Raw genomic sequence first — 461373 nt, 5'->3', positions numbered from 1 at the left:
TTTCACTAATATAAAAATCAATGCTAGATAATGATATTAATATATATTTTACCATTTATACTTAATAATTTCAATTCTTTAGCTACCTATCTTCATACTGATAAATTATAGTTCTCTTAATTGAAATCTATATGTTGAAATCGAATTTCTATATTTTGTCTTAACTAAGTGAATATGATTTTTTTTTATTCTTTTTAAAATGCCAAAACTATCCAATCAACCTTTTTTAAGTTATACCCTCAAGGAGTGCCTCGTCCACTGATTTTACTGGAAATAAATTTCTAAAGAATAAAAAGGCTGCAGACCAAATCTATGCCTACAGCTTTTGAATAAATTTATTTAACATCTTTTATGCAGAAATTTCACTTAAACTGCTCTTAACTTCTTTATTTCAATATTAATTATATTATTTTAAGTCTTGGATTCTTATGTTATCCATATCATCGAATGTTATATTCTCGCCACACATTCCCCATATAAATGAATAATTCTGAGTTCCAATGCCCGAATGAATTGACCAGCTTGGTGAAATTACTGCCTGCTCATTCTTCATTACTATATGCCTTGTTTCTTGTCCTTCACCCATAAAATGAATTACTGCTTGATCTTCAGGTACATCAAGATATAAATATACTTCCATACGTCTTTCATGAGTATGACATGGCATTGTATTCCATCCACTTCCTGGCTCAAGTATTGTTAATCCCATTACTAATTGACAGCTTTCACATACTGCAGGATGAATATATTGGTTTATTGTTCTTTTATTCATGTTTATTTCATCGCCACATTTTATCTTATTAGCTTTTTCTAAATCTATTTTTACTGTTGGATATGATTTAAGCGCTGGTGCAGAATTTATATAAAACTTAGCTGGATTTTTTCCATCAGATGATTTAAATTCTATATTTTTAGTGCCTTGTCCAACATATAATCCATCTCTATAATTTAGATTATATTCTACTCCATCTGCTATAACTGTTCCTTCTCCACCTACATTAATAACTCCAAGTTCTCTTCTTTCTAAAAAGTAATCTGTTCCTAATTCTTTAGATGCTCCAAGCTTTAATGTTTCTTTTATAGGTGTAACTCCACCAAATATGATTCTATCATTATGGCTATAAACTAAATTTACTTCTCCATCTACAAATACTTTTTCAACTAAATAATGTCTTCTTAAAGTTTCTGTATCATAGTGCTTAGAGTCTTCTGGATGATTTGAGTATCTAATTTCCATTTGCATAATAATCTCTCCTTACAATTTCTAGGCACACGTGTTCCCAATTGAGTAAAAAAATATTCAAAGTTTATATATACATTTTATCAAGAAGGTTTTACTAAAATTCCTAACCTTAATATTATGTAATTCCCTTTGCACACGTGTTCCCTTTTTCTTAATACAAGTATATACGCTTATGTAAATATTTGCAATAGTTTTTTGTTCTCATTTTGAATTAAATTTTAAAGCTATAGTGAGGAAAACTTTTGCTTCACTATAGCTTTATATAATTTATTCTAATTTAAATCTTTAATTGAATTACCTAGTTCCAATTCTGATTCTATATATATTTTCTTAGTTGTTATATCTTGTTCATTATTTAGCAATCTTAAAAGCAAGTCAGTGGCAATTCTTGCTATTTCTCCTATAGGCCTTTTAATTGTTGTAATACTTGGAGTAATAAATCTGCCAATTTCATTCCCATCAAATCCTAGTATTGAAATATCTTCTGGAACCCTTAATCCATGCTCTGTAATAGCTTTTATTGCCCCAGTTGCCATTTCATCATTAAAAGCAAATATGGCTGAAAACTTTTCATTCATTTCTATTAATTCATTAGCTTTTTCATATCCACTTTTGACAGTAAAGTTCCCATTTAGCACCAGATTTTTGTCCAATTTAATATTATAGTTATTGAAAGCTTTTAAGTATCCCTCTCGCCTCATTTTAGTTGAATCGAAATTGATTGCTCCTTCTATTATTGCAATATCCTTATGACCATTTTTTATTAATTCCTCTACTCCCTTATACACCCCAACACTCTCATCTGTATATACATTTATAACATCATGATTTACCTTTCTATTTATGACTACAATAGGTATCTCTTTCTCTAATATTTCTCTAATAAAATCATCATCATCTATTTTTTGACTTACTACTAGTATTCCATCATAATTTTTAGGATTTATAGTATTTTTTTCATACATATCTATTCCTTTAACAATGACATTATACTTTTTGTCTATATTCTTGTACACATTATTTATAACAGTTTGAAATACAAATGGTGAGGTTCCATTACTTATAGTTGAAAAAAATACACCAATATTATAAGCTTTATCTATCTTTAAACTCCTCGCATTCATATTAGGAATATAGTTTAGCTCTTTAACTGCATTAAGTACCGCCTCTTTGGTCTTTTCATTTACAGATTTAGATCCAGTCAGTACCCTTGAAACAGTTGAATGTGATATTCCTAGTGCTTTCGCTATATCTTTAATCGTAGTAGCCATATTAATCCTCCAAATTTTTAATAAATAAAGCGCTTTTATCTCTAGCAAAGAATTAATTTTTAGTACGCAAATATAGCCAGAGGTTATAAATAATTTCTTTTACGCTCAATAATTACACACGTGTTCACAATCTTGTTTATTATTTTATAGCAGTAATTAGTAAATTACAAGCTTTGTGAGTATTTCTAATACTAGGATACGTTATATTGTTTAAAACTTATATAATTAATTTCTTGATTTAAAAATTAACTTAATATACAATATTAACCATAATATATTTTAAAATTTTTGTCAAAAATGTATAATAAATTTATAGATTAAAGAAGGAAATAATATGTTTAAAAAATGGGATATAATTATAATAGTTATTCTACTATGTATATCACTTATTCCTGAACTTGTTTTTGGGGTAATAATGGGCAAACATTACAATGGAACATATGCTGAGATAACTATAGACGGTAAATTTTATAAGAAAATCAACCTATCTGAGCATAGAGGTGAGGACCAAATAGATATTAAAACTTCATATGGTGATAATATAATAGACGTCAAAGATAAATCTATTAAAGTAATAGATGCCGATTGCAAGGATAAAATATGCGTTAGATCTGGATTTATATCAGAACCAGGCCAAATTATAGTTTGTCTTCCACATAAACTTATGATTGAAATAAAAAGCAGTGATATAATGGCAAACAGTTTGAGGTGTTTAAATGAATAAAACTTTTCGTATAGTATTTATAGGTATTCTAGTATCACAAGCTTTGGCTTTGTATACAATTGAAAGTATGATTCCCGTTCCATTTATTGCACCTGGTGCAAAACTTGGGTTAACTAATTTAATTACTGTCATAGCATTATACATATTGAATAATAAAAAAGATGTTTTTTTAATTATAATATTAAGGCTTCTTCTTTCAACTATGTTTGGTGGAAATCTCTCTACACTTATGTATGGTGCTGTTGGAGCGTTGCTTAGTTTTTATATAATGCTTTTCGTAAAAAATATTGGGAAAGATAAAGTTAGTATAATAGGTGTAAGTGCTGCTGGAGCATTTTTCCACAACGTAGGACAATTAATTGTAGCCGCAATTATAGTTCAAAATATTGCAGTTACACTTTATTTACCAATCTTATCCATAGCTGGAATTGGTACAGGTATTTTTATTGGTATAACTTCCAATTTTATAGTCAAACATATGTCCAAGCTTCCTTTCTTTAATGATTTAAATATTAGTCAATGAGTTTTATCACTATTAATAATAAAAATTCTCTCATACGTTTACTACAATGCCCCACTAATTACAAAATGTATAGCCAGTAGAAATGCACATTTTTTCATCTCTACTGGCTATACATTTAATAAATATTTTATATTAAACCATAATTTAATATAAAATACTGTAAATTTTAAATTGTAACTTTTACTGTGTCTGAATTTTTATTAGCAATTAATTCATTCGCAACTTTTATTGCTCCTGTTGGACATTTTGCCAAACATGTTGCTTCACTGCATTTTTCAGCACATATTTTCTGATCCACCACTGCGAGATTATTTTGAACTTGAATAGCTCCATAGCTGCAATTCTTTGCACAAAGTCCACAGCCTATACAAGCAGCACTACATAACTTTCTAGCAATAGCTCCCTTATCTTTTGAATTACAATCAACTTTTACTCTAGCATTTATTGAGATCATTTGAATCACATTTTTAGGACATGATTCTTCACACTTACCACAACCAGTACATTTTTTTCTATTAACAACTGGAAGTCCATTTTCTCCCATTGTCATAGCTCCAAAAGGACAACTGCTTACGCAAGTCCCAAATCCAATACATCCATGCTTACATCCTTTTGGTCCTCCTTGTATTAGGCTTGCTGCCTTACAATCATGAACTCCTTTGTATTTATAACTTAATGCTGCTTTTTCACTTGTTCCTTTGCATCTAACATGAGCTATTCTTGGTTCCACTTCTTCTGCTTTTTTACCTGTAATTTCTGCTACAAGTTTTGCTACAGCATCCTTTCCTGGAACGCATAAATTAGGAGGAACATCATCTTTCATAACTACTGCTTCTGCATATGCTGCACATCCCGCATAGCCGCATGCACCACATTGTCCTTTAGGAAGAATATCTTCTACTTCATGAATTAGTGGATTCACCTCCATAGCAAATTTTCTATTTGCAAATGCTAAGATAAAACCAAAAACCGCACCTATTCCTCCAAGAACCACTAAAACCATTATAACAGTAAACATAATCTTTACTCATCTCCTTTATATCATTCCTGAAAATCCCAAGAATGCCAATGCCAACATACCTGCTAATATAAAAGCAACTCCTGTTCCTTCTAGTGGTTTTGGCACATCTGCATAAACCAGCTTTTCTCTTAAACTTGCCATAAGTACTAAGGCCAGTGCAAATCCCATTCCTGATCCAATTGAGAACACTACACTTTTTACAAACGAGTAGTTTGACTCAACACTTAATAATGGAACTGATAATACAATACAGTTTGTTGCTATTAAAAGAAGATATATCCCCCACATGCTGTATAATGTAGGTGCTTGTTTCTTTATAATTAATTCTAATAATTGCACAAAACTTGCTATAAGTATTACGAAAACAATAGTTGTTAAGAATGTCAAATGATATGGCAAAAGTACAAAATTATATACAACCCATGCTAACATTGAACTTAGAGTTATAACAGAGGTAACTGCCATTCCCATGCCTATTGATGCATCTAAACTTTTAGAAACTCCAAAAAATATACAAAGTCCAACAAATTTTGTTAAAACAAAATTATTTACAAGTAACGCACCTATAAACAATGTAAAATACTCTCTCATTATGCTTCACTTCCTTCTATTTTTTTAGCTTCTTTATGTGCATTGTGGAGCTTTATTGCTCCTATCATGTAACCTATTAGTATAAATGCACCAGCTGGTAGTATCATAATTAAAGGCGCGTTGTACCATGAGCCTAGTATTTTAACCCCAAGAATTGATCCACTTCCTAAAAGCTCTCTTATTACAGATATTGAAAGCATAGCTAATGTAAAACCACATCCCATTCCAAATCCATCTAAGAATGATGGAAACACTTTATTTTTTGATGCGAATACCTCTGCTCTTGCAAGTATTATAGCAAAAACAACTACTAAGTCTAAATAAATACCAAGAGCACTATATAATTCAGGTGATATTGCCTGCAATGCAAGTTCTACAACGGTAACTATAGTAGCTATAAATGTAATATAAACTGGTACTCTAACCTTTGGGTTTACAAATTTTCTTGTAAGCGATACAACTACGTTATTGCTTGTAATAACGAAAGTTACACATAAGCCCATAGTAAAACCATTTATCACTGATGATGTAACAGCTAATGCAGGACAAAGACTTAAGCATAACATAAATATTGGATTTTCATCGTACAAACCCTTGCTAAAAATTTTCCACTTTTCCTTCATATTATTTACCTCCTGCAAACTCTGTTACTTCATGCACAGCATTTTTGACAGCTAATGTTACAGCTCTAGATGAAATAGTTGCGCCTGTCATAGCTTGAATATCATCTTTATCAGAAGCATCTTTTGTAACTGTTAAATTTGCTTCTTTTTTTCCTTTAAATTGACTTCTAAAAGGTTCTTTTGAAGCATTATCTCCTAGACCTGGAGTTTCATTATGTGCTAGTATCTTATAATCTATTACTTCTCCTGCTGGTGTAATAGCTACAAGCATTTTAATTTCTCCACCATATCCTCTGCTTTCTCCTGGAACTACATATGCAATTACTTTACCGCCTTTTTCGGCTGTAAACCAATCGGCCTTATCTGGAACAGCCTTGAAATTATCGGCATCACTAACTAATGCTCTCATAGATTCTTGTTTTGATATTTCTCTCTTTTCAGATGCAATTGGTGCCGTAACATAATATACTAGTCCTATTATTAAACCAGATACCAAGCAAGTTATTATTAAATTTATCGCTATCTGAAAAATAGAATACTCCTTATTAATAGCATGTTCATTGGACATTTTACTACCCCCTTGCTCCAAATTGTTTTGGCTTTACAAAACGATCTATTAGTGGTGTTACAGCATTCATAAGTAAAAGCGAATAGCAAACGCCTTCTGGATAACCACCTATTAATCTAATTAATGATGTTATTAGTCCAGCTCCCACTGCAAAAATTATTTGCCCTTTTAAAGTTATAGGTGCTGTAACCATATCTGTTGCCATAAAAAATGCACCTATAATTAATCCTCCAGCCATCATATGGAAAATAGGATCACCACTAAATAAACCTGAAGGTCCGAAAATCCAGGTTATTATTCCTACTGTTCCTATCATGCATACAGGAACTTGCCATTTTATATATCCCTTATATATAAGATACGCGCCTCCAATTATAAGAAGTATTGTTGAAGTTTCTCCTGCGCTTCCATTTCTTGTGCCAATAAACATAGCTTTATACAATTCTGTATTGCCACCAAAAGTTTCAATCAATTTAGAATATCCTTGTTGTTTTAATATGTTCAATGGTGTAGCAGAGCTAACAACATCTACTGAAGTTGTCATCTTTGTCCATGTTGTCATTGCAACTGGCCAAGATACCATTAATGCTGCTCTTCCGATATGAGCTGGATTAAAAATATTATATCCAAGCCCACCCATAGAATGCTTAGCTATTACTATGGCTACAAACGAACCCGCTATTATCATATAAACAGGTAACGTTGGGGACACACACATAGCTAGCAATAAGCCAGTTAAAAATGCACTTCCGTCAAATGCTGTGATCTTCTTTTTACGGAATTTTTGAACCAAATATTCAAAAGCAACTGCTGAAGCTGCACCAACAACTAAGTTAATTAATGCAGGGATACCAAAATAATATATAGAAAAAATAGCAGCTGGTGCTAATGCTATGTTTACATTCCACATTATCTTTGAGATTGATTCATCACAACGAATATGTGGAGATGCTGATACAGTAAAACTATTTTCCTGTGTATCAGCTTCTTTTGCTTTAATTCCTTGCACTTTACTTTCTTGTACTCCAATTTCGGAACTCATTTTACCCCTTCTTCCTTTACTTTTTTTGTGCCATTGCTAAATTTTGTGATTTTGAATATTTTATATACTGAACTATGTTACGTTTTGCAGGACATGTATAAACACAACTTCCACATTCAATACAATTTAGCAAATTATATTCCTCTTTGGCCTCTTTAAATTTATGACGTTCACCTAATATGCTTAGCATACTTGGGATTAGACCCATAGGACACGCCTCAACACATCTTCCACATCTTATACAAGGGGACTCCTCACCAGAATTTATGGCATCTTTACTTAATGCTAGAATTCCAGATACACCTTTAATTACAGGAACATCTAATGAAAATTGAGCCATTCCCATCATAGGCCCTCCCATAATTAGCTTCTCTGGTGTTTTGCTAAATCCACCACAATAACTTATGGCTTCTTTAAAACTTGTTCCTATTCTTAGTAATAAATTTTTAGGTTCCTTAATTGCATCTCCTGAAACAGTAGTAACTCTTTGAATTATTGGAATGCCATTTACTACTGCATCATAAATAGCTATAACTGTACCAACATTTTGTACAACAACTCCAACATCCATAGGCAATCCACCAGATGGAACTTCTCGACTTGTAAGCACTTTTATAAGCATCTTTTCTGCACCTTGGGGATACTTTGTAGGTAGAGCTACAATGTCAACTGATGTACCCTTAAATGCTTCTTTCATAACTTTTACTGCTTCTGGTTTATTATCTTCTATTCCTATAATTCCTTTGCTAACTCCTAGTGTTTTCATAACTATCTTGACTCCAGTTACTATACGGTCAGCATATTCAATCATCATTCTATAGTCTGCTGTCAAGTATGGCTCACATTCAGCAGCATTTACGATAAATGTATCAACTTCCTTGTTTGGAGAAAGTTTAACGTGTGTAGGAAATGTAGCACCACCCATTCCAACTATTCCAGCATTTTTTATGATATCAAGAACTTCTTTCTTCTCAAGATTTTCCCAATCTCGTTCTAATGGTATTCCATCGACCCATTCGTCTAACCCATCACTTTTAATAACAACTGATAAGCATTTTACTAACGATGTATGTGGCATTTCTGCAATACTTGTAACTTTTCCTGATATTGATGAATGTATTGGACTATGCATAAATGCTTCACTAGTTGCTATGACCTGTCCTTTTTTTACTATATCCCCAACTTTAACTATAGGTGTACATGGTGCTCCAATATGTTGGCTCATAGGAATAGTTAATGTTTCAGGTAATGGTGGTAACTCAATGGCTTTATCAGAAGTATACTTTTTACTGTCTTTCGGATGAATTCCTCCGAGAAAACTTTTTAACATTAATAATCGCCTCACAAACCTCTTAAGAATAAATTATTTACAATTAAATTTACATAACTACAATAATTCGTAAGATAATATTTATAATACAAGTAAATAATATTTACAATATGAGTAATATATACTTGAATAAATAATAGTTCATCAATTTTTTATTTAAATATCGAGAAATAAATCTATCATAAAATGCGAATAATTACTGGCTTGGACTTTTCATTTGCAGCACTTGCCTTATCGAAATGTTTTACAATAACAATAGATAAAGCAAATATAACTACCCCACCAATCACTTGGAACATAAATTTATTAACTCCTATATATTGACCTATAAACCCTCCTAACATCACACCAATAAATAAAGCAATCAACGGCAGAATAAATACAATAAAAGCTGCTCTCAGAACATTGGTTTCTTTTATTTCAAGAATTACTCTTTGCCCTGGCTTTGCTCCTATTTTATTATTCGCTTCTAAGATTAGGCTTTCGCTTCCCGGGCAAGCACCACAGTTTTTGCAATCACTATGTCTGCCAACTTTAATTCTCGCCGAATTTCCAACCACCTCAATTACTAGGCCTTGTTCTGTTTTCATCGTTATCAAACTCCTTAAAATTGCTTATAACTTATTACACGAATACGTTTCTATTAACTTTCATCCAGTTAAAAAATATATCATAAATAGATCACCTCACAAATATACGTTTTCATAACATTCAATATAATACATAAAATGTAATACCTTATTAATTAATGAATTATCTGGTATTTGTTTTATTATAAACCTTTATATTTTTAATTTAAAGAATAGTTTTTAAATTAACATTTTTAAGACGTTAATTCTTTAACATTCAAATTGCTAATTAATGTTTAAATAAGTTACTATTTAAACATTAATTAGCAATTGACTATCTTTACTGTGTAAAAAATACACATTTAACTTTAATCTCTTTATTGAATTTTGGTTATATAATTGATATTTTTTTAACATAGTTTTACATTTAATAAATTTTTTACTAAATAATAAAACTCATTATTTAATTTAAAATATATATTATGAGTTTCTCCATTAATTAATTGAGTCGGCATATAGATTCCTTGATGAAATCTTTAATATTTTAAATTTTGTGGATTATTTTTATCTTTTGGATAAACTATTAAAGTATAATAGTTTTAATAAATAAATTTGAACTTTACTTGGAAATAGAAAGGAGAATCATTTTGGTTGAGATTAAGGAAGGTAATCATAAATTTTATATTGGAGATGACGAAGATAATATAAAAGCTGTAGTAACATATATGGATAGTGGAGAAAATAACATTATACTTGATCATACTTTTGTATCACCAGAACTTAGAGGAAAAAATATCGGTCAGCAACTGGTTAAAAGGGTCGTGGATTTTGCTAGACAACATAACAAAAAGATAATACCACAATGTTGGTTTGCAGAAGAGGAATTTGTTTCACATAAAGAATATGAAGATGTTTGGTTCAAATAAAATTTTACCATTTCATGAGTATATTTGCTTATTTAAAAATAGATTAAAATTAATTAGAGAGAGTTACTATAGAAAACTCTCTCTAATTTAGTGAATAATTTTTGTATAATTAAGATTAATTCTGGATAATTTATGCACCAATTGTTGCTAACATTATCGCTTTTATAGAATGCATTCTATTTTCTGCTTCGTCAAATACTACAGATTGTTTTCCTTCGAATACTTCATCCGTAACTTCCAATGCAGTCATTCCAAATTTTTCTCCTACATCTTTTCCCACTTTAGTTTTTAAATCATGGTAAGCCGGTAAACAATGCATAAATATTGCGTTTTCATTTGCATTATTCATAACATCCTTGTTTACTTGATATGGGCTCAACAATTTTAGTCGACTTTCCCAAACTTCATCTGGTTCACCCATTGATACCCATACATCAGTATAGATCACATCTGCATTTTTAGTTCCTTTATTAACATCTTCTGTTAAAGTTATCGTACCTCCAGCTTCCTGAGCTATCTCCTTACATTTTTCCACTAACTCTTCTGATGGAAATAATTCTTTAGGTGCACAAGCAGTAAAATTTAAGCCCATCTTTGCACAAGCTACCATGAGAGAGTTTCCCATATTATTTCTTGCATCGCCCATATATACAAAATTAACACCTTTTAGTCTCCCAAGCTTCTCTTCTATTGTTAGAAGGTCTGCAATCATTTGAGTTGGATGAAATTCATCAGTTAATCCATTCCATACTGGAACTCCTGCATACTTAGCCAATTCTTCAACTATTTCCTGACTAAAACCTCTATACTCTATTCCGTCATACATTCTCCCAAGAACTCTTGCTGTATCTGCTATACTTTCTTTTTTTCCCATTTGAGATCCTGCTGAATCTAGGTATGTAACCCCCATCCCTAAATCTCTTCCAGCCACTTCAAATGAACATCTTGTTCTTGTAGATGTCTTTTCAAATAATAACACTATGTTCTTACCTTTCAGCTTATCATGTAAAATCCCAGTTCTTTTTAATGTTTTTAATTCCTTAGACAAATCTAACAGATATCTAATCTCTTCTGGTTTAAAATCTAATAACTTTAAAAAACTTCTTCCCCTTAAATTTACTGCCATGCTCATTCTCCTTCTATTTATAATATTTTTATAAATAAAAAATCTATTTTATTTAGTATATATACTGTAAATAAGTTTATACATAATATAGATGTCCAACTTTAAAACTAGACTTGTGTGATAACTTACCGAAATCATAAATATTTTGATTCCGAAAAGCTAAGAACCTTTAACAGCTCATTTTCAAATGTTTTCTCCACAAATATATTTATGATTTCTAGTGAAGATATGAGCTTAAAGTTTTAGCAACTTTGTAAATATGTTCATCTAATAAGTCTAATTCTTAAATTGTTTATCTACGTATAAACAATATATAACTTAGATTTACGTAATAATTTTTTATTTAATCCATATATTATTTATTATATGAATAATTATACAATAAATAGCATTATTATTCAATGTTTTAATACTATTTATTTATATTCAATATTTAAATAATACTTTTTCATTTAGAATTCCAACAAGCCAAGTCATTAATAAAAAGGAGCATCGTTTATGATCAAAATATAACCATTTTGCGATACTCCCTTCTTTAATTATTATCTTTTATAACCGTATACGATATCTGTTAAATATTATAACATATTAATATTAATTCAACTTTATTTAGAAGGTGTAAGAGCTTCTATTATAGTTGTTTCTTGATCAGTTGTTATTGTTCCTGCTGTTACTAATCCATCTAATTTGGTCTTTATCATCTCTTTATATTTTTCAATTCCTTTAGATCTATCTTTTTCTCCTAATTGCTTTTCTTGTGGTTTTAACGCATTCTCTATTGCTGTTTCTTTATCTGAGGTCAATGTTCCAGCTGTTACCAAATTATCTAAAACTGTTCTAAAATTCCCTTTTGTATCTTTAAATGCTGTTTCTATTGCTGTCTGCTCATCTGCTGTTATTATTCCAGATGTTATTAAATCTGATAATCTAGTCTTAAAGAAATCTTTATGTCCTCCATTTTTATCTTCTGACTTTAATGAATTTTCTATTGCTGTCTCTTTGTCTGAAGTTAATGTTCCGTTTGTTACTAGATTATCTAAAACTGTTTTAAAGTTTCCTTTAGTATTTTCAAGTGCTGTTTCTATTGCTGTCTGTTCATCTGCTGTTATTGTTCCAGCTGTCACTAAATCTGATAGTTTAATCTTAAAGAAATCTTTATGTCCTCCATTTTTAGCTTCTGGCTTTAATGCATTTTCTATTGCTGTTTCTTTGTCTGAAGTTAATGTCCCATTTGTTACTAGATTATCTAAAACTGTTTTAAAGTTTCCTTTAGTATTTTCAAGTGCTGTTTCTATTGCTGTCTGTTCATCTGCTGTTATTGTTCCGGCTGTCACTAAATCTGATAATTTAGTTTTAAAGAAATCCTTATGTTCTCCATTTTTAAATCCGCCTTGTGGCATTAATGCTTCTTTTATAGCAGTTTCTTGATCTGAAGTTATCGATCCTGCTGCTACTAAAGAATCTAATTTTGTTTGGAAACCATTCTCTCTACCTTGATGTTGAACTGCTGACTTATTGTTTGAAACATTTAATGAATCTGCCGCAAATACTCCTGTACTTGCAGATATCACCATACTCGCTAAAATAACTCCTGTCATAACTTTACTCTTAATACTTTTATTTTTCATTTAAATTACATCCTTTCAAATATGTTATTCTATAGTCCAATTATTTTTGTATTAACTTATGTTTTCTTAAATTATATAAGATAATTTTTACAGTTTTGTCACAGAATTTAGTCAAAAATGTTACAAGAATAAAAAAATTCCATAATTACTTATCTTATTATGTAAAATCAAATAATTAGTAACTTTATATTTTTTGATCATAATATGATTGATTACACAACTTTATAAGAGTATAATTTTTTAGAATGTAAATTTACAATTTGTTATAATTATGTATTTTAAGGGAGCTACAGGTGTATGACTAAGAATTTATTAAATAAGTACTTATTTAAATTAGATGCAAATATAGGTAAACAACCTAATAAAAAGACTGTTTTAATTATATTAATTTTAATTGTTGTATCTTTAGCTAGTTTGTTTTTTATTTCTACTAATGAAAATTTATATGGAAATCCAATAGCTAAAATAACATCAATAACCGAAAATGAATCCAAAGAAGAAAATTCTACTGGAAAAATAGAACCTATGAAAAATCAAAAAATTGAAGCTATTATTATGAATGGTACGTTTAAAGGAAATTCCATTGAACTTAATAATACAACATCATTTTCTCAAGTTAACGACTTAGATTTAAAAGTAAATGATGAAATTTTTATATCTCTGCAAAGTAACGATAATAATGAAATAACTTCTGCAAAAATTCTAGATCTAAAGAGGGACAAATATGTTATTTATATGATAAACATTTTTATAGCTCTGATATTGCTCGTTGGAGGAATAAAAGGTTTTAAATCCTTAGTAAGTGTTGTTGTTAATATTTTAATTGTATTTTCAATAATTGGTCTATTTTCCAAAGGTTATGACTTAGCTATACTTTCTATAATAGGAAGTATACTTTTTATAATTGCTTCTTTATTTATAGTATCAGGAAAAAATAAAAAAACAGCTTCAGCCATAATTGGAACTTTAGTAGGTACTTTAACCTCCATGCTAATAGCTGGTATTGTGATTAAGTTAAATAATTGGAGTGGAATTCACTTTGAAGAAATGGAGTTTCTAACTCATCCTCCAGAAAAGATATTTTTCATTGAACTTATTATAGGTACACTAGGTGGAATAATGGATATTGCAATTTCTATATCTTCTGCCATAGATGAGCTTTATGATAAAAATCCTAATATTGATAGTAAGTCCATAATTAAATCTGCTCGAGAAATTGGACAAGATATTATGGGAACAATGTCAAATACATTAGTTTTTGCTTATCTAAGTGGTAGTATGCCAATAATATTACTTCTGCTTAGAAACGGGTTACCTATAACTTATATTATAAATATAAATCTTTCTCTAGAATTTATGAGAGCGCTTATTGGAAGCATCGGAATAGTTTTAAGTATTCCAATAACAATTTTTACATCTATTGCTATTCTAAAAAAACATAAGATTGGAGAAGCTTAAGATCATGAATATAATACTAATATTATTAATTATTTTATTTATTCTTATGACAATTGTTGGAGGCACAAGAGGAATTAAATCATTTTTTACTTTAATCTTAAATTTCTTTACTTTTTTCTTTATGCTTATTCTAATTGGTGCAAAAATTGATCCTATTAAAGTTACTTTTATTTGTGCAATTTTCATTAGTTTTTTTAGTTTATTTTTTATTAATGGATTTAATAAAAAAACATTTTCTTCTTTATTATCTGTTATAATAGTTATTTTCTTAGTTATGTTTATAACATATAATATGAGTATGAATGCTCAAATACAAGGTTTTAGCAATGAGCAGGCAGAAACTGTTGCATTCCTATCTCTATATGTTCAATTGAACTTTTCAAAAATTGTAATATGTGAAATTCTAATTGGATTATTGGGTGCAATTATAGATGTATCTATATCAATATCATCATCAATGAATGAAATTTATAAGAATGATCCTATGTCAAGTAAGTATAGCTTATTTAAATCTGGAATGAATATTGGTAAAGATATCTTAGGAACCATGACTAATACTCTTCTCTTTGCATACATAAGCGGATTTATGACATTAATAATATATTTTAATGAACTCAATTACCCTATCTCTACTATTATAAACGAAAAAGTTTTTTGTTCTGAAGTATTTCAAGTTTTAAGCTGTGGCATAGGTATTATTCTTATCATTCCTATTACTGCATTAATATCTTCAAGACTTTTAGTTTTAAACATGCGCTCAAAGAAAAATATGACCGTATAAATATTGTTTTAAAAAATAAAAAACTATTTTGTTGTCTATCTATCCTTTTAAATATTTAAACAACAAAATAGTTTTTTATTTCTATATCCCTCAATTTAGGTTAAATTAACTTAATCTAAATTCCTTATATAATTTCCAAGTTCCTTCTTCCCATTTATAAATAGTTATATTATCGAAGCTACACTTAAACTCACAATTATATCCATGAATGTAATCCCAAACTTTATCATAAATAGATTTTAAATTCTTTGATGCCAAGGTCACATGAAAAGTTTTATTTTTTCCATCTTTTCTATCAAATGTAACATAAGGTATCTCACTCATTTTATCTATTAGTCTATCATGAACTTCTTTTGCCTCCTTAGACATATTTACCTTCATAAAAATTACCCTATCATCAAAATGATCATATCTATCAATTGTAAATGGCTCTGCTTTTTCCACTTTGATAAATTCATCGAGAACATTATTTAAATCTGTAATTACATCATCATATTCAAAAGGTGCCTTAATTGTAAAATGTGCAGGAAGTTTAGATGATTTTGCTTTAAATTTTCTAAAAAGCTCTTTTCTTAAATTATTATTAAAATCTCCTGCTTCACCGTGTACTACAGAAACTATTACATATCTCATATCTATTTCTCCTTACATAATCAAACTTACTGTAATTAAGTTTATAGTTTATAATCAGATTCCCATTCATAATTCTATTTTTTCATTACAATAAAATATTATGTAAATATCTATCGGTATTATATCTTATCAATTTTATGCGCTGAGGGCATTTCCATCCATATCTCAATAACTATAAATTCTTTATCTTAGAAACTATTTTATCATATACTTTCTTCATGTGTAGTTCATTAGAAAATATATTTATTTCATCAATAGGTATCCATTTAACAGCACTGTTTTCATCTGGCTTAACAATAAGTTCCTCAGTTTCATCAGCTTCAATAATATATGCTAGAGAAGCATGTAAATGTGGAGAAACAAATTTTCCTTTTTTTATATGCCCAAAAACAGGTAAAATGTCTATTGAAGCTATTTCATTATTAACGGGTATTAGTTTTTTTACCCCAGTCTCCTCTCCTGCTTCTTTAATTGCAACAAACAACAAATCTTTTTCTCCATCAGCGTGGCCACCAGTCCATGCCCATGAATTATATATATTGTGATAAACCATTAAAACCTTGCTTCTAGATTTATTAATCACAAATGCCGAACTTGTCATATGTATAATTTCATTATCTCTAGTTAAAATATCATCAAATATTCTAGAATACTTTAATATAATTTCCCTATCCTTCATTTCCTGCTCGTTACAAGGATTGTATTCCTTTACTGCATCAATCCACTCCATAATTTATCTCACTCTCACTAATTTTATATATTCTATAAACTACTATACCATATATTTAAAGTCTTTCAAGTTAATGCTTAGCAGGCCTCTAAATTGGACATTATTTCATATTTGACATACTATTGACACAATAATGATATATATTATATTTGAGATAGTAATTTAATTATTATTATTTCTCCCCATAATTAATAATTATATAAATGCTAACAAAGGTGTAAATAATGACTTATTCCCCTAAATAGGTCATTATTTATATTTTGCGCTCTAATGAATAAAATTTTTTTAAATATTAATAATATTATTAACATCAATAATCTATATTAATATAAATTCAAGAGGTGAAAAAAATGCTTAAAGCTTTGAGTTATATAGGAAATAAGTTTAATGATTTAAATATCGTTTGGGGCGCTGGGGGATCAGTCTTACTAAGTCACTTTGGTCTTTTAAATAACCTAAATGATATATCTATTTTCGTTAATGTAAACGATATTAGAAAAATTGATGAAATGTTTAAAGATATGAGCAATGAAATAGCAAACAAAGAAAGTAAATTATATTCACCAAAATATTTTCATAAATCTATTATAGAAGGCTCTGAGGTTAATATTATAGCTGGATTAAAGATTAATCACAGCAATGGTACATTCAAATATATTTTTCATTCTGATTCAATCTCAGAATTAACGGACATTAATAAAATTGATATCCCATTAATGTCCTTAGAAGATTGGTATGTACTTTATCAATTAAATCCTAACACAAAAGAAAAAGCAGCGCTAATAGAAAAATATCTATTAACAAATGACATAAAAAATCCTAATTTACTAGAAAGATCTTTAAGAGGTGATTTACCTTTAGAATTAATAAACAAAATCGAAAGAATGTTAGTATGATTCAGACCTCTAATTTTAACATTCCGTGTATATTAGTATGATAACTTCTATTTCTAATCTTTCATAATTTAGAACATTATCATAAGTTAAACATATTCCTATTTTATATCTTAATGTAATGTAACTTAATTCCAAACTATTAATATTTAATCAATGCTTCTTTTCATTTTGTATTTAATAAATAATCTTATTGATAAGTAAAATCTATATTGTAAATTAATATATTAGGCAAACTTATCTTTCTGCTCAAAAAGGATATGAATAATATCACATCCTTTATGCTTTTAATATCTAATCTAATCAAAAAAAAGTCTATTTCTTACTATTGATTCGTCTCTAGTGGTGCCTCCGGTTCCCATGCCACCACCTGTTGTTCCTCCAGCGCCCATGCCGCCGCTTGTTGTTCCTCCGGTTCCCATGCCACCACTTGTTGTTCCTCCAGTTCCCATGCCACCGCCTGTTGTTCCTCCAGTTCCTGTGCCACCGCCTGTTGTTCCTCCGGTTCCCATGCCACCGCCTGTTGTTCCTCCGGTTCCCATGCCACCGCCTGTTGTTCCTCCGGTTCCCATGCCACCGCCTGTTGTTCCTCCGGTTCCCATGCCACCACTTGTTGTTCCTCCGGTACTTGGTCCTCCTAATAAAGTGGTTGCTCCTGTATTCTGCCACTGTTGAACTTGTGTAATTGCTTCCTGAGGAGTTTTACCTAAGCCAACAAGCACTCCTAGTAAAATAGCTTTTTGATATGAGCGTCGTGCACCAACACCTTGTAATCCAGCTCCCTGACTAGTATCATTCAAAGAATAACTCACTATTGGCTCAATATATCTAATCCAATCATCTGGTCTAAAATTCGATGTATTTTGCTTAACTTGCCTCTTCATATTTTCATTGATATCAAAATTCATGTCACGCATGTTATTATCATCTACTAATATACCAACTTTAGGTGCATTATTAAGAATTTGCATCATTCCATGACAAGAATTAAATTGGTCTGTTAAATCCTGACCTGCATTAAGACCATGGTGTGTCCCTCCGCTCCAATTTGATTCATTGCTTACATCATAAACGACACCTTCTATAGCTACATACGCAGGTTTTCCTCCTCTTCCATCATATTGTGATAAATCATCTAATGTAAGTTCTTTAGGTTGCCTAAAAGAATTGCTTCCTGTAAGTTCATTAATAGTTTTTAAATCAAAATAAATAGACATAAATACCTCTCAAATATTTTTACCTATAAAATATATGCAGTTTCCTTGAAATAAATTCCTAAAAAGCACTTAAATTGTAAATAATAAAAATGTTCCATTTATCTTTTCTGTCTCTGTTCGTAAATCGAACAAAGACAGAATCTACTTTGATTACTATTTTGTAAATTTTCTTAACATATTTATAAAAAACTTAAAATATTTTTGATAAATTCTAAACGTTACTAGATTTTTCAGCAATTATATAGTAATATAGATATACTAAATTTGAATTTTTTTCAAATGATGTATACTTCTTTTAAAATAATATAACGTTATATCATTTATAGTATACAACATATTTCTTTCATTCATTTTTAGATATATATAATTTTATACAAGGGGGCTTTACAATGAGTTTTGTAAATGTAAGAAAAATACCATCTCCAGAGGAAATAAAAGAAATTACTCCTCTAGCTGACAATCTAAAAAGGATTAAAGCAGAAAGAGATGAAGAAATCAAGAAAATATTTTCAGGCAATAGTGATAAGTTTGTAGTTATAATAGGACCTTGCTCGGCAGATGATGAAAATTCTGTTTGCGATTATGTTAACAGACTTGCAAAAGTAAATGAAAAAGTTAAAGATAAGCTTTTTATTGTTCCTAGAATTTATACAAATAAGCCTAGAACTACTGGTGAAGGATATAAAGGAATGTTTCATCAACCAGATCCTGAAAAATCACCTAATATTCTTGAAGGATTGATTTCAATCAGAAAGATGTTTATTCGTGCTATAGAAGAATCTGGGTTAACTCCAGCAGATGAAATGCTTTATCCTTCGAATTATATGTACTGCGATGATTTACTTACTTACGTGGCTATTGGAGCAAGAAGTGTTGAAAATCAACAGCATAGACTTACAGCCAGTGGAATTGATGTCCCTGTTGGTATGAAAAATCCAACAAGCGGAGACTTATCAGTAATGTTTAACTCAATTCAAGCAGCTCATGCAAAACATAACTTTTTATATAGGCATAATGAAGTAAATACTACTGGTAATCCTTATGCTCATGCAATTATGCGTGGTTCAGTTAATAAGCATGGTAATAATATTCCTAATTATCACTACGAAGATTTAATGAGAGTTTCTGAATTATATGGAGAATGCAACTTTCCATATCCATCAGTAATTGTCGATGCAAATCATGCTAACTCTATGAAGAAATTTGCTGAACAACCCCGCATAGTTAAAGAAATACTCTACAGCAGAGGATATAACAATGATTTAAAAAAATTAGTTAAAGGTGTTATGATTGAAAGTTACATAGAAGAAGGATCTCAAAAAATTGATGAACACATTTATGGCAAATCAATTACTGATCCTTGCTTAGGTTGGGCTGCTACTGAGCAATTGCTTTACTATATTGCAGAACAAGTTTAATAAAATATATTAATTAAATAATCAAGTCAGTATGAAAATTTTATCATACTGACTTGGTATTTTTTGGAACTAATTACACGATTTATTAAAAAGTATCGGATTTAAATTTGTATTTTTATATATAGAATTTAAAATTATTGCTCTATGACACATCCCTCAAACACTTATATTTATGTATCTCTATCTTTACACTCTAATATCTTCTCTTTGTATATCTATTATTTCTGCATCTGTATTATTTTCTATAAAGGTTATAAGGTTCTCCATAGTAGAATCAGATTGAGCTGAATTAGAACATATTCCTGCAATACCTATAACTATTGTTTTATGAACATCTTGTTCATAAGCCTCAGATACAGATATGTTAAACTTATTTTTTAATTTTTGTGTTACGCTTTTTACAATCATTCTTTTCTCTTTTAATGAGTGAACCCACGATGCTCTTAATGTGACTTTCATAAATAAAATATTCATATAATAATCGCGTCCCTTTTCTTAAACTATAAATATAATTTAGTTTCAATTCTTCTGTCATATTCTGACCAGTTTCCTGGCTCTATTCTATCTTTTATTTGAGAAATTTTATTCATTGTTGCATCTATTGAATCTGCATAATTTATTATAAAAGATTCTTCCATTCTCATTTCTCTAGGTGAACCATATTCAAGTTTTCCATGATGTTGAACTACACAGCCTTTTATTCTCATGATAAAATCTTCACTATAATATGAAGAATTTTTCATGATTGCCTTATCTATCATTTCAACACCAATAACGATATGCCCTTCCATTTCACCTCTAAGAGTATATTTAAACGGTCCATCATAAGATAACTCATAAATCTTCCCTATGTCATGCAGTTTTGCAGCAAGTATGGCAATTTCTGTTCTTCTGCAACCATATCTTTCGCAAAGCATTAAAGTTAAATGCATAACATTTAATGTATGTTCTGCAAGTCCTCCTATGTAATTATGATGCATCGATACTCCGCCTATACCTCTTTTAAATTTGTCTAGAAACTCTTCGTCTTTAAAGAAATAATCGTTCAAGGCTTTAGCCTCTTTTGAAACAATATACTTACTTGTATAAAGCTCTATTTCCTGCATAATATCATCAACAGGCCTATTTACTGTTGGAAGATAATCTGAAATGCTATAGCTTGTAATAATTTCATATTTTTTCGCATCTAGAATTCCATCTTTAATTCCCTCAACTTCTAAAACTATTCCATCTGTAATATCATCTTTCTTGTTGGGTAAATTTGCCTTCGTTTCTCCACTTTTATCAGCCAATATGCAGACTATTTTTGCAGGATCTCTAAATAATATTTTCATGACCATTAGTGATATTTTTACGCTTTCACCGCTTTTCACATTGCTTAAAAAATTCTCTTTTGTATTCATTGTTTCCTCCAATTTTATCAGCTTATTTTATATATTGCTTCTAAGTTAAACATAGTATATGCAAAACAGTAACTTTATAATATTAAAAATTATATTTGTATCATCTTTCATTGTTTTATCTCTTCATTTTAAATTCACCTTGCTCTTAATACAAGATACTATCTACATTTTATAATATCAAATAAACTGTAAAAATGGGTAATTTTATAGAATTTTAGAAAAAAAAGGGGTATAATATTAATGCATTTGTTTAATCAACTTTTTATGTTAAAACAAATTTCTGATAAATTATAAATTTATATATACTTAGCCAAGCCTATATACATAGCTAATTATTTAAACATATGGAATAGTCACTTTTACTTACAAAATCGCTATTGAATAATATATGATCTATTAGTAAAAATCAGCTATGAGGTAAATTAATCTCTTAGCTAAAATGGGAGGATAACATGAAAACTAATTTGGGTATAGTAATTTGTGAAAATTTTATTGAAGAGATTGAATTTGCAGTAAAGACTTATAATATAAAAAATGTTATGATTATACCATTTACATCCACATGTTCAAAAGCAACAAACACAAAAAATCACTGTTTAATAGAGGCTATTAATTTATGTGAAAAAATGTGTAATAAAATTTTTGTTATTATTGAAAATAATTGTTGCAGCTCTAACTTAGAAGATTTTATTAATAACAAAGAAAAATGCACACTATATAAAATGGAACACTGTCTTAACTTATTTATTAATAAAGATGTAGTTAATAATCTTTTAGATACAAATTCATATGTTATAACATCAGGCTGGCTTAAAAACATGGATAAAGATAATACCTCATTTATTTTAGATAAAAAACCCAATAAGCTTCTCCTATTAGATACAGGAATTTATGAGGACAGCACAAAAGAAATTCAAATACTAGCTAACAACTTAAATTTACCTTACGATTCTTTTTTTGTCGGTTTAGATTTTTTTCATATGTTTATTGAAAAGATTATGCTTGATTGGAAGCTCGAATTAAAAAATAAGAAAAAAATTAGTAATATAAAAATTCTCAGAGAAGAGAAATATAAAAAACTAAAAGACACTTATAAGTTAATTGAAAAGAAAAAGGGGCAACTCTTATACATATTAGACAGTATTTATGAGGGAGTTTTTATTTTAGACACAAATTATAAAATACTTTTTGTGAATAAAGGCGTGGAAAAACTACTAAACATTAACAATTTTAAAAGTATTCTAGGTAGAGACTTATTTGAAATTGGCATTGTTCATAAGGATTATCGCGATATTATACTTAATAGATTTGAAAAAGTGCTTAAGCATAATATATCAGTACCTATAATCGAAGAAAAAATGATTCAATTCGATGGAAATATTATTCCAGTAAATATATACTCTGGAGCTATTGAATATGAAGGTAACCCATGTATATTAAGTGTTATCCGAGATATTTCGGAACATAAAAAATCTGAAAATCTTAGATTAAAAATACAAGAGCAAAGTCGGTTATTAGATAAAGCTGCAGAATATGATAAACTTAAAACAGAATTTTTTGCAAATTTATCTCATGAATTTAGAACCCCACTAAACGTAATGCTTAGCACACTGCAACTTCTAAATTTAATTGGAGCAAACAAAACTAATACAGATAGTAAAGACAAAATAAGCAAATACTATAATATTATGAAACAAAACTGCTATAGGTTATTAAGGCTAGTAAATAATTTAATAGATATTACTAAAATTGATGCTGAATACTTTAAACTCAGCTTAAAAAATGAAAATATCATATCCACTATAGAAGATATAACTTTATCTGTAACTGATTATGCTAAAAACAAAGGTTTAGACATTATTTTTGATACAAACGTTGAAGAAAAGCTAATGGCTTGCGATGCGGATAAAATCGAAAGAATAATGCTTAATCTTCTTTCAAATGCCATAAAATTTACTTCTTCTGGAGGAAGCATATTTGTAAATATACTAGATAAAGATTCAAGCATTATAGTCTCTGTAAGAGATACTGGTGTTGGAATCCCTAAAGATAAACAATTATCCATTTTCAAGAGATTTGTTCAAGTAGATAAATCACTTTCGCGAAAAAGAGAAGGAAGTGGCATAGGACTTTCTCTCGTAAAATCCCTTGTTGAACTTCACAATGGTACAATTAAAATCAATAGTGAATATGGCAAAGGCAGTGAGTTTATAATAGAGCTTCCCGTTAAAGTTTTGCCAGAAAGCGAAAATGTTACTTCAGATGAGGATTTAGCAAAAGAAAGTAATATTCAAAGAATAAAAATAGAGTTTTCTGATATATATGATTAAATATTTTTAATATCAGTACATAAGGCCGCTATTAATATTTTAAGTACCTTATGTGCTGTAATTTTTAATATGACTCTAATCTAATACTCTTCCAACATATTTCATATTGGACCTACTTAATCTGCTTATTTTAACAACATCTCCAGTTCGAGGCGCTTGAATATACATATCATCCCCTATATACATCCCTACGTGTGTAGATTCTGATGGTTTATTAAATACCAAATCTCCTGGTTTAATTTCAGATATGCTAATTGTTTTCGCAAAACGCTGCTGGTCCTGTGATATTCTAGGTATATATATCCCTTGCGACTTAAATACATATTGAATCAAACCCGAGCAATCAAAGCCTGATGGTGACTCTCCTCCCCATAAATAAGGAACTTTCAAATATTTTTCAGCTTCTTCTATTAGAGACCTTTTCTGACCAGTAATATCAGATGATAATGTAACCGGAACAGTTATGCCTGTATTCCTGCTCAATAATATATTATTATCTTTAATATATTTTAATAGTTTATCTTTTTGATCCTCTAATTCTACAACTTGATTTCTAATATCGTTTTCATTTTTTTGCAAATCAGCTTTTCCTTTTTCTATCTCTTCATTTACTTCTATTATCCTTTTTTCGGACTCTTTTGCTTGTAAAATCATATTTTTATCATTTTCACATATTTTATATATTAATGATGCCTTATTCATTGCTTCTAAAACATTTCCCGAAGAAATTAAAGCATCTAAGTATTGAAGCGTTGTTGATTGAACACCTCCATTTAACTGTATACCTTTTAATCTATCGGCTAATTTCTTATCTTTCTCTTCTACATCTTCCTTAGCTATCTTTAATTGTTCTTCATTATCCTTTATTTGCTTTTCCTTTTGAGAAACTTCTTCTTTAATCTTATTTAGCTTGTCTATATTATTATCAATTTTGCTATCACATTCTTGAATGTTTTGTATAGCTTGTTCGAGTGATAGTTCAGGTTCTGCAAAAGCTGGCAATTCATTACTCATCATTGTCATAAAAAATAGTAAAGCTACTATTAACGCAAATTTACACCTAATTTTCATCTTATCCTCCCCTGGCATCTACTAAATATGAATCTCGACATTCTAAAAACAAAATCTTAATATATGAATATTCTTAACTAACAATAACAACATAATTTATCTGATGTCTAGTCACATTTGTCACTCACTTTTTAAGCGGGTGGAAACTGTGGGTAGACCCAGATAAGTTAAACTACGATTTAGCCGGGTATTCCCCACCTGAATCAAGTTTCACTTGATATTATATAGTTTTATAAAAAGTTATTTTACTTAATTCTCTTTCACATTATATATATTAACTAATCATAACTTTTATTACTGTATTGTTACTAAAATATATTAAATTTTCAATCCATTTCAGAAGAAATTTGTATTAAATTTATTAATTATTAACATTTACCAAACCTTTATTACTATAAAGATAATATTAAATTTATTTTCATAAATATCTTCAGAAAATTGCCTACAATTTTACCAAATGGGAATTTATATGAGGATGCAGTTTTTATATAAATGATTTATATTATTAGTATAGAAGTAATAAAAAATTAAATATCATTAAAAAATACAAATTATTTTTTAAACTGGAGGGATTATTATGAACGGTAAAGCTATTAATAAATCTAATTTTAAATTGGTAACCTATACAACTAACAAAAATATTTCCCTTAATAAAGTTTCAAAAGGTATATCTAAAATTCTAAATTATGCATTTAAACTATGTAAGTCTGTTTTAAATTCACTTTTCAGTAATTCAGAATATATTTACAATAAAAATTCAGCACATTCTAAAGGTAGTGAATATAATTATGATATAACAGATGCTACTGAGCTTAGATTAATAGCATCAAGAAGAACATTTTTATAATTAACATTATTGTAGTATGTACACTGCTTTATTATATAAATTTACTTTCACTACTATAACTATTAAAAAGAGCTACTTAAGTACTTAAATGAAATTGTTATTTCATTTAAAAACCTAAGTAGCTCTTTTCTTATAAATATAGATATAAAGTAATTACTTATTTAATAAGCTATGTATTATTCTTGTCGCATCCATGTATTTAGCAATTGATCTTCCATAATTTAATCTATTGATAATTCTAGCACAAAGCTCTGACATATCAACGCTCTTAAACCAAGCTGAGTCTTTTAACTCTTCTGGTATATATGTTAAATTAGTAGAATATATTCTTGCTAATAAACCTTCCTCATGAGCCTTATTAAACTTTTCAACGCCTTCTGTAAAGAAAGCAAAAGTTGCTGCAACATATATATTCTTAACATTTCTTTTCTTTAATTCCTTAGCTATATCAAGAACAGACTCTCCTGATGCTATCATATCATCAACTATTAATACATCTTTGTCTTCAACAGCTCTTCCCATATATTCATGTTGAACAATAGGATTTTTTCCATTAACAATTGTAGAATGATCTCTTCTCTTGTAGAATAAGCCAACATCTACTCCTAAAGCACTTGAGTAATATATAGCCCTATCCATCGCTCCGGTATCAGGACTTATTACAAGTAGCTTTTCTTTATCTAATTCTAATGATTTCTCATTTGATAAGATTCCCTTTACAATATCATATGTTGGATATACATTTTCAAAAGATAGTAAAGGAATAGCATTTTGAATATTAGGGTCATGTACATCAAAAGTGATAATTTCATCAACACCTAATCTTTCAAGTTCTTGAAGTGCTAAAGCACAATCCAAAGATTCTCTACCTTTACGTCTATGTTGTCTTGATTCGTATAAAAGAGGCATAATTACAGTTATTCTTGCTGCCTTACCTCTAATTGCTGCAACAGTTCTCTTTATATCTTGAAAATGTTCATCAGGACCCTTGTGATTTTCAATCCCAAACATCTTATATGTACAGCTATAGTTTCCAACATCACATAAAATATAAATATCCTTTCCTCTGATAGATTCAGAAATTTTTACTTTTCCTTCTCCATTAGAAAATCGTATTTCATCAAGTGGCACTAAGAATGACTCAGTACAATTTCTGTTTTTTTGGATATACTTGTCTATAGCATTTCCTAATTCTGAACAACTTTCTAATGCTATAATTCCAAGTTCATGATTTAATTCACTCATTTGCGTTCCCCTTTTTAAATTATTTTGTAAATCGGCTTATTATTATAAAAAAACTCAAACAATTAAAGTATACCTCAAAATTGGATATATATAAATATATTATTACAATTTTCAAGAAAATTTTATGATAATTTTAAAGTTAACCTTTTCAATTCCTTATAAAATTCCATTTTAATATAATCATTGAGATAAATTTTCAAATTCGTATATTACTTTAGCGATGTTATTGGTATTTGTAAACAACATTTCATAAATGTGCTATACTATTACAATAATACGGAATTATTTAATATGAAATATCAATAAATAATTTGAGTTTATATTTTTTAACAAAGATGCTTTTCCCCAATAATTTTTCCATCTTTTATAGTTAATATCCTTTGGGTTTCACTTGCTAAATTATTATCATGCGTAATTAGCACTATAGTCTTTCCTTGCTTTTCATGTATTTTATGAAATAAATTCATGACTATTCTTCCTGTTTCTGAATCAAGCGCTCCTGTTGGTTCATCAGCAAGTATAATATCTGGATCATTTGCTAATGCACGAGCAATAGCAACTCTTTGCTTCTGCCCTCCTGACAGCTCACTAGGCAGGTGAGTTAACCTATCTCCCATTCCAACTAACTCCAATAGTTCTTTTGCTCTATTAATTCTTGTTCTTCTATCCATTCCATAGTATAGCATTGGCAGCTCTACATTTTGGATAGAATTTGTTCTAGCTATTAAATTAGAAGTCTGAAATACAAATCCAATTTTCTTATTCCTGATCTCTGCTAATTTATTATCGCTTACTTTACTAACATCTATTTCATCAAGAACATACTGACCTGATGTTTGTCTATCAAGTACTCCTATAATATTCATTAATGTACTCTTTCCAGATCCAGATGAGCCAACAATGGCTATAAATTCACCTTTTTGTACATTAATATCAATATCCTTAAGTATATCTAATTGATTTTCTTTCCCTATAAAAAAACTTTTAGTAATTTTATTCATTTCGATAATATTATTACTCAATCAGCTACCTCCAATATTTCATGAAAAATTGAAATAGGACAAATTTATCTATTAACATTATTACTCTATGTTTTCAATCTCATATTATTGTCCCTTATCATATTTTGTTACTAATTTTAAATCTTTCTTAGGTTGCTAATTTTATAATGTTTATTTTGAAATGTGTTTTTACGAAATAATAGGTAATAACAAATTTAAGTAAGCTTAATACTCAATTTATTATTACCTATTACATCATTAATTATTGATATTATTAAAGTCTTAATAATATATCATTTATTTCTTCACTTACTTTTAATCTCTCATCATAAACCCATTGAACGTCTAGTTTTAAATTAAATATTTTAGAAAATGAGTAATACATGTTTATCTTCTGATAATAAATCTCTAAATCATCCAAACCACCATTAAAGTTTTGGGGTTTAAATAATTCTTTCTGTTTATTCACAAATAGTTCATCTACATAATTTAAAAATGCATTCATAAGTTCATCTCTAGACACATCAAATGGAACTTTCAGTAAATCCCATTGAATTTCTTCATTAAGCTTGTATTTCCTTAGCCTATCCAAGATCAAAATATATTCACTTACATCCATCTTAGTATAATAATCTAATTTTTCTGTTCTTGTACTCCAAAGGGCTAATTTTTCATTTAAAGGCAGACTTCTAATCTTAAGTATTGCTTCTGATGGCCCTATAACAGCTTGTTTTATAACCTCGTCTTCTGTTTCTAATTTAGATTTAATTATATCTGCATTGCCGCCAACACTGGCAATATACCCAACGTCATAAATACCAATCCTACCAGCACGCCCTCCTACTTGCTTTATTTCCTGCGAAGTTAACTCTCTTACTTCTTCTCCATCAAATTTCCTTATACTCATAAATATAATTCTTCGAATAGGAAGATTGACTCCCATTCCTATTGCGTCAGTAGTCACAAGAATCTTTGTTTCTTTATTAATGAACTGTTCGTATTGCATTTTCCTAACTTCAGGTGGTAAATCACCATAAATTATACTTGCCTTGATGTTTCTACTTGAATATTCCTCTGCTATTTCTAATACTCTTTTTTTAGAAAAGACTACAACAGCATCACCTTCCTGAACATCATTATAACTAAAATTCTTATATTCAACTTCTAATGGTATAGCTCTTATATATTCTCTTATTTCATATTCATCTTTACAATCACTTATAATTGTTTCTAATATATATTTAGCATTAGCAGCTCCACATATATGTATTTCATCACATTGAAGCCCTAGTAGAGCTTTACTCCATGCCATTCCACGAAAAGGATCACTTATCATCTGAATCTCATCAATTACAGCTATATCATAATGTTCTTTTAAATTAACTTTCTCTATTGTACATGATGTGTGAGTAGATCCTACATTTATTATTTCCTCTTCACCAGTTAAAAGATCACAAATTACTCCTTCTCTATTTAACTTTTCAAAATTTTCTAAAGCTAGAATTCTAAGTGGTGATAAATAAACACCTTTTTTTGCACTTTTAAGACGTTCTAAAGAATTATAAGTTTTACCTGTATTTGTATCGCCTAAATGTATGTAGAACTTTCTTTTCATGCTTCTTGCTTGACGATACTCATCTTTAGGATTACTTGGGAAATTTTCTTCAAATTCTTTTGCAACTAATTTGGGAATATGTTGTTTAGTTAATATTGTCATTAGTCCTTGATTTAAAAAACTATTATAATTTCCACGCACTACTTCATAAAAATCAAAACTTGTATTATTATTTTTATTATAGTAATCAAGCATTTTCTTTGAAACAGTTTCTAATAGCTCTTCATATCTCTCATAAACCTCATTAAAATCTCTTAAACTCTGATTTTCTAATTCCTTAAGATGTCTAAGTTTCTTTCTTATTGAACTCTCATGCTCTAATAATGCTCCTGGCTTTGAATGCTCAACTATTTCTTCTATTTGATTTATCTGACCCTTATACTTTTTAAATTCTCTTTGTGCTGCATTATTTTTCATTTATCCCACTCCATATACTAATATAATATTTAACTGCAAAAATATTTCTTATTAATAATATAACTATGATTAAATATATTTATTCCTTTATAAGATTACATGAAAATTATACCATAACTCATATCGGTGATAAAAATCACTTTAATATTATTATGTAATATTTCATAAGCTAGACTCATATACTTAGTTATCAGTAAATTTATTTAATACTTTTATTTTAATTAATAAGTATAAGGCGGTGCGTTCATGGAATTAATGTATGTAAAATATATAAATGGCGAAAGACATTCTATAATAAAAAACGGAGATGATATTATAATGAGCAATTCAAAAATAATAAAATTCGATTCAGCTAAAAAGCAAAAATCTAATGAACATACTCCTTGTTTAAAAAAGAAAAATAATCAAGTCCATAATAATTCTAATGATAAAATTAATGAAGAAATTACCGACTTTTTCTTTAATGCTATTCACAAGAACTACCTATCTAATAGAAATAAATAGAATAGCTCGAACAAGCTATATTAGTAATTTTTATACTATTCTAAGCATAATAACTTAAATCTATTATTTATGGTGATTTCTATATACTCTACAAACCCTTATGTTCCCTATAAATTATTAACTTTCTAAGTTTTTTTATTGTTAAAAATTTAAATTCTTATATTCCTTTATTCTTAAATTCTTAAGTTCTTAAATTCTCGACTTTTTAAAAAGTTTCATTTAAATACATCTTCCATTAAAAAAGTATTCATTAGTAAGAACTTATATATTTTCTGCATTTTATAAAATAATATAATAATACCTCAGGCTCTTAATGTAATTAAAAACCTGAGGTATAATATTTAATTTAATAATTCATTTTTTATAATCTCATATTTTCACTTGTAATTTAATCCAAAAAATTTATTTCAGATTAAATATTCTCATTTATTGATTTGCATATCTCTTTAGAATTTCTATTATAATTTCAGTGCAAATGTCCATACTCTCAACTGCAATATGTTCAAATTCACCGTGGAAAGCATGGCCTCCTGTTCCAAGGTTAGGACATGGAAGTCCCATATAACTTAAAGTAGCACCATCAGTACCTCCTCTAATAGGTTCTATTATTGGAGCAACACCTAAATCTTTCATAGCATCTGTAGCGTTATCTATTAAATGCATACAAGGTTTTATAAGTTCAACCATATTTTTATATTGATCTTTTAATGTAACCCTAACTGTTCCTTCACCATATTTTTCATTCAATAATTTTTCTATTAATTGCATTGTTGATTTTCTATTTTCAAACTTTTCCTTATTATGATCTCTCAAAATATACTTTAGTGATGCATGTTCAGTATTTCCATTAAAACTATCTAAATAATAAAAACCTTCATATCCTTCTGTATGCTCAGGTCTTTCGCATGATGGCAGCATAGAATTAAATTCAATAGCTACATTTGTTGCATTAATCATTGTATTCTTTGCAGACCCTGGATGAACTGATACCCCATGAATATTCACTTCTGCTGCTGCAGCATTGAAATTCTCATATGAAATTTCACCTTCCTCGCCTCCATCAATTGTATATGCAAAATCTGCCCCGAAATTTTTTACATCAAATAAATGCGCTCCAAGTCCAACTTCTTCATCTGGAGTAAATCCGACACATATTTTCCCATGAGGAATATTTTCATTTATTATAGTTTCACATGCAGTAAGTATTTCTGCAATACCTGCTTTATCATCAGCTCCAAGCAATGATGTTCCATCTGTAGTAATTATAGTCTTACCTTTTAAGTTTTTTAAATGTGGAAACTTTTTAGGTGACAAAATGCTATTATTTCCTTTTAAAATAATATCGCCGCCATCATAATTTTCTATGATTTGTGGTTTTACATTTTTTCCATTAGCCGCTGGTGCTGTATCCATATGAGCTATAAGCCCTATACTTGCTTTATTTTCATATCCTTTTGTTGCAGGAATAACTCCATATACATAACAATGTTCATCAACTTTACAATCTTGAAGTCCAATTTCCTTCATTTCTTCAACTAATATATTAGCTAAATCAAATTGTCTTTTAGTTGTTGGATGTGTTTCTGAAGATTCATCTGAGGTAGTATATACCTTAACGTATTTTAATAAACGTTCATAAGCTTTCATATCTTTGTCTCCTTTTTATTTTATATAGCTTTCCAATAAAGAATTTCATATATTGGGAATTAATTATATATCTATTTTACTTTTTAGAATGACATAAATCAATAATTGATTTAAGAAAGTACTATACTCCCTTTATCCCGATAAAGTATTTTATTTTATATCTTGTGTATATTAAACACAAAAAAATGAATTCCATTGAAAAAAAGTTATATAAAAAATAATTTTTATATAACTTTTTAATGACTATTAGATAATTTAAATGCTCTGTAAAATATTAAAAGTTGTTCAACTTTGCTTGTATTATGCAAAATTGAACAACTCTAATTTATAAGATCTTTATTAGACACTCTTTAAAATGCTATAGATAAACAATTTAAAAATTCGACTTATTGATTAACATATTTACAAAATTGCTAAAACTTTAAGTTTATATCTTCACTAGAAATTATAAATATATTTGCGGAGAAAACATTTGAAAATGAGCTGTTAAAGGTTCTTAGCTGTAGGTTGTTCCATTTTAGCTTGTCAAACTGAAAGTTGGAGCATGCTAAAGTGGATACACCTGCTGCTTAGAATCTTCAGCGATATTTTCATAGCTTTTCGGAATCAAAATATTTATGATTTCGGTAAGTTATCACATAAATCTAGTTTTAAAGTTGGGTATCTATAATAAATATAATTTAATTTTTACTTTGTAATAAAAATACTTTATTTAGCAAATTCTATTATACCTTTTGATAGTTTCGCTATTCTTGCCAAAGAGTATACATCATATCCTTTGTCCTTAAGCATTTGAGCTCCTTTTTGGAATGACTTTTCTATTACTATTCCTATTCCTGCAACTTTTGCTCCAGCTTCTTCTATCAAACGTGCAGCCCCAAGTGCCGCTTCGCCATTTGCTAAAAAATCATCTATAACTAATATATTATCTTCATCATTTATATATTTTTTAGATAATGTCAACTCATAATCTAAACTTTTAGTAAATGAATGTACAGTTGTTTGATAAACATCACCATTTAGTATTTTTGAGTTTTGCTTTTTTAGAGTAACCATAGGCAAATTCATTTGCATTGCAGTCATCACAGCAGGTGCTATACCAGAACTTTCAATTGTAAACACCTTTGTTATTTTATGATTCTCAAAGTAATTTTTAAAGTATGTACCCATTTCGTACATTAATTCCGGATCCACTTGATGATTTAAAAATGAATCAACTTTCAGTACATTTTCTGACAATGCTTGTCCTTCTTCTAAAATTCTTTTATGTAAGCTTTCCATTCTATTCTACTCCACTCTTTTCTTGTTTTAATAATAAATTTAATATTAGCGCTGCAATAGTTCCAGTCGAAATACCTGATGAGAAAATCATTTTAAGACCTTCTGGTAATTGACTTATAAAATCAGGACGGAATGTAATTCCAACACCAAGTCCAATTGCTGTTGCTATTATTAATAAATTACGGTTATTTAATTCTACTCTGCTTAAAGTCTTAATACCCGATGCCGCAACTGTACCAAACATTACAATACCTACTCCACCCAAAACTGGTTGAGGCATTATATTTATTAGTGCTGCAAATTTTGGTAAAAACCCTAGTATTACGAGTATTATCCCAGCCATCATAGCCACATATTTACTTGCTACTTTTGTTAACGGAATTAAACCTACATTTTGACTGAAACATGTATTAGGGAAAGTTCCAAGAATACCTGCAAGCATGCTTCCAAGTCCATCAGATAATACTCCTGCTCCAATTCTCTTATCGTCCATTTCAACCTTTGAAACTTCTCCGATAGCTTTTAAACATCCTACTGTTCCAATTGTTGTAACAAAATAAGCAGGAATAAATGGAAGTACTAATTTAGGATCAAAATTAACTCCATGCTCAAATATCTTTGGAAATGATATAAAACTTGCTGAACTTACTGATGAAAAATCAACCATTCCAAGAGGAATACAAACAATGTATCCAATTGCCATTCCAATTAATATTGAGGCACTGCTTACTAATCCCTTTCCATATCTGTTTAACAATAAAGTTATAATCATTACAATCATAGCAATTGAAATATTAGTTAAGTTTCCATAATTAGGCGAACCACTACCACCAGCAGCCCAATCCATCGATACAGGTAATAGAGTTAGTCCTATCAATGTTATCACTGTTCCTGTAACAAGTGGTGGAAATAATTTCATCATAGGTCGTATTACAAAGCTTAAACCTATTCCGACTAATGACCCAAGTATTGTCCCACCTAATATTCCTGGAAGTCCGTAAATACTCCCAATTGCAATTGATGGTGCTACAAATGTAAAATCTGTTCCCATTATACATGCAACTCTTGCACCAACAGGACCAATACCTTTCGATTGAATAAAAGTTGCTATCCCAGCTGACAATATAGTTGCACTCATAAGTGCTGTTGATGTAACTATATCAAAACCTAATGCACTAGAAATAACTAATGGAACTACTATAATTCCTCCAAACGCAGCAAATATGTGCTGAAATCCTAGCAAAATTTGTGTAGATAAATTAGGCTTGTCTTCAACTCCATAAAGAAGCTCGCTAATTTCTTCATTTTTACAGTCCAAATCTTCGATTAAAATCTCTTTGTTACTTAATTCCATTTTCTTTCAATCTCCCTATGTAAAATTTAATCATACATAGACACGCAAATTCTTTATACATATATTCAGAAAAGTTTTCAAAAAAATACAACACCCCATCTTAAAGCTGAGGTGTTGTATTTATATGCGAATATAATAATACTTAGCACTAAAACACTACCTCGTAGTCTGCTAATTTACGGATAGCAGGTAGAGACTTTCCAACCATAATATCGGAAATATACGAGTCTTTTGTATGAACTGTTGACTTATTATATCACATATATATTTTTTAGACAAATACTTACTTATTATTTTTATAATTCTTTAATTTTCTCCAAAAATTCTTTTAAAACAAACATATTCTTTCGAACCATCATACCCTATATTTTTTATATTTTTAGAGTAGGTAGTTTTACAGTGCCGTTTTACCAAATTCAATTGCCCTTTTCTCACTATTAAAATATACATTAATATTTTTCAGATCTTCATCCAATGTAACCTTTGTCCTACCAAAGCAAAATACTGTGTTTGTATATGCTTTAGCAGCAGTTATTCTCCCATACTGTGGTACCATTAACGTTGTAGGTATATATGCTCTGCTCCCTACTACTCCTAAACTTATATTTTGACCGGCAGATAAGACTCCCCCTCTGGCCACCGAATCAGATCTTGTAAAAATTATATCCTTCATTGCAGTTAACTTTGAAGTATATTCACCTTTACCACCTATGATAATATTTCCTGTAGATTTTATCTCGCATTCTTGACAATAACCAATCCGAATATCTAGGGGGACTATTATATTCTTATCATAATAATCTATTTCATTATCCAATATGTTAAGTAAAGTTTTTAGATCATAAATTGACTTTATTTCCAAGATATTAAGTCCTAATATCTTTCCTTTTATAAAATCTACAAGTTTGCTGCGTTTTGTTTTATTTTTTATATTTAAAGAAATTATATTTAATGCTACTTTTTGAAAATTCCCAAAATTCTTCTCAGTCAGTGTCTTTACAAAATCTTTTCTTTCAAAATTTTGTAGATTCAATCCGTTAATATACTCTATCATACTAACTAAAATATTTTTAAATTCAGTAAGTACATCTGAATATTCTTTTTTTCTTATATCTACTTGTCCTGATAATATCTTTGAATTAATTGTGTTTCCTAAGATTGTTATTTCTCCACCTGTAACAACATTAGCCATATTAACATTTTGACTTACATCTAATGAACCTCCAGCGCTAACAAACATATTATCCTGTACGCTATCATAAACTTCTACATCTCCATAAAATTTAATGTTGCAAGTTTCCATATTTACTGATTCTACGGTGTAAATAGGATTTACGCTTACACTTCTATTAGCAATATGTGCTTTTCCATCAATAAGAGATATAATATGATTATTTTCAATCTTACATCCTTTTGATGCATCAATTGGTAAGCTTCGAATATATTCACGCTCTATAACTTTACCCAAAATATTCATTCCATTCTTTCCCGGAATCTCAGGGATTATTTCTGCGATTTTATCTCCAGCATTAACATTGGAAATTCTAAATAAATTTTTAAAGTCTACTTTCTCATTAGAATCTGGTTCTGGAAAAACCATTTGAGTTGGTGTAAAAAACAACTTTACCTCACTCGGTGTATCCTTAACTGGCTCCAATCCTTCTGCGACCAAAACTTCACTCGAGCACCCTTTTAAGATCAATTCTAAAGATTCTTCCTTTATTCCAAAAACTATTCCTTTTTCTTTTAGTTTTTTATATAACTCTTGAACAGTAAAGTATTCAGGTTCTTCTTTCAACAGAACTTCAGTAGATACAGCTAAATTTATGTAAAATTCCCTGTCCTTTATTTTGTATTCAGTCTTAGGTATATACTCCACTGTCATATAAGCTTTCATTTTATCTTCAGATATAGTTATATTTACTTCTCTCTTTGCAGGAGTTGTCTCGCAATTATAAGTAATCTTATCTTTTGAACTTACTTCATATGGTTTAAACTTTTCACATTCTACATCATTAATAAATAGATTTACATTTTCTTTAGCTTTTATAGTTATAATTTCCCCATTTATCCCATCAGCTATTATTATTTTCCCATTAACAACTTTAGCGCCTACTTCTTTTTCCATTCGTATCTATCCCCCAAAATATGACTTGGTTTTATTTTGTGTTAAATTCTTTATTGATTTCCAGAATATCCATAACTAAGTCTTTACTTATCTCAGGTGGAGTAAATTCTGGTTTGCTAAAATAATATCCTTGGAGATAGTCAACTCCAAATTCTATAAGTTTCGTTAATTCTTCTCTTGTTTCAACCCCTTCAGCTACAACTTTAATTTTTCTTTGTTTAGCATAAGATATGAGGTTTTTTGAAATCTGCTGCCTATTTAAATCTTTATCAATTCCTCTTACAATTTCCATATCTATTTTAACATAATCTGGTGTAATTGCTAACAATACTGCTTCATTATTATATCCTGAGCCAAAATCATCAATAGCAAGTTTGGCATTCCACTTTTCAATTACTTTTCTTTTTATAGAAATGTTATCTCCATTAGAGCGTTCATTTTCAAGTAGTTCTATTACTAATCTATCAAGATGTTCTCCATACAATTCTTCAAACCTCTTCCTATCCTCATATGATAAGACATAGTTTGGCAAAGAATTTATAAAAAGTTTAGCATCCTTGAATTCCTCTTTATTCCTTACAAAGCTCTCAAGAGCTTTAAAAAATGTAATTTTCTCTATTTCATATAATCGTGAATCAGCAGTTGCAAGCTTTATTATATGAAGCGGATTTTTAAGGGACTCTAACTGTGAACGCATAAGAGCTTCATACGCAAATATTTTTCCTGTTCTTGCATCTATTATTGGCTGAAATGCATACTTAATAAGTTTTTCATCAAGTAATTTATTTAAATCTTCTTGACTGCTGAACAAGAAAGAATCCTCAGTATATTCTTCTTTGTTAAACTCACTTATATTTCCTTTTACTGTTTTCTTAATTTTATACATTGCGAAATCTGAATATTTAGCTAAATCCTTAAAAGTTATAGCATCATGTGGATACCATGCTATCCCTGTTGATATTCTAACTTTCAATTCTCTATTATTAGGTAACTTAAGTACTGAATTCTCGATACCAGAATGAATACTTTTTACAATTTTTCTAATTTCGTACTTATCTTCATATCCGTATAAAAATGTATAGAACTCATCCCCTGATCTTCTTCCAACAACTCCTCCATATTTCTCAAATTCCTTTAATATTTCGGATGCTTTTCTTATGTATTCATCGCCATAATCATGTCCATAAGTATCATTTACATATTTCAAGTTATCTAAATCCCACATTATAAATGCTCCTACTTTAAGATCCTCGCTTTCTAATATTTCTTTTACTGTATTATGAAATGCTCTTCTATTTAACATATTAGTAAGTATATCATAATCTCTTTCATACTCTATTTTTTGCTTTTCTAAAATTTCTTGTGTAATATCACTTACTACTCCTAGAGTTCTAGACTCTTCCTCTAAAATTTTTAACTTAATCCACTTAGTTTCTTTATTCGCTCCTTTAATCCTATAAGTTTCTTCTTGAAAACTTTCTTTCTCCTCTGTTATCTTCTTTATAATTTTACTAAAATATCTTTTATCTACGTATGAATCAAATCGCTTTGATTTTTCAATTCCTATTACATCAAAAAATGTGTCTGTACATAGCACTACTTCATGTCCTATTTTATATTCAAAAGCGCCTATGGGCATATTGAATAATTTTATAATTTGAGACATTTTCGAAGCAGAGTCTGCCACGTTAGAACTTAACGTCATTATTGCTGATGACAACTCATCGATTTCTGAGATACTTATTTTCCCAAGTTCTATTGGTTTACTAGGATTACTTTCTCTAACATCCTGAGCTAAATTTCTTATTGGCTTCGTAACCCTTTCACCTACAATAACAATTACTATTATTCCCCCCAGAGTCGAAATAATTAATGATACCGATAGAAGCCTTTCAAATCTCTCTGAATAATATAGAAGATTATCCTTTTCTATTATTCCAATAATTGCCCAAGTATCTTTTTCAAATGGTGTATTTGTATTATATAAATTAATATATTTTGTTGATGCATAAGCTATATTTTTTGAATCTGGTTCTTTTATCTCATATATTGAATCATATATTTCTTTTTTATTAAACTGAATATTTTTTTCTTCTCCAAGTATTTTTCCTGCTAATGGTCCTGTTGTTGTAATCTTTTCAAAGTTCATATTCTTGTTATCGTCAACGCCTACTAGATAAACACCTCTCCCATTAGAGTCTATTTCATCATATGAAAGTAATGAATTTAAATAATTTAATGAAATAGCAATTCCAAGAACTCCGTATGGTTTGCCATTTTCATCTAACAACGGAACTGAATAAGTAACAATTTGTATATCTTTATCACTTAATGAAAATGGTTTACTCCAATATCCTAAATCCTTATAAGATAATCCTTTATTATCTACAGCTGCGTTGATAGGCTTTGAAAAAAATTCTTCTGGAGATGAATTCTTATTCTGATTAAATATAAACCTGTTATTCCACCATGTATCTAAAGGAATCCCCAAATTTTGTGCAATGGAAGCAGGACCTCTTTCCATCAATAAATCTGATTTATCACTTGGATTTGAATTAGGATCTAAATCTCTAAAATATAATCCTACTTTTTCTTCAGAATTATTATCAAGTATTAAAAATGCTCCAGTTACATAATTCTTTCTGAGCATAAATATCAAATCACTCGAAACATCTTCCAATAACTCTTTAGTGAATTGTGTGTTGCTGTCCAAATCCTTTACCGTAATCCCATTACTATGAAGCTTGTGCAAAATATTAGCATTAATCAAGCTTTCAGATTCACTAACATTACTCCAATGTTGAATCATCTCATTTTGAATGTAACTACCTCTTGATTGAATTTTCTGGTTTAACAAATTAAATGAATTATTTTTAAGAATCCCAACAATTCCACTCAATAGAACCACACTTACAAAAAGCACTACTTGTGCTAATACAACAATTACCATTGGAATAAGTAACTTTCTAATTATAGAGTTCTTATTTTTTATTAAGAACATTATTTCACCCCGCTCGCAGTGACTTTGAACCTTTGTAATTTTATGAATTACAAATCAAATTAAGTAACTGCATTAATGCTTTTTCTTAAATCTTCAAGCCAATTATTAAAATTATCATCTGTGTTAAAACTCTTTATAGCTTCTTCTCTAGAAATTCCTTTTTTCAACAAAGATTTAACTTTTTCTCTATCTATTTTTGCTTTTTCCAGCATAGATTTTTCTAAAATATCTCTTGCTTCATCTGCGCCATTAAAAGCTTTACTTGCATAAAACTTGTATGTTCTTTCCTGATCTATAGCTTCTAAAACAGCTTCTTGTGACTTTTTGGGGACATCCAAAACATCGTTATTATTAATTTTCCCCTCAATAAATTCACTATGATTTGCTTCTTTCTTAACAGGTAAATATCCAGCTGCTATTGAAAACTTAGCATTTCTATCAGACTCTGTAAACCACTTCAAAAATTCTGTAACTGCATATTCATGTCTAGAGTCAGATTTAATCATGACCATACCTGCACCTTGCTGTGGCATATACGCAACTTTTGAATCTTTAAACTTAGGAAGCGGTAAAATCATCGATTCAATTTTATAGTTTTGATCATCATTTGTTATAACTGAATCTGGAAAATACCCTGCTCCAGACGTAGATCCTACTAATGCGATTATATTTCCTACCTTTGCATCATCAGAACGAAATCTGCCATATGCTCCGTAATATCCATTTATATATGGCACATAAAAATTATCCCATAGCTTTCTCATAACCTTTTCATTAATATTAACCTCTAGCTTGCCATTAGTAACCTTGAATATCTCCTCACCCAATTCTTGACTTCCAATTATCATGTAATTTGCCATAGCATCTCTTCCGAAAAAAGTTTTCCCGTCATCTTTAGCTTCTGTTTTTCTATCAGTCCAATCATAGTATTTTTTAGCTAAATTTGCGATCCCTTCCCAAGTATTAAACTCACTTATATCTGCATTTGTTTCTTCGGAAAACGTTTCCCAATCTGTTTTGTTTACTATTAAAATTTCTGTAGATTTAGCTAATGGAAATATAGTTAGCTTATCTTCAGTATCCAATTTTCCTTCATTTATGTAACTGTCTATATATTTATTTATTTCATTCTCTGACATATATTTGCCAAAGTCTGATAAAAGTCCTAACTTCTCTATCTCATAAGCTGTATCTGGATATGCCATAAAAGCATCTGGCATTTTTTCTGCTCCAACTTTTTTCTTTGTGATATCAATGACCTTATCCGTAAGTTCACTTACGCTTCCTTGATTAAATGCCTCAACAATTATTCCTTTGTCTTTACCTACGCTTTTATTAAATTCCTCTACCATTTTATCAAACTGTATTTTTTGTATTCCATTATAATAATGCCATACTTCCACTGCAACAGGATTGTCCTTATCCAGACCATAATTATCTCTTGTATCAATTTTACATCCTGTAAAAGCAATAGAATTTATTAATAACATAACTATTGTTATAGATAATGTCCTAAAGTTTTTTAACATTTTCCCCTCCCATTATAATATTTTCATTATGTACTATATAATTATAGGTTAAAATTCATATAAATTCCATAAAATAATGTAAAAACCATGTATATAAAAGAATCACTTCTACTCGCACATGGTTTTTCATATAAACTATAGTTTTATTTTTCCTCCAATTATTATGCATTTTGAACTTTTGCTATGACCAATTTCACTAGTTTTTATAATTGGAATATTAGAATTTTCTACTATCTCTTTAGTAATTTCCAAAATGTTTGGAACGTGTTTTTCTCTTTCCATTTCACTGAATTCACCAAGAATTATTCCTTTAACTTGTTCAAATACTCCCAGTTGTTTATATTGTGTCAAATACGTGAACATCTTTGGAACGTCACCACCTAAACTTTCTAAGAAAATAATTTTATCTTTAAAATCTGGCATATATTTTGTACCTGCCAGTTTTAATAAACATCGAAGATTTCCTCCTACCACAATTCCTTCCATAGCACATCCTTGCACCCATTCATAATTAAATGTTAAAAGTTTACTTCCATTATCCATAAATGTATTTTTAAATTCTTCCACTTGAACTTCTCTTCTATCACCAATTAAATTCCTTATTTGATATAAATAAGTCTTCATATTTGTTTGAGAATATATAGCATTAATAACTACAGACAAATCACTATACCCAAAAAATGGTTTCATATTATTTCTTATCGTTTCAAAATTCAAATGATCCAATATGCCATTAGCTAAGTCTCCACCGGATACATCAAAAATCCCCTTAATATCATTATCTATAAAAAAATTCATTAATATTTCAGCTTTTTCTTTATTACTCCCATTAAATACAGAATAATTTTTATATAAATTATCACTAAATACAGGTATAAGTCCTAATTCTTTCAATGCTTGTCCTAGCTCGTTCATCTTTAATATATTACTTTTATCTAAGCCATTTGAACAAGCAACAATTCCTACTTTATCACCTTTACTAAATAATTCCATAAACATTATCTCCCTCTAAATTTATATAGTATTAACGGCAGTAAGTATACTGCCGTTAATATTTTAGTATATAATTTTCATAAAATTTGTACGCTATTAATCTAATATATTTAGACTTTTCTTACACAAGCGTACACTGTGGTATTTGCTAAAGTGCTGCTTTAAAAATCTTTAATATATCATTTTCATCTAATGGCTTAAAAGCATACTTAAAATATGGATTCATAGCCTTTTTTGCCATTAATTCTAACTTATCTTCTTTAATGCCAACTTCCCTTAAAGTACTTGGTATACCCAATTCCTTAAAGAATTCAGATGTCTTTTCTATTGCTTTATTTGCTATTTCAAACTTATCTAAGTTTTTATCTATTCCCCAAACATTTATTCCATATTGAGCAAACTTAAAAACAGTAGTATCGTCTAAAGAATATTTCATCCAATGAGGTGTTAATATAGCCAATCCAACCCCATGTGTTATATCATAAAAAGCACTCAATTCATGCTCCATTGGATGTACCACCCAAGGTGAATTTGTTCCATATGAAATCAAGCCATTAATAGCCCAGCTTGAAGCCCACATTAAATTTGCTCTTGCATCGTAATCCTTTGGATTCTCTATTGCAATCTTACCATATTTTATGCAAGCTCTAAGTAATCCTTCGGCTGTACTATCTTGGATATCCACACCCTTTGTATGATTAAAATAAGTTTCAAATATATGACTCATAATATCAGCAGTTCCAGCTGCAGTTTGATTTTTAGGAACTGAATAAGTATACTCAGGATCTAAAATTGAAGCTTTTGGTTTCATATTTTCATGACCTGTACCCAATTTTTGATTAGTTGTCATATCAGAAATCACAGCATGTGGATCCATCTCAGAACCAGTCGCTGATAGTGTTAATATTGTTACTATAGGCAATACTTCATTAATTTTTTGTGGACTAGTTACTAAATCCCATGGATCTCCTTCGTATTTTACTCCTGCCGCAATAACTTTCGCACAATCTATTGTACTTCCGCCTCCTACAGCAAGAACTACTTCAACATTATTTTCCTTACAAATTTTAATTCCTTTTCTTACTGTTTCAATTCTTGGATTTGGCTCTATTCCTGACAATTCAACATATGATATTGAATTATCATTTAATATTTTAATCATTTCATCGTATAACCCAATTTTCTTAATACTTCCTCCGCCATATGCTATAAGTATTTTATTACCATATTCTTTAATTATGGCAGCAAGATTTTTGATTTGCCCTTTTCCAAAATAAACTTTAGTAGGTATTGAATAATTAAAATTTTCCATAAACGCTCTCTCCTTATAATATATAATTTAAGTTATAATTATTAAAAATAGTAATCCATGAATTTTGTTTCTCATACCTCAATCTATATTATTTTTTCATATCATAATATAAGAATATCAGGTAATAAATCCATGAATATGAACCTTTCCTATAAATTTTACACCTTAGAGTTAACTTTATGTCAAGTATATATATTTATTATTTTGGTAAAATGAAAAACTAACTTCTTGATTGCAAGAGTAAATTCGTTATTAACGACTTTACTCTTGCACTTAACTATATTTATTATTTATAAAATTTTAAATGTCATTATCTTTTATCATTTTATAAATAATAATTTTATCATCTTTCATTTTTCCATTTAAGATAAATTATTATACCTTGCTTGTTAAATATTAAGATTCAACTCTTTTCTATTCAAAATAAAAAAGACAAAACTCACAGCTTGATTGATTAAACCAAACATAAGTTTTGCCTAGAAATTACTTATAACAATTTATTTTTTAATAGATTATTGCATAACACCGTTCCAATCAAGATAATAACCGCCTACATACGTATTATATGCCATAGATCCATCTGAATTTAAATAATACCAGTTGTTTCCATCGTTTATCCATCCAGTCTGCATTACTCCATTAGAATCCATGTAATACCATTGTCCTCTTACCATTTTCCAACCACTTACTGGAACACCTTGTTCAATCAATATCCATTTTCCATCTGAAGTCTTTCCCCAAAAATCTCCTCTGTTTCCTGTGCTCGGTGAACTGCTTACGATAGCATTTCCTACACTTGTGTCTACAGCAGTTGTTGCACTTGAAGTATTGTCTTTACTTGTTGTATCACTAGTATCCTTATCCTTTGCATCCGGGGTCTGCGTACTTGAAAATGAGTTTTTATAGGAATCAACTTTATAGTTACTTTTGTCTATGTCTTTTGCATCCCATCCTGGAGTTAAATTGTTTAATTCATCTTTAGTATAATCGCTCTTATCCGAACTTGCTGCATAAGTACAAGATCCTTGAGCTAGGAATGCTAATAAGGCTAAAGATAAAATTCTTAATTTGTTATTCTTCATTTTGCTCATCTCCTAGAATATTTAATGTAATTTAATATTTATGTCTCAATTATATTCTTATAATTAATTATCGATTATAGCTATTAACACTTTAGCCTTTTTTATCTCTATTTAACACTACTTAAGCTAATTTCCATTTTCAAGAATCCTAATTATTAAATTCTATCGAATTTTATTTGCTTATATCACTTCTGCTCAACATATAACATATTTATTTAAATCATATATTCATCTAACTTTTCTGATTAAACTTTTTACAAATCTCTATCATATCCTTCTGTGCATTAACAATTTTACCTTCACTTTTAATTTTTGTATAAGAACCATCTTCTAGCAATATCCTACTTTTAACATTATCTTTTATATATAATTCAAGCATTTCTTTAAGTTCCTTTTTTATAAGATTATCTTCTATTACTGTCATAGTTTCAACTCTTTTGTCTAAATTCCTATACATCCAGTCAGCACTTGATATATATGTGTCTTCTTTTCCATTATTATAAAAATAATATATTCTGCTGTGTTCCAAATATCTTCCTACAATGCTTCTCACTGTTATATTATCACTTAAGCCTTTAACTCCAGGTCTTAATGAGCAAATTCCTCTAACTATAAGTTCTACTTTAACTCCAGCTTGTGATGCCTTATATAAAGCTATCATAAGTTTTCTATCAACTAACGAATTCATTTTTGCAATTATTTTTGCTTTCTTTCCATTTTTAGCATGCTCAGTTTCTCTTTCAACTAGATGCTCCAACTTTTTTCGTAATCCGTACGGTGCAATAGTTATTTTACTCATATTTTCAGGTTTAAAATATCCTGAAAGCATATTAAATATAACTGATGCATCTTCTCCATATTCAGGCTTTGATGTTATTATCCCAATGTCTGTATAGAATTTAGCTGTTACATCATTATAATTTCCAGTTCCTAAATGAACATATCTTTTAATACCTTTTTTTTCTTTTCTAACAATCAATAATATTTTACTATGAGTTTTTAATCCAATCACACCATATATAACATGACATCCCGCTTTTTCAAGCTGCCTTGCCCAATGAATGTTATTTTCTTCGTCAAACCTAGCTTTAAGTTCAACTAATACTGTTACCTGCTTTCCGTTTTCTGCTGCTTTTGAAAGAGCAGCTATTATAGGTGAATTCCCACTTACTCTGTATAGGGTTTGCTTTATAGCTAGTACTTTTTCGTCCTGAGCAGCAGTTTCTACTAATTTTACTACTAATGAAAAACTTTCATATGGGTGGTGTAGAAAAATATCCTTCTTGCTTATTTCTTGAAATATATCCTCTTCTTGTAATTCCTTAACTTGCAGACTCTTTATTTGCTCAAACTTAAGTTCACTATATCCCTTAATACTATATAATTTATTTATAAATGTTAAATCAATTGGCCCTTTTATACAAAATATTTGATCCTCCGAAATTTCAAATTCTTGTTCTAATTTATTTATGATCCTGGTATCATTTGTTTCTTCAATTTCTAATCTTACGGCAAGCCCCCACCTTCTCTGCTTAAGAGATTCTTCTATTGTTTCAAGCAAATCTTCTGCTCCTTCTTCATTTAAACTTAAATCTGCATTTTTAGTTATTCTATAGCACGCTGTTGTTAATACTTTAAATCCAAACAATTCCTTTAAGTGGTTTTTTATGACATCTTCCAATAATACAAAGTTTTCACCTATCCCTCCTGGTATAGGAACTAATCTCCCTAAAACTGATGGTACTTGAATTGTAGCAAACAATTCTTGTTCACTCTTACTTTCTTTTAATATAACACCTATATTTAATGTTTTATTTAACAACAAAGGAAATGGTCTACCTGAATCAATTACCATAGGTGTTAAAACTGGATATAATATATTTTTATAATAGTCATTTATAAATTCTAATTGTTCTTCATTTAACATATCATACGTGAAAATTCTTATATTTCTGGAACCTAAGTGGTCATATAAATGCTCATATGTATGATATTGGTCCTTAACCATCTCCCTAACTCTATAAAGTATTTTACTAATCTGTTCACTTGGTGTTAAGCCAGAAACTTCTCTTTCATCAAATCCTGCTTGAATTTGACTATATAATGATCCAATTCTCACCATAAAAAATTCATCGAGATTGGAACTTGATATGGATAAAAATTTTAATCGTTCCAATAAGGGGTTCGTATTATCCTTAGCTTCATCTAAAACTCGTTGATTAAATTCCAACCAACTAAGTTCACGATTAAAAAAATTTTCGTAATTATCATATGTATAATTTTCATCCATAATTATTCTCCTCATCCTATAAGCTAATCATTTTCAACTTAATTTAATTATTTGTAAATATAGTATTTTAAATACACATTGAATAATGTAATATATTTAAATGTATACTAATATAATCTAATATTTTTGTTAACTTTAAGTTAAAATGTTATTATATACAAGTTAACTTTTTATCATATTTTTATATAGAGGAGGAGTGAACAATGAAAAATATCGCAGTTATTGATATAGGTTCCAATTCAATGAGGGTTCTAGTATATGAAATATATAAGAATAATTCATTTAAAATAATTGATGAAGAAAAAAGAATGACAAGACTTGGTCAGTTTATTGATGAAAATGACAATTTATCAAATGAAGGAATAGGTAAGTTGTTAATTACTTTAGAATTCTTCAAGATTTTATGCGAGAAAAATGATGTAGTCGAAATAATTGTAGTTGCTACTGAGGCAATCAGACGTGCAAAAAATAGAGATCATATTTTATCTTTGGTAAAAGAGAAGACTAAATTAGATATTAGAATTCTTAGTGGAATTGAAGAATCAGCTTATGGATATATAACAATCAAAGCTACCATGGATATAAAGGATGCTTTACTTATTGATATTGGCGGTTCAAGCATGGAAATCACTTTAATGAAAGATAAAAAAATACTTAATGGAGTAAGTTTACCTCTCGGCTCCATACCACTAACTAAGCTATTTCCTTTTGATGTGTCAGCAGACAAAAATACTATTTCAGCATTTAAGAAATTTATATTTAATGAATTTGATAAGTTACCTTGGCTAAAGCTTGCTCAAAATTTGCCTTTAATAGGAATTGGCGGAACAGCTCGTTCGATTGGTAAAATTCACAAGAAATTTATTAAATATCCACTTGATCTGCTCCATAATTATACTATGCTTTTTGATGAAGTTAAAATAATTCATGAATATGTTCTCAATCTTAATACGAACCAAAAGGCAAAATTAAAGGGATTACCTAGAGAAAGATCTGACATATTTACCGCACCTTTCTCGGCACTTGTAATGCTTATGAACTATTGCAATTGTCCTGCTTTTAGAATTAGTCAATATGGAATCCGTGAAGGTGTTTTATACGAAAAACTCTTGAATAAAGATCTTGATAATCTTGATATTTTAGATTATTCATTGAACAATATTTTAACAAATAATGACTTAAATATTTCACATGCTGAAAAAATACGTGATTTATCTCTTGTATTTTTTAAATACCTTGAAAAACCAAATTATGAATTTTTAGAATTAGAATATAAACTTCTTGGTGCAGCAGCTAAATTGCATGATTTGGGGATAAGTATTTCCATAAAACATGCTTATAAACACAGCTTATATATAATAATTAACTCCTTAATTTCAGGACTTACACATAAACAAATATTAATGCTTGGTTACGCCATAGCACTAAGCGGTAAATTTGATTACAAATTATCAGATGAATATAAAAATATCCTTAGAAAAGAGGAGATTCTAATATGCAAAAAAATTTCAATAATATTATGTCTTGCTCATAAAATTGATAAGTATTTTTATAATAGCTTATCCGAAGTCACAATTATAAACCAGAAAGATACTTTTAAGTTAACACTTCCAAAGAGTAGTGTTAAATACATGCAAGATAGTTTACCTGTGGAAATGGATGAAAACTTTAAGAAATGTTTCAACAAAAAGTTATCTATTATCCCATTATAGGTTTTACTTAAATATTTATATGATATATTTGCTTTAAAATATGATATAATTCATATAATAGTAAATTAAGTTAAAGTAAAATAAGGAGATAGTACCGTTATATGAAAATTGAATTTGATAAAAAATTATTCAAGTATTCCATATATATAGTTATTACAGCAGTTATACTATATATAGCATTTTTAATTATTTTAAATATGGGATTATTATTTAGATCTGCATTTGACTTTCTAGGGTATTTAACTAATTTAATTAAGCCGCTGATTTTCGGTATCATAATAGCATATCTTTTATATCCTATAACTAGAGGCATTGAAACTTTTCTAAAGCAGAACAGACTATATAAATTAGAGAAGGCATCTACTCGAAGAATTATAGCAATTATGATTACATATGTCTTAATTATTGGTATATTTTCAGGCTTAATCTTAGGAATCTATTTTATGATAGGCGGTCAGATATCAAATAATACTACTATTATAAATATGACTCAACACATTTCCCTATACTTAAAGAGTAATTCCTTTTCAACTGAATCCATAAAAGGGACTTTAGATAGGCTGGATAATTCTTTTATAGATAATATAAAACCTTATATTATTAGCGGAATTATATATTTACAAAGATATGTTGAAAGCAACTTAGGAAATATGACATCATATATAATGTCAATTGGAAGTGGTGTTGCAACATTTTTTATTGCACTTGTAATTAGTATATATCTTCTAAAGGATTCTGAATATTTTATAGCACTATGGAATAAGCTTTATTATTTAGTATTTGGTAAAAGTATTTTAGGCAATAAAATTATTTACGTTTTTAGAGTTGTTCATGAAGTCTTTGCTAAGTACCTGCGCGGTCAATTGCTAGAAGCTTTTTTCGTTGGAGTTTTATCAGCGATAGCACTTTCAATTGTTGGAATAGATTACGCTTTTGTAATTGGTATAATTGCAGGAATAAGCAATATGATTCCATATGTAGGCCCAATTATTGGCACTATTCTTGCTGCTATTATGGGACTTTTAAGTGGTACACCTATAAGAATAGTTTACGCCATAGTTGCTATGCTAGTTGTACAACAAATTGATAATAATCTTCTAGCCCCTAAAATTGTTGGAAATAGTGTAGGTTTACATGCGGTATTTACAATGATGGCTATACTAATTGGTGGCAATGTAGGCGGGTTATTAGGAATGCTCCTTGCTGTACCAGTTGCTGCTTCATGTAAAGTTCTATTTAATAATTGGTACGAAAATTACATAGAAAAGCAAAAGCAGTCATAATTCTTTATGAATTAATTTATTAAAAGAGGCAGTTCAATTGAGTGCCTCTTTTAATATAGTATATATTCTTTCATTTAATTCTTTTAATACACTTTTAGCTACTTTACTATTTTAACAAACTTCTTCTTGCCTAACTTTATTATATCTCCATTTTTAATTGTTATATTGTTAAAATCAGATACTTTTTGCATATTTACATATACTCCACCTTGACTTAAAAGCCTTTTAAATTCATTATAGGATTTTATTAAGTTACTTTTAGCAAGAACTTTTCCAACATCTTCTAACAAGCTACATTCAGAAGATATATTTATTTCAGGCACCTCATCAGGTATATTTTTATTTTTAAATACATTTTCAAAATATTTAAGTGCGAATTTACTTTCTTCTTCTGTGTGATATAATCTTGTTATAATTTTTGCAAGCTCAAATTTGACATCTCTTGGATTTTTGCCATTATCCAACTCTTCTTTAATTCCTCTAATTTTATCTGGATGCTCATCGGTAGCAAGTTCGTAATATTTTATAATTAAATCATCAGGAATTTCCATTACTTTCTTAAACATTATTTCTGCTGATTCTTGTATTCCTATATAATTTCCTAAACTCTTACTCATTTTTTCCTTTCCATCCAGTCCTTCTAATATAGGCATAAATATTGCTGTTTGTTGCTCCATTCCAGCATTTTTTTGTAATGTTCTCCCCATAAGAATATTAAATGTCTGATCAGTTCCTCCTAATTCTATATCCGCCTTTAATGCAATAGAATCGTAACCTTGCATTAGAGGATAAAAAAATTCATGAATTCCAATAGGAGTATTAGAATTATATCTCTTTTTAAAATCTTCTCTTTCTAGCATTCTTGCAACTGTTGTAGTCGCAGCCAGTTTTAAAACTTCTTCAAATGACAGTTCAGATAACCATTCACTATTAAACTTAATTTCTGTTTTATCTCTATCTAAAATTTTGAAAATTTGCTTTTGATACGTTAATGCATTTTCTACTACTTCTTCTTTGGTCAGAGGCTTCCTAGTTTTAGATTTTCCGGTTGGATCCCCTATTTTACCCGTAAAATCCCCAATTATTATAACTGCTCGATGCCCTAAATCTTGCATTTGCTTAATCTTTCTTAATACAACCGCATGACCTAAATGGATGTCTGGCGCAGTTGGATCTAAACCTAACTTAATTATTAAAGGTTTATCTTCTTTTACCGACTTAATAATCTTTTTCTCCAAATCATCAATGCTAATTATGTCTGCAACTCCTTTCCTTATAATTTTAATTTGTTCTTCAGTATTCTTTTTCATCTTCTTAACTCCTAAATATTTCTTATTTTTAATATAAGTAAGCGTTACAAGATTCAATATTTGCAACAAAAAAACTCTTGTCCTTTAAAATATAAAGGACAAGAGTATAACTCCCGTGTTACCACCTTAATTCATTAATCGCTCACACGATTAACCTCTTCAAGTACGCCAAAATTTTGGTTATACTTTAGCACTATAACGGGTGCAGGGTTCCGTCATCACCTACTCAAAAGAAACTTTTTTCAGCTTGAAGCTCTAAGATGTATTCAAAACCAGCTTCCATGCACCTCTCATCAACCGGTAACTTTCTGTATGGCATCACTAATTTCTACTTATTCTTTTCATTGCTTTTATTGAAAATCTAGAATAAAGAAATATAATAAATTACTTTCCTTATTATGCGATATATTAAATTGTTTAAATTGTACAAAAAACTTAAGCTTTTGTCAATATAAACTTTATTGTTTAATTGCTACAGCTATGATATCCATGCTCCATTTGAATCAACTCTATATTTTCCATCAATAACGGAATTAAGAGCCATAGCCCCGCTTCCAGGATAGCAATAATACCATTTTCCATTAGAGTATATCCATCCGGTTTTCATTATGCCATCATTGCCTAAGTAATACCAATTATTATCTATTACATTCCATCCAGTTGCATAACGTCCTGTATTTTCCATAAAATACCACGCAGAATTAACTAAATTCCACCTACCATCTTTATTTGACTTAAGCTCAGATAATAATCCTGCATAACTGCTTGCCTTATTATTCTCATAATTATAATCCTCAGAGCATTCTGGATAATCACTTTCTTTCCATGTAAATCCATCATTTTTTAGAACCTTATCTTGTCTTAGAAAATATTTATTATTTCCTAATGCATCATTATTTGTGACATCTAAATGGTACCACTTATTATTTAATTTAACTAAGTTCCATCCATGAGGAACGCCATCTAAATTTCCAATAATAATTTTATTCTCTACACCTGCTAATTTAAGCATTTTATAAGCAGTCATGGCATAACCTTGACATGTAGTTTTTCCAGTTGTCAATGCAGAATAGGCATTATTAGATACAAGACTATCATCATATTCAAATCTATTTATTAAATATTCATTTATTGCCTTAACCTTATCAAAATCGCTCATTCCATTGGTAGTTATAGAATTAACTATTTTAGTTAGCTCTTGATTAATATATAACTCTTGATCTTTAGTTGTTCTATAAGTAACCTTTAATGTTGCTTTATCTCCAACTCTTTCATAGACCATTTTCTCTAGTGATCTCATTAAGTAATCATCATCTTTTGCAATATTTTGTACCACTTCTAATACATCAGATTTATAATAATCAATTTGAAACTCTGTGTCCCAATTTTCTAAATGGTTATATACATATGAGTTTAAATCATTATCTGCTGCAAAAACAGGTTGTCCCATTATTGCTGATATTATTATTAATCCAAGTAATAGATTTCTAATAACGTTTCTCATCAATAAATCCCTTCTTTCTTCATATGAATCCCATTGGAATAATTTTTGTTAATATTATGTTATAAAGCAGCACAATTCAATACTTTCCTCCTTCCCAGATTATTATTTACCTCCCAAAACATATATATCTATTATATCAGAATATTATCAATGATGCTAAATTCAAATATATATTCATAAAAATAACTACCTAAAATATTAAATTTTCTAGGTAGTTGCTAAAACTATTTTATAATTCAAAAGTGCTGTTATCGATCCATTTATACTGTGGTCTTATGACTTTTATATCTTTTACTAATTTATACAGTGCCTCATCTTTCTGCTTGCATTCTAGCATTATATCAAAATCCCTATCTAGAACCTTGGCTTTTTCTAAGAATTCAACAAGATCCTCTGCATTTATATAATCAGCATGTTTTCTATCTTTATCGTGGTCTTTTGGTGTTGAAAAATGTATTTTAGGTGGGAAAAATTCATTATCCCATGTATTAAAAATCTCCTCAAGTAAGTCCTCTATATTTTCACCATTATTATTGCAATTGTGATGGTGAACATCTAAGACCATTGGAAGATTTAAAGTCCTGCATATATCTAGAACTTCCCTTGCCGTATATATTTTATCATCATTTTCAAGAATTAATTTAGATCCTATTTCTTCTGGAATTAGAGAAAAATTATCAATGAATCTGCTTATTCCTGACTCTTTTCCACCAGTTGCTCCTCCAACATGCAAAACCATTTTTCCATGTAAATACCCAAGATCCTCAAACCATTCTACTTGACGCATTAAATTGCTGATAGAATTTTTAACGATCTCATTACTTGCACTATTTAAAACATTAAACTGATCTGGATGTGTATCCACTCTCATGTTATTTTGCCTAATTATTCTTCCAATAAATTCAAAATCCTTTTTAAAAATCTCTCTATGTCCCCAATAACCAACATCAGGATGAGTAACTAGAGGAATTAACGCAGATGTTATTCTATAAAAGTGTATTTGATTATCCACATTATAATTAAGTATTTTCTCTAGATCATTTAAGTTAGATAGTGTTATACTCTTTAGTTTATCTAATTTGTTCTTTTCAGAAATAATTTTATTATAATTTGTAAACGTAACTGTGCTAGAACTAGAAATCTTTTTACCCAACCTCATTGAAATTGCTACATAGCCAAACCTTATTCTCATAATTCTTCTCCTATGTACTTAATATTTCTTGAACATAATAAAAGAACTCCAAAGTGGAGTCCAATTATATGTAAAGAGATTAATGAGTATTAGAGGTTGTATTAAAAGTTAGATTAATATTTAATAATTTAAACTTTTAAACACTCTATTACTTATTATAATCTCATCAGTTATTATTGTAAACATTTTCTTTTAAATTATAACTATTTTTTTAATATCTTTGCAAATTTCTTATAACTATACAAAAAGAAGTTATCTAAAAATAATAAAAATTAATGTTAATCATCCATTATTATTTTCCTATTCTTAGATAACTTCTTTTAACTATTTTAGTCAGAAATTCTATGCTTAAGCCAGTTATTTCCTCTAAGCCTAAAGCAGTACATAAGTCCACGTACAATCCAATCAATATACATAGCAATCCAAATTCCTAAAACACCAATTCCTAGAACAATACCTAAAATATAACCTGCAAATATTCTAAATATCCACATACCTATAAATGCAGTTAGCATAGTATATCTGGTATCACCAGCTCCTTTAAGGCCTGATGAAAGTATGAAAGATATCCCCCAAGCAATTAATGCTATACTGTTGCTTCTAGTTAATGTTGCTGATATATTTATTACCTCTGGAACATTTGTATAAAGAGATGCTAACCATTTTGATATAGGTATAAAAATCAATCCCAAAGATACTAAGCAAATAGTACCAAACTTAGTCAAGTATATTAATGTACTCTTTGCACCTTTAATATCATTTCTCCCTACATACTGTCCCACAAAAGTTGTTGCTGCTAAACAAAGTGAATTTCCCGGAACATTTATCATTATAGCAATTGATGATGAAATTGCATTGGCAGCAATAGATGCTGTTCCCATTGTAACTATAAACATCTGAACTATTAATTTTCCTGCATTAAATATCACTTGTTCCATGCCCGCTGGAATTCCTATATTAAATATATTTTTCTGTATTTCCATATCAAATTTAAATGGAAATATCTTTTTTAATTTTATAATTTTACTTCCTCTAAATAAAACTAACATTATAATTAAAGTACCAATAAGTCTAGCAATTGCAATTGCTACTGCCGCACCAGCTATCCCAAATGATGGTATGTTCAATGCATTAATTCCAAATATCAATGTATATCCTAAAGCAATATTTATAAGATTCATAAATATTGTTATTTGCATAGGAGTTTTTGTATCTCCACATCCTCTGAGTATACCATTAGCAATTTGTTCTATTGCTATAAATGGATACGTAAGCAAAGTAAACTCCAAATATAGTTTTGCATCGATTTTAACTAATTCTTCTGCTGAACCATAAAGTACATTAATTAATTTAATCCTGAAAATCCACAAAAGCAATGTTATAATTAATGATACTAAAATACCTGATACAATAGCTTGTTTAGCTGTTTCATTTGCTTTCTTAGGTTTATTTCTTCCTATCTGCTGCGCAACCACTACCGTTGCACCAACTGATAAAGCTGCAAAAAATGATATGAACATATTGTTTATAGAATCAACCATTCCTATTGCTGATACAGCTTGTTCACCAATATGTCCTGCCATCATTGTATTACATGTACCTAATAACATAACAAATGTTTGCTCTATCATTATAGGTATTGCTAACTTTAAAACATCTTTTCTTATTAACACACAATATCCTTCTTCCTTCTAGTAAAACACCCAAGTTACTAGTTTTTTCTGTTAACGTTAAACAAAAATTAAAGCTATATATTTATAGCTATTACCCTTGTCCATTTTCAATTCACATTATATATCTTCATATTCGTCTTTATATCACTCCTCGCTGCTCCAACAATTTAATGCTCATATATTCAATAATAAATTCCATCTTCCATAATGTATTCTAATACACGCTATCCCAAAATCAATAATTTATAATACATTTTTTATAAAAACACGCAAATAGAATGACATATCGTTAATATTTCATAAACATATATCATTCTTTCTTTGATATAAAATTTTTATAACTATTTATAATCTTATCACTTATTACTAAAAATCACCACCTTACTCTACATACTTTATCACTAAAATAAGGTATTTAGATTATTCTTCTTTTGACTAACACTTGTTTTTATTAATATTCTGTGCAATATGAATTAATTCATAAAATTTCTTACATTTCTTTCAAGGCTTTTTAATATATATTCTTTAACTAAATTTCTACATTTAAATTGCGTATGAGTATTTCACTTACTAAAACTTTAAATATAAATTTATTACATCAATATATACGTATTAATTATTATGTTATTTTATTAAATCTATTTATATAATCTCTTATCACTTTTAGCACATAAGTTTCTCTAAAAATCCAGTTTGGAATTGGTTCTACTCCTGATGATATTATTTTTTCATTATTATTAATAGCATCTTCTATTTGTATCCACTCTGGCCTAAATTTTAATTTAGCCTCATATGGATCCAATTTTTGAGCTTTCCTTACATTTGATACTTCTGCTAAGTAATAGTAAGAGATCATCTTAAAAACTCTATTATTAACATATTTATCTTTGCTTCTTTCTGTTATAATTCCAAGTTGATCACCAATTTTACTGCAAACATATCCAGTTTCTTCTTCCACTTCTCTTTTCAGAGCATCTATATGCCCCTCATCCTTTTTCATTCCTCCTCCTGGAAACTTATAATCCTTATTCTTGGAATGTACCATTAGAATCTTTTTATCCTTTATTATTATTCCTCTTACTGCTTCCCTAAAATTGATTTTTTCGATTGAATCACTTACTTTGTCTATTTCAAAAAGTTTGTTGAACATAATATTCATTTTCTCACATCCTTATTCTTCAAAATTCCCTATACCATAAATAATTTATCTACTAAATCTTTGATTTCGCCCAGATATTGTTAAAATAATAATTAATTTAGTTAGCCATTAATGATGTTTTTTATATTTTTTACTATTTTACAGAAAAATATCCTTAAATAAATTATACTTTAATTATCTATTATTGTAAAAATTTATTAAAATTTTAAACCCACAAAGTTTTTGCAAACCTTGTGGGCCATATTTGAATTTTATGAAATGTATCTACTTTTTTATATTAAATAGAAATTGTTCGTTTGTACTATTTATGAAGATATTTATAATGGTGTGTGGACATTAACAAATATCTTTTAATCATAATACTTAGTGGTGTGTGGTCACTAAATATTAAACTTTTGGTGGTTAATTACTCACATTCATGGTAGTGTGCGTTACCAAGAATATTTTATTTTGTATTCAAAATTTTGATAAAACTTTTTTAATTATATTAATCAATTCTAATAATCTAAATTATCTATTTGCTAAATACAATTTTTATAATCAAATGTATAAAGCATTTTTATAAAAGGAGTTTTTTATGCTTAAAGCGAGGTCACGCGATAAACTTCCCTCAAGCATATTATTTATTGTATATTCTTTAACTGTGTCATATGCGTTAAAAATCATCTTTGCTTTCTTACTATCGTTATATACCTTCCAGTATCCACATAGTAAACATTTTTTAGTAGTACATTCCATAAAATCTTTAACATCTTCAAATGGTATTCCTAGGAATAATCCAAGCTCATGAGGGCAGTGATATTTATTATATCTAAATTTTAATGTATCAATATATCTATCTATTTTTATTTGGGAAGGATACCCTATGTTTGCTAAAAAATCTATATGTGATTTTTTATTTAACTCTTTTTCTAATATATTTTCATCATAAATCATTATTATCATACAATCATTATTTTCTCTTAACTCTATGAATTTTAGATTTATATTCTTTATAAATTTTTTTCCGAAGTCATTCCAGCCAATATACATCTTTTCATTACTTTTTTTCAAATTTATAGTTACAGCCGGTTTAACTCCTGCGATAACTAATGATGAATTATATACCAAGAAATTTTCTATATATTCCTTCTCATCCATCAAATCTAATCTTTTGTAAAAATCTAGATATTTCATATCATATCACCACCAAATTTAATTATATATTAGCAATCTTCTTACCAAAGTCTATGCAATCTTGTTCAGCTTCATCTGGCTCATTTTGAACTATTAATGGTGTTTCTACTACAACACAACCATATCCATTCATTCTTTCTTCAAAATCTCTCATCCATTTTCCATCGCCCCAACCATAAGAACCGAAAAGCGCAACTTTCTTACCTGATACCTTAGTTGAAATTTCCTCTATAAATGGCTCAAACTCTGACTCTTCTAATACTTCATCTCCCATTGCTGAACAACCTAGAATAAGTATATCCTCATTTAGTAATTCGTCTATATTTACATCTGAGACATTTATAGTATTAACATCTTTCCCACTTTCTATGATTCCTTTTGCAATTAATTCTGCCATTTTTTCTGTGTTTCCTGTTCCTGACCAATATACTATTTTCATTACTTATACCACTCCCTATTTATTTAAATAATCTTGAAAATCATTCTCAATTAGATAATATTATATATAACCACTTTTGTCAAGTTTTATTAATAAATTTTATATTTTTTTCCTTAACTAATATTTTTTATATTATTTATAATCAATCTTTATTGTATACAAACATATATAAGGATGCACTGAAGATTATAATATATCCCACAAGACTTAAGTAATCAGGAAGTATTCCAAATAAACATAAACTTATTATTGCCGAAAAAATTATATTTGTATAATCGAATATTGATATTTCTTTTGCTGGTGCATACTTATACGCTAAAGTTATTCCAAATTGTCCAAGACTTGCAAAAATACCAGCTAAAAGCAAATAGATAAGTTGCATTATATTCATATTTTCATAGTATATTATCATTAATGGAAAAGTAATTACACTAGAAATAAAAGAAAAATAGAATACAATAGTTTCTGGATGTTCTTTTCCACTTAAAGCTCTAACACATGTATAAGCTGCTGCTGCAGTGACACCACCTAAAATTCCAGCTATTGCAGGCATTATTTCTAAGTTTAAAGAAGGCTTTATTATGAACAAAGTTCCTACAAAGGCTATAATTATTGCTATAATTTGTTTTATATTCACTTTCTCTTTTAAAAATATTCCCGAAAAAATAATTACGAAGAAAGGGCTTAATTTATTTAGCATATTAGCATCTGATAGAACTAATTTATCTATAGAGTAAAAATTAAATAAAATTCCTAAGGTTCCAAATATCGACCTGAGCAATAATGTCTTTTGATTATTTTTTTGTCCAAAAAAGTTTCCTCTATGTTTTGATATTAGTGCAAATGCCACCATGAGTGATACTATATTTCTAAAAAAAGTTTTTTGAAATGATGGCAAATCACCAGAAATCTTAATAAATGCTGACATCATTGCAAACCCAAATGCAGATGCAGTTATAAATATTATTCCTTTCTTTCTGTTACTTAAATTTGTTAATTTCATTTGTCCTCCTATTAGTATATATTTATTAGTATAAAAGCGCATAAGCTACTATTAATAAGTGCTCACACGCTTATATTTTATTCAATCAATTCTAAAACTGGTCTATACCCTACAGTTTCATATTTTAAGTCCTTAACTGACTGTTTAGAATATGTTGTTGAATAATATCCTCTTATTATACAGAATTTTTCACTTCTTAAGCCTTCGCTTTGAGTGAAAGATGAGAAATTATACCAATGCCATAAAGCATTATTATTTCCATTAATCTTCTCATCATCAAATTTCTTTATATTATTATCTACATCATAATCTTCACTTGGTGGAAGTCCATCAATTTTATTAGGATTTACTATATACTTATCCCATTCATTATTCTTATAATTTTTCTTTTCACTATATCCAGTTAAGAGCCTTAAGATGTATTTTTCTCCTTCTACTATCACTACTTTACCAAAAACTAAATTTTGATCATTTAGTTCATTCCATGAAATATTTTTCAAAATATTTCTATCACAAATCAATAATTTCTTTCCAGCATCATTTATCTCTATCCAAGACAATTTATAATCATCATCTTTATCAGTATCTTTAATTTCTATTTTTTGGCCTGCAAATGAAGTAATATCTTTGAACTGCAAGAAATCTCCTGGCACCTTTTGCTTTTCATCATTTAAATATAAAGTACCAAAGCTCCTTATTATACCTGTTGAATATGTCTTAATATCAATGATTTTTTTTATCTTTTTATTTCTAAATCTCTTACCCATTGCTATAGCACCACTTAATGCTGCCATAGATCCAACAATAACTCCTGTTCCAATTAACTTATTTTTTTTACTTTTATCCATAAGTTCCACCCCTTTTACCATTGATTTTATATTTACATAAATTTAATTATATGACTTTTTTTATATTTTATTCTTTTAAAACTTATATGAATTATTATATCTTATTATGATAGATCCTTAAATACAAAAATTTCTTATATTTTTGTATTATCAAAATCATGATTATTTAGCAAAGTAATTTTTATTAAGCATATTATTGCTTAATCGAAATTCTGTTTTCTCCAATCTCGTACTTTGTTAACTTATTTCCACTTATAGAAATAATCCCTTTAGAATAAGATTGCAAAAGATCTCCTTCATACTTAATTGTCTTCTTACTAATCAGCTCTAAAACACTTTCAGCAGATTTATCATTAATATAAACCTTTCCTGAATAATCTACAATTATATCTTCCTTACTTACTGGCTTCGATAAAATCAGCATATTCCATTTTATTTTTCCTTCGTTTAATGCTGAATAATATATTTTAGTAATATTGCCGCTAACTTCTTCACCAAAATATACATTGTCATTAATATCACTGCCTAGTATTTTTATAACTTTTGCATTTGGTATTTCTATGTTATTGGGACTATTTAATATGGTTGCTCCATTCCCCATTTCCATTACCGCATTTGTACTTGTAGTAGGAACCACTATATTTCCAATTTCTTTATTTGATCTGACTTTCTCTAATTGATTCATTACATTAGCATAATATAGATCACTTTTTCCATTCGCTTTATCAATTTTTATGTAAAGACTATGTGTTGCAGTAGAAAATACTACATTACCTACTTTATCGCTTGTATTCCTTGTATCTATTTTCAACTCATTTAAATTAAAATCTGCAAGTTGTCGTGTTTCTCCTTTCTTTGCATCAAAAGAGACTGGCTCAAAATAAGCTCCTCCTTTTTTTTGCACTTTTTGTATAACTATTATATTGTTTTCATTTGTTAACCATTTATAGAACACTACATCTCCGCCATTATCACATTGGAATTCTTTTTCACTATTATCATTGCTATCTAATACCTTAAGTTTACTATTTTCTATATAAGCAACAAATCTGCCATCTGAGGATACTGATGCTTTAGACACCCCATCTTTAATATTAATTTCATTTTGCTTATTATCTTTTGGAGTTTCCTTTTCTTCAACTTTTTCAGCTTGAATTTTTACATCTGAAGATAAATATATATTTTCTACATATAAAAATATACCTTGTTGAATTACTATCGCTATAAGTGTCCACACTACTATTCTTATCAGGTTTTTCATTAACTACCCTCTCCTACAAAGATACTTCAAAATCACTTCTACTTTTGTGTTATATGTAATATTTATTATGATAATTTTTCATAAAATTTATTTTACTCAACGTAAAAAGCTGTGGCAACAGATCTTTCACCATCCCAAGCATTTGGCGAATTTATCACTTCTCCCTTATAGTACATTGTAGAAGAATAACCACCATCAAGAGCACCCGCATTAATAGCACCTCTATCTAACATTATTTCTTGAACATCATACAAACTTGCTCCAGGCGCTGTAATTTTTCGCCCATCAATAACTAAAAATATAACTGTACCATCTTCTTTTTGTCCCACTGCGGTTCTAGGATTAAGCCCATCAGAGGTCTTATCTTTAACTTGAGGCTTACCATTTATAATAATATTAGGCCTTCTAAAACACATTGCTTCTTGTACTCCTAGCTTTTGAATCTCATCAAGAGTATGATCTCCCACAATAAGCTGACCACCTTTAGTAAAGGCTATAACATTTTCAACATTAGTCCTATTGACATTGCTCTTAGGATATACAACTTTTCCACCTGATATAACAAATCCTCCTGGCTCTGCCCCAGTTCCCGCATAAAGCGTTCCATCAGAAGATTTATCTACAAAAGATCCACCATTAATAGCTGCAATAGCATTATTCTCTTCTGCCATTTCGCTGGTTTTCTGTCCCATTTTTCCTAAATATTTTGTCATTGCAACTTTAACTCCTAATGGATTTTTTATTTCAAGTATATATCCATTATATCTGTCCGTATGTATATCATATCTAGTTATTTCATTTCCACTAGTATATTTAACTTTTACTTTATTTAAGTCTGTTTCTGTATTTTGGGTACTATCATCTTTCGATTCTTCTGTATTTTTGTTAACTCCTAAGATTTTATTTATTTCTTCCTGAGACATGAAATCAGTTAATAGATACGCATGTCTTGTTCCAAGTAATGTTGAAACAAATACTTTTCTTGTATTTTCATACGGTCCAAAAAATAATACTAGAGGCGTACTTATACATAGAAAAATAATTATGTATACTATTCCCAAAAAGAATACCAGCGGTTTAAATTTTTTATTTTTAATTTCCTCTTTTTCTTGATGATTACTTTGCGTATCCATCGATTACCTCCTAATAAATTGCACATTATTTTAATAGCCTATAAAACTGTACAATCACCATTGTATAAACTAAAACTAACATAAAACAATAATTGTAATAAAAACAATTACATGTAAATTCCTTCAAAAACTTTAATGCACAATGTACGTTAATTATAAATTATGTACATTATGCATTATAAATACATGATTATGCTAACTAAAACATTAAATTTAACACAATTTAATTAAATATTGTCTTCAAGTGTTAAACCTGCCTCATTATGAAATTGCTGCTCCACAATACTTTCATTTTGTTTTTTATGATATTTAAGTTCATCACCTAAATTTTTAAAGGCAACTGACAACATTAGCTTAATTCTATTTAACTGGTTTACATTTGAGGCACCAGGATCATAATCTATTGCCACTATATTTGATTTTGGATATCTTTCTTTTAGTGCTTTTATCATACCTTTTCCAGTAACATGATTAGGCAAACATGCAAAAGGTTGAAGACACACTATATTACTTGTACCAGACTCAATAAGTTCTATCATTTCTGCTGTTAAAAACCAACCTTCTCCAGTTTGGTTTCCAAGAGAAAGTATAGGTGATGCCATACCTGCTAATTCTTTTATGTGCTTTGGCTTAGAAAATCTAACGCTTTTTTCTAGTTGTTTTTTCATAGTTTTTCTGTATGTTTCAATATACGAAATAGCCATATTACATAAATTTTTTGAAAGCTTACTTCCTGCCAAATATTTTGCTTTAAAGTCTGCGTCAAATGCTGAGTAGAAAAAGAAATCTAAAAGATCTGGCACAACTGCTTCTGCTCCTTCATTTTCTAAAATCCCTACAATATCATTGTTTGCTGTTGGATGGAACTTAACCAATATTTCTCCAACAACACCAACCTTAGGTTTTTTAACATTTAGTAGTGGTAATTCATCAAACTCTTGAATGATTTCTTTTATGTTGTTATTAAACTCTCTCTTGCTTCCATTGACTAAATTCAATTTTACCTTTTCATTCCACTTCTTATAAATATCATTAGCAGATCCTTTAACTTTTTCATAAGGCCTTGTCCTATACAATACTCTCATGAATAAGTCTCCATATACTAATGCCATAATAGCTTTATGAAGTAATTTTGGAGTAATCTTAAAACCTGGTTGTTTTTCAAGTCCTACTGCATTTAACGATATAACAGGTACTTGTTCAAATCCAGCATGCTTTAAAGCCATCTTTAAAAATCCAATATAATTTGTTGCTCTACAACCACCGCCAGTTTGAGATATTATAACTGAAGTATTATTCAAATCATATTTTCCAGATTTTAAAGCTTCAATTATTTGACCGATTACTATAATTGATGGATAACAAGCATCATTATTAACATATTTTAATCCTTCATCAACAGCTTTCATGTCCATTGATGGTAAAACTTCTAAATTATAGCCTGATGCATTCACTGCTGTCTCAATCAAATCAAAATGAATAGGAGACATTTGAGGGCATAAAATCGTATGTTTTTTTCTCATCTCTGGTGTAAATACTGGATTTTTGTATACTACTTGTTCTTCAACTGGTTTATAATTTTTTCGTTCTCTTTCGCCCATTGCAGCTTTTAATGATCTAATTCTAATTTTAGCAGCCCCTAAATTATTTCCTTCATCTATTTTTAATACTGTATATATCTTTCCTTTTGAGGATATAATTTCAGAAACTTGATCTGTAGTAACTGCATCTAATCCACAACCAAAAGAATTTAACTGAATCATATCTACACAAGGCTCATCAGCAACAAAAGCAGCGGCTCTGTATAATCTTGAGTGATACATCCACTGATCTACAACTCTAAGCTTATCTTTTAATACTCCTAAATGAGATACGCTATCTTCTGTTAATACAGCCATATCAAAAGAATTTATCATATCAGGAATTCCATGATTTATTTCAGGATCTACATGGTAAGGTCTTCCACTTAATACTATTCCTTTTTTATTATTCTGTCTTAGATATGAAATAACTTCCTCACCTTTTTTTTGAATATCCTTTTTGAAATTCTCTCTTTCTTTAATTGCTTCTTCCACTGCTGTTTTAGCCTCTTGTATACTTACATTAAATGCCTTGAATTCACCCACTATTCTTTTTATAAGTTCCTTTTCATTGTCCAAAGATAAAAATGGCTCCATGAAATTAATGTTATTTTCCTTTAATTCATCCATATTATTTTTTATTGCTTCTGGATAAGAAGTTACCATAGGACAATTGTAATGATTTTGAGCATCCATAAACTCTTTTTTCTCATATGATATACAAGGATAAAATATATTTTTAATTCCTCTATTTATTAAATTCATTATATGACCATGCGCCAATTTTGCTGGATAACAAGCTGACTCTGATGGAATTGTTTCAATTCCAAGTTCATATATCTTCTTGCTTGAAGGTGCTGATAATTTAACGCTAAATCCTAAATTAGTTAAAAGTGTAAACCAAAATGGATAATTTTCATACATGTTAAGAACTCTTGGAATTCCTATAACTCCACGTTTAGCTTCTTCTTCTTTTAAAGGCTTATAGGCAAATGTTCTCTTATATTTATAATCGAATAAATTTGGTAGTTTGTTTTCCTTAGACTTTTCTATTCCAAGCCCTCTTTCACACCTATTTCCTGAAATGAACTCCTCATCTGTAGAGAATTTATTTACAGTAAGCAAACAATTATTTCCACACTTTCCGCATCTTCTAAATGATGCTGTCATTTCAAATTGATCTATTCCATCTCTAGGTAATAAAGTTGACTTTTCTCCTTCAATATATCTTTCCTTTGCAATAAGAGCACAACCAAATGCTCCCATTAGTCCTGAGATATCTGGTCTTACTGCTTCTCGGCCTGATATAAGTTCAAAACTCCTAAGTACAGCTTCATTATAAAATGTTCCACCTTGCACTATAACTTTTTCACCTATGTCTTTTTCATCTCTTAACTTTATTACTTTAAACAAAGCATTCTTTATAACCGAGTATGACAGACCAGCTGATATATCTGAAATCTCAGCTCCTTCTTTTTGAGACTGTTTAACTCTAGAGTTCATAAATACTGTGCACCTAGAACCTAAATCCACTGGAGCTTTAGATTTTAAGGCTTCTTTTGCGAAATCCTCTACCTTCATATCAAGAGACTTAGCAAAACTCTCAATAAAAGATCCGCATCCTGATGAACAAGCTTCATTTAAAAGTATTCCATCAATTGCATCATTTTTTATCTTTATGCACTTCATATCCTGTCCACCTATGTCCAAGATAAAATCTACACCTGGCAAGAAATGGTCTGCAGCCTTATAATGTGCAATTGTTTCAATTTCTCCTATATCTATATGAAGAGCTGCTTTAATAAGCGCTTCTCCATAGCCTGTAACAGAAGAGTTTGCAATCTCTATTGTTTCTGGAAGCTTTTCATATAAATCTTTCATGATTTCTACAACTTTATTTAACGGATTCCCTTCATTGCTTCCATAGTAAGAATATAGAAGCTCAGAATTTTCACCTATAAGTGCTACTTTAGTAGTTGTGGAACCAGCATCTATTCCTAAAAATGCTTGTCCTTTATATTCCCTTAACTCTCCCCTTTTTACAACATTTTTATCATGTCTCTCTTTAAACTTGTTGTAATCTTCTTTATCTTTAAATAACGGTTCAAGTCTTGGTTCAGTATCATCCTTTATATTAGAAATATCAGAAATTTTATCTACTATATTTTTTAAAGATGTTGATTTTTCCTTTGTTGACAATAGAGCCGCTCCCATCGCAACAAAAAGTTGAGAATTTTCTGGTGCAATAATTTGGTCATCCTTTAAATTCAATGTTTCAATAAATCTTTCCCTTAATTCTGAAAGGAAAAATAAAGGACCTCCTAAAAATGCAACATTGCCTCTTATAGGCTTACCACATGCAAGTCCTCCTATAGTTTGGTTAACTACAGCTTGAAATATCGATGCGGCTATATCGCTTTTTTTAGCGCCTTCATTTATCAATGGCTGAACATCTGTTTTCGCAAAGACACCACATCTTGATGCTATAGGATATATTACTTTATATTCTTTAGCATACTCGTTTAACCCCATTGCATCAGTATTCAATAATATGGCCATTTGATCAATGAAAGCTCCAGTACCGCCGGCACAACTTCCATTCATTCGTTGCTCTATTCCACCTCTAAAATATGTAATTTTTGCATCTTCCCCGCCTAATTCTATTACAACGTCAGTCTCAGGAATAATTGTTTCAACTGTTTTTGAACATGCAATTACTTCCTGTACAAAACCAAGATTAAGCCATTTTGATACTGACAATCCTCCTGATCCTGTTATATTAATTTTGCAATTAACATTCCCTAATTCATCATAGCATTCCTTTATTAAGTCAATTATTGTACTTCTTATATCTGAAAAATGTCTTTTATATTTACTATATATTAAAATGTTCTCATTATTAAGAACCACTAATTTTACTGTTGTTGATCCTATATCTAAACCAATTTTATAATTTATCATATTTATTTCACCTACTCTGTTTTTTCAATGTACATATTGGTTATATAATTTTAAAGCTTAAGCACATGAAAGAAAATAATCCCTCATGCATACTGGTCTGTTATTTTTTTGATTATGCCTTAATAAATACTTCCATATGTATACTAATATAAAGTATTGTCTATAATTATAAAGAATTTAAGTTAATATTTACAATTTTGCTATTGGAGGTCACAAATGAATTATTTTACTGAAGGAAACAAATTTTACAATATGAAGGATTACGAAAAAGCCATGGATTTTTATAAAAAGTCCGCATCAGAAAATTTAAACACGGCTTGTTCATACTATAATTGTGGAGTTTGTTTAATTAAACTCAAAAAATTTGATGATGCAATAATTATGCTTAACAAAGCAATTTCTCTTAAGCATGAAAGTAAATACTTTTTTAATCTTGGATATTGCTATGTCATGAAAGAAAGCTTTAATACAGCTTTACGTTTCTTTAATTTAGCATGGTCAATAGATCCTAATGACAAAGATTGTGAAAAGGCCATAGATCTTATTATTTCAAAATTTAAAAAAGCAAACTAATTTACCATTCACCAGCAATTTCTTCTACATCATGCTTATTAAATAAATTGGAATCAAAATAATTTCCTCCATCATAGAAGGTTGTATCTACATTGATCCATTTATTTTCATCCGCTAAATAAACTTGGTTCCATGCATGGCCAACATATTGTTCTCCATCATAGGCTTGGCCTCCTAAAAGCCTAACTTTAAGATTAGCAGCTCTAGACATCGCTACATAAAGACATGCCTTATCAAAACAAATACCCGTTCTACTACTGAACGCTGGAATTGCACCGCTTTCTGGCATTTTTTCAGTGTCGCCTCCACTTAAAACTTCTTGAGCCTTTTCATTATCGTACTTTATATTACTTCCAATCCAACTATATAATATTTTTGCTCGTTCCCTATCAGTTTTAGCGCCCTGAGTTAATTTTAGCGCTTTATTATCAATTTCTTCATTTGATTTAATACCGTCTTCTATAGTAACTCCATTATAAATAATAATTTCTTTTGATGATGCATTTTTAATTGACTGTATGTTCTTAAATAATTTACTATTTACAATCTTGCTATTTTCACTTGGTGAATATTCTTGTTTAAGAACATTTTCTGTAAATGATTGAACTGACGTGGAATTAAATATTATACTAGGAAAGACTAATAGTGCAATTATGATACTTACTTGGATACATCCTGAGATGATTCCATTAACTACTAACATAGTTTTATTTTCATTCATAATTTTTCCTCCACAAATAATATTTTCACCCTATTATAATGTATATTCTAATTATATCAAAAATGAGAACATAAGCATATTAAAAATACATCTAAAATATGTGCTTTGAATTTCAACGAGCGAAATATAAAAACACTATTAAAAATCATTCACGTCTACAGCCATAACTTTTTTGATTACCTGACTAGTAACCTCTGTATTATATCCCTTTGAAATTAAATACCTATATAATTTTCCTGAAATTTTATAAGTATCGGTCTCTTTATTCTTTATTAAATTATATTTTTTTTGTGCTATATCAAATGCAACATCTTTTTCATTTTCTTTATCTAGATTTAATAATTCCTCATCAATGATTTCTTTGCAAATTCCTTTGCGAAGCAATGTATATTTTATTTTCTGACTTCCCATTGATCGTAATTTATCTTTTATAAAAATTTTTGTATAATTGCCATCATTTATAAAATTATATTCTTTAAGAAATTCAATAGCTTTGTCAATAGATGATTCGTCATACTCTTTAAGCTTTAGCTTATCTCTAACCTCTTTTTCGGTTTTATATGTTTTTTCTATTATTCTCAAAGCAGATTCCTTACACCTCATAAAGTTTTCACTTTCTGCTAGTGTCCTCAATTTCTCAGGATTTATTTCACTATTTACTTTAAGACTTTCTTTATAAACCAATTCTGCTGAAATAGAAAATGCATACTCACCATCTAAGAATAAATTAACTCTTTCTTTGTTTCTCTTTTGAATTTCTATTTTCGTTATTTTCGCCATAGTTAAAACTTTCACCTTTTTTATTATTTAATTTACTAGTTAGACTTTAGTATGTGTATCGTTGGGCTTTTTAAAACTTTTTTCCCAACTTCATTAATCTTTAATATATCCACCATATTTAATCTATCCATATCTTTAACAAATTCAAATATGTCCTCGCCCTCTAATGCCTGATGAAGCATGTAATTGCATAACTCAGATGAATCCTCTAATGTTGATATTACAGCTGTCTTATGGACTTTCTTCATTATATTTAAATCTCTATCTCCTATTTGAATCTTTCCATCAACTACGCTTTTTATTGTTTCCTCAATGGCCGCTTTAGCTTCATCAACGTTTTCCTCACTAACTGCTGTGTATATATAGAGAGTTTTTATATTATTGGTTATTTCTAAATGAGTATAAATATCGTAAGCTAATCCCCTATTCTCTCTAATTTCTCTAAAAAGAAGTGAATTCGAACTTTCCCCAAGTCTATGATTCAAAATTCTTAGTGGAAGTTCATTTGATTTTTCTAAATCATTGAAGGTATATAAATAGACTATAGTGCTTTGCTCTATATCCTTCTTATAACTTATTCCTGTTATTTCTTTATTTTTTTCTATTATGATATTTATAGGTTCCGGCTTTTGCCCTTCCCATTGACTGAAATAGTTTTTCACTAAGTTTATAGCTTCATCATGCTCTAAAGGCGATACCATAGTTATGAGAGAATTTTTTGGTGTATAGTACCTTTTATAAAAAGACATCAATTTCTTTCTGGTGAATCCAGAAACATTCTCTTCAAGTCCAGTAACTTCATATTTCAAAGCACTTTTATTAAATGCAAGTTTATTTACATTTTTAAAACTAAAATCCTCTATATCATCTTTGCTCATCCTTATTTCTGATAAAATTACACCTCGTTCTTTTTCTATTTCATTTTTATCAAATGTTGGATTTACAATCATATCGGCCAAAAGCTCTGTTGCTTTTCTAAATTCTTCAATCAAGCAGCTAATCGTATAAACCGTAACATCATAATCTGTATAAGCATTATATTCTCCACCTAAAGCCTCTAATTCATCATTTAAGTCTTCACCAGTTCTATTGATGGTTCCTTTAAACAAAGTATGTTCAATAAAATGACTTATACCTTTTTCTTTCATATTCTCATATAGAGCACCGACCTTAACTCCTATATTAATAGATGCAATTTGAGTGTCCTTCTTAATAGTTATTACTTCCAAGCCATTTTCAAGTGTATGTCTCTTCACATCAAAATTTAATTTTATCATTCACTATTCTCCTAATTACATATCAAATATCCTGATACTTTGCGATCTTTTCATTTAAAATAACACTAGTAATGCTAATCACGTTTTAAAGTATAAATATGCCATTTATAATCATATCACAAAACAAAAGTAAATTTCTATAATCAAAAATAATCTATACACCTATATAATAACACAAATATATGTTCCAATTCAAAATTAGTATTATTATCCACGCAAGATGTCTGACGTATATTCTTAAAAATCTTTTTTATTTCTTCCAAATTCATGATAATCATTATAAATTTATTATTTATAGATAATTATTATCCAATATAATATATGAGCGTATTTACATTATTATACTATAACGAATTTAATATATACCTTATAATTGAGCTTGCAGATTTTAGTCCTGCTTAGATCTTGTTTTATTGCAATCTTAAATGTAGATTTACTATTATAACATACATATTGATCTTTATATGCTAAACTTAATATAATATGTATATTGCAATTCACAATTACAACCAAAATTCTTGTAATATTTTTAGAATTTTGATAAAGGATTATTTTTGCAATATTATATTGCGCTTAGGACACAAAAAATTGTACAATGTGATATATAATTGTAATAGAATTGCCTTATTTGTAAGGTATTATGTTATTATAAGCATTGTATGAATTTACACGTTCACATATAAGGAGATGAAATGTTATGAGAAAGTCTATTTTAATTGTTGAAGATGAACTAAGAATTAGATTTTTACTTAGAGATTATTTAATAAAAGAAGATTTTAATGTTTTTGAAGCCTCAAATGGCGAAGAAGGATTATTTGTATTTAGTACACAAAAAATTGATTTGGTACTTTTAGATATTATGATGCCTGTTATGGATGGATTAACTATGTTGGAAAAATTGAGAGAAGTCTCTACCGTTCCTGTAGTTTTACTCACTGCAAAAGGTGAAGAAGAGGATAAACTTCAAGGTTATGATTACGGAGCTGATGATTATATAACAAAACCCTTTAGCCCTAAAGTTTTAATTGCTAAAGTTAAGGCTCTTCTAAAAAGAACAAGAGAAGACTTAGATTCGAGCTTTCAAGATTTTAACGGTTTGACTATAAACAAACTTTCGCATGAAGTAAAAATTGATGGTAAAGAAATAATATTATCTCCAAAAGAATACGAACTTTTAATGTACTTAGTTACTAATGAAGGAATTGCTTTAAGTAGAGATAATATATTGGATAATGTTTGGGGGATTGACTACTACGGAGATATACGTACAGTTGACACTAACGTTAAAAGACTTCGTGAAAAGCTGTTAGATAAATCTAATTATATAATTACAGTTCGTGGCAGTGGCTATAAATTTGAGGTTAAATAAATGAGGCGTAGTTTATCTAAAAGGCTATTTAGCATAACATTAGGCCTTGTTCTTGCATTAATGTTCATAACTTATTTTGCACAAGCTTTTTTCTTTGAAAGTTTTTATTCTTACAAAAAAACAATTTCATTAGTTAAAGAAGTTAATAAGTTTCATGATTTATATTCACTTCATATTGACAATGATGCTGACTTATATAAGGCCTTGCAAAAATTTGAGAATGATAATAATGCTAAAATCATCATTACATCAACAAATGGAGATATAAAATATTTTTCTAACAACATTTATAGTGATAAGGAGAGTTTTGATACCTTAACTTCTTTTGGTAAAGAATTAATAAATAATAGCGATTTGATTAATGATGTTATTACTCATTCTCAAACCAAGTACACAACTTTTACCAATGAGAGCAGCGGCTTAAGTAAAATTGGTGTAATTAGTCCTATGTCCATAACCACAAAAAATGATAGTCTTATTTTTTGCGTTGCTTCAATTCAGCCAATAAAGGAAGCCTCTGAAGTTATGAGTGAATTTTTTGTATATTTGTTTTTTGGATTGATTGTTATATCAGTAATACTTTCTTCAATTTACTCTAACCTTATATCTAAGCCTCTTGTAAACTTAACCAATACAGCAAACAAAATATCTCATATGGATTTCTCAGCAAAAGTTTGTGAAGCTGATAGAGATGATGAAATAGGAAGCCTTGCCAAATCGCTAAATTTTTTATCTAAAAATCTACAAGCTGCTTTAGTAGATTTACAGCAAAAAAACAAGAAATTAAAAGATGATATTGAAAAAGAAAGACAATTAGAAGATATGAGAAAAGATTTCATATCTAACGTTAGTCATGAACTAAAAACCCCAATAGGAATTATAGAAGGATATGCAGAAGGCATTAAAGATGGCATTGTATCTGGCGAAGACGCTAATTTATATTTAGAAACTATAATTGATGAATCAAAAAAGATGACTGTATTAGTCACTAATATGCTAGAACTTTCGAAACTTGAATCCGGGATTATAAAACCAAATTTTGAATCTTTTAATATTAATAGATTAATTAATAAAATATTAAAGAAGCATAAGCTAGACTTTGAAGAAAATAAGTTCAATGTAAACTTTAATTCATCAATACCTTATAGCTATGTTTATGCAGATCCATTTCAAATGGAGCAGGTTTTAACTAATCTTATAACAAATGCAATTAAATATACTCCTCCTGGCAATGACATAAACGTAAATATTGAAGAAGGTCTAGACAAGTTTAAAATATCTGTTCAAAATATTGGCGTAGTTATTCCTGAAGCTGAAATAAGCAAACTTTTTGATAAATTCTATAGAATAGATAAATCTAGAGAAAGAACTCAAAAGAACAGTACTGGCATTGGCTTATCAATAGTTAAAAATATACTACGTCTTCATAACAGTGAGTTTAATTTACAAAATATCAATAATGGTGTAGAATTTTATTTTTACTTGGAGAAAATAGTATCACCTGAAGGTGAAGAAGAGTAAGCGGATATACATTAAATATATCCACCATCTGCTCTTATTATTTGCCCTGTTATATACGATGAGTCTTCACTAGATAAAAATACAGCAATTTTACCAATCTCACTTGGAAGTCCAAATCTTCCTAGAGGAATCTCTTCCTCTAGGGATTTTTTTTCATCTCCTTCTAAAAATGAGTTCATTTTTGTATCTATTACTCCTGGAGCTATACAATTTACTCTTACATTAGAAGGCGCTACTTCTTTTGCAAGTGCTTTTGTAAATGAATTCAATCCGCCTTTGGTAGCTGAATACAACACTTCACAAGAGGCTCCAACTTCTCCCCACATAGAAGAAATATTTATGACAGTTCCACTTTTTCTGGAAATCATATTATTTAGGACATGCTTTGTTAAATAAATTGCTCCTAAAAGATTTGTATTCAATATCCTGCTTATTTCTTCTTCTGTTGAATCCATAAATAAACCTATATGACTTATGCCTGCATTGTTTACTAGAATATCAATCTTCCCCATTACTTTTAAAACTTCTTCAACTATCATTTGGCAATTATCAAAAGCTGATATATCTCCTTTTACTATGACTCCGTAGCCGTTTATACTCTTTATCTCTTCCAAAGTTTCCTTTGCACCTTCGTCATCAGTAGAGTAATTTATTATAACGCTTGCCCCTTCCTTTGCGAGCTCTACTGCTATAGCTCTTCCTATGCCTCTTGATGCACCTGTAATTAATGCAACTTTACCCCTTAATTTATTCATAACAAACCTTAGCCAGATATTATATAACTGAATATCTGACAAATTCACCACCTTTTAAATTTTCATTGTATTCTACTATATAACTTCTAAATAACATATTCACTCTTCATAAAATTATTTAGTTTGTATTGACTGATAATTTAAGATAATATTTTATAAATTAAAATTTTTTATAACACATGCATTTCAAGAATTTGGTCGTAATTTTCAATTGAGCATATATATGAATTTTTATTATTTAAAGTTTTCTTCAAAAACCCTTAGGACGTTTTTATAAAATATTTTTTCTATCTCTGATTCCTTAAAATGATTTTGTTTAAGTGCCAAATATAATTTATTAAATTCTGAAGCGTTTTCTATTTCCACCTCATTGTGTATTCCATCAAAATCGCTTCCAAGGGCAAGTACATCAATTCCTCCAATGTTCCTAATATGTTTTATATGACAAATCATTTCTTCTATTGAAGATACACTTTCATTTCCTAAAAAATCAGAACAAAAGTTTATCCCCATTACTCCACCCTTTTCAGCTAATAATTTTATCATATTATCATCTAAATTTCTAGGATGCTCTGTGATTGCACGTGCATTAGAATGTGAAGCTATAAATGGTTTTTTGCAAATTCTAATCAAATCATAAAATCCAGCATCTGATAAATGAGACACATCAGGAATCATGCCTAAGGCTTCACATTCTTCAATAACTTCGACTCCTTTTCTAGTTAATCCTTTATTTCTATAAGTATAACCTGCGTTAGGATACCCTAATGAGTTTTGGTAATTCCAAGTAATTGTTATGATTCTAATTCCCATATCATATACAGTTCTTAGCTTTTGTATATCTCCTTTAATGACTTCTCCTTCTTCTATAGATAAAAAAGCCCCAATCTTACCTGATTTTTCAGCATTTTTTAGCTCAGTTGTATTTCTTACAATCTCTATCTCTCCTGTATTTTTACTTATTTCTTGAGTAAAGCTATTATATAATTTTATAAATTCATCATATGGATCTTCAATTGATTCTTTCTCTATGAAAAATGCAAAAACCTGACCTAAATTTTCGCCTCTTTTTAAATTTTCAATATTAACTTTACACTTCTTATGATTAAGATTTAACTTTTCATAAAAAATTCTACTTGCAGTATCACAATGTAAATCAATAAACTTCATATATAATCTCCTTTTTAAACGTTCTTCTACTCTAAAACTGTTTTGCATAATAAAAGTACTTTTCTAAATTTTCAGGACCTCCAATTATAGTTTTATTAATGTATAAAACATCTTTACTATCAACTTCTATAGCCCACTTAATTAATGATATTTTACCACCTGTTAATTCAATACAAGTTACTGCTGATGGAAACACGCAGCAGCCATCATTGAAATAAATCCCCTCATCTGCTTCAGGAAATATATCGTTGTGAGTATGCCCGCAGATTATAACTTTTTTCTCCTTACGAGCTAAATGTCCAAGTATATGATCTATTTTTGTTCCTTTATCATAATTACTTGCCGGACTAGTTGGCGGTTTAAACCCTGCAACTCCCTCCATAAATCTCCATACATGTCTTACTAGAAACCTACTAGTTTTCCACATCTCACAATTAATAAAATCTACTTGATGCCCATGAAATGCAATTATATCCTCTTTTGATGGCATATATCTAAGTATAACTCCTTCATAAAAAGTTATATTAGAATATAAGTTTATCATCTCACGTCCAAAGCCATTTCCGGCATTTGCAAAAAGTCTTTCTTGCCGTTTTATGAATTCTGGGTTAGCTTTTACTATATCATGATTTCCGTATACCAAGCACAACCTATTATCATCATAAAAGTTATTAAGCATTGAAAAAACATCTTTATAATTATAGGCGATATCTAAACAATCTTTATTTTTCCATAATTCATCACCATCACCTAATTCTATTAAAGTATATCCATTTTCATAATAAAATCCAAGAGCAGCTTTATAAATATTTCTGTTTTGTCTTAAAGAATCAGCATACCCACCGTCGCCCCTATGAACATCACTTATAAATACTATTTTAGATTTTTCATCAAATTCAATTAATTTACCATTTTTATATAACCTCTTAAAAAAGTCATTGCTTTCTGTGCATTGTTCTTTCATATAAAAAGCCCTATAACATTATATTGATTTCATTTATTATATGAATACGAACTTTTATTTGATGACTAAAATATTTATTAATATCCAAATTAAATACTTAATTAAAGTCCTTATTATAGATAAACAATATATAACCTGGACTTATGCAATAATCCACCGAAAGTAAAAACATTGTTATTTCACAGGACTATGAAAATTTCGCTGAAAGTGCTAAATTGCAGGTTGCACCACTAATGCTTGCTCCCAATTTCATTGTGACAAGCATTAGTTGAACAACCTGCAATTAAGAGCTTTTAACAGCTCATTTTCAATGCCTGCTGCATAAAAATGTTTCTACTTTCTAGTATGGTATTCATTGCAAAGTATAAGCCTAATTCTTAAGTTGTTCATCTATATAGATAACACAATCATAAACTATAACCTAGACTATGCAATCTATTCCAACTAGAAATGGGTGATATACTTTTGTGGAATGTTTCATTGGTAATTATGATGGATGTAATTCTTAATTGAAATTCCAAATCTATGATTTGGTCAATTGAAATTACTCAGTGAACGAAGTGAGTCGAGTTTCCTTTGAACTATTCATAATGTGATAGTTCAAAGCTTGTTCTTTGAGGCTAGCACTTTGGGTGCAACTTTATAGTCTTAGAATTACCCATCAAAATAACCTAGAAACTGGAACAAAAGTATATTATTCATTTCGGCGAGTTATACGCATAAGCATAGATTATAGTTGGCTTATCTATAAATAAAAGGTAAAGATAGTATTTTTATAAACTATCTTTACCTTAAATATAACATTTTCAATTAGTATGAGATCTATGAAACATTTTATACCAAACTACATTTAGTTGAAATTTTTATAATATTTGAATTAATACTCTGCAAATATTCTTTTTATTTCAGAGTAGTCTTTAGTCTTAGTAAGTGCCAGTGTAAGTAATATCCTAGATTTTGGAGGTGATAATGTATAACTTGGAATGCAATTTGAGTATTTATCTATAGTTGAATCTGTTAATATTATACCGTTTCCTATTCTTGAAGATCTCACAACTGGAATCCCCTTTGTTTCAAGATTCCTGATTTCTTCCAACCAATTTGAGCTGAAAGTACCACTTCCCGCACCCGCTATTACAATTCCTTCCGAGTTTTGAGCAAAGTAGTCAATAATCGAAGGATCAGCGTCAATATGGAAATATGCGATAGAAACCTTAGGCAGCTCAGTTAATCCTGTAACATCAAATTGTGAATAAATTGTATGTGGTTTTATTGACTTATTAAAAAAGAATGGTATATTGTCTCTCATGTAACCAAGGCATCCAAATTCAATTGAGTTAAAGGCATTTGTTTTAAAGGTGTTGATTTTTTGGACATTTCTTCCACTATAAATTCCATCTGAAAAAACAACCATTGCTCCATGCCCTCTTGATAAATCGCTAGCAGCTAATGCTACTGACTGATATAAATTTAAAGGTCCATCTGCACTTGTTGCAGTTGAAGGTCTCATTGCTCCTGTTAGTACGACTGGTTTATCTGTTTTAACTGTTAAATCTAAAAAGTATGCTGTCTCTTCTAATGTATCAGTACCATGGGTTATTACAAAGCCATCGACATCGTCTTGCTTTGAAAGTTCATTTATTCTATTGGCAAGAGTTAACCAATGATTCATAGTTATATCATTACTATCAACATTAGCAATCTGCTCACCATATATATTAGCTATTTTATCAAGGTTTCTGACACTACTAACCAGCACTTCTATATCTATGTTACCTGCTGTATAATTAGTAGTCTTCCCCTCTTCTCCTGTACCAGCTATAGTTCCTCCAGTAGCTAGAATTATTATATTTTTTAATTCAGAATTTTTCGGATTAATTTGTATCATTTTTATCCTCCCCAATTTCTATGTGCCATATTTTCTAAAACAATAAGTCGAAAATATATGCATTTCTTTATATATTTTAACGAGTTAGTGTATAGATTTATTATTCTACTTATAATACCTAATAAATATAAATTATAGCATATTAATAAATAAATCAAGTGAAAAACCATGAAAAATATATAAAAAGAACATTGTTTCTCACTATCATTAAATATTGAAATTGAAACAATGCTCTTTATTTCTCATATAATAAATTTTAATTGTTAATTACTTTATCTAAGAACTCTTTACATCTATCGCTAGTAGGTGCAGTGAATATTTCTTCTGGAGGACCTTCTTCAACTATATATCCTTGATCCATAAATATAACTCTATCAGATACATCTCTAGCAAAATTCATTTCATGAGTTACTACAACCATTGTCATTCCTTCTTGAGCTAGATCTTTCATAACCTTAAGAACTTCACCAACCATTTCAGGATCTAGTGCAGAAGTTGGTTCATCAAATAACATTATCTTAGGATTCATTTCAAGAGCTCTTGCAATTGCAACCCTTTGTTTTTGTCCACCAGATAAAGTATCAGGATAAACATCTTTTTTATCTTTTAATCCAACTTTGTCCAATAATGAAAGAGCTTTTTCAGTTGCTTCAGCTTTGTTCATCTTCTTTAATTCTAAAGGTGCTAATAACATATTTTGAAGAACTGTTAGGTGTGGAAATAAATTAAAAGATTGAAACACCATTCCGATTTCTTCTCTTAATTTATTTATGTCCTTATTATTTACAAGCTCTTGCCCTAGTATTGTAATACTACCAGCTTGAATTTCTTCTAAACCATTAAGACATCTTAAGAAAGTACTCTTTCCTGATCCTGAAGGGCCTATAATGCAAAGAACTTCACCTTCTGTAACATTTACTGATATATCTTTAAGAACTTCTAATTGTCCATAACGTTTTTTAAGATTCTTAGCGCTTATTACCATAGCTGATTTTCCTTTCTATATAACTTGATATTAAAGTCAATATTGTTATTACTATAAAATACATACAAGCTACAATTGCATACATCTGAAGTGCCTTAAAGTTTCTTGCAATAATAATTTGACCTGATGATGTAAGTTCTCTTATACTAATAACTGTCAATATTGATGTATCCTTCAATGTAACAATAAATTGATTTAATATAGATGGAATCATAATCTTAACAGCCTGAGGTAAAATAACCTTTCTCATAGCCTTTGAGTAATTAAGTCCCAAACTTCTTGCAGCTTCCATTTGACCATTATCTACAGCTTGTATTCCGCCTCTAAATATTTCAGCCATATAAGCTGATGCATTTACAGTAAGAGTTATTACACCTGCAACTATAGGGTCAAATCTTATACCAAATGCCTGTCCAACACCAAAATATAAGAATAAAGCTTGAACCATAAGTGGTGTTCCACGGACAATGTAGATATATATTGTAGATATACCTTTTAAAATTTTTGAAGTACTTATGCTAAATATTCCTAAAATTATCCCGAATATAACTGCTAATATTAATGATATTACTGCAACTTCTATTGTTACTGAAAGCCCGCTTAATAAACTAGGTAGACTATCTTTTAGTAGTTGAAAAATCTCCATTTTTAATTCTCCTTACTATTTTCCTATATATTGACCAACAATTTGGTCATACTTTCCATCATCTTTTAATTTCTTTAATCCTTCATTAAATTTCTTTAATAGATCTTGATTTTCACCTTTTTTAACTGCAAATCCATAATTTACAGCATCTAATTTATCTCCAACAATTTTTAATTTTGCTCCACTATCAACTTTAATCTTGTACGCAATAACTGGGTAATCTTCCATTAGGAAATCAGTATTTCCATTTTCAACAGCTTGGAACATTGATGGAGAATCTTCAAAATAATTCAACTTTAATCCATATTTAGATTCATTATCTTCAGCAAATTTTGCTCCTGCTGTTCCCTTTTTTATTGAAACACTTTTTCCATTTAAATCATTGACTCCATTAATTGAAGTGTTATCCTTATTTGTAACTATTGATAACCCTGATACAAAATATCCATCTGAAAAATCTAATGTTTGTTTTCTTTCATCAGTTATAGTAATAGCTGCTATAGCTCCATCCAATTGATTAGCTGTAAGCCCTGGAATTATTCCGTTAAAATCCATTGGTTTTAATTCATATTCAAAATTTTCTTCTTTTGAGATTGCATCTAAAAGTTCTACATCTATTCCTTTATATTTCCCATTATCTTCGAAAGAGAATGGTGCAAATTTTGAATCGCATGCAATAACATACTTTTTATTTCCTTCACCTGATCCTGTATCACTCTTTGATGCACCACATCCAGTCATTAGCCCTATAGACATTACTGATGCTAATAAAATACTTAATAATGATCTTTTGTTCATTTTTCCTTGCCCCTTTGCAATATTTATTTAATTTTAATTAAAAAATCTAATTTATTGCACTCTGAAAAAACAATTCCACGCAATAAATTTCAAATGATTTTTTACTTCATTATGAAACTTATTATATAGTTTAATTCAAAAACTGTCAATGCATTAAGTATATGTATAAATATAACAAGCCATATAATAAAATAATTATATCTAATATATATGCGCGTTTATAGGCAATATTTACTGTTTCAAAACAAAGATTTTATAAAAGCTATGTATTCATAATTATGAATCAAGTGATGCATTCTCCTTCATTTTTGATATTTAATACTTATTTTATGAATTAAGTTTTTATTTCAATTTCAAATTCAATTTTAATAGGAAAAAGCTATAAATTAGAAACATCGTCTCCTAAGTTCATAGCTTTTTAATTTAAAATAAACTCATAGCTTATTTTAATCATTAGTAGTTCATATTTTATCTACTATTTATTTAGCAATATATTGATCAACGATCTTATCATATTGCCCATTTTCTTTCAATTTTTTCAAACCTTCATTGAATTTCTTTAATAAATCTGCATTCTCACCTTTTTTAACTGCAAATCCATAATCAACATTTGTTAGCTTATCTCCTGCAATTTTTAATTTTGAATCAGGATCAACCTTAATTTTATATGCAATAACAGGATAATCTTCTAATAAGAAATCGCAATTCTTATTTTCAACAGCTTGGAACATTGATGGAGAATCATCAAAATAGTTTAGCTTTAATCCATATTTTGATTCATTGTCTTCAGCAAATTTTGCTCCTGCTGTGCCTTTTTTAAGTGATGCATTTTTACCTTTTATATCGTCTACACCTTTTATATCAGCGTTATCTTTATTAACGACTAATGATAGCCCTGAAACAAAATATCCATCTGAGAAATCTAAAGATTGTTTTCTTTCATCTGTAATACTCATTCCTGCAATAGCACCATCTAATTGATTAGATGTAAGTCCAGGAATAATTCCATTAAAGTCCATTGGCTTTAAATCATATTCAAATTTCTCTTCCTTTGCAATTGCATCTAAAAGTTCTACATCTATACCTTTATATTTTCCATCTTCCTCAAAAGAGAATGGTGCATATTTAGCATCACATGCAATTACATATTTCTTGTTTCCATCACCACTTTTTGCCGAATCATTTTTTGATGACCCACAACCTGCCATTATACCTACTGTCATAACTGATGCTAGTACAATTCCTACTAACGATTTTTTGTTCATTTTTTTTCCCCCTTAATTAATTAAAAAAGTATTTTATTAATAATTCTTATTTTATAATAAGTTAAAATTTTTATACATTCTTTGTAAATATAGAAGTTCTTATCATACTTTTACATTCAAAAAGCAAAACTCTCCTTCTAAATAAAAGCTTACCCTAAACTTTACTTCTTATACTATAATGCTTTCATTAGTATTTACTCTTGATTCTAAATGTAGAAGATGCTCCGTTATAAGCTTTTCTGCATTTTTACTATCTCTATTAATCAGTGCTCTTGCTATATTTATATGTTCTTCTTTTTCATTCACAAACTCTAAATGTTTGCTATCTGTCATTAGTATCCGTGATAAATTTTCCATAACTCCTTCACACATTTCAATTAAAAGAGAATTGTGAGTTGCCTTTATGATCGACATATGAAACATATCATTTAACTCATTAAACCGTGCAATCTCATTTTCCTGCGAGACTTCTGGAAATTTCGCAGCTAATTGCATTATATTTTGCAATTCCGAATCACTAGCCAGCTTAACTGCTAAACTTACAGCTACTTTTTCAAAAATAAATCTCATTTGAAAAGATTCTCTTATATTTTTCTGTGTTATAGGTTTTACTAAATAACCTTTTCTAGGTAAAGATTTAAGATATCCTTGAATCTCTAACGCTCCTAGCGCATCTCTTACAGGTGTTTTACTCACATTGTACTTATCTGCCAATTCTGATAATGTAAGAAAATCGCCATCCTTTATTCTTTGGTTCAAAATATCTAACTTAATTTGCTTATATATTTCTTTAGCATACGATTTTTCAGCTTGACACAGATTTATCTCTCCTTTCACTGAAATTCATTGAAATCCCACTGATATATCAGCAATAATAAATAAAAAAAAGCAATAAAACACCTATATAAAATAAATGCTCCATTGCTTTATCTATGTCTTATTATATTTTATAGCACTACCATTTGTCAATATTTTATTGATATTTTTTTATATTTATCACAAAACTTATTAATATATTGAGAATTTAACAATTAATAACAAACAAATCTAGATTCTCCCCCTTATGCACTTTCTAAAAAACACATAAAATAAAGACTGAAAGCCATAAATATTATGCTTTCAGCCTATATCTTTATATAAACAGAATTAATTACATGCTAAGAACTTATCTCTATAGATAAACCTACTAAGACCTTAACTTATGCATATAACTCACCGAAATGAATAACATACTTTTATTCCAGTTTCTAGGTAATTCTGATGGGTGATTCTAAGGCTATAAAGTTGCACCCAAAGTGCTAGCCTCAAAGAACAAGCTTTGAACTAGCACATTTGGAACAACTTATAGCCAAAGAATCACATCCATCAAAATTACCAATGAAACATTCCACAAAAGTATATTACTCATTTCTGGTCAGAAAATATTTCATAGTCTAAGTATAGTTTATGATTCTGTTATCTACACAGGATTCCACAATGATATTCAAACTTGTGAAATTTCAATATCGCTGTTATTTAGGAAATTGAAACAGTAGATATGTAGTGTTATGAATATGGAACCCTATAAACAGATCAATTATAAGTTAGATCTACACTATGAAATATATCCTAACTAGAAAGCAGAAACATTTTTATGCAGCAGGCATTGAAAATTAGCTGTTAAAAGTTCTTAATTGTAGGTTGTTCCATTAACGCTTGTCACAATGAAATTGGGAGCAAGCATTAGTGGTGCAACCTGCAATTTAGCACTTTCAGCGAAATTTTCATAGTCCTGTGAAATAACAACGTTTCTTGTTTCGGTGGATTATTGCATAAAGTTTAAACTATGCAAATGGATTTTCAGTTTTGTAAAGCATACCTTTTGGTTGATTGAATCCAACTTCTTTAACACCTAGATATCTAAATAAGTTGTAAACTGCTTTTCCAAAGTGTCCAAATGCAACTGCTCCATGATGAGGATATCTTCCTTCTACTAATACGTGACGATAGAATCTTCCCATTTCAGGAATTGCAAATACTCCTATAGCTCCAAATGAACGAGTTGCAACTGGTAATACTTCACCTTCTGCTACATAAGCTGTAAGTTCTGCATCTGCATTACTTTGTAATCTGAAGAATGTAATATCTCCTGGTACTATGTCTCCTTCAAGTGTTCCTCTAGTTATATTTGGTTCTTGATTTGGTTCAAGAGCTCTTGCCATAATCATTTGGTTTTTCATTGTTCCACATGTTAATTTACAAGCTGCTGTATTACCACAGTGGAATGCCATGAATGTATCATTTAATGAATAATTAAATTTCCCTTTAACTTCTGATTCATACATATCAGCTGGAACTGTATTGTTTATATCAAGTAATGTTACAACATCTTGGCTTATGCAAGTTCCAATGTATTCACTTAATGCACCATAAATATCAACTTCACATGATACTGGGATTCCCATAGCTGTTAAACGGCTGTTTACATAACATGGTACAAATCCAAATTGTGTTTGGAATGAAGGCCAGCATTTATTTGCAAATACAATGTATTCTCTTGAACCTTTATGTTCTTCCATCCAGTCTAATAATGTAATTTCATATTGAGCAAGCTTTGGTAAGATACCAGGCATTTTATTTCCTTCACCTAATTCTTTTTCCATGCTAGCTATAACGTCTGCAATTCTTGGATCATCTTTATGATCATTAAATGCAGCAAATAAATCTAGTTCTGAGTTTTCTTCTATTTCAACACCTAAATTGTATAATTGTTTAATTGGTGCATTACAAGCTAAGAAATCTTGAGGTCTTGGACCAAAAGAAATTATTTTTAAGTTCTTTAATCCTAATAATGCAGTAGCAACTGGCACAAATTCAGAAATCATTCCTGCAACTTCTGGAGCTGTTCCTACTGGATATTCTGGAATGTATGCTTTAATGTTTCTTAAAGCTAAATTGTAGCTTGCATTTAACATTCCGCAATATGCATCTCCACGTCCACCTATTAAATTATCACCGCTTTCTTCTGATGCAGCTGCAAACATAACTGGTCCATCAAATTCTTTAGCAAGTAAAGTTTCTGAAGTTTCAGGACCAAAGTTTCCTAAATATACAACTAATGCGTTTACTCCAGCTTCTTTAACTTCAGCTAAAGCTTTTCTCATATCCTTTTCATTTTCAACAGCTGTTTGACATTCAAAAATTTCTCCATTAAAAGCTTCTACTACTGCTTTTCTTCTATTTGCTGATAATTCCATTGGAAAACAATCTCTGCTTACTGCAACAATTCCTAATTTTACTTGTGGTATATTATTCATTGTCTAATTCCTCCATTTTACTATGATCTTTTCATTTCATTTAATTTATAATGTCTTTCTTATTTCTTATAGTTTATTCTTATAGTTTATTTAATAATTTTTATGCTTATTTAAGTCTTCTTATAGTTTATTTAAATTTATTATTATCAAGTAAATATCAGCTATATTTCTTTGCTGATTTATATATAATAAGCAAACATATTTAAATCATAGAGTCCATATGTCTGCTTAGATTCAAAATAAATTAATGGATTTTAATTTCTATTTATAATCTATTTTATTGAGATATTTTCTCCAACTAACCCTATAAATGCTCCTTGTTCACCTAAATCTGTATCCTTGTGACCAATTAGCCATTTATTTCTAGCAAATAATAATGCATCTTCTCCACTTTTTTCAGCCTTGTTTTCTAAAGGTAAATTTGTGTCCCTTGGTAGAACTACAACGCATCTAAAACCTTCTTCATTTACATTACAAGGTGCATAATGAAGAGTAGTTGCATATACTTCAATTGCAGTTCCAGCTGGAACTTTGAAAGCTTCAATTTTAGATGTATCATATGAGTAATCGTCTTCAATATCTTGTTGACTTCCTATAAGTAATATAAGATCAGTTGCTGCTATATTAATCTCAGATGAGCGATGATATTCTACTGCATTTAACATATAGTTGTTACCATTACAGTATCCTATTTGTATTGGTAATTCTCCATATTCTCTATCTTGTAACTCTTTAGCTATAGCTAATTCTTCAAGTTCCTTAATTGATGGTTCATATATTACATCTTCTGGTAGTGGTGTACTTTTCATCTTTTCAATTATTTCTGTGCAATCATAGTTTTTTAGTACTTGTCCATACTTTTTAAACTCTTTATCATTAACATTTCTAATAATCATATTAATCTCCCTTTCTTAAATATACATTTATTAAAAATCTATAAATATATTTCTAACCAATAATTTATTATTGTAATTACATAATTTCACACTAATCTTTTCACACATCTTCATACATATCTTTTAATAATTTTAACTTTTATAATAATGAATAGATTGGTTTTAATATATTTATAGATTAATTAATTTACACACTTTTAATCCAAATCTTTTTATATATGTTTAGCTATATTTATTAATATTTTAAGGTTAAATCTATTTTTCTAAAGTTTTACCATAATCACTAAATTTCCTCTACTATATCGTAGATTTGATTACTTTAATATCTATTTCTTTGCTACATTAATAGCCTTTTCAACAACATTTTCTACAGTGAATCCAAATTTCTCGAATAGGATTTCTGCTTTACCTGATGCTCCAAAAGTATCTAAAGATATAACATCTCCATCAAGACCTACATATTTATGCCATCCAAAGCTTGTTAATGCTTCTACTGCAACTCTTGCACGAACTTTATTTGGCATAACTGATTCTTTATAGCTTTCGTCTTGAGCATCAAATAATTCAAATGATGGCATACTGATAACTCTTGCATCTATACCCTTAGCTTCTAATTCAGCTGCTGCTTTGTAGATTAATTCTACTTCTGACCCTGATGCCATTAAAAGTACATCTGGAGTTTCTTTCTTAGAATCTTTTAAGATATATCCACCCTTTAATGCTCTCTTAGGACATCCATCATATAGTGGTAACTTTTGTCTTGTTAATACTAATGATGTTGGAGTAGTTCCATTAGTTACAGCATAGTACCAAGCTGCTGCAGTTTCTTTTGAATCTGCTGGTCTAAATACTGTCATGTTTGGCATACTTCTAAGAGCTGCTAATTGTTCTATTGGTTCATGAGTTGGCCCATCTTCCCCTACTCCAATACTATCATGTGTTAATACATAAGCTACTGGAAGATTCATAAGAGCTGATAATCTCATAGCACCCTTCATGTAATCGCTGAATACAAAGAATGTTGCACAGAATACTTTAAGTCCTCCATGAGCATACATTCCGTTAGCGATAGCTGCCATAGCATGTTCTCTAACCCCAAAGTGAAGGTTTGATCCGCTTCTATCTTCTGCTGAGAAATCTCCTCTATCGTTCATATGAGTTTTGTTAGATGGAGCTAAATCTGCTGATCCTCCAATGAAGTTTGGAATTAGTTTAGCTAATCTATTTATCATTATTCCTGAAGATTCTCTTGTAGCCATTTCTTTATCAAATCTCCAAAGTTCTTCATTGTTTAATAAAGCTTCTTTATCAAGTTCCCCACTCATCCATTTAGTATATTCTGCTGCAAGTTCTGGATAAGCTTTTGCATATGATTTAAACAACTCATTCCAAGCTTCTTCAGTCTTTTCGCCTTTTGCTATGTGTTCATTCATATTTGTATACACTTCGTCTGGCACGTAGAATGCAGGCTCAGTCTTCCATCCTAAGTTTTCCTTCATAGCAATTACATTGTCTGCTCCTAAAGGTTCACCATGTGCTGAAGCTTTTCCTTGTTTTGCTGGGCATCCAAAACCAATTTGATTTTTAACTATTATAATAGAAGGTTTTGTTGTTTCTGCTTTAGCTGCTTCTATTGCTTTTTCTATTGTATCTATATCATTTCCATCTGCTACATTTAGTACTTGCCATCCATAAGCTTCGTATCTCTTAGCTACATCCTCTCTAAATGCTATGTCTGTATTTCCTTCAATTGAAATATTATTTGAATCATATAATACGACTAATTTTCCAAGACCTAAAGTTCCAGCAAGAGATGACGCTTCTCCTGAGATACCTTCCATAAGGCATCCGTCTCCAACTATAGCATATGTATAGTGATCAACTACGCTATAATCTGGTTTATTGAATTTTTCTGCAAGATGTGCTTCTGCTATAGCAAAACCTACTGCATTACAAATACCTTGTCCAAGTGGTCCTGTTGTTATTTCAACACCTTTTGTATGACCAAACTCTGGATGTCCTGGTGTTAAACTTCCGAATTGTCTAAAGTTTTTAATATCTTCAACTGTAAGTCCATATCCAAATAAATGTAGCAATGAATATTCAAGCATTGAACCATGTCCTGCTGATAATACAAATCTATCTCTGTTATCCCATTCAGGGTTCTTTCCATTATGATTCATCTTTGTCCATAATGTATAAGCCATTGTAGCTGATCCAAGTGGTAAACCTGGATGTCCTGATTTTGATTTTTCAATAGCATCTGCTGATAATACTCTTATTGCGTTAATAGATAATTTATCTAATTCTCTACTCATCTTTATCCTCATTTCATAGACATATTTTTTTATAAGTTCTTAGTTGTGCTAATTAAGTCCCATGCTGCGCTTCGAATTCATTTCAAACCTGAAATAATCTTAGCTATCCTTCATTATCTTTTCAAAAGGTTCCTATTTTACCACACCTTTTGAAGTTGTTTTATGTTTTCATTTATAAATTCTTAAATTCTTATATTCTTATATTCTTAAGAATATATATTTTTATCTCTGTCATTTGGAACATGAATAAATCATAAATGATAGTCATACTTTTGCGAAAGCATTATATCAAAATATTTATCCATATACATTTATGCTTTCCTAATTTCAGAATCTAGCCATTATATCTCTAAATTACTCTTGTAATTTTAAAATGTATCCCATAGATATTAATCTTTATATTATTACTATACTTTGAAAAATATCTAAATCAGAAATGATGGCCATGCTTTTGTGGAAGCGTTACATCAGAATATTTACCATAAACATTTACACTTTCCTAATTCTCAGAATCTAGCTATTATATTTTAAAATTACTATTGTAATTTTAAAATATACCCAATAGATATTAATCTTTATATTATTACTATACTTTGAAAAATATCTAAATCAGAAATGATGGTCATGCTTTTGTGGAAGCGTTATATCAGATGATTTAGCTGTAGACATTTCTTCAGTAGAAGTTGTTCTATTTATGCTTGTCCTTAGCTTGTCTTAGGAACATGCATAAATAGTGCAACTTCTGCTGCTAGAAATTCACGGCTAAATCATCAATAACCTGAACAAATGCATGATCTTCATTTTGACGAACTATTTTCCAAATGCTGCTGCCCAGTCTGCTTTGAATCTTTCTAATCCTTGATCTGTTAATGGGTGTTTTAGCATTTGCATTACTAAACTATAAGGCACTGTTGATATATCTGCTCCTGCTTTTGCTGCTTCTATTACATGAATTGGATTTCTTACGCTTGCTGCTATTATTTCTGTTTCTATTCCGTGAACTGCAAATATTTCCGCTATATCTCTAACTAAATCCATACCTATCATTGAGATGTCATCTACTCTTCCAAGGAATGGGCTTACATATGTTGCTCCTGCATTTGCTGCAAGTAAAGCTTGTGTTGCTGAGAATATTAATGTTACATTTGTTTTAATTCCTTCACTAGCTAATACTTTAGTTGCCTTTAATCCTTCAGCTGTCATTGGAATCTTTACTATCATATTCTTATGAATTGCTGCAATTTCTCTTCCTTCTTTTATCATTCCTTCAGCATCTTCACTTACAACTTCTCCACTTATTGGTCCATCAACTATTTCTGTAATTTCTTTTATTACTTCATTGAAGTCTCTTCCTTCTTTTGCTATTAATGATGGATTTGTTGTTACACCACATATTACTCCCATTTCATTTGCTTCTTTAATGTGTTCCACATTTGCTGTGTCTAAGAAAAATCTCATTTTATTAACATCTCCTCTTTGTTTAATTAAAAATCATTTAATATATAAGGTTATCTCAAATAAGAAATTTTAATTTCTTACTTAAGACTCACCTTTATGTAAATATTTATTTAATAACACATAAGAAATTTGCTCTTAATTCGGAGTTCCAATCAAAAATCAAGAACATAAATCTAATATGAAATAAATAGATATTTAGTTTTATATAAAAGGCTTGTCTTAATCTGGAGTTCCAATCAAAGATTAAGACTCCCCTTAATATAGCTATGCTTACATAACTTTAAAAATATATTTTAAAAATTTATTTAATAAGTTTTTAAATTAATAGAGCAGCTTTCACCACTCCATTATTTAATTTCTAAGAATTCTTCTATAGGCATCATAGCAGCTCCTAGTAGATAAGATTCTTTAAAACTTGCAATACTTATACTGCAATTATTTTCATTTGTAAATAAGTTATCTTTATAAACCTCTTTTTTTAGCATATCTATCTTATCATTAAGTAAATTATTTATATCTCCACCTATTACTATGCTGCTAGGATCAAATATCATAACCAAATTCGATAGACCTAAAGACAATGTTTTTAAATAATCATTTAATACATCATGAGCATCTTTGTCATTTTGATTATATCTTTCTTCAAATTCATCAATATCACTAATATTTGAACTATTAGCTTCATTATAACTATCAATCAGAGAATTCATAGATGTGTATGCTTCTAAACAGCCTCTAGCTCCACACTTACATTTTTTTCCATCAATTGCTATCTTAGTATGACCTAATTCTCCTGATGAGTTATTGTCACCTCTGTAAATTTTTCCATTTATTATTATACCGAGGCCTAAACCTTCTGTTATTGATACATATAATAGATTTCTTAGTATATCTCTTTTATTTAAAAACTCGTAGTAAGCAGATAAATTTGCTTCATTATCTACATATACTGGAATGTCTAAGTATTCGAACTTTTCCTTTAAATTAAAATCTTTGGCGCCTAACAAATATGAATACTTTATTATGCCTTCTTTAAAATCTACGGTTCCAGGTAATGAAATCCCTATTCCTAATAAATTTGCAGAGCATAAATTATATTTCTTCATTAACAAATCTATATTTTCATTAAGTAAATTTATTATGTTCTCTATTCCATCACTATTATGTCTAACTCGCATACTTTCAATAACTTTTTTCTTTATATTTACTAATGATATCTTTATATGATTCGGTGTTAGTGCTACTCCAATTGAATATCTACAGTTTTCATTCAATTTAATAGCAATTGCTTTTCTTCCTCCTGTAGATTCCAACGATCTTACATCTTCTACAATACCTTCGCTTTTCAATTCTGTAATATTTGTAGAAACTGTTGTTATACTTATATCTAATATTCTAGATATATCTAATTTGGTGATCTCATTTTTCTTTAATAATAATGCTATTATCTTTTTTCTGTTAGTTTCTTTTATTTTACTGTGATTTACTTCTATCAAACTTTAAAATACTCCTCTCGACTATTATCAGTAATAGTAGCTTTTTCTTAAATAATATCACTATTATTATTTTTGTTAAAGTATTTAAAAAACTATATGATTTTTTTGCTAAAATTCGATACTACTACACACCCTTAATTAATTATACAATTACTTAACTAAGATGATTGATTTATATCTTTAATATATTTAAATATCTTTTATTCTTGGATAAGCTGAATTATATGTTTCATATACTTTTGAGTATACTTCTTTTAATTCTTCATTTGGAGAAACTTTCTTGTTTCCTTTTACGATTCTATCACAAGCATCTTCTACAGAATCATAGATTCCTGCTCCAACCCCTGCTAGTATTGCAACTCCAAGCGCACCACCTTCAGATGCTTTAACTGTAGTTAATGAATATTGGAAAATATCAGCTAATATTTGTCTCCATACAGCACTTTCTGCTCCACCGCCACTTACTCTTATTTCATCAATGTTTACATTCATGTCTTCGATTAAATCAAGGCAGTTTTTCAAACTAAAGCTAACACCTTCTAATATACTACGTACAAAATCATCATGGTTATTTATTAGTGATACTCCTAAAAATGCACCTTTTACATTAGGGTCTATATGAGGTGTTCTTTCTCCCATAAGATATGGTAAGTAAACAATTCCATTAGAACCAGGTTTTGATTTTGCTGCTTTTTCAGTTAATAAATCATAGATATCTCTTCCTAATTTCTCGCTTTCTTCAACTTCTTTAGCGCAGAATGTTCTTTTAAACCAGTTCAATGATAGACCAGCTCCTTGAGTAACACCCATTATATGCCACTTACCTGGTACTGCATGACACAAAGTATGAACTCTTCCTTCTTTATCAAATCTAGGTGTATCAGTTGCCGCAAATACTACTCCTGAAGTACCTATTGTTGTTGATATTATTCCTTCTCTTACTATTCCATTTCCTATTGCTCCTGCTGCTTGGTCTCCAGCACCGCCAACAACTGGTGTATCTACTGCTAAGTTTGTTAATTTTGCAACTTCCTCTGTAACTTTTCCACTAACAACTACTGATTCATAAACATCTGCTAATATGTTTTTATCTATATTTAACTCATTAAGTAATTCTTCGCTCCAGTTTCTAGTATTTATATCTAACATTTGCATACCACTAGCATCTGAAACTTCTGTTGCAAAAACATTAGTCAATTTAAGTCTAATATAATCTTTTGGAAGAAGTATTTTGTAAATTTTATTATAGTTTTCTGGTTCATTATTTCTAACCCACAATAATTTTGAAAGAGTAAATCCAGTTAATGCAGGATTACCAGTGATCTTAATTAGTCTTTCTTTTCCGATTACTTCTGTCATGTAATCACATTCTTTTTCTGTTCTTTGATCACACCAGATTATAGAATTTCTAATTACATTAAGATCTTTATCTACCATAACAAGCCCATGCATTTGGCCACTTAATCCAATACCTTTAATATCAGAAGCTTGTACACCACTTTTTTCAATAACATCTTTTATTCCCTTTACACATGCCTGCCACCAATCTTCTGGATCTTGTTCTGCCCATCCTACCTGTGGTTGGAATAAATCATATCCATAAGTTGCAGTTTTTATTGTAGTTCCATTTTCATCAAAAAGAGCTGTCTTTGTTCCTGATGTTCCAATATCCAATCCTAATAAATATCTCATTAATAAACCTCCTAAGTTATATATCTTTTCTAAATTAACATAATTACAAACTTTTTACTCATTTTTTTAAATAACTTTTTAAATGTATTTTAATAAGTTTATTATACTTCCCTTTTTCATCGCGGTCAATAGTTTTTTGAATACATTTTCATTTTTTATTTTACTAGTTATTTTTGTATTTAGAAAGTTACACTTATTATAAAATATCTAGTCAAATAGAGTCTCAAATAAAAAGGAACTTCTTGCAATAATAATACTAAAAAATATTACAAGAAGTTCTTTTAACTATAAATTTACAAGTTAGAAGTTTTTTCAAATGTATTTACATAGAGCTTACCTTTAAGGCTAGCCTTTGGATACAACTTCTAATCTTAGAATCATCCATAAAATCCCGTACAAGTCGGAATAAAAGCATGCTTCTTATTTTGGTGAGATGAATAAATCTATATGATATATTATTTATTTATGATCCTCAAATATATATTGATTAACTATAGATTCTAACAACTCTTGTCTTCCAGATTTATTTATTATAGGGTTATTGTTTAACGCATATGCTTCTAATTCTTTAAAGCCAACTTTTCCTTCAACAATTTCTTTACCTATTCCTTGTGTAAAGCTTGAATATTTTTCTTTTATAAAGTCTTCCAAATCACCATTTTCTAAAAGTTTATAAGCAACTCTCAATCCTTTAGCAAATGTATCCATTCCTGCTATATAAGCTAAGAATAAATCTTCTTTTTCAAATGATGCCCTTCTAACTTTAGAATCAAAGTTAACACCACCTGGTGCAATCCCTCCATTTTTAAGGATTTCATACATAGCTAATGTAGCATCATATATATTTGTTGGGAACTGATCTGTATCCCATCCAAGTAACGGATCTCCTTGATTAGCATCTATGCTGCCTAAGAAATTATTGATTCTTGCAAAATGAAGTTCATGTTGGAATGTGTGTTGTGCCAAAGTAGCATGATTTGCTTCAATGTTAACTTTAAAATACTTATCAAGGTTATAATTTTTAAGGAATCCTAAAACTGTTGCTGTATCAAAATCATATTGGTGCTTTGTTGGTTCCTTTGGCTTTGGCTCTATTAAAAATTGTCCTGTAAATCCTATTTCTTTAGCATAATCAACAGCCATTTGAAGTAATCTAGCAAAGTTATCTAATTCTAAGCCCATATCTGTATTTAATAGAGTTTCATATCCTTCACGTCCACCCCAAAAAACATAGTTTTCTCCATCTAGCTCCTTTGTTATTTCAATTGCTTTTTTAATTTGTGCTGCTGCATAAGCAAATACATCCGCATTACAGCTAGTACCTGCACCATGAACATACCTTGGATTAGTAAAACAGTTAGCTGTTCCCCATAAAAGTTTTTTATTATACTTTTTCATTAAACTTTTACACAACGCAACTATTTCATCTAAATTTTTATTAGTTTCTTGTAATGTTTTTCCTTCTGGTGCTATATCTCTATCATGGAAGCAGAAATATTCTATGTTTAGCTTATCCATTAATTCAAATGCTGCTTCCATTCTTGCTTTAGCTAAATCCATTTCATTAGTTTCGCTGTCCCATGGACGAATCATAGTCCCAACACCAAATGGATCTGCTCCTGTAGCTGTTAATGTGTGCCAATAAGATAAGGCAAATCTTAAATGTTCTTTCATTGCTTTATCCCCAATAATTTCGTCTGGATTATAATATTTAAATGAATATGGATTTTTAGAATTTGCCCCCTCGTAATTTATTTTCGAAACATTTTCAAAGTATTCTCTCATATGATACCCTCCTCATTTTTACTATATTAAATATAAATTTTTTCTAGTAAATAGCGTAATAACTTATTAAGCCATTTATCTATCTATTTATAAAAGCCAACGTTAGTAATAACTAGCCCTTATATATAAATCAAATTTGTTTGATTTTAATGAATATTCTGAATTTTATTTTGTATAACAAGCTTTAATCAAAATAATTATTAAAGTAAGTCAAAGTACTTATTCTTTTGATATTCACTACTTAAAATATATTTTGAAATAACTTTTTAAATGTTGTTTTATAAGCTTATAATACTTTCTTTTTTTTATATAGTCAATAGTTTTCTGAGTACATTTTTATGTTATTTTTTAATAAAATAATTCATTATAATTATGTCCGTTTCATACCTTTTTATGTTAAACAAAATATAGAATTAATATACCGTATATACAGATAACAGCAGACAATATTAATTATAGCCTGCTGTTATTCAAATGATTTTTCGTCACTAATTTATATAAAGTTTTAATTAAGATTATATAATCATTTTCAAAGAATTATTTCTTGTTTTTAGATGATATATCCATCCATACTGCTATTAGTAATATTAAACCTTTAACGATGTATTGCCAGAATGTTGGAGTATTCATCATACTCATACCGTTATCTATACTAGCCATTACAAGTGCACCAACTAATGCTCCAGCAACTGTACCACTACCACCTGCTAAACTTGCTCCTCCGATAACACATGATGCAATTGCATCCATTTCTGCATTTTGACCAGCTGAAACTGATCCTGCATTTAATCTTGATGTAAGTAATATTCCAGCAACTGCGCAAAGTAATCCAAGTACTGAATATATAACAATAATATGTTTTTTTACGTTTATACCAGATAATCTTGCTGCATCTCTATTTCCACCAATTCCATATATTCTTCTACCAAATATAGTCTTTGTTCCTACAAATGCTAATATTAAAGCTAAAAGTAACATAATGAAAACTGGTATAGGAAATCCTTGATAGTCATTAAGAATTAACACTAGAACTAATGATATAACTCCAATTCCTACTATTGTAAGTACATCTAAAGCCATTGGTCTAACTTCAATATTATATTTAATCTTATTCTTTCTATTTCCTAATATTAAATATGCTGAACCTACAATTGCTAGCACTACTAATATATAACCTACAACTGTTGGTAAATACGCTTGTCCTATAGCTTTGAAATCTGCTGTTAATGGTGCAACAGTATTACCACCTGTAATTCCTATTAATACACCTCTAAAAACAAGCATACTTGCTAAAGTAACTATAAATGATGGCACATTTCTAAATGCTATCCAATATCCATTCCAAGCTCCCATAATAACTCCAAGTATTAATGTTATTACCACTGTTGGGATAGCTGAAAAACCAAACCAAACATTTAATATTGCTGCAATTCCTCCAAGTAAACCTAAAGTTGATCCTGCTGAAAGATCTATTTCACCTAAAATGATTACAAAAACCATGCCTATTGCAAGTACACCAGTAATTGACATTTGTCTAAATAAATTTGATAAATTTCTTGTTGTCAAAAAATTTCCATCTGTTAAAAACGTGAACAAAACCCATATTGCTGCTGTTGCTATTAATATTGCTGCCATCTTAGATTTAAATATAACCCCTAAACCTAATTTCTTTTCTTTTTCTGAACTTGTACTTTTACTTAATTGCATCTTATATTCCTCCTACAGAAGTTTTAGTTTCTTCGCTATAACTCTCACTAACTTCTTCATTTTTCTTTCCTACAGAATAATTCATGATCATCTCCTGAGTTAACCCATTATTCTCAAGACTTGCCTTTATTTCCCCTTCATTCATTACTAGAACCCTATCACTAATTCCAAGTACTTCTGGAAGTTCTGATGAAACCATTATTATAGATATTCCTTGTTTAGCTAGCTTAAATATTAACTTATAAATTTCATACTTAGCTCCAACATCAATTCCTCTAGTAGGTTCATCTAATATTAATATTTTAGGTTCAGCAAGAAGATTTTTTGCTAGTATTACTTTTTGTTGATTTCCACCACTTAGATTTTTTATTGCTAATTCAGTTGATGCAGTCTTTATTTTTATTTCATCAATAAATTTTAAAACATCCATCATTTCCTTATCTTTATCTATTACGTTTAATGGCCTTTTATATTTCACTAAATTACTCATTGTCATATTTTTAGCTACACTCATACCCGCAATTATTCCATCTTTTTTTCTATCTTCTGGAACCATAGCTATTCCTTTGCTTAAAGCATCATTTGGATTTTTTATGTCAATTTTTTTACCCTCAAAATATACTTCACCGCTCTTTTGACCTTGGAAACTTCCATATATGCTTGCCACCATTTCTGTTCTACCTGAACCTACTAAGCCTGAAATTCCAAGTATCTCCCCACGTCTTAAGGTAAAACTCGCATTTTTTACTCTTTTTATGTTCTTATTAAATGGATCTAAAACGTTAAAATTCTTTATCTCAAAAAATTCTTCACCTATTTTATGTTCTTCTCTAGGGAATAGATTTTTCATTTCTCTTCCAACCATCATTTGTACTAGCTTATCTTGATCTATCTCACTAATAGGAACTTGTCCTATTGTTGAGCCATCTCTAATTACAGTAACATTGTCACATATTCTTGTAACCTCATTAAGTTTGTGAGAAATATAAATACATGTTACTCCATCTCTTCTTAAATCATCTAATATTCCCATTAACACTTCTACTTCACCTTCGCTTAAAGAGGCAGAAGGTTCGTCAAGAATCAATAGTTTTGCATTTTTAGATAGAGCTTTTGCAATTTCAACTAATTGCTGATGTCCAATTCCAAGATCCCCCGCTCTAGTAAGCGGATTAACATTCAGCTTAACCCTATTTAATAATTCATTTGTCTTATTTAACTGTTCACTAAAATTTACTAGTCCACGTGCGCCAATTTCATTTCCTAAAAAAATATTTTCTGCTATAGATAATTGTTTTATAAGTGCTAATTCCTGATGAATAATTGCAATACCAACACTTTCAGAATCTTTTATACTTGTTTGGCTTAATTCTTTTCCTTCAAAAATTATTTTTCCAGAGTAAGACCCAGCAGGATGCTCTCCGCTCAAAACTTTCATCAGTGTGGATTTTCCAGCTCCATTTTCACCACAAAGAGCATGGATTTCTCCTTTTTTAACTTTTAAAGTTACTCCATCTAATGCCTTTACTCCAAAGAATTCTTTGACTATATCTCTCATTTCTAAAATATACTCACTCATGAAATGCTTATCTCCTTTCTATATTGGAGTCTGACACAATATCTTCAGACTCCAATATTCTTATTTATTTGCTTGGTCTTTTGTCTTCTGGTACATTTTTATATACATCATCAAACTTTTGGAAACCATCTTTAATTACAGTATCTTTCATGTTATCTGCTGTAACTGCTATTGGAGTAAGTAATACTGAAGGTACATCTTTTTTACCATTGTTAGTTACAGTACCGCCTGTTTCAACATCTTCACCCTTAGCCATCTTTACAGCCATTTCAGCTGCTTTTGCAGCAATATCTTTTATAGGTTTGTATATTGTCATTGTTTGAGTTCCTTCAACAACTCTTTGGCAACCAGCTAAATCTGCATCTTGTCCAGAGATTGTAATTTTTCCTGCTAAGCTTTGTGCTTGTAATGCTTGAATAGCACCACCTGCTGTACTATCATTTGATGCAACTACAGCATCAAGTTTATTATTATTTGCTGTCAAAGCATTTTCCATTATCTTTAATGCTTCCTCTGCTGACCAATCTTTTACCCATTGATCCCCTACTAGTTTTATATCGCCCTTATCTACATAAGGTTTTATTATGTTCATTTGTCCTTGTCTAAATAATTTTGCATTATTGTCTGTTGGAGATCCTCCCATCATGAAATAATTTCCTTTTGGAGTTTTATCCACGATAGCTTTAGCTTGTAATTCTCCAACCTTTACATTATCAAAAGATACATAGTAATCTAAGTCACTATTTGTAATCAATCTATCATAAGCCAATACTTTTATTTTATTTTGGTGAGCTTCTTCTACAATTGGTGCTATTGATTCACCGTTATGTGGTATTACAACTAAGACATCTACCCCTTGAGATATAAGATTCTCAGCTTGTGACATTTGTGTTGGATCATCCCCATTTGCAGATTGGAAAACAACATCTGCTCCAAGTTTCTTAGCTTCTTCTTCAAAGATTTCCTTATCATGCTGCCATCTTTCAAGTCTTAGGTCGTCCATACTTACACCAATTTTTATTTTCTTATTTCCATTGCTAGATGTTTGTGCATCTTTTTTAGCTCCACATCCTGTCAATGCTGAAAATATTAGTACCCCACTTAGTGCCAAACCTAATAATTTAATCATTTTTTTAGATTTCATCTTTTTCTCCCCTTTTTTTTAATTATAGATCTCTTTTACAGTTTTAATTATATCCGTTATAGTAAACGTTTCAAATAGACTGGTTTGCTAATTTATAATCTTATATTGCTATCTTTTTACAGCAAATTTTTACTAGTAAATAATTCAAAACATAAAGAAAATCCAGACTAATATCTAAATATAAGAAATAGTCTGGACTTTTTTATTGTTGTGATATGTTGTTAGTAATATATTGCTTTTTATAAATTAAAAAATTCCTGAATAATAAGTAACATATCTTTCGCTAATTGATTTTAAAAAATCTTTTCTTCCATATTTCCTTTAAAATTTGCAGGACTGACACCTTCATATTTCTTAAATACTTTGCTGAAATAATTAGGATCATTGTATCCTACTTTGTAGCAAACCTCTTTCACATTCATTTCTCCAGTTGAAAGTAATTCCTTTGCAACATCTATTCTGCATTTATTCACATATTCCGAAAAATTAATGCCGGTTACTTCTTTAAATGTCCTACTAAAATAATAGACACTTAATCCAAAATTGCTTGCTACCTTCTCTAGTTCTAATTCTGTTTCAATATTTTCTCTAATAAATTGTTTTACACTTTCAAATAGTTTCATCTTTATTTTATTTGAATTTTTATTTTTACCTAACTTTGTATCCCCTGATATCCCGACTGAAAAACTATCATTCATCAATTTTCCTTCTATATCATCAATATAAATAATATTTACATTGTCTGAGTTGTATACTAAACACTTCATAGCTTGTCTATAAGATTCCACAATTTGCTCTACTGAATCAAATATTTCTCCAAGACCTGCTCTTATTGAAATATTAAATCTCTTTTTTATTTCTCTTCTCAAATTAAATGCAAGGTCAATTTCTAAACTTTTAAAATCTTCAGTTTCCTCATTATCTATTTGTATAAAATACGTTAATTCTTCATAAAATACATAATTTCCTATGCATTTATATCTTCTGTTTATATATTCTTTAACATATTCTCCTATCTTAATCCTAATTTGATCTCTTTCAACCCTACTAATATCTTTATAAGCATATTTGTCTTTTATTGAAATAACCATTGCATAGCTATTCATAAAACTCATATCTAAACATTGCAGATACATTCCATAATCAACGCCTTTAAGTTTATCATTAATTATTAGATCACTTAATTGATTTTCAAGCACAGGCAATAAAGTATATATTTTCTCTTTATCTTTAATTTCACTTTTTCTTTTCTCCTGTTCTTTTTTCACCCATTTAATTCCCACAGCAATTTTTTCTATAATCTCTTCCTTAGTAAACGGTTTTAGAAGATATTCTTTCACATTTATTTTTACAGCTTCTAATGCAAAATCAAAATAATCGTATGCTGTCAAAATTATGCTATATAAATTTGGTAAAGTTGCTGTCATTTCTTTCAATGCCTGTATTCCATCAATTCCTGGCATTTTTATATCAATAATAACTATATCTGGTCTGATACTTTCAGATAGTTCAATTGCTTCTCTCCCATTTTTAGCTTCGTATATTTCTAACTCTCCTAAAAAATTCTCTTTTATTATATGTTTAACGGTCTCCCTATCATACTTTTCATCATCAGCAATTAATATTTTCATCATTATTCTCATCCCCCATTATAGGTATTTTCAAATAAACTTTAGTCCCTTTGCCTTCTTCACTTTCTACTTTAAACATATTTTTCTTGTTATATAAATATCTAAGCCTCTTTTCTACTATATTTATTCCAAGGCCTGTTGTATGCCCTGTATGTTTTGCATCATAATTATAATTATTAATCTTATCCAAAACTTCTTTAGAAATGCCAACACCATTATCTTCAATTAAAACATTACACTCACCATTTTCCTCATCAATATATATATTTATATATCCACCATCTTCTTTCCCTTCAATCCCATGTATAAATGCATTTTCTACTAATGGTTGTATTGTCATTCCAGGAACTTTAACTTTTTTCATATCCATATTTGTACTTAGATTAAATTTTACCCTATCATCAAACCTGCACTCCTGAATATAAATATAATCCTTTACAATCTTTATTTCATCTTCTAATAGTGCATTTGTACTCATACTTCTTAAAGAATATCTTAAAATATTAGATACTGATTTAATTAATTTACTTGTAGTTATCGCATTTTCCATTATTGCTGTCGCGTTTATACAATTTAGAGTATTAAATAAGAAATGTGGGTTTATTTGAGACTGTAATACCTTTAAATCAAATTCTTTTAAAGCATTCTCATATTTTAGATTTTTCATCTCCTCCTCTTTTAATTTTTTTTCTAATACGATCTTCCCATTAAGGGAGCTAATAAGATTTTTTATATCTGTAATCATGGTATTAAATGTTTTTGTTAAAATATCTAACTCATAAATGTCGGTTTTGTTACCTTCATAATATTCAAATTGACCTTTTGATACTTTGTTTGATATTTCAACCATACCCTTTAAGCCCTTAGATATATGTCTTATAAATGTTAATGCATAAACTACACATAAAGCTAAAATTAATATAAGATATGTAGCTAGTCCTATATATATTACGCTGCTATTTCTATTTAGTTCTTTATATGCTATACTATTAGCCTCTAGAAAATTTTGCATTAAAGTAGATGCATATGCATCACAATATGATGCAATATTCTTGGCTGCTACAAAATCATCATAGTAAAAAATGTATCCCTCCTTATTTTCATACGCAGATATTGTATTTTTAGAACTTTCTATATAAGAATCTACAGTATTATCTAAATCTCTCAAAATATATTGATTTACATCATCAGAATTTTTCTTAAGCTTACCAATTTTTTGTTTTGCAAGAATCACCTCATTATTATAACTTTCTTTTTTACTCGGGGTTCCATTCAATATATATTGATTAAAATTATCTAAAGAGCTATCAACATGCTGCTTAATTTCATTAGTAATGAGCATATTGTTAAGCATATTAACATACCCATCCTCGATTTTTTTGCTCATCGCTAGGGATATTATATTGCATATACATATAGGAATAATTAAGCATATAACAAACATTATAAATTTACTATTTAAACTCTTAGTTTTCAATTTTATCATCTCCTCGCTTATAGCTCCATATATTACTATTATTAATTACATTCACATCGATTAGTGATTTTGAAAACTTATTTGATTTTCCTTCAATTTTGTCCATAATAATATTAACTGCCCTATAACCCATTTCATTACTTTTCTGCACTATTGTTGCTGAAACTAGTCCATTTCTAATATTGCTTAAAGTATCATCCAAATCATCAAAACATATAATTTTTACCCTATCCTTATAATTTAAATCTTTTACTGCTCTTGCAGCGCCTATTCCGTCAAGAGCTGAGGTACAAAATAAAGCATTTATGTTATCATTTCTATTTAATATTTTTCTTGTTATGATTTCTGCCTCAAGAAGCATCGCATCCGATGAATCTGTATCTACAATTTTCAAGTTAGAATTCGATTTTATATATTCTGTAAAGCCTTCTACCCTTTCTTTCTGATTCTTTACGTTTTTTCCTCCCATTACTATTGCTACATTTCCAGACGTTCCTATTTGCTTGACCATTTCCTTTCCGGCAACTTGTCCAGCTAAAACATTATCTGTACCAACATAGGCTATTCTATTGCTATCTTCTTCATCTGAATCTATTGTAACTACTGGAATACCTTTCTCCATTGCGCTATTAATTTTCTTTTTATATTGTCCTTCTTCTTGTACATATGTTATTATACCACTCACCTTTGCTGATGTAGCCATATCAAAAAGTTTTAGCCCATCTTCAGTACTTGCAGTTGTAGGTCCTAAAAATTCAACCACTGCACCTCTTTCTTTAGCAGCTCTTTCTGCGCCAGCTTTTATATCAAGCCAATATGGATTAGTCTTTATATGAGAAATCAGCACTATCTTAGGTTTTATCGGTTCCTTTTCTACTTTCTTGTCCCTTAATAAGTTAATAAAATATAAATTACTCCCTAAAAAAAGAGCAATAAGTATAATGACCAAAACGCTCTTTAAGAATTTCATTACTAAGATCTCCTTTTTAATAAAATTAATGAAATAAATAATATTATAAAACCACTTTTAAAATGTCCTTTAATAATGTTATTCTATATTTGTTCTTTTTCTAAGTCAATATATTTTTGTATAGCTTTTCATAAGAGATAAAATAACAATATCATAAATAAACATTTATTAAAATTATAAAATAGTTTCTTTAGTAAATTTTCGAATCTTTTATTACTCACTTTTCATATTTGTAATCTTGTGTAGACAATTTAATCTCCTTTAACTAAAGAGATTAAAATAGCTACGAATATCTAATTTGCTGCACTTTGACCCTTCTATAATTCTCAAATATATAGGAATTTTTCAAAACTAAACTTCTTTATTTTTCTAGTTATAAAAATAATAGGATTAAAAGTAACAAAGAAAGCTACTTTTAACCCTAGCATCATTTATAGATATAATTCATATTCTATTTATAATATAAGTACTATGCAAAATTAAATGTTAGATAATTTAATCCATTCCATAGTACTTATTACATTACTAAATTTTAAACTTTGAGCAATTAAAGTAGCTTTATGAAGATCTTTACTACTTATAGAACCCACTTCATTATTTACATCTATAGTTCCTGTAGCATCTGACAAGAAATCAACGTGGTAACCTCTATGGAAAGCTTCCCTTGCTGTCGTGTCACAGCACATTTGAGTCATATATCCTGAAATAACTATCTCAGTTATATTTTCTTTTTTTAATATTTCTTCTAAATTTGTTTCATAAAAACTGCTTGGCTTAGTTTTCTCGATAATATAGTCGTACGATTTCTCAAGAATCATTGGTTGTAATTCCCATCCATTTGAATTCTTAATAAATGTGTCTCCAAAAAGTGCTGTATGCTGCACAATTATAACAATCATATTATTCTCTTTTGCATAATCCATTACCTTCAATATATTATCAAAGCTATTATTAGGATAAGTTACTTTTAGTTTACCTGTAAAATATTCATTTTGCACATCAATTACTAGCAATGCTTTTTTCATTTTCATTCCACCTTTACATTTGCTGATCTACTTATATTTGTTATACTAATAGTATCTTAAATTAAGGTTGAAATGTGAAAGAGATTCGTTAGTTTCTCTTTAAAAATGAAAGGATTTTAGGCTCTATGTTTGATGAAATAGATTTGAAGATTTTAGACATACTATTGATTAATTCAAAAATACCACTTAAGGAAATTGGCGAGCATGTACACCTAACCCCTCAGAATTATACGACTTCAGGATTTAGGTATAATAACACAGTATACTGTATGCATTAATAATTCTATGCTGGGCAAAAACATTACTGCATTTATTACTATTTTCATGAAAACCACACAACATGATAAATTAACAAAATTTATTAAAGAAAATACAATTATAACTGAGGCACATAGGATTAGTGGAGATGGCTGCTATTTGCTTAAAGTCATATGCTCTAATATGGATGAAATTAATTTATTACTTGATAAAATCATGGAATATGGTACCTACAGATTAAGTTTATCTACCTCAACAATAAAGTAATAACTATTATATATGTTGTAATAGTTAATTTAAATTTCTAATACCTAAATAACTGTTTGGAAAATAAGTCCATACATTTGTGAGCAATATATAAATTCACTAACATAATTATGAATCCCAAAACAGAATATGAAATAATAATATTTGATGTATACACTTTGGCTATACTTTTAATAATATTAATACAAATTGGCAAAAATATAATGCTTGTAACAATTGCTGGAACATATTTTCTTATTATTAATGCTTGAAAACAATGTATTATTAAATGTGTAGTAAAAGCAATAAATAGACCAATCCATAAATTAAACCAATTTGTTTTGCACGAAATAATAGTAATTATGATAATTAAAATAAATTCTTCAGCTACCCCAAAAGCAAAAGATGCTGTTGTAATATTATCGAAATGAGGAAATAACTTTTTTGATAACTTCGGAAACTTTTCAGATAAATAATACCTATTTTTATTTATCCATGATTGTATAAAAATTATTTCTTCAAAATCATGGATAATAAATACTATAGGAAAAAACCATATAATTGCTTGCATATTGCTCATTTCAATCCTCCCATATATTATATTTTATAAAAATTAAATTAACAGACATTAGTTATTTTTTACCTATCATTTCCTTATATATACTAATCTTTTTATCCAAGTGTATTATATTTTCTTCAATTTTTCTTTTTTCAATATTTAACCTGTCCATTTGTTCTTCAAGTAATTCTAATCTTTCCTTAATTGTATCATCGCCATCATATCTCAATTTAGAATAGTATTGTATCTGCTTAATTGGCATATTTATTTCCTTTAATCGGATTATAAATTTTAGCCACTCAATATCTTTTTCAGAATATACTCTTTTGTTAGCTTCATCTCTTTCAGGATAAATCAGACCAAGCTTTTCATAATATCTTAGTGTATCAATGCTCAAACCAATTTTTTCAGAAAACTCTCCTATATAATAATTCAAAATAATCACCTACCTCTTGACATGGAGTTAACTCCAGCATATATGATAATATTATCAAAAAGTAGGAGGTATTACAATTATGGAAAATAGATATGAAAAAGGGCTAAATAAACTTAACGAGGTTGATGGAAACGCTGGAACAGCTGTAATAGAATCACTTAAGGATATAGCTCCAGACCTTGGAAAATACATTATTGAATTTGCTTTTGGAGATATTTATACAAGGCCAACATTTGATTTAAAACAAAGGGAACTTGTTACTTTATCTGCTCTTACTACACTAGGAGGGTGCGAAAACCAATTAAAAGTTCATATTAATGGAGCATTAAACGTTGGGATCTCTAAAGAAGAAATAGTAGAAGTATTCTTACAATGCATTCCATATGTCGGCTTTCCAAAGGTATTAAATGCTGTAGCGGTTGCAAAGGAGATTTTCAATAATTAATTTTATAATTAATTAAGAGCTCAGAATTTTTATAATTTTAAGGCATATTAAAGAAAATAGCAAGTCCAAAATGTTATGATTATTTCTCATCAGGCGAGGAAGCAAATTAGTCTCATAGCAGGTCTCTATTAGGGTAATTTACTGACGCAGGATGGTAAAAAATAGGCTTGGCAGATGGACTTCTTATTTTTTGATTATGCCTAAATTCTAAAAAAATAAGTTTTATATTATTCTTTATATTGTTTTTAATATTAAATTTATCTACAGTAATAATCATCATATATAATGAATTTTTTGTTAATTGGCTTATAGCCCATCTCCATTAATGAATTTATACGTTCAGTTGCCATTGGAACTGCTTTCGTTAAGATATGCTTAACATCAAAAGATACGGGCTTCAAAAATAATCTTTCAGATTCTAAAAATTCTTTATTCACTCTAACACTCCCATCTTTTATTATTTAAACTCTTTTTCATGCATTTTGAAAAAGTCATAATATGTACGTACATTTTCCAATTCTGTCCACCGTTTTACATCAACAGGATTTTCATCGAGATCATATATTTTCGCGCCTTTCATAGCAAGTATAAATGGTGAGTGCGTTGATATAATAAACTGACATCTTAAAAACCGTGCGGAGTCCTCAATAAAATTCATTAATTCCATTTGACGTTTTGGCGAAAGACTATTTTCAGGTTCATCCAATATATATAGTCCATTCTCATCAATTTTTTCAGTAAAATATATAAATGCGCTTTCTCCATTTGAATATTCTCTGAAATTATCCATTAATCTATTTCTCACAAATTTTGATTGTGTTTTACTCCTAGCAGTATTTACTTTTTTTAATTGTTCATAATCTGCCATCGACTTCATTTGGAATCGAGAATATTTGGACTCCAAATATTCTTCAAAAAGCTTTTCTCTCTTTATGTCAATTCCTTCATTTATACTACGAATATTTAGGATATAATCAAATACATCATCACTAGTAATAATCTTACTATTTTTAGGAATATCTGTTTCAACATATATATCACACATATTGACATAATCAGGAAAAAAATTAGATTTATTATAGATAGAATCACGGCTTACTCCTATTTTTTCTGCTATAACATTTAACGCTGTTGATTTTCCAGAACCATTTCCTCCATACAGAATAGTAATTGGTTCAAAATCAATCCTTCTAAGACCATGTTGTGACAATACCTTAAATGGATAAAACGAGTCATAACAGGTTCTTTTTACCCCCATGAAAAAGTTAAATTCCATATCCTCATTAGGGAATGTAAAATAATTCAAATAAACCATCTTTTTTCTCCTTCTCAGATAAATTGCAATTTATATTATATCCATTGTATAAAAGCAGTTTTATCATTTTGATTATATCCTGCTTGTTCATAGAAATTTAGCGTACTTTCTTTCTTGGAGCCAGTTAATAACATTAATTTATAACACTTCTCTTTAAGCGCTATTTCTTTCGCGTAGTTCAAGCAAGCTGTTGCTAATCCTTTCTTTCTATAATGTTTATCAGTCACTACATTTTCAATAAATGCATATGGTCGTTGATTGTGTGTCAAATTTGGTATTATGACACAAACACATGAAGACACTATCTTTCCTTCTTCCTCTGCAATAATAATATGATGTTCTTTATCTTCCAAAATTCTATTCCATATTTCCATTATTTCAGGTGTTTTTCCTGGCATAGATTCACCATGAAGTTGCATATATAATTGCATTAATCCATTAAAATCTTCATTTATTATTTCCCTTATCATGTGTTCATCCCCCCTGCATACATTCTAAGATGAGATAATATCTATCTAAATTGCTCCATCTTCACATTTTTACTGTTGCTATTATTAATAATCTTGGTGCCACTACTTGTTCCAATGATAATACGATTACACATATTAATAAATAATCCTGTTTCTATCACTCCAGTTATTCTATTAACTTTATTATAAACGTCATTAATGTTCATTGGCGTTCCTATATGCAAATCAACTATATAGTTACCATTATCAGTTACAAAAATCTCTTCTTCCTTCATTCTTATTTTGGGATTTAATGAATAATCCTGTAATTCTTTAATTACATGTTTGTATCCATAAGGTAATATTTCAACTGGTAAAGGAAATTTCCCAATACCATCAACTAATTTACTTTCATCCATAATCCATATAACTTCATTAGCTAAACTAGCCACAATTTTTTCTCTAAATAAGGCTCCTCCTCCACCTTTAATAGCATTAAATTCATTATCTATTTCGTCTACACCATCAATTGCTAAATCGATCCTATCAACTTCATCAATTGATAATAAAGGGATCTTAAGTTCTCTTGCTAAACTCTCAGTACTTTTTGATGTTGCTACAGCTTTTATCTCCATTCCATTTTTAATCAATTCTCCAACTTTTTTAATCATGTAATAAGCAGTAGAACCTGTTCCCAATCCTAATATCATCCCATTTTTTATATATTCTGTTGATTTTTCTCCTGCAACTCTTTTTTGATCCATACTTACCTCCAAAGATTTTATAATTCTATTCCTACTTTAAATTCTCTATCTGTATAAATTTGTTTTTTCTTGAATATCATTTATATAATATTTTTTCCAATACACATTTTTCAATATTCACGACTCGCAAATATTGCCGTAAAATAGCTTTGATTCTTTTGACTTAAATATTACACATATATTCTTATCGTTTAAATCATGGTATCAGAGAATTTCATTTACCAACAAATTGTTAATCCAACCTATCATACAAATTATAATTTCGTTTCGCTTTATGTAAATTATATCATTTCCTTACAATTATTTTCATTAAATATAAATAAATTTATCACTATCTAATAATACTCGCGACTTTCATTCCACTTATATTTAATTTTTCTCCTTACTAAACCTCCCCCATATTAATGCTGTACAATAATATAATTTTTAATTATCATCTTAAACCCCTATAATTCTCTATAATCCATTAATGTATTTGTCTGTAGCTTACTACTTAATCCAATCTTATTTCCCCCCTAATTCTATTTCTAGGTATGAAAAAAGAGCCAAGATTTTACTCTCAGCTCTAGACTTCTTTTGTTAATTCCTTTTTATACATATTTCCAAGCAATATAGCTATTCCTGCAATGTTTAGATTAAAAAAACTAATTTTTATGGGAATTGTTATGATATTGATAGAAATGATTCATTTTTTATGGTTAGTTACAAATTCTCCAAAAAATCTTGTAGCATCTCAGCTGTGATTCCCCATATATTATAAGTTTCATATTTATAAAATAAAGATCTATAATTAGCTTCTCTAAATTTATAGTTTTCCCTATTAACAATTAAATCATATGGAAATTCTTTATCTCTCTCAATATTTATTTTATTATTATATACACGAGGCTTATTATCTAAAAGATAGGATAACGGTACATAAAACACATGATCAACCTCATCTTCACTTATCTTTATTTCATCAAGATCTTTAATAATTCCTACATACGGATGAATTATTATACCATCATACCTTACTATAGTATCTAATTCATTTACTATATTAATGCTTTTTACGCCAAGTTCTTCGGATATTTCTCTAAGTGCAGCTTCCTTAGGAGATTCATTTCCATCTATCTTCCCACCCGGAAAACATATATCTCCTGGCTGACTCCTTAATTTTTTAGACCTAACTTCAAATAATACATGTACTTCATTATCAATCTCAACTAGTGGAATAATTATAGCTGACCTTCTCATTCTTTTCCAGCCATTAATATATGGTTTCTCATCTTTTAACTTATTCATAATATATTCTAAATTCATATCCTATAATCTCCTCCTATCTAGTTATGTTATAAAAATATTATATCAAAATCATTATCTTAGCGATATGAAAATTATATTCTTCTAAACATTATAAAAAAGCTGCTAAAAACAAAGTTTGAATTTCATTCTTAACAGCTTGTAATCCTTGCCTTACTAAAAGTATATTAAAAAGCTAACTTTTCATATAACTCTTTGATTGTACTAAAGCTATATGTTGGTCTAAATTCTGTATCTTTCAAATCTTCCTTTGTTGCTTCTCCAGTGAACACTACAGCTGTATCAACACCACCATTAATACCGCAGGCAATGTCTGTATATAATCTATCCCCTATAACTAAAGTTTGCTCCTTTGTAAATCCAGTTTGTTCTAGACACATTTCCACTATCGTTTTATTAGGCTTTCCAATGTATAAAGGTTGTCTTTTTACTGCATTTTCAATCATTTCACATATTGATCCACAGTCTGGTACAAAACCAAAGCTAGTCGGACAAACAAGATCTGGATTAGTAGCTATATAATCAATATCTCTTGTTGATAGTAATTCACATATATCCTCTATCTTTTTATAATTTAATTCATTATCAAAGCCTACTACTGCACAAACAATATCTTCATCTTTATCTTCTGTAATATTAAGCTCAAATCTTTTTAGTTCTTTAATAAATGATTTTGTTCCAAGAACAAATATTTTTTTATCTTTATATACTTCTTTTAGATATATTGCGGTTGCATAAGATGATGTTACAAAACTTGTTTTATCAACTTTAATTCCAAAGTCATCAAACTTCATAATATAATCTTCTATACTTTTTGTTGAATTATTTGTTATAAATATATATTTACCACCTATACTTAAAACATAATCCATAAATTCTAATGTACCATCGATTAATGTTGTATCTAAAGCTATTGTACCATCAATATCTAATAAAAATAATTTTTTATCTTTTAGCATATTATCATTCTCCGTAAAATAAATTCGTTAATTCATTTGCATATTCTTCTAACATATTTTCAGTTTTTGCATATTGCAAAATCGTATATCTAGGTCTGATTTCAAGGGCATGAATTACACTCCTATGAAATAATTCTTTTTCAATTCCTAACGCCTTTGGATTAGACTTAGCTCCAATAGAATTTAATAAATTTATTATTATTTCTGGCACAGGAGTCTCTATCCCAAACCTTTCTTCAATATTAAGTTTTTTATATAACCATGCTGATATTACTGTGCCAACTCCAACTGAATTGCCATGTAAAGGATGCTCTAGTTTTCTTGAAAGCTTATCAATTTCCCAATAATGAGAAAGATGGTGTTCTGCTCCTGATGCCGGTCTTGAATTTCCAGAAAGAGTCATTGCTATTCCTGATAGTATAAGTGCTTCTGATATATATTCTATTGCTTTAACATCTCTCTTAACAGCTCCTTCTATATTTTCAAAACATTTATACATAGCATTCCTTACTAGCTTTTCTGTTGTATCACAAAAATATTCGTTATAAATCGTATTAGATAGTCTCCAATCAGAAAGTGCTGTATATTTTCCTAGTATATCACCAAATCCAGCGCATATCATCTCAAATGGAGCATCTTTCATAATATTTGAATCAGCTATAATAGCATATGGATTAGTCCCTGGATATGTTACCTTTGCTCCATCAATAATTAGAGGTGATACTGTTGATGCATATCCATCCATTGATGGAGCTGTTCCCATTATAACATAAGGAATATGAATTTTTGCACTTATTATTCTACATATATCATTAATACTTCCAGATCCCACAGCAACTATAAGCTCTGTTTCATTATTTACTTCAACCAATACTCGTCCAATTGCTTTTTCATCTGGAATTAAATCTCCATCACTAACTAATATAATATTATTTACCTTATAACCTGATTCAGTAAGTTCATTTTCTACACACTTGCCAAGTGCTTTATAAGTATTATTATCACTGACCAATAAGATTTCTTTTGGTAAAATTTCTTTTGCGACATCTAGAATTCTATTATATACATTTTCTCCAACATAGATATGTTTTATGTCTATTCTATGTTTTTTGCCGCAGCCACAGTCAAATTCCATATCCGCCATTTCTTCTATTGTTTTAGTCAAAATTTCATTCAAAATTAAGTACCTCCTACGTTTATGCTTTTTGCTTTAGGTTCATTTAAAATTATATACTATATTCATCTGCATAAACAGCGTACAAGTTACTTAATTTTAAGCTTTATTGAATTAAATACATTTTCTTACCCACACTATCATTTCTCCTGGTGTTCTGTTCGCCCATAAATAATATGGAATCCATTTCAACTTCTTTTCATTAAATTCAATTTTAGAGTCATATACATATAACTTATCTTTATCACAATCTTGCTCTTTAACTACTAGTCCATCACTTTCAAGTACTATTGCGCCACCTAAGAAATCTTTGTCATATTCATAAGTAAATTTAGGATTACTCTTTAAATAAACTCTGTGCAGATCAGGTCCATTGTCTTCTTCCTCTAAGCAATAAACAACTGGTCCCCTCATTACAGCAACTTTTCCCATGTCTTCCCTTACATTTATATTTGCTCTAACTATTTCTACAGGCATCTTAAATAAAATGTTAATTTTATCAGCATCTTTCCATTTTCTATTTATATACGCATACCCATCGATTATACTGAAATTTATCTTTTCTTCATTAACCTTTATTTCATAATTTCTACACCATTCAGGAATTCTTAATGCAAATTCAAAGCCAGCTTCTTCCTTCATGTTTAAATTAATGTCTATACTCTCCTCCCATGGATAGTTTGTTTTAATATCAAATGATACACTCTTTCCAGAGAAATTAGCTGATATTTCTCCTCCCATGTATAAATGCATAAATATTGTATTATCTCTTAATGTATATGCATAACTTCCTATAGATGTCAAAAGTCTTGCTAGATTAGGAGGACAGCATGCACACCCAAACCATTTTTGACGCTCAACTTTTACATGTTCTCTCAAATGATCTTTTTCAGAAGCCTCTGGAACTACCTCTAATGGATTTACATAGAAAAACTTAGTTCCATCAATTGACATTCCGCTTATAATTCCGTTGTATAAGGCTTTCTCCATTATATCTGCATATTGTGATTTAGATTCAATTTCAAGCATTCTTCTTGCAAAAAAAACTAATCCAATAGATGCACAAGTTTCAGCATAAATAGTATCATTAGGCAAATCATAATCATAAGTAAATGCTTCTCCATATTGTGACGATCCGATTCCACCTGTTATATACATTTGCTTTTTAGTCATATTACTCCATAAGCACTTGCAAGCTTCTAGCAGCTCATCGTCATTTGTTTCTCTTGCTACATCAGCCATTCCTGAATATAAATATACAGCTCTTACAGCATGCCCTTCTGCAACTTCCTGCTCTTTTACTGGTTTACCTGCTTGATAATATTGATATTTAAAGTAACTATCTTCCCACCAGAACTTATTATTATACTTTTTCCCTTCTTCTTCAAAATATAATGGTGATTTGCCTCTTTCATCTATAAAGTATTTTACTAAATTTAGATATTTTTTATCTTTTTTTATTTTGTAGAGTTTAATTAAAGCCAATTCAATTACTTCATGACCTGGATATCCATGCAATTTGCTATCTTCTGGCCCAAATATAGTATCCACATAGTCTACATATTTTACGATTGCATTTAATAACTTATCTTTTCCCGTTGCCTCATAATAAGCTACTGCCCCTTCAATCAAATGACCTAAACAATACAATTCATGATTATCACGTAAGTTTGTCCATCTTTTATCTAATCCGTTTATAATGTAATAAGTATCTAGGTATCCATCTGGCTGCTGTGCCGCACAAACAATATCAATTGCTCCATCTGCAATTTTTTCAAGTCCTTCATCCTTATTCCACATAAGAGAATATCCAACAGCTTCTATCCATTTTGCAAAATCACTATCTTGAAATACAAAACCTTTAAATTCACCTTCCATCATCCCAGCTGCAATCTTAAAATTTTGCATACAATAACTTGGCTCCGCACCTTCTATTCTATCATTCAATGCTTCCCATTGATAAGGAATCACATGAGTTCTTGCTAGCTCCATCATTTTCTTCCAAAAATTATCTTTTACATTTATACGATTTATTTGCAAATGTTTACTAAAGGTATTTGAGTTCATTATTAATTCCTCCTAAATTTATTTTTATGGTGGTTAATTTATTATAATTATCAAAAACTATTTTATTCATTCCTCTAAAATACAAATGCCCTTATTTAAGCATATGACTAGCTTTTATACATATAACTATAGTATATTTATTATATAGAAACAACTTTCATTTTAGTATAATAGGTGGTGAAATCCTATATGTTTTATTTTATCTCTGATAATAAATATCCCCTCACTCATTGTTCTAGTGGAAAATTGATAAATAATGAAAATTTTATACATTCTAAAAGAAACCTCGATACTTTTGTTATTCTAATTTGTTGTGAGGGAACTCTGTACATTGCACAAGATGATAAAAGATATGAACTTACTCCAAATAAGTTTATTATATTATTTCCATTCCATACCCACTACGGTTATAAAAAATCTGAAGGTAATCTTTCTTACTATTGGTGTCATTTTAGAATTACTTCTGCTGAATATAAGCTTTTAAACGCTGAACAAATTAATGATTATATATTCAATCTTGATAATGAATTAAAAAAAGCCTCTTCAGATGTTTATATTTTACCTGAATATGGTTCAATTTCTTCTGCTGCAAGAACAAGCCTTATTTTTCGTCAACTACTTGATCTATCAAACAAAAAGAGTTATTCAGAATATTTAACAAATTATGCATTAAGCCTGTTGGCAATGGAAATTTCTCAAGATTTCATGGATAATATAATTCATCAAAATGAAAAACTATCTAATACCAATTGCAAAATAAATGAAATTGCAAACTGGATAAATATAAATTATAATTCAAATTTAACTGCACATAAAATCGCCGAAACATTTAACTACAATCAGGATTATCTTTCTTCGGCATTTAAAAAATATACTGGTATATCCCTTTTGAAATACATCAACAAAACAAGAATTTCCGCTTCTAAACAACTTCTATTAAATTCATCTTTCTCAATAAAAGAAATTGCTCTTCAGGTTGGATTTAATGATGATAAGCATTTTATGAAACTTTTTAAAAAATTTGAAGATGTCACACCAACTGAATATAAAAACGCATATTTTAGAAAAAACTTGAACAAAAAGTAATTGTTTATATTATGACTTTATTTTAAAAATATTTAAAATGATTATTCACATCTAATTCATTAAAGGGTATAATAATCTTAACATAGTATATTATTATTTGATAATTTTATAACGAATTATAACTTAAGTACAATTTTTCTGAAATTAATATTTCAGCATTAATTTCAATTCAACGAATATTAACAACACAGAGGAGATTATTATGATTCACATTACAAATCTAAAGGAAAGTTTGCCACTTTTCAAAGCTTTAAGTTCGGATGTAAGAATGAATATATTAGAGATTTTATCACAGTATAAGCAATTAAATATGAATGAGTTATCAGAGAAACTTGATTTAACTAATGGTGCAGTTACTATGCATATAAAAAAATTAGAAGAGTGTGGATTAATAAAAACGACTAATTTAACTGGAAAGCATGGATTGCAAAAGATATGTTCTCTTCACGAGGATAAATTTGTAATTGATATTGGCAAACAAGATGTAGAAAATTCATATCATATAGATTTAAATATAGGTCACTATTCAAATTATGATATTACCCCTACATGCGGCATCGCAACTAAGGATAGTATTATAGGAGAAGTAGACAATCCAAATTACTTTGCTGATCCTGAAAGAATTAATGCAGATATTCTTTGGTTCACTAAAGGAAGTATAGAATATAGAATTCCTAACTATTTAAAACCAAGTGAAGTATTTTCTGAATTGCAAATATCTATGGAAATAAGTTCAGAAGCCCCTGGAGTATGCAGCATATGGCCATCTGATATACATTTCTATTTAAATAATGTCAATGTTGGTAGATGGACCAGTCCTGGAGATTTTGGTGATAGTAAAGGTATTTTGACTCCATCTTGGTGGAATCCTCATTGGAATCAATACGGATTATTAAAACTTTTAACCATAAATTCTTTCGGAACTTTTATTGATGGAATAAAGATTTCAGATGTCACTCTAGAAGATTTAGAATTAAATTATAAAAGTGATATCCTTCTAAAGTTAGCTGTTCCAGAAGAAACAAAACATGTTGGTGGATTAACTATTTTCGGAAAAAACTTTGGCAATTACAATCAAGGCATAAGCGTAAGACTTGTTTATAATACATTAACTCAAGAATCTTGATGTTGATCATTGTATCTAATTATATATATGTTGCAATTCACAATGCACAATTCACAATTGCAACTAAAATTATTGCAATATTTTTAGAATTATAATGAAGAATCATTTTTGCAATATATATTAAAGTATATTGAATTATATCTGTTTTTATAATAAATAAGAAGTGATATTTATAAGGCATAAATATCACTTCTTATTTTATTTATTCTTTCCTAAACGAATTACATTCCAAGACACTTTTCGTAAAGATGAAGTTATAATTCCATCAACCAGATTGCTTCTATCTACAGATTTTGGAGTAACAGCTTCACCTGTTGGAGAATTCACTATTTTCATATTATCATGCTCTAACACAATATGTTCAATGATTTTAAATCCTTCAAAACTTCTTACATCACAAGTTAATTCAATATCTTCCTCTAAATTACGATTAACTGCAAATATTGTAACTTCTTCCTTTTCTTCATTATATACAGCTATCGATTCAACATCTTTTACGTCAGTAAAATCTATAGTATCATGTTTTGGCGAAGAAACTACTGGTTGAAGTGCAATTCCTCTACCGTATTTAGATGCATGCAAATATGGATAGTATATAGTCTGCTTCCAAGCTGGTCCATTTTCTTCTGTCATAATTGGTGCGATAACATTAACCAATTGCGCTAAGCATGCCATTTTAACTCTATCAGAATGTTTCATTAAAACAATTAACATTAATCCAACTAAAAGTGCATCTTCAAAATTATACATATCTTCTAAAAGTGCAGGTGCCTTTTGCCATGGATGATTCTTCATTATATCATCATCTTCATTATTAGAATGGAACCATACATTCCACTCATCGAAGCTTAAGTGCATAGTCTTTTTACTACGTTTTTTTGCTTTTATATAATCACAAGTTGAAGTAACTGTTTTAATAAAGTGCTCCATATCATCACTTTGTGCTAAGAAGTTTGCAGTATCATTTAATCTATTACCATAATATTGATGGAGAGATACAAAATCTACAACATCGTAAGTATGATCAAGAGTTGATGCTTCCCATTCAGGGAAAGTAGGCATTGCTGTATTTGAACTTCCGCATGAAACTAATTCAATATCTGGATCTATTAATTTCATAGCTTTACCTGTTTCTAGAGCTAATCTTCCATACTCTTTAGAAGTTTTATGTCCTATCTGCCATGGTCCATCCATTTCATTTCCTAAACACCATGTTTTTATTTTATGTGGTTCTTTAACACCATGTTTTATTCTTAAATCACTATATTTCGTACCACCTTTATGATTACAATATTCTAAAAGATTGCAGGCATCTGCAATTCCTCTTGTTCCAAGATTTATTGCCATCATTATTTCAGATCCTACAGCATTAGTCCACTTTGAGAATTCGTTTAATCCAATTTCATTAGTTTCTAAGCTTCTCCAAGCTAATTCTAGTCTCTTTGGCCTTTCTGCTACTTCTCCAACACTATCTTCCCAAAAGAAATTTGATACAAAATTACCACCTGGGTATCTTATAATTGGAACATCTAATTCTTTTACTAATTCCATTACATCGGTGCGAAAGCCATTTTCATCAGCTGACATATGGCCTGGCTGATAAATTCCTCCATATACTGCCCTTCCTAAATGTTCAATGAAAGAACCATAAATTCTTTTATCTATTTCGGATATTTTAAAGTCTTTGTCTACCACCATTTTTGCTTTTTTTGCCATTATAATTCATCTCCTTAAGTATTTAGTTTGGACTTTCTAGTCCTTAGTGAAAATCAAATCATATTAACCCTTTACAGCTCCAGCTGTCATACCTTCTACAAAATATTTTTGGAAGCATGCAAATAAAATAAATACTGGTATTACTGAAATGAACGAACCTACAAATAATAAATTATAGTTATTTCCATAAGGCGTTAATAATGTATTTAATCCTATTGGTAAAGTAAATTTTGCACCATCTTTCAACACTAACATTGGCCATAATAAGTTATTCCAACTAAACATTGCATTTAATATAGCCATTGCCGCAAAAGATGGCTTCATAATCGGTAAAATTAATCTGAAGAAAATACCATATTCAGATGCTCCATCTATCCTACCTGCCTCAACAAGGTCTCTTGGTATTCCGGAGAGGTATTGCCTAAAGAAAAATATAGTTGATGCACTTGCTATAGTCGGCAAAATTATTCCAATATAGGTATTTGTTAAATGCATATCACTTATTTGGTTATATAAAGGTAACATTAAAATCTCAAAAGGTACCATCATAACGAATAAAACACATATAAATAGAAAATTCTTTCCTTTAAAATCATACATTGCGAAACCATATGCAACAAATGCGCTGATAAATAATTGGCAAACTACTTGTACAATAGTCAAGAATAAACTATTAAAAAACCATGTAAATAAGCTATTTTTTTCTGTGAATAGAATTATATAATTTTTAAACGACATTTTATCAGTATCTATTGATACATCCATACCATTTGCTATTACTAATGCACCATCCTTGAACGTAGAAACAAATAATGTATAAAAGGGAATTAGTAGTATTACAGCTATGACTGCAAAAAGCATAAAAATTAATATTCTTTTTGGCAAACTTTTTACATGACTTACTGTATTTTTTTGTGTATTTTTTTTATTATTCAAACTAATATTGCTTTGCATACTAATCTCCTTTCTTAAATGTTCCATTTAGTTTTAATTGCACTAAATTAATAGCCATTCCTATAATAAACAATACTAATCCTACCGCAGATGCATAACCCATGGCATTTTTTTCAATACCTTGTCTATATAAATATCCTACAATTGTAAGACCTATATTATTAGGCGAGTTATTACCATTAAATACCATATAACTTTCTATGAACATTGCAAGACCTGCGTAAATAGATATAGTAAGCACATAAATTGTTGTCGGTTTAAGTTGAGGTATTGTTATATATCTAAACTTTTGCAATGTATTTGCTCCATCTATATCAGCTGATTCATATAATTCCGTAGGAATGTTTTTAAGTCCTGATAAGAAATATAACATATTAACACCAGTCCATCTCCAACATGCCAATACTAGCAATACTATAAATCCTGTAGTTCCATTTTTTAGCCATTTAAATGGATCCATTCCAAATAGTGCAACAACCTGATTCATTAATGAAGTAGATTGTTCTCCAAAGGCAAATCTAAATATTATACCTGCCACAGCAACAGATGTTAAAGCCGGTAAATATAATGCAGATTTAAAGAATTCTTTTCCAACCATTAGTTTGCTGTCTATTATACATGCAAGTATCATTGGAATTGGAATAAGCAATATCAATGTCCATATCATATATTTAAAGCTGTTCCATAACGCAACTAAGAAAACCTTATCCCCTAATAGTTTTGTATAATTTTCAAACCCAACAAATTTTCTCGATCCTGGTAATACATTCTCAAAGCTCATTATTACCGTATTTACCATTGGAGATATGAAAAAAAGTAAAAATACAAGAATAAATGGTAATATAAATACATATGGTGCTGCTTTTTTATTATATATAAATCTCTTTACCATTTCTTAACTTCCTCCTCCCACGCTTAAATAATACAGAGAAGCCATCTTTGTAACTCAATATGCTTGTAAAAAGCTTCTCTGTGTGGATGTTTTTAATTATTTCAATTCATTTTCTACTTGTTGCTGTGCTTCATCTAATGCTTGTTTTATATCTTTTTTATCTTCAAATATGCTATTTAATGTAACTGTATTTAAAACGTTGTTTATACTTGGAATAGCATCATTTGATTTAATTAATTGTATTTCATTTTTGATTTCGTTTAATGTATCAAAAGGATTAGTCTTAAAGTATTTTACAAACTTATTTTCTGGATTATGAGTAATATCATTTTTAGTCCATAAATCAGTATTGCATGGATCGAAGCCTAAATCTTCCCATATTGCCTGTTCACCTTCATCTGAAAGTTTTGCATATGCTAAGAATTCTTTAAGATTTTCTTTATTCTTAGCTGTTTTAGTTACAGCTGTACCTGTACCACCTAAACCTACAGAACGTGGTTGACCTTTTTCAAATACTGGAGCCGGAGCAATTGCCCATTTACCTGCTTGATCAGGCATGTATTGTAAAAATCTTGACATATACCAAAGAGGCATAATTGCAACTGCATAGTCCCCATTATTTATCGCACCTTCAGCATCTGTTTGGTCAGGTTGTCCACCTGGAATAGTAGCTATTGCATGGGCATCTTGTAAATCTCTTAACGTAGTAAGTGCTTTAACCATTTGCGGACTATTTAATTGTGGCTTACCATCCGCATCAGTAAAATCTGATTTTTGTTCTGCTAGCATAAGACTTTCTTGCCATTGAGCACTTGTATCAGCAGTACCAAAGTTTTTACCAGTTGCAGCATAATATTTAGCACCTGCTGCTTTAAAATCATCCCAGGTAGCTATAGATTTATAATCAATCCCCGCCTTTTCTAAGATTTCAGTATTGTAGTATGCTACACATGCACCAACGTGTGTTGGTAGTCCATAATTATGTCCATCTTTACTGTAAAGATCTATACGAGATTTAACCAACTTATCTTTATAAGGTGAAATAACATCATCAAGATTCTCTAATTGTGGGTCTCCTTTAAGAAAATTAGGGAATTTGCCAACTTCTATATCACATGCATCAGGGGCTCCTTGTCCGGACAAGAGTGCAGATTGCAATTTATTATGCATATCATCATAAGGAAGAACTGTAAAATTAATATTTAACTTCTTATCAGGGTTTTTCTGATTCCATTTTTCTAACATCTTTTCATAAAACGTTTTATGCATCTCAATAAATGTCCACATTTCTAACTGATCTCCTGAAGAAGATGATGCTGAATCCTTTCCTCCACTCGAGCTAGTACTCGAACTACTTCCACCACATCCGATTAACATTGTTGCAGCAATGGATGTTACAGCAGCAATAGCAGCAAGTTTTTTTAATATTTTTACACTTTTCATATTTTTACCTCCCATTATTTATTTGAAGTTAATATATTTAGTGAACACCATTTCATTTTTATTAATTAAATATATGCCTTTAAAAACAGTGATCAAAATAACTCTTATAAACAAAGCTTGTACAAATACGCGCTTTATTTTAATTAATTTTAAAGTATATCAATAAACTTGTATTCCTTTTAAATTATTTTATGTATATATTTTTTTAGTTTATTTAATTCTTTTGTTAATTTATCGATATTTTGCCACCAGTAATCCTTTTCATATGCATTATTTTTAAGTTGCAACTTATTATCATAAATTTATTATATACTTATATCTATTAAAGTCAATACTTTCAAGTTATATTTATTTAAATTATTTTAGATTTATTTAAATCATATTTTGACCTTTTTATACAAAACTTAAGATGTTTTATATTATAACGAACTTCTTAATGGCATGTAAATGTTTTTATAATCTTGAACTTTAAATTCTCAAATGATATACTATCTTTAAACTTATCTAAAATAAATATATCAATAATATTAGGTAAATTTTATTTGAGGAGATTGATTAATATGAAACTATTAACCCCAAATTTCGAACGCGAAGGTCCTGGTATAGAAAAGGACGAGCCTCCAAAGGAAGGTATACATTTATTTTTTGAATTATTTACTATGAGATTTTGGGATATAATTAAATTGAATTTTGTCTTTGTTTTATATTCCCTCCCTATTATTACAATCGGTCCAGCTTTCGGTGCTATGACTTCAATTTTAATGTCTATGATCCAAAGAAAGCATACTTATATTTTTTCAGATTTCCATGAAGCCTTTAAAAACAACTGGAAACAATCATTATTTAGTGGATTAATAATATTAATTGCATTTTCATTTTTAGGTGTTTCACTATACTTTTATTTAAAATTAGCTCAAGAGAAATCTATTTTCTATTTTGTTTTCTATTTATGTCTTTTTATCACAGTTTTACTTGCACTTGCATCCATGTATATTTATCCGTTGCTTACTACTGTTTCTCTTCCTCTAAAAGATGTTTTTAAAAATTCTATATTACTTTGTATTGTGTGTATAAGAAATACATTATTAGGCGAATTAGCCTGTGCACTAATATTAGGAATTCATATTTTCTTTTTTCCTATATCACTTCCACTTTTCTTGATACTAACATTTGGTATACTATCTTTCATTTCCAGCTTTACCGCTTGGATAGGCATAAAAAGATTTATTGTACAATGAATAATAAAAAAAACAAAGCATAACCAACTACTCAAATATAGCTGTTATGCTTTGTTTTTTATCTATTATAGATTAATTGTCAACTCAACTGGACAATGATCTGATCCTGTTACTTCCATATGAATTTTTGCATCTTCTAATTTATCCTTAAGACTTTCTGAAACCAAGAAATAATCTATTCTCCATCCAGCATTATTAGCTCTGGCATTAAATCTATATGACCACCATGAGTACATGCCTTCTTTATCAGGATGGAAATATCTATATGTATCTATAAATCCTGCTTCTAATAGTTCAGTTATCTTAGATCTTTCCTCATCTGTAAATCCTGCATTCTTTCTATTAGATGTAGGATTTTTTAAATCTATTTCTTTATGTGCAACATTTAAATCCCCACAAATTATTACAGGTTTGTTTTTCTCAAGTTCTTTTAAATATTTTCTAAACACATCTTCCCATACCATTCTATAATCAAGTCTTTCTAATCCTTGCTTAGAATTAGGAGTATAAACATTTACTAAGTAAAAATTACCATACTCTAAAGTAAGTACCCTTCCTTCGTTATCATGTTCTTCTATCCCAATACCTCTTTTTACAGTTAAAGGCTCCTCTTTTGTAAATACAGCAGTGCCTGAATAACCTTTCTTTTCAGCATAATTCCAGTAACTTGTATATCCATCTAGTTCCAAATCTATTTGACCTTCTTGAAGCTTACTTTCCTGTATGCAAAATATATCAGCATCTATTTCCTTAAAATATTCTAAAAAGCCTTTTTTTACGCAGGCTCTTAACCCATTTACATTCCATGAGATTAATTTTTTCAATTTCATCTCCTCCTTAAAATCTTAAATAATAATAATTATTATATAATATTTTAGAAATATTATCTATATATATCACAATTATCTTTCTACTTTCTATTAGATTTAATTGGACACTTTGACCTCTAGAGTTTTAAATATAAATTTATTATTAGAACGCACGTATTATTTATTAAATAATTTATTAATACAACAAAAAAACCACACGCTTTTTATGCCTAGTGGTTTAATTTATTTATCAAAATACTACTTTTTCGATTATACTAATTAATAATAAACAACAATAAAGTTATTATAACTATGCTTATAGGTATACATAAAGAATTTACTACCCCCGCTAAGCCTTCATCACATTTACATCTAGCCGTAAAGACTGGTGCAAGAACAGGAACCGGGCCAAATACCAAAATAACTAGTACATGCTTAATTTCCATTGAGAACGGTACACAAAAATAAATAATAACTGCAAATATTGCTGCAAACAAGTAACGTATACTTATAATAGAAGCAACTTTAACTAGCTGTTCTTTTCGGAATTTGCATTCAAAAACCATGCCAATCATAAGCATGGACAAAAACGCATTTCCTGCACTTAGATTTGAAGTTACTGTATATATCACCTGTGGCAACTTAATACCTGTAATTGTCACTATAAACATAAGCATATAAGTATCAAAAGGTACAGATGAGAACATTTTTCTAAGAAATGCTCTAATGCTTTGATCATTTCCTTCACCAACAACACCTGATGCAAGTGCATATGTACCTCCTGTACACATAATCGAATTACCTATATCAAAGAGACTTGTTATCCCAACAGCATATGCACCCATAAAACTCTGCACATATGGTAGGGTAAAACATCCTATATTATATCCAGCTAAATTTAGCATATTAAAGGCTTTTTCTTTATTATCCTTATTCCTAGCTAAAACAAAACCAACGAAAGACATTATAATGTTTCCCAAAAATCCAAGCAAAATAATAAAAAGCATTGATGTATCCATTTTAAAATTTGCAAATCCAGTAATAAGTGCACACGGTAAAGTAATATTCATTATAATTTTAGTTATAATTTTATAGTCTTTAGGCCCAAAAACCCCTATCCTTTTAAAACTATATCCTATCGCAATAATCAATATAAAGCTAAACGCTTTTATTAAAATATCCCCCATTTTTACCCCTTTCTCTTAATTATACCGAAATAATAAAAATCCACATCTAGCACTCTAATACTTAACTACCAAATTAGGATCAAAACATAGAAATTTAACTTCAGCATGTATGCAAATACATGCTGAAAAATCAATAACTTATTCTTAATTTCAATATATACTATCGATTAAATTAGTAAATTGCTACAACTCATGAACTAAATATAAGATCTAACAAAAACACTTTATTCTTTCATTGCAGCAATTTTACAACGCTATTTACTATTTTATCTTTTCTTAATAGTCTTCTTTTTGCCATTTGGCGAGTTTTTTTCTTTTGCTTTCTTACCTTTTTCTCTTCTATCAGAAATTCTATCAGCCTTTAATCTGTCTGAAGGCTTTTTCCTATTAGTTCCTTGGCTTTCATTACCTCTGGAAACGCTAGAATTATAACCTTTGACACTTTTATTTTTGTCTTTTATAAGACATTTTGGACCATTTCCTATCAAATCAGTTCTACCAGCTTGTGTTAATGCCTCATAGACCAGTGTATAGTACTTTGGATTCTTATATTGAAGCAGAGCTCTTTGCATAGCTTTTTCATGCTTAGTCTTTGGTACATAAACTTCTTTCATTGTCATTGGGTCTAATCCGGTATAATACATTGTTGTAGCCAATGTACCTGGTGTTGGATAAAAATCTTGTACCTGCTCTGGTTGATAGTTAATATCTCTTAGATACTCAGCAAGCTCAATTGCACATTCTAAAGTACTTCCCGGATGAGATGACATTAAATATGGAATTATATATTGTTTTTTTCCAAGTTTCTTTGTTATTTTTTCAAACTTATTTACAAATTTATCATAAGTTTCACCAGCCGGTTTACCCATATATTTTAGTACATCTTTTGAAATATGTTCAGGTGCAACTTTTAATTTTCCACTTACATGATGTTCTACCAATTCTTTAAAAAACGTATCATCTTTATCAGCCATAATATAATCATATCTAAGACCTGAGCGCACAAATGCCTTTTTAACTTTTGGTACATTCCTTATAGATCTTAACAAATCAAGGTATTCAGTATGATCTACATCCATATTTCTACAAACATCTGGAGATAAACACTCTTTATTTTTACATGCTCCAAAAGCTAACTGCTTAGAACAAGCTGGTTTTCTAAAGTTTGCAGTCGGCCCTCCTACATCATGAATATATCCCTTAAAATCTGGAAGTTTTGTAATGTCTTCTACTTCTTGTAATATTGATTCTTTACTTCTACTTTGAACAACTCTTCCCTGATGGAAAGTTATAGCACAAAATTTACAATCTCCAAAACAGCCTCTTGAACTTACTGTACTAAATTTAACTTCTTCAATTGCAGCTATTCCGCCTTTCCCTTCATAAACAGGATGGTAATCTCTCATATATGGAAGTCCATATACTTCATCTAATTCCTCTCTATTTAAAGGGGCTTCTGGAATATTTTGTACCACATATTTACTTCCATGCTTTTGTACGATAATATTACCACGAACAGAATCCTGTTCTTCATATTCTACTTTGCTTGCTTCCGCATATTTATATCTATTTGTAGATACTTCCTTATACGAAGGAATTTCAATATAATCCTGCACATCTTCTAAACTTTCTGTAGCATAGCAAGTGCCTCTAATATAAGTTATATCCTTTGCTCGAACTTTATTCTTTAAACTTTCTGCAACGGCCACTATTTGTTTTTCACCCATACCATAAATTAACAAGTCAGCTGTACTATCAATTAATATTGATTTCCTTACTTTATCACTCCAATAATCGTAATGAGCAAATCTTCTAAGACTTGCTTCTATTCCTCCTATTACAATATCTATATCTTTATAAGCTTCTCTTATCTTATTGCAATAAACAATTGTCGCTCTATCAGGCCTAAGTCCCATTTGTCCACCTGGAGAATAGAAATCTTTTTCTCTTAATCTTTTACTTACAGTATAATGATTGACCATAGGATCCATGTTTCCACCATTAACTAGGAAAGCATATTTAGGCTTCCCAAATCTCTGAAAATCATAAATATTATCCCAATCTGGTTGTGGTATTATCCCAACTTTATATCCATTTGCTTCAAGTACTCTCGAAATAATTGCAGTACCAAAACTATGATGATCAATGTATGCATCAGCTGTAACAATTATGAAATCTAATTGCTCCCAACCTCTTTCTCTCATATCTTTTTTGCTTATGGGCAAAAACTTTCTTTCAGTTGTCATATCTTCACCTACTTATTCTTCTTATGGTTTAATTTTCAAAAATAATAAACACCTTATTTTCTCTTTGCCTATTATAACATAAAGACACCAAATTCTAAATCCGTATTATGTTATTTATTAATTTCATGTCTTTTTAAACATTATTTTCAATTATTCTAGTATTAAAATGCTTTATTTAAACTATTCTACCCCAGTATGTACACCTATAAGATCTTATTTACATAAATTTGTATAATAAAAATATGGCGGGTTATATCCTTATAGATAATTTTATTTTTAAGTTTAATATGTAACAATTTTTAATTATGTTTAATATATTATTAATATAACAAATGATATAGATTAACAAAGGAGAAATGAACTATGAGCAGATGCTGTTATAACAGATGTTGCAATAATTGCTGTGGATACAATTACGGAAACTTTTGTGGATACGGTGGTTATGGCGGATATGGTGGTGGATATGGTTTTAATAATGCTTGGGCATTATGGCCACTATTATTCTTATTATAAAACAACTAACTAATTTTATCCTGTAAGGCCATTTTTACACCTCGATATTACAAAAGAAAAGATTTCTATAATTGCTTATTTTAGAAATAATATGGAATATGAAATAAGACCTAAAGATAATTAATATCTTGTAGGTCTTATTTTTATGTTTATTAATTTTTGAATGAATGTATAGGTGCAGGAATTCTTCCACCTCTTTGAGCAAATAATTCTGATGATTTACCATTTACCTTCATTACAGGTGCTCTACCCAATAATCCACCGAACTCTACCATATCACCAATTTCGCAACCTGGTGCTGGTATAATTCTAACCGCTGTAGTCTTATTATTTATTACTCCAATCGCAGCTTCATCGGCTATCATTCCTGCAATCGTAGATGCTGGAGTATCTCCAGGAATTGCAATCATATCAAGGCCAACTGAGCATACACATGTCATTCCTTCTAATTTCTCTAAATTTAATGATCCACTTATAACAGCATCAATCATACCTGCATCTTCAGATACTGGAATGAAAGCTCCACTTAAGCCTCCAACATGGCTACATGCCATAACTCCACCTTTTTTAACTGCATCGTTAAGCATAGCAAGTGCTGCAATTGTACCATGAGTTCCAACTTGTTCTAATCCTATTTCTTCTAGAATTTCTGCAACCGAGTCACCAACGGCTGGTGTTGGAGCTAAAGATAAGTCAACTATGCCAAAAGGTACATCTAATCTTCTAGAAGCCTCATTAGCAACTAATTCTCCCATCCTTGTAACTTTAAATGCAGTTTGCTTAATTGTTTCAGCAACAACATCAAAAGATGCTCCTCTTACTTTCTCAAGTGCTCTCTTAACAACTCCAGGTCCGCTTACACCAACATTTATAATTCTCTCGGCTTCTCCAACTCCGTGGAAAGCTCCTGCCATAAACGGATTATCTTCTACCGCATTTGCAAATACAACTAACTTAGCGCAGCCAAACCCTTTTTGATCTTTTGTAAGTTCTGCAGTTCTCTTTATAACATCTGCCATATCTCTTACAGCGTTCATGTTTATTCCTGATTTTGTACACCCTACATTAACTGACGCACAAACTTTTTTTGTTACTGCTAAAGCTTCTGGAATTGAACTTATTAAAATCTTATCACCTTTTGTACAGCCTTTTTGAACCAATGCTGAAAATCCACCTAAGAAATCTATTCCAAGAGTCTCTGCTGCTCTATCTAAAGTTCTTGCAAATTCAACATAGCTAGTTTCATTAGTAGCTCCAGCAATTATTGACATAGGAGTTATTGAAACTCTTTTATTTACTATTGGAATACCAAATTCTGTTTCTATTTGCCTTCCAACCTCTACTAAATGCTCTGCAGATTTTGTAATTTTATCATATATCTTAATTCTAGCTTTATCTCCATCTGGATCTATACAATCAAGCAAGGATATTCCCATTGTTATAGTTCTAACATCAAGTTTTTCTTCCTCAATCATTTTTATCGTTTCAAGTATATTATTAGTATTCATAAGCCCCTCCTATTATAGTGAATGCATTGACTTAAATATTTCTTCTCTTTGAATCTTTACTTCTACCCCAAGTCTTTCACCCTCTGCTGTAAGTCCTGCACGAACTTCCTCAAAAGTCGCATTCATATCTTTGCAGTCTAATACCATTATCATGGTAAAAAAACCTTGCATTATAGTTTGATTAACATCTAATATATTGATACTATATTCTAACATTTTCTGACTAACCCCTGCTATAATACCAACTTTGTCCTGCCCAATTACTGTTAATATTGCTTTCATGCTTATCTACTCCATTCATAAGTTATTTTTAAGATCCTTATTAAAAATATTATCCAATTCTAATTGAATTGGATAATATACAATAAGCATCTTTATTGCTCTCTTTATTCTATAATTTATATTATATTTTGTCAATTTTAAGAGAACGTTTTGTAAATATTTTTTCTTTTCGTTCGGATTTTTCTAAATATCACTTAAAATGAAAATTTCACATTACTTCTTTAAGTTCTTTAATACCTTTAGAATGTCTTTAGGCTTATATGTATAATCTACACATATTCTATTTAGCTCTGCAGAATTATCATCTCTGTCAGCGTATCCTCTTTCAGTAGTAAATCCCATTGAATAACCAACTTCACTAAAAGCTTTCTTAGTATCATCATTATATTTTCCTTCTGGATAAGCAATCGAAATTATAGGCTTATTAATTAAACTTTCTAACTTTTCCTTAGAATTTTTTAGTTCTTTTAATTGTTCTTCATATGACATAGTCGGAAGATCAATATGAGAAACTGTGTGAGACTCTATATCAATTATTCCACTACTACTCAACTCTTTAACTTGGTCAGTAGTTAGATATCCATCTCTATCTAAATAACTTTGTATAACAAAAATCGTTGCATTCATATTAAACTCTTTTAATATTGGAAATACATTAGTGTAATTATCTCTATATCCATCATCAAAGGTTAGAACAACACTTTTTTCTGGAATAGCCTTGCCCTTAGAAAGGTAATCATTAAGTTGAGCCATTGTTAATGTCGTATATCCATTATCTTTAATAGCTTGAAGCTGTGTTCTAAATTTATCCTTTGAAATAATAATAGGGCTTTTTACTGAAGGATCATCATTTATAGAATGAAAACAAATTACCGGCACGCCTCTATTATCATTTATTAACGGTACTTCCCCAAACTCTTTTTTCTCATCCTCTGATGGGTTTTCGATAACATCTTTTTTATCACTATTTTGACTAGTAGCCATATTAGCAAAAGAATTTATTCCTTTATTAATCCCAATAAAAGCAATTATTCCAATCACAACTAAAAGTGATACTATTTTAACTAATTTTATAGAATTACTTCTCCTGCTATTATTAAATCTTTTTCTATTCTTTTTTTCTTTCATAATATATCTCCTTATAATATAAAGCATAAATGTATCTTAAACTTTATTTTTTATAGTTACAAATTTAATTTTATTCATATATAATTTCTTTCATATTTAGCCTATATGTATCACAAAGTTCACCCGCTTTTACTTGTAACCTTCACTATTTTCAATATACTTCACAAAAATTACAATTTATAAATAAAAATTCATATAAATTATAGCACACAAGGCAACATTTATAAAATATGTATATATTAAATCCTAAAATATATTATTTACAAATAACTTAAACCTATAAATAATGGCTATTTCAATTATATTGCAATAATAAATTTATGCTTAATACTCTAGCATCCAGATCACTTCAATTGAGAGCTCAACACAAAACTCCAATTGTTGCATATATATTTAATTACTTTTTTATAATACAACAAAAAAATTAAGGTGAGATAGTAAATACAATTAGAAAATTTACTATCTCACCTTAATTTTTATTTAGGCATATGAATGAAAATAACAAGTATAAAATACCAGTCCTATTCTTCTTTTACAGGTAGGTATATTAATCTAATAGCAAAATTACTATGACAATCTGCTGACGCAGAATAATAGGAAATGGTCTTAGCAGATGGACTTATTATTTTTTCGATTATGCCTTATCATTATTTTTAGCACTTAATTTCGTAGTACTTAAATGTTCAGCTGATATTCTCTCTGTGTTCTTAGATTTTTTATAATCATTTGAAAAATATATTATTAGACTCTCATCATTACTTTCTGCATTAACTTGATATGCTACATTTTGTACGTACCCATGGATGAAATCATCTTTGCTAAAAAACAAATTGATCTCTGTACCTACTTTGGTAATGACATTTATTATATCCTTCAAATCTTTAGATTCTTTTGTAAAAACAATATCATCACTTTCTACAAGACAAAACTCAACCTTCATAGCTTCCACCCCTTTCTGTTACTAAAATTATATAAATTAAGAATTATTATTTCAATATCTAAAATCTAGGGATTATACTTATGAATAGCAATTAGCTTATGAAAGTAATATTATACTTACTTATCCGTTCTATAATTTAATATTTACGTATGTATATGTTGCAATTAAATTTCTACATTCTAGTTTTTAATTTAACACGTAACTTACCAGGGTTTTAAATATAAATTTATTATTGCATCATATACATATCTCAAAATTTTTCTTACTAAAAATATCTTAATTTTAAGTATCAGTTAATTATACATACCCAAAATGATTTTAAACTAATGCTCTAGACATGCTAACTAATGCTTTAGTTGAATATTTTCTATTAAATTCACTTACTCTAATATTAAATCCACTATATGGCATACTTTTCTGTTCTAAGACATCATCTCTTAACATTTTAGATAATCTAAGATCAAGTTCAACTTGTCTAGTATCTTCTAAAACCCCTGTTCCCGAATTAATAATATATATATTAAGAGAGAAGCCCTCAGTTTCTGTAACTTCTTCTAATTCAACGGAATTTTTACACATATGTATAGAGTACGGAACTTCTATCCATTGGTGATTACCAAACCTGAATAACATGATAATAACATTATCTTCTTTGAAATATCCGTATTTCAGATCACCTTTTATAATAGCTTGTCTAGATTTTTCTGTAAATTTCGTAGTATAAATTAATAAATTGCACCCATTTTTATTTATATCGAAACTTATTCCTTCTGGATACCTTGCAATACCATCCTTAAATGGTTTCCCTACCTCAAACAATTCCACAAATTTCGCCCTCCTTTTTAATATACATTTAATTATACTTTATTTTATCTAAAAAATCAAAAATAAGTTAACTTAATTATGCAGTTCAGAAAACTATGTTGCTTTTCATATATTAGTAGGAAAGCTAAATTCTGTTACCTTAACATATAATCTAACAAGAAGGTGAACTAATGAAAAAATTATTGTTTATAACTTGGAATATAAAAGGAAGCATTTGAAACTGTTGCAACTCTTTGCTTTGATGATGATAAACCTTTTCTAAAATACAAAGATCAATTTAACGTAGTAGATGCTTTTGAAAAGAACAATTATGTGCCTAAGTTATATACACATGCCAATTTATGCTCTCACAAAGACAGTTCACCCCAGATAGTACCATTATTGAAACGCATGAATAATATTGATAACTTTAATAATATTGAAATAATCTTACGCTATGAGCCAGAAAAAGGACATGATGGATTAAATATTCTAGATATACAAAATTCTAGGAGAAGCTTGATATTCAAAGATAGCCTTAAATAAGCAAAGAAAATTGTGTATAGTGGCATTTTCTTCGCTTATTCTTCATTAGAAAATTAACCTATATCGTTTTCTTTTAAGTAATACTTTCCTTGTCTCCAAACAAGTATGTCACTATTCACCATTTGATTTAAGGCTCCAACTAAGAAAATATTTATTTTAGTTAGGGTTCCATTTTTAAAATATACCTCTGGCTGAAATTTTTCATTGGTGTGTATTTCTTCAAATGTCAACCCATCATTTTTATTTTTAAACATTGTTAATATCTCTTTTTTACCGTCTAACATAAGTCTCCCTCCTTTATATATAATTAATTATATATAATCAAAAGAAATATATAACCAATTATATAAAAAAGAGGAAATTATTTTTAGATTTCATACGTAACATATAATAAAATTATGTATATATTAATATATGTAAATTTAAATATTAAATTAAATCACCTTTAAATTCGTCACTCTTGCTAAAGTTGGAACATCATCTTCTTCTCCATCTATTACAACAACAGCGCTATGTTCTCCCATCAATTTAATTACAGTCCCTGTCTTACCTTTATTATCATTTTCTAAAAATTCAACTCTATCATTTATTTTCATTATAGTCCCTCCATATTTTTTATAATATTTTTTTCTAATATTAATTATATCATATTTCATGGTTCATATTGTTTAATTTATAAAGAATGTGATATACCCTAATTTAGTTTATACATTTTCCCTTAATTAATCCTAGTTTATTAGAATATTAGACATATGTTCATTGTAGCAATATATGTTATTAACTGTTTTTAACATATAAACTAATATACATTCTTATATTAAAAAGCACTCATAATTCTATGAGTGCTCTTTTGTATAATTATTTTTTATAACCCTTGTTCGTAGCTTTCTATCATTCTTTTTACCATTTCTCCACCAACGCTACCATTTTGCCTTGAAGATAGGTTCCCTTTATCGATGTTTTCATAGTTTTGTAATCCAATTTCTGATGCAACCTCAGTTTTTAATCTGTTTAAACCTTGCTTTGCTTCAGGTACTAATGTTCTATTGCTTCCACTATTATTTGATGCCATTTGAATCTACCTCCTTTTATTTTAATTTTGTTTGGCAGTAATATATTAACCAATCACACAAAATATAATCTATAAAAATATTAACAAAAATAGTATTGATAGCTTGTATTAGTTAATATTACTGTATGTCCCTAAGTACTAAGTAAATTTACTTACATGTTATTCATTGATATATTCGCCTAAAGCAGAAATATTCTTGTATTAACGCTTTATTTACTATTATTTAATGTTTTTATTATAAACTCATTCAATATCTCATCAAATTTCTGTTCAATTTTTTTATTCCTGTCTACATGTGCCTTATAACCTCTAACTACATTAAATATTACACCTATAACTATGAATAACAAAAAGAAATTAATCAGCAGTAAAATTAATAAATTATAGTCGAATTTCATATTGCCCTCCATAACGCATCCATATATTAGTCCTATAATATTACCAGACAATATAGATGTATATGAGCAATATTTAATTATATTCGTATCTAGCATATATTTTTGCTAATTTATTTAGCAAAAGCATTTATATTCTTTCTAGTACTCTTATAGATAACCCGACTAAGACCTGAACTTATGCATATAACTCGCCGAAATAAGGATTATGCTGTTGCTCCAGTTTCTAAGGAATTATGATGGATGATCCCAAGATTACAAGCTGCACTCAAGATGCTAGCATCAAAGGCAAGATTTGAACTAGCATACTTGAAACAACTTATAATCTAGGAATCAGAGCCATCAAATTCCTAATGAAACATTTCACAAAAGCATAATTCTTATTTCTAGTTGGGATATATTTCATAGACAATAAAAAAGGCACCACAATAAAAAGTAGCACCTTTCATAAAATTATCAATTATTCCTAAGCTTCTTTAACATTATAAAGATTGTATTTCTCGCTGTCCCTTCTATAATAATCGCAAGAAACCTTTGCAGTGCAATAAGCTGATGTACAGATGATAATTTCTTTTATAGCTTCTCTAGTAGCCTCCATTGCCTTTCTTTTATAAAAGCAGTTCGATTCGCTTTTGCACCATGAGCAACTTTCATCATTATACTCTTTTACTAAACCTTTAAATTCATCTTTAACCATTTAAAACCTCTCCCTTATTTAGATTATTAATTTTATAAAGGCTATATTAAATTTCCTTGTTCTAGCTCTTTAAATTATCTTTTCATTTTACTTAAACACAACTTGTAGTGTTTAAATTTAAGCATATTATTCATTTCGGCGATACACACGCATAAGTCTAGATTATAGCTGATTTATCTATATATGTATCCACATTAATATATTTATGAAAATTTCTTATACTTATGTCTATATATTTTGTTTTCCACCATGCCAACCAAATATAATAAACAAACTAATACTATAAACTCTAAAGGATAGTAAGTAATATTAATATGACTTACTATCCCCCGTCAATATTACTGAACCCGTAAAAATTCCTCATAAGTTTCTATATTATCTTTTCTATTCGTATCCTTTAACCATTTATCATACCTCAAAATGGATTTTTCTACTGTTTCCAATCTTAATTTGCCTTTATTTTTTCTTGTAAATTCTGCATAATATATGTTTATTTTAATTATATTCCCCATCCATTCTCATCCCCTCTAATATTCTATAGAATACAATTAATTTGGTAAAATTTGTATAGCAAATTCTGAAGAAAAAATTTAAATTAAGTGTTAATTTTATAAGTATTTCACTTCTTATACTGTAAATGTTATCACAACATTCAAACTTTAAAAATGCTTTTTACTCTAAACGCACAAATCTGACTATAAAACAACAATATTTTTGCTTTAATTCTTTTTGTTGTGAAAAAATAGCATTATTTATTCACATAACAAAAAGCACCTATAAATTTAGATGCTTAAGACTTTGATATTTATGTTAGTATGTTTATATAGTATGCTTTCTATATAGCATATATGTAAACCCTCTTATTTTGAGGGTTTGTACAAATTTCTGTTTTATTCCCATTCAATAGTTAATATCTCGAGTTCTCCTTCTTTAAGAGAAACTTTATATCCATCAGTAATTAACCATGTAGCCAAATCTGTAACCATGTTTTTTCGGAGCTCATCTCTTTTACTTATGGCAAAAACGGCTGAAACTTTATTGACCCCCGATTTTTTACCTTGCTCAATGTTTCTCAATATTATGTTCTTATTTTCGTTTAATTTTTCTTCATATTCACTCACAATATTTCCTCCCTCCAACTCGACATATATATAATTCCCAAATTATTTTCTTATAGAAACTTTCCTTGACATATATTTATACTATTACAATTCTATGATATAGACCTCCAGATTATTCTATATTTTATGTTGTAATAATAAAAACTGTTCTAAATATAAACCATGTTTATATCTAGAACAGTTTTCTTTCTTAAATCTATTTATCACCAATTTCTGATGTCACATCTATTCCTCTATGTTCAACTGCTGTAGAGAACACTATTTGAGTTTCCGTATTTCCAAACTTTTGTAATTCTCCAATAAAGGCATCTAATTCTAAAGTTGTGTGATAAGCAACCTTTATCAACATGGAATACTTGCCTGTTACGCAATTGCACTCAAGCACATTTGGGCAATTTGATATGAAAGGATAAAACTCAGGTTTCTGCTTAGGCGTCATTTCCAAATTAATAAACGCCTTAATATTATATCCTAACTTTAGTGGATCAACGTGCGCAGAATATCCTGTAATAACACCTGCTTGTTCCAATTTTTCAATTCGTGCTGACACTGCGGGAGTTGATAAAAACACTTCCTCTGCTAAATGCTTTAGTGGATAACGAGCATTTTCTTGTAGAAGTTCAATAATCTTAAAATCAATCTTGTCCATATACTATACCTCTGTCTCCTTATGAATTAATTATAATAGCAAAATTAAAGAATAAAAAAACATATCAAATAATCCTAATAGTTTCTGATTATTGATACGCCCCTTTGCGCTTTATTATTAAATTTCCAGCAATCTATTCTTCCTTTATACTTATTCAAATTGCCTATCTGTTATATTTATATTTTAAGGTGATTATTAGAAATTTACAAGTACTTTTTGAGGTTTTGATTTAAAAAATTAACTTTATATTTTAGTATAAACTATTATACTGCTCATATATTCCAAACTTTTCCTTATTTATTCTCAATTTTTATACTATTTTATTGTCTTTATGAATTTTTTCTTATTATTAAACAAAACATTATCTATAATTTTAGCAATATCACGAATTTATAAATATAATTCAATACTTATGTTCGCATTTTATTTAAAATTTAAGACTTAATAAAATTAAGCATTTTTATATCTACTATAATTTTATTTAAGTGTATTATGCTAATTTTTAGCTTTTATTCACAATTTTGTTTCTAATATTTACATTGATTTTAAAGCGTGATAATCTTCAGTCATAGAGATTAACAAAAAAATAACGGTAGATATATCTTGATTATAAATTTATCTTTTGTTGTTAGAAATTATTTTGAGTAATCTATTATTTTAAATTTTTGAAATGATTTAAGTTATGAAAGCGAGGAATTTTTAAATGAAAACACGTATGGAATCAGACTCAATAGGGACTATGGAGGTACCAGCCAGTGCATATTACGGCATTCAATCATTAAGAGCAAAAAGCAATTTTCCTATTACTGAAAGAAAATTAAATAAGGAATTTATAATTAGTCTTGCTGAAATAAAAAAAGCTGCTGCTATTACAAATAGAGATGCAAATTTCTTAACTTCAACGATTGCCAATGCTATAATAAATGCTTGCGATGAGATTATTTGCGGAAAATTACATGAAGAATTTATAGTAGATTCAATTCAAGGAGGCGCAGGAACTTCTGCTAACATGAATGCTAATGAAGTTATAGCTAATCGTGCAATTGAACTCCTTGGAGAAATTAAAGGCAGTTATAATGTTGTACACCCAAACGATCACGTAAATATGGCCCAATCTACTAATGATGTATTCCCTACAGCCGGAAAACTTACAGTTCTAAAAATGCTTCCAAAAACTATTGCAGAGCTTCAACGTTTATATAACACTCTTAAATTAAAATCGCTAGAATTTAATAATATAATTAAAATGGGACGTACTCAACTTCAAGATGCGGTTCCAATTAGACTTGGACAATCATTCAATGCTTTTGCATCGATGATAAAACGTGATATAGAACGCTTAAAAAAGGCTGAAAAAGATATGCTTGTTCTAAATATAGGGGGCACAGCTATTGGTACAGCAATAAATGTAAGCCCTGAATATTTTCATAATATAACTCCTAATTTAAGAAAAATTTGCGGTCTTAATTTAACTCAATCAAATGATTTAATTGATGCGACTCAAAATCTTGACTGTTTTGTAAGTGTATCAGGACTTCTAAAAACATGTGCAGTTAATCTATCTAAAATGGCAAATGATTTAAGACTTCTATCTAGCGGACCCAAAACAGGTTTTGCTGAAATCAACCTGCCTTCAATGCAAAATGGTTCTTCTATTATGCCTGGCAAAGTTAATCCTGTTATTTTAGAAGTAGTCTCACAAGTCGCATTTAACATTATAGGTAATGATTTAACAATAACTATGGCAGCAGAAGCAGGTCAATTAGAGCTTAATGCTTTTGAACCTGTTCTATTCTATAAATTGTTTGAGTCAATAGAAACGCTTCAAAATGCCACTACAACTTTAGTTGATAATTGTATTATAGGTATTACTGCTAATGAAGTAAGATGTAAAGAACTCTTAGACAATAGTGTTGGTATTGTAACAGCACTTTGCCCATACATTGGATACCAAAATTCCGCTGACATTGCAAAAGAATCATTAAAATCAGGAATTTCTGTAAAAGAACTTGTTCTAGCTAAAGGTATATTAACTTCTGAGGAATTAGAACAAATTCTAGATCCAAATTTAATGACACAATTGAATTCTTCACTAACAATAGAATCAAAGGAAAAAATAAATCAAGCAATATAATTTTTAACTCTTGGTATAATTTTTAAAAATTTGGATTATACTATTATATGAACATGATTTTATGAATCGTGGTATTAACCAAAAAGAGATAGCACATCTTATATGCGCCATCTCTTTTTTATATTATTATACATAAATATGACTGATTAAATCTTACTTAAACAATATTCATTGAATATATAAGTAATTGGATACTTTTTAAGTCCATTAAAAGCATCTCTACTTCTAAAATCAGAGGATTCCAAACAAAAAGATTCGCTAGAAACACTTTCATCATCTTCTTCTTCGAAATTTCTAAAACAATAAAAATCATTTTCTTTATTTGCTTCAATAGAATATACACCCAGCATACATGAAAAATCAGATTCCATAGTATATTCTTTAGGCAGTTTTTTCTTCATTTTATATAATAATTCTTGCAAATTATATCCTTCAACAGTATAAGATTTTCCATCTAGATCAAGTGAAAGCATATTATTATAAGAATTTCTCTGTCTCTTAATGAATAATATAGATTCTCTCACACATTCCTCATCATCATATGTCATTATTAATGGAATTCTCACATCCATAGCATATTCTATTAATTCATCATCCTTTAAATAGAAAAGTTGTTTATGCTCATAAGGTCTCTTAGTATAAAAATCAAAATCAAAATGATCATCATAAAAGACGCAATCTCTTATATTAAATTGAAGTCCCCCTTTTAGAAAGTATAGTTCTGCCTGCTCACAGCCAAAATTATCAGTATATATAGCAGAATATTTTACCTTGACCATATAATATTTAATATCCCTCCCCAATTTATTTTTCTCATATCCCATTATAATTTAAAGTAAAGAATTTAAATTATAATAAAAAACCACCTTTCTATATTACCACATTTAACCACAAACAGCAAAGATTATTATCTATGTACTTTTAATTATAAATAAAATTTTTATTTTGAGGTTCATAGAAAGATAGTTCATATTTTTGAGCTAATTCCTTTATCAAATCGCTTACATGATCAGCCTTGCTAAATACACAAGACATAATAATGTGTCCTTCTGATTTATCAAAAGTTACACTCCATGGGCATAAATCTAAATCCCCAATTTCCTCTTCACTTATATCATCAATTTCAGGATGCTTAGATGTTAATTCTTCATAAAAATCTTGTATTTTTTGTGTAGGACCAATTAACGAAGTATCTCCTTCGCATAGTCGTTTATATAGAATTTCTGCATCCTCTTTATTTTTTACAATATTGCAGTGCCATACCGCACAATCCCAACTCACATTCTTCCCCCTTTGTAATAAGCTCCAATATCATTTTCAATAATTTGCTTTTATAATAATCTTCCTCATAATTATTATAATGTATATCTTTAATTTTCAAAATAATAATTTACTAATAATAAGAAATTATTTTCAAAGTCATTAAATATGGGTTTCGGAATCAATAGTAACTTGGTTTAACTCAAAATAGAACTTAATGCTCTTTTATTAAATGCTGCAATAACTAAATTACCTATTAAAAGCCCAATAACCATCGCTGCAAAAACATCTGATGGATAATGTACATATAAGTATAACCTTGAAAAGCCTATTAATGTGCTTAGAGTTAATGCAAGTATCCCAGCTCTTTTATTCATATAATTAATTATAGTTGCTGGTGCAAATGAACACATAGTATGGCCTGACGGAAAAGAAAAATCTGTTGGCAGCTTCATATGAATCATATTTAATATTGGTTCAGCATTAAAAGGACGAGTTCTGGCTACTAAAGGTTTTAAGCCTAAATTTCCTACAATAAAACATAATATCAAAGAACATATTATCATAATACCATACTTCCTATATTCTTTTCCTATTATAAGTATTAAAGCAATAAACGTCCATATAGTAATTTTACTTCCAAGAATAGTTATTAGTGGCATGATCTTATCTAAAGCGGGAGTCCTCATATGGATTTGTATAAATTCTAAAATATTATTATCTATGTTCTGAATCACTTCCATAAATTCCAATTCCTTTTCTCATTTATTTTTTCATAGTTTTTGTATTGCAATATAGATAAACCAACTATAATCTATACTTATGCATACATCTCACCGAAATGAATAATATACTTTTGTTCCAGTTTCTAGGTAATTATGATGGGTGATTCTAAGGCTATAAAGTTGCATCCAAAGTGCTAGCCTCAAAGAGCAAGCTTTGAACTAGCACATTTGGAACAACTTATAGCCAAGAATCACATCCATCAAAATTACCAATGAAACATTCCACAAAAGTATATCACTCATTTCTGTTTGGAAAATATTTCATAGTCTGAGCATAGCTTATAATTGTGGTATCTCTAGCAAGTTTACGTTTAAGATATTAATAAAAAAGAGCTCAATTAATCTTAAAATGTAAAAACTTAAGTGCAATATATAGTTTATATTGATAATTGCTGTAAATTTTTCTAATACTACTGTATCATTAATTTAGCAGGATTTATATAGTTTCTTATTATATACAAATACTATTTACTCTTATTGATAGGAATTATCTTTATCCCTAATATAGAAAATTTTACAAAAGTAATATATAATTGTTTTATATGTAATTATACAATTATAAGAAAGAAGGTAACATTTAATGTATGAATTTAAAGAAGAATTTAAGACTGGAATTGATTTTATTGACGAACAGCACAAAGTTCTCTTCGAAATAGCAGACAAAGCTTACAATCTACTAAAAAATGATTTTACAACTGATAAATATGATAACATATTAGAGTTAGTAGATGAGCTACGCGACTATACATCATTCCATTTTAAAGCAGAAGAAGAATATATGAAGAAAATTAACTATAAAAGAATGTTCACTCAAAAGATAGAACATGACGCTTTTATAAAAAGAATTAATGAAGTAGATTTTAGGAGTATTGATGAAAATCAGAATGAATCGATTTCTACTCTATTACAGCTTTTAAATGATTGGTTAATTGAACATATCTTTGAAAACGATAAGTTGATAGGTCAATAAAGCTCCAATTTAGCATTTTCTAGGACAAGCTTTTTCTTTTTAGATATAAAATTATTATAAAAAAAAATACTATCTCTCAATGTTTTTTACTAATACATTTTGAAATAGTATTTTTTATTTTTCCAAGTTTTCACAGATTGGTAATTTCACTTTATATCTATAGGATAATTTATTTCAACTATCTATCCTTCTTCCCATGCCCCATCTGGTCCTAAATAATAAGTTCCAATATATATGTCCTTAACCATTACTCCAGAGGAATTTAAATAATATAAATTTCCATTATATCTAAGCCACCCTGTCACCATTTCTCCAGAACTATTTAAATAATACCAATTCCCTCTATTTTGAATCCATCCACTCAGCATTTTTCCTGTAACTGTGTCCAGATAATACCACTTGCCTTCACTTTTAAGCCATCCGGTTTTTGCCATACCGTTTTCATCTAAATAATACCAATTATCTTTGTATTTATACCAACCAGTATTCTGTTCGGGACCACTATAATATCGCCAGCTATTGTTTACATACACCCATTCCCCATTTGCCTTCACATCATAAATTAATTGAAATGCAAATACAATACTTAATAAAGTGCCTAACATTAATATATATTTAAAACTAATAGTTTTTATCATTCTCTTATCCTCTCCAAATCAAAAATCTATATTTACTATTATTTTTATTAACATAATTTATAAAATAGACTTAAAATTCTGAAATAAAAAAAACGTAGGCGACTGTGGAGCCGTAGATTTTTTTACGCATCTGCCTTTTCGAACGTATGTGAGAAAAATTTGGCAGGCGAATATATTTTCTTTTTTATTCTCTTTACAAACCGTAACCTTCTGAATTGGTCTTTTCTATAACTTATACACAGATTTAACTTGAATATAAATTCCTAGAGAATAAAAAAATTCAATTACACTGCTGTATATATGATGAAATTAAGTTTCTACACTCTACTCCTAATTAATTATCTGGTTCATTAGAATCTAAAATCTAAGTCTATTATTGCAATATAGATTTATAAAATTGTTTATATATTTACATAACTGGTATATTATAATATTATGTAAAAACAATGTTAAGGAGGCTTTATTATGTCAAATTTATTTAAACACTCCCTCGAAATTAAACCTAGACAATCTATGGTTGATATAACTTCTTATATAAGAGAAGATATTAAAAACAGTAATATTAGAAATGGAATCATAGTAGTTTATTGCCCTCATACTACAGCTGGAATAACTATAAATGAAAATGCAGATCCAGATGTAGTTAGCGATTTAATATATGGTTTTGAAAAAATTTACCCAACCACAGATTCGAATTATAAGCATTTTGAAGGGAATTCACATTCTCACCTAAAATCTTCAACAGTAGGTGCTTCACAAACTCTTATTTTAAATAATGGCAATCTAATTTTAGGACGATGGCAAAACGTATATTTCTGCGAGTTTGATGGTCCTAGGGATAGAATGTTTTATGTAAAAATAATAGAAGGCTAATCCTGGTTAAATTTTATATTTACATAAAAACTAAAGAGGAATGTAAACCTAAATACATTCCTCTTTAGCAACAAATCTAAAAAGATATTTTCTTTTATCTAGCATCATGTCCTGTATTCTCTATACAGCTTTTAATTTCTTCTACTGTTGCAGGAGCATTATATACTACTTCAACACTTCCACGTGCAAGATCTACACAAACCTTATCTACACCTTGGATTTTTTCCAGTGCATTTTTAACTTGTGTTTTCATATTTTCATTTGCTAATCCATCAACATTATAATGTATTCTTTCCATATATACTATTCTCCTTTTTCTACAAAGTAACAAGTATAGTATGTTCAAAATCACACTATTATATCAATATTTTTTAAAGAAAATCCACTCATATTTGTTCGCTGGATACTCAAAGAGTAAGTAACCATAATCAAATCATAGATGCTTACAGAGAAAGTTCTGCACCTATAAATTAAACAGCTATTCTGCAATTAAGAACCCTTCACTTATAGCCAAATACAAGATTTTGATCATCACTTTTGAAATGTCTGCTTAACTGATTCACATCAAATAACAGATTCGAGTTCACTACTTATAAAATCAAATCATCCAATGTTCTTTTTGGAACATGATGTACTTGTTTGTCATCTCTCCAATACTTTACATCTCCAGATTCATTTATATTTTCTATAACTACTTCTTCTTTAGGATAACCAAGAGCTACTACCAAGGAAATTTCAAATTTTTCATCTAAATTTAGTTCTTCTCTTAGATTCTTTCTATCTATATTTCCTATAATGCATCCGCCCAAATTATTTTCAACAGCTCCAAGTAACATACTTTGTACTGCTATGCCATCATCTTGCGGCGCACCTTGGCCAAGACTTGTATCCTTTAGTACTACTATATAAGCACTTGGTTTTTCGCCTTCTTTAGGACCATCCCAATCCTTATAGTAACCTGCCCAAAATATGCATTTACTTATTTTTTCATTTTGTTCTTTTTCATTTGATAAAATATACCTTAATACTTGTTTATTAGCTCCTGATGCTGATAGCCTCGCTAAATCCACCAAGTCTCTTAAAGTATTCATATCAATGCTTTTATCCTGATAAAACCTCCTATATGACCTATTTTTCAATACAAGCTCTTTTATCATTTTAACAAACCACCTATCTTAGTTTTTCTACCTTTCTTTGTATATCCTGCATCCTCATATCTGTAGATGCTATAAGCTCCGCACATTCCTTTAAGTCTTGCGTAATATGCAGCGGTCCATCTCCAGATGTCTTATAATATAATTTATGCTCAAGACTAGCCCAAAAGTCCATAGCTATCGTTCTAATTTGAACTTCAACTCTGACTGGCTCCACATGATCCGAAAAAAATATTGGAACCTCTATAACTAAATGAAGACTTCTATAGCCATTTGGCTTAGGACTGTTTATATAATCTTTTTCTTCAATTAGTGTTATATCATCCTGTCTTATTAGCATATTGGCGATATCATATATATCACCTACAAAAGAACAGATAACTCTAATTCCCGCAATATCATTTAAATTCTTTTTAGCAGATTCAATGCTCATTTCGAACCCTTTACGTTTAAGTTTATCCATAATACTGCTTGGAGTCTTCACTCTAGATTTCATGTATTCAATCGGATTCCTCTTCCTCTTTATCTTAAGTTCATCATCTAAAATATCTAATTTAGTCTTAACTTCCTTTATTGCTGATCTATAAACAAGTAACGTTTCATTCATCTCTTCTATTCTTTCTTCAACTAATTCTGGTGATATAATGTTTTCTCTACTGTCCCAAAATATTTGATCATTTTCTTTTGATTGACCCATAAGCCTATTGTCCCCCTTAGTCTAAAAAAAGACTCTTCTTAACAAAATATATGTAATATATATTGCAATGCACATTTCACAATTCACAATTACAACTAAAATTCTTGTAATATTTTTTAGAATTATGATAAAGGACTATTTTTGCAATATATATTCTATTTTTTTCTTGCTTTATTTCCTCATACTAACATAATTTTAATTGAATATTAGAAAAACTTCAAGCTACTATTATTTTATTAGATAAACTGTAGTCTTTTTTCTTCCAAATTCCTTGACTTGCTCATGGGTTGGAAGCCACACATCTATTATATAGGTACCATCGCTTTTAACTTTAACTGCGCCACCTCTATCTTCTGCATCAAAAATACCGTCATCTTTATAATCTTTTAAATCCGGAATATATATTTTACTTCCTAACGGAATATTTTTAGGTACAGCTATAGTTCCAACTCTAGTATGGGTCTGCATTGCGGTTTCTGAGCCCCAAGCTTCTGAGCATATAGCGCAATTACAGTAGGCTGTTAATTCTGCTTTTATCGGCACTTTAGGTGCGGCAGTTAATACTTTTTCTATGCTCTCATTGTTATTAGTAGTATTCACATTTACATCAGAGGGCTTCTTATCTTTTCTAGCTATTAAGCCGCTGTAATTTATTTCACCAAATGTTACTTTACAATAAGCTGCAAGCCCACCTAAGACAATTGCTAAACATATGTATGTTACGCATACACATTTCTCTAATTTCGACAATAAATTTATTCTCCTTTATATTAATAATATATTTTTTTATTTTATTTTTAATTTATTTACAATATATACTATTATATAATATTTTTTCTTCATTTTAAAGTTAATTGGTTCATTATGTATTTATATCCAGTATAATCAACAAAATATAATTTCAACTTGTTAATTTACTAAAAATCCCATAACAACAAAATCTCCGCCGGCTGTGTAGCTTGAGATTCCACTATAATATAAAATTCTAGAGAAGTAAAAAAATCGCAGGCGACTGTTGTTAAGTTCCGTATTGTCCATATAAGAACATTTTATGTAGGCGAATATGATTTATTTTCTTAATCATATTTTTACAAGCCAACATCCTCTTAACCATTCATATAACTAGCTTTCAAAATCCAATTTTTTTATACTTTCCTAGACAATAAAAAAAACTTGGATTCATAATCTTAGAATTCCAAGTTTTTTTACTAATGCTTTATTTAAATTTTTATATATTCAATTTATCACCACATCTGCCATTAAAGGGTAATGATCAGAGGGATACTTCCCGTTATCATTATATTTAATTATTTCAGCATTAACCACATCTATTTCCTCCGATACAAATATATAATCTATATGAAGCCCTTTTCCTGACCTTTTGAAATTTCCTATTGTAGATTCATTATATAAACCCATATTTACGTCTTGTACTGGTAATAATTTTTTACTTGATATTTTCCCCTCTTTAAGACTTTTAATCAACTTACTATTAGGTCTATCATTAAAATCCCCCATTAATATAACTGGAAGTTTTTCATCTTCTATAAATTCTAAAATCTTTTTTAAACCATACATTCTTGCCTTTGGAAGCAGATTATCTAAATGAGTATTGCAAACCCTAACTCTTCTTCCATTATCCATTTGTAAAATGGCTGTTGTGCAAATTCTTGGAAGATATGAGTACCATACGCGGCTTCCTATCTTATCTGGAGTTTCAGATAGCCAGAAAGTTTTATAATCTTCAATTAAATAATTTCTAGAGATTAATAAACTGTTCCTTTCGGAAGAAACTTTTTTCCCTCTTGGGGCTCCAATAATATTATATACTTCAATATTTTCTTTAATATCATTAAGCATATTATCTTTAATTTCCTGAACCCCTATTATATCGCATTTATACTCATTTATTACGTTATAAATCAAGCTCCTTCTAGCATTCCATCTATCATTAAAATCTATAGGAACATCACGTCTTAAATTAAAGGTCATTACTCTCATTTGAATCCTCCTTCTAATTTGCTTTTTATCTTTCAAATTAGCCTATGAATATAATTATATTATACTCACTTAAGGAAGAAATCATATATTTTTATTTCCAAATTTCTTCTGAAAGTTCTCTTACTAACTTTATCTTATTCCACTGTTCTTCTTCTGTTAGAACATTTCCCTCCTCAGTAGAGGCAAAACCACATTGTGGACTTAAGCAAACTTGGTTAATATCTACGTATTTTGTTGCTTCTCTAATTCTTTCTCTAACTTCTTCTTTATTTTCTAATATTCCTGTCTTAGAACTTATTAACCCTAAAACTACTTGTTGATTTTTGATAAACCTTAATGGTGCAAAATCTCCTGCACGATCTGTATCATACTCTAGATAAAATCCATCTACATTTACAGTTCCAAAAAGAATTTCTGCTACTGGTTCATATCCACCAGATCCTGCCCATGTTGAATTATAATTTCCACGGCAAACATGCATTGTAATAACCAAATCTTCAGGATGCTCTTCAATTGCTAAGTTGTTTACCTTTGCGTATAGTTTAGCAATATCATTTGTATCTACGCCTTCTTGTTGTCTAGCTTCCCAATATTTTTTATCACAAAGCATACCCCAAGTACAATCGTCAAGTTGAAGATTTCTGCAACCTTCATTATAGAATGCTTTAATAGCTTTTTTATAAGCATTTGCAATATCTAAAATTAACTCATCTATGTTTTTATAAATAGATTCTGTAATCTCCTTATTTTCACCACGTTGAAGTTCTGCAAGAAATTGTGCCGGTGCTGGAATAGTCTGTCTAGCGACTACATCATCTCCCGAGATACTCTTTAAAAATTTATAATGTTCAACCATCGGATGATTACTAAAATCTATTTTTCCTGTTAATGCGGCTGTTTCTGCTCTAGTTTCTAGTCCGTTAAATTTATAGCCTGTTTCTAGTACACGTTTTTCTACCCCATCTAATCCCCACATAAAATCAAGATGCCACCATGAGCGCCTAAATTCTCCATCTGTTACTGCTTTAAGCCCAAGTTCCTTTTGTTTTTTCACTAATTTTATTATTTCTTCATCTTCTATTCTTTTTAATTCATTACTTGAAATCTCTTGATTTTGAAATTTAGCACGCGCCTCTTTAATAACCTCTGGTCGTAAAAAACTTCCTACAATATCAGCCCTAAATGGTGCAACACTTCTTTGTTTTGCATTTTTAAATTCTATACTCATTTTTTTAATCCCCCTTAATTGCCTTGCTTTATTCTTGAAATCAGTATAGCATGTTTAACCCCAAGTAAGGTAACTTCAAAAAACTATTACTGGCTATAATATTTTCCTATAACAAACAAATTCACTTTTAAAAGGCAAACTTATAAACTAGCCCTTATGACAATCTATAACTTCCAAATTTCATTAGCTGTTTCAATAACGAGTTTAATTTTCTCCCATTGTTCTTCTTCGGTAATTATATTTCCTTCTTCTGTTGATGCAAAACCACACTGTGGACTTAAGCAAAGTTTATTAATATCTACATATTGAGAAGCTTCTGCAATACGATTTTTTAATTGCTCTTTACTTTCAAGGCCTCCATGCTTTGTTGTCACAAGTCCCAATACAACAAACTGATCATTTATAAATCTTAGCGGCTTAAAATCTCCGCATCTTTCACTATCATATTCAAGAAAGAATCCATCCACCTTAGCATTAGAAAATAATTCTTCTGCAATAGGTTCATATCCACCTGATGCAAATCCTATTGAATGTAGATTTCCACGGCAAACATGCAAAGTTATAATCATATCTTCTGGTTTTTCTTTGACACTCTCATTTATCAATCTTACATAATTCTTTGAAAGAGCTTCTGGGTTAATTCCCTGACTCCTAAAATAACTTCTGTGTCTTTCACTACATAGGGTTCCCCATGCAGTATCATCAAACTGCAAATAACGACAGCCTGCATCGTAAAACTCCTTTATTGCATATTTGTAAACACTAATGATATCTTCCATAAGCTCTTCATCACTACTATATACATTATTTTTATTGTGACTTTGAACAAAATGAAAGAGAGATGGTGATGGAATAGTAAATTTAGCAATATTTTGATCTTTAACAATGCTATTTAAATACTTAAAATGCTCTAACATTGGATGCTTATTAAATCTTATCTTATCGACAATTTGAAAGCTTTCAGCCTTTGTTCTAGATCCCTGAACACTACCTCCTTGATTTAATGTTATTTTCTTTGTACCTTCTATTCCAACAAAAAAATCAAGATGCCACCAAGATCTCCTAAACTCTCCATCAGTAACAGCTATTAATCCTATTTCTTTTTCCTTTTCTATAAGCTTCCTTATTTCTATATCTTCAATACTTCTCAGCTCTTCAGCATTTATCTCCCCACTATTATATTGTTTCCGTGCAATCTTAATTTCATCAGTTCTAAGAAAACTTCCAACTATATCATATCGAAAAGGTGGACTATTTCTCTTTGTACCTATAATCTCATTACTCATATTTTCCTCCATTTAAACTGCTATAACAGATAATAATTTAAGTCTAAATAATTTGTTGAAATAATTTCGTTTAGAATCTCAATGTAGCGCATTGTTATTTTATTAAGCTTAATATCCTTATGGGCTATCCATCCAACTGTGAAAATTTCATCACATTCTATTGGTATTGCTTTAAGTTTGCTTTCATCAAAATCAGAGTCTATAAATCCTGTTCCAATTGTATAACTATCTGTACTGGTTAATAAAGTTGAAAGTGTTGCTCTATCAATAACTTTAATACTTTTAGGCACATTAGCCATATTCATCATTTCTTCTGAAAAATTAAATGAATTGTTAATTCCCTGTTCAAATGTTATATAAGTAAATTCTAACATCTCATTAGTAGTAACACTTTCTTTGGTAGAAAGAGGATGATTATTACTTATGATTATATGTGGGTTTGCATTAAAAAGTGGAGTGAATTTCAAATTACTATCACTAAAAATTCTATTCATGACCTTAGAGTTTACTTCGTTAATATATAAAATCCCAACATCACTACGAAGAGTTTTTACATCTTCTATTATTTCATATGTCTTTGTTTCTCTTAAATTAAACTCATACTGATTTGTTTCAATTTCTTTTAAGAGTTTTGTAAATGCATTTACAACAAAAGCATAATGCTGAGTTGACACAGAGAAATGCATAATCTTTTCTCTTCTTCCATGATAGCGGTCCTCAATAAATTCAGCTTGTTCACTTATTTGGCGAGCATACCCTAAGAATTCAATTCCATCTGAAGAAATGCTAATTCCTCTATTTGTCCTCTCAAATATTACAATTCCTAGTTCACTCTCAAGTTCTCTTATTGAATTAGATAGACTTGGCTGGGATATAAATAATTTTTTAGCTGCCTCGTTTATTGACCCGTACCTTGCAATTTCAAGAGCATATTTTAATTGTTGCAAAGTCAATGTTTTTCCCCCTTTCAGCTAAAATCCTTTATTTGATATTATAATCTAGATTTTATCATTTATAAATATCTATGATTTTCTTTACACAAAAAAAGACCGCTTAGTTTTAAGCAGCCTTTCTATTAAGTATATTATTTATTTAATTGTTCTAATAATTCTTCTAAATTTATTCCATGAACTTTAACTGCATCTTCAATTGTTTCAGCTTGTGCAGATGGGCATCCAACACATCCCATTCCGAAGCTCATTAAAATTTGTGGTGCATTTTCCTTTATACGAATTATTTCTCCTATTGTTAAATCCTTAGTTATCATGTTGACATTCTCCTCTCATATATCTTAATAAATTATCTTTTAAGTTTTTATTGTTTATCTTTAATCTTATTATAATGTTTATTCCATATTACTTCCGTAACTGATGTTACAAATTAATTTTTATATTTCTTTACTGAGTATTGAAGATATCAACATAATTATCCTTATATAACTGATTTATAATTTTTTAAAGAAGAATATTCAATAGTTCTTCTGTATCCTTAACTATATATTCTGCTCTGGCTTGGGTTAGTTCAATAACATCTCCAAAACCATAAAGAACTCCCACTGATTTTATATTATTTTCTTTTGCGCCGATAATATCATGTTCTCTGTCTCCTACCATGATAACCTTTGATAAGTCTGTAATATTAGCCTCTTGTAAAGCATATTTTATTACATCCCCTTTATTTACTCTTGTTTCTTCAAAATCTGCTCCAGCTGCAAAATCAAAATATTTATCGATTTTAAAGTATTGTAAAATTTGCCTTGCATACACTTCTGGTTTTGATGTAGCAAGTACAATTTTTTTATTATTTTTCTTAAGCACCTCTAGAAGTTCTGGTATTCCATCATACAACTTATTTTCATAGATACCTTTTTCAGCAAAATATTCTCTGTATTTTACCAATCCAAGCTGTGCTTTTTCCTCATCGAAGTTATAATATTCTTTAAACGAATCCTTTAAAGGTGGTCCAATAAATTTGTTTAATTCTTTAAGGTCATCAACTAAAATTCCAAAAGACTTTAAAGCATATTGAACTGATTTAGTTATTCCTTCGCCAGAATCAGTAAGTGTTCCATCTAAATCAAATAATATATATTCAAAATTGTTATTCAAGTAAAAATTCCTCCTTGTTTATCACTCTTAAATCACTTCAATAAATTATAACATATTTAGAAAATTATACGACACCTGAATAATTTAATTAATAAAAATTATATATTAATATTTTTGTTTTAATTGGTAATACTATTTTTAAGGTTGTTTAATACCTAAAAAATACAATAATAGTTTATGGAGGAATTTTAAATGAAAAGATTTGTTTGTACTATTTGTGGTTATATCCATGAAGGTGACACCCCACCAGACGTTTGTCCTATCTGTAAAGCAGGTGCTGACAAATTCAAAGAAATGACTGACTCATTAAATTTTGCTGATGAACATAGAATCGGTGTTGCTGGCGGTCTTAATGATGAATTATTAGAAGGTTTAAGAGCTAATTTCATAGGTGAATGTACTGAAGTCGGAATGTACTTAGCAATGTCCCGTCAAGCTGACCGTGAAGGTTATCCTGAAGTAGGTGAAGCATATAAAAGAATTGCTTATGAAGAAGCGGAACATGCTGCTAAATTCGCAGAACTTTTAGGGGAAGTTGTTGTTCCTGATACTAAATCTAATTTAAGTGCTAGAGTTGAAGCTGAATATGGTGCTTGCGAAGGTAAAAAGAAACTTGCAACCTTAGCTAAGGAGCATAATTTAGATGCTATACATGATACTGTTCATGAAATGTGTAAAGATGAAGCAAGACATGGTAAAGCATTTAAAGGCTTACTTGATAGATACTTTAGCAAATAATATTATAACTAGATTAAGATTTAACTTAAAGGAGTGTGTTTTTTATGGAAAAAATTAATTGTGAAGTAAATAATTGTTCACACAACCATAGTGGAGTTTGCTATTCAAATAGAGTTGATATTGGTGGAATGTCTGCAAGTAGTGAAAGAGGAACTTGCTGTGGTTCATTTTTACAAGAATCTCATTATAGTGACTTAACTAATAATACTAATTCTCAAGGAAAATGCGATGCTCTAACTTGCAACGTTGAAACATGTAATCATAACACTAACAAACTTTGTAGCCTAGATTCTATACAAGTAGCAGGTAATGGAGCCCAATTATATACTGAAACTAAATGTGCTAGTTACGATTCTAGAGAATAATTAGAATATATGATTAAGTGTTCTATATTCTAATATTCCTAACAATAGGTATTCTGAAGAATATTTAAATATCTATTCTTCAGAATACCCATATATAATTTTAGACAGTTTATTTACATATAAAAACCAGTTCGATGATATTATATATTTTTTAGATTTCCTTTCCCATCATTATCATATTCTCAAAAGTTTTGAATCCATGCTTCTTATAAAAACCTTCTGTTTCATTAGTTTTAAGTGTCAGCAAAATCACTCTATCTATCCCCTTAGCTTTTAATCTTGTTATAAATTCACTCAGCAACTTTGAACCTATACCTGCACCTTTAATTTTAGGTTCTACACAAAGTTCTTTAATTTGAAAAAGTACTGCATCATAATAATATTCAATGCTTCCAAGTATCATTCCCACTAATTTTTCCCCATCAAATGCAACCAGTCCATTAACCCCTTCGCAATTTATCATCTGAGATATGCGTTTAGATGCACTTTCAATAGTCCATTTGTCATTCCACGGTTCACAATTAAAAGCATTTACATAAACTTCTGAAATTTCTCTAATAATTTCTCTATCTAAATTTTTATATTCTATCATTTTATTACCCCTTATTTTGTATTACAGGTATAAGCTATTTAAAAATTCTGTTCCTGATTTTGTTTTAAAGTATTTATTTTTTATACTTTCAATTTGAGGAGTTTTTATTTCATCTTCATAAATATTAACTAAAAAATCAGCTTCTATTAATATTTGATAGTCAATGCCATCAATTTTGCTATATGTATGATGATGCCCAATCAAATAGCATACTCTTTCAATAAATTCTTCACTAAAATTAAATTTTGAAAGCATTTCCTTTGCAACAGGAGGCCCTTCAAGTTCTTGATAATTTCCAGCAGAAGAATTATATTTTTCTTCACTAACTTTTATTCCTATATCATGCATTACTGCAGCTACTTCTAAAATTTCCTGAGTCTTCTTATCTATATTTTCGAGTTCCCCTATAGATTTAGCAAAAGAAAATACCTTTAAAAAGTGATTAACCCTTCTCGGATCTTTTGCATAGTATTGTATCATTTCATTTATTATAGTACTAATTTTTTCATTCATAATTACATTTTAGTCTGCAGCATACTTTAATAGTATACCCAGAGCTAATCCACCTTCCTTCTTAATAATATATCTTATTTAATTATTATACTAATTCATGAGATATATTAATATAGCTTTTATATTAATTCTTATACTTATAAGACTTATCTTTTGAAACCACCAGCCTCTTCGTTAAATATTATTATAACTAGCTTTAACTTCATATTTTCTCTACCTATATATAAACTGCGCACATAAAAGATTATAAACTCACGTATTAACACTGGAAGCCTTTATAATTTTTTTGTACAAAAAAGTAACAACCACCCATTTGCTGAACAGTTGCTACTGTAATTTCCATATATTATATAATTTTAAAGTTCCTGATTTCCTATTGATAACCCGACTAAGACCTGAACTTATGCATATAACTCGCCGAAATGAATAACATACTTTTGTTCCAGTTTCTAGCTGGGATATATTTCATAGTATAAATCCAACTTATAATTGACTTATTTATATAGTTAAACAATTTAAGAATTTCATTTATACTTTGCATTAAATGCCATACTAGAAAGCAGAAACATTTTTATGAAACAGGCATTGAAAATGAGCTGTTAAAAGCCCTTATTTGTAGGTTGTTCCATTAATGCTTGTCACAATGAAATTGGGAGCAAGCATTAGTGGTGAAACCTGCAATTTAGTGCTTTCAGTGAAATTTTCATAGTCCTGTGAAATAACAATGTTTCTACTTTCGGTGGATAATTTCATAAAGTCTAAGTTATATATTGTTTATCTATATATGATATACAATTGATTCAAATGGTCTTAAATTTAACTCTTTATTTAATACACTACTATCTTTATAATTTGATATTAATATTTTACTCTTAGCACTTTTATTTGCATATTCATCAGGAACCTCTACTTTTGTACTTTCTCCATAAAAATTATTTATGACAAGTACTGTAGCGTCGCCTAAATTTCTTACATATGAAAGTACTTTATTATTTTCTTCAAGAATAAACTTTATACTTCCATTTGAAATCACTTCATAATCTTTTCTCAACCTTATTAGCTTTTGATAATGATAGAAAATCGAATCTTCATCCTTTAATGCTTGTTCAACATTTATTCTTTTATATTCACTGCTAACAGGTATCCATGGTTCACCTTTAGTAAATCCAGCATTTTCACTATCATCCCATTGTACTGGGGTTCTAGAATTATCACGAGATTTTGCTTTTAAAATCTGTAATATCTCTTCTTCAGATTTTCCTTGCTCTTTTAAAATATTATAATAATTTATAGATTCTACATCTCTATACTTCTCTATGCTATCGAAATAAGGGTTTGTCATTCCAATCTCTTCACCTTGATACACATATGGAGTCCCCCTCATCATGTGTATTGTAGTTGCCAGCATTTTAGCACTTTCTTTTAAATATTCTTTATCATTTCCAAACCGAGAAACTATTCTAGGCTGATCATGATTACACCAAAACAGAGCATTCCACCCATTTTGAATTTCTTCTTGCCAAGTTTTAAATAACGCCTTCAACTTCATAAAGTCAAAATCCATAACAGTCCATTTATCGCCTTTATAGTAATCAACCTTTAAATGATGGAAATTAAATACCATTGATAATTCTTTTTCTTCTGGATTAGAATATCTTATACAATTCTCAAGAGAAGTTGATGACATTTCTCCTACAGTTACAATATCTTCATATTCTCCATAGGTATTTTCATTAAGTTCGTGGAGATAGTCATGAATTTTAGGACCATCTGTATAGAATCTTCTTCCATCACCTTCTGTATCACTTTCAAACTTTTCTGGTTTTGAAATTAAATTTATAACATCAAATCTTAGCCCTTTGACACCCTTTTTAAGCCAAAAGTTAACAACACCATAAATCTCATTTCTAACTTCTTCATTATCCCAATTCAAATCTGCCTGAGTTCTATCAAAAAGATGTAGGTAATATTCATCAAACTTTTCTACATATTCCCATGCATTTCCACCAAATTTAGATTCCCAATTTGTAGGTGGTGTATCTTTTTCTGATTCCTTAAATATATAGAAATCTTTATATTTTCTATCTCCGCTTATAGCTTTTTTGAACCATTCATGTTCTGTTGATGTATGATTAAGTACCATATCAAGCATTACATATATATCTCTTTTTTCTGCTTCTTGTACTAATTTTTCAAAATCTTCTAATGTACCAAAGCTTGGGTCAATATTATAATAATCAGAGATATCATATCCGTTATCTACTTGAGGAGAAGGATAAAAAGGAGTAAGCCATATATAATCTATACCTAAATTTTTTAAATAATCTAATTTTTCTATTACTCCGTTTAAATCTCCAATTCCATCACCGTTTGTATCATAAAATGATTTAGGATATATTTGATAAATAGTACTTTTCTTAAAATCCTTCATAATTTCTTCCTTCCTATCCTAGCTTATTGCTTTCTTTTTCCCTACAATTACTGTAAGAACAAATGGTACTACTACTGCTACAAGCATTGCTAATGCAAATATCATCATGAACGCTGGTTTTATTGATAATATACCTGGAAGTCCTCCAACACCGATTGAGTTTGCCATTACGCCACTTCCAACTGAAATTATAGCTGCTATTGCTGATCCTGCCATTCCACAGAAGAATGGGAATCCATGTTTTAAGTTAACACCAAACATTGCTGGTTCAGTTACACCAAGATAAGCTGAAATGCAAGCTGGTACATTAACTTCTTGAGCTTCTTGATTCTTTCTTTGTAAATATATCATAGCTAAAACTGCTGAACCTTGTGCAATATTAGATAATGCTATCATTGGCCAAAGTGATGTTCCTCCAAATTGTGCCATTAATTGAAGATCTATTGCATTTGTCATGTGGTGAAGTCCTGTAATAACAAGTGGTGCATAAAGGAATCCAAAGATTGCTGCAAAAATCATTCCAAATGAAGATGTTAATCCACCATATACTACTTTTGAAATCGCTGCACCAATTGCCCAACCTATAGGTCCTATAACAATATGAGCTATCAAAACAGCTGGTACTAAAGCAAAGAATGGTACAACTATCATTGATATTGATGCTGGACTTATCTTTCTTGCGCCTCTTTCAAGAAATACTAATGCAAAACCTGCAAGTATAGCTGGTATAACTTGTGCTTGATATCCAATCATGTTTACATGTGCAAATCCAAAATCCCAGAAAGGTATTTTATCAGCTGGTGTACTTGCCACTGCATATGCATTTAAAAGTTGTGGTGAAACTAATGTAATACCTAAAACTATACCAAGAATTTGGGTTGTCCCCATTTTCTTTGTAATTGACCATGTAATACCTACTGGTAGGAAGTGGAATATAGCTTCTCCAATTAACCATAAGAAACTGTTTGTCCCAGCCCAGAACTGAGATACTTCAACTAAAGATTTTGTTCCGCCTTCTAATAATTTCATATCTCCAATAACATTTCTAAATCCTAAAATCAAACCTCCAACGATGATTGCTGGAATAAGTGGTGAAAATATTTCTGCTATATTTGCCATAAGCTTTTGTATAAAAGTCATATTGTTTTTAGCAACATCTTTTACTGCATCTTTGCTTACTCCATCTATTCCTGAAACTGCTATAAAGTCATTATAAAATGTTGATACTTCATTCCCAATTATAACTTGGAACTGTCCTGCTTGTGTAAATGTCCCTTTAACGCTTTTTAATTTTTCAATTTCACTTACGCCAGCTTTACTTGGATCGTTTAATACAAATCTCATTCTAGTAACACAATGTGTAACTGCTGAGATGTTTTCTTTTCCACCAACTAGCTTTAATAGTTCTTTTGCATCATTTTGAAATTTCCCCATCATTAAAACCTCCAATTTGATTTTTATTACTTTAAAGAATAAGTTCATGAATATTAATACAATTTTGTTTTGTATTAGTCCAATTGAACAATTACTTAATAAATTTTATATTAAACCTAACATTTAAATGTTTACAATATCATAATAATCTATTTTAAACATATAGTCAATAATATTTTTAATATTTGTTTAAACAAATTTCTTGAAAATGTTTAATATTCAGTATCCAAGCCATCTTATGGCATAAAACAAATTTAAAATATGTTTAAACATATTTTAAATTTGTTCAAATAACTTATTCAAATTTTAGATTTTCCACCCTTTTACTGACTCATCAAATCAAATTTAAATTTACAAATCTACTAAAGGTTCAAATTCATATCTTTACTAGAAATCATAAATATTTTGATTACGAAAAGCTATGAAAATATCGCTGGAGGTTCTAAGCAGCAGGTTGTATCCACCTTAGCATGCTCCAACTTTCAGTTTGACAAGCTAAAATGGAACAACCTACAGCTAAGAACCTTTAACAGCTCATTTTCAAGTTGTTTGTCTATATAGTGCAAATTTTTTAGGTGTTGGAGTAACTTACATTATCATACATTAATAAATTGCACCAAGTAATTTATCACCTTATTATTTTAATTATTTAGTTAACTTATTAAAAAAAATAAAGTATAATATATTCATTAAAACCTATAGATAACACAATCATAAATTATAATTAGACTATGGAATACCTCACAACCAGAAATGAGTAATAAACTTTTGTAACCACAAGGGTCATAATATGGAATGTTTCATTTCGGCGAGGTATACGCATAAGTATAGATTATGGTTGAGTTACCTATGGTATAAATATTTTATATGTGCTCCAATGATAAATCTGCATTTAAAATTCTAGTTTGATAAACGCTCAATTAAGTATAAGATGTAGAAATCCAATTGCAGCATATATACCCCAAGATAACTTAAGGGAGTGTTAACTTTGCCTAATGTAAAATTCAAAGATATATATCACATATTAAAAAGCAATATAGATAGTGGTAAGTACGATAATTCTATGATGCTTCCCACCGAAATGGAGCTAGTTGATAAATTTGAATGTAGTAGAAATACTGTTAGAAGAGCAATTAGTGAATTGAGTAAAGATGGATATGTTAAAAGCGTTAAAGGTAAGGGCGTAATCATACTAGAAAGCAGAGAATCAATAGAACTTCCTATTGGAAATCTACTCGGCTTGCAAGAATTACATACAAAAAAGAAATTCACTACTAGTGTTGTTCATTTCTCAAAAATAACTATAGATGAATCCTTATCAAGAATAACTGCTTTAAAATTAGATACTGAAGTATATCACCTTCATAGAATAAGATTCTATGATAATGAACCAATTATCCTTGATGTAAATTATTTTAGTGCTGATGTAGCAAAAGATTTGACTATAGAAATTGCTCAAAATTCCGTGTATGAATATATTGAAAAAGATTTAAATACAAAAATTCTTGCTTCAAAAAAGATTATTGTTGTTGAACATGCAACAGAATTAGATAAAAGATTTTTAGATTTAGGTACATATGATTGTGTTGCTGTCGTAAAAACATATGCTTATACTGATTCAGGTAAACTTTTTGAGTATACAGAATCTCGTCATAGACCAGATAAATTTGTATTTGTTGAATCATCATCTTTAAGAAAAAATATTTAATCATAGTAAATGACATTTTTTATTCTTTTATAGTATTTAACTCTAGTAAAATACTATAAAAGTTATCCGCTGATTTAATTACATTATATTTTCCTAAATACAAAAAAACTTACTAAATAAATTTTTAGTAAGTTTTTTTAGTATAGAATATTTAGTTAATGAAAATGAATTTATATTATTCTATAAAATTGCAAAGGTATGTATATTGCTTATTTAATTCTTTTTGATACCATTCTGTTTTTATTAAGCTTATATATGCATCAACTATCTTTTTTACTTGGCTTTCTTTTGTAATCTGCATGAATAATGCAAGAATAAAAAAAACTATAATTCCTATTGTAATGGCATTTTTTACATTATTAGTAAAATTGAATATAATTAATAATACTGCACCAATAGCTCCTGTAGCTATTGAATAATATGTTACGTAATCTATTCTATCTTTAGTTTTTACTATTTTCGCTTTTAATGTATCAACGATATGTACATCCTTAAATAACAAATCCAACTTATCTCTATATAAATCCATGAATTTAGACAACATATAGTTATATCTTTCAACATTACTACTTTCTAAGATTCTCATGCACATAATTAATGGATAAGGGTACTCAGCCACACTTTTATATACATATTCATTTCTTCTTTCAAGACTAGGAATCTTTACGCTTAATTCTCTATTTTCATCAAGAGTCAATTCATAATTGTCATTTACTAAACTTGTATAATTGTCTTTAATAATTTCTAATGACTTAGCCATTAATGTATTATTCCCATTCATTTTATTTAGCATGTCCAAAATCGTCATATTCTCTTCTCCCCTACTTTTTAAAATAAATGCTTCATCAGCTATATTATAGCATACTTTCCCAACGCATGAACATCAAGGATTTATTTTAGAACTTATTCCAATGTGTTTTTAAGTACCCCTATAGCTAATGTCATACCTTCATGCTTTATTTTGCTTATAATAACCTCTGCGCCTGCAAGATCAACAGAAGGCTCACAGACCCCAGTTATTCCAAGTGTTTTAAATACAAATTCACTTTTATCATATTTATCTTGAACGGTTTTTATTTCATCTTTGCTAAAAGTTTTGAATGGACAATTAATTCTTTCCGCTAATTTTATAATACCTTCTTCATTAGCTTTAATATCTACAGAAACAATTCTTGACACTGCTCTTATATCCAAATTATATTTTATTAAATTCGCATTTACAAAGTCATATAATTTTTCATAAGTTGTGCCTTTCCTACAACCAATACCTAAAACTATATCTTTTTTTATAAGTCTAAGTATCCTAGAATAATCAGTTTTTTCAACATCTTCATTGTTACTACTTTTTAAACAATGAGTTATCCAAATACAATCCTTTCTTAAGTTCTGTATCTTTTCGTATCCATTACTGATTTTAATTATATTATAGTCATCTTTAATTCCAATTATTTTTTCATCAATTAGAAGAGACGCCATATATTTAGCCTTTTTTAAATCTTCAATAATCAAATTGTTTTCTTTGGCTAGAATATCTGGGGCAATCAAGCCTAAATTATCGCTTGCAGTGGTTATAATAGGCATAGAATTTAATATTTCTGATACCTTATAAGTAAGCTCATTGCCTCCACCTAAATGTCCACTTAAAATATTTATTGCATATTTACATGATAGATCAACCACTACAATTCCTGGATCCTTATCCTTGCCTTCAAGAAATGGAGCTATTGCTCTTACTGCAATTCCTGTTGAAGATATAAATATGATACCTTCTGAATTATTCATAGCTTCTTTCGTAATAGTCTTTAAACTGAAATCTTCACCATATGCAAAAGTGTTTATTTCTAACTTCCAATTATTAATCTGATCTTGTGATGGATTATTTTCTTTTATATATAATCTTCCATTAAAGCTTTCTTTAAGCTTCAATGCTATCTCTTTTCCCTTAGGCGATGGACAAATTATACTTATATTTTTACTAAGTGAATTTATTGCCTCACTTTGGGACTTTTTAGATAGTTCTTCATTATTTAGATTCATTACTTGTATCCTCAGCGTCTCTGAACATATGCGAAAAGCTCTTATCATATAACAAGCTTTTTTCAAAATCGCTATCAATAAAATCTCCAACTAATATTTGTGCACATTTAGTAATGTTATTTTCCTTAACTTTTTCTGCTATATCATCAAGCGTTCCCATAATTACTCTTTGATCAGGCCATGTAGCTCTTTCAACTACAGCTATTGCAACATTCTTTTTATACCCTTTTCTAAGTTTCTCAACAACTTTGTCTATCATTGAAATAGATAAAAATATAGCCATTGATGCTCCAATAGATGCCAATGTTTCAAGATCCTCATTTGCTGGAACAGGAGTTCTTCCCTCAATCCTAGTTAAAATGACAGTTTGTGATACTCCTGGTAAAGTAAATTCTCTATTTATAGCTGCAGCCGCACCTGTAAATGAACTTACACCTGGAACGACTTCATAAGGTATACTAACCCTGTCAAGTTCAACCATTTGCTCTCTTATAGCTCCATAAATCGATGGATCACCTGTATGTAACCTTACAACTAATTTTCCCATTTGTTCTTCCATTGTCATTATTTCCATTACATCTTCTAACGTCATATTAGCAGAATTATAGATTTGAACGTCTGGTCTGCAATATTCTAAATGTTCTTTCGAAACTAAAGAACCAGCATATATTACTACATCTGCTCTTTCTAATAAATCACGACCTCTAACTGTTATTAAATCAGCTGCTCCAGGACCTGCCCCTATAAAATAAATCATGCTTAAAACACTCCTTTTTTAATATTAAATTAACTAATATTTTATTATATTTATTCCCTGTTTGCTATTATTAAAGACATATAATCTCTAAGTTTTAGTATTTCTTCTCTTTCAGTTAAAACAGTCTCGCCCTCTCTACCAACTCGACTTGCATAAACATAATCAAAGCCTTTTTCTTCTAATGTATTTATAACTTCTTCTTCATGCTTGTATACTTTCATTATTACAACAAACTTTTCATCTGCTATTTCTTTCACTTTAGTAGCTGGCATAACCACTAGCTTCTCATCACCTACAACTAAAGTCCTATTAACTAAGCTCCCAGCCGCGCAAAAAGATGTTATTCCAGGAATTGTTTGAACATCAAATCCACAATCTCTAACATGCTTTAACATATGACTATATGTACTGTAAATATACGGATCTCCAATAGTTAAAAATGCAACATCCTTTCCTTCTTTAAGCCTTGCTTCTATAAATTCATAAGCCTCCAATGCTTTTATTACTCTATCTTTCTTCCCCATTGGAAAATGCTTTACAATAACTTCGGTACCTGGTTTTATATATTCTCTAGCTGTTTCAAGCGCAATGCTTTCCCCACCTTCAGTAGCAGATGGTGCGACTACAACTTGACACCTTTCTATTGTTCTTACTGCCTTTACAGTTAAAAGTTCAGTATCTCCAGGTCCTACACCTATTCCGTATAATGTTGCCATTTTATAATTCCTCTCTTCCTAAGTAACTACATATGTATATATTATTATTTTAATTCTAGTTACCGATATCATATTATCTTTATTTATACACTTTTATTTATAACAACTATGTATTATTTTATCTTAAAAATCTTTATTAAATTATACTTAATTCCTTATACATTGAATTATATATATTGGATTATTAGCTATCATCATTAAAGTATCTTCACGGTTTTTACTTATATTAACTAATGAAATTTCAATTTTATAATCTAGTTTCTTCATTACCTCAATTGCTCTGTATGCATTGTCTAAGGTTATAAAATTCATAACTATCGTGCCTTTTTTTACTACGATTGCATTTACCTTAAGTAATATTTCCTCTAAATGCCCGCTGCTTCCTCCAATGAATATGGAATCAAATTTTAAACCTTGAAAAATCAAAGTATCCAGTACTCTACTTGCTTCTTTATTTAAAATCTTTACATTATCACATTCAAACTTTTCCACATTAGTTTCTGTAATTTCATATGCTTCATAATTTTTTTCTATTGCAAGCACCTTACCGTTTTTTGCAATTTTAGCAGCCTGAACTGTAATACTCCCTGTACCACTGCCAACATCTAGTACTAAAGAATTATCTGTTAAGTTCATTTTCGCAATTGAAAGTATTCTTATATCTTCCTTTGTCATTGGGCAGTTTCCTCTAATAAACTCTTCATCTTTTATAAAAACCATGAAAATTTCCTCCTCTATTTCAGGTATTAATCAAACGTCAACGTCACACAAAAATCATTATAAGTTCTATCGACTTGTTCTATCTACTATAAACACACTCAGTGAATCATATTTTTTATTCATAAATTCCTCTGGAGCCCCATTAGTTATAATCTCATCTTCATAGGATAGATTTTCTCCTATTGCAACTTTACATCTAACTTTTTCTTTATGCAAAATTTCACATAACATAGCAGGATTATTCTCTTTATCTGTAAGCCAAATGCTTAAGTCGTGATTATTAATCACAGTCAAAAAGTCTTCTTTCCTTCCATGTAAACTTCCTAGGTACGCATTATTCCATGACATATTTAATTTACATGTCAGATATTGAAAAGAACTTATGCCTGGTATCACTTGAAATTCTAATGTTGCTTTACTTTTTATATAATTTGTTATCCCATAAAAAGTTGGATCACCAGATGCAACAATCGAAATAATCATACTTATATTTTTCTCATCACATATATATTCGTTAATATCAATTAGCTTATTTATATATATTTTTTTATTATCTATAAACTCTAAGGAATCCAATGCTCTTTTAAAGCCTATTATTATATTAGATTTTTTTAATATTTCCAAGGCCTTAGGCATAATATAATCCCTGTGTCCAGGACCAAGCCCTACAATATAAATCATTTTTGTGTCCCCCTATGAAAGCTTAATTAACTTTTTAATATTAATCCCTAAAATATTTTACACAATCCATAATCTAATGAATTATCATAAAATTTATATTGAACTTTATTATTAATTATCCTTAATGGACTTCCATAATAAAATCGGATTTGATGCGCCATAATACATTACAGCGTCAACTTCTAGCTCTCCATAAACATGCTCTTTGATTTTTTGAACTATTTTATTTCCAATGTTCTCATAGAGTTTGTCATATCCATCTCCAAGCATTTTAACTGCACCTTCACATGTCTTTTCCTCAAGCACTCTTTTTACAAGTGACATATCATATCCAAGAAGTGCAAGTTCTAATGCAATAACTTCAAGCCTCACTCCATTGACCTTACTATGGGTATTAAAGCATCCATAAGCTATTTTACTCATCTTTCCTATATGTCCAACTATTATAATAGACTTAACTTTACATGAAACACAAGTCTCTAATGCAAATCCTATAAAGTTTGAACATGTTACCACTTCTTCCTCTTTAAACCCAAGTTCCTTACAATAATTATCGCCTAAATTTCCGAAAGTTAAAACTAATCTTTCATTATTTATTGCTTTTTGGGTAATTTCTATCTTTATGGAAGCTTTAAGTGCATCTTCTGACATAGGATATACAATTCCTGTTGTCCCAAGAATAGAAATCCCGCCTACAATCCCAAGTCTAGGATTAAAAGTCTTTTTTGCTACTTTTTCTCCTTGAGGCACTGAAATTATAACTTCAACTCTTTCTCCAGGCGGTAACACTTTTAATACTTCTTCTTTTATCATCTTTCTAGGAACAGGGTTAATAGCCGCTTGTCCTTTAGGAATAAAAAGCCCTTCCCTAGTGACAATTCCAACTCCTGTTCCGCCTTTAAGCACTACTCTTTCTAACTCATCTTCTTTTTCTGCTCTGCTATCTTCAACTAAAACACTATCAAACTTTTGCAAGTCTTCATCTTGAAATATTTTATTATCTATTGGTTTGATCTTTTTAACCATGGCCTTTATTTCTATTCCATGAGTGTTATCAGGATCATCTCCACCATCTTTTAAAATAGTACACTCAACATAATCATCAAATTTTTCTATTAATTCTATAGGCATTGTTACATCAATTCCTTTAGGAGTTGCAATCTCTATTTCATTAAGATTTTTCTCTTTATTAAATAAGATAATTGTTGCTGCTTTTGCTGCTCCAGCACTACAAGAACCTGTCGTATATCCACATCTTAACCTTTTTCCATCTACATCAACGTACATTTCAAACATAAAAATCACCTCCTGACATCATTAACTTTTTAACTATCTTTAATCTAATAAACTTAATTATCTTGAAACCACCATGTACATAAGGGCATTAACTATTGCTGCTGCAACAGTGCTTCCACCTTTTCTTCCTTTAATTCTTATGTAAGGTATATTAAGCTCATCCATATTTTCCTTACTTTCTGCAGCTCCAACAAACCCTACTGGCGCAGCTATTATAAGCTTTGGTTTTGCCTTTCCTTCTTTTATTAACTCTTTAAGCCTAAAAAGTGCTGTTGGTGCATTACCAAAAACGAATATATCTACATTATCCATACAAGCTTTTTCCACTGCAGCCATGCTTCTAGTAATATTTTTTTCCTTTGCTTCTTTATGAACTATTTCTTCATTCACATAGCAGATAACTTCACTATTAGTTTTAGCTAAGGCCATTTTATTAATTCCGTTTAAGGCCATATTAGTATCCGTATAGATCTTTGCACCTTGTTTAAAAATACCTTTTGCAGTTTCAATTGCTGTTTCACTTATTTCTACCAAATCTTTATATTCAAAGTCTGCAGTAGTGTGAATAGTTCTTTTAACTATAAGCAGTTCTTCTTCACTAAATGAGTGCGCGCCCATTTCGTTACCAATAATCTCAAAACTTTTTTCTTCAATTCCCATAGGATTTTTTAAATATTCCATATATTTTTAGCGAGGGATTTAACAAACACCTCACCAAGCTCACCTCTTTCCAAGTTTAATAAATTGATTAATAATTTACTTTTCCATTTCATAAGCTATTTTATCGTCTATAATCTGATCCTTTGTAAAATTATAGTTGCCTTCTTTTTTCCCATTCACTTCTCTTCCTGATAAATCAATACCATAGTTATTTGTATCATCAATAACATCAAGGCCGCATACTTCTATATCTCTATTTTTTAAACTTTCTCTAATTCTCAACACTTTATCTACAAAAGCTTCTAAAGAAACTTCATCACTTTCCCATCTTATATCTATTTTTAGAGGATATGAATCTCCTGGTATAAAACTTGTGTACTTATCATAACTCTTACTATTTGCATTGGCTCCAGCATCTTCTAATACTGAAATTTGTTTTATCTTTATGCTAGGTTCATTTTCTTCAATTAAGCTTGTAACCATATTTTCAGCCTCAAGATTAACCTTGCTTTCAAGATAATTATCTTCACCACTGTCTTTATTAAGCATTGTCACTCGAAATGTTACTGGGGTATCTTCTTCAGTACTAACATTACATAAATACTTCCCAGATTTTGAATTATAGTAAGCTTTATTAATTTTACATTTTAAATCTGGGTACTTTTTGCTTAAATACGTCTGTGTAAACACTTCTGTTTCCTTGATCTTCCAAGGCAGGCCATTTATATTCATATAAATACAACCGCCAAAAGCTAAAACAATAATAATTATAATGCTTATACTGAGAAGTATACTACGTTTTCTCATTACGCTCCCCCCAACAAATCTACCATATTTTCTTATTTATATTACATCTTCTATAGAAAGTTAACCAACGCTTTTAACAATTCTTCATTTCCAAGAAAGTTTATATGGGCATATCCTCCTAATGTATTATTTTTAAAGTATCCACATTTCCACTTTAATGCTTCCCCATTATATAAAGTTTTTTCTACTTCATATACATTGTCCTCATCTAAATCTACCTTTGACTTATGAAACTCATGGGCATTAATTTCAAATTCATTATCTTTTATGCTCCTATTATTAAAACACTTGTTATCTATCTTAACATTACAGTAACCAAAATTCTGAAGCTTATTAGTCATTGTGCTATCTCCATTAAAAAAACCAACCATTTCTGATCCATCTATTGATTCTGTAAGATACATAAGTCCACCGCATTCTGCATAACACCTCAAGCCGCCATCTAAGGCTTCTTTAATGCTTTTTCGCATAGAATAATTGTTTTCCAATTCCTTTTTAAATACTTCTGGATATCCTCCACCTATATATAAAAAATCTAAGTTTTGTGGTAATTCTTTATCATTGATTGGACTAAAATAAACTATCTCACCCAAATTTTCTAAAGCTTCCAAATTATCTTTATAATAGAAACTGAACGCCTTATCTAAAGCCACTCCTATTTTTAAATTTCTATTTTTAGCTTCTTCTTTTAAACTTTCAAAACTTTTTTGTTTATCATCTTCTTTAAATGAATCATTAAGATCACCATCTGTACTTATTTTATACTCTTGAGTTGCATTTATAATTCCATCTATATCAACATATTTTTCTATTAACTTTGCACATGTATCTAATTTTTCTTCAAGATTAAGAATTTCCATACTCTGAACAAGTCCTAAATGCCTGCTGCTTAATGCTATTTCTGGTGTTTTAGGAATATATCCAAAAACTTTTATATTACAATTCTTTTCTATTGCATACTTTAATAAATTATAATATTTTTCACTTACAGAATTTAATACGACACCAACAATATTAGCATCCTTATAATTTTTAAAGCCGCTAATTTCAGCGCATATACTTGCACTTTGCCCCTTAGGAGACAACACTAGAACTATCGGCATATTTCCTAAAAGTTTTGAGACATGATAAGTGGAACCTTTTTCACTTGCTCCAATTCCGTCATATAATCCCATAACACCTTCTATTATACCAATATTTCCAGAACCTTTTTGAAAACTTTTTTTCACACCTTCTTCACCCATTAAGAAAGTATCAAGATTTCTTGAAGCTATCCCTGTCACTGTTTTATGAAATGCTGTATCTATATAATCCGGTCCTACCTTATAACCTTGTACATGAAAATTTCTACTTTTAAGTACTTTCATAAGCCCAAGAGTAAAAGTAGTTTTTCCTCCTCCGCTGCAATTGGAAGATATAATTATAGACCTCATATTATTTTCCTTTCTGTACTAACAAGACTTTTTAACTCTGCCTAAATACCTGCAAATAATTTTGCAACTGTAAAAATTAGATTATCTAAGTTTTTTAGTCCTTCCAGCGTTTATATATTTATTCTCAATTGAGTCATAAATTCTATTTATATAAAGTCCATCAAATTTATCAAACTCCCCAAGTCCATGCATATGTAGCTTCACTTCAATTCCTTCTTTTTGAAGCCTAGTCTTTAAAGAATGATCTTCATCTGATGCCATATCATTCTTTACGTGATCACCTGCCACAAGTAATAAAGGAACAAGTTTTGTCTTATTTATTCCTTTTTTCTTTAACTTCTTTACTACATTTTCAACTGTTGGGTACCCTTCTACAGTTGCCACAAAAACATTCTCATAATCTTCATCTACCAAAACAGTTTGCAGCATTCCATAGACTGCATTAGATGGATGTTCTGTACCGTGGCCAAATAATATTACACTTTCTTCACCTTCGAAAACATCTTTAATACTTTCAATAAATAAAGAATAATCTTCTGGTAATCCATTCATTCCTTGATAAAAAAATATCGGTCTTCCAAGCTTAAGATCTTTAAAATCATTTTTCCTTTGCTCCACAACGCCTTTGATGTAATCAAATTCTTCTCCTGGAATTATATGAAGCGGCTGCACTATAACTTCTTCAAATCCTCTAGATTTTAAATCTTCTAGTGCTTCTTCTGGTGTTAATATATCCAAATTATCCTTTGCCTTTAATTTCTTTATTATAAAATGAGCTGTAAAAGCTCTAAAAACTTCATAATCTTTAAATTCCTCTTTGATTTTATTTTCAATTTTTTCAATTGAACTCTTAAGCGCCTCTAAATGGCTTGTTCCGAAACTAACTACTAAAATAGCTTTTCTCATGTATTTTCCTCCTAAAATTGTCTTAAAAAAGACCTTAATTTAATAAATTTATAAATATTTCATAAGATTTATAATTTGGAATATATAAAAATCCCCTTTATCGTTAGATAAGGAGGAAATACATAACAAATTAAGAATGTACAATATACTCTACTACATCCCGCTATTTGCAAGTTTTCTTCCCTCCGAAGAATAGCATTTTTATAAACTCCTAGGCAGGTCTCCTGACTTTGGCCTCATCCTAATTCTCTTCCTTCCCAAGAAAATTTCTCAGTGGATTTTTTAGTATACTATTTAAAAGCAGCTAATTTTTAATTAATTAGCACTTTATATATACTTTAGAGATTAGTCTTCCATCACAGTAGCGGGGGCTGTAGTGGATTTTAACCACTTTCCCTTTTAATCATATACACTTAACCTTATATGAACCTAAAAATCATTTCTTATTGTATTTTAAATTATATAGGACTATTGTATTTTATTCAACTAAAAATGAGGTTTATTGTTGACAGTATCTGCTTGTCAGCAATAAGCCTCAAAATAATTTTAATATAATAAGGTAACCATAAAATTGTAGTCATTAAATCTTTACTGGGAAATTAAAATCCTCATTCTTTCTTACAGCTTTGTTTTATTAGTTGATTAGTATAGACTGTAGCTCCCGTTACCAGTATGCCTTGAATTACTGATTCTACGCTAGGGCCCATGATTCCAACAGCCCCTAATATTCCTAGAAATAATAATATCATCGGAATATATTTATCGTTAATTTTTTCTGTATTTTTTATTACCATACCAACAATATATAGAGCAGGAATCAAAATCAGAGCATTTTGTGTTATATACTGTGCAAAATCCATATACTTGTCCCTCCTTTAACTAAAAAATTTCTCTAACTTAAAATAATTTTAAATATGATATAATATTCTGCTTTATTATGTTATATGCGTTATGTCAAGTTTTGTTTCTACATTAATAAAATTCTCATCAAATTTTCACTTCTCTAATTGCCATAAAAATAGAATTAATATCTATTTTTTGCAAGTACCCCACTAATAATTATATTTAAATAAAAGTCAACTATTCCACTTACTGAAATACTCACCACATTTAACATTTTCAAAGAAATAATTTACAACCATCAATATTACTGTATAATTTAAATATAACTTGTTAACCTAATATAAATAAAAAAAGCTAGAAGGGATTGATATAATAATGTCAGCATATATGATTACATATTTTTTAAGCGATACTCATGGCCATCATCACGAACACGGTGATGATTGTGGATGTGGAGAAGATCATTCTCATGAACATGGTGATGGCTGTGGATGCGGAGAAGATCATTCTCATGAACATGTACACAGTGGTACTAATATACCAGGAAAAATTAAATCTTTAGGTTCATGGGCTCAATTTATGCCTGAAGGATTCTTTGTAAAAACAGATACATTATCTGCAAAAGAAATATTTGATGAAGTAAGCTCTGTTGCTAATGGAGGAGATATTATTTTTGTAACAAAGATTGATGCTGAAACTTCAGCATGCGCAAATCCTGCTGTATTAGAGTGGATTTCAAAATAATAGTTTCAAGTAATATACCTTAAACAGGTAATATAAATTAAAAAAGAGGATTATCAAATTTTATTTTGACAATCCTCTTTTTGCTTTTAAACTTATTAGTTAACATAAATTTCAATTGCTCTTCTACATTCTAGTATTATTTGAACATTTGGTTTACTTAAGCTTTAAATGTAAATTTATTATAAAGTATAGTAATTTATCATAAAAAATAATACCCATCAAAATTAAACTGTTCATAAACAATAAAATCTCAATGGATATCCCACAAAATATTAAAAAGGAGTCGTAATTCCGTATGATCAAAAAATCATACAAGAGGAGCGATGAGTATATTTTACAATATACACCTCTATTTAAATTACTAACTATATAATAGTTTAACAGATTTTCAGCGAAAAACAAGTATGTTTTTTAAATATTTAGAAAATTATGATTTGTATAAAATGTAACAAATCATTTTTACATTTTAAGCACTCTTCTCTAACTCTTTCCTTTTTTACGGATATATTCAAAAAAGTTGTTGACATAATAGATAAATGAGTGTAAAATAATATTTGTTGTGAGGCCCATTGGTCAAGCGGTTAAGACGCCACCCTCTCACGGTGAAATCAGGAGTTCGATTCTCCTATGGGTCACCAAGTTAGAAAACATCAGCATTTAGGCAACTAAATTGTTGGTGTTTTTTCTATTTTTCCGACTTTTTCCCGACCTAGTTTTTAATATGTTTTATTTAATATATTCTGTATTTATTGAGTATACATAACTAATTCATCCAAATCTAAAATTATTTTTGCTTCCCTTAAGAAATCTAAACCTAATAATCCATTAACTCTTTCATTTGGATCAATTTCACCAAAATCTATTTTAAAATCTTTCAGCGAAGAGGAATTACAACTAATTGAATCAATTCTTTTCCTCACAGCATAACTAGATGCTCCACCATATCCTGATGCCTCAATAAGTTTATCATCATTTGAGAACTTTGCTCCAAGTTCATCTAGAAAATCTGTTGTTATTATAGTATGAAATGCTCCTGTATCAATAATAACATCATCTATATTCACACATTTTCCTTCATGAATCATCTTTATAGAAGTATATAGTAATCCATTTTTATATATTAGTTTGTGTTTCATCATATACTCCTTCTAACACCAATATGTTTAACTTTTTCTATCTCTATACTTTCATTTTCTGTACTATATACTAATTGACCATTTTTACATTTAGTAAATTCTTTCATAGCTTCTCTTCCATCTTTTATGGCTTTTATTACTGCAACCTCATCAACATATTTTATTTTTTCATCTTCATGAGATTCTACAATTTCAAATTTTACAAATTGATTTGGATATAATTCTCTAACTTCCTTCCATTTCATTAAAATCAGCTCCCTTAATTTCAATCGGCTCTTTTACTTAATTTAGACTTTTAACTTTAATTGCAAAACCATAATATTGTCTTATATCTTAATTATAACTAAAATCAACTTGCATTGAAATCATAATTCTAGATAAATATTTATGTCATATACTGCATAATTAAAAAATTGTTTCAAGAGTTTATTTAAGTTTTCAATAAGATTTCTACTTTTTCCAAGGTCTTATAAACCGTTATAATATCTTTGAACTTGGAGTGCTTTTAATTCTGATAATTTAATTGAATACAAAGAGCTGTCTTTTACATAATTTCTGTATAATCCCTCATACTTTTCAAACGTAGTAGGCTTTATTCTATCAGAAACCCTAATAGTCTCAAATAGCCAAGTGTGTATTAACTCTCCTAGAAGAACTCGCTCGCTATCTGTTCCTAAAACAGCACTTACTCCAAAATAATTAGTACCATTTTTATTATAGTTAGTTTTTACTGCATTAACACACCAACTTTACTGCATTTCTTAAAAATTAGTTATTTCATATTAATTCTATGAATTTATTTGCTAACACAAAAAAGCTGATAATAATATTAAATTCATTAATATCTTTATCAGCATAGTTGTTGAATTTTACTGCTTGTGATAGCCGAGTTCTATATTCCAATTTTATTATAATACATCCTTCGGAAGATAATATATCCTTCCTTCTTTTGCAATAATTCTCACATCTTCTTGAAATAAATCTATTGGATCAATGTTTTGGCGTGTTGTATAACCATTTGTCTGAGCAATAATTTTTTTTACTGTGTTGTTAGGAATGGAACAAAACTTATTCTCTTCATTTATCAAGCCAGGAATAAAATAGATAACGCCATCTAATCCCATTCTTTTTCTACTCTTTTCATCAACATTTATTTCAAACTTTTCAGTCTGAGTTTTATGCCATGTGCTTAACTGGTTTAAGGAATCTTGTACTTGTTTTGAATATGTAGGCAGCAATGCACCACACTGTTCTCTAGAAGCTGAGCCAAGATGTAATGTATGCTTTAATTCAGCAATTTTAATCATTACTTCCATCAGCGTTTTCTGATAAACAAACCAGTTCTGAGCCTCTGCAAGTTGCTTTTCGTATTCCTCGTAATCAAGGTTTTCTTTATTTCCAAATCCTGCAATGGTAAGATTGGCTTGACCCAAGAGCTGAATACATTCTTGTTCCCATCTATTGAGATTATAAATTTCACTAAGTCTTAATTCATCATTATCAAGAATGTCTACTTGGAATATTGCCACCTTTTGAATTTGTGCTACAAGTGCAAATACCTTACTTTTGTATTCATTATCTTGAAACTCTGAAATTTTAGTAATTCCTGCACTAATCTCGCCAAGCTCTTCATTGATTTCATTCATATAATATTGCCCGACAACCATTGATGCTAAATTCATTGCCGATGCTGCTACATTCCTAGAGACATTGGAATTTTTCTTCACTGCAAGAAGATTAGCGTGACCTTTCACCCCCTCAGCACCATGGTAGATACCGCGGACAGCACCATCCATTTCTCTTGAATTAGCAAGTTTAGCCCCAGCGGGGATGATTGCTCTATATAACACTTCAGCATTTGCTTTGGCACCTTGTACTGCATTACCTGCTGCATTTCCTGCTTTAAACAACTCTGGTATCAGATTAGTAACTTGTGCTAAAACCTTGCTATCTGTTATCTCCATTAGCTTAGTTTCATCTGGTATTGAATCTAAAGACAGCTGTTCTAATTGAATCATAAGATGGTTCATTTCTTCATTAACTTGTTCTGAATTTATAAGATTTATATTCTGTTTTGTAACTATGGCATTTTCAATTTTTTTAGTCTGTTGGCTTCTCTTCCAATACACAAAGGCACCTGCAACAACTACAAGAACGATAATACCTATTATGAAACCTTCCATACTGGCTTCCTCCTATCTCTTGATATATATAAGCATACTTTTCAACGTCTTTACATTCCTTATATGTCTTTATTATTTTATCAATATCTTCATCTCTTAAATTATTTTGATTTTTATTCTTTTCAAGATCATTAATTGCATCAATAAATAATATATCTTTATTTTCACGATTCTTCTTTAACACTAAAATTACTGTTGGAATTTTAGTTTCATCATTATCCCATTTTGCAGAATATGGTGGATTAGTCCTTATATATAGTTGCGCATTATTTATCATAAATAACAACTCCTTTACCTTAACTTAATCTATAAATACATTATCTTTAAGTCTTTCTAGAACCTTATAAAAAGAATAATGTATGCAAAGGTAATAATCAAGAGGTTAACACTAAGATCTTGACTATTACCTTTACATACATTGAATAGTCGATAGGCTTCTATATCTAATACTATGAATACAGTATTCCAATAAACTAAATATAATAGCAACTACTGCATCAAAGCTACGTGGATTATCAATACCTTTTGCATCTGACCAATCACTCTCTAATGTATCAGCATTATTTAATACCATATTATTATAAGATACACTATGCATCATTAAATTCATACGTGCCAAGTTATATGTCGTTATATTCAATTCTTGACCAAAGTACTTCATTGGAGTGCCTTTTGGTAATTCTTGACCTACAGTAAGCAATAAAAAACCTGATCCCATTGTCGGGTCATATACGCTAAATAATTCATCACATTTTCAACTAAGTTAGCTATTGACTTTAATCAAATTATACTTCTTAGCTATTTCTTCATTGACTACAATAACATCACTTTTCCAAATTGTATTGTGATATGCTAAGTTTCTTTTTAATGCATTTAAAATAGGTACCAACCATTCTTCCTTGTGATTTTTAATAACTAGAATGAATTTAAAATTTAAAATACTATTATCTAAATCTAAAAACTTACTACTTATTTCATTGTAATGATTATTTTTTCCTAAAATAGCTGAATAATATAAATTAAAAGAATGTATAAATTTATCAGTAATTTCTTCTATATATTTGTTGAACTTTTCCACTTTCTCTTCACTATCTTGTATTGGCTTCGGCGAACTAGATTTTGCTTCTATAAAATCTAGCTCATTTTGCTTTCTCATAAGAATAAACTCTACAACTTTAATTCTATTACCTATTTTGTCATGTAACTTAGAGATTTCAATTCTAAAGACCCTATCATCCTCATATGCCCCAAAAATCATACCAGATTCACTTATTTCAATCATTACTCCATCGCCCTTTCTATTTCGTCTTCATATAATTGAATAAAAGTATCTCTGATTTGATTATGCTTTAAATTATCTAGCTTAGTACTACATTCATATTCAACACCATTATCAGTCCGATATAATGAAAAATACATAATTTCATCATTATCTGAACGTTTAACATCAAAATATTTTGATAAAATATAATCATGAGTTGTAACAAAAATCTGAACTCCTATTGTTTGTAATTTAATTAATATTTCAACTAAATCAGGTATAAATTTAGGATTAATATTAGCTTCCGGTTCATCCCAAAATAAGATGCTTTTATTATTAATTAATCCATTCCGTATCAACTGCCATAATATCCCTATTTTTCTAATCCCTTCTGCTTCCATTGAAAATTCAATTTTTAGTCCATTGTTCTTTAAAATATAAAATGTATCATTTTCATATATCACTTCTCCTTCTATGATATTTGATATATGATTTAAAATTTTCATATTTAGATCATCTAATCTCTTACTTTTGCCAAGTTCTGACTTTGAAATAATATCAATTAAAGTTCTATCAAACGGAATATGTCTTTCACGTTCTAATGCTAAAAAACCTTTAGAATGTGATAGCATTTCTTTTGCTGGTATAAATACTGAATCGATATCATAATAAGCACTACTAAAATTTCCATCATTATTGCAATAAGATTGTGCGTTGTCAAAATCAATATTAATTATAAATTCTTTATTTTTATTTCTTCTAAAATAATGTGGTACTGTTTCAACATCTGTATTATGTGTAAATATATCTTCCCAAAATCGCATCATAGATTTATCATATTTTACCGAAAGAGGAGCATACATCATTTTCATCAAATGAGTTTTGCCAGTACCATTTTCCCCAATAAAAACATTTATTCCTTTACAAAACTTCATATTTAAATTTTCAAATACAGTAAAATTCTTAACATCAATATTTTTTATATACAAACTACCATCTCCTTAATAACTTACTTTTTTCTTTATTATAACCTTTTATTTTTATTTAAGAATATATAATATTTATATATTTATTATAATTATTCTATTAATCAAAATAAACCCACAAAAATCTAAATTTTAGATTTTCGTGGATTTCATGTCTAATAACTATAATTTTGATACAATTTAGCGGCTTATTAATTAAAATTAATATTATTAATATCGCTAAATGATATGTATTTCTGCTAAAAGGTGCATACCTTACAGTGATATATTTACACCTGCTAGCTGCACCGACTGGATAGGCTGAATGTCTTTGCGGTTTTTACGAGCAAGGAAACATATCTATAGCCTTTTTCTTGTTTGAGCCTTTTGTGGAAATATGTCCGTATATAAACACTCAGAAAATTTTATTATACTCTATTAAATATTCAGACAAAAAGACAGTAAATTGTGATCCGATGCATAAGTTTCAACAACTCCGTTAAACACAATTTTATTATCAAACTCTGTTCTGTTCCTTACAAAAATACGATCAATTGTCGTTTGTGCTGGTTTGAATGTAATCATATCATCCGTCACTAAATCTCTGAATGATTTGTTATCCTTCAGTTCGGCAATCCATATGGAATTATTAAAATCACCTATAATAATATCGATGTCGTCACCCATACAACACTCTTTGATACTATTTTCGATATCCTTATCGGTGTTTTGAAAACTAGTAATTTGAAGATTTTTATTACAAAGTTTTATATTCTTATTTTCCATTGATATAATCTTATTTGTATTTGGGAAATTTTTATCGTTACCTTGATCAAAAACCGAAACTTCCCAATTACTATTTTTTAAAGTAATTGCTACAACATTACTTCTAACTTTTTTAAAGTCGTCATTTCCATGTATCATATATTCTCCATTAGGAAACAATTCCTGCACATTAACATATATATTATCAACAAATTCCTGCAGAAAAAATATATCATCTTTATTTTTCAATTTAGTCTGAACAATTTCTTTTATTGGCGTTTTAAAATCTATATTTCTCGGATTATAGTATACCAAGCCTTATCACTTTCATCAAAATACCAGACATCTTGCAATGCATACCCATTATCATCAAATATATACCATTCTCCATCAATCTCTTTCCAATCATTTTTGAAAGTGTAATAATATTTATTTATAGGATCTGGGGAATACCACCATCCCACATCATTTTTGTTCCATCCTGCCTTCCACTCACCATCACTAGAATTATCAGCGCTAACTAATCCATTAACAATAGCTCTTGCAATAACTTCTGGATCATATTTATCTGCATCATCACTATCAGCAAATAAACACTCAACTAGAATAGCGGGCATAACAGTTTTATTAAGAACAATAAGATTTCTTGTTTTTACTCCTCTATTAGGTAAATTCAGAGTGCTTGATAATTCATTGCTTACTTTAGAAGCATATTGATTAGCTACTTCTGACTTCCCAAATACTAATACTTCAGGCCCACTGCCTCCTCCTGCATTAATATGAATTTCAACATAAAGTTTTATATCTTGTGTCTTTGCTATTTCATTAGCTTGAATATGCAAAATGATTACTTTAATTCATAACTCTTATATTGAAGTTGGAGGTTTATATGGATTTTGATTATGTTGAAACTTTAGTTACCAGATGCAAGGGTAATGATGAAGAGGCAAAAGAAAAATTAGTTTATGATGAAATGTGTGACTATGATGATTTAAAATTAGCCCTTAAGAATTTAAATGAAGAGGAACTTGAACTTATAGATTTTGTATTCTATAAAAATTACACTGTAAAGGAATATGCTTATTTTAAAAATATGTGTTACTCTACTGCTATTCAAAGAAATAAAAACATATTAATGAAAATCCTTAATAATATTTCATTGTATTAAGGGTAAAAGAGTAACAGCTCTAAGGTTAATCCTTGGAGCTGTTATCTTTATATAATACAAATATTTCATTTACCTATTCAAAACTAAAATTGTTAACAAGCTCTGTAGTTTTCTCTACATAACTATCAGCAACTTGATCTATTCCATTATAAATATATTTTAATTGTCCAAGTCCTTTAAGGCTTCAGACTGCTGATAAAGTGTTAGCAGTCTTTAGTTTTCTATATTTATGCAATATAATATAGTATTTTACTCAATGGAAAAAGGACTTATGAGTGGAAAAAATCTGTATTTTGATTCAACGCTTTATATTTCAGTAATTACCGGCAAGACCATAGGTTTTCTTTTCATTTTTGTATATACATAAGTATTTACTTCTCTTCTTATGGCACTCTTAATTTCTGACCACCCAGTTACATCATTATCCAGGCATCTTTCTACACTCTTAGAAACTATTCTCCTAATCTCTCTCATTAGCTCTTCTGAATCTCTAACATATACAAAGCCTCTTGTAATTATATCTGGACCAGATATTACGGTTTTACTTTCTTTATTTATAACAATAACTACTGTTATAATACCATCCTTTGCTAAATTCTTTCTATCTCGAAGTACAATATTTCCTATATCACCTACACCTAAGCCATCTATAAGAACTCTACCTGCTGGTACCTTGTTAGTTATTTCAGCTTTATTTCTAGCTAATTCTAATACATCCCCTATTTCTAATATAAAAATATTCGATTTATCCATACCCATATTTTCTGCAATCTTAGAATGACTTAATAAATGCCTATATTCACCATGTACAGGTACAAAAAATTTAGGTTTTAATAGTGCCTGAATTAATCTAAGCTCTTGCTCACAAGCATGGCCTGAAACATGTATATCCTCTATTGCTTCGTATATTACCTTAGCACCTTTTTCTGTTAAATCATCCACAACACTCGATACAGCCTTTTTATTACCTGGTATCGGTGTTGATGATATGATAACTGTATCTCCCTTTTCTAGTTGAATACTCCTATGATTGCCTGCTGCTATTCTTGTAAGTGCTGCCATTGGCTCACCTTGGCTTCCAGTCGTGATTATTGTAACTTTATTATCTGGATATTTTTTAACGTCATTTAAATCTATTATCATTTCTTCTGGTATAAATAAATATCCTAGTGACATAGCAACTTCAGATATTCTTTCCATGCTTCTTCCACTAAATGCAATCTTCCTACCATTTTTTATAGAAGCATTAGCAATCTGCTGCACTCTATGAATACTTGATGCGAAAGTAGCTACTATTACTCTTCCATCTGCCTTAATAAATAGATTATTTAAAGTTTCACCTACAGTCTTTTCCGACATTGTATAACCTGAACGAGTAGCATTAGTACTATCAGCCATTAAAAGCAGTACTCCTTTTTTTCCGAGCTGTGCATATCTTTGCAAATCTATAATTTCTCCATCAATTGGAGTAAAGTCAATTTTAAAATCACCAGTATGAACAATTATTCCTATAGGTGTATGCAAAGCAATTGACACACTATCTGCTATACTATGATTTGTTCTAATAAATTCAATATTGAAATTGCCTGTTTCTATTATATCACCTGGTTTAACCATATTTAATGTACAATCACTAAGAATATTATGCTCTTCTAATTTACTTTCAATTAATCCTAAAGTTAACTTTGTAGCATAAATAGGAACATTAATTTGTTTCAAAACATAAGGTAATCCACCTATATGATCTTCATGTCCATGAGTTATAAAAAATCCCTTTATCTTATCCTTATTTCTTTGTAAATACGTTATATCAGGAAGTACAAGGTCGATTCCAAGAAGTTCTTCATCCGGAAACGACATTCCACAATCTATAATTACTATCTCATCTTCATATTCAAAGACAGTTAAATTTTTTCCTATTTCCCATAGCCCTCCTAGAGGTATAATCTTTACTTTGCTTTTTATTTTGCTTTTATTTATCATTTTATCTCCTAACTTGTAACTAAGTGCATAAATATATTCTAAGATTCAATTGAAGTTCTTCTAATAGAAATACAACTCCACTTACTTGTATCTTAGAAGAATCTGTCCACTTAAGTGGCACAATATTCCTTCAAGATGAAGCTTGTATATGCAAAGATACAATGAACTTTTGAGTACAAAAATAGAACTTAATTATCATTAAATTTTTTGTGCTATAAATTTTTCATAATTCCGAAGAGCAATACATACTGTTAAAAGCTTTCACTTTTATAAAAGTTATTTTGTCTAAGCATTTAATTAATAATAATTAATTTTGCAAAGATTAAAAATATCTTACAGTATCTGCGCCTTAATATTTTTATGTAATATTTTGATTATCATAAAAAAACTTGAATAAATACAAATTTAATCACTTATATTTATTCATCTTTTTTTATTATTAAATTATGACTAACTTTACACTTCTTACTAAATATTATCATTAATATTCCTATATAGTCAATTTATATTTATGCTATCATTCAATTCTAATCTGAATCTAAGATGAATAAGGTTTACTTATTCATCTTTAATATTAAAGATTTTATCTCTATTTCAAAATGATTTATACACTTTTTCTATATATTTCACCACATTTTCTAATCCTTTTTCAGACTCAATAATATTTTTGATTTCTTTAGCATTTCTTATATATTCTTTATTTTCCATGTCCTTAAATGCCTTTATTAAATCAACTGATTCTAGATTTTTTTCTTTTAAAGTACCTACTGAATACCCTTTTGAAAACAATCTATGTGCCCAGAATGCCTGATCCACTGTAAATGGAATTATTAACTGAGGTACCCCGCTTAAAACTCTATCCTTCCAACTCTTAACTTCTTTAAATAGAAGCGGACTAATTGGATATACTACTGGAATATCTTTTCTGTTTACTTGAAATGAAAGCTCTCCAGCCTTTCTCTTTTTTAAATGAAGTGATTCACTTCTAAAATCTTTAATTTCTTTTATTTCTTATTCAAAACTAAAATTGTTAACAACCTCTGTAGTTTTCTCTACATAACTATCAGCAACTTTATCTATTCCATTACAAATATATTTCAAGCTACATCCTTGGCATTTATCTAATATCCCATCCTCTAACAAAGAACATTGAAGTTCATCATTAAAAGTAGAATTTCTAATTGCTAAAGCAATCTGCTTTTTATCAAAAACTTCTCCTTCTTCTGGATTAAGTTTAATTTCATCTCGAATCATTTTTACAACACACTCCAATAATTTATTTACAGCTTTAAAATTTAGCCGCTACTATTATGGATATATGTTTTATACTGTAACATAACATTAAAATCATGATTAAATTTGTATTTTTACTCTCCTAGCCCGCATTTTACAAGCAAATTCTTAAATTCTTAAATTCTAAAGAATATATATTCTTAAAATCTTACATTCTAAAATTCCTTAATTCTTAAATTCTTTAATTCTAAAAAATTTATATTCTCAAATTCTTTAGAACTTTAGAATCTCCAATAAACAGCCATATATCCTTTAAGAGAATACATAAAAATACTGATTAAAAAACACCAAGGGAGGTTATATAATTTATGGCTAGAAGAAAAACATCAAACGTTCCTAAAAATGATTTTGAATATGATGAAGGTGAAGTATATGGATTTACAAGTGAAACTCCTATAGCTGGTGACTGCATATCTTCCTTCTCTTTTGATGATTCTGATAATAATATTATTCAAACTAGCTCTGATAGTAAATCTAATAATAATTCTATTCAAGAAGGTCCTAAAAACAATACTCAAGCTAATACTGCTTCAACTATTAACAGCAATTTTGAAAATAATATAACTAACTCCATAGAAATAAAAAATACTTTAAGTTCTACAGAAAATATATTTGACAATAGAAGAACTCCTCTTCCTAATGGTGCTGCTCCTGCCATTGATGGTGAAACTCCAACTATTAAGAGAAGCTACACCCTTAGAAGTTCTACCATAAGAAAAATAAATGAATTAAAAAGCATCCATCCAGATATCAATATATGTGTCAGCACCATAGTTGATATTGCCATAGACCATTATCATAACTACATTGTAAATGAAGGTGGCACTCAATAATCTAATTTATTTTATCTATTTTAATTTCAGATAATTATTTATTTCCTAAATATGAACTAATATATTTTATTTCATATATCCATTATAGGAGGTGATGGATTTATGGAAGTAAATGAATTAATTAACCTTATTGTTAATAATGGTTTTCCTGTGGCGGTATCTGCATATTTGCTAATACGATTAGAGAAGCAAATTGTTAGCTTAGTAAGTTCAATTAATAAGTTAAGCACCCTAATATCAGCTAAACTTGGTGTTGCTATTGATACAGAGAGTTCTACTGATGATTCTCATAAAGTAGCATGAGTAAAAAGGCGATAAGCATTTTCTTAAGTACTTATCGCCTTTAAATTTGTTTGTATTCGAACACCGAAACTTAAGTAGTTTAATTTGAATTTAAATTATAAAATGATGCGCAAATTAAGAAAGATGCGTATTAATTTAGAAAAAGTAATGTTTATACTCTATAGAATAAACATTAAAAATATTAGTGGATATGCTTTTAAACTATCGTCAATTTAATTAACGCCTTTACATTATTCCAAATGTTATAATCAACCCTTTTAGCCAATTTCCAAAATTTCAAAACAGCCCTTTTATTATTCATATACTTTATTAATGCCACTAGATTGAAGGCTCAGCCTTTAATCTTTCAGCAGACTAAGAATAATCTCTGAAGAAAGTGTCAATGTAATATCAAGAAGCAGAGCTGATTGATATTACATTGACTCTTTTTGAATTAAAATTTAAGCCTAAAGTTAATGAATCCTCCTTAATAAAGGAAACATTAACTTTCATTATCTTATTATCTATTTCCATCCCAAATTTATATCTGCGTGTGCAGCATTATCTATACCACCAGAATACATCCTCAATCTATAGCAACCACTTCTCTAACATTTACTGCATTAACTCTCGTATTACCTTCTTGCGCTCCATCGGATACCCAAATAAAGGACTAGTCTAATGCTTAGAAATTATTGACTCATATGAGGTTGGAGCTTGCCGTAAAACTCATATAAGTCTAGAATTTCTTGCTGATGACCTGTCCTTTTTTGGGTGATGGCTAAAGCGCCCAAATAAAGTATATAAATAGTAAATTATATACTAGTAATAACGTATATACCTATAACATCATATATAACAATACATAATTAAAACTATAAAAACTTATATAAAATACACTCCTATAAATTGGCGTAGCTAAAAAGAGCACCAATTGCTCTTTTTAAATTCATTCCTTGCTGCCGCAGGCTACAACAAGACATTGAGAAGTGCAAGCCATATAGATAAAATATATAATTTCTAAATGCGCCATTAAACATTTATAATATATTTTATTCTAATATACGCATCAGCTTGTACTTCTCTTCCTTTGTATGAGCATTGGCGAGTTAAAATAAAAAGATATTAATTACTTTAAGCTGAGTATAATATATGCGAACCCAAAAACCTTAGTTAAGAGGTTCCTTATCTCGTACATTGTCTATTGCTTAAAGTATATTAATATCTTCCTTTTTATAATAGTGAAAATGTTGAAATCAATTAAATTATGAATTTTATTAATTAGAACTTATATATTCGTTAAAATATATTTATTTAAATTTAAATAGAATCTTATTTCTCCTCTGTAGCCAAGTATCTTTTAGAAACTTTCATATGATTAATATTTAAAAAATTTTAAATATACCATTAGCTTTCTTTATATTCCTGAATATAGACAGAATCACCATAACCGATGCACTAATACATAAATTAATACCTTTTATAGCTTAAAAATATATTAACAGATTAGTCTACAATTTCGAGCCACATGTTATTTACAATTATATAATTTTTACTTGCATAATATTTGAAATTATACTTCCTTACTTTTAACAAGTATATCTCCAGTTTTTAATTCGTTATTACATTTTACTGTAAAAATCATTTGTGGACGATTCGCACTTTCTATGATTTCCCCATTTTCTTTTCTCATATCTTCGAGCTTTATAAGTTTATTCTCTCCTAATATAGCTAACACTTCCACAAAATCTCCATTATAAACTTTATTTCTTTGCTGAATGGTTGCAATATGCATCTCTCTATTATAGTCCTTAACTATCCCTACCATATCATAATTATGTATATATGCTGAGGTTTCATAATTTTGTCTTACTTCTTCATCAAAATAAAAACCAGTTGTATATGGCCTGTGACTAGGCTTTTCCAGTTCTTTCATCCATCTTGGATCATATTTATAATTCTTAGGATCTTCAATATATTTATCAATAGCCTGCCTATACGCCTTTACTACAGATGCTACATAATATGCGCTCTTCATTCTACCTTCGATTTTAAGAGAATTTATACCAGCTTCAATAAGTTCTGGGACATGCTCTATCATGCATAAGTCCTTTGAATTCATAAAGTACATTCCATTATCACTTTCATTAACTTTGTCATAATTCCCTTGTTCTTTTTCTTCATAAAGATGATATTTAAATCTACAAGGCTGTGTACATGTTCCTCTGTTAGAATCTCTGCCTGTTATGTAATTTGATAATAAACATTTACCTGAAATCCCCATACACATTGCTCCATGAACAAAAGCTTCTATATCACAGGTTTCTGGTAGTTCTTTTCTCATTGTCTTTAACTCTTCAAGGCTCATCTCTCTTGCTGCTACAATTCTTTTAACTCCAGCCTTATGCCAAAATAAAGCTGATTTATAATTTAAATTGCTAGCCTGAGTACTTAAATGTATTTCAAGATCTGGTGCAACAGCCCTAGCTATGCTAAAAATACCCGGATCAGCAATAAGTACTGCATCCACACCTATTTCATATAGTTCAGCTATATATTCTTCAATGCCAACTAAATCATCATTATGTGGAATTATGTTTAATGTAACATGAACCTTTCTTCCTCTTGAATGTGCATATTCAAGTCCTTCTTTTAATTCTTCTATTGTAAAATTATCTGCTGATGCTCTTAAGTTTAATTTACTTCCACCAAGATATACTGCATCAGCTCCAAAATTTATAGCTGTCTTAAGCTTCTCCAAATTTCCTGCTGGTGCTAAAAGTTCTGGCTTATTCATATTTGTTTTCTCCTTATCTCTTATGAAACTACTATCTGTACTAGTACATTTCCATTCTTCTATTTTAAGTATTATTAGAGCTAAAACTAACACAATTGCTGCATACAATATAGCATTTTCACCAAATTTTAGTGTTAATATCCCTCCACCAAAAGCTCCAAATATAAATGAAAAAATTATTATGAAGTAGCGTATTGCTTTAATAGCTTCGTTTATATCTTTTTGTGTAACAGCAATATAGGCTGCTTGAGAAGCTGACGCAAATTGCCTGTTGACATAGTCGTAGCATATGGAGAATCAACAAGCTTACGGAATGAAGATACTTGTATAGATGCAACAAAGGAAATTATAACTGTCACAACAATATTAGAAATATTATTTGGTATAAACCCAACAATAATAATAGTTAAAATTTCAATAATCAAAACTATTTGTGTCTAGTCTGTTAAAAATAACTTTGCCGAATATTTTTTTATTGATTCAACTGTAATTACTCCAGTTATACAAGCCAATATAGGTGGAATATGTAATATTGCCTCTTTAAATTGACCATTAGCAGCACATGTTCCAAGTAGTACAATATTTCCCGTTTGTGCATTAGCAAAAACTCCATCTCGCCCAACAAATGTATAGGCGTCTAAAAAACCACCAACGATTGCAAGAAGTATACCTAATCTAACAGATTCATGAATTTTATGGTTAGAATGTAGACTTCCTTTTTACTTATTGTGTTACTAATTTTGCTTTCCAACCATTGCAACCTCCTATGAATTACAAATTTCCGAGTAAACTTCTGGTCTTCTTAAACTCATATATGGTTTCTCATTTCTAGATTTAGCTGATTCATTTATATCAATGTCAGCATAAATTAACTGTTCCCTATCATCTGCCTTGATTACTATATCCCCATTTGGGTCTACTACTATGGATTGTCCTGCAAAATCCATATCATCCTCTTTACCAGCTCTATTGCACATAGCTGTAAAAACGCTATTTTGCATTGAAGGAATTCTCACTTCCCATTCAAACATTTCTAAAGGCTCACTTTTTACATTAGCAGTAGGTATTATTATAATATCAGCTCCTTCTAAAGCACATACTCTAAAACTCTCTGGTAAATGCCTGTCAAAGCAGACTATAATTCCAATTTTCCCCATTGGCGTATCATAAACTTTAAATCCAGTATCAGATGGATGATAATAATCCTGTTCATAAAATTGATGACATTGAGCTATATGAACCATTTTTGAAGTACCTAATATTGTTCCATCACTATTAATAACTAATGATGCATCAAAACACTTTCCATTTTCTTTTAAGTATACATTAGGAATTGAGATTATTTTAAATTCTCTAGATTTTTCTTGGATTTTCTTAATTTTCTCATCTGTAATAGAAATAGCATAATTAGAAGCATCTAGCCCCTCGTACTGTGGAAAGAATGGGTTTAGCTGTAATTCTGGAAAACATATAAGTTGTGCTCCATTTTGTGCCGCAATCTCAATTAAGTTTAATGTTTTCTCTAAGTTTTTATCCGGATTTTCACTAATCTCCATTTGTGCTAAAGCAATCTTCATAAATATCACCTCCATTTTAGCTTAAATGCTAATAAATATTATCTTATTATTTTTTTAGAATGAGAATCTATTTATTATCTTCGAGAATACTAACACTTGCACTTGCACCAATTCTATTAGCACCTGCATTTATCATATCCATAGCAGATTTTAAATCCTTTACTCCACCAGAAGCCTTAACTCCCATATCTGGTCCTACAACCTTTCTCATAAGTGCAACATCTTCCTTAACTGCTCCTCCAGTAGAGAATCCTGTTGAGGTTTTAACAAAATCAGCTCCTGCTTCTTTAGATATTTCACATATTTTAATTTTTTCTTCATCTGTTAAAAGACATGCTTCTATAATTACTTTAACTACTGCTTTTTTATTAGCTGCATCTACAACAGCTTTTATGTCTTCTTTAACTAACTCATAATTCTTTTCTTTCAAAGCGCCTACATTTATAACTGTATCTACTTCATTTGCACCATTTTCTATTGCCTGCTTTGTTTCAAAAGCTTTAACTTCTTTAGTGGTAGTTCCAAGTGGGAATCCAATAACTACACATGTGCTGACACCTGATCCTTTAAGTTCTTTACTTACAATTGCAACATTGCACGCATTTACACAAACTGAATCAAAACCAAATTCCTTAGCTTCTCTACAGAATTTTTTAACTTCCTCAGTTGTTGCCTCTGGTTTTAATATTGTATGGTCTATGTATTTAGCTAAATTCATAATCTACTTCTCCTTGTTTTTTATTTTGTTCTAAACTAGTTATTCAAAATCAGCATATAAGTCTGGTCTTTCACTAATACTTTCTAGTGCAGAATATTTATCTACTAATTTTCTTATCTCAACCTCTTTATTTTCAATGAATTGCTCAAACTCTTCATAACCTGAATGAACTTTTAGAAAAGCTAAATCACCAAATAAATCAGGTATTTTCTTAGCAGCTATTTCTCCATATACTTCTCCAAACTTTGCTACACCAGGTCCGACTTTCCCATTAAATAATATAGCATATACTGGTATTAAGCCATCCTCAGTTCGTTTCTTCTTTCCAATAAGGCCAATAATACCTTTCTGAGGTTGTGCACATGAATTTTGACATCCTGAAATAAGTAATTGTGGAAGTGCATTTTTTATTTCAAAAGACTCATGTTTGAAGGTTTCAATTATCGCCTTAAGCAATCCTTGAGAATTATTTATTCCAAACTTACAAATTTTAGGCCCGGCGCAAACCACTGAGTTATCTATATTAAATTTAGAAGAAAAATCTGATGTAAAATCAATTAATCTTTCTGCATCAGCTTCTTTTAAATCTCTAACAAAAAATCCTTGTGTCATTGTTAATCTTATAGATACTTTGTAATCTAAGGTTTCTAATAAATCTAATATACTATCTAAATTTTTAGTAGCCATATTTCCACTTTGCTCATGAATATATACTGAATAATATCCACATTGTTTTTGGACTATCATTCTATTTTTATACTCTTTACCCAATTGTTTTTTGTTATATGTATTTGTAACCTCTAAGTTTTCTACATTATTTTCTATATTAAGAGTTAAATCTTTTTCCGCTCTAACTTTTTCAAGCTCAATCTTAAACATTTCTCTAAAAGCTTCTTCACCTAATCTTTGTAGAACAAATCTTAATCTAGCTTTGTGTCTATTTGCCCTATCTCCTTCTCTTTCAAAGATTTGCTTCATAGCTTGTACATAATACAATGCATCATTATGATCAATAAAATCTTCAATCTTTATACCTACTCTTGGTCCGCCACCAAGTCCTCCAGCGCCGTATACCTCAAAGCCTCTTTTTCCATCAACTATTTTTGCTATAAATCCTATGTCTGTAATAGTCGCATTAACAGTATCTTTTACACTATTTGAAAAGGCTATCTTATATTTTCTAGGTAATTTAAGATTTTTAGGATCTTCCATCATATAATTTGCAACTGCCTTCATATATGGCGTAACATCAAAGACTTCGTCTACTGCTACACCTGAAAGTGGAGAACATGCAACATTTCTTATACCATCTCCTCCAGCAGCTTTTGTAGTTAAGTCGGCTTTTATTAACTCTTCTAAAACATTATTTAAATCATCTATTTTTACAGAATGAAACTGCACATCCTGTCTTGTTGTAAAACGAATTTGATTTTCTCCATATTTCTTTGCAATTTTGCTTATTGCCCTTAATTGCTCTATTGTTATACATCCACCTGGAATTCTTGGTCTAATCATATACGTCTCTGTCAGCCTTTCTTTATATATTCCCATAATAGAGCTAAATGATTTAAGATTTTCTATTTTACCTTCATTGTATAATCGTAAATTCTCTTTAAATTCATCTATACTTTTTAAAATTTCTTCAGTGATTGTTAGCACTGGTGCTGCTTTAACTGTAGCTTCACTTACAGTTTTATTTGTATTAGACATGTAAATCACTCCCCAATTTTTTAGATATTGCTTTTACTACAAGTTATTATCCTTGTATTCATATTAGTATAGTGTGAATTATATATCAACAAATAAAATATCTATCTGTGCTAGTACAGATTTTAAAACCAAAATCTATTCACTACATTTTACAGCCAATTTTTTCTCCCATAAAAACTTGAGTTTCAAATCCTCTCTGGGTTTGATCTACTATTTCTTTATCAATTTTCACTTTATCTTTTTGGAACATTATCACTATCGTAGATCCTCCAAATTTGAAATATCCTTTTTCATCACCTTTATTTACAAACACATTAGGTTTATAAGTTTGTATTATAGCACCTACACAGGTTGCACCGATTTCAATATATAATACACGTCCAAAATTTTCAGTATCGAAAACACTCCACTGTCTCTCATTTCTGCAATAAATTTCAGACACTTTACTTAATGCTATTGGATTTACAGAATAATAATTTCCTCTTATTCTAAAACTTTCTCTACACATTCCATTATCTATAAAATGATATCTATGATAATCTGTAGGACAAAGTCTTAAAATCAAACAACTTCCTTCTGAAAATTCTTTAGAAATAACTTCATTATCAATGAGTTCATTAAGTTTATATACACCACCTTTAATGTGAACGATTTTATCTAAGTTAATATTCTCATAAGCTGTTATCTTCCCATCTCCTGGTGATATTAGTGACTCACAAGCCGAATCTATTAGCCTAGCTTCTTTCTTTAACTTCCTTGAAAAAAAATCATTAAAAGATTTAAACTCATTTATTTTCTTTTCAAATATTGAAGTGTCTATATTAAAATCATTAATAAAAGAATTGATTTTCTTTCTGCTTACTTTACTATCACAAAAATATCCATAAGCTTTTGAAAAAAACCTCTTTTTAATTATTATTTGTAGCAGGCTCATTCCAACAGGTGAAGAATAAATCCAATTAATATACTTATCTCCTGCAATTTTTTCAATTTCATATTTCTTGTCTTTTCTATTATAGTACTCAATCATATCCAATCACTCCCAAACTTTCTTAAGTCACATGAACGAAAATACCATGTCAAAATGCATAATCAAATCATTTTTAATCTGGAACCAAGTTCTTTTGAAACAGTTCTTCCTATAGAACTTATTTTCCCAGTAATACAGTTCCAACATTGATTTGGCGTTTCATTTATACATATCTTTCCAGGATAAATTGCATATAATTTTCTATATTCTCCTTCTGTAATATTCGGCATAACAACATTGGCTCCACTTGAAAGTGCAATTATTCTGCCATTTCCATTTAAACTTTCCATTGCAGTTGTAGCAGGTATATTTACATTTGGTAGCAAAAGCCTAACTAAAGCCATTACCTTTATACTCAATGTAAAATTATCTGCTTTAAAATTACTTAAAGGTGTATTTTCATTTGGAATAAATGGACCTAAACCAATCATGTCTGCATCTATTTCTTTAAAGAATAGTATATCATCAGCTATAGATTCTATAGTTTGATTAGGCAGGCCATTCAAATTACCAGTACCAACTTCATATCCTAATTCTTTTAAATCTCTAAGGCATCTTTTCCTTTCATCATGACTCATTCCTGGGTCTAAATATTCATACAACTCCTTATCAGTAGTTTCTATTCTAATTAAATATCTATCTGCTCCTGCTTCCTTGTAAGCTTTATATTCTTCCAATGTTTTCTCGCCCAAACTTAAAGTAACTGCTACTCCCATTCTCTTTATATTTGATATTATATTTGTAAGGATATCTACTGTATAATACAAATCTTCTCCTGACTGCAAAACAATGCTCTTATATCCGTATCCAACAGCCTTCTTAGCTAAGTCAATTATTTCATCAGGCATTAATCTGTATCTTTTAATATTTCCATTAGACTTTCTTAATCCGCAATATAAGCAATCACATCTGCATATATTTGAAAATTCAATAATACCTCTTAAATGAACTTCATCCCCTACATATTTTTTTCTTACCCTATTGGCAGCTTCAAAAAGTGCTTCATCAATACTACTATCCTTAAGTATATTTACTAATTCTTTCTTACTTAAATTATGACTTTTCTCAGCTTTTTCAATCAGCTTTATATTCATAGATATCACTCCTAAAACAATAAACTATACTCCATTTTATAATTAACACTTTATAATAGGACTATTTAAATATCAAGAAATAAAATCATCATCTGTACTAGTATAAAATTTAATTCTAATCTATAAAAGACGCAGGATATCTGCGTCTTTTGACTATCAATAAATTAATTATTTATTGGTTTTCACTTAAATTTCAACTGCTATATTAAATGCTGAGAATGTTGCATTCATTATATTCTTTGGAGTATCGCAGTCACCAGCAATAAATGTGTCTAATGGCATTTCAGCTGCAATTTCTTTATATAATGAATTATCTGCCTTAAGTCCAAGAGCAATAACTGAAGTATCAGCTTCAAGAGTGCTTATATTTCCTTCCTTATCTTCTATAACAACACCTTTATCATTAAATTCCTTAATTTTGCTGTTTCCAACAAACTTGACACCAGCTTTTTTCACTTCATCAAGTAAAGAATAACGAATAATATAGAACATACTACTACAGAAATCTCCATCTGGAATCATATCAACTACAGTAACATCTTTTCCTTGTTTAGCTAAAGCTAATGCTGATTCAACACCAGTTAGACCACCACCGCAGACAGCAACCTTTTGTCCAACTTCAACAGTACCATTATCAACATCACAAACATCTTTAACATTGTCATTATTTATACCCTGAATATTAGGTTTAAAGAATGTAGCTCCTGTTGCTACTATAACAGCATCTGGTTTTTCTTTAAGAATCATTTCTTTAGTTGCTTCTGTATTTAATCTAATATTTGCACCGCATTCTTCTGTTTGACGAACAATCCAGTTTTTATAATTACGTAATTCTTGTTTGAATGGTAGAACACTAGCATCATGAAGTAATCCTCCAAGTTTGTTCCCTTTTTCAATTATTGTTACATTATGTCCACGCTCAATTAATGTTAGAGCTGCTTGCATACCAGCAGGACCACTGCCTATAACATATACGTTCTTTTTGACCTCTGCCTTAGGAATATTTCTATAACGATGCTCACGTCCAATCTTTGGATTAACTGAACATCTTAATGGCATACCATGGTATATAGCCCCACATCCATCCATACATCTTATACATGGACGAGTCTTATATTCTTGACCTCTTACTGCATTTTCAATCATATTAGGACCAGCCATAAAAGAACGACACATACCAACAATATCAGCTTTACCTTCTGCTAAAATTTGTTCAGCTTCTTCAATAGTATATATATTACCTACAACTGATACAGGTATATTAACTACTTCTTTTATTTTCTTAGAGAATTCTACATTAATCATATGTGGTTGTAAATATGAAGGACATAGCCACATAACACCAGTTTCATTAAATACGTTTCCTCTTGAAACATCAATACAGTTTACATATTTTTGAACTTCTTGTGCATAGATTAAAGTTTCTTCAAATTCAAGACCACCAGGAGTCATTTCATTTGCACTCATACGAATTTCAAGAGGATAATCTGGCCCTACAGCATCACGAATTGCCTTTATTACTTCTAATGGGTATTTCATACGGTTTTCAAAGGATCCTCCATATTCATCAGTACGAACATTGCTTACTGGTGATAAGAATTGTCCGAGCAAGTTATTATGAGCACTATGGATCATAACCATATCAAAACCAGCTTTTTTACAACGTACTGCACATTCTACCCATCGATTTCTAACCCAATCCATATCTTTTCTATCCATAACTTTAATATCAGGCTGGCAATTTTTTTCTGGCAAATATGAAGGTGCAAAAGCTGGTTTAGTATTCATGCTAGCAACAGCACCACGGCCAGCATGTGATAATTCTATAGAAAGTTTACATCCATAGCGATGAGCTTCTTCAGTAAGTAATGAAAGACCTGTCATATATTTGTCATGTGTAACGTTTAACTCACCATAAAAGCAACGTGCACGTTCTAAATCGATTTGAGTATCACCAATTGTAATATAACCTACACCAGTACGAGCTTGATATCCTATCCAATCAATCATTTCTTGATTAACTTCACCATCTGCAGTAGATACACATGCAACTAATGGCGTATATTGCATACGATTTTTAATTGTCATTTTCCCAATGTTTAATGGTTGAAATACGTGCTTATAATTTTCCATAAATAAACTCTCCTTCTGTAAATGTATTCATACTTGATAATTATTTATCAATCATGTTCTGATATAATTGTATAATTAAAAAAATTATTTTTAAAACAGCTCTATTTTGTACATCTACAACTTAAAGTTGAAGCAGAATAAATATGTAAAAAATTATCAAAACATGTTATAATAATAAATATATTTGTTTCCTTTTTGAATGGAGTGTGACTAGTTTGGATATAAAGCAATTAAAGTATTTTTTACAAATATGCGAAGATGAAAGCTTTTCAAAAGCTGCCAAAAATCTCTATATCACTCAGCAAGGATTAAGTAAAGCGATAAAAAGTCTAGAAGAGTGTATAAATGCTCCTTTATTCTATCGTACAGTTAGTGGGCTTAAACTCACAGAATACGGAAAATATCTAAAAGAACACTCTATCCATCTTATAAACGAATTTGACCTAATTCTAAATGACATAAATAAAATGACTAGTCTTAATCGCCAAAAATTATCTGTAGGTTTTTCCTTTGGAGTTCTCAATGCACTTTCTACTGATCTTATTGATAATTTTAAACAAAACAATCCAAATATTCAGTTAACTACAGCAGAATATCGTGACTTTGATTGTGAAAAAGCTATCTTAACTGGAGAATTAGATGTTGCCCTTACAGTTGGCCCTGTTGACGAATCAAAGTTCAATTTCAAAATTGTTCAAACGCATAATCTTTGTGCACTTATAAATGACAAACACTATCTTTCCCAAAAGAGTGAAATAAGTTTCAAAGATTTGAAAAATGAAAAAATTATTATTGTAGATAAAAACTTTAAGTTATATCATAACTTTATTGAAAAATGCAGACAAGCTGCCTTTGAGCCAGATATTGCTTTTACTACCGCTGAAATTTTAATTACACATAAGCTCAGTCGTCTTAATAAGGGTATTGGTATTAGTGTTGATTTTGTTGTAAGCGATATAAATTATCCAAATGTTTATTCAATACCTTTTATAGATAAATCCTTTGTGTGGAATGTAACATTAATATATAAAAAAGACTCTATCCTCTCATATGCAGGGAAAATTTTCACTGATTACATAATTCAATTTAATGAAAAATAAAACAAAATCCTTAGCAACATTCAAATTAATGTATCTAAGGATTTTTATAAAAATTATTTTAATTTTTTATTATATATATCATTTTACTTGTAAGTATTCATCTATAGCTTTAGCTGCTTTTTTCCCAGCACCCATAGCTAAAATTACTGTTGCCGCTCCTGTAACTGCATCTCCACCAGCATAAACTGCTTCTTTAAGAATATCTGATCCAGTTCCCTTAAATTCATATGAGCCATCATCAGTTGTTACATAAAGATTTCCAGCAGCATTCTTTAATTTATCTTCATATATTAATAAATCTTTGTTTCTGCTTCCTAAATTTATCACTTTCTGTAGTCATAATTTTTTTCTTATTAGCTAAGTAACCAACAATCATTAATATAAATAAATTTCCAAATCAAAAAAGGAGTTAATCCATTAAAATTAGCTCCTTTGCTGCATAGTTTAATTTACTATAACATAAACACTAAATATTGTGGTATCAATTTTTTGGTGTTAAATCATAAACAATAAATTGATACAAAATATAAAGTTTTTGTGATATTAATATAGAATTAAATAATATAATAACTTTTCAAAATCCATCATATGAAATTTATTGAAATTAAAATAATAAAACTATTATTTATTTCATTATAAGATTGCAATCTATTTATATGAACAGCTAAATAGGTTAATTCATCTTTAGGAATAACTCCATCATAAACCTTTTTTATATAATCCTTTATTTTAAAAGCAATCTCCATTGCTTTTGGATATAATGTAGCTATCTGTTCAAACATTACATCATTCTCGTCCTTCAACATTTCATTATTAAAAAACCTTTCTGTAAAAAATTTAACATGTGTAATAAAACGCTGATAGTGAATTCCTTCCATTTTCAGGCTGCTGCCAATTGAATATCTTACCAAATTAACGATTCCATCAATCATTTTAGCATATTTCATACTATCTCTTAAGTCATTACTTTGTGATTGAGCATTTATTATGTGAAATGCAATATTTGCAGCTTCTTCTTCTGGAAGCTTAATAATAGTATATCTAACATATTTCTAGAATCTTTTATAATATCTAATAGATAACAAAATTAAACATTAATTTTTTACCATGCACTCTTCATAGTAAGTGCTTCTTGAATTACATTAATTTCTTCACAAATTTGATGTATTTCCTCTATAATAGAAACTCTTTTAGGTTTTATTGCTTTTTTCTGCTCAATAGATGTTGCCATTGTTTCTAATACAAGCAGCAGTTGTGCTAAATCTTCATCAGCCAAACTTAAATATCCCTTCGTCATGCAGCATTGATTAAGCAAGTAGCTAATATGTTCTAAGGAGAAAAATGCTGGCCACATCATTTCAAGTATTTCCTCATTATGAGGAATCTCACCTAATGCTGTATTATATGCAGTTTTAAAATTCATAAGGTTTATTCCCATTTTTTCTTTTATCCATTTTGTACTGTCACTATTATTTTCTTTATTGTTAGTTGCCAATCGAACTAATACTCTAGCCTGACTACGTATTAATTTCACTATTAAATCTGGTAATCGGCTAGATGCTGAACGACGTCCAATAATGTATGTCCCAATTAATCCAATTGCAGATCCAATCAATATATCAGTAATACGTGCTGTCGCAAAATAAGTAACATTATGTATTTGAGTTGATGCTTCTGCTATAAGTAATGCATTTGGCGTTATAAACACTGCTGCTACAGCATAATTTTTCACAATAAAAAGTTCTGTTATCGCTGTTAAAAGCATATTAATTATAACTATCATGAAACCTTCTGGGTGGAATTTTAAAATAATAATAGCTATCATTAATCCAATAATTGTACCGCAAGAACGCTGAATTGCCCTATGAAATGTTGCCATGACAGTTGAGCCTGACATGACAGCAGCACATGACAGGGGAATCCAGTATGGTCTGCTAAATGGAAAACTAAAAGCTATTATAGCTGATATTGAAAGAACAATTCCATATCTAACTGCATTAATAAATACTATTGAATCTTTATTGCAGGCTCTAGTAAATTTCATCATAAGAGAAGGTTTTGAAATTTTGACCCCTTTTCCAATATATGTTAACGGAACATTTATAATGGCCTCAGCATCATAAATTATTTCTAAAAAATTATTATAGCCATCATCCAGTTTTTGAGATGGTGGATCTATTTTAATTGTTTCTCCATCTTTTAATTCAATTGCCATGGATAATTTTCTTATCATGTCACTAAGTTCTTTTGGCACTTTAGTGTTTTTATTAGTATGCAGCTCAAGCATTTCTAAAAACAATTTATTAGCTTCTTCATTTAAAAGCGATAAACGATTAAATAAGAATGAATTTTTCCACGGAATATAACCTGTCAAAAGAATTTCCTCAGCTTCTCTTAAAGAATTAACAGTACGATTTCTTATATCATTAATCTTTTCATCACCAATAGCTTCACTAAATTCTGCTAAAGCTAAATAAAGTTTCTTAAGAGTTTTTATTTCAGGACCATGTGGATTAGAAAAATATCCTGCCATACTAACTATCCATGAAAAGATCCCCCCCATAAGCACTACAGAAGTCCGTATAAAAACTTCTGATGGATTAACAGGCATTCCTGTTACCATTATAAAACTTAATACAAAAAAAATTGCAGATGGACCTTGTATTTTAAGTATGCCAAATATAAAAGTTACAATTGCTCCAATCAAACCCACTATTGAAATAATGAGTACTGGATATGGCGCGGATAACGTACCAAGTGCAACTGAAAGGCTGATACCAATAGCAGTAAAAAATATTTTTTTTGCACGCTGAGCATATGGTTGATGTGAAACATATAGATAAGAAAAACTCCCTATCCCTGCTAATAATCCTAAATGCAGTTGATTTACTAAGATGCCGATAATTACTGGAAATCCTGCACAGATTGCAGCATTTATTGCTTTTTGCCAAGGAAATGGGGTTTTATTAATTTTAAATGCTTGTTTTATTATAGTCGTATCCATGTGTTCTCCTTTTTTATTGATCTGTATTTCTTTGCAAAACTCGTATTCCTACTATTGTTCTAAGTTCTTCATCATTTTTTCTAAAATACTATTAAAAATTTCTAGTTCATCTTTATCAATATTATTTATAGCCTCTATTTCTAAATCTTGAGCAGCTTCACGCCATTTAGGAAACATCTCATAAGCTTTTTCTGTTAGTTTTATAACTCTTTCACGCTTATCCTTTCCATCATTTCTGATTACCAGTCCCATTTCTTCCATCCTAGTTAATGTCCTAGTAATTGTAGGAGCTTCTACATCAAGATATTTACATAATTCTATTTGTGTACATTGCTTTTTTTCATATAAGTATAAAGTAATCGCCCACTGTGAAGAATATAAACCAAGAGGAGAAATTCTCTCATTTAATTTCTTTGTGAAATTCCGAGCCAGCTGATTTACTTTATGTCCGTATAAATTCAATTTTATTTCACCTCACATATACTTACCTAAGTAATAATTACTTAGGTAATTATATCATCAAAATAGATAATAATCAAATTTTGGACATATCCATTCCTTCTAAAACATCTAATTCAATATTTGGGCTGAAGAAATGCGTGATATTTTATGAGAAACAGAATATCAAAAGAGTTTCATGCAGCTTAGATATGGATTTGCAAAAATACTAGGTCCAAATGGTGCAGTTATAAGTAATACACTACCTCATGATGTCGGAGGTAGTGCATATGTTGATTTAGAACAAATTATACCTGGAAAATTCCTAATTGATACTGCTGGCCACTATTCTACACCTGGATTCTTAAGTTTGTCCTTTGATAGAATATTCCACGCTCCAGTGAAGAAAATTGGTGATACTAAACCTCAGGCTTTAACTTATTCAGAAATTGAATATAATATTAAAGTAATACTGCAATAATAGGTATTGTGACAACAGAAAATAATGTTGAAATAAATACGCCCTTTGTAATAAATTCTTGATTGCCTCCATATTCACTGCACATCATCACTATATTAGATGCAACTGGCATTCCAGAAATAATTACTAAAACTCCTAATAGAAGCTTGTCATTAATAAAGATATGACCTATGCACCATACAATTATTGCTAATACAAAAAGTCTTATAATTGCAAATATACTAATCCATTTTTCTTTTATAATTTCTTTAAAAGAAAATTTCACAAGTGTTGAGCCAATCACAAGCATGGCTAAAGGCGTTGTTATATCACCTGCCAATTTAAGAGGTTCTAATATAATTTCAGGTAAAGAAATATTCATTATATATAGTCCAATTGCTATAATCGCTGAAATAGTTCCTGCATTAAAGAATTTTTTAATATCAGTAGTTTGCTTACCTGCATTTCCATTATCCTTAGTTAATAAAAATATACCATAAGTAAAAAGCGAGATGTTACATACAGACATAATTATTGATATATACAATATAGCACGATTTCCAAATATAGAACTTACAACTGGTATACCCATAAATCCTAAATTAGAATATACAAGCATGCTTTCATATAATCCCTGCACACTTTTTTTTATTTTTAATATCTTAATTAAAATTTTAGATATAATTGGTATAGACACATAATATATTATTGCTATTACAAAAATATATATAAGCATACTCTTATCTTCTAATCTTTCTCCAGATGCAACTGAATAAATAATCAAAGCTGGACAAGTAATATTTACAATTAATTTTGAAAATAATTTGTCACTTTCTTCATTCATAATATTTCTCTTATTAGCTATATAGCCAACAATCATCAATATAGATAAAATTATCATTTGTTTAAATACAAGTATAATATCCATTTAGCTTCTCCTAAGTTATTATATTTTTAATGTTTATATTTTTTCAAACCATAACTATTCACCTTTTTAATTTTTTTGATGCAATAGAGTTTTTTCAGACCACTTCCACAAATAAATTTTCCCGAAATAAAAAGGAGTTAATCCATTAAAATTAGCTCCTTTGCTATATACTATTATTTTAGTATAACATAAACACTAACTATTGTAGTATCAACTTTTAGTTTTAAATACTAAACCAAAAGCTGATACTAAAAGTACATTTATATTTACGGATGCGGTTAAATATGAATTTTATTTTTTTAAACTAGCCCCATTTGTCGCTATAACTTCTTTATACCAATTAAAGCTCTTTTTCTTATATCTTTCCAATGTTCCATTCCCTTCATTATCCTTATCAACATAGATAAATCCGTAACGTTTCTTCATTTCACCTGTAGATGCTGACACTAAATCTATGCAGCCCCATGGAGTATATCCAATTAAGTCAACACCATCTTTAATGGCTTCTCCAATTTCTTTAATATGTTCACTTAAATATTCAATTCTATAATCATCATTTATAGAACCGTCTTCTTCAATTTTATCAACAGCACCTAACCCATTTTCAACAATGAATAATGGTTTCTGGTATCTATCATATAGACTATTGCATGTAATCCTTAATCCTTTAGGATCAATCTGCCATCCCCACTCAGAAGATTTTAAATACGGATTTTTTACTGACTTAAATGCATTTCCTGCCGTCTCACCTTTTAAGACTTCTGGATCAGTAGAAACACACCTGCTTGCATAATAGCTGAATCCAATAAAATCAACTGTATGTTTTTCTAAAATTTCTTCGTCTTCTTGTTCCATCTCAATTTCTATATTATTTTCTTTAAAAAATCTTTTAGCATAACCTGGGTATTTTCCTCTTGATTGAACATCAATAAATAAAAGATTTTCTCTTTCCTTTTCTTTTGCTTTTTGCACATCATCAGGATTACATGAATACGGATAAAAATCTCCCGCTGCTATCATACATCCGATCATACAATTTGGAATTATTTCATGAGCAAGCTTTGTTGCGAGTGAACTTGCAATTAATTCATGATGAGCTGATTGATACTTAATTTGAAGTTCATTTTCTCCTTCTTTAAATCGTACTCCAGCTCCCATAAACGGTAAATGCAGTATCATATTAATTTCATTAAACGTCATCCAATACCTAACTTTTTCTTTATATCTTTCGAAAATTACTTTACAGTAATTTAAATAGAAATCTACAAACTTACGATTTTTCCATCCACCAAACTTTTGAATAATTCCAATTGGTGTATCAAAGTGGCAAATCGTAACCACTGGCTCAATTCCATGACTTAGCATTTCATCAAATAAAGAATCATAAAATTTCAACCCTTCTTCATTTGGTATTTCTTCATCACCACTCGGAAATATTCTTGACCATGCTATTGATACTCTTAAACATTTAAATCCCATTTCTGAAAATAATGCTATATCTTCCTTATACCTATGATAAAAATCTATAGCTTCATGGGAAGGATAGAACTCTCCTTCCAATTCTCTTAGTTCATCGATTTTTCCACGTATAATTTCAGTTCTTTTTTTGCCAATTGGACAAAGATCCACTGTAGTTAATCCTTTTCCACCCTCTTTATATGCTCCTTCACACTGATTAGCAGCTAAAGCACCACCCCATAAAAATCCTTCCGGAAAATTTCTATCCATATTTTTCGTCTCCTCTATCTAAAACTATACTTCATATATTCTTATGAATTCTATCTTTTAATTTACTTAATCAAATTTATTAACTTATCCTTTTCTCTTATATCTTCGCCTTCATTGACATCAAAGGTAATTTCTCTATATTTTGATGTATTAGTTATTATTATAGGAGTAATAACATCATATCCTGCTTTTTTAATCTCCTCTAAATTAAATTTAACTAACAAATCACCTATATTTATTGAATCTCCTTCTTTTACCTTAGCCTCAAAGAATTTTCCGTTTAACTTTACTGTATCTAGTCCAATATGAATTAATATTTCTGCACCTTCATTTGAAATAATTCCAATAGCATGTTTTGTCTCAAAAACTGCACTAACTTTACCATTCACAGGAGAAACCACTCTGCCTTCCTTTGGAATAATCGCTATCCCATCTCCCATCATTTTTTCTGAAAACATTGGATCATTCACTTTACTTAATGAAACTGCTTTTCCTTCAATTGGTGAATAAGCAATACTGTCTTGAACATCGTCGTTTTCATCTACAGCAACCTCTGTTTTAGAATCATTCTCTTTAACTTCAGCAATATCTTCAAAACCTATAATAAGAGTAGCAACAAAGGAAACAACAAATGCTATAGCTGCACCAATACATGCAAGCGTAATATTTCTAAAGCCTTCTGTTCCAATATACCCTGGCAATGCTAAAAGTCCTGGTGAACCTGCTGTATATCTTCCAACTCCAGTAATACCTAAAAATAGTCCTGATGCGCCTCCACCAATCATAACTGCAATTAAAGGACGTTTCAATTTTAACGTTACACCATACATTGCTGGTTCAGTAATACCACAAACTGCTGTAATACCTGCTGATGAAGCTAATTGCTTTAATTCACTGCTTTTTGTTTTAAGTGCTACAGCAAGTGCTGCTCCACCTTGTGCAATATTAGAGCCAAGCATACCTGGTCCTACTACTATATCAAAACCTGCAGTTGCTAAATTATTAATACCAATAGGAATTAATCCATAATGCATACCTGTCATTACTAGTAGTGGTGAGAATGTACCAACAATAAGAGGAACTAGCCATCTAGCATATGTATTTATAAATGCAATAGCTCCCGAAATTCCATTACCGCAAATTATTCCGATAGGTCCAAGCACTATTAAAGTAACTAGTCCAGTAATTAATAATGTTAATAGTGGCTTTGTAAAAAATTTAATTGCATTTGGTGAAACCTTATCTGCTATAGGTTCAACAAATGACATAAACCAAACACCTAAAATAATTGGAATAACAGAAGATGAATAACTTGCCAAAGTTACTGGCAACCCTAAAAAGTAAATTCCTGTTCCGCCTTTTTTAGCTGCGTCAACCATGCCAATAAAATTTGGATGTAAAATAATCGCTGCTATAGACATTGCCATATAAGGATTACATTTAAATTTCTTTGCTGCTGAATTAGCAATTAAAAATGGTAAAAAGTAAAATGCTGCATCTGCCATAAAATTAAGTATCGAATATACCTGAGTCTGATTTCCAATTACTTTAAATGCAACTAATAGTGCCATAACTGCCTTTAACATACCAGCACCAGTAATAGCTGGAATGATTGGTGTAAAAATACCTGCAATTGTATCAAGTACTTTTACTACTGGACCTTTATCATTCTTTATTTCACTTGAAGAATCATTATCAAAGCTAGCAATTTTATTTATCTCTGCATATACGTTTGCAACATCACTGCCAATAATCACTTGATATTGTCCTCCTTTATTTACAACTCCCATAATACCTTTTGTATTTTTTAATATATCAGTGGCAGCTTTGTTATCATCTTTTAGATTAAATCTTAATCTTGTAGCACAATGTGTTAATGCAGAAACGTTTTCTACACCACCAACATTTTTTATAATATCTTTGGATAACTGCTTATAATCCATAATATTTTCCCCCTGTTAGTTTATTTTTCTTTTTGATATCATTTACAAATTAATTATATTGGTTTATCATTTATCTATCAATACTATATTTAATATGATGACCATAGTTCACATCTATGAATAGGAGGCAACATAATATTATGTTAGAAATAAGATTATTAAACTATTTTTTAGTCCTTGCTGAAGAGCTTCATTATACAAAGGCGGCAGAGCGTCTCAATATTTCACAGCCTACCTTAAGCAATCAAATAAAAATATTAGAAAGCATGTTGAATGTAAAACTTTTTGATTATGTTCAAAAAAGGACAGTGCTAACAGAGCCTGGCAAAATTTTAAAACAACATGTATATAAGATTTTCTTTGATCTTGAACAGGCAGAAGCAGACATTAGAAATTATGCAGGGAAATCGAGAGAGCAAATCAAAATTGGAGCTTCCGGTTCTCACTTGCTACTAATTCCTTGTTCAATATTTAATAATACGCATAATAATATTTTAATTACAATGGAAGAGCATAATACCAGGACAATCATTGACAACATAAAAAATGGCAAACTGGATTTAGGATTAATTTATGAACCAACAGAAGATTCTGCCATTCATTGTGAACTCCTAAATATCGAATCTTATCTTGCTGCTGTACCATTAAACTCAAGGCTCGCAAAATATTCATCTGTATCATTAAAAGATTTAGTACAAGAAAATATCATATTATTACCTCACTTTTCCAATTCACGAAAGAATATTGATAAAGCCTTTAGCCTTATAAATCATATTTGTAAACCTAGGATTCAAGCAACTAATTTAGATTCTTGCGTAAGGTTAATGGAACATTCAGATAACATTACTATTTTGCCAAATTCTTATATAAAATCTATAAATAAAGTTGATTTTAAAGCAGTTCCTATTTCTGATTATCCACCTAAGCAGACAATTAATTTAATATATAGGAAAGATTTGTTCTTAGATGATATTTTGAAATCCTTCTTAGGTATTATTAGAGATTTTCATCAAAATAATTAGCTTCTAACTTAGGGTATAAATCATTTTAAGCACATGAAAATAAAAAACGTCCGAAAAAATCTAAATTGAAGATTTAGCAAGTATGATTGTGATCCACCACTTAACAATAAAAAAACACGACCACCTGTAGAAAGCTATTCAAGCCACATACAAATGGTCGTGAATTTATGGTGAAAGCGAAGCATGACCTTTAAAATCCACTATTGTAAATATAATGATGCACTTCAATTTTTAAAAGAAATATATCCATATCTAATTATAAATTCAAAAAAGAAAAGAACCGAATTGATTATTTTGCTCAATATTCATCATAACGTATATTCTCTTATTTATTTTTACTTTATAGTAATAATTTCAATGTTAAATATATCAACAGATGTATGTTACGAGTATTACAAAAGTTAAACTTTAATTATACAAGACTAACATATACACTTGAAAAGTAGCCATAAAAAACAAGCGACTTTTAAGTAAGATTTTAAGATTTAAAAAAATCTTATTGATAATAATAATTTCAACCTATTGAAAACATGAAGACATAAAGCTTTTAGGATTTATCTAAAGTATATTTAAACAATATGGTGAAGGTAAAATAGTTATGATTCTTGATAATTATAACATATAGTTCTAAACTGAATGCCGTAGAAGGCTTATGAGACTGAATGAAAGATGAGGTTATTAATAATTCTTTCTTTTTAAATGTAAAAGAAATTAGAGCTGCTGTTCTTGCGCTATTAATTTATTGATATTACCTTGTCAAACTACTTTCTCCATTATTTTCTTTACTTTAAAAGCATATTGAAATTTCAACCTTTATTTGAAGCAACTTCAGAAAATTCTATGCCTAGGAATATAAATAATCAGTTATTTATCCTTAAGGTATTCAATCACATAATTAATAAATGTTTGACCTGCCTCACTAATCGGTCTATCTTTTTTAGTTATCATATAAATATCCCAAGTATTATTTTCATCCTCAAAAGGAATTACAACTGTATTTTCATAGTGATTTTCTTTAGCAGCAAAATCTACTGTAATTGCAATACCTTTATTCATACTCGCTAATTTATGTGCAAAATCTATTTCAGATGTTTCAAATACTATATTAATATTAACACCATGTTTTAAAAATTTATTTATATTATTAGTGTAAGCTTTAAATTCACGTGATTCTAAAATAATAGGCTCGTCTTTTAAATCTATATAGGATAACTTTTCTTTTTTAGCTAGTTGATTATTTTTTTCAACTACGAGGCAGTGTTTAAAGCTTTTTAAAAATATAGCATTAAATTTAATGGCGTCAACAGGTCCAGCAATAAATCCTATATCTTGTATTTCATTCCAAACCGCATTCTCTACAGGACTATCAGGAAATTCCGCTGTGGTTACTATAATATCAGGATATATTTTATTAAATTCACGTATAAAATCAATAGATAAATAGCTTAAAACCCCATATGTGGATGCAAGTTTTATAGTTTCTTTTTGATTATTTGCCTCATCATTTATATCAAAAATACTTTCCATTTCCTTAATAATATTACTTGCCTTTTTTTCAAGAAGTTTACCATATTCATTAAGAACTATTCCCTGAGGTGTTCTAGAAAATAATTCAACTCCTAATTCATTTTCAATATTTTTTATACTTTTACTGAGTCCTTGAGGTGTTACATATAAAAATTGTGCCGCTTTACTTATACTCTTATACTCACATACCTTTAAGAATGATTTTAAATCCTTTGTATTCATAGTTCATTCCCCCTTTCTAAATTTTTAACATCAATATTGTACAAATAATATTATTATTTGTAATAGATGTCAATAGAAAGCCTTCAACTAAAATTTGATGTCTTGAAACTATAATTTGATTTATATTATTTTCTTATATGTTAGAATTAATTCAATAATTAAATAAAGTTATTTTAGCAAAGGCGCTAACTCTGTGAGTTAGTGCCTTGTTTTATTTTAAGGAGGAATTATTATGTCAAAGATCTATCCAAAATTTAAAGCAGCTGCTGTACAAGCTGCGCCAGTATATCTAGATTTAGAAAGGACTGTAGAAAAAACTTGTTCATTAATTGATGAAGCTGCAAGCAATGGTGCTAAATTAGTAGCTTTTCCCGAAGCCTTCATTCCTGGCTATCCATGGTGGATATGGTTTAGTACTCCAGGATATGGAATTCAATTTTATGAAGAATTATATAAAAATGCAGTTGAAATACCAAGTATGGCTGTTAGAAAAATAAGTGAATGTTCTAAGAAAAATAGAGTTTATGTATGTGTTTCTGTAAGTGAATTAGATGGTGGTTCTTTATATTTAACTCAACTTTGGTTTAATCCTAATGGTGATTTAATTGGAAAACATAGAAAACTTAAACCAACTAATGCAGAACGATACATCTGGGGGGATGGAGATGGAAGTATGATGCCTTGCTTTAAGACAGAGCTTGGAAACTTAGGAGGGTTAGAATGTGCTGAGCATTTAATGCCTTTAAATATTGCAGCTATGAATTCTTTAAATGAACAAGTACATGTATCTGCTTGGCCTGCATTTTTCCCAGGAGATGAGAATTTATTTTCAATACCACCTTGTGAGGTTTCAAGTAAATTTTACGCAGTATCAAATCAGACTTTTGTATTAATGAGTTCTCAGATTTATACCAAAGAAATGCTTGAAAAATTCTGTATTACTGATAGTCAAAAAGAAGAATTTCAACCTTTAGTAGATTTCGGTGGCGGAAGAACCTGTATTTTCGGGCCAAATGGGAAAATTATAAGCAACGAAATTGCACCAAATGAAGAAGGTATAGCTTATGCTGATATCGATTTAGGACAAATCCCTTCTTGTAAGTATTTTTATGACTTTAGTGGCCATTATTCAAATCAAAGCTTGAGTTTAAACTTCAATCAAAAGCCACAACCAACAGTAAGAAAAAATGGAAATGAAAAAATTAATACAATTCTATCATACGATGATCTTCAAAACATTGAATAATTAAAGGAGGACTATAATATGACAAATAACAAAAATTCTAAAGCTTATGAATGGAAATTAGTAATACTATTAACAATTCTTTGGGGTACAGTTGGGCTAGATCGTCTTGCAATTGTATATCTTTTCCCAATGATTATGCCAGAATTTAATTTAAATAATGCTCAAGCAGGAGCATTAACTTCGGTATTAGCTATGACTTGGGCTGTATCCACCTGGGGACTTGGAAATATATCTGATAGAGTTGGAAGAAAAAAAATACTTATACCTGCAACAATATTCTTTTCTTTAATGTCTTGGGTTTCAGGTATAGCAAAAAGCTATAGTGGTCTAATGATCGTAAGGGGATTGCTTGGCATTGGTGAAGGTGGAGTTTTCTCTACAAGTGTGGCTGCCATATCTGAAGTATCTACCCCTAGTAAAAGAGGCCTTAATCTTGGAATTCATCAAAGTTCTTTTCCATTAGTTGGTATTGGATTAGGAGCTATTATTGCCACTCAATTAACAGCAGTTTTTGGCTGGAGATTGGTATTCTTTATTGTTGGACTTCCAAGTTTAATTATTGCTATTATACTAGGCATTAAAATGAAGGAATCAAAATTATCTCCTAAAAATTCTGTTCAAAACAATTCAATTATTAATACACAAGAACAAACTGAAGCTAAATCTGGAATTTTTGAAGCTTTAAAATATAGAAATGTTAAGCTATCCTCATTGGTTGGATGTTTCTATATGACTTGGTTATTTGTATTTACAACCTTCGCTATGATGTTTTTAACTCAAGTTAGAGGAATGTCACTTGCAACTGCTGGTTTTGTTATGTCTGGTTTTGGTTTTGGCGGATGCGTTGGTATGATATTAATTTCTGGTTTATCTGATTATTTTGGAAGAAGAACTATGTTGATTATTTCTTTCTTTATAAATGGTATTTCCGTATTGTTGTTTACTTACAGTGGAACAAATGCGGTAGTTTTATTTGGTATCTTATTTGTAGGAGCAATCTTTGCCTTTGGATGTGCTCCAATATATATGTCTCTCTGCACAACAGAATCTGTACCCAAACATTTAGCCGGTTCATCAGTAGGTATTCCAGGTGCTGTTGGTGAAGTTTTTGGAGCTATGGTCATGCCAATTGTAGCTGGTATTGTTGCAGATAATTTAGGACTAACTTCTACAATGATGTTAGCAACAATATCGCCTTTCATTGCAGCTGCAGTTTGTTTCCTATATATAGAAACATCTCCAAGAGTACTAGCTAAAAGAAATAAAGCTGAAAATCTCTCTAGTTTAGATTTTACTAATTAGAAATTAGCATATGTGTTCTAAGTAAAAAAATGCTTATCAAAGTTAATTTCCGAACCTAACTTTGATAAGCCTTATAACAAGATAAATTTTATGAAACATATACAAAAATATCTTATATATTGAATAATATTACTTTTGGTAATATTATTCAATTATTTATTTTAATAAGTATATTAATTCTATTTAACTCAATAATCTAGAATAAACTATCTCCATTAGTTTCGATGACTTTTTTGTACCAGTAAAAACTATCTTTTTTAGAACGTTTCAAAGTTCCATTCCCTTCATTATCTTTATCAACGTATATAAATCCATAACGTTTCTTCATTTCCCCAGTTCCAGCACTAACGATATCAATTGGTCCCCAATATGTGTAACCTATAATAAGTATTCCATCTTTCAATGCTTCAGATACTTCAACTAAATGTCTACGTAAATAGTCAATTCTATAATCATCATGAATTTTACCATCTTCGGAAATCACATCTATATTTCCCATACCATTTTCAACAATAAATAAAGGTTTTTGATATCTGTCATATAATTCGTTACATACAAAACGAAGTCCCTTTGGATCAATCTGCCATCCCCATGGAGTTGTATCTAGATATGGATTACTTGCACCTGTTACCCCTCCTGTATTCCCCATAAATGGACTTCCTGCAACATGAGTAGTACTACGGTAATAACTAAAAGCAAGGTAATCACTTGGATAACTAGCAATTATTTCATCATCACCAGTTTCCTTTTTCAAAGTTACATGAAACTCTTCAAAAATACGATTAATATAACCTGGATAATATCCTCTAAGCATAACATCACTATAAAATAAAGAGCGTCTTCTTAACTCCATTGCCTCAAACACATCATCTGGATTACAAGTATTGGGATAAACTGCGCTTAATGATAACATACAGCCTATCTTAGAATCTGGAATTATTTCATGGCATAATTTATTAGCTAAAGCACTTGCTACAAACATATGATGAGAAGCCTGATAAGTGATTTGCATTTTTTCTTTTAAAGAATACGAATCTATTTTAATAGCTCCAGCTGCATATGGAATAATATGAATATTGTTTATTTCATTGAAAGTCATCCAATACTTAACCTTATCTTTATAACGATCAAATATTACTTTGCAATATTTAAGGAAAATATCTATTAGACATCTATCTTCCCACCCATTATATTTCTCTACAAGAGCATAAGGTGTTTCATAATGAGAAATAGTAACTACAGGTTCCATTCCTCTTTTTATTATCTCGTCAAATAAATTATCATAAAATTCTAATCCTTTTTCATTAGGTTTTTCTTCTTCCCCTGTTGGAAATATTCTTGCCCAAGAAATTGAAAGACGAAAGGCTTTGAACCCCATTTCCTCCATAAGCATTAAGTCCTCTTTGTAGCGATGATAAAAGTCAATAGCTTCATGACTTGGATAAAATTCGTCTGGATTTATATTATCATCCGCTATATTCTGAAAACCATGTCTAGCTAAATCAGTAATATTGATTCCTTTACCATCTTCAAGATATGCTCCTTCTGCTTGATTAGCCGCAATTGCTCCACCCCATAAAAAATCTTTCGGAAAATGTTTCATCTATTTGCCCTCCTAAATATTATCTTTACATTAAAAACTCCGCTTTATCTAAGTGATAACCTCATTAATCTTAATATTATCTATTAAGATCAATGAAATTCCACATCACTTTTAAATTCTAAAGTATCGTTATAATCTTGTCTCCTTTGACTACTTTTTTTCCTTCTTCTCCAATTATATCTAGGAATTCACTATAATTAGTAATCAATATTGGAGTAATCACATCATACCCTGCTTCTTTAATTTCTTTTAGATCAAAATTTATTAATGGATCTCCTATTTTTACGACATCATCTTGTTTTACTAATGATTCAAAATGTTTACCATCTAATTTAACTGTATCTAATCCAATATGAATTAATATTTCTGCACCTTCATCAGACTTTAATCCAATGGCATGCTTTGATGGAAATAATGCAGTTACAGTTCCATTTACTGGTGACATAACTTTGCCTTCATCTGGAATAATTGCAATCCCCTTTCCTATAGTTTCTTGAGCAAAAGTATCGTCTTTTACTGTTTTTATAGAAACAACTTCGCCATTCATTGGACTTGCTATGGTTTGGCTCTTTTCTGATTTTAATATTGGTTTTTCTGTTACTAATTCTTCTGTTGTTTCATCTTCTGTTTCTTCTTTAAATCCAAGTATCCATGTTGCCACAAATGCTGTTACAAATGATATAACGACTGTAATTATTGCATGGAGAAATGTTTCACTCAAGAAAATAGGCAATGCTAACAGACCGGCTGTTGCTAATGCAATTGCTTTTACCCCCATTATTCCAGCGTATAAACCTGCAGTTCCACCACCAATCATTACTCCGATCATAGGTCTCTTCAATTTTAAATTGACACCATACATAGCTGGCTCCGTAATTCCTAGTAATGCTGTAGAACCTGTTGTTCTTGCTAATTTTTTCATTTCTTTATTTTTTGATTTAAAAGATACTGCCATTGCTGCACCAGCTTGAGCAATATTTGCTGATAACATAGCTGGAAGAATTAATACATCATATCCTGGATTCACCATCATTTGAAGGTTAATTGGACGCAAACTTTGGTGCATACCGGTCATAATTATCCAAGGCATAAGCGCACCAAGTATTCCTACTGCTAGCCAACCAAAATTACTACTAATTAATTGTAATATTATTACTAAATAATCACCAAGAAATGAGCCAATTGGTCCTAATACTATAAGAGCTACAGGCGCTGTTATAATTACTGTAACTACTGGTTTCATAAAATATTTCAAGAATTCTGGTGATACTTTTTCTGCAAATTTCTCTATATAGCTTAAAAACCATACAGATAATAAAATTGGAATTACAGAAGAAGAATAAGTCACTAATCTACCTGAAATATGAAAAAATGTAAATGTAGTGTTTCCTGCTGCTTTTAAACTAGCAAAGTTAGGATGTAATAATACTCCCGCAATTGCCATTGCATAGAATGGATTTGTTTTAAATTTTGTTGCAGCTGTATATGCTAACATAATTGGTAAGAAATAATATGTTGCATCTGCAATTGTGTTAATTACCATATAAGTACTAGTTGCTTTTAGCCATGGCATAAACGTAATTATCAATGCTAGTAATGCCTTGATCATACCTGCCATTGTTATTACAGGGATAATTGGACCAAAAGATCCAGAAATAATATCTAGAATTCTCGCCCCTATTTTTTGTTTCTCTTCTGATGGTTCATTAGAGCTATCTTTTACATTAACGTGTTTAACTAACTCTACATAAACATTGTTTACATCAGGTCCAATAATTACTTGGTACTGTCCACTTTGTCTGCGAACGCCCATAACTCCTTGGATTTTTTTAACTTTAGTGTCATCCACAAATGATTCATTTTTTAAGGTAAATCTTAATCTAGTTGCACAATGTGTAACATGGGTGATATTTTTTTCTCCACCTAATTGTTCAATAATTTTCTTTGCCAATTCTTGATAATTCATAATTTTCTCCTCCATTTTTGATTATTTATTTTTTTCTTAATAACCTTTAAAATGAAGGTATAGCCTGCATTACCAGTCACCATCCTAAATTTTATTCGATAGCTAGCATCCGTAACACTCCTACTTCTTCAAGTGTGAGCTAACGGCTGCACGCTCCTGAATAAGTTCAACCAAGACTCAGATGGGAATCCCCCCACCAGAATCAAGTTTCACTTAATCTATTCAGTTTAGGAGACAGATCCCAAACTGTTTCTTAATCAAAGTTCTGTCCCTTTGATTTAAAACTAATGAATTTATAATAATTTATTAATAAACTTAACTATTTTTTATTACCTTTGTAATATGTATTGTTAAGTAAAGTAATTCTTCATCTGCTAATTTGTAATTGTACTTTTCTAAAATGAACTTATCAATTTTTTTAGTACATTCATATGCATCTTTATATTTTTTCTTTACTGTCTCAAATAATTCTGAATCATTATCATCCCTATAATCATTTTCTTTTAGAAGCCTTTGAGCAAAAAACTTCAAATGAGTAATAAACCTATAATATGCTAATGATTCTTCATTAAAAATAATATTAAAGTGATACTTTACAATATTAGTTATCTCTTGCATTATCTTAGTAATATCATAAAGAATAGTCATATCTTCATTCATTTGTGCATTAACTATATGAAGAGCAATAGAAGCCGCCTCATCTTCCTGCATATCTACATTAAACTTATCTTTAATAATTTGTAAACATTCCATTCCAATTGTGAATTCTTCTTTATAAAAGCGTTTAGTATCCCATAATAATGCATTTTTTAGAGGTAACCCTTCATTATACCTTTCTACAGAGCTATAAATATGATCTGTTAATGTGATATACAATGTATCATTTAGCTTTTTACCCAGCTTTTCTTTAGCATTATTAATAATTTTTTCTGTTACTTCTACATATTCTAGAGGGATTTCTGATAAAATAAGTTGTAATTTTTGTTTTGCCTCATTATCTGATAATGTAAATATTTTATCAATTTTTTCTTCGGGAATAATATCACCCTTTTTGCTTTTAAAGGCTAACCCGGCACCCATTACAATAATTTCTTTACCACTATCATTTTCTGTTATAACTACATTATTATTCAATATTTTCTTTATAACCATAATCTCCTCCTAAAAATAAAAAACCCATCTATAAACAATATCCCTGTTTTAGGGACAATAATTGTTCATAAATAGGTTTTGCATGCATTTTTTACGCAATCGCAATCCATGTTTATGTTTACATTATATTATTATTAATTAAATTTGTCAATGTAAAATATATCGAATTTGCGTCAAGGGTTATTTTTTATATAAGACTTTCCCCTTTTCAAACTTGCCCCATTTGTAGCAATAACTTCTTTATACCAATAAAAACTCTTTTTCTTATATCTTTCTAAAGTTCCACTTCCATCATCATTTCTATCTACATATATAAAACCATATCTCTTTTTAAGTTCAGCAGTTGATGCACTAACTAAATCTATACATCCCCATGTAGTATATCCCATAAGTTCAACACCATCTTCAATAGCTTCTGCTACTTGAACTAAAAATATTTCTGTTGGATTAGTTAACACATCAAAGATTACACCTTCTTCCTTAGCGTGGTGTACTTCTTCAGCTCTTGCTGGAAGTTCAGATTCTCCTCTTCTATATACAATATGACTTTCTGATCCAAGTCTTAAGGCAGTTCTTGCTGCATCCATAGCAACATTTCCTCCACCAACTACAGCAACTTTATTTCCTGCTCTTACTGGAGTTTCATAACCTTCTACAGCAGCTTTCATTAAGTTTACTCTTGTTAAGAATTCATTAGCAGAACATACTCCATTTGCATTTTCTCCTGGAATTCCCATAAACTTAGGAAGACCTGCTCCTGAACCAATAAATACAGCTTTAAAGCCTTCTTCTTCAAATAATTCATCTATTGTTATAGTTCTACCAATTATAACGTTAGTTTCAATTTTAACACCAAGCTTTTTAATATTTTCAACTTCATTTTTAACTACTTTTTCTTTTGGAAGTCTGAATTCAGGAATACCATATTCTAATACTCCTCCTGCTTTATGAAGTGCTTCAAATATAGTTACATCATAACCTTTTTTTGCCAAATCTCCAGCACAAGTTAACCCTGCTGGACCACTTCCTATAACTGCAACTTTAATACCATTTTTAGGTTCTGTTGCACTTAAATCAACATTATGTGATGCTGCCCAGTCTGCTGTTAATCTTTCAAGCTTACCAATCGAAACAGAATCACCTTTAATTCCTAATACACATTTTCCTTCACATTGCTTTTCTTGTGGACAAACTCTTCCACAAACTGCTGGAAGTGCACTGTATTTAGCAATTTCTTTTGCTGCTTCTTCAAATTTTTCATCTTTAACATGTGCTATAAAGCCTGGAATGTTGATTGATACAGGACATCCATCAACACATTTAGGATTTTTACAATTTAGGCATCTTGAAGCTTCTTTTACAGCTTCTTCTTCATTATATCCTAAACAAACTTCTTCAAAATTTGTAGCTCTTACCTTTGGTTCTTGTTCTCTTACTGATATTCTTATTAATCTTTCATTCATATCCATGCTATTTATCTCCTCCGCAACCGCAGCCACCATGGCTATGAGTCTTTCCTTCTTCAACTTTCAATTGCGCTTTTCCTTCTTCTGACTTGTACATAGCTTGTCTTCTCATTGATTCATCATAATTTACTAAATGACCATCAAATTCAGGTCCATCAACGCAGGCAAATTTAACTTCTCCTCCAACGGTTACTCTACAAGCTCCACACATTCCTGTACCATCTACCATTATTGGATTTAAACTTACTACAGTTGGAATTTCTAATTCTTTAGTTAACATTGAAGTAAATTTCATCATTATCATTGGCCCTATAATAACTGCATGATCATATTTCTTTCCTTGATTGTTAACTAAGTCTTTTAACATATCTGAACCAGTTCCTTTAAATCCATGGCTTCCATCATCAGTCGTAACATAAAGATTTGCTGAAACAACTTTAAGTTCTTCTTCATATATTAATAAATCCTTATTTCTACTTCCTAGTATAACATCTACAACTATTCCATGTTCATGCATCCATTTTACTTGTGGGTAAACTGGCGCTGCACCAACTCCACCTGCAATAAATATAAGTTTCTTTTTCTTTAACTCTTCTAATTCTTCATGAATAAATTCACTAGGAACTCCCAATGGCCCAACAAAGTCAGAAACTGAATCTCCTTCATTAAAAGCAGCTAATTGCTTAGTTCCTTTTCCTATAGCTGCGAAAACTATAGTAACTGTTCCTTTTTCCGCATCATAATCTGCTATTGTTAAAGGTATTCTTTCACCTTTCTCATCATTTTTAATAATGAGAAATTGACCTGGTTTTGCAGATTTTGCTACTTTTGGAGCTTCTATATCCATTAAAAATATATTATTTGTAAGCTCCTTTTGTTAACTATTTTATACATATTTTTGCTACCTCTTCTCATATGTTTATTAGCACATCATATATTATTATTCTTTGCATATTTATTAATCATTCATAACTAAAATTGGCTTAATTACTGAACCTTTCTTAGAATCTTCAAAAGCCTTGTTAATTTCTTCAAATTTATAAAACTTAATTAACTTATCAAATGGGAATTTTCCTTCTTTATAATATTCAATAATTTTAGGAATGAATACTTGTGGTATTGAATCCCCTTCTATTACTCCAATCATAGATTTTCCTTCACCCATTAATGCATTTTGTACATTTATAGTAACATCTCCTGTTGCTCCAACTATAGCACTTGTACCTAATGTTCTTAATGCATAAAGTGCTTGATTAACAATCTCAGGAACTGCAGTTGTCTCAACAGTATAATTAGCTCCACCATTTGTTATTTTCTTTATTTCAGCTACAACATCAGTAATTTCTTTGCTATTCACCACATCTGTTGCACCTAATTCCTTGGCTAATTCTAATTTTTCTGCACTTCTACCTACAGCTATAATTTTGCTGCAACCAGTCAATTTTGCTGCCATAATAGCACTAAATCCAACAGCTCCACATCCAAATACTACAATTGATGAACCAAATTCTGGCTTTAATCTATTAAGAACTGTTCCAGCTCCTGTTTGTATTCCACAGCCTAAAGGTCCTATTAATCTTAAGTCTACATCTTTATCTACTTTTGTTATATTTCTAGTATTTACAACAGAATGAGTTGCAAATGTTGATTGTCCAAAAAGCATAGCGATTTCTTTTCCATCTTTTGACAGACGTGTAGTTCCATCATTCATTATTCCACCAAAATTTAACTTGTTAAAATCTTCACACATATATGCATGACCTTCTAAACAATTACTGCAACACCCACATGAGCTAAATGATATCCCTACATGGTCACCAACTTCAAAATTACTTACTCCTGGTCCTACTTTTTCTACAATTCCTGCACCTTCATGGCCTAATACTATTGGAAGTGGTGTTGGAATTAATTGATCTCTTACTACTGAATCTGTATGACATACTCCTGTAGCAACAATTTTTACAAGCACTTCATTATATTTAGGTTCTGCTAATTCTACATCTTCTATTATGAACTCGTTTCCTTTTTCATTTATAACTGCCGCTTTAATTAACATAATTATCTCCCCTTTTCATATATAGATTTATTCACTTAAATTTTATCATTTCTTCAATTTTCAACACAATCAACAAAATGTTTATGCTATTAAGCTTTTTGTTTTTACTGACTAATTTATATAATTACTACTTAATATTTTAGCAACTTCTAATAATATTCCTTGCGATATTTATAGAAGTTCCAACTTTTTGTTTATACCAATACACTTTATATTGTTTTACTTTATGAAGAATTCTTATATATAATACAATCATCACCATCGTTAACCTTATGAAAATCTCCTTGTTCTTTTTCTTCATATAAATGATATTTATATCTACAAGGCTGCGTACATGTTCCTCTATTAGAATCCCTGCCAGTCATATAATTTGATAATAAACACTTGCCTGAAATCCCCATGCACATTGCCCCATGAACAAAAGCTTCTATATCACAAGTCTCTGGTAGTTCTTTTCTCATTGTCTTCAACTCTTCAAGGCTCATTTCTCTAGCTGCTACTACTCTTTTAATTCCAGCTTTATGCCAAAACGATGCAGTTTTGTAGTTTAAATTACTAGCTTGAGTACTTAAATGTATTTCAAGGTCTGGTGCCACTTGATGCGCTATGCTAAAAATTCCAGGATCAGCAATCAGTACAGCATCGACACCTATTTCATATAATTCAGTAATATATTCTTTAAAGATACTATTTTTAACACCATATAACATACAAGCAACTATTTGTTCATCAGAATACTTATATTCCTTATGAAAAAGTTTCATATATAAACAACATCTTAACTTATTACATTTAGTTTCTTCTTTCAACTGCACCAAATTGACACACTTCTATACAATTTCCACAGTGTAAGCAATTTTCTTGCTTAATCACAACTAGCTTTATAGATATATCTATACATTTTTGTGGACATTTTGAATAGCATATTCTACAGAATCTACTGTCACAAACACTGTTGAGTAAATGTAATTGATCATTTTTCTCTAGTAAAGTAAATAGTTTCTAAAAGCATACTAATGCTCATTTAATGATTCACTTATTTTATCTTCAAAACTCTTTATGATTTTTTTAATATTTCTACCTAGTACTTCAATATCTTTCTTTTTCGCATCATCAATATGAACTCCAGCAGAAACTGTAATATTACACATAAATTTAGAACTAAATTTCAATGCAATATTTCTAGCCATTTCATCCTCTTTATGACCTGTTATGCAAATTACACTCGCACTTGCTGAATTGCTACCGTCTCCTGTTAGACTTTTTCTTGGAACTGCAACTGCAACTGCACCAATATGAGGCACATCACCTCCAAAAATACATATGGAAACATCTTTACCACAAAATAATGCATGAAGAAAAACTTGATACTTTCCTTCTCCTACATTCAAAGAAATTTCTTTCACTTGAATATTCTCCCTTCTAATTTATGTTAAAACTCATCGCTTTTTCAGTTTTATTAATCAATAAAATACACAAAAGTATATTTTTCACTTTATTGAAATCCAATGAGTATAATTAATAGATATAATGTTATACATGGTTATTGAAAAAAAGTCGCTATAGAATTTTAACCAAATAGAAGTTATATGAGAAATATTTATTAAAAATAACTATCATATAACTTAATAGTGCTGAATTTATAATTCATTCTTTATTTTTTTAATAGTTTTGGAACAGGTGGAATCTGATCTAATTCATCAAATTCTTCAGGCTTTAATTTGAACCTTTTATCATACTGTTCTGGGTTAGTTATATTTTCACCTTCTGTGCTTCTCCATGAAAATTTACATGTATCACATAGATATACTTTCCATGCATCACCAACTGGTGATTTTACCATTACGTTTACTAATTCCGAATCACATCTAGGACATTTCATTATTTATTACCTCCTTGTATAATCTAGTTGTAACATTTGATAGAAAACTATTTATCTTTCTAACGAACATTACACCTCTTATTATTTTTAATATTCTAATTTATTACTTTGCCTACGCCCCGATAGGGAATATGCATTTCATATCTTAAATAGTTTTTTATTTAAATTCCTTAAAGGAATCTAACCAAGTTTTATATAGTCTAGTATAATACTCCTGAATAGAAGATAGATGTAAACCTCCTGGGAGGTCTTTTAGAACCTATACCCGTAAAAAAGCGTATCATTTCATCAGGTAGAATTCTATGTTTAGCTGGTTGGGTTTCCCTTCGGGAATTACCCGTGTCACAAACAAGGTTATAAGCTATCTGACAGAGTGGAAGTTCTATTCTATATCTAAAATTTAATTTAAGGAGATATATACAATGTCTAATTTTTTTTATAGTCCTGTAATAGGAATTGATGTTTCAGCTGATTTTTCATATACTGCAATACTCGCACCGAATGGTGATATTTATAAGAAGTCATTTAAAATAAAGCATGATCTCAATGGCTTCAACCACTTAGTTAATGAAATAAAAAAAGTGGAAGAAGAGTTTAACATGAAAACTGCAATTTTCATGGAGTCCACTGGCGTGTACCATTTATCTCTTTTCCACTATCTTAATAAATATTTCGATAACACATTTGTTATCAATCCACTCGTTACTAAGTCTAACAAAAATGGCGACATAAGAAAAGTGAAAAATGATAAAAAAGACGCTTTATCTATTGCAACAATAGGAAAATTTCAAAACATTAAGTTATCACAACAACTTAGCCTTGATATTTTTCTTCTGAAAAATCTTGTAAGAGAGTATTACAAACTTACAGATACTAGCTCTACTTTTAAGAAAAAATTATCCGCTGATTTAAGAGTTATTTTTCCTGGCTATAATACTATATTTTCAGATTCAACATCTAAAAGTTCAATTGAGCTTTTAAGTCAATATCCAACGCCACAATCAATTTTAGAGGCACCTAAGGAAAATATAATTAAGATTTTCCTTGATAGCTCTAAAAAGGGCATTATCTGGTCGGAAAATACATATTCCAAATTATTTAAGGTTGCTAATGAAGCTAAAATAATTGGCTTACCGTTAGACGGTTTAGCCGTCAAAATAGCCAGCTCTATAACATTAATAAAAACTATTCAATCAGAGATTGATACATTGTTACAGAAAATTAACAATTTTATACAGTCTGAAACTTTTCCTGAATCTATTAGAGCTAATATTGAACTAATTGATTCAATTCCTGGCATAGGGCAATTAACTGCTATTACTATAATAGCTGAAATAGGTGATATTGATGGTTTTCTTAAGCCCAAACATCTTGTAGCTTTCTTTGGTATTGATAGCTCAGTTAATCAATCAGGTAATTTTAAAGGCGATGATAATAAAATTTCAAAAAGAGGAACTCGAATCGGTCGAAGAGCATTATATTCTGTTGCACTAGCTTCAATCCGTAACAATCGTAATGGAGTTCCTATAAATAAAGTCCTATTAGATTATTATCAAATAAACCTTAAAGGCAAAAAGCCTAAAATCGCCTTAGTCGCTATAATGCATAAAATTATAAACTACATTTTTGCTGTTCTCCGAAATCAAACTCCGTTTGAGCAAAGAGATCCCAAAATACATAAGCAAATGTTCCTAGAAAATAACTCTTTAAACAAAGTCGCTTAATTTTATTCCAATTTCTGTAACCGTTCGTGTTTTGAAACGGTTTGTTTGCCATACTCTTTTTCCAAAAACTATTTTTTTGAAAATTAACTTGACTATTATTAGCTGGTCTTCTTTAACTAAATCTCTAAGAATTTCTGACCATTTTTCTACACCAATTGGAGTTCCTAAAAGTTCTGTATCTCTTCCAAAATCAGGTGCTACTGGTGTTGTTGCATCAATAACTAATTTAGTATGCATTCCTACAGGTTCTGAAGATGGATCTAACGGCATACCTGGAGCATATGGAATTTTAAATACATCTTTATCTGGACGTACTCTAGTTGTAAGAGCCCACATAACTTGTTCAAGATTGAATGGATCTACAAATTCATCTACAATAATAACAATCTTTGTATATGACATTCCATGAGGTGTTGAAAGAAGTCTCATTGCAACAGCCTTTCCATAACCTCCAAAACGAGATTTTGTAGATACAATTGCAGCCATTCCATGTGTATACATAGCATTTACCGCTTCTACTTCTGGGAAATCTCTCTTAATTTGATCATAAAGAGGAATGCTTGTATTAAGTGCCATTAAGTAGTCAATTTCTGTCCAAGGCATTCCAAGATATAAGTTTTCGAATATAGGATTTTTTCTATGAGTTATCTTTGTTATTTTAACAATTGGTTGAAGACGTGAACCCGAATAACTTCCTGGAAATTCTCCAAATGGTCCTTCAATTTCTCTAACTCTTGGTTCTATATATCCTTCCAATATAATTTCCGAACGAGCTGGAATATCAAGATTACTTTCTTCTGCTTTTGTAAGTTCTATAGGTTCTCCTTTAAGTGCTCCTGCAAAATCATATTCTGATTGTACATATGCTATTGGTGTACTTGCCATGAAGCTTAAAACTGGATCATTACCAAGACAAATTGCTATTGGAAGTCTTTCATTTTTTTCTTCTGCATTTTTTAAGTGAACTGCTATATCATGGAATGGTAATGGCTGAATAGCCACTTTATCTTTACCTTTTATTTGGATACGGTATGTTCCACAATTTTGCTCTTCATAACTTTCTGGTTTGTTAGGATCTCTACTAACTATTAATGCTTTTGAAAGATAAAATCCTGCATCAAATTCATTTATTCTGAATAATGGAAGTACATCAAAAAGGTTAATATCTTCTTCTATCACTACTTCCTTTACTGGAGCATCCTTTTTATCAACCCAAACTGGTTTAATTGGATACTTGTCCCAAAGTTCTTTTAATCTAAAGAATTGATCTTTAACTGGAGTAGCTTTAGGCATATTAAGCATTAATGCATGATTTTGCCATGATCCATGTACATTAAGTACAACTGGATTTTTGTATCCTTTAATGTTTTCTACAAGAACTGCAGGTGCACTTTCCATATTTGGTGCACAGCGACCAATTGCACTAAGGTCTGGTTCAGGCATAACCTCATCTTTTATTCTTACTAATTGCTTTTCTTTTTCTAATAATTCTAGAAATCCTCTTAAATCTTTATAAGCCATTTTTAAACCTCCTGATTTTCCATAAAATTATATGTATTTATTTAAAACAGAACGATATCTGTTTTACTACTTTTTATATCTTCAATTCACATTTAAATCTATTTTTCCTTTAGTCCATCCCAACGTTTTAAATTAGGTAAGATAATTCCAAGCTGATCTACTGTTCTATATGCTATGTGATCTACTATGTCATATATTGTCTTGGGATGATTATAAAATGCTGGCATTGGTGGCAAAATAACTGTTCCCATCCGAGATAATGCAAGCATATTTTCTAAATGAATACTACTCAAAGGTGTTTCTCTTGTTAAAAGAATTAATTTTCGACCTTCCTTTAGAATAACATCCGCTGCCCGGGATATGAGATTATCTGCAAGTCCCATGCGAATAGATGCAAGGGTTTTCATACTGCATGGTGAAATAATCATAGCATCTACCTGAAACGATCCACTTGAAATTCTTACCCCTAGATCTATTGTTTCATATGTAAAATCGGCAAGCGCTTCTACTTCTTCTACTGTATAATTTGTTTCTGATTCCAAAGTTTTTCTTCCCCAACTTGATAATATAAGATGCGTTTCTACTTCCTTAATATCTTTTAATATTTCTAGAATTCGAATTCCAAAAATCGCTCCAGTTGCTCCTGTAATTGCTACTATAACTTTCAATAGTATCACCCTCTTTTTCTTATTTTCATATACTTAATTATATGCTATTAAAAAAACTATTGAAAATATCTATAAAGTATGTTTCAATACCTTTAAGGTATAATAGAAAGGAGTTAACTAACTATGGATATTCGTCAATTAAAATATTTTGTTGTAATTGCAGAAGAAGGTAGTATTACAAAAGCTGCAGAGCGCTTATTTATGGCTCAACCACCACTATCTAGACAGCTGCAAGCAATGGAAAATGAACTTGGAGTTACTCTTTTTAATCGTACAAACAAAAAAAATATGTCACTTACTCCACAAGGCAGGATTTTTTTAAAGAATGCTAAGAGAATACTTTACACTATGGATGAAGCTATTACGGAAGTACAAGAATACAACTTACAAATGTCAAAAAAATTATCAATTGGTACAACCATTTATTGTTCAGAAATTATGCTTCCTGTTTTAAAGAAGTTCCGAGAAAAATATCCTTTTATTATTCCAGAAATTCATGAAGGAAATATATCTCATTTAATGGACTTATTAAAAAATCATACGATTGACATAGTAGTTTCTGCACTCCCTATTCATACAGAGGGGTACATAACCAAAGAACTGCAACCTGATAAGTGTGTCTTTGTTGCTTCTAAAGCTTTCGAATGGATAAAAGAATGTATTTCTCTTGAAGAAATTTCTAGAGTTCCTCTACTTCTTCTCAATGCACCAGATTCAAACAGTTTATATAAAAAAATCACAAGCGAATTCGAGAGAAAAGAACTAAAATTAAATGTTTCATGCGTATGTCATGACTCTGGTTTACTGTTAAAGATGATCTTAAACAATTTTGGTGCAACAATTTTACCAAAATCAATGGTTGATAATATGTTAGGTAAATTTATGCGTATCATTACCATTGAGGATGATCCTTGGACTACAACTCCAAATTTAATTTGGAGAAGAGAAGGATATATTTCCTCAACATTAAGAGAATTTATTAAAACTTTTGAATCACAATCTTCTAAATAAATTATACTTATCTGATTTCTCTTGAAAGTTATATTACATCTAGCACTCTTCTTTCGATATCTTGACTAAAATATTTTCTTTCCTCCTTATTGGGGACACAATTGGATATTCTATCTATAATAATAAATATGATTTATTAACTCCACAAGTAAGCACTTTTAAGTGGTATAGTTTCTTAAATGAAACTATTAACATATATCCATTAATTAACAGATTACTTTTTATTCAATAAAAATAATAATGGAATTAACATTTATCTATCTGTTAATTTTTTACCTTTACAAATCTTTATTTACCTAATTATCTGTAAAATATATTATTTGTCACACTGTATTTTCTCAAAAAATACAGCTAGCATAAAAGTCAACTGTTAATCTTTTCAACATAAAAATACCCACGAAAAATCCCAATTTTCGTGGGTTTTATAGTGGATGCGAATCGTAACCAGCTTCAATACTATTATTTAACTACTCTATTTTATAATTGGCAGAAAAAACTGGATATCTTCAAAGACTATAAAAGGTATAAGCTCAAGCACAGTAATTTACAATATTGTTGAAACGGCTAAGGCCAATGGCTTATCAGTAGAAAAGTATTTAGTATATTTGGTTTGAAATGCTTACCTTTCCTTCATTTCGTGCGCCCTTTTTTTAAATCCAACTATTATATTTGTATAACATCAAACCATAAGCCAATTAATAATGTTCTTGCAACTTTAAATCAATTTTTATTCAGTTTTATCAATGAGTTTCGAATTTATCTATTGTAATTATATATTAATTTTAAAATCAGACTCATTTATTTCACTTACTTCTTTTACACCCGCAGCTAATTTATCCATAGCGCATCTATTTATAATTATTATTGAATCACTCTCTTTTTGTATATATTTCTTTTGAATTAAACAATTTACTACATTGTATAAATTTTTTCTACTTACTGATAAAATTTCACAAAGATTATACATACTTTTAAATTTAAATACATCGTTCTCAGAGTTTTTGAGAATATGATATGCAAAGATTTCTTCAAATTTAAATAAATCTTTAATCATTAATTTCTTATACATATAATATATCCTTTTACTTGTTTTAAATAAAAATATTTTTAAGAAATCTGGATTATTTTCTAATTTTTTGAATGTTCCCTTTGCTATTTTTAACAATGTCACATTTGTTCTTGCAGTTATATCACAAAACAAGTTTTCCTCATACATATAACTGATTTTTCCGACAAAATCATTTTTGGATACTTCATCTACCAAAATGCTTCTTCCAGACCTCGTTATACATTCTACTTTAACCCTTCCATCTAAAATAAAAAAAATCTCTTCAATGTTTGCACTAGAATGAGTTATGTATTCTCCTTTTTTAACTTTGATAATTGATATTTCGCTTAAATATTCTTTTATATAATCATATATATAAATTTTTTCAATATTATTTAACTCCATATATACAACATCCCTTTTAACATATAAATATTTTTCTTTAATTAAAATGCAATCAATAATTCATATAAATTATACCAATGGCTTTACATTGGATAAAGAGCATATCAACTTTATATTATAATAAATTTCAATATTAATTTAATCATCAATCATCAATTTTTAATAACTCTTCTTATTATAATTATAAAGGCATAGCAATTCCATATAAATAATTGCCAGCCTTTCTTTCAGTTCTCCACTATTTTTCTACAGAAATGAAGTCATAATCCTCTTATATTTTAAAAAGGTGTATTATCTCCTACATAACAGGCTATGTTGTTATTTAAGTATATTTGTTGCAAATACTCTAGTTTTTCCTGTGTTACATCTCCATTTTCATGATATTCATATTCTTTTCCTAATTGATTCCACTTAGTTTCACCTAATCTATGAAATTTTAAAAGATTAATTTCATATAGTGAATTTTTATTCATGAACTCAATTAATTCATATGCATTTTCATCACTGTCGTTATACCCTGCTATAGTCGGTTGCCTTAATACCACCCTTCCACCCCATTTATATTTCTTAAGTGTTGCAATGTTTGATAGAATTAAATCGTTATAAACTCCTGTTCCTTCTTTATGTTTTTCTCTATTCATATTTTTTACATCAATAAATGCAAATTCAATATATTCAAATACTTTCAAAAAAACTTCCTCTTTTGCATATGCACTAGTTTCAATTGCTGTATGAATCTGCAACTCTCTGCATTTTTTTAAAACTTCTATTAGAAATTCATCATGCAAAAGTGGCTCTCCACCAGTAAATGTCACACCACCATCAGGTCCCCAGTTATTAAAATCACGTCTTAAAATTTTAACAATATCATCCACTGTATAGTCTTTAACACATTGCTTAAAAACATTATTAGGACATATATTTACGCAATCAAAACTTTCACATTCCTTACATACATTTAGTTCAATACTTGGCTTTTCATGTTCCTTAAACATAATAACTTCCTTAGAGCATACATGTTCACATGCTCTGCATCCTTTATCCCATTTGCACATATTTCCAGCAAACATAATATGTTTTCCTTTAATCCAGCTTTCTGGATTAGCACACCATCTACATTTTAGTGGACATCCAGTAAAAAATACATTTGTTCTACATCCTGGTCCATCATGAACTGAAAAACTTTGTATATCAAATATTAAACCTTTTTTATCCATAACCTCATCCTATCTTGCTTCATAGCCTGAACATGTACAGGCATTCATTGATGAATATGTCCAGTTTTCTTTTTCTAGACCAGTACATATTCCGATTCCATACTTATCAGGTTTTGAAAAGTTTTTGCAATTACTGCATTTATCAGCTGGTTTAAACTTAGGACATGCATTGCTGTTTTCTCCATCTATAGGGACAATTGCTTTACACAATGCACACATTCCTTTTTCACAATCTAGATTTATATAATTTTTACAATCGTAATGTCGCATAAAATATTTCCTCCATGTCTATATATTGATTTTATTAAATTCATCTATGTTGTACTATATAAGCATACCATTTACTAAATACTACACTTAAATATTAGTTTATATACTAAGTGCTTTGTTTTTAGCCTATACTACACTTCGTATTCAGTTCTATATATAACTTCATCTTGAATTGGCTTACCAATCTCACACCAATATTGTGTAAATCCAGCTACACGAACCATTAAATCTCTATAATTATCAGGTTTTGCCTGTGCGTTCCTTAAAGTTTTAGAATCAACTACATTAAATTGAACGTGGAAACCACCTTTTCTCATGTATGCTCGTACAATTTCAAGTAACTTTCTTGTTCCATTTAGACCTTTAACTGCTGTTGGATGAAGTTTTAAATTCATTTGTGAATTTTGCTGCATTGAATGATCATAAACTGTTGCTGATTCAAATATAGCATAAATACCATTTTTATCTGTTCCTGATGCTGCTGATAAAGATCCATCTGAATATGTAGTACCCGCAAGTCTTCCATCTGCAGTAGCTAATGTTATAAAACCTTGAGGACCATGTGTAGATACTGAAATTTGACATAAATATTCAGGTTTTCCATAGTATGATTTAAATTTTCTTGTCATATCATACATATAATACTCATAATCTCTTAAAATACTATCTACATACATATCTGCATTTCCATATTTAGGTGCATTTAAACATGCTGCAAAAATCTTATCATACTTGGTGCTATTTTCTGTACTTATTCTTGTATCTGGTGAAAATACACCTGTTTCATATGCAGTCTCAAATCCAAAGTTATTCACCATTGCATCAGTCATTTCTTCAATTGTAAACTTTTTGCCATCAAAAATATTCTTTTTAATTGATGCTAATGAATTAATTAAAGTTATTGTTCCGCAAGATTCAAAGTTTATACTAGCATTATATCTTGAGCCCATCATACCAATATCAATTCCTTTTGTGAAGCAATCTGGTTTAAGAAGTGAATTTACTACTGGCATATTTTTTGTTCTCCAAATATCCATTTGAATATTATTAACTCTATTAAGAACATCTGTAGAAAGTTCTACATACTTTTGCCATTGGTCCATCATTGTTTCATATGAATCTATTTTTCTATTATGAGCTGGGTACACTTGTTTATCTGTTCTATTATCTAATCCATTAGTTAATACAAGTTCTAAAATCTTTGGTAAAGCTACAAAGTGAATACCTGTAGCACATGAAGGTGATGCTCCTCCTGGAATCATTGTTACTTTTCCATTATAATGAAGCGGCATAAAACATCCAGGTGCAGATTCAAGACATCCTCCAAGGCACCATGCTCTTGCATCAACAATGTCCATACCTTCTGATCCATAATTTCTTAACATGAAATTCATACCTGCTTGATTATTCATCCATGCGGGGTATCCAAGTCCAAGTTTTGTACATGAGGCTGCTTTCATAAGAAAATCTTCTGGTGTTTTTTCGTCATATAATATGCTTAAAGTTGGTTGTGGAGTTTGATTTCTCATACCAGCTTCAATTATTAAATATTCTAGTTTAGTAACTGCAGAAAGCCCATTATAATTTTGTCCACCTAAAGAAAGATTGTTAAAGGTATTTCCAGAAAGAACTCCTCCTGACACTCCTGCAGATGCAAAACATTCAATACATGTAATCTTGATTCTATATAATTCTAAAAGCTCAATTACATCTTCGTCTGTCATACTTCCATCTTCAATATCTTTTTCATAATATGGTTGTAATATTTGTCCTAATCTCCCCATTGAAGTACCTGATTGTGGATCTTCATTAACTACACCATAATGACAACAAAGTGTCATTTGAATTGCTTCCCAGAAATTTGCGGGCTTTTTATGAGCAATGTTACTCATAACTTCTGCAATTTTATCATAATTAGCTTTTAAATCTGAATCTGTTTCAATTGATGAGAGATATTCAGCCTGCTTTGAGTAATTTTCACACCATGCGCTTAATCCTTTAGTGATTTCCTTCATAGCTATATAGTAATAGCCTCTACTCATTCCAAGTATTCCGTCATCACCTGCTTCACCCATAAGTTCTTCTATCTTTTCATCACACAATTCTATGATTTTATCAAAACCATATTCTAAAGGCATATAATAATTCATTACCTCACGGCCTTGTGGAATCGCCCATGAATCAAACATACAGATTACAGAATCCATAATAAGTTGTTCTTGATCATAACCTGGAGTATATTTTGCATATTTTGCACTTAAGTCTTCTATTGATTTTCCATCCCAAGGCTTAGATGTCTTAACTAAAACAGGAATTTCTTCTTTTCTCATCCCAAATTTTTTAGCAAGACTTATGACTTCTCCATAGCTTTCTGTAACATTTCCACCTCCTGAACCAACTACACTTACTGAGTCAGCTTCGCTTTCTGAGGGTGCATCAACCTCATTCATTAAAGCTTCTGCCTGAGCATTAAAAAAACTAGCGCAAACCCATGGAAATGGAAAAGCACCTCTAACATTTTTTGTCTTATTCATTACGAGTTTTTCATATGGCAAAATTGTTGGGGTTATATGAGAAAGACATGCTGCCATAGCTTTAGCTCTTCTTACTATAGTTACATCCCCTTCATTTTCAGACCACGCTCTGTTATACCAGTATGGTGCCTCCATATCAGCTGTAACTTTCAAATTATAATAAATCTCCATAAGTCTTTTGGTACTATCTTTTGCTTCTGGAATTTTATATTCCTTGGTATCAACAACATCATTCATATTAATACCACGCATTTTTAATACTTCTTCAAGTTTGGTTTCATTTGAATTCATTTAAATCTCCGCTTCCTTCCATAATATGTTGTTTGTTAAACATTGTATTTATCATCTATCAAATATCAGATTCAGAATGCTTATCTATCTATTATTTCCTATTTAGTCTTAATTTGCATTCAAATCTACATATATTATATTCTTTGTTGCTATCAATCAAATAGTGTAAATTACACTATCTAAAACTGATTATATAAAATAATACATATAACATTACGTAAACATAAAAAATTAGCGTATAGATAAACGCTTCTTCATATTGTTAAAATCATCATAGTAATTTTATCAATTGAGATTTACATTTATTTATCCGTTAATTTCTTTTACGTTTATGTTATCCACAGATTAATAGAAAGTCCTTCCATTAACCATTTATATTGCTGAAATGAAATGGCTTTAACGTCATCTTCATCACGCGGCCATTGAAATTTTCCAGTTTCAAGGCACTTATATAAAAGACCTTTAATACAATCTGTTTTCTGCCGCAAAATAAAAATAGAATTCCACTATTGAAGGGATCGAGTTTAAATTCTTACTGCAATATACTGGCAAATCCGTCGATGCCTCTTCTCAAATCGCTGTAGCCGCAGGCAATGTAGATTTTTTCAAAGCCAGATGCATTATTTAGCATTCGATATCACCTTCAACAATAAAAATATAGATAATTTTATGACTAAAAAAATTTATCTGATTTTATTAAAAAAGAAGATTTGTGGTCTGTATGGATTAGATTACAAATAACTATTATAATTTTTAATATAAAAGGCGCTAATCTGCGCCTTTTGTTTTTCATATATAAGTGTTTTTTATTCTTAACTGCCTACTGACAAATTAGTTGCTGATTCACCTGTAGTTCCAACAATTACAATTGCATCTGTACCATTATCTATGTTGAAATCTATAAGTCTTTCTAATTCTTCAAAATTAATTCCATTCTCATTAAACGGTGTGACTATTGCAACTGCTGCACCAGTAAATATTATTTCCTTCATAAAAACATACCTCCAAATTGTTAATACTTATATAACTCTAAATTATCCTTTAATAAAGCGACACTTCTATTACATTTATAAATTCACATATTAAGTCAGCCACATAAAATATTTAATGCAGCTTATATAATTATTTTTGTTTATTGTATCTTATATGTAATAATTTGTGTGCCCATCCTTCTCCTGGAGCTTCCTCATAATTTTCATACATCTTTAATAATGCTGTATTTTCATGAGATTTTCTTTTTTTCAAATTTTTGTCCTGATTATACAAAACAGAAGCCCTTAATGCTTTAATATCTACTTTTTCTCTTTCCTTTGCACTTATATATGGTTGTCCTCCTCCATTTATACATCCGCCAGGACAAGCCATAACTTCTATAAAGTGATATTGTTTTTCATTTATTTTTCCGCTTTCCATAAATTTAAATAAATTTGATGATCCATTAATTACAGCAATATTATATTGCCCTTTATCAATTTCTACGGTGGCTTCTTTTATTCCAGCAAATCCTCTAACTTGGGCATAATCTATATCATTCAAATCTTTATTCTCCAAAAAATCCTTAGCACTTCTAAGTGCTGCTTCCATAACACCACCTGTAGTACCAAATATAACTCCTGCTCCAGTATACTCTCCCATTGCTGGATCTGCTTTGCTATCCTCTAAATCAATAAAATTAATCTTTGCCTCTTTAATCATTTTAGCTAATTCTCGTGTAGTAATTACAGCATCTATATTTTTAATCCCATTAATAATCATCTCGCTTCTATCTGCCTCATATTTTTTTGAGGTACATGGCATTACTGTTACTGTAAATACATCTTTTGGATCTAATCCTTCTATTTGTGGATAATAAGTTTTGCTTGCAGTTCCAAAAATTTGCTGAGGAGATTTTGCAGTAGATAGATTATCCAAGAATTCAGGATAATAGTTTTCAACTAATCTAACCCAAGATGGACAGCATGATGTAAACATCGGAAATGGTCCATTGCTTTTGACTCTCTGAACAAATTCAGTTGCTTCCTCCATTATTGTCATATCAGCTCCAAAATTAATATCAAATATTTTTTTAAAGCCAAGCATTCTTAATACTGTATATAACTTTCCTGTTACATCTACACCATAGACTAATTTAAACATTTCTCCAATTGAGGCTCTAATTGATGGTGCTATTGCAACTATTACATGTTTATTAGGATCTCCTAATGCATCTTTAACTCTATCCATATGTGTTTTTTCAGATAAAACTGCTACTGGACATGCCGCTACACATTGTCCACATAATAAGCAATTAGTATCATCAAAACATTTACCATCTAATGAAGAAACTTTCCTATCTGAGCCTTTACCTATAATTTGAATCATTCCAGTACCTGTTTTTTTCTTACAGGCGGACACACATCTTCCACATAATACACATTTACTTCTATCAATAACTATTGATTTGCTCCTATCATCAATATATTCTCTTTTATCTTTAATTACAAAAGGTCTATTAGCTTTTGCCTTAGTTTTTATAACTAATTTTAAGAATTCACAATTTTCTCTTCTATTACATGGTCCACATTTGAATTCATGTTTATCAAGTAGCGTTGCTACTCTTGTCTTAACTCTTTCTTGTACCTTTTCTGAATCTGTTCTTATTACCATTCCATCAGAAACTTTTGTAATGCACGCAAGTGACAAAGCTTTTTTCCCTTCAATTTCTACTGCACATACACCACATTTTCCTACATTTCCACAATCATTTAAATAGCAGAGAGTGGTGATATCTATATCATTATCTAATGCTGCTTTTAATACAGTTGTATTTTCATCCTTTACATCAATGCTTTTCCCATTAATTGTTACGTTTATCATTATAATAAGCCCTCCATATGTTCTATCTTCCAATTTATCAATAAAACTACAAATATAATTTGTAAATTGAAAGTTCCTCATTTCAAGCGTTCTTAGTAAAGTTTTTAAAATATTTTGCGCTATTTCATACTATTTAGGCACAATTAAATAAACAACAAATCCAAAATTGCATAGATATTTTTCGTAATACAAGGAGAGAGAATCTTATCATAGCTAGGCTATTATAGTAATTTATGACATAGCATGCTAGAAAACAACCTAGCAAATTGACTTGTTATTCATTTAATTGCGCTTTATTTATAATCTTCTACGAATTTAATTATTCTTCTAATACCTTCTTCAACATTATTCATAGATGTAGCATAAGAAATTCTTACATAATTACTTACACCAAATCCATCTCCTGGAATAACTGCTACCTTTTCTCTATTTAAAAGTGCATTAGAAAAATCTATAGAATTATTAATTTTATTACCATCTATTACCTTTCCAAGCATTTTTGATATGTTAATCATAATGTAAAATGCTCCATCTGGTTTTTTGCAGGAAAGCATCTCAGTATTATTTATCTTTTCAACTATGTAATCTCTTCTTTTCTTAAATTCATTAACCATTTCCTTTACAGAAGCTTGATCACCATTTAATGCTTCAACTGCTGCATACTGCGCTATTGAATTAGGATTAGATGTAGTATGACTTTGTATACTTGACATTATTTTAATTAATTTTTCATTTCCAAGAACATAGCCGATTCTCCATCCAGTCATAGCATACGTCTTTGAAATGCCATGTATTATTATAGTTCTATCATATGAATCATTGCTTAAGCTTGCTATGCTTGTATAATTATCACTTTCATAATTAAATTTTTCATATATCTCATCAGATATTATTAATAAATTATGTTTATTTGCAAAATCAGCTATCATAGTCAGTTCATCTTTTGTATAAACTGCCCCTGTTGGATTATTAGGATTATTTATAAGAATTGCTTTTGTATTTGAAGTTACTACGCTTTCTAATACAGATTTAGTATATTTGAAATTGTTATCCTCATCTCCAAATGCAAATACAGGTACCCCATCTGCAAGTTTAATTAATTCAGGATAACTAACCCAATACGGCTTAGGTACAATGACCTCATCCCCTGAATTTAAAATAGTTGCAAAAACATTCCATATGCATTGCTTCGCCCCAGTTGATATCATAATTTGAGAGTTAGAGTACTTTAAATTGTTATCTCTTTTGAATTTATTAGCTATTGCACTTTTCAATTCATTTATACCAGAAGCTGATGTATATTTTGTAAATCCTTCATTTATTGCTTCTATTGCTGCATTTCTAATATTTTCAGGTGTATTAAAATCTGGTTCCCCTGCACCTAAAATTATAATATCTTCACCATCTTTTTTCATTTGTTTTGCCTTTGATGTAATAGCTAAGGTAATCGATGGCTCAATTTGTTCTGCTTTTTTTGAGAATATCATTTTGTAAGCGCCCCCTTAATCAGTTTACAGTTACATTAATAAAGAAAGAATAATCAAAATTACCAACTTTTATATCTATAAACTTTTTCTATCTGTTTTCTTTTGCTTTTTTATATGCTTCAACAAATCTTCTAGCTTCATTTTCAACTGCTGCATAATCCCCAGTTGCTGCACCCTTTGTTAAATTACTTCCAGTTCCAACTGCAACTGCTCCAGCATTTACCCATTCATGTATATTTTCAACAGCAACTCCACCTGTTGGCATAAATTCTCCTTGTGGAAGTGGTCCTCTAAATGATTTGATTACTGATGGTCCATATAAATTAGCTGGAAATATTTTGATTATATCAACGCCATATTCTAAAGCAGTGATTGCGTCTCTAACAGTCATTACTCCTGGAGTAACTAAAACTTTATATTTATTACATATCTTTAATGTATCAACGTCAAGGCTTGGACTAACAATAAATTGAGCTCCAGCAAGTATGCAGATTCTGGCTGTTTCAGTATCTAAAACTGTTCCACAACCAACAACTACATCAGTACCTTTATATTTTTCTACTGCCTCTTTAAGCATTTCCATTGGATTTGGAACTGTCATTGTAAGTTCCATTATTTTTATTCCACCTTTTGCTGCAGCATCTATGCATTTAATTGCCTGCTCTTTTGAATCTCCTCTAATTACAGCAATAACTCCAGCCTCTTTTATTCTATTTAATACTTCTTCTCTTTTCATTTTCTACACCTCTTGTTTTATTTCTTATTATAAATTTTTATAGTTCAATCTTTTTAGTGAGTTCTTTATGGTTTGTTTAATTAAAACCTTAACTTAATCTAATAACTTCACATACTTTATTAATAATTTCTTTCTCATATCCAAGCTTTTTTAGAAATAGTCGTACTAAAATTTCATTTACCTTTAAATTGTTATTATTTCTTTCCATAACTACTCCCTCCTTCATAGCATCTAAAAAAAATAATAAGTCAATGCTACATGTTTATTTAAACCAAAAAGCTTGTTTATTACCTAAAATAATCTGAGTGAACATTTGGGTATAATACGACACTGATTAAGACTATGCATTTGAGCTTAATTATTTCAACTGATTTTTAGCTAAGATTCTCTCTTAATAAAATATATACTGACTTGCTATTTTTTTAATACGCTGAATTAAGATTTACTATACAATTATGGTATTATAGTGTAATCTATATATCAACAAATAAAATCCAAATCTGTGCTAGTACAGTTCTTAAGGAGTGGTTCATTTTGCTTAAATATGAAGAGATTATAGAATATATTAAAAACAGTATAAAAACTGAGAAATTAGATCATCCTAAGAAATTGCCTTCTATAAGATTTATTCAAAATCTGTTTCATTGTAGTGCAGGTACAGTTTTGAAAGCTTATACGAAACTTGAACAAGATCATATAATTTATTCTGTTCCTAAAAGTGGGTACTATATAATTAATGATTTTCATGATAAAAGTTCATCCAAACATCCTATTATTGATTTTTCAGCTGTAAATTTAAACGTGGAATCTTTTCCTTATAAAAATTTTCAGCATTGTCTAAATAAATCGATCGACTTATATAAAGAAAAACTTTTTACCTATTCTGATCCTAGAGGATTGAAATCTTTAATAACAGTATTATCAAAACATATTCAAAGCTATCAAATATTCACAAAGTCAGATAACATAATTATTACTTCTAGCTCTCAACAGGTATTGAACATATTATCAACTATGCCATTTCCAAATGGTAAATCTAATATTCTTGTTGAACAGCCTACATATTATGGAATGATAAAATATCTAGAGCTTAATAACATACCTGTTCTCGGTATTAATAGAGATTTTAACGGAATAGACTTAGATGAATTAGAGAAATTATTTAAATACGGTAATATAAAATTCTTTTATACTATACCAAGATTCCATAACCCAACTGGAACTTCATATAGCAAACAGGAAAAGCAGGAAATTATTAAATTAGCAGCTAAATATGATGTATATATAGTTGAAGATGATATTGCTGCAGATTTAGATATGAATAAAAAAAATGACCCTATGTTTTCATATGACACTTCTTCAAAAGTTATATATCTGAAAAGTTATTCAAAAGTACTTATGCCAGGCTTAAGAGTTGCAGCCCTTATTTTGCCAGAATTATTGATTAATAAATTTTTAGAATATAAAAGGTGGACTGATATAAGCAGTCCAATACTCTCTCAAGGGGCACTGGAAATATACATAAAGAATGGTATGTTTGATGCCCATATGAAACACTTAGTCAGTTTATATGCTAATCGTGTACATTCATTAAAAAGCACTTTATTAGAAAATAAACATCCAAGAATAAACTACAATATTCCAGATTCCGGGTATTTCGGATGCCTTTACATAAATGGTTCATTAAAATATGATAAAGTGATAACAGAACTACAACATAAAAATATAAAAATATTTGATACGAGTGAATGTTTCCTTAAAGAATATAAGTGTAATAATTATTTTAGACTTACCATTAGTGAAGTAAACGAAAAGCAAATAGTAAAAAATATTCCTATACTTCTTGAAGTTCTAAATAAATATATTGACTAAACTTACTGAAATAATAATAATAATAAAAGTTTGTGTAAAAAACCATTAATTATAAATACTATTTGTTAAATTCTTGTTATTACATAAATAATTTTCACCTATTTATGCAATGACTAAAATTTATACATATATCCTTTATGAAAACAAAATAAAGGAGGTAAATTAAATGGAATATTCTTTATCTATGACTTTTTTAACTGTCGCTGGTGAAAAAAGTACTTTAAGTGTTTCTGGGGTTAAACCTACTCTTACCAAAGATGAGGTTAACGCACTTATGGACACTGTAATTGCTAAAAATGTTTTCAAAACTAATTCTGGTGATTTAGTTAAGAAATCTGGTGCTCAAGTTACTCAACGACAAGTTACTAAATTTGATGTAGCTTAATTTTGAATAACATTATAGAAGCTTGTCTTTAAGTGAGAGTCCAAATTTTATATTTGGGTTCTCGAACTTACTCAGCAAACGAATGTGAGTTGAGTTTCCTTAATAGACAAGCTTCTATTTTTTGTACTTTCTTCATTAAGTAATTTGATTCATAGCTCATTGATCTTTTTCATTATAAAATCTATCCATTTTTGAAATACCATTGTTTTGATATTTATATTTGTCTCTCCATTTGGTACTGTATATTTTTGAACTGCTCCCTGTCAAGTATACAAGGGATATAATAAAAATTATGCTACTAAGGTATGATTCGATATTCTAGTAGAAGCCATACCTTTTAGCTTATTTTGTAGTCTTCTTGTCTTATAAAATTCTATATATTCATCAATAGCTTTTTTAAGATCATCAAATGTATTAAATTTTTTAGATAGTACATTTCAGATTTTAGAATGCCCCAAAAGCCTTCCATCGGACGATTAGCTATATCTTATCCGAATGTTGCTCTGACAATTTTTTACCCAGCTCATTTAAAACTTCATAAGCAGGCTCTAAATATTTACAAATATCCGTCAAAGAATATTCCACATGAGGAGGAATTTTATTAAATTCCTTTCTTTTCACAAGACCATGTTCTTCCAAAGACTGCAAGGAACGGGTTAGCATAATATTAGTTATTCCAGGTATATTTCGCTTAAGCTCATTATATCTAATGCTTTTTGTACGGTATATAACGAACAAGATAGGCAGTCTCCACTTTCCACCAATGATTTCAAGAGCGTCAATAATGTGACATTCGTCTTTGTAATAAATTATCTTGTTTCCTTGTTGATCTGTCATCAGTAATACCTCCGATTTTAAGGCACAAAATTGTGCGTACTTGTTATTTTCTTACCTATAAAACTATAATAACACTATACATCAAAAGCAAACAATATGTAAGTGATACAGTGCTCAAAAATTAAGAAAATAGGAGGAAATTTTATGATTACAACAATTCAAAATGAGAAAGATATTTCACCAAACACTATGAAGGCAATTCGATTCCATGAGTTCGGCGGTCCTGATGTACTACGTTACGAGGAGGTAACTCGTCCTGAACTGAAACCAGGCGAGGTACTAGTTCGTGTTCACGCAATCGGTATCAATCCCCCCGACTGGTACGTGCGTGAAGGGATGAAGATTCTTCCTCCCGAAATGAGGCCCAACATCCCATTACCTTACATTCCTGGGACAGATATATCTGGAGTTGTCGAGGCTGTAGCTGCGGATGTGAAGGACTTTTCCATAGGCGACGACATTTTCGGCATGGTTCGTTTTCCTAAACATGGGAGTAATGCTTATGCAGAGTATGTTGCTGCTCCTGCATCGGACCTAGCATTAAAGCCTGCCGGCATCGATCACGTGCATGCAGCAGCGGCGCCGATGTCAGGTCTCACTGCGTGGCAGTACCTGATTGACCTTGGGCATAATGAACTAAACCCGCTTCAACCGGCGCCGCATCGCCCAGTGCCGCTTAGCGGCAAGACAGTGCTTATAAATGGTGCTGGAGGCGGAGTGGGACATTTCGCTGTACAGCTTGCCAAATGGAAGGGTGCTCATGTCATAGCGGTGGCATCAGGTGCACATGAGACGTTCCTTCGCGAACTTGGTGCAGACGAATTCATCGACTACACCAAGAACCTTCCTGAGGATGTCGTACATGACGCTGATCTCGTTATCGACACCATTGGTGGTCCCACAACCGGTCGTTTCTTGCACACACTCAAGCATGGCGGCGCTTTGTTTCCGATTTTCTTTGGCTCCGCTGATGCTGATGAAGTTGCAAAGCTAGATGTAACAGTCTCCATGCTCCAAGTTCGCTCGAACGGTTCGCAACTCTCGGAATTGGGCCGCTTGCTTGATTCAGGCACAGTACGTGTTGCCATTGACAGTACGTTCCCGCTTGCTGATGCTCGCAAGGCGCACGAGCGAGCTGCCCGCGGGCACATCCAAGGCAAGATCGTGCTTACAGTTGTGTAATGTCGTCGAAAGCACAATGTAACTTTCGTTAACAGATTGAAGTTTAGCGGGCACATTCAAGGAAAGCAACTGCTATGCAGCCCAAACAACCTAAATAAATAAGTCACAGGACGAGTCATCATTTTAATAAGTGGTGGCTCTTCTTCTGGTCACTTTGTTACATGTTTATAAGTGGTTCTATTTTTAAAAATTAGGTTTATGTTACAACATAATAAACTTAAAGATAAAACGAAGATATGTCAAAAGACAAAGTACTAATTAACAACTCTTTCATTTTAATTATAGCTATATTATAAATATTATTAAATTTCCAAAGAGCGTTGCTATATAATAAATTCAATAGTATACTATTATAATTAAGTACTCCAAAGTACTCTAACACTTAAAAAGTAACTAATAGTTTTTTAATATTTTAATACATAGATGCTAAAGTGCAAATCACCAAATATTTACTCTTTATCTTAAAATATAAAAAAGAAAGTATGTGCAATTTATGAAAAAAGAATTACCCTCTTGTTCCGTTGAAACAACATTATTACTTATAGGTGGGAAGTGGAAAGTGTTAATATTAAGAGACCTTATTAATGGAACTAAAAGATTTGGAGAGTTGAAGAAATCAATAAATTCTATAAGTCAAAAGATGCTTACACAGCAGCTAAGAGAAATGGAAGAAGATGGCCTTGTAGAAAGGACTGTATATGCTGAAGTACCGCCGAGAGTCGAATATTCACTTACCGAAGATGGCATGAGCCTAAAGCCTGTACTAAATTCTATGCTTACATGGGGAAAGCAATATAAAGAAAAGATAAATGCTAATCTATAATTCAATATACAATAAAAATAGTACCATAGCTTTCAAAAGCTTAGTACTATTTTAGCTAGTAATCCTATTTTTCCATGTTAAATGTCCCTTGTATATGACTTCCAAAAACCATTACTTGGTTACTATCTGGTAAGCTAACAACTTCAGGTACGTTGTGTGTGTCAAAATCAACATAAACAAGATTTTCAGTATCGGAAGCATTACTAATTACATGTGCACCTTCTTTACCTGCTGGGAAAGTTATAATATCGCCCGCCTTAACTGATTTTATCCCGTCAGGTGTTCTAACTGAGCCAACCCCACTAATTATATAGAATACCTCTTCATTTTTTTCATGATAATGGTAACCGAATGCTTGGTTTCCAGGTGGTACTTCAATAAATGATACTGTACATTGGTTAGCATCAGAACCAGTGACTACTGGTTTAATGTAGAATTCATTATCATTTTGTTTCCTTTGAATTGCTTCAATTGCATTTAAATTTTTAATAGTAAGTTCTTTCATAGAGAAAGCCTCCTCGATGTAATTAATTGGATATTATCTATCTATGTTTTTATAATACGGTTATATAAACAATCTGTAAAGTAAGCACTTCAAAGTGGTATAGGCACCTAAAGGTAACTATTATATCTATAATCTGAAAAATACTTCCATACAAAATAAATGATTGTACCTGAAGTTTGTTCTGAATTTTTATATAGCAGGCTAGTCTATTAGCCTTTATTTTTATACAGGGTTCCATATTGATAACATAACTGCGACTTTGACTTAATATATATAACTCACCTAAATAAGTAATATAATCGTGTTCTATATAATTTTAACTATTTTCAGGATGATGCTCATCTCCCCAAAATGCCATTAATTCTAGGATAGGTATTAATGTTTTACCTTTTTCAGTTAACGAATATTCTACTTTTGGTGGAATTTGATTATATTCTTTACGGTTTATTAATAGACTACTTTCTAATTCTTTTAACTGCTGACTTAACATTTTATGTGTAATATCATCTAAATCCTTCTTAATCTCACCATATCTTTTCACATTATCTCTATGTAATAACCAAAGTATTATCCATTTCCACTTACCACTCATCACTGATAGTGTATATTTAATTGAACAATCATGCGGCTTAGCCATTCATATTTCACTCTCCTTTTATATAGTATCTACCTAAAAAGTGCGTACTATCTTTTTATTCTACATAATATATAATTTAGAACATGAAGTCAAACGATATATTAAAAATGGAGGTTATTTTATGAATATATTAGCGTTTAATGGAAGTCCAAGAAAAAATAATAATACAGGTATATTGTTAATTAAGGCTCTTGAAGGTGCTGCCTCACAAGGTGCAAGTACCGAACTTATAAATCTTTATGATCTGAACTACAAAGGTTGTATGAGCTGTTTTGCTTGTAAAACAAAAAATGGTAAAAGTTATGGTAAATGTCCTATAAACGATGATTTAAAACCAATATTTAAAAAAATTGAAGAGGCTGATGCTATCATTTTAGGATCTCCTTTATATGCTGGAACTGTAACCGGTGAAATACATTCGTTTATGGAGCGTTTGTTCTTTCAATATTCTGTATATAGTGCCAAGCCTCAATCTCTTTTTCCTAAAAAGATTCATACAGGTTTTATTTATACCATGAATGCAACAGAGGAAATCTTGAAAGCACAAGGCTGGGATCATCATATTAATTTTAACCAAATGATGTTAACTAAAATATTTGGTTCTTCAGAAACTCTTTTCAGTTTTGATACTTATCAATTCGAAGATTATTCAAAAGTAGTTACAAGCGTTGATCCTGAAAAGAAAGCAAAAATACGCAAAGAAGTGTTCCCAAAGGATTGTGAAGAAGCTTTTAAAATGGGAGCCAAATTTGCAACATCTAGAATCTAATTTGTTTTATCAGTTTCAATAACTATTCTTATTATCTTAATTTCTCTTATAGATAGCCCAACCAATTCACTAATCAATTCGTCACTCATACCTTGATTTATGCCTATCTTAGCAACCTCTATTGATTTTTTTAAATAAAAATATTAACTTTTTTACTATTATCTTAATTTAACTAGCTAAATCCATATATCTGCATATGCAACATTATCTCAACTTGCACACTACACCAAAAACTATAGTAGCATCTTTTCTATCAACTGCAGCCTAAAACCTTATTACCACAAAGAAGGCATGTACATTTAGCTAAATAACGTTTCCCGAAGTGTTCCAGTTGAAATTAAGGAATAAACATATATAGTATCCTAATTGATACTTACTCGCTATAAAAATCGTACTTGTTATTTATACTATACATGTTATCATTATTGCATAATCAATTTTAACATACAGATATAGGAGGAGTAATCATTATGAAAAAAGCATTGGAATTTTTAAAAGAGAGTGGTACTTTTTACTTAGCTACTACTGAGGGTGATCAACCAAGAGTAAGACCATTTGGCGCTGTTTTTGAATATGAAGAAAAATTATATATTGTTACTAACAACAAAAAAGATTGTTTTAAGCAAATGTTACAAAACCCAAAGGTTGAAATCTCTACTATGAACAAAAAAGGTCAATGGATTCGTGTTGCTGGAGAAGTTGCAAATGATGACAGACGTGAAGTAAAGGAATTTGCACTAGAAGCATATCCATCTTTAAAACGCATGTACAGTCTTGATGACGGGATTTTTGCTGTTTTATACTTCACTAAAGGAACAGCTTCTATTTATTCTATCAACGGTGAAACTGAAACATTTTCACTATAATGTATAATTAGAAAATTCAATTATCAGATACATAAAAAGGAGTGTCGCAAAATGATTAAATTTTAATCATTTTGCGACACTCCCTTAATACTAATTGTATTAATAATGAGAAACTGTGTTTTTTTATGATATAGTTCTCCGTGTCAATAGCAAGTGACAATACATTTTAACTCATATATCGCTTTCTTTCATCTAAGTGACTTAAATGACATACTATAACCATATATTTGATTCCTTACAGACTATATGCACGGATAAACAACTATTATATTACAGTATCGATGTAGTATTAAACCGGCTAGCGGCTTTTTTTGACTTATCTCGTTGTGCATCTTACTTGTTCTTTATCTTTTGCTTGTGATATATTTCTCCCAAAGAAAAAAGATAAAATTAATCCCATAAATGCAAATCCACAAACTATCAATGTTGCAGTTGAAAATCCTGTTGCTATTGCAACTTCATTAGTTGCATGGTGCACTTCTAATGCATTAATTTGAGCTGCTGACATTATTCCAATAAAAAGTGATGACCCTATAGCAGCAGAAACTTGTTGAAGCGTATTTACTATTGCTACTCCATGAGGATAATATTCTTTTGGCAATTGATTCAAGCCATGAGTTTGAGAAGGAGACATAAATAATCCAATTCCCACGCTCATGCATATATATATTATTACTAAGTGCACTAAAGATGTATCACTTTTAGATAAAGATATTAAAAATACAAATACAGTTACTATTCCTGTTCCTAATGGTATTAACAACTTTACACCAAATTTATCGTAAATTTTCCCTCCTACAGGTGCTGCTAGTCCAGCGCAAATTACAGCTGGTAATAATGCTAACCCTGCTACAGAACTTGTTTTTCCAAGAGCTCCTTCCATATACATTGGTAACATTATACTCATAGTAAAAGTAACCATCATTGCTATCATTACTAAAATTGTTCCTATTACAAATTTGGGATATTTAAACGGAGATAAATTTAGCATTGGTTCTTTTAAAGTATTTTGTCGTTTTATAAATAATATCAAACAAATAATACCTATTATAAAGCCTATTAAAGTCGTCCTAATATTCCCTTCACTTATACTGCTTATAGCATATATTATTGTTCCGACTCCAATTGTCGATAAAATAATGGATAGGTAATCCATCTTAGGCTTAGTTAATTCTCCTACATTAACTAAGAATAGTGTTCCTATAATCATAAGTATGGCTACAATTGGTATTAACATTATAAATAACGCATTCCAGCTAAAATATTGTAATATAATTCCTGATACTGTTGGACCAAATGCAGGGCCTAATAAAATTGCTGGCACACATATTGCCATTGATATTCCTAGTTTTTCTTTTGGTGCTACTAATAATATGGTATTCATCATAATTGGTATTATCATTCCCGTACCTGATGATTGTATCATTCTTGAAATCAATAACATAGCAAAAGAATTTGAAAATGCCGCACATATTGTTCCTATAAGCAATAATCCCATTGCACTTAAAAATAAATTTCTTGTTTTAAATGACTGAATAAGAAAAGCTGTAACAGGTACCATTACCGCTGCTACTGTCATATAAGCTGTAACAAGCCATTGAACAGTTCCAGCAGATACATTCATGTCTTTCATAATTGCAGATAATGCAACATTAAGTATAGTTTCATTAAAAGTTGCCACAAAGGCACTTGCTACTAATATAGCAATAATACTTATAAAATTTATTCCTTGATTACTTTCTAACTTATATTTTTTATTCATAGTTCCCTCCATAAATTAGACCGAATAAATAATGGATTACATAAAAATGTAACACTAATAATTATGTTAAAATTTAACTCAGTCTTATTGATTCATTATTAGCTTAATTTGTTCTCCGATTTTCCTTAGGTATTCCCCATTCTTCTCACTCAAACTAATCAAAATAGCGCATTCTGCCATAGATTAAATAGTCATAGCCGTTGATTTTGATTTATTTATCTCAATTTTCGAATCCATTGTAATCACTCCTTTTACATTACTTATTTTTTCAAATGCAATACTTGCTTCGTAATTGTAGCAATGTTTCATTAGCTTTCGTAAGCAAAATTTGTTCTAAATATTAAAAAACTTTTTTTATTAATATATGTTCTCGATTACATTAAAGTTTTGGCTCCATTACACTTAATGAATTATTGGTGATACAGCGATTTGTTTAAAAACTGTATTTAAATGAAACCATTATATATTCGTTTCAGCTTCCCATTATAGGCATAATTGAAGTTTCACTTATCTTTCAAATTGCTATCAATACTTAAACCATTTAGATTTAAGTTTGCCTTAGCTTCTTTTCAATGGTTATAGATATATTCAATGATACCGTTTAGTAATAAAACTAGCTTAACCTATTTTAAATTCTTAGCATCTATACAATTTGTTCAATTAAATTAATTATGATAACATTACTAATATATTTTTAGGTGATGGAGTTCGCCTTTAACTGCGTAATGCTAATGACTCCTACAAAATAGCGGTAATCCGCTTTTTTGTAGGAGTCATTTTTAGTTTTCCAAGTAAGGCAACTTTGGACTTGTTATTTATTTTCACGTACCTAAATGCAGTAATATTTACAATTATAACTATAATAAGAAAAGGAGAAATATAATGCAGAAAAGTAATTCAAAAACTTTAAAAACTATTTTATTTATTAGAAACTTAAACATGAGTACTATCCTTGGCCTCTCATTTTTAAAATGGATTGTAATTAGCACAATTGTAGGATCCCTGATAGGATCTGCTGCTGCTTTCTTTTTAAAAAGTTTGGATATTGCTACTACTTTGAGAAATGATAATCCTTGGTTATTATTCCTTTTACCAATCGGTGGTGCCTTTGTGAGTTTCTTATACTCTAAATATGGAAAAAACTCATCCAAAGGTAATAATTTGATTATAGATAAAATTAACACAAGTGAAGATCATATTCCTTTGCGTATGGCACCTTTAGTCTTTCTTGGAACTTTTATAACTCACTTGTTTGGTGGCTCTGCAGGAAGAGAAGGTACTGGTGTACAAATTGGTTCAAGCATAGCAGAAGCCATTGGAAATCTATTAAAATTAGATAAAGTAGATACTAAAATTATTTTAATGTGTGGTATAAGCAGCGGGTTTGGTTCTGTGTTTGGTACCCCCCTTGCTGGTACTATATTTGGACTTGAAGTAGCTGCTCTTGGAACCATGAATTATGCTGGACTAATCCCTTGTTTTATTTCAGCTTTTGTAGGAAATCTTATGACAGAAATATGGGGAATTCACCATACTCATTACAGCATTTTAGATGTTCCTGATATTACATATGGAGTGATATTAAAAGTTGTAATTGCTGCAATTTTATTTGGATTAATTAGTAAACTATTTAGTGAACTAACTCATAAATTAAAAGAAGTTTTTACTTCTGGTTTTGAAAATACATCTATTAAAAGCTTTATTGGTGGATTTATAATAATTGCATTTACTTATATAATAGGAACACGCGATTATCTTGGTCTAAGTATTCCATTAATTGGTGATTCATTCACTGGTCATGTTAACCCTTTTGCATTTATACTTAAAATTATATTTACTTCTTTTACTTTAGGTACCGGCTTTCAAGGTGGTGAAGTTACTCCCCTTTTTGTAATAGGTTCAACTTTCGGTAATACTTTATCAAGTATACTTAATATTTCACCATCCTTTTTAGCAGCCTTAGGTCTTATTGGAGTATTTGCAGGAGCTACAAATGCACCTATAACATCTTTTGTTTTAGGTCTTGAAATGTTTGGCTCAGCAGGTATTGAATTTATGTTTATGACTTGCGCTATAAGTTATTTATTCTCTGGGCATTCAGGTATTTATACCTCTCAAAAGATTGGTATAAGTAAAAGTAGATTAATTAAAGTCCCTCAAGAATCCACTCTTGCTTACTACAGAAAAAAGAAAAGTGGAGAGAAAAAACCTAAAGATAATCAAGTTCTTGCGGGTCAATTTAAATTTGGAATTTCAAGTATAGAATTGCCTAGTATAGAAGGACTAAATATTTATAAGATTAAATGCAGCAGAAAAGGTATTAGACTAGTGCATCGCTCATTTAATCCCGATGGTGGTACATGGTCAGCAAATCCAATTAAAGGTCAGCTAAAATATGTTCAATTAAAAAATGATACCGAAGAAATTCATGCTATTAATATAACTGAATCTTATGGACAAAAAGATAAACTATTTTTAGTAAACACTAATCTATTTGGGAGTATTGAGGTCTCATATACAGTTCAAAAACATCATGATAAACATAGTTATGAGTATAATAATATAGGAAAAGATGAATTTGATGATTATGATAATGAAGCTAAACAAGTTACATTACAAAATCAATTTAAACTCATGAAATCTAGTGTTGAACTTCCAAACCCTAAGGGAGAAAATATTTATAAAATTTCTGTTAAAGGTGGTAAGGTAAGACTAAACCACAATTCATTTAATCCGGATGGATGTACATGGTCAGCTCCTCCAAGCGGCGATCAAGAACAACATATAGATTTATATGAAGGTGAGCATACAATAAAATTATCCATTAAAGAACATTTCGGACGAAAAGATAAACTCACTTTGGTTAATACTAATTTTAAAAATAACGTTGATATAAACTATAGTGTTAATAAAATATCTGATGATTACAGTTTAGAAAATCTCAGCTAATTAAATAGTATTATTTATAAAATAAATAGAAATATAAAAACTCAAGTATTTATGAAAATAAATTGCTTGAGTTTTTAATATAATCTATATTCTACAATAACCTTACATAATGATGTAGCTAAAATAACTCCTCCTAAGTTCAAGAAAATATTTAGATTAATGGTTTTATTATTTATTCATAATTAAATCTATTGGAGTTGCAAATACAGCACCATCCTCAACTAAATTTTTGAGTTCATTTAACAAATCATTTAAATTTTCACATGGAACAATACATTCTATTACAATAGGCATTTTTTCACTAAATGAAAATATTTTTTGTTTATGAATAACTCTATCTTTACCATATCCAACAAGTCCTTTAGTTACAGTAGCCCAAATAACTTTCTTTTTTTGAAAAAACCTCAAAACCTTTTCATATTCTTCTTTTTTAAACCACGAATTATCTTCCTTTGTGTAAATTTTAACTACACAATATTTGTTTGATCCCATATTTTTTTCCTCCACTCCTCTAACGACGCTAACTTGTCCATGTGGAATATTGTTAATAAGATCCTGCCTAGCTCTTTCTATTTTATTATTATCAGCAACTGTTTCTATAATGATCGCTAAATCATTAAATTGTATATCTTCGATTGCTACAGAATGCATTATACTTTTATGATCAAGACTTAATTCACCGCGCCTAATTGTAACTCCTGGGAAACCTTTTTTCCATAAAAATTCTTTTATCCAGTTATAAGTTTTTCCTGTCTTAGGATTAAATTCACATTCCCCTACTACTATCCTTAGTAAGCTTTTCATTTTATCACTTCCCCCTTAACACTTAATTTTTAAAACTTTTCAACTAGTATCAAAACTTAATACCTCCTTACTATATTAAGTTATGTTTTAAAAATCTATTTTCTATTGGAATAATAAAATAATTGTCTATTGCTTTACATGATATATATTTATTGTGAAAATCCATCAAGAACAAAAAGACCACCACTATAACTTTATTATAGTAGAAGTCATCAGTCCCAAAAGAGATGTTTAAAGAAAAATTTTTTCTCAATATTACTTTTCTATATAAGTTATATGTAACTTAACCATATATACTATATGTAGAGGTAATTTTAACACAGAACACAATATATGTAAAATAATTACTTTTATTCATAACTCTTATATTGAAGATGGAGGTTTATATGGATTTTGATTATGTTGAAACTTTAGTTACCAGATGTAAGAATAATGATGAAGATGCAAAAGAAAAATTAGCTTATGAATTTAGGCCTTTGATTTATAGCATTTCTAAAAGGACTTTCATTGATAGGTATAATTTTCACGATATTATACAGGAATGTTACCATTCACTTTTTAAATCTGTTTCCAAGTACAATTTAGAAAAGCATAGATTCGTTGCCTATGCTACTAATGCCATTAAAAATAATATGAATGATCTAATAAAAAGAACTAGAACCAGAAGATCTACTGAAGGTAGTGATGCATTAAGCTTACATGATGATGTAGAAAATAATTTTCCAGAACTTGAGATCTCAACTGAAACTTCATTATGTGAGATGTGCGACTATGAGGATTTAAAATTAGCCCTTGAGAATTTAAATAAAGAGGAAGTTGAACTTATAGATTTTGTATTCTACAAAAATTACACTGTAAAGGAATATGCCTATTTTAAAAATATGTGCTACTCTACTGCTATTCAAAAAAAGAAAAACATTTTAATGAAAATCCTTAATAATATTTCATTGTATTATTAAGCATAAAAGTCTAACAGCTCTAAGGTTAATCCTTAGAGCTGTTATCTTTATTATAATACCAATATTTCATTTACCTATTCAAAACTAAAATCATTTACGATCTCTGTAGTTTTCTCCACATAATCTTCAATAACTTGATCTATTCTATCGCAAATGCATTTTAGGCTGCATCCCTGGCATTTATCTAATATCTCATCCTCAAGCAAAGAACATTTTAAATCATCATTAAAAGTAGAATCTCTAATTGCTAAAGCCATTTGCTTTTTATCAAAGCACTCTCCTTCTTCCGAATTAAGTTTAATTTCATCTCTAATCATTTTTACAACATGCCCCAATAATTTATTTACAGCCTAATAAAATTTATCCGATAGCTAACTTTTATTTCTTATAATGAGAACTAAAAACTACACTCTCTTGGATGATGAAACCTAATCAGCTGCTATTATTGATATATGTCTTATGCTGTAACATAACATTAAAATAATGATTGAATTTGTACGTCTAATCTCCTAACCCGCATTTTACGAGCAAATTCTTAAGTATAGAACTTTCGCTATGAGCATTTTATATTTGGCTATAAGTGAAAAGTTTTTAATTACAGCATAGCTGCTTAATTTATATGTGCAGAACTTTCTCTATGAGCATCTATGATTTGGTGTGAATTAGTTAAGCAGACATCCAAATCTGTAATTTGATAATAATCGCTTACTCTGTGAGTATCCAGAGAACACATGTGAGTCGTATTTCCTTTTATATTCTTAAGTTATAAAGAATAAATATTCTTATATTGTAAAATTCTTAAATTCCTAATAAATAACCATATATCTTTTACGAAGATACATAAAAATACTGCTAAGGAGGGTATATAATTTATGGCTAGAAGAAAAACATCAAAGGTTCATAAAAAGGATTTTGAATATGATGAAGGTGAAGTATATGGATTTACTAGCGAAACTCCTATAGCTGGTGACCGCATATCCTCCTTCTCTTTTGATGATTATTAATACAGTTGTCTTTTATAGTACATTATTAATTATTTAATTTATCCTACGAATATGTTTTCTCATATCTTTAGATAATCTTCACCTTTTAAGTTATTTCTATAATTCGATGGATTCTCTCCATAATATTTTTTAAATAATTTGGAGAAATAATTAATATCATGATAACCAAGCTGATATCCAACCTCATAATTCTTTAACTGGGTATTAATTAACAAATATCTGGCTCTTGCCATCTTGACCATAGTCACATAATCATTAAATCGTGTACCTGTTTTTGTAGCGAAATTATTACTTAAATAAGTATTGTTTATATAGAATTTTTCAGCTATAACTTTTAGCTTTAAATCTGAGTTATGATTTTTTAATATATATTCACAAATATTTTTTATTAATTCATCAGACGCTTCAATATAAAATTTTTTTAAAAAATCTAAAAGATATGTTATCTTGGTGCAATAAAATTCTATAAAATTACTTGAATCTTCTTCATTTATATAATCTATCGTTTCAAAATATTCAATGCATATATAATCATTCAACCAACTAAAATTTTCATATACTCCAGCAATAATATTGTGATACATTTTTTTTATAACAATATCAGCTTTAATGATATCATTAAACAAAGCCTTATAAATATTTTCTGTGGTTATACTAAATAATTTTAGAGCATAATCTTCTTTATTAATTAATTTCTTAATAATTTGTTTCTCGTCAGCTGCTAAATACACCCATTCGGAATTATCTTTTATTAAATCAGACATATCTCTTATATTGCTTAATGGTTTATGTGCCTCATTTCTAATATCATCTAAAAATTTTTTTGTTCTTTCAAGCAATTTAGTCATACTTTCTTCATTTACGGGCTTTACAAGGTAATCAAATGCACCCAATACAATACCCTGTCTAGCATAATTAAATTCACTATATTCACTTAAAATCACTACACATGGGCATAACTTATCTTTCTGAATTTCCCTAAGTAACTGCAATCCATCAATTACTGGCATTCTGATATCAGTAAGCACTAGGTCATATGAATTCCTGCATAATAACTCAAGAGCTTCTTTACCATTTGAAGCCGTATCTACAATTTTAAATTCAGATTTTTTATCCCATAGTTTAAGTCTTTTCAATTCTGTCAAAAATATTTCTCTATCATCAACTGCAAGAATTTTATACAACTTATATTTACCTCCTAACTTAGACACAATCAAATAAATAACAAGTCTATCTGCTAGCCTATTTTCCATCGTAGGAAGCTCGATTCGCATACGCTCACTGAGTAAGCGAATTCACACCCAATCATAGATTTGGGTTCACTGCTCACGTCAGCAAAATGTCATAATAAATCTGCTATGATGTCACTTTGCTTCCTTGCCTGATGAAAAATATGCATAGTAGCTTTGGACTTGTTGTTTATTTTCATGTGCCTTAATAATTTTATTTTAAAATGCTTTCTTCACCGATGGTAAAGTATGTGCATGCACCTTTCCCAACTTCTCCTGTAATCCAAACTCTCCCGCCAAATTTTTGAATTATTTTCTTCACAATAGCAAGTCCAACTCCACTGCCTTCAAACTCGCTTTCAGAATGCATCCTTTTAAACATTCCAAAAATATTTTCTGAAAACTTCATATCAAACCCAACGCCATTATCACTAATATAAAATACATTCTCGTTATTTTCTAAATCATACCCCACCGTAATAATTGCAGAATCCTTGTTACTAGTAAACTTTAGTGAGTTTGAAATTAAATTAATTATTACCTGCTTCATTAATATGCTATCACCTAATATAATTGGCAGCTTGCTCTCAAATTTTAATTGAATATCCGCCTTATCCATATATCCAACAACCAATTCATTGAATGTAGATTGTATCAACTGTTCTAAATCTATTGTTTCTTTAGTAGGTTCCATATCTGCAAACTTTATATATTCTAAGAGCTTGTTAATGAGCAGTAATGTATCACCACAAATATGTCTGATGCTTTTTATTAATTCAATTCCATCTTTATCAACTTCCTTTCCATAATCCTCAATGAAAATTCTTGCATAACCATCTATAGCACGCACAGGAGCCTTTATCTCATGTGAAATTGTATAATTAAAAGCTATCAATTCATTGTTTGCATTTTGAAGTTGTTTTGTTTTTTCCTTAATCTCATCTATATTATTTGATTTGCTTGATGTATTAATAGCTATCCCCCCATTACTATTAACTTCTCATTTGAGACTATATTATCTTTTATAATAAAACTGTTAAAAATAATCTCTTCTTTATCCGCAAAGGATAATATTGCATAACTTAAATTGGGATCAAACGCCAACCTAATATCCTCTTCTGATGGCCTTGAAGGTGTTTCAGGATGGCTGTGAAAATTTCCAATTAAACTCCATTCGTTTTTTCTAATATCTGCTATTACTTTAAACTGTTCTTTAATATCCATTGAAAAATGTTCTGGACTCTCATCAATATTTCTTAATAAATATACTTTTTGAATAATTTTATTATTACTATTATCTATAGTTCCAGCTAAAAGCCCACACGCTTCATTTGGCAAACCTTTAATGCAATGCTCTCTAATCTCATTAAACTGTTCCTTTGAAAATATAATCATAACTACGTCCTCCTATTATTTGATTTGAATCTATTCATATTAATCTAATAGGATTACTATGAATTTAGTATATACCAATTTATTCTATTAGTCAAAAACTCTTTGCTAAAACTTACATTTTTTTGTGCAAAGTCCATTAGTAAGTGGTTTTCTATAATATTTGATTAGATTTTACCATAGGACTATTTAAAGTCAATTGAGAAAAATTCATTTCCAAACAAATTCCAATATAATACTAAACTTAGTCTTATTGTAATTAAAAGTTATTACATTCTATAATTAGTAGTATACTAGGCACATTAAAAAAATAATAAGTTAGCATAACATCATAAACTTATTATTTTCATTCATAAGCCTAAGATAATATTTCAGGAGGAGTAAAATGGACGAATTGATATATAAGGAACTAAAAAAAGGCGGCTTTATGAGACAAGTGCAAAATGAAAAGTTTTCCTTGAGACTTAGAAGCGTAGGAGGACAAATTAATGCAAACCAACTTCAAAAAGTTGGTGAAATTGCTAATAAATATGGTCAAGGTTACATTCATCTTACATCAAGGCAGGGTATTGAAATCCCATTCATAGATTTTAATGATATTAATTCTGTGAAAGCAGAACTTGCTACTGTTGGTTTAGAGCCAGGGGCTTGTGGCCCTCGAGTGAGAACAGTTACAGCATGCCAAGGTAATGCAATTTGTGGAAGCGGATTAATTGAAACAAGTAATTTAGCTAAGGAACTTGATTCAAAATATTTTGCTAAAGATTTACCACATAAATTTAAAATCGGAATTACAGGTTGCAGGAATAACTGCTTAAAAGCTGAAGAAAATGATCTAGGTATAAAAGGTGGATTGAAGCCTAAATGGGATACAAATTCCTGTACATACTGTGGGGTTTGTAAAGTCGTATGTCCTACAAAAGCTATAGAAATTAATAAGGGAACTAACGAACTTAAATTTGATGAAAGTAAATGCATATATTGTGGGAAGTGCGCTAAATCCTGTCCTACAGATGCTTGGAATGGAGAAAGTGGATATATTACTTCATTTGGTGGATTGTACGGAAATAGTATAGCTTTTGGAAAAAACCTGCTTCCTTTAATTACAGATAAGGAAACTTTATTCAAAGTTGTGGATACAACAGTGGAATTTTTCAAAGAAAATGCAAATGCAGGTGAAAGATTTAAATTTACTTTAGACCGAGTTGGTATAGACAAACTTAAAGCAAAATTAGAGGAGATTATAAAATGAGTGAAATAAAAGCTGATTCCTTTGTTGATATTACTGATGTAGTCTGTCCTGTAACTTTTGTAAAAGCAAAAGTTGCACTTGAAGAACTTAATAATGGTCAAGTCCTTGAAATAAAATTAAACGATGGAGAGCCAATTCAAAATGTCCCTCGAAGCTTAAAAAATGAAAAACATAAAATTTTGAGTGTAGATAAAAATGAAGATGGAACATATACCATTGCAGTTGTAAAGGGTGGTTTACTTGAAGTTTAACACTGCTCTTTTACATGGTAATTTCAATTATGATAATAAAACCGGAGCAACACTTGTACCAATTTATCAATCTAGTGCATTTGTACATGAAACAGCTAAAAAACTTGAAAATTCAATCAGTAAAATTTAGTTAAGGCATATTGAAGAATAGTAAGTCAGTGATAGTACATTTGACTAGTTATTTTCTTTTAGGCATATGAAATAATTGAATATGCCTGACATGCCAAAAGGAGATTTCAATGAAAAATATACGTGTTCTAATTATTGAAGAATTTAAATATATTGCTGACTTAAATGTCCTTGAACTAAAGCGAGGTGGATTTGAGGTTGACAGCCAGCATATATACAGTGAAGATGCTATGAGAAATGCATTAAATGAAAATGAATTTGATATTATTCTTTCTGATAATTCAACACCTCATTTTAATGCTATTCAAGCTCTTTTTATAAGAAATGAACTTTCTCCTAAAACTCCTTTTATCATTGTATCTGAGGATGTTTCACCAGAAAGGATTAAATTTGCAATGAAAAATAGATGTTGTGCTTATCTTTTAAAGGAAAACTTACATCAACTTGCTATTTTAGTTAGAAATATTATAGCAAGATAAGTCACAATCAAAAAATAATAGACCAGTATGAGTTCCTGTTATTCTATATGCCTAATATAAAAAAAGGAGTGATAAAATATGAATTTTACCAATGAACAGCTTGAAAGATATTCAAGACAAATCATTTTAGATGATGTCAGTGTTAAAGGTCAGGAAAAAATATTAAATAGTAAAGTTCTAATAATAGGAACAGGAGGACTTGGAGCACCTGCTGCAATGTATCTTGGAGCTGCTGGAGTTGGAACTATTGGACTTGTTGATGCTGATACTGTTGATTTATCTAATCTTCAAAGACAAATTATTCATTCAACGCAAGATGTTGGAAAACCAAAAGTTATTTCTGGAAAGGAAACCATTAATGCAATAAATCCAGATGTTAATGTGGTTACATATCAAGAACGCGCTACAGCTTCAAATATTTTAGATATTATAAAAGATAAAGATTATGATTTTATTATTGACGGAACAGATAACTTTCCCGTTAAATTTTTAATTAATGATGCTTGCGTTATGCTTCAAAAACCATTTTCACATGCTGGAATCATTAGATTTCAAGGACAAACCATGACCTACGTTCCAGGACAAGGTCCTTGCTACCGTTGTGTTTTCCAAACCCCACCCCCACCAGATGTAGTACCAACTTGCCAGCAAGCAGGAGTTCTTGGAGTTATGGGCGGTATAATTGGTTCTATCCAAGCAAGTGAAACTTTGAAATATATTACGGGTGTTGGGGATTTATTAGCTGGAAAACTGCTAACATTTGATGCAAAAAAAATGAATTTTAGAACAATTGATATTCATCATGATAAAAATTGTGCAATTTGCGGTAAAACACCAACTATTGATAAATTAATTGATTATGATTTAAATGTTTGTGGCTAAATTTAAATACATGTTAGTCGCAATAAAAAAATAATAGGCCAGTATGCTTGTCTATTATTTCTTTCATGTGCATTAAGGCACAATCAAAGAAATAATTCTAGGAGGAAATATTTATTATGAAAATAATTATTAATGGAAAAGAAACTGTTTTAGAAAATGAGGTGTCAATAAGCGAACTTTTACAAAAAGAATATGTTGAAATGCAAGAATATGTGACAGTTCAAGTCAACGAAGATATTATCCCTAGAGCTGATTATGAAACACAAATTATAAAAGATGGTGATACTATTGAATTTCTTTACTATATGGGTGGAGGAAACAATTAAAAGTTCATAATTCACAATTACGATTGAAATCATTACAGGATTTCTTAAAATTTAATTATTATCAATGTAGAATTGTAATCAGAACTTAAATAAATTAATTTATTTATTGTTCTTATTTTTAAGTGGATGTCCTAAATTGATTTAATAATCATATTAAAGGACATCTCTATTTTCATCAATGAGAGGTTTTAACACATTTATTTTTATAATGCTGGCTAGGAGGATTTAGTATGTCTAATCAATATATAACAAAAGATGTTTGTCCTAAAATAATATCTTTTGATTTAGAAAATAATGTTGTTCACAATGTTGCTTTTATTGGCGGAGGCTGTAATGGTAATCTTAAAGCTATCTGCAAAATTGTTGAAGGAATGACAGTCGAAGAAATTGAGGAAAATTTTAAAGGAATCAATTGTAATAGTAAGGGTACATCTTGTACTGATCAGCTTGCTACTGCTGTTAGCGAAGTATATAATAATGTTAAATAATTACGGTTTATAAAGATATTTTGCGATTGTTTATATTTAATCTAAATTAGTCATTAAAAGTACTTGATTTAATGCATGTCAATTAATACCGCAAAGTTCACAGATGAACCATAATTATCAATATCTAATCACATTGAATATTACTAATAAACTTAAATATTTATTCTAAATATCAGGAGGTATTATTATGCTACTTCAAGAAAAGTACAAGTTATTGAAAGATATAATAAGAAAAAAAGGAAGTGCTGCCATAGCCTTTTCTGGTGGTGTTGACAGTACTTTTCTTTTAAAAGTTACTAAAGAAGTATTAGGTGATAACCTACTTGCAATTACTGCAACCTCATCAACTTACCCTAAAAGAGAATTAAATGAGGCAATCAAATATGCTGAGGATATTCAGGTGAAACATGTAATCATCTCTTCAGAAGAACTAGAAATTGAAGGTTTTGCTTCAAATCCTAAAAACAGATGTTATTATTGCAAGAAAGAACTTTATACAAAAATTAACAATATCGCCTTAAATAATGGAATAAGTTATGTATTTGATGGTTCAAATCTAGATGATACTGGCGATTATAGGCCAGGAATGCAGGCAGCTAAAGAACTTGATGTAATAAGTCCATTAAAAGAAGCAGGACTGACTAAAAATGATATAAGAGAGTTATCAAAATCACTTGGTCTTCCCACTTGGAATAAACCTTCGTTTGCTTGTCTATCTTCGAGATTTCCTTATGGAAATAAAATAACCTTATCAAAACTAAATATGGTTGATAAAGCTGAACAGCTCTTATTAGACATTGGTATAACTCAAGTGAGAGTAAGACATCATGGTGAAATTGCAAGGATAGAAGTAGATCCCTCTGAAAGAGAAAAATTCTTCAATATAGATATAATGAATCATATTGGTAATGAATTGAGGAAAATTGGATTTACTTATGTCACTTTAGACTTGCTTGGTTATAGGACTGGAAGCATGAATGAGACTTTATCTACTGAAGACAAAGCCTCGCTTTTGTAATGGATATTTAAAAATAATTACTTGTCATTTAAAAGATGATTTTTGCATTAAACAAAAGTCATCTTTTTAAATTTGAATAATAGTGTTTTAAAATAATTATTATATTTTTTACTTAATACCATTACTTTCATATTTTTATTGCATCTATATTAATGAAAAAAATAACTATATAGGAGTGATTTGTTATGAATAATTATGATAATTTTTTTATAGGAGTAAGAAATTTATCTGAAGCAAGAAAGTATTATGAAGATATTTTAGGATTAAAACTCAAATTTGATTTTTCCTCAAAAGGGATGATTGCTTTTAACGTTGGCAATGAAGAACCTGCAATTATTTTAAAAGATAAAAATGTATTTAAAAACATAAAGCCAACAATATGGTTTGAAGTTGAAAATGTTAAAATTGAATATAACAAGTTGAAAAAAGAGGTGTTCAGTTTTTATCTGAACCTTATGAAATTATAACAGGTTTAGCAGTAGAATTTGAAGATCCTTTTGGAAATAGGTTAGGTATTACAACATATCCATATTCTAAATGTTTTTATATAATGAACAGTTAGCCCCATAAACTAACTTTTTCAAGGGCCTGTCTAATATCTTCAATGATGTCTTCACTATCTTCAATACCAACACTTAAACGGAAAAAGCCTCCGTGAAATTCCTCTGGATAAAGATACTGACGTTCATCATCCTCTCCTAAAAATACAATTAGGCTTTCATCATGTCCTAATGATACAGCAGATGTTATGACTTTAAGATGGCTAACAAAGCGGTTATTAGTATCGTGATCCGCCTTAAGGCCAAAAGCCATTACTCCTGAATATCCATTTTTCATCTGCTTTTTAGCAATCTCGTGTCCTGGGTGACTTTCCAGTCCCGGATAAGAAACAAATCTTACAGCATCAAGATTTTCTAAAAATCTAGCTACCTTAAGCGCACTATCATTATGCTGCTTCATGCGAAGAGGAAGCGTTACGCAACCTCGCATAATCATCCAAGCATTAAATGGGCTGAGTACACCTCCATTATTTATCATCGCTTCTGACTTTATCTTATCGATAAGTGCCTTTGATCCAATAACAGCACCCCCCATGGCATCTCCATGTCCATTAATATATTTAGTTAAACTTTCTACACAAAGATCAGCTCCAAGTTCAAGTGGCCGCTGATTGTATGGTGAAGAAAAAGTGTTATCAACTGAAAGCAGTGCTCCAACATTATGGGCTATTTTTGCAATTTCTTCAATATCACTAATTTTCAATGTGGGATTGGCTGGTGTTTCAATATGAATTAGTTTTGTATTTGGTCGGACTACAGCTTTTACTGCTTCCAAGTCTGATGTATCTACAATGGTTGTCTCAATACCATATTTACTAGGTAGTAATTCATTGAGCAAACGATAAACTGCTATATACGTTACATTTGAAAAGACAACATGATCACCACTTTTTAATAAAGAAAAAAATACTCCAGACAACGCCGAAACTCCTGAGGCTAGTGCCACACAATCCTCCCCGCTCTCAAGGATACAAAGTTTTTCCTGTAAGTATTGCTGATTAGAACCTCCGTTACGAGTGTAAAGGGCTTTTCCCGCACTGCTCCAGTTAAGTTCCGCTGGATCATAAGGCAATTCATAGCTATTTGCCATAGTAATCGGTCGTTTTATAGCCCCCGTATCTTTGTCCACATCATTTCCAGCATGCACTGCCCGTGTTAAAAAACCATATTCATTTCCATATTTTCTTTCGCTCATTTTTTATACCTCCTTGCTTTTAGCAGAATCTCTATTATTCATATTTTTTAGTATAATATTATGATAAATCAAGTTTATCTGATGGATTATCTCCATAATATCTTTTAAAGGTTTTAAGAAACAGAACTTTTTATTTCTTAAAACCTCTAGTTATCTAGCTAGTCTTTAATTATAAATATTTTTTTATATCATCAACCTTATTCAGCTTTTCCCAAGGTAATTCAAGATCATTTCTTCCAAAATGCCCATAGGCAGCCGTTTGTCTATATATTGGTCTCTTTAAATCTAAAGTCTTAATTATTGCAGCTGGTCTTAAGTCAAATTCTTCATTTATGATATCTGCTATTTTATCTTCTGCAATCTTACCTGTTCTAAATGTATCCACTGTTATAGACACTGGCTTTGCTACACCAATTGCATAAGATATTTGTATTTCTAACTTATCTGCAACACCTGCTGCTACTAAGTTTTTAGCAATCCATCTTGACACATATGCTCCTGATCTATCTACCTTTGTTGGATCTTTTCCTGAGAAAGCTCCACCACCATGCCTTGCATATCCACCGTAGGTATCAACAATTATCTTTCTTCCTGTTAAACCTGCATCACCTTGTGGTCCACCTATAACAAATCTTCCTGTTGGATTAATAAAATACTTTGTATTTTCATCTAATAATTCTGCTGGAACAACTACTTTAACTACTTTTTCTATAAGATCATCATGTATTTGCTGATTGGTGGCTTCTGGAGAGTGTTGTGTTGAAATAACAATGGTATCAACCCTAACAGGCTTGTCATCCTCATATTCTATAGTTACTTGTGTTTTTCCATCTGGTCTTAAATATTCTAATTCACCATTTTTTCTAACTTCTGAAAGCCTTCTTGCAAGTTTTTGAGCTAAGGTTATTGGAAGTGGTAAATATTCTTCTGTTTCATTAGTTGCAAAGCCGAACATCATACCTTGATCTCCTGCCCCTGTTGATGAAAGATTGTCATCTTCACCATCTCTTACTTCCTTTGCTGTATCAACTCCAACTGCTATATCACTTGATTGTTCATCTATTGATGTTTGAACTGCACAAGTTTTATAATCAAATCCGTATTCTCCATTTGTATAACCTATTTCTTTGACTGTATCTCTTACTATCTTTGGAATATCAACATAACTCTTAGTTGAAATTTCTCCAAATACATGAATAAAGCCTGTACCAGTTGATGTTTCACATGCAACTCTTCCTTCTGGATCTTGTCTTAATATTTCATCTAAAATAGCATCTGATACTTGATCGCATATTTTATCTGGATGTCCTTCTGTTACTGATTCTGATGTAAATAATTTTTTCATTTTTAATCTTCCTTTCAAATTAAGATAAAAAGACTAATTACAAAGCATCATTGCTATGCAGCTTATCAGCCGCATTTATTTTTGATGCCTATAATTAGTCTCCAGTCTCTCTAGTCAACTTATTAGTATTCCTAAATTTTATTTTTAATTTTCAATAAATTACTTATATACTGCAATTAGCAATTGTAATTAAAATTTAATTATTATCAATATAAAATTAAATGCAGCATATGTAATAATTTATTATATAATTCCCATCTGCTTTCTGTGATATAATTTTATTCTGAGTACCATACAATGTCAATTGCTACAAAACAACACCTATATTTTCACATAGCTAAATATAAATAATTTCATGTGAAAATAAAAATATAATTTATAATACTGTATCAGTAACAGCTTGCACTAAATCATATCTTAAAATATAAGAATCATTTACACCATTTCCTAAATGTGCTACTACAAATATCAATATCTCATTTTTATTAAATAAATTTAATGCTTTTCCAAAATTTCTGCTGTAATTATAGTGAAATATATAAGTTATCTACAAAATAATCATACTTATTACAAATGACTATCCGTAGGTCAGGATATAAAGCGGTTCTTGAACAGCCAGATATATCAAAGAAAACTGGAATGATAGATAAATTTTTCATTGCTCTTCTGTATGATAGTGGATGCAGGGATCAATAGATTCTTAATTTAAAGAATAATTGATAGTTTTACTTAGGCTTTGCCTTGCTATATCAAGGAAAAGCTCTCTCTTTTGTCCTACGAACGTTGAGACCATGATTTTTATACAGTTACCTATTAACAAATTATGTCTTATTAATATGTTTTTATCCATATATAAAAGTTTATCTTCTATAATTCATCGTAAAAGATCACTTCAAAAAATTTAGAGTGATTCTCTTATTTCAAAATTCTTATCCCCCTATTAATCCAAAGAAATATTCAATAACTTTATTTAAATTATTCCTTTTACACCACACCATTATATTACTTATTTAATAAATATAAACTTTAATTAAATTTGTTGAACACCAACAAAAACAGTTAGCTGAAAATATCAGATAACTGTTTTTTATAATACGATATTTATTTAAATCTGGAATACATAGAAGTAGCTGTGTATAATGCTGCTACCGGATTATGTCCAAGCACTCTGTCTTTAACAATCATAACTGTCACAGGTGCTTTTGAATGTTTTATAAATAATGTATCATGTCCAACACAAAGTCCTATAACTATATTAAGATCTGTTTTCTCTACTTCTAGTATTTTAGCTTGCATAATTGGATTACACATAGATTCATGTCCACAACCTTTATTAAGTTTGTTTTCATTTTTGATTCCAATTTCAGTTTTATCTACTGCTCCAACCTTACAACCAACTACATAGTATTCTATATTTTCATTTTTTAATATCTTAGCGAATAATTTAGTTTCATTTAATAAACCTACACATGTAGCTATTCCAACTTTTTTATACTTCATTCTTTTAATAAATTCTATTGTTTCTTCAACTCGGCAAAGTTTTCCATAAAACTCACTTTCAATAGAAGCTGAAACTCTAGCTATATTTCCTAATTCATGATTTTCTTTATAAATAGTAACTGTATCCTCTAATAAATTTTTATCTACATTAGAAGTTAAACAAAACTTTGGATATTTTTCTATATCATTATTTCTACAACTTATTACGCCACAATCTGAGCATGAATTCTTTGAATTATTAGTCATTAGCTATCTCCCCCATTTGTTTACTTGCATTTATAACATTATTAGTTAAATCAAGTGTAATTTTTATTTAATAATTAGCTTTCAAGTTTATATATTATAGGAATCATATGGTAATATACGTTTTAGAAACTGTTTAGTCCTATCTTCCTTTGGAGAAATAAATATTTCTTTTGGAGTTCCTTCTTCCACTATAACACCACCATCAATAAATATAATTCTCGATGCTACATCCTGTGCAAAGGATAATTCATGAGTTACAATAACCATTGTAACTCCTTCATCTGCAAGTTTTTTTATTACAGAAAGAACTTCTCCAACTCTTTCTGGGTCTAAAGCAGAGGTTGGTTCATCAAATAAAATTATCTCTGGATTAAGTACAATAGCACGTGCTATTCCTACACGTTGTTGTTGTCCTCCTGATAATGTATTTGGATAAACATTATATTTATCAGATAGTCCAACTTTATCTAAAGCACTTTTGGCTAATTCTTCAGCTTCCTTTTTAGGTACTTTACGGCCTACAGTTAGACCTAACATAACATTTTCTATTACAGTTTTATTATTAAAAAGATTATAGTTTTGAAATACAAAGGCTGTTTTCTTTCTAACTTCCAATACTTCTTTTTTAGTTGCCTTTTTTAGATTGATACTTTTATTATCAATTACTATTGTTCCTTCATCAGCTCTTTCAAGAAAATTAAGACATCTTAAAAAAGTCGTTTTTCCTGAACCACTAGGACCTATAATAACAATTACTTCACCAGCTTTAATATTTAAATCTATACCCTTTAATATATTGTTATGTTTAAATGTTTTGTGTACATCTTTTACTTCTATCATGCTGTAAGCCCCTTCCCTAATAATTTATTTTTCTTTTTTTCATCTATTAATTTATGGGCTGATAATTTTTTCTCTAAAACATTAAATATTCCTTGCAAGATTATACAAACAATTAAATATACTATAAAAATATCAAGATATCCTTCTATATATTTATACTGCAAACCTGCTGCAATCTTAGCCTTAGCCGTTATATCTTGAACTGACATAATAAATACTAAAGAAGTATTTTTTAACATAGTCAATGTTGATGAACAAAGGCTTGGAAAGGCTACTGACAATGATTGAGGTATAATTATATGAATATATGCTTGAAATGTTGTTAATCCACTGCTGTGTGCAGCTTCTAATTGACCTTTTCCAACAGAACTTAACGATGATTTCCACATTTCTGAATATGTAGCTGAGCAATTAACTGCAAATACAAAAAATGCTGCATATAATGGATTAAAGTGATAAGCTAAAGCAATATTATATACTAGAAAAATTTGTACAACTACTGGAGTTCCTCTTACAAATGAAATATATATCCCTGCAATTTGGCTTAATACTGGCAAATTTTTAATTCTTACTTGTGCTATAAAAAATGCAATTGGAAACCCTATCATAAATGCAACAAAGGTAACTAATAATGTATTAGGAATTCCTGCTACTGCTTGCCAAAAGTTTTCCAAAGCAAAGTTAACATCAAAATTCACTATAACTCACTCCATTTCTATAATTTAAGATATTTACCCATTTTAAAGGTTACTCCATCTACTGTCTTTCCAACAATTATTGAAAGAATCCAATAAAGAATGGATACTGCCAAATATATTTTTATAATATTAGCTCCATAACTCATAGAATTAATTACTTTTGCTTGTCCCATAATATCTATAACTCCAATAAGGTATGCTAGTGCTGATTCATGTATAATAGCAATCATCATATTTCCTAGATTAGGCAGAGCAATATATGCTGCTTGAGGAAATACCACATGTATGAATGTTTGAGTGTAAGTTAGTCCTACACTCAAAGCTGCCTCTTGCTGACCTTTATTAACTGAAGCATAAGCTGGTCTTAATATTTCTGATATAATTGCAGAACAGTACATTGTAAGAGCAATAATTGCAAATATTTTTTTATCAATACTCTTTGTGTCTACACCAATAGGTTCTAACAGAAATGGCAGCCCATAATATGATAAAAATAATAAAATTATAGTTGGAGTACTTCTCATTACATTTATATAAACATTAGCTATTTTACCTAGAATTCCATTACGAAATTTCATTATTGCAAGAATAAAACCAAAGAATAATCCAAGTAACATAGATATTACTGATAAAAATAATGTTACCCATAAGAACGGTGCCAATTTTCCAACAATTTGCAAAACATATTGCATTTATATCACCCCAATCTAGTAATCAGTATTATTTTTGAATGTATGGAAGTACATCTTCACCAAAGTACTTAACTGACAAATCTGAAACAGTTCCATTATCCTTCAATTCTTTCAAAGCTTTATCATATGCTGCTGCGAGTTCTATTTGATCTTTATTAAATAAACTCCATGTTTTAATTGCTGTAAATGAATTAAATACTAATTTATCATTTAACCCTAACTTAGGTGCTGTATCATCAAATACATTCTTTGATGTAACGGCTGCATCATATGTTCCATCTGCAATCCATTTATAAAGATCTGCTGCATCTGTCCATTCGCTTGTTGGAATTTCAAAGGCTTTTGATGGATTTTGTTTATTATAGTCTGTCACAATTCCGTACATTCCTGATGTTGGTGCTATTGGTTCTAATTTCTTTCCTGAATTATGCAAATCATCAAGATTTTTTATTGATGAATCCTCACTTCTAACTGCTAAACCTATAATATTTCCTCCAATAGGTTCTTTAGGGAATAAATATTTAGCTTCTCTATCTGGATTTGAGTAAAATCCAGCAATCGCTGCTACATATTTACCAGTATCAAGACCTGTAAGAAGTGCTTCTTGTGAAACTGCTTCATATTCAAATTCATAGTCTGGTAAAAGTTCATCAATCTTCTTTGCAATTTCTATGTCATACCCTGATGGCTTACCATTTTCATCTATATATGATGTTGGATATAAATCTTGTCTAATTCCTATTACAACTTTTTTAACCCCTGAATCTGTAGCTTCTTTTTTTGTTGATGAACATCCTACTGTTCCTGCAACTAAGGCTGATAGTAACACTATTGCTGATGCTTTTTTAATAATTGAATTTATTTTCATTATAATATCCCCTTTTCTTTATCTTCCGAATACTTTTTTTAGTCTATTCATTGCTTCTTCTACAATTTTTCTTGGACATGCTATATTTAGTCTAATAAACCCCTTACCTTCTATTCCAAACCAATCTCCTAAATCCCCTGCTACTTTTGCTTCTTCTACAACAACTCTGTTAATTTCATCTAATTCTAGTCCTGTATCTCTAAAATCAATCCATATAAGATAGGTTCCTTCAGGTTCAATCAGCTTTACTCCTTTTAGATTTTTATTAATATACTCTCTGACATAATCAACATTTCCAGTTATGTATTCAAGTAATTCTTCTAAATATACTTCCCCGTAGTTATATGCAGCAACAAATCCAGTTTCAGCAAAAATATTAAGCCCACCTGCCTCATTTTTAGCAATGATATTCTTGAATAATTTTCTTAATTTTTCATTTGGTACTACTATAGCTGAAGCTTTTAATCCTGCTAAATTAAAAGTTTTACTTGCTGAATATCCTGCTACAAGATAATCTAAAACTTCATCTGAAACTTTTCCTGCTGGTATATGCTTATTTCCTTTAAGTATTAAATCAGAATGTATTTCATCTGAAAAAATAATGACATTGTGTTTTATACATATATCAATCAACCTTTTAAGTTCGTCTTCACTCCAAACTCTACCCACTGGATTGTGTGGATTACTAAGTATTAATAGTTTATTTTTATGGTCTGAGGCTTTTTCTTCCAAATCATCAAAATCTATGTTATAACTTGCTCCATTAAATATCAAAGGATTTTCTATAACCTTTCTGTTATTATAATTAATACATCTATTCTTAAATGGGTAATATACAGGCGTCTGTATAATAACACCTTCCCCTTCATTTGTAAAAGCTTGCACTGCATATGTAACTGCTGAAACAATTCCTGGAGTCGATACAATCCAATTATTATCAATTTTCCAATTATGTCTTCTTTCTATCCATTTTGATACAGCATTACAAAAATCAATTCCTTGACTTTTAGGATATCCATATATACCAAATTCAGCTTTTTTAACTATTGCTTCAACCACTTCTTCAGGAGCCTTAAAGTCCATATCAGCAACCCACATTGGTAGTGCACCATTTGTATTTAGTCCTGGAAATCTTTCTTCAAATCCATCCCACTTACTTGAATTAGTGTTAGTCCTGTCAATTATAGTATCAAAATTATATTTACTCATTTTTTCTCCTTATAAATACAAGCTAGGACTTGCTTTTGTAAACAATTCAATTCCTGTTTCTGTTACTAAAAATGTATCTTCAATATTATATGTTTGATTCTTTGAACTGTAATATGGAACTTCTACATTGAATACCATACCTGGTTCAAAAACTCTATGTTCATCTGGTCCAATAAAAGGATATTCTTCTGAAAATAAAGAGCATCCAATTGAATGACCTTGATGACCTCTTATATAATTATTGAAACCTCTTTCTTTTAATAATGAATGAATACCATTAAAGATATCACTTAATTTAACTCCTGGCCCAATGTTATTAATTGCATATTCATACCCACTCCAAAGGTGTGCGTATAATTCTTCTCTTTCTTTATATGTAGAATTACCTACAACAAAAGTTCTAGCTAAGTCTGAATTATATCCACCTATATTTACTCCACCATCTAATCTAATAATATCTCCTCTGTTAATTCTTGTTTTAGGTGGTATATATGAAGGTGTAAAGTTTGCTGCTATTGTATGAGCATTACTTACATTTACAACATCACTTGATTGTGAATACCCTGTTAGATTAAATAAATTTATTACATCTGCTTCTGTCATTCCAGCTACAACTTGTCTTGATACAGTATTCATAACAATTTCTGTATAATGTGCAGCTCTTCTAAGAAGATCTATTTCCCAAGGTGTTTTAATAGTTCTTGCTTCGGCTAATAAAGGCTTTATATCTACAAGATTCTTTTCTCCAAAAGTTTCTGAAAAATACTTCCAAGCTGTATGAGGAAGTGAAGCTGATTGTACACCTATTTTCAATTCTTTAGTACTTCTTTTAATAAATTGAGAAGCTATTTTATAAGTTTTATTTAAATCTGGTTGTACATCCTTTTCCATTCCCTCTATTGCATAATCTTCTATGTATATCCAGGTAGGATAAGATACAAGCTCAACATCCTCAATAACAAGTTCTGCACTATGTCTTTCAAATTCACTTACTACTAATCCAGTTTTACCTTCTTTAGTTACAACTGCAACTGTTGCTCCAACTTGTCCAGAACGATATAAGTTTGAACTTGCATAGCCTGTAGTATAAAATATTGCATCACCTGTTGTTAATATAATTGCATCTAACTTTTCCTTTTCAATTTGTATTAATAGTCTGTTAATAATATCATTTTGATTTCTCTTTATACTCATATTATAATCCCCCAGTTTCTACTATTCCTATAGAAATAGTAGGTTTTATTTATTGAATAGTATATAATATAAAATCCAATCCGAATACATGAATATTTTTAGTATTTACTATGATAAAATTTTTAATATGCTATATAAGTTTCGAAAATGAAACTAAAATCCAACAATTTCTATAAATATAAATTATCAAAAAGTTAAAAATTATATTTTATATCTAACTCTATTAATGAAGCCATGTACTCTGCAATTTCTTTAGGAGTAAAAATTTGAACAATCATCTTTAAGCGAACGTTATGAGCCTAAGTTTTCCTATAAAAATTTTATTCCCGATATTACTTTTCTATATAAGTTATATGTAATCTAGCCATATATAGAGGTGAATTTAATATAAGAAACAATATGTGCAAAATAATCACTTTAATTCATAACTCTTATATTGAAGATGGAGGTTTATATGGATTTTGATTATGTTGAAACTTTAGTTACCAGATGTAAGAATAATGATGAAGACGCAAAAGAAAAATTAGCTTATGAATTTAGGCCTTTGATTTATAGTATTTCTAAAAGGACTTTCATTGATAGGTATAATTTCCATGATATTATACAGGAATGTTACCATTCACTTTTCAAGTCTGTTTCCAAGTATAATTTAGAAAAGCATAGATTCGTTGCCTATGCTACTAATGCCATAAAAAATAATATGAATGATCTAATAAAAAGAACTAGAACCAGAAGATCTACTGAAGGTAGTGATGCATTAAGCTTACATGATGATGTAGAAAATAATTTTCCAGAACTTGAGATTTCAACTGAAACTTCATTATGTGAGATGTGCGACTATGAGGATTTAAAATTAGCCCTTGAGAATTTAAATAAAGAGGAAGTTGAACTTATAGATTTTGTATTCTACAAAAATTACACTGTAAAGGAATATGCCTATTTTAAAAATATGTGCTACTCTACTGCTATTCAAAAAAAGAAAAACATTTTAATGAAAATCCTTAATAATATTTCATTGTATTATTAAAGAGAAACGTCTAACAGCTCTAAGGTTAATCCTTAGAGCTGTTATCTTTATGATAATACCAATATTTCATTTACCTATTCAAAACTAAAATTATTTACAACCTCTGTAGTTTTCTCTATATAATCTTCAATAACTTGATCTATTCTATCGCAAATGCATTTTAGGCTGCATCCCTGGCATTTAGCTAAAATTCTTGCAATATTTTTAGAATTATCATGAAGAATTATTTATGCAATGTATATATTTTAGTTTTATGCACTATTTGTTTTCTAACGTGAAATAATACGTTTTATATCATATATCCCTTATAGGAGGTGATGGATTTATAGAAGTAAATGAGTTAATTAACCTTATTGTTAATAATGGCTTTCCAGTAGCGGTATCTGCCTATTTGCTAATTCGTTTAGAGAAACAAATTGTTAGCTTATCAAGCTCAATCAATAAATTAAATACCATAATATCCGCTAAGCTTGGAGTAGCTATTGATACAGAGATTTCTGTTAAAAATTAATTACCATTCCAATGATAGATTAATTGTACAACGCCAGAAGAGAACGTTCTGGTGTTGACCATTTTTAAATTCAATCTCTGTTTTATATCACTAAACAACGGTTTTCCTTCTCCCAAAATAACAGGGTGAATAGATAATCTAAATTCATCAACAAGCCCTAAATTTATAAAGGTTGTAATGAGACTTGCTCCTCCATATAGCCAAATGTCTTTACCTGGCTTATTCTTCAATTTATTTACTTCTTCAAGAATATTTTCATTTATAAATATTGCTTGATTATTAGTAGCTATTTGTGTTCTGGAAAACACGTATTTCTCTTTACTATGAATTAATTTCCAAACTTCTTTTTCATCATCTGAATCTTCATCTTGTGGAATATATTGTCCCCATAAATCGTAACTCTTTCTACCATATAAAATAGTGTCAATTTCATTTAAGAAATTAGTGAATCCCATATCAGCGTCCATAATGCACCAATCAACTTCTCCGTTTTTCCCTTCAATAAAGCCATCTAAAGTAGTTGCTAAATCTAAAATTATTCTTCTCTGTTTTACGTTATTTGACATAACTCTTCCTCCTTCTTATATTCATCCTTGAAAACTTTAATTATGACACAACAATTTACTATCAAGAAATATTTTTAAAAACCGCCTAAATTCATTTGTTTTTTCTTTATGCACTTATTTCTTTTTAATAATCATAGCTATACCTTAAAATTATTAACCATATTAACTAGCTTATTAGTGCTTACATTAACTTCATTAATTAATTCAACGACATTTCCTGAACTTTCAGATATAGTATTCATATTTTCTGCAATATTATTAGTTCCATCAGCTAATTCAGTATTTGAATCATTTATTTGTTTTACTGCATCCGCAACTCTAAGCATAGAATCCATAATACTGTTAGATTTATTGCTAAATTCTGTTGTCATATCATAAACCATAGCTGCATCCTTACTATACTGCTCTCCTGTTTTAACAATCATCTCATAATCATTTATCACATCAACATTAATAAATTTTATCATATCTTGAGAAGTAGAAACTAAGTTGTCTACTATTCCCATAACGATATTACTAATATTACTTATTTCTGATACAGTTTTTTTAGAATCTTCTGCAAGATTTCTAATTTCTTCTGCTACTACTGAAAAACCTTTTCCTGCTTCACCTGCTCTTTGAGCCTCTATTGATGCATTTAATGCTAATAAATTTGTTTGAGAGGCAATTTCTAAAATAGCTTCTGATAAGGCCTTTATCTTTTCTACTTCTTTAGCTTTTTCAATGGCTTCTAATAATTTACTTTGAGTTTGTAGATTAATCTTTTGAGCATTCTCCATAGAATTAACAGCTTTATTTTTAAGTTCATTAGCTCTCTCATTTATAAGCTTCGAATTCTCAGCTTCACTTTTTGCCTTTTGTGCAATTCCCATCATATCTGAGTTAATTAAATATGTAGTATTACCCATTTCTTCTGTTGACGCTGCTGTCTCCTCCATACCACTTGATAATTCTTCTGTTGTAGTATAAACATTTTCGATTAATCCAGATAACTTACCTATATTTTCATTAGTTTTTTCAACTTTATTTTCAACATTTCTTGATTCATTAATAACGACATTGATAATCTGCCTAAAAGACTCCTGCATTAAATTAAAACTTTTTGCCATTTCACCAATCTCATCATTGCTATGAAAATCAATCCTTTGAGTTAAATCTCCGCCATTATTAGACATTTCATTAAGTTTTGAAAGCATAGTAGTTATTGGTGTAACAATATTTTTAGATATATATCTCCAAGTTATAACAAATATTATTACCAAGGCTAGAACAGATATTCCCATTAAAATTATTGTATTTCTTATATCATTTTCTATACTACTTATAGATATTTCAATGTTTTTTGCTGCTGCTTCGTTAAATTTATCAACTTCCTCATTAATCTTTTCTGAAGTAGAATCAAATTCTTCCATAGATAAATTTCCTTTTTCAGGCCCACCGTCTATGTAAGCTTGCGCCATTTTCTTTCCTGTTTCATAATAAGGTTCAAAACTTTTTTGTATATTATCTAATTCACTTGCACTTTCTGGATTTTTTTCTTTAAGATCACTCAAAACACTTTCTAAATCCTTAGCAAATTTTTCTGCATCATCAAAACCATCATCAAAGCCTTTTGCGCCTCTTGTCGCGCTAATATCTGTAAGGAATTGCTGGACTTGTACAACATCTAATTTTAGTTCATCAGCTTTAGTGCTTGTATAAAAATATTTATTATTCATTTCCCGTACCTTTTTTAAATTATTACTTGTAGAGTTAAATTGTATTGCCATAAACACAATAAAAAACAAACTTATTGATATTAATGGCAACAATACTTTTAGCTTTATCCCTTTTATCATTAAAATCATTCCCCTTATAACTTATTTAAACAAAAAATTATACGCTTATTTATATTTTATAACTTTCGCCAAAATATTTCATCTATTATCTTAATTTTTTATAAATTTACCTAATTATATCATAAACTTATTTTTACTAATCCAAACTTTTTCCATTAATATCATTAATTTTTACAAAATACCAAGATAGTCAAAAAAAAGAATGATCTACTAGGGTGTAATAGACCATTCTGAATACTTGTTAATATTTATTTAATAAGTAGGGGTAAATAATGTTTAACTACTTTATATTTATATAATACTTAAGATTTGTGACAGCAATTTAGCATATATTCTAAGGAAGAATACCAGTAAAGGAGGACGCTTATGTCTGAGTTTAGCTGTCTATTTTGTAGAGTTTGGCGAGCCCACCATCTGCTGTTTCACGGTAATCGCTGCTCATATCCAGCCCAGTTTCATACATGGTCTGTACAACCAGATCAAAAGATATCTTACGAGTGTTTGACAAGAAATTTGCTAGGTTCATCGCATTTATCGCCCTCATCGCAGCCACGGCGTTCCGCTCGATGCAAGGGATCTGAACAAGTCCGCAAATCGGATCACAGGTCAACCCCAAATGGTGCTCCAACGCGACCTCCGCTGCATACTCAATCTGGTCGATATCCATTCCAAACAGCTCTGAAAGAGCTGCCGATGCCATGGAGCAAGCACTACCAACTTCCCCTTGACAGCCACATTTAGCACCGCTGATGGATGCATTCTGCTTGATTAAGTTGCCAATTAGACCTCCAACTGCCAGAGCCCTGATGATCTGTTCGTCCGTGACATGTTTCTTCTCTTGCATATAACGAAGAACTGCCGGCACAACACCGCTGGCGCCGCAGGTTGGGGCCGTTACAATTGTACCACCGGCGGCATTCTGCTCGCTGACGGCGAAAGCATAAGCACAGACAATCCTGTTTTCCCGCGTCTCTGGGCTCTCATCAATATGCCTCTGGTTATAAAGAAATTGCGCCTTTCGTTCTACGTTGAGACCGCCTTCTAGAACACCTGTGGATGTAAGCCCTTCGTTAATCGAACGCTTCATCGCATCCCAGATTTCATAGAGAAAATCCCAAATCTTTTTGCCTTCGCACTGCTCTATGTACTCGCTTAGGCTGATGTTGTTTGCTTTACAGAGACTGCTGATTTCCTCAAAGGTATTTTCCTTATATATATCCGGTGCCAACATCTCCTCACGCCCATCGATAACTATATCCCCACCACCGACACTTACAACACGCATGGATGTTGTTTGCCGCCCATCTTTGTAAGCTAAAAAATCAATGGTATTTGGATGAGGCAGAATAAAATCTACGTGGGTAATAAATTCAATCTCAGTTGGAACTGGTGACAGTGCCTTAATAATGGCCTTGTCAGTCATATGACCCTTGCCCGTTTTTGCAAGGGAACCATAAATCAACACCTTGAAGCGTTCTGCGCCCTCATTTTCTGCTTTAAAGATTCTAGTGGCTTTTTCTGGCCCCATTGTATGGGAACTGGACGGCCCACTGCCAATCTTATATAATTCTATCAATGATTTCATATCACCCTTATCTCCTTCCTCTGTGCTGTTTGAAGATCAGAAGACCTTCCTTCGGCTTGACCAATATATTCTTCTAACTTATAGAATAGTTGTCGAATCGGACAAAATGAGTAATTACCAAATCCTTTTAATGAAATAGACTATCTTTCATTCCCCTGAAAACGTCCCTTGATTTTTATCAATCTCTCAAGCACACCCTCTTCATCAATGGACATGTCGTACAATTGGCGGGTAAGTTGGAAACCTTGATCACTGACTAAGGCTTTTTTCCAAGGACGTGATAAAATTGAATGAGTAAGATGTCTCGCAGAGCGAGGTGCCTGCATTATCATCTCTGCGAGTTCCCATGCACGTGAAAGAAGCTTTTCACGTGGCAGTACTTCACTAACCATACCGAGGTTCAATGCCTCTTGAGCATTAATGTCCATACCTGTGTATGCGTAAAATGCCGCCCTCTTAATCCCTAGTAAATTTTGAAATGTTAAAACTATTCCATCTCCAGGAGGTATACCACCAATATAATGTGCATCGAAAAATTCTGTGCCTTCAGCACAAATTGTAATATCACAAAACGTTCCCAGTTGCCAGTGTGATCCTGTACCATTAATCGCCCCAATTGTTGGGATATCGATGCAATAGATCATATTTTCAATCATTCTCAAGGATTCATGATACATTTCCAACTTACGGTTCCTTGGCCAATCCATAAATTTTGTTTTCCAGACTTCTGGATTTCCTATTTGCCACAAATCCCCTGTCCCTGTAAGAATCATCACCTCGTTTTCAGGGTCACGGCCAATATCTGACCATACATTACCATATGCGGTTTGGCCCGGCCAGTCAAATTGAAACGGTCCCCCATTAGTATGAAAACGTACTTCGATTATGCCGTTACGGCGGGTCATTATGAAAAAGTCTTTGTACTTCTCTGAGTATTCTTCGAACCTTGTAGGCCCCACCATACATCTATCAGACATTTCGATTCCTCCTTAGCAAAAATGCCAGTATTTCTTAAAAAACTTAACAAAGGGGCCGTTTGCCTTTAGTTTTGTACTTAAAGGCATATAGCCCCTCTATCACTATTTCTTTACTTCCAATATCAATTTAATGCTATTATCCTTATTTGCCCATTAATCGCCCTTTCATTTTTGTCAATCTTTCAAAAACACCTTCTTCATCAATTGCCATGTCGTACATTTGATGAGTAAGTTGGAAACCTTGATCACTGACTAAGGCTTTTTTCCAAGGACGTGATAAAATTGAATGAGTAAGATGTCTCGCTGAACGAGGTGCCTGCATTATCATCTCTGCAAGTTCCCAAGCACGTGGAAGAAGCTTTTCGCGTGGCAACACTTCACTGACTATGCCAAGCTCTAATGCAGTTTGACCATTAATATTCTTACCAGTGTATGCGTAGTATGCTGCTTTCTTAAAACCTATCATATTTTGCAACGTAAGAATCATTCCATCGCCAGGAGGTGTTCCGCCAATAAAATGTGGATCAAAAAAGTCTGCATCTTCTGTACAAATCGTAATATCGCAAAGAGATGCAATTTCACAGTGAGTTCCAGGACCATTTATCGCCCCGATTGTAGGGATGTCAATACAGAATATCATATTTTCAAGTAGTCTTAGTGATTCATGATATTGTTCAAGTTTCTTTTGTTTAGGCCAATCCATAAATTTTGTGTTCCAGACATCTGGGTTTCCTACTACCCATTTATCCCCTGTTCCAGAAATAATCATTACCTCGTTTTCAGGGTCACGGCCAATATCTGACCATGCATGAGACCATGCAGTATGGGCTTCCCAATTATGTTCATATGGTCCTCCGTTAGTGTGCAATCTTACTTCAATTATTCCATCACGACGGGTCATTAATAAAAACTCTTTGTACTTCTCTGAGTACTCTTCAAATTTTGTTGGTCCAATCATACGGTTTTCTGACATTTTAATTCCTCCTAATTTTGTTTTAATATTATTAATTATTTTCAAGCCAATCTCTGGCAAAAGCCGCATAAACAGCAGCACCTTTTTTAAGCACATCATCCGAGAATATCGCCTTTGGATGGTGCATAGGGTAACTATAGCCTTCTTTAGCATTGCCTGCATTAATAAACACCGAGATACTTGGCACCTCTTGCGTTACAAATGAGAAGTCTTCAGATCCCATTAATTTACCACCGGGTGTTAGTTGTGATAGATAAATATAGGAATCTGCACCAAAAGCGTTTGCTATAGTGGTTCTCATTTGACGGCTAAGCTCGCTGTCATTTTTTATTTCAGGACAGCCCCTGGTATAAATCACCTCTGCCTTTGCATTAAATGTTTCCGCAATACCTGTGGAAATTTCCCGGATACGGGTTTCGATTTTTTCTCTCAATACAGAATCAAAAGTACGTACGCTGCCTTTAATCCTGGCAGTATTGGGAATCACGTTGTTTGTAGTTCCGCCTTCCATGACTCCAACCGTAAGAACTGCACTATCAGTTGGCGAAATTTCATGGCTTATGATACCCTGTAGCGCCAGATGAAGATGCGCAATTACATTTAATGGATCTACTGCGGCATTAGGCATTGCTCCATGTGCACCCTTTCCTCTGATGATGACTTCGAACCAGTCTGAAGAAGCTGAACTCGCTCCTCCAGTCTCAGGCGTAATAAATAACCCAATGGGAAACGGAATTCCTGTCATTACATGTAGCATCATTGCCGCATCCACTTTAGGATTTTCGAGGATTCCATTTTCAATCATCATCTTGGCACCATGCAAGGTTTCTTCGCCCGGCTGAAACATAAGTTTGACCGTTCCTAAAAGCTGCCCTTCATTTGCCTTTAGTATCTCTGCAGCTCCTAGCAGCATTGAAGTATGCATGTCGTGACCGCATGCATGCATGTTTCCGTTGGATGATGCAAAAGGAAGGTCCGTTTCTTCTTTAATTGGCAGCGCATCCATATCTGCACGAATAAGAATCACCTTCCCAGGGCGTTGTCCGCCGATGGTTACCATTAAGCCTGATTCTCCCACGGGAGTTGGCTTAAGGCCAATCGACTCCAACGCCTCTTTTACATAAGCAGTTGTCCTAGGTAAACTTAAATCAAGTTCCGGAATCGAATGAAGATGATGTCTGTACATGACCAATTTTTCTTGTAACTGATTGGCCATATTCAAAAATTCTTCAGTTTTTTCAGCCAAAATTAACACCTCCTTAAAAATAGATTTTATTAGTGAACAACAAATCAAAAAATCAAAATTTGCTCACTTTTTATTTTAAGACATTTTAAGAACACTTTTATTGTACTTTAAGAACAAAAAGTTGTCAATAATAAAATAAGACATTTTAAGAACATATTTTTTTCCAACTACTGGTATCGTTGAAATATCATGTTTTTTATGTTATAATTCATGTCATTAATTGTTTATGAAAGGAATTTGCCATGAAAATCATACTTGGTATAATCACGACGGAATCTTATATAGACTATTTCCGTGACATTGAAGAAGAATTGCAGTCGGTATGTAAGTTTCGGATTCTTACAATCAGTAATTTTAGGGAAACAAAAGACGTATATCTAAAAAACTTAGATTCGGTGGACGGATTTGTTATCAGCGGCAGGCTTCTTTACGAGTCAATAGATAAGGAATGTTTAGATACGAAAGTACCTACGCACATTTTGCAGGATAATGAAACCCTTCTATACAGAGAGTTATTTAGGCTGCTGCTTACTGAACCGGGGCTTGACATATCAAGAATTTATGTGGATTTTGCATATATTATCGATTCTTTCAGTGAATTCCAAAAGTACCTTACTCATCAGGGAAAGCCTATTGACAGCGACAATCTGTTCGAAAGAGTGGAAACAATGCTTGAAAACCATATAACACTGTGGGAAGAAAATAAAATAGACTTGTCCATTACGGCATTCAGCCATTTTGTTCCAGAACTTAAAAAACACGGGGTAAGGTATATCTTAATACGCCCCACTTTGGAAAACGTTAAAGAGACCATAAAAGGAATCATCAACGAAATTATTATCCTCAAGCTAAAGAGCAGGAGTGCCGTTGTGGCATGCTTATCGATTGAAACGGTGCACCCACAGTCCGAAGAGCAACTTCATGAGCTGAAAGTGCTAGCCGGCAGATTTCTGCGTAGCATGAATCTTCCAGACACGGCCCAAGTTTCGGAAGGCTTTGTTAAATTGTACACTACCTACGGAAATTTTACGAAAATCACCTCTAACGCGCAGAACTGTGCACTGTTGAAATATTTGGAGGAGCATGCAAGCGACAAAGTAATAATCGGATGGGGCTCGGGGCATGAATATTATCAGGCTAACGAAAACGCCATCAGAGCTCACCGACAGGCCAATGCATTTACAGGCAGCTGCAGCTTTTTTATAAATGAGGATCAGAAGGTCATCGGACCAATGCAGAACATGAATGTTATACAGTTTTGTGAAAAGGCCGATCCAGCAATCATGGCATTGGCCAAAAGCATCGGAATAAATAACATTAATCTGCAGAAAATCATGTATTATGCAGAAATTATGAGAACAAACAAACTATCCTCTGAGGATGTCGCCCAATGCCTATCCATCACCGTCAGAGGAGCAAACCGTATTCTTAACAAAATCGAAGAAAAGGAATATGCGAGAACTGTATTTGAAAAAAGAGACAGCGGCAAAGGAAGGCCCCAAAAGTACTATGAGCTACTGTTTCTCGACAGCGAGGGAAACCTCTTAGAAGGATAACCACGTTCTTTGTGGTTATCCTTTTTATAAATAAACTATTATGATTTCATAGATTAATTATACATAATGTTTTTTTAAATCCTGGTATATAGAAAATTTCTTACGAAGTTCAATAAGATTTTTGCCAAAACTTTCTTCTAATAATTCTCTATGCTTCTCCATGATTTCCATAATATACAGATCATGAACCATTACTTCTGTTATAGGCATAACCAATCCTTGATGCATCGTCCATGCTGCCCTGCTATCTTTACCTAGTGATACAATACCAGCTACAACTTCTGAATTATCAGCACTAGCTACAAGCCAGCGTCCTCCGTATTCATCGGTAATTTCTGTACTCATATCATGTGGGTAAACATTTGCAAAATCAGCTATTATTTCTCCATAAGCAATGATTGTTACTACTACTCCTTTATCAGCTGCCTTTTTTAATTCAGCTTTCAATTCTTTGAATTCCTCTTTCCAAAGTTCAATCAGAATTCTATGTTTTGCTGAGAGGATGCATTCTTTTACTTTATCAAGTATTTCGTCATGACCAGTTATATTCCAGATATTCTCACGATTCTTTGCAGATTGATTATATTGTTCTAAAGATTTTTCTGCAAGTTTAAAACTCTCTTCAGCTTTTACCCTGCGATTTTTAATAAGTTCTTTTGCTGGAATTGGAACGTACTGTTGTGTATTTCCATGGCTAATTAAAATATCTCCACGCATAGCAAGACTATCTAAAACCTCATATATTTTTGAACGTGGCACACCTGAATTTTTGGCTACTGCATAGCCTGTTAATGGTGATTCTTCTAATAATGTAAGGTATGCTTTTGCTTCATATTCTGTAAAATTTAAATTTTTTAATACCTCTAAAATGTTATCTTCCATAAATCCTCCAATAATATTAGTCGCTACTTTAGTAACTAATATTATAACCAAATCTATTGACACAATCAACTAAAACTGATATTGTAATCACAAGTAGTTACAATAGTAGTCACTAAATTAAAAAAGGGGGATATATATTTCTATGTTAAAGGCTAAATCATTACTAGATAATCAAAAAATAAATATACAAAATGGAACTTTATCTTACTATTACTTGGCTAGTACTGGGGCTGTTGTATTATGGAGTGCATCTTTTATCGCAACAAAATTAGCTTATGAAACTTTTGCTCCTATTCAACTCGCTGCAGTTAGAACTCTTTTTGCTGTGATTCTCTTTGGGTTCATGCGGAAAATCACATCAAATAATGAACAAATACAAAAGGAAGATCGTATCCGTATCGCATTAAGTGGATTTTTGGGGATTACACTTTATTTTGCAATAGAAAACATTGGAGTTAGTATGACATCTTCTTCAAATTCTGCTTTGATAGTAGCTTCTTTTCCTGCTGTTACAACATTACTAGAATTTTTTATTTATCATTCAAAACCAAATATAAAAAAGGTACTTGGAATTATACTCGCTATCATTGGTGTTGCAGTTTTAACTCAAATTAATGTAGATGGAAATTCTAAATCTATGTTAGGAAATATAATTCTAATAGGAGCCGGAGTTGTATGGGCATTCTACAACTTTATTACAAGAGATTTGACAAATAAATATTCTGCAATGACGTTAACATATTATCAAATGCTAGCAGGCTTCATCTTCTTTTTGCCATTTGTCATCATCGAGGGTAAAACATGGAGAATGCCTACCATGACTTCAGCAAGCGCATTGATCTATCTAAGTGTAGGTTGCTCTATTGTTGCATTTCTATTATATAATTTAGGACTCAGAAAACTCTCTGCTAGTATTTCAGTGTCTCTTATGAATCTAGTTCCTGTTTTAGGTTTGATATTTTCAATATTAATCTTACATGAAAGTGTATCTACCGTACAAATATTAGGAGGAATTATTGTCATCATAGGTGTTATATTAAGTTCTATTCAGAAAGGATAAAATTAAAATGTATAATGAAGTTAATATTTATTTAGTAAATCTATTTAAATTCTTTAACAAATACCTATATCTACCCATAGGCTATAAATGCACCAAAAACAGATTTGGTGCATTCACTATTATTTAAAGTTCTTGTTCGTAGCTTTCTATCATTCTTTTCACCATTTCTCCACCAATTCTACCATTGTCTCTTGAAGAAAGATTCCCTTTATCAATGTTTTCATAATCACTTAATCCAATTTCTGAAGCCGCTTCAGTTTTTAATCTTTGTAATCCTGGTTTTGCTTCTGGTATTAACGTTGTATTTCTTCCACTGCTACTTGATGCCATATTATTATTCCTCCTTTTGACTATATTTCTTTACAGAAATATATTAACCATAATTTCAAGCTATAGCCTTCAAAAATAATAACAAAAATAGAATTTATTTATTACTCTACCTATGCAAGGTTGATTTTTCTTGAAAAATTATAAACAAGACTATAAATTTGAATTTTGAAGTCTACGTACTCTATCTTCTATAGTTGGATGAGTGCTAAATAGGTTCATTAATCTTTTCGCACTTAGAGGATTGACTATAAACATATGACTTGCTGCGGGATTTACGTCCATAGGAACCACTCTTGAAGCCTGATCTAACTTAAGTAATGCTTTAGAGAGTCCTCTGCTATGTCCTGCAATCCTCGCTCCTGTACTGTCAGCAAGATATTCTCTAGATCTTGATACTGCCATCTGTACTAACATAGCAGCAATAGGTCCTAAAATAATTAATGGTAAAGCTGCTAGGAATCCTGAGCCTTCTTCTTCATCACTGTTACCCATGCCAAACATTAACGCCCATTGCGCCCAATTAGCCATTGTTGTGATTACTCCTGCCATTACAGCTGCAATAGTACTTATAAGCACGTCCCTATTCTTAATATGTGCCAGTTCATGAGCAATAACACCTTCTAATTCTTCATAATTTAGTATATTCAATAGTCCTTGTGTAACTGCAACAGCTGAATGCTTAGGATTTCTTCCTGTTGCAAACGCATTAGGCTGAGTAGAAGGTGTAATATAAAGCCTTGGCATTGGTATTCCTGCATTTGCTGTCAATCTTTCCACCATATTATAAATTTCAATATTATCATTTCTTGTTAACGGCTTAGCTCCAGTCATAGATAGTGCAATTTTATCACTAAACCAATAACTTCCTCCATTCATAACTAATGCGAGCACCAAAGCCATCAGCATCCCTGATTGACCTCCAATACCTCTTCCTATTAATACTACTAATATCGTCAGGACACTCATCAGAAGCAAAGTTTTAATTTGATTTCCAAAACTATTCATTTTGTTTTCCTCCTTTTACTTAATTACTAAAATATTTTGACAATTTTTTCTCAATTCAGAAATTTATGAAACAAAAAAACTCTATAGCTAGAACACGTTCTAACTATAGAGTCTCACTAAGCATTTTTTGCTTTCAAAGCCGGGATCTCTCCGTAATGACGACTTTGAATCCTGTTATAATCAACAGGCAGTTACTCCCCCTATAAATGAGATTATCACTGTCTTTTTAGTATTGTTATTAATAATATTACTATTAAATAAAAAACTTGTCAATATTATAGAAATCTTAACATGATAAACTTTTATTGATTTATTCTTACATAATTGTTATATTATTATAAGCAAGTTTTTTAATCACTTTTTTAAAATCATTATAATTCATACAAAAACAAACTTGTATCAATATTGTTTTTACATAAAATTTCGAATATATTAAAAAATATATATAATTTAAATATAAATTTATCTGAAAGGAGCTACAAAAATGTCTACTAGAAAACATTTATTTAAGTTTTTATTAATTACATTTATAGCCGCTATATTTAATTTAGCCATATGGTATTACATGGGTTCTGAAAGAGCTTTAGAATTTCTCGGAGGATATATTATTGAATTAAGTCTTAGTGTCGATAATCTTTTTCTCTTTTTATTAATTTTCTCGAGCTTTGGAATTACTGCTAAACATCAAAAAAGAATTTTAACTTATGGAATTTTTGGTGCGATTATTTTAAGATTCATATTTGTTTTATTAGGAATTGCAATTATTAATGCATTTAAATGGATTATATATATATTTGGTATACTTCTTATTATAAGTGGTATAAAAATGATGATTAACAAAGAAGATGATGTATCATTTGAAAATAGTAAATTAATTAAACTTCTAAAAAAAATGATACCTGTAACTAAAGAACTTCATGACGAAAAGTTTTTTGTGAAAATAAACAATGTTCTTCATGCAACACCATTATTTGCCATATTATTTTTAATTGAAGGATCAGATTTACTATTTGCTATTGATTCAATTCCTGCAATATTTGCAATAACAACTAATGTTTTCATCGTATATACATCAAATATTTTTGCAATATTAGGTCTTAGAAATTTATATTTTCTTTTAGAAAAACTACATAGCACCTTCGAATATGTTAAATATGGAGTAGCCTTAATACTTATATTTACTGGTATAAAACTTGGAATATCATTTAAGTATCATATATCTATAGGGATTTCCATTTCTGTTATTATACTAATTCTTATAATAAGTGTAATTGCCTCTATAATAATTAGTAGAAGAACCCAAAAATGAATTATTAAATAATATCATATTAAAGAAAAATAAGGCACATGAAAAAAATAGCAAGACCCAAATGCCATGATTATTTTTCATTAGGCAAGGAGTTTAATGATTTTCTTTTAAGTATAGTTTCAAATTCCAATAGTAAAGCAAATATCGTACTATTCAATAATAGCTTTCTTATTCAATATTAACCAATATACTTCTTATATGGTAATCTAACAGCTATTTTTGTGTCATCAAACATATATTGCGTATTATAAAGTGGTTCGTCGCCTTGAAATACGTTCATTCCTATTGCATAAATAGCTTGTGCCATATTCAAAGGATCTTGAATAACAGTACCAGCCATAACACCCTGCTTAATCAATTCTTTCGCTTCTGGTAGCGCATCTATTCCAAAAACTGCTATATATTTTGATTCATCTCCTTTATTAAATCCATATTTTTGAATTGCTTCAATTGCACCAATTGCCATGGCATCATTATTTGATATTATTGCTTCAATTTTATTGCCAAAATTTAAGAATAGTGAATCAGCAGTTATTCTGCCTAAATCTACATCCCAATTAGCAACTTTGACTGCAAGTTCCTTTGTTTTTATTCCAGCATTATTAATTGCAGAAATAGCTGCATCAGTTCTTTCATTAGATTCTATATTATTATGCTGACCTTTTAATATAACATATTCTAGCATGCCATTTTTATTTTTATCTATAATTTCTCTATTCTTGTTCCAAGAATCACTAATAATTTCCCCTTGTAATTTACCTGCCTCTTTAGCATTTGTTCCTACATAATAAGCTTTACCATAGGATTTAATTGCATCTACTTGTAATGGCTCACGATTAAAAAAAATTATAGGAATGTTTTTGTACCTAAATTTATCTATAATATCTTGTGTTGCTTGTGAATCAACTAAATTTACCAGTAAAATATCTACCCTACTATTAAATATTTGACTAATAGTTTCATTTTGTACTGCTTGATTTCCTTTTCCATCAAAAAATTCAAATTCTACTTTTCCTTTATTTTGCTTCTGAATCTCTTCTAAGTTTTGACGAACTAAAGAAATAAATTTATCATTAGAATTATATAATAGTACATCTATTTTTATATAATTTTGTCATATCCCATTTATCTGAGCATTAACATTTTTAGTATCATGTACTGATGTTATTGAAAATACAATAATTACAATTCCTAAAACAGCTAATACTCTCTTTAATACTCTCATTTCTAATCCTCTCTTTCACTGCTATATAAACTTATTATTCTCATCAATAAATAAAATTATTTGTACTAAGTGATATCTATAAAATTAATAATTATTTTTCCACTAAATTAATCATCTTAATTATGCACATATTTAGAAATAAAGTTTCTTAATTCTATTTAGTAAAAAGTATTATATACAATCACTGAATTTAAGGAAGAGTTTACATAATCATGTTAAATCATAAGACTCGCAATAATTATATAATATAATTGTGGATTAGATTAAAGGGATGAGTGATATTGATTTAAAGCACATTAATAAAAAAGCTGAGAATCTTAAAATTTTAAGGATTCTCAGCTTCTATTAAATATGAAATTTATAAAAATATTTGGTCACAACCTTTTTAATATCAAATATACTTCAATTAAGGCTAATAAAACTAAAGATATTATTACAGAATTTATAATTAAATGATATTGTCCTCCGAAGCCATCTTGTGCTGTATGTTTTATTAATATTCCTATATACGCCCAAATTATAACAAGTCCATATGCAATATCTTTATTTTTTAACATTATTCGAATACCTAAGAAAACTCCAAGTACTATTATAATGCTAGTATAAATCTCTGACATTCCAATGTTCCTTAATCCTAAACTAACCATAAGTACAACTGCATTAGCAATTGTTGCAATTGTAATCCATCCATAGTAAATGCTAAAAGGAAGTTTTAAAAAAAGCTTTTCTCTTAATGACAGTTCTTCATTTTTAACAGTCTTTATAATTAAGACTAAGCTTACAAGAATAACAATCATTAGTATCATTGACAATATAATAATATTGTAATGCCATGATATAATCCACATTGCATTTGCTATAGATGAAATACAGAAATAAATTCTAACTTTTTCAAATGCGTCTTCATTAATCATAGTTTTTTCTTCTTTAAAAAAGCCAAGTTGATAAATTATATATCCTGCAAGTAGAAAATATATTCCACCCCATATAATAAATGTTAGTCCTGCTGGTGCAAAAAGATTTTTATATGAGTCAGATACATTACCGGTAGTCATTCCATTAATTGGTAGAATATTTGCTAACGCATTTATGCTAATCATTATAAAAAATAAAACTGTAGTAAAGATACTAATATTGGCTTTAACTTTTTTATAACTCATTTTAGAGCCTCCTTTACAAAGTCCCCCCCTTATTCAAAATGATTCAAAGATAGATATTTCCACTAAAGAAAGGATTTCAAAATGCTTTCTTTAGTTTTTTTGTCAAATATTCTCCTAGTTCCATATCTGAATTCATTATATGATCTTTACACCATTTAACCATCTTTTGTTGAGTATTAATTACGAACAATGATGATATCCCTGTAGTTTCAAAAACTCTTCTTAATTCTTTAAGTTCATTTTTAAACTCTTCATGTTGTTTATGCTGAACATTGAATTTAGGGTACTTATTTTTCTTTTGAATTTCCTCTTCATAATTAAAATGTTTAATTACATATACTTCAAGAAAATCCAAAGTATTAATAACTTCACTTTTACCTTTTCCTTCTTTCATAGCCTCTAATAATTTATTCAAACGATAAAATAACTCTTTGTGTTGATTATCAATATTATCATTTCCTACAGATAAAGAGTTGTCCCAATTTAAAATCATATTTTAGCCTCCTTCAACCAATATGTTAAATACTAAATTTTTGAGATAGTTCACCTAATGTCTCAGCTGTTTCTGCTTGACTTTGAGATGATTTGGCTACTTCTTCAATTGCTAATGTTACTTCATTAATACTAACTAATATCTCTTCAGAACTAGTAGCTGATTCTACCGCTGTTGCAGACAAACTTTCTAACGCAAAATTTATTTGATTTATAACTTCTTTCATTTGTTCTGATGAACTTGCAATATCACTTGCTATATCATTTACAGATTCCGCATCTTTTTCATATTGAATCCCTGTATTTTTTAACAATTCATAACTTGGTTTAACACTGTTTTCAATGTAGTCTAAAACTTCTTGTCCACTTTCTGATAGATTATCAAAAGCATTTTGAACCCTATGAACCATTCCTTGAATGCTAGCTACTGCGTTTGATGATTGTTCTGCAAGGCTTCGTACCTCATCTGCAACTACAGCAAATCCTTTTCCCATTTCTCCTGCTCTTGCAGCTTCTATAGCCGCATTTAATGCAAGTAAATTAGTTTGAGCTGCTATCTCTCCTATGGAATCTGCCATTATCTTAACATCTTGAACTATTTTTCCTTCATCAATAGCTTTAAGAATATTCATTTTATTTTCTTCATAAATCTTATTTCCATCTTCAATATTTTGTATTGCTTTTTGTTTTATTTCTTCTGCCCTATTCTTTATTTCGCTTGCAGATTTAAAGCTTTTATTTGCCTTATTATTTAATTCGCTAGTTGCATTTGCTATTTCTTCTGCTGATGCACTAACTTCTTCAGTTGTTGCACTTAAGTCCTGAACTCCTTTAGTTATTTGTTCAGTAGAATCATTGACCATTTGCATTTTTGAAGAAACTTCTTCAGCAGTAGCTGACAATTCTTCACTAGCAGCGCTGATATCACCTGAACTACCTACCATTTGAGATATTAATACCTTTATATTTTCTTTGGATTTGTTCAATGCATTTGCAACTTCACCAATTTCATCATTATATTTAATATCTATTTCCTTTGTTAAGTCTCCTTCACCTAGAGCTTTTGAAAAATCAATTATTTTTCTCAATTCCTTTGAAATAGATATAGATAATAACATTCCAATAATTATAGAAGCAATAAATATGAATATAGTAATTACAATAACTATAATCTTTGAACTATTATAAGTTATTATATTATTTTGCGAATTAGTGCTTGCTTCATTAATATTCATAGAAATTATTTCATCTAATGATTTGAAAAGATTTTCTCTTATAGCAGCCCCTTTTGAAATTTCTCCCATTGAAGATTTATTATTTCCATCTAAAGCAAAAGTATATATTTTCTTAGCTACATACGAATAATCTTTTGCTGAATTTTCTATTTTGGTAAACGTATCTTTTTCATGTTCTGCAATCAGTTCATTCTTATAACTTTCTAAAAGTTTTGAATTATTATCTAATAAAGTTTGCACCTCTTTAACAGTACTATTTTTTTGACTTATATCCATTTCATCATTATATGCTAATGCAGTTAGATCTCCACGAATGATTAAATAGTTTTGTTTTATTTCATCCAGTGTCTGTATAGATTTAAAATTATATTCATACATCAATTTAGTATTATTATTTAATTTGTCCATATTGTGTATCCCTAAAAACCCAACTATACCTGTAAATATAGATACAAATGTAAATAATAAAACTAATTTTGATGCTATTTTTAAATTATTAATCCTTTTAAACATAAATAATCACTCCATTCATACTTTGCTGATTTTTATTGCAATTTTAAAATTTAAATTAACAATCCAACTACGCATAGGTATTTCTACTAATCTCATCTTTACATTTTCCTTATTTCATATAAGAAACTAATAAATTTATACGGTTAAATGATTTACATATGCTTTTAAGACAAATAGACAATCTTTCATACCACTCAAAATTCATCAAAACCACCTCTTATATCCATATGTTTTATTATATAATTCTGCATATTTCAAAAAATCCCTCTATTTATTTTCACAACATTTAGAATTTTAAAGCATTTTTTATAATACCACTTTCCTTAATTACAAAACAAATATACATCAAGTCGAATTATAACCATTAAATTTTTCATCGAAAATTATGCAAAAAAATCAGTCAATAGTTTTTACTCTTGACTGATTAAGAATATAAAATGCTTCCCTTTCCATAACTACTTTCGACAACCACTTTTCCTCCATGCATTTCTACGAAAGATTTTACAAGATCCAAGCCTATTCCGCTGCCTTCAGCTTTTCTTCTATATACTTGATCAACCTGTGTAAATGTATCAAATATTCTGCTCTGCATACATAAAGGTATTCCTATTCCTGTATCCTCTACTGATATTTTTATTTTGCTTTCATTGCAGATGATATTTACATTGATAGTACCTCCTGTTTTTGTAAACTTTATAGCATTTCACAATATATTTAGCCTGACTCTTTCAATACCTATAACCTGTTTTAGTTCTTTTCTTAAATAAGAAAACAAATAATTTTCATCTATTTATGTAATGACTAAAATTTATACATATATCCTTTATGAAAACGAAATAAAGGAGGTTAAAACTATGGCTGTAACTAAAACTATTGACTCTGTTTCTCTCAGTATTGAAGTTCAAAAAGCCCTAGACAAAGCAGGCGATCCAATTTATACAAAAAAGACTTTTTCAGGTATAAAAACAGATGCTACACCTGATAATGTTTATGCTGTTGCAGATGCAATCAAAGGTGTTATGGAAGCTAACACTAGAGATTACTTTATTAATGAATCTTCTAGCTTAGCAAATGCTTAGGATCTTATTCTTAAAAAATATTGTAGGAAACTCGACTCACATTCGTTCGCTGAGTGCTCACAGAGTAAGCGACCACCATCAAATCATAGATTCGAGTTCTCTACTTAAGATTGGAGGTAAATTAAATGGAATATTCTTTATCTATGACTTTTTTAACTGTAGCTGGTGAAAAAAGTACTTTAAGTGTTTCTGGTGTTAAACCTACTCTTACAAAAGATGAGATCAACGCACTTATGGATACTGTAATTGCTAAGAATGTTTTCAAGACTAATTCTGGTGATTTAGTTAAGAAATCTGGTGCTCAAGTTACTCAAAGACAAGTTACTAAATTTGAAATAGCTTAATCTTTTAATAAAAATGGAGATTTATCCTGATTGCAAGGATAAATCTCCATTTTTTTTACTTCTAATTTTTATATGAAAGCTTAAGTAAATTGATAAAAATTTACTTAACTAAAGTATCCTGGATATTGTCTTTCTTATACCTTTGTTGATGTTTTTTTTGTATAAAATATCACTATATCCTTTTATGAATAATATAATTGTGATAATGCTAGATAAAAGGTCTGTTATAGGTTGAGCGAACCATAGTCCGTCCTGACCAATTACCTTTGGTAAGAAAAATATAGTTAGTGCTAATATCACTGATTGCCTTGATATACTTAATATTACGGCGGTTTTAGGTTTACCTGTTAGCATCATAAAACCAGAGCCAAAGGTAGGAATGGAAATAAGAAAGATAAGCACTGTATATTTTTTTAAGCCATTTATAGAAATATTCACAAGTTCAGGGTTCTGGGTAAAAAGACTAACGGCGAATTTTGGAAATAGCTGCATAATTATAGCACTAACTGCCAAGAATCCAGTACTAAACAAAACAGCAAGGGCAAGAGTCTTCAGGGTTCTGCCATAATTCTTTTTTGCATAATTATAACCGATAATGGGCTGGAAGCCTTGAGCTATTCCATAAACTGGCATCAAAAATAATATTGTAATGGAGTTTAGTACAGTCATTGCGCCAATTGCTAGTTCTCCACCATATAAATTTAAGGAATAATTGCTTACAATTTGTGCAACACTTACGGATAATTGATTAGAAAATGGAACTAACCCAATTAAGAAAATAGCTTTTACAATTGAAATATGTAATTTGAAATTGATCTTTTTAAGTATCAAAGTATTTTTTAATTTCATGAAATAATAAAGTCCAAGAATCACGGTAGTAAATTGAGCAATGACAGTAGCAATAGCTGCACCTTTTATTCCCATGTGAAATACATATATAAATAAGGCATCAAGTAATATATTAAGAATGCACCCTGTAATTGTAATAGCAGCTGAAAATATAGGATTTCCATCAGAACGAACGATAAAAGGCAGACAAAATCCCAGCATATTAAATACGGTACCAGCCATGATGATTGTAATAAAATCTTTAGTATAAGATAATACTTCACCGTTTATACCGAGCCATCCTAATATTGAATTTTGAAATATCATATATAGACTAGTGACAAAAAGCCCTAAAACAATGCTTAGAGATAGTGCATTTCCTGCAAAATTTTCAGCTTCTTCTTTATTGCCTTCTCCGAGTTTTATAGAGATATTAGAGCTGGCCCCCATTGATATGAGAGCAGATAACGCTACTACTATTGTAGTAATTGGCATTGTAAGGCCAATTCCAGTTAAAGCTAGAGTTCCGACTTCTGATATATTTCCTATAAACATCCGATCGATTACTATATAAAGTGAATTAATCAATAAACTGAGTACTGTTGGAACTGAATATTGTATAAGTAATTTTCCAATAGGTTTTTGTTCAAGTTCTTGTATTTTGTCCATTATGTAATTTCTCCTTTAGATACATTAAAGATATATAATATCTGCAATTCAAATATTTACCCATATATTAATGGGTAAATATTTATTCTTTGTTGGTTTTGCAGTTTGATTTATTTTGAGTCAGATCATATAGTTTTTTATCTTCTAGATAATTTTCTAGTACATTTTCAGCTCCTGACATTACTTTTTCAATCAAACATTTGCTATTTTCATTTAAATTGCAAACAAATAATGAGCCAGTTCCTTCAGTGGCCTTAATAACATCCATAAAAGAAATAGACTTCATGTCTTTACGCAAAACGTAACCTCCATTTGCACCTGGAGTCGACTCAATTAAATCAGCTTTTACCAGCTGAGTTAAAATTTTCGAAAGATATGTAGTAGATAAATTAAAGTGTTCCGCTAGAGCACTTACGCTTAGTTTCTCACTTTTCGCATTTTCCATCATATATACAATTGTATGTAGAGCATAATTTGTTGCTTTTGTATATTTCAAATTAAAACCTCCTAAAAGATATTGCAGAGCTTATTTATCTATAATAATAAATATAATAGATTATTTTGTCAATAAGTATTTTATGCACATATTTATAATCTACAAAATTTAATAAATTTAAAATATTGACAAAATTAATTTGTGTCTTTATAATAGCAGACAAATAGACTCTACGATATACTTAATTCTAAAGTAGCTATAAAATGAGGCGTTCTAATTAATAGTAAAAAAAACTGTAAGAGGCTTTAAGAATTACCACTTAATTTCTTTTAATTGAATTTGAAAAGTTTTTAGGTATATTAAAGATATTAAATATCCTTAATATATATTATAACAAGTTATATCTAAAAATTATAAGAAGCTAATTAGGAAACTTACAAACGCTTATTTATGAAGGTTACTTTTTGAAAGAAGGTGATATAAATCTGCATAATTATGTATAAAGTGAAGTTAGTTTACTTTACTTAGATAAGTTTGAAACTTTACTTGAAGCATTTATGTAATAATAATTTTATAAGAATATTATAATATTTTGAATAAAAATTAGAGTTAAAAAAGGAGTTTTTAATAATGAAAGTTGTAGCTTTTAATGGTAGCCCAAATAAAAATGGAAACACTTATCATGCCTTAAAATTAATTGCAGAGGAATTAGAAAAACAAGATATAGAAGTTGAAATAATACATATAGGTAGTCAAGCTATAAGGGGATGCATGTCATGTTGGGGGTGTTATAAAAATCAAAATGAAAAATGTGTTTTAAAGGGAGATTCTGTAAATGAATGGATCGAAAAAATGAAAAAGGCAGATGGGATAATACTAGGTTCTCCTGTACATTATTCAGGAATAAGCGGGGCAATGAAATCTTTCTTGGATAGAGCTTTTGTTGTCAATGAAAATAATGGCAGCATATTAAGACATAAGGTTGGTGCAGCTGTTGTAGCGGTTCGACGTTCTGGAGGTACGGCTGCACTTGATCAGCTAAACAAGTACATTAATTATTCTGAGATGTTAATGCCATCATCAAGATACTGGAACGTTATTCATGGCACAACTCCAGGAGAAGTTATACAGGATGAAGAAGGGGTTCAAATAATGAAGACCTTAGCTAAAAATATGGCTTGGCTGCTTAAACTTGTTGAGTATGGAAAAGATACTATAGAAGCACCAGAAAAAGAAGATAAAATACTTACAAATTTTATCCGTCAATAATCTATAGCGCTGATAAAGGAAAATGGAGGAATATAATATGAAAATAGTAGATAATAATGAATTCGGAAATGAAATAAAAGGTGGCGTTACGGTTGTAGATTTTTTTGCAACCTGGTGCGGACCTTGTAAAATGATAGCACCGATTCTTGAAGAGTTATCAGAGGAAATGAAAGAGAAAGTTAATTTTATAAAAGTAGATGTGGATAAAAGTGTAGATTTAGCAGATGAATATCACATTTCAAGTATACCTACTGTAGCTATCTTTAAGAATAATGAAAATGTGAACCAATTTGTTGGCTTTTTACCAAAGGAAGAGATTAAAAGACTGATTGAAAATACTTTATAAAACTATAATCTTCAAACTATATATATAAAATAAGCTTTTTAAACTATAGATAAAAAACATAACCTTTAACATTTATAAAAGTAAAATTTTACAATCTATATGTCTTATTTCTAATATAAATTAAGTTTGATTGCATGCCAAAAACGCTCTTGAAAAAGAGCGTTTTTTTGATTATCATTTATAAATGACCTTCATATTAGTACTTATTATATTGCAATTAACAGACAAGATTTTCATTTAATTTAGATAATGCTCTTGCCGCCTTTCAGTTATTTCAACCATACGCTCATGGGCAACAGATTCTGATCGTACAATGTATATTGTTTTAAGTCATTTTAAAGCATATATCTTATTTATTCTGATTTCAGTATCTTAACTATATATTGTCCATCCATCTTTCCACATATCAACTGGTTTAATCCTGCCCTAAAGCCTTTCTGCATCCATCACAAACAACTGCTCCATTAAATTCAACAACATCTTTATCACTTCCACAAAAAATGCATCCTTTAATATATTTTTTAACAACCACCCCATTATCAACCTTAATTATTTCCATGGAATCTCCCTCGTAAATTTCTAGTACCTTTCTTATTTCTTTTGGTATTACAATCCTTCCAAGTGGGTCGAGCTTTCTTACTATTCCTGATGATTTCATTTAAACAACTTCCCTTCATAATTTAGCTTTGTTTAATTCTGAAAAAATTCGTTTTCATGAGAATTTTCACTCTGTAATTGTTTATTGTGAATTGTGCACTGTGCATTGTAAATTTATTTAAGTCTATAATTATTCCTAATATCCTTCTCAATTTCTACAACATAATCTTTTGACATTTCATATATTCTTGAAGCGACCCCTTCATCAAATGTCAGTAATCTGTCAATGGAGAATTCGCTGCTGACTATGATCGGCAGAAAATTAAGATACCTGTAATTAATAATTTCAAACATAATATTTGTATCTGTTTCATTGATTTTTCCCTTAAAGAGATCATCAATAAGTAGTACCTCACATAATTGATACTTTGAGATGGTCCTAGTATAATATTCTTCATCAATCATATTTTGTTTTATCTTTGTGATTACATCACGATAAGGCATGTACAGCACTTTAATTCTTTGTTTTAAAAAATTCAATGCAACAGCAATACTGCAATGCGTTTTACCGCTGCCAACCTGTCCACATAATAAAATACTATTTCGCCTAGTATCTTTTATTTCATCAAAATCAGTACAATATGCTGCTGCAGTGTCCTTCATCCTTTGTGACGCATTATTCCAAACTTCAAAACTAGAAAAAGTAAGTTTACTTTGTTCAACATTGATTCCAGAATACTTCCATTCATTCTTTAGTTTTTCTATTTTTCTGCATTCACAGGCTACAGCAAGAGGCTGCATATGTTCCTGGGGGATAAGTATCCATCCAGTATCGCAGCATTTATCGCATTTATATGAGGTTTGCTTCAATCCTCTTTCGTTCAGCTTCTGTAAGTTTTCGCGGTTCCTTCGGCTTGAATCCTGCAAATTCATTTTTATCTGCTCTGTTACTCTTTCCATTGCTTCTAACCCCATTTTTCTTTACCTCCATATGATCTTCTGGATACCCATCTCTCCTCCAGTTTTTTAATACCCCAATTGCATACTTTATGTCAGGACAATTCTTCTCAAACCCAACATCCATGGCCATCTTAACCATTTTTTCTCCATGGATATCAATAGCCGATCTAAGAGCAACATAGTCGCATCCTCCTGGCTTTCCTGTTATTTTTTCATGATAATGCATAAGCTCTAAAGCTTTAAGATTTATGTCCTCCTCTTCCCCTGATTCACTTTTAGTATTATTGTGTTTCTTAGATAGATTCGACTGGCTAACTTCATCATCACAAGCTGAGCCTTTATTATTTATATCAAAACCATTATTCTTTTTACCCTCTATGTTTTTATCTTTATCTATCTCTTTTTTCTCCTTCTTATTCTTATTCTTTTTCTCCTTCTTATTCTGTTGCGTTACTGTAACGTTACATTTATTTTGAGTAACGTTACTATTATTTTTAGTAACAATACAATTATTATCATCAGTTTCTAAAATGTTATTACTGATATCTTCATTATTATCAATAATTTCTACAGTAATATTATTACCTGCTTCGCTAGTAGTAATATTAGTTTTATCATTAATATACGTATTTCCAGAAGCCTCTTCACTAGTTTCCAAATTTTCTAATATATCATTCTTACCTAGAGCTTTGTTTTCTTCTATAGTAGAATTCTTAGAGTAATCTTTCTTTCCTTCTAATTCATTAGTTTTTTCTAATTCTACACTTTCATCCAGATCTTGATTTTCTTCTAAATCTATAAATTCTTCTAAGACTTTATCTTCCTGAGTTTCTTCCTTATTACTTTTAGCTGCATTCTTCTCTTCTTTCTTCTTTTCCCTATGATTCTCAACTCTTTTTCTATTTTGTTCACGGACCCTTTCCATTCCCTCTATGTTCTGATGCTTATCCCAGTTCACAATTCTAATTACTTTATCAGAAGCTATTTCAATCATGCCAAAGTTAGATAATACTTTTAATACAATCTTAATATCCTCTAAAGGCCTAGAAAATAATACAGCCAACATTTTGGCAGTGAGAGGTTTCCCTTCTGATAAGAAAACCTTTCCATTAGCATTAAGTTTTCCACCAAGTAAAAGTATTCTTATCCAAACGTAATGAATTGTATCCCTGTTAGGCATTGCATCTATTAACTTCATCTTTTCATCATCATGCATATTAGTAGCTAATTTAATCCATTTAATATCTGCCATTATTTTCACGCTCCCATAAATAAAATTGCCTAAATCTTTTGAGACCATTCCATGATGGGTTTAACTCAATTAACTTACAAACATCTATATAACATTTAAAAATCCTAAAATTCATTTGTAAGTCCTCACTTTCTTTTTATACATTTCTATCAAAAGTTGTATCCCTGATACATTCTAGCTAAAGATGTATTAAAATAAATTTGCATTTATTTTTTAATTTAAGACTACTATTTTCTTAATTCAATTAAAATTTCTTTTAATGATTCTTCCATAGCTTGTCCTTCTATAAAAATAACCATCAGCTCAACATAATGCTCTTAAATTACAATATATACGTTGCAATTCCCAATGCACATTTCACAATTACGTATAAAATTCTTGCAGCATTTTTAGAATTGTGATGAAGAATTATTTTTGCAATATATATAATCAATTCTAGATTTCTAATACTATATATATAAAGTCAATACATTTTACTCTTTAAGTAATTTATTTATTAAAAAAAATCTCTATTGGATTATTTATATCTAATAGTTTTATCATCTTATCAATTTCATTAGAACCAAATATTCCTTTATTAAGTTTATTACCTAAGGTTTTTGGAGACATTCCTAATTCCCTTGCCAGCTTTTCCTGAGTATATCCTTTTGCTTTTATCTTTCCCTTTAACTCATTAACTAATATCATAAATGCTCTCCTTTCGTTACTCGTTAAGTAATATTTTATATATTATGGCTATTATTGTCAATACTTCTTACGTAACTTTTTCTATATACTGGAAAATAATTGTTGCATATCCGGAAACAGATGTTATAATAAATTATATTAATAGTCTCCAAATTAGAATGATTTTTTTAATTTGCCTAACTGCAGTAAACAAAATAAATAAAAAGTTATTAAGTTTTATTAGGACGCTTCGATTTTATTATAGATTATCAATAAATTATATTAATTGATAATCTATAATTTACTTACTTTTAATATAGAACTAAGAGGTGATATAAAATGGGTTTGAAAGAAAATATCAAAAATAGACGATTAGAATTGAATCTCACATTAGAAGATGTTTCTAAAAGATTATCTATTAGTAAGCCAACACTTCAAAGATATGAAAGCGGTGTAATCTCTAATATACCTTCTGACAAAATCGAAAAACTTGCAGTAATATTAGAAACAACTCCATCTATTTTAATGGGATGGGATGAAAACAAAATAAAAACACGTTTACAACTATCAGAAGAATTAGAATGTTTATTAAAAAAATATAATTCTTTAGATAATCTAGGTAAACATACAGTAAACACGGTATTAGAAATGGAATTTAATCGTTGCTCACAACTTAATAATCAAGATAGAATCTTTTAATTTATTGTCTATAATAGGCACGTTATTTGATAAAAATAAATTAAAATTAAATATCCAAATTAAATTACAACACTTCTAATTAATTGCACCAATAGCTATATCACTCATATACAACCTTTTAATTATTAATTTTCATATATAATTAATAATGCTGTATAATTCACTCTAGAATAATACAGCACTTTAATTTCTTTCTTTAAGCTATATTTAAATTTCAAGTTGCTTTTAATTACATATTTCTTCTAATGCTAGTATGGTGCATGCCATATTTCATAGTTTTCCAAAATAAATTTAATAAACTTATATCTATTTAACTAATCAAAAGATTCATTATAGGTTAACTTTTCTCGTAATTTAATATACCACTTTATTTCTAGTGCTTTATTAAATTTGCACCTAATTCAAATGCTTTTTGACAATCTAAAGGAAATTGAATTTTTCTATGTGCTGCTTTTTCTTCTTCAGAGAAGGATTCAACTTTATATTTTGAGTAATCATCAAATTGATAAGTATTATTTGAATACATAACTAATGGTTTTGTAAATATATGTCCAATATTAGATTCCATGCGCTCAAAAGTTTTTAAATAACCAATTTGCTTCATTACCTCTTCTTTAACATTCATTGTATAAATAAATGCTGTTGGCATCCTCTTTGGCGCTAGTGAAGTACCATTATTGTCATACACAAGATAGGGAAATAATAGTCTTTCTAAAAATGATAGGAATTTACCTGTTACATTACTAAAATATACTGGAGAACTAAAAATAAGTCCATCAGATTGAGATACTTTTTCTAAAACTTCTTGAAGATCGTCTTTTACCGCACATTTTCCATAACTGTTACTTCCAAGTCTTTTACAAGCAAAGCAACTTATACATCCAGTATAATTTAAATCATATAAATTAATTATTTCAGTTTCAATTTCTTTATCTTTTGCAGCTTCTTTTACTCCATCTAAAGCTTTTTGAAGCAATGTCGCTGTATTTTTATTTTTTCTTGGACTTCCGTTAATACCATAAATTTTCATAGTAACACTCCTCTTTCTGTATATTCTCTTATGATGTTTTTGTTATAATTAATATAGCATAGGAGAAAAGATATACAAGAATGCAGTTTTTTCTGTGCCAGTATAAAAAGTATACTATTGAATTTGAAGGAGTTGTGATTATGAGTGATTATATGAATTATAATAAAGAATTCCCTGCTGATAATGTATATGAAAGAAAATGTCCTGTTATATATGCACTCGATATTTTAGGCCAGAAATGGAAATTACCTATCTTATGGTGTTTATCCAACAAAGATTTTACTAGATATAGTGAATTAAAACGAAAAGTTAAAGGTATTACTAATATGATGCTTACAAAGTCTTTAAAAGAATTAGAAGAACATACGCTAATTGTTAGAACCCAATATGAAACCATTCCTCCGAAGGTTGAATATTCTTTGACAGAAAGAGGTAAAGCCTTACTTCCCACATTTAAGGAATTATACATATGGGGTGAAGAGCAACTTAAACTTGATACGTCAAAATCAAATTATAAATAATATAAAATAAATGTATAATATATAAATTTACGTAAAAATAAATCTATATATTATCCTTATTATTATAAATTTATATTTCATATCTTTTAAATGCTTCTCATTTACTTTAATACATAATGTAAGAATTTTGAAAACTAGCAAGAAACTATTTATGGCTAGTTATAACATCTTTAATAATTATTATTAAGTATTTAAAGCATAGAATATTAATGAAATTATTCCACAAACTATAACGCTAGTAATAATCCTAGTGAGCAGATACCCTTTCGTTAATTGACTTAAATTACCTATTTGTGAACGATTTACCGAATCTGCGGAGTTATCCATTGAATTTTTTATATCCGTTAATTTTGCATTTATCTTTTTATCCGCGAAATTCCTCCCTAGTATTAATTAATCATTGACAATAATTTACTATTACGAATCAGTTATAACATATTTTGTAAACATCCCATTGTTCAATTTTCAAAGAATAATATTTAAAATAGCTACTTCGCATTTTGAGTTGGCTTGATTGCGATGTTGAGACTAAAATAATAGCATAAATTTAAGATATAGCTGAATTTTGTAGCAGCACTATCTTAAATTTATGCACCTCAATATCGCAATCAATTACTAGAACGAAGTCGCTAAAAGCCGACCGTCCCATATGGAGATTCAAAACCCATGATTTACACCTAAAATCTATATTTTTATTCATTTATTAACATTTTAAAGCTTTATTTCTTGAAAGTATATAGTTTTCTTTATTTTAGTATATAAGATCCCCCTCCCCATGATTAAGTACTTATTCACTTTTATCTTTATTTAGGGTGGCGAAGTACTCCGGGGCATTATTTTACCTATCTTTATTAAATTTCCCTTCTCACAATTTTTACACTTTCCTATTTTTATTCCTGTTAATTTGAAAAACAGCTCCGCTGACGATAGATTCTCAAGTTCTTTAGGTTTAACCCTAAAGATTTCTAAACAGCGTTTAAACTTTAGTTTTTTATTTCTGTTTCCTAAAATTCCATAATGTCTTATTTTCACAAATCTATCTGGCAGAACATGCATAGTAAACCTTCTGATAAATTCTATTGGTTTTAAAGACATCACTTTTTCTTTATTTTTATCTTTATAATCTCTCCACTTAAATACTACTTTTTCATTATCAACTTTTATAATTCTGTTATCTGATATAGCAACTCTATGAGTATATCTACCTAAATATTGAAGTACATACTCCGCACTGCTGAAAGGTGCTTTACTGTAAACAATCCATTCTTTTTTATATAAATTATCCTTAAATGAATTAAATATATTCCTTGATGATAACTCACTAATGTTTTTAGGAAATTTAAGTTTGTTATCTAGGTAAAGTTCATTTAAGTAATATAGAAATTTTCCTCTAAATATTCTTGATAAAACTTTTACAGGTATGAAGAATTTCTTTTTTGATTTTACCCATTTAGTGTTATCAAAGCTTAATCCACCACCAGGAACTATACAATGAATATGTGGATGGAACATTAAATTTTGTCCCCAAGTATGCAATATTGTTGTAAAACCGATACTCGCATTCAAGTATTTTTTATCCTTTGCTAATTCTAGCAAAGTCTCGGAAACAGAAGTAAAAAGAATAGAGTACATTTCTTTTTGATTAAACAATGTCAAAGAATTTAATTGTTCTGGTATAGTAAAAACAATATGAAAGTAATGAGTTGGTAATAATGCTTTACTTCTCTCATAAATCCACATTTCTTTGGCATAAGCCTGACATTTTGGACAATGCCTATTTCTACATGAGTTATATGAAACCTTAGTTTCGGCACACTCATCGCACTCATATACATGGCCGCCAAGCGCAGCAGTTCTACAATCTTTAATTGAATATAGTGCTTTTAGAATATTAGATGTTAATTTCTTTGATTTAATATACGCTTCTCCATGTAAATTAATAATCTCTTGCAGTGAATTCATAATTTACTCAAATGTGTCTAATGGACTCTTTATATTCAGTATTTCATAATCCATTACATGTAAATATATAGATGTTGTTTTGATATTTGAATGTCCTAATAATGCTTGAATTGTTCTTAAATCAACTCCGCCATTCATCAAATGCGTTGCAAAAGAATGTCTTAATGTATGTACCGTAGCATTTCTTGTTATACCTGCTTTTTTTATTGACTTATCCATAACAAGTTCAATTCCACGAACTTTCATTGGCTTTTTAGTCTGTCTAGAAATAAAAAGATAATCATCTGGTTGATAATTTTTATATCCAAATTTGATCCAGTATTCTCTTAATATCTCTAAGTTTTTTTGTGAAAGCAAAGTATATCGTTCTTTATTCCTCTTACCATTTCTTATTCTAATTTTCATTTCTTTACTCATAATATCAGCTATTCTTAGATTAACAACTTCGCTAACGCGTAAGCCGCCAGAATATATAGTCGTAAGAATTGCTTTATGTTTTAAATAGGTTATGGATCCTAATAAACGCTTAATTTCTTCCTTTGTTAAATAACTAGGTAAATGCTTATCATACCTAAGTCTTGGGATTCTCAAATCGTTCCAAGACCTTTCTAAAGTTACTACATAAAAAAATTTTAGAGTACTATTGATATAATTTATAGTTCCTTTGCATAATTTTCTTGTTTTTATGCAATACTCTAAATAATTAATGATTTCAGGTTCACCTAATAATTCAGGTGGTCTGTTATAAAATCTAGAAAAGTTTTTAATAATATATACACGGTTTTTAATCGTGTCATTACTACGACCACGTAGTTCTAGATCTTTAATCATTTTTTCGATTCTTTGATACATTTTATCACTCCTTTAAAAGGCGTGTAAAATGTGAGAAGTGAAGTTCCTTGAGAAAGAACTTCACTTCTTATTTTTTCCATATAAAATTTTATTTAATCACTAAACCAAGCCGTCGCTTTTAGCGATTTAGTTCTATATTAGTATTGCGAATAAAAAAATATCGCAAATCTATTCTTTTTTCTGAATAGTGCGATATTCTAATCTACCATTAAATTTTTAAATATAATAATAACACTTATAACCAACTATACAAATTGGAATTTATGGATTTGGCGTTGTGCGCATTATCTAACATTAAATTAAAAACTTCGGAATATATTATTCAATTATATATGCACTTATAATTTCTCCATAATAAGCTGTATGAAAATCTCTGTTTGCACCATGAAATGATCCTTCAACATCTTGCGGGTAAAATTTGCTTTTAATTTCTTCTTTAATCTCACTCTCATCCTGTTTTTGTTTATATAAAACCCTACACTCAAGTGTAAGTGGAAGTTCCTTAATGGCAGGAACTGAAACACTATTAGGCGATTCCAATGTCAAGTTTAGTTCTTTAATTTTATCACTTAAATGACCAGACTTTGTGCCGCAAATTCCCAATATTTTTTTATCAAACTCACCAAATGGTACATTTATAGTAAATTCAGGATTTTTTTCAAGTTGATGTTTTGTAAAGCGATTTTCTCTCACGTAAACTGTAAAAGTTGCTTTCCCCCATTCTATTCCTAGCGTTCCCCATGAAATAGTCATAGAATTAACTTTATCATCTACCTTTGTTGTTAACAAAACACCTGTTTTAAGTGCTTTCATAATTACATTGGCATAATCAAATACTTGTATTTCTTTTTTCATAATGCTATCCTCCTTGAATATTTCTTGTCTCTATGATAAATTAATATGTAATTAGTAGCAAGTATGCACTTTTTTGTTAGATACTATCCAAAAGGAGAGTTAACATGGATAATGAAGTAAATATTAAACCATTTGCTTATGCAATGTCTTTGATCGACGGTAAATGGAAAATGTACATATTATTTTGGCTTTGGAAAAAACAAATTCTAAGATATGGTGAGTTAAAACGCTCCCTTGGAACAATTACTCATAAAATGCTCAGTACACAGTTAAAAGAATTAGAATCAGATAATTTAATTATTCGAAAAGAATATCCTCAAGTTCCTCCAAAGGTAGAATATTCTCTATCCCAAAGAGGTTTAAGCATTATGCCTGTTTTGCAATGCTTATGTGAATGGGGCAATAATCATATTGATGATTTATAGTATTTTAGTGAAGATTATTTCTCTAATCTTTATTTAATTCAACCGATAAATCACCATTTATTTTCCAATTAATCATAGCATATTTTGTAAATATCACATTATTCAATTTTCAAAGAACAACATTTTTATTTACTACGTCAAATCTACATATTGTGCGGTAAAAAAACCGCAAATTCAATCTCTTGAATAATGCGATTTTATAATTTGCTATTTATTTTTAGTAATTCATAATTTAAGAATAGTGTAAATCTTATATATTGAATATAAAATTAAAGCATGACCGTAAAACGGAAATTAAACTTGAATACATTTTAGTTTGTTTATTAAAAAAAATAACTATAATGATAGAACATTTCATTTCTTTTATACCCTGATTGTTCATATAGTTTTTGTGCAGTAGTATTATCTATTGCAGTTGATAAGGTTAATCCTTTTGCTCCTGTTTCAAATCCAAACTCTTTTGCTTTATTCATTAAACTTTTACCTATACCTTTCTTTCTCGCACTTTCTTCAACATATAAATCATTTAGTATCCATATTCTTTTCATGGATACTGATGAAAAAGATGGGTATAATTGAACAAATCCTAGAGGTATTATTGAGTCTTTCATGATAATAAAAATTACTGATTCATTATGTATCATTCGTTCTTCAATAAATTTCTTTGAAGATTCTAAATTTGAATCTTGTCCATAAAATATTCTATACTTATTGAATAAGTTTCCAACTAACTCTAAATCTTCTAAATCAGCTTTTTTAATTTTTATATTTTCCATATTCTCTCTCCTCTTTATACTTTATGATTTTATTTCGATATAACTATGCGCTAGTAGTATTTCACCATAATTTACTATCATGCATTAATTATAGTATATCTTGTAAAAATCGCATTATTCAATTTTCAAAGAACATTTTTATAATTTACCACATCAAATCTATATATTATGTAAAGTTTCTAGTATTTTTAACTCTCTAATTCACCTTTACAGTCTTCTAATATTATTTAAAAAAACTTTTGATAGTTTCACATACAAAATCAACTTCTGCTTCTGTTATTTGAGGATATATTGGAAGTGCAAGTATTCTCTCACATATACTTTCAGCAACCGGAAAATCTCCTTTTTTATAACCTAAATAACTGAAACACCTTTGAAGATGTAATGGTATAGGATAATAAATACTAAATTGAATCTGATTTTTCTTTAAGTATTCTCCAAGTTCATCTCTCTTTTCTGTTAATATATTAAATACATAATACACGGGATTTTGCTCGCCTTTCAAAGTGGCAAATTTTAATTCCTGACAATCTTTTAACCTATCAAAATACCAATTGGCAACAATTTCTCTCTTTTTAATGCTTTCTTTTATGTATTTCATTTTCACTTGAAGAATAGCTGCCTGTATAGTATCTAATCTTGAATTGTATCCAATATGCTCATAGTGATATTTTTTTGATGCTCCGTGAACTCTATACATTCTAGCTAATCTAGCTAATTCATCATTATTTGTTACTATCATTCCTCCATCCCCAAAACCACCAAGAGTCTTGGTTGGAAAGAATGAGAAAATCCCAAAATCTCCAATAGTGCCTGAATGTTTATATTCAGACCCATTTCCTTTCCATCTCATTCCAAATCCCTCAGCAGCATCTTCAAGTACTCTCAAATTATGTTTACCTGCTATGTCCATTATTTTATCCATATCAGCCATTTGTGAAAAAAGATGAATTGGAACTATACCAACAGTATTTTTAGTAACCTTTTCTTCTATTTTATTTGCATCAATATTAAAAGTCTCCTCATCAATATCTACAAAAACTGGTTTTCCACCTCTTCTTGTTATACATGAAGTAGATGCAAGAAAAGTAAATGGAGATGTGATGACTTCTTTTCCATTTTCAAACCCTAAAATATCCGAAGTTAAAATTAGCGCATCAGTTCCAGATGCAACAGCAATCGCATGTTTAGCTCCAGTAAACTCCTCAATAGATTTTTCAAAATCAGTCACCTCTTTTCCAAGGGTTGAAATTCCTTCTTGCATAACGCTAATAACAGCATTATCAAACTCTTGTTTATGTTCTTCATATTCTCTTTTAGATGTATAAAAATCAACTTTCAATTTATGTTCCTCCTTTTGTTTTTTCCATATTTTTCATGAATTGCTACTACAAATCTATATATTGCGCAAATCATATGAATAGCTATTTTTTCTTTATACACCTATTTTAATTCCTACCCTTAGGTATGAGTCAATATTAATATCCTAACTGTTTTCCTACAGTAATTACATTTATCCTATCTTTAATAAACTGCCCTCTAATTGATAGATAGGATTATTTATATACGAACATAATCAATTGCTATCCAACTTCTAATATTATATAGTCCCATACCCTATATATATTCCTGAATTAAACTTACATAATCCATATTAATAACATCTAAAAAGAGTACTTTTTAGATATTTCACTAATATAAAGTACTCTTTTTCAAAAGCTATGTTATATTATTACTATATAGTTTGCTTAGCAGATATAACTGTTATCTCTAGCACTCTACTTAAAAAAGGAAATTTTTTCTTCACCATATCAAAGTCTGGACCCTCTACAAGGAATTTTGCAGTTCCTTCTATTAAAAATCCTGCTCCTGGATGTTGATGTCCCATAACCTCTTTGCTACCTAAAGTAACTTTAACTTTATTATTTGCTTCTATGTTTTTTTGAGTTCTTCTCATGCCTCCTGCAGGTACTAATATCCTACCATCTTCAGTAACACTAAGAAATGAATGCCAAGTATTAACTACATGCGCCTCATTGTTACTACAAGATACTATAGCCACTACACCTTCATGTGATATAACTTCAAGCAATTTTTCATTTAACATTTAAATTCCTCCTCTGTATTTCTACAAATTTAATTATTTTCATATTTTAAAAAGTCTTAATTTGTGCACATTGACTTTTCTATAAAACAATTATACAATCAACGTGTACTCATCAAAAGTGCCAATTCTTTTTATTTTATAGGATACAGTTCATAAGAGGAGTGTTTTAAAAAATGATTGTTCTAGATAACGATTCAAGAGTTCCACTATATTTACAAATTTATGATCAGTTAAAAGAAGAGATAATTTCAGGACAGCTTTTGGAAGGCAGTAAGCTATATTCAACACGAACGCTTGCAACAACATTAAATGTCAGTAGAAATACAGTAGAAAGCGCTTATCTGCAACTTTCTTCTGAAGGATATGTCACAAGTAAAGCAGGCAGTGGATTCATAGTTGAAAAACTAGATAGTATGCTAATCACTAAGCTAAAGAGAGATAACTCTGTCAATATTGAGAATCATAAAACGACGTTACCTGAGATGAATTCTGATAATAATTATAAGTATAATTTCAAATATGGAAAGTTAAATGCTTCTGATTTTCCTTTGCGCTTATGGAGAAGGATATCCAATAAATGCTTGGCCTCTATAGATGCTGATGTTATGACATCCTATACTAGCAGTAAAGGCGAAAATGAATTACGAATAGAAATAATGAATTATTTAAATAAGTCAAGAGCTGTCTCATGTACCTCAGAACAGATTATTATTACTTCAGGCTTTGAGCAGTGTTTAAGTTTACTATGCCAGATGTTTAGAAACAATTTTTCTAAAGTAGCTTTAGAAGATCCTGGCTACATTGGCGCAAGAAAGATTTTTAACAATAACGGATATGATATTGTTCCAATTAGCTTAGACAAGGATGGAATAAATATTGCTGAATTAGAAAATAATTCTGCAAAGATAGTATATGTAACCCCCTCACATCAATTTCCTACTGGATCAGTGATGCCAATTCAAAAAAGGTTACAATTATTAGATTGGGCAAGAAGAGAAAATGGAATTATAATTGAAGATGATTATGATAGTGAACTTCGTTACAATTCAAGGCCAATACCTTCAATACAAGGTATCGATTCAAAAGGCTGTGTTATATATATTGGTACTTTTTCAAAGTCTTTATCCCCAAGCTTGCGATTGAATTATATGGTATTACCCCAATCATTACTAGAAATATATGATAAATCTTTTAGTAGCTACCAAACCTCAGTTCCAATAGTTGAGCAAAAAATAATTCAACAGTTTATGCATTTAGGACATTGGGATAGTCATCTGCGCAAGATATCTCTTCTAAATAAAAGAAGACATGATATGTTAATCCACTCTATTCATAAATTTATGGGAGATAATGTTATTATTCATGGTAAAAATGCAGGTTTGCATATCTTGCTGGAATTAAATAATGGATTATCTGAAGAAGAGATAATAAAAAAAGCTAAAGAATATGGTGTTATAGTCTCTCCTGTATCTACATATTGGTTACGCAAAGATAAATATTCTAATAATATGGTTTTTCTTGGTTTTGGTGGAATGACTGAGAGTGAGATTGCTGAAGGCGTTAATTTACTTAGTAAAGCATGGTTTAGTAAGTAAATCCTATTAGGAAATTAAAATAGGCATTATAAGGGTTGTCGCATTAGCGGATTAAAATCCATTAGCGATAGCTCATTTTTTAGCCTACATAAATTATTTCCTAAATAAGATATTGAGCTAGTTAATAAAAGGTCCAAGTTCTATTTTTTAATCAACATTTGAACCTTTTAAATCTAATCTAATTGTCTTTATGCTATGAATCCAGCTCTTTTCTTTATTAAGAAATAATAAGGGAATCTTAATTATAAGTCCCATGTTATTCTTACCAATTAGATTATTTACTCGCTTTATATATGGGAAGCAAAATATTATTAATAATATCCTCGCTACTCGTCTCATTAGGCCTTCCATACAATACAATTTCATTGATAATTAGCAAAGTAGGTAAATTTAGAGCCTTTTCAGAAATAGTATCTATTGAAAGTGAAATTTCCTTGCGCTGATTAGCCCTTGTTATAATAACTTCCATTAATTTACGGATATGATTTTCGTGATTAACAACACTAAATAGATCGTAAGATGTAGTATCGGAAAGCTTATCTGAAATCACCTCTCGTAGATCCTCAGGTCTGATAATTTCAAAGATTGGATCTAAAACCTTAAATAGAGCCCTTAAATCTTCTTTTAATGAACCATGATCACTGATTTCTACTACTATTGGTGGTGCTTTTCGCTCTACAGCAGCAAGAATAAGATGACATTTTTGTGGCCATCGACGATAAATAGCATTTTTATTGGTCTTTGCAGCTTGAGCTACATCGTCCATAGTCAATTTGCTATATCCTATTTGATTAAGCAATAACCAAGCCTGATCTAAAATCGCATTTTCAAGTATAACTCCTCGGCGTCGACTAACTTTTTCATTCATGATATAACCTCCTATTTTTGGTCTACATAATTCCACCATAATATAGTACCATAAACACCAATAAATAAAATAGCCAAAATCGTCAATTTACTGATCCAATTAATAAGCTGAGGATTATTTAAATATATTCCTGAAATTGTCCACGGGATATAACGACCCATGGGCTGCGATCCAAAAATGGCAGCTATAATTATAGCTACAAAGGAAGTACTAACGGGAGCTAATATTCCTCGCGTGATGCTAGCGATAAGTGGGAATAGAAAACTAAGACTACAATTATAGAGTGTTACTATCCCTAACCTTTTTAGAAGAGTTCCAGTCAATAACACATTAAAATTTGTAAAATCCAAGCACAAACCCATGGCAAATGTCCCACCAATTGCTAATACTGTTATGCCTAAAAAACTTAATCCTAAAGCAAAAAACTTTGCACATACTAAACTTGTACGAGAAATTGGCAATGATAAAAGATCTTTAAAAGTTTGATCCTGATACTCTCTACCAAATACCCAGCTGCTTAAAATACCAAATCCCATTAATCCAATAACAGTAGAATACATAAAAAAAGTATTTTTCAAAAATTCTTCCCACGTTTTATCCTGCATATGGATAAGTAACAAAAAGCTATAAAAGGCTAAAATGTAAATTGGTATATGACCTCGTATTATTTTATAAAACTCAATTTTAGTCATTGACCATATCTGTTTCATAATGATTTGCCCTCCTTAATTGTTCTAATAAAGAATTCTTCTAAGCTTTCATTTACAGGTTGAAAAATCATTGGATTCAATTTCTGATTTCCTAACTGCTGTAATAAAGCAGAATATTGGTTAATGGATATATCCGAAACAAGTATTTCCTGTTCACTTACTGATGTGCATTGCAAGTTTTTTGTAGCAAGGTAATGCTCAAGATTCTTGACAGAGCCATCCGTTTTTATGTAAAGCTTAGATTCTCTGCAGGTTTCAAATTCCGAAAAATTTAATTCTCGTAGCAGACATCCATGTGCTAATATCCCAATTCGACTTACCAGCTTTTCCATCTCATCTAATAGATGGCTTGAAATGAAAATAGTTGTCCCATCTTTAGCCATTTCTAATAGAAGATTACGAACGACTACAAGCCCCTCTGGATCCAATCCATTTGTTGGTTCGTCTAACAAAAGAATTTTTGGTTTATGAATAAGCGCCTTAGCTAATCCAATTTTTTGATTGTTTCCTAAGGAAAGATCTTTTACCTTAACCTGTAGGTAATTATCTAGCAATAGCTGCTGTGAAATGTCATAAATTCGTTTCTTAATTTCTGAATCTGGTATTAGTCTTTGCCTTGCATATAATATAAGATTTTCTTCTACAGTAAAGTTTGGATAAGCATGTGGTGTTTCAATTAGGTAACCCACCTGATTCCAAAATTCAGAAGGCAACTTTGAAATTGATTGTCCAGAGTAATAAATTTCACCAGATGTAGGATTAATCATTTTAAGCAACATCCGCATTGTAGTTGTTTTTCCTGCACCGTTTAATCCTAGAAAACCATATATTTCACCTTCATTAGCTGTCAGATTAATATCATAAACACTATTTTTTGATCCGTAACTCTTTGTTAACTTCTTCGTTTGTATTATTGACAAAACGTAAACACCTCCAAGTTATACTTCATTTAAGGTACTTCAGTACCTTAAATGAAGTATAACATTATAGATTATAAAACGCAATACTCAATATTCATATTTTTTTATTTATTCTTCTAAGTGACCATATATCCCTGTTTTATTAAGCCTTTTTCTCCTCACCGCCTTATTCTATATATCACTTCTATTTCATCAAAATTATATTAGCTTACTAATCTCATATTCTTATCTAAAATCACTCTCCCCCCGCATTTTAGGCGCATATTCTTTAGAATATATATTGTAATAAAGTTTAGAAGATATATTCTAAACCATACTAGAATACATCTTCTCTTATGGTAATATTCTGAAGAATAAATATGGTACAGAATATTAGAATGCGTTGTTTATTCATACCTCCTAACTTAAATACCTCTGTAAGTACTATAGTGGAATTAGCTATAGCTTGTTATTATGAACACATAGCTAATGATGGCTGAATGCAATAGCTCCTATAATAAAATAAACCTAAACATAAATATATACTATTGTAGTACTTATCTATGTTTAGGTTTCAATTTATTGCTCTTTTTGAGCTTAACATTTTGATTTATAAATCTAGCTTTGCTTTTCTCTGATTTCATATGTATTGCATTTTGTGGGCAATGATGTATGCAGGCTAGGCATGTTTCGCATTCATTAGAAAACTTAGGTTTATTCTCAACCTTAATATTATTTACAGGACAAACTTTTTCGCATATCTTACAGCTAGTACAATTATCATTGACCATAAATCTCTTTGCGGCAAAATTATTGCTAAGTTTATCAGCCAGTCCACGGCCGCATTTAGATAAAATATTGGATGCTGCTCCTTTTGTTACAAGAGAATTTCGTCCATTGGTAATATCAGATATTATTTTATTAAGTCTTTCATCAATATCTTCTGGGCTCTTATTTATTATTTCCTCCTCCATCTTAAAGGGTGAAAGGAAATGCTGGTTCAATATGTTGCTTCAGCTGCTGTTAGTGTAATGGAGTGGTGGATTGTAAACTCAATGCCTTATCCTGCAGAATATATTGCTGAGCAGTTGTGGCAACTACTAGAGAGAGAACAAATAACCCACTAATGATATGATTAAATATGTATAAGTTTGACTATATTATAAAACTCAACGATATTATCTTTTCAGTTTGTGGCAAAAAATAATATCATTGAGTTTTGGTATTTCAAAAGAAGTATAATCATAACCACCGTAGCCGATTATGGTTATATTATTTTTCTCACTTTAACAGAAATTGCTTTATCTTTTTCTCTGTATCTGACCCAGGAACAGCGGTGAGTATAGACATTTTCAAGTCAGAATTTGATACAAGCATATAAATAGTATGCTCAAACTCTAATTCTCCTAAAATTGGATGATTAATATTCTTAAGCATTCCCTCATCTTTCTTAATGTCGTACATTGACCACCAAGAATCAAATTCTTTACTTTCGTTCCTGAGCTCAGTTATAAGATTCTCAATCCATGGATCCCCGACAAACTCTCCATACATTGTGCGAAAGCTTGCAATCATCTTTTTAGCTGAAACTTCCCATTCAGTGAATTTCTTTTTATATTCTTCATTTGTAAACATAATTCGTAGCATGTTACGTTTAGAAACATTAATCTGATTGTAATCAAGAATAATTTTTGCAGAAGCTCTATTCCACGAAATAACATTAAAGCGAGCATCCTGAATGGTTGCCGGGGAAAATTCTAAGCTGTCAAGCACATGTTGAAACATAGGATTGATATTATCACCGTAAATTTGAAAATCAGTCGGTGGCGTATGCTGTGCAAGAATATAAAGATGTTTTATTTCCTCCTTATCAAGCATCAAGGTTTTAGCTAAACTTTCAAGTGCTTTTATAGATATTTGTATAGGACGTCCTTGCTCAATCCACGTATACCAGGTTAAACCAATTCCAGAGAGCAAGGCCACCTCTTCTCTTCTAAGTCCTGGAGTTCGTCGGCGTATTCCTTCAGGCATCCCAACCTGCGATGGCAAAATTTTCGCCCTACGCGATTTTAAAAAATCCCCCAATTCCTTATATCGTTGCTTTTCATTGTACATAACTTCTTACCTTTCTTTATCATAGCAGTATTAGTACTAGTATAATTACATATCTATTACTATTATAAATAATCTGATAATATAAATACAATACTAATTAAAGATTGGAGATAATGAAATTATGAAAAAGATAGTCGCTTTTATGGGAAGCCCAAGAAAAAATGGCAATACTGCTACCCTTATTAATGAAGTTATTCGAGGGGCACAAGATGCTGGTGCAGAAACAACTGTTTATAATCTGTATGATATGAACATCAAGCCCTGCCAAGGTTGCTTTGTCTGTCGTAAAACCGGACAATGCGTTATGCAAGATGATTTTCAGGACATGTTTAAACATATTATTGATGCCGATACTGTGATTTTTGGATCTCCCGTATATGTTATGCAGATTACAGCTCAAATGAAGCTGTTATGGGATAGACTCTGTGGCTTGTTTGATGAAAATTTCAAGCCTAGATATGGTACTAAAGACCTGATAATGGTATATTCTCAAGGAAATCCAAATGGACAAGCTCTTCAAACAATCTTTAGAGGAAATGAAGCTATGCTTAAAATGTTTGGCTTAAATGTAGTTGATACTATTTTGCAAACAGGTGGCCAAGACTCCAGTGTAGCAGCTAATAATAAAGAACTTTTATTAAAAGCTTATGAAGCAGGAAAATCTATCTAGAGAACCATCAATAATGTTCTTTGCGAAACAACTATTTCACAAAGAACATATAAAAGGAGCTTTGCAATAGCAATTTTCAGTTGCTGCTGCAATATCTCTTTTCTAAAAATTCTTCACTTCTTATAATATATTTCTCACTTTACTTCTAATTTAAATATTATTTTTAGTTTTCTATCCTTCTACCTCTATTACCTTTATTTCTTCTTGTTTACCTTGTTTTAATAAAAGTGTTGGAATAATTACAATAGCAGTAATTATTGAAATAACAAGCATGGTATCATTAAGAGCTTGGAGCTGTGCCTTAAGTGCAACTTCTCCAAACATTTTGTTTAAGGCAATTCCTTGAGCATTACCTGCTGACATCCCGCTTTTAATAAACACCCCTTGAAGCATTTCATATAATTTCATGCTATTTTTATTAAAAGATGTCACTTGAGATGCTAAGTTAGAGTAATCAATCACATTTCTATGCTGCATAACGCTTGTGATAATTGTAACTCCTATGGAAGTCCCTATCTGTTTTACTGTATTAGTTAAAGCAGATGCGTTTGACATCGTCATATTAGGTGTATCCAAAGTAATTTTTGACATACTATAACTGTTAATGCCTATCAAAATTAATGCAAATACAGCAAATAACCTAACGTCAAATTTATTACCAATTTTCCCGTATAAGACCATAGATATGGCTGTAGCTATTGCTTCTGGAAATAAAATCAAACCTGTTTTTAATGCTTCTTCAGTTTGCTTTACTTCAGCCTTGTAAACATCTATACTCGTTTCTGTAGCACCATTTTTAAGCATTTCTAATTGTTCCTCTGCTGATTTTTGCCCTGACCCAGCTGAGGTAAGTTGCTGCTGTGCAGTTTCAAGCTGCACCTCTGTAGCTGCACCAGCCTCAACTAAAGCTTTTGTACGATCATAATCCTTTTTAGAGGCATCATAAGTTGCTTTAGCACTATCCAGAGCTGCTTGTGCTTGATCTACCTGAGCCTGCAAGTCCTGAGTATCTAATTTAATGACAGTATCACCTTGATTTACAACTGACCCTACATTAACTGATATATCTGAAACTCTTGCAGAAATTTTTGAAGATACATTAACTTGATTATCTGTTTCAAGTTTTCCTGCCATGATATATATGGATTTTTGCTCATTAACCTCTTCTGCTTGAACAGCATTTTCATTTCTATTATTATTTGCGGCGCATCCTGTAAAAAAAGATGTTCCTATAAGCACTGGTAATACAATTAACAAAACATATTTCTTCATAAATTACTTACTCCTTTAACAAATTAATTATCGATAAGAACTCTCATTCTCATTAAACTTTGAAATTTTCATCACCAAATTTATGTAATTAGTTAAGATTCCATTTTATTGAACCTGGCTCTATTGAATTTTTCTTTTGTAATTTCCAACGTTTTTCCCATAGCTATAATTATTCCTTGAAGTCATAATTCCCCTGCTTTCAATGTAGTACTCCATTGCTTCCAATCGAAAAAATTATGAGCACTTTGTAACTACAATCTATTGCCATAAAAACACTTTCACTAAATTTGTTCAAAATATTTTCATCTAATATTTTCAATATATTCATAATAATTACAATTCAAAAAGTTAAAATGGCCCTTAATATCTTTATTCCTGTTGTTTTACTTGAACTGTTTATTTGAAAAATCTAAAGATTTTTCCTTCCTTGACGCTATATTCCGATCTAGTTCCAGTATGAAATTTCCTTAAAATTATGACAGGCTTTCTGATATAATCGTATTTATTCTATGAATTCAACTTCTAATAAGAAGTAAAGAGGGAATCTTAATTATAATTCCCTGTTATTCTTACTGATTGAACTATTTATGTACTTTATATATGGGAAGCAAAATATTATTAATAATATCCTTACTACTAGCTTCATTTAGCCTTCCATGCAATACAATTTCATTAATAATTAGTAGAGTCGGTAAATTTAGAGCCTTTTCCGAAATAGTATCAATTGAAAGTGAAATTTCCTTGCGCTGATTAGCCCTCGTTATAATAGTCTCAATTGATTTACTGATATCATTTTCGTGATTAACAAAACTAAATAAATCGTAATATGTCGCATGCGAAAGCATATCTGAAATCACATCGCGTAGATCATCAGGTTTTATAATTCCAAAAATTGGATCTAAAACCTTAAATAGAGCAATTAAATCTTCTTTTAATGAACCATGATCACTGATTTTTCCTTCTAATGCTGGTGCTTTTCGATTTACAGCAGCAAGAATAAGGTGACATTTTTGTGGCCATCGACGATAAATAGCATTTTTGCTGGTTTTTGCGGCATGAGCTACATCATCCATAGTCAATTTGCTATATCCAATTTGATTAAGCAATAACCAAGCCTGATCTAAAATCGCATTTTCAAGTATAACGCCTCGGCGTCGACTAACATTTTCATTCATGATACAACCTCCTATTTTAGGTCTACATAATTCCACCATAATATATTACCATAAACACCAATAAATAAAATAGCAAAAATCGTCAATTTACTGATTGAATTAATAAGCTGAGGATTACTTAAATATATTTCTAAAATTGTCCACAGGATATAACGGCCTAACGGCTATGATCCCAAAATGGCAGCTATAATTATAGCTGCAAATGAAGTACTAACTGGAGCTAATATTCCTCTTGTCATGCTGGCGATAAGTAGGAATAGAAAACTAAGACTATAATTATAGATTGTTACTATCCCTACCATTTTTAGAAGAGTTCCAGTCAATAGCACATCAAAATTTTTCAAATCTAAGCAATAATCTATAGCAAATATCTCACCAATTGCTAATACCGTTATACCTAAAAAACATAATCCTAAAGCAAAAAATTTTGCCCATACTAATCTTGTACGAGAAATTGGCCATGATAAAAGATCTTTAAAAGTTAATCTTGATACTCTCTACCAAATACCCAGCTGCTTAAAATACCAAAACCCATCAATCCAATAACAGTAGCGTACATAAAATTGAAATTTTATCGGTAAATTTAGGTCCGTATTTGCTTAACTCGGTAACGACAAGTTCGGATTTGTTGGGCAGCGTCGATACATCGCCGTTTTATTAGTTTTTGCCTCATGCGCATAGACGACCTCAGAAAGCTCATTCCAGGCGGCCTGAAGGATGGCATTCTCAAGCAACATGTTCCTGCTTGATGGCTCTCATTGCCAATAGACTGAGCATTCTTAGAAAGCTGGTTGCTCTTTTGCTCCTCCACCTTCATTTCCCTCTTTCTAAATTTTTATAATTATCTATTGCATTTTGCCCAAATTCATTATACAATAATCGCATAAGATACTAACGTATCTTATATTCAACTGACATAATCACGAGTAAAGCAGGTGATGTTAATGATGCAACATATATTATGAAGAAAATAAGGAAAAAGATGATTTTGTAAAAATTGAATTAAAAGGAGAAAAGACATGACTAACAAAGAAAAAAATCAAACTGAAGAAAAACTCGCAGGCCAAGCAGTGGCAGAAAACGAGGCGATTTTCCGTCACTCCGTAGGCATGGCCAACAAGTTCGTGTCGCATATGGATTTTCATTTCACACGTACTTTAGCTAAAGAAGCATATGGTGGTGTTTCCGCCGGTGAGTGCTTCGAAACTGCCTCCCATATCGTGGACGGTGATTTCTCAACCTACGCGCCAGCGTGGCAGCCTTTGGCCGAGAGAATTGAGGCCAAAGGTTGGGAATGCCTCAAGAAGGGACACAAAGTGAGTGCACGTGAGGCATTCATGCGTGCGGCCGTATATTGGGGTTGCGTGGGTATGTATACAAGCGATACTGATCCTCTTACCAAAGAATCATGTATGCGAACACGTGCCTTGTGGAAAGAAGTCGGAAAGCTATCCGATCCAATCATGGAACCAGTGGATATTCCCTACGAGAACGGCAGGGTGATGAAAGGCTATTTCATCGCAGCAGGTGCCCCCGGTGAGAAGCGACCTACATTGTTAGGTATGGGCGGCGGTGAAAACTATTTGGAAGAGATTTACTTCCAGTGCGGTGGAGCGGTTCGTCGAGGCTACAATCTACTGATCTTTGAGGTTCCTGGCCAGAAAGCAGCGATATGGGAAAACCCTGATCTCTTCTTACGTCTGGATGCAGAAGTACCGATAGGCTATGTTGTCGACTATGCGTTAACTCGTCCAGAAGTTGACCCTGATCGTATTGCTCTAATTGGACATAGCTTTGGTGGGTACTACGTGATGAGAGCAGCTTGTTTCGAGAAGCGAATCGCCGCTTGTATCGCAAGTCCTATTATTTGGTCAATGCAGCCTGAAATACTGCAAATATTGGGATTCGATTCGACCAAGCCTTACCCTCGCGACATGGAATCACAGATAGATCCGGCCAACACGACGGCGAAATTCGTCTTGGAAGGTGATTTCCGCGCAAGGTGTGGACATAAAAATACTACTATTGCTGAGTGGATGGATTACCTTGGCAAAGGTTCCTTATTGGGTCTGGAAGATAAAATCACTTGCCCTGTGCTGAACATGATTGGTGAGGGGGAATTTGGACCTGAAGAGCTTGAGGCAGAACGACATCACTTTGCCATGCTGAAGAACCCTAAGAACAGATTTAATCTAACCACAGCTCATGAAGGTGGAGAACAGCATTGCACGGAAAACAATCTGCTGCTCAAGAACCAGTTAGAGATGGACTGGCTTGATGAAGTATTTGGATTTAATTTGTGTTAATTGAGCAAAATCGTTATTTTTACCGTTTTGTCGGATGTTTATACTCATCCGACAAAACGGTAAAATGCACTTTAGACGCATAGTAATCCGTGTAATCACTTAATTACAAAAATCATGTTTTCATTGCGGATGCGTTCGGTGCTGAGCATAGCCTTCCACTTAAATTGCAATGTTAAACAGTGAAATATTACTAAGAAAAGAGGACTGAATATGCAAGAATTGAACACTCAGGATAGTCAAATCAAAGAAATCAAGATTGAAGAAAAAAAGAATCAGTTGGGTAATCCCGGACCTTCATTAACCTTTATTTTCACAATGCTTACCATGGAGTTTTGGGGAATCTACGCCGGTATTTTCACCGGCCCCACGATAATGGCAGTCGGTGTGGTGCAAATAGCTTGTTTTATACCTTATCTGATTGGCGCAATCCTTTTCTTTTGTAAAGGTGATTCTACCAACGGCAATGTTTTCCTAATCTTCGCCACCCTATTCGGCGGAGTTGGTGGTTTAACCAATATAACTATTGGTTTTTCAAATATTATGGGTTGGCAGATCTGTACACAGATGACAGCGCTTCCTTTCATCTTGGGCGGTATCTCAATCCTGCCTGTTCTATGGGTGATCCGTAAAAGCGCTGATAAAGTTACTGTCATATGCTATTTAGCTGCTACTTGCTTCCTCACACTTACAGGGTTCGTTAGCCTTAATATTCTAAGTGCCAATTGGAATCCGTTCATCCAATGGTTTGGGCTTATTGTCACAATCACCGGATTATATAGTTGCTTAAACGGCCTGCTACTCGGCGGTGGAAGCAGGGGGATACCAGTAGGAGAGCCTTTCTTTAAATAAGACTATTGCTCAATTCCTATATAAATGATTTTGGTACGAGTGTTCATAACGAAAAACTTAAGAACCTGCATCACATAATGGTTTTCGTCATCAGGCAAACGAATATTATATTTCATTCAGAAACCTTATCTTCTCGTATATCTTAATTGAGCATCTTAGATTCACTTTATGTAATTTTGATGTTTATGAATAAAGAAAAATCAAAAGAGGCTTTATCTAAAGTTAGACGCACTATATGGGACGTAAATCATTAAAACCTATGACAACAAAATTTCATTAAACCGTAATTAATGTTATCCTTTGAAACAGATTGTTTTATTTATAGAATAATCTGTTTTCTTCTTGTATGCCCAGCATGCCAACAACTTGACGGTAAAAATCCGCTGTGGGTTTGAAAGTGTGAACCACTAGTCAAAGATCTATCCTATAGGCAGTTATTAACCAATTAATTAGAAATATATTATATAACTAGTCCCTGATATATAACCTTTTAATTATTAATTTTCATGTTTATTCACTCCATGCCCCTTAAAGACAAGGGGCTCCAATTACATAGTCATCATAAAAAAAAGCCGTGCAATATTGCACTAAGCTTTAATTTGATCAACTAATGATTTTAACAAGTTACTTGTCTTCTCTTTACCTTCCTCTTTAATCATTTTTTCAGAAATAATAAATGATCCACCAACCGCTAAAATATTATCATTACTAATATAATCTATAAAGTTATCTGCATTAATTCCTCCTGTCGGCAAGAATTTCACATCATAGAATGGTCCACTTAATGCTTTAATTGCTTTTAAACCACCATAAATATCCGCTGGAAAATACTTTACAACATGAAGTCCATAACTAACGACTTTTTGAATATCAGTTGGAGTTGCTGTTCCAGGAAAAACTGGAACTTTGTTTTCAATACAATATTCAATTATCTCTGGAATCACTGCTGGAGAAACTATAAAACTTGCTCCATTTTCAATTGCCTTCTTAGCTTCTTCTAATGTACGCACAGTTCCTGCTCCAACAATTAACTTACCCGATTGTGAAAGTTTATTAATTGCTTCTAAAGCCAGATTACTTCTAAATGTTACTTCTATAAAAGGTACATCATTTCTTAAAAGAATCTCTTCCAAATCATCTAAATACTTTAAATCGGTTGCAGTATAAAGTGGTAATAACTTTATTTCTCCTAATTTTTTATATACATCTACATTTACACTCATTATTATTGCTCCAATCCATTTTCTTTTTGAGATTTTGTGATAGCTTCATATAATCCTTTTAAATAAGTAAAACCTAAAGCACGATCATATAAACCATATCCTGGCATTGCTATTTCATCCCAAATTGAACGACCATGATCTGGACGGATGACACCATCAAAATTAACATCTATAAGCGCCTTCATAAGTGCATACATATCCAATGATCCATCAATACTCAAATGAGCAGATTCTCTAAATTTTTGTTTTCCCAAAAATTCAACATTTCTTAAATGTACAAATTGAATTCTATTTCCTAATTCATGTATGACTTTGACTAAATCTGTTTCTGGATTTGCTCCTAAAGATCCTGTGCAAAGTGTTACACCATTATAAGGAGAATCAATAATATTTATTATTCTTTTATAATCCTCTAAATTTTTTGTTACCCTTGGAAGATTAAAAATTTCCCATGGTGGATCATCCGGATGAATCCCCATTTTCACATCAACTTCCTCACAAACAGGAATAACTTTTTTTAGAAAGTATGCAAGATTGTCAAATAAATCTTCTTCTTTAATATTTTCATACATTTCCATCAAATCATTAAACTTTTTCAGACGTTCTTCTTCCCATCCAGGTAATTTAAACCCATTAGATTGACTATTTATAAGCTTAAACATCTCACTCGCATCCATATGTTCTACAACAGACTGATCAAACAACAATGAATAACTACCATCTGGGTTTTCATATTTCAAATTTGTCTTGGCCCATCCAAAGATTGGTTTAAAACTATAACATACTAAATGAATATCACATGCTGCTAAATTTCTAATTGTTTGAATATAATTATCAATATAATGATCACAGTCTTTTGTTCTTGCTTTAATTGCATCATGAACTGCAACACTTTCAATACCAAGTAACTCCAATCCCTCTTTTTCAATTGAAGCCTTAAATTCTTTAATTTCATCAATTTCCCAAACATCTCCAGGTAACTTATTTAATAAGGTCCCTACAACACCATCTGTTCCTGGAACTTGCCTGAAATGTTTTAAAGGAATAGAGTCTTTTGCTCCATACCATCTAAATCCCCACTTCATTTTATCCCTCCATCAAAAATCATCATCTTCATCAGCTTCATTAACATCTACATCAATAGGATAATGCCATGAACTAATACATTCTTTTGCTTTCTCTGCAGCTGATTTTGCAACTATTTCAATTTGTGTCCCTAAAATTTGATGATTGATTATTTCTAATAACATAGGTAAGTTAACTCCACCAATAATATAAACTTTATCTTTTAATTCCCTCTCTAATTGGTTTGTAACAAGAACTGATTGGTTATATGGGCTTGCGCTCACTAAATCAACTAATAACACAACACCATCACCTTGATTTACTTCTAAAATGGCGTTATTTATCTTCTTACCAAGTTTCTCAATATCATCTCCTGCATTTAAATTTACAGTTGCGATATTTTCTGTATTCCCCATAATAACTTCAGCTGCGTCTTTTATACCGTTGCTTAAGGTACCATGTGTGGCGATTACAATTCCTAACATGATTTAATCTCCTTTTATATTTTGATTTAAGGCATAATCAAAAATAATCATGACTTTTTGGACTCGTTATTTTCTTTCATATGCCTAACAATTCTATTACTTGAGTAAAATGGCTATAATTTAAATTTTTCTTATTTAACTTTGACTTATCTAAGTAAAACTCTTTATCTTGATTCATATCTGCACAAAACAAATAATTGATTTGACCTCTAGGTGATACATATCGGATTTCTTTAGATTCAGCAAGCTCTTCTTTAAATTGTTTACCCATTACATTTAAAGTGGCATCTGCTCCAATAGAATCTAAACAATAAACCTTTGCATTCTTTTTTACAGAACTCATTAAGACATCTAATCCTCGTCTGCCATAACAACCTTCATCGATAAATGCATAAGCCACTTTTTTCTGATTTTGATTCTCTGTTAACATCTGTAGCAAGCAAAGTACTGAAGATGTATTTCTAATTAAATTCTTTCGATTCCACTCACCTTTTGATAACTTTGATAAAATAACAAAATATCCACCGTATATTAGTACAAGACATGCTGTTTGCACAGAAAACAAAACAAATGGTGTAGAAACCAATTTCATGTATAAAAGTGTTCCTAGAATACCTAGGAAAATCCAAATTAGAGACATACAAATAACGGCTTTTGTAGTTTGTTTTTCTTGTTTTTTTCTATTGAACAATACATAATCTCCAAAATAGGCTGGAGGTGTATCATAATAAGTACAAACGATTTGATCTGCCTTTTCAATATCTCCAACATACACATTTCGTGCACTGTCTTTTTTTTGATTACTATATTCGATTACGGAAATATCTTTTCGCACTTGTGATATATCTGTTACAAGCGCCTTCAAAAATCTAATTTTCTCTTTCTTGCTATTCCGTGAGCTATACATAAACGAATACCTAGCTAATCTATCGTTAAAAATATCCTCCATGATAAACCTCCAATTTTTATTATAAGGAAAATAATAATCTTTCATTTAAAAACAATTATTTAAATTTACTAACAACATCTTTCAATTCTGTTTTAGGAGCAGAAGGAGTAGCTTGAAAATAGATATTCTCTACTCCATATTTATCTTTCATTTCTACTAATCTATCTACATCCTCTTTGTTTATATAAACAGATTTTGTAACTAGTAAATCTTTACTTGCATCTTTTTGTGCAATACCTCCAATATTCAATTCTTTCATTGGCACTCCATGTTTAACCAAGTCATACATAACTTTTACAGTTTTTGCTATCAAGATACAATTATAATCTTTGAACTGATATTCATCCCAATAGAATTTAGCTTTCTCTGGCGTAATTACTATTGTTTTTTGTCCAGTACGGCTACCTGCATTTTTATATAAATCTCTCATGAATGGGTCTTTTGCTACAACTTCATCTACTACAAAAATTGAATTTACCCCGCTCTTTTGTGAAAGAGTCACCATAACTTGTCCATGAATTAAACGTTCATCTACTCTTGCTAAATTTATAACACCCATTTTTCAACTCTCCTTTTTACTCTATAGAATTCTAACGCTAGCTAAAACAATTAAAATTAATGTTAACCATAATAATGCTGGTGTAACTTTTAAACCTTTTTTATTGTAGAACAAATAAACTCCCATAACTACTGCTAATGGTAAAATACCAGGAGCAACAGAATCTAAAATATTTTGGATAATGAATGCTTTTCCAGAAATCGTAAATTGTAAATTTGCACTAACTTTTACATAGTTACCCGCTAAGATTCCCATCATAAATAGACCTAAAACAGATAAAGTATCGATTGCAGTTTTAACACCTGTACTTCCCATCAATCCTGTTGCGTTACGTCCCATATCAAATGCTTGACGAGCAAAGAATAGACCCAATAAAACTTGGTAAAGTGCAAAGCAAACGAATGGGAACAACGCTCCTAATGGACTACCTTGCTGTGCCCAGGGAACTGCGATGGCAATAAAGATATATTGCACAGTCCCTGAGTCAATTGCATCACCAATTCCAGCAAGTGCACCCATTAAACCAGCTTTTGTGTTATACATCAAATCGTCTTGCATTGTTATTTCTGATTGTTCATATTCTTCTTTTGCACGTTGTGATTCCATGGAAGCCATTAAACCAGTAATAACTCCACCACCCCAGCTTAACTGAGTATTGAAAAATAATAGTTGTCTTTTATAAGCAGCTTTTAACGATTCATCATCTTTGTATAATTTTCTTAAAATTGGCATCATTCCATACAACAAAGAAGATGCAAGATATCTTTCAAATGAATGTGGAATTTCATTCGCAAAATGCCATCTTAAATATGCTTTAGTAACATCCTTTTTTGTGATCTCTTCTGGAGCTTTAGCAGCTCTTTTTACATTTTCACTCATTTTATCTACTCCTTAAAACCCATCATCATAATCATCTTCATCTAATGTCTCTGTACCCTTAACAACATTTGTACTAGGAACATTCTTTCCTTTTTGAGACATACTGAAAATTAAAGCAATCAATAGACCAAACACAGCATAAGTTACCATTGTAATATTCAATGATTTTAATGAAACACTCATGAAATACGCCAAGAAAAAGAATGCTAAGTAATCCTTACGTCCAATTACATAAACTGTTGTGGCAATACCAATAGCAGCTAATCCACCACCAACAACTTCAAGTATATGAATGACATAACTTCCTTTCAAAGCATTGATTACATCTGCAATAATTGGTGCCCCAAAATATAAAGCTACAAATACCAATGGTACAAATAGAGCAAATGATGCAATTGTAGGTAAAAGAATTATCGAACGCTTAATAGCGCCATCATTTAAATCTTCTACAGCTTTATCTGTATATTTACCTAAGAATGTATTGATAAAAAAACGGAATTGATATAAATAACTTCCTAACAAACCAACTGGAACTGCGACAGCAATAGCGGCTTCAGGCTGTAAATTTCCTAATAAAGCAACCGGTACTGCGATAGCTGCTGCAATAGATGGTTCTTGTGGCATGGATCCTCCTGGAGAAAAAACACCCATATAAATCAGCTGCAGCGCTGCTGTAACAATCATTGCTTGGCCAACATTTCCCATAACAATACCAACAATCAAACCGGTCATTAAAGGTGAAAATCGAAGCGTTAGTGAAGCTCCTCCACCAAACCATCTTGACATAACCGCGCCAACCCACAAAGCGATTAAAAAACTCTGTAATACACTTAAAGTTTCCATTACTCTTCTTCTACCTCTTTTCTACATATTTTTCTAAATCAAAGATTGTTTTTTTCAAAATATCTGGCGTAATTACAATAGGAATCAAATGAACTTTTTCTTTTGAATTAATAAAACCAACTATATCATCAAGAACTTTTTCATCTTCTGGATACAATTCCATATAATGCAGAGATACAGGTAGTTTCAAATCTGAATAGAAAGTCATTAAAGAATCAATCGTCGACCACTTGCCTTCTAGAGCCAATTGGTATAAAACCCCATAAGCTACTTTTTCGCCATGAAGATATGAATGGCTTTCCGGAATATATTTAGCTATTGCGTCATGCATTGCATGTGCTGCGGCATTACGGGCATATTTATCTCCCAATCCTCCACATAAACCTGCAACTGCTATCACAATTTCAGACAAATGTACAAATTCTTCCGAAACTACTTTATTCTCCATATCTTTCATTGCTTTAGCCGATTCTTTTACAATTGATTCATTACATAACTTTGCAGTATAACTTGCTAGCTTCAAAAAGGGTTCGTTCTGTAAATGTTTTTGAGCTAAAATAGAATCTGATTCATACCATTTTGCAATTGTATCTGCCAACCCTGCAATGAAGTAACGTACTGGAGAATCAATCACTAAATATGGATCTGTTATCAAGAAACTAGCCTGCCTCATATAATGCTCAGATTTTCCTTCTGATTCTCCACTTTCCTTATACATAACAGATAAAGGTGTCCATGGTGCACAATTACTAACCAAAGTTGGAACGACCCCATATTTAACATTACAAATATGACCAGCATATCCAACAAGATCTACAAGCTTTCCGCCACCAACTCCAATAATAAAATCGATATCATTTTCTTCAACAATTTGTTCTATTAAATCTGCACCATAATAGCTACATTCCCCTGTATATTGATGATAAAAAACATTTTGATCTATCGTTTCTAAAAACTTCATCTTTGGCTTTGCTTTTTCCCAAGAAATTGTTCCATGTACGATCAAGATATTCTTTGATTTATGTTCTTTTAATAATTGCGGAATAAAATCAATTGCACCTTCATGATACCTATAGAACTCAGGACCAACTTTAACCTTTAAATCAGTCAACATTTTTATCCCCCCTATTTTTTAATAAATTTACTTGTTGGCTGAATTGCCCTCTCTGGTAAAACACCTTGAACTATTTGTTCCACATCTGTCACGCATTTATCACCCATTTGCTCTAGACATTCTATAGTATAAGCTGACGTATGAGGAGTTATTAAAACGTTATCAAAAGCTAGATAAGGATGGCTCTTTCTTCCTGGCTCTTCTTCTAAAACATCTGTCGCAAAACCAGCAATTTTTCCAGATTTCAATCCCTCAATAACCGCATTTTCATCCAATAATGCTCCTCGCGCACTATTCGATATGTAAACACTGTCTTTCATTTTTTCTATTTCGTTTTTAGATATCATATGATAACTTTCTTTGGTTAAATTTGCACAAAGACAAATAATATCAGAAGAAGTCAACAATTCATCTAATTCAACTTTTCTTGCCCCATAAGTCTGTAAATACAAATCTGACTTGTATGGGTCATAAGCTAAAACATTACATCTAAAACCATTTCTAACAATCTCTACTACACAACTTCCTGTGTTTCCAACTCCAATAACACCTACTGTTTTATTAAAAAGTGCATGTCCAACAAATTCAGCTCGATCTTCCCAACGATCCGCTTTAACTCGATTACTGGACTCCATTGTTTTTCTTAATACAGCCAGCAAATTTGTAATGTTGTTTTCTGCGACTGCGTCCCGTTCTACTAAAGCCGGAACTATTGTAACAATAGTATCATGTTCTTTTGCCGCATCGACATCAATATTGTTGTATCCAATTCCATGACGTGTAATCAGCAAAAGCTCATCTTTGTAATCAAAAAACTCTTTAGTAAAAAAAGGGGTTACACTTGCAACGATAATATTGTATCCACTTAATAAGTTTGCAAGTTCTTTTCCATTCATTTCATTATCAACTTGAAAATAATCAACAGCTCCTATTTCCTTCAAACGATCAATGTGCTTAGGGAATATCTTTCCAAAACTACTTGAATTAACAATAGCTATCTTATATTCTCTCATATCTATTTATCCTTCTTTACAATAGAATGTCCACCAAATCCGTTTCGTAAAGCCGAAACTACCTTTGCAGAAAAACTATCATCTTCCTGAGATAAATTACGCATAAATAAACTTAAAGCAATTGTTGGTACTGCAATCCCCATATCCAAAGCAGTCTCAATAGTCCATTTTGCTTCTCCAGATGCAGCAACAACTCCTCTGTAGTCTTCTAAATTTAGACTGGCTTTGAATTGTGATTCAGCAATTTCCATAAGCCAACCTCGAATAACAGATCCGTTATTCCAAACCCTTGCAACAGCAGCTAGATCATAATCAAATTCACTTTCTTTAACAATTTGAAAACCTTCACCGATTGCTTGCATCATTCCGTATTCGATTCCATTATGGATCATTTTCAAAAAGTGACCACTTCCTGATTGGCCAGTATATAAGTAACCCTTTTCAACTGATATATCTTTGAAAATTGGCTCTATATCCTTAAATACTTCAAGATCTCCACCAATCATCGTACATGCACCACCGAGTGCTCCAGAAGTTCCACCTGATGTTCCACAATCAAAATAAGATATTTCTTTCTCCTTAAAAGTCTTTGCACGTCGTATTGAATCCTTAAAATTTGAATTTCCACCTTCAATGACAATGTCATTTGGAGAAAGTAAATTCAGCAATTGATTCAATACAGATTCCGTAATTTCTCCAGCAGGTAACATAGACCAGATTACTCTTTTTTCAGTAAATGAAGTAATGATTTTTTCTAAATTATCAAATGTTTTTATACCTTCCTTTTCAGCATTTTCTTTTGCTTTATCAGATAAATCAAATCCCATAACATCATAATTATGATTCTTTAAATTACATGCTATGTTTAAACCCATCTTCCCAAGACCTATAATTGCTATTTTCATACAATCCCTCCATTTCATGTCTCTATTGTATCAAAAAAAATTTTTTTTGTAAATATTTTTATAAAAAAAAATTTTTTTGATACAATTGCGCTTTTCTCATACTTCTATCTCTATCCTCCTCTTGCAATTTCAGAAATACTATGATATTTATATAAAGTAGCAGACATATTAAGTCGTTATAGTTAAAAGATTACTAATGATTTAGTTGCTAGTGCTTTAAAAATGCTTATTATAGTTAGTCTTCTCATAAAAATAAGGAACTGATCTTGACTTGTCGTATTCAAGATATTGACACAAAATTACTATTTGATATACTTATAACAATGCTATTTTTTAATAATTCAACCACTTTTCATACATATTAAACTCAATTGTTCATTCGATTATATGAACAAAAAATCTATATCATTTTTTTTATAAATTTGATTTTTATATATAGTACTATTTAAAATATACATTACGCTCAAAATTTTTTAGTGTTTTTAAAGTTACAATATATCATTTATAAAAAGGAGGACCAACATGGAGGTATCTGTTAGACTTAAAATTAAATCGTTATACAATGGATTAAGTACTAAAGAACAAAATATTGCAGACTATATACTTGAAAATCCCATTTCTGTGGCTCACAATTCTATCAGCTATTTATCTGATGAACTCAATGTTGCAGACTCTACCTTATTTCAATTCGCAAAAAAACTAGGCTATTCTGGCTTTAAAGAGTTTAAGATGGCTATCTTAATTGAAGAAAATAATTTTTCAACTACATCAATTCATGAAAAAATTGAAATTGATGATAATGAATTAACTATGGCACAAAAAGTCTTTGATTCAAACATTAAAACACTAACTAATACTAAGAAAATATTAGGGTTAGACGATTTGAAAAAAGCGGCTGAGATTATATCCAATTCAAATCTACTATATTTTTTTGGTGTCGGCGGATCAGGAATACTTGCAGAAGATGCATATCATAAATTTTTACGTTCCCCAGCCCATGTCCGTCATAGTACTGATTATCATATACAGCTTATGGAAGCATCTTTATTAACACCACAGGATTGTGCAATTTGTATCTCACATACAGGAAAATCAAAAGAAACTATCAGGATTGCTGAAATAGTAAAAGAAGCCGGTGCAAAAGTAATTGTTATCACTAGCCATGCATCTTCTCCTCTAGCTAAGATAGGTGATGTCGTTTTTATTTCTATATCCGAAGAAATCGAATTTCATTCAGAGGCCTTATCTTCTCGTATATCTCAATTGAGCATCTTAGATTCACTCTATGTAATTTTGATGTTTATGAATAAAGAGAAATCAAAAGAAGCTTTATCTAAAGTTAGACGCACTATATGGGATGTAAAGCATTAAAACCTACGACAACAAAATTTCATTGAACCGTGATCAATGTTATCCTTTAAAGCGGATTATTTTATTAATGGAATAATCCGCTTTCTTTTTATGTATCCAGAATGGCAACAACTTTGGCAGTAAAAGTCCGTTGCGGATTTGGTAGTGAAAATCACTAGTCAAAGACCTATCCTATGGACAGTTAGCAACCAATTAATCAAGCTGCTTTTCTGTTCTGGACAAAAACATCTCAAGTGCTTCACTTATATCAATATTCATACGCTCGGCTAAAACAACCAACCACCATATACATTCAGCAAGCTTATGTTCAAGTTCGGAAGTTGTATCTCCACCCTTAGGCCAACGCTCTTGATGAGACATAGTTAAACGTCCAACCAAACCAGCATCTGTTAGGAAAGCCAGTGCATCCTCTTCTACTGTCCATTCTTTCCCATGGTACTGTTTTTCTAATTTGTGATAGAGTTTTCTTATTTTAATAGAACTTTCAACCACATCACTAAAATTTATATCTTTCATCCTATTCATCTTCTTCCTATAAAAATTTGTGTTTAATACCTTTTTATTTTAGCAGGTTCAATTTGACAACAGTTTGTCATATTAAAAATAAACTATTGATATTTTTTATATATAAAAATATATTTATTCATAACAATCTCCTATAATATAAAATTCATAGATAAATATATTAACAAATAATAATTTTAATGAACCATATAATATGACACTATTATGTCATATTATATGGTTTATACTTTATAAAAGGTAGGTGATATTATGCAAATTAACAGATTGTTTCAAATTATATACATACTTCTCGGGAAAAAATCTATAACTGCTAAAGAATTAGCTGAAAACTTCAAAGTATCAACGCGAACTATTTATCGAGATGTCGATGTTCTTTCTTCCGTTGGCGTACCTGTATACATGAGCAAAGGTAATGGAGGCGGAATACATCTTATGGAAAATTATACATTAAGCAAAGCGCTTATCTCTGATTTAGAAAGTAAAAACTTAATGTTATCACTCAAGGCCATGCAGGCAACTCAATATCATGAATTAGATAGTATCCTTGAAAAGATGGGGGCAATATTCAATAATTCTTCCGATTACAATTTCATAGAAGTTGATTTTTCTCATTGGAAAAGCTGTCCTGATGAGAAAAACAAGTTTAATCATATAAAACTAGCTATTCTGCAGCAAAATGTCATTGAGTTTGACTATATAAATGCTCAGGGTAATAAAAGTAAGCGTTTGGCAGAGCCTAATAAACTTATTTTCAAAAATGACACTTGGTACTTACTAGCTTTTTGCCGTAAGCGTCAAGAGCAAAGAATATTTAGAATATCAAGATTGAAAAACTTAAATGTTTTGAACGAGGCATTTGATAAAAAATTACTGAGTGAATCTTCATTGAAAAAATGGGACACTGCTTCTCAGTCCTTTATTAACTTGAAGCTTTATGTTAAGCCTCATGTTTTAAATAGAATATATGATTATTTTGATGATTCATTTATCCTCCCAAATGATGACGGGAGTTTTACCCTTGATGTAATACTTCCTGATAATGACTGGCTAATTAGTTATATTTTATCTTTTGGAAGCTCTGTAAAAGTATTAGAACCAGAACATATACGCAAGGCTATTACATATGAATTAAAAAACACATTAAATTTTTACGATTTTTAATTGGAATATGACACACTGTTGTTCTATTGCTCTTTATATAATAAAGAAAAAACATAAGGAGAGATAGAAATGAGCTTAGATTTTATTAAAGTTAATCAAGAGAAATGTGTAAAGTGTGGTGCCTGTGCTTCAGTCTGCATAGGTATTATCGGTATGGGCGAAAATGGTCCTCAGGCAATACGAGATGAAAATCTTTGCATGAGCTGTGGACAATGTGTAGCTGTTTGCCCTAGAGAAGCACTTGATAATGTAAAAACTCCACTAGCTAATCAAGTAGTAAAAAGTACCCAAAAATTTGATGAAGATGTAGCTGCTGAATTCATACGTTCCCGTCGTTCTGTCCGCAGCTATCAAGAAAAACCTGTTCCAAGAGATGAAGTAAAAAAACTTCTTGACGTTGCACGAATGGCTCCATCAGGCTGTAATACGCAAGGGATATCTTATCATGTTGTAGATGATCCAAATTTATTACATCAAATCTCAGAAGTTGTCATTGACTGGACAGAAAAAGTATTAATCAAAACCCCTGAACTATCTGGCACAAAATATTTTGATAATATAGAAATGACTATTGATATATATCATAATACCCATGAGGATGTTGTTCTGCGTTCTGCCCCTTGTTTAGTTATAGCAATGGCTGATAAAGATTTTGCTACAGGACGTGAAAATTCTTATATGTCATTAATTTATACTCAATTATTTGCTACAACATTAGGCCTTGGGAGTTGTTTTTCAGGTTTAGTTGATGGCTGCGCCGCATCTAATCATGAACCACTTTTAAAACTACTAAATCTTCCTAAAGACAAGCAAGTAACCGGTGCAATATTCGTAGGCTATCCAAAGTATACATACAAGCGATTGGTAGACAGAGACCCTCTTCAAGTTACATGGCAATAATTTTAACAGATAATCTGTATTTTCAAGAATCCAAAGACAAAATTAGTTAAATACAAGTGATTTACAGAATAGAAATTTTTTATTATTACAACATAATACTATGTTGCGAAAATAACTTTACATTATTTAATGTAAGAAATTCAGTAAGAAGCTCAATTAAATTAATCTTTGTGAATTGTGCATTGTGAACTGTGCATTGCACTATATATAATATACACCAATATAAAAAGAGGGATAAATTTACTCTATCTCTCTTTTTATACTTAATATATTTAGGTATGATCCAAAATAATAAGTAGATTTACCTGCCTATTTTCCATCATATGCCTTACTAAAATTAATAGGATAAATAACTATTTAACTCTTATTCCAAATCTGCTACTAATTTTACAATTTTGCCTTCCTCTATAAAAAACTGATATAATCCGGTAATTTCATTTTCTGGGAAGTTACCTTTAAATAATACCCGCATATCTACAAAATTCTCTTTCACATGGTACTCTATAATTTCCGTATAGGTTTCATAACCTACAAAATATGTACTGAAATAATTTCTCACTTCATTTTTTCCAATAAGATTGCTCCCTATGGATTTCTCTTGAATCTCACAACTATCTGAAAAAGTATTTACATAGGCCTCCACATCATGTTTATTTGAAGCATCAATATAACTTTCAATAATTTCAGGTAATGCTTGTTTATTCATAAATATCACTCCTCATACTTTTATTATAAAAGAAGTATAGCATCTATAATATGACAACATATCGTCATGTTATAGATACTATTTCAGTATATGTTATATTCAATACTAGATAAATTTGTATACAAAATATGGTTCACTGGTATTACATTAAGCATACTTCTTTATAACTCTTTTCCCAGTAACCCTTTTAATCTTGGAATCAAAAATTTCAAAATCTCATCGGCAAAACCGCAATTTCCCATCGTGACTATTATACTAAAAAATGAAGAAAAATAAATAAATCTAACTTTAATATGACATACTGTCTTCAGGTTTGACATGATAATATGATTACAATGACAATTTATCAAAAATGAATTTTGGAGGTATTATACATTGAAGAAAATTAGTATTGAACCAAGTTTAATATTCTTTCCCCAACCTATATATATTATTGGTACCAAAAATCCCGATGGTTCACCCAACTTCGGTACTGTCACATGGCTAGAGGTAACTATTGACAATACTCCGCATATTGTTATGACCATTGGAGGAAATAAACAGACGAGAATAAATCTCCTAAGAGAAAATAAATTTTCTGCCAACTTAGTCAGTCAGGATATGATTTGGCTTGCAGATTATTTGGGATCAACTACAGGTACTAGTGGAAAAAAAGATAAAGTCAAATATGATTACGTATGGAATGAGGATCAAAATATACCTATGCTTGAACAAAGCAGATGGATATACGAATGCAATGTTAGCAAAGTAATTGAGTTAAATGGAAGTCATTTATTCATTTCAGAAATAGAAAATATACAAATAGATGAGGCCTTAGAAAATATTGATTTCAGTAAGATCGATCTAAACAAACTAGATCCTGCTATTTATGCCCCATTCAATTATTATGCTATTGGTAATAAAATTGGAAACCGTGGAGATTGGATGAAATATTTGAAATAATATACCTCGCCTTACTGATAGTTGGAAAAGTGCTGTAGTTTAAACATTTTTCCAACTATTTTTTAATTAAGTAATACCAATTATTCAAGTTATTCATACTTTTAGTTTACTTCTGATTTTATTATATACTCTATAATTTTCTCTTAAATCTTTTTCATTAAGGTATAGCGCTACTAAAACTTTCAGCGGAATTTACATCTCCACTTCCTTTGTACTCAGGATACGCAGGATATTCTAAAGACGGACGTGTACGACCTTTAGTCTTTTCAGAAAATAAAATTTATAATGTTAAGAGCAATCTGCTTTTTATAACAATATTGTAAAATTCTAAAATTCTTAAAAATATACATTCTTAAATTCTTTAGAATTTAAGAATGTCTAACGAATAACCATATATCTTTGACGAGGATTCACAAAAAATACTTTAAAACTCTACAAAAGACTTATCTGATATTTATTTAATATAAAGCTATTCTTTTTTAACAATTAAAATTTTATTTATTCTTTTACTATCACATTTTAATATCACAAACTCACATTCCTTATAATTAATTTTATCATTAACTTGTGGATATGATTTTAGTTGTGAATAAACCCATCCGCCTATAGTATCAATATTTTCAACCTCAATTTCTGCATCTACCAGTTCATTTATATCTTCAATATGAACTTTTCCGTCCACTATATATTTACCATCTTCAATTTTCTTAATTTCTTCCATCTCTTCATCGAACTCATCTTGAATTTCGCCAACTATTTCTTCTAAAATATCTTCAATCGTTACAAGCCCAAATGTTCCTCCATATTCATCAATAACTATAGCCATTTGTATTTTTTCTTTCTTAAATATCTTTAATAGTTCACTTATTGACATTGACTCTGGAACAAATTTGATTTCTCTAATGATGTTTTTTATATTATTATCATTTCCTTCAATTTTAAGCTTATATAAATCCTTAATATGTATAAACCCACTAATATTATCTTTACTATCAGTACATACCGGATATCTAGTTAACTGTTCTGCTAAGGCATATTCAATTATTTCATCAAAAGAACCTTCAAGAAAAATGCATGCCATATCAGTTCTGGGTATCATTATTTCTTTTACTGTCTTCTCAGAAAAATCAAATATATTATCTACAAAAGTTAATTCAGTTTTATCTATTAAACCATGCTTATAACTTTCTTCAACCAATAGCTTTATTTCCTCATCGGTATGAGCTGCCTCATGTTCATCAACTTGAGAAAGCCCAAATATCTTTAGTATAAAATTTGTAGTGTGGTTAAACAACCACATAATTGGATAAGTTAAATTATAAAACATAATCAAAGGTAAAGATGTAAGCATTGCTATCTTCTCTGCGGTTATAATGGCTAATGATTTAGGTACTAGCTCTCCAAGTACAATATGAAGAGTAGTTATAATTGAGAATCCTAAAACAAATGAAATTGAGTGCGCAGTTCCTTCTGAAATGTTAAATAAATTAAATAATGGCATTAACATATCTGACACTGCCGGTTCTCCAATCCATCCTAAACCTAAAGATGCTAAAGTTATTCCTAATTGACATCCAGATAAATATGAATTCAAATTATTTACAACCTTTAAAGTGTGTTTAGCACTTTTATTCCCTTCAAGGACTAATGTTTCTATTCTAGACTTTCTTACTTTTACAACAGCAAATTCAGCTGCGACAAAAAAACCATTCATAAGTACAAGTAAAATCACAATAACAATATTTATTAATATATTCATTTATTCATATACCTCCAAAATAATCTCTACTAACCACCACTTATGCTACAGAATTCAAGAAATAGTATAAAGTGTATGCTAATAAAAAATAAATACAAATGCCTTGCATTTTCTGTAATACATCTATATCATAGTTTAACTATAAAATCATTTCTTCATTCTTAAGAGAAAGTTTTATTTTTTCAATTCTTTTTTCTATCATTTCTTTTATTTTAAAAACTAAATTATCATATTCTACATTTGGAAATTTATATAACAAAAGAACTCTATAGCCTGAATATTTTCCAACTATAGAGTCTCACTAATCATTTTTTTCTTTCACATATTTAGAAGTCACCTTTTTAACTTATTACTCTTTTTATTTTACTATATTTACTGTTCCTTCTTTTCTTGTTGGAGCTTTTGGTTCTTTCCCTCCATTAAAGCCTAGCGTTGCTGTACCAAATGGCGCATAGTTTTCTGGAATTCCTAGCTCAGTAAGCACATTTCTGACATTAGGGTCATCTCCAACCATAGCTAAAGTATGTACCCAACATGATCCAATGTTAAGTGAATGAGCTGCTAACATTATGTTTTGTATTGCTGCAGCACAATCAGACTGCCCTACTGGTAAGTTTTTATCACAAGATGTTATCACTATAGTAGGTGCATTATAAAATGGGTTAAAGTTTGGATTATTTGCCATCTTATTTAGCTGTTCTATAGGAGAATTTTGTAATGCTTCTTTCGCTGCTGAAATCAGCTTATTTATCTTCTCTCTATTTTGTACAGCTGTAAAATGCCAATCCTGACTATTCATTCCGCTTGGAGCAAACTTAGCAGCCTCTAATATTTTATTTAAGTCTTCATCCGAAATTTGCTCTTCTTTATACACTCTTATACTTCTTCTTGTTATGATATTTTGTATTACTTCGTTCATTATTTTTCTCCTTCCATTTAAGCCCCAATATAACTTTATTTATATTATTATATTGATTAGATTAATTATAAATTTGTCTAGAACTTTCATTCTAGTATATAGTATTATCATTTTTGCAATAAATATATAAATGCGGCGCCAATAAATTTATATGCTTAATATTCCTTTTCACATAAATTTCACATAACAGAATTATAATTCCCTTATAGCCGGTTATTTCTATATTAATCTATGTTTTTAACATAAAAATAAATTTTTATATGACGTAAGGAGAGATAATTATGAAAAAGAAAAAAATACTAGGAATTGCAATAGCAGCTATGATCTCAATATCAAGCCTTGTTCCAGCATTCGCTGATGATGCTTCTACACAAAATGTAACAAATAGTGTTACTACAGGACAAGTATCGCAAAATAATAAGGCAGATAAACTTGCAAAACTTACTCAAAAAGCTTCTAAACTTGGAATAGATATTACTGGATTAACTAATGATCAAGCAAGATCAAAAATAAGAGCTGCTGTAGCTCAAAAACTTGGGATTGATATAACAGGTCTATCAGATAAAGATGCTTCAGCTAAAATTAAAGCAGCTTTTGAGGAAAAGACTCTTGAAAGACTTAATAAAAAAGCAACTGAATTAGGTATAGATATAACAAATCTTTCACCTGATAACGCTAGAGCTAAGATTCTATCTGCAGAGGCAGGGAAACTTGGAATTGATATAACAGGACTATCAAATAAAGATGCTTCAGCTAAAATTAAAGCAGCTCTTGAAGCTAAAAGCCTTGCCAATTTAACTAAGAAAGCAACAAAACTTGGAGTTGATATAACAGGTTTATCTAATAAAGATGCTAGAATAAAATTAAATCAAGCAGAAGCTTCTAAACTTGGAATTGATGTTACAGGTCTATCAAATGAAGATGTAATAGCTAAAATTCAAAGTGCAAGAGCTGAGAAATTAGGAATCGATATAACAGGATTATCATTTAAAGATGCTCAAGCTAAAATTAAAGCGGCATATGAAGCAAAAAAAGAAGCTCATCAAAAGAAAAATACATCAACAACTACAACAACTGATACTTCCGTACAATAATTTCATTAAAGAAGAGATGCTTTCACAAATTTGAAGGTATCTCTTCTTTACTATGTTATAATATGTGAATTTTAAGACCACATTTTCTATAATTTAAAGAATTTTATATATAGGATTTTAAAAATTCAGCTCACTGAAGACTACATCATAAATTATAAAATAATTGAAGTACGATAATTTTATAAAAGATGAACTATATTCTTTATAACTTATATACAAAGATTTATTAAACTTTGCTATTTCTGTAAGCCACATGCCTAGTAACCATCATGGTGTTTTCTTCCCCTGGAAAATATACTGGATTAATTTTAGTTTCATTATACAGATTGATTGCATCTACTACATCTATTGCTAATTCCTTAAAACTAATGAGACCATACATTCTCGGTGGAAGGATATAGATAGGTTTATCAATCTTTGAAGTTTTCACAAATTTCTTAACTTGCATTATTAGATGGGGACAACATACAATTATATCAAATTCATTCATTCTCTTATTTACTAATAAAAATGGAGAAAATTCAATTGAATAATCATTTTGCATATTATTCTCTAATATCTCCTTTTCAACCTTACTGGCTAGGGTACTTGATGAAAAGCCCCCTCCACAGCACAAAAGTATTCTTATCATTTCTAATCCTCCACTGCCTATTATTAATCTTAAACACTAAAGATTTATTGATATCCAATTTAGAAATCCAACTTATTCAAATAAATATATTTATTTGAATATACTAGACTTCATCAGTTTTTCTTTAACTTTACAATCCCCTCTTTAATCGTTATTTGATTAGTTTCCTCTAAATATCTTAGAGTGGGCTCTATACGTTCCTTTACTCTTCCAAGTTTTGAGCCGAGCAGAGTCTTTTGATAAGTTGTGAAACATATTCTATCCAATTCATACAAATTCATGCCATCTGGTCTTATCTTAAGATTCATTATGACTTTTTCTATAGTATTCATAAGATTCCCTCCTTATACATATCTAATTATACAGCAATATGTAAATTTCTTCCATAAAATTTAATTATATAAAGATGAATCATACTTTCCATAGTCCAGCGAAATAAAAATATTTCTACTTTCTATCTATTATCATATAGGTCTAATACATATTTTTTTCATATATATAAAATGAATTATATTATTTAAGACTTCTATATTAGTGATATGAATTTCTTTAAATCCCGTTATCGAGTAGCTCGTTGTATTGATTTATTATGTCGTCTAATCTTTGACTAGCAGTAATAACTTCTATTCCTAATAAACTTTTTTCATTATTTATAATTTCATATAAGGATTGTCTCATTTTACAAATCATTTTCTCTATCTCTATTATTTTTTCCAAATTATACTCCCCCTTACTTTTTTATAAGTATAACTCTAAAAAAATACATTTGCTGTATCAATTGTTACATTATGTAACAAACCTCACTTGTTATATATCGCAATAAATTATATAATCACTAAAAATAAAATATTCTATATTAATATTTATACAAAAAAATCGCATACAACTGTTGAGCCATAGATTTTACTAGAACATAAATTTCCCAAAAATAAAACAAAGCCAAATAAACATTCTACTAAAATGAATATTTGGCCCTACATACATTCTAAAAATTTAAATTCCTTATATTTTTTCAAAGCGCCTGGATAAAACAATTCTATATATTATTCAGAACTTATATATTTCTAGACTTTAAATTTATTTGCCATTTCTATCATGCTATCAGCCATCTCTGATGTGTCTTTTGCCTGATTAGTAACATTATCTACTGAGGCGCTAGTTTCGCTGATACTTGCAAATATCTCTTCTACACTAGAAGCTGATTGCTGTGATTTTGACGAAATATTTACTATAGCATTATTGACTTTAGATACATTATCTGCAATTTTAATTGCTGACTCAGCAATCTCTTTTGACATTTCATTCACAACTTCAGCATCTTTTTCATATTGATTTCCTATAGACTTCAACATTTCGTAATCTGGTCTAACCTGACTATCAATAAATCTCAATATATCTTTAGTATTATTAGTAAAGTTTTCAATAACACTTCCAACTGTACCTATATTTTTCTTTATATCTATAACTGTTTCTGATGACTTCTCAGCTAATTTTCTAACTTCCTCTGCAACTACAGCAAATCCTCGACCTGCATCCCCTGCATTAGCAGCCTCTATGGATGCGTTAAGTGCTAGAAGATTAGTTTGTTCAGCTATTTGACCAATAGCTTCTGCCATTTTTTCTATTTCTTTAACTATCTTTATATCCTCAATTGCTTTTTTAATCTTAATTTCTTTTTCATTATATAGGCTTATTGCATTATTAGATGATGCTTCTGCTTTTTCTTTTACATTTACCGCTCTCTTCATAATTTCATCTGAATCTAATTCTCTCTTTTCAGCATTTCTGCTAAGGTCATCTGTCAGCTTTTCTATTTCCATTGTATATGAACTAACATCTTGAGTTGCCGCACTTAAATTCATGCTTGCATCAGCAATTTCATGAGTTACAGTTTTAATATTATTCATAGTTGCAGACATTTCTTCCATTGTTGAAGTTAGATCTTCATTTGAAATTCTGACATTTTTCATACGATTAGTAAGTTCCATAATAAGATTTTTCACGTCTAATACAGCAATATTCAATGCTTTTGACATATTACCTATTTCATCATATGCATTTATATTTATTTTCTCAGTAAGATCTCCTTCCGCTAAACCATTAGCAAAATTAACTATGCTGTTTATTCTCTTTCTTAACCAAATTGCTAATCCACCACTTAATATGGCTAATATCAATGCTGAAATAACAATAAATATTGCAAGAAATTTAAACGAATTTTTAAAAACTGCGTTACTTGATTCCGATGTTGCTTTGGCCGCATCAATATTTTCATTTATTACAACATTTATATCATTTGCTATCTCTTCTCTTAAAGTAAAATACTCCGAATTATATAATGTAATAGCTTCCTCATAATTATTGTCAGTAACATCCTTTATTATCTTTGTTCTTATATCCCTATACCTAGTTAATGAATCTTTAACTTTTTTATAATCAGCTTCTTCTTTTTCACTAGAATAAGGTATTTTTTCAATTTCTTCAAAAGTTTTATTATTTAAATCAGATAAATCTGCTAAATCTTTTTGTGCCTCATCTATATCATTTTTAAAATTACTATTAATAATATGTTCCATATCAGATAGTCCTAAGTTAATATTACTTTTTACTACGTATAACTTCTGAAGTCTCATTAAATTATTATTATAAATTTTATCTGTATTTATATTTAGTTTGTTCATGCTAAATAGACCAGCTATGCCTACTAAAACTAAGAATACAGTACATATCACACTACTTCCTATTAATTTTTGGGATATTTTCATTTTCTTAAACATTGTATTTATCCTTCCCTTCGTCCTTTAAGATATAAAAGTTATCATGTTTAATCCCAATACCTAATTCCATAACCATTCTATAAACTACTAAGCTTAATCACTTATTTTTACATAAATATCAAAAACTAATAAGCAATTTACTTATACTCTAAATTATACCACAAAATTCACTCAATTTACATGAATCCGATAATTATTCTCATATTGTTTAATTCATTTCCTTTAAAAATAGATGTGATAAAAGTTCCACGAGAAAAAATGGATTCAATTTCCATCCACTGGTTGTTTTCAATCTTGTTAAATAGATTCCTATGTAACTTTTTCACACTCTTAACCTCATTACAATTTTCCAAAAATAAAAAACAATCTCCTCATCTTTTAATAGAGACTGTTTTTAATTTAGTATAATTCTCTAACTAAATATTTTTTTCTAATTTATCATATCAACAATATCAAACATTGCTGTCATTTCTATAAATACTTGTTTTTTGCAACAGAACTCTCTTTTTGAAATATGACAATTAGCAATTGCTTTGCTCGAGTTATCAGATTTATATTTCTCCAGCTTTTCTTGAAGTTCTTCAAGACATAGATCGTGAATTGCTTTAATAATATCTTCTTCCCATATACAAGCTGGGTAACTATTTATCACTTTTATTTTCATTAATTTCACCTCGTATTAATAATGGGGTGTAAAATCCAATAAATATTAACTACTGAATAATATTTATTATATAATAATCAGATGAAATTAATATTGTGAATGAAACATCTTTGTATTGTAAATTACTACTCTTTAGCATATTATGCTTTAAATAAAATTAAAAATCCCCTGTAAATTTATCATCAATTTACAGGGGATTTACTGTTAGTAGGTATAGTAAAATATAGGAGTGTTATGTAACCACATATTAAGGGGTATATGGGAATCAATTTTTACACACTCAATATATTATTCGTTAATAAATATAATTTTCTGACATAAAACATAAATTTTTCTGATAAAAAGTATATTCTCATTGTTATCAATCATAAATTTTATTATCCCTTTATAACTGAAAGGAGTACTTAGTAAATCTCGAAATATTATTATTTTGTCATTACTTTTTTTATTTTTATGTATAATATCTTTAAATTTCGCAAATAATTATTAGTGAAAATATTACTTTTCAACTACACCAAAAGAGATAGCATTTATTAATCTAACTGCTATCTCTTTTCACATTAAAGATCAGTTTCTAAAACTCCTATCATTTTTTTGATTTAATTACTTATACCTATTAGCAATTTTAGAATATTTATCCTAAAATTTAATACTATTCCAATGAAAAATAATATAATATTATTTTTTTTTGCCATTTGCACCTTTTTTATATTTTTATTGTTGAATTAAAACAGTTTATGTCGTATAATGTTAATGTAAATATACAATTTACTTATATTGAAATTTTTCCTAGAGTTTTGATATAGTATTTTCTTTTTTTACCAATTAGAGTAAGAAACTAGACATGTTCTAGTTTCTTATTTTTTTAACTCACAACATCATCTGCCCATTTTATAGCATCTATATAGGCTTCTGCAAGCTTATTATCATTAACACCTATTTCCTTAGTATAAAACTCAACATTTTCCCACTGACCCTTTTCATAGTTAATAGCCAATTTCAATATTTTATTCAAGTAATTATCTTTTTCAATTAGTCCTTCCTTTATTTCATCATCTATATATAATTCTTTTAAGATCACTTCAATTGAACAATTTAAAATTGCGTCCATAACTGAAAATAATCCTACCATATAAGCTGAATAAACATTATTTTTATACTCACTCATATTACATATTAATTCACATAACTTCGCTCTCTGCAATGAGACTTTTATAAGTTCATCTGTGTTATTTTCCTTTAGATCATTTAGCAGAACTACATATAACCATTTTATAATCTCTTTTCTTCCCAAAAGTGCAATAGCATATTTTATAGATCTTACTTCATTCTTTAGGCAGTATGCAGACGAATTTATCAATTTGATTATTTTATATGATAAACCTAAATCCTTTATTATTAGTTCCTCTAATTTATTAAAATCAAAATCGTCTTTATTAATTAACTTTAAAATTTTTATTGCTGTATCTTTGTTAGTCGGAATGTTTTTTCTGGAAAGCACTATTGGTTTACTAAAATAATATCCTTGAAAGTATGAATATCCTAGTTTCAAAGCCTCATCATATTCTTCTTTGTTCTCTACTTTTTCAGCTAAAAACTTTATTTTATTATTTATTTTTTTTAGTTCAAATACTTTCTTTCTTTCTCCCCCTGTAGTGATTTTAAAATCTATCTTTATAATATCAGCTATTTCTATTAATTTAATATATTTAGTATGGAATACAAAATCATCTAATGCTAATATAAATCCTCTTTTCTTAAGTCTTTTGCACGCATCCACAATTTCATCATTTGGTTCTATATTTTCTAAAATTTCTATCACAACATATTCTTTAGGAAGTATGGTTGCTATTTCTTTCTTTATCAATTCTTCAGTAAAATTTATAAATGCCTTCTTGTTATCAGTAATATCTTTGAAGTCAAATGTATAAAATGTATTAGCTATAACCTTTAAAGTTGCTTCATCCCCATTAGTATTGTTATAGAAATTATTTTGTCCATTTCTAAATAGAAGTTCATATGCAACAACTTCATTTTTCCTGTTAAATATAGGCTGTCTAGCTACAAAAATATCCATAACAGTCTCATCCCCTTCATTAATACTTATATACCTCTTAATTTAACCCTTACTGTAGCTGTAGTATAATTGTAATTCATAAAAATTGAAATCTTCTCTCAATGAGCTTACTTACGTAATGCTTAAACTTAAGATATATAAGTTCTTATTTATATATAAATCAAGTAAATTTTTTCACATAAAAAACCAATTAAAACTAACTAATAAAATAATTAATTAATCTTAATTGGTCGGTTGCACAACTAGCTCCAAACTCTTAAAGTGCCCACTTAGAAAGAATTCTTCATAGCTTCCAATTGTAATATAATACATTAATATGTACTCATTTCATATATATGAAATATTATCATCAATCTATAATAAAATCAACAAATAATATCATTAAGAATACTAAATTAGAGATTTTTAAGGAAATTTTAAGATTATTTCCTCTTTTTATAGAGACATTATTTTTATTTTAAAAATAACTTTTCTTAAATATCGTCTAAAATTATAAACAAAAAAAGATTAGTTACATCTATATTTCCTTGTAACTAATCTTCTTAATATATAATATGTTAAATGCTATCTACTTAAATATTCATCTATTGCTGCAGCAGCTTTCTTTCCTGCTCCCATTGCTAAAATAACAGTTGCAGCACCAGTAACTGCATCTCCACCAGCATAAACACCTTCTTTAGTTGTTAATCCATCTTCACTAGCAACTAAACAAGATCTACCATTGATTTCTAAACCTTTAGTAGTTGATGAAATTAATGGATTTGGTGAAGTTCCAAGTGACATTATTACTGTATCTACGTCTAACACAAACTCTGAATTTTCCTTAACTACAGGTTTTCTTCTTCCTGAAGCATCTGGTTCTCCAAGTTCCATTTTAACGCATTTCATTCCTTTAACCCATCCATTTTCATCTGTTAAGATTTCTGTTGGATTAGTTAAAACATCAAATATTACTCCTTCTTCTTTAGCGTGATGTACTTCTTCTGCTCTTGCTGGAAGCTCTGATTCACCTCTTCTATATACTATATGAGCTTCTGCACCAAGTCTTAAAGCAGTTCTTGCTGCATCCATAGCAACATTTCCTCCGCCAACTATAGCAACTTTTTTACCTGCTTTAACTGGAGTATCATATTCTTCTTTAAAAGCTTTCATTAAGTTTACTCTTGTTAAAAACTCATTAGCTGAAAATACACCATTTGCATTTTCTCCTGGTATTCCCATAAACTTTGGAAGACCTGCTCCTGATCCAATGAATACAGCTTCAAAATTTTCATCTTCAATTAATTGATCTATAGTTATTGTTCTTCCCACAATTACATTAGTTTCAATTGTTACTCCAAGCTTCTTTATGTTTTCAATTTCTGCTTTAACAACATCATCCTTTGGTAATCTAAATTCAGGTATTCCATAAACTAGAACTCCACCCGCTTCATGTAGTGCTTCAAATATAGTTACATCATAACCTTTTTTAGCTAGGTCTCCTGCACAAGTAAGACCAGCAGGGCCACTTCCAATTACCGCAACTTTCTTCCCTTTAGAAGGTTCTGTTTGTGATAAATCTACTTTATTTTTTCTTGACCAGTCTGCGGTAAACATTTCTAATTTACCTATAGCTACAGCTTCACCTTTAATTCCTAGTACACAGTTACCTTCACATTGATTTTCTTGTGGACATACTCTTCCACAAACCGCTGGAAGTGCACTATATTTTGCTATTTCTTTAGCAGCACTTTCAAAATCTCCAGTTTTAGCCTTTGATATAAATCCTGGAATATTGATTGATACTGGACATCCCTCAACACATTTAGGATTCTTACAATTTAAACATCTATTTGCTTCTTTTATAGCATCATCTTCATTATATCCTAAACAAACTTCCTTAAAGTTTTTTGCTCTTACTTCTGGAGCTTGTTCAGTAACAGGTGTTCTTTTCATTCTATCGTTCATCTCTATTACTTATCCTCCTTACATCCACAACCACCATGGTTATGAGTGTTTCCTTCTTCATGTTTTAATAATTCTCTTCCTTCTTCTGTTTTATACATAGCTTGTCTTCTCATTGATTCATCGTAATCTACTAAATGTCCATCAAATTCTGGTCCATCAACACATGCAAATTTAACCTTTCCTCCAACAGTAACTCTACAAGCACCACACATTCCAGTACCATCAACCATTATAGGATTTAAACTTACTACAGTTGGAATATTTAATTCTTTAGTTAACATTGAAGTAAATTTCATCATTATCATTGGTCCAATGATAACAGCTTGGTCATATTTCTTACCCTGATTATTAACTAATTCCTTAAGCATATCTGAACCAGTTCCTTTAAAACCGTACGAACCATCATCTGTTGTTACGTAAAGATTTCCAGCAACTGCCTTTAATTCTTCTTCATATATTAATAAATCTTTATTTCTGCTTCCTAAAATAACATCTACAGCTATCCCATGTTCGTGCATCCACTTAACTTGAGGATAAACTGGAGCTGCTCCTACGCCTCCTGCAATAAAGATAATATTTTTCTTTTTCAATTCTTCTAGATCTTCATGAATAAATTCACTTGGTACACCTAATGGACCTACAAAATCAGAAACATAATCTCCAACATTAAATGCCGCTAACTGCTTAGTTCCTTTTCCTATAGCTGCAAAAACTATAGCCACTGTACCTTTTTCCGCATTATAATCTGCAATTGTTAAAGGTATTCTTTCTCCTTTTTCATCATTTTTTATAATTATAAATTGACCTGGTTTTGCTGATTTAGCAACTCTAGGCGCTTCTATATCCATCAAGAATATGTTATTGGTAACTTCTCTTTTGTTAACAATTTTGTACACTCTTAGTACCCCCTACGCTTATAAATTCTATTGATAATTTCAAATTAAACTTGCTTAGATAGAGCTTGATCTCCATCTTAATCTTAGCTGAGCTTTATCTATCGTCATGTAGCTGTTGCCTCTCACTAAAAGAAGTCAGGGTGTTACAGCTTCTAGACATCAGGTAAGTCAGATAATTGGAATTTTCATCCTTATTGCCTTATTAACAACAAAGACTCTCTGAGGTTGAGAGCCATTGTTGTTTTATTAATGTTGTAACGATTCTTTTAATAATTATTCAATTGTTTATCTCAATAACTTTTTTAAAGTTATATGATTCTTAATGTAAAACAACGTACTTTATCTCTATAAGATTATGAACTAAAAAAATTGCCTTTATTTATCTTACAAATTAACTTTAGTTCCATAGTATGTGCATTCAAATAATTTTTCCATTGTAGCATCATCTATTTCTCTAGGATTTGATCCTGTACATGCATCTAATACTGCATTATGAGCGATAAATGAAAGATTAGCTTTAAAATCTTCTTCAGTAACTCCATACTCTTTCATTGAGTGAGGAATTTCTAACTTATCATTCAATCCATTAATTAATTCGATTAATGAATCAGTTAACTCGGCATCATTGTTTCCTTTTAATTTTAAGGCTCTCGCAATATCTCCATATCTATTTTCGCATTTTGTTCTATTATACTCAATTACATATGGTAAAAATATAGCATTTGCACATCCATGAGGAATATGGAATACAGCACCAACCTTATGAGCCATTGAGTGAACTATTCCAAGTAATGCATTAGAAAACGCCATTCCAGCTAAACATTGAGCTTCATGCATTAGATTTCTAGCTTCTTTATCTCCTTCAAATGATTTGATTAAATTTTCTTGAACCATTTCTACAGCTTTAATTGCTAATGGATCTGAGAAATTTGATTGAAGTGATGCAGTGTATGCTTCTATAGCGTGAGTTAATGCATCCATTCCAGTATGAGCTGTTAAAGTTTTTGGCATAGTTTGAGCAAGTGCTGGATCAACTATTGCTATATCTGGAGTTATGTTAAAATCAGCTAAAGGATATTTAATTTTTTCTGAATAATTTGTGATAACTGAGAATGCTGTAACTTCTGTAGCTGTACCGCTTGTTGATGGAATAGCTACAAACTTAGCTTTTTGTCTAAGGTCTGGTAATCCAAATGGAACAACTGCTTGTTCAAAAGTAAAATCTGGGTATTCGTAGAATATCCACATAGCCTTTGCAGCATCAATTGGTGATCCTCCACCCATTGCAACTATCCAATCAGGCTCAAAGTTTCTCATAGCTTCTGCGCCTTTCATTACTGTTTCCACTGATGGATCTGGTTCAACACCTTCAAATAATTCTACTTCCATTCCTGCTTCTTTTAAATAATCTTCAACTTGTTTAAGAAATCCAAATCTTTTCATTGATCCGCCACCAACTACTAAGAAAGCTTTCTTACCTTTTAAAGTTTTAAGTGCCTCAAGTGCTCCTTCTCCATGATAAATGTCTCTTGGTAAAGTAAAACGTGCCATAAATATTTCCTCCTAAAATTTGCTCATTCATTATTTTGCACAAGTGCAGAATAATAAGTTAATATGTCTATTTTTGACCACATAAATTATTAAAGCAATATTCATGCCAACTTGTGATTATTTTATCAATATATTTTATATTTATGATAATAAAATGTCAAAATACAGGAATACTTTTCTAACAAAAAACTCGTAATTCCTCATAAATATTATATTTAAAGGTCTTAAATTAAGTTATTAAATATATATAAAATAAGTTATACATAAATTAATTGTTAAGCATCTACTCATTTATATAAATAATTTTTAACAAAGATATGTCCTAAAATAATACAGCATAAATTTAATACAGCGTAATATTTTAGGACATGCTTTATAATTTATTTATGTTTTTTTAATTTTAGGTATAGAGTGTTTCTACTTATACCTAAAGTTTTAGCAGCTTTTGTCATATTATGATCATTTATTCTTACAGCTTCATGAATTGCCTTCATTTCTAGTTCTTCTAGATTTAAAGTATTTACCATATACTCAGTCTTTTCAGTATTAACATTCTTAAGTAAACCATTAGTCTTATTGTCTTCCCATATCTCTTTATTTAAAAAGCCATCTTTTAATATTTTCCTATCATATGTTTTATCTGTCTCAAAACTTTGATTATCTTCAAATTCCCATAAATTAAAAGATGATCGTCCATCCAAATTTACTATATTCTCAATATAATTTTCAAGCTCTCTTATATTTCCAGGCCAATCATAGTCTAATAACTTATTATATAAACTTTTATCAAGCTCTGGTATTGATTTATTCAGCTGAAAGGATTTAATTCTTAAGAAGAAGTCAATAAGCATTTTTACATCGCCTTTTCTCTCTCTTAAAGGCGGTAAAGTGATTGGAATTACACATAATCTATAGTATAAATCTTCTCTAAAATTCCCTTTTTGAACTTCTCTTTTTAAATTTTTATTAGTAGCTGCTATAACTCTTACATCTATAGGAATCTCTTTGCTTCCACCAAGCCTTGTGACTCTTCCATTTTGAAGTACTCTTAACAGCTTAACCTGTGCATCAAGTGGCATTTCCCCAATTTCGTCTAAAAACAAAGTACCTCCGCTTGCAATCTCAAACTTACCTGGATTTCCGCCTCTTTTTCCTCCTGTAAAAGTCCCATCCTCATACCCAAACAATTCACTTTCTATTATATTAGCTGGTATAGCTCCACAATTTATTGCAACAAATTTATTTCTTCTTCGCACACTATAATTATGCATAGCTTGTGCTAATATTTCTTTACCTGTTCCACTTTCTCCTTGAATTAGAACAGTTGAAGGACTATTGGCAATAACCTTACAGTTAGTTATCACATTAACAATGGCTGCACTATCACCAATTATATCATTAAAAGTAAAAAATGCCCCTGTTGCATTTTTGTTGTCTTTTCCTTCTTTTTCATAGCTTATTGTTACAACCATACCTATAATATTTTCTTTATGTTTAAGCCCTTTAAAAACCAACCTTATTTTATGTCTGCTTGTATGCTTTAATTTTAATTCCTTTATAATATCACCGTTATGGTTTTCAAGTTCTTCTATTACGTTTCCCAAATCAGGCAAAATATAATGTATATCTTGACTTATTATCAAATCCTTATCTATATTAAATATCTCTACTCCAAGTTTATTTATATTTATTACTTTATACTCTTTATTTACTATCATAATACCTTTATCAACATTATCTATAACGCTCTCCATATAATTATAGGTTTGATTCAATATATCACGTATACCCTTCTTGTCCAATTCATTTTCGATTGCCTTTACACCAAAAACAACTAAGCCTAAAGTATGTGGATGCTTCATATCTCTTCTACCTGTTAAGTTCAATGTTCCAATAATTTCTCCCTTTGTATTATGAATAGGTGCAGCAGAGCATGTTAAATTGTGGAACCTTTTTATGTAATGCTCAGTTGCAGTTATCTGAATACACCTGTCTTCTTTAATTGCTGTCCCCATGGCATTAGTACCTATACTTTGCTCGTCCATATAAGCCCCAACTTCAAGATTATTCCCCCCAAGCTTACTATTATTTTCTTCTGCTCCTTTAATATATAGAATGCACCCATTTTTATCTGTTAACACTATAATAAATTCATTATCCATAACTGCTGAAAATACCATATCTATGTATATTTTAGATACTTCTATTAATTCTTTATTAATAGTTAATATATTTTCTAATTCTTCACCAGTAAGAATCTTATTTGAATGATCTGAATTTTTTTCAACTCCATAACTTTCGCTTCTCTTATGTGAGTTTTCAATTAATAGCTCTTTATTCTCCATAACGTACCTCCATTCTTTAGTAAAATTCTTTATCTTCACATAAATTTACCTAATCTTTTAATATCTCAATACAATTTCTTAGATACATTTTTTTATTTTCATCACTTATTTACTAAAACTCTATAATTATTTACTGATATTTTAATAATCTATTTTTTATTCTATATTAATACCTTTCTCTCCCTTTACCCAAATACACTTTTAAAATCTACTTATATTTTAACATAAAATAGAGTTTTCTTTACATTAACTCACAATAAACTTCAAAAATCTTAAATCTATCAGATCTAACTCCTCTGTTATAGATATCCAACTCTAAAACTAAATTTATGTGGTAACGTACCGAAATCATAAATATTTTGTTCCGAAAAGCTATGAAACTATCGCTGAAGGTTCTAAGCAGCAGGTTGTATCCACTTTAGCATGCTCCCACTTTCAGTGTTACAATCTAAAATGGAACAACCTACGGCTAAGAACCTTTAACAGCTCATTTTCAAATGTTTTCTCCACAAATATATTTATGATTTCTAATGGAGATACAAACTTAAATTCTTAGTAACTTTGTAAATATGTTCATCTAATAATTCTAATTCTTAAATTGTTTATCTATATAGATAATACACTCATAAATTATATCCAAACTATGAAATATCCTCCAACCAGAAATGAGTAATATACTTTTGTGGAATGTTTCATTGGTAATTTTGATGGATGTGATTCTTTGTCTATAAGTTGTTCCAAATGTGCTAGTTCAAAGTTTGTTCTTTGAGGCTAGCACTTTGGGTGCAACTTTATAGCCTTAGAATCACCCATCAGAATTACCTAGAAACTGGAACAAAAGTATGTTATTCATTTCGGCGAGTTATATGTATAAGTTCGGGGCTTAGTTGGTTTATCTATATTTCTACATAAAAATAAAAAAAGGTAAATTAAGCGTTATCACTCAATCTACCTTTAAAGATAATTATACTTGTAAAAACTTTTCATAAGTCTCTATTTTATCCTCTCTGTTGTTTTTCTTTAGCCATTTATTATATTCTAAAATGACTTCTTCTACTGTTTTTAAATCTAGCTTAACATTCTTTTTTTTGTTCATTTCAGCGTACATATTAATTTTAATTATATTCCCCATGTTGTTCTCACCTCTTTTAAATATATGATAATATTAAATTCTTGTGATTTTTATACAAAAATAATTAAAACTTTATGACTTTTTGTAAACATTATCACACAATATAAAATTTTTTTATATTGCCTATAATACATTATTGACAACATTTACACTTTCTAATATATATATTACCATTAAATTTTGTCAGTTTTTTGTCAATTGAAAATGTTTTCTTAAAATTTTATTAAAAAATAAAAGTATATAACAAGAGAACCCTATCCAGGGTTCTCTTACACATATGTTTAGTTTAATATTTTGCTTAATGCATAATTAATAGAATCTTTCAAACCTTCAAATGACATTTCGTCCATTGTTATCGAAGGTTCATCTTTTACTACATATTCTTCACCTTTGCAACTTATTAATATTGCTTTTTCTATACTACTGCTTAATTCACGATTTTTATGTTTTGATATTTTCACTTCATTACCATTTCCATCTACACTGTATCTTATAAAAATATTTGCTTTTCTACCTGGGAATATTATAGCATTTTCATCTGGGACAAATTCAACATACTTGTCTGCATTTCTACTACTAAATAACTCATTCATTAAAGTTATTATGCTATTTATCTCTTTATCTACATTTTCTTTACTAATTTTTTTCGGGCATAAGCTATGTACATAGTTTTCAATCCATGACTTCTGATTAAATTCCATATCCTCACCTCTTTCCATAATAATAATTATACAAAAAAGGAGAAATTCCTCTAAAAATATTAAATCTTACTTAACTGTTTCCATAAATATTTTATTATAGACTCTCATTTCCTCTAATTTTGTTATTATTTTTTCATCTATTTTTAATAAGTTCTTATCTATAATTTCAACTTTCTCTGAATCACTTATATTTTCTCTGCAAAAATCCAATATTTTTATATATGATTCCATTTGCATTTTAATCAAAGCTTCATACTGTTGGTTAGTTAAATCAACAAATTCTATTTCTTTACTAGTCATATTAGCCGCCTTTCTAAAAATCCAGTATGATTTTACATTATCTTTATTAGTACTATCTTATTATCTTTAAATATAGGAACTATTTTCCTCAGCAAATCATTATCTTGTATGTACTTGATTGCTTCATCAAATTCATCAATACTCATTCCTATCTGCTCATATCCCAAAGATTTAGGAACATTAACTCCTTCGATATTTTCACATGGCATATTTTTTATTATTTCTAATATTACATCTACATTTTGATTCATTAACTCATCCCCTTAATATAGATAATTATATAAAAGTTTATATTTCCCTTCTATAATTTTATATTAATTCAAATATTAGTAATACTCACCCATTACATTTTTCTTAAAGTATTTCCGTTTTTAAAGCTTTTTCAAACTCTTCACACTTGATTTTTATATACGAATTTTTATCATAACACACTCTACTATCCTCTTGGTGCATACATAATTACAATAACACCTACTAGAGCTATACATCCACCAATTAAATCAAACTTATCAGGTACTATATTATCAATTTTCCATCCCCATAAAATTGACATTACAATAAATATTCCTCCATATGCTGCATATACCTTACCAAAATTAGAATTTGAAGGCTGTAAAGTAGGAATTATTCCATATAAAATTAATATGACCGCTCCTATAACTCCATATAAATAGCTTTTTCCATCGCGTAACCATATCCATATAAGATATCCACCTCCAATTTCAAATATTCCAGCCAATATAAAATATAATATTGATTTTATAATCTCCATATTCTTTCCTCCTAGTGTAAGCATCTAAATAATAATTAAAAAGACATCCTTAAATTTATATCCACTACTAGGCTAAATTATAGCATATATTGTAAACATCATCTAATTGTTGTAAAGTCGCCTTTTAATTGATTAGGTAACCTATGGTTTATTGACATATCTCTTAACTGAATACGCAAAAAAAATCGCAGGCGACTGTGGTTAAGTTCCGTATTGTGCTTCGCACTCTTTTCATTTAAGTTCCGTATTGTGCTTCGCACTCTTTTCATATGTGTAGATTTTTTTCACGCATCTGTCTTTTCGAACGCATGTGAGAAAAATCTGCACATCAGAAATAGCAGCTATGCTGCATATAAGAACATTTTATGCAGGCGAATATGATTTATTTTTTTATTCCTTTATAGTAATTAACCCTAGTAAAATATACTACTATAATGTTATCCACAGATTTAATTGCATTATAATTTCTTAAAGAATAAAAAGATACAGCCAAATTATGGCTGTATCTTATATAAAATTTAGGGGAGATTAAGAGTGGGGTTTGGATATCTTTTGTATACATTTATATTAACACAATATTAAAAAATAATCTATATTTTTTGATATTGATTATCAGGTTTTTTTCGACAAATGCTTTTAATATATTTATAGTGCTAAAATAAGAATTTATCTAAGTTTTATAATTATTTTGCCTCTTATTTTATAAATAAGAAAAGAGATAACCATATCTATAGTCACCTCTTTTCGAAATATCTTTAGTTTATTTAAATCTTTAGTTTTTTCAAATCATTTGTTATGTATATAATATACCATAGTATGACATATTAGTCTATATTTTTTGATCAAATCTTTTTTACAAAAAGACAAATTTATTATTTTATTGTTCCATTCGCTTAGGTATATTATTTCTAAATTCTACCGGAGTTATTCCATATGCTTTCTTAAACAATCTAATAAAATGCTCTACATTTTCATAACCAACTTGCTCTGCAATATTTTCTACTGTCATTCCACTTCCTTTAAGTAAGCTCTTAGCTTTATCCATTCTAATTTGTTTTACTATATCCACAAAAGTACTATTTGTACTTTCTTTAATATATTTCGATAAGTAAGGCTTAGATAAGTAAAAAGTTTCTGAAAGCTTTTCTAATGTGACCGTCTTATAGTTTGATTGAATATAATTTAATACCTCTGTCATTCTACTATCTGATCTTTTCATATTCTTAATCTCTTCTAATTGATTAACTGCTACTGCTAAAGCTGCAATTGATGAATTAATAATATCATTTTCTATTCCTACGCCCCAATAAAGCTTATTATGGCATTTAATTCCCACATAAGTAACAGCTTTCGATGATGACCCTCTTGTTAATGAATGTTCTTCATACACATCTAAGTCATAATCAATATCAAAATACTGTTTAATTGCATTGCTAACTGCATCTAATCTTCCGTTTCCATGCGCTGTTATACATTGTATTTTCCCTCCATGACAAATTGTAGTATCGGCTGCCATCTGCTCTCCTTGTATAAAATGACATTCTGGAATTTGAAATACATGGGAGTTACGAATAAACTTCTCTTCTAAAATTTTATAAATTCCTTCTGGTGTTAATTCTCTATGAGCCTTATCTGATACATCCTTTACTGTATAACCAAATGCTTCCTGCATCTGTTTTGGAAGCGATATTCCGAAATTCTTTTGTAATATATAAGCCACTCCACCTTTACCTGATTGGCTATTAATGCGGATAACATCTGAATCATATTGGCGCCCAACATCCATTGGATCAATAGGTAAATATGGAACTTCCCAATACTCACACTCTTTATTTTCACGCCACTTTATTCCCTTTGAAATAGCATCCTGATGAGAACCCGAAAAGGCAGTAAACACTAATTCACCAGCATATGGTTGACGCATACCTACTTGCATATTGGTTAATCTTTCATAATTTTCAACTATTTCAGGCATATTTCTAAAATTCAAATTAGGATCTACACCATGAGAATAAAGATTCATAGCAACTGTAACAATATCTAAATTTCCTGTTCTCTCGCCATTACCAAATAGAGTTCCTTCTATTCTATCTGCACCTGCAAGTATACCAAACTCTGCATCACTCACTCCACTTCCTCTATCATTATGTGGATGTAAGCATAAAGTTACAGCCTCCCTATACTTTAAGTTTTTGTGAATATATTCAACTTGGCAAGCAAATACATGAGGCATTGCATTTTCAACTGTTGTAGGAATATTAATGATTGCCTTCTCTTCTTTTGTCGGCTTCCAAACATCCAATACTGCATTACATACTTCTACCGCATAATCTACTTCTGTTCCCGGAAAACTTTCTGGACTATATTGAAATGAATAGTTTCCTTTTTCTTCTTTTGCTATTTCTTTTAGAAGTTCTGCCCCGTTTACAGCAAGCTGCTTAATTTCATCCTTAGATTTACCAAAAACCTGTTCCCTTTGTGCAACTGAAGTTGAATTATATAAATGAATTACTGCATGCGGAGCCCCTTTAACCGCCTGAAAAGTCTTTCTAATGATATGTTCTCTAGCTTGAGTTAAAACCTGAATTGAGACATCATTAGGAATCATATTTTTCTCAATTAATGTCCTTATAAATTGATATTCAGTTTCAGAAGCAGCTGGAAACCCTACTTCAATTTCTTTAAAACCTATTTTTACTAACATATTAAAAAATTCTAACTTTTCTTCTAAACTCATAGGTTCAATTAATGATTGATTTCCATCACGTAAATCAACACTACACCATCTAGGCGCTTTATCTATATAATCTTTTTTCACCCAATCGTATGTCACTTTTGGTGGCATAAAATACATTCTTTTATATTTTTCAAAATTTTCCATCCCTATCACTCCCCAATATAGCAATTTTATAAATGCGCTTACATATATCTATTAAAATATTAATTATATCTATTTTGGCATTAATCAATAAATTTTATTATGCGCTTTATGAAAATTTTGCCTTTTGCTTTATGATATATAGAATAGCACATTTTAAATATTAATTTTAGTGATAAATTTAATCATTTTTATTGATGTATTTTAACATACTACATATTAGCTTGCATAATTATAGAGCATATAATAAATTACTCTTCAATCTCTATAAGTTATTATCTTTGATAATTTCCGCAAAAATAAAGAAAGAGATATTTAAATTCAAATATCTCTTTCTTATTATCACTTAATCACTAATCTAGCCTTTCAAAAGTGACTCTTCCCATAAACTCTCATCTCTAAAACCAACAAGTACAAAGTCATCTCCAACTACAATAGGACGCTTAACCAACATTCCGTTTGTTGATAAAAGCTTTACTTGTTCTTCTTCTGAAAGTTCTTTAAGCTTTTGACTCAAATTCATCTCTTTATATACAGTTCCACTTGTGTTAAAAAACTTTTTAATTGGCAAGCCACTTTTCTTTATCCATTCTTGAAGTTCTTCTATTTTAGGATTGTTATCAACTATATGTCTATCCTCATATTCAACTTGATGTTCATCGAGCCACTTTTTTGCTCGTTTGCAAGTTGTACATTTTGGATACTCTACGAATAAATAAGACATTCTTATTCCTCCCTTTCAATTTAAAACATTAAATAAGCTTTTTCATCATTATATACCACTTTGCTGTCACTTCCAACATACTATAAAAAAATCGCAGGCGACTGTGGAACCGGAGATTTTTTTCACGCATCTGCCTTTTCGAACGCATGTGAGAAAAATTTGGCAGGCGAATAAGATTTCTTTTTTATTCTTTTTAAAATCCCAAAACTATTCAATCAACCTTTTTTAAGTTATCCACAGATCTTACTGGAATATAAATTCCTAAAGAATAAAAAAACAAGTGTAAGTGTTTATCTACTTGCTTATAGTAAAGTAATCACTTACACTTATACAATATCAATTTAATTATTGCTCAAGTCTTGAATTAGGAACGATGCAACATATAAATTACTATCTGTTCGCAGTACGTGCAAAACTCCAGTATATCTTCTTTTTAATAAGATTTTTATATCTGTAATATTATCATATGCATTATATATTCTATTTCTTATTTCATAGGTATGCTAGCAATCAATATTGAATAATTATCTATATTTACAGTATCTTGTGTTAATATCATCTTTTTGCATGAATTGTCTGTTTTTATATGTCTATCAATTACCTCTAGTATTTCCTCTCTCATAGAATCTAAAACCTCACTAGATATATCAGTTTTATCATGTACCAATATAAGTTTTAGCCTCTCCCTCTCTAGACCATTTGATGAAGAAGAAGTTGAAGAAAATAAATTCATCATAATTACCCCCTTGTGTTATTTAATTTTAAAAATATTGTTTATAAAAAGAATTATTACAACTTTATTCTACACAATATATTGTTGCAAATTTGTGGCAAGATATTATTATTTTTAGAAATTAAATAAATAAAAGGTTAAAAATGTAAACATTGTATATTTTTAACCTTTCTTGGAGTATTTATTTTTATTTTATAATATAAATTCTTATTCGAATTATATATAATAGTCTAATATTGCCTAATATTTGTAAATACTTATAGTACTTATCATAAAAATTATTATCTAGTGATTTAAAATGTATTTGTATAATTCTTTTACAGCTGCTGATGGCTCCATCTGCAGATCATTTTCTATCATTTCATAGTACTCATTATAATATTTTTCTGCTTTTTTTATTCCACCGACCTTATAATGTAGCATTAAAGCATTCCCTCTCATTTCCTCATCGTAAGGTTCGTATCGAATAATAAGTTCAACAAGTTTTAAAATCTTAATTGGCTCAGCATTAATATCTTTATAATATTTTACAAGTTTACGTGCTCCATTCAAAAAATATCTATGATAATTTTCTCTTTCAAAATAGCACCAATCGCTGTTAAAATCTTCAAGAAGCATATATTTATAATTAAGTATAACTCTTTCATAATGCTCTATATTAGTAGAATTTATTTCAGCGATATTAAATACTAAGTTTTCTAATTCAAATGCATCTATTCTTATATCTGGTTCCGCCATTTGTAATTTATATCCATTTCCAGTAGATATAATTGAAATCTTTATAGAATTCTCCCTAAAAGTTTTATTTAATCGGCTAATTGTACTTCGAAGATTAATATCTGCTTTTTCTTTATCTTTATCTGGCCATACTTCATTCATTAATCTCCATTTAGATATTTCTTTATCGTCTTTTCCTAGAAGCATGAAAGCAAAAATTTCAGCACTTTTAGCTGTCATCCATCTAATAGGTTTCTTTTCATCTCCTATATATAGAGATACCCCTCCAAATAAAGAAATTTTTATTTCTTTATTTGGACTAACACTAGAAGTCAAAAATCTTCTCTTTTTCACACGCTCAATTGAACTATAAAGTTCCTCAACTATGATTGGCTTTAACAAATAATCTATAGCGTTAACTCTAAATGCATTGATTGCATATTGATTATACGCTGTAATAAATACAATCTCGCAATCATATTCGATTGAATTAACTATTTCTGCAAACTGCAAACCATTAATTTCCGGCATTTCTATATCTAAAAACAACACATCCGGTTTAAATCGCATTATGTTATCAATAGCTTCATGAGGATTTGTATATCCCTCAACTTCAGCACCTGTATCCCTAATTAATTCACAAATATGATCATTAGTTAAAGTTTCATCATCTACAACCATTGCTTTAATCATAACTTCATCCCTTGCTCTTATATATCTAATTTCATAGGTATATTTATTGTAGCAGTAGTTCCTTGCCCTATCTTACTTTCGATAATTATACCCTGTCCATACTCATTTATCAGTCTTTTGTTAACATTTTTCAATCCACTATTTATGGACACGCTATCGTCCAATAATCCCTTCAACTTATCAGCATCTATACCTATCCCATCATCCTGTATTACAATTTTAATATAATCATTACTTTTCTTAATAGATATCTTTACTCTACCGCCAGAAATGCGTTTCACTAAGCCATGACGTATTGAATTTTCTACTAGAGGCTGTATAACTAATGCTGGAATGGTATTTTTCAAGCACTCTTCATCAACATCAAATTCAAATGTAAGTCTTTCTCCAAACCTAGCCTTCTCTAATTTCACATAAGATTTTACAAAAGATATTTCTTCCTTCAAGCTTATAAACGAATTGTAAGGGTCTATATCAAAGGCGAAACGTAAATATTTACTCAATTCTCCAAGAAGCTCTCCTGCCTTTTTTCCATCTCTATAGCACAGAGAAACAATAACACTTAAAGTATTATACAAAAAATGAGGCCTTATCTGAGATTGTAAAAATACAGTTTCCATTTTCAAAGCTTCTTTTACTGCGATTCTCATTTTTTGAAGAGTTGTTACTCTAGCTTTTAATTCCATAAAATTAAAAGGTTTGGTTAAAAAATCATTAGCACCTGCTTCAAAACCTAATGCTATATCGTCTGGTGTACTTCTGACCGTTAAAAGTAATATTGGAAGTTCAAATAGCTTGTACTCTTTTCTTATCCTTTTACACACATCATAGCCAGATAATCCTGGCATCATTACATCAAGTAATACAATTGATATATCTTTATGTTTTTTAACTAATTCTAAGGCATTTACCCCGTTATATGCAACTAAAGTTTCATAATTACTGTCATAAAATATTTCTTGTAAAACTTTGATATTGCATACATCATCATCAACAAGTAAAATCTTTAGCTTTTCTCCATTGTTTTCAGTTTCAGTTGGTTCACACAATATATTAGCACTAAGTTTTTCATCTCTCCTTGAAGTAGTGATATTATTTTCAACATCCTGCTCTTGTCTAATGATATAACTATTTTCGTTTGCTTTAGGTATCTTTACAACAAATATTGAGCCTTCATCTGGTTCTGACCACTTCAGATACAGTTCCCCACCAATTCTAGATGCAAGCAACTTAGAAATAGAAAGTCCAAGCCCAGACGGAAATATTCCATTAAAAACATCTTTATCTATGTCAATGTTTCTTTCAAATATTTCATCATGATACTTTTCATCAATGCCTATACCTGTATCTTCAATTGTTATATTAATATAATTCTTTTCTGCTACTTCAGCTTTAATTTTAATAAATCCATTTTCAGTATATTTCAAAGAGTTAACTATAAGGTTAAACAAAATTTGCTTAAACCTATTTTCATCTGTATAAACATAATATTCTCCAATTGGTACACTATTAATTAACTGTATCTCTTCATTCTTTCTCATATAAGCCAAAATATCAAACACTGCCTGTACAACACCATTAATATCAAATACTTCTTTATTAACCTTAAGCTCTTCATTCTGTATACTTTGAAAGTCAATTATATCATTTACAAGGCTTGATAATCTTGTCGTTGTAGATATTATGTATGCTAAATTCTCATCTACCTTTGCTGTATTTCTATCGTTTTTATTTAAAATAGCCTGAGCAATATTTATTATTCCATGCAAAGGAGTTTTAAACTCATGGGAAGTGCTGATTAAAAATTCATTTCTTAACTTGTCTAATGATATTAAATCGCTATTTATTGTCTGAATTTTATTATATGCATTTATATGTTGCTTCAAAATAATAACCAAAACCGCCAATAAGAAAATAAAGTATGTAATAACAGGAATCACGTTGCTCTTAATTATCGAACAATAGTATAATACAAAAATACAATATTGAGTTAGAGCCGCAATAACTCCGCAAAGCAAAAGTATTGTTCCTTTTTTCCCCAATTCTCCATATCTTTTATGATAAATTGCTTTCATAATTGAAAAAGCTACAAGAACAGAAATTAATATATTTATTGTATCAATTATATTTTCAAATAATCCTACAAGGTCCATTGGTATTAGCAAAACTGTAAAAATACTAGCAAAAATTATATACTTTGCTAATTTCATGTTTTTTCTAGTAACAAAATCATTGCCATATTGCCGTATAAATAAGAGTGCAAGATATATACTCAAACTTATTAATGCTAGCTTTATCTTCAAAATCCAAAAATACGGCATAAACGAAAAAATTTTATTAAATATCTTTTCGTTTACTGTGGATGAAACAAAAACATAAATTATACATACGCTTCCAATATACAAAAATTTCTTTTGTTTAATATTTTTTAAATAAATTCCAATGTAGTACACCCCAAAAATCCCCAAAATTAATATATTGGCTATATCTAATACAATAAATATGATATAGTAATCTAATATTTCTTCATAATCTCCGAAGAAAACACTTTGGATTATACCTCCACTAGAATTATCTAAATTTGCTACCTGAATGACAATATCTAAAGTATCTCCTTCTGGCTTAAAGCATGTAACAGTCCGTTGAATATCTGAAAAATATCCTTCTTCAAAACTTGGCTTTGGGTTACCTCTTTGTCCAATTTCTTTTCCGTTCACAAATATTTTGTTTGCTGACCGTATATGTGTAGTCTTTATACCATACATTAAGACACTTTTATTTATCTTAATTTTTACTCTGTAAGTTCCAATTCCTTTATCAGATATCACATTATTTGGAATTTGGTTTCTCCATGCACCAGGAGTATTAATATAAACCTTATGTAATTCCACTTCATTATTAATATCTGAAGGAGATAAAAGTTCATTAGGATAGAACTCCCAATATCCATCTAATTTTACATTTCCGTCCTTATTAAAATCCCAATCCGAAAGATCAATAAAACCATTTTCAACTAGAGGCGCTTTATTATAGAAACTTTTGTTCTTAAAATAACCTATAGAAAATATTAATATAATTATCAATCCAAATAGTATATATATATATTTCTTTCTCAATTTTACTTAACCCCTCATCTATACCCTTAAAATTCTTATTTTAAAACATCTATTTTTTAATATGAATATGCAAAACTTTTGCTCCTCAGATACACAATTTCTATAACCCCTTCCAAATACTAACCGTTATATTTATCTAAATAATTTATAAATATAATAATGCACATAAATAAAAACATATGATAAAGACATAGTAAAAAATCAGATAACTACCATCTCATTATATGTTTTCTATAAATAAGCGAATTTTAATATATTAATCTAACTATTATAATTAAGATCAATTCTTTGTAATTATATTAATATAATGAAAACACAATCTCATATTCAAAGCTTTAAACAAAACAAATCAATCAAGACTAGGGACGAATTAGTTCCTGTTGATCAGTTACATAACAAACTTCAAATACTTAAAACAATTATATAAAAAGGAACTACTTAGAGTTCCCATATCAACATTTTTTATATAACATACGTTGCAAAAATAATTCTTCATCATAATTCTAAAAATATTGTAAGAATTTTAGTCGTAATTGTAAGATGCGCATTGTAAATCGCAACATATATATTTATAATTTTAATACAATTAAATATATTTTATCATTAGAATGCTAGAAAATCAATGTTTGATTCACTTGAAACATTAGTAAAGCAGCCCCAAATTAAGTTTTAACTTGGAGCTGCTTATAGCTTTATATGTTTTTAGTCCCAAATGTACTGTATATGTAACAACAAATAATATGAACAGATAAATTAACCCTTTAAGACCAATTCTTATTTTTATTTCTCTTATTAAGCTTTCTATTCTCCTTGTTAAATTCCCCGTATTCAAAGTTACTCTTAAACTTGTTTTTTCTATAGGAATAACTTCCATCCTCAAATTCATCATTTTCCTTAGTTGTTCTTGTGTACGCTTCAATTATATCTTTGTATTTTTCTTCCAAATCCATCTCATCTCATCCCCCTGAATATCAAAATTATTATAATTCTTTTAAGTTAAAACACACTCACCATTATCACGATACTTACAAGTATGTATTATTTCTTTTATATTGCTTTCATCATCTAATACATAACAACATCTTATGGGAAATATCTTTCCACAAGTTAAAATATAATTTTCTTTTACTTTTACTTTTCTATCTGTGAATTCACAATAAATTTCATAGTTCTTTAATGTTGACATAAGTTCATCATCCTTATAAACATTTTATTAATTTCATTAGAAACACGATCAAATTACAGAATAAACACTTATTAAAGACATTTTTCCTTAATTTCTTTACACTCAAATAGATCTATTTCATTCAACTTTAAATCAGTTAGCTCAACAACTTCTTGTGCAATCTTATTCATTTTAATTAAAAATTCTTCTTTTTCTTCTTCTTTAACGATAAATCCATCAAATCCTATATCAAATTCTTCTGCAAATTTTGAATTTAAATTCACAAGCCAACTACTCATAAATTCCACCTGCTCTCTGTTTATAATAAATACACTTTCTGATTTATAGCTACTTTTAATATTTATCATTAAAATCAGCCATAAAACTTCACTACTGGTGGATTAGTTTAGAATCAAGCATCGTTTACATTTCTTTTTTTCATATATATTGAGATATCAGTTCGTATAAAAAGTATCTACTCTCTTTTATATAATTTCTTAACTTTTTGACAAATAATTAGTTATTATTACACAATAAAGCATTCACCTCTCTTCAATTCTTCTTTTATTATTTTTTATTTTAATCAAACTAACGCACTAGTAAAAATACTATAAATAAATCTTATCACAGCTTATCGAATTTTTTTGTCTTATTTTGTATTTTAGAAAAATATTTTTTCAAAATATATATTGAAATTAAATTTTATACGTCTTACCATTAATTAATTCGCTAGGATTACCTTGTATTCTAAATATAAACCTATTTATCGGAATTATTGCGTAATAATTTCTCTAATCTAATAAAAATAAATTAATGCTTTTCTAAAATAACTTTATTAATTATTCCGATATAATATTAATCTTAGCTTTAAGCAAATAGGAGTCAAATTTTTCATCTGTAGTTATAAAACTATTAATAATTTTTCCTATTTCATATTGTTGCTTTGTGATGTTCATTTTTTTATCCGGGAAAGGAATAAAACATGTGCACGCATCTACAAAAACGCCATATACCACCTTAATTATTTGCTCCCTATATTTAAGAATAAACCTTTTATTATATGCATGTTTATTTGGAAAAATACTTGTCCAATCTTCATAACATGTATCATCGCTATTTTCAAGCCATTTTATATCATTTTTTATAATTATATCGATATTATTTCTATACAAATATACTCCTATATCATCCTCATAACACCAATCACTCATATCACTTGAGCATACTTCTTCAAAATATTCCTCATATTTCATCTCTCTCACTCCATTAAACATAGTTGCCTTTACTATATAGCAGTTAGAAAAGATATTGATAGAATCCATATTAAAATTAGACGTTATCAACTATCTTTTCCGAAATCTATCTTACAGCAAAAAATCTTTTCTATCTCTATACTCATCATCAACATCACTTAACTTCTTCTTTAATTCTTAACCATTGAATATATTTAATATTTCTAATAATCCTTCATCGCTCCCACCCAAATTACTTAGCAAACAAAGTTATTATGTGTCTTGATACTTTAATTCCTTTTAAACTTTTTTTCACACTCAGCCCCAATAAATCTCCTTCACTTATTAAGCAGTAAGTTTATTACAAAATCTACAATTGATCATAAGAATTTGCTCCTATTTTGATATTAGTCTATTCAATAAATTATTAATTCGTAATATATATAACCAAAATATTAATTATAAGCATAATTACAAACAAAAATATAAATGTAGATACTTTAAAATCTTTCATGAAATCTTTCATAATCTCTACCTTTCTCTGCTAACATAAAGATTAAACATCAGCACTTCATGTGCTAAATATTTTTATCTTTACTTTATAACTTCATTCGCATCATATTAAAAGCTTCTTAACAATTAATTGCGAATTAACTCCCGTCTTTAAATGTAATTCAGTTACCTTTGAATACGAAATATCATTATCATACTCTATGTATGCATTATCTAAGACACAATGTCCTACAAATTCATTGTTAAGAAGCGTATAAAAATCAATAATATACGGCTTTACATTATCGTAGCTTATTTTATTCATAGCATTATAAAGAATGATTATTTCCTCATTATTTAATCTAATATTTATAAATTCTTCGCTCCCATAATTCAATTGTTTTTTTATAAGACTTACTTCTTTTGATAAATCAAATTTAATTTTTCCAACTTGTATGCCATATTTTTCTCTTGTATGCTTAGATCTAATTTCTATATCATTAATTAAATGAACCATATACTTCCACCTTTCATAACCTCCATTGTATTGTACCCACTTTAAAATTCACCACAGTAAACCACTATAAATTTTATTTTGCTTATTCCTTTAAAATTACATAAACGACCTATTTAAACATCCATAAGAAACTTGCCTATGTCTTTATCCAATTCTATTACATGTTTTCGCCACCAATATGACATTTTCTGTTGTTCGCTTATTACAAATAACGTAGACACGCCTGTAGTTTCGAACACTTTTCTCAATTCTTTTAAATTATTTTTGAAAATTTCATGTTCCTTATGCTGAATCTCATAATTAGGATAATTATTTTTCTTTTGAATTTCCTCCTCATCGTTGAAATGTCTAATTACATACTCTTCAAGAAAATTCAAAGTTGTAATCATCTCCTCTTTTCCTTTTGCATTTTTCATAGAACATACAAGTAAATTAATTCTATTAAACAATTCTTTGTGTTGTCTATCTATCTTATCAACACCAACCGACCACATTTTATCCCATATTAAATCCATCCATTTTCACCTCTCATACATATTTTCCCACGTTATAATTTTGAATTACTTTCATCACCCATAATCTACCCCTATTTAAATCTCAGCCTGATTAATCCCATAGTCAACCACCTCTCTAAAAATTCATTTCTTTTATATAATTAAATTTTTCTACAAAATACACTTAAAAACCTTCTTTTAGCATCATGATATTTTTTCTTTTTTTCGCCATTTAATGGCTTTTTTCTGTATTTTTTCTTTTTATATCCGAGTTTTTATAATATTATTTGTATCTATTTGTCGTTATTAAATTTAAATTGTAATACGATTTTTTCTATAATGATTTATCCTTTTACATAATAAATTCATTTTTATAAAATTTCATTAATAGATAATCAAAAATCGATATTCCAATTTTAATGTTTAATCAATATTCATCACAGTAATAATAAAAGCTAGGCATATTTTATACCTAGCTATACTTTTTATTTAATTTCCAAAAAACATAATAATTTTCATCAATCACACTATATTTTCACCGCAAGCAATATATTATTCATATATAAATACCATTTTTCATATGCTACCCTCAATATATTAATAACCATATAACATTGAATAGAATTATCCCATTTAAATTTTTAATATAAGATTATCAAATCAAACTAACAAATACAATTTGACATCATGCTTATGATTGTATTTACGCGTATTACGTCTATTCATCATATCAAATATAATTTTTTCCTCCGTAATGTTTACTTGATTAATATCTTTTACTACACTCTCATTTATTCCATTAATTTCCTCATAAATCGAAGGACAAATTCTACAATTTAAATTTTTTCTCAACTCTTTTTTATCTTGTTCTAAAATTCCCCACATAATTTTACACCCTCTTATAAATATTCTTTTTTCAATCAAAATAAATCTAATACTTTAAAACTAACGGATTATCATTTTCATTAAATAAAGCTTCATGCATTGAAGCAAACATTACATTCTTTTGATATTGATCAGCAAAAAAATTTATAACTTCAATATCTTCATCTGATAATTTACTTCTAATGACCATCACTTCATTGTAGTTAGTTTTTTCTAGTAATTGAACAATATCTCTCGCGTATGTACTTTTCATCTTTATGCCTCCCATAACCCCTCTTTTTTAGTATTACGTATCCGTTTTCGTCCATATATTATTTTTCCAAAAATCATCAACCCACTTTTAACATTTCCTAATTAAGAAATTAACAATTCTCCTCTAATATATAATCATATGTAAAAATAAATATATATTAAGAACATAGTATAAAAAGTTAATCTCCCTCATATATTGACATTCATCCTTATATTGGATTAGAATTATCTAAATATATAAATTAAAATTAATAAATAAGTTTAATAAAAAATGCAAGGTATAAAAACATATTAAATTTATAATTTTAAATTAATTAGTTCAAAGCTTAATTCTACTAAAAATCTTTTTATATAAACTAGTATTTTTTGCTTATGTAGTACTGATTAATAAGGCGATTCAATTTAATGCTAATGCAAATTATCTCATCATTTCTACAAATATCTCCTTCACCAACTAGTTTGTTTAGATACTCTCTAACAGATTCTATTTTAACTTCCAATTCTTCCATAATACCCTCCTAATAGCATTTTATTGATTTTATACCCTAATTTAATAGTACTATTTTTATAATTCTCTGGCAACATTTTTTTGCAAATAGTTTATAAATTAATTCAAATAGCTACTTTCATTGTATTACTTAAGAATGTACAGTTATATAAAAAGAGAAATAAATTAAATGATATTGATTTCACAGATATTAGAAAACGTATAAAAAACTAAGAGGAAACTTAATGGAATAACTAAAGATTATTTTTAAATAAGTTGATGAAACAGCTTATTTAAGCTAACTTAAATTGGGACAACATCATTTAGATTTTCTGCTTCAATTAGAATTTCCCAGGTTAAATATTCCTTTATTCTTTTAATTTCTTCAAAAGCACATGTATTTTAGTTAGTGTGCGTAATAATATTTTTGTGAGAAAACTATATGTTTTAATTTTCATAAACGAACTCAAATAGCTTTTTTTGTTATTTGCCTTTAAAATATAAAGTTATATAAAAAAAGGAATGATAAACTTGAATAATATTAATTATATAGATATCGGAAAACGTATAAAGGCTGAAAGAGAACGCAACGGCTTAACTAGAGAAAAGTTTTCAGAATTGGTTAGTATATCTCCAACTTATTTAAGCCAGATTGAATTGGGACAACGTCACCCGTCGCTTCCAACTACAATTAAGATTGCTTCAACTCTACATATTTCTTTGGACTTTTTAGTTTACGGCGAAAGAGCCCTTAATGTTAATAAAGATGACTTGATAGATATAATAAATCATGCTCACGAGAAAGATTTATATGTACTAAAAGAGATTCTTACCGCTATTCTTCCATCCGTAAAATATTAATCAAGAGTATATTTTTATACTTCTATGCACAAAAAGTAGACAGTTAGAATTAACTGCCTACTTTTTTGTAATAGTTTAAACTCTCTCAAAATATAAATTTCAAATTCCAACTTGATAATTATCTTTTTTAGAATGATATTGATATTTATTTAACAATTCACGTCCTAATTCTAAATGCACATTTTTATGTATATATAGAGAAGCATCATGTACGCAAAGAATACTTGAATTAAACTTTTCATTATATCGATTCCAATAATCTTCCTGCTGTAAAAAATATTTTTGCAAAGAAGATTGAATTATCCATCTATTTTTATTATATCCCTTATTTTCACTCATTTTTATTTCTTCACTAAAACTAATTGAATTACTCTTATTACGAATAATTTTTTTCATGTCTTCTATACATATAAATTGCACCTTTTCAATAGAAATTCCATTAATTATAAGTAAATTTTTTAATTTCTTGTAGAGATTTTTCTGAATAGAAATATGAACTTTTTCACTATTTCTTATACCTTCTTCTATATAATCATACAAATTAATAAACAAATTGTAGTCCCCATAATAATACACATCTCGTTGCTTATTACCTACAACAGTATTTCTTCTGCCAGCTTTATAAAACTTAAAAGCATTACAATCTATGCACTCAGCAACCAAATCACCAACATATTGATTCAAAGCAATTATCTCATCATCCAAAAAATTACCTTTCTTTTTAATAATCATACTATCTAATCTTTGTCTCCATTTTTCCACACTACTTCTTAAATAACACTCATTACACATTCTTCTCATTCCCCCACCCTATAATAACATTAAATACTTTTATATTTTTTCAAATTTTAATGTTTAATTTTTCCTAATTGATAGATAGATTATTTAATTCCAGATATATAATTCTTTTTCCACATTAGACCTCTTAATGCTTTTTTTATATACAATACCTTTATTTAATACTACTATTATTATAGAGCACTTGCAATATATTTTTTTACAATTAGTTCATTTTTTAATTCAATTAGCTTTTTAGGGATTAGTTTCAAAATTTACGAGTTCTTATTAAAACTAAGTTAATGCCCTAATCGAAAAGTGCATTTACATTTGCAAAAAATAGCTATATGTAATTAATCCGAATTACATATAGCTAAATTGTTCAAAAAATCAATTTCATCTAAAATATTCTTCACAAACGCCATTACATTCAATTATTACATCTCTTAATAAAAGCATCAACTGATCACAACCCAAATTACTAATGGTTTCTCAAATTCTTCCATCACCGTTTTTATTTAGTTTTCATTCATTGTCCATTACAAGTTTTTTTAGCGTTTTTTCCATGCTATAGACTGCTTTCATTAATAAATCTTTATCATCATTTTTTGCAGCATTTTCTGCTTGTAACGCAAATTCGGCTATATCATTGACTCTTACAGTACCTGCTGACCCTTTTAGCTTATGTAGAAGTATACATGATTCATTTAAATCATTTTGATCTATACATTCTTTAATTTGACTCAGAATTTTCTTTGATTGCTCACAAAATTCTTCAAGCAATTCTGTGCAAAAACGTTCATCAAATCCCGATTCCTCTATAAGACTTTTTACTATTTCAGTAAAATACTCACTTTGATTCATCTCAAAACCATGGTCATTTAAATCACTTAAAATATTCATATCATCATTATGAATATTTTTCACATGCTTTTCTAACATTTCCATAACTTGATCAACAGTAAAAGGTTTGCTTAAATAATCAATCATTCCTGCTTCCAAACACTTAATTTCGTCATCTTTCATAGAATAAGCAGTCATAGCTATTACAGGGACATTTTTATAACTTCTTAACAAAAGAATTTTTCTTGTTGCTTCATAGCCATCCATAACTGGCATCTGACAATCCATAAAAATTATATCGTATTCCTTGTTCTCACATGCTTTTAACGCTTTTGCCCCATCAATAGCAATATCACAAGTCAAACCATTTAATTTTAAACTATTAACAAAAAATTTTATGTTTATATCATTGTCTTCTACTAAAAGTATTTTTATCTTTTTATTATATTTAGCTTCTTCAACATTTTGCTTTGTTATAAAAACATCATTATTATATATTTTAGAGCCATCTCCTTTAATCACCATTGCAACGCAATCGAGCAAATCACCTCTTTTATAAGGTTTTGAAATATATCCAGAAAATTTATTTTCCTTCGCTATCCTTGCTTCAGAATTTGCGGTAACTGAAGTTAATAGTATCAAAGGAATGTCATTTATTAAGCCTCTTTCCTTCATTATTTCAACAAGCTCAAAACCAGTTATCTCTTTCATTTGGTAATCAATCAAAATAGTGTTGTATGCCTTCCGATTATTTATAAGCATACTTAATGCCGACTCTAAACTTTCCGCCTCATCAATCATACACCCAACCTCTTCAAGATAAACTTTTGCTATATAACGATTCATCTCATAATCATCAATAACTAATATTCGTTTACCTTTAAATATAGAGTAATCAGGAGGCATTTGAATTACTGATTGTTCTGATTTATCTAGTAATAAATCAAAATAAAAGGTCGTCCCTTTATTTTTTACACTTTTCACACTTATAGTACCACCCATCATCTCAACTATTTTTTTGCATATCGCAAGGCCTAACCCAGTCCCTCCATATTTTCTAGTTGATGAAGAATCAGCCTGACTAAATGGTTTGAAAAGCTTACCTATCTCTTCCTTATTCATGCCTATCCCTGTATCTCTTATTTCAAAATAAAGCTTTACTTCAGTGTTCGTTTCTTTTATAACGGAAACTTCAATAAATACTTCTCCATTGTGTGTAAATTTGACTGCATTGCTAACTAAATTGCTTATAATTTGTCTAATTTTAGTAGGATCTCCTACCAAACAACTTGGTATGGCTGAATTTATAAGCATATTAAGTTCAAGCCCTTTCTCTCTTGCTTTTGCATCATAAAGAAATATGGTGCTTTCAATTACAGAACGGATATCAAAAGCAACTTTCTCTATTTCCATTCTCCCAGCTTCAATTTTAGAAATATCAAGTATATCATTTATAACTACAAGTAATGTTTCTGAAGAAGTTTGGATTGTCTCAACATAATCTTGCTGGGTACTATCTAGGTCAGTTTTTTCCAAGATACTCAAAAATCCAACAATTCCATTAAGAGGAGTTCTTATTTCATGACTCATATTGGCTAAAAATTGACTTTTTGCCATATTAGCGTCTTCAGCTGCTTCTTTTGCAATAATCAGTTCATTTGTTCTTTCTTTAACTTTTTCTTCAAGGTTATTTATAAACGAGCACAGTTCTTCCGCCATGCTATTAAAAGCCTTAGACAAACTTCCTATTTCATCATTTCTAAAAACCTTGGCCCTCTCTGATAAATTACCCTTCGAGAATTTATCAGATATCTCTATCAAATGATTTATTGGTTTCAATATAATTTTAGTACTCTTCATATGAATAATAACAGCTATAATAAGAGCAATCACAGTAAGCTCTATAGCTATATTAATATTATTCCTTATTTCTTTTGTAAAAATAGTTTCTGGAACAGATGTTATTATAAGCCAGTCCAGACCATCTTTATTATACTCAAATATTTTAGTATGGTAGTTCTCATTATTAACTTCCGAAATAAAACTTGTATTAGAAGTATTTATATAGTTTTCATATGCATCATTAATTGATTTATCCGTAATATTCTTAACTAAAGTTCTATTAATATTTCCATCAGAAAGTATTTCAAAATTAGTTTTGTTTAACGAATTCGCAACTAGAAATCCAGAATTCTTTTCAACTATATATATTGAAGCCGAATTCTCATTGGCGATTTTTTCCAATGATTCATTAAGAGTAGAAAGAACTATATGAGTTCCCATTACTCCTTGAATACTCCCATCTTTATTATAAATAGGATATGCCGCTGATAAAGCCAAATCATCTTTTGTAAAATGTTTATAAACGGAAGAAAATACTGGCTTTCCATTTTCTTTAGCACTTATATACCAATCTCTTGTTCTAGGATCGAAATCGCCATAATCATTAACAAATTTTCCCTGCTTTAAATTTTCATCTACATTATAATATAAAGAATGACCTTTGGTTTCAGGTGTACTTCTATATATTTCTATATCGTCATTTCCATTTTTTCTAGCACCATAGTATTCACCATCTTCTGTGCCAAAACTAAAACTGTAAATCTCATCACTACTATATTTAACTATTCCTGCAAAAAAAGCATCTCTCTGATCTTTGTTATGCATGTCTATAACTTTGTTTTCAATAAAAGTGTGGTTAACCTCATTGTTATATAGAGGTATGCTAAATAGCGATTGTATTTCATTAAAAACATCCTGATTGGAATCGTCTTCAATTTTCATGATAGTATTGTTCACCGAACTTTTCCAATTATTAAATATAATATAGGTTATAATACCAACAGTTGTAGCCATAAGTGTAATAAATAATACACTTATTAAAAGCCTTAATGAACCTTTTCTTCCTATCACTGTATTTCCAATTCTGTTAATTATAAATATCACCACCCCAATTTCTTATATAAATATGTAGAATTTTAATAGAAATAAATGTAAACTTATATAAATTATTCTTTGAATCTTATTATATCATCGCACTAATATTTATACAATATTTTTAACATTTCATTATTTTTTATTGTAAAAGTTTATCTCATTAATTTATTTCCATTCTTCAAATAAACATTCTTAAAAGCTTATGTATTTTTTTGGCGAAATAGATAGCATTGAATTCTAAGTATCAACAAGTGCTTTATAAAAAAAAAACAAAACGAGATATGTTTATTTTCTAATTTCAACACATCTCGTTTCAATCTTCAATGATTTACATTTAATCTAAGCACAGATTGGTATTTAGTCGTTCGCATATTGTCTATTAAAAATCGAAGTATCTATTTCTCAAATCTTTTATAACCTCTATGTTAGTGCTATAAGTTGCCCCCTCATCTCTAATGTCCTTAGAATTCTCGTCATATTCTCCTGAAAAAGATAATAAATTAAAACTTGTCTCCATATAATATTGCTCATCGCAGATTAAAAGCTTATTATGAGAGTTCACCTTCTTTATTTTAAAATTCCCTCCATAATATTTAAATTTATCTTTTAACCTTTCTGCTATTATATCGCTATTTCTATTCTTACTTCTATTATTGCTATCCTTTTTAATGTGATAAATAGAGCTATTTTCTTCTATACCATATATGATTTTGATAGATCCTCCTCTTGAAAGTAAATTTTCCATCATATTTATCAAATTATTGTTAACCACATAATTATTCATCCATGGGCTCGCAATATTAAGTTCATACTTGGCATCAGAAAAAGCTTTAATAAATTTATCTCTTATCTCTTTATTTTGTAAGTGATACTCTTCATATTTGTTTGTGATTTCATTCAATGTTCCATATATTTCTTTATCTAAAGGTTCTATATTTTTTATTACATATTTATTTTCTTCATAACTTATATATAAATCACATATATTCTTAATCCTAAATTTACTTAACTTATATGTTTTTTCTATTGAGATTTCATCCTTATTTAACAGACCTATAGTTTCTTCTATCTGAATAATACTTTCTTTCCCAAAAAACATTAATGCATTTATTGCTTTACCATCAATATTCACATTCTCATATTTAAAAAATCTTCGAGATAAACTTTCTTTTTTACAGCTGATTACAGAGTTTAAATCATTAGATTTTATTAGACAATAATCCATTTCTTTTAATTGATCATCATACTTAAGAAATTCATTTTCATACTTTTCCAATTCTTCTTTCTTAGCTTTAAGCTCTTCAAACTGTTTTTTTGCAGATTCTAATGTTAGCTTCTCTGCTTTTCTAGATTTTTTAAATTTATATTTAATTAAATTCTTAAATTTAATAGTGTTTTTTGTAAATATATCTAATAATGATATTCTATTATCTTTTTTATTTTCAGAATATAATAAATCTTCCTTCATTCAAGCACCTCATTTCCTTACTATTATGGATTACATTCTTTATTTATCCTAATTTTACATACTCAAATTATGTACGTCAATCTATATTTTAAACAAAAATATTTTTAAGTTTTTTTTTCAATTTTAGGAGGATTTTAACCAATTATGTCAAATTAATAATACTGAGAACATTTACTTAGTATATGTTTTAATAATCTAATGGTAGGATTAAAGGGAGGAATAATTATGAAGAAATTATTTAAATGTAGTGTGTGCGGATTTATATGTGAAGGAGTAGAAGCTCCAGAAAAGTGTCCAAAATGTGGAGTTCCTAAAGAAAAATTTGTCGAATTAACTAGTGAAGAGGCTGATAAAATCTATCACTCTGATAGAACTAATGATATTCATTTAGAGATCATTAACTTAGCTGATAAAATTTTCAAACTTTCTAGAGAAGGAATAGACTTAAATTTAGATCCTACATGTGTAACAGCTTTTGAAAAAGCTAAAAATAGTGCTTGGACTATTAAGCAAATATCAAAAGCAGAATTAGCAGCGCATATGAGCAAAGGAAAATGGTAAAATATTAAAACGAAAATTTTCTGTTAATTAAACTATTGTTTAAAAAGCTGAAAATCCTCAGATTTGATGGATTTTCAGCTTTATTAAATATCTATCTAGAATTCCAACAGCTTTGTGATTATTTATTTTCTACAAATTGAATCTTCAATCCATTAGGATCTAAAACATAAAAAAACTTAGTATTAGGATTTGGCTGAAATGGTCCACTATGAATTTCTATTCCTTTTTCCTTAATAAAGTTTATTTTCTCATCTATACAGTCAACTTCAAATCCAAGAGAAATATGCTCTCCATAACTTACTTCTTTTACTTCCTCATCACATATTAGTTCTATTTTAGTCTCTCCATCTCCTAAAAATACAATTTCCCTTCCTGGTCCTGCATTAAATCTTTTATTAGTCTTAAGACCAACAATCTCATGATAAAACTTCAATGATTCTTCTAGATTTTTAACTTTTAAAGTACTCCAACAAAATTTCATAACTTATTCCTCCTAATATATATCACTTATGTATAAATGTTATATTTTGCATTTATTTTAATATTTATTAACCTGTCTATTGCTAGCTTTTGAATTGCATATGTATTAAAGTATGTCGCTCCTATATTTAATCACTAGAAACATATTACCAATTAATTTAGCAAATTTGTAAATCCAAGTTCAGTAAATATGTTTTTCATTCCCTCTTCATCTATTTGAAGTTTCAATTGATCTATTGTTATATTATTAAGTTCTTCTATATCACACTTTATAGTGGCCAATTGTTTGCAAAGCAAAGCTGCTTTTTTCCCGACTATTTTTTCATTTGATTCCTCAACTAACTTTGATAACGGGGAACGTAATATGCCAAGATCTTTGAACATTTTTTTTACTTCTTTTTCAGGTGAATTTTCTATAAAATCATATATACCTTCCACTGTTTCAAATTCTTGAAGTAATGGTATAACAGACTTTTCTCCAACTCCATTTATTCCCGGAATATTGTCAGAAGCATCACCTTCTATAGCTTTTCTATCAATAATTTGGATAGGATCTACACCATAAAAATGATTTACATACTGTGTAGTAAATTCAAAAACTCCGCTAGGTATATTAAGTTCTTTAATATTTATTCCAAGACTTTCGTACATATCGGTACACTTTGAAGTTATAAGCCATACCCTTACATTATCATCAACAAGTTGAAGACAATCTTGATCTTTAGTCCAAATGCTAACTCTCATAGATCTTCCAAATTTCTTTGCCAAGGTACCTATTATATCATCCGCTTCATACTCTTTAAACACAAACTCTGGAACATTCATTTCTTTTAGAACTTTTTGAGCTAATGCAAACTGGCTACCCAGCTCACTTCTCATATCCTTTCTAGTACCTTTATACTCTGAATATAATTTTTTTCTAAAGGTAAATTCTTTAGTTAAATCCCAAGCCACAGCAATATGAGTGGGATTTTGATTTTTAATCATTTTAAGCATTGATGCCATCATTGTAAAGACCCCATTAGTAAACTCGCCTTTAGGTGATTGACGTAATTTTTCAATATATTTATCCTTCTCTTCATCAGTTTTAGCAAATCTATATTCTCTTGGAAGATTACCAAAAAAACAGCAAGATAAAAGAGACGAACCGTCTATTAATAATAAATTGTCATGCATAAATAAAAACTCCTAGCTTTTCTTAAGTTTATTCTGATTAATACCTTTTTATATTAAAACGACTAACCATAATTATTATACCACTATTAATTTGCATAAAAAATACAGCCAAACTAATGACTGCATTTTTTAGTTCCATATTATTGCTATAAAGGTTTATACATAATTACATATCTATATTACCATATTTCAATACCATATTAAACATCATTGCATATATTTGTTAAATATTACAAACACATCAATTAATTTATCTATAAATTATTAATTCACAATTTTTCTTTACTGTTATTTATTAGATTACTTATTATATAATTGCTTACTTTCTCTTAAAATTCATATATTGCTGGCTGGAATATTGCATTTTTGTTATTTCTTCTAAAAACCACAATTAATATTTTGATTGTTTTTCTTTTACTCTCAATAAGTTATCTCACATGTACATATCTATAAACGCCCTTCCATTTTGTAAATATTTTACATTTATGTTATAATTTATTAGAGCCTATTATGTCTCATTAAAAAGCACCAACAAAGGGGAGTGGACAAATGCTAAGAGTAAAGAGGCTAGTGTGCTTATTAAGCATCATTTTAATACTTGATACATATGATGTAAGCACAATAACACCATTTAACGCTTTAGCAACAGATGTTGTAGAAGATAATAATATAGAAATAACACATAAAGAAAAAACAGAATTTAAGGAAAATCCTATAGATGAAATAAATAATGAAAAAATTGAGCAAAGAGAATTGACCAAAAAGAAGGAAGCCGAAGAAAAAGAACAAGAAAAGAGTGTTACACCTGAATGGAAAGACTTTATATTAACTTTTTATACATCTCTTGATTCGGAAAATAGTAGTGCTGGTCCAGTGACCTGTCAAAATAAGCCATTAACTCCAGGTGGCGTTGCAAATAACGTAATACCTCTGAATACCCAAATATATTTGGATGGTTATGGACAAGTTACTGTTAATGATAAAGGTTCAGATAAGTATTTTGGAGTAGATAATAGATTAGATGTATTTGTACAACGAGAACCTGGTGAAAACGATCATGACTACTTTCGAAGGGTGAATAGCTACGGAGTACAAAGAGTTCGAGGTTATATAGTTAAATAAATTACATTGGCAACTACACCATTTAAATCCTAGTAATGTATAGATAAACAATATACAACTTAGGCTTATGCGTATGCCTCACCGAAATCATAAATATTTTGATTCCGAAAAGCTATGAAAATATCGCTGAAGGTTCTAAGCAGCAGATTGTATCCAATTTAGCATGCTCCAGCTTTCAGTTTGACAAGCTAAATTGGAACAACCTACAGCTAAGAACCTTTAACAGCTCATTTTCAAATGTTTTCTTCACAAATATATTTATGATTTCTAGTTAATACATTAGCTTAAAGTTCTAGCAATTTTGTAAATATGTTCATGTAATAAGTTGAATTCTTAAATTGGCTATCCATACAGATAAGCCAATTATAAGTTAGATTTACACTATCAAATATATCCCAACTAGAAATGGATAATATACTTTTGTGGAATGTTTCATTGGTAATTTTGATAGATGTGATTCTTTGGCTATAAGTTGTTCCAAATGTGCTAGTTCAAAGCTTGTTCTTTGAGGCTAGCACTTTGGGTGCAACTTTATAGCCTTAGAATCACCCATCAGAATTACCTGGAAACTGGAACAAAAGTATGTTATTCATTTCGGCGAGTTGTATGCATAAGTTCAGGTCTTTGTTGGGTTATCTATACCAATACAATTCATAAATATAAAGTTTTGTTTTTGACTTTTGTCGTAATAATCAGATTTAAAAAACTTATCTTTATCGAGCATACCAATCAGCACTTAAGAAATCATATTTTTCTGTTTAACTTTTTCTTTCTTAATCTTATATAAGTCACTATTACTCCAACAAAACAGATAATGGCCGAACAAACATATACATACCTCATTCCATACATAAAGACATCATCTCTACCCTCTATATATCCAAGTACTTTCTCTCCCATTTTCATACTCATAAATGAATATAAAAGCATTGTCGCCATAGCAACACCGGATGATTGTCCCAAATTTCTTACAAAAGCGTTTATACTTCCTGCAATCCCCAACTTATCACTAGATGCTGAAGACATAACTAAGGAATTATTAGGAGGTAAAAACAATCCATTTCCAATAGCAATAAAGACTATATATACAATTAATTGATATATATTAGAGTTTTCATTTAAAGTCGCCATTAAACCCATTCCAATTCCTATGAGTATCAATCCTAAAAATGTTAGAAATTCTGACCCTATTTTATCTGATAGATAACCACTAAAAGGAGAAATAACTGTTATTAATACAGGAGAGATCATCATTATCATTCCCGCAAAACTTGGAGTCATTTTCAAAACATTTTCGAGGTAAAAAGGCTGTACAATATTATTACTGTTAATTGATGCATAACATATGAATGTGCATAATATTCCAACCGTAAAAAGTGAATTTTTAAATAATGATAAATCTAGAAGTGGATATTTTAACTTTCCTTCTATTCGTATGAATATTATAAATAGAATTATAGCTGCACTAAAACTAATTCTAATCATGTTATTATCGTAACCAACAGTTTGTCCATTTATAAGAGAATAAAATAATAATACGACACTTATACCAAAAATTATTGCACCAATAAAATCAATGTCTTCTTTCTTTTCATTTGACTTACGAGGCAATACTTTAAAACCAATTGCTGTTCCAATTATTCCTACTGGAATATTTATTAGAAATATATAATGCCAACTTAAGTAAGAAATTAAAATACCTCCTAATGGTGGTCCAATCATTGTGCCAAGAGCTAGAAATGTTCCCGATATTCCAAGAGCTCTCCCCCTTTCATTAGCTGGAAATACTTGCGTTATTATCCCTTGGTTGTTTGCCATAGCCGCAGATGCTCCTATCGCCTGAACTATTCTAAAAAATAATAGGTACGTAAAATTTTTTGATAACGCACAAAATAAAGAACCTATGGTAAACACCAATAACCCTAAATTAAATACTATAGACTTTCCTTTTATGTCACCGAGCCTTCCAAACAGTAATATTGTACTAACTATTGTTATAAGATAGCAGATTACGATTAACTGAATAGAAGACATAGTTACTGAAAATATATTCACCATAACAGGAAGTGCTACATTAACTATTGTACTATCAAGGGTCCCCATAAATGGAAGCAAAACCACAACGGCCAATATTATCCATCTATTCTTATATACATTTTTATTGTATATTTCCATTATTAAAATCATCCCTTTTCATTAATTCTGTTATAAATATACTTTATTATAATTTTGAGAGTTTCTAATATACTAAATGATATACATAAGTATATTCTTTTGGATATGTTATATTTATATATTATACAGAAGTTATAAAATAGATATTATTTATAGGAATAATCCACCTTAATAAAATCACATTGATTTATTCTCTTACTTTTACTCTTTATTTTTTTAAATATTAAATTTTTTAACTGCCAACTCCGCCATTTCTCTTACCTTCTCATTTTCTTCATTAATATACATACAAAATACTATCCTCAACCTAAATTTCAACTTTAACATGTATATACATATATTTAAAATAATATAGTTTATTAATAATAGATTTAGGTTACTATTACTTGTTTTCAACTATATCTATAAAGCTATTAATTTCGAATTAATTGACATGCATATGAATTTAAATTAGGGACTTTTTTATCATTAAACAAACTATTTCTATAAATGATAAGACGTAAAATAATATATGGGCTACAACTAAGTCATAAATATGAATTAAATCATTACTTATGTACTTTATTTGGAAGAGTTATTAATAAAATTTTGTATTTGCGCTAACGTTTTTAAGAATTCTTCAAATTTCTCAGCGCCTATCTCCTTCTCTATTGGTGATTGTACTTCATTCCATACAGGAATTGCCTCATCGAGCTTCTTAATTCCGACATCACTTATTGAAATGCACTTTCTTCTTGAATCATTATCATCTGTTCGCACATCTACATATCCCTTTTTTCTTAAAATTTCAATATTGCGAGTTACTGTTGTCTGATCCATTAGCAAAGCCTCTGCCAACTCACTTACAGCAACATTTTCACGAGATGCTATGTCTGCTAATAATGAAAACTGTGGTGCTGTTAATCCAACCGCTTGAAAAACTTGATCAAAATACTGAGTAGTGACCCTTGTTGTCATACGCAAATTTCTACAAACACAACTTCCAATTTTCTTTAAATCATCTAAATTAGACATAAATAAATTACCTCCGTCAAAACCTCTGAATATACATATAGTAATCTATAGCAATTCTTATTGTCAATATACTCACAAGCAGATTTTAAAAAACTAGCTTTATTGAAGAATATATTATTTTTATCTCATAATATCATTAATTTTTAAGTTTAAGATATTATTTCCTGTTAAAAACACAGATTGTTTTGCCAAATCCTGAACACTTACCGCATGATATACATTTTGATGGCTCAGTATTACCTTCGCTCCAACGATTAATAAGATTACTTTCACATACTAATGGTCTGGACAATGCAAAATAATCAATGGAGCTTTCATTAAGAATTTTTGTTAGGGCTGAAATGTCACGTATTCCGCCTACAGAAATAACTGGAATATCAACTTCTTCCTTTATACTTTCAGCATAAAATGTATAGTAAGGAGCTTGTCCTTTCACTATTTTTCTTGAATAACTCTCATTTGGGCGTGAAGATAAACTCCCCCCACTAATTTCAACAGCATCTACGCCAAGCTCTTCAAGTTTTTTGCATACATATTTACATTCTTCAAAAGTCATGCCTTGATCCATAAAATCTTCGCAATTTATTTTAACTAAAACTGGATAATCTTTTCCTACTTTATCACGTATTTTTTTATACGTTTCTATAAGCATTCTAGATCTATTATCAATACTACCACCATACTCATCTATTCTTCTATTATAATAAGGTGTTAAGAACTTACTAAGTAAATATCCATGAGCTGCATGTATCTGAATGCCATCATACCCTGCTTTTTTTGCTCTAAGCGCTGCATTTGCAAAATCTATCTGAATTGAAACAATTTCTTCCAAAGTCATTTCTTTAGGAGTATTTTTATATCCCAAATCTGTTATATTACTTGGGCCTAAAATTGCCTTTTCTTCATTTCTAATAGTTTGTGTGCCTGCTGCTCCAAGTTGCAATATTATATTGGTATTGTGTTTATGAGTTACTTCAATAATTTTTTTATGATTATCAATAAATGAATCATTATAAATTCCCATTTGGCCTGGAATAAATTCCTCTAAATCAGTCACAGATGTTATTCCAGTAATTATAGTTCCTACACCTCCTTTAGCTAAATCTTCGTAAACTTTAAATAGTTCATCATTTATATTTCCTTTTTCATCTGCCATTCCTTCATATGTTGCAGATCTTATAAATCTGTTCTTTAATTTAAGTGGACCAACTTGCGTTTGATCGAATAATGATTTCATAATTAACCAACTCCATTCTAAATATATGCATATACATATATTTCATTAAAATTTTTTATTCAATAAAAATAAATTTATTAAAACAGATATTATATGTATATGCATATAATATCATAATCGTTAATTAATCGTCAATCAACTAAAAATTGTTATACCTTATTTTAATTAAGACCTTATATTTTATTCGAGCTAATAAAAATTTCATTTATTTCAATATACTTTATTAAAATAATCAACGAAAATTATTCAATAGAAACACTACATTTGAGTATATATTCCTTTTTAAAAATGTATGAAATTGAACCGCTACTTAATTTCAATATATAATAAATTTAATTAAAATAATATCTAAAAATGCCTGTCATAATTAAACACAGTAATATTTAGTAATATTTCACATATTTTATAGGTACATGATTTGATTTAACAATGAAACATCACATTTATTATCATATTATATATTTTTTTCTTAAAACCCAAAAATAGTAGTAGAAATTCTCCTACTACTGCTTAACATATCATCAATGCTAATTTGTATTTTTTACCAATTAATGTTATAATTATTATGCCATCTCAAATCGATATATTATGGAGGCGTAGCATATGAAACGTGCACATGTAAAAAAGCGTTTCGATAAGGATTTAATGAAAAATATATTTCTTTTTCTTAGTGAGCTACTCAATCTAATCTCTATAATTTTAAAACTCTTCAAATAACAATAGCACAAATATATACTTGAAACATTATTTATATTTTTAGGACTAGTATAATTATATTGCTTAAAAAACGTAAGTACCAATTACGCGAGATGGTAAGTTATTATAATTGAACGTCCTTTTTTATTCTTTAAATAATTATAATTCGAATAAATTCATGAATGATTTATACAAACGATCATTCAAGTGAATTTAAAAATAACCCAAAGAATTTTTATTTTATCTATCACAACACAAGCATAATTATATCACTTTTGGGATTTAATGTAAATATAATTTTATATATTTTAGACCGACTTATTCTAAAAGTATACTTTAGTCTTATGAGTCCAATGCAAGATTACATCCCAACCGATAAGGACTTAGAAAGAGGATTCTTAGGTCTTCCTAAAATCCCTGGAATCCACTAATAAATCAAATATTATTCCTTCTCTCAATAAAACTGAGAGAAGGAACCCTTTTAATCATCTTTAGTCTTCTAAAAACTTTTGTTTTCTCTCATCTTTTCTATCTATAACAATATCATCAATTTTAACGTTATTTGCTCTTAATCTTTGAATAATATCCTTTATAAATGCGTCACTTCCAACTAAATAATACATAGCATCCTCTGATTTCATTGATTGGCTAAGTATTTCATAAAATTCTTTCCTAGAATTTATCCAAAAATTCTTATAATTTTCATCTGCTAATCTATCCAGTTGATTTCTAAATACAAATTTATCAGATGAGTCTATATTTATATTTGATAAGTATGAGATATTAGTTTTATCATTAATAAATGATAAAATAAGAGGTCTCATAGTAGCTATTCCAACTCCCATTGATATTAAGATTATAGGTTTATTTATACGTCTTAACCCCATTCTTGAACCTATCTTAAAAAATACAACTTCATCACCAATTTTTAATTCAGATAGCTTATTCTTGAATTCAGATTTGCTCCCTGGCACTCTTGTTGTTATGGCAATTTTATTTTCCTCTGGTAAAGTTGTAATGGACATGTGTCTTACCCATTCTTTTCTAGGCTGATCACCAATATCAAACCCAATATGCCCAATATGGGTATGTGAGCCAGGTTCCCATGTTAAATTTTCTGGTTTTTCAAAAAAATATGTTTTTGTATTATCTGTTTCATCAATTATATCAATAATTTTTAGTGTATATTTTTCCATAATCCCTCTCCTTTAATAACAATTCTCAATTTAATAGTATCAACTAAAATTTTTCAAGTCAATGTTTATAAATTTCAATTATAGATAATCCAACTAAAACCTGAACTTATGCATATAACTCGCCGAAATGAATAACATACTTTTGTTCCAGTTTCTAGTTGAGATATATTTCATAGTATAAATCTAACTTATAATTGGCTTATCTATATACAGATTTCCCAAGCAAGAATAATAACTTTTAGTTTTCATTTATAATATGTTTTATTATATTCATTAATGATGATGTCATTAATGTCTTATCACGAAAAATGATATATATTACAAAAATAATCCTTCATTATAACTCTAAAAAAATTTCGAAAATTTTATCCGCAATTGTGAAATGTGTACTGTGAATTGCAATATATATACTTTATAAAAAAATCGCAGGCGACTGTGGAGCCGTAGATTTTTTTTACGCATCTGCCTTTCCGAACGCATGTGAGGAAAATCTGGCAGGCGAATAAGATTTCTTTTTTATTCTTTTTCTATACAAAAACTAATTAAATAGCCTTCTTCATAAGTTATCCACAGATTCTATTACATTATAAATTTCTATAGAATAAAAAAATTAAGAAGATAAATTTATATTATAGAAATTTATCTTCTTAATCTATATAAATACTATTAAAATATTATTCTTCAGATAAATATTTTATTACTTCAAGGCATTTTTCCTAGATTCATGGGTTTTAATGCTTCTTCAATTTCTTCAATATTTTTACCTATACTACTTTCAACTGCTGCTGTCACAGCTCCCTCAACTATTGGGCAATCTACTATCTTTATTTTTTCCTTCATCTTTTCATCTAGAAATTCTATTGCCATTTCTGCATTCATAAAGGCACTGCCTAAATCAAAAATAATAATTACTCCATCTTCTGAATAAACATCTTCTATTGCAGCTGATATTTTATCCATATCAGTGCCAACTCTTCCGTCTGCTGTTCCTCCAGCCACACCTATAGCTACATTAGGTGCCATTTGACTTGCTAATTCCTTTACACCATCTGCTATATTTTTACTATGCGATATTATCACTATTCCTACCATATATATTCTCCTTCAACGACTATTTTGATGTAACTCAAAATAAAAACTACTAATTTAAAGCTTCATATATTGTTTCTAATATTATTGCAGAAGATGTAGCCCCAGCATCTTGGTGCCCTAAACTTCTTTCTCCAAGATAACTTGCCCTTCCCTTTTTAGCTATAATTTCTTTTGTATGCTCTACACCTTTATATGCAGCTTCTTTTGCTGCTTTTAAAATTTCCTTAGCTTCAAGCCCGCTATCTATACCTTCTTTTATTGATTTTAATGCTGGCTCTATAGCATCTATCATAGTTTTATCATCAGCTTGACCTTTACCTCTCATTTTTATACCTTTAAGAGCCTCATCTAGCATCTTTGCGAAATCATTAATATCAATTTCCGATTTTCCATTAACACTTACAGCTGCCTTCATAAAAGCTGTTCCATATAGTGGTCCTGAAGCTCCACCAACATTAGATACTAATGCCATTCCTGACTTCTTTAATATACCTCCAATATCATTTCCATCATCGTCTTTTATCTTTTCTACTACAGCCTTAAATCCCTTACTCATATTAAGTCCATGGTCTCCATCTCCAATTGCAGCGTCTAGCTCCGATAAATATGCTTTATTTTCATCTATCTTTTCACTTATTTTTTCTAATATTTCAATTACTTTTTTTCCTTGAATACTCATTTCTATTCCTCCTATATAGCCTAATTTAGATGATGCTTATATATTAAAGCTTCATCTAAATTATAATTCTTTGGTAGCAGAATCCGTCACACTCTTAGATATGCTCTACTAAATTCATCTAATCTCAAAAACTCTACCTAAAAATCTTTGCTTTATATTACTTTAAATGCTGGTGTGTTTGCTGGTGCATCTAATAATTCTTTTAATTCACTATCAAGTTTTAATACTGTTATTGAAAATCCAGCCATTTCAAGAGATGTCATAAATTCACCTACAAATGTTTTATGAATTTTAACCCCTTTTTCCTCCAATATTTCATTTACCTTTTTATTTACTATATATAACTCCATAAGTGGTGTTGATGATAAGCCATTTACCATGACTGCTACTTCTTCTCCACTACTCAATTTGATATCTTCTAGAATTTTGCTCATTAAATGTTCTGTAATTTCATCTGCTGTTTTTATTTCCTCTCTATGAGTTCCTGGTTCTCCATGAATTCCCATACCAATTTCCATCTCATTTTCTCCTAATGTGAAATTTGGTTTACCAGCAGCTGGTACAATACAAGATGAAATAGCCATTCCCATACTTCTAACATTTGATATTACTTTCTCTGCAACTCTTGTAACTTCTTCAAGACTAGCTCCTGTTTCAGCTTTAGCGCCTGCTATTTTGTGTATAAATATTGTTCCTGCAATCCCTCTTCGTCCTGCTGTATAAGTACTATTTTCAACTGCAACATCATCGTTTACTACAACAGCTTTTACATTAATCCCTTCCATTTCAGCCATATCTTTTGCCATTTCAAAGTTCATAACATCCCCAGTATAATTTTTAATTACAAGTAAAACTCCTTTACCTGAGTCTACAGCTTTTATTGCTTCATATACTTGATCTGGTGTAGGTGATGTAAACACTGCTCCTGCTACTGCTGCATCAAGCATTCCTTTTCCTACATATCCTCCATGAGCTGGCTCATGTCCACTTCCTCCACCACTTACTAAAGCAACCTTTCCATCTATTGGTGAATCTACTCTTACTAAAACATCTGCATTTTCTAATTTTTTTATATATTCCGGATGTGCAGCTACCATTCCTTTCAACATATCCTCAAGCACTAGATTTGCATCATTAATTATTTTTTTCATAAAATTCTTCCTCCCATATTTAAATATTCTTTATGATTAAAATTATTTATATCTAATTTATATACATATGTTGCAATTCACAATTACAGTTAAAATTCTTTTAATATTTTTAGAATTATGATGAAGAATTATTTTTGCAATATATATAAGTTCTAAATAATATAATTCATTCATTATAAAATTATTAACCTTTATTACCTAAGTAATATAATATAACTTTCATGAATTAAATTTTTTAGAATATATGTAAATAATTTTGATTTGTTTTTATTTATATTTGTACTTTTATATAGAGCAATACTCATGCCACAATTTCAATTACTAATTAAATATACTTAAAAGTGTGTATTTTCGAGCCTTCTAGCCTAAAGTGCAAGTAAACATTTACAAAAAATTGTAATATAAATAGTATATCTCTTGGTAAAAAGTATCAAGTTGTTCTTTTTTATCATGATACTTTTTACCAACTTGCTATTTTTTATTCCCAAGTTACCTTTTTCTCTATTCCATATTGTCTTGCCTTCGCGGCTACTGTTTTATGAGTAAGTCCTAATGCTTTTCCCGCAGCATTATAACTTCCATATTTCTTAAGTGCTTTTTCTATTATAATTTTTTCATATTCCTTTAGCGGTAATATTTCATCTGTTTCAATAAGCATGTCTATTTCATTATTATTTTTACTTTTGATTGCATTTTTAACTGTATTTATATCTTTTCTCATATAAGCTGGAAGATCACTTAATTCTATTACTTCTGTTTCATTTAAAGCCATTATTCTCTCTACCAGATTCTCTAACTCCCTTATATTTCCTGGCCATTTGTATTCTAATAGAGATTCCATTGCATCATTTGTTACTATAGTTATTCTTTTATTTATCCTCTTACCTATTTTATCTATGAAGTGCTCTAATAAAGGCGCTATATCTTGCTTTCTTTCTCTTAAAGGCGGCAAAAATATTGGAATTACATTTAACCTATAATATAAATCTTCTCTAAACTCCATTGACTTTACCATTTCTTCTAAATTTCTGTGAGTCGCAGCAATTATTCTAACATTTATTTTTATAGTTTCTTCTCCACCAATTCTTTGAAATTCTTTTTCTTGAATTACTCTCAAAACTTTAGCCTGCATACTCTTATCCATTTCTCCTATTTCATCTAGAAGTATAGTACCATTTTGAGCCAATTCAAATTTACCTAATTTTCTTTTTATAGCTCCTGTAAAAGCTCCTTTTTCATATCCAAAAAGTTCGCTTTCTAATAAGTTTTGTGGTATTGCTGCACAATTTACTCTAATAAAAGGTCCTTTGGAATTCTTACTTGAAAAATGTATTCCTTCTGCAATTAATTCTTTTCCTGTCCCACTTTCTCCTCTTATTAATACGGTGGTATCTGTTTTCGCTGCTTTTAATGTTGTAGCAAGTGCATCTAATATCTTCCCACTATGACCTATATACTTCGAAAAAGCTGAATCAGGTTTCTTAGTTCTCATAAGCTCTTCTTCTAGATAATCAGCTTTTGCAGAGACCTGAGTTAGTTTCTCAGAAAGTTTTTGAACTTCTGTTACATTTTTAACTATGGACACAACACCTGTTATTTCTCCATCAATCACTATAGGGTTTACATTTGAAACTATTATTACACCATTTTCCTTATAGCTGATTGCCCCTATGATGCTTTCTCCTGTTTTAAGTACTTTAATTCTTGCACCCTCTGGAGATACATCTCTAATATTTTTATTTAATATATCCTCTTCTTTTTCGTTCAAAATTCTAAGATACGCCTTATTTACGTATGTTATATATCCATCTGAATTTATAACACATATACCATCTTGTACTGTTTCTAATATAAGCTGTAGCCTCTCTTTCAAATCTTTCACCGTTTTAAGTTCATCTTTAACTTTTTCTAATTTTGATATATCATTAAATACTGCTAATGCACCTTTAGGTTTCTTGTCTATTATTATTGGAGTTCTATTTATAAGCAATATTCTATTATTTATTATTTCTTTTACCATTAATTCCGATTTGCCAGTTCTATTTATTTCATGAAGATTTGTGAATTCTATTATTTCATATACCTTTTTTCCAATAGCATCTCCGGAAGATATCCCTAATAACCTTTCTGCTTCCTCATTGAATATTGAAATTATATCTTTCTCATCTGTGGCAATGATTCCATTAGGTATATTACTGAATACGTGCTCCAACGTTATAGTATTATTATTTATTATGTTATCAACTTGATTAATAGTACTTTTATCTTCTAAATCAAAATCACTTTGTAGAAAATCGCATAATTCATCTAGCGGTTCTTTTGGATCTTCTCCATGAACTTCTACTATAATTTTCTCATTCTGCTTTACCTTCAATAAAACCAGTGGCATAAGACTTGTAGCTAAAATTTTCTTTTTATCTTTATAAATTATAAAAAACTTTAAATCATGTCTCTTTTCAAGTTCGCTTACCTTATGAACAACCATAGCCAAGACTCTTGCATGCAATCCTTTACTGTGCCTTATAACCACTTCTTTGCTAAGTATCAAAATTCTTCACTCCTAATCTTAGTTCTTTAACATATATATGTTGCAATTCACAATGCACATTTCACAATTCACAATTACGGCTAAAATTCTTGCAATATTTTTAGAATTATGATGAAGAATTAGTTTTGCAAAATAATATATATATTATTTTAAAATACAATTTTACATTTTCAATAACCTTTAACTCAATTGTATAAATTTCATTTTATCAATTTACATATTATACTAACGCAGGTATAAATGAAAGCTAAATTTTGCCACCCAATCTCTTAATTCATTGGCTATTTATACAATACACTTTAAATAATGCACTTTAAATAATACTATAACTTAAAATTAAAAATATAAGTGATAAAAATCATTCATATTTTTAATTTTCGATTGGCTTACATAACTTATACTCTCAAGTGGTACAATGTCCACATGTTTAATCTCAACATAAAGTCCTAGAGAACAAAAAGTCTCCCCCTTATTTTATAAATAAGAGGGAGATAATAATTAATTATTCTATTATTTTAAATTCATAGCCTTGCTGTTTTAAATATTCTATTATTCTTGGTAAAGCCTTCGCTGTTTCTTCTTTTCCATAAGTATCATGCATTAAAATCAGTGCCTTTTCTCTATTACCAATACTTTTTATAGCTTCCTGAGTTAGTTCATCTGCATTCTTTTTATGAGTACCTTCTGCATCTCCTGATAATGCATTCCAATCAATTTGATGCCAATCCTTCTCATGTAGGGCTTTGTCCACTTTTTCTGCTCCTTGAGGATCCTTTTTACTCCATGTTTCTTGTCCACCTGGAAACCTAATTGATCGTGTTGAAAAATCTTCGCCTAAAACGTTTTTTAAAGCTTTATCTGTTTTATCAAAATCAGACATACAATTCTCCAAGTTTATTTTACCCTTTGGAAATAAGTAACCATAGTCATGTGAATATGAATGTATGCCTATTGCATTACCTTCTGCTACTTCCCTCTTTACTAGGTTCTTGCTTGCATCATCTTTATCAACATACTTTCCTATAAGGAAAAATGTTGCATGTACATCTTCAGATTTAAGGATATCTAAAATTTGAGGGGTAACTGTTGTCGATGGGCCATCATCGAAAGTTAAGTAAGCAACTTTTTTACCATCAGCTCCATCAGGCTTTTGGTTCTTCTCTTGCTGCTCAATATACTTTTCTAAATATGCAACATCTTCTACGTTGCCATTGCTTTCCTTATTAACTGAATCGCTATTTTCTTTATCATCATTAATACTTTCTCCCGTGTTGCTAGCAGCTTGTACCGTCTTACTGCCTGCTGAAAATTTCTGTACTGCTACTATGCTTCCTATAATTACAAGTAATGCAACTGCAACAATTAATATAGTAATTCTCGCTCTCTTAATATTTTTAGTGCTATTACTATTATTACGTTTCATTTTTCTACCTCTTATACATTTAAAAATTTATGATCCTCTATAGCCTTAAGAGACTCATGATAAAAAAGCTATATTATTAAATATGATATTACCTATACAATTTATACTAACATATAAATTTTTTTAAATATATAAACATCTTTTTACAGCTGATGCTTAAACTGACTGTTATAAAGTTCTGTATAAATTCCACCTTTATTTACAAGTTCCTCATGATTCCCTCTTTCAGCAATTTTACCATTCTTCATAACAAGGATTATATCTGCATCACGGATAGTAGAAAGTCTATGAGCTATAACAAAGCTTGTACGTCCTTTCATCATTGAAAGAAATGCATTTTGTATTTTTAGCTCAGTTCTTGTATCTACATTACTTGTTGCTTCATCTAATATGAGCATTGGCGGATCAATTAGCATTACTCTGGCTATAGTCAAAAGCTGCTTTTGACCTTCAGAAAGATTTCCTCCAGATTCAGTTATAATCGTATTGTAACCATCAGGAAGTCTTTTTATAAAACTATGAATAAAGGCAGCTTTAGCTGCATTTTCAACTTCTTCTAAAGTAGCATTTGGTTTACCATAAGCAATATTTTGCCTTATGGTTCCTTCAAATAGCCATGTATCTTGAAGCACCATACCAAATTGCCTTCTAAGATTATTTCTTGTAAGGTCATTTATACTCTTACCATCTATAGTAATCCTACCTTTCTCTAAATCATAGAACCTCATAAGTAAGTTAACTATAGTGGTTTTGCCAGCACCAGTTGGTCCTACAATAGCTATTGTGCTTCCTTTTTTTATATTAACGCTGAAATTTTCTATAAGTGGAACTTTCTTATTATAAGAAAATGATACATTATCAAACTCAACATTTCCATCACAGCTCTCTATATTTTCAGCTTCTTTAGAATCTGCTTTTTCTGGCTCCTCATCTATAATAGAAAATATTCTTTCACAAGATGCAAGAGCTGCTTGAAGCTGAGTAGCTACACTAGTAATATTGTTTATTGGTTGCGAAAACTGTGTTGAATAGGTTAAGAAACTCGAAATAACACCAACACTTAACCCGCTTAAAACCGAAAGTATTCCTCCAACAAGGCCAACTAAAATATATGTAATATTATTTACAAATCTTGTGGCTGGATTAGTAAGCGATGAATAAAACTGTGCAAGCTGTCCGCACTTGTAAAGCCTTGAATTAATTCCCGAAAAGTTCTCTTGTGCTCTTTCTTCATATCCAAAAAGTCTTACTACTTTTTGGCTTCCCACGATTTCTTCTATATAACCATTTAATTCACCTAAAGTCTTTTGCTGCTCTTTAAACATTTTATTTGATCTCTTTGTAATGAAAGAAGCAATAAGAAAACAAAAAGGTGTCATTAAAACTATAACCAACGTTAATTTAAAACTTAAACTTACCATCAAAACAATTGAACTTATTATAGTTATGATTCCTGGATAAAATTGTGTTATTCCTTGAAATAACCCATCTGAAACATTATCCATATCATTTGTAAGTCTGCTTATAATATCTCCATGAGGATTTTTATCAAAGTATTTTAAAGGCAGAGAGCTTATCTTATTTAAGGCTTCATTTCTAAGATCTTTTACTGTGTTATATGCTACAATATTAGCCACTATAGTAAATAGCCACGTAAATAGTGCACTTATTACATATATTACTCCTAGTATTATAATTGTCTTAATTAATCCATCAAAATCAACTTCACCTTTAGCAACTATATGATCAATAGACCTTCCCACTATTAACGGCATAAATGCTATAAGTATATTACTTATTAGCGCAAATATCAGAGATGCAAACATATATCCTTTATATTTTGAAACATAACTAATTAATCTAGAAAATGTACTTTTTTTCATTTACATAGCCTCCTTTGTAATTTGAGAGCTACATATTTCTCTATAAACCTCGGACTCTTTAAGCAATTGTTCATGGTTTCCAACTCCCGCAAGTTTTCCGTCATCTAATACAATTATTAAATCAGCATCCTTTACAGTGCTTATTCTTTGAGTTACCATAATTACAGTTGTATCACTGGAATTTTCTTTAAGAGCTTTTCTAAGTGCAGCATCTGTAGCATAATCAAGAGCACTTAAGCTGTCATCCATTATTAATATTTCAGGTTTCTTTACTAAGGCTCTTGCTATAGTAAGTCTTTGCTTTTGACCACCAGAGAAATTAACTCCGCCTTGGGATATATATGTGTCATATTTTTCAGGCATTTTTTCTATAAAATCTGCTGCCATTCCGATTTCAGCTGCCTTCTTAACTTCACCCATGCTTGCATTTTGAGAGCCCCATCTTATATTTTCTGATACAGTTCCGGTAAATAAAACGGCTTTTTGAGGAACTAGTCCTATATTGTTATCAATTTCTTTTTTATAATAATCTTTAACATTAATTCCATTTAGCAAAACATTTCCTTTGCTTGCATCATATAGTCTAGGTATTAAATTAACTAAAGTAGTTTTTCCTGAACCTGTACCACCTATTATCCCAACCATTTGTCCTCTTTTTATTTCAAAAGAAATATTACTTATTGCATCTTCCTTAGATCCTTTATAAGAAAAAGATACATTATCAAATTTAATTATTGGAATATCTTTATTAATATTTTTACTAAACTCAGAATTTCCACTGTACTTAATACTTGGTTCTGTTCTAAGTACCTCATTTACACGAGCTGAACTAGCTGCTGCTTTAGTAAAAGTAACTATAAGGCTAGCAAGTACTATGAGCGCCGATAATACCATGTTTATATAATTTATATAAGCTATAACCTGTCCTGTTGTCATTCCACCTACATTTACTCTTATTCCGCCAAACCAAATTACTGCCATAAGTGCAAAATTCATTATTACACTTGTAACTGGATTCATAAGAGCAGATATTTTTCCTACCTTAATTGCAGTGCTTGCAAGTTCCTCATTCGATTCTCTAAATCTTACTTTTTCACCTTCTACTCTTGAAAATGCTCTTATAACTCTTACTCCAGATAAATTTTCTCTTAAAATAAGCGACAACTTATCAAGTTTTCTTTGAACCACCTTATATAGAGGAAGAGATTTATTCATAATAAGATATATTGCAAAAGCAAAGAATGGAATTGATAAATACATTATAAGCGACAATTTCACGTCAAGATACATAGCCATTATAATTCCACCAATGCAAAGAAACGGTACCCTTATAGCAAGTCTTATAAGCATTGCAAGGCCAAGTTGAAGCTGATTCACATCATTTGTAACACGATTAATAAGAGATGGCGTCCCAAAATCATCAATCTCATTATATGAAAAAGTTCCTATCTTTTTGAACATCTCATTTCTAAGAGCCGTCCCAAACCCTTGTGAAGCAATAGATGCAAAATACTGACATGTAAAAGATGATAACACACCTAAAATTGCCATAGAAAGCATTATTAACCCTATTTCAAATATATAGTTTATGTTTTTTGTTCCTATTCCCTTATCTGTTATAAATATCATTATTGTTGGTATTGATATTTCAAAGACAGCCTCAAGCAACTTAAATATAGGACCTAATGTGACTTGCCTTTTATACGGTTTTACGAATTTTAATAAATATTTCAAGATTTATCCCCCTATCTGTAATGTCTTATTGAACATTCTCAAAATTTCCTTTATCATTATAACAAAAACATATCTATATAAAAAATACATAATATGTATCGATGCCATATATTTTTTGTATATCAAAAGGTGGATAAAAAATGGATATTAAACAATTAAAATATTTTTATGCAATTGCAGAAGAAGGCCAAATAACAAATGCTGCCAAAAGACTTCATATGGCTCAACCCCCTTTAAGCTATCAGTTGAAAAATTTAGAAGATGAACTCGGCGTTAAACTGGTTGAACGAGGAAGTCGAAATATAAAACTTACCGATGCTGGAGTTATACTTTATAAGCGCGCTAAGCAGATATTATCTTTAACAAAATCTACTGAAAATGAATTAAAAGATTTTAAACAAGGAAATCACGGGACCTTATCCATAGGCACTGTATCTTCATCTGGAGCGTCACTTTTAGATAGCAGGTTAAATATATTCCACGAAAAATACCCTTTCATAAATTTTGAAATTCATGAAGGGAATACCTATGAATTATTAGAGTTATTGGATAAAGGTATAATTGAAATTGCTATTGTAAGAACTCCATTTAACAATTCGGGAATAAACTCAATTTTTTTACCAAAAGAGCCTATGGTTGCAGCTATGAGAAAAGACTTAAACTGGACTGATAGTGAAATCATAAACATTACTGAATTAAATAATAAACCCTTGATATTCTATAGACGATTTGAAAGTCTCATATTTAAAGTATGCCAAGATTTTAATTTTCAGCCAACTGTATTTTGCAAAAATGATGATGCACGAACTTCCCTGCTTTGGGCGAATTCTGGACTTGGAATCGCCATAGTACCAAAATCTGCAATAAAATTAATAGGTTCTTCAAGTATAATTTACAAAGAAATTGATAGTGACATATTAACAACTCAGATAGCTATAATATGGTCAAAAACAGGGTACCTTTCATCATCTGGAAAGAATTTTTTAGACCTGTTCGAAAATACGTAAATTTTTAATATCGGACTTGATTACTTTTTAAAAAAGTTTAAAACAACAGCAAACTCGCTGATTATTCAAAAACAGCTTTATAAAGTTCATCAGTTATCCCAATAATTCAGTGGTAACTTTACTAATCACACAATATAATTTTTTAGTCTACTTGATTATCTCATTAGAATATGAAATAAATAAAGCTGAGGCTTTCTTATATAAGAGCGCCCCAGCTTTTAATTAATATTTATAACGTCTCAATCATTGTTAAATATTCTCTAACTATACTCTATAATTTAATTTACTTACATCAATATACGTTAAAGATTAGTTATTTATTTTTAAGCTTTTCTTACATTCCATTTTATAAAATACACTACTCCAACGCTAGAAATAGTAGTCAGAATAACGATGCTAAAAAGGCTAAAATTAAAATCTATTAATTGTCCAAAAATCAGTTGTCCAGGGGGCACGCTTACTGTAGCTACTGCTGTAGAAAAAGCACTGACCTTTCCAAGCATATCTCCCCTTACTTCCTGTTGAATATAGTTTAAAGATATAATATTAGATAAAGCCAAAGATAACATTATTCCAAAACCTCCAAATGAATAAAGCCCTAAAATAAAGAATTTATTTTCAGCATTTAAGTATACAGCTATTCCCATAATTATTAGAGCAATTACCATAGGATACATGGTCTTATGTAATTTTTTCACACTAAATAATTTAGGCCTAAAGGTTATTGCCATGCCTCCTATTATCATGCCTGCAACAAATATAGCTTCTATAAAACCATACATACTGGAAGGCAGACTCATTTGTATATTAATAAAATATGGAGTCACAACACTTAAAATCGGCACCACAAAAATATTAGTCAGAGCATAAGAAACTATGATTCCTAAGACGATTGTCTTTCTTTCCTTCAAATATATAAAACTCTTTTTCATTTCCTTTATTGATTTTAAGATAGGATTTTTAAATTTCTCCCTTATTTCCAAATCAGGAATATTTAAAAATAACTCTAAGATTGCGCATATTAAAAAGCTTATAGCATTTATTATTACAACCAGCTTTATTCCAATAAAACTATATAAAATCCCTCCAAGTACTGGTCCAAGCAAATTAACTACATATCCAACCTGCTGAATTATTCCATTAGCTGAAGGTAATTTTTCCTTTTCTATAATTTGAGGAATAGAGGATGTAACGGCTGGACTGTATAAAGTATAAATAACACTTAACATAAACATTACAATACCTACTATTATGGTATTATCTCTTCCACTCATAAGTATTATTCCATAGGCGCCCATTAATACACTACTTACAAAATCAAGATAAACCATTATTTTTTTCCTGTTTACTGTATCCGCAAGGAAGCCTGCAATTGGTGCAAATAAAACATATGGAATAGTTGATATTGCTAATATGGTTGAAAAAACTCCAGCACTTCCTGTTAAATTTAAAATGTATAAAGACATACAAAATCTCTGAATTGCATTTCCAAATAGAGATATTATCTGACCAATAACAATTATAATAAAGTTCTTATTTCTCATGTTATCCTCTTTCACGGCACAATCAAAAAAATAATAGACCAATATGCTTGCCTATTTCGCGTCATACTGCGTCAGCAGATTGCCCCAATAGGGCTTGGCTATTAGGCTAATCTACTTCCTTGTCTGACACGAAATATTCAGCACATCTTTGGTTTATTATTTTCTTTCATGTGCCTAAGTTCATATTCTACGCAGATTGGATACTCACCATTTTCACTTAATTGTAATTTAACATCTATTCCGTAGATTTTTCTTAAGTTTTCTTGTGTTATTACTTCCCTAGGAATACCCTTGCATATGATTTTCCCCTGCTTCAGTCCAATGATATTACTTGCAAATCTGCAGGCATTATTTAATTCATGAAGAACTATTACAACAGTGATATTATTCTTTTTATTTAATCTCTCTAATACCTCTAATACTTCAAGTTGGTAAGACATATCTAAATAAGTTGTAGGCTCATCTAACATGATTATATCTGTTTCCTGAGCCAAGGTCATTGCAATCCATGCTCTCTGCCTCTGGCCTCCAGATAGATTATCTATTTCCCTGTCTGCAAACTCTTTAAGACCTGTCTCCTCTATTGCCCAATCTATGATTTCCTTGTCGTGGCTATTTAGGCCTCCAATCATCTTTTGATGTGGAAATCTTCCGTAGGCAACTAATTCTTTAACAGTAATTCCACTTGGACATGTTGGCCCCTGAGGCAAGAAGGCAACCTGAGTTGCTATTTCTTTTTCCTTTTGTTTTTTTATATTCTTTTCATTTACAAAAATTTCACCGTTCTTTGGTTTTATTATTCTACCTATAGTCTTAAGCAGAGTTGATTTTCCACATCCATTGGCTCCTATGATTATACTTATTTCTCCCTTTGGAATCGAAAGGTTCATATTATCTATTATTAAATTATCTTCATAGGCTACGGATAAATTTTTTACACTAATCGCTTCCATCTAATTCTCCTTCATCATTAAGTAAATAAAATATGGCACTCCAAAAATTGATATTGTAATTCCAACGGGTATTTCAATTGGAGAAAATAAATTTCTTGAAACTGCATCTGCAAGTAAAATTATTACTGCACTTATAATCGCAGATATTACAAGAAAGTTTTTATGATAAGGTCCAACTAACCTTCTCGCTATATGAGGACATATTAAGCCTATAAATCCAATATTACCTGCAAAAGCTGTAGCTGCTCCAGCAAGAATAACCGCAAGTGTTAAGAATTTTTTTCTCTCCTTATTTAAATTTAATCCAAGGCAAACTCCATGTTCATCTGATAAATTAAGAACATCTAATTTCTTATAATTCATGATTACTAGAGTAAACATTATAATAACTAATGGAATTATTATTTTTGCATAATCCCAACCTGAACCCCAGAGACTTCCAGATGTCCAGATTAGCACTCTGTTATAATCACCAGCTCCTCCTCTAAAAGTGAAAAAAGTTATAAAAGCACTTAAACCTGCATTTATTCCAAGTCCTATAAGAAGCAGTCTCTTTGGCCTTACTCTATCTTTGCTTGATAAAAGGTAAAGTATAATTGCTGAAATTCCTGCACCTAAAATCGCCATAAGAGGCAGCACATAAATAGATAAAGCACCAAGTTCACTATAGTAATCCTCAGTTTTTAAAGAAATAAAAATAACAGCTGCCACTGCTGCTCCAGCATTAATACCTATTATCCCTGAATCAGCTAATTCATTTTTTGTTATTGTCTGAAGGAGTGCTCCAGCTGTAGATAGGGCTATTCCTACTGAAATTCCAACTAAAAGTCTTGGAATCCTGGTGTTTAAAAGTGCTGCTTTCTGTAGTTTTGTTCCCCCTCCAAGGAGCGTATTTATAATATCTAAAGGTCCTATTTTATAAGTTCCCCAGCTCAAATATAATATTAAAGATATAAACAGCAAGGCTACTAATATTAAAACTGTCATTTTAAAATTTTTCTTTTTCATATCAGCCTTTCTCCTTTCTCGCTACAGCTATAAAGAATGGAACTCCTATTAAGGCTGTGAATATTCCAATTGGTGTTTCATAAGGATTTAAAAACATTCTTGCAGCAATATCAGCATAAGTTAAAAGAACTGCTCCAAATAAAAAAGAACAAGGTATGTTTATTCTATAATCTTCTCCTAAAATTTTTCTTACAATCTGAGGTACAATAAGTCCAACAAAACCAATATTTTTACCAACAGCAACTGCACCTGCACACATTGGTATCATAACAAGTAAAGTTATTAATCTTATTTTCTCAGGATTTTGCCCAAGGCTTATTGCAACATCATCTCCAAGACTTAATATATTTATCTTTTTTGAAAGTAAAAGTGCAATTATTAAACCTATGGTTGCAATCACTGAAACTAATTTAAAGTCTAACCAGGTTGCATTTCTAAAACCTCCAGCTACCCAAAAAGCAAGAAGCTGGGATTGGTTTGATAATAACCCTACAATAGTTGTAAGAGAAATAAAAAAGGTACTCATAGCAGTTCCTGCTAAAAGTATTTTTGTAATTGAACTATTATTTGCTTTTCTTGATATAAAACCTATTACTATAATTCCACTAAATATTGAACCAATTAAGGCTGCTATCATAACATTTGTAGTATTTATTGAAATTCCCATAGCATAAAATATTGCAATAACCAAAGTAGCTCCCTGGCTTACACCAAGAAGCGATGGTTCTGCTATTGGATTTCTTGTTACTCCCTGAATCATGGCTCCTGTTACACCCAAAATCCCTCCTGTAAATAATACACATAGAACTCTAGGAATACGTACATCTCTAATAAGTACAAGTTCAAGCTGTTCACTATAGTTAAAAATACTATGCCATATTTCAGAAATTCCAATCTGGGTAGCTCCTAGGCTTACGCCTAGGATTAGACCCACTATCAGAATAAAAATACTACAAACTGTAAAAGTTATTGCATTTTTATTATTTCTTTTCATTTAACTTCTCCACTATTTCATCTAAAAGTTTTTCTCTTCCTATTGGACTATAGCCTTGATTAAAATAAGGTGAGGATGGTAATTTAACAACCTTGCCATTCTTTACTGCTGGAAGTCCATTCCATATTGCATTTCCTTCAAGAGTTTTTGAGTCTTCATCAGTTGCAAGAACGAATATATTATCTGCTTTTATTGCTGCAAGTCCTTCATATGTTACAACTGGTAAGCTTATATCAGTCTGCTCTGGCATACCTTCTGGTTTATTTAAACCCATATCTTCATATAATACATTTCCAAATCCAGCTCCATCAAATACATAGAATTGACCACCGCTAGCTAAGAAGGATAAATAAGTTGCATCTTTCCCCTGAGTTTCCTTAATCTTATCTCCTGCTTCTTTTGCTTTTTTATCATAATTTTCTATCCAATCATTTGCTATATCTTCTTTATCAAAAACTTTTGCTAAATTCTTAACATCTTCCTTCCAATTTAATGCTTCTGATTTAATCATAACTGTTGGTGCAATTTCTTTTAACTGATTATACATTTTTTCCTGTACTGTTGAAATTATTATTAAGTCAGGATTTAAATTCATTATTGCTTCAATGTCCATAGTGTCCTGCATGCTATAACCTACTATTGTTGCATCCTTTAATGTATCTTCTAAATATGTAGGTAATTTTTTATAATTATAAGCATCACTATTAGCTGTTCCTATTACTTTATATCCCAAAATTGATAAAACATCACTCTTACCACTTAAATCAACTATTCTTTGAGGATTTGCTGGAATTTCAATTTCTCCTTTAACATCAGTTACTTTAACAGTTTTATTCTCCTCTTTTACTGTAGAATTGCTTGTATTTGTACACCCAACAAATATCATTGACGTTAAGCAAACTGCTAAAAGTTTCTTAGCCACTGAAATTTTCTTCATTTTGTATCTTCCTTTCATAATTTATATTTTTTTCCACTATCTAGCTACTGTGAAAATCCAATCTAGAGCAATGGGCAAAGTGAATTACACTCTACTTTTCTATTAATGTAGAGACTAAGTAATACATTTCTATACAGAGTAACCATTCATTATAAAAATCCAACTCAAATTTATACATAGATCATATTCTATCTGAATTAAGTTCCACTTTATTATTTCCGACAAAAACAATTGTATATGATATTCATTCTCATTTCAATATTTGCACCAGATTTAATTATTTTTGCACCTTAATTGATTATTTTTGGCTTATATATGAATTAAATAACTTTATACTATCAATTACTTAAGCCTGAAACATATTAAAAATTATTGAATCAAATCCCCATTAATCCCCAGTTTATATCCATCAACCGTAGTATCATAAAGCATTTCTCCTGATGTATTTAAATAATACCATTTTCCACTCTCATTTAGCCATCCAGTTTTCATCGCTCCGTTTTCGCTTAAATGGTACCATTTGCTATTTTCATTAATCCATCCTGTCTGCATTATTCCAAAAGAATTTAAATAATACCATTTATTCTCGTCGTAAAGCCATCCAGTAGCTTTAATATACTCTGGCTTATTATAACTCCAGCTTCCATCTGTATTCATTATCCATCCTAATTTTTTTGCTAAAATCTCTTCTGGCCCATATCCTTCTACCTTTATCTCTTCTGTATCCTCTGATTTTATTGAGTAAACATCAACATCTTCACTCCAAATTATCATATGATTTTCATCATAAACCGATAAATTATCCATAGATCCATCTACCTTATAAATCTTATCCCATTCACTGTAATTATCAAATTTATATACAATTCCATTTTCAACCTTCCATAGGTTTCCATTCGTATCGATATCTATATTTTTTATTTCTTCTGCCGCAATATTATAAGCATATACATAATTTTGATTTCCTCGCTCTTCATATAATGAAATAGTTTGAATTGTTATTGTTCCTGAATCTTTTATATACTCAACCATATATCCTCCTGCCACACTTATTTGGGCCCCATCAAGTAGACTTACAGATGTTCCATCTGTACCAGAAAGTATATATGTAACTGTATTTTTAGCATAGTTAGCACCATCTATCTTATCTTCAGCCTGCTCTTTTGAAATCTTTTGTATAGCTAGAAAACTTACTGTTTTACCATCATTTTCACTTGTATCAAATGCATTTCCAGCATTTACATCAATCCCATCTATTTTACTTATTATTTCATCACTTTCAATAGTAACCTTTGCAGTTCTATATATATAATCTGCATCTTGTCCGAGTACATTTGACTCTGAAACGTATGCTCTGGTTCCTTCTTTTTTATCAATTGTATTTGTTAATGTAATAATATTGCTCGATGTTGTTGCAACCTTAATTTTACCTAAATTGTAATCCGCATCTATATAATTTCCTTCTGAATCTGTGTAAATATTATAACCATCATAATTAGTAAAATACCAGCTTTTTCCGAATTTGGTATTAGGGATTTCAACTAAATCGTTTTTCAAACTAGTCTCTGAATATCTTCCTTTAGTGTTTTTTCTTATCTTTCTTGATAACGCCAAGTATGCATTATCTACATCATCCTCTATTAAGCTGTTTTCCGACAACTCACCATTTGACATGTCCAAATAGTAATCTCCATAGTTCATCTCAATATATTTATCTAAGTATGTTCTATAAACTTCTCTTTCAATATCTATATCATTAATTTCAGTATACTTATCTCCATTTAAATAATATGCCCCTTCATTTTCAGCCTCTTTTGTCTCTCCCTTAATATAAAACTTACCGTCTTTATAAGCCGCTGCTTCATAAATAGTTCCTTCTTCTGATGGTATTCTAGGATAAGTCTCTGCCTTAACTTGCATTGAACCCGTCACTGACACAATTGCTGCTAAAGCTAAAACTGATTTAATTTTATTTGTTCTTCTTTTCATAATTCCCTCCGACTTCTAACTTTTCTAAAATATACTTTACAACATTTTATAATTAGTTTAGAATTTATTCTTAACCAAAGCAATTGTAGATGATATTCATTCTCAATGCAATATTCACATCTAATTTAATTAGTTTTACATCTTAACTAATCATTTTCTTGTTTTGAGTATCTATATCATATGTCTAATAATATAAAAATTAAAGGAGTATTTTATGATTGTAAAATCTAGTGATGAGTTTAAAGCCGCAGTCTTAAAAAAATTGAATTTTAGTAAAATTGAAAATGAAAATTATACTTTATATACAAATAAGGATAGACCCGAATTTGGTCATTGCATTATTTATTCAAGGGATGGATATTATAGTTTAGGTATTGCGGATTATACTATTCCTAAAGACTTTTCCTTATCTTTTTCTAACCCTGAGCTACTAATGCGTTTTGGATTAGTTTATAAGGGAGTTACAGAATTTCAGCTTGAAAATAATCCTGTATCCTCTTTTACGCCTTCTTCATTCTTTGTTGTAGAAAAAGATTTAAAAGGAAAACAAAAATGGGCAAAAGGTCAGCATTATCATGGAACTGAAATAACTATACATGAAAAATATTTCACCGAAATTATAAAGCCTAATTTTTCTAATGCGATCGATTTTGATTCTTTTATTAGAAATTATACATATATCTATCTTCCTCTAGAAATTACAGAAATTATCCGTCAACTACAAAGCTTAGCTAATAAAAACTTATTAAATAGTATTTACTTGGAAAGTAAAATATTAGAATGTATTGCTATTTTAATAAACGAGGTCAATAAATCTCCTGAGAATGCTTTTACTAATCAGATTGACTATGGAAACATTAATATTGGTAATAATAGAATAGTAAGATTAACCTCTTTTGATATTCGTGCTATTCAAAAAGCTCATGATATTTTATCTAAAAATTATCATAATCCTCCAAATATAAATAGCTTAAGTAAGATGGTCTTTTTAAATGAGCAAAAATTAAAGGCAGGATTTTCAAAATATTATCATATGTCGATTGGTGAATATACAAATCATATTAGAATGATTATTGCTGCAAATCTTTTATCAACAACAGATTTAAGTATCGAGGAGATAGCATATAAGGTTGGATACAATTACTCTGCTAATTTTGCTAAAATGTTTAAGAAAACATATGGAAAAACACCTTTAAATTTTAGAAAACTCAAGTAAAAATATTACTAAAAGAATTTTTACATAATGGTATTGACAAATTATAATTTAGATTTATAATTATCTTAAGTGATAATCATTATCATTATTAAATAATAATATTTAATAAAATATAAATATAGTTTAAATATAAAAATGAATTTTAGGAGGTAATATATTATGTCATTAATAGGAACAGAAGTAAAACAATTTAAAGCATCAGCTTACAAAAACGGTGAATTTATAGATATCACTGAAGAAAATTTCAAAGGTAAATGGAGTGTAGTTTGTTTTTATCCAGCAGATTTCACATTCGTATGCCCTACTGAATTAGAAGATTTACAAGATAATTATGAAACTTTAAAGGGGCTTGGTGCTGAAGTATATTCAGTTTCAACAGATACACACTACACACATAAAGCATGGCACGATAGTTCAGAAGCCATCAAAAAAATAACTTATACTATGATTGGTGATCCTTCACATACATTATCTCGCAACTTTGATGTATTGATTGAATCTGATGGTCTTGCAGATCGTGGTACTTTTATCATAGATCCAGATGGTGTTATTCAAGCAATTGAAATTAATGCTGGCAATATCGGTCGTGATGCAGCTGTAATAGTAAATAAAATTAAAGCTGCTCAATATGTTAGAAATAATCCTGGCGAAGTTTGCCCAGCAAAATGGAAAGAAGGCGCATCAACTCTTAAACCAAGCCTTGATCTTGTAGGAAGGATCTAAGAGGTACGCCTATGATACTAGATAAAGATATAAAACAACAATTAGCTCAATATCTTGAGCTTATGGAAGGCACTGTACTTATAAAAGTCAGTGCTGATTCCGATGATATATCCAACACTATGGTTTCTCTCGTAGATGAACTAGTTTCTATGTCTCCAAAAATAAAAGCTAAAAAATCAAAATTATTAAGAACTCCTAGCTTTAGCATAAATCGTACTGATGAAGAAACTGGTGTAGCTTTTGCAGGAATCCCTTTAGGACATGAATTTAATTCATTAGTACTAGCTCTTCTACAAGTTAGCGGAAGAGCCCCAAAAATTGATCAGAAAACAATTGATTCAATTAAGAACATTAAGGGAGAATACCATTTTGAAACTTATATTAGTTTAAGCTGTCATAACTGCCCAGAAGTTGTTCAATCTCTAAATTTAATTAGCATCCTTAATCCAAATGTGACTCATACAATGATTGATGGTGCCGTTTTTAAAGAAGAGATAGAAAGTAAAAATATACTTGCAGTACCATCAGTTTATTTAAATGGAGAATTCTTTGCAAGTGGCCGCATGACTATCGAAGAAATTCTTGCAAAAATCGGAGAAGCCCCAGTTTCAGAAGATTTTGCAGATAAAGATCCATACGATGTGCTTGTTGTTGGCGGCGGTCCTGCAGGTGCAAGTGCTGCTATTTATGCCGCACGTAAAGGCATTCGTACTGGAATTATCGTTGAACATTTTGGTGGTCAAGTATTAGATACTATAGGTATTGAAAACTTTATAAGTATTAAATATACAGAAGGCCCTAAACTTGCAGCAAGCCTTGAAGAGCATGTCAAAGACTATAACGTTGATATAGTAAACTTACAACGTGCTAAGACTATAGAAAAAAAAGACCTTATTGAGATTGAACTAGAAAATGGTGCACGTTTAAAGAGTAAAACGGTAATAATTTCGACAGGTGCCCGCTGGAGGAATGTCGATGTTCCTGGAGAAGAAGAGTTTAAGAATAAAGGTGTGACATATTGTCCTCACTGTGATGGCCCTTTATTTAAAGGGAGACATGTTGCAGTCATCGGTGGAGGTAATTCAGGCATCGAAGCTGCCATTGACCTTGCTGGAGTTGCTAGTCACGTAACTGTTTTTGAATTTATGCCAGAACTTAAAGCAGATTCAGTTTTGCAAGATCGTCTTTACAGTTTGAATAATATAACCGTCTTAAAAAATGTTCAGACTAAAGAAATTACTGGAACTGATAAGGTAAATGGAATTACCTATATTGAACGTGACACAGGAGAAATTGAGCATGTTGAATTAGATGGTGTATTTGTCCAAATTGGACTTGTGCCAAATACTGATTGGTTAGGAGAAACAGTCGATCGTAATAAGTCAGGCGAAATTATAATTGATAACCATGGTGCTACTAATGTACCAGGAGTATTTGCTGCAGGAGATTGCACTAATACCCCATACAAGCAAATAATTATTTCCATGGGATCAGGAGCAACAGCTGCCTTAGGTGCATTTGACTATCTAATAAGAAACTAATAAAAGAATCCCTTTGCTATAAAAACTATTACTGCAAAGGGATTCCTTATTTTTTCTTATATTCTAAATTATTATTTCAATCTAAGAATTAAAACTATTTTAAATTTCAATTCTTTCCAACTATTCCATCTGTTTTTCCTCTACCTTTATCTTTGTTATTAGGAAAACCAATTTCTGCACCAACATCTGACTTTACCGCATTTGAGTCAGTTCTTTTTTTAGATAGTGAATTTTTATGCACTCCGCTATTATTTAATGACATTTGAATCTACCTCCTTAATCATAATTTTATTTTGCAGTAATATGTTAACCACAATTATAAATTATACTCGGTAGTAATATTATCATAAAAAAGATTCTAAAATTATATAACTAAATTTAACTACTCTATAGTATCTAAGCACTTAATTATACACTTCTCTTTGCTCCATGCTCCATCAATATATTTTCAATAGATTTATTTTTACAAAGATATAGCGGTGTGTGACCTAAATTATTCTTTGAGTTTATATCTAGTCCAAGAGAAACTATTTCGTTTAAGTATTCTTCAAACTTATCAGTATCACGACAAGTTAAATAGTCATCATGCAAAAGAGTATTGCTATACTTATCTCTATGTTTAATATCTGCACCATATTTTATAAGAAGATTTAAAAGCTCTACCGAATAATTAAAGTTACAATAAAATATAGGAGTTTTTCCTGATATATTTTCAGCATTTACTTTAGATCCCTTCTCTAACAGTAATTTAATGACGTCCATCTTAGGACTTACTCTCGCACAGATTCTATGTAATGGTAGTTCTTTCAAATAACTTTGATTACTATTTATATCAGCACCATTATTTACTAGAAATTGTATTATGTCAAAGTAATTTTTCTCACAATTATCTATAGCAAAATGAAGCAGGCTAGTATCATTATATTTTTCATTAATATCTCCGCCATTTGTTATAAAATTTTTAAGTTCCTCCAAATCCCCTTCTTTTATTATTTTCAAAATAGATTTTGGTCTTGACCCAAACAAAATTTCATGAATATTCATGATAATTACCTCCAATAAATTACTATATATCTTTTAGTGATTTTTAATTCGAATTATTTCCTCACAAGTGAATACTTTCTTTTTTAATTCATCTATACATTTTAACATCTGTTTCATCAGTTTTTCAATGCTAATATTCTTTAAATTATATCTATATATCTATCAAGGTCATAAAAATATCCTTCATAAGTTTTAAATAATAATCTTTATAGTTTTATAACTAGTTCTAGTTACATTCGAACTTATATTTAGTTTGAGATACAAAGTAAATAAACTAAGTTTTTTGGTTCCTAACTATTTTAAATAATATGCATATTAATATACAATTTTATATTTTCCAGTAATTTAATATCTCTTTATATATCATCTAACTAAATTAAACTACTCATTTTATCTGAATAAAACAGCATGTATATTTATACAATATTTTGACATTATTTGTAGTATGATTTTTTTTGAAAATTTATTTTATGTAGATTATAATTTATTTTATGTGTATAAATTAGTAAAAAGAGGTACTATCATGAATAGATTTGAATTATTTAAGTTAAGATATAATATACGTTTAAGAAAATGTCTCCTAAATAATATGCTTTGTATTCTTTCTCCTAGAAATAAAATAGTTATCCGTATTTCTCAAAATCTGGACAAGCACATTGTTAAATATCAAAAAAAGGCCTAAGAATGAGGATCTTAGCCCTTTTTTGATGATTACTCATCCCTCTCATAATCATTAATTTTATACCCATCCTTATTTTACTATCTTTCAACAATATCTTCACTTATTTTTGTATTACTTTTTTATGTGTATTTTTATCTTTTTCTACAATATCCCGGTATAAATTTATTTTTTCATGTCGTTTTAGAATTCAACATAGGATATATAGTATTTTCATGTCATTGATTGTAATACGATTTATTTTGATAAAAAACTCCTTATATTTTATACTTTAATTGTACGAATTTACTTCAATACTCTCTAATTTTAGAGCGGCTTATTTCCTTGATAAGTCGTTCTTTTTTATAATCATTTTTTGAATAAATTCAGAAAACTAACGCAACAAAAATCTATAAATCCAACTTTATTCCTATATAAATATTTTTAATAACTATTAAACTTTATTTTTTAGTTCTTCTTTTCTTTATAGTAAGCGGTCTACTTTTTTGTATAGATAAACAATTTAATAATTAGACTTATTAGATGAACATATTCACCAAGTTGCTAAAACTTTGAATCCATATCTTCACTAGAAATCATAAATATATTTTCATAGCTTTTTGGAACAAAATATTTATGATTTCGGAAGTTACCACATAAATTTAATTTTAGAGTTGGGTGTCTGCATATCAGTGCTAAAAATTTAAATATTTATTTTGTTTATATTAAGTTAATAAATTTGACACAATCATGTAACATTAATAATATACAATTAAACTTGTAAAGTAGTTAAAGCATTATTATTTATCCCCTTAAATAATAATAAAAGAATGACTTATTTCCCTAACTAAGTCATTCTTTTTTTGTACTGAACAATATTATTTAAGCACTTAGAAATACTCAATATCACCAATACATAAAATGTTATTATAATCTTGTAACTGTACTTTGTAAAGCTCCATAATCATCAAATTGATAACTCTTGCCTGCATCCAAAATAGAAGTATTAACCATTTTCCCTCTTAGATTTTCGACATCAGTATCTGATTCTCCATCAAAATTAGAAAAGTAGAACCAATTTCCATTAATGCTTTTCCATCCTAAACAGCGTTTTCCGTTCTCCATGTAATACCAGTTAAAACCTTTGGTACTACCCAATTGCTTCCATCCAGTAAAATTCTGTCCATTTTCTGTATAGTACAAATAGTTATTTTTATTTATCATTTTACCAATAACTTTATCATTCTCTATATAATAGTAATTATTAGATATATTCTTGTTTTCTCCATTTTCAATTTTCCATTTATAAGAATTTGAATCTTCATATTTTCCGCTAGGATTGCTTGCTGCAACTCCATTTGAATATATTCTATAACCATTTATTTGCGTATCTTTAGCCATATATCCATTTTGATAGAAATAATACCAATTTCCATCAACTTTTCTCCAACCAGTAGCCCATAGATTTCCTTCACTATACCACCATCCAATATTATCTTGCTTCCATGATGCGTTTGCCCCTACTGGGTTCAATAGCATTATTGATGTGGCGATCATTGATAAAGCTACGGCTTTTTTCCAACAGTTTTTTATCACGTTATCATCCCCTTAAACCTTTATATCATAATTATATATGATTTACATATTTTGTCAAACTAATAATATGCATTGTTGTATTCATTTACCAAATTCATATTATTTTAAATTATGCAATATAGCAAAAATATAGTCTACATAAATTAATTATAATTTTAAGTGTAAATAAAAAAATCGCAGGCGACTGTGGTTAAGTTCCGTATTGTGCTTCGCACTCTTTTCATATGTGTAGATTTTTTTCACGCATCTGCCTTTTCGAACGCATGTGAGAAAAATTTGGCAGGCGAATATGATTTATTTTTTATTCTTTTATAATAATTAACCCTAGTAAAACATACTATTATAAAGTTATACACAGATTTAATTGAATTATAATTTCCTAAAGAATAAAAAAACTTCAGTTTTAGATGATTTCATAATACTGAAGTTTTCATATATAATATATAACCTAATCGCTAAATAAAATTAAAATTTATCAAACCAATTTAATATATATTCTGCAATGCACAATGCACATTTCACATTTCACAATTCACAATTACAGATAAAATTCTTGTAATATTTTTAGACTTATAATGAAGAATTATTTTTGCAATATATATTACCTAGCATTTATCTGCATTTCTATCTTTCATTGAAGTCGAACTTCATATCTAACTATATTATCACTAATTTTTTTGAACATCTCTCTAAACGCACTATAAAAATCATCCATAGTTATATTTGTTTCAATTTCCAAGGCCTTGTATAAATTATTTGTATTAAATTTTTTTCTTGATATATTTGCTAGAAATGCACTTTCAAAATAATTTATAGCGTTTTCTTCAAGCCTTCCTTTAATAGATTTTATTAATTTTTCTTTATCTTCTTTAGAGATTTCGCCATTAACACTTACTAAAATTTTATTCTCATTAGGATGAAATCCAACTGTTTGATAACCATAATCAACCATCATTTTTAATATTCTTTTGCTATCAGTATAATCGCCACTCCTCATACTAAAATCAATTGGTTTATTATCTTTTTTTGTAGTTAAACATTTTGTAACTTTATATTCTTTATAATTATCTTTGCGATTTCTTATTATCGTATGAATCTCACTGTAAGTATAATTTTTGCACTTCCTATCGATTTTTTCATTTTCATCACCAATGATTCTCTTCCACTGATCGACTAGATATCCATTATATCTTTCATAAAGCATTCCCATAAGAGCTTGCACTATCATTCTCTCTTGATTCAAAGAAATACTAATTAGTCCGTCCTTATTTGATGATTTTATCTTTATAGGATTGCCTAATCTTTCACTTTCTTTTCTAATTAGTCTTAATAATTGCACAAAATCATTGTGTGTGTCCAATTTATCTAATGTTCTTTTGTTTATATCTTTAAATTGTTCTGTTACAATAACTTTATCTTCTTTGATCCCTAATTTTTTAGCTGTAGCATATTTCAATGTATCTATTAAATCTTCTCTGGAATTGGAATCTAATAAGTCGTTTTCAAATAAATGATTTTTATATGATTCAAACTCGTTTAAGACATAAAATATTCTCTTCTTTAATGTAGTATCATTTATATTTTCTTTCAATTCCAAAAGATGTTCTAAATTATTACTACATTTAGATATAACCATAAATAATTCTTTATAATCCTCGCCAACACGATTTTCTATTGTTTTTGCTATATTTTCACCTTTAGGGCAATCAATAAATATTATTCCTAAGTATCTCGCTTTGCTAGCAGGAAGCTTAATATATGCTCTTTCAACCATAAGATCACAAGAAGTATTTATTCCGTAAATGACATTACACAAATTTCGGAAATCTCTATTTAAAAACTTATTAATATAATCTTGAGCTTCATTTGCATATTCATGCCCCTCTTCATTACATTCATAGTATTTTGAAATCATTTTCAACCATTTGCTATAATGTTTATGAAACTCATCTTTGAAATCTCCAAAATAACTCTTCCATATATGCTCATCTTTCTCTTCAAAATTATCAAAGTCATCAGAAGAATTTATTTTCCTTAATTCAATAAGCAATTCATTAAAATTAATATCTTTAAATACATTTTGTATACTATTAACTTCATAAAATTTAATTAAGGAAACATTATTAATTTGATTGTTTAAAGAATTATAAAAAGCTTTCTTAAAACCTTCTTCACTAAAATTATCGTTTTCTACACAATTATCTTTATCAAGAATTAGATACGCCTCATATAGTGATTTTATAATCTCATCTTTAAGTTTTTCAACCATGCTAAGTTCATTTTTCAAGCATAAATAAACATTAATAAAATTGCTTTTTGTAGATGAGCACAGCATTTCTGTTGGAAAACTAATATAGTTGTCACTTTTTAAAAAATCTGTTTCTTCAAAAATTCCATCTTTAATAACTACTTTTTGCAATTGAGATTTCCCTAAATTCTCAAGATCTATCACGTTTACCCTTGTCTTAGTTTCATTTTCAAATTTGTTTATGATATTCCCCATAATTTCCTCCCTTTATTAAAATATAATGGAGCTTGAGTATTTAACATATAAGTTAATATATAATATTATTTTTTGTAAATATTTATTCCAATAAAACAAGGCAAAATGCACAATTATTTAATTCATGAATTAGGTAAAATAAAAAGGAGAGCTTTTGCATATATAATGCATGCTCTCCATTTCAATTTAATTTTTAAATCTCACTAAGTTTTTTGTCAACAAGTTCTTTAGCAACTTTTGGGTTCGCTTTACCTTTTGACAATTTCATTACTTGACCCATTAAGAATCCAGCACTTTGTGTCTTTCCTGCTTTAAAGTCTTCTACTGATTGAGGGTTATTTGCAATTACTTCATCAACTATTTTTTCAAGTTCATCAGACGAACTGATTTGCATAAGCCCTTTTTCTTCAATCATCTTCATTGGATCTTTGTTTTCATCAAAGATTTCATCAAGAACTTCTCTTCCTACATTATTGCTAATTTTACCTTCTTCAACTACCTTAAGAAGCTTTGCAAAGTTTTCAGCTTCAAGAGGCATATCTTCAGATTCCATTTTTCTATCATTTAATATTCTTAAAATATCACCTAATATCCAGTTAGAAGCAATTTTAGGCTTAGCACCTAATTCTACAACTTTTTCAAAGAAAGTAGCAAGTCCTTTATCACCTATTAAAATATCAACTTCTTTTTCTGTAAGTTCATATGAAGTTAAAAATCTTTCTTTCTTTTCATCTGGCATTTCAGGTAAAGATTTAGTTATTGTTTCAATTTGTTCATCATAGATTATGATTGGTGGTAAATCTGGTTCTACAACATATCTATAGTCATCTGCTTCTTCTTTAGATCTCATAGAGATTGTTTTACCTTTTGCAGCATCCCATCTTCTAGTTTCTTGAACTACCTTATGACCTTCTCCATAAGTATAAAGTTCTCTTTGTCTTCTTTCTTCTTTTTCTAAAGCTTTTTGAAGTTCTCTAAATGAGTTAATATTTTTAAGCTCTACCTTAGTTCCATATTCTTTTTGCCCTACTGGTCTTAATGAAATATTAGCATCGCATCTTAATGACCCTTGTTCCATACGACAATCAGAAATTTCACCATATTCTAAAATTGATTTAAGCTTTTTCATAAACGCTACAGCTTCACTAACACTTCTCATATCTGGTTCTGTAACTATTTCTGCTAGAGGAACACCAACTCTGTTATAGTCTACTAAAGAAATTGGTTCTCCTTCTACGTGAACTAGCTTTCCAGCATCTTCTTCTATGTGAATTCTATTTAATCTAACTTTTACTTGCTTTCCTTCATGTTCAAATTCTACAAGCCCACCTGAACAGATTGGTAAATCAAATTGTGAAGTTTGATAATTTTTAGGAAGATCGGGATAAAAATAATTTTTTCTATCCATTTTGTTATATTTATTTATTGTACATCCTAGTGCAGTTCCTGCTTTTATTGCTAAATTTACAACTTCTTCATTAAGCACTGGAAGCGTTCCAGGGACCCCTGTGCATATTGGACATGTATTAGCATTAGGTTCTGCTCCAAATTTAGTTGAACAAGAGCAGAAAATTTTTGTCTTCGATTTTAATTCTGCATGTATTTCAAGTCCTATTACTGTTTCAAAATTCATCGTAATTCCCCTCCTATAATTCAATAGCTAAAGCTTGCTCTAAGCTATATGCAGCTTTGAATATTTTTTCTTCGCATAACATATCACCCATCAATTGAATTCCAATTGGTAAGCCTTCTTTGCTCTTTCCTGCTGGAATTGATATTGCTGGATTTCCAGCTAAATTAACATTAATAGTGTAAATGTCAGCTAAGTACATTGATAATGGATCAGCCTTTTTTTCACCAATTTTAAAAGGTAATACAGGTGAAACTGGTCCTACTATTAAGTCATATTTTTCAAAAGTCTTTTTAAGATCATATCTTAATTTTCTTCTAAAAGCATCTGCTTTCTTATAATAAGCATCATAATATCCAGAAGCAAGTGCATATGTTCCAAGCATTATTCTTCTCTTAACTTCTGCTCCAAAACCTTCAGTTCTACTGTTTTCAACTAATTCATCTAGATTTGTGTAATTTGGAGTCTTATAACCATATCTTATTCCATCATATCTATCTAAATTAGTACTTGCTTCAGCAGATGACATTATATAATAAGCTGCTAATCCATCCTTAATTATAGGAAGAGAAAATGTTTCAACTTCTGCTCCTAATTCTTTTAATTTATCTAAACTATTTTTTACTGATTCCTTAATTTCTTCATCTAATCCTTCACCAAAGAATTCTTCAGGGACACCGATTTTCATACCCTTAATTCCATCTTGAAGACTAGCAGTATAATCTATTTCTTTTAAATCTCTTATGCTTGTAGAATCATATTCATCAGTTCCAGAAATTATATTTAAAATATAAGCACTGTCTTCTACTGAATTAGAAAATGGTCCAATTTGGTCCAATGATGAACCAAAAGCAATAAGTCCAAATCTAGAAACTAATCCATATGTAGGTTTTAATCCTACAACACCGCAAAATGCTGCTGGTTGTCTTATAGATCCACCGGTATCAGATCCTAACGACACTGGTGCGAATTTTGCTGCAACTGCTGCTGCTGATCCACCTGATGATCCTCCTGGAACTCTAGTTATATCCCTTGGATTTAAAGTCTTTTTAAATGCCGAGTTCTCATTTGAAGATCCCATTGCAAATTCATCCATATTTGTTTTACCAATAATTATTGCATCTTCAGCTAATAATTTTTTTATTACAGTTGCATCATATGGTGGAATAAAATCTTCAAGCATTTTTGATGCACAAGTAGTGTTTACTCCTTCTGTACAAATGTTATCCTTTATAGCTATTGGAATACCTGCAAGTCTTCCTAGAGATTCACCAGCTTTTACTTTAGCATCTATTTCTTTAGCTTTAGCCAATGCTTCTTCACAAGTAAGAGTTAAAAATGCATTTATAGTCCCTTCGTTTTTTGTAATTTCTTCAATATATGATTGAACTAGTGCTTCACTAGTTAATTCTCCACTTTTAATTTTTTCTACCATTTCTTTAATATTCATTTGCATTATCTAGTCACCACCCTATTCAATAATCTTTGGTACTTTAATATAAGTCTCTTGCATGTCTTTAACATTTCTAAATAAATCCTTACATTCGAATTGTTTAACTTCATCTTTTCTTACTACTGGCTTTAATTCTGCCTTATTATCTATATCTTCTTTAATATCTAAATCTAATTCATTTAAATATTGAAAATGCTCTAAAATATTTTCAAATTCTTTTGCAAATTTAGCAGCTTCTTCATCAGAAAATCTTAATTTAGAAAGCTTTGCTATATATTTTACTTCATCAATACTAACTTTCATTAATTTCACCTCATCAAATTTTTTGTCATTATAATGCTGTTTAAAACACTATGTTAAAATTCATTAACTTTGCATAAACTAATTAGCTTTATTCAATAGAAGCTTTTTAGGTTTCTATTGAATAACTTTTTTAAATGAAACTCGACTCACTACGTTCGCTGAGTAGGTTCGACTTAACAAATATAAAATTTGAAGTCTTACTTAAGGAAACTCGACTCGCATTCGCTCACTGAGTAAGTTCGAATATCCAAATGTAAAATTTGGATTCTCACTTACGGTGTTAATCTCTTCATGTCTCTTGGGAATAATGATGCTTCTCTTATATTTCCAAGGTTTAATATTTGCATTGTAATTCTTTCTAGACCAATTGCAAACCCTCCGTGAGGTGGCATTCCATATTTAAATGTATCTAAATAGAAAGCAAAGTCTTCAAGCTTTAATCCTAGTCTTTCCATTTTAGCTTTTAACATTTCATAATCATGTATCCTTTGACCACCAGTTGTAATTTCAACGCCCTTGAAGATTAAGTCGAAACTCTTTGTCATTTCTCTATTTTCTTCACATTCCATTGCATACATTGGTCTCTTAGCTGTTGGATATTCTGTTAGGAATACATAGTCACTATTATATTTTTCTTTAACATATTTATGGAATAGTGCTTCACCCTCATTATCAATATTTCCAACTGGAGATTTTTTATTAAATTCTGTTAATAAAATTTCTTGAGCTTTAGCAAGTGGAATTCTTGGAATATTAATTTCTTCTGGAAGAACCACATCAAATAATTTCAATTCTTCAGCACATTTTTCATTTAAGTGTTTATATAAATATCTTATAAAGCTTTCTTCCATTTCCATAAGATCAGTTTCGTCTTTTATAAAGCCCATTTCAACGTCTAAACTAACATACTCATTTAAATGTCTCCAAGTGTTGTGAAGTTCTGCTCTATATGCATAACCAACTTCAAATACTCTTTCAAAACCTGCTCCAACCATCATTTGCTTCCAGAATTGAGGACTTTGTGCAAGGAAAGCTCTTCTGTTAAAGTAATTAACAGTAAACATTTCAGATCCACCTTCTGTTCCAGAATGAGTTATCTTTGGAGTATGGATTTCTTCAAAATCATTACTCTTGAAGAACATTCTAAATGCTTCTTCAATTTCATTTTGAACCTTGAAAATTGCTTTTTTCTTAGGAATTCTAAGACTTATTGTTCTATAATCCAATTGAGTTTCAAGAGCAGCCTTTTCTTTAAAGCTTTGAATTTCAAATGGTAATTTGTCATAATATACAGTTCCTGCTATTTTAATATCTGATACTTCAATTTCCATTCCCTTTGGAGCCTTTTCATTTTCGCGAACTATTCCAGTTACTTCTACTGCATTTTCAAGTCTTAAACCTTTAATTTGTTCCTTAGTACATACTAATTGAATTATCCCAGATTTATCTCTAAGTAAGATAAATGAAACATGTGAAAGATCACGAATTTTATGAACCCAACCTTTAAGTAATACTGTTTCTTCCCCGTTAACTGCTAAATCTTTAATAAATATTCTTTTCATGATTATTGCTCCTTTTCCCATATATTGATTATTTTTACATAAGATTTTTATAGATATTTTGTAAAAATAAATATTTTTATTTTAATTAAAATTTATAACAAAAAAATCGTAGGCGACTGTGGTTAAGTTCCGTATTGTGCTTCGCACTCTTTTCATATGTGTAGATTTTTTTCACGCATCTGCCTTTTCGAACGCATGTGAGAAAAATTTGGCAGGCGAATAAGATTTTTTTTATTCTTTTCTAAATACAAATACTATTCAATCAACCTTTTTTAAGTTATCTACAGATTTTACTGAAATATAAATTCCTAAAGAATAAAAAAATCTCGTCCCTATGCATTATGCATAGGGACGAGATTAACTCGCGGTACCACCCTAGTTAGTTTATAAAAAACTCACCTCAATGAAGTACAAAACATTATTGTTTTATACTCTCCACTTTTAACGGTATGGACCCGATTAAGCCTACTCTTTTAATCTAAAATTTCGGTTAATAGCTCCGAAGTGTTCTTCAATTCAAGACTCATACAGATATTCCACCATCATCTGCTCTCTAAAAATCATCTATTTGAATTTACTTTTCTTCATCATTGCATATATAAATTTTAATTTCTCAAAAATTAATTTCTTTATTATTTATAAGCATATTTGCTTTATGGAATTCATTATATTGCAAAATAATTTATAAATCAATACTTTTTTTAAAAATTTGTTAATGAATTTTCAAATTATACTTTTTTATGAATAATTTTCTTGAAATGCATTTTAAAATAAACTAAGTTTTTACAGTGCTTAGAGTTTATCATTTTAATTCTTTCATTAAAACAAATCTTCTTAATCCACCATATTTTAATTTATCTTCCATAACATTATACCCAAGTTTTTTAAATGTATTCAGGCTATATTTATTATCAGGATAAACTGTTGCACAAATACAATTCATTCCTGCTGTTTTGCTTATTTCTTCAAGAGATTCACACATTATCTTTTGAAGTTTATTTCCTCTATAATCATCCAAAACCATAGTTGATTCAATCTGCCCTACCTTAAGCAACTTTTCCCCTTGAATTTTTATATCATGTCCATAATTATGTTCATCGTATCCATATTCAATATATGCTCCTATAGCAATTAGCTCATCTTCATCTAACGAAACACAACCCAAGACTATACCTTTTTCATTTATAGCAGTTTCAAATTCTTTTTTATCTGAACATACAAAGAAATCTTTGTTTTCTAATCTTGTATATACATCATCTTGTAATTTCATAATTTTATCGATATAGCTTACATCCAATAGTTTCAATCGGGCTTGTACAACACTTTTATCTTTTTTATTTAATACTATTTGTTTCATTCTACTTTAGTAAGAATACAACTATATTTCTTACTAGTCCCCCCCCTTAATGATTAATATCTGATTTGTATTATACTATAATAATTTGATTATATAAAACTATATTACAATGCACAGTTCACAATTCACAGTTCCAATTAGGGTTATTCTTGCAATATTTTTTAGACTTATATCTATGAAGAAAACATTTTGAAATTAGTTGTTACACAAATTTTATTCTTTTAATTTCAAATAAAGCCTTAAAGTGCATTTAATTACCCCTTAAGGCAAATTTTATTTAGTAATGAACTCTAATAAGCCAAAACTTAATTTTTTTATCACTCCATCCTAAATCCCATGGAACATTATTTCTATCCGTATTATGACATGTTACTAAAGAATATCCTTTAGAATCGACTCCTGTAACTGTCGATACATGGGTTATATCACCTTTCTTTTCGTATGCTATGAAATCTCCTGGAAGTAATTTATAAGAAGCCTTATATACCTTTTCATAACTTCCTCTAGCAATTACCGATGCTCTTCCGCTATTAATCATATAATGAGTGAACTTACCGGCATTTACCCAAGGACCTGTCGCACTCCCTTTGTCATAGTTCCATGTAGAATTTTCCTTGAATTTTCCTCCTTCGCGTAGTATTTGTGACGCAAAATTTGCACAATCTCCACCCTCTGGATTAAAATCTCTATATTTATTGTTATACTTAAAGCCATATTCCTCAATAGTTGCCGCTCCACAGTACCTTTCTGCATATTCCTTTGCTCCTTTTCTTTTTTCATTAATATTGGAAATATCCCTAAGAGGCTGTGATGATATATATTGTTTAATCTCATCTGCTTTAATATTTTCTAAACTTAAGGAATCAGCAAATGGATCTGTATACCACTCCTTTGTTATTATCCAATTATTATCTCTCTTGCTTAATTGAAAAGAATGATAGGTCCCCATCCTTGAGCTATTTATAGCTTCCGGCTGATCCGGATATATGTACTTATACTCTGTATTACAAATTAAACTAAAAGAGCATTTATTATCTCCAATTTTACATTTTTTGATTACCACTTTAGGAATTATATCCACAAATTGTATTCCCTGCTTTTCTGCCCAGTTATTAATATATTTGACCTTTTTCTCCTCATATTCATATGCCCATTGACCATATCTAGTATCGGTAGCATATAAAGCTTTAATTGAATCCAAATCTTTGCTAAGTATAGCTTTATTTTTTATTGCAAATATATTTTCTACGATACTTTTCACCTCATTGTCGGTACTAGCATCAGCAAATACAATGCCACTTTTATCACTAGTAATCAACGATAAAAATACAATGAATACTAAGATTATCATAAATTTTGACCGGTTTTTTTTGATTTTAGAGAGTCGCATCTATCATACCCCTTTCTAAATTAAGTCATTCTGTTACAATTTATTGTTAATTATTTCAATATACTTATTAGTTTCTTCGTTTAGAGGAACACCTTGGAACCATTCATCATTTTTATTCCAATTAGCAAAATATCTAGCTTTTAATATTATTTCTGGTCTATATTCAAAATGCAATATATCAAAATGTCCCCATTTTCCTCCCCACACGAAATTATTCTTTTCAAATGCTTCCACTAGTTCTTTAGGGTAATCAGAGAGTCTTTCCTTTCCAGCCTTTTCTGAACTCCACTTCCAATAATCTCTCTTATCACTTTTAAGATCAATTGCGATTCCATATGAATGTGGGCTTAGCCTTCCAGTTCCAGATATGACTCTATAATTAAATGTTCCGCTAGCAGGGTAAAGTATACTACCTATATCTGATCTTGATTTTGCTAAAGGCATTAATTCTTTTAAAGCTGCTTCTAAAGACGCATTAGCATTATTTTGCTTATTGAATTGATAATTAGTATATCCATACTTTAAGCTAGCTAAGTTTTTTTCAATTGCTCCCTTAGAATTTCCATATACTTCGCTTAATAACTCGTAATGTCTAGCTCTACCAGGATCAAAATTTTTATCCATGATCTCTGTATTTTTTTCTAATGGGTAGTCTTGCTCTAACATATCTTGTAAATCAGGATTTGTTAATTTTACTTCATGATTTTTTTCCTTTTTATCATCATAAATAATTTTCTTACCTGATTTCATAATTATGTAAACTTCATCATCACTTTTCTTTTCTACATCTACTATATGTTGAGGATATGATAACATAAGAATCAAAATATCCTGCTTCATCTCTGTTTGGTAATCCCTATCTTCTGATGCCCTTGAATCTATAGGAATGCTAAAAATAATAAAAAAACATATTATAAAATTACTAATTTTTCTTATCAATTATATTTCACCACCTTTTTAATCGTATAAATATATACTGTCCCAAGAATAAACATACTATGTACAATAATTTCTTATAAAAACTTAGTAAACAAATTTTAAAAATACATAAAAAAATCATATTTTTTAATTAATATCAAAAAATATGATTTTTTTATGAAAAGCTATCATTTTTTAATATATTGCTAATTCAACAACTGTTTTTAGGGATTCTATTATTAAATTTTTTATATAGAATATTTAATTTTTCATATAAATACCACTATTACAGGTTATAATTTAACATTTTTATAACCAAAAATTTGCAAGTTGTCGAATTTGTTGCTAAAATTGTTATGTTAATAAAATATCAAAGAAAGAGGTTTATTATGGAACTTAAAAAAGACAGCGATATAATGATGAAAGAAGTTTCATCAAACGGATCAAGCAAAATGAAACACCCACCAGGTCTGTATATGTTATTTTTTACAGAAATGTGGGAAAGATTTAGTTACTATGGTATGAGAGCATTGCTTGTAATGTATTTAACTACAGAATTTATAAGAGGTGGACTTGGTGTAGATAAGGTATCTGCAATGACTATATATGCAAATTTCACATCTCTTGTATATCTTACACCACTAGCAGGCGGATATATCTCAGATAGATACTTAGGACAAAGAAAAGCTATCACCATTGGAGGAATAATAATAGCTCTTGGACAGTTAACATTATTCTCAAACCAAAGTATGACTACATTGTACATAGGTTTATTTTTACTTATAATCGGGAATGGTTTCTTTAAACCAAATATTTCAACAATGGTTGGTCATTTATATGCTGATGGCGATAAAAGAAAAGATTCAGCTTTCACTATTTTCTACATGGGAATAAACGCCGGATCATTTTTAGCACCTCTTATATGTGGTACATTAGCAGAAAAAACAATGGCTACTACACAAGCAGGTGAAATTATACACTACGGATTTAGATATGGTTTCTTAGTTGCAGGACTTGGAATGATTTTAGGACAAGTAATCTTTAATGGATTAGCAAACAAATTCCTTGGAGATATTGGTAAAACACCTGTAGGTGTAGCTAAATCTAATTCCAATGATAATAAAGCAAAAGCTAAACCATTAACTACAAAAGAAAAACATAGAACTGCAGTTATTTTAATATTAACAGCTTTTGCTATAATATTCTGGACAGGCTTTGAACAAGCTGGAAGTTCACTTACTATATACACACAAGATTTTATAGATAGGTCAGTTGGTGGATGGGAAGTGCCAGTATCTTGGTTCCAATCACTAAATCCATTGTTTATATTAATACTTGGAATACCTATATCAAAGCTATGGTACAAATTAGCTTGCAGCAAGAGTGGTGATTTAAGTATTCCTCAAAAGATGGCAACAGGTTCAATACTATTAGGACTTGGTTTCTTACTTATGGTTGGTGCTGTTATGCAAAGAGGCGGAAATATAGAAGACACTGCTATTAAAGCTAACATGATATGGCTTGTAGGAACTTATTTCTTCCATACTGTTGGTGAACTTTGCTTATCACCAGTTGGGCTTTCAATGGTAAGTCAATTGGCGCCAGCTAAACTTGCATCTTTCCTAATGGGTGTATGGCTTCTAAGCAGCTTTGTTGCTAATCAAATAGCAGGAAGACTTGCTGGTTATACAGAAACTTTAGGACACTTACAAATATTCGCTGGAATAGCTGCTGTTTCAATTATAATGGGAATATTATTCTTATTATTTAATAAAAAATTAGCAGCAATGATGGAATAGTATATTATGAATAGAAGCTTGTCTTTATATGCAAAGACAAGCTTCTATATTTTGTTTAAAAAATTATACTTTATCATAAAAATCTAATAATTCATTTAAATACGGTTTTTGAGTTTCATCTTTTTCTAGATATATTTCATGTCTAGAGTTTTCTATCTTTTCTATTTCGCAATTCTTTGCGCTACTTGCGAATTTATTTTGTCCTTCTGCTTTTACATAAGTATCATTATCAGCTTGAAATAATAATATTGGAATTTCTACTTTCGATGCATTTTCTGTTTTTATAATTTCCTTCGTTGTATCAAAGGCTTCTTTTGTCCAATTATAGCTAGCACCACCTCTTTGAAGTTCTTTGTTATTAGCTACTATATCATGACTATATTTATAACGATTCAAAGAACTTGTCCCAATCTCATTTTCCTTATACTCTGGTGTATATGCTTTCTTACCTAAAACGTAATTTCCACCATTACCAATAGCAACTTCAAATTCTACTATAAAATCAGCTAGAAATCTTGGTATATTTCCGGTGTTAACTTCAAGCATGGGAGCACTTAATACCGCAGCATCAAAATAATCTGGGTAATCCTCTATGAATTTTGTTCCACTAGTTCCCCCCATTGAATGAGCAAACAATAATACCTTTTTACCTTGATTATTGGGCATAACAACTTCATCCATAAATTTTTTAAAATCAGTTACATATTGATCGAATTTTTCTACATTCACTTGGGTTTTATCAGCTATTCCAAGTGTGCCGGATCTGCCATGACCTCTATGTTCAATTCCGAAAACATTATATCCTTCTTTTAAAAAATAATATATTAATTCATGATACTTCTCTAAACTCTCAGTATATCCATGAGATATTACTATATTAGCCTTTGCATTTTCTATATTGTATTTTTCATAGTACAATTTAACGTCCTTATCTCCATATATGTATCCAGATTCCAGTTTACTTTTTATATATGGTTCGACTTTACTTTTCATATCTTCATTGTAATTATACTCAGATATATATATTTCATCTAATTTACTATTTATTTCAGCAGCATTAACTTTAATATTAAAAGTATTTATATTGACAAATAGCTGTACTATAAGTGAAATTAGCATTAAACCAATTTTAAATCTTTGAATATTTCTATTACTATGCTTCCCCAATTGTTTTACATCCCTTCTTATACATTAATTCATTTTATAAAAGAAAAAGCTGTATCAACAGCTAATTATCCTATAATTATTCTAATATAGAAATTACCCACTTATTACATGCTGTACACTTATGTACTGTTATAACAAATAAATCAAATCTCTTATTTAGATCCATAACTCCTAAAGCGTCTCTCTCCTCTTTAGTAATAAACTCATCATTTTCATCAATATATCCAATTATCTCCACCAGATAATTTTTCTTTGTCTTATCACAACACCCATTAGAACCTGCAATTTCTATAATCTCATAACTTAAATTTTCACTTAATTCATCAATAATACCAATTATGTCTTCATAATCTTTTATATCATCAACAAAATCCTCTTCATAAAACTCTAAATCTTTAATTTGAAATAATTTATTCATACATATCGCTCCTATTTTTATTTATATATGTTGCAATTCACAACTCACAATTACGGCTAAAATTCTTGCAATAGTTTTAGAATCATGATGAAGAATTATTTTTGCAATATATATATTTTTTAATATAAAACAGTAATTTCATACTAAAACATTATAATATGTTAACTTTCTTTTAGCAAACCAATTCGATTCAAATAACTTATAACCGATATACAAATTTAAAATTATATTACGTGTGTTAACTTGCCGAAATCATAAATATTTTGATTCCGAAAATCTATGAAAATATTTTCTCCACAAATATATTTATGATTTCTAGTTAAAGACATGAACTTAAACTTTGGGCAAATTTATAAATATATTCATGAAATAAGTGAAGTATAATTGCATAAAAATATAGTAGACTCATCATTTTTTCAATAAGATGAATCTACTATATTTAATGTTGCTCTTCTTTATAGATATCCAATTTGAGAATTATACTTATAGTTTGAAAAATCTGCTATATCAGAAAGGACAGGTACTCTTTTGTGCAGTGTTACATTAGAGAATATGTTGCAGGCATTTCTTCATCATAAGTTGTTCCATTTTGCTTGTCACGAGCTTGTCTCGGGAGCATGCTGAAATGGTGCAACTTATGATGTTAGAAAGCCTCAACTTATTCTCAGTAACCGAAACAACAGAGTACCTGTCCTTTCGGCAGATTATCGCATAAGTCTAAATTTAATTTTGTTCTTCTTTAAGTTTTTTTAATTTATTTTGAACTAACCATAACTTCTTTTGCTTTCTATTAAATGCAACCATTCTGTTTTTATTATTTTTGTTTTCATCAATTAACTTTATATATTCTGCATCTGCAATTTTTAATGCATCTTCAATTACTAAAAGTTCCTCCTTGGTAAACATAATGCCTCCTTTATTAACTAACAACCTATTATTTTTTTGATTTTGCCGTCTAACATAAGTATATTAAAAATCACTTAACTAGTAAAGCTGCATTAGTTTATTGTCAACAGATTAAATCTACTCATTACTTATTAAATTTAATTACAACCTTAAATAAATCTCCATCTATCTCTATATTAAAAGTTCCACCTTGGACTTCCACAAAACTCTTTGCAATTGCAAGACCAAGACCAGATCCTTCTGTATTCCTTGATTTATCTCCTCTTTGGAATCTATCTACAATATCAAATGGATCAAAATTCAACTCTTCTGCAGACATATTTTTTATTGTAATCTCTACATTTTTCTCATGATCTATTATGTCTACATATACTCTTGATCCCTTCATAGCATATTTGACTACATTTATTATTAGATTTTCAAAAATTCTAAAGGTTTTTTGGCTATCAAGATTTAATATCACCTTACTTGCAGGGTAACTATTTTTTAATATTAACTTTGAATCCTTTATTTTATCATCTAATTCAATTTGCGTCTGTCTCATTAATTCTACAATATCTACATTCACTAAGTTTAGCTTAATATCTCCACTAGTAGCCTTACTTACTTCAAACAAGTCTTCAATCAGAAATTTTAATCTTTGTGATTTTTTATCAATTGTATCAATATACGATTTTCTTTCTTCTTCAGTTAAATTATCTTTTTTTAATAAATCAGTATAAGTTATTATTGAAGTAAGAGGTGTTTTTAAATCATGCGAAACATTTGAAATAAGTTCAGTTTTCATTCTCTGACTTTTAACTTCTTCACTTACCGCTTTTTTCAAACCATCTTTTATTTTTTCAATTCTATCTTTTAGTGGATTGAATAATCCTAAATCATCCTCTATTTCTACTTCTAAATTACCGCCAGCAATTCTATCTGCTTCATTTAAAAGTATACTAAACTTATTCCTTATATCTCCATACTGTTTTCTAATTGAATGAAATAATATCATATTATAAATTAATGCTATTACTATTCCAAAAAACCAGAAAATACAGCAGATTAACATTATTATCAAATTTACGCCAATAACTTTTATAATGAACTTATTGGATTTATCATTTAAATCTATATGCTCTATATAATTAAATACATTACTGAATAGCTTTTTAATCTGCCTAGAAATCTTAATTATTAATAAGTTTTCTTTTAAGTATTTAATTACTCCAAAATTTATTATGCTTTTTAATAACATGACACCTGCAAATATAATATAAATAGCTGCCATCCACATAATTATATTTACTGAAATTACTGTATAACTTTCAAGATTTTTATCCATTCTTGAGCCAATTAAATTTATAGCGAATCTATTTCTTAAAGTTTCTGTTACCGTAAGTCCTAATACAGTTCCAATGACAATTCCACCTGCTCCAAAAATAAAGCAATTAATCTCAAAAGGAATTTTCGAGAAATATTTAACTCCAAATACTTCCTTACCATTTTTATAAGGAATTAGTAAACTAAGTATTAATATAATACTTACTATTCCTAAGAGGATAGCTACCACAGATGCAATATTCATTTTATTTTGTGATTCATCTATCTTTCTGCTTAAGGCATCTGTATATTTAAGGTCTTTAGGAATTCCATAAATGAAAGTTACATTCTTAATAGAATTAAATTTAACATTATCTTCAGTAATAAGAGGATAGCCCCAAATTTCTCTTATATTTAGGCCTGAAAATGCATTTTTTACGATATTTGCATCAGCACCGTAAATATTACTTATTGACATTAATCCAGTGTTATCATATTTTACGGTCATGTACCATAAATATTTATCCTTTAAATTATTGACTTCACTATCAGATACTAATTCCTTTAGATCATTATTTGTATTTGTAATATTTATATCATCGCTATACACTAAATAATCAAGATTTTTATAGTTATTATTCAAATTATTCTTCCACTCACTCAGTTCATAGTTAAAATTTCGAATAATATTATCCTCAGTATCATTATGTGTATCATAGGATGATATATAAATTTTATCACCTGATAATTCTTCATGGTTTGTCTGTCCTACAAGATCTTTATATAAAGCATAATCATTTTTATAAATAGTTCTTAAGAAATCATCTTCTTCAAATGGAGATTTAGGCTCTGCTTTTGACCATCCCCTCATGTTAGGATAAATATTAAATATTCCTACTGACATTATTAAAAATATAATAAATGTTACTAAATTTGTAACATATGATTTTTTACTGTTTTTCAATTTTGTATCCAACTCCCCATACCACCTTTAAATATTTTGGATTCTTTGTATCAATCTCTATTTTTTCTCTTATATTCCTAACGTGAACCATTACTGTATCAGTATTTATGGCTTCCTCATTCCACACTTTTTCATATATTTCTTCTGCTGAAAAAACTCTTCCTGGATTTTTCATTAACAATTGTAATATTTTAAATTCTATTGGTGTAACTTTTATTAATTCTCCATCAAGAATCACTTCTTTTGTATCATTGTTTAATTCTAGACCACCAATTGAAAATACATTACTTTTTTGTTCAGCTCCACTTACAACACTTAAATATTTTGAATATCTTCTAAGCTGCGAATTGACTCTAGCTATCAACTCCATTGGATTAAACGGCTTAGTTACATAGTCATCCGCTCCAATATTAAGGCCTAGAATTTTATCCATCTCCTCTGATTTTGCAGTAAGCATTATTACAGGAAAATCATAATTCTCACGGAGTTTCATCACCATTGTTATTCCATCCATCTTTGGCATCATTATGTCAACTATTGCTAAATGCAAAGTTTGATTTTCTATTATCTCCAATCCTTCTATTCCATTGCTTGCTCTATAAACATTGTAGCCCTGGTTTTTCAAGTATATCTCTATTCCATCACATATTTCTTTTTCATCTTCAACTATTAAAACATTATAAAAATTCATTATTCTTTAACACCCTCACTTACTATAATTTACAAATAATATTTGATTCATATATATATTGTAATGCACAATTCACAATTCACAATTACAGCTAAAATTCTTGCAATATTTTTAGAATTGTCATGAAGAATTATTTTTGCAATATATATTTAATTAATCTCATAACCTAAATTAAAATTCCTATTCTTATTTAATTTGGAATAAAATTCACATAAAATTTATTATATATCATATGTGAAGCATTTCCAAACTTACAAATATACTTTCCTACTAAATTTATTTTATTAAATTTGATTGTAAATTATAGAATTAAAGATTCTACCATAAGCACCTCCTATTCTTAGATTATATATGCTGCAATAATGTACTTGCATTTAACTCCTAGTAATCCAAACGTTAAATTAAAACAAAATGTATAGATAACCAAATTAAGAGTTCAACTTATTAGATGAATGTATTTACAAAGTTACTAAAACTTTAAGTTCATATATTCACTAGAAATCATAAATATATTTGTGCAGAAAACATTTGAAAATGAGCTGTTAAAGGTTCTTAGCTGTAGGTTGTTCCATTTTAGCTTGTCAAGCTGAAAGTTGGAGCATGCTAAAGTGGATACAACCTGCTGCTTAGAACCTTCAGCAATATTTTCATAGCTTTTCGGAATCAAAATATTTATGATTTCGGTAAGTTACTACATAAATTTAGTTTTAGAGTTGGATATCTATAATCTCAATTACAACATATTTATTTTTTATATACTGATTAGCTACAACTAAAATATACAATTGAAAAATAAAGATAATTTACAATTAAATCGAAAGAATTTCTAAAGAAATTTGGAAATCCTATGAAAAATAACTTTTCAACTAAAAATCCCAAGCAATTAATTATATAGCACATATAATTAATTGCTTGGGATTATATGATATTCACTTATTTTTACGAGAATTTTTTTAATAATTGTTTATATTCAGTCGTTATATTTAGATATTTTGCCATTAAATCACTAGCCTGCTTTTTTGCCTCATCAATTATAAAATCATAATTATCTATAAGCAAATTAGTGATATGTAAATCAATTTTATTATCCTTAGCCATATTATTTAGAATTTTTATTATCCTATCTTTACTAAATTCCTCTTTATAACTCCTTACTCCTAACAAGGCACTAGTAATATCCCCTATTGCTACTATTCTCATTTCTTTAGTTAATTGGTCTCCTTTTAGTCCAAACGGATAACCCGCACCATCTAACTTCTCATGGTGAAATGTTCCTATATCTCTTATATCATCTATATTTAAATCACTTAAAATCTCATATCCTATAATAGCATGGCTTTTCATAATTTCAAACTCTTCGTCTGTAAGTTTACCAGGCTTTTCTAAAATTTCTACTGGAATAGCAATCTTTCCTATATCATGAAGTGCAGCTGCTATTTTAATTTTTGATAAAGTTTTCTCATCTAACCCACACAACTTTGCAATTTGAAAACTTACAGCTTCTACTAATATAGTGTGTTTAACTGTTGCTTCACTTCTAAAATCAATTGAATAAGCTAACATTTTACTATACGATACAACTTCATCTCTTGTAAGTATTCTAGTACCAAAAAAATCATACAACTCATCAACATAAGTTTTATCTATTAACTTTTCGATAAAATTAAATTTTCTATCTGCTTCCATCAATAATTCTATATATCCATTTGAATATTCTTCTGCATGATTCCTAATAAAATCTTTCGTTAATTCTTTTTTTGATAAATATACCCTATCAATATAATCGGCAAAACTTAATATCATTCCTTCTTTAGATAGAATATCCATGTGCTTGTCCTTAAAATACTTACACGTAAAATGATGGCTTAGAACTATATTATATAAATTAGGTAACGGAGAAAAATATTTTATAAATAATGAACCATAGATAGCATGATCAAACGGAGTTTTTACATCAATATCAACAAGCTTATCTCTTTCCGCAACCTTATATGCACCAATATCGTGAAAAATTGATATGACACAAATTTTAAGCATATCTTCATTACTATAATTTCCTTTTGCTTTTAATAAATTTAACATTATATATGCAACTTTTTCTCCATGATTCAAAAGTCTTTTGTCCACAGAATTAATAGCTCTATGAATGATATGAATCATTTGCTTTAATGTAACTTCCAAGTTTTCCTTCATATGTTTCCTCCAATTCATTCAGTAACAGTAAAATTATCACCTATGACATGTGTAATAATCTGTTCATATTATAGCATTATTATTTACCAATAAAAAGGCTTACTTAATACATGTTTCCTGAATTAGAAAGAATTAATATATTATTGTGCTTTTTATAAAAAGAGATTATCTTATTGGTTTATACACCTTTATAAGATAACCTCTTTTTAATATATATATTGCAATTCGCAATTACGGCTAAAACTTTTGTAATCCTTTGAGAATTATAACGAAGAATTATTTTTACACTATATATAATTGTTCAAAGCGTTGAAAACACTACAAATTGTTAACTTTTTATATTTTTTCTTTAAAAATATTTTCACTTTCAAATTTTTAAGTTCTTTCCTTCTTAAGAATTTAAGTTCTTAGATTCTTAAATTCCTTTATTCCTAAATTCTTATATTCTTTACTTTTTAACTTTATAGATAGACAATTTAAGAGCTCAACTTACAGTTAGAATATACTGCTATACTAGAAATTAAATACATTTTTATGAAATAGGCATTTGAAAATCTCGCTGCCAAAAGCACTTAATTGAAGCTTGTTCCTCATCAGCTTGTCACGTTATAAACGGGAGCAAGCTAATGTGGATACAAGCTCCTATTTAGTGCTTTCAGCGAAATTTTTCATAGCTCTGTGGAATAAAAATGTATTTGATTTCGTTGAGTCATCGAATAAATCTAAGTTTTAACGTTAGATATCTATATACCTTCCTGTTTTCTAAATTTTTTTAGTCCTTTTTTAGATCCTCTTTCAATGTCTCTATTAAGTTTTCTTTCTTTATAGCTTGAAAATAGCTGACTCATATCATAATCTTTAGGATATAATTCTTCAGCACTAATTTCAAGTTTAAGCCTTCTGTAATTTACTTCTATAAATTCATTATTAAATAAAACAGTTATATTATTTAATCTATCAATTTCTTTATAGACAATTCCACTTGCATCTTTATCAAGCAGTAATACTTTATCTCCAACTCTATAAATATACTCATGAGTTTCGGATTTTTCTATTTCTCTTTTAGGAATTTTACTTTCTTTTACTAAATTATAATTATAATCTTTTGTTTGAATATATTTTCTACTTCTTTCAATTATATTATCACTAATACCCATTTTTCTTGATATATATAGGGCATTACTGTCTCCGCTTTTTCCTATATGAAGTTTATATAATGGCTCCAAAGTATCTCTTTTAAATTCCATAGCTGCATTTTCGAAGTCTGGATGATTTTGCGAAAAGTTTTTAATTTCCCCATAATGAGTACTTGCTACTGTAATGCACCCCTTATGATAAAATTCTTCTAAAATTGCAATAGCAAGTGCGGCTCCTTCATTTGGTTCTGTGCCACTTCCAATTTCATCAAAAAGTAATAATGAATTTCTACTGCTTTCTTTTAAAATCTCTGCTAAATTTTTTACATGAGATGAAAATGTACTTAAAGCATTTTCTATACTCTGATTATCACCAATATCAACAAAAATATCATCAAATACTGCAATTTCAGTATTTTCATGTGCACTTATATGAAATCCACTTAATGCTGCTAAAGTAAGTAATCCAACACTTTTTAATACAACTGTCTTTCCGCCTGCATTTGGACCAGTTATTATTAAGCTTCTATATTTATTTCCTATTTCAAAATCCAGTGGAACGCATTCTTTAATTAATGGATATTTTCCCTTTATTATTTTTATATAACCGTAGTCATTAAGCTTGGGCTCGATTCCGTTTATTTCCTTGCTATATTTTGCTTTTGCAAGTATCATGTCATATTCTGAAATAACTTCTATATTTATTTTTATTTCTTGATGCTTTTGAAAAATCATTTCACTTAAGGTAGATAATATTTTGTATTCTTCAATGCTCTCTTCAGCCTTTAAAGTTATTAATTCAGTTGTATATTTTGACACTGAAGCTGGCTCCATAAACACTGTAGTACCTTTTGAAGAAGCTTCAACTATAGTCCCTTGTACATGATTTTTATAAGCAGCTTTTATAGGAACTGTATATCTTCCATTCCTTATACTAACAAAAAATTCTTGCATATACTCTTTATTGCTTGGATTCTTAATAAATCTTTCTATCTTTTCTTTTATTTTTTCCTCACAAAGCTCAATGCTCCTACGAATTTTTTTAAGCTCCTTTGTAGCATTAGAATCAACAATGGTTCCTCTAATAGCTATATTTATTTCATCTTCAATATATTTTAAGTCTGTAATATTTTCTCCATATGCACTTAATGTTTCTGCATATCCTTCTTTATCTTTAATGAATGCTTTTACTTTTCTGCATCCTCTAAGAAAATCTCCTACCGTAATCACTTCTGAAGGTTCCAAAACCCCACCTTTTTCTATTTTTTCAATTAATGGAGATATATCAAATACTCCTTCAAGGGGCATATGATAAGATGCATCGATTAGTCTTCTCCCTTCAGAAGTTTCTTTAATCATTCTTCTTACTTGTTTTATATTATTACTTGGAACTAATTTATCAATCAACTTTTTTCCCAAGTTACTTACACAAAATGATTTTACAATGTCTTTTAATTCTTTATAATTTAATTTTTCTAATGTGGCATTATTCATTTTTTCATTTCCTTTTCTTATATATTCAAGCCACGAATAAGGTTATAGATTTCAAAATAGAGTTACTTAACAAACCAATATTTAATGCAATGTATACATTCATCAAATATTTATCTATGTTGCAATAATAAAATTACACTTAGTATGTTTTCAGGATAAGTAAATTCTTGCATACAAAATGTGTAAAAACAATTGCAATACATATATAGTTTAAGTTTTTAAATAAACAAAAAAGCTGTGGATACCTCCACAGCTAAAAAATTCAACATCAAATAAAGATAGAAATATACCTATCTTTTGAAAGCAAATTCGTGGCTCGTATCTTTTAATAGTTATAATTAATTCAACAACAAATAAAAGTATAAAATACTTCTTTTTTGAATTAATATTAAATTACTATAATTAAGATACTAAACACTCACAAAAATACTTCCTTCCAATGAAATCTATATACTATATGATATGACATGGATTAAATAATGTCAATTTTAATTTTTTATTATTAAAACATTTAATATTAACTATGAGTAATTTCATATTTTAATTTGCAAACTCTCTATAATTCCTTGCGAAACAGTTGAACTGCATCTTGTAAGTTTGAAATTACTTCATAGTATATTCTCTTTACTGTTGAGCATTATAGTGATTATCTTTTAACATTACATCATGAGAACTTCCTTCTACGATACTTGTTGCAGACACTAATGTTATTTTTGCATTCTTTTGAAGTTCTGGAATAGTAAGAGCGCCACAGTTACACATTGTAGAACGAACTTTGTTAAGTGTTATACTTACATTATCTTTTAAACTTCCAGCGTATGGAACATATGAATCAACACCTTCCTCAAAAGATAATTTCTTATCTCCACCAAGGTCGTATCTTTGCCAATTTCTTGCCCTATTAGAGCCTTCGCCCCAATACTCTTTCATGTAGTTTCCGTTTATATTTACTTTATTAGTTGGACTTTCATCAAATCTGGAGAAATATCTTCCTAACATAATAAAATCTGCACCCATAGCCAATGCTAATGTAATATGGTAATCATGGACAATACCGCCATCAGAGCATACAGGAATATAAACTCCTGTCTTTTCAAAATATTCGTCTCTAGCCTTAACTACATCGATAAGAGAAGTTGCCTGCCCTCTGCCTATACCCTTTTGCTCACGAGTTATGCAGATAGATCCACCGCCTATTCCAACTTTAACAAAATCAGCTCCTGCTTCCGCTAAAAACATGAACCCGTCTCTATCAACAACATTTCCAGCTCCGACTTTTATGTTTTCTCCAAAATTCTTATGTATATAATCAATTGTTATTCTTTGCCATTCTGAAAATCCCTCAGATGAATCTATACATAATACATCTGCTCCAGCCTCTATTAATGCTGGTACTCTTTCAGCATAATCTCTAGTATTAATACCTGCTCCTACTATGTATCTTTTTTGTGAATCAATAAGTTCATTTGAATTTTCCTTATTGGCTGAGTAGTCTTTACGGAACACCATGTATTTTAACTTTTGATCTTTATCAACTAATGGCAGCATATTTAATTTATTATCCCAAATAATGTTGTTTGCTTCTTTCAAGCTTATATTAGCATCAGCATATATAAGTTCACTAAAAGGTGTCATAAATTCTGAAACCTTAGTACTTAAATCCATTCTAGTTATTCTATAGTCTCTACTTGTTACAATCCCAAGAAGTTTTCCATTTGGAGTCCCATCTTCAGTAACTGCCATAGTGGAATGTCCTGTTCTCTCTTTTATTTCTACCACTTCTTCCAAAGTAGTATCAGGTTTGATATTAGAATCGCTAGTAACAAATCCTGATTTATAGTTCTTAACTCTTGCAACCATAGCAGCTTCATTTTCAATTGACTGAGATCCATATACGAATGAAACTCCGCCTTCTTTTGCTAAAGCTACTGCCATTTTATCATCTGATACGGACTGCATTATCGCCGAAACTAAAGGTATATTAATGCTTAATGATGATTCTTCGCCTTTTTTAAACTTAACAAGAGGTGTTTTCAAACTTACATTTTGTGGTATGCAGTCTACAGAAGAGTAACCTGGTACTAATAAATATTCTCCAAAAGTATGGGATGGTTCATTAAAATAATATGCCATTTTATCTTACTCCTTTTACATTTTAGATATTTTGTATATAATAATATATTTATCCTGTTATTGTCAATGTAAAACAAGATCTATTTACTTATTTTAAAATACTACCAAAATTTACTTTAAATTTATATATAAATGTACGCTAAATAATGCCTATTAATATATAGATATCCGACTTTAAAACTATATTTATGCGGTAACTTGCCGAAATCATAAATATTTTGTTCCGAAAAGCTATGAAAATATCGCTGAAAATTCTAAGCTGCAGATTTCACCACTTTAGCATGCTCCCGCTTTCAGTGTGACAAGCTAAAGTGGAACAATCTACAACTAAGAATCTTAACAGCTCATTTTCAAATGTTTTCTCCACAAATATATTTATGATTTCTAGATAAGATAACCCTTTATATATAGTAAATATGTTCACATAATAAGTATAATTAATAATTTGGACATCTATAGTTAAATAACATATTAACTAATACATATGTATTTTATCTAAATACTTTTATAGAGTAGTTTAGAATTCCTGATCCTCCGCCTAAATCTATCACAATATACCAGTGACCAGAACTTGGAACTGTAATATTATATGGTGAGCTATCAACTGGACCACCATAGTATTTAAAACTATTATTATTTCTATACCTAATAAAATTATTACCATCTAATAAATAAATATTTACCTTTCTGTCAATAGTAATCCCTAGTATATCTCCTTTTCTAAAATTACCTTCCTCATAAGAATATTTCATAATATTTTTAAAACTCCTTTCTTAAATTACATAAAACACTTTCGAATATACAATAGATTCCACATATAAATATAAAGCTATAATAGCACAATTTATACTATTATAGCCTTACAACTATTGATTTATATGCAAATTTTATAAATTAATGACTCTATATATTTCACAACAAGCTCTATATATTTTTATTAACTGTAACTATCAATATCATTTCTATTTAGAATATGAGAAATATTTTCTTCCCCAGTGAAGTGCTACATTTACTAGTCCTATCATTACTGGAACTTCTATTAATGGTCCTATTACTGCTGCAAAAGCAACTCTTGATTGAATTCCAAATACTGCTACTGCAACTGCTATTGCAAGTTCAAAGTTATTGCTTGCAGCTGTAAAAGATAAAGTAGTAGTCTTATGATAATCTATGCCTGACTTATAACTAATGTAAAATGATACAGAAAACATTACTATGAAATATATTACAAGTGGTATAGCTACTTTAATAACATCTAAAGGTAATTCTACAATATATTTTCCTTTAAACATGAACATAACTACAATTGTAAATAATAAGGCTATTAGAGCTAATGGACTAATTTTAGGAACAAATTTTTTTACATACCATTCTGTTCCCTTCATAGGTTCTAGTATAAGTCTAGTAACCATTCCTAATAAAAAAGGAATACCAAGATAAATTGCAACAGACGTTGCCACTTGTCCCATGGAAATATGAATCTCATATCCTGTAAGTCCAAAAATAGGTGGCAATACAGTTATGAAAAAGTATGCAAATACAGAATAAAATACTACTTGGAATATTGAATTAAATGCAACTAATGCAGCAGCATATTCACTATCTCCATCTGCTAAGCTGTTCCAAAGAATTACCATAGCTATACATCTTGCAAGTCCTATAAGAATAAGTCCTGTCATTAATTCCGAATCAGATTTTAAAAATACAAAAGCAAGTATGAACATCAAAATTGGCCCAATAAACCAATTTTGTACTAATGATAATCCAAGAACTTTTGGATTTTTAAATACCTTTCCTAATTCCTTATAATTTACTTTAGCAAGTGGTGGATACATCATAACAATAAGGCCTATAGCTATTGGTATTGATGTTGTTCCAATAGATAAACTCGCTAATCCTTCCGATAGGGCTGGTACTCCCCATCCTAACAATATTCCTAGCGCCATGGCTGCAAATATCCAAAGAGTCAAATATCTATCTAAGAATGATAACCTTGATGATTTATTACTCAATTTTAAAATTCCCCCTATTTTTAATTTACTATTCTAATTTAATTTCATTATTCTCAATTCTTCTGGCTAATTCTTTTACCTTTTCTTCTATTGTTTTAGCTGTTTTTATAAATTCATCATCACTTTTTCCACTTGGATCTTCTAAGCCCCAATCTTCTCTATGCTTAGATGGTAAAAAGGGACATTGAACATTACAGCCCATTGTTACCACTATATCCACCTCAGGAATATCTGATAAAAGCTTTGATTTTTGAGTTTCATTCATATCAATGTTGTATAAATCCTTTATGATCCTTACTGCATCTTGGTTTATTTGAGGTTTTGTTTCTGTTCCTGCTGAATAACTTTCAAAAACATCATTTCCATAAAGTTTTCCTAGTGCCTCTGCCATTTGTGATCTGCATGAATTGTGGACACAGATAAATGCAACTTTTGTTTTCATCTTTTTTATCTCCCCTTAAAATAATTTTATTGAATTAAGTTAATTAAGTTATTTCCTCTTACGTCTTCTGCCTTCCATTCTATTACCGCAAAGTTTCCATTAGAAATTTCATCAACTTTGTTAATCCACTGAATTTCATTACTTGCCTTTACCTTTAAGATTTCATTGGTTGTATCAGTTGCATAAAGACTTGAATTGATTATCCACCATTTGCTATGAATCTGAGCCCTATCTAAATCCTTTTGAAGTCTCATGGCTTCATAAACAGGAGTTGTTTCAGCCAAAGTTACTATAACTACTTCAGTTTCACTTTCATTTCTTAATCTAGGCAATAATTTTATTACTGACTCTGGTATATCTCCTTCTGATCTAGAAATTTCTTTATTATAACTTTCTGTTGAATCTAAAAGAAGTAAAGTATGGCCTGTTGGCGCTGTGTCTATTACTACAACTTCATTTTCTGATCTTTCAACAATTTCAGCAAAAGCTCTAAATACTGCTATTTCTTGAGTACAAGGCGATCTTAAATCTTCTTCAATATATTCGATATCTTCATAAGTCATATTGTTTTCTCTTGCCTTACCTATAACTTCTTGTCTGTACTTTTCGAGTTCTTCTTTTTCGTCAATGTTACTCAAAGATATTCCATAGCTTTCATCTAATACAAATTTCAAGTGAGCCGCCGGATCTGTAGTTGTTAAGTGAACCTTCTTACCCTTTTTTGCAAGTCCTAGTGCTATAGCTGCTGCTATAGTTGTCTTACCTACTCCGCCTTTGCCCATTGTAAAAATAACTTTTTTGCTACTATTATATAGATCCTCAATGACATCTTTTAATTTTGGCATAGCCACTGAATTTAAAGATTCCTCACTAATTTTAATATAATCTTTTTTAAGGAAAGCTCTTACGTTTTCAAGCCCAGTTATATTATAAGGTCTTAGAGGAATTTCAAAAGTTTCGATATCCTTAAATTTAGGTGGCATATTACTTAAAGCTTTTTGCTGCTTTTCATAAATAGCACTTGAGAGTTCATCATCATGATTTTGAAGTACACCATTTATAACTAATATTTGATTGTTTACTCCTATTTCTTGAAGTTCACTAGAAGCTCTTTCTGCCTCTTTTAGTGGAGAAGTTTCAGGACGAGATACAAGTACAAGCGTTGTTTTCTCTCCATCAGCTAAAGTATCTACTGCACTTTTGTACATCTCTTTCTTTTCTTCAAGTCCTGCAAGCTGGCCTAAGCATGATGCTCCATGAGTGCTTTCATTAATAAAATCACTCCATGCAGAAGGTAATTGTAACATTCTTAAGGTATGCCCTGTTGGTGCAGTATCAAAAATGATATGATCATATTCATTGAATACTTTTTCATCAGTTATCATAGCTGAGAACTCATTAAATGCTGAAATTTCAACAGTACATGAACCTGATAATTGTTCTTCCATATTATCTATTACTGCTTGTGGTAACTTTCCTCTATATGGAGCTATTACACTTTCCCTATATTCAGCCGCTGCAGCTTCTGGTTCAAAATTTGCAACAGTTAAGTTTGGGACTTCCTTTATTTGAACTCCTTTATTATTTAACTCTGTATTAAATACATCTTGAAGATTTGATGCTGGATCAGTACTTACAAGCATAATCTTCTTTCCTTGATCCGCTAAATTCACGGCTACAGCACAAGCTGTTGAAGTCTTACCAACTCCACCTTTTCCAGTAAAAAATAGATACTTAGTTAAGTTCAGCTTTTCAATATCAAACAGTTTCAACATAATTTACTCTTCCCTTCTACTTAAGTGTATCGATTTATCCTAATGAACCTAATTATTAGCAGCATCCACCTTTACATCCACAGCCTTTAGCAGGCTTTTTTATACTGGCTTTCTTTATATTAAGCTTCAAAGTATCTGCTGGTATACCTAATAAAACACAAAATTCTTCGTTAGTTGGATAACTGCCTTCCTTAACTACTACTCCATCTACCATAGTTACAGGTAAAGCTTCAATGCCTTTGGTGTTTAAAATTTCATTTATCACTTTATTATCTACAAATATTTGAGGATTACTTGTTAAATTGTGTCTTTCCACTACTATACCTTTGTTTTTTAAAGTATTAAGTGCAGTTGAAACTCTCAATAATTCTTTATCTACAGATGGCCCGCAAACACCTGTTGAACAACACATAGCTGGATCAAAAATAATCATTTTTTTCATTTTTATTAACTCCTTTACAATCATAATTTTTATATTTAAATTTGATTTACAGATACATTTAGTTTTTATCTTCTTATTTACAAGTACATTTACTCTTATTATTACAAATACAATCTTTTGTTTCTGTCACAAGGTTCATCATAAATAAAGTAAGTTTATTGCAATTATTTAAATTTAAGCTATAGTAATTCCAAAGTCCTTCCTTCCTAACTTCTATAAGACCACAATCACTTAATACCTTCATATGATGAGAAAGTGTTGGTTGAGTAAAATCAAAATATTCTAGAATATCGCATGCACATCTTTCACCACATGATAATATATCAATTATTTTCAACCTGCTTGAATCAGATAACGCTTTGAAAATTTTTGAATTTTCATCGTAATTCATTCTATTTCACGCCTCCTATATAGACATCTATCTATATATAATATAAAACTTCATCTATATATTGTCAATCCAAACAATATATTTTAACTTTCTATTAACACTAAATAAACAACAATCTATATAGTCACTTTATTCAGTAATTAAATTATTGTTACAAAATACTCTATATTTTTTCACTGAGCCATGAAATTTTAAAACTTTTAAAAATAGATAATCCCATAAGCAACTATCAAGCTTCTTATGGGATTCATAACATGAATTATATAATATTATTATCAATTCTTTATAAAATTATCTATACTGTGTGATATTTCAAGGTAGGAGTTGATAAATCAAAATTTTTAAAGTACATATGTTACAATGCACAATTCAGGATAGAATTCTTGTAATATTTTTAGAATTAATAAAATATTTAGGACCAAGTAGGAATTGCTTTCTTAAGCTGTCCTCCACAACGTGATAATTCTCCCATAACCTTATCAATTCCATTCTCAGTTTTGAACCAATTTTCCTTAGTTATTCCGTCCACATCTATTGGACATACAAAGAATTTTGTCTTTGGATATGCATAACTATAAAACATGAGACATCTCTTGGCATGAAATGATTTGCAACATATTATGGCCTTTTTTATATCTAAATTATAGTTATCAGTAACTTCCTTTGACTTAAAGGCATTTTCCTTTGTCCAAGTTGCACCATCTTCTTTTAATATTGCGCTACTATTAACTCCATTTGATATGGCTATTTCTCTCATAAACTCCCATTCAGTGTTATATGATCCACTATATATTTCAGCCTTAGTTATTGGTCCTGCAAAGTATCCTTTTGACATGCTATATTTTCCTGATGGAAGTATGTATGGTGCATATCCATCTATCCAAAGTTTTGAAGCTTTTTCTGCTGGCTCCGACCATGAGCTGCCAGGTACAAAAATAATATCACATTTTTCTGGTTTATCCTCAACAAAAATAAAAGATGTAATTTCTTTAATAAAATTAATACCTTCTAATGACATACCTCACTCCTCAATATAGTTTTACGGCTGCTATCTGAAATTTATTCTTTATCAAAATCTCTTCCAACATCACTTGCTGTGTGAGAATCTGATCCGTATACTTTTTTAATCCCGTACTCATCTATCAACTGTTTAAAAATATCTGATACATAGATTTCACCGCAATATGGCTTTCTAAGGCCAGCTGTATTTACATCTACTTCATAATTCCTTGATTTAATTTCTCCTACTATTTCTTCTAAAAGTTCTTTGTTTTTATATTCTAATGGGTATAATTTATTGAAAATTCTAATTAAATTGGGATGCCCTACACGATGAGGCTTATACTTTCCTAAGTCTGATTTTATTGCTTTAAGCAAAGTCTCATAATACTTATCATAAACTTTTTCAGTGGTACCATAAAACTCTAAAGCTCTTTCAAAGCCTTCTTTTCCATCAATAGCCACATATTCATTATCCATTTTTATAAAATGTACAGAAATTAGCCCATCTTCTAATTTTGGACCATAGGAATTAAGTAGTCTTTTAGTTCCTTCTTCATATCCATCAACAAAATCAACTTCTAGTCCTATATTTATTTTGATTTTGTCTTTATATTTTAATTTTATTTCTTCAACATCCTTAAAATACTTCTCTATTACTTCTTCATTTGGAGCACATTCATCTTGAAATTCTTTGTCATCTATAAAATAACATGGAAAAGGCATGTGTTCAGTAAATGTTATTTCCTCTAATCCCTCTATTAATGCTTTATCAACATACATTTCAAAACTATCTTTAGTTCCATGAGGACAATATGGCGAGTGCATATGTCCATCTCTTACTATCCTTTTATTATTCATAATATTATTAAAAGAGAGGATTTAATACGCTCTCCTTTAATTCTCACTTCCCTTCTATTGTAAAATATGATTTATATATGTTGCAATTAAGTTTCTACATTTTGCCTTAATAGGGCACTTAGCATACTAGAAGTTTAAATGTAAGTTTATTATTGCAACATATATAGATATCCATCTCTAAAACTAAATTTAGGTGGTAACTTACCGAAATCATAAATATTTTGATTCCGAAAAGCTATGAAAATATCGCTGAAGGTTCTAAGCAGCAGGTTGTATCCACTTTAGCATGCTCCAACTTTCAGTTTGACAAGCCAAAATGGAACAACCGTTAGCGGAAACTCGACTCACGTTCGTTCACTGAGTAAGCGATTCTCACCAAATCAAAGATTTGGGTTCTCTGCTTAAGAACCTTTAACAGCTCATTTTCAAATGTTTTCTCTACAAATATATTTATGATTTCTAGTGAAAATATGAACTTAAAGTTTTAGCAACTTTGTTAATATGTTCATCTATATATGAACAAAACTTATAGAGGCTGTCTTTAATGAAAATTGCAGCTTTCTGCTAGCTTAGATCATAGGCAGCAATATTATCACTTCTAATTATTTTTCATATTCATACATATTATAATTACATTCGCTCATCCCAAGTGATTCATATGTTGCTTTAGCATTTATATTTTCTTTTTCTACATACAATCTTATGCCAGCTATTCCATCATTATTATCACATATATTCTTAACATTATGATACAACTTCTTATAAATACCTTTTTTTCTATACTCAGAATCTACATATACACTTTGCACCCAAAGAAACATACCATTTCTCCAATCACTCCATTCATATGTAAACATAATTTGTCCAACTACTCTACCATTTATTTCATAAACATAGTATTGTCCTTTTGATGAATCTTCTATCATCGCTTTAACACCATTGCTCAAAATTTCTAAATTAAGTTCTTTATCCTCTGTTTCTTTTGCTAAATTGTAATTAAATTTTACTATGGTTTCCAAATCTTCAATTCTTGCTTTTCTTATGTTTCCTAAATTATTGTCATTATTAATATTACTCATTTCTTTCCTCCATATATCCAGACACATTCAAAAAAATATCCAACCTATATCTGATAGTGTATTTTATTTTTATATTTTATTCTTTACTTATATTTTATTCTTTACTTATATTTTAGCATTTAAATATTATGTTACATAGTATTTTTATTGTTTTGTCTAAACAATAAAGTAAATCACATACAAAATTCTATTAAACATTTACTATACTTAAATGCATATAAAAACAAAGAAATTCCATATATGCTTGTAACCTTAATGTCATAATATGGAGCAATCATTAGAAAATAAGCTGATGAAAATAATTAATGTAGGGTTGTTCCAGGTTTACTTGTCCTAATAAAATTAGGAGCATGCACATATGGATACAACCCTACATTAACTGCCTTTCAGCAAAATTTTCATAGTCCTGTGAAACAACAATGTTTCTGATTTCGGTAAGTTATCACATAAATGCAGTTTTAAATTTGGATATCTATATAATAATAAAAAGAAGCAGCAATTTAATTCACTACTTCTTTAATAGTTTTTACTACTTTTTATTCATAAAACTCAGGAGCAAGTTTTATTGTTTTAAAGAACTCCTCATCATGAGCAAAAAATACTTTTGCGTCATATTTTTTCTCTAACTCTCTTACTTTTTCAATTGATTTAAAGAAAGAAAGACTATCATAAAGCAATCCTGATGCCTTAGCTGGTGGACCATAAATTTCTGAACTATATACACAATCTTGTGGGAAGATTAATGTACCTTCATTTTCTAAATGAACTACTATTCCAAGTAATCCTGGTGTATGACCTGGTAAATTTACTATTTCTATGCCCTTTGCAAATTCAAAATCATCTTCAACTAAATGATATTGCTTTACTGAAACGTCCATATCGGCTTTAATATAGCCTCCATGTGTTAACGGATTTTCATTTAACCTTACTTGAGTTTGAGCTTGCATAAAGTCTGCCTTTGGTACATATACATCTGCATGTTTAAACATATCTAAATTTCCTGCATGATCTAAATGCATATGAGAAATTATTACTTTCTTTATTTCTTCTGGTTTTGTTCCACATAAAGCCAATTGATTTTCTAGTCTTTGTTCTTTTGTTTGATATAATGGATAAACTTCTTGAAGGTTTTTGGGCCAATAACCATTCATAGCCTCTGGATTGCTTCCTACATCATATAATATTTTTCCACCTGGATGATCAATTAAAATAGACATTACAGGTAGCTTAATCCATTTATTTTGTACATGCGGCTGGCTATATGTTCCCATAGTAGCTCCACCCACTACATTATTTTTATCAGTTTCTAAATATCCCGTGTCTAAAACATACACTTTCATAAATTATTTCCTCCCATATTTTCATTTATTTTAATTTAAAATTTCACTTTAAATCTCTTTTCCCACTCTTTAATAAGGGCATCTCTAAAATCAGGATGTGCGACATTTATTAATGCTTTAGCTCTTTCTTTTAAAGTTTTTCCTTTGAGCTCTGCTATTCCAAACTCAGTTACAACATAATGAATATCATTTCTAGAAGTTGTAACAGTTGCACCTTCATCTAAAATTGGAACTATTCTTGAAAGTTTTCCTTTACTTGCAGTTGATGGCATTGCAATTATTGATTTACCACCTTTAGCCATTGCTGCTCCTCTTACAAAGTCAACTTGTCCACCTACGCCACTGAACTGTTTAAGTCCAATTGTATCAGCTGCTACTTGCCCCATAAGATCTACCTGAATACATGAATTTATAGAAACAATTTTATAATTTTCTGCTATAACACATGGATTATTTACATAATCTACAGGATACATGGCAACACTAGGATTTCCATTAACATAATCATAAAGCCTCTTAGTGCCCATTAAAAATGTAACTACAGATTTTCCATGATGTAAAGTTTTTGCTTTATTTGTTATTACACCTGCTTCTATTAATTCAACTACTCCATCAGATATCATTTCCGAATGAATTCCAAGATCCTTTTTTTCCTTTAAGAATAATAGTACTGCATCTGGAATTGCACCAATTCCTAATTGAAGTGTAGAACCATCTTCAATGAGCTTTGCACAGTTTTCACCAATAGCCTTTTCAACTTCTCCTATTTTAGGTGGCTTAAGCTCAATAATATCATTTGAAGTTTCAACTATATAATCGATATCAGAAACATGTATAAATGAATCTCCGAGTGTTCTTGGCATCTTGTCATTTAATTCAGCAATAACAATTTTAGCGGCCTCTGCAGCAGGTTTTGTATAGTCATTTGAAACTCCGAAACTACAATAACCATGTTCATCGGGAACACTTAATTGAACAAGTGCTACATCTACTGGTAAAGTACCTTCCTTAAACATTTTTGGTACTTCTGAGAAAAAGCATGGTGTAAAATCTGCTCTTCCGTCAAGAATAGCCTCCCTTGTTGTTCCACCTGCGAATATAGAATTGTGGCGAAAATTAACAGCCATTTCAGGCTTGCAATATTCACTTTTACCCATGGATACCATATGAACAATTTCTACGTTTTCATATAAATCTTTGTTTCTAACCATTGCATCTATAATTTCTTTTGGCTCTCCGCAAGCATGTCCAGTTACTACTCTATCATTCGATTTAATTTTTCTTACAGCTTCGTCAGCTGTAACTACCTTACTCTTGTATAAATCTTTCCAGCTAATCTTAGACACCTCCTAAATATAACCGGATTACAATTTTTTCAAGTCATATACTAATTTATCATAATCCCCTATATTTTTAATAAAAATTTTATTATATTTTGATATATATTTTTCATGGCTTACACAGCAATTTGAACATCCACAGACTAAAATTAAATAGTCATATTCCTTATTTTCCTTTGCAATCTCGAAATTATGAGTTTTATCAAGATCGTTAATTAAATTTGTAATAAACGTTTTTCTATCATAACTAGCATTACAGCCACCACAGTATCTAATACCTATTTCCAAAATTTCACCTAGCCTTTATTTTCTAAGCAGCTGTCTAGCAAAATCAAGCATTTCTCTGCTAATTGTATCAACAAGTTGTACATCTTTTATTTCCGGTATCTCTTTTAATACGCAGGAAACTAATTCTTCCATAGTAGATTTTGCCGAAGGACAGCCACTGCATGCGCCTAAAAGTTTTACGTAAGCTACACCATCTCTAACTTCTACAAGCTCAATATCTCCATTATGCTCGGCAAGTAATGGTTTTATTTTAGTATTGATAGCATCATTAATTTTATTTACCATGATTTTGCTCATATTATTCTTCAATTCTAGCTATTTTCTTAGCTATTTTCTTTTTAGATGCTAAATTTCCTTGTCTAGCTATCATAATTCTTTGAGCTTGTGGTGATCCAGCTCCATGCATTGATTCTGTTCTATATCCGACAGCTGCAGTCCCTAAACAAATATTTTCTATTAATCTTAATATTCTCATTCTATTTTCTGTTGAAACTGAGTTTACACCTCTCAAATATTTATCTATATATGGTCCTATCTTTTCATCTTTAAAATCAGCTTCTGATGGCATAGTAACCATGATTCCTCCAGCAATATCTTCTGCAAGTCTACATATTTCATAAGGGAATCTTGTAACATTTTGCTTACATACATTTGCTAGCAGATTATCAATATAATAATTTCCAGCTTCTGTTTTAGAACCCATTGCTGAACATGCAATACCACAAGAGAATAAAGTTTCATTTAAGTGAGTCATTTCTATTAATTTATCTTTAACATGAGATGCTTTGTGAGCTCCGTTATAATCAGCAGCTACTGCAGCCGCTCCAATTAGAACATCTCCAACTCCAACTTTGCATCCACCATAACTTTGTCTATGATATCCTGCAAATCTTTCAACGATCATTCCAGCAAAATCAGTTTCTCCATTTAAGAAAATTCTTTCATTTGGTACGAATACATTATCAAATATTGTTAATGTTTCTTGTCCACCAAATTCAGCATTTCCAAGATCTATATCTGCACCTGGTTCTAGTTTTCTTGTATCACAAGATTGCCTTCCGTATATATGAATTATTCCTTCAGCATCTGTAGGCACTGCAAAAGATATTGCCCAATCCTTATCATTTGGAGTTAATGCTATTGTTGGCATTACTACTACCTCATGAGAATTTAACATTCCAGTTTGGTGACATTTTGCTCCTCTAACAACTACCCCATCTTCTCTTCTTTCAACAACCCTTAAGTATAAATCACCGTCAGCTTGTTTACTTGGCGATAATCCTCTGTCCCCTTTAGGATCAGTCATTGCACCATCAACGGTTAAGTCGTTTTCTTGAACATATTTTAAAAACTTATTAAAGTTTTCATGATAATTTGTTCCACAAGCTTTATCTATTTCGTATGTTGAACTGTATAGTGCATTAAAAGCATCCATACCAACGCATCTTTGGAAACATGATGCGGTTTTTTGACCAAGTAATCTTTGCATCTTTACTTTTTTAATAAGATCATCTGTGCTTTGATGTAAATGAGCAAATCTATTTACTTTTTCCCCAGTTAAATTTGAAGTAGCTGTCATTAAATCTTCATACTCTGGCATTTGTGCTAATTCATAAGTCATAGCAACTGAATTAAGAGATGGTCTTATGATTGGATGATCAACAACATTGTCTATTGCTTTTCCAAACATGTACACTTTTAGGTTTAGCTTTCTAAGACTTTCAATATATTGTTCCTTTGTTTTTAATGGCATATTATCGCTTCCTTCACTAATTTTTATTTTCTAATAATTATATAAGCAATAAGCGTGCCAAAATAAAAAATTACTATACTGCCTTGAATTTTCCATAATAATCTTATAATTTTTTCAATATCACCTCTAATTTCTGGAACAATATAAATATTTGTTGCAAAAACGCAACTAAAATTTCAATTAAATTTCATAACAACCTCAGAATACGTTTACAGTAGTTATAATTTGAAAATATTTTATTACGTTGCACTTCTGCATCTTGTTGCATTTTTGCACCACTGGCTATCCAATATTTAGCATGTTTATAGTATGATACATGAATTTAAATAGATTATAATATTTATTCGCCATACTCAACAAAGAAATTGGATACATATTTGCGGAGCAGGCATTTTAAAATAAGCTGCCGTAGCTAATGAATAAATATGTATCCAATTTCTATTTAAATACGTCATATTATTAAATTTCTTCTTTTATATATTTCTGCCTCTTCCTTACAAAGGTTGATGCATCTATTCCTAGTGATTTTGCTGCAGCTCTGACATTACCATACTTGTCATATGCCTTCTTAATTAATTTCTTTTCTATGGCATCTAAGGTTTCTTTTAAATTTATACCTTCTTCAAAAGTATTTAGAGTTACAATCATGCCATTTGAGCCAATAATATTTTTAGGAAGATCTGACTTCTTTATCTTATCATCCTCACTCATTATTACAGCTCTCTCAACAATATTTTTTAGCTCCCTAACATTCCCAGGCCAATTATATTCATACATACAATTTAAAGCATCTGAAGCAAATACCTTATTGAAATTGTACTTTTTATTAAGCTGTGTAAGAAAAAAATTAATTAATGGCAAAATGTCATGCTTTCTCTCTCTAAGGGGTGGAATATATAGCGGTATGACATTGAGCCTATAATACAAATCCTCTCTAAATTGTTTTTTCTTTATCATATCTTCCAAATCTCTATTTGTTGCAGCTAGTACTCTAACATCAATTTTTATAGGCTTTGTTCCTCCAATTCGTACTACTTCCATTTCTTGAAGTACTCTTAGAAGCTTAACCTGCATATCCATTGGAAGTTCTCCAACTTCATCAAGGAAAATAGTCCCTCCAGAAGCCATTTCAAATAAACCTATTTTACCTTCTTTATTTGCTCCAGTAAAAGCACCTTTTTCATATCCGAAAAATTCAGATTCTATTAAACTTGCAGGCACTGCACCACAATTAACTTTAATAAATTGTTTTTTACTTCGTTTGCTTACTTTGTGTATATGCTTTGCTATTTGATCCTTTCCTGCTCCGGTTTCTCCGAGCATAAGAATCGTAGTGTCCACTTTTGCAATTCTATTGGCAAGCTGGATAATTTCAATAGTTTTATGATCTTCTGCAACAATTTCTGAAGTATTTAATAATTGAGTTCTCATTTCTTCGATTTCAGAAACATATTTAAGAGTAATTTCTTTATTCTTTTGAAGTTGTTCTTTTAACTCATAAAGTTGTGTTACATCTCGTACGTTTGTAACCACCATGATTATTTTTCCATTCTTATCAAAGATGGGATTACTGCTCACAAGAACCTTTACTCCTGTTTTGAATTCCTGTTGAATTGTAGTGGTTTTTCTATTCTTTAGCACTAAAAGAGTAGCCGACTGAGATATAACGCCTTCTTTCTCCAGGTCTTTCATATTTCTTCCTAAAACCTCTGATCTTTTAAGTCCTGTAATACTCTCATAGGCATTATTTATCTTTATAGTATTAGCTTCCCCATCTGTTATATAAATTCCATCATAAGAGCACTCAATAATAGAGTCTAACTCAGTTAATCCTAACTTTGTATTTTTCATATCTCTACATTTTTTTGAAATTTTTTCAACCAAATCATTAATAAAATCTGTATGAGTAATTATCCCTATAATCTTATTGTTTTTATCTATAACTGGAAGACGACCAACATTATATTTCAATACATCTTCTATATTCATTTCACTATTAATTGTTATTACTTTTTTAAGATCTAAAGTTTCTAGCTTCGTATTCATTTCTAATTTATTAAAAATAGCTTTCATTAAATCTGTTTTTGTTACAATGCTAATTAACTTTCCATCTCTATCTACAACGGGTGCTCCATCTATGCCATTTTCAATAAAAAGCTTTGCTGCCTCTTCAAATGTATTATTAGGTTTTAACACCAATACCTTTTTTGTCATCAATTCTTTTACTTTCACATTCTCCACACCCTATATCTTATTTATACAAAATTTATAATTCACCAGTAACATAAATACCGTTTATAAAACAAATCTAAAGATTTATCCATTATTAAGTATTTCTCTTTTTTAATTTAGATTTAAAATTGTCCATTTAACTATTTCACTCATAAAAAGTATTCCATCCCAAGGTGAATCATATAAATTCATGAGACCCACTTTAACTAACCTATCAACACCATGCAGGCTGACTTTATTTGCAAAATTCATAATCCTGCTATTATCTTCAGAAGCTATTCCAATAGTTTGTATTCTTGGCGTTATTAGCTTGGAAACCTCAAATATATCTTCAACCTCTTTTAAAAATATAGTTATATGCTGCACAGGTTCTTCTAACATTATTTCTTTATCTATTAAAATTGTATATTTAAGGTCTTTACTGCATATTATATCTTTTTCTAAAGATAAAAGATATTCTCCTCTTTTATTAATTATATTTGCAGCTGCTCCTTGATTAATTTCAAGCTTAGGATATCGTTTTAAACCCTTTTCTAATGATTGTGAAAGCATTTGTGCTGCTTCATTAATACCTACAGTAGATTTTTCAATAAATAACACTTGAGGAGAAGAGCATGCTCTTTGATCAAAGCTTATTATATCCTTTGCAAAATTATCGAATGTTTTAGTTATCTTAAGACTTTCCATGGCAGATTTTTCAAATACAGCAAAGGAATATTTAGGGCCAAATATAACATCCTTACATGTGGTTTTCTTAGGAAGAACTGACAATGTGTTCACGGCTTCTTCACCGCCGCATATTAGTCTTACATCCGCTACCTGTGACATTTCAGTATTTAATTTTAAATCATTACTTGAAAAATTTATAATTGAAATAATCTTTAATAAGGTACTTCCATAATATTTTTCTCCTCTAAAATTAATTACAATATCTTTTAAAGGTTTTAGAAGCTCAATTACAATATTTATACTACCAATAGGTATCCTGCATAAATTAACATTTCTACAAATAATGGCTTGAACTAAATAATATATTGGAAGAGTATGAACATTTCCAGCCATGAAATGACACACTATCCCTCTAGGTTGAGCCTTCATAAATTTATTATCTGCTATTTCTATAAAATCATCTAGGAATTCTTGTTTTCTTAGATCTTGGTGTAAGAGCTTCTTAATATTGTCTTTCTTTAGCCATAATATCAAAAAAGGCACACCTTCATAACTTAAAAACTTTCTATCACTACATAATATTTTACTATATTCATTAATTATTTCAATCATAGCTTCGCATGGATATGAATAAATTGTTTCTCTATTTTTATTAAGCTCTTCTATAATTTCATCTAAACTTTGAAGATTCTTAGGTTCCTCATAAAATTTATCTCCTAACATAAAGCAGCTTATCATTTCTTATCCCTCTTCTCTGCAAAAGTATCTCCACATCCTCTTGTTTCAGATTTATCTACTCTATTTTTAAACTTAAAGTATTTACCCTTTCTTCCGCATTTACAATCATCTACTCCTATAAATTCACCAATATCCTCAGTTAATATAGCTTGACCCGGATAGCTCGAAGTAAGTCCGCTCATAACCTCTATAAAGCCACATTGACCTTTTTCCACTTCTTTAAGCGTTAAAAAATCTCGTATAATAATTTCCCCAAAATCAGGTACATGTTTATATCCGAATTCACAGTCAAGAAAAACTACGCCTAACTGTTCAACCATTCCATAAAAATCAATTATGTTTTCAGGGTCAGTTCCAAATACTTCAGCCACAGATCTATTAAACTCTTTCTTTTCAACTTTTTGGGCATTTAATTTTTTCCAGCCTCCGCTATGAAGTATTTTAATTTTCGGCATGTTTAATTTTATATTTTTTTCTTTTAGTACGTTAACAAACCTAGTCCAGATAATATAAGTAAATCCATATACTAATATATCTGTATCTTTGTACTTTTCTTCAAATTCTTTAAGTCGTTCTATATTAAGTATGATGTTATCATCTACCAAATCCATAGCATAAGTTAAACTCTTTCCAAAACTACTTACTCCTCTTATTGCCGCGCCTCTTGCAGTTAAATAGTCACTTTTTTTGTTAACCTCTTTACTATCAATTATTAGCATTGGTCTTCTATATGATCCTAAAAAACTTGTTAGAGTTGATATTAATCCTTGAGATTGTCTTATAGATGTTTCCTTATCAATAAATATCTTGCTAGGAATGTTTCCAGTTGTAGAACTTGAGTTTAATATTCTAACTACACTTTCCTCACTACAAGTCCTAAGCTCAAAATGCTTAAACATATTTACAGGAATAAAGGGAATCTCTTCAAGAGAATTTATATCATTTATATTAACTCCTAGTTTTTTATACATACTATCTAAATTTTCGTTTATTCTACTTTTCTCTATCTGGGGCCTTAGAATGCTCAAAAGCTTTTTTTCTTTATCCTTTTGCAGACACTTAAATTGCTCATTATTTATAATTTCATCTATCATTTCAAATCCCCCATCATTACTTTACCAGAAGAATTTTTTGGAAGTCCCTCTAAAAATACCACATATTTAGGTACTTTATAGGACGGCAATTTATCTTTGCAATAGTCAATTATATACTTTTTATCAACTTTTAATACTTCATCATTTAATACTACAAATGCTTTTACTGCTTCTCCCAATATATCGTCTTGAATTCCAATTACTGCTGCTTCTATAACGCTTGGAATTTGAATTATAATATTTTCAATTTCTTTAGGACTTATTCTATTTCCACCACTTTTTATGATTTGTTTTTCCCTTGCCACAATATAAATATAACCATCTTCATCTACTGTAGCTAAGTCACCGGTATATAAATAACCATTTCTAATGACCTTTCTCGTTTCTTCTTCATCGTTAAAGTAACCCTTCATTATATTTTCACCAAAAGCCACTACTTCACCTATTTCATCCACTTTTACTTCATTTCCTTCTTTATCAATTACTTTAAGCAAAGTTCCAGGAATGCCTTTACCTATTGAACCCATTTTTTCATCAAGCATATTAGGTGGAAGATACGAAAGTCTTGCAGTTGCTTCAGTTTGTCCATACATTATAAATACATCTACTCCTACAAGAGCTTGTCTTAGTTCTTTAATAAAACTATCAGGAAGTCTTCCTCCTGCCTGGGCCACGTATCTTAGACTTTTCAAATTTCTATCTTTAATACTAGATTTTCTAAGTAAAATTTGATAATTACTTGGGACTCCTGCAAAGCCTGTACATTCATATTTTTCAATATCATCTAGAACTGTTTCTGGAAACATAAATTTATTGTTTATTACTAAGCTGCCGCCAACTCTTAAATGTGTATGGAGCAACGATGTTCCAAAGCAATAGTAAAATGGTAAGACAACTTCTATCCTATCCTCGCTATTTAATTTTAAATATTCTATTATGGAATTAGTATTATGATAGAGATTATGATGCGTAAGCATTACTCCTTTTGGTCTTGCTGTTGAACCAGATGTAAATAATATTACCGCCACACTATTTTTAAAATCAATTTCTTCTTCTCCATTATTACTAGTACATTCTTTATCTAATAGAAGATTATTTAATGTTTCTTCAGTAACTATCTTAATATCTTTATTAATCAAACTTTGCATATTATCTAAGAAACGTTTTTCAATAAAAATCGCTTTAGGATTACAACTATTAATTATATACTCAATATCATTCTTACTTAGAGTAGGATTTAGGGGTACACAAGTGCACCCGCTTTTTATTATTCCAAAGTAACTTTCTATAAAAAACCTTGAATTTTCACTTATTAATAGAATTTTATCTTCGCATTCTACGTTAAATTTTTTTATTTCTTCAGATATCATTAATATTTTACAGTATAATTCACTATAGCTTATATGCTCCTTATCAATTATTGCAGTCTTATTAAGCCCTGAGGAAAATTCAAAAATATAATCAGTAAAGGTCATATCTCAACCCCGTATTTTCTTAATGTATTTTTAATATCTCCTATAGTATATAATCTTGAAACATCTTGAACTGCTATTGATATTTCAAATTCTTCCTCAAGGGCTACTACAAGTTCAATATGACTTAGTGAATCCCATGCCTCAATTTCGTCTGGACCAAAACCGTCTTCAATTTCATCTAAATTTTCAATACTCCAAACAGATTTTATTATTTTGTTGAAAGTTCCTAAATTACTCATTTCTAATTCCTCCAATATTTTTTATTCTTCAAGTATATTTAAAGCAAGAATTATGCCAATAATTTCATATAACTACTTTTTGTTTTAGTATGAGTAATTTAATTTATTTTTTAATGTGTACATAAATATCCAATTCAACTTATTAGATAAATGTATTTATAAAGTTGCTAAAATTTTAACTTTATATCTTCACTAGAAATAATTCATAAAAATCCATTTCCTTGTATAAAAATAAAGGATAGTAAACAATATTACTATCGTCTACTATCCTTAAAATATTATAATTTATATTACTTCACTATCTAAATTTGCTCCTGAAAATTGGCTGTTGTAAAGATCTGCATAGAAACCTTTCTTTGCAAGAAGTTCATTATGGTTGCCCATTTCTATGATACTTCCCTTATTCATAACTAGAATTAATTCTGCATCCCTAATTGTAGAAAGCCTATGTGCAATAACAAAACTTGTTCTGCCTTTCATAAGTTCTGTCATAGCTTTTTGTATATAAACCTCTGTTCTTGAGTCAACACTACTTGTAGCCTCATCAAGAATCATTATAGTAGGATTTGCTAGAATTGCTCTAGCTATTGTAAGAAGCTGCTTCTGGCCTTGAGATATATTAGAAGCTTCTTCGTTTAATATTGTATTATATCCATCTGGAAGAGTTTTAATAAAGTGATGAGCATGTGCTGCTTTTGCTGCCTGGATAACTTCTTCCTCAGTAGCACCTTCTCTGCCATAAGCTATGTTATCCATTATAGTTCCGTTAAATAACCATGTATCTTGAAGAACCATACCAAACATATTATGAAGTGCACCTCTTTTTATATCTCTGATATCTACACCATCGATCATTATCTTACCAGAATTTATTTCGTAGAAACGCATAAGTAAGTTAACGAGTGTAGTTTTACCTGCTCCAGTCGGTCCTACAATTGCAATTGTATGACCTTGTTTAACATCAAGGTTCATGTTCTCAATAAGTGGTTCTTCTGGTTTATAGCTAAAATCAACATTATCAAATTTAACTTCACCTTTAGGGAATTCTATAATCTTAGCATCAGCAGTATCTGAAATCTCCTCAACTTCATCTAAAAGTTCAAAAACCCTTTCTGCAGATGCAACTGTTGATTGAATTATATTAGCAATATTAGCAGTTTGAACTATTGGCTGTGTAAATTGGTTTGAGTATTGTATGAAAGCTTGAATATCACCAATACTAATTTTTCCGAGTGTTGCCAAATATCCACCTACAACACAAACTATTACATAACCTATATTACTAACAAATCTCATCATTGGCATTATTATACCTGATATAAATTGTGCTTTCCATCCAGCTTTATAAAGTCTATCATTAATATTTTCAAACTCTTTTATTGAATCTTTTTCATGTCCAAAAACCTTAACTATTTTATGTCCTGTATACATCTCCTCTACATGACCATTAAGTTCTCCTACTTCTTTTTGTTGAGCAGCAAAAAACTTTTGAGAATGCTTAGCAACAAGTGTTGTTATTACAATATAAAGTGGTAATGTTAATATTACTACTAATGTCATCATTGGACTTATAGTTAACATCATGATAATAACACCAACAATAGTTACTATAGATGTAATAAGCTGAGTCAAACTTTGTTGAAGTGTTGTTGAAATATTATCAACATCATTTGTTACACGGCTTAAAATTTCACCATGAGTTCTTGAATCAAAGAATTTAAGCGGTAAACGTGAAATTTTATCTTCAACTTCTTTTCTTAGGTTGTATACTGTTTTTTGAGCAACCCCTGCCATAATATATTGTTGAAGGAAGCCAAAAAGTGTACTGATTACATATAAGCCAAGTAGTAATAAAAGAATATCTCCTATATATTGAAAATCAATCCCAGGCACTGGTATATTACCTGGTTTTCCTGCTTTAAGTAATGCAGCATTTTGAGACATTACAGTAAATTTTCCTACTAATCCTTCAACTAATCTAGTTATAGCTTTACCTGAAATTTTAGGTCCTACTATATTAAATATAGTACTCGCTATAGCAAATATAAAAACTAAAATGAAATTCATTCTTTGTGGTTTCAAATAATTTAAAAGTCTTTTTAATGTCCCTTTAAAATCCTTAGCTTTTACTTTTGGGCCAGCAAAAGATCCCATTGGACCACCGCCAAAACCGCCACCTGATCTTTTATTTACTCTATTACGATTTTCACTCATGATAATTCCTCCTCTGAAAGTTGTGATGATACAATCTCAGAATATACCTTACAACTGTTTAATAGCTCTTTATGAGTTCCAATACCTGCAATTTGTCCTTCATCTAAAACTATAATTCTATCTGCATCCATAACAGTTGCAACTCTTTGCGCTACAAGAATTACAGTTGATTTTACTGTTTCCTTTTTTAATGCTGCACGAAGTCTTGCATCTGTTTTAAAATCAAGGGCTGAAAAACTATCATCAAAGATGTATATCTCTGGTTTTCTAACAAGAGCACGTGCTATTGATAAACGTTGCTTTTGTCCTCCTGATACGTTAGTTCCTCCTTGAGCAATTAAATGCTCATATCCATCATCCATTCCATTTATGAAATCTGTTGCTTGAGCTACTTCTGCCGCATGCTTAATTTCTTCCATACTAGCATCGTCTTTACCGTATTTTATATTTTCAGCAATAGTTCCAGAGAAAAGAACAGTTTTTTGAGGTACAAAACCTATTTTAGCTCTTATACTTTCCTGACTCATTTCCCTTACATCAATACCATCAACAAGAACTGAACCATTAGTTACATCGTAAAAACGCGGTATCATATTAATTAATGTCGATTTTCCTGAACCAGTACCACCAATTATAGCTGTTACTTCTCCAGGTTTCGCACTAAATGATATATTACTAATAGCTTCTTGCTCTGCACCTGGATAGCTAAAGCTTACATCTTTAAATTCAACATAACCGCCTTCATTTTCATTTAATAATGGCTTTTTAGGATCTATAATTTCAGATTCCATATCTAGTACTTCATTTATTCTAACTGCTGAAGCTTGAGCTCTTGGAATCATTATAAATACCATACCAAGCATTAAGAAACCAAATAAAATCTGCATTCCATATTGCATAAAGGCTATTAATGACCCAACTTCCATATTCCCTGAATCTATTCTTATACTTCCAAACCAAATTACTGCAACAGTTGTAGCATTCATGATAAACATCATTATTGGCATTAAAATTGCCATAATTTTATTTACTTTTATAGCATTATTCATTAAATCTTTATTTGCATCGTCAAATCTAACCTTTTCAGTATTTATACGGTTGAAAGCACGAACTACTCTTATTCCTGTAAGGCTTTCACGTAGTACTAAGTTTAATTTATCTATTTTAACTTGCATCAATTTAAATAAAGGCATTGCAAATTTTAAAGTAAGCCCTATTATAACTGCAAGTAGTGGAATTACTACTGCAAAGATCCATGTTAGAGTTACATTCTCTCTTAAAGCCATAACAACTCCGCCTAATGCTGTCAATGGTGCGAAAAGTGCAATTGAAAACATCATTATTGTAACTGATTGAACCTGTGTAACATCATTTGTAGTTCTTGTTATTAAAGTAGCTGTTCCAAATTTATCAAATTCATTTAAAGAAAAACTTTCAACTTTTGTAAATAATTTATTACGAATTATTTTAGCAAAGCCTATTGCAGTTCTTGAAGATAAAAATGATGCTATAATTGAACAAATTGCACCTCCAAGAGATACAAGCAGCATTAATCCTCCTATTCTTAGAATATAATCAACTCCACTATACTCACCGTTATAACCTAAAAATGATATAGTCTGAACCACATCTTTTTGAACAATTCCTTTATCAACTATATCAGCCATTAATGTAGGCAGATATAAGTTTGCAATTACTTGTGTAAAAACTAATAAAACAATTATTATTATATTAACTGTGTACTGTTTTAAAAATCTAAACAATTTAATCATTAGCGCACTCTCCTTAATTAGCGTTATTTTCACTTAAAAGTCTTTTGAATATTATTAGTCCCTCAGAAATTTTATTAAGCTCTTCTTGTGTTCCTTGATTTAGTATACTCTCAATATTATGTTCAATTTGTTTATTAAAATTCTTATGCATTTCAATAAATTTCGGAGATATACTTACATAGACAACTCTCTTATCATCTTCACTTCTTTCTCTTATAACAGCATCCTGTTCTTCAAGTTTATCAATAATACCTGATACTGTACTATTAGGTAAATGTAGCTGCTTGCTTAATTCAGTCACTTTCATCTTCTTATTTTTATGTAATAGTCCAATAACCATACCTTGAGGAGCTGTCATTCCAGTCCGCTCAATTATTTTTTTCATATTTAATCTAAATAAACTCATTACTTCTTGAAATAATCTCGATACCTCTATACTTTCATTAATAATCTCCATATAATTCCCACCTCTTTTTATATTTCGCTTCCAAACATTTCGTGTACGAATATTTCGCTTTCGAAATAAATTATATATCTCTAAATATACTTTGTCAATTAATTAAAATAAAAAACTCCAAGAACCAGAAATTTCTCACTCCTAATATCTAAATCCAATTAGTTTATAAAGTATAATTTTAAGTAAAATAACAAAATCGCAGCTCTGCTGCATTCAAGAACATTTTATGCAGGAGAATATGATTTATTTTTTTATTCTTTTATAGTAATTAACCCTAGTAAAATATACTAATATAAAAGTTATCCACAGATTTAATTGCATTATAATTTCATAAAGAATAAAAAAAAGATACCGAATTACAATAAATTCAGTATCTTTTTTAAAATAATTTATCAGTTTTTATCTAAATATGAATAACATAATCATAGACTATACTTAGACTGTGCAATATCTTCCAACCAGAAATGAGTGATATACTTTTGTGGAATGTTTCATTGGTAATTTTGATAGATATGATTCTTTGGCTATAAGTTGTTCCAAATGTGCTAGTTCAAAGCTTGTTCTTTGAGGCTAGCACTTTGGGTGCAACTTTATAGCCTTAGAATCCCCCATCATAATTGCCTAGAAACTGGAACAAAAGTATATTATTCATTTCGGTGAGGTATACGCATAAGTATAGTTTATAGTTAGTTTATCTATACTATTTCCTATATCAAAGATAAATTATTGAAACACATCTTTACTATCTACATCAGCTTGAAGTAAATTCTTATCTTTTAGCCATTTAATGTTGTTATTCCAATTTTCTTTATCTTGACTTAAGAATTTACCACTTTCATTTTCCATAAGAGGTAAAAGTATCTCTAAGCTCTTCTTTTCTGTCTCTTCATCTAATGGGAAACTTTCATTTTGAGCCTTTAATATTAAATCTAAAGCCTTATCAGGATTCTTTTGAGTATATTCAAATCCTTTTTTAGCAGCTCCTAAGAACGCTTGTATTGTATCATTATTATTCTTAATTGCGTCATCACTTGCAACAAATGCTAATTCGTAGTTATTTGGCACACCAAAATCTGATGGCGCAAAAGTTTCTAATTCAATACCTTTTTTCTCTAATAATATTTTTTCATGATTTATATATCCACCTATAATTGCATCAACTTGTTTTGTTTCGATTCCAGGCATTAAGTCATATCCAACATCTACAAATTCAACCTTTGATGGATCTCCACCAGCTTGTGCTACCATTGCTTTAACAGTTTCTTTATCGATATCAAAAGATGCATATCCAACTTTCTTTCCTTCTAGATCTTTTAATGTTTTAACTCCTGAATCTTTACGAACCATTAGTTGGTTTAATGAACTTCTAACTATTGCTCCAACTGATTTAATAGGAATATTTTCGCCTCTTGCTAAGATAATTTGTTTAGGATAGCTTATTGCTAAATCAGCTTTTCCTGCTGCTACTAATTTAATTCCATCATCTGTACCTGCAGGTGTAATTAAGTTAACCTTCAACCCTGCTTCTTTAAAGTATCCTTGCTCTTCTGCTGCATATAAGAATGAATGTACTGCATTTGGATACCAGTCTAAAAGAACATTAACTTCTTTAAGTTCTTTGGTAGCACTCTTGTCTTCCTTATTATTGGAAGCACTAGAGCACCCGCTAAATACTAAACTAACTAACATAATAAATAGTAAAAATATACTAAGCTTTTTTAATTTCATGATTGTCCTCCTTCAATCCTCTTCTGTATTTTAATAAAATCTTTTCTAGCAAGAATCCTACGGAAAATAGAATTAATCCTAGAAATGATAAAACTAACACTCCTGCGAAAACAGAATCTGCCTGAAGCATTCCTGCTGCTCTCTTAATATATATACCTAATCCCTTTTCAGCACCTAGCCATTCTCCAATGGTCGCCCCTGAAATACTGTAGGTTGCAGCTATTTTAAAACTGCTCAAAAAATTTGGTAATACGGAATTCATATGGAGTTTAAAAAATATTTGGAATCTATTTCCTCCAAGAGCTTTTAAAACATCTTCTAAATCTCTATCTACACTATTTAATCCATCTAAGGTACTTATAACTATAGGGAAAAAACAAAATAGTATTACCACTGCTACCTTTGACCATATGGTATATCCAAACCACATAACCATAATTGGAGATAAAGCTATAGTCGGAATTGTTTGAGAAAAAATTATAATTGGATATAAAGTTTTCGAAACATTTCTCCAAAGATATATGGAAAGTGCACAAGATATACCTATAATTACGGACGCAATAAGTCCTAATAGTGCTTCACCTAGTGTGATAAGAGAATGTTTATATATTAAATCTTTTTGATCTACTAAAGCTTTTATGATTTCAGAAAATCTAGGCAAAATAAAATTCGGCACCTTAAAATATGGTATTATAAATTCCCATGACAAAATTATAATTATCAAAAATATTAAAGGAAATATATAGTCTTTAATTTTTTTCATTCTATATCCCCCCTTTATTTTCTTCTAAGGAGTCAAGAACATTTAAAATATCTCTTTTTAGCTCAATAAACTCACTAGAAAGTGTGGTCTCATAATTCCTTGGTCTTTCAATATTTACATCTATAGATTTTAAATTTCTATATGGAAGCTCCGTACAAATAAGAATTCTATCTGATAAAAGCAAAGCTTCCTCTATATCATGAGTTATCATAAACACAGTATTACTTTGTCTTTGACAAAGATCTAAAAGCCATGACTGCATCTTTCTTCTTGTTAACGCATCTAGAGAAGAAAATGGCTCATCCAATAAAATTATGGAAGGATTATTTACTATTGCTCTTAAAAATGAAGCTCTCTGCCTCATACCACCTGATAATTCATGTGGATAATATTTCTCGGTGCCCTTAAGTCCAAAATCTTCAAAGTATGTAGCTGCCACTTTTCTAGCTTCTTTCTTACTATAACCATTTAATTCAAGTCCAACTGCTGTATTGTCGAGAATATTTCTCCATGGCATTAAGGAATCTTTTTGAGGCATATATCCTATAATATTTTTATTGCCATCTTTTAATATATTTATATTACCCTTTTGCGGCTTTAATAGTCCTAAAATTAATCGAAAAAGGGTACTTTTGCCTGTGCCACTAGGTGCAATAATTGTGACAAATTCATTTTTATTTATATCAAAAGATAAATCATCTACTATTAATTTTCCAGAATCCTTATATCCAAAGGATAAATTATTAATTTCCAATGCTTTCATCTAAATAACCCAACTTTCCTTTTTGTAGCAGCCATCCCAAAACATATATTCATATTTTGAAGATATAATGAAAATCTCTTCTAATTTTTCAAGCTGTCTTTCTGGAAGCCCTTCTGCTAGTTTATCCATAAGTTTTATGCACCAATCATTTTCCTTATTATATTCTTCAGTTGCATATGTAAGTATCCATTCC

The 461373-nt window shown here is 29.7% G+C and carries 421 protein-coding genes, 1 tRNA gene, 10 pseudogenes, 4 riboswitches and 2 other annotated features (1 of these 438 cut by a window edge); of the genes and pseudogenes, 89 read left to right on the top strand and 343 right to left on the bottom strand.

Annotated elements, in window-relative coordinates:
• Positions 1–406: 406 nt before the first annotated feature.
• Positions 407–1243 (bottom strand): 5-dehydro-4-deoxy-D-glucuronate isomerase, encoded by an 837-nt coding sequence (gene kduI, locus F3K33_RS12565; protein WP_039772442.1) that lies wholly within the window; start codon positions 1241–1243, stop codon positions 407–409.
• Between the two features lie 272 nt (positions 1244–1515).
• The gene (locus F3K33_RS12560; RefSeq protein WP_039772439.1) at positions 1516–2514 is read right to left on the bottom strand and encodes a LacI family DNA-binding transcriptional regulator; all 999 of its coding nucleotides are present in this window, start codon (positions 2512–2514) and stop codon (positions 1516–1518) included.
• 334 nt (positions 2515–2848) lie between these two features.
• On the opposite strand from F3K33_RS12560, the gene F3K33_RS12555 reads away from it, so the two are divergent.
• Together F3K33_RS12555 and F3K33_RS12550 are read left to right on the top strand one after the other, a co-directional pair.
• Positions 2849–3238 (top strand): NusG domain II-containing protein, encoded by a 390-nt coding sequence (locus F3K33_RS12555; RefSeq protein ID WP_012058670.1) that lies wholly within the window; start codon positions 2849–2851, stop codon positions 3236–3238.
• Entirely contained in the window at positions 3231–3761 is a 531-nt protein-coding gene (locus F3K33_RS12550; RefSeq protein WP_012058669.1) for a Gx transporter family protein, read from the top strand. The genes F3K33_RS12555 and F3K33_RS12550 overlap by 8 nt, the downstream gene beginning before the upstream one ends.
• A gap of 166 nt (positions 3762–3927) precedes the next feature.
• Here F3K33_RS12550 and rnfB read toward each other — a convergent pair whose 3' ends face one another.
• The 7 genes from rnfB to F3K33_RS12515 all read right to left on the bottom strand — a co-directional run bounded on the left by rnfB (position 3928) and on the right by F3K33_RS12515 (position 9526).
• The gene (rnfB, locus tag F3K33_RS12545; protein ID WP_017211713.1) at positions 3928–4779 is read right to left on the bottom strand and encodes an RnfABCDGE type electron transport complex subunit B; all 852 of its coding nucleotides are present in this window, start codon (positions 4777–4779) and stop codon (positions 3928–3930) included.
• Between the two features lie 18 nt (positions 4780–4797).
• Entirely contained in the window at positions 4798–5373 is a 576-nt protein-coding gene (locus F3K33_RS12540; RefSeq protein WP_012058667.1) for an electron transport complex protein RnfA, read from the bottom strand.
• Entirely contained in the window at positions 5373–5996 is a 624-nt protein-coding gene (gene rsxE, locus F3K33_RS12535; RefSeq protein ID WP_017211714.1) for an electron transport complex subunit RsxE, read from the bottom strand. Before rsxE ends, F3K33_RS12540 begins: the two co-directional genes overlap by 1 nt.
• A gap of 1 nt (position 5997) precedes the next feature.
• Complete coding sequence (locus tag F3K33_RS12530) at positions 5998–6564, bottom strand: RnfABCDGE type electron transport complex subunit G (RefSeq protein ID WP_039772435.1); 567 nt, start codon at positions 6562–6564, stop codon at positions 5998–6000.
• Positions 6565–6568: 4 nt separating this feature from the next.
• Positions 6569–7606, bottom strand: a complete 1038-nt coding sequence (locus tag F3K33_RS12525) for an RnfABCDGE type electron transport complex subunit D (RefSeq protein WP_012058664.1) — start codon at positions 7604–7606, stop codon at positions 6569–6571.
• A gap of 16 nt (positions 7607–7622) precedes the next feature.
• Positions 7623–8936: an electron transport complex subunit RsxC gene (gene rsxC, locus F3K33_RS12520; RefSeq protein WP_039772433.1), complete on the bottom strand. Its 1314-nt coding sequence runs from the start codon at positions 8934–8936 to the stop codon at positions 7623–7625.
• Positions 8937–9115: 179 nt separating this feature from the next.
• The gene (locus F3K33_RS12515) at positions 9116–9526 is read right to left on the bottom strand and encodes a SoxR reducing system RseC family protein (protein ID WP_012058662.1); all 411 of its coding nucleotides are present in this window, start codon (positions 9524–9526) and stop codon (positions 9116–9118) included.
• A gap of 626 nt (positions 9527–10152) precedes the next feature.
• Here F3K33_RS12515 and F3K33_RS12510 point away from each other — a divergent pair.
• A complete protein-coding gene (locus F3K33_RS12510) occupies positions 10153–10431 on the top strand; it encodes a GNAT family N-acetyltransferase (protein ID WP_039772431.1) in 279 nt (92 codons plus the stop codon).
• A gap of 130 nt (positions 10432–10561) precedes the next feature.
• Here the strand turns inward: F3K33_RS12510 and argF are convergent, their stop codons facing one another.
• Both argF and F3K33_RS12500 read right to left on the bottom strand, forming a co-directional pair.
• The gene (argF, locus tag F3K33_RS12505; RefSeq protein WP_023974615.1) at positions 10562–11557 is read right to left on the bottom strand and encodes an ornithine carbamoyltransferase; all 996 of its coding nucleotides are present in this window, start codon (positions 11555–11557) and stop codon (positions 10562–10564) included.
• Between the two features lie 605 nt (positions 11558–12162).
• Entirely contained in the window at positions 12163–13185 is a 1023-nt protein-coding gene (locus F3K33_RS12500; protein ID WP_039769732.1) for a hypothetical protein, read from the bottom strand.
• Positions 13186–13482: 297 nt separating this feature from the next.
• Between F3K33_RS12500 and F3K33_RS12495 the strand changes: the two genes are divergently transcribed.
• Both F3K33_RS12495 and F3K33_RS12490 read left to right on the top strand, forming a co-directional pair.
• The gene (locus tag F3K33_RS12495) at positions 13483–14643 is read left to right on the top strand and encodes a YibE/F family protein (RefSeq protein ID WP_023974613.1); all 1161 of its coding nucleotides are present in this window, start codon (positions 13483–13485) and stop codon (positions 14641–14643) included.
• Positions 14644–14647: 4 nt separating this feature from the next.
• On the top strand, positions 14648–15424 hold the full coding sequence (locus F3K33_RS12490) for a YibE/F family protein (RefSeq protein ID WP_039769735.1): 777 nt from the start codon (positions 14648–14650) through the stop codon (positions 15422–15424).
• A 105-nt stretch (positions 15425–15529) separates the two neighbouring features.
• Here the strand turns inward: F3K33_RS12490 and F3K33_RS12485 are convergent, their stop codons facing one another.
• Both F3K33_RS12485 and F3K33_RS12480 read right to left on the bottom strand, forming a co-directional pair.
• Positions 15530–16057 carry a 2'-5' RNA ligase family protein gene (locus F3K33_RS12485; protein WP_039769736.1) on the bottom strand — a complete coding sequence of 176 codons (528 nt, stop codon included), beginning with the start codon at positions 16055–16057 and terminating at the stop codon, positions 15530–15532.
• A 172-nt stretch (positions 16058–16229) separates the two neighbouring features.
• Positions 16230–16787, bottom strand: coding sequence for an NUDIX hydrolase (locus F3K33_RS12480; protein ID WP_023974611.1), 558 nt, complete (start codon positions 16785–16787; stop codon positions 16230–16232).
• Positions 16788–17137: 350 nt separating this feature from the next.
• Here F3K33_RS12480 and F3K33_RS12475 point away from each other — a divergent pair, with 350 nt between their 5' ends.
• Entirely contained in the window at positions 17138–17683 is a 546-nt protein-coding gene (locus tag F3K33_RS12475) for a nucleotidyltransferase family protein (protein WP_023974610.1), read from the top strand.
• A 296-nt stretch (positions 17684–17979) separates the two neighbouring features.
• On the opposite strand, the gene F3K33_RS12470 is transcribed toward F3K33_RS12475, so the two are convergent.
• Positions 17980–18897 carry a cytochrome b5 domain-containing protein gene (locus F3K33_RS12470; protein WP_039769739.1) on the bottom strand — a complete coding sequence of 306 codons (918 nt, stop codon included), beginning with the start codon at positions 18895–18897 and terminating at the stop codon, positions 17980–17982.
• A gap of 389 nt (positions 18898–19286) precedes the next feature.
• Between F3K33_RS12470 and F3K33_RS12465 the strand changes: the two genes are divergently transcribed.
• Positions 19287–20315 carry a 3-deoxy-7-phosphoheptulonate synthase gene (locus F3K33_RS12465; protein ID WP_023974608.1) on the top strand — a complete coding sequence of 343 codons (1029 nt, stop codon included), beginning with the start codon at positions 19287–19289 and terminating at the stop codon, positions 20313–20315.
• A gap of 186 nt (positions 20316–20501) precedes the next feature.
• Here the strand turns inward: F3K33_RS12465 and F3K33_RS12460 are convergent, their stop codons facing one another.
• Both F3K33_RS12460 and F3K33_RS12455 read right to left on the bottom strand, forming a co-directional pair.
• Positions 20502–20789 (bottom strand): DUF503 domain-containing protein, encoded by a 288-nt coding sequence (locus tag F3K33_RS12460; RefSeq protein WP_023974607.1) that lies wholly within the window; start codon positions 20787–20789, stop codon positions 20502–20504.
• A gap of 26 nt (positions 20790–20815) precedes the next feature.
• Positions 20816–21718 carry an HD domain-containing protein gene (locus tag F3K33_RS12455; RefSeq protein ID WP_039769741.1) on the bottom strand — a complete coding sequence of 301 codons (903 nt, stop codon included), beginning with the start codon at positions 21716–21718 and terminating at the stop codon, positions 20816–20818.
• A gap of 452 nt (positions 21719–22170) precedes the next feature.
• On the opposite strand from F3K33_RS12455, the gene F3K33_RS12450 reads away from it, so the two are divergent.
• A complete protein-coding gene (locus F3K33_RS12450; RefSeq protein WP_017211728.1) occupies positions 22171–24048 on the top strand; it encodes a sensor histidine kinase in 1878 nt (625 codons plus the stop codon).
• Between the two features lie 75 nt (positions 24049–24123).
• Here F3K33_RS12450 and F3K33_RS12445 read toward each other — a convergent pair whose 3' ends face one another.
• Entirely contained in the window at positions 24124–25119 is a 996-nt protein-coding gene (locus F3K33_RS12445) for a C40 family peptidase (RefSeq protein WP_039769744.1), read from the bottom strand.
• 577 nt (positions 25120–25696) lie between these two features.
• Between F3K33_RS12445 and F3K33_RS12440 the strand changes: the two genes are divergently transcribed.
• The gene (locus F3K33_RS12440; protein WP_012058647.1) at positions 25697–25966 is read left to right on the top strand and encodes a hypothetical protein; all 270 of its coding nucleotides are present in this window, start codon (positions 25697–25699) and stop codon (positions 25964–25966) included.
• A gap of 153 nt (positions 25967–26119) precedes the next feature.
• Here the strand turns inward: F3K33_RS12440 and F3K33_RS12435 are convergent, their stop codons facing one another.
• From F3K33_RS12435 to F3K33_RS12425, 3 genes are all read right to left on the bottom strand, one after another.
• Complete coding sequence (locus tag F3K33_RS12435; protein ID WP_012058646.1) at positions 26120–27211, bottom strand: ribose-phosphate pyrophosphokinase; 1092 nt, start codon at positions 27209–27211, stop codon at positions 26120–26122.
• 326 nt (positions 27212–27537) lie between these two features.
• Complete coding sequence (locus F3K33_RS12430) at positions 27538–28233, bottom strand: ABC transporter ATP-binding protein (protein WP_023974604.1); 696 nt, start codon at positions 28231–28233, stop codon at positions 27538–27540.
• A gap of 253 nt (positions 28234–28486) precedes the next feature.
• Positions 28487–30244, bottom strand: coding sequence for a helicase-related protein (locus F3K33_RS12425; RefSeq protein ID WP_039769745.1), 1758 nt, complete (start codon positions 30242–30244; stop codon positions 28487–28489).
• Between the two features lie 246 nt (positions 30245–30490).
• On the opposite strand from F3K33_RS12425, the gene F3K33_RS12420 reads away from it, so the two are divergent.
• Positions 30491–30748 (top strand): hypothetical protein, encoded by a 258-nt coding sequence (locus F3K33_RS12420; RefSeq protein ID WP_012058643.1) that lies wholly within the window; start codon positions 30491–30493, stop codon positions 30746–30748.
• A 426-nt stretch (positions 30749–31174) separates the two neighbouring features.
• On the opposite strand, the gene pepT is transcribed toward F3K33_RS12420, so the two are convergent.
• The 10 genes from pepT to F3K33_RS12370 form a co-directional block, all read right to left on the bottom strand.
• Positions 31175–32395, bottom strand: coding sequence for a peptidase T (gene pepT / locus F3K33_RS12415; protein ID WP_012058642.1), 1221 nt, complete (start codon positions 32393–32395; stop codon positions 31175–31177).
• A gap of 708 nt (positions 32396–33103) precedes the next feature.
• Positions 33104–33676, bottom strand: a complete 573-nt coding sequence (locus F3K33_RS12410; RefSeq protein ID WP_023976518.1) for a xanthine phosphoribosyltransferase — start codon at positions 33674–33676, stop codon at positions 33104–33106.
• 1 nt (position 33677) lies between these two features.
• Entirely contained in the window at positions 33678–35030 is a 1353-nt protein-coding gene (locus F3K33_RS12405) for a nucleobase:cation symporter-2 family protein (RefSeq protein ID WP_023976519.1), read from the bottom strand.
• Positions 35031–35174: 144 nt separating this feature from the next.
• A riboswitch (purine riboswitch) is annotated at positions 35175–35276 on the bottom strand.
• 148 nt (positions 35277–35424) lie between these two features.
• Positions 35425–37158: a flagellar assembly protein A gene (locus F3K33_RS12400; protein WP_023976520.1), complete on the bottom strand. Its 1734-nt coding sequence runs from the start codon at positions 37156–37158 to the stop codon at positions 35425–35427.
• A 31-nt stretch (positions 37159–37189) separates the two neighbouring features.
• Positions 37190–40159 (bottom strand): bifunctional diguanylate cyclase/phosphodiesterase, encoded by a 2970-nt coding sequence (locus tag F3K33_RS12395; RefSeq protein WP_039769748.1) that lies wholly within the window; start codon positions 40157–40159, stop codon positions 37190–37192.
• Positions 40160–40218: 59 nt separating this feature from the next.
• On the bottom strand, positions 40219–41688 hold the full coding sequence (locus tag F3K33_RS12390) for an extracellular solute-binding protein (RefSeq protein WP_023976522.1): 1470 nt from the start codon (positions 41686–41688) through the stop codon (positions 40219–40221).
• 135 nt (positions 41689–41823) lie between these two features.
• The gene (locus F3K33_RS12385; protein WP_039769750.1) at positions 41824–42681 is read right to left on the bottom strand and encodes a S66 family peptidase; all 858 of its coding nucleotides are present in this window, start codon (positions 42679–42681) and stop codon (positions 41824–41826) included.
• 148 nt (positions 42682–42829) lie between these two features.
• Entirely contained in the window at positions 42830–43993 is a 1164-nt protein-coding gene (locus F3K33_RS12380) for an iron-containing alcohol dehydrogenase (protein ID WP_039769752.1), read from the bottom strand.
• 512 nt (positions 43994–44505) lie between these two features.
• Entirely contained in the window at positions 44506–45075 is a 570-nt protein-coding gene (locus tag F3K33_RS26965) for a cell wall-binding protein (protein ID WP_023976524.1), read from the bottom strand.
• 232 nt (positions 45076–45307) lie between these two features.
• On the bottom strand, positions 45308–47365 hold the full coding sequence (locus F3K33_RS12370) for an RNA degradosome polyphosphate kinase (RefSeq protein WP_039769754.1): 2058 nt from the start codon (positions 47363–47365) through the stop codon (positions 45308–45310).
• A gap of 203 nt (positions 47366–47568) precedes the next feature.
• Between F3K33_RS12370 and ppx the strand changes: the two genes are divergently transcribed.
• Both ppx and F3K33_RS12360 read left to right on the top strand, forming a co-directional pair.
• Complete coding sequence (ppx, locus tag F3K33_RS12365) at positions 47569–49077, top strand: exopolyphosphatase (RefSeq protein WP_023976525.1); 1509 nt, start codon at positions 47569–47571, stop codon at positions 49075–49077.
• A 101-nt stretch (positions 49078–49178) separates the two neighbouring features.
• Positions 49179–50360 (top strand): AI-2E family transporter, encoded by a 1182-nt coding sequence (locus tag F3K33_RS12360; protein ID WP_023976526.1) that lies wholly within the window; start codon positions 49179–49181, stop codon positions 50358–50360.
• Positions 50361–50458: 98 nt separating this feature from the next.
• Here the strand turns inward: F3K33_RS12360 and tyrS are convergent, their stop codons facing one another.
• The 12 genes from tyrS to F3K33_RS12300 all read right to left on the bottom strand — a co-directional run bounded on the left by tyrS (position 50459) and on the right by F3K33_RS12300 (position 67599).
• On the bottom strand, positions 50459–51670 hold the full coding sequence (tyrS, locus tag F3K33_RS12355; RefSeq protein ID WP_023976527.1) for a tyrosine--tRNA ligase: 1212 nt from the start codon (positions 51668–51670) through the stop codon (positions 50459–50461).
• Positions 51671–51761: 91 nt separating this feature from the next.
• Positions 51762–52024, bottom strand: a binding site (T-box leader).
• A gap of 124 nt (positions 52025–52148) precedes the next feature.
• Positions 52149–53174, bottom strand: coding sequence for a transglutaminase domain-containing protein (locus tag F3K33_RS12350; protein ID WP_023976528.1), 1026 nt, complete (start codon positions 53172–53174; stop codon positions 52149–52151).
• 229 nt (positions 53175–53403) lie between these two features.
• The gene (uvsE, locus tag F3K33_RS12345; protein WP_039769756.1) at positions 53404–54366 is read right to left on the bottom strand and encodes a UV DNA damage repair endonuclease UvsE; all 963 of its coding nucleotides are present in this window, start codon (positions 54364–54366) and stop codon (positions 53404–53406) included.
• 329 nt (positions 54367–54695) lie between these two features.
• On the bottom strand, positions 54696–56039 hold the full coding sequence (locus F3K33_RS12340) for an MATE family efflux transporter (RefSeq protein ID WP_023976529.1): 1344 nt from the start codon (positions 56037–56039) through the stop codon (positions 54696–54698).
• Positions 56040–56658: 619 nt separating this feature from the next.
• Positions 56659–57198 carry an NUDIX domain-containing protein gene (locus tag F3K33_RS12335; protein WP_034851959.1) on the bottom strand — a complete coding sequence of 180 codons (540 nt, stop codon included), beginning with the start codon at positions 57196–57198 and terminating at the stop codon, positions 56659–56661.
• A 540-nt stretch (positions 57199–57738) separates the two neighbouring features.
• Positions 57739–58374 (bottom strand): DUF3793 family protein, encoded by a 636-nt coding sequence (locus tag F3K33_RS12330; protein ID WP_039769757.1) that lies wholly within the window; start codon positions 58372–58374, stop codon positions 57739–57741.
• 22 nt (positions 58375–58396) lie between these two features.
• On the bottom strand, positions 58397–58813 hold the full coding sequence (locus F3K33_RS12325; protein ID WP_023976532.1) for a flavodoxin: 417 nt from the start codon (positions 58811–58813) through the stop codon (positions 58397–58399).
• 142 nt (positions 58814–58955) lie between these two features.
• On the bottom strand, positions 58956–59816 hold the full coding sequence (locus tag F3K33_RS12320) for a DMT family transporter (protein ID WP_039769758.1): 861 nt from the start codon (positions 59814–59816) through the stop codon (positions 58956–58958).
• Between the two features lie 77 nt (positions 59817–59893).
• Positions 59894–60664: a hypothetical protein gene (locus F3K33_RS12315; protein ID WP_012058622.1), complete on the bottom strand. Its 771-nt coding sequence runs from the start codon at positions 60662–60664 to the stop codon at positions 59894–59896.
• 193 nt (positions 60665–60857) lie between these two features.
• Positions 60858–61925: a hypothetical protein gene (locus F3K33_RS12310; RefSeq protein ID WP_039769759.1), complete on the bottom strand. Its 1068-nt coding sequence runs from the start codon at positions 61923–61925 to the stop codon at positions 60858–60860.
• Positions 61926–62017: 92 nt separating this feature from the next.
• Positions 62018–63058 (bottom strand): phosphodiester glycosidase family protein, encoded by a 1041-nt coding sequence (locus F3K33_RS12305; protein WP_023976717.1) that lies wholly within the window; start codon positions 63056–63058, stop codon positions 62018–62020.
• Between the two features lie 227 nt (positions 63059–63285).
• Positions 63286–67599 carry a 2-hydroxyacyl-CoA dehydratase gene (locus F3K33_RS12300; protein WP_039769761.1) on the bottom strand — a complete coding sequence of 1438 codons (4314 nt, stop codon included), beginning with the start codon at positions 67597–67599 and terminating at the stop codon, positions 63286–63288.
• 216 nt (positions 67600–67815) lie between these two features.
• Here F3K33_RS12300 and F3K33_RS12295 point away from each other — a divergent pair, with 216 nt between their 5' ends.
• On the top strand, positions 67816–68172 hold the full coding sequence (locus F3K33_RS12295) for a tetratricopeptide repeat protein (RefSeq protein WP_012058618.1): 357 nt from the start codon (positions 67816–67818) through the stop codon (positions 68170–68172).
• 1 nt (position 68173) lies between these two features.
• Here the strand turns inward: F3K33_RS12295 and F3K33_RS12290 are convergent, their stop codons facing one another.
• From F3K33_RS12290 to F3K33_RS12280, 3 genes are all read right to left on the bottom strand, one after another.
• A complete protein-coding gene (locus tag F3K33_RS12290) occupies positions 68174–68893 on the bottom strand; it encodes a transglutaminase-like domain-containing protein (protein ID WP_039769764.1) in 720 nt (239 codons plus the stop codon).
• Between the two features lie 138 nt (positions 68894–69031).
• Positions 69032–69673: a recombination regulator RecX gene (recX, locus tag F3K33_RS12285; protein ID WP_023976720.1), complete on the bottom strand. Its 642-nt coding sequence runs from the start codon at positions 69671–69673 to the stop codon at positions 69032–69034.
• A gap of 35 nt (positions 69674–69708) precedes the next feature.
• Positions 69709–70950 (bottom strand): M16 family metallopeptidase, encoded by a 1242-nt coding sequence (locus tag F3K33_RS12280; protein ID WP_023976721.1) that lies wholly within the window; start codon positions 70948–70950, stop codon positions 69709–69711.
• Between the two features lie 697 nt (positions 70951–71647).
• On the opposite strand from F3K33_RS12280, the gene F3K33_RS12275 reads away from it, so the two are divergent.
• Together F3K33_RS12275 and F3K33_RS12270 are read left to right on the top strand one after the other, a co-directional pair.
• Positions 71648–72319 (top strand): response regulator transcription factor, encoded by a 672-nt coding sequence (locus F3K33_RS12275; protein WP_012058614.1) that lies wholly within the window; start codon positions 71648–71650, stop codon positions 72317–72319.
• Positions 72320–73840, top strand: coding sequence for a sensor histidine kinase (locus F3K33_RS12270; protein ID WP_039769768.1), 1521 nt, complete (start codon positions 72320–72322; stop codon positions 73838–73840).
• 11 nt (positions 73841–73851) lie between these two features.
• Here the strand turns inward: F3K33_RS12270 and ymfI are convergent, their stop codons facing one another.
• The 23 genes from ymfI to F3K33_RS12155 form a co-directional block, all read right to left on the bottom strand.
• The gene (ymfI, locus tag F3K33_RS12265; RefSeq protein WP_031276316.1) at positions 73852–74595 is read right to left on the bottom strand and encodes an elongation factor P 5-aminopentanone reductase; all 744 of its coding nucleotides are present in this window, start codon (positions 74593–74595) and stop codon (positions 73852–73854) included.
• Positions 74596–74829: 234 nt separating this feature from the next.
• Positions 74830–75765, bottom strand: a complete 936-nt coding sequence (locus tag F3K33_RS12260) for a dipeptidase (protein ID WP_039769770.1) — start codon at positions 75763–75765, stop codon at positions 74830–74832.
• Positions 75766–75796: 31 nt separating this feature from the next.
• Positions 75797–76729: a metallophosphoesterase gene (locus tag F3K33_RS12255; RefSeq protein WP_023976725.1), complete on the bottom strand. Its 933-nt coding sequence runs from the start codon at positions 76727–76729 to the stop codon at positions 75797–75799.
• Between the two features lie 877 nt (positions 76730–77606).
• The gene (locus F3K33_RS12250; protein ID WP_039769772.1) at positions 77607–78617 is read right to left on the bottom strand and encodes an asparaginase; all 1011 of its coding nucleotides are present in this window, start codon (positions 78615–78617) and stop codon (positions 77607–77609) included.
• A 256-nt stretch (positions 78618–78873) separates the two neighbouring features.
• Positions 78874–79602 carry an amino acid ABC transporter ATP-binding protein gene (locus F3K33_RS12245; RefSeq protein WP_012058608.1) on the bottom strand — a complete coding sequence of 243 codons (729 nt, stop codon included), beginning with the start codon at positions 79600–79602 and terminating at the stop codon, positions 78874–78876.
• Positions 79586–80248 carry an amino acid ABC transporter permease gene (locus F3K33_RS12240; RefSeq protein WP_023976727.1) on the bottom strand — a complete coding sequence of 221 codons (663 nt, stop codon included), beginning with the start codon at positions 80246–80248 and terminating at the stop codon, positions 79586–79588. The genes F3K33_RS12245 and F3K33_RS12240 overlap by 17 nt, the downstream gene beginning before the upstream one ends.
• 15 nt (positions 80249–80263) lie before the next feature.
• Positions 80264–81046, bottom strand: coding sequence for a transporter substrate-binding domain-containing protein (locus tag F3K33_RS12235; protein WP_017213117.1), 783 nt, complete (start codon positions 81044–81046; stop codon positions 80264–80266).
• A gap of 479 nt (positions 81047–81525) precedes the next feature.
• The gene (locus F3K33_RS12230; protein WP_012058607.1) at positions 81526–82311 is read right to left on the bottom strand and encodes a transporter substrate-binding domain-containing protein; all 786 of its coding nucleotides are present in this window, start codon (positions 82309–82311) and stop codon (positions 81526–81528) included.
• A 168-nt stretch (positions 82312–82479) separates the two neighbouring features.
• The gene (locus F3K33_RS12225) at positions 82480–83148 is read right to left on the bottom strand and encodes a GntR family transcriptional regulator (RefSeq protein ID WP_017213118.1); all 669 of its coding nucleotides are present in this window, start codon (positions 83146–83148) and stop codon (positions 82480–82482) included.
• A gap of 986 nt (positions 83149–84134) precedes the next feature.
• A complete protein-coding gene (locus tag F3K33_RS12220) occupies positions 84135–85607 on the bottom strand; it encodes an L-fucose/L-arabinose isomerase family protein (protein WP_054249117.1) in 1473 nt (490 codons plus the stop codon).
• A gap of 272 nt (positions 85608–85879) precedes the next feature.
• Positions 85880–86503, bottom strand: a complete 624-nt coding sequence (locus F3K33_RS12215; RefSeq protein ID WP_023977089.1) for a DUF4867 family protein — start codon at positions 86501–86503, stop codon at positions 85880–85882.
• A gap of 326 nt (positions 86504–86829) precedes the next feature.
• Positions 86830–88821: a transketolase gene (tkt, locus tag F3K33_RS12210; RefSeq protein ID WP_154862459.1), complete on the bottom strand. Its 1992-nt coding sequence runs from the start codon at positions 88819–88821 to the stop codon at positions 86830–86832.
• 810 nt (positions 88822–89631) lie between these two features.
• On the bottom strand, positions 89632–90279 hold the full coding sequence (fsa, locus tag F3K33_RS12205) for a fructose-6-phosphate aldolase (protein WP_012058602.1): 648 nt from the start codon (positions 90277–90279) through the stop codon (positions 89632–89634).
• Between the two features lie 347 nt (positions 90280–90626).
• Positions 90627–91775 (bottom strand): ROK family transcriptional regulator, encoded by a 1149-nt coding sequence (locus F3K33_RS12200; protein WP_012058601.1) that lies wholly within the window; start codon positions 91773–91775, stop codon positions 90627–90629.
• A gap of 189 nt (positions 91776–91964) precedes the next feature.
• Positions 91965–93467 carry a xylulokinase gene (gene xylB / locus F3K33_RS12195; RefSeq protein ID WP_023976123.1) on the bottom strand — a complete coding sequence of 501 codons (1503 nt, stop codon included), beginning with the start codon at positions 93465–93467 and terminating at the stop codon, positions 91965–91967.
• Between the two features lie 459 nt (positions 93468–93926).
• The gene (xylA, locus tag F3K33_RS12190; protein WP_023976124.1) at positions 93927–95252 is read right to left on the bottom strand and encodes a xylose isomerase; all 1326 of its coding nucleotides are present in this window, start codon (positions 95250–95252) and stop codon (positions 93927–93929) included.
• 537 nt (positions 95253–95789) lie between these two features.
• Positions 95790–96959, bottom strand: a complete 1170-nt coding sequence (locus F3K33_RS12185) for a sugar ABC transporter permease (RefSeq protein ID WP_012058598.1) — start codon at positions 96957–96959, stop codon at positions 95790–95792.
• 1 nt (position 96960) lies between these two features.
• The gene (locus F3K33_RS12180) at positions 96961–98538 is read right to left on the bottom strand and encodes a xylose ABC transporter ATP-binding protein (protein WP_012058597.1); all 1578 of its coding nucleotides are present in this window, start codon (positions 98536–98538) and stop codon (positions 96961–96963) included.
• A gap of 64 nt (positions 98539–98602) precedes the next feature.
• The gene (gene xylF / locus F3K33_RS12175) at positions 98603–99682 is read right to left on the bottom strand and encodes a D-xylose ABC transporter substrate-binding protein (RefSeq protein ID WP_012058596.1); all 1080 of its coding nucleotides are present in this window, start codon (positions 99680–99682) and stop codon (positions 98603–98605) included.
• Between the two features lie 293 nt (positions 99683–99975).
• A complete protein-coding gene (locus F3K33_RS12170; protein ID WP_023976125.1) occupies positions 99976–101316 on the bottom strand; it encodes a response regulator in 1341 nt (446 codons plus the stop codon).
• Positions 101294–102790, bottom strand: coding sequence for a sensor histidine kinase (locus F3K33_RS12165; protein WP_023976126.1), 1497 nt, complete (start codon positions 102788–102790; stop codon positions 101294–101296). Before F3K33_RS12165 ends, F3K33_RS12170 begins: the two co-directional genes overlap by 23 nt.
• The gene (locus F3K33_RS12160; protein ID WP_023976127.1) at positions 102780–103760 is read right to left on the bottom strand and encodes a substrate-binding domain-containing protein; all 981 of its coding nucleotides are present in this window, start codon (positions 103758–103760) and stop codon (positions 102780–102782) included. The genes F3K33_RS12165 and F3K33_RS12160 overlap by 11 nt, the downstream gene beginning before the upstream one ends.
• A gap of 479 nt (positions 103761–104239) precedes the next feature.
• Positions 104240–104785, bottom strand: a complete 546-nt coding sequence (locus F3K33_RS12155) for a cysteine hydrolase family protein (RefSeq protein WP_039773880.1) — start codon at positions 104783–104785, stop codon at positions 104240–104242.
• A 125-nt stretch (positions 104786–104910) separates the two neighbouring features.
• On the opposite strand from F3K33_RS12155, the gene F3K33_RS26755 reads away from it, so the two are divergent.
• Together F3K33_RS26755 and F3K33_RS26750 are read left to right on the top strand one after the other, a co-directional pair.
• Positions 104911–105063 carry an Lrp/AsnC family transcriptional regulator gene (locus tag F3K33_RS26755; protein ID WP_243141331.1) on the top strand — a complete coding sequence of 51 codons (153 nt, stop codon included), beginning with the start codon at positions 104911–104913 and terminating at the stop codon, positions 105061–105063.
• A gap of 7 nt (positions 105064–105070) precedes the next feature.
• The gene (locus F3K33_RS26750) at positions 105071–105310 is read left to right on the top strand and encodes an Lrp/AsnC family transcriptional regulator (RefSeq protein WP_338032045.1); all 240 of its coding nucleotides are present in this window, start codon (positions 105071–105073) and stop codon (positions 105308–105310) included.
• A 37-nt stretch (positions 105311–105347) separates the two neighbouring features.
• Here F3K33_RS26750 and F3K33_RS12145 read toward each other — a convergent pair whose 3' ends face one another.
• Positions 105348–105869, bottom strand: coding sequence for an HXXEE domain-containing protein (locus tag F3K33_RS12145; RefSeq protein WP_023976130.1), 522 nt, complete (start codon positions 105867–105869; stop codon positions 105348–105350).
• Between the two features lie 52 nt (positions 105870–105921).
• Entirely contained in the window at positions 105922–106284 is a 363-nt protein-coding gene (locus F3K33_RS12140; protein ID WP_023976131.1) for a MerR family transcriptional regulator, read from the bottom strand.
• A 79-nt stretch (positions 106285–106363) separates the two neighbouring features.
• Between F3K33_RS12140 and F3K33_RS12135 the strand changes: the two genes are divergently transcribed.
• A complete protein-coding gene (locus tag F3K33_RS12135; RefSeq protein ID WP_023976132.1) occupies positions 106364–106729 on the top strand; it encodes a carboxymuconolactone decarboxylase family protein in 366 nt (121 codons plus the stop codon).
• Between the two features lie 257 nt (positions 106730–106986).
• Here F3K33_RS12135 and F3K33_RS12130 read toward each other — a convergent pair whose 3' ends face one another.
• The 8 genes from F3K33_RS12130 to F3K33_RS12095 all read right to left on the bottom strand — a co-directional run bounded on the left by F3K33_RS12130 (position 106987) and on the right by F3K33_RS12095 (position 114762).
• Positions 106987–107166, bottom strand: coding sequence for a hypothetical protein (locus F3K33_RS12130; RefSeq protein ID WP_023976133.1), 180 nt, complete (start codon positions 107164–107166; stop codon positions 106987–106989).
• Between the two features lie 20 nt (positions 107167–107186).
• On the bottom strand, positions 107187–108044 hold the full coding sequence (locus F3K33_RS12125) for an AAA family ATPase (RefSeq protein ID WP_023976134.1): 858 nt from the start codon (positions 108042–108044) through the stop codon (positions 107187–107189).
• 35 nt (positions 108045–108079) lie between these two features.
• A complete protein-coding gene (locus F3K33_RS12120) occupies positions 108080–108514 on the bottom strand; it encodes a GNAT family N-acetyltransferase (protein ID WP_039773881.1) in 435 nt (144 codons plus the stop codon).
• A 41-nt stretch (positions 108515–108555) separates the two neighbouring features.
• Positions 108556–109257, bottom strand: a complete 702-nt coding sequence (gene rpiA, locus F3K33_RS12115; RefSeq protein WP_039773882.1) for a ribose-5-phosphate isomerase RpiA — start codon at positions 109255–109257, stop codon at positions 108556–108558.
• 702 nt (positions 109258–109959) lie between these two features.
• Positions 109960–110562 carry an NUDIX hydrolase gene (locus F3K33_RS12110; protein WP_017209294.1) on the bottom strand — a complete coding sequence of 201 codons (603 nt, stop codon included), beginning with the start codon at positions 110560–110562 and terminating at the stop codon, positions 109960–109962.
• Positions 110563–110729: 167 nt separating this feature from the next.
• The gene (locus F3K33_RS12105; RefSeq protein ID WP_017209295.1) at positions 110730–111521 is read right to left on the bottom strand and encodes an HAD-IIA family hydrolase; all 792 of its coding nucleotides are present in this window, start codon (positions 111519–111521) and stop codon (positions 110730–110732) included.
• A 4-nt stretch (positions 111522–111525) separates the two neighbouring features.
• Positions 111526–112698 carry a sn-glycerol-1-phosphate dehydrogenase gene (locus F3K33_RS12100; RefSeq protein ID WP_023976138.1) on the bottom strand — a complete coding sequence of 391 codons (1173 nt, stop codon included), beginning with the start codon at positions 112696–112698 and terminating at the stop codon, positions 111526–111528.
• 111 nt (positions 112699–112809) lie between these two features.
• Positions 112810–114762 (bottom strand): glycoside hydrolase family 127 protein, encoded by a 1953-nt coding sequence (locus F3K33_RS12095; protein ID WP_039773883.1) that lies wholly within the window; start codon positions 114760–114762, stop codon positions 112810–112812.
• A 189-nt stretch (positions 114763–114951) separates the two neighbouring features.
• Here F3K33_RS12095 and F3K33_RS12090 point away from each other — a divergent pair, with 189 nt between their 5' ends.
• Entirely contained in the window at positions 114952–115848 is an 897-nt protein-coding gene (locus F3K33_RS12090) for an AraC family transcriptional regulator (RefSeq protein WP_023976140.1), read from the top strand.
• 202 nt (positions 115849–116050) lie between these two features.
• Entirely contained in the window at positions 116051–116974 is a 924-nt protein-coding gene (locus F3K33_RS12085) for an ArsR/SmtB family transcription factor (protein WP_017209299.1), read from the top strand.
• Between the two features lie 198 nt (positions 116975–117172).
• Here the strand turns inward: F3K33_RS12085 and arfA are convergent, their stop codons facing one another.
• The 4 genes from arfA to F3K33_RS12065 all read right to left on the bottom strand — a co-directional run bounded on the left by arfA (position 117173) and on the right by F3K33_RS12065 (position 121979).
• Positions 117173–118690: an arabinosylfuranosidase ArfA gene (arfA, locus tag F3K33_RS12080; RefSeq protein WP_039773884.1), complete on the bottom strand. Its 1518-nt coding sequence runs from the start codon at positions 118688–118690 to the stop codon at positions 117173–117175.
• Between the two features lie 63 nt (positions 118691–118753).
• Positions 118754–119644, bottom strand: a complete 891-nt coding sequence (locus tag F3K33_RS12075; RefSeq protein WP_039773885.1) for a carbohydrate ABC transporter permease — start codon at positions 119642–119644, stop codon at positions 118754–118756.
• A 1-nt stretch (position 119645) separates the two neighbouring features.
• Positions 119646–120536, bottom strand: coding sequence for a carbohydrate ABC transporter permease (locus F3K33_RS12070; RefSeq protein ID WP_023976145.1), 891 nt, complete (start codon positions 120534–120536; stop codon positions 119646–119648).
• A 96-nt stretch (positions 120537–120632) separates the two neighbouring features.
• Positions 120633–121979 (bottom strand): ABC transporter substrate-binding protein, encoded by a 1347-nt coding sequence (locus tag F3K33_RS12065; RefSeq protein WP_012058573.1) that lies wholly within the window; start codon positions 121977–121979, stop codon positions 120633–120635.
• Positions 121980–122539: 560 nt separating this feature from the next.
• Between F3K33_RS12065 and F3K33_RS12060 the strand changes: the two genes are divergently transcribed.
• Complete coding sequence (locus tag F3K33_RS12060) at positions 122540–123217, top strand: YesL family protein (RefSeq protein WP_023976146.1); 678 nt, start codon at positions 122540–122542, stop codon at positions 123215–123217.
• A gap of 65 nt (positions 123218–123282) precedes the next feature.
• On the opposite strand, the gene F3K33_RS12055 is transcribed toward F3K33_RS12060, so the two are convergent.
• The 3 genes from F3K33_RS12055 to F3K33_RS12045 form a co-directional block, all read right to left on the bottom strand.
• Positions 123283–124047 (bottom strand): exodeoxyribonuclease III, encoded by a 765-nt coding sequence (locus tag F3K33_RS12055; protein WP_039773886.1) that lies wholly within the window; start codon positions 124045–124047, stop codon positions 123283–123285.
• 254 nt (positions 124048–124301) lie between these two features.
• Positions 124302–125213 (bottom strand): AEC family transporter, encoded by a 912-nt coding sequence (locus F3K33_RS12050; RefSeq protein WP_023976148.1) that lies wholly within the window; start codon positions 125211–125213, stop codon positions 124302–124304.
• A 266-nt stretch (positions 125214–125479) separates the two neighbouring features.
• A complete protein-coding gene (locus F3K33_RS12045; protein WP_023976149.1) occupies positions 125480–127459 on the bottom strand; it encodes a YgiQ family radical SAM protein in 1980 nt (659 codons plus the stop codon).
• Positions 127460–127822: 363 nt separating this feature from the next.
• On the opposite strand from F3K33_RS12045, the gene F3K33_RS26365 reads away from it, so the two are divergent.
• Entirely contained in the window at positions 127823–127972 is a 150-nt protein-coding gene (locus tag F3K33_RS26365) for a hypothetical protein (RefSeq protein ID WP_017209305.1), read from the top strand.
• Between the two features lie 152 nt (positions 127973–128124).
• Here F3K33_RS26365 and F3K33_RS12040 read toward each other — a convergent pair whose 3' ends face one another.
• The 13 genes from F3K33_RS12040 to F3K33_RS11990 form a co-directional block, all read right to left on the bottom strand.
• Positions 128125–129480 (bottom strand): PFL family protein, encoded by a 1356-nt coding sequence (locus F3K33_RS12040; protein WP_012058568.1) that lies wholly within the window; start codon positions 129478–129480, stop codon positions 128125–128127.
• Positions 129481–129492: 12 nt separating this feature from the next.
• Positions 129493–129762, bottom strand: coding sequence for an ACT domain-containing protein (locus F3K33_RS12035; RefSeq protein ID WP_012058567.1), 270 nt, complete (start codon positions 129760–129762; stop codon positions 129493–129495).
• A 213-nt stretch (positions 129763–129975) separates the two neighbouring features.
• Positions 129976–130890: a polysaccharide deacetylase family protein gene (locus tag F3K33_RS12030; RefSeq protein ID WP_023976150.1), complete on the bottom strand. Its 915-nt coding sequence runs from the start codon at positions 130888–130890 to the stop codon at positions 129976–129978.
• A 634-nt stretch (positions 130891–131524) separates the two neighbouring features.
• Positions 131525–131830: a hypothetical protein gene (locus F3K33_RS12025; protein ID WP_012058565.1), complete on the bottom strand. Its 306-nt coding sequence runs from the start codon at positions 131828–131830 to the stop codon at positions 131525–131527.
• A 318-nt stretch (positions 131831–132148) separates the two neighbouring features.
• The gene (locus tag F3K33_RS12020) at positions 132149–132655 is read right to left on the bottom strand and encodes a hypothetical protein (RefSeq protein ID WP_023976151.1); all 507 of its coding nucleotides are present in this window, start codon (positions 132653–132655) and stop codon (positions 132149–132151) included.
• Between the two features lie 578 nt (positions 132656–133233).
• Positions 133234–133464, bottom strand: a complete 231-nt coding sequence (locus F3K33_RS12015; RefSeq protein ID WP_012058563.1) for a hypothetical protein — start codon at positions 133462–133464, stop codon at positions 133234–133236.
• 150 nt (positions 133465–133614) lie between these two features.
• Positions 133615–133776 (bottom strand): hypothetical protein, encoded by a 162-nt coding sequence (locus tag F3K33_RS26360; protein WP_012058562.1) that lies wholly within the window; start codon positions 133774–133776, stop codon positions 133615–133617.
• Positions 133777–134045: 269 nt separating this feature from the next.
• Complete coding sequence (locus F3K33_RS12010; protein ID WP_017209309.1) at positions 134046–134252, bottom strand: alpha/beta-type small acid-soluble spore protein; 207 nt, start codon at positions 134250–134252, stop codon at positions 134046–134048.
• A 209-nt stretch (positions 134253–134461) separates the two neighbouring features.
• On the bottom strand, positions 134462–134650 hold the full coding sequence (locus F3K33_RS12005; protein WP_023976614.1) for a hypothetical protein: 189 nt from the start codon (positions 134648–134650) through the stop codon (positions 134462–134464).
• A gap of 463 nt (positions 134651–135113) precedes the next feature.
• A complete protein-coding gene (locus F3K33_RS12000) occupies positions 135114–135344 on the bottom strand; it encodes a hypothetical protein (RefSeq protein WP_023976615.1) in 231 nt (76 codons plus the stop codon).
• Positions 135345–135682: 338 nt separating this feature from the next.
• Positions 135683–135856, bottom strand: a complete 174-nt coding sequence (locus F3K33_RS26355; protein ID WP_017209312.1) for a hypothetical protein — start codon at positions 135854–135856, stop codon at positions 135683–135685.
• 378 nt (positions 135857–136234) lie between these two features.
• On the bottom strand, positions 136235–136465 hold the full coding sequence (locus tag F3K33_RS11995) for a hypothetical protein (RefSeq protein WP_012058560.1): 231 nt from the start codon (positions 136463–136465) through the stop codon (positions 136235–136237).
• A gap of 196 nt (positions 136466–136661) precedes the next feature.
• Positions 136662–137114 (bottom strand): Lrp/AsnC family transcriptional regulator, encoded by a 453-nt coding sequence (locus tag F3K33_RS11990; protein WP_012058559.1) that lies wholly within the window; start codon positions 137112–137114, stop codon positions 136662–136664.
• A gap of 703 nt (positions 137115–137817) precedes the next feature.
• Here F3K33_RS11990 and F3K33_RS11985 point away from each other — a divergent pair.
• Positions 137818–139248, top strand: a complete 1431-nt coding sequence (locus F3K33_RS11985) for an aspartate ammonia-lyase (RefSeq protein ID WP_039773887.1) — start codon at positions 137818–137820, stop codon at positions 139246–139248.
• Between the two features lie 146 nt (positions 139249–139394).
• On the opposite strand, the gene F3K33_RS11980 is transcribed toward F3K33_RS11985, so the two are convergent.
• From F3K33_RS11980 to F3K33_RS11970, 3 genes are all read right to left on the bottom strand, one after another.
• Positions 139395–140027 carry a DUF6304 family protein gene (locus F3K33_RS11980; RefSeq protein WP_039773888.1) on the bottom strand — a complete coding sequence of 211 codons (633 nt, stop codon included), beginning with the start codon at positions 140025–140027 and terminating at the stop codon, positions 139395–139397.
• A 142-nt stretch (positions 140028–140169) separates the two neighbouring features.
• On the bottom strand, positions 140170–140529 hold the full coding sequence (locus tag F3K33_RS11975; protein ID WP_012058556.1) for a hypothetical protein: 360 nt from the start codon (positions 140527–140529) through the stop codon (positions 140170–140172).
• Positions 140530–140705: 176 nt separating this feature from the next.
• Positions 140706–141251 (bottom strand): phosphatase PAP2 family protein, encoded by a 546-nt coding sequence (locus F3K33_RS11970; RefSeq protein ID WP_023976618.1) that lies wholly within the window; start codon positions 141249–141251, stop codon positions 140706–140708.
• Between the two features lie 622 nt (positions 141252–141873).
• Between F3K33_RS11970 and F3K33_RS11965 the strand changes: the two genes are divergently transcribed.
• Complete coding sequence (locus F3K33_RS11965) at positions 141874–142263, top strand: bacteriohemerythrin (RefSeq protein WP_017209316.1); 390 nt, start codon at positions 141874–141876, stop codon at positions 142261–142263.
• Between the two features lie 182 nt (positions 142264–142445).
• Here the strand turns inward: F3K33_RS11965 and F3K33_RS11960 are convergent, their stop codons facing one another.
• On the bottom strand, positions 142446–142901 hold the full coding sequence (locus F3K33_RS11960) for a cell wall-binding protein (protein WP_039773889.1): 456 nt from the start codon (positions 142899–142901) through the stop codon (positions 142446–142448).
• Between the two features lie 465 nt (positions 142902–143366).
• Between F3K33_RS11960 and F3K33_RS11955 the strand changes: the two genes are divergently transcribed.
• Entirely contained in the window at positions 143367–143774 is a 408-nt protein-coding gene (locus tag F3K33_RS11955) for a secondary thiamine-phosphate synthase enzyme YjbQ (protein WP_039773890.1), read from the top strand.
• A gap of 94 nt (positions 143775–143868) precedes the next feature.
• On the opposite strand, the gene F3K33_RS11950 is transcribed toward F3K33_RS11955, so the two are convergent.
• The 10 genes from F3K33_RS11950 to F3K33_RS11905 all read right to left on the bottom strand — a co-directional run bounded on the left by F3K33_RS11950 (position 143869) and on the right by F3K33_RS11905 (position 152248).
• Positions 143869–144072 carry a heavy-metal-associated domain-containing protein gene (locus F3K33_RS11950; RefSeq protein ID WP_012058551.1) on the bottom strand — a complete coding sequence of 68 codons (204 nt, stop codon included), beginning with the start codon at positions 144070–144072 and terminating at the stop codon, positions 143869–143871.
• 292 nt (positions 144073–144364) lie between these two features.
• Positions 144365–144931 carry a nitroreductase family protein gene (locus F3K33_RS11945; protein ID WP_039773891.1) on the bottom strand — a complete coding sequence of 189 codons (567 nt, stop codon included), beginning with the start codon at positions 144929–144931 and terminating at the stop codon, positions 144365–144367.
• 13 nt (positions 144932–144944) lie between these two features.
• Positions 144945–145625, bottom strand: a complete 681-nt coding sequence (locus F3K33_RS11940; protein ID WP_012058549.1) for a GTP pyrophosphokinase — start codon at positions 145623–145625, stop codon at positions 144945–144947.
• 228 nt (positions 145626–145853) lie between these two features.
• Positions 145854–146375, bottom strand: a complete 522-nt coding sequence (locus F3K33_RS11935; RefSeq protein WP_023976619.1) for a 3D domain-containing protein — start codon at positions 146373–146375, stop codon at positions 145854–145856.
• Between the two features lie 486 nt (positions 146376–146861).
• Entirely contained in the window at positions 146862–147626 is a 765-nt protein-coding gene (locus tag F3K33_RS11930) for an endonuclease/exonuclease/phosphatase family protein (RefSeq protein ID WP_023976620.1), read from the bottom strand.
• Positions 147627–147717: 91 nt separating this feature from the next.
• Positions 147718–148854 (bottom strand): 5-methyltetrahydropteroyltriglutamate--homocysteine S-methyltransferase, encoded by a 1137-nt coding sequence (locus F3K33_RS11925; protein ID WP_039773892.1) that lies wholly within the window; start codon positions 148852–148854, stop codon positions 147718–147720.
• A gap of 164 nt (positions 148855–149018) precedes the next feature.
• Complete coding sequence (locus F3K33_RS11920; protein ID WP_039773893.1) at positions 149019–150140, bottom strand: 5-methyltetrahydropteroyltriglutamate--homocysteine S-methyltransferase; 1122 nt, start codon at positions 150138–150140, stop codon at positions 149019–149021.
• 20 nt (positions 150141–150160) lie between these two features.
• Positions 150161–151093 (bottom strand): LysR family transcriptional regulator, encoded by a 933-nt coding sequence (locus tag F3K33_RS11915; protein WP_023976622.1) that lies wholly within the window; start codon positions 151091–151093, stop codon positions 150161–150163.
• A 131-nt stretch (positions 151094–151224) separates the two neighbouring features.
• Positions 151225–151407, bottom strand: a complete 183-nt coding sequence (locus tag F3K33_RS11910) for a DUF1858 domain-containing protein (protein WP_012058543.1) — start codon at positions 151405–151407, stop codon at positions 151225–151227.
• A gap of 187 nt (positions 151408–151594) precedes the next feature.
• Positions 151595–152248: an HAD family hydrolase gene (locus tag F3K33_RS11905; protein WP_012058542.1), complete on the bottom strand. Its 654-nt coding sequence runs from the start codon at positions 152246–152248 to the stop codon at positions 151595–151597.
• 192 nt (positions 152249–152440) lie between these two features.
• Between F3K33_RS11905 and F3K33_RS11900 the strand changes: the two genes are divergently transcribed.
• Together F3K33_RS11900 and F3K33_RS11895 are read left to right on the top strand one after the other, a co-directional pair.
• The gene (locus F3K33_RS11900) at positions 152441–152986 is read left to right on the top strand and encodes an NADH peroxidase (RefSeq protein ID WP_023976625.1); all 546 of its coding nucleotides are present in this window, start codon (positions 152441–152443) and stop codon (positions 152984–152986) included.
• A gap of 44 nt (positions 152987–153030) precedes the next feature.
• Complete coding sequence (locus F3K33_RS11895; RefSeq protein ID WP_023976626.1) at positions 153031–153351, top strand: DUF1540 domain-containing protein; 321 nt, start codon at positions 153031–153033, stop codon at positions 153349–153351.
• Between the two features lie 151 nt (positions 153352–153502).
• On the opposite strand, the gene F3K33_RS11890 is transcribed toward F3K33_RS11895, so the two are convergent.
• The 4 genes from F3K33_RS11890 to treP all read right to left on the bottom strand — a co-directional run bounded on the left by F3K33_RS11890 (position 153503) and on the right by treP (position 158321).
• Positions 153503–153943, bottom strand: coding sequence for a GNAT family N-acetyltransferase (locus F3K33_RS11890; RefSeq protein ID WP_039773252.1), 441 nt, complete (start codon positions 153941–153943; stop codon positions 153503–153505).
• A 21-nt stretch (positions 153944–153964) separates the two neighbouring features.
• Positions 153965–154456, bottom strand: a complete 492-nt coding sequence (locus F3K33_RS11885; protein ID WP_039773251.1) for an HD domain-containing protein — start codon at positions 154454–154456, stop codon at positions 153965–153967.
• A gap of 778 nt (positions 154457–155234) precedes the next feature.
• On the bottom strand, positions 155235–156887 hold the full coding sequence (gene treC / locus F3K33_RS11880) for an alpha,alpha-phosphotrehalase (protein WP_039773250.1): 1653 nt from the start codon (positions 156885–156887) through the stop codon (positions 155235–155237).
• Positions 156888–156905: 18 nt separating this feature from the next.
• Positions 156906–158321: a PTS system trehalose-specific EIIBC component gene (treP, locus tag F3K33_RS11875; RefSeq protein WP_023976630.1), complete on the bottom strand. Its 1416-nt coding sequence runs from the start codon at positions 158319–158321 to the stop codon at positions 156906–156908.
• A 988-nt stretch (positions 158322–159309) separates the two neighbouring features.
• Between treP and F3K33_RS11870 the strand changes: the two genes are divergently transcribed.
• Positions 159310–160029 (top strand): UTRA domain-containing protein, encoded by a 720-nt coding sequence (locus F3K33_RS11870; RefSeq protein WP_012058535.1) that lies wholly within the window; start codon positions 159310–159312, stop codon positions 160027–160029.
• A 175-nt stretch (positions 160030–160204) separates the two neighbouring features.
• Here F3K33_RS11870 and F3K33_RS11865 read toward each other — a convergent pair whose 3' ends face one another.
• The 12 genes from F3K33_RS11865 to F3K33_RS11810 form a co-directional block, all read right to left on the bottom strand.
• Positions 160205–160837 (bottom strand): hypothetical protein, encoded by a 633-nt coding sequence (locus F3K33_RS11865; protein WP_012058534.1) that lies wholly within the window; start codon positions 160835–160837, stop codon positions 160205–160207.
• Positions 160838–160932: 95 nt separating this feature from the next.
• Complete coding sequence (gene cbiG / locus F3K33_RS11860) at positions 160933–162066, bottom strand: cobalt-precorrin 5A hydrolase (protein ID WP_039773248.1); 1134 nt, start codon at positions 162064–162066, stop codon at positions 160933–160935.
• The gene (cobM, locus tag F3K33_RS11855; protein WP_017209331.1) at positions 162053–162823 is read right to left on the bottom strand and encodes a precorrin-4 C(11)-methyltransferase; all 771 of its coding nucleotides are present in this window, start codon (positions 162821–162823) and stop codon (positions 162053–162055) included. The genes cbiG and cobM overlap by 14 nt, the downstream gene beginning before the upstream one ends.
• 50 nt (positions 162824–162873) lie before the next feature.
• Entirely contained in the window at positions 162874–163539 is a 666-nt protein-coding gene (locus tag F3K33_RS11850; protein WP_039773246.1) for a cobalt-factor II C(20)-methyltransferase, read from the bottom strand.
• Positions 163540–163686: 147 nt separating this feature from the next.
• The gene (gene cbiT, locus F3K33_RS11845; RefSeq protein WP_012058530.1) at positions 163687–164259 is read right to left on the bottom strand and encodes a precorrin-6Y C5,15-methyltransferase (decarboxylating) subunit CbiT; all 573 of its coding nucleotides are present in this window, start codon (positions 164257–164259) and stop codon (positions 163687–163689) included.
• 66 nt (positions 164260–164325) lie between these two features.
• Positions 164326–164940, bottom strand: a complete 615-nt coding sequence (cbiE, locus tag F3K33_RS11840; protein ID WP_039773244.1) for a precorrin-6y C5,15-methyltransferase (decarboxylating) subunit CbiE — start codon at positions 164938–164940, stop codon at positions 164326–164328.
• 111 nt (positions 164941–165051) lie between these two features.
• The gene (cbiD, locus tag F3K33_RS11835; protein WP_012058528.1) at positions 165052–166236 is read right to left on the bottom strand and encodes a cobalt-precorrin-5B (C(1))-methyltransferase CbiD; all 1185 of its coding nucleotides are present in this window, start codon (positions 166234–166236) and stop codon (positions 165052–165054) included.
• Positions 166237–166293: 57 nt separating this feature from the next.
• On the bottom strand, positions 166294–166917 hold the full coding sequence (locus F3K33_RS11830; protein ID WP_012058527.1) for a precorrin-8X methylmutase: 624 nt from the start codon (positions 166915–166917) through the stop codon (positions 166294–166296).
• Positions 166918–166992: 75 nt separating this feature from the next.
• On the bottom strand, positions 166993–167703 hold the full coding sequence (locus F3K33_RS11825; RefSeq protein WP_039773242.1) for a YfjL-like protein: 711 nt from the start codon (positions 167701–167703) through the stop codon (positions 166993–166995).
• Positions 167704–167753: 50 nt separating this feature from the next.
• The gene (locus tag F3K33_RS11820) at positions 167754–169136 is read right to left on the bottom strand and encodes a cobyrinic acid a,c-diamide synthase CobB (RefSeq protein WP_039773240.1); all 1383 of its coding nucleotides are present in this window, start codon (positions 169134–169136) and stop codon (positions 167754–167756) included.
• An 81-nt stretch (positions 169137–169217) separates the two neighbouring features.
• A complete protein-coding gene (locus F3K33_RS11815) occupies positions 169218–170042 on the bottom strand; it encodes a sirohydrochlorin cobaltochelatase (protein WP_039773238.1) in 825 nt (274 codons plus the stop codon).
• Between the two features lie 197 nt (positions 170043–170239).
• A riboswitch (cobalamin riboswitch) is annotated at positions 170240–170490 on the bottom strand.
• 160 nt (positions 170491–170650) lie between these two features.
• Entirely contained in the window at positions 170651–170902 is a 252-nt protein-coding gene (locus F3K33_RS11810) for a phage holin family protein (RefSeq protein ID WP_012058524.1), read from the bottom strand.
• 358 nt (positions 170903–171260) lie between these two features.
• On the opposite strand from F3K33_RS11810, the gene F3K33_RS11805 reads away from it, so the two are divergent.
• Together F3K33_RS11805 and F3K33_RS11800 are read left to right on the top strand one after the other, a co-directional pair.
• Entirely contained in the window at positions 171261–171629 is a 369-nt protein-coding gene (locus F3K33_RS11805; RefSeq protein ID WP_039773236.1) for a hypothetical protein, read from the top strand.
• A 563-nt stretch (positions 171630–172192) separates the two neighbouring features.
• Positions 172193–172267: transfer RNA gene (locus tag F3K33_RS11800), tRNA-Glu, on the top strand.
• A 108-nt stretch (positions 172268–172375) separates the two neighbouring features.
• Here F3K33_RS11800 and F3K33_RS11795 read toward each other — a convergent pair.
• From F3K33_RS11795 to F3K33_RS11745, 10 genes and pseudogenes are all read right to left on the bottom strand, one after another.
• Positions 172376–172768: a retropepsin-like aspartic protease gene (locus F3K33_RS11795; RefSeq protein ID WP_307725816.1), complete on the bottom strand. Its 393-nt coding sequence runs from the start codon at positions 172766–172768 to the stop codon at positions 172376–172378.
• Positions 172765–173010: a hypothetical protein gene (locus tag F3K33_RS11790; protein WP_023975106.1), complete on the bottom strand. Its 246-nt coding sequence runs from the start codon at positions 173008–173010 to the stop codon at positions 172765–172767. Before F3K33_RS11790 ends, F3K33_RS11795 begins: the two co-directional genes overlap by 4 nt.
• Positions 173011–173232: 222 nt before the next feature.
• Positions 173233–173361, bottom strand: coding sequence for a tyrosine-type recombinase/integrase (locus tag F3K33_RS26745; protein ID WP_243141332.1), 129 nt, complete (start codon positions 173359–173361; stop codon positions 173233–173235).
• A 312-nt stretch (positions 173362–173673) separates the two neighbouring features.
• The gene (locus F3K33_RS11780; RefSeq protein ID WP_023975107.1) at positions 173674–174948 is read right to left on the bottom strand and encodes a hypothetical protein; all 1275 of its coding nucleotides are present in this window, start codon (positions 174946–174948) and stop codon (positions 173674–173676) included.
• The gene (locus tag F3K33_RS27145) at positions 174866–175225 is read right to left on the bottom strand and encodes an N-6 DNA methylase (RefSeq protein WP_039773234.1); all 360 of its coding nucleotides are present in this window, start codon (positions 175223–175225) and stop codon (positions 174866–174868) included. Before F3K33_RS27145 ends, F3K33_RS11780 begins: the two co-directional genes overlap by 83 nt.
• Positions 175226–175428: 203 nt before the next feature.
• Positions 175429–175702, bottom strand: a pseudogene (locus tag F3K33_RS11770) (N-6 DNA methylase); the annotation flags it as partial.
• A 9-nt stretch (positions 175703–175711) separates the two neighbouring features.
• Positions 175712–176230 carry a hypothetical protein gene (locus F3K33_RS26350; protein WP_023975109.1) on the bottom strand — a complete coding sequence of 173 codons (519 nt, stop codon included), beginning with the start codon at positions 176228–176230 and terminating at the stop codon, positions 175712–175714.
• Positions 176230–177198 (bottom strand): AAA family ATPase, encoded by a 969-nt coding sequence (locus tag F3K33_RS11755; RefSeq protein WP_039773230.1) that lies wholly within the window; start codon positions 177196–177198, stop codon positions 176230–176232. The genes F3K33_RS26350 and F3K33_RS11755 overlap by 1 nt, the downstream gene beginning before the upstream one ends.
• Before the next feature lie 414 nt (positions 177199–177612).
• Positions 177613–178254 carry a hypothetical protein gene (locus F3K33_RS11750; RefSeq protein WP_023975111.1) on the bottom strand — a complete coding sequence of 214 codons (642 nt, stop codon included), beginning with the start codon at positions 178252–178254 and terminating at the stop codon, positions 177613–177615.
• Positions 178227–178772: pseudogene (locus tag F3K33_RS11745) on the bottom strand (N-acetylmuramoyl-L-alanine amidase); the annotation flags it as partial. The pseudogene F3K33_RS11745 and the gene F3K33_RS11750, both read right to left, overlap by 28 nt.
• A gap of 56 nt (positions 178773–178828) precedes the next feature.
• Between F3K33_RS11745 and F3K33_RS11740 the strand changes: the two are divergent.
• Positions 178829–179107 carry a hypothetical protein gene (locus tag F3K33_RS11740; protein WP_039773696.1) on the top strand — a complete coding sequence of 93 codons (279 nt, stop codon included), beginning with the start codon at positions 178829–178831 and terminating at the stop codon, positions 179105–179107.
• A gap of 306 nt (positions 179108–179413) precedes the next feature.
• Here the strand turns inward: F3K33_RS11740 and F3K33_RS11735 are convergent, their stop codons facing one another.
• The 3 genes from F3K33_RS11735 to F3K33_RS11725 all read right to left on the bottom strand — a co-directional run bounded on the left by F3K33_RS11735 (position 179414) and on the right by F3K33_RS11725 (position 182344).
• Positions 179414–181090 carry a ribonuclease J gene (locus F3K33_RS11735; RefSeq protein WP_039773697.1) on the bottom strand — a complete coding sequence of 559 codons (1677 nt, stop codon included), beginning with the start codon at positions 181088–181090 and terminating at the stop codon, positions 179414–179416.
• 594 nt (positions 181091–181684) lie between these two features.
• Positions 181685–181879, bottom strand: coding sequence for a hypothetical protein (locus F3K33_RS26605; protein ID WP_174775792.1), 195 nt, complete (start codon positions 181877–181879; stop codon positions 181685–181687).
• Positions 181880–182101: 222 nt separating this feature from the next.
• A complete protein-coding gene (locus F3K33_RS11725) occupies positions 182102–182344 on the bottom strand; it encodes a hypothetical protein (protein WP_017209351.1) in 243 nt (80 codons plus the stop codon).
• 347 nt (positions 182345–182691) lie between these two features.
• Between F3K33_RS11725 and F3K33_RS11720 the strand changes: the two genes are divergently transcribed.
• The gene (locus F3K33_RS11720; protein WP_039773699.1) at positions 182692–183216 is read left to right on the top strand and encodes a hypothetical protein; all 525 of its coding nucleotides are present in this window, start codon (positions 182692–182694) and stop codon (positions 183214–183216) included.
• 102 nt (positions 183217–183318) lie between these two features.
• Entirely contained in the window at positions 183319–183519 is a 201-nt protein-coding gene (locus tag F3K33_RS11715; protein WP_039773700.1) for a YvrJ family protein, read from the top strand.
• A 1552-nt stretch (positions 183520–185071) separates the two neighbouring features.
• Here the strand turns inward: F3K33_RS11715 and F3K33_RS11710 are convergent.
• The 8 genes and pseudogenes from F3K33_RS11710 to F3K33_RS11675 form a co-directional block, all read right to left on the bottom strand.
• Positions 185072–186295, bottom strand: coding sequence for a peptidase U32 family protein (locus F3K33_RS11710; protein ID WP_039773724.1), 1224 nt, complete (start codon positions 186293–186295; stop codon positions 185072–185074).
• Between the two features lie 212 nt (positions 186296–186507).
• A pseudogene (locus tag F3K33_RS11705) lies at positions 186508–186951 on the bottom strand (YoaK family protein).
• 108 nt (positions 186952–187059) lie between these two features.
• Positions 187060–187872 carry a carbon-nitrogen hydrolase family protein gene (locus F3K33_RS11700; protein ID WP_039773701.1) on the bottom strand — a complete coding sequence of 271 codons (813 nt, stop codon included), beginning with the start codon at positions 187870–187872 and terminating at the stop codon, positions 187060–187062.
• A gap of 67 nt (positions 187873–187939) precedes the next feature.
• The gene (gene deoC, locus F3K33_RS11695; RefSeq protein WP_039773702.1) at positions 187940–188590 is read right to left on the bottom strand and encodes a deoxyribose-phosphate aldolase; all 651 of its coding nucleotides are present in this window, start codon (positions 188588–188590) and stop codon (positions 187940–187942) included.
• 39 nt (positions 188591–188629) lie between these two features.
• On the bottom strand, positions 188630–190300 hold the full coding sequence (locus F3K33_RS11690) for a nitrite/sulfite reductase (protein ID WP_243141329.1): 1671 nt from the start codon (positions 190298–190300) through the stop codon (positions 188630–188632).
• A gap of 142 nt (positions 190301–190442) precedes the next feature.
• Positions 190443–191330, bottom strand: coding sequence for a phosphatidylserine decarboxylase (locus F3K33_RS11685; protein ID WP_039773703.1), 888 nt, complete (start codon positions 191328–191330; stop codon positions 190443–190445).
• Between the two features lie 62 nt (positions 191331–191392).
• Positions 191393–192424 (bottom strand): [FeFe] hydrogenase H-cluster radical SAM maturase HydE, encoded by a 1032-nt coding sequence (gene hydE, locus F3K33_RS11680; RefSeq protein WP_039773704.1) that lies wholly within the window; start codon positions 192422–192424, stop codon positions 191393–191395.
• A 186-nt stretch (positions 192425–192610) separates the two neighbouring features.
• Positions 192611–194557 carry an oxidoreductase gene (locus F3K33_RS11675; protein WP_039773705.1) on the bottom strand — a complete coding sequence of 649 codons (1947 nt, stop codon included), beginning with the start codon at positions 194555–194557 and terminating at the stop codon, positions 192611–192613.
• 215 nt (positions 194558–194772) lie between these two features.
• On the opposite strand from F3K33_RS11675, the gene F3K33_RS11670 reads away from it, so the two are divergent.
• The gene (locus tag F3K33_RS11670; protein WP_039773706.1) at positions 194773–195657 is read left to right on the top strand and encodes a LysR family transcriptional regulator; all 885 of its coding nucleotides are present in this window, start codon (positions 194773–194775) and stop codon (positions 195655–195657) included.
• A gap of 183 nt (positions 195658–195840) precedes the next feature.
• Here F3K33_RS11670 and F3K33_RS27040 read toward each other — a convergent pair.
• From F3K33_RS27040 to F3K33_RS11650, 4 genes and pseudogenes are all read right to left on the bottom strand, one after another.
• A pseudogene (locus tag F3K33_RS27040) lies at positions 195841–195975 on the bottom strand (sulfide/dihydroorotate dehydrogenase-like FAD/NAD-binding protein); the annotation flags it as partial.
• A 266-nt stretch (positions 195976–196241) separates the two neighbouring features.
• Positions 196242–196604: a PRD domain-containing protein gene (locus tag F3K33_RS11660; RefSeq protein WP_243141328.1), complete on the bottom strand. Its 363-nt coding sequence runs from the start codon at positions 196602–196604 to the stop codon at positions 196242–196244.
• 155 nt (positions 196605–196759) lie between these two features.
• Complete coding sequence (locus F3K33_RS11655) at positions 196760–198661, bottom strand: FUSC family protein (protein ID WP_039773708.1); 1902 nt, start codon at positions 198659–198661, stop codon at positions 196760–196762.
• Between the two features lie 51 nt (positions 198662–198712).
• Complete coding sequence (locus tag F3K33_RS11650; RefSeq protein ID WP_039773709.1) at positions 198713–199123, bottom strand: MarR family winged helix-turn-helix transcriptional regulator; 411 nt, start codon at positions 199121–199123, stop codon at positions 198713–198715.
• A 175-nt stretch (positions 199124–199298) separates the two neighbouring features.
• On the opposite strand from F3K33_RS11650, the gene F3K33_RS11645 reads away from it, so the two are divergent.
• Positions 199299–199580 carry a hypothetical protein gene (locus tag F3K33_RS11645; RefSeq protein ID WP_039773710.1) on the top strand — a complete coding sequence of 94 codons (282 nt, stop codon included), beginning with the start codon at positions 199299–199301 and terminating at the stop codon, positions 199578–199580.
• On the opposite strand, the gene F3K33_RS11640 is transcribed toward F3K33_RS11645, so the two are convergent.
• From F3K33_RS11640 to F3K33_RS11630, 3 genes are all read right to left on the bottom strand, one after another.
• Positions 199561–200487 carry an AEC family transporter gene (locus tag F3K33_RS11640; protein WP_039773711.1) on the bottom strand — a complete coding sequence of 309 codons (927 nt, stop codon included), beginning with the start codon at positions 200485–200487 and terminating at the stop codon, positions 199561–199563. The two genes, F3K33_RS11645 and F3K33_RS11640, sit on opposite strands and share 20 nt — an antisense overlap.
• Before the next feature lie 291 nt (positions 200488–200778).
• Positions 200779–202215 carry a 6-phospho-beta-glucosidase gene (locus tag F3K33_RS11635; protein ID WP_039773712.1) on the bottom strand — a complete coding sequence of 479 codons (1437 nt, stop codon included), beginning with the start codon at positions 202213–202215 and terminating at the stop codon, positions 200779–200781.
• A 62-nt stretch (positions 202216–202277) separates the two neighbouring features.
• Positions 202278–204158: a beta-glucoside-specific PTS transporter subunit IIABC gene (locus F3K33_RS11630; RefSeq protein WP_039773713.1), complete on the bottom strand. Its 1881-nt coding sequence runs from the start codon at positions 204156–204158 to the stop codon at positions 202278–202280.
• A gap of 140 nt (positions 204159–204298) precedes the next feature.
• Here F3K33_RS11630 and F3K33_RS11625 point away from each other — a divergent pair, with 140 nt between their 5' ends.
• Entirely contained in the window at positions 204299–205180 is an 882-nt protein-coding gene (locus tag F3K33_RS11625) for a LysR family transcriptional regulator (RefSeq protein WP_039773714.1), read from the top strand.
• Between the two features lie 864 nt (positions 205181–206044).
• On the opposite strand, the gene F3K33_RS11615 is transcribed toward F3K33_RS11625, so the two are convergent.
• Entirely contained in the window at positions 206045–206929 is an 885-nt protein-coding gene (locus tag F3K33_RS11615) for a LysR family transcriptional regulator (protein WP_039773715.1), read from the bottom strand.
• Positions 206930–207161: 232 nt separating this feature from the next.
• Here F3K33_RS11615 and F3K33_RS11610 point away from each other — a divergent pair, with 232 nt between their 5' ends.
• Both F3K33_RS11610 and F3K33_RS11605 read left to right on the top strand, forming a co-directional pair.
• Positions 207162–208175, top strand: a complete 1014-nt coding sequence (locus F3K33_RS11610) for a carbon-nitrogen hydrolase family protein (RefSeq protein ID WP_039773716.1) — start codon at positions 207162–207164, stop codon at positions 208173–208175.
• An 18-nt stretch (positions 208176–208193) separates the two neighbouring features.
• Positions 208194–209477 (top strand): MFS transporter, encoded by a 1284-nt coding sequence (locus F3K33_RS11605; RefSeq protein WP_039773717.1) that lies wholly within the window; start codon positions 208194–208196, stop codon positions 209475–209477.
• A 196-nt stretch (positions 209478–209673) separates the two neighbouring features.
• Here the strand turns inward: F3K33_RS11605 and F3K33_RS11600 are convergent, their stop codons facing one another.
• From F3K33_RS11600 to F3K33_RS11550, 10 genes and pseudogenes are all read right to left on the bottom strand, one after another.
• Positions 209674–211080, bottom strand: coding sequence for a glycoside hydrolase family 1 protein (locus F3K33_RS11600; RefSeq protein ID WP_039773718.1), 1407 nt, complete (start codon positions 211078–211080; stop codon positions 209674–209676).
• Positions 211081–211198: 118 nt separating this feature from the next.
• Positions 211199–213046, bottom strand: coding sequence for a beta-glucoside-specific PTS transporter subunit IIABC (locus F3K33_RS11595; protein ID WP_039773719.1), 1848 nt, complete (start codon positions 213044–213046; stop codon positions 211199–211201).
• A gap of 315 nt (positions 213047–213361) precedes the next feature.
• Entirely contained in the window at positions 213362–214198 is an 837-nt protein-coding gene (gene licT / locus F3K33_RS11590; protein WP_039773720.1) for a BglG family transcription antiterminator LicT, read from the bottom strand.
• 278 nt (positions 214199–214476) lie between these two features.
• Positions 214477–215667, bottom strand: a pseudogene (locus F3K33_RS11580) (family 1 glycosylhydrolase); the annotation flags it as partial.
• Between the two features lies 1 nt (position 215668).
• Positions 215669–216558, bottom strand: a pseudogene (locus F3K33_RS11575) (sulfide/dihydroorotate dehydrogenase-like FAD/NAD-binding protein).
• Between the two features lie 64 nt (positions 216559–216622).
• Positions 216623–217720 carry an NAD(P)-dependent alcohol dehydrogenase gene (locus F3K33_RS11570; RefSeq protein ID WP_039773721.1) on the bottom strand — a complete coding sequence of 366 codons (1098 nt, stop codon included), beginning with the start codon at positions 217718–217720 and terminating at the stop codon, positions 216623–216625.
• Between the two features lie 224 nt (positions 217721–217944).
• The gene (locus F3K33_RS11565) at positions 217945–218484 is read right to left on the bottom strand and encodes a peptidase U32 family protein (protein ID WP_084670604.1); all 540 of its coding nucleotides are present in this window, start codon (positions 218482–218484) and stop codon (positions 217945–217947) included.
• Between the two features lie 28 nt (positions 218485–218512).
• Positions 218513–218605 carry a 4Fe-4S binding protein gene (locus F3K33_RS11560; RefSeq protein ID WP_338032048.1) on the bottom strand — a complete coding sequence of 31 codons (93 nt, stop codon included), beginning with the start codon at positions 218603–218605 and terminating at the stop codon, positions 218513–218515.
• A 128-nt stretch (positions 218606–218733) separates the two neighbouring features.
• Entirely contained in the window at positions 218734–219126 is a 393-nt protein-coding gene (gene lpdD, locus F3K33_RS11555) for a prenylated flavin chaperone LpdD (RefSeq protein ID WP_051144946.1), read from the bottom strand.
• Positions 219127–219374: 248 nt separating this feature from the next.
• Entirely contained in the window at positions 219375–219602 is a 228-nt protein-coding gene (locus tag F3K33_RS11550; RefSeq protein ID WP_039773722.1) for a non-oxidative hydroxyarylic acid decarboxylases subunit D, read from the bottom strand.
• Positions 219603–220024: 422 nt separating this feature from the next.
• Between F3K33_RS11550 and F3K33_RS11545 the strand changes: the two genes are divergently transcribed.
• The gene (locus F3K33_RS11545) at positions 220025–221326 is read left to right on the top strand and encodes an IS110 family RNA-guided transposase (RefSeq protein WP_154862458.1); all 1302 of its coding nucleotides are present in this window, start codon (positions 220025–220027) and stop codon (positions 221324–221326) included.
• Here F3K33_RS11545 and F3K33_RS11540 read toward each other — a convergent pair.
• Both F3K33_RS11540 and F3K33_RS11535 read right to left on the bottom strand, forming a co-directional pair.
• The gene (locus F3K33_RS11540) at positions 221309–222847 is read right to left on the bottom strand and encodes a non-oxidative hydroxyarylic acid decarboxylases subunit C (protein ID WP_274596501.1); all 1539 of its coding nucleotides are present in this window, start codon (positions 222845–222847) and stop codon (positions 221309–221311) included. The two genes, F3K33_RS11545 and F3K33_RS11540, sit on opposite strands and share 18 nt — an antisense overlap.
• Before the next feature lie 98 nt (positions 222848–222945).
• Positions 222946–223515 carry a non-oxidative hydroxyarylic acid decarboxylases subunit B gene (locus F3K33_RS11535; RefSeq protein WP_039773518.1) on the bottom strand — a complete coding sequence of 190 codons (570 nt, stop codon included), beginning with the start codon at positions 223513–223515 and terminating at the stop codon, positions 222946–222948.
• Positions 223516–223638: 123 nt separating this feature from the next.
• Between F3K33_RS11535 and F3K33_RS11530 the strand changes: the two genes are divergently transcribed.
• Positions 223639–224526 carry a LysR family transcriptional regulator gene (locus tag F3K33_RS11530; RefSeq protein ID WP_039773517.1) on the top strand — a complete coding sequence of 296 codons (888 nt, stop codon included), beginning with the start codon at positions 223639–223641 and terminating at the stop codon, positions 224524–224526.
• A 769-nt stretch (positions 224527–225295) separates the two neighbouring features.
• Here the strand turns inward: F3K33_RS11530 and F3K33_RS11525 are convergent.
• The 9 genes and pseudogenes from F3K33_RS11525 to F3K33_RS11485 form a co-directional block, all read right to left on the bottom strand.
• The gene (locus tag F3K33_RS11525; RefSeq protein ID WP_051144908.1) at positions 225296–225979 is read right to left on the bottom strand and encodes a Crp/Fnr family transcriptional regulator; all 684 of its coding nucleotides are present in this window, start codon (positions 225977–225979) and stop codon (positions 225296–225298) included.
• Positions 225980–226257: 278 nt separating this feature from the next.
• Complete coding sequence (hpdA, locus tag F3K33_RS11520) at positions 226258–227196, bottom strand: 4-hydroxyphenylacetate decarboxylase activase (RefSeq protein ID WP_039773515.1); 939 nt, start codon at positions 227194–227196, stop codon at positions 226258–226260.
• 9 nt (positions 227197–227205) lie between these two features.
• Positions 227206–227466, bottom strand: coding sequence for a 4-hydroxyphenylacetate decarboxylase small subunit (gene hpdC, locus F3K33_RS11515; RefSeq protein WP_039773513.1), 261 nt, complete (start codon positions 227464–227466; stop codon positions 227206–227208).
• Between the two features lie 131 nt (positions 227467–227597).
• The gene (hpdB, locus tag F3K33_RS11510) at positions 227598–230291 is read right to left on the bottom strand and encodes a 4-hydroxyphenylacetate decarboxylase large subunit (RefSeq protein ID WP_039773512.1); all 2694 of its coding nucleotides are present in this window, start codon (positions 230289–230291) and stop codon (positions 227598–227600) included.
• Between the two features lie 329 nt (positions 230292–230620).
• Positions 230621–230779, bottom strand: coding sequence for an IS66 family insertion sequence element accessory protein TnpB (gene tnpB, locus F3K33_RS27140; protein ID WP_167514413.1), 159 nt, complete (start codon positions 230777–230779; stop codon positions 230621–230623).
• A gap of 345 nt (positions 230780–231124) precedes the next feature.
• Positions 231125–231283 (bottom strand): annotated as a pseudogene (locus F3K33_RS11500) (dihydrodipicolinate synthase family protein); the annotation flags it as partial.
• A 130-nt stretch (positions 231284–231413) separates the two neighbouring features.
• Entirely contained in the window at positions 231414–233147 is a 1734-nt protein-coding gene (locus F3K33_RS11495; protein ID WP_039773509.1) for a ferredoxin hydrogenase, read from the bottom strand.
• Between the two features lie 293 nt (positions 233148–233440).
• Positions 233441–234634, bottom strand: coding sequence for a pyridoxal phosphate-dependent aminotransferase (locus tag F3K33_RS11490; protein ID WP_039773508.1), 1194 nt, complete (start codon positions 234632–234634; stop codon positions 233441–233443).
• Positions 234635–234722: 88 nt separating this feature from the next.
• A complete protein-coding gene (locus F3K33_RS11485; RefSeq protein ID WP_039773507.1) occupies positions 234723–235370 on the bottom strand; it encodes a bifunctional 2-keto-4-hydroxyglutarate aldolase/2-keto-3-deoxy-6-phosphogluconate aldolase in 648 nt (215 codons plus the stop codon).
• A gap of 534 nt (positions 235371–235904) precedes the next feature.
• Between F3K33_RS11485 and F3K33_RS11480 the strand changes: the two genes are divergently transcribed.
• Both F3K33_RS11480 and F3K33_RS11475 read left to right on the top strand, forming a co-directional pair.
• Positions 235905–237242 carry an aminotransferase-like domain-containing protein gene (locus F3K33_RS11480; protein WP_039773505.1) on the top strand — a complete coding sequence of 446 codons (1338 nt, stop codon included), beginning with the start codon at positions 235905–235907 and terminating at the stop codon, positions 237240–237242.
• A gap of 166 nt (positions 237243–237408) precedes the next feature.
• The gene (locus F3K33_RS11475; protein ID WP_009168791.1) at positions 237409–237627 is read left to right on the top strand and encodes a DUF2922 domain-containing protein; all 219 of its coding nucleotides are present in this window, start codon (positions 237409–237411) and stop codon (positions 237625–237627) included.
• Positions 237628–237776: 149 nt separating this feature from the next.
• On the opposite strand, the pseudogene F3K33_RS27035 reads toward F3K33_RS11475, so the two are convergent.
• The 3 genes and pseudogenes from F3K33_RS27035 to F3K33_RS11460 form a co-directional block, all read right to left on the bottom strand.
• Positions 237777–237878 (bottom strand): annotated as a pseudogene (locus F3K33_RS27035) (phage antirepressor Ant); the annotation flags it as partial.
• A gap of 39 nt (positions 237879–237917) precedes the next feature.
• Positions 237918–238004 (bottom strand): hypothetical protein, encoded by an 87-nt coding sequence (locus F3K33_RS27135; RefSeq protein ID WP_420808878.1) that lies wholly within the window; start codon positions 238002–238004, stop codon positions 237918–237920.
• Between the two features lie 103 nt (positions 238005–238107).
• Complete coding sequence (locus tag F3K33_RS11460; protein ID WP_012058467.1) at positions 238108–238464, bottom strand: winged helix-turn-helix transcriptional regulator; 357 nt, start codon at positions 238462–238464, stop codon at positions 238108–238110.
• A 144-nt stretch (positions 238465–238608) separates the two neighbouring features.
• Here F3K33_RS11460 and F3K33_RS11455 point away from each other — a divergent pair, with 144 nt between their 5' ends.
• Together F3K33_RS11455 and F3K33_RS11450 are read left to right on the top strand one after the other, a co-directional pair.
• On the top strand, positions 238609–239646 hold the full coding sequence (locus F3K33_RS11455; protein WP_084670589.1) for an NADP-dependent oxidoreductase: 1038 nt from the start codon (positions 238609–238611) through the stop codon (positions 239644–239646).
• 493 nt (positions 239647–240139) lie between these two features.
• Positions 240140–240469: a winged helix-turn-helix transcriptional regulator gene (locus F3K33_RS11450; protein ID WP_039773504.1), complete on the top strand. Its 330-nt coding sequence runs from the start codon at positions 240140–240142 to the stop codon at positions 240467–240469.
• Between the two features lie 64 nt (positions 240470–240533).
• Here the strand turns inward: F3K33_RS11450 and F3K33_RS11445 are convergent, their stop codons facing one another.
• Entirely contained in the window at positions 240534–240974 is a 441-nt protein-coding gene (locus F3K33_RS11445) for a cupin domain-containing protein (RefSeq protein ID WP_039773502.1), read from the bottom strand.
• Between the two features lie 316 nt (positions 240975–241290).
• Positions 241291–241611 (bottom strand): winged helix-turn-helix transcriptional regulator, encoded by a 321-nt coding sequence (locus F3K33_RS11440; protein ID WP_009169394.1) that lies wholly within the window; start codon positions 241609–241611, stop codon positions 241291–241293.
• Between the two features lie 121 nt (positions 241612–241732).
• Here F3K33_RS11440 and F3K33_RS11435 point away from each other — a divergent pair, with 121 nt between their 5' ends.
• Together F3K33_RS11435 and F3K33_RS11430 are read left to right on the top strand one after the other, a co-directional pair.
• Positions 241733–242380 carry a flavodoxin family protein gene (locus tag F3K33_RS11435; RefSeq protein WP_039773499.1) on the top strand — a complete coding sequence of 216 codons (648 nt, stop codon included), beginning with the start codon at positions 241733–241735 and terminating at the stop codon, positions 242378–242380.
• Between the two features lie 470 nt (positions 242381–242850).
• On the top strand, positions 242851–243246 hold the full coding sequence (locus tag F3K33_RS11430; RefSeq protein ID WP_039773497.1) for a pyridoxamine 5'-phosphate oxidase family protein: 396 nt from the start codon (positions 242851–242853) through the stop codon (positions 243244–243246).
• Positions 243247–243562: 316 nt separating this feature from the next.
• Here the strand turns inward: F3K33_RS11430 and F3K33_RS11425 are convergent, their stop codons facing one another.
• Positions 243563–245008, bottom strand: a complete 1446-nt coding sequence (locus F3K33_RS11425; RefSeq protein WP_039773496.1) for an MDR family MFS transporter — start codon at positions 245006–245008, stop codon at positions 243563–243565.
• Positions 245009–245696: 688 nt separating this feature from the next.
• Positions 245697–245756, top strand: a riboswitch (Fluoride riboswitch).
• 134 nt (positions 245757–245890) lie between these two features.
• On the opposite strand from F3K33_RS11425, the pseudogene F3K33_RS27030 reads away from it, so the two are divergent.
• Positions 245891–247201, top strand: a pseudogene (locus tag F3K33_RS27030) (voltage-gated chloride channel family protein); the annotation flags it as partial.
• Between the two features lie 924 nt (positions 247202–248125).
• On the opposite strand, the gene F3K33_RS11415 reads toward F3K33_RS27030, so the two are convergent.
• Entirely contained in the window at positions 248126–248761 is a 636-nt protein-coding gene (locus F3K33_RS11415; protein ID WP_039773493.1) for a DUF190 domain-containing protein, read from the bottom strand.
• A 386-nt stretch (positions 248762–249147) separates the two neighbouring features.
• On the opposite strand from F3K33_RS11415, the gene F3K33_RS11410 reads away from it, so the two are divergent.
• The gene (locus tag F3K33_RS11410; protein ID WP_039773461.1) at positions 249148–249720 is read left to right on the top strand and encodes a sigma-70 family RNA polymerase sigma factor; all 573 of its coding nucleotides are present in this window, start codon (positions 249148–249150) and stop codon (positions 249718–249720) included.
• Positions 249721–249794: 74 nt separating this feature from the next.
• Here F3K33_RS11410 and F3K33_RS11405 read toward each other — a convergent pair whose 3' ends face one another.
• A complete protein-coding gene (locus tag F3K33_RS11405) occupies positions 249795–250037 on the bottom strand; it encodes a hypothetical protein (protein ID WP_039773492.1) in 243 nt (80 codons plus the stop codon).
• Positions 250038–250592: 555 nt separating this feature from the next.
• On the opposite strand from F3K33_RS11405, the gene F3K33_RS26960 reads away from it, so the two are divergent.
• Complete coding sequence (locus F3K33_RS26960) at positions 250593–250724, top strand: hypothetical protein (RefSeq protein ID WP_274596504.1); 132 nt, start codon at positions 250593–250595, stop codon at positions 250722–250724.
• Positions 250725–250783: 59 nt separating this feature from the next.
• Here the strand turns inward: F3K33_RS26960 and F3K33_RS11400 are convergent, their stop codons facing one another.
• The 3 genes from F3K33_RS11400 to F3K33_RS11390 all read right to left on the bottom strand — a co-directional run bounded on the left by F3K33_RS11400 (position 250784) and on the right by F3K33_RS11390 (position 253348).
• A complete protein-coding gene (locus F3K33_RS11400; protein WP_039773489.1) occupies positions 250784–251908 on the bottom strand; it encodes a response regulator transcription factor in 1125 nt (374 codons plus the stop codon).
• Positions 251909–252167: 259 nt separating this feature from the next.
• Positions 252168–252803, bottom strand: a complete 636-nt coding sequence (locus F3K33_RS11395) for a sensor histidine kinase (protein ID WP_244620238.1) — start codon at positions 252801–252803, stop codon at positions 252168–252170.
• A gap of 125 nt (positions 252804–252928) precedes the next feature.
• Positions 252929–253348, bottom strand: a complete 420-nt coding sequence (locus tag F3K33_RS11390) for a M67 family metallopeptidase (protein ID WP_039773486.1) — start codon at positions 253346–253348, stop codon at positions 252929–252931.
• Positions 253349–253730: 382 nt separating this feature from the next.
• Here F3K33_RS11390 and F3K33_RS11385 point away from each other — a divergent pair, with 382 nt between their 5' ends.
• The 9 genes and pseudogenes from F3K33_RS11385 to F3K33_RS11345 all read left to right on the top strand — a co-directional run bounded on the left by F3K33_RS11385 (position 253731) and on the right by F3K33_RS11345 (position 258732).
• Positions 253731–254597, top strand: a complete 867-nt coding sequence (locus F3K33_RS11385) for a ferredoxin-like domain-containing protein (protein WP_039773484.1) — start codon at positions 253731–253733, stop codon at positions 254595–254597.
• On the top strand, positions 254594–254848 hold the full coding sequence (locus tag F3K33_RS11380) for a sulfurtransferase TusA family protein (protein WP_039773483.1): 255 nt from the start codon (positions 254594–254596) through the stop codon (positions 254846–254848). Before F3K33_RS11385 ends, F3K33_RS11380 begins: the two co-directional genes overlap by 4 nt.
• A complete protein-coding gene (locus tag F3K33_RS11375; protein ID WP_373866808.1) occupies positions 254838–254978 on the top strand; it encodes a hypothetical protein in 141 nt (46 codons plus the stop codon). Before F3K33_RS11380 ends, F3K33_RS11375 begins: the two co-directional genes overlap by 11 nt.
• Positions 254979–255087: 109 nt before the next feature.
• Positions 255088–255456 (top strand): DNA-binding transcriptional response regulator, encoded by a 369-nt coding sequence (locus tag F3K33_RS11370; RefSeq protein WP_039773481.1) that lies wholly within the window; start codon positions 255088–255090, stop codon positions 255454–255456.
• 78 nt (positions 255457–255534) lie between these two features.
• Positions 255535–256338, top strand: a complete 804-nt coding sequence (locus F3K33_RS11365) for a HesA/MoeB/ThiF family protein (RefSeq protein ID WP_039773479.1) — start codon at positions 255535–255537, stop codon at positions 256336–256338.
• 116 nt (positions 256339–256454) lie between these two features.
• Positions 256455–256664, top strand: coding sequence for a sulfur carrier protein ThiS (gene thiS, locus F3K33_RS11360; protein ID WP_039773477.1), 210 nt, complete (start codon positions 256455–256457; stop codon positions 256662–256664).
• A gap of 230 nt (positions 256665–256894) precedes the next feature.
• Positions 256895–257152: a TIGR03905 family TSCPD domain-containing protein gene (locus tag F3K33_RS11355; protein WP_039773476.1), complete on the top strand. Its 258-nt coding sequence runs from the start codon at positions 256895–256897 to the stop codon at positions 257150–257152.
• Positions 257153–257339: 187 nt separating this feature from the next.
• Positions 257340–258170: an ATP-dependent sacrificial sulfur transferase LarE gene (gene larE / locus F3K33_RS11350; RefSeq protein ID WP_039773474.1), complete on the top strand. Its 831-nt coding sequence runs from the start codon at positions 257340–257342 to the stop codon at positions 258168–258170.
• A gap of 185 nt (positions 258171–258355) precedes the next feature.
• Positions 258356–258732 (top strand): annotated as a pseudogene (locus F3K33_RS11345) (VOC family protein).
• On the opposite strand, the gene F3K33_RS11340 reads toward F3K33_RS11345, so the two are convergent.
• The 9 genes from F3K33_RS11340 to F3K33_RS11300 all read right to left on the bottom strand — a co-directional run bounded on the left by F3K33_RS11340 (position 258729) and on the right by F3K33_RS11300 (position 268517).
• Positions 258729–259925: a trans-sulfuration enzyme family protein gene (locus tag F3K33_RS11340; RefSeq protein WP_039773473.1), complete on the bottom strand. Its 1197-nt coding sequence runs from the start codon at positions 259923–259925 to the stop codon at positions 258729–258731. The pseudogene F3K33_RS11345 and the gene F3K33_RS11340 overlap by 4 nt on opposite strands.
• Before the next feature lie 169 nt (positions 259926–260094).
• On the bottom strand, positions 260095–261270 hold the full coding sequence (gene metK, locus F3K33_RS11335) for a methionine adenosyltransferase (RefSeq protein WP_039773471.1): 1176 nt from the start codon (positions 261268–261270) through the stop codon (positions 260095–260097).
• 1101 nt (positions 261271–262371) lie between these two features.
• Positions 262372–263016, bottom strand: coding sequence for a DUF1847 domain-containing protein (locus F3K33_RS11330; protein ID WP_039773469.1), 645 nt, complete (start codon positions 263014–263016; stop codon positions 262372–262374).
• A gap of 87 nt (positions 263017–263103) precedes the next feature.
• Positions 263104–263856 (bottom strand): amino acid ABC transporter ATP-binding protein, encoded by a 753-nt coding sequence (locus F3K33_RS11325; RefSeq protein WP_039773467.1) that lies wholly within the window; start codon positions 263854–263856, stop codon positions 263104–263106.
• On the bottom strand, positions 263853–264554 hold the full coding sequence (locus F3K33_RS11320) for an amino acid ABC transporter permease (RefSeq protein ID WP_051144906.1): 702 nt from the start codon (positions 264552–264554) through the stop codon (positions 263853–263855). The genes F3K33_RS11325 and F3K33_RS11320 overlap by 4 nt, the downstream gene beginning before the upstream one ends.
• 17 nt (positions 264555–264571) lie before the next feature.
• The gene (locus F3K33_RS11315) at positions 264572–265246 is read right to left on the bottom strand and encodes an amino acid ABC transporter permease (protein ID WP_039773466.1); all 675 of its coding nucleotides are present in this window, start codon (positions 265244–265246) and stop codon (positions 264572–264574) included.
• 28 nt (positions 265247–265274) lie between these two features.
• On the bottom strand, positions 265275–266114 hold the full coding sequence (locus tag F3K33_RS11310; RefSeq protein WP_051144903.1) for a transporter substrate-binding domain-containing protein: 840 nt from the start codon (positions 266112–266114) through the stop codon (positions 265275–265277).
• Positions 266115–266132: 18 nt separating this feature from the next.
• Positions 266133–267323, bottom strand: coding sequence for a MalY/PatB family protein (locus tag F3K33_RS11305; protein ID WP_039773464.1), 1191 nt, complete (start codon positions 267321–267323; stop codon positions 266133–266135).
• A gap of 9 nt (positions 267324–267332) precedes the next feature.
• The gene (locus F3K33_RS11300; protein WP_039773462.1) at positions 267333–268517 is read right to left on the bottom strand and encodes a M24 family metallopeptidase; all 1185 of its coding nucleotides are present in this window, start codon (positions 268515–268517) and stop codon (positions 267333–267335) included.
• A gap of 454 nt (positions 268518–268971) precedes the next feature.
• On the opposite strand from F3K33_RS11300, the gene F3K33_RS11295 reads away from it, so the two are divergent.
• Together F3K33_RS11295 and F3K33_RS11290 are read left to right on the top strand one after the other, a co-directional pair.
• Positions 268972–269544 carry a sigma-70 family RNA polymerase sigma factor gene (locus tag F3K33_RS11295; RefSeq protein ID WP_039773461.1) on the top strand — a complete coding sequence of 191 codons (573 nt, stop codon included), beginning with the start codon at positions 268972–268974 and terminating at the stop codon, positions 269542–269544.
• Positions 269545–269869: 325 nt separating this feature from the next.
• Positions 269870–270055, top strand: a complete 186-nt coding sequence (locus F3K33_RS11290) for a YvrJ family protein (RefSeq protein WP_077306551.1) — start codon at positions 269870–269872, stop codon at positions 270053–270055.
• Here F3K33_RS11290 and F3K33_RS11285 read toward each other — a convergent pair.
• The 6 genes from F3K33_RS11285 to F3K33_RS11260 form a co-directional block, all read right to left on the bottom strand.
• The gene (locus tag F3K33_RS11285) at positions 270052–270621 is read right to left on the bottom strand and encodes a dihydrofolate reductase family protein (RefSeq protein ID WP_039773459.1); all 570 of its coding nucleotides are present in this window, start codon (positions 270619–270621) and stop codon (positions 270052–270054) included. The genes F3K33_RS11290 and F3K33_RS11285 overlap by 4 nt on opposite strands.
• Before the next feature lie 137 nt (positions 270622–270758).
• Positions 270759–272459, bottom strand: coding sequence for a methyl-accepting chemotaxis protein (locus F3K33_RS11280; protein WP_039773457.1), 1701 nt, complete (start codon positions 272457–272459; stop codon positions 270759–270761).
• A 376-nt stretch (positions 272460–272835) separates the two neighbouring features.
• Positions 272836–274044 carry an L-serine ammonia-lyase, iron-sulfur-dependent, subunit alpha gene (locus tag F3K33_RS11275; RefSeq protein WP_039773456.1) on the bottom strand — a complete coding sequence of 403 codons (1209 nt, stop codon included), beginning with the start codon at positions 274042–274044 and terminating at the stop codon, positions 272836–272838.
• A gap of 140 nt (positions 274045–274184) precedes the next feature.
• Positions 274185–275021: an enoyl-CoA hydratase/isomerase family protein gene (locus tag F3K33_RS11270; protein ID WP_039773455.1), complete on the bottom strand. Its 837-nt coding sequence runs from the start codon at positions 275019–275021 to the stop codon at positions 274185–274187.
• Between the two features lie 142 nt (positions 275022–275163).
• Positions 275164–275994, bottom strand: coding sequence for an enoyl-CoA hydratase/isomerase family protein (locus F3K33_RS11265; RefSeq protein WP_039773454.1), 831 nt, complete (start codon positions 275992–275994; stop codon positions 275164–275166).
• A gap of 31 nt (positions 275995–276025) precedes the next feature.
• Positions 276026–277249 carry a M20 metallopeptidase family protein gene (locus tag F3K33_RS11260; RefSeq protein WP_039773520.1) on the bottom strand — a complete coding sequence of 408 codons (1224 nt, stop codon included), beginning with the start codon at positions 277247–277249 and terminating at the stop codon, positions 276026–276028.
• 233 nt (positions 277250–277482) lie between these two features.
• On the opposite strand from F3K33_RS11260, the gene F3K33_RS11255 reads away from it, so the two are divergent.
• Complete coding sequence (locus tag F3K33_RS11255; protein WP_039773453.1) at positions 277483–278796, top strand: helix-turn-helix domain-containing protein; 1314 nt, start codon at positions 277483–277485, stop codon at positions 278794–278796.
• 57 nt (positions 278797–278853) lie between these two features.
• Here the strand turns inward: F3K33_RS11255 and F3K33_RS11250 are convergent, their stop codons facing one another.
• The gene (locus F3K33_RS11250) at positions 278854–279678 is read right to left on the bottom strand and encodes a TrmB family transcriptional regulator (RefSeq protein ID WP_154861732.1); all 825 of its coding nucleotides are present in this window, start codon (positions 279676–279678) and stop codon (positions 278854–278856) included.
• A gap of 142 nt (positions 279679–279820) precedes the next feature.
• Here F3K33_RS11250 and F3K33_RS11245 point away from each other — a divergent pair, with 142 nt between their 5' ends.
• Complete coding sequence (locus F3K33_RS11245; RefSeq protein WP_039773451.1) at positions 279821–280738, top strand: DMT family transporter; 918 nt, start codon at positions 279821–279823, stop codon at positions 280736–280738.
• Positions 280739–280861: 123 nt separating this feature from the next.
• Here F3K33_RS11245 and F3K33_RS11240 read toward each other — a convergent pair whose 3' ends face one another.
• Positions 280862–281068: an alpha/beta-type small acid-soluble spore protein gene (locus F3K33_RS11240; RefSeq protein ID WP_039773450.1), complete on the bottom strand. Its 207-nt coding sequence runs from the start codon at positions 281066–281068 to the stop codon at positions 280862–280864.
• 150 nt (positions 281069–281218) lie between these two features.
• Complete coding sequence (locus tag F3K33_RS11235) at positions 281219–282073, bottom strand: zinc metalloprotease HtpX (protein WP_039773449.1); 855 nt, start codon at positions 282071–282073, stop codon at positions 281219–281221.
• Between the two features lie 484 nt (positions 282074–282557).
• Between F3K33_RS11235 and F3K33_RS11230 the strand changes: the two genes are divergently transcribed.
• Positions 282558–283382: a TerC/Alx family metal homeostasis membrane protein gene (locus F3K33_RS11230; RefSeq protein ID WP_051144899.1), complete on the top strand. Its 825-nt coding sequence runs from the start codon at positions 282558–282560 to the stop codon at positions 283380–283382.
• A gap of 178 nt (positions 283383–283560) precedes the next feature.
• On the opposite strand, the gene F3K33_RS11225 is transcribed toward F3K33_RS11230, so the two are convergent.
• The 5 genes from F3K33_RS11225 to F3K33_RS26730 form a co-directional block, all read right to left on the bottom strand.
• Positions 283561–284415, bottom strand: coding sequence for a galactose ABC transporter substrate-binding protein (locus F3K33_RS11225; protein WP_338032047.1), 855 nt, complete (start codon positions 284413–284415; stop codon positions 283561–283563).
• A gap of 566 nt (positions 284416–284981) precedes the next feature.
• A complete protein-coding gene (locus F3K33_RS11220) occupies positions 284982–285767 on the bottom strand; it encodes a TspO-related membrane protein (protein ID WP_039773448.1) in 786 nt (261 codons plus the stop codon).
• A 76-nt stretch (positions 285768–285843) separates the two neighbouring features.
• On the bottom strand, positions 285844–286260 hold the full coding sequence (locus F3K33_RS11215; protein ID WP_039773447.1) for a bacteriohemerythrin: 417 nt from the start codon (positions 286258–286260) through the stop codon (positions 285844–285846).
• Between the two features lie 25 nt (positions 286261–286285).
• A complete protein-coding gene (locus F3K33_RS11210) occupies positions 286286–288007 on the bottom strand; it encodes a methyl-accepting chemotaxis protein (RefSeq protein WP_039773446.1) in 1722 nt (573 codons plus the stop codon).
• A 424-nt stretch (positions 288008–288431) separates the two neighbouring features.
• Positions 288432–288662, bottom strand: coding sequence for an ATP-binding protein (locus tag F3K33_RS26730; protein WP_238893420.1), 231 nt, complete (start codon positions 288660–288662; stop codon positions 288432–288434).
• Positions 288663–288861: 199 nt separating this feature from the next.
• Here F3K33_RS26730 and F3K33_RS11200 point away from each other — a divergent pair, with 199 nt between their 5' ends.
• Both F3K33_RS11200 and F3K33_RS11195 read left to right on the top strand, forming a co-directional pair.
• Positions 288862–289086: a DUF1659 domain-containing protein gene (locus F3K33_RS11200; protein WP_009168792.1), complete on the top strand. Its 225-nt coding sequence runs from the start codon at positions 288862–288864 to the stop codon at positions 289084–289086.
• Between the two features lie 125 nt (positions 289087–289211).
• Positions 289212–289430: a DUF2922 domain-containing protein gene (locus tag F3K33_RS11195; protein WP_039773445.1), complete on the top strand. Its 219-nt coding sequence runs from the start codon at positions 289212–289214 to the stop codon at positions 289428–289430.
• Positions 289431–289538: 108 nt separating this feature from the next.
• Here the strand turns inward: F3K33_RS11195 and F3K33_RS11190 are convergent, their stop codons facing one another.
• Complete coding sequence (locus F3K33_RS11190) at positions 289539–290927, bottom strand: MATE family efflux transporter (protein ID WP_039773444.1); 1389 nt, start codon at positions 290925–290927, stop codon at positions 289539–289541.
• Between the two features lie 82 nt (positions 290928–291009).
• Positions 291010–291423 (bottom strand): RrF2 family transcriptional regulator, encoded by a 414-nt coding sequence (locus F3K33_RS11185; protein ID WP_017209396.1) that lies wholly within the window; start codon positions 291421–291423, stop codon positions 291010–291012.
• Positions 291424–291993: 570 nt separating this feature from the next.
• Here F3K33_RS11185 and F3K33_RS11180 point away from each other — a divergent pair.
• The gene (locus F3K33_RS11180) at positions 291994–292632 is read left to right on the top strand and encodes a flavodoxin family protein (RefSeq protein WP_023975155.1); all 639 of its coding nucleotides are present in this window, start codon (positions 291994–291996) and stop codon (positions 292630–292632) included.
• Positions 292633–292669: 37 nt separating this feature from the next.
• Positions 292670–292978, top strand: coding sequence for a thioredoxin (trxA, locus tag F3K33_RS11175; protein ID WP_023975156.1), 309 nt, complete (start codon positions 292670–292672; stop codon positions 292976–292978).
• Positions 292979–293393: 415 nt separating this feature from the next.
• Here the strand turns inward: trxA and F3K33_RS11170 are convergent, their stop codons facing one another.
• The 4 genes from F3K33_RS11170 to F3K33_RS11155 all read right to left on the bottom strand — a co-directional run bounded on the left by F3K33_RS11170 (position 293394) and on the right by F3K33_RS11155 (position 296474).
• Positions 293394–293636, bottom strand: coding sequence for an AbrB/MazE/SpoVT family DNA-binding domain-containing protein (locus F3K33_RS11170; protein WP_012058444.1), 243 nt, complete (start codon positions 293634–293636; stop codon positions 293394–293396).
• A gap of 113 nt (positions 293637–293749) precedes the next feature.
• On the bottom strand, positions 293750–294376 hold the full coding sequence (locus F3K33_RS11165) for an ATP-binding protein (RefSeq protein WP_031275900.1): 627 nt from the start codon (positions 294374–294376) through the stop codon (positions 293750–293752).
• Between the two features lie 49 nt (positions 294377–294425).
• Positions 294426–295787, bottom strand: a complete 1362-nt coding sequence (locus F3K33_RS11160; protein WP_023975158.1) for a putative phage replisome organizer — start codon at positions 295785–295787, stop codon at positions 294426–294428.
• 489 nt (positions 295788–296276) lie between these two features.
• Positions 296277–296474 (bottom strand): DUF739 family protein, encoded by a 198-nt coding sequence (locus F3K33_RS11155; RefSeq protein WP_023975159.1) that lies wholly within the window; start codon positions 296472–296474, stop codon positions 296277–296279.
• 318 nt (positions 296475–296792) lie between these two features.
• Here F3K33_RS11155 and F3K33_RS11150 point away from each other — a divergent pair, with 318 nt between their 5' ends.
• Positions 296793–297152, top strand: coding sequence for a helix-turn-helix domain-containing protein (locus tag F3K33_RS11150; RefSeq protein WP_012058440.1), 360 nt, complete (start codon positions 296793–296795; stop codon positions 297150–297152).
• A gap of 373 nt (positions 297153–297525) precedes the next feature.
• On the opposite strand, the gene F3K33_RS11145 is transcribed toward F3K33_RS11150, so the two are convergent.
• Positions 297526–298182, bottom strand: a complete 657-nt coding sequence (locus tag F3K33_RS11145) for a flavodoxin family protein (RefSeq protein ID WP_023975160.1) — start codon at positions 298180–298182, stop codon at positions 297526–297528.
• A gap of 140 nt (positions 298183–298322) precedes the next feature.
• Between F3K33_RS11145 and F3K33_RS11140 the strand changes: the two genes are divergently transcribed.
• Positions 298323–298703 (top strand): winged helix-turn-helix transcriptional regulator, encoded by a 381-nt coding sequence (locus tag F3K33_RS11140; RefSeq protein WP_031275902.1) that lies wholly within the window; start codon positions 298323–298325, stop codon positions 298701–298703.
• A gap of 807 nt (positions 298704–299510) precedes the next feature.
• Here the strand turns inward: F3K33_RS11140 and F3K33_RS11135 are convergent.
• From F3K33_RS11135 to F3K33_RS11125, 3 genes are all read right to left on the bottom strand, one after another.
• Entirely contained in the window at positions 299511–300665 is a 1155-nt protein-coding gene (locus F3K33_RS11135; protein ID WP_039773532.1) for an IS91 family transposase, read from the bottom strand.
• 3 nt (positions 300666–300668) lie between these two features.
• Positions 300669–301517 carry a tyrosine-type recombinase/integrase gene (locus tag F3K33_RS11130; protein ID WP_154862457.1) on the bottom strand — a complete coding sequence of 283 codons (849 nt, stop codon included), beginning with the start codon at positions 301515–301517 and terminating at the stop codon, positions 300669–300671.
• Between the two features lie 318 nt (positions 301518–301835).
• Positions 301836–302372, bottom strand: a complete 537-nt coding sequence (locus F3K33_RS11125; RefSeq protein WP_023975162.1) for a flavin reductase — start codon at positions 302370–302372, stop codon at positions 301836–301838.
• A gap of 104 nt (positions 302373–302476) precedes the next feature.
• Here F3K33_RS11125 and F3K33_RS11120 point away from each other — a divergent pair, with 104 nt between their 5' ends.
• On the top strand, positions 302477–302797 hold the full coding sequence (locus tag F3K33_RS11120) for a winged helix-turn-helix transcriptional regulator (protein WP_023975163.1): 321 nt from the start codon (positions 302477–302479) through the stop codon (positions 302795–302797).
• 323 nt (positions 302798–303120) lie between these two features.
• Here the strand turns inward: F3K33_RS11120 and F3K33_RS11115 are convergent, their stop codons facing one another.
• From F3K33_RS11115 to F3K33_RS11105, 3 genes are all read right to left on the bottom strand, one after another.
• The gene (locus tag F3K33_RS11115; RefSeq protein ID WP_023975164.1) at positions 303121–303573 is read right to left on the bottom strand and encodes a GNAT family N-acetyltransferase; all 453 of its coding nucleotides are present in this window, start codon (positions 303571–303573) and stop codon (positions 303121–303123) included.
• 223 nt (positions 303574–303796) lie between these two features.
• A complete protein-coding gene (locus tag F3K33_RS11110; protein ID WP_039770806.1) occupies positions 303797–304915 on the bottom strand; it encodes a DegT/DnrJ/EryC1/StrS family aminotransferase in 1119 nt (372 codons plus the stop codon).
• A 393-nt stretch (positions 304916–305308) separates the two neighbouring features.
• The gene (locus tag F3K33_RS11105; RefSeq protein ID WP_012058432.1) at positions 305309–305680 is read right to left on the bottom strand and encodes a pyridoxamine 5'-phosphate oxidase family protein; all 372 of its coding nucleotides are present in this window, start codon (positions 305678–305680) and stop codon (positions 305309–305311) included.
• A gap of 173 nt (positions 305681–305853) precedes the next feature.
• On the opposite strand from F3K33_RS11105, the gene pdxR reads away from it, so the two are divergent.
• The gene (gene pdxR, locus F3K33_RS11100; protein WP_039770808.1) at positions 305854–307275 is read left to right on the top strand and encodes a MocR-like pyridoxine biosynthesis transcription factor PdxR; all 1422 of its coding nucleotides are present in this window, start codon (positions 305854–305856) and stop codon (positions 307273–307275) included.
• A 274-nt stretch (positions 307276–307549) separates the two neighbouring features.
• On the opposite strand, the gene F3K33_RS11095 is transcribed toward pdxR, so the two are convergent.
• The 4 genes from F3K33_RS11095 to F3K33_RS11080 form a co-directional block, all read right to left on the bottom strand.
• Positions 307550–308143 (bottom strand): TetR/AcrR family transcriptional regulator, encoded by a 594-nt coding sequence (locus F3K33_RS11095; protein WP_039770810.1) that lies wholly within the window; start codon positions 308141–308143, stop codon positions 307550–307552.
• Positions 308144–308154: 11 nt separating this feature from the next.
• The gene (locus F3K33_RS11090) at positions 308155–308853 is read right to left on the bottom strand and encodes an ABC transporter permease (protein ID WP_039770812.1); all 699 of its coding nucleotides are present in this window, start codon (positions 308851–308853) and stop codon (positions 308155–308157) included.
• A complete protein-coding gene (locus F3K33_RS11085; protein ID WP_039770814.1) occupies positions 308850–309773 on the bottom strand; it encodes an ABC transporter ATP-binding protein in 924 nt (307 codons plus the stop codon). The genes F3K33_RS11090 and F3K33_RS11085 overlap by 4 nt, the downstream gene beginning before the upstream one ends.
• A 536-nt stretch (positions 309774–310309) precedes the next feature.
• Positions 310310–310756, bottom strand: a complete 447-nt coding sequence (locus tag F3K33_RS11080; RefSeq protein ID WP_244620237.1) for an EFR1 family ferrodoxin — start codon at positions 310754–310756, stop codon at positions 310310–310312.
• On the opposite strand from F3K33_RS11080, the gene F3K33_RS11075 reads away from it, so the two are divergent.
• A complete protein-coding gene (locus F3K33_RS11075) occupies positions 310745–310879 on the top strand; it encodes a TetR-like C-terminal domain-containing protein (protein ID WP_242976432.1) in 135 nt (44 codons plus the stop codon). The two genes, F3K33_RS11080 and F3K33_RS11075, sit on opposite strands and share 12 nt — an antisense overlap.
• A gap of 154 nt (positions 310880–311033) precedes the next feature.
• Here F3K33_RS11075 and F3K33_RS11070 read toward each other — a convergent pair whose 3' ends face one another.
• Complete coding sequence (locus F3K33_RS11070; RefSeq protein WP_039770816.1) at positions 311034–311867, bottom strand: helix-turn-helix transcriptional regulator; 834 nt, start codon at positions 311865–311867, stop codon at positions 311034–311036.
• A gap of 121 nt (positions 311868–311988) precedes the next feature.
• Between F3K33_RS11070 and F3K33_RS11065 the strand changes: the two genes are divergently transcribed.
• The gene (locus F3K33_RS11065; RefSeq protein WP_039770817.1) at positions 311989–312537 is read left to right on the top strand and encodes a flavodoxin family protein; all 549 of its coding nucleotides are present in this window, start codon (positions 311989–311991) and stop codon (positions 312535–312537) included.
• Positions 312538–312708: 171 nt separating this feature from the next.
• Here F3K33_RS11065 and F3K33_RS26725 read toward each other — a convergent pair whose 3' ends face one another.
• From F3K33_RS26725 to F3K33_RS26720, 3 genes are all read right to left on the bottom strand, one after another.
• Positions 312709–313809, bottom strand: coding sequence for a biotin/lipoyl-binding protein (locus F3K33_RS26725; protein ID WP_051144802.1), 1101 nt, complete (start codon positions 313807–313809; stop codon positions 312709–312711).
• A 581-nt stretch (positions 313810–314390) separates the two neighbouring features.
• Positions 314391–314984 carry a TetR/AcrR family transcriptional regulator gene (locus F3K33_RS11055; RefSeq protein WP_039770820.1) on the bottom strand — a complete coding sequence of 198 codons (594 nt, stop codon included), beginning with the start codon at positions 314982–314984 and terminating at the stop codon, positions 314391–314393.
• 164 nt (positions 314985–315148) lie between these two features.
• Positions 315149–315439, bottom strand: coding sequence for a hypothetical protein (locus F3K33_RS26720; RefSeq protein ID WP_243141326.1), 291 nt, complete (start codon positions 315437–315439; stop codon positions 315149–315151).
• A 564-nt stretch (positions 315440–316003) separates the two neighbouring features.
• Between F3K33_RS26720 and F3K33_RS11045 the strand changes: the two genes are divergently transcribed.
• Together F3K33_RS11045 and F3K33_RS11040 are read left to right on the top strand one after the other, a co-directional pair.
• Positions 316004–317290 (top strand): dienelactone hydrolase family protein, encoded by a 1287-nt coding sequence (locus F3K33_RS11045; RefSeq protein WP_039770821.1) that lies wholly within the window; start codon positions 316004–316006, stop codon positions 317288–317290.
• A 210-nt stretch (positions 317291–317500) separates the two neighbouring features.
• Complete coding sequence (locus F3K33_RS11040) at positions 317501–318139, top strand: hypothetical protein (RefSeq protein WP_039770822.1); 639 nt, start codon at positions 317501–317503, stop codon at positions 318137–318139.
• Between the two features lie 587 nt (positions 318140–318726).
• Here the strand turns inward: F3K33_RS11040 and F3K33_RS11030 are convergent.
• The 10 genes from F3K33_RS11030 to gnd form a co-directional block, all read right to left on the bottom strand.
• On the bottom strand, positions 318727–319362 hold the full coding sequence (locus F3K33_RS11030) for a bifunctional 4-hydroxy-2-oxoglutarate aldolase/2-dehydro-3-deoxy-phosphogluconate aldolase (protein WP_039770824.1): 636 nt from the start codon (positions 319360–319362) through the stop codon (positions 318727–318729).
• 2 nt (positions 319363–319364) lie between these two features.
• Positions 319365–320447, bottom strand: coding sequence for a mannonate dehydratase (gene uxuA, locus F3K33_RS11025; protein WP_039770826.1), 1083 nt, complete (start codon positions 320445–320447; stop codon positions 319365–319367).
• Positions 320448–320459: 12 nt separating this feature from the next.
• On the bottom strand, positions 320460–320912 hold the full coding sequence (locus tag F3K33_RS11020; RefSeq protein ID WP_039770828.1) for a PTS sugar transporter subunit IIA: 453 nt from the start codon (positions 320910–320912) through the stop codon (positions 320460–320462).
• A gap of 76 nt (positions 320913–320988) precedes the next feature.
• Positions 320989–321861 (bottom strand): hypothetical protein, encoded by an 873-nt coding sequence (locus F3K33_RS11015; RefSeq protein WP_039770829.1) that lies wholly within the window; start codon positions 321859–321861, stop codon positions 320989–320991.
• 55 nt (positions 321862–321916) lie between these two features.
• A complete protein-coding gene (locus tag F3K33_RS11010) occupies positions 321917–322420 on the bottom strand; it encodes a PTS sugar transporter subunit IIB (RefSeq protein WP_012058423.1) in 504 nt (167 codons plus the stop codon).
• Positions 322421–322441: 21 nt separating this feature from the next.
• Positions 322442–323299, bottom strand: a complete 858-nt coding sequence (locus F3K33_RS11005; RefSeq protein WP_012058422.1) for a PTS system mannose/fructose/sorbose family transporter subunit IID — start codon at positions 323297–323299, stop codon at positions 322442–322444.
• A gap of 12 nt (positions 323300–323311) precedes the next feature.
• Positions 323312–324142 carry a PTS mannose/fructose/sorbose/N-acetylgalactosamine transporter subunit IIC gene (locus tag F3K33_RS11000; RefSeq protein WP_012058421.1) on the bottom strand — a complete coding sequence of 277 codons (831 nt, stop codon included), beginning with the start codon at positions 324140–324142 and terminating at the stop codon, positions 323312–323314.
• Positions 324143–324152: 10 nt separating this feature from the next.
• Positions 324153–325256, bottom strand: a complete 1104-nt coding sequence (locus F3K33_RS10995; RefSeq protein WP_039770832.1) for an iron-containing alcohol dehydrogenase family protein — start codon at positions 325254–325256, stop codon at positions 324153–324155.
• An 11-nt stretch (positions 325257–325267) separates the two neighbouring features.
• Positions 325268–326269, bottom strand: coding sequence for a D-isomer specific 2-hydroxyacid dehydrogenase family protein (locus F3K33_RS10990; protein ID WP_039770834.1), 1002 nt, complete (start codon positions 326267–326269; stop codon positions 325268–325270).
• A 2-nt stretch (positions 326270–326271) separates the two neighbouring features.
• Positions 326272–327174 carry a phosphogluconate dehydrogenase (NAD(+)-dependent, decarboxylating) gene (gene gnd / locus F3K33_RS10985; protein WP_039770836.1) on the bottom strand — a complete coding sequence of 301 codons (903 nt, stop codon included), beginning with the start codon at positions 327172–327174 and terminating at the stop codon, positions 326272–326274.
• A gap of 522 nt (positions 327175–327696) precedes the next feature.
• Here gnd and F3K33_RS10980 point away from each other — a divergent pair.
• Positions 327697–328545: a MurR/RpiR family transcriptional regulator gene (locus F3K33_RS10980; RefSeq protein WP_023976534.1), complete on the top strand. Its 849-nt coding sequence runs from the start codon at positions 327697–327699 to the stop codon at positions 328543–328545.
• 192 nt (positions 328546–328737) lie between these two features.
• On the opposite strand, the gene F3K33_RS10975 is transcribed toward F3K33_RS10980, so the two are convergent.
• Entirely contained in the window at positions 328738–329061 is a 324-nt protein-coding gene (locus F3K33_RS10975; protein ID WP_023976535.1) for a MazG-like protein, read from the bottom strand.
• 258 nt (positions 329062–329319) lie between these two features.
• On the opposite strand from F3K33_RS10975, the gene F3K33_RS10970 reads away from it, so the two are divergent.
• Complete coding sequence (locus tag F3K33_RS10970) at positions 329320–330231, top strand: helix-turn-helix transcriptional regulator (RefSeq protein ID WP_039770839.1); 912 nt, start codon at positions 329320–329322, stop codon at positions 330229–330231.
• 69 nt (positions 330232–330300) lie between these two features.
• Positions 330301–331131 (top strand): nitroreductase family protein, encoded by an 831-nt coding sequence (locus tag F3K33_RS10965; RefSeq protein ID WP_039770841.1) that lies wholly within the window; start codon positions 330301–330303, stop codon positions 331129–331131.
• Between the two features lie 364 nt (positions 331132–331495).
• Here the strand turns inward: F3K33_RS10965 and F3K33_RS10960 are convergent, their stop codons facing one another.
• Positions 331496–331837, bottom strand: coding sequence for a nuclear transport factor 2 family protein (locus F3K33_RS10960; protein WP_017212677.1), 342 nt, complete (start codon positions 331835–331837; stop codon positions 331496–331498).
• A 375-nt stretch (positions 331838–332212) separates the two neighbouring features.
• Here F3K33_RS10960 and F3K33_RS10955 point away from each other — a divergent pair, with 375 nt between their 5' ends.
• The gene (locus F3K33_RS10955) at positions 332213–332779 is read left to right on the top strand and encodes a flavin reductase family protein (protein ID WP_039770843.1); all 567 of its coding nucleotides are present in this window, start codon (positions 332213–332215) and stop codon (positions 332777–332779) included.
• 469 nt (positions 332780–333248) lie between these two features.
• Here the strand turns inward: F3K33_RS10955 and F3K33_RS10945 are convergent, their stop codons facing one another.
• Together F3K33_RS10945 and F3K33_RS10940 are read right to left on the bottom strand one after the other, a co-directional pair.
• Positions 333249–334538 carry a hemolysin family protein gene (locus tag F3K33_RS10945; RefSeq protein ID WP_023976540.1) on the bottom strand — a complete coding sequence of 430 codons (1290 nt, stop codon included), beginning with the start codon at positions 334536–334538 and terminating at the stop codon, positions 333249–333251.
• Positions 334539–334896: 358 nt separating this feature from the next.
• Positions 334897–335457: a nitroreductase family protein gene (locus tag F3K33_RS10940; RefSeq protein WP_039770845.1), complete on the bottom strand. Its 561-nt coding sequence runs from the start codon at positions 335455–335457 to the stop codon at positions 334897–334899.
• Positions 335458–335738: 281 nt separating this feature from the next.
• On the opposite strand from F3K33_RS10940, the gene F3K33_RS10935 reads away from it, so the two are divergent.
• Positions 335739–336551 carry a hypothetical protein gene (locus F3K33_RS10935; protein ID WP_039770847.1) on the top strand — a complete coding sequence of 271 codons (813 nt, stop codon included), beginning with the start codon at positions 335739–335741 and terminating at the stop codon, positions 336549–336551.
• Positions 336552–336777: 226 nt separating this feature from the next.
• Here F3K33_RS10935 and F3K33_RS10930 read toward each other — a convergent pair whose 3' ends face one another.
• The 29 genes from F3K33_RS10930 to F3K33_RS10795 all read right to left on the bottom strand — a co-directional run bounded on the left by F3K33_RS10930 (position 336778) and on the right by F3K33_RS10795 (position 366751).
• The gene (locus F3K33_RS10930; protein ID WP_012058413.1) at positions 336778–337182 is read right to left on the bottom strand and encodes a PTS sugar transporter subunit IIB; all 405 of its coding nucleotides are present in this window, start codon (positions 337180–337182) and stop codon (positions 336778–336780) included.
• A 113-nt stretch (positions 337183–337295) separates the two neighbouring features.
• Positions 337296–337514, bottom strand: coding sequence for a hypothetical protein (locus F3K33_RS10925; RefSeq protein WP_017212670.1), 219 nt, complete (start codon positions 337512–337514; stop codon positions 337296–337298).
• Between the two features lie 217 nt (positions 337515–337731).
• Positions 337732–337899, bottom strand: coding sequence for an aspartyl-phosphate phosphatase Spo0E family protein (locus tag F3K33_RS10920; protein ID WP_039770849.1), 168 nt, complete (start codon positions 337897–337899; stop codon positions 337732–337734).
• 347 nt (positions 337900–338246) lie between these two features.
• Positions 338247–339959: a methyl-accepting chemotaxis protein gene (locus tag F3K33_RS10915; RefSeq protein WP_023976546.1), complete on the bottom strand. Its 1713-nt coding sequence runs from the start codon at positions 339957–339959 to the stop codon at positions 338247–338249.
• A 430-nt stretch (positions 339960–340389) separates the two neighbouring features.
• The gene (locus tag F3K33_RS10910) at positions 340390–340623 is read right to left on the bottom strand and encodes a hypothetical protein (protein WP_023976547.1); all 234 of its coding nucleotides are present in this window, start codon (positions 340621–340623) and stop codon (positions 340390–340392) included.
• A gap of 865 nt (positions 340624–341488) precedes the next feature.
• Positions 341489–342700 carry an EAL and HDOD domain-containing protein gene (locus tag F3K33_RS10905; protein WP_023976548.1) on the bottom strand — a complete coding sequence of 404 codons (1212 nt, stop codon included), beginning with the start codon at positions 342698–342700 and terminating at the stop codon, positions 341489–341491.
• 219 nt (positions 342701–342919) lie between these two features.
• A riboswitch (cyclic di-GMP riboswitch) is annotated at positions 342920–343003 on the bottom strand.
• Positions 343004–343264: 261 nt separating this feature from the next.
• On the bottom strand, positions 343265–344653 hold the full coding sequence (gene gltA / locus F3K33_RS10900; protein ID WP_031276254.1) for an NADPH-dependent glutamate synthase: 1389 nt from the start codon (positions 344651–344653) through the stop codon (positions 343265–343267).
• Positions 344653–345543: a sulfide/dihydroorotate dehydrogenase-like FAD/NAD-binding protein gene (locus F3K33_RS10895; RefSeq protein WP_039770852.1), complete on the bottom strand. Its 891-nt coding sequence runs from the start codon at positions 345541–345543 to the stop codon at positions 344653–344655. Before F3K33_RS10895 ends, gltA begins: the two co-directional genes overlap by 1 nt.
• A gap of 384 nt (positions 345544–345927) precedes the next feature.
• Positions 345928–347094: an iron-containing alcohol dehydrogenase gene (locus F3K33_RS10890; RefSeq protein WP_012058407.1), complete on the bottom strand. Its 1167-nt coding sequence runs from the start codon at positions 347092–347094 to the stop codon at positions 345928–345930.
• A 380-nt stretch (positions 347095–347474) separates the two neighbouring features.
• Complete coding sequence (locus F3K33_RS10885) at positions 347475–349439, bottom strand: transcriptional regulator AdhR (RefSeq protein WP_023976551.1); 1965 nt, start codon at positions 349437–349439, stop codon at positions 347475–347477.
• A gap of 964 nt (positions 349440–350403) precedes the next feature.
• Complete coding sequence (locus tag F3K33_RS26345) at positions 350404–350571, bottom strand: hypothetical protein (protein WP_017212661.1); 168 nt, start codon at positions 350569–350571, stop codon at positions 350404–350406.
• Positions 350572–350852: 281 nt separating this feature from the next.
• Positions 350853–351272 carry a hypothetical protein gene (locus F3K33_RS10880; protein WP_012058405.1) on the bottom strand — a complete coding sequence of 140 codons (420 nt, stop codon included), beginning with the start codon at positions 351270–351272 and terminating at the stop codon, positions 350853–350855.
• A 66-nt stretch (positions 351273–351338) separates the two neighbouring features.
• Positions 351339–351572, bottom strand: a complete 234-nt coding sequence (locus F3K33_RS10875) for a hypothetical protein (RefSeq protein WP_039770855.1) — start codon at positions 351570–351572, stop codon at positions 351339–351341.
• Positions 351573–351604: 32 nt separating this feature from the next.
• Complete coding sequence (locus F3K33_RS10870) at positions 351605–351823, bottom strand: hypothetical protein (protein WP_023976552.1); 219 nt, start codon at positions 351821–351823, stop codon at positions 351605–351607.
• A 185-nt stretch (positions 351824–352008) separates the two neighbouring features.
• On the bottom strand, positions 352009–352344 hold the full coding sequence (locus tag F3K33_RS10865) for a YnfA family protein (protein ID WP_023976553.1): 336 nt from the start codon (positions 352342–352344) through the stop codon (positions 352009–352011).
• A gap of 877 nt (positions 352345–353221) precedes the next feature.
• Positions 353222–355225, bottom strand: coding sequence for a 2-isopropylmalate synthase (locus F3K33_RS10860; protein WP_039770858.1), 2004 nt, complete (start codon positions 355223–355225; stop codon positions 353222–353224).
• Between the two features lie 355 nt (positions 355226–355580).
• Positions 355581–355946, bottom strand: a complete 366-nt coding sequence (locus tag F3K33_RS10855; protein ID WP_012058400.1) for an arsenate reductase family protein — start codon at positions 355944–355946, stop codon at positions 355581–355583.
• 487 nt (positions 355947–356433) lie between these two features.
• Complete coding sequence (gene minE / locus F3K33_RS10850) at positions 356434–356682, bottom strand: cell division topological specificity factor MinE (RefSeq protein WP_051144803.1); 249 nt, start codon at positions 356680–356682, stop codon at positions 356434–356436.
• Positions 356683–356964: 282 nt separating this feature from the next.
• Positions 356965–358089, bottom strand: a complete 1125-nt coding sequence (locus tag F3K33_RS10845) for a response regulator (RefSeq protein WP_023975852.1) — start codon at positions 358087–358089, stop codon at positions 356965–356967.
• A 17-nt stretch (positions 358090–358106) separates the two neighbouring features.
• Positions 358107–361205 (bottom strand): hybrid sensor histidine kinase/response regulator, encoded by a 3099-nt coding sequence (locus F3K33_RS10840; protein WP_039770860.1) that lies wholly within the window; start codon positions 361203–361205, stop codon positions 358107–358109.
• Positions 361206–361966: 761 nt separating this feature from the next.
• Complete coding sequence (locus F3K33_RS10835; protein ID WP_017212654.1) at positions 361967–362155, bottom strand: hypothetical protein; 189 nt, start codon at positions 362153–362155, stop codon at positions 361967–361969.
• Between the two features lie 41 nt (positions 362156–362196).
• Positions 362197–362391: a hypothetical protein gene (locus F3K33_RS10830; protein WP_012058395.1), complete on the bottom strand. Its 195-nt coding sequence runs from the start codon at positions 362389–362391 to the stop codon at positions 362197–362199.
• A 71-nt stretch (positions 362392–362462) separates the two neighbouring features.
• The gene (locus tag F3K33_RS10825) at positions 362463–362669 is read right to left on the bottom strand and encodes a hypothetical protein (protein ID WP_023975855.1); all 207 of its coding nucleotides are present in this window, start codon (positions 362667–362669) and stop codon (positions 362463–362465) included.
• 540 nt (positions 362670–363209) lie between these two features.
• Positions 363210–363623 carry a hypothetical protein gene (locus F3K33_RS10820; protein ID WP_023975856.1) on the bottom strand — a complete coding sequence of 138 codons (414 nt, stop codon included), beginning with the start codon at positions 363621–363623 and terminating at the stop codon, positions 363210–363212.
• 595 nt (positions 363624–364218) lie between these two features.
• Positions 364219–364611, bottom strand: a complete 393-nt coding sequence (locus tag F3K33_RS10815) for a hypothetical protein (RefSeq protein WP_023975857.1) — start codon at positions 364609–364611, stop codon at positions 364219–364221.
• Positions 364612–364724: 113 nt separating this feature from the next.
• Positions 364725–365126, bottom strand: a complete 402-nt coding sequence (locus F3K33_RS10810) for a bacteriohemerythrin (protein WP_023975858.1) — start codon at positions 365124–365126, stop codon at positions 364725–364727.
• Between the two features lie 639 nt (positions 365127–365765).
• Complete coding sequence (locus F3K33_RS10805; protein ID WP_039770864.1) at positions 365766–365990, bottom strand: hypothetical protein; 225 nt, start codon at positions 365988–365990, stop codon at positions 365766–365768.
• 46 nt (positions 365991–366036) lie between these two features.
• Positions 366037–366243: a hypothetical protein gene (locus F3K33_RS10800; protein ID WP_012058389.1), complete on the bottom strand. Its 207-nt coding sequence runs from the start codon at positions 366241–366243 to the stop codon at positions 366037–366039.
• Positions 366244–366598: 355 nt separating this feature from the next.
• A complete protein-coding gene (locus F3K33_RS10795; RefSeq protein WP_084670522.1) occupies positions 366599–366751 on the bottom strand; it encodes an aspartyl-phosphate phosphatase Spo0E family protein in 153 nt (50 codons plus the stop codon).
• A gap of 500 nt (positions 366752–367251) precedes the next feature.
• Here F3K33_RS10795 and F3K33_RS10790 point away from each other — a divergent pair, with 500 nt between their 5' ends.
• Positions 367252–367590, top strand: coding sequence for a helix-turn-helix domain-containing protein (locus F3K33_RS10790; protein ID WP_012058388.1), 339 nt, complete (start codon positions 367252–367254; stop codon positions 367588–367590).
• Positions 367591–367689: 99 nt separating this feature from the next.
• Here the strand turns inward: F3K33_RS10790 and F3K33_RS10785 are convergent, their stop codons facing one another.
• The 3 genes from F3K33_RS10785 to F3K33_RS10775 all read right to left on the bottom strand — a co-directional run bounded on the left by F3K33_RS10785 (position 367690) and on the right by F3K33_RS10775 (position 373615).
• Positions 367690–368391 (bottom strand): hypothetical protein, encoded by a 702-nt coding sequence (locus tag F3K33_RS10785; RefSeq protein ID WP_039770866.1) that lies wholly within the window; start codon positions 368389–368391, stop codon positions 367690–367692.
• Between the two features lie 501 nt (positions 368392–368892).
• Positions 368893–372123 carry a response regulator gene (locus F3K33_RS10780; protein WP_039770881.1) on the bottom strand — a complete coding sequence of 1077 codons (3231 nt, stop codon included), beginning with the start codon at positions 372121–372123 and terminating at the stop codon, positions 368893–368895.
• 403 nt (positions 372124–372526) lie between these two features.
• Positions 372527–373615, bottom strand: a complete 1089-nt coding sequence (locus F3K33_RS10775; RefSeq protein WP_039770869.1) for a phospholipase D-like domain-containing protein — start codon at positions 373613–373615, stop codon at positions 372527–372529.
• Positions 373616–373840: 225 nt separating this feature from the next.
• Here F3K33_RS10775 and F3K33_RS10770 point away from each other — a divergent pair, with 225 nt between their 5' ends.
• Positions 373841–374176 carry a rubredoxin-like domain-containing protein gene (locus tag F3K33_RS10770; protein WP_012058384.1) on the top strand — a complete coding sequence of 112 codons (336 nt, stop codon included), beginning with the start codon at positions 373841–373843 and terminating at the stop codon, positions 374174–374176.
• Positions 374177–374294: 118 nt separating this feature from the next.
• On the opposite strand, the gene F3K33_RS10765 is transcribed toward F3K33_RS10770, so the two are convergent.
• On the bottom strand, positions 374295–374657 hold the full coding sequence (locus F3K33_RS10765) for a VOC family protein (RefSeq protein WP_039770871.1): 363 nt from the start codon (positions 374655–374657) through the stop codon (positions 374295–374297).
• Between the two features lie 152 nt (positions 374658–374809).
• The gene (locus F3K33_RS10760) at positions 374810–375832 is read right to left on the bottom strand and encodes a 5'-3' exonuclease (protein WP_039770874.1); all 1023 of its coding nucleotides are present in this window, start codon (positions 375830–375832) and stop codon (positions 374810–374812) included.
• Positions 375833–376381: 549 nt separating this feature from the next.
• Between F3K33_RS10760 and F3K33_RS10755 the strand changes: the two genes are divergently transcribed.
• Positions 376382–376954, top strand: a complete 573-nt coding sequence (locus F3K33_RS10755; protein ID WP_023975867.1) for a 3D domain-containing protein — start codon at positions 376382–376384, stop codon at positions 376952–376954.
• A 744-nt stretch (positions 376955–377698) separates the two neighbouring features.
• Here the strand turns inward: F3K33_RS10755 and F3K33_RS10750 are convergent.
• The 11 genes from F3K33_RS10750 to F3K33_RS10700 form a co-directional block, all read right to left on the bottom strand.
• Entirely contained in the window at positions 377699–379129 is a 1431-nt protein-coding gene (locus F3K33_RS10750; RefSeq protein WP_039771988.1) for an MFS transporter, read from the bottom strand.
• A 561-nt stretch (positions 379130–379690) separates the two neighbouring features.
• A complete protein-coding gene (locus F3K33_RS10745) occupies positions 379691–380143 on the bottom strand; it encodes a MarR family winged helix-turn-helix transcriptional regulator (protein WP_012058379.1) in 453 nt (150 codons plus the stop codon).
• A 157-nt stretch (positions 380144–380300) separates the two neighbouring features.
• Positions 380301–381380 (bottom strand): NADH:flavin oxidoreductase, encoded by a 1080-nt coding sequence (locus tag F3K33_RS10740; RefSeq protein ID WP_039771987.1) that lies wholly within the window; start codon positions 381378–381380, stop codon positions 380301–380303.
• 1187 nt (positions 381381–382567) lie between these two features.
• Complete coding sequence (locus tag F3K33_RS10735) at positions 382568–383272, bottom strand: FAD-dependent oxidoreductase (protein ID WP_039771986.1); 705 nt, start codon at positions 383270–383272, stop codon at positions 382568–382570.
• A gap of 702 nt (positions 383273–383974) precedes the next feature.
• Positions 383975–384364, bottom strand: a complete 390-nt coding sequence (gene dhaM / locus F3K33_RS10730) for a dihydroxyacetone kinase phosphoryl donor subunit DhaM (RefSeq protein ID WP_012058376.1) — start codon at positions 384362–384364, stop codon at positions 383975–383977.
• Positions 384365–384413: 49 nt separating this feature from the next.
• Positions 384414–385043, bottom strand: a complete 630-nt coding sequence (gene dhaL / locus F3K33_RS10725) for a dihydroxyacetone kinase subunit DhaL (protein WP_012058375.1) — start codon at positions 385041–385043, stop codon at positions 384414–384416.
• A gap of 152 nt (positions 385044–385195) precedes the next feature.
• Complete coding sequence (gene dhaK / locus F3K33_RS10720) at positions 385196–386194, bottom strand: dihydroxyacetone kinase subunit DhaK (RefSeq protein WP_039771984.1); 999 nt, start codon at positions 386192–386194, stop codon at positions 385196–385198.
• 478 nt (positions 386195–386672) lie between these two features.
• A complete protein-coding gene (locus tag F3K33_RS10715; protein WP_039771982.1) occupies positions 386673–388742 on the bottom strand; it encodes a sigma 54-interacting transcriptional regulator in 2070 nt (689 codons plus the stop codon).
• 502 nt (positions 388743–389244) lie between these two features.
• A complete protein-coding gene (locus tag F3K33_RS10710; protein WP_039771980.1) occupies positions 389245–390165 on the bottom strand; it encodes a polysaccharide deacetylase family protein in 921 nt (306 codons plus the stop codon).
• Between the two features lie 143 nt (positions 390166–390308).
• Positions 390309–392048: an ABC transporter ATP-binding protein gene (locus tag F3K33_RS10705; RefSeq protein ID WP_039771978.1), complete on the bottom strand. Its 1740-nt coding sequence runs from the start codon at positions 392046–392048 to the stop codon at positions 390309–390311.
• Positions 392049–393782 carry an ABC transporter ATP-binding protein gene (locus F3K33_RS10700; protein ID WP_154861687.1) on the bottom strand — a complete coding sequence of 578 codons (1734 nt, stop codon included), beginning with the start codon at positions 393780–393782 and terminating at the stop codon, positions 392049–392051. It abuts the gene before it with no gap.
• A 140-nt stretch (positions 393783–393922) separates the two neighbouring features.
• On the opposite strand from F3K33_RS10700, the gene F3K33_RS10695 reads away from it, so the two are divergent.
• Entirely contained in the window at positions 393923–394789 is an 867-nt protein-coding gene (locus F3K33_RS10695) for a LysR family transcriptional regulator (protein WP_023975879.1), read from the top strand.
• 323 nt (positions 394790–395112) lie between these two features.
• On the opposite strand, the gene F3K33_RS10690 is transcribed toward F3K33_RS10695, so the two are convergent.
• The 6 genes from F3K33_RS10690 to F3K33_RS10665 all read right to left on the bottom strand — a co-directional run bounded on the left by F3K33_RS10690 (position 395113) and on the right by F3K33_RS10665 (position 402214).
• Entirely contained in the window at positions 395113–396333 is a 1221-nt protein-coding gene (locus F3K33_RS10690; protein ID WP_039771975.1) for an MFS transporter, read from the bottom strand.
• A gap of 137 nt (positions 396334–396470) precedes the next feature.
• Positions 396471–397286, bottom strand: coding sequence for an ABC transporter ATP-binding protein (locus F3K33_RS10685; RefSeq protein WP_039771973.1), 816 nt, complete (start codon positions 397284–397286; stop codon positions 396471–396473).
• Positions 397287–398294, bottom strand: a complete 1008-nt coding sequence (locus F3K33_RS10680; RefSeq protein ID WP_039771971.1) for a FecCD family ABC transporter permease — start codon at positions 398292–398294, stop codon at positions 397287–397289.
• Position 398295: 1 nt separating this feature from the next.
• Complete coding sequence (locus tag F3K33_RS10675; protein ID WP_039771969.1) at positions 398296–399288, bottom strand: FecCD family ABC transporter permease; 993 nt, start codon at positions 399286–399288, stop codon at positions 398296–398298.
• Entirely contained in the window at positions 399275–400225 is a 951-nt protein-coding gene (locus F3K33_RS10670) for an ABC transporter substrate-binding protein (RefSeq protein ID WP_039771967.1), read from the bottom strand. The genes F3K33_RS10675 and F3K33_RS10670 overlap by 14 nt, the downstream gene beginning before the upstream one ends.
• A 369-nt stretch (positions 400226–400594) precedes the next feature.
• Positions 400595–402214 (bottom strand): N-acetylmuramoyl-L-alanine amidase family protein, encoded by a 1620-nt coding sequence (locus tag F3K33_RS10665; protein WP_039771965.1) that lies wholly within the window; start codon positions 402212–402214, stop codon positions 400595–400597.
• A 214-nt stretch (positions 402215–402428) separates the two neighbouring features.
• Between F3K33_RS10665 and F3K33_RS10660 the strand changes: the two genes are divergently transcribed.
• The 3 genes from F3K33_RS10660 (at position 402429) to ahpF (ending at position 405694) form a co-directional block, all read left to right on the top strand.
• Positions 402429–403430 (top strand): helix-turn-helix domain-containing protein, encoded by a 1002-nt coding sequence (locus F3K33_RS10660; protein ID WP_012058362.1) that lies wholly within the window; start codon positions 402429–402431, stop codon positions 403428–403430.
• A gap of 159 nt (positions 403431–403589) precedes the next feature.
• Positions 403590–404153, top strand: coding sequence for an alkyl hydroperoxide reductase subunit C (ahpC, locus tag F3K33_RS10655; protein ID WP_039771963.1), 564 nt, complete (start codon positions 403590–403592; stop codon positions 404151–404153).
• 11 nt (positions 404154–404164) lie between these two features.
• On the top strand, positions 404165–405694 hold the full coding sequence (gene ahpF / locus F3K33_RS10650) for an alkyl hydroperoxide reductase subunit F (protein WP_039771961.1): 1530 nt from the start codon (positions 404165–404167) through the stop codon (positions 405692–405694).
• A gap of 106 nt (positions 405695–405800) precedes the next feature.
• On the opposite strand, the gene F3K33_RS26340 is transcribed toward ahpF, so the two are convergent.
• Positions 405801–405956 carry a hypothetical protein gene (locus tag F3K33_RS26340; RefSeq protein WP_167514412.1) on the bottom strand — a complete coding sequence of 52 codons (156 nt, stop codon included), beginning with the start codon at positions 405954–405956 and terminating at the stop codon, positions 405801–405803.
• Positions 405957–406102: 146 nt separating this feature from the next.
• Complete coding sequence (locus F3K33_RS10645; RefSeq protein WP_039771959.1) at positions 406103–406738, bottom strand: ankyrin repeat domain-containing protein; 636 nt, start codon at positions 406736–406738, stop codon at positions 406103–406105.
• Positions 406739–407183: 445 nt separating this feature from the next.
• Here F3K33_RS10645 and F3K33_RS27130 point away from each other — a divergent pair, with 445 nt between their 5' ends.
• A complete protein-coding gene (locus F3K33_RS27130; RefSeq protein ID WP_373866472.1) occupies positions 407184–407420 on the top strand; it encodes a Spo0E family sporulation regulatory protein-aspartic acid phosphatase in 237 nt (78 codons plus the stop codon).
• A 903-nt stretch (positions 407421–408323) separates the two neighbouring features.
• Here the strand turns inward: F3K33_RS27130 and F3K33_RS10635 are convergent.
• The 9 genes from F3K33_RS10635 to F3K33_RS10595 all read right to left on the bottom strand — a co-directional run bounded on the left by F3K33_RS10635 (position 408324) and on the right by F3K33_RS10595 (position 420126).
• Positions 408324–408992 (bottom strand): cell wall-binding protein, encoded by a 669-nt coding sequence (locus tag F3K33_RS10635; RefSeq protein WP_039771957.1) that lies wholly within the window; start codon positions 408990–408992, stop codon positions 408324–408326.
• A 631-nt stretch (positions 408993–409623) separates the two neighbouring features.
• Positions 409624–411495, bottom strand: coding sequence for a hypothetical protein (locus F3K33_RS10630; protein ID WP_039771955.1), 1872 nt, complete (start codon positions 411493–411495; stop codon positions 409624–409626).
• Between the two features lie 193 nt (positions 411496–411688).
• Entirely contained in the window at positions 411689–413128 is a 1440-nt protein-coding gene (gene gatB / locus F3K33_RS10625; RefSeq protein ID WP_017212623.1) for an Asp-tRNA(Asn)/Glu-tRNA(Gln) amidotransferase subunit GatB, read from the bottom strand.
• Between the two features lie 13 nt (positions 413129–413141).
• Complete coding sequence (gene gatA / locus F3K33_RS10620) at positions 413142–414581, bottom strand: Asp-tRNA(Asn)/Glu-tRNA(Gln) amidotransferase subunit GatA (RefSeq protein ID WP_023976981.1); 1440 nt, start codon at positions 414579–414581, stop codon at positions 413142–413144.
• A gap of 15 nt (positions 414582–414596) precedes the next feature.
• On the bottom strand, positions 414597–414881 hold the full coding sequence (gene gatC, locus F3K33_RS10615) for an Asp-tRNA(Asn)/Glu-tRNA(Gln) amidotransferase subunit GatC (protein ID WP_012058353.1): 285 nt from the start codon (positions 414879–414881) through the stop codon (positions 414597–414599).
• A 272-nt stretch (positions 414882–415153) separates the two neighbouring features.
• A complete protein-coding gene (aspS, locus tag F3K33_RS10610) occupies positions 415154–416443 on the bottom strand; it encodes an aspartate--tRNA(Asn) ligase (RefSeq protein ID WP_039771953.1) in 1290 nt (429 codons plus the stop codon).
• Between the two features lie 344 nt (positions 416444–416787).
• Positions 416788–417043: a binding site (T-box leader), on the bottom strand.
• Between the two features lie 202 nt (positions 417044–417245).
• Entirely contained in the window at positions 417246–417800 is a 555-nt protein-coding gene (locus tag F3K33_RS10605) for a GNAT family N-acetyltransferase (protein ID WP_039771951.1), read from the bottom strand.
• A gap of 277 nt (positions 417801–418077) precedes the next feature.
• A complete protein-coding gene (locus tag F3K33_RS10600) occupies positions 418078–419190 on the bottom strand; it encodes an amidase domain-containing protein (protein ID WP_023976983.1) in 1113 nt (370 codons plus the stop codon).
• A 33-nt stretch (positions 419191–419223) separates the two neighbouring features.
• The gene (locus tag F3K33_RS10595; protein ID WP_023976984.1) at positions 419224–420126 is read right to left on the bottom strand and encodes a M15 family metallopeptidase; all 903 of its coding nucleotides are present in this window, start codon (positions 420124–420126) and stop codon (positions 419224–419226) included.
• Positions 420127–420497: 371 nt separating this feature from the next.
• On the opposite strand from F3K33_RS10595, the gene F3K33_RS10590 reads away from it, so the two are divergent.
• On the top strand, positions 420498–421907 hold the full coding sequence (locus F3K33_RS10590) for a peptide MFS transporter (RefSeq protein WP_023977034.1): 1410 nt from the start codon (positions 420498–420500) through the stop codon (positions 421905–421907).
• Positions 421908–421970: 63 nt separating this feature from the next.
• Here the strand turns inward: F3K33_RS10590 and F3K33_RS10585 are convergent, their stop codons facing one another.
• From F3K33_RS10585 to tenA, 34 genes are all read right to left on the bottom strand, one after another.
• Positions 421971–423026 carry an alpha/beta fold hydrolase gene (locus tag F3K33_RS10585; RefSeq protein ID WP_051144857.1) on the bottom strand — a complete coding sequence of 352 codons (1056 nt, stop codon included), beginning with the start codon at positions 423024–423026 and terminating at the stop codon, positions 421971–421973.
• Between the two features lie 124 nt (positions 423027–423150).
• Positions 423151–423492 (bottom strand): hypothetical protein, encoded by a 342-nt coding sequence (locus F3K33_RS10580; RefSeq protein WP_039771948.1) that lies wholly within the window; start codon positions 423490–423492, stop codon positions 423151–423153.
• Between the two features lie 723 nt (positions 423493–424215).
• A complete protein-coding gene (locus F3K33_RS10575) occupies positions 424216–424398 on the bottom strand; it encodes a hypothetical protein (protein WP_023977037.1) in 183 nt (60 codons plus the stop codon).
• A 124-nt stretch (positions 424399–424522) separates the two neighbouring features.
• Positions 424523–426679, bottom strand: a complete 2157-nt coding sequence (locus F3K33_RS10570) for a sensor histidine kinase (protein WP_243141324.1) — start codon at positions 426677–426679, stop codon at positions 424523–424525.
• Positions 426654–427358, bottom strand: a complete 705-nt coding sequence (locus F3K33_RS10565; protein WP_017212614.1) for a response regulator transcription factor — start codon at positions 427356–427358, stop codon at positions 426654–426656. Before F3K33_RS10565 ends, F3K33_RS10570 begins: the two co-directional genes overlap by 26 nt.
• 939 nt (positions 427359–428297) lie before the next feature.
• Entirely contained in the window at positions 428298–429551 is a 1254-nt protein-coding gene (locus tag F3K33_RS10560) for an HD domain-containing phosphohydrolase (protein WP_023976190.1), read from the bottom strand.
• A 743-nt stretch (positions 429552–430294) separates the two neighbouring features.
• Positions 430295–432181: an endonuclease MutS2 gene (locus F3K33_RS10555; RefSeq protein WP_023976191.1), complete on the bottom strand. Its 1887-nt coding sequence runs from the start codon at positions 432179–432181 to the stop codon at positions 430295–430297.
• 624 nt (positions 432182–432805) lie between these two features.
• Complete coding sequence (locus F3K33_RS10550) at positions 432806–434314, bottom strand: IMP dehydrogenase (RefSeq protein WP_023976192.1); 1509 nt, start codon at positions 434312–434314, stop codon at positions 432806–432808.
• Between the two features lie 491 nt (positions 434315–434805).
• Positions 434806–435066, bottom strand: coding sequence for a DUF1883 domain-containing protein (locus F3K33_RS10545; protein WP_012058339.1), 261 nt, complete (start codon positions 435064–435066; stop codon positions 434806–434808).
• A gap of 210 nt (positions 435067–435276) precedes the next feature.
• The gene (gene arsB / locus F3K33_RS10540) at positions 435277–436326 is read right to left on the bottom strand and encodes an ACR3 family arsenite efflux transporter (RefSeq protein ID WP_023976193.1); all 1050 of its coding nucleotides are present in this window, start codon (positions 436324–436326) and stop codon (positions 435277–435279) included.
• Between the two features lie 28 nt (positions 436327–436354).
• Positions 436355–436768, bottom strand: coding sequence for an arsenate reductase ArsC (locus F3K33_RS10535; protein ID WP_023976194.1), 414 nt, complete (start codon positions 436766–436768; stop codon positions 436355–436357).
• Between the two features lie 26 nt (positions 436769–436794).
• The gene (gene arsA / locus F3K33_RS10530; RefSeq protein WP_023976195.1) at positions 436795–438543 is read right to left on the bottom strand and encodes an arsenical pump-driving ATPase; all 1749 of its coding nucleotides are present in this window, start codon (positions 438541–438543) and stop codon (positions 436795–436797) included.
• A gap of 55 nt (positions 438544–438598) precedes the next feature.
• Positions 438599–438985 (bottom strand): arsenite efflux transporter metallochaperone ArsD, encoded by a 387-nt coding sequence (arsD, locus tag F3K33_RS10525; RefSeq protein ID WP_023976196.1) that lies wholly within the window; start codon positions 438983–438985, stop codon positions 438599–438601.
• 73 nt (positions 438986–439058) lie between these two features.
• A complete protein-coding gene (locus F3K33_RS10520) occupies positions 439059–439376 on the bottom strand; it encodes an ArsR/SmtB family transcription factor (protein WP_023976197.1) in 318 nt (105 codons plus the stop codon).
• Positions 439377–439788: 412 nt separating this feature from the next.
• The gene (locus F3K33_RS10515; RefSeq protein WP_039771945.1) at positions 439789–440394 is read right to left on the bottom strand and encodes a YdcF family protein; all 606 of its coding nucleotides are present in this window, start codon (positions 440392–440394) and stop codon (positions 439789–439791) included.
• 41 nt (positions 440395–440435) lie between these two features.
• A complete protein-coding gene (hisJ, locus tag F3K33_RS10510; protein ID WP_023976199.1) occupies positions 440436–441236 on the bottom strand; it encodes a histidinol-phosphatase HisJ in 801 nt (266 codons plus the stop codon).
• A 602-nt stretch (positions 441237–441838) separates the two neighbouring features.
• A complete protein-coding gene (locus F3K33_RS10505; RefSeq protein WP_023976200.1) occupies positions 441839–442315 on the bottom strand; it encodes a GNAT family N-acetyltransferase in 477 nt (158 codons plus the stop codon).
• Between the two features lie 536 nt (positions 442316–442851).
• Positions 442852–443655: an N-acyl homoserine lactonase family protein gene (locus tag F3K33_RS10500; RefSeq protein ID WP_023976201.1), complete on the bottom strand. Its 804-nt coding sequence runs from the start codon at positions 443653–443655 to the stop codon at positions 442852–442854.
• A 35-nt stretch (positions 443656–443690) separates the two neighbouring features.
• Entirely contained in the window at positions 443691–444992 is a 1302-nt protein-coding gene (locus F3K33_RS10495; RefSeq protein WP_031276150.1) for an acetyl-CoA hydrolase/transferase family protein, read from the bottom strand.
• Between the two features lie 27 nt (positions 444993–445019).
• Positions 445020–445283: a hypothetical protein gene (locus F3K33_RS10490; protein ID WP_023976203.1), complete on the bottom strand. Its 264-nt coding sequence runs from the start codon at positions 445281–445283 to the stop codon at positions 445020–445022.
• 15 nt (positions 445284–445298) lie between these two features.
• Entirely contained in the window at positions 445299–445568 is a 270-nt protein-coding gene (locus F3K33_RS10485; RefSeq protein WP_023976204.1) for a NifU family protein, read from the bottom strand.
• 13 nt (positions 445569–445581) lie between these two features.
• Positions 445582–447036 carry a 4-hydroxyphenylacetate 3-hydroxylase family protein gene (locus F3K33_RS10480; protein ID WP_039771943.1) on the bottom strand — a complete coding sequence of 485 codons (1455 nt, stop codon included), beginning with the start codon at positions 447034–447036 and terminating at the stop codon, positions 445582–445584.
• A 459-nt stretch (positions 447037–447495) separates the two neighbouring features.
• A complete protein-coding gene (locus F3K33_RS10475) occupies positions 447496–449268 on the bottom strand; it encodes a sigma 54-interacting transcriptional regulator (RefSeq protein WP_039771942.1) in 1773 nt (590 codons plus the stop codon).
• A 111-nt stretch (positions 449269–449379) separates the two neighbouring features.
• Positions 449380–450675, bottom strand: a complete 1296-nt coding sequence (locus F3K33_RS10470) for an acyl-CoA reductase (protein WP_023976207.1) — start codon at positions 450673–450675, stop codon at positions 449380–449382.
• On the bottom strand, positions 450672–451769 hold the full coding sequence (locus F3K33_RS10465) for a LuxE/PaaK family acyltransferase (protein WP_039771939.1): 1098 nt from the start codon (positions 451767–451769) through the stop codon (positions 450672–450674). The genes F3K33_RS10470 and F3K33_RS10465 overlap by 4 nt, the downstream gene beginning before the upstream one ends.
• Positions 451766–453244, bottom strand: a complete 1479-nt coding sequence (locus tag F3K33_RS10460; protein WP_039771937.1) for an AMP-binding protein — start codon at positions 453242–453244, stop codon at positions 451766–451768. Before F3K33_RS10460 ends, F3K33_RS10465 begins: the two co-directional genes overlap by 4 nt.
• Positions 453241–453483 carry an acyl carrier protein gene (locus F3K33_RS10455; protein WP_039771935.1) on the bottom strand — a complete coding sequence of 81 codons (243 nt, stop codon included), beginning with the start codon at positions 453481–453483 and terminating at the stop codon, positions 453241–453243. The genes F3K33_RS10460 and F3K33_RS10455 overlap by 4 nt, the downstream gene beginning before the upstream one ends.
• 285 nt (positions 453484–453768) lie before the next feature.
• Positions 453769–455697, bottom strand: a complete 1929-nt coding sequence (locus F3K33_RS10450) for an ABC transporter ATP-binding protein (RefSeq protein ID WP_039771933.1) — start codon at positions 455695–455697, stop codon at positions 453769–453771.
• Entirely contained in the window at positions 455694–457469 is a 1776-nt protein-coding gene (locus tag F3K33_RS10445; RefSeq protein WP_039771931.1) for an ABC transporter ATP-binding protein, read from the bottom strand. The genes F3K33_RS10450 and F3K33_RS10445 overlap by 4 nt, the downstream gene beginning before the upstream one ends.
• Positions 457470–457482: 13 nt before the next feature.
• The gene (locus tag F3K33_RS10440; RefSeq protein ID WP_023976212.1) at positions 457483–457926 is read right to left on the bottom strand and encodes a MarR family winged helix-turn-helix transcriptional regulator; all 444 of its coding nucleotides are present in this window, start codon (positions 457924–457926) and stop codon (positions 457483–457485) included.
• A 723-nt stretch (positions 457927–458649) separates the two neighbouring features.
• Entirely contained in the window at positions 458650–459654 is a 1005-nt protein-coding gene (locus F3K33_RS10435) for an ABC transporter substrate-binding protein (protein ID WP_023976214.1), read from the bottom strand.
• Positions 459635–460417, bottom strand: coding sequence for an ABC transporter permease (locus F3K33_RS10430; protein WP_023976215.1), 783 nt, complete (start codon positions 460415–460417; stop codon positions 459635–459637). Before F3K33_RS10430 ends, F3K33_RS10435 begins: the two co-directional genes overlap by 20 nt.
• A 1-nt stretch (position 460418) precedes the next feature.
• Positions 460419–461180: an ABC transporter ATP-binding protein gene (locus tag F3K33_RS10425; protein WP_023976216.1), complete on the bottom strand. Its 762-nt coding sequence runs from the start codon at positions 461178–461180 to the stop codon at positions 460419–460421.
• On the bottom strand, positions 461181–461373 hold the end of the coding sequence (tenA, locus tag F3K33_RS10420) for a thiaminase II (RefSeq protein ID WP_023976217.1). 476 nt of this gene lie beyond the right edge of the window; the window shows 193 of its 669 coding nt (coding positions 477–669); its start codon lies beyond the right edge, outside the window; the stop codon is at positions 461181–461183.

The sequence above is a fragment of the Clostridium beijerinckii genome (assembly GCF_008705175.1).
Classification (GTDB): Bacteria; Bacillota; Clostridia; order Clostridiales; family Clostridiaceae; genus Clostridium; species Clostridium beijerinckii.
Note: the sequence above shows the minus strand (reverse complement) of the source record. Positions and strands in the feature narration are given on the sequence as shown.

Excerpts from the sequence above, each read along its gene's own strand:
- F3K33_RS12250 (WP_039769772.1), bottom strand. The coding sequence starts at position 78,617 with ATGATACAAATTAATCCGAAAAATTCTGAATTAAAAAATATAATAATT.
- F3K33_RS12555 (WP_012058670.1), top strand. The coding sequence starts at position 2,849 with ATGTTTAAAAAATGGGATATAATTATAATAGTTATTCTACTATGTATA.
- F3K33_RS11885 (WP_039773251.1), bottom strand. The coding sequence starts at position 154,456 with ATGAATGAAAAAATTAGTACTATAATAAATGAAATGATACAATACTAT.
- F3K33_RS10460 (WP_039771937.1), bottom strand. The coding sequence starts at position 453,244 with ATGACCTTTACTGATTATATTTTTGAATTTTCCTCAGGGCTTAATAAG.
- F3K33_RS12230 (WP_012058607.1), bottom strand. The coding sequence starts at position 82,311 with ATGAACAAAAAATCGTTAGTAGGAATTGTACTAGCATCAGTTATGACA.
- treP (WP_023976630.1), bottom strand. The coding sequence starts at position 158,321 with ATGGGGAAATTTCAAAATGATGCAAAAGAACTATTAAAGCTAGTTGGT.
- F3K33_RS12245 (WP_012058608.1), bottom strand. The coding sequence starts at position 79,602 with ATGGTAATAAGCGCTAAGAATCTTAAAAAACGTTATGGACAATTAGAA.
- F3K33_RS11495 (WP_039773509.1), bottom strand. The coding sequence starts at position 233,147 with ATGATAAACGTAACAATTAATGGGAAAAGCATTGATGTAAAGGATGAA.
- F3K33_RS11070 (WP_039770816.1), bottom strand. The coding sequence starts at position 311,867 with ATGTACAATGAAAAGCAACGATATAAGGAATTGGGGGATTTTTTAAAA.
- F3K33_RS26960 (WP_274596504.1), top strand. The coding sequence starts at position 250,593 with ATGGCTAGAAGAAAAACATCAAAGGTTCATAAAAAGGATTTTGAATAT.
- tkt (WP_154862459.1), bottom strand. The coding sequence starts at position 88,821 with ATGAGTAGAGAATTAGATAAATTATCTATTAACGCAATAAGAGTATTA.
- F3K33_RS11255 (WP_039773453.1), top strand. The coding sequence starts at position 277,483 with ATGAAAATCATACTTGGTATAATCACGACGGAATCTTATATAGACTAT.
- F3K33_RS10710 (WP_039771980.1), bottom strand. The coding sequence starts at position 390,165 with ATGAAACGTAATAATAGTAATAGCACTAAAAATATTAAGAGAGCGAGA.
- F3K33_RS10965 (WP_039770841.1), top strand. The coding sequence starts at position 330,301 with ATGAGCTTAGATTTTATTAAAGTTAATCAAGAGAAATGTGTAAAGTGT.
- F3K33_RS10440 (WP_023976212.1), bottom strand. The coding sequence starts at position 457,926 with ATGGAGATTATTAATGAAAGTATAGAGGTATCGAGATTATTTCAAGAA.
- hpdC (WP_039773513.1), bottom strand. The coding sequence starts at position 227,466 with ATGCGACATTACGATTGTAAAAATTATATAAATCTAGATTGTGAAAAA.
- F3K33_RS26965 (WP_023976524.1), bottom strand. The coding sequence starts at position 45,075 with ATGAAGAATAACAAATTAAGAATTTTATCTTTAGCCTTATTAGCATTC.
- F3K33_RS12390 (WP_023976522.1), bottom strand. The coding sequence starts at position 41,688 with ATGTTAAAAAACTTTAGGACATTATCTATAACAATAGTTATGTTATTA.
- F3K33_RS11630 (WP_039773713.1), bottom strand. The coding sequence starts at position 204,158 with ATGGATTATAAGCAGTTATCCAAAGATATTATAAAAAATGTTGGTGGT.
- F3K33_RS11300 (WP_039773462.1), bottom strand. The coding sequence starts at position 268,517 with ATGAGTATAAAGAGAAATCAAAATGATATTATTAACAGACTATTAATA.
- F3K33_RS11280 (WP_039773457.1), bottom strand. The coding sequence starts at position 272,459 with ATGATAAAAGGGATAAAGCTAAAAGTATTGTTGCCATTAATATCAATA.
- F3K33_RS12135 (WP_023976132.1), top strand. The coding sequence starts at position 106,364 with ATGGAAAATAGATATGAAAAAGGGCTAAATAAACTTAACGAGGTTGAT.
- aspS (WP_039771953.1), bottom strand. The coding sequence starts at position 416,443 with ATGAAAAGAATATTTATTAAAGATTTAGCAGTTAACGGGGAAGAAACA.
- F3K33_RS11455 (WP_084670589.1), top strand. The coding sequence starts at position 238,609 with ATGATTACAACAATTCAAAATGAGAAAGATATTTCACCAAACACTATG.
- F3K33_RS10690 (WP_039771975.1), bottom strand. The coding sequence starts at position 396,333 with ATGAGAAATAAGAACTTTATTATAATTGTTATTGGTCAGATAATATCT.
- F3K33_RS10940 (WP_039770845.1), bottom strand. The coding sequence starts at position 335,457 with ATGAACGAAGTAATACAAAATATCATAACAAGAAGAAGTATAAGAGTG.
- recX (WP_023976720.1), bottom strand. The coding sequence starts at position 69,673 with ATGGCGAAAATAACGAAAATAGAAATTCAAAAGAGAAACAAAGAAAGA.
- F3K33_RS12315 (WP_012058622.1), bottom strand. The coding sequence starts at position 60,664 with ATGGATAAAAGTAAAAAAAATAAGTTAATTGGAACAGGAGTTATTGTT.
- F3K33_RS12305 (WP_023976717.1), bottom strand. The coding sequence starts at position 63,058 with ATGGATACGCAAAGTAATCATCAAGAAAAAGAGGAAATTAAAAATAAA.
- F3K33_RS11000 (WP_012058421.1), bottom strand. The coding sequence starts at position 324,142 with ATGGAAACTTTAAGTGTATTACAGAGTTTTTTAATCGCTTTGTGGGTT.
- tyrS (WP_023976527.1), bottom strand. The coding sequence starts at position 51,670 with ATGAAAAAGAATACTGAAGAACAAATTAAAATTATAAGGAAAGGAGTT.
- F3K33_RS11365 (WP_039773479.1), top strand. The coding sequence starts at position 255,535 with ATGAATTTTACCAATGAACAGCTTGAAAGATATTCAAGACAAATCATT.
- F3K33_RS11865 (WP_012058534.1), bottom strand. The coding sequence starts at position 160,837 with ATGACGATTTTGGACATGCTAAATAAAATGAATGGGAATAATACATTA.
- F3K33_RS11015 (WP_039770829.1), bottom strand. The coding sequence starts at position 321,861 with ATGGAGGATATTTTTAACGATAGATTAGCTAGGTATTCGTTTATGTAT.
- F3K33_RS11370 (WP_039773481.1), top strand. The coding sequence starts at position 255,088 with ATGAAAAATATACGTGTTCTAATTATTGAAGAATTTAAATATATTGCT.
- F3K33_RS12155 (WP_039773880.1), bottom strand. The coding sequence starts at position 104,785 with ATGAAAAAAGCATTGCTAGTAATTGATGTGCAAAATGAATATTTTACA.
- F3K33_RS10740 (WP_039771987.1), bottom strand. The coding sequence starts at position 381,380 with ATGAAATCATTATTCGATCAAACGCAAGTTGGTCCACTTAAATTAAAG.
- gatB (WP_017212623.1), bottom strand. The coding sequence starts at position 413,128 with ATGAATTTTGAAACAGTAATAGGACTTGAAATACATGCAGAATTAAAA.
- F3K33_RS11220 (WP_039773448.1), bottom strand. The coding sequence starts at position 285,767 with ATGAGTTATAAAAAAGTTAAAGCCAATATTAGTATCTTTACTACAGTT.
- ppx (WP_023976525.1), top strand. The coding sequence starts at position 47,569 with ATGAAAAATATCGCAGTTATTGATATAGGTTCCAATTCAATGAGGGTT.
- F3K33_RS26725 (WP_051144802.1), bottom strand. The coding sequence starts at position 313,809 with ATGAAGAAATATGTTTTGTTAATTGTATTACCAGTGCTTATAGGAACA.
- cobM (WP_017209331.1), bottom strand. The coding sequence starts at position 162,823 with ATGATTTATTTTATAGGGGCAGGTCCTGGAGCAGCTGATTTAATAACA.
- F3K33_RS11625 (WP_039773714.1), top strand. The coding sequence starts at position 204,299 with ATGTTAGAAATAAGATTATTAAACTATTTTTTAGTCCTTGCTGAAGAG.
- F3K33_RS26350 (WP_023975109.1), bottom strand. The coding sequence starts at position 176,230 with ATGATTGAAATAAGTGAATCTGGTATGATTTTTGGGGCATATGAGGAT.
- F3K33_RS11095 (WP_039770810.1), bottom strand. The coding sequence starts at position 308,143 with ATGAATGAAAAAGTTAGTCGACGCCGAGGAGTTATACTTGAAAATGCG.
- F3K33_RS10445 (WP_039771931.1), bottom strand. The coding sequence starts at position 457,469 with ATGATTAAATTGTTTAGATTTTTAAAACAGTACACAGTTAATATAATA.
- F3K33_RS12045 (WP_023976149.1), bottom strand. The coding sequence starts at position 127,459 with ATGACAACTGAAAGAAAGTTTTTGCCCATAAGCAAAAAAGATATGAGA.
- F3K33_RS11150 (WP_012058440.1), top strand. The coding sequence starts at position 296,793 with ATGGGTTTGAAAGAAAATATCAAAAATAGACGATTAGAATTGAATCTC.
- F3K33_RS10820 (WP_023975856.1), bottom strand. The coding sequence starts at position 363,623 with ATGAAATATGAGGAATATTTTGAAGAAGTATGCTCAAGTGATATGAGT.
- F3K33_RS11735 (WP_039773697.1), bottom strand. The coding sequence starts at position 181,090 with ATGATAAATAAAAGCAAAATAAAAAGCAAAGTAAAGATTATACCTCTA.
- F3K33_RS10605 (WP_039771951.1), bottom strand. The coding sequence starts at position 417,800 with ATGAAACAAATAGTATTAAATAAAAAAGATAAAAGTGTTGTACAAGCC.
- F3K33_RS10465 (WP_039771939.1), bottom strand. The coding sequence starts at position 451,769 with ATGATAGATGAAATTATAAATAATGAGCAATTTAAGTGTCTGCAAAAG.
- F3K33_RS12370 (WP_039769754.1), bottom strand. The coding sequence starts at position 47,365 with ATGGATGAAAATTATACATATGATAATTACGAAAATTTTTTTAATCGT.
- F3K33_RS12455 (WP_039769741.1), bottom strand. The coding sequence starts at position 21,718 with ATGAATACAAAAGAGAATTTTTTAAGCAATGTGAAAAGCGGTGAAAGC.
- F3K33_RS12010 (WP_017209309.1), bottom strand. The coding sequence starts at position 134,252 with ATGGCATCAAATAATAGTGGAAGCAATAGAACATTAGTACCTGAAGCA.
- F3K33_RS26340 (WP_167514412.1), bottom strand. The coding sequence starts at position 405,956 with ATGTCATTAAATAATAGCGGAGTGCATAAAAATTCACTATCTAAAAAA.
- F3K33_RS10875 (WP_039770855.1), bottom strand. The coding sequence starts at position 351,572 with ATGACTAGTAAAGAAATAGAATTTGTTGATTTAACTAACCAACAGTAT.
- F3K33_RS11010 (WP_012058423.1), bottom strand. The coding sequence starts at position 322,420 with ATGGGTGTTATAAATTTAGCAAGAGTAGATGAACGTTTAATTCATGGA.
- rpiA (WP_039773882.1), bottom strand. The coding sequence starts at position 109,257 with ATGGATCAAAAAAGAGTTGCAGGAGAAAAATCAACAGAATATATAAAA.
- F3K33_RS12085 (WP_017209299.1), top strand. The coding sequence starts at position 116,051 with ATGATTCACATTACAAATCTAAAGGAAAGTTTGCCACTTTTCAAAGCT.
- argF (WP_023974615.1), bottom strand. The coding sequence starts at position 11,557 with ATGGCAGTAAATTTAAGGGGAAGAAGTTTTTTAAAGTTATTAGATTTT.
- uvsE (WP_039769756.1), bottom strand. The coding sequence starts at position 54,366 with ATGAGAATAAGGTTTGGCTATGTAGCAATTTCAATGAGGTTGGGTAAA.
- F3K33_RS10755 (WP_023975867.1), top strand. The coding sequence starts at position 376,382 with ATGCTAAGAGTAAAGAGGCTAGTGTGCTTATTAAGCATCATTTTAATA.
- F3K33_RS11600 (WP_039773718.1), bottom strand. The coding sequence starts at position 211,080 with ATGAAACATTTTCCGAAAGATTTTTTATGGGGTGGAGCAATTGCGGCT.
- F3K33_RS11525 (WP_051144908.1), bottom strand. The coding sequence starts at position 225,979 with ATGGAGTTAAATAATATTGAAAAAATTTATATATATGATTATATAAAA.
- F3K33_RS11565 (WP_084670604.1), bottom strand. The coding sequence starts at position 218,484 with ATGAAACTTTTTCATAAGGAATATAAGTATTCTGATGAACAAATAGTT.
- F3K33_RS11155 (WP_023975159.1), bottom strand. The coding sequence starts at position 296,474 with ATGATATTAGTTAATGAGTTAAAGGGAAAGATAAAAGCAAAAGGATAT.
- F3K33_RS10905 (WP_023976548.1), bottom strand. The coding sequence starts at position 342,700 with ATGGATATTTTTGTAGCTAGACAGCCTATATTTAACAGGAAAAATGAA.
- F3K33_RS11945 (WP_039773891.1), bottom strand. The coding sequence starts at position 144,931 with ATGATAAAAGAGCTTGTATTGAAAAATAGGTCATATAGGAGGTTTTAT.
- ymfI (WP_031276316.1), bottom strand. The coding sequence starts at position 74,595 with ATGAATAAATTAAGGGGTAAAGTTGCATTAATTACAGGTGCATCAAGA.
- F3K33_RS11740 (WP_039773696.1), top strand. The coding sequence starts at position 178,829 with ATGGATTTTGATTATGTTGAAACTTTAGTTACCAGATGCAAGGGTAAT.
- F3K33_RS11725 (WP_017209351.1), bottom strand. The coding sequence starts at position 182,344 with ATGATTCGAGATGAAATTAAACTTAATCCAGAAGAAGGAGAAGTTTTT.
- rsxC (WP_039772433.1), bottom strand. The coding sequence starts at position 8,936 with ATGTTAAAAAGTTTTCTCGGAGGAATTCATCCGAAAGACAGTAAAAAG.
- F3K33_RS10470 (WP_023976207.1), bottom strand. The coding sequence starts at position 450,675 with ATGATAAGCTGCTTTATGTTAGGAGATAAATTTTATGAGGAACCTAAG.
- F3K33_RS11315 (WP_039773466.1), bottom strand. The coding sequence starts at position 265,246 with ATGCAATATGTTTTGCAAATTGTTGGAAAATTGGCACCGTTCTTATGG.
- F3K33_RS11120 (WP_023975163.1), top strand. The coding sequence starts at position 302,477 with ATGGATAATGAAGTAAATATTAAACCATTTGCTTATGCAATGTCTTTG.
- F3K33_RS10565 (WP_017212614.1), bottom strand. The coding sequence starts at position 427,358 with ATGAATTTTTATAATGTTTTAATAGTTGAAGATGAAAAAGAAATATGT.
- F3K33_RS12485 (WP_039769736.1), bottom strand. The coding sequence starts at position 16,057 with ATGAGATATGTAATAGTTTCTGTAGTACACGGTGAAGCAGGAGATTTT.
- F3K33_RS10880 (WP_012058405.1), bottom strand. The coding sequence starts at position 351,272 with ATGGAATTTAATCAGAAGTCATGGATTGAAAACTATGTACATAGCTTA.
- F3K33_RS12095 (WP_039773883.1), bottom strand. The coding sequence starts at position 114,762 with ATGAACTCAAATACCTTTAGTAAACATTTGCAAATAAATCGTATAAAT.
- F3K33_RS12320 (WP_039769758.1), bottom strand. The coding sequence starts at position 59,816 with ATGAAATTAACAAATTTAAGTAACAGAAAGAAAGGAATAATATTTATA.
- F3K33_RS11200 (WP_009168792.1), top strand. The coding sequence starts at position 288,862 with ATGGCTGTAACTAAAACTATTGACTCTGTTTCTCTCAGTATTGAAGTT.
- F3K33_RS12310 (WP_039769759.1), bottom strand. The coding sequence starts at position 61,925 with ATGAAAAACCTGATAAGAATAGTAGTGTGGACACTTATAGCGATAGTA.
- F3K33_RS12295 (WP_012058618.1), top strand. The coding sequence starts at position 67,816 with ATGAATTATTTTACTGAAGGAAACAAATTTTACAATATGAAGGATTAC.
- F3K33_RS11390 (WP_039773486.1), bottom strand. The coding sequence starts at position 253,348 with ATGATTATATTTTCAAAGGAACAGTTTAATGAGATTAGAGAGCATTGC.
- cbiG (WP_039773248.1), bottom strand. The coding sequence starts at position 162,066 with ATGAATCTAAATAATGAAGAACTATCTAAAAAGTCCCAAAGTGAGGCA.
- F3K33_RS10735 (WP_039771986.1), bottom strand. The coding sequence starts at position 383,272 with ATGGAAAAATATACACTAAAAATTATTGATATAATTGATGAAACAGAT.
- F3K33_RS10535 (WP_023976194.1), bottom strand. The coding sequence starts at position 436,768 with ATGAAAACAAAAGTTGCATTTATCTGTGTCCACAATTCATGCAGATCA.
- F3K33_RS11990 (WP_012058559.1), bottom strand. The coding sequence starts at position 137,114 with ATGGACAAGATTGATTTTAAGATTATTGAACTTCTACAAGAAAATGCT.
- F3K33_RS11215 (WP_039773447.1), bottom strand. The coding sequence starts at position 286,260 with ATGATTTTAAATTGGGACAACTCTTTATCTGTAGGAAATGATAATATT.
- metK (WP_039773471.1), bottom strand. The coding sequence starts at position 261,270 with ATGAAAAAATTATTTACATCAGAATCAGTAACAGAAGGACATCCAGAT.
- F3K33_RS11140 (WP_031275902.1), top strand. The coding sequence starts at position 298,323 with ATGAGTGATTATATGAATTATAATAAAGAATTCCCTGCTGATAATGTA.
- F3K33_RS27145 (WP_039773234.1), bottom strand. The coding sequence starts at position 175,225 with ATGATAAATAATGCGCAACTATATATAAGGACTAATCCACCATATTCT.
- F3K33_RS12270 (WP_039769768.1), top strand. The coding sequence starts at position 72,320 with ATGAGGCGTAGTTTATCTAAAAGGCTATTTAGCATAACATTAGGCCTT.
- F3K33_RS11815 (WP_039773238.1), bottom strand. The coding sequence starts at position 170,042 with ATGAGAAAAGCTATTTTAGTAGTTAGTTTCGGAACAAGCCATTTAGAG.
- F3K33_RS11490 (WP_039773508.1), bottom strand. The coding sequence starts at position 234,634 with ATGATATTCTCAAAAAAAGCAGAACAAATTGAGCCATCGATTACCTTA.
- dhaK (WP_039771984.1), bottom strand. The coding sequence starts at position 386,194 with ATGAAAAAAATAATTAATGATGCAAATCTAGTGCTTGAGGATATGTTG.
- F3K33_RS11135 (WP_039773532.1), bottom strand. The coding sequence starts at position 300,665 with ATGAATTCACTGCAAGAGATTATTAATTTACATGGAGAAGCGTATATT.
- F3K33_RS12325 (WP_023976532.1), bottom strand. The coding sequence starts at position 58,813 with ATGAAAATAGTATATTGGTCAGGAACAGGAAACACAGAAAAAATGGCA.
- F3K33_RS11250 (WP_154861732.1), bottom strand. The coding sequence starts at position 279,678 with ATGGAAGATAACATTTTAGAGGTATTAAAAAATTTAAATTTTACAGAA.
- F3K33_RS11210 (WP_039773446.1), bottom strand. The coding sequence starts at position 288,007 with ATGTTTAAAAGGATTAATAATTTAAAAATAGCATCAAAATTAGTTTTA.
- F3K33_RS10580 (WP_039771948.1), bottom strand. The coding sequence starts at position 423,492 with ATGAATAAATTATTTCAAATTAAAGATTTAGAGTTTTATGAAGAGGAT.
- F3K33_RS10860 (WP_039770858.1), bottom strand. The coding sequence starts at position 355,225 with ATGGAAAATTTTGAAAAATATAAAAGAATGTATTTTATGCCACCAAAA.
- F3K33_RS11045 (WP_039770821.1), top strand. The coding sequence starts at position 316,004 with ATGACTAACAAAGAAAAAAATCAAACTGAAGAAAAACTCGCAGGCCAA.
- F3K33_RS10865 (WP_023976553.1), bottom strand. The coding sequence starts at position 352,344 with ATGGAGATTATAAAATCAATATTATATTTTATATTGGCTGGAATATTT.
- treC (WP_039773250.1), bottom strand. The coding sequence starts at position 156,887 with ATGAAGGATTTTAAGAAAAGTACTATTTATCAAATATATCCTAAATCA.
- F3K33_RS12450 (WP_017211728.1), top strand. The coding sequence starts at position 22,171 with ATGAAAACTAATTTGGGTATAGTAATTTGTGAAAATTTTATTGAAGAG.
- F3K33_RS12000 (WP_023976615.1), bottom strand. The coding sequence starts at position 135,344 with ATGGTTAAAGATGAATTTAAAGGTTTAGTAAAAGAGTATAATGATGAA.
- F3K33_RS12465 (WP_023974608.1), top strand. The coding sequence starts at position 19,287 with ATGAGTTTTGTAAATGTAAGAAAAATACCATCTCCAGAGGAAATAAAA.
- F3K33_RS12110 (WP_017209294.1), bottom strand. The coding sequence starts at position 110,562 with ATGAATTTAGAATATATTATGAATAAGTTAAAAGATGAGAAACCATAT.
- trxA (WP_023975156.1), top strand. The coding sequence starts at position 292,670 with ATGAAAATAGTAGATAATAATGAATTCGGAAATGAAATAAAAGGTGGC.
- F3K33_RS10665 (WP_039771965.1), bottom strand. The coding sequence starts at position 402,214 with ATGAAAAGAAGAACAAATAAAATTAAATCAGTTTTAGCTTTAGCAGCA.
- F3K33_RS11485 (WP_039773507.1), bottom strand. The coding sequence starts at position 235,370 with ATGAAAAGAGAAGAAGTATTAAATAGAATAAAAGAGGCTGGAGTTATT.
- F3K33_RS12395 (WP_039769748.1), bottom strand. The coding sequence starts at position 40,159 with ATGTTCTTAATAAAAAATAAGAACTCTATAATTAGAAAGTTACTTATT.
- F3K33_RS11425 (WP_039773496.1), bottom strand. The coding sequence starts at position 245,008 with ATGAATAAAAAATATAAGTTAGAAAGTAATCAAGGAATAAATTTTATA.
- F3K33_RS12260 (WP_039769770.1), bottom strand. The coding sequence starts at position 75,765 with ATGAAGTTTATTGATTTACATTGTGATACTGCAAGTAGAATTTTTTAT.
- F3K33_RS11305 (WP_039773464.1), bottom strand. The coding sequence starts at position 267,323 with ATGAGTAAATATAATTTTGATACTATAATTGACAGGACTAACACTAAT.
- F3K33_RS11595 (WP_039773719.1), bottom strand. The coding sequence starts at position 213,046 with ATGAATTATCAAGAATTGGCAAAGAAAATTATTGAACAATTAGGTGGA.
- F3K33_RS11605 (WP_039773717.1), top strand. The coding sequence starts at position 208,194 with ATGACAAATAACAAAAATTCTAAAGCTTATGAATGGAAATTAGTAATA.
- F3K33_RS11710 (WP_039773724.1), bottom strand. The coding sequence starts at position 186,295 with ATGAATAAGCCAGAACTTTTAGCACCAGCAGGAAATTTGGAGAAGCTT.
- dhaL (WP_012058375.1), bottom strand. The coding sequence starts at position 385,043 with ATGAGTATTCAAGGAAAAAAAGTAATTGAAATATTAGAAAAAATAAGT.
- F3K33_RS11635 (WP_039773712.1), bottom strand. The coding sequence starts at position 202,215 with ATGGATAGAAATTTTCCGGAAGGATTTTTATGGGGTGGTGCTTTAGCT.
- F3K33_RS11270 (WP_039773455.1), bottom strand. The coding sequence starts at position 275,021 with ATGTCTGATAGATGTATGGTGGGGCCTACAAGGTTCGAAGAATACTCA.
- F3K33_RS10705 (WP_039771978.1), bottom strand. The coding sequence starts at position 392,048 with ATGAAAAAAAGTACATTTTCTAGATTAATTAGTTATGTTTCAAAATAT.
- F3K33_RS12240 (WP_023976727.1), bottom strand. The coding sequence starts at position 80,248 with ATGGAGATTTTTCAACTACTAAAAGATAGTCTACCTAGTTTATTAAGC.
- xylF (WP_012058596.1), bottom strand. The coding sequence starts at position 99,682 with ATGAAATCTAAAAAAATGATTAAATTATTAGGTTTGGCACTAAGTGGG.
- F3K33_RS12445 (WP_039769744.1), bottom strand. The coding sequence starts at position 25,119 with ATGAAAATTAGGTGTAAATTTGCGTTAATAGTAGCTTTACTATTTTTT.
- F3K33_RS12055 (WP_039773886.1), bottom strand. The coding sequence starts at position 124,047 with ATGAAATTGAAAAAATTAATCTCATGGAATGTAAATGGGTTAAGAGCC.
- F3K33_RS12070 (WP_023976145.1), bottom strand. The coding sequence starts at position 120,536 with ATGGTAAAGAGATTTATATATAATAAAAAAGCAGCACCATATGTATTT.
- F3K33_RS11040 (WP_039770822.1), top strand. The coding sequence starts at position 317,501 with ATGCAAGAATTGAACACTCAGGATAGTCAAATCAAAGAAATCAAGATT.
- F3K33_RS12480 (WP_023974611.1), bottom strand. The coding sequence starts at position 16,787 with ATGGAGTGGATTGATGCAGTAAAGGAATACAATCCTTGTAACGAGCAG.
- F3K33_RS11065 (WP_039770817.1), top strand. The coding sequence starts at position 311,989 with ATGAAAAAGATAGTCGCTTTTATGGGAAGCCCAAGAAAAAATGGCAAT.
- hpdB (WP_039773512.1), bottom strand. The coding sequence starts at position 230,291 with ATGAATTCAAATGAAACCAAACTTGAAGAAGTATTAAAAATGCGTGGT.
- F3K33_RS11445 (WP_039773502.1), bottom strand. The coding sequence starts at position 240,974 with ATGAAAGAACTTACTATTAAAAATTTAAATGCAATTGAAGCAATTCAA.
- F3K33_RS12300 (WP_039769761.1), bottom strand. The coding sequence starts at position 67,599 with ATGATAAATTATAAAATTGGTTTAGATATAGGATCAACAACAGTAAAA.
- F3K33_RS10435 (WP_023976214.1), bottom strand. The coding sequence starts at position 459,654 with ATGAAATTAAAAAAGCTTAGTATATTTTTACTATTTATTATGTTAGTT.
- F3K33_RS10480 (WP_039771943.1), bottom strand. The coding sequence starts at position 447,036 with ATGCCATTAAAAACAAAGGAACAATATATTGAAAGTCTTAGAAAGCTA.
- F3K33_RS11615 (WP_039773715.1), bottom strand. The coding sequence starts at position 206,929 with ATGAATACAAAGGATTTAAAATCATTCTTAAAGGTATGTGAGTATAAG.
- F3K33_RS10585 (WP_051144857.1), bottom strand. The coding sequence starts at position 423,026 with ATGCTAATTTCACTTATAGTACAGCTATTTGTCAATATAAATACTTTT.
- F3K33_RS12380 (WP_039769752.1), bottom strand. The coding sequence starts at position 43,993 with ATGGAAAATTTTAATTATTCAATACCTACTAAAGTTTATTTTGGAAAA.
- F3K33_RS11160 (WP_023975158.1), bottom strand. The coding sequence starts at position 295,787 with ATGGCAGATATTAAATGGATTAAATTAGCTACTAATATGCATGATGAT.
- F3K33_RS11550 (WP_039773722.1), bottom strand. The coding sequence starts at position 219,602 with ATGAAATGTCCTAGATGTGATTCGGAATTAGTAAACGTAATGGTAAAA.
- F3K33_RS12075 (WP_039773885.1), bottom strand. The coding sequence starts at position 119,644 with ATGCAAAGCAATATTAGTTTGAATAATAAAAAAAATACACAAAAAAAT.
- F3K33_RS26365 (WP_017209305.1), top strand. The coding sequence starts at position 127,823 with ATGAGCAGATGCTGTTATAACAGATGTTGCAATAATTGCTGTGGATAC.
- F3K33_RS12540 (WP_012058667.1), bottom strand. The coding sequence starts at position 5,373 with ATGAGAGAGTATTTTACATTGTTTATAGGTGCGTTACTTGTAAATAAT.
- F3K33_RS12515 (WP_012058662.1), bottom strand. The coding sequence starts at position 9,526 with ATGAAAACAGAACAAGGCCTAGTAATTGAGGTGGTTGGAAATTCGGCG.
- F3K33_RS11430 (WP_039773497.1), top strand. The coding sequence starts at position 242,851 with ATGAAAAAAGCATTGGAATTTTTAAAAGAGAGTGGTACTTTTTACTTA.
- F3K33_RS11435 (WP_039773499.1), top strand. The coding sequence starts at position 241,733 with ATGAATATATTAGCGTTTAATGGAAGTCCAAGAAAAAATAATAATACA.
- F3K33_RS11890 (WP_039773252.1), bottom strand. The coding sequence starts at position 153,943 with ATGATAGAATATAAAAATTTAGATAGAGAAATTATTAGAGAAATTTCA.
- F3K33_RS10815 (WP_023975857.1), bottom strand. The coding sequence starts at position 364,611 with ATGGTTCATTTAATTAATGATATAGAAATTAGATCTAAGCATACAAGA.
- F3K33_RS12220 (WP_054249117.1), bottom strand. The coding sequence starts at position 85,607 with ATGAATAATATACCACAAGTAAAATTAGGAATTGTTGCAGTAAGCAGA.
- F3K33_RS11820 (WP_039773240.1), bottom strand. The coding sequence starts at position 169,136 with ATGAGGTCTATAATTATATCTTCCAATTGCAGCGGAGGAGGAAAAACT.
- F3K33_RS11240 (WP_039773450.1), bottom strand. The coding sequence starts at position 281,068 with ATGGCATCAAGTAGCAGTGGAAGAAATACAACGTTAATACCAGAAGCA.
- F3K33_RS11690 (WP_243141329.1), bottom strand. The coding sequence starts at position 190,300 with ATGTCTAATACAAATAAAACTGTAAGTGAAGCTACAGTTAAAGCAGCA.
- F3K33_RS10805 (WP_039770864.1), bottom strand. The coding sequence starts at position 365,990 with ATGTGGGGAATTTTAGAACAAGATAAAAAAGAGTTGAGAAAAAATTTA.
- F3K33_RS11230 (WP_051144899.1), top strand. The coding sequence starts at position 282,558 with ATGTCTACTAGAAAACATTTATTTAAGTTTTTATTAATTACATTTATA.
- F3K33_RS12280 (WP_023976721.1), bottom strand. The coding sequence starts at position 70,950 with ATGATAAAATTAAATTTTGATGTGAAGAGACATACACTTGAAAATGGC.
- F3K33_RS10885 (WP_023976551.1), bottom strand. The coding sequence starts at position 349,439 with ATGGAGAATAAAGAGCTATTAATTGAAAACTCACATAAGAGAAGCGAA.
- F3K33_RS11930 (WP_023976620.1), bottom strand. The coding sequence starts at position 147,626 with ATGAGAGTAATGACCTTTAATTTAAGACGTGATGTTCCTATAGATTTT.
- F3K33_RS12435 (WP_012058646.1), bottom strand. The coding sequence starts at position 27,211 with ATGAGTGAATTAAATCATGAACTTGGAATTATAGCATTAGAAAGTTGT.
- minE (WP_051144803.1), bottom strand. The coding sequence starts at position 356,682 with ATGATGAATTTATTTTCTTCAACTTCTTCTTCATCAAATGGTCTAGAG.
- F3K33_RS11380 (WP_039773483.1), top strand. The coding sequence starts at position 254,594 with ATGAGTGAAATAAAAGCTGATTCCTTTGTTGATATTACTGATGTAGTC.
- F3K33_RS11165 (WP_031275900.1), bottom strand. The coding sequence starts at position 294,376 with ATGCAGCCTCTTGCTGTAGCCTGTGAATGCAGAAAAATAGAAAAACTA.
- F3K33_RS10980 (WP_023976534.1), top strand. The coding sequence starts at position 327,697 with ATGGAGGTATCTGTTAGACTTAAAATTAAATCGTTATACAATGGATTA.
- F3K33_RS11685 (WP_039773703.1), bottom strand. The coding sequence starts at position 191,330 with ATGATTGAGTACTATAATAGAAAAGACAAGAAATATGAAATTGAAAAA.
- F3K33_RS11130 (WP_154862457.1), bottom strand. The coding sequence starts at position 301,517 with ATGTATCAAAGAATCGAAAAAATGATTAAAGATCTAGAACTACGTGGT.
- F3K33_RS10505 (WP_023976200.1), bottom strand. The coding sequence starts at position 442,315 with ATGAGTAATATTAATAATGACAATAATTTAGGAAACATAAGAAAAGCA.
- F3K33_RS26360 (WP_012058562.1), bottom strand. The coding sequence starts at position 133,776 with ATGAAAATAAATGATAGAGTTGAATTTTTAGAAAATGATAATAAAGGT.
- F3K33_RS11910 (WP_012058543.1), bottom strand. The coding sequence starts at position 151,407 with ATGATAACTAAGGATTTAACAATAGGAGAAATAATTCGTATAAAGGAA.
- F3K33_RS11145 (WP_023975160.1), bottom strand. The coding sequence starts at position 298,182 with ATGAAAATTTATGGTATTAACGGAAGTCCAAGAAAAAATAAAAATACA.
- F3K33_RS11700 (WP_039773701.1), bottom strand. The coding sequence starts at position 187,872 with ATGAAGATTGCTTTAGCACAAATGGAGATTAGTGAAAATCCGGATAAA.
- rnfB (WP_017211713.1), bottom strand. The coding sequence starts at position 4,779 with ATGTTTACTGTTATAATGGTTTTAGTGGTTCTTGGAGGAATAGGTGCG.
- F3K33_RS11125 (WP_023975162.1), bottom strand. The coding sequence starts at position 302,372 with ATGAAAAAAGAAATACAAGTATTTGATTATGCCAATGTAATTATGAAA.
- F3K33_RS11405 (WP_039773492.1), bottom strand. The coding sequence starts at position 250,037 with ATGATTAGAGATGAAATTAAACTTAATTCGGAAGAAGGAGAGTGCTTT.
- cbiT (WP_012058530.1), bottom strand. The coding sequence starts at position 164,259 with ATGGTTTTTATAAAAGATGAAGAGTTTATTAGAGGAAACTGCCCAATG.
- F3K33_RS12425 (WP_039769745.1), bottom strand. The coding sequence starts at position 30,244 with ATGAAAAATAATGCAGCACAAAGAGAATTTAAAAAGTATAAGGGTCAG.
- F3K33_RS12090 (WP_023976140.1), top strand. The coding sequence starts at position 114,952 with ATGTTTTATTTTATCTCTGATAATAAATATCCCCTCACTCATTGTTCT.
- F3K33_RS12360 (WP_023976526.1), top strand. The coding sequence starts at position 49,179 with ATGAAAATTGAATTTGATAAAAAATTATTCAAGTATTCCATATATATA.
- F3K33_RS11295 (WP_039773461.1), top strand. The coding sequence starts at position 268,972 with ATGGATTTTGATTATGTTGAAACTTTAGTTACCAGATGTAAGAATAAT.
- F3K33_RS12440 (WP_012058647.1), top strand. The coding sequence starts at position 25,697 with ATGAACGGTAAAGCTATTAATAAATCTAATTTTAAATTGGTAACCTAT.
- F3K33_RS10970 (WP_039770839.1), top strand. The coding sequence starts at position 329,320 with ATGCAAATTAACAGATTGTTTCAAATTATATACATACTTCTCGGGAAA.
- F3K33_RS11920 (WP_039773893.1), bottom strand. The coding sequence starts at position 150,140 with ATGAGTAATGAGATTATAGGTACAAAGAGAAATAGTCCACCTTTTCGA.
- F3K33_RS26755 (WP_243141331.1), top strand. The coding sequence starts at position 104,911 with ATGTTTGATGAAATAGATTTGAAGATTTTAGACATACTATTGATTAAT.
- rsxE (WP_017211714.1), bottom strand. The coding sequence starts at position 5,996 with ATGAAGGAAAAGTGGAAAATTTTTAGCAAGGGTTTGTACGATGAAAAT.
- F3K33_RS12160 (WP_023976127.1), bottom strand. The coding sequence starts at position 103,760 with ATGAAATTCTTAAAGAGCGTTTTGGTCATTATACTTATTGCTCTTTTT.
- F3K33_RS10515 (WP_039771945.1), bottom strand. The coding sequence starts at position 440,394 with ATGTCATTAGAAGGTATTAATTTTATTAAAGAAATTACATCTTTTATT.
- F3K33_RS12490 (WP_039769735.1), top strand. The coding sequence starts at position 14,648 with ATGAATATAATACTAATATTATTAATTATTTTATTTATTCTTATGACA.
- F3K33_RS12040 (WP_012058568.1), bottom strand. The coding sequence starts at position 129,480 with ATGAATACTAATAATATACTTGAAACGATAAAAATGATTGAGGAAGAA.
- F3K33_RS12275 (WP_012058614.1), top strand. The coding sequence starts at position 71,648 with ATGAGAAAGTCTATTTTAATTGTTGAAGATGAACTAAGAATTAGATTT.
- F3K33_RS11115 (WP_023975164.1), bottom strand. The coding sequence starts at position 303,573 with ATGGAAAATATAAAAATTAAAAAAGCTGATTTAGAAGATTTAGAGTTA.
- F3K33_RS11895 (WP_023976626.1), top strand. The coding sequence starts at position 153,031 with ATGGAAAAAATTAATTGTGAAGTAAATAATTGTTCACACAACCATAGT.
- F3K33_RS11810 (WP_012058524.1), bottom strand. The coding sequence starts at position 170,902 with ATGGATTTTGCACAGTATATAACACAAAATGCTCTGATTTTGATTCCT.
- F3K33_RS11475 (WP_009168791.1), top strand. The coding sequence starts at position 237,409 with ATGGAATATTCTTTATCTATGACTTTTTTAACTGTCGCTGGTGAAAAA.
- F3K33_RS10830 (WP_012058395.1), bottom strand. The coding sequence starts at position 362,391 with ATGTCAACATTAAAGAACTATGAAATTTATTGTGAATTCACAGATAGA.
- F3K33_RS10870 (WP_023976552.1), bottom strand. The coding sequence starts at position 351,823 with ATGAATCAAAATGTAGATGTAATATTAGAAATAATAAAAAATATGCCA.
- F3K33_RS12065 (WP_012058573.1), bottom strand. The coding sequence starts at position 121,979 with ATGAAAAGTGTAAAAATATTAAAAAAACTTGCTGCTATTGCTGCTGTA.
- F3K33_RS12030 (WP_023976150.1), bottom strand. The coding sequence starts at position 130,890 with ATGAAAGAAAAAAAGAATAGAAAAAGATTTAATAATAGCAGGAGAAGT.
- F3K33_RS10790 (WP_012058388.1), top strand. The coding sequence starts at position 367,252 with ATGATAAACTTGAATAATATTAATTATATAGATATCGGAAAACGTATA.
- F3K33_RS10680 (WP_039771971.1), bottom strand. The coding sequence starts at position 398,294 with ATGAAAAAGAAAAATTTTAAAATGACAGTTTTAATATTAGTAGCCTTG.
- F3K33_RS12050 (WP_023976148.1), bottom strand. The coding sequence starts at position 125,213 with ATGGGGGATATTTTAATAAAAGCGTTTAGCTTTATATTGATTATTGCG.
- hpdA (WP_039773515.1), bottom strand. The coding sequence starts at position 227,196 with ATGGATAAAAAAGGTTTAATATTTGATATACAAAGTTTTTCAGTTCAT.
- F3K33_RS11545 (WP_154862458.1), top strand. The coding sequence starts at position 220,025 with ATGTCTAATTTTTTTTATAGTCCTGTAATAGGAATTGATGTTTCAGCT.
- F3K33_RS10785 (WP_039770866.1), bottom strand. The coding sequence starts at position 368,391 with ATGAGAAGAATGTGTAATGAGTGTTATTTAAGAAGTAGTGTGGAAAAA.
- dhaM (WP_012058376.1), bottom strand. The coding sequence starts at position 384,364 with ATGGTAGGAATAGTGATAATATCGCATAGTAAAAATATAGCAGATGGT.
- F3K33_RS11960 (WP_039773889.1), bottom strand. The coding sequence starts at position 142,901 with ATGATAAAAACTATTAGTTTTAAATATATATTAATGTTAGGCACTTTA.
- F3K33_RS10600 (WP_023976983.1), bottom strand. The coding sequence starts at position 419,190 with ATGCGACTCTCTAAAATCAAAAAAAACCGGTCAAAATTTATGATAATC.
- F3K33_RS10750 (WP_039771988.1), bottom strand. The coding sequence starts at position 379,129 with ATGGAAATATACAATAAAAATGTATATAAGAATAGATGGATAATATTG.
- F3K33_RS12410 (WP_023976518.1), bottom strand. The coding sequence starts at position 33,676 with ATGGAAAGCTTACATAAAAGAATTTTAGAAGAAGGACAAGCATTGTCA.
- cbiD (WP_012058528.1), bottom strand. The coding sequence starts at position 166,236 with ATGTTTGAAATGTACGTTGATGTAGATGGAAAAAGGTTAAGATGTGGA.
- F3K33_RS12290 (WP_039769764.1), bottom strand. The coding sequence starts at position 68,893 with ATGAATGAAAATAAAACTATGTTAGTAGTTAATGGAATCATCTCAGGA.
- F3K33_RS26750 (WP_338032045.1), top strand. The coding sequence starts at position 105,071 with ATGCTGGGCAAAAACATTACTGCATTTATTACTATTTTCATGAAAACC.
- F3K33_RS12180 (WP_012058597.1), bottom strand. The coding sequence starts at position 98,538 with ATGAGTGAGTATATTTTAGAAATGAGAGATATAGTCAAAGAATTCTTT.
- F3K33_RS11450 (WP_039773504.1), top strand. The coding sequence starts at position 240,140 with ATGAAAAAAGAATTACCCTCTTGTTCCGTTGAAACAACATTATTACTT.
- F3K33_RS10775 (WP_039770869.1), bottom strand. The coding sequence starts at position 373,615 with ATGAAGGAAGATTTATTATATTCTGAAAATAAAAAAGATAATAGAATA.
- F3K33_RS11970 (WP_023976618.1), bottom strand. The coding sequence starts at position 141,251 with ATGGAAGTGATTCAGAACATAGATAATAATATTTTAGAATTTATACAA.
- F3K33_RS11610 (WP_039773716.1), top strand. The coding sequence starts at position 207,162 with ATGTCAAAGATCTATCCAAAATTTAAAGCAGCTGCTGTACAAGCTGCG.
- F3K33_RS11190 (WP_039773444.1), bottom strand. The coding sequence starts at position 290,927 with ATGGACAAAATACAAGAACTTGAACAAAAACCTATTGGAAAATTACTT.
- F3K33_RS12060 (WP_023976146.1), top strand. The coding sequence starts at position 122,540 with ATGAAACTATTAACCCCAAATTTCGAACGCGAAGGTCCTGGTATAGAA.
- F3K33_RS12255 (WP_023976725.1), bottom strand. The coding sequence starts at position 76,729 with ATGAAAGAACAATGCACAGAAAGCAATGACTTTTTTAAGAGGTTATAT.
- F3K33_RS10825 (WP_023975855.1), bottom strand. The coding sequence starts at position 362,669 with ATGAGTAGTTGGCTTGTGAATTTAAATTCAAAATTTGCAGAAGAATTT.
- F3K33_RS27130 (WP_373866472.1), top strand. The coding sequence starts at position 407,184 with ATGATTTTTTTTGAAAATTTATTTTATGTAGATTATAATTTATTTTAT.
- F3K33_RS11235 (WP_039773449.1), bottom strand. The coding sequence starts at position 282,073 with ATGAATAGTTTTGGAAATCAAATTAAAACTTTGCTTCTGATGAGTGTC.
- arsA (WP_023976195.1), bottom strand. The coding sequence starts at position 438,543 with ATGTTGAAACTGTTTGATATTGAAAAGCTGAACTTAACTAAGTATCTA.
- gatA (WP_023976981.1), bottom strand. The coding sequence starts at position 414,581 with ATGCAAATGAATATTAAAGAAATGGTAGAAAAAATTAAAAGTGGAGAA.
- F3K33_RS12105 (WP_017209295.1), bottom strand. The coding sequence starts at position 111,521 with ATGCTAAAAGATAAAAAATTATTTTTATTAGATATTGATGGTACAATA.
- F3K33_RS10575 (WP_023977037.1), bottom strand. The coding sequence starts at position 424,398 with ATGTTTACCAAGGAGGAACTTTTAGTAATTGAAGATGCATTAAAAATT.
- F3K33_RS10915 (WP_023976546.1), bottom strand. The coding sequence starts at position 339,959 with ATGTTTAAGAAAATGAAAATATCCCAAAAATTAATAGGAAGTAGTGTG.
- uxuA (WP_039770826.1), bottom strand. The coding sequence starts at position 320,447 with ATGAAGTGGGGATTTAGATGGTATGGAGCAAAAGACTCTATTCCTTTA.
- F3K33_RS10890 (WP_012058407.1), bottom strand. The coding sequence starts at position 347,094 with ATGGCACGTTTTACTTTACCAAGAGACATTTATCATGGAGAAGGAGCA.
- F3K33_RS12350 (WP_023976528.1), bottom strand. The coding sequence starts at position 53,174 with ATGAGAAACGTTATTAGAAATCTATTACTTGGATTAATAATAATATCA.
- F3K33_RS11440 (WP_009169394.1), bottom strand. The coding sequence starts at position 241,611 with ATGGCTAAGCCGCATGATTGTTCAATTAAATATACACTATCAGTGATG.
- F3K33_RS11660 (WP_243141328.1), bottom strand. The coding sequence starts at position 196,604 with ATGAAATATGCTAAAATGATTGATGGAATCGTTAATTTGGTAAGATAT.
- licT (WP_039773720.1), bottom strand. The coding sequence starts at position 214,198 with ATGGTTATAAAGAAAATATTGAATAATAATGTAGTTATAACAGAAAAT.
- xylA (WP_023976124.1), bottom strand. The coding sequence starts at position 95,252 with ATGAGAGAATACTTTGAAAATGTTTCGAAAATAAATTACGAGGGGGCA.
- F3K33_RS11195 (WP_039773445.1), top strand. The coding sequence starts at position 289,212 with ATGGAATATTCTTTATCTATGACTTTTTTAACTGTAGCTGGTGAAAAA.
- F3K33_RS11715 (WP_039773700.1), top strand. The coding sequence starts at position 183,319 with ATGGAAGTAAATGAATTAATTAACCTTATTGTTAATAATGGTTTTCCT.
- F3K33_RS11310 (WP_051144903.1), bottom strand. The coding sequence starts at position 266,114 with ATGAAAATAAATTCAATTATTAAAAAAGCATCAGCAATAGTGTTACTA.
- gatC (WP_012058353.1), bottom strand. The coding sequence starts at position 414,881 with ATGAAAGTTAGTATTGATGAAGTAAAATATATAGCAAAGCTTTCTAAA.
- F3K33_RS12475 (WP_023974610.1), top strand. The coding sequence starts at position 17,138 with ATGCTTAAAGCTTTGAGTTATATAGGAAATAAGTTTAATGATTTAAAT.
- F3K33_RS10545 (WP_012058339.1), bottom strand. The coding sequence starts at position 435,066 with ATGAAATATTCTTATGAGGAAGGTAATTTTAGAAAAGGAGATATACTA.
- pepT (WP_012058642.1), bottom strand. The coding sequence starts at position 32,395 with ATGAAAGCTTATGAACGTTTATTAAAATACGTTAAGGTATATACTACC.
- F3K33_RS11340 (WP_039773473.1), bottom strand. The coding sequence starts at position 259,925 with ATGAGCGAAAGAAAATATGGAAATGAATATGGTTTTTTAACACGGGCA.
- F3K33_RS11985 (WP_039773887.1), top strand. The coding sequence starts at position 137,818 with ATGAAAACACGTATGGAATCAGACTCAATAGGGACTATGGAGGTACCA.
- F3K33_RS10550 (WP_023976192.1), bottom strand. The coding sequence starts at position 434,314 with ATGGCATATTATTTTAATGAACCATCCCATACTTTTGGAGAATATTTA.
- F3K33_RS12470 (WP_039769739.1), bottom strand. The coding sequence starts at position 18,897 with ATGTCTATTTATTTTGATTTAAAAACTATTAATGAACTTACAGGAAGC.
- larE (WP_039773474.1), top strand. The coding sequence starts at position 257,340 with ATGCTACTTCAAGAAAAGTACAAGTTATTGAAAGATATAATAAGAAAA.
- F3K33_RS11675 (WP_039773705.1), bottom strand. The coding sequence starts at position 194,557 with ATGGAAAATTATAAGCACGTATTTCAACCATTAAACATTGGGAAAATG.
- F3K33_RS10990 (WP_039770834.1), bottom strand. The coding sequence starts at position 326,269 with ATGAGAGAATATAAGATAGCTATTGTTAATTCAAGTAGTTTTGGAAAG.
- F3K33_RS11090 (WP_039770812.1), bottom strand. The coding sequence starts at position 308,853 with ATGAAACAGATATGGTCAATGACTAAAATTGAGTTTTATAAAATAATA.
- F3K33_RS12335 (WP_034851959.1), bottom strand. The coding sequence starts at position 57,198 with ATGAATATTATGTTCAACAAACTTTTTGAAATAGACAAAGTAAGTGAT.
- F3K33_RS12330 (WP_039769757.1), bottom strand. The coding sequence starts at position 58,374 with ATGAAATATCTAGATTTTTACAAAAGATTAGATTTGATGGATGAGAAG.
- F3K33_RS11655 (WP_039773708.1), bottom strand. The coding sequence starts at position 198,661 with ATGGATACGACTATAATAAAACAAGCATTTAAAATTAATAAAACCCCA.
- F3K33_RS12405 (WP_023976519.1), bottom strand. The coding sequence starts at position 35,030 with ATGGAATTAAGTAACAAAGAGATTTTAATCGAAGATTTGGACTGTAAA.
- F3K33_RS11245 (WP_039773451.1), top strand. The coding sequence starts at position 279,821 with ATGTTAAAGGCTAAATCATTACTAGATAATCAAAAAATAAATATACAA.
- F3K33_RS11020 (WP_039770828.1), bottom strand. The coding sequence starts at position 320,912 with ATGTTAGGAATTGTAATCGCCACACATGGTACCTTAAGCAACGGTATA.
- F3K33_RS11055 (WP_039770820.1), bottom strand. The coding sequence starts at position 314,984 with ATGAATGAAAATGTTAGTCGACGCCGAGGCGTTATACTTGAAAATGCG.
- F3K33_RS11950 (WP_012058551.1), bottom strand. The coding sequence starts at position 144,072 with ATGGAAAGAATACATTATAATGTTGATGGATTAGCAAATGAAAATATG.
- F3K33_RS12495 (WP_023974613.1), top strand. The coding sequence starts at position 13,483 with ATGACTAAGAATTTATTAAATAAGTACTTATTTAAATTAGATGCAAAT.
- F3K33_RS11570 (WP_039773721.1), bottom strand. The coding sequence starts at position 217,720 with ATGTTAATTAAAGCGGCAGTTATAAATGAAAAAGGAAACGAGTTCATA.
- F3K33_RS11330 (WP_039773469.1), bottom strand. The coding sequence starts at position 263,016 with ATGACTAATAATTCAAAGAATTCATGCTCAGATTGTGGCGTAATAAGT.
- F3K33_RS10695 (WP_023975879.1), top strand. The coding sequence starts at position 393,923 with ATGGATATTAAACAATTAAAATATTTTTATGCAATTGCAGAAGAAGGC.
- F3K33_RS12500 (WP_039769732.1), bottom strand. The coding sequence starts at position 13,185 with ATGAAAAATAAAAGTATTAAGAGTAAAGTTATGACAGGAGTTATTTTA.
- cbiE (WP_039773244.1), bottom strand. The coding sequence starts at position 164,940 with ATGATTTATATTGTAGGGCTTGGTCCTGGACACAGGGATTATATTATG.
- F3K33_RS10670 (WP_039771967.1), bottom strand. The coding sequence starts at position 400,225 with ATGAAGAAAATTTCAGTGGCTAAGAAACTTTTAGCAGTTTGCTTAACG.
- F3K33_RS10960 (WP_017212677.1), bottom strand. The coding sequence starts at position 331,837 with ATGAATAAACAAGCATTACCTGAAATTATTGAAAGTTATATTGATGCT.
- F3K33_RS11075 (WP_242976432.1), top strand. The coding sequence starts at position 310,745 with ATGCTGGTTCAATATGTTGCTTCAGCTGCTGTTAGTGTAATGGAGTGG.
- F3K33_RS10975 (WP_023976535.1), bottom strand. The coding sequence starts at position 329,061 with ATGAAAGATATAAATTTTAGTGATGTGGTTGAAAGTTCTATTAAAATA.
- F3K33_RS10590 (WP_023977034.1), top strand. The coding sequence starts at position 420,498 with ATGGAACTTAAAAAAGACAGCGATATAATGATGAAAGAAGTTTCATCA.
- F3K33_RS11530 (WP_039773517.1), top strand. The coding sequence starts at position 223,639 with ATGGATATTCGTCAATTAAAATATTTTGTTGTAATTGCAGAAGAAGGT.
- F3K33_RS10500 (WP_023976201.1), bottom strand. The coding sequence starts at position 443,655 with ATGAAAGTGTATGTTTTAGACACGGGATATTTAGAAACTGATAAAAAT.
- F3K33_RS11540 (WP_274596501.1), bottom strand. The coding sequence starts at position 222,847 with ATGGCTTATAAAGATTTAAGAGGATTTCTAGAATTATTAGAAAAAGAA.
- F3K33_RS10855 (WP_012058400.1), bottom strand. The coding sequence starts at position 355,946 with ATGTCTTATTTATTCGTAGAGTATCCAAAATGTACAACTTGCAAACGA.
- F3K33_RS10660 (WP_012058362.1), top strand. The coding sequence starts at position 402,429 with ATGATTGTAAAATCTAGTGATGAGTTTAAAGCCGCAGTCTTAAAAAAA.
- F3K33_RS11645 (WP_039773710.1), top strand. The coding sequence starts at position 199,299 with ATGCAGCTTAGATATGGATTTGCAAAAATACTAGGTCCAAATGGTGCA.
- F3K33_RS12215 (WP_023977089.1), bottom strand. The coding sequence starts at position 86,503 with ATGATTATTAGAAATGTTAATGATAAAGAGTTTAAAAAGTATGGACAA.
- F3K33_RS11265 (WP_039773454.1), bottom strand. The coding sequence starts at position 275,994 with ATGTCAGAAAACCGTATGATTGGACCAACAAAATTTGAAGAGTACTCA.
- F3K33_RS12525 (WP_012058664.1), bottom strand. The coding sequence starts at position 7,606 with ATGAGTTCCGAAATTGGAGTACAAGAAAGTAAAGTGCAAGGAATTAAA.
- F3K33_RS12145 (WP_023976130.1), bottom strand. The coding sequence starts at position 105,869 with ATGAGCAATATGCAAGCAATTATATGGTTTTTTCCTATAGTATTTATT.
- F3K33_RS10995 (WP_039770832.1), bottom strand. The coding sequence starts at position 325,256 with ATGTTGACTGATTTAAAGGTTAAAGTTGGTCCTGAGTTCTATAGGTAT.
- F3K33_RS12560 (WP_039772439.1), bottom strand. The coding sequence starts at position 2,514 with ATGGCTACTACGATTAAAGATATAGCGAAAGCACTAGGAATATCACAT.
- F3K33_RS10770 (WP_012058384.1), top strand. The coding sequence starts at position 373,841 with ATGAAGAAATTATTTAAATGTAGTGTGTGCGGATTTATATGTGAAGGA.
- F3K33_RS10845 (WP_023975852.1), bottom strand. The coding sequence starts at position 358,089 with ATGATTAAAGCAATGGTTGTAGATGATGAAACTTTAACTAATGATCAT.
- F3K33_RS11385 (WP_039773484.1), top strand. The coding sequence starts at position 253,731 with ATGGACGAATTGATATATAAGGAACTAAAAAAAGGCGGCTTTATGAGA.
- F3K33_RS12035 (WP_012058567.1), bottom strand. The coding sequence starts at position 129,762 with ATGAAAGCAATATTAACAGTAATTGGGCAGGACAAAGTTGGTATTATA.
- fsa (WP_012058602.1), bottom strand. The coding sequence starts at position 90,279 with ATGAGATTTTTCTTAGACACAGCAAATGTGGAACACATTAAAGAAGCA.
- F3K33_RS10645 (WP_039771959.1), bottom strand. The coding sequence starts at position 406,738 with ATGAATATTCATGAAATTTTGTTTGGGTCAAGACCAAAATCTATTTTG.
- F3K33_RS10910 (WP_023976547.1), bottom strand. The coding sequence starts at position 340,623 with ATGAAAATAAAAGTGATAAATAGTTACCCAGCTTGTATATGGGAAGAA.
- F3K33_RS10555 (WP_023976191.1), bottom strand. The coding sequence starts at position 432,181 with ATGAATAATGCCACATTAGAAAAATTAAATTATAAAGAATTAAAAGAC.
- F3K33_RS11170 (WP_012058444.1), bottom strand. The coding sequence starts at position 293,636 with ATGAAATCATCAGGAATAGTAAGAAAGCTCGACCCACTTGGAAGGATT.
- F3K33_RS12235 (WP_017213117.1), bottom strand. The coding sequence starts at position 81,046 with ATGAACAAAAGATCATTATTAAGTATTTTATTAGCATCAGTAATGTCT.
- F3K33_RS11105 (WP_012058432.1), bottom strand. The coding sequence starts at position 305,680 with ATGTTAAATGAAAAATTGCTTGAAGTTATATCACATGAAGGTGTAGTG.
- F3K33_RS11940 (WP_012058549.1), bottom strand. The coding sequence starts at position 145,625 with ATGGGTCAATCAAAAGAAAATGATCAAATATTTTGGGACAGTAGAGAA.
- F3K33_RS11030 (WP_039770824.1), bottom strand. The coding sequence starts at position 319,362 with ATGAGTGTAAATGTAGATGTATATAAAAAATTAGGAGAAATAAAGTTA.
- F3K33_RS10945 (WP_023976540.1), bottom strand. The coding sequence starts at position 334,538 with ATGAATATATTAATAAATATTGTTATTGTGATTTTACTTGTACTTATG.
- F3K33_RS12025 (WP_012058565.1), bottom strand. The coding sequence starts at position 131,830 with ATGAAGGTTGAGTTTTGTCTTGTAGAAAGTGATGATATTGTTTTTACA.
- deoC (WP_039773702.1), bottom strand. The coding sequence starts at position 188,590 with ATGAATTTAGCTAAATACATAGACCATACAATATTAAAACCAGAGGCA.
- F3K33_RS11460 (WP_012058467.1), bottom strand. The coding sequence starts at position 238,464 with ATGACAGATCAACAAGGAAACAAGATAATTTATTACAAAGACGAATGT.
- F3K33_RS10675 (WP_039771969.1), bottom strand. The coding sequence starts at position 399,288 with ATGAAAAGAAATAATAAAAATGCAATAACTTTTACAGTTTGTAGTATT.
- F3K33_RS12120 (WP_039773881.1), bottom strand. The coding sequence starts at position 108,514 with ATGATAAGGGAAATAATAAATGAAGATTTTAATGGATTAATGCAATTA.
- F3K33_RS11900 (WP_023976625.1), top strand. The coding sequence starts at position 152,441 with ATGAAAAGATTTGTTTGTACTATTTGTGGTTATATCCATGAAGGTGAC.
- F3K33_RS12550 (WP_012058669.1), top strand. The coding sequence starts at position 3,231 with ATGAATAAAACTTTTCGTATAGTATTTATAGGTATTCTAGTATCACAA.
- F3K33_RS10925 (WP_017212670.1), bottom strand. The coding sequence starts at position 337,514 with ATGAATACTATAGAAAAAGTCATAATGAATCTTAAGATAAGACCAGAT.
- hydE (WP_039773704.1), bottom strand. The coding sequence starts at position 192,424 with ATGAATATAAAGCTGATTGAAAAAGCTGAGAAAAGTCATAATTTAAGT.
- F3K33_RS11180 (WP_023975155.1), top strand. The coding sequence starts at position 291,994 with ATGAAAGTTGTAGCTTTTAATGGTAGCCCAAATAAAAATGGAAACACT.
- F3K33_RS12170 (WP_023976125.1), bottom strand. The coding sequence starts at position 101,316 with ATGATGAAAATATTAATTGCTGATGATGAAAAGTATGATAGGGAGACC.
- arsD (WP_023976196.1), bottom strand. The coding sequence starts at position 438,985 with ATGAAAAAAATGATTATTTTTGATCCAGCTATGTGTTGTTCAACAGGT.
- F3K33_RS10630 (WP_039771955.1), bottom strand. The coding sequence starts at position 411,495 with ATGGGGAATATCATAAACAAATTTGAAAATGAAACTAAGACAAGGGTA.
- F3K33_RS10485 (WP_023976204.1), bottom strand. The coding sequence starts at position 445,568 with ATGGTAAATAAAATTAATGATGCTATCAATACTAAAATAAAACCATTA.
- F3K33_RS12015 (WP_012058563.1), bottom strand. The coding sequence starts at position 133,464 with ATGTTAGACGGTAAAAAAGAGATATTAACAATGTTTAAAAATAAAAAT.
- arfA (WP_039773884.1), bottom strand. The coding sequence starts at position 118,690 with ATGGCAAAAAAAGCAAAAATGGTGGTAGACAAAGACTTTAAAATATCC.
- F3K33_RS11790 (WP_023975106.1), bottom strand. The coding sequence starts at position 173,010 with ATGAAATGGAAGGAAGTTAGAGAATTATATCCAAATCAATTTGTAAAA.
- F3K33_RS10745 (WP_012058379.1), bottom strand. The coding sequence starts at position 380,143 with ATGTCTAATTTAGATGATTTAAAGAAAATTGGAAGTTGTGTTTGTAGA.
- F3K33_RS12185 (WP_012058598.1), bottom strand. The coding sequence starts at position 96,959 with ATGCAATTAAGTAAAAGTACAAGTTCAGAAAAAGAAAAGAAATTAGGT.
- F3K33_RS10800 (WP_012058389.1), bottom strand. The coding sequence starts at position 366,243 with ATGAAAAGTACATACGCGAGAGATATTGTTCAATTACTAGAAAAAACT.
- F3K33_RS26345 (WP_017212661.1), bottom strand. The coding sequence starts at position 350,571 with ATGGGGAATATAATTAAAATTAATATGTACGCTGAAATGAACAAAAAA.
- F3K33_RS12005 (WP_023976614.1), bottom strand. The coding sequence starts at position 134,650 with ATGAAATTCGACTATAATTTATTAATTTTACTGCTGATTAATTTCTTT.
- F3K33_RS11955 (WP_039773890.1), top strand. The coding sequence starts at position 143,367 with ATGTCAAATTTATTTAAACACTCCCTCGAAATTAAACCTAGACAATCT.
- F3K33_RS11325 (WP_039773467.1), bottom strand. The coding sequence starts at position 263,856 with ATGATAGAAGTAAAAGATGTACACAAAACATTTAAACATAACAATATA.
- F3K33_RS11850 (WP_039773246.1), bottom strand. The coding sequence starts at position 163,539 with ATGGCAACATTATACGGAATAGGTGTAGGACCTGGAGATACTGAACTT.
- F3K33_RS10450 (WP_039771933.1), bottom strand. The coding sequence starts at position 455,697 with ATGAGTGAAAATCGTAATAGAGTAAATAAAAGATCAGGTGGCGGTTTT.
- hisJ (WP_023976199.1), bottom strand. The coding sequence starts at position 441,236 with ATGAATAATAAAAGGATAGTAAGAGATGGACATATGCACTCGCCATAT.
- kduI (WP_039772442.1), bottom strand. The coding sequence starts at position 1,243 with ATGCAAATGGAAATTAGATACTCAAATCATCCAGAAGACTCTAAGCAC.
- F3K33_RS11980 (WP_039773888.1), bottom strand. The coding sequence starts at position 140,027 with ATGGTCAAGGTAAAATATTCTGCTATATATACTGATAATTTTGGCTGT.
- F3K33_RS10795 (WP_084670522.1), bottom strand. The coding sequence starts at position 366,751 with ATGGAAGAATTGGAAGTTAAAATAGAATCTGTTAGAGAGTATCTAAAC.
- F3K33_RS12385 (WP_039769750.1), bottom strand. The coding sequence starts at position 42,681 with ATGGAATTATTTAGTAAAGGTGATAAAGTAGGAATTGTTGCTTGTTCA.
- F3K33_RS11795 (WP_307725816.1), bottom strand. The coding sequence starts at position 172,768 with ATGATGAAACACAAACTAATATATAAAAATGGATTACTATATACTTCT.
- F3K33_RS10685 (WP_039771973.1), bottom strand. The coding sequence starts at position 397,286 with ATGGAAGCGATTAGTGTAAAAAATTTATCCGTAGCCTATGAAGATAAT.
- F3K33_RS11005 (WP_012058422.1), bottom strand. The coding sequence starts at position 323,299 with ATGAGTGAAAATGTAAAAAGAGCTGCTAAAGCTCCAGAAGAGATCACA.
- F3K33_RS10765 (WP_039770871.1), bottom strand. The coding sequence starts at position 374,657 with ATGAAATTTTGTTGGAGTACTTTAAAAGTTAAAAATCTAGAAGAATCA.
- F3K33_RS11780 (WP_023975107.1), bottom strand. The coding sequence starts at position 174,948 with ATGGAAGGTTTCATAATAGGTATTATCGTTCTTGTAGTTGTTGCAGGT.
- F3K33_RS11830 (WP_012058527.1), bottom strand. The coding sequence starts at position 166,917 with ATGGAATATTTAAAAAATCCTATGGGAATTGAAGAAAAAAGTTTTGAG.
- F3K33_RS26355 (WP_017209312.1), bottom strand. The coding sequence starts at position 135,856 with ATGGGGAATATAATTAAAATAAACATATATTATGCAGAATTTACAAGA.
- F3K33_RS11285 (WP_039773459.1), bottom strand. The coding sequence starts at position 270,621 with ATGTCAAATAACGTAAAACAGAGAAGAATAATTTTAGATTTAGCAACT.
- F3K33_RS10520 (WP_023976197.1), bottom strand. The coding sequence starts at position 439,376 with ATGAATTACGATGAAAATTCAAAAATTTTCAAAGCGTTATCTGATTCA.
- F3K33_RS10560 (WP_023976190.1), bottom strand. The coding sequence starts at position 429,551 with ATGAAGGAAAACTTGGAAGTTACATTAAAGCAAATGATTCATATCATT.
- F3K33_RS11415 (WP_039773493.1), bottom strand. The coding sequence starts at position 248,761 with ATGAAAAGCTTACTAAGGATAGTAGTAGGGGAATGTGAATTTAATCCT.
- F3K33_RS11355 (WP_039773476.1), top strand. The coding sequence starts at position 256,895 with ATGTCTAATCAATATATAACAAAAGATGTTTGTCCTAAAATAATATCT.
- F3K33_RS10835 (WP_017212654.1), bottom strand. The coding sequence starts at position 362,155 with ATGGATTTGGAAGAAAAATACAAAGATATAATTGAAGCGTACACAAGA.
- F3K33_RS10930 (WP_012058413.1), bottom strand. The coding sequence starts at position 337,182 with ATGATAAGAATACTTTTGTGCTGTGGAGGGGGCTTTTCATCAAGTACC.
- F3K33_RS11275 (WP_039773456.1), bottom strand. The coding sequence starts at position 274,044 with ATGAAATCATTGATAGAATTATATAAGATTGGCAGTGGGCCGTCCAGT.
- F3K33_RS12125 (WP_023976134.1), bottom strand. The coding sequence starts at position 108,044 with ATGGTTTATTTGAATTATTTTACATTCCCTAATGAGGATATGGAATTT.
- F3K33_RS10425 (WP_023976216.1), bottom strand. The coding sequence starts at position 461,180 with ATGAAAGCATTGGAAATTAATAATTTATCCTTTGGATATAAGGATTCT.
- F3K33_RS11805 (WP_039773236.1), top strand. The coding sequence starts at position 171,261 with ATGTCAGCATATATGATTACATATTTTTTAAGCGATACTCATGGCCAT.
- F3K33_RS10760 (WP_039770874.1), bottom strand. The coding sequence starts at position 375,832 with ATGCATGACAATTTATTATTAATAGACGGTTCGTCTCTTTTATCTTGC.
- thiS (WP_039773477.1), top strand. The coding sequence starts at position 256,455 with ATGAAAATAATTATTAATGGAAAAGAAACTGTTTTAGAAAATGAGGTG.
- ahpC (WP_039771963.1), top strand. The coding sequence starts at position 403,590 with ATGTCATTAATAGGAACAGAAGTAAAACAATTTAAAGCATCAGCTTAC.
- F3K33_RS11410 (WP_039773461.1), top strand. The coding sequence starts at position 249,148 with ATGGATTTTGATTATGTTGAAACTTTAGTTACCAGATGTAAGAATAAT.
- pdxR (WP_039770808.1), top strand. The coding sequence starts at position 305,854 with ATGATTGTTCTAGATAACGATTCAAGAGTTCCACTATATTTACAAATT.
- F3K33_RS11925 (WP_039773892.1), bottom strand. The coding sequence starts at position 148,854 with ATGAGTATAGAATTTAAAAATGCAAAACAAAGAAGTGTTGCACCATTT.
- F3K33_RS11720 (WP_039773699.1), top strand. The coding sequence starts at position 182,692 with ATGGCTAGAAGAAAAACATCAAACGTTCCTAAAAATGATTTTGAATAT.
- F3K33_RS10455 (WP_039771935.1), bottom strand. The coding sequence starts at position 453,483 with ATGAGTAATTTAGGAACTTTCAACAAAATAATAAAATCTGTTTGGAGT.
- F3K33_RS12400 (WP_023976520.1), bottom strand. The coding sequence starts at position 37,158 with ATGGAAAAAGAAGTAGGCGCTAAAGTTGTTAATGGGAAAATAATAATA.
- xylB (WP_023976123.1), bottom strand. The coding sequence starts at position 93,467 with ATGAGATATTTATTAGGATTGGATATTGGAACATCAGGAACAAAGACA.
- F3K33_RS10935 (WP_039770847.1), top strand. The coding sequence starts at position 335,739 with ATGAAAAAGAAAAAAATACTAGGAATTGCAATAGCAGCTATGATCTCA.
- F3K33_RS12460 (WP_023974607.1), bottom strand. The coding sequence starts at position 20,789 with ATGAATATTTTATTTATGAAAGTCACATTAAGAGCATCGTGGGTTCAC.
- F3K33_RS11965 (WP_017209316.1), top strand. The coding sequence starts at position 141,874 with ATGTATGAATTTAAAGAAGAATTTAAGACTGGAATTGATTTTATTGAC.
- F3K33_RS11825 (WP_039773242.1), bottom strand. The coding sequence starts at position 167,703 with ATGAGAAAACGTAGTATACTTCTCAGTATAAGCATTATAATTATTATT.
- gnd (WP_039770836.1), bottom strand. The coding sequence starts at position 327,174 with ATGAAAATAGCAATTATAGGTCTTGGGAAGATGGGTTTAAACATAGCA.
- F3K33_RS12420 (WP_012058643.1), top strand. The coding sequence starts at position 30,491 with ATGGAATTAATGTATGTAAAATATATAAATGGCGAAAGACATTCTATA.
- F3K33_RS10810 (WP_023975858.1), bottom strand. The coding sequence starts at position 365,126 with ATGGATTTAATATGGGATAAAATGTGGTCGGTTGGTGTTGATAAGATA.
- ahpF (WP_039771961.1), top strand. The coding sequence starts at position 404,165 with ATGATACTAGATAAAGATATAAAACAACAATTAGCTCAATATCTTGAG.
- F3K33_RS11640 (WP_039773711.1), bottom strand. The coding sequence starts at position 200,487 with ATGGATATTATACTTGTATTTAAACAAATGATAATTTTATCTATATTG.
- F3K33_RS12530 (WP_039772435.1), bottom strand. The coding sequence starts at position 6,564 with ATGTCCAATGAACATGCTATTAATAAGGAGTATTCTATTTTTCAGATA.
- F3K33_RS10430 (WP_023976215.1), bottom strand. The coding sequence starts at position 460,417 with ATGAAAAAAATTAAAGACTATATATTTCCTTTAATATTTTTGATAATT.